The following is a 456,741-nucleotide window of genomic DNA, read 5'->3' as shown; positions in this document are numbered from 1 at the left end:
CGGCGCGACGCTGGGGGCCGTCGCCGGGGCCGCGCTGCCGCTGCTCGACCTCACCGGAGCGGTGCGGGGGGCGGCTCCGTGGGGCTATCTGGCGCTGCTGCTCGCGGTCTCCTGTGTCGCCGTCGACCGGTTCTTCGGTGTGACCTCCGGATGGATAAGGGACGTGGCCACCGCGCAGGCCGTGCAACGGCGACTCCAGGCACTTCAGTTCGACTGGGCCTCCGAGAGCGTCCGGGAGGTCCTCGGACCCGCCGACGGAACGGCCAGCGAGGCGGCCGACCGGTGCATCGGGGTGCTGCGGAGGTTCTCGGAGGACATCACGGAACTGGTGCGCACCGAGACGGCGGACTGGATGGTGGAGTTCCGCACGGGACCGGCGCCACTGGGGATCCAGTCGTCGTCGGCGGGAGCGCCCCGGCCCGAGGGACCGCCGCTGAACGGGCGCACCCCGCTGCCGCCGGGCACCCGCCCGAACATGCCCCGCCAGCGCCCGCCCGAGCCCCGTTAGCGGCCGGCGCCACGGCGTCAGCCGGCTCCGCAGATCTTCAGCCCGACCGGCGTCCCGCAGGGGAGATGACCGTGGGTGCGGACGACGTCCTGGCCGCTGCCCCGGGTGATGTAGGAGAGGAAGCTGGAGGCGAGGGAGTCGGCGGGCGGCTGTCCGTAGGTGTAGGCGTACTCGATCTCGCGGTACGGATAGTCCGAGGTGCCGCGCTCCAGGTCCTCGACGGAGGCGGTGTGGCCGTCGAGGCTGATCCTGTGCAGCCTCTTGTGGCCGGCGGCGCCGTTGAGCTCGCTGTAGCCGATCGCGCCGGGCAGCTCGGCCACCGCGTTCAGCACCTGCTCGGTGGAGTCGAGTTCGCAGCGCACGACCGGTGCCGTGGCGTCGTCCTTGTGGGCGCAGTCCAGCGAGGAGTTGGCGATCTCGCCGCGCCCGAGCACCCGGCGCTGGAACACCTGCCGCGTACCGGAGTTTGCGTCCCGGCTGACCAGCAGGACGGGCCGGTCGGGTCCGCCGAGCTGCTTCCAGTTCCTGATCTCGCCGCGGTACAGACGCCGTACGTCGGTCAGCGACAGGTTCCTGACCGGGACGGAGTCGTTGACGACCAGCGCGAAGACCGACACCGCGATCCGGTTCTCCCGCAGCTGCGGGAAGGCGCCCGGCCTGGGACCGTCGGAGAGGGCGACGAGGGCCGGGGACCCCTTCTTCGACGCCTGCCCCGCCGCGTCGAGTTCGCGCACGCCGGCCGTGCTGCCGTGGGCGTCCACCGTGATCGCGGAGCCCTGGCAGGCGTACTCGTACTTCTCGGCCAGCTCGCGCATCACGGGCTCGAAGGCGGTCGAGCCGGTGACGGTCAGCGTGCCCTGCGCGCAGCCGATCGGCGACGGTGAGTCGTCGCGCAGAACGACGATCAGGGCGAGGGCGACGACGCAGACCGTCAGGAGCACGGTGATGAGCCGGGCCGCGCGGCTGAACAGCGGTGGCTGGTCGTCCGGTGTCGTACTGCGGTTGGGCCGGACCTCGCCGTCACGGATGCCGCCGACGATCCGTATCGGACATCCCACGTCGCCGCCCGACAGCAGGACGAGCAGCTTGAAGTGCTCGCCCCGGTTGAGCGGGACCCGCGGGATGCGCAGCGTGCCGTCCTCGTAGCCGAGCCCGGCGGCCGGGGTGAAGTGGTCCATCAGGTGGTCGGTGCCGGGCGGCTGGGTCACGGACACACCGCGGATGGTGCGGTCGGTGAACACCGCGGTCAGTCCGTGCCGTTCACGGCTCGTGTAGTCGTCCCCGGCGATGCTCTGCGAGCCGTCGTTCTCGATCCGCAGCAGCACGAGGGTGGCGTCGGACATGCCGGGAGCCTCGTCGAACAGCCCGAGCCGTACGTTCGCGCGTCCCGAGCGCACGTCGTCGCCGATGGGATTGTCCATCTGCACGCGGTAGCCGACCGTCTTGCGGCGCGGCACCCTGCGCTCGTACCAGACCATCACGGCGGAGGCGACGACACCGATGACGGCGGTCCCGACGGCCACGACGTTCTCTGCGCTCAGCCACTCCACGTGAGCCACTCCCCCGAGCCTGCGGTGCGGTCACCGTACGGCTCTGGCCGGAAACAACCCACATACGGGAAGTGAACTTCGACGGCCGTGGACGGTACGGCGGCCGGAGCGTTCCCCGGGGTCCCGTGGGCCACCGCCCGCGGGACCCCCGGCGTGTCTTCTGGGCTCAGCCGCTCTTCGTGTAGATCAGCTCGGCCTCGGCCGCCGAGCCGGTCTTCGCCCGCCGCAGCCGGCCGTCAGGCAGGAGGGTGACCTCGGAGGCGTCGCCCGGCTTGCAGGACGGCGGTGCCCCGACGGTGACCTGGGAGGGGCCGATCTCCAGCGGACCGCCTGCTCCCGGGGCCGTGGCGAGGGCGGCCTGGAAGACACAGTGGTAGTCGCCGCCGTCCGCGGTGACCGTCAGCACCGTGTCTCCGACCTCGCCCTGCTGGATGGTCATCCGGCGGGTGTGGTGTCCGCTGTCGTTGTCTATGACCGCGTCCCAGGTGCCGAGGAACGCCTCCGGGACGGTGCCGCCCTGGGTCGCCGGGCCGCTGGGCGAATCGGAGGCGGTGGCCGGCGGCTGCGACGCGCTCTGCCCCGGTGTCGTCCCGCCGGAGGCCGTGGTGGACGCCTTGGGGTCCTCCTGGCCGCCTCCGCCGCCCCGGCCGTTCAGCAGCGCGAACACGCTGCCGCCCGCGCCGAGCGCGACGACCAGGGCCACGACCACGAGCAGGGCCGTGGACCGGCCGCTCCTGTGCGGGGGCTCCGGGCCGAGCGGGGCGACGCCGGGACCGTACGGAGGGGTCGCGCCGTAGGGCGGGGTCGCGCCGCCGGGCCCGTACGGATGGGCGGCCACTCCGGGACCGTAGGGAGGCGTCGAACCGTAGGGCGGCTGGGCCGAGCCCCAGCCGGCCTGCGGGTAGCCGTACGCGGGGTGGGCCGGGCCCTGGCCGGGGGGCTGCGGGTGCTGCTGCGGATAGCCGTACGCGGGGTGCGGGCCGGACGGCGCCGCGGGGGGAGGCGTCGTGCCCGGGCCCGCGATCACGGTCGGGAGGTGGTTCACGGGGCCGGGCTGCCCCGGAAGGGGCGGGGTGGCGCCCCCCTCGGCGGGCGCGTGTTCCGGGGATGCCTCGCCGGACGCGGCGGGCGCCGAGGAGGAGTCGGAGGGCGTCGAGGAGGCGGCGGAAGCCGAGGAGGAGGACGAGGCGGCGGGCGAGCCGGTGGGCGGCTTGGAGAAATCGGGGGCGGCGACGGGCGCCGGCGGCAGGGAGGGAGCGGCACCATGCGCGGGCGGGAGGGCGGGAGCGGCGGCGGGCGCGGGCGGGAGGGCGGCCGGAGCACCCGCCCGGGGCCGCTCCGGTCCCCTGTCCGGGTTCTCCGTGTCCAGCAGCCGCACGGCGTGCCGCCCGAGCTGGGCCACCAGCGAGCCGGGCAGCCAGGGGTCGAGGGTGCGTCCTTCCGCGACGGTCTCCTCCGCGCCCGTGCGCTCCAGGATCTCGTCGAGCCCGGGCCGGGCGCCGGGATCCTTGCGCAGACAGTCCCGCACGAGGTCGGCGAGCCCCTCGGGCACCCCCGTGAGGTCGGCCTCCTCCTGCGCGATGCGGAACATCATGGCGTGCACACCGCTGTTGGCCGCGCCGAACGGAAGGGCGCCGGTGGCCGCGTACGACAGGACCGAGCCGAGGCAGAAGATGTCGCACGCGGGCGTGACGCGGTCACCGCGCACCTGCTCGGGAGCCATGAATCCCGGCGAGCCGACGAGCGCCCCGGTGTGCGTCAGGCCGCCGTCCGTCACCGTCTCCAGGGCACGCGCGATGCCGAAGTCGATGACGCGGGGGCCGTCGATGGTGACGAGGACGTTCGAGGGCTTGAGGTCGCGGTGGATGAGGCCCGCGGAGTGGATGTCCTTCAGCGCGTGCGCGAGGCCCGCGGCGAGGATGCGCACGGAACGCTCGGGCAGCGCGCCGTGGTCGCGTCCGACGACGGCCTGGAGCGAGGGCCCCGCGACATAACCGGTGGCCACCCACGGGATCGGGGCCTCCGTGTCCGCGTCCAGGACGGGCGCGGTCCACAGCCCGCCGACCCGGCGGGCGGCCCGCACCTCCTGCCGGAAGCGGGCCCGGAACTCCTCCTGCTCGGCTAGTTCCGGCCGGACGAGTTTGACCGCGACGGTACGTCCCCGGTCGGACCGTGCGAGATAGACGTGGCCCATCCCTCCGGCACCGAGTCTCGCCAGCAGCCGGTACGCCCCGATCTGCTGCGGATCCCCCGCCCCCAGGTTCTCCATGGCAGTGCCCACCCTCCCCCGTACGTGTGCAACAGACCGAGGATAGTGCGCCGTACCGGGCATCGGGCGGGGCAGTGTCTACGGTTCCGTCACGACTGGTGCCGTTTTGGTAACGGGTCCCACCGCTGTCCTTGACGTCCCCCGCCGGGGACCGCCCCGAGCGGCCTCCCGGCCAAGCCCGACAGACTGTCGCGGAAAGCCCCCGACCGCAGACAGGACGCCGATATCGCGCCCGGCCGGCGGACATTTACGCTTCGCCGCATGACCCCTCAGCCCAACCCCCAGGCCGGCGCCGCCGTGAAGGCCGCGGACCGCGCGCACGTGTTCCACTCCTGGTCCGCGCAGGAGCTCATCGACCCGCTCGCCGTCGCAGGCGCCGAGGGCTCGTACTTCTGGGACTACGAAGGCAAGCGGTATCTGGACTTCACCAGCGGGCTCGTCTTCACCAACATCGGCTACCAGCACCCGAAGGTCGTCGCCGCGATCCAGGAACAGGCCGCGACCCTGTCCACGTTCGCGCCGGCCTTCGCCGTCGAGGCGCGTTCGGAGGCGGCCCGGCTGATCGCCGAGCGGACCCCGGGCGACCTGGACAAGATCTTCTTCACCAACGGCGGCGCGGAGGCCGTCGAGAACGCCACGCGGATGGCCCGGCTGCACACCGGCCGTCCGAAGGTGCTCTCCGCCTACCGCTCGTACCACGGGGCCACCTCCACGGCGATCAACCTCACGGGCGACCCCCGGCGCTGGCCGAACGACAGCGGCGCGGCCGGTGTCGTCCACTTCTGGGCGCCGTTCCTGTACCGCAGCCCCTTCCACTCCGACAGCGAGCGGCAGGAGTGCGAGCGCGCGCTCCAGCACCTGGAGGACACCATCGCCTTCGAGGGACCGGGGACCATAGCGGCCCTGATCCTGGAGACGATCCCGGGCACCGCGGGGATCATGACGCCGCCGGCCGGCTACCTGACCGGGGTGCGGGAGATCTGCGACCGCTACGGGATCGTCTTCGTCCTGGACGAGGTCATGGCCGGGTTCGGCCGCACCGGCAGGTGGTTCGCCGCGGACCACTACGAGGTGACGCCGGACCTGATGACCTTCGCCAAGGGCGTGAACTCCGGCTACGTCCCGCTGGGCGGCGTGGCGATCTCCGCCGAGATCGCCGAGACCTTCGCCAGGCGGCCCTACCCCGGCGGGCTCACCTACTCCGGGCACCCGCTGGCCTGCGCCGCCGCCGTCGCGACGATCAACGTCATGGAGGAGGAGGGGATCGTCGGCCAGGCCGCCGCCATCGGCGAGACCGTCATCGGACCGGGCCTGCGCGAGCTGGCGGAACGGCACCCGAGCATCGGCGAGGTGCGCGGCACGGGCGTCTTCTGGGCGCTGGAGCTGGTGAAGGACCGGGAGACCCGGGAGCCGCTGGTCCCGTACAACGCGTCGGGCGAGGCGAACGCGCCGATGGCCGCGTTCGGTGCCGCGGCCAAGGCCCGCGGTCTGTGGCCCTTCATCAACATGAACCGCACCCACGTCGTACCGCCGTGCAACATCACCGAGGCCGAGGCCAAGGAGGGCCTGGCGGCCCTGGACGCGGCGCTGTCGGTGGCGGACGAGCACACGGTGTGAGGTCTGGGGCCTGTCTGACAAGCCCCAGGGGTTCCCGTCCCTGGTGGGGTCGGCCGTGCCGGTTCCCCGCGCCCCTTCGGGGGTGCCGGGGAGTCGGCCCGCCGACCCCCACGGCGTATGGTGTCCTGCTCGTAGAGATACGCGAGTAGATACGCGCACCGAACCCATGCGACGGGGAGTGAGACCACCACCATGGCCGGCATCGGCGGCAGTGGCGCCGTAACACGCAGCACCCTGCGGCAGCAGATCGCGGACGCGCTCCGTGACGAGGTGCTCGGGGGTCGCCTCCGGCCGGGCCAGGAGTTCACGGTGAAGGAGATCGCCGAGCAGTACGGCGTGTCCGCCACCCCGGTCCGCGAGGCCCTGGTCGACCTGTCGGCCCAGGGCCTCCTGGACGCCGACCAGCACCGCGGCTTCCGCGTCCACGAGTACTCCGGCGCCGACTACCGCGGCATGATCGAGGCGCGCAGCCTGATCACGGAGGGCATGTTCCAGAGCCTCGCGGCCAGCGGCATGCCACAGGCGGACGACCCCCGCGCGCTCGCCCAGCTCGCGGCCGTCCGGCGCCGCGGCGAGGAGGCCCAGCGCGCGGCCACCGCCGGCGACCTGAACATCCTCATCGGCTACGACCTCCGCTACTGGCGCGAGCTCAGCAACCTGTTCGGCAACGCCTATCTCGCCGACTTCCTGCACCGGATGCGGGTCCAGTCCTGGGTCTGCACGGTCCAGCATCTGCGCCACGTCTCCGATCTCAAGGGCCATCTGTGGTCCGGCCACACCGAGCTGGTGGACGCCCTCGCGCGCCGCGACGCCGACGGGGCGCGGGCGATCGTGACGGCGTACAACGAGCACGCGCTCACCCTCATCGAGCGCCTCGACGCCCCCTGAGCCGCGGTCCGGGCGCGGATCGTCCCGTTCCCGTGCCTGTTTCCCGTGTTTGAGAACACCCCCCGCGGGCGATCGGGGGGATGGGGAGGTGTCCCCGGGGAGCGGGCGACCCCGGCCATCGGGAGGCCTACTTGTGTACCGGCCTCTTCACAGGACCGCCACGCGCATTACGCTGCCCTGACCACCCTGCACCCCAAGGAGCAAGAGGAGCCGTCTGTTGGCCTGTGACCTGTGGTTGGTCCCGCTCGTCGACGTGCTGTGCCACACCCCCGACAACCCCTTCGCCGAGGAACTGGCGCTCTACGACAAGGTGCTCGCCGAGGCCGGGCTTCCCCCGGTGCCGGTGTACGCGTACATGCCGGGCCTGTCGGGTGACGTGGCCCCGGTCGCCGGCTTCGACTACGACGCGCTGCACTTCCTGCGCCGCGCGTACCTGCTCCAGATGTGCGGGCTCGCGGTGGCGCCGGTCGATGAACTCGGCGGCGACTACGAGCAGTTGCTGGAGATGTTCGAGACGAACGCCCAGCAGTCCCATCTGGTCTGGCACTACGACCACGCGGGCGCCTACGTTCCGGTGGAGTTCCCGCACCCGCTGGCCAACGACGAACTCCTCGCGGGCGGCGGGCCGTTGGGCTCGTCCCAGGCTCTCCTGCGCGAACTCGAGTTCGTGGCCCCCTCGATCGGCATCGACCCGGCGAATCCGCCGGCCCCACCACAGCCCCCGAGCGCCCCGACGGAGCTGGAGGAACCCGCCGCTCCGTCCCCCTACGACTCCAGCCCCTTCGCCCGTGAGCGTCACGTCTGGCTGGGCCTGCACGCAGCCGCGACCCGGAGTCTCGCCCAGGGCTCCATGATCGTCTTCAGCTGATCCGGCCGTCCCACGGTGCGGGGCCCGGCCGCGTGCCCGCGTGGCCCCGCACCGGCGGGGACGGAGTCCGCCCGGCCGGTCGTCAGCCCAGCTGGGACAGGCCCTTGTGGAGGTCCTCGGCGTTCATGACGGGGGAGAGGTCGATCCGGGCGCCGAGTTCCGTGAAGAACGGCTCCGCGATCACCGGAATCCGACTGCTGTCCTGAAGGTCGAAGACCATGTAACAGGCTCGGCTGCCCTCGTAGGTGGTGAAGTAGGTCGCTTCCGGCTTGAGGCGCTCCATCGTTTCCTGCATCAACTGCGGAAGCTTCCCGCTGCGGATGAGTTCGTTGGCCTTCTCCGTGTCCATGGTCGCCCTGAGCATCACGCGCATCGCACTCTCCTTGTCCGTCGGTCGACGCACGCAGAAGCCCCCGAACGTGCGCTTTCAGGCTATTCCCCCCGCCGACGGCATGCTCACGGCGCCGACCCGGACGTCACTCTCCAGTGAGACCCAAGCCGCGTCACTCGTGGGGCGGATGCTCACTCGTGGGACGGGCGCTCGCTCATGGGGCGGGCGCACCGAGCGGGCCGGACCGGAAGCGGAGGCCCGACCCGTCAGCTCGACTCGCGCACCACAAGCCGGCAGGGAACCGTGTGGACGCCCCCGCGCCCCCGCTCCTCGCCGTCCCCGGCATCGCCCTCGGCATCCTCCCCGGTGCCGGCCTCGGCGTCGGTACCGGTCTCGGCGTCGGCGTCGATGGCCTCCAGGAGGCGCAACGCCGCGATCCGGCCGATCTCGGTGAGGTCCATGTCGATGGTGGTCAGCGGCGGACGGCAGGCCAGCGCCATGGTGTCCCAGTTGTCGTAGCCGACGACGGCGATGTCACCGGGAACGTCCACACCCCGCTCGCGAAGCGCGTCGGCGACACCCCGGGCGATCTGGTCGTTGCCGCAGAAGAAGGCGTCGGTGTCCGGGGCCGTGCGCAGCACCGCGTCGGCGGCCCGGCGCCCCCATGCCTCGCTCCACTCGCCGAAGTGGACGCGTCCGGTGGCGAGCCTCAGCGAGGAACGCCCGAGGTGCTCGGCCGCGTGCCGGGCGCGGTCGCGGGCGGCGGCGTGGTGTTCCGGGCCGGTGACGTGCGCGATCCGGGTGCGGCCCGCCGCCAGCAGGTGTTCCACCGCGAGCCGGGCGCCGCCCCGGTCGTCGGAGACGACGGAGGTGTCGGCCGGGTCGGTGGACGGGGAGAGCGCGTAGACGATGGGGATCGGGTCGACGCCGGTGAGCGGCGGGCGCGGGTCCGTGCGGCGGCCGGTGACGATGATGCCGTCCACCCTGCGGTCCATCAGGTTGCGCAGATGGTGCTGCTCGCGGATCGAGTCGCCCCGGGTGTCGCACAGCAGGACGGAGATCTTCCCGGCGCCGAGCGCGTCCTCGGCGCCGAGCAGCACCGGGGTGGAGAAGCGGCCGATGCCGTCCGTCGTCATCAGTCCGACCGTCCAGCTTCGGCCGGTGTGCAGGTTCCGCGCGTGCTGGTTGGGCCGGAAGCCGAGCGAGTCGACGGCGTCGAGAACCCGCCGGCGGGTCTCGGGCCGCATCCGCCCGCCGCCGTTCAGCGCCTTCGACGCCGTGCCCACACTGACCCCCGCGAGGGCGGCGACGTCGGCGAGCTTGGCCCGGCCGGCGAAGGACGAACGCGGAGCAGAAGTCACGGGCAATCCTTTTCCTTCGCATCGACCAGGGCGGTACCGGCCCTCGTCGACGACATTGGCTACCCCATCGTGCCAGCGGCCAGGGATCCGGACCAGATCCGGAGCGGCAGAGAAAATATTGCGCCGCGACCCTTGACCCCTCCCGCCGCCTCCCCTCTACTTTCGGGCAGGAAAACGGTTGCTCAAACGAGTTCCCGAGCAGCCGACCAGGTTCCTGCCCGAGCACCCTGCCGCCCATGACCGAGCAGTCGGCCGCACCCCTGCCCGCACCCGAGCGCGCCCTGCCGTACCCGTCCTCGAACACGTCACGACCCGTCGAACGCGTTCCACGAGAACCGGAGAACCATGCCCCCCACACGCTCCGCCGCCCGCCCCGGCACGGGCCCCGTCCACCCCACTCCCGGTGCCCGTGGCGCGCTGCGCCCCGCGTCCGCCACCATCGGCGGCGGCTTCTGGCACACCCGCCGTGAGGTCAACGCGCGCACCTCCGTCCCCCAGGGCCCGGACCTGCTGGAGTCGGCGGGCAACCTGCACAACCTGCGGCTGGCGGCGGGCACGGCCGAGGGCGAGTTCCAGGGCGCGTACCCGTTCCTCGACACCGACGTCTACAAGTGGCTGGAGGCCGCCGCCTGGCGGCTGGCCGGGGAACCCGCGGGCGCCCTCGCCGCCGAGGTGGACCGGATCATCGCCCTGGTCGCCGCGGCCCAGCAGCCCGACGGCTACCTCAACACGTGGTTCCAGCTGCGCGGGAACGGCGAGCGCTACCAGGATCTGCGCTGGGGCCACGAGCTGTACTGCGCGGGCCACCTCATCCAGGCGGCCGTGGCCCACCACCGCACCACCGGGCGCCCCGAACTCCTCGACGTGGCCCGCCGTTTCGCCGACCACATCGACACGGTGTTCGGCACCCCGGACAGCGGGAAACCCCTGGACGGCATCGACGGCCACCCCGAGATCGAGACCGCCCTGGTCGAGCTCTACCGGGAGACCGGCGAACGCCGCTACCTCGACCTGGCCGGCTACTTCGTCGACCGGCACGGCCACGGCCTGCTCGGCGGCGAGGCCTACTGCCAGGACCGGGTCCCGGTGCGCGAGGCAACCACCGTGGAGGGCCACGCCGTACGGCAGTTGTATCTGCTGGCCGCGGCGGCGGACCTGGCGTCCGAGACCGCCGACGCCGAACTCCGCGCGGCCACCGAGCGGTTGTGGCAGGCCATGGCGGCGACGAAGACCCACCTCACCGGCGGGCTCGGCGCCCACCACGACGAGGAGGACTTCGGCGACCCCTACGAACTCCCCAACGAGCGCGCCTACTGCGAGACCTGCGCGGCCATCGCCTCCGTCCAGTGGAGCTGGCGCATGGCCCTGCTCACCGGCGAGGCCCGCTACGCCGACCTGATCGAACGCACCCTCTACAACGGCTTCCTGGCCGGGGTCTCCCTGGACGGCGAGCGCTGGCTGTACGTCAACCCGCTCCAGGTCCGCGACGGCCACACCGACCCCGGCGGCGACCAGTCGGCCCGCCGCACCCGCTGGTTCCGCTGCGCCTGCTGCCCGCCCAACGTCATGCGTCTGCTGGCCTCCCTGGAGCACTACCTCGCCTCCACCGGCCCGGACGGCCTCCAGATCCACCAGTACGTCACCGGCGAGTACCGCGCGGACCTGGCCGGCGCCCCCGTCGCCGTACGCGCCGAGACCGACTACCCCTGGCACGGCACGGTCGCCCTCACCGTCGAGGAGACACCCGAGACCCCCTGGACCCTCTCGCTCCGCATCCCCCAGTGGTGCGGCTCCTTCCGCGTCCACGACGGCGAACGGACCTACGACGGCACGAACGCGCCCGTCCGGGACGGCTGGCTGCGCCTGGAGCGGACCTGGGCCCCCGGCGACCGGGTGATCCTCGAACTCGCCCTGGACGCCCGGCTCACCGTCGCCGACCCGCGCGTGGACGCCGTACGCGGCTGCGCGGCGATCGAACGCGGCCCGCTCGTGTACTGCCTGGAGCAGGCCGACCATCCGGGCGGCGGTCTGGACGCCATCGTCCTCGACACAGCCCGCCCGCTCGCCGTCAAGCAGCGTCCCGAACTGCTCGGCGGCGTCACCACCGTGCTGGCCACCGGACACCGCCGCGAGCTCCCAGACGACGGCTCCTGGTGGCCCTACCGCCCCGCCGGTCACACGGCGGCCCCGGCCGGGGGCCCGGTCGAACTCACCGCGATCCCCTACTACGCCTGGGCCAACCGCGAGGACGGCGCGATGCGCGTCTGGCTGCCCACGTCCTGATCCACGCACCCGCGCACACGTCTCTCCCCGTCTCCCGACAACGAGGTCACCCCGTGAGAAGCACCCGCCGCACCCTGACCGCAGCCATAGCCACCGCCTGTGCCCTCGCCACCGTCACCGCGTGCGGCGGCTCCGGCTCCTCCTCGTCCGGTACGTCCTCGACGTACACCTTCTGGGACCCGTACCCGCAGTTCGACGCCTCGTCCGACTGGGGCAAGCGCGTCACCGCCTGCGGCACCGACGCCGGGGTCAAGATCAAGCGCACCGCGTACGACACCACGGACCTCGGCAACAAGGCGCTGCTCGCCGCCCAGCAGGGCAACGCGCCCGACGTGATGCTGGTCGACAACCCGGTCGTCTCCACCCTCGTGGAGGCCGGCATCCTCACCGGAACCAGCGACCTGGGCCTCGACACGGCCGCGATCCAGAAGAACATCATCGGCGCGGGCACCCTCGACGACGCGGCCTACGGCGTCCCCATCGGCGCCAACACCCTCGCCCTCTACTACAACAAGGACGTCCTCTCCGCCGCGCACGTGGACCCGGCCGGCATCAAGGACTGGGCGTCCCTGACGGCGGCCCTCAAGAAGATCAAGGCGGCGGGCAAGAAGGGCATCACCTTCTCGGCGATCAACACCGAGGAGGGCAGCTTCCAGTTCCTGCCCTGGTTCTGGGGCGCCGGCGCGGACCTCACCCGGCTCGACTCCGCCAAGGGCGTGGCGGCCCTCACCCTGTGGAAACAGTGGGTCGACGCGGGCTACGCCCCCAAGGACGTACTGAACAACACCCAGACCACCAGCTGGCAGGAGTTCGCCACCGGGGACTACGCCTTCGGCGAGAACGGCACCTGGCAGCTCGCCAACGCGGAGAAGGCCGGGTTCCCGTACGGAGTGGTCAACATCCCCGCACAGAAAGGCGGTTCGGCGCCGGTCCCCACCGGCGGGGAGTTCGTCACCGTTCCCGTGCAGAAGGACACCGGCCGCTACGACACCACCAAGAAGATCGTCACCTGTCTGACCAGCGCCGAGAACCTCCTGGCGAGCGACACGACGCTGACCTATGTGGCGCCCACCTCCGCGGTGCAGGCCCAGCAGGTCAAGGCGAACGCGAAGCTCGGGCCGTGGGTGGAGGCGGTGGCGTCGGCGCGGGGTCGCACGAGCGGCGGCCTGGGCACCGAGTACCCCACCATCTCGCAGCAGATGTGGACCGCCGTCCAAGCGGCCCTCTCCGGCTCCAAGGCCCCCGCCGCCGCTCTGTCCGACGCCCAGGCCTCCGCCGCAAAGGGCTAGGCGCAGACGTTCTTTCGCCCCCTCCGCCCCTACCCGTCCCGCACCCGGGGCTCCGCCCCAGACCCCGCTCCTCAAACGCCGGAGGGGCTGAAACTTCCCCGGCCGGGGCTGCAATCCGGACCAGCCACCACGACGCACCCGCAGTCGGCCACGCACGGAAGGGGCCGTGCCGGTACATCGATGCCCGTCGCCACCGACGGCCACGCCTCATCCAACGGCGACGGGCTGATGTACCGGCACGGCCCCGACCCACCCACCGGACCGACACCGCACCCGGAAACCGCAGAGGCCACCGCATGCTCACCCACGATCGCCGGAGCCGGCTGACGGCGCTGGCCTTTCTCGCGCCGCTGGCCGCGTACCTCGCCGCCTTCTACGCCTATCCCCTCTACCGCAACCTCGACCTGAGCCTGCGCGACTACACGGTCAGGTCCTTCGTCGCGGGCGACGCCCCCTTCGCCGGCTGGGACAACTTCCGTACGGTCCTGGACGACCCGTCCTTCGCCCCGGCGATGCGGCACACGATGATCTTCACCTTCGCCTCCATCGCCGTCCAGTACGCCGCCGGACTCGCCCTCGCCGTCTTCTTCGACCGCCGTTTCCCGCTGGCCCCCACCCTGCGGGCACTGTTCCTGATCCCCTGGCTCCTGCCGCTGATCGTGTCGGCGTCGACCTGGTCCTGGATGTTCAACAGCGAGTCCGGCGTGGTGAATTACGCCCTGCACCTGATCGGCGTCGACCCCGTCGGCTGGCTCACCTCTCCGCACTGGGCGCTGACCTCGGTCATCGTCGCCAACATATGGATCGGCATCCCCTTCAACCTGGTCATCCTGTACAGCGGCCTCCAGAACATCCCCGCCGAGCTGTACGAGGCCGCCGCCCTGGACGGAGCGGGCACGTGGCAGCAGTTCCGCCGCATCACGTTCCCGCTGCTGCGCCCGGTCTCGGCGATCACTCTGCTGCTCGGTCTCGTCTACACCCTCAAGGTCTTCGACCTGATCTGGATCATGACGAAAGGCGGCCCCGGCGACTCCTCGTCCACCCTGGCGACCTGGTCCTACCAGCTCGGATTCGGCACCCTGCTGCCCAAGTTCGGCCCCGGCGCCGCCGTCGGCAACATCCTGATCGTCATCGCCCTCGCCTTCGGGCTGCTGCACATCCGCGTCCAGAGGAGGCAGGAGGCATGAAGTCCCGTACGACCGGCCGCCGTCACACCGTGATCGGCGTCGCCCTCACCGCTCTCATGCTCTTCCCGGTGTACTGGATGCTGAACGTGTCCCTCACCCCGCAGCGCGACATGCGCAAGAGCCCGCCCGGCCTGTTCCCGCTGCACCCCACCTTCGAGGGCTACCGGGCCGTCCTGAACGACCAGTTGCCCTACCTGGGCACCAGCCTGCTCATCGGCCTCGGCACGGTCGCTCTCACGCTGACACTCGCCGCCCCGGCCGGCTACTCCCTCGCCAAGCTGCGCCCGCCCGGCGCGGGACCGCTCTCTCTCGCGCTCCTGGTCGCCCAGATGATCCCCGGCATCGTCATGGCGATGGGCTTCTACGGGTTCTTCCTCGACCTCGGACTGATCGACTCCTGGTGGGGCCTGATCATCGCGGACTCCACCATCGCCGTGCCGTTCGGCGTCATGATCTTCGCCGCGTTCATGTCGGGCATCCCCGGCGAGCTCATCTCCGCGGCCCGCATCGACGGCGCGGGCACCTGGCGGATCTTCCGCTCCGTCGTCCTGCCGGTGAGCCGCAACGCGATCGTCACGGTCTCGCTCTTCGGCTTCCTGTGGGCCTGGTCCGACTTCGTCTTCGCCAACACCCTCGACGGCGGCGGCGACATGCGCCCCATCACCCTCGGCATCTACCACTACATCGGCAACAACAACCAGGAATGGAACGCGATCATGGCCACCGCCGTCGTCGCGTCGATCCCCGCCACTGTCCTGCTCGTCCTCGCACAGCGCTACGTGGCCGCGGGCGTGACCGCGGGCGCGGTGAAGGACTGAGCAGGCGTTCCCCGCTCCCCACCTCCAGGAGGCTCCTCCATGAGCCGCACGAGCCGCTCAGGCCGCACGACCCGGACGTTACGCATCACCCCGACAGCCACCCCCACGGCCGGACCGCCCCAGACCGCCGGACACCACCGCGCCCGTGCCCTGGCCGCCCTCGGCGCCATCGCGCTGGCCGGCACCGCCCTGTTCACCGCGCCTCCCGCCCAGGCCGCCCCCACCGCGGCCACCACCCTGGTCGTCAACGCCGACCAGACCCTCCGCTCCGTAACCCACCTGGCGAGCGGCAGCCTGTACGGCCTCGCCGACGCGAGCACCCCGGCCGACAGCCTGGTCACCCCGCTCAAGCCGAACACCTTCGTGCAGATGGCACCGGGCGGTTCCCAGCTGCCCAACGGCGAACCCGCGCCCGGGGGCGACGCCCTGAAGGTGGCCTCCAAGGCGGCGCGGGCCGGCGCCGGGGTCGTCGTCCGCATGCCCGACTGGTACCCGAACTTCCCCTACAAGTGGGTGAGCTGGAGCAACTGGCTGTCCGCCGTGGACACCCAGATCGCGTCGGTCAAGTCCTCCTCCGCCACGAACATCCGCGCCTACGAGCTGTGGAACGAACCCGACTGGACCTGGGACACCACGAACGCCGGTACGTTCGAGGCGGGTTGGACGCGCACCTACAAGGAGGTCCGCGTCAAGGACACCACCACCCCGATCCAGGGCCCCAGCCACTCGGCATGGAACCAGAGCTGGATGAGCACGTTCCTCACGGCCGCCAAGGCCGCCGGGACCGTCCCCGACATCATCGCCTGGCACGAACTCCAGGGCTCCCAGGACATCGCGGCGCACGTCGCGGCGTACCGCTCCCTGGAGAGCAGCCTGGGCATCAGCGCGCGCCCGATCTCCATCGAGGAGTACGCGACGCCCACCGAGGTGGGGGTGCCGGGTCCGCTCGTCGGGTATGTCGCCAAGTTCGAGCGGGCGGGTGTCCATGACGCCGAGCTCGCCTTCTGGAACCACTACGGCACCCTCGGCGACACTCTCACCGACACCGGCGGATCACCCAACGGCTCGTACTGGCTGTACAAGTGGTACGGCGACATGTCGGGCAGCATGGTCCCCACCACGCCGCCGGCCCAGACGGGCATCGACGGGGCCGCGTCCCGTACCGGGGACGGCCGGCAGATCAGCGTCGTGTTCGGCGGCGGCACGGGTTCGACGGCCGTGACGGTCAAGGGCCTGGGCTCGTTGTCCGCCTTCGGCAGCACCGTGCACGCCAAGCTGGAGTACACCCCGTCCAAGGGCCGCACCACGGCCGTATCGGCCCCGTACACGATCTCGGAGGCCGACTACACCGTCTCGAACGGGTCCGTCACCGTGCCCGTGGCCATGAACGCCTCGGACGGCTACCACCTGGTCATCACCCCCAGCGGCGGCTCCACCTCGCTCGCCGGGACCTACCAGATCACCAACAGGAACAGCGCCCTCGCCCTGGACACCCAGAGCGCGGGCACGGCCCAGGGCACCGCGGTCGTCCAGGCCACGTCCTCCACCGGCACCAGCCAGTCGTGGACCCTCTCCGCCGCCGGATCCGGCCTCTACAAAATCAGCAACAAGGCGAGCGGTCTGCTGCTCGGCATCACGAACGCGAGCACGGCGGCCGGCGGGACCGCGCTGATCTGGGCGGACAACGGCACCGCGGACCACCTCTGGCAGCTGATCCCGGCCGGGGACGGCTACTACAAGATCGCCAACTACAACAGCGGTCTGCTGCTCGGCGTGAACGGCATGAGCACCTCCACCGGCGCCCAGGTCCTCCAGTGGGACGACAACGGCACCGCCGACCACCTGTGGAGACTGACCTCGCGCTGAGGCCGCTCCCCAGGTACGGGTACGCCCCCGGATGTCGGCCGGGGGCGCACTCGTGGAACAACCGCTTCGGACACCGCCACGGACCCGGTTCGGGCACCGCCACGGATACCGCTCCGCGCTAGATGAACGAGTTGATCTCGATCGTCTCGGTGCGGCCCGGTCCGACGCCGATCGCGGAGATCGGGGCACCCGACATCTCCTCCAGCGCCTTCACGTAGTCCTGCGCGTTCTTCGGGAGATCCGCGAAGGTCTTCGCCTTGGTGATGTCCTCCGACCAGCCGGGGAGGGTCTCGTAGATCGGCTTCGCGTGGTGGAAGTCGGTCTGGGAGTACGGGAGTTCCTCGACGCGCTTGCCGTCGATCTCGTACGCCACGCAGACCGGGATCTCCTCCCAGCCGGTCAGGACGTCCAGCTTGGTGAGGAAGAAGTCGGTCAGACCGTTCACGCGGGTCGCGTAGCGGGCGATGACCGCGTCGAACCAGCCGCAGCGCCGGTCACGGCCGGTCGTCACACCGCGCTCGTGGCCGATGCGCCGCAGCGCCTCGCCGTCCGCGTCGAAGAGCTCGGTCGGGAACGGACCCGAGCCGACCCGGGTGGTGTACGCCTTGAGGATGCCGATGACCCGGCTGATCTTGGTCGGGCCGACGCCGGCACCCGTGCAGGCGCCGCCCGCGGTCGGGTTCGACGACGTCACGAACGGATACGTGCCGTGGTCGATGTCCAGGAGCGTGCCCTGGCCGCCCTCGAAGAGCACGACCTTGTCCTGCTCCAGCGCCTGGTTGAGGATCAGGACGGTGTCCGCGACGTACGGCTTGAGCCGGTCCGCGTAGCCCAGCAGCTCCTCGACGACCTGGCTCGCCTCGATGGCGCGGCGGTTGTAGAGCTTGGTGAGCAGCTGGTTCTTGACCTCCAGCGCCGCTTCGACCTTCTGGACGAGGATCGACTCGTCGTAGAGGTCCTGGACGCGGATGCCAACACGGTTGATCTTGTCCGCGTAGGTCGGGCCGATTCCGCGCCCGGTGGTGCCGATCTTCCGCTTTCCGAGGAAGCGTTCCGTCACCTTGTCGACAGTGACGTTGTAAGGCGTGATGATGTGAGCGTTTCCGCTGATCAGCAGCTTGGAAGTGTCGACGCCGCGCTCGTTCAGTCCGTTCAGCTCGGAGAACAGGACGGACGGGTCGACGACGACTCCGTTGCCGATCACCGGAGTGCACTCCGGCGTGAGGATTCCGGAAGGAAGGAGGTGGAGAGCGTATTTCTGGTCGCCGACGACTACCGTATGGCCGGCGTTGTTGCCGCCCTGGTAGCGCACCACATAGTCCACGGATCCACCGAGCAGATCGGTGGCCTTTCCCTTGCCTTCGTCACCCCACTGAGCACCGAGCAGCACAAGTGCGGGCACAGGCGTACACCCCTTCCGGGCGGGGCATGTCCAAGGTCGGGACGTACGTGACCGTTTGTGGCTACGGCTGTGTACACCGGCGACCACCATTGGCCGCGACCGTCGGACCGGATGCCCCGGAATAGACGAAGCCCCTGGCGCAAAGGCGCAAGGGGCTCTTGCAGAAAGATGCTACCCGAGGAAGCGAGGCAGGACCGAGGTGGCGGCTTCCGACCAGCTCCTGGTGGTCATCGACCCGGTCGCCCGACGGACGGACGGCGAGTCCGTCCGGATCGCGAAAGACGTGCTCAGCGCGGGTGCGGCGACGAAGGTGTGCCTCCCGGAAGGGCCCGAGGAATTCGCTCGGGCGCTGATCCGCCGGGGTGCGCGCCGACCCGTCGTCATCGGTGACGACGGCGCCCTGCTGCGGGCGGTGTCCCTGTTGCACCGGCGGCGGGAACTCGCCGCGTGCGCGCTGTCCTTCGTGCCCGTGGGCGGTGCGCTGTCGCTGTCCCGTTCGCTCGGGGTGCCGATGGGGACCGTCGCGGCGGCCAGGGCGGTCCTCGACGGGGCCGAACGGCGGCTCGACCTGCTCGTGGACGACAGTGACGGTGTGGTGCTCGGCGCGCTGCGCATCCCCTCGCTGCCCTCCCGGCCGTCCGCTCCGGTGCCCGTGGGAGTGCCCGGGGAGGAAGCCGGCGCGCGTCCGTGGCTGCGTACCTGCCAGTCCTTGGTACGGACCCTCGCCTCCCGGCCGTCCCGGCTCGCCTCCGCACCCGGACTCGGGCCCTCCCGACTGCGGATCGAGGTCGACGGAGTGTGCGTGGTGGACCTGGACCAGCCCGTGGAGACCGTTTCGGTGACACCGGGGGGCTCGGGCACCGGCGCCGAGATCGAGGTCCGCGCGGTGTCCGTGGGGGCCGCGTCCTCGCCCCTGCGGCTGCTGGGCCACAAGGTCACCGTCTCCGGCGCCGACTTCCGCTACGGCGCGGACTCCGTGGTGAGCGGCCCGGTGCGGACCCGGACATGGACGGTACGGGAGTCGGCCTGGGGCCTGACCCTGCCGGCGGCACCCTGACGGTGTGAGGGGCGGGAGGCACGGGCGGGGGCCCTGGCCGCCCCGGTGGCCTCAGCGCCTGGTGACCCTGGTGCCCTGGTGACCCGGGTGGCGGGACGAAACGCGGATCCGCTCCGGCGGAGAGGGGCGGGTGCTCCGACAAAACCCCGGGCGGGTGCTCCGGCGGGACGGAAGCGGGGTGCTCCGGCGGGACCGGGAGCGGCCCGGTGGTCAGCCGTCGTCGCCGAACAGCGTCTCGCGGTGGGCGCGCCAGCGTTCCATCATCGCGGCGATCTCACCGTCGATGAACTCGAAGAACGCAAGGGTCTCGGAGAGCCGCCGCCCGGCGGGGGTCGTGGAACCGAGGGAGTCGACACCGGCGCGCAGGGCGAGTTCCCAGCGCTTGAGCACCGCGTCACGGCTGGTCAGCGCCTCGTACCACTGGTTGCTGTGCACGCGGTACCGCTCGCGCCGTGAGCCCGGCTCCCGCTCGCGCGAGACCATGTGCTGCTGCGCGAGATAGCGCACCGCGCCGGAGACGGCGGCGGGGCTGACCTGGAGCTGCTCCCCGAGTTCGGCGGAGCTCATCGCACCGGAGTCGGAGGCCAGCAGCGCCGCGAAGACACGGGCGGGCATCCGCTGCATCCCGGCCTCGACGAGCTGCGCCGCGAAGCCCTCGACGAACTTCGAGACCGCCTCCGGGTCCCGTTCCGCCGCACTCGGTTCCGCCATCTGTCGATCATCTCCCCTGCTCACGCATCACCGTCGAGTGTATCCAGGATTTATATGTTTCCTTAACTTCACAAATTTCTGAAAGAAGCGTACGTTCGGGCCATGACGAAGGCAATCAGCGTCGCCGGACTGCACAAGTCGTTCGGCAGGACGCACGCGCTGGACGGACTGGACCTGGAGGTCGAGGCCGGTGAGGTGCACGGCTTCCTCGGCCCCAACGGCTCCGGGAAGTCCACCACCATCCGGGTCCTGCTCGGCCTGCTGCGCGCCGACTCGGGCACGGCCCGGATGCTGGACATGGACCCGTGGGCGGACGCCGTCGAACTGCACCGCCGGGTCGCCTACGTCCCCGGAGACGTCACCCTGTGGCGCAACCTCTCCGGCGGCGAGGTCATCGATCTCTACGGGCGGCTGCACGACGGGGGCCGCGCCCGGCGCGGCGGACCGGGCGGCGGGCGGACCGGCGGCCTCGACCCGGCGCGGCGCGCCGAACTGGTCGAGCGCTTCGAACTCGACCCCACCAAGAAGGGGCGCACCTACTCGAAGGGCAACCGCCAGAAGGTCGCCCTCGTCGCCGCCTTCGCCTCCGACGTCGACGTGCTCATCCTGGACGAGCCGACCTCCGGTCTCGACCCGCTGATGGAAGAGGTCTTCCAGAAGTGTGTCCGGGAGGAACGCGACCGGGGCCGCACGATCCTGCTGTCCTCGCACATCCTGAGCGAGGTCGAGGAGCTCTGCGACCGCGTCAGCATCATCCGCAAGGGCCGGACCGTCGAGAGCGGTTCCCTCGCCGACCTGCGCCACCTCACCCGCACCAGCGTCACCGCCGAACTCACCGGCCCGCCGAACGGACTGGCGTCCCTGCCCGGAGTCCACGAACTGGACGTCCAGGACACCGGGGTCCGGCAGGACGGCGTCCGTTGCCGGGTCCGGTTCCACGTCGAGAGCGACAAGCTGAACGCGGTCCTGCGGTCGCTGACCGACTCCGGCGTACGGTCCCTGACCTCGACCCCGCCGACCCTGGAGGAGCTGTTCCTGCGGCACTACCAGGACGACGTACGGGCCGGCGGATCCGAGGAAGGGGCGATGACCCGATGACCGCCACGACCGCCGGCCCCTTCGCCGCACGCGTCGGCGGCTCCCGCCCCCTGGCCGGCACCGGAACCCTGCTGCGCTTCGCGCTGCGCCGCGACCGCGTGATGATGCCGCTGTGGATCGGCGTCATCGCCCTGATGGTGCTCTCCCTGCCGGCCTCGCTGAAGTCCGTCTACAGCACCCCGGCCGAACGCGCCTCCCTGGCACGGCAGATGCTCGCCAACAGCTCCCTGCGCGCCACCTACGGACCGGTGTTCAGCGACTCGCTCGGCGGACTCACCGCCTGGCGCATCGGCGCCTACGCCGGAGTCCTCGCCGCCGTCATGAGCCTGGTCGTCGTCGTACGGCACACCCGGGACGAGGAGGAGAGCGGACGCCAGGAACTCGTCTCCGCCGCGATGGTCGGGCGGCGGGCGCCGCTGACCGCCGCCCTGCTCGCGGCGCTCGTCGCCAACGGCGTTCTCGCCCTCCTCATCACGATCGGCCTCGCCGGACAGGGCGGTGCCGGGGCCCTGGCGCTGGGGCTCGCGATCGCCGCGACCGGGATGGTCTTCGCGACCATGGCCGCGATCGTCGCCCAGCTGACGGAGAGCGCGCGGCTCGCCAAGGGACTGACGGGCGGGCTGATCGGCGCCGCCTTCGTCCTCAGGGCGGCGGGCGACTCCGCGACCGACGACGGCTCGTCGGCGCTGACCTGGATCTCACCGGTGGGCTGGCTGGAGAACGTCCGCGCCTTCGCGGACGAACGCTGGTGGGTCCTGTTGCTGTTCGCCGCGGCCGTCGCCGCCCAGGGCGCCGCGGCCTACGCACTCGCCGGGCGGCGCGATGTGGGCATGAGCTTCCTGCCCACCCGGCCGGGACCCGCGACCGGACGCCTCGGCACGGCCGGGGCGCTGGCCTGGCGTCTCCAGCGCGGCGCGGTACTCGGCTGGAGCCTCGGATTCCTCGCGGCGGGCGCCGCGTTCGGCGGCATCACGAAGGGGGCCGCGGACCTGGTCGGCGACAACGCCAAGACCCGCGAGATCATCGAGCGGATGGGCGGGCAGGCCGGGATCACCGACGCGTTCCTCGCCGCCATGGTGAACATGCTGGGCATGGTCGCCGCGCTCTACATCGTCGCCTCCGTGCTGCGGCTGCACGGCGAGGAGACCTCGCAGCGCGCCGAACCCCTGCTCGCCACCGCCGTCGGCCGGCTGCGCTGGGCCGGCGGACACCTCGTCCTCGCCTTCGGCGGCACGGTCCTGATCATGCTGCTCGGCGGGCTCGGCCTCGCTCTCGGCTACGGCGCCGAGCTCGGCGCCATCCTCGGTGCCTGCCTGGTCCAGGTCCCGGCGGTCTGGACCCTGGGCGGTCTCGCCGTCCTGCTCCACGGCCTCTCCCCCCGGATCGCCCCCGGTGCCTGGGCCGCGGCGGGCCTCGCCCTCCTCCTCGGCTGGATCGGTCCCGCCCTGAAGATCCCGCAGGCCGTCATGGACCTCTCCCCCTTCGGCCATCTGCCGAAGCTGCCGGGCGGAACCATGGCCTGGACACCGGTCCTCGTCCTCACCGCGATCGCGGCGGCCCTGACGGCAGCGGGACTGGTGTCCCTGCGCCGCCGCGACCTGGCGACATGAGGGGCGGGCCGCCCGGCCGAGCCGGAAGGCGACCCGGCCGCTGACGAGCCCTTGGCGGCGCGACCTGCCGAGACGAGCGGTCGCGCCCGCCGTCACCAAAACCTCGGTGTCGGAGCCGCGCCGCCGGGCGGACAGCGGTGGACGGTCGCGCCGCCGGACCGGCAGGAACAGGCGGACACGCCGCCGGACCGGCGGGAACGGGCGGACGGACAGCGGTGACGGTTGTCAGACCTCCACCGGCAGGCTCTCCAGTCCACGGATCACGAAGTTCGGCTTGCGGACCGGCTCCTGGGCGAGCCGGAGACCGGGGGCCTTGGTCAGGAGCGCGCTCATGGACGCGGCCAGTTCGAGCCGGGCGAGCGGAGCGCCGATGCAGTAGTGGATACCCGCGCTGAAGGAGATGTGCGGGTTCTCCGACCGGGACAGGTCCAGCGTCTCCGGGTCCGCGAACACCTCGGCGTCACGGTTCGCGGAACCGAAGAGCATCGCGATCTCCGCACCCCGCGGAACCGTCGTACCGTCGATCTCGATGTCGTCCAGCACCCACCGCTCGAACAGCTGGAGCGGGGTGTCGTAGCGCATCAGCTCCTCCACCGCCGTCGGGATCAGCGAATGGTCCGCCCGCAGCGCCTCCAGCTGCCCGGGATGCCGGAACAGGGTCCACCAGCCGGTCACCGTCGAGTTGACCGTCGCCTCGTGCCCGGCGTTCAGCAGCAGCACGCAGGTGGAGATCATCTCCTGCTCGGTGAGCCGGTCGCCCTCGTCGTGCGCCGCGATGAGCCCCGAGATCAGATCGTCCCCGGGCTCCTTGCGGCGGGCCTCGATCAGGCCCCGCAGGTACTCGGTGAACTCGACCGACGCCCGCACCGCCTTCCGCGCCACCTCCTCGGACGGATTCAGTTCGTACATCCCGCAGATGTCCGCCGACCAGGGCCGCAACGGCGCCCGTTCGGACTCCGGGACACCCAGCATCTCCGCGATCACCGACACCGGCAGCGGCTCCGCCACATCGGTCAGCAGATCCCCGCCGCCCGCCTCCACCAGCCGGTCGACCAGCTCACCCGCCAGCCCCTCCACATACGGCTTCAGCCGCTCGACCGTGCGGGGCGTGAACGCCTTCGACACCAGCCGCCGGATCCGCGTGTGGTCCGGAGGCTCCAGGTCGAGCATCCCGTGATCGTTGAGCACATGGAACGGCTCGTGCTCCGGCGGCGGTGCCGTCCGCCCGAAGTCCTCGTGCGTGAACCGGTGCTGATAGGTCCGGCCCAGCCGGCGGTCCCGCAGCAGTGCCGACACGTCCGCGTGGTGCGGCACCAGCCACTGGTTCGTCGGCTCGTAGTAGTGCACCCGGCCCCGCGCGCGCAGTTCCTCGTACGCCGGGTACGGGTCCGCCACGAAGGCCGGATCCCACGGGTCGAAGGCCCGCGAACTCTCCAAAGCTGCCATGAACGGACGCTAGCCCGACCCACCCCCAGCTGACCAGGGCCGCCCCGTTCCGGGGGCGCCGGGCGCCGTCATCTGGGGGTGACCAGGCGGGCCTCGTAGGCGAACACCGCGGCCTGTGTCCGGTCCCGCAGGCCCAGTTTCACCAGGATGCGGCTCACATGGGTCTTGATCGTCGACTCCGCGACGACGAGCCGCTGGGCGATCTCCGCGTTCGACAGCCCCTGCGCGATCAGCACCAGCACCTCCGTCTCCCGGTCGGTGAGATCCCCGTACGCCCCGTGCGCCGTCGCCGACAGCCGGGGCTCCTCCGCGAGCTTGGAGAACTCCGTGATCAGCCGCTTGGTGACCGAGGGGGCGAGCAGCGCCTCCCCGGCCGACACGACCCTCACCCCGTCGGCGAGCTGGCGGGCCGAGGCGTCCTTGAGCAGGAAACCGGACGCCCCCGCGCGCAGCGCCTGGTACACGTACTCGTCGAGGTCGAACGTCGTCAGCACCAGCACCTTCGCGGCACCGTCCGCGGCGACGATCTCCCGGGTCGCGTCGATGCCGTTCATCTCCGGCATACGGATGTCCATCAGCACGACGTCCGGGCGCAGCTCGCGGACCCGGTCGACCGCCTCCCGGCCGTTGACCGCCTCGCCGACCACCTCGATGTCCGGCATCGCGCCGAGCAGTACGGAGAAGCCCTCGCGGACCATCATCTGGTCGTCGGCGATCAGCACACGGATCGCGCGACCCGTACCGTCCGTCATCCGGTCTCCTCCCCCGACGGCACCGGCAGGAACACCGCCACCTCATACCCTCCGTCGTCCATGGTGCCCGTCGTCATCTCGCCGTCCAGCATCGTGACCCGCTCGCGCATGCCCGTGATGCCGTGCCCCGCGCCGTGCGTGGACTTCTCCAAGGTCGTCACCGGCGCGGGGCCGTTGACTATGCGCAGGCCGAGCCCGCCGAGGACATAGCCGATCTCGACGCGGGCCGGCGCGCCCGGCGCGTGCCGCAGGGTGTTGCTGAGGGCCTCCTGGACTATCCGGTACGCCGACAGTTCGACGCCCTGCGGAAGCTCACGCACCGCACCGGTGACCGCCTTCTCCACGGTCAGACCCGCGTCCCGCACATTGGCGAGGAGCCCGTCCAGATCGGCGAGGGTGGGCTGCGGCGCGTCCGGCGCCTCGTAGTCCTCGGCCCTGACCACGCCCAGCACCCGGCGCAGCTCGGTGAGCGCCGCCACCGCGTTCTCCCGGATCGTGACGAACGCCTGCTCCAGCTCCGGGGGCGGATTCTCCACCCGGTAGGGCGCCGCCTCCGCCTGGATGGCGACCACGGACATGTGGTGGGCGACCACGTCGTGCAGCTCGCGGGCGATCGTCGTGCGCTCTTCGAGCAGCGTGCGCCGGGAACGCTCGTGGGCCGTCTCCGACTGGTGGGCGGTCACCTCCTGCTCGGCCTCCCTGCGGATGTTCAGCACCGTGACGACCAGGAGGGCCAGTGCGGAGACGAAGAGCAGCGGGAACGTGTTGACGCTGTAGTAGCCCCCTCCGAACAGGGTCTCGGTGATCAGGCTGTACGCCGCGGTCAGCAGCCACATCCACGCCGCGACGCGAGGGCGTGAGCGCAGAGCCACGACCGTCAGCACCGTGACATGCGCTATGAAGCTGCCGGGCGCCCACGGCCAGTCGCTCCAGGCGCTGCCGAACATGGCGACGGCCGGGGCCGCCGCGATCGAGAGCCAGAAGGCGCCGACCGGTCGGACCAGGGTCGCCAGGACCGGAAGCAGGGCGAGGAACCCGCACAGCGGGGGTGCGACCGTGCCGCCGCCGGGGCCGAAATCGGTCTCGGCGCTGTAGGCCGCGGCCATCGCGAGCAGGCCGGCCGCCACCACCACCGCGTGCGGGGTCCAGGCCGCGTACGCGCGCAGGGTCCCGGGGAGGCGGCGGGTGATGGGGCCGTCCGTGCGCATGCGGCGAAGGGGGCGGTAGGCGAAGGCGTCGTGGAACATGTCCTGCCGCAGGCCGCGCACGGCGTCCGCCGCGAGGCGGTACTCCGGGCTGCGGGGCTTGGCCTTGGCACCGCCGGGGGGCGGGGACGTCGTCTGCGTGTGGGTCGTCTCGGTCACGCTCAGAACGGTAGGCCCGGGCGGGGGGTGGGGTCGTCACCTGCGAGGAGGGTCCTTGGGAGTCCGTCTCAGGTACTACGGGTAGGTCCGGGTTCGCGAGGAGGTGGCGGCCGGTCTTCGGCCGGCCTGTACGGACATCAGTAGCCGGTGGGGCGGACCAGCCCCGATTCGTAGGCGAAGACCGCCGCCTGGGTGCGGTCGCGCAGGCCCAGTTTGACGAGGATGCGGCCGACGTGGGTTTTCACCGTCTGCTCGGCCACCACCAGACGCTGGGCGATCTCGGCGTTGGAGAGACCCTGGGCGATATGGGCCAGGACCTCGGTCTCGCGTTCGGTGAGATCACCCACGCGTTGCTTGAGGGGAGCGCGCGGGGTGGAGTCGAGGCGGGAGAACTCGGCGATGAGGCGGCGGGTGATGCCGGGGGCGAGGAGGGCGTCGCCGGCGGCCACCACACGGACCGCCTCGGCGAGTTGATCGGCCGAGGCGTCCTTGAGGAGGAAGCCGGAGGCACCGGCGCGCAGGGCTTCGTAGACGTACTCGTCGAGGTCGAACGTGGTGAGCACCAGGACCTTGATGTGCGGGGTGTCCGTCGTGATGCGGCGGGTCGCCTCGATGCCGCCGAGTTCGGGCATGCGGATGTCCATCAGGACGACGTCCGGCGCGAGTTCGGCGACCTGGCGGACCGCGTCGAGTCCGTCGACCGCCTGGCCGATCACCTCGATGCCCGGGTTCGCGTTGAGCAGCACGGTGAATCCCTGGCGGACCATCTGCTGGTCGTCGGCGATCAGAACGCGGATGGTGCCGCTCACGGTCGTCATGACGTCTCTTCTCCTGGAGGCCGGTCAAGGTGTCGTCGTCCGGGTGACGTCGTCGGTGGGCTCGACGCCGTTGCCCGGGAGGAAGGCCGCCACCGCGAAACCACCGCAGGACGTCTCCGAGGTCACGAGAGTGCCACCCAGCATCGCGACGCGCTCGCGCATACCGAGCAGTCCGTGCCCCGCGCCCGGGGACGGCGGGGCGCGGAACGCGGGCCGTGAGTTGACGACCCTCACCTGAAGGCCCCGCGGGAAGTGCCAGAGCTCCACCTTGACCGCCGAACCCGGCGCGTGGCGCAGGGCGTTGCTCAGCGCCTCCTGGATGATCCGGTACGCCGACAGCTCCACGCCCGGGGCCAGGGGAAGCTGTTCCCCGGCGATCTCCGTGGTCACGTCCAGTCCCGCGGCGCGCGTGTTCTCGACCAGGGCGTCGAGCCGGTCCAGCGTGGGCTGCGGGGCGTCCGGCGCCGCGCCCGCGCTCGCACCGAGGCCGTACGGGTCCTCCGGATTCTCCGAGCGCAGCACTCCGAGCACCCGGCGCAGCTCGGTCAGCGCCTCCAGGGCGTTCTGCCGGATGCCTTCGAGGTTCTCCCTCAGCTCGTCCGTCGGATTCTCCACCAGGTGCGGGGCGACCTGCGCCTGAATGGAGATCACCGACATGTGGTGGGCCACCACGTCGTGCAGCTCGCGCGCGATACGGCTGCGCTCCTCCAGAACCGTGCGGCGGGCGCGCTCCTCCTCGGTCAGCGAGGCCTGCTCGACCAGTTGGCTGCGCGCCTCGCGGCGACCGCGCAGCGCGGTACCGAGCAGGACGACGATGGCAAAGACGATCACCGCCGTCGCTCCCGTCGGGTGGTACGACGGGCCCCCGGGCACGCCCTGCAGCGGGTACGAGGGGTCGCCGTCCAGGCCGTGCAGCGGGTACGAGGAGTCGCCGGCCAGGCCCTGCAGCGCATAGGTGGCCAGGCCGGTCAACGACAGCGCGCCGACCGCGACGCGTGTGGGCGTCCGCAGGGCCAGCAGGAAGAGCACGATCGCCTGCGCCGTGATCGCGGGCCCGCTCCAGGGCCAGTCCAGTCCCGGTCCCGATCCCGGGAGGCCCGCCACCGGGTCCATACGGACGGCGGCAGCGGCGACCACGGTCGCGCCCAGTGACAGCCACCAGGCCGGAATCGGGCGCCACAGCGCGAGCGCGACCGCCGCACCCAGCGCGAACCCGCTCGCCGTGCCCAGCGGGAAACCCAGTCGATAACCGCCGCTCAGCTCGTCCATGGCCGCCAGCCCGAGCCCGAAGGCGACCAAGCACACCACGACATGCGGCAGCCGGCGCAGACGACGGGGCCGGGACAACGGCGGCAGCGGCGCGGCCGCCGGCACCGCCAGTTCGCCCAGGATCCCGCGCAGGAAGGGAAGAGAGGTCTGCGCGAGGGTCCGCGCGAGGGTCTGGACGCGGATGGCGCGGATCGCGTGGACGGCGCGCGTCCCGCGGGAGGTCCGGAGGGTGCGGGGGGCGTGGTCGACGGGCGTGGTCGGCGCGGTGGCGAGCTCGGGTGGCTCGGGGGTGGGTGAGGGTGCGGGTGAGGTTGAGGGCATGTCAGGGAGCCTTGCGGGCTCGTCGTCCCGGGGGCGGTGCTCCTCGCTGGTCACACCGTCAACCCTAGGCACGAGGTGCCGCCTTGGGCGTGGCCGGGCCGGGGCCGCGGCGCACGCGGTGGACCCGGACGACCCGGGAAGGACGGCCGTTGGGGCGGCGGGGTCCACGCTCGTGCGCGCTGAAGGCGAACCAGCACAAGGTGAGGGCGCACACGAAGACGGGCAGCCAGGCGACCCTCGCGGCCACCCAGGCCAGGGAGTCGGGGGTGGTGTGCAGGCCGGGAAGCCGGCCCGCGAGCCGGCCGAGGGCGGTCACCGCCATCAGGGAACTCTGGTGCCAGAGGAATATCGTCATCGCCGAGAGGTTGGCGAAGGCCGTGCCCGCCCAGAGCACCGGGCGCCGCATCACCCGGCGCAGCGGCTCGCGCAGCAGCAGGGCGAGTCCGCACTGGGCCAGGCCGAACGTGACCGCGGCCAGTGTCGGCGGGTCCAGGTTGGAGACCGCGGCCCCCGGTATGCCGACCATGGACGCCGGATAGCCGGCCCACGTCACCAGCACCGCCGTCGTCGACACGCCCCCGCCGAACAGCACCCATCCCGCGCGCCGTCCCTCCAGCTCGCCACGGGTCCAGGCCGCGCCCAGGGTGTACGGCACCATCCAGCCCGCCGCGAGGTTCACCCAGCCGAGCCATGCCGGGCCGCCGAGGCCGAAACGGATGACGTCGACGTGGAGAACGACGGCCAGCGGCCACAGCGGGCTGAGACGGGTCAACAGCGGTGTCGCCGCGGTCAGTCCGGCGAACACCACCAGGAACCAGAGCGGGGACAGGGCCAGCTTCACCAGCGTGCGTACCGTGCCGAAGTCCGCGCCGGAGGCGAGCAGACAAACGGTCGCCACCGTCCAGAGCGTCAGCACCGCCGTCACCGGCCTCAGCAGACGGACCACCCGGGCGCGCAGCCACTGCCCGTACGTCGTGCCGCGCGCCCGAGCCGACGCGTAACTCTTCGTCGCCACATGGCCGCCCACCAGGAAGAACACGGCGAGCGTCTGGAAGACCCAGGAGACCGGGGTCAGCCACGGCATGTGCTGTAAGGGGCTCGCGGTCCGCAGCGCGCCGCCGTCCGCGACGAGCGCCGTCACCAGCCAGTGGCCCAGGACCACACCCAGGATCGCGAGGGCGCGCAGGGCGTCCACGCAGCGGTCCCGTTCGGCGGGGGTGGCCCGGTCGACGCGGTGGATCGCGGTCCGCACACCGCTCAGGGCGGTCCTGCCGGTCGGGGTGGTGCTGCCCGTCAGGGCGGTCATGCCGGTCGGTTCACGCACGGGTGACCTCCGAGGTGTCGCCGAGGACGATGCGGGTGAGGTTGGCCAGGGACACCGAGCCCGGTGCGAAGTAGTCGCTGTGGCCGGCGGTGCCCGCCCGGAAGACCCGTGCGCCGAAGGACGGGGACACCGGGTCGGGGCCCAGGCCGACGGTCGTACCGAAAAGACCGACGCTCGTGTGCGGGACGTACGCGATCCAGTCGGCGGAGCCACGGGCCGCCCAGACGCGGGCGGGGGTGCGCAGCGCGGCGGCCGAGGACGCGCCGGTGCCCGGACTGCCGAAGACGACGATGTCGCTCACGTCCAGGCCCGGGGCGGCGCGGCCGCAGACCACCGTGCCGTACGAGTGGCAGAGCAGGGAGAGGTGCGCCGACCGGCCGACGACGCCGTGCAGCCGGTGCAGGAACGCCCTCAGCAGCGGGGCCGCCTGCTCGGCGCGGTCCGGCGTGATGACCGTGGTGCTCACCGTGCCCGGCGTCTCGTACCCGAGCCAGGCGATGACGGCGCCGCGCGGGCCGAGTCGGTCGTACAGGGCGAGGGCGCCGCCGCGGAAACGGCCGTACGTCTCCAGCGTGGTGTCCGAGCCCGGGACCAGGACGGCCACGCGGTCGGCGTGGGCGAGGTCGCCGAAGACCTCGGCGGCCCGGCCGGGACCCCGGCCGTCGAAGGAGAGGAAACGGCGGGAGGGTGCGGCCATCGCGCGGTCGGCGGCCGCCCGGGTGTGGTCGCCGTGGTCCGCGGCCATCCGGGCGGCCTCGGCGGCGTCGGCCCGGTTCGCCGCGTACGCCGTGTCCAGGGTCGACGCCGTCAGCGGTGCGAGGACCGCGGGTGGCGGCGCGGGGATCTCCGGGCGGGCGGCGCCGGACAAGGGGACGACGACCGCGGCCGTGACGAGCGCGGCGAGCAGCGTGCGGCCCAGCCGCCGGCGCAGTCGCCGCGGCCGTTGTCGTGAGGTGTCCGCGTCCCCCCTGACGATCGGCTTCGCCCGGAAATCCATGGTGTCCGTCCCTCCCCGTGCGCCCGTTCATCGGGCGTCACTGGAAGGGAAATTACGGATCGCCACCCGTCGCCCGCGTCCCGCTGCAGGCCCCATCCGAGAGGTAGCTCTCAGGTACTACGGGTATGACCAGGGGTCGGTGAGGGCAGGTCAACTCCCCTGATCAGCCGCGCCCTTGGGGAGGATCGTTCGGCCGGCGGCACCGGGGTCCGGACCCCGGCTACCAGGCCAGTTGGGCGATCTCCTCCGCCACCACGGCACAGGCGTCGGCGGCCGGGTCGATCAGGGGGAAGTGGCCGACGTCCTCCAGCAGGGTGAGACCCACCACCTCGCCGGCCTTGGCCGCCGCGTCCGCGTAGGACTCGGCGACCGCCTGCGGGACGACGATGTCGGTACGGCCCTGGACAAGCGTGGTGGCGATGCCGGTGGGGAGCAGTCGCACCGGGTCGGCGTAGGGCAGACGCTCCGCGAACGTGGCTTCCCCACCGAGGAGTTGACGGGAGGCCCCGCCGCACACATCGAGTTTCTCCGCGACCTCGAAGTCGGCGATCGGAGCGAGGGCGACGACGCCGCGCAGTGGTGCGGGGCGGTCGGTGTGCCAGGGCGCGTCGGCCGGCAGGAGGTGGCGCGCCGCGGCCCACAGCGCCAGGTGACCGCCCGCGGAGTGGCCGGTGATCACCACGCGCAGGGGGTCGGCCTGCGGAAGTGCCCGGCGTACGAGTGCGGGCAGCGCGTCGAGTGCGGCCGCCACGTCGTCGAAGGTGTCGGGCCAGCGGCCGGCGACCGGGCCTCCGGTGGCGGTGCCGCCGGCCTCGGAGGAGGCCGCGTCGTCCCGCCCGGGATCCGTGGGGCCGCCCTGCGCGGGGATCACGGGCCCGCTCGGAGCGGGTGGTGCCGCCTCTCCGCGGCGGTACTCGACGTTCGCCACGGCGAATCCGCGGCGGGTCAGGAAGTCGGCGAACGGCGTGATGTGGCGGCGGTCGTACGGAGCGCGCCAGGCGCCGCCGTGCAGGACGACCACGACCGGGACGGGGACCGCCGGGTCGGGATCGCGCGGGGCGTAGAAGTCGATCACCTGGTCGGGGTGGTCGCCGTACGCCATCGTGACGTCCGGGGCCACCTCGGGGTGCGAGAAGGCGGACGCCTCTTCGGCTGCGTCGCGCGCGACGGCGTCGTCGCCGTCCCGGGGTGCGGCGTCGTCCTGCATGCTCCAACCTCTCAGCGGTGAAACGGATTTGGCGGGCGAGGGAACAATTCGGCCGTTTGCGGGGACGGTATCAGGCCGGTGCCATGGGTCGGCAGCGGGCTGTCACTCTCGGTCAAGGGGACTGTTCTCCTGGTTTGCCCTGTTCCGGGCGGGCCAGGTACCCGGCGTACGGGTAGGGGCGGAGGGAATTTCGCCCCCTCCGCCCCTACCCGTCCCGTATCCGGGGCTCCGCCCCAGACCCCGCTCCTCAAACGCCGGAGGGGCTGAAATTCTCAGCTCAGCGTCTCCGCCAGTACCCGTGCCGCCCGCTCCGCGTCCGTGAAGCCGACGTACAGGGGGGTGAAGCCGAAGCGGAGGATGTCCGGGTGGCGGAAGTCGCCGACGACGCCCTTGTCGATCAGGCGCTTCATCACGGCACCCGCGTCCGCGCAGCGCAGGGCAACCTGGCTGCCCCGTTCCGCGTGGGCGGACGGGGTCACGGACTCGACCCGGCCCTCGGGGACGTACGCCGAGACGCACTCCAGGAAGTAGTCCGTCAGGGCGAGCGACTTGGCGCGCACACTGTCGATCGAGACGCCGTCCCACACCTCGAGCGCCGCCTCCAGGGCCAGCATCGAGAGGATGTCCGGCGTGCCGACCCGTCCGCGCAGCGCGCCCGGCGCGGGCTCGTACGACGAGCTCATGGCGAAGGGTTCCGTGTGCGAGTTCCAGCCGGGCAGCGGGGAGTCGAAGCGGTCCTGGAGCCCGGCGCGGATGTAGAGGTACGCGGGCGAACCCGGGCCGCCGTTCAGGTACTTGTAGGTGCAGCCGACCGCCAGGTCCACGCCGTGCTCGTCCAGCCCGACCGGCAGGGCGCCCGCGCTGTGGCACAGGTCCCAGACGGCGAGCGCGCCCGCCGCGTGGATCGCGGAGGTGAGGGACGGGAGGTCGTAGCACCGGCCGGTGCGGTAGTCGACGTGGTTGAGCAGCACCGCAGCCGTACGGGGGCCGAGCGCCGAGGGCACCTCGTCGGGGTCCACCGGACGCAGCTCACAGCCCGTCATACGGGCCGCCGACGCCGCGATGTACCCGTCCGTCGGGAACGTCGTCGCGTCGACGAGGATCTCGTCGCGCCCCTCGCCCGCCAGCCGTACCGCGCCCACCAGGGCCTTGAAGACGTTCACGCTCGTCGAGTCGCCGACCACGATCTGTCCGGCCGCCGCGCCGACCAGCGGGGCGATGCGGTCACCGATCCGCTCGGGCGCGGTCCACCAGCCGCTCTCCTCCCAGGAGCGGATGCGCAGTTCGCCCCACTGCCTGCGGACGACGTCCTCGACCCGGCCGGGGACCTCGGCCGGCAGCGCGCCGAGCGAGTTCCCGTCCAGGTACACGACCTCGTCGAGCACGAACCGCTTGCGCAGCCCGGCGAGTTCGTCGGCCGCGTCCAGTTGGGCCGCCCGCGCCCCCAGCGCGGACACAGAGGCTCGCTCAGACATAGGACCTCGCCGTCCACAGCTCGGGGAACACGTTCTTCTGCGCGCGCTTCTCCAGCCAGGCCACCCCGGCGGAGCCGCCGGTGCCGGTCTTCGAGCCCATCGCCCGCCGGGTGGCGACGAGGTGGTCGTTGCGCCAGCGCCACACCAGCTCGGCGACATCCGTCAGCGCCTCGCCGAGACGGGCGAGCTCGTCGGTGTCGTCACCGGAGTACAGGGCCGTCCACGCGGCCTGCACCTCGGGCACGGGCTCGTAGCGCAGCGACACGTCACGCTCCAGCACGGCGGCCGGTATCGCGTGCCCGCGCCGGGCGAGCAGCCGCAGCACCTCGTCGTACAGGCTCGGCTCGTGCAGTGCCTTCTCCAGCTCGGCGTACACCCGCGACGCGCCCCGGTGCGGGACGAGCATGGAGGCGGACTTCTCGCCGAGCAGGAACTCCATGCGCCGGTACATCGCCGACTGGAATCCGGAACCCTCGCCGAGGGCCGAACGGTAGGAGTTGAACTGCGCGGGGGTGAGCTGTCCGAGCGGACGCCAGGACGCGTTCAGCGCCTCCAGCTCCCGTACGGACCGCTTCAGCGCGGCCACCGCGACCGGGACGTCGTCGGCGCGCAGTGCCTTGGCAGCGGTCTCCCACTCGTGGACGATGACCGTGAACCACAGCTCCATGACCTGGGTCGTCACCAGGAAGACCATCTCTCCGGGGTCGTCGGAGAGGGTGTGCTGGAGGTGGGTGAGCACGTCCGCCTGTACGTAGTCCTCGTACGGCGTCGTGCCCTGGAAGTCGAGATGCGGGGTCTCGGGCTCCTGAGCCTGCGTGGGCTGAGCCTGGTGGGACATCGCTGTCTCCTGATTGTGCTCCGGGTAGCGGTCCGCCCCTGCCGTTACCGACACGGGGGCCCCGGTCCCCACCGGGCATCCAACACAATCGTCCCCCGAAACCGCAAGGTCCGCCCGGTCACACCAGGCGGACCCGCGTCGAAGCCCCACCGACGGGGCTGCGTGTGAAGGCTCTGCCCCAGCCCAGGGCCGGTCTGCCCCAGCCCAGGGGTGGGTCCCAGCCCCGGGTCGGTCCTAGCCCAGGGTCTGGGCCGCCGTCGGCGAGGAGTCCTTCAGGAACTGGCTGCAGCGCTCGTACTCCTCCTGCTCGCCGATCGTCTGCGCGGCGCGGGCGAGGGCGTGCAGGGCACGCAGGAAGCCGCGGTTCGGCTCGTGATCCCAGGGCACCGGACCGTGGCCCTTCCAGCCGTTGCGGCGCAGCGCGTCCAGGCCGCGGTGGTAGCCGGTACGGGCATAGGCGTACGACTCGACGACGCCGCCCCGCTCGAACGCGTCGTCGGCGAGCTGCGCCCAGGCGAGCGAGGAGGTGGGGTACTTCGCGGCGACATCGGCGGGGGCCGTGCCGTTGGCGAGGAGCTCGCGCGGCTCCGGGTCGTCGGGGAGACGGGTCGGGGGCGGTCCCCCGAGAAGGTTCTCGTGAATCGTCATGGGTTCCAGTCTGCTGCATTCTCCGTGATCGGTAACCGTGGCCCATGGCGCCCGGGGAAGGATCCGTTCCGCGGCCGGACCGCGACCGGTGTCCGCCGATCGCGGTCACGCCGAACGGGGTGGCCGTCAGGCGCGACGGCACCGCCGCGATCACGAAGCCGGACCGGCGCCGGAGGACCTAACGCCCCGGGGATCCCGGCGAGCCCGGGGACTCCCGGGCGCCGAGGACGCCCCGGGAGCGCTCCGGCTCCAGCGGGGGCGCCGTCAGCGAGCCGTGCGTGTGGCACTCGGGGCGCAGGCAGCCGGGCGGCGGGCGGCGTACGGTCGTGAAGGCCAGCACCGCGCCGACGACCAGCACACCGGCGCACAGCGGCATCGCCCGGCGGAACGCGGCGTCGAAGGCGTCCGCCGAGCGGTACGCCTCCTCTCCCATCCCGGTGAGCAGCGGCAGCGCGGCCACGGCGAGGAGCCCGGCCACGCGGGCCGCCGCGTTGTTGATCCCGCTGGCCAGGCCCGCCCGCCCGACATCCACGGAGGCCAGGACGGTGGCGGTCAGGGGCGCGACCAGGGTCACCATGCCGAGGCCCATCACCAGCAGCGCGGGCAGTACGTCGGCCACGTACGAGGCGTCCTCGCCCACCCGCAGCATCAGCAGCATGCCCGCCGCGCACAGCAGCGGTCCGACGGTCAGCGGGATGCGCGGGCCGATGCGCTGGGAGATCTCGCCGGAGCGGGCGGAGAAGAGCAGCATCAAGGCCGTGGTCGGCAGCAGCGCCGTGCCGGCCTGGAGCGCGGAGTAGCCCGCCACGACCTGGAGCTGGAGCGCGGTCAGGAAGAAGAAGCCGCCGAAAGCCGCGTACACGCACAGGGTCACCAGGTTGACGGCCGTGAACTGACGCGAGGCGAAGATGTCCGGCGGCATCATCGGATCGGGCCGCCGCCGCTCGACGTACACGAAGGCCACCCCCGCCAGCACGCCCCCGACCGCCGCCACCCACACGAGCACGGAACCGCTCGTGGCCTCGATCAGGGCGTACGTCACCAGGGCGAGCGAGAGCGCGCCGAGGACGGCGCCGAGGACGTCGAAACCACGGTGCGACCCGGCTCCCCTGCTCCCGGCCTCCGCCGGGCGGGAGGTTCCGCCGGCCGACTCCGGAACGTGCAGCAGGGCGATCGGGGCGCAGACCAGCGCGACGGGGATGTTCAGCAGGAAGACCCAGCGCCAGCCGGGCCCGTCCACCAGCCAGCCGCCGAGGAACGGCCCGACGGCGGCCCCGACACCCCCGAAGCCCGACCACAGGCCGATGGCGCGGGCCCGGTCGTCCGGGTGGAAGGAGGCCTGGATGATCGCCAGCGAGCCGGGGGTGAGCAGCGCCCCGCCGACGCCCTGGAGGACGCGGGCCGCGATGAGCACGCCCACGTTCGGCGCGAGCCCGCACAGCAGCGAGGCGGCGGCGAACCACACCACGCCGATGACGAAGATCTTCCGGCGCCCGAAACGGTCCCCGAGCGAGCCGCCCAGCAGGATCAGCCCGGCCAGCGACAGCATGTAGCCGTTCACGGTCCACTGGAGGGCGGAGAGGCCGGCGTCCAGGTCACGGCCGATGGTCGGCAGCGCGACATTGACGACGGTCGAGTCCAGCAGGGCCATGCTGGAGCCGAGGACGGTGGTCAGCAGGATCCACTTCCCCGCCGGGGAGGCGATCCGTACCGCGGGTCCGCCGTCCGACAGGTCCGATGCGTCCCTCGCAGGCACAGCCATACCTCGGAGCATACGGAAGGGCCCGGCACCGTGGGAGGTGCCGGGCCCTTGCGCGGGGACGACTGCCGGAGGACCACCGATGGAGTGCCGGAGGCCTACCGGCGGGCCACCGGACGACTACTTGAGCCGGGTGCCCGTGGAACGCAGGGCGGCGCAGGCCTCGGTCACGCGCTGGGCCATGCCGGCCTCGGCGAGCTTGCCCCAGGTGCGCGGGTCGTACTTCGACTTGGTGCCGACCTCGCCGTCGACCTTCAGGACGCCGTCGTAGTTGCGGAACATGTGGTCCACGACCGGACGGGTGAAGGCGTACTGCGTGTCGGTGTCGAGGTTCATCTTCACGACGCCGTTCTCCAGCGCGGTGGCGATCTCCTCGGCGGTGGAGCCGGAGCCGCCGTGGAAGACGAAGTCGAACGGGCTCGCCTTGCCGTACTTGGCGGCGACACCCTCCTGGAGGTCCTTGAGGAGCTCGGGGCGCAGGACGACGTTGCCCGGCTTGTACACACCGTGCACGTTGCCGAACGACGCGGCGAGCAGGTAGCGGCCCTTGTCGCCCAGGCCGAGGGCCTCGGCGGTGCGCAGCGCGTCGTCGACGGTCGTGTACAGCTCGTCGTTGATCTCGTGGCTGACGCCGTCCTCCTCGCCACCCGTCGGGGTGATCTCCACCTCGAGGATGATCTTCGCGGCGACGGCCTTGGCGAGCAGCTCCTGGCCGATGGCCAGGTTGTCGGCGAGGGTCTCGGCGGAGCCGTCCCACATGTGGGACTGGAACAGCGGGTTCTCGCCCTTGGCGACGCGCGCGGCGGAGACGTCGATCAGCGGACGTACGTAGCCGTCCAGCTTGTCCTTGGGACAGTGGTCCGTGTGCAGCGCGACCGTGATGTCGTACTTCGCGGCGACGATGTGCGCGAACTCGGCGAGCGCGACGGCGCCCGTCACCATGTCCTTCTTGTGCTGACCGCCCAGGAACTCCGCACCACCGGTGGAGATCTGGATGATGCCGTCGCTCTCCGCCTCCGCGAAGCCGCGCAGCGCAGCGTGCAGGGTCTGGGACGAGGTCACGTTGATGGCCGGGTAGGCGAACTTGCCTGCCTTCGCCCGGTCGAGCATCTCGTTGTAGACCTCGGGGGTTGCGATGGGCATCTGTCCGCTCCTTGTATGTGCGGGTCTGCGTACTGCTGCTGCGGTACGACGGGACTGGTGCTTATGGCCCTGACCTAGGGGGGCGACGTCATCGTCGGCCCCATCTTTCCAGACATCGCCGGATGCTCCAGACCCCCATCCGACATGCGGGACCCTGCCGTCGGCGGGGCCCCGCGGGAGCTTCGTCAGTCGAGCCCCAACTCGCCCTTGGAGAAGGCGAAGAGGTACGGAACACCGGCGCCGGCCTCGATCTTCTCGGCGGCACCGGTCGCGCGGTCGACGATCGTGGCGACGCCGACGACCTCGGCCCCGGCCTCCCGGACGGCCTGGACGGCCTCCAGCGGGGAGCCGCCCGTGGTCGAGGTGTCCTCGACCACGAGGACACGCCGGCCCTTGATCTCGGGACCCTCGACACGGCGCTGCAGGCCGTGCGCCTTGGCCGCCTTGCGGACGACGAAGGCGTCGAGCCTGCGCCCGTTCGCGGCGGCGGCGTGCAGCATCGCCCCGGCGACCGGGTCGGCGCCCATGGTCAGTCCTCCGACCGCGTCGAAGTCCAGGCCGGCGGTGAGGTCGAGGAGGACCTGCCCGACGAGCGGGGCGGCCTCGCCGTCCAGCGTGATCCGGCGCAGGTCCACGTAGTAGTCGGCTTCAAGACCCGAGGAGAGGGTCACCTTGCCGTGCACGACGGCCTTGTCCTTGATCTGCTGCAGCAGCGCGCCGCGTACGTCACTCATGACGCCAGCTTAGAGCCGCCGCCAGCTCCAGGTCGTGACGGCTTCGAGGGGTTCGATGGGTGTGACCAGCCTGGGGTGGGTGTTGAGCCCGTTCGGCGGACCCGTCTGCGGTTCCACGCACACGGCGGCCTCCTGCTCGTCGTAGACGACGGCCCACTGCTCACGGCTCGCGACCTTCAGCTCCAGCCGCCCCGGCCAGGTGAGCGTGACGTCGACGCCCTCCGGCATGCCGAAGCAGTCGTCCCAGGGGCCGGGCTTCGGGTCGACGCGGCGGCCGGTGGGCAGGTGGTCGTCGCCCCGCTCCTCCTGCCAGGCGGGCCGGAAGTCGACGCGGACGTCCTCGCCGCCGTCTCCCAGGTTCCTGTTGAACCAGGGGTGCCAGCCGATCTGGGCCGGAAACGACTCCCCGTACGTCTCCACCGCCATGGTGATCGTCAGGGTGTCCTCGGTGAGGGTGAACGCCTGGGTGACACGGGCGGGGTGCGGCCAGGGCTCGACCAGGTCGTACGTGATCACGGCGTCGTCCGCGGCGACGCGGGCCGTCCTCCAGGCACCGTCGCGGGCGGTGCCGTGGATGGCGTGCGGCGGGGAGTTGAGCGGCATCTGCCGGACGGCGGCGCCGTCCAGGAACCTGCCGTCACGGATCCGTCCGCACCACGGGACCATCGGGAAGCACCCGAACTTCGCGCCCTGCCGCAGCAGTTCGACGCCACCGACCCGCAGACTGCCGATCCGGCCGCCGTTGCCCGGCGACACGGTCACCTCCGCGTCACCCGCGGTCAGCGTGATGTCTTCGTTACTCACGGGGTCGACCCTACTGGGGCGGGAGTGCCCTGTGGTTTCCCGCCCTCACCGCTCCCTCAACGGCGCTTGCGCAGCGCCCGGGTCACGACGATCGCCGAGGCGAGCGCCAGGGCCGCCGCGGGGGCCGCCCAGCGGAGGGTGTCGCGGGCGGCGGTGGCCTCCGGCGGCGGGACGGGGGCGTAGCGGCCACGCGGCGGAGCGTGGTCCACCTCCTCCGCGCTGCGGCCGATCATCGTCCGCCGCGCGTGCGCCGCCTCGGCCATGGCGTCCGCCCGCCCCGGTTCCCTGGCCTCGGCCTCCGCCTCCGCCACGAAGTCCTTCCCGCCGAACTCGTCGTCCTCGCCCGACGAATCGAACGGGGAGGACGTCACGTCCGCCTCGAACCCGGGAACCGCCTCGCCCTCGGCGTCGGTTTCGGGTCCGAGACCGGTCTCGGTTTCGGGACCGGCTTCGGGTCCGAGACCGGCTTCCGGCTCGGCTTCGACTTCCGGCTCGGCTTCGGCTTCAGGTGCAGGTGCAGGTTCGCGTTCTGATCCGGCCGCGGGCACGTTTCCGGCTGACGGACCGGTTTCGGATTCGGCCCGGTGGCCGGACTCGGCGGCTCCCTGTGCGGGCTCGGCTCCGGTTCCCGGCTCGGAGCCGGTCCGTGACGCGAGGTCCGTGCTCAGGGCTTCGCCGAAGCGGGTCAGCAGGCGCGCGCCCGTCGACGTCACCGCGTCGTGCGGGAGTTCCGCCAGGCGGCCGTCGCCGGAGGCCGTGCCGCCGAACGCGAGGGTGGTCCCGCCCTCGGCGGGGAGGAGCCGCAGGGTCAGCGCCAGTTTCACGGCACCGGCGCCGCGCACCTCCGTGGCGTCGCCCTCGACGGCGTACGAGCCGTCGGCCTGGGCGCTGACACGGAACGCGCCGCGATAGGTGATCGTGTGGCCGGCGACGCGGACCTTCAGCCGCCCGGCGACCCGCGCGACCCCCGCGTCCCGCCCGCGCCCGGCAGCCGCGGACCCGCCGGCGGCGTCCTGCCCGGACCCGGAGCCGGGCGGCGAGCCCCCGTCCGTCTCCGCCGCGCTGTCGGCGACGGCCGACGCGTCCTGCTGGAGACCGGGGACCGCGCGGGCGACCCGGACGGGATCGGCCAGCGCCTCTCGCAGCCGGCCGGCCGGAAACGGAACGAACACCTCATGCTCCATGTCAGCCGAGCCTACCCAGCACGAACCGGACCGCACCCGCGTATCACGGGATTCCCGGCCCTCCCCTCAGTCGGTGTACCGCGGATGCACCAGCGTGGAGGGCGGCAGCGAAGGGTCGAGGCGGCTGCGGGAGGCGGCGTGCGCGTCCGCCGTCAGGGCCGCCTGGGTGAGGGTGCGCAGCCGCGGACAGGAGGAGTCCAGCCGCAGGGGCGCGGGCGTGCGGGAGGCGAGGAGGAAACCCCAGTCGCCCACGGATCCCGCCGCGCCTCCCGGCCCCGTGACCCGACCGGCGTGGCGGCCGGGCCGGGCCGCGAAGCCGGAGTCCCGGCCGCCGACGCGGTAGGGCCTGGTGAACAGGCCTGCCGCACGGATCGTCGCGTCCACCGTCCAGAAGGCCCGGTGCCGGCCGGACAGCGGCCCCGCGTGGACCACGAGACGTCCGCCGGGGGCGAGCACGCGGCGCGCGAGGCCGTAGAACTCCTGCGAGTACAGCTTGGTGACGGCGGTGACGCACGGGTCGGGCAGGTCCGAGATGACGACGTCGTACGTCGACCGCGCGTGGCGCAGCCGGCTGAAGGCGTCCGCCGTCACCTCGTGGACCCGGGGGTCGTCGTACGCATGGCGGTTGAGGGCGGACAGCGCGGCGTCGTGGCGTGCGAGCCGGACCACGTCCGCGTCGGGTTCGACGATGTCGACGCGGCGCACACCGGGATGGCGCAGCACCTCGCGGGCGGCGAGGCCGTCACCGCCGCCGAGGATGAGCACGCGCGCGTGCGGTCCGTTCATCGCGGGGTGGACGAGCGCCTCGTGGTAGCGGCGTTCGTCGCGGCCGCTGAAGCGCAGCCGGCCGTCGAGGAAGAAGCGGAGCGGACGGCCGTGGGTGCCTCCGGTGAGGACGGCCTCCTGGACGCCGGTGCGGAGCGCGACGCGGGCGTCCGCCCCGTACAGGGCCTGCCGCGCGGCCCGTTCGAAGTCGCCGGCCAGCATCGCGGCGGAGGCGAGGAGGCCGAGCACGACGACGTTGGCGACGATCAGGGTCCAGCGTGCCCGGCGGGTCAGGTCGTTCCGGAACAGCCCGAGGACGAGGGCGCCGCCGGCGATCACGTTCACCGCTCCGGTCAGCAGCGCGCCCGTCAGCTGGCCGAGCTGGGGCAGCAGCAGGAACGGGAAGGCGAGGCCGCCGAAGAGGGCGCCCACGTAGTCCGCCGCGAACAGGTCCGCGACCGCGCCGCCGGGGTCCTGGCGGCGGATGCGTTGTATCAGCTCCATGAGCAGCGGGACCTCGGCGCCGATGAGCAGGCCGATGGTGAGCGAGAAGACCACCAGCAGACAGCGGGGCCCGTCCGCCCACAGGCCGCCCCATCCGCCCGTCCACGCGAACACCGCGTACAGGGCCATCGCACTGCATCCGCCGATGAGGGCGAGCACCGCCTCGATGGCGCCGAACCCGGCCGCGGCGCACGGGCGCAGCCGCTTCGCCGCGAGGGAACCGACGCCCATGGCGAACACCATGACGGACAGGACGACGGATGCCTGGGTGACCGAGTCACCGATCAAGTACGAGGCGAGGGCGACCAGTTCGAGCTCGTACACGAGTCCGCAGGCCGCGCAGACGAACACTCCCGCCAGGACGAGGAACCTGCCGATGCCCGGCCGGACGGGCAGCCGCGCCTGGCCCTGGACGCCCCAGGGCGGCGGCGCGCCGGGTGGGGCTGGCGCGTGCGGTTCGATCACGCCGTGAACGCTACGTCACGCCGCCACTACGTCACGTCACCCACACGTGTGGAAACCCTTGCTCTTCCTGGTGTACGGAGTTGACCTGGGCATCTTCCCGGCGCACCGCCCCCTAACCGCGGGTCGCCGCCGAGCCGCCCCTGCTCCCGAGCCGCGGCTCTGCGCCGAGCCCGCTCCCGCTCCCGGAGTCCGGGTCAGTGCCGGACACGCCCCCTACGCCTGCCCGCCCCGCGCTGCACCGCACCGCACTGTCCTGCCCTGCCCTGCACTGCCTCCGCGCCGGACGCCTTCACGTGTCCGTTCGCGCGCGCCGCGCCGTCAGACGCCGGACGCGCTGAGGGCTCCCGTCCGTACGCCGACTCGTGTACGCGTCGCCACCAACTGGCCGTCCTGCGGGTACGCGTGCCACGTACGCCAGTGGACCTGGCCCTCATGACGCTGGGCGAGCATCGCCGTGAACGCGTGCGGGCTACCGGGAAAGACGCCGGCCAGACCCTGGGGGTGGTCGGAGACGAGGGCCAGCAACTCCTGGGCGCGGCCCGCGAAGGAGCCGGGCGACATGACCTCGACACGGGCCGCGAACTCGTACTCCCAGTCGTCGAACCTCTTCGCGACGCCGAGCGGCAAGGGCGTGCTGCTGCCCGCGATACAGGCGACGGTCTCCGAACAACTGCCCCGCTTCTCCTCCAGAAGGACCTGGTGGGACGCGCCGAGAAGCCTCAACTGGAGTTTCGCCCCGGCGAGTTCGAGATCGAGGGTGGCAAGGGCCGGCAGCGGTTCGCGGCCCAGAGCCCAGGCGAGATCGGCCGCGCGCGTGTCGGTGTACGAGGTTTTCAGGGTCGTGAGCATGGGTCGGCTCCGCTAGCACGCAAAGGTGAGGTGGGATTCCTGCGCACCCGGTCAGCACCGGGGGAACGGCCCGGCCGGCCCGGCCGGAAGGACATCCGGCGGACGCGTCCGATACGACCATCCGATGGACTTCCGAGGCCTGTCGGCCCAGGGCTGCTTGGTGATGCACCAGGGCCGCTTTGGTGGTTTAGAGGGAATCATGAACTGTGGTGCCGCCACAGCGTTTTTACCCAACTTCGTGGGGTTTCCATCCCCCCGAGGGCTCCACAGCTCAACTGTTCAACCACGACGTGCGCCCGGCGCACGAACGCGCCCGTCGGCAGTCACCGGCCGACGGGCGTCTTCGTACTCGGTTGCGGTTCCGGCCAGGGGCTCGGCCGCCCCGTCAGCCGCCTCCGCCGCATCCGCCTCCGCCGCCGCACGAGGACCCGCCTCCGCAGGACGAGCCTCCGCACGACGAGCCGCCCCCGCAGGAGTGACCCCCTTGACCGCCCGAGGAATCGCCGGACGAACAGGAGTACGCGGCACCGCCCGCGCCGCCGGCCCACCAACTGCCGTCGCTGCCACCGGAGCCCCGGGAGGAGCGCCGTCCCCTCCTGACCCCGGCCGCACCCCTGGAAGGGCGCCCTCGACTCCTGCTCCCGCCGACGACCCCCATGATCACAACGAGCAGGACGACCGCCAGGATGATGCCGATGATCATGGCGTCACCCTCCTTTCGTTCCCCCGAAACAGCCCCCCGTGGGCCGTACTTCTCGGTTCCGGTCTTGCGTGACAGGGGGATGCCCCCACGCCCCGCGGCGCAAAGCAGAGTTGAGGAACTCCAGAGCATGTAAATGTGGGGATGCCCCTGACCTGCGCGTCGGGAGCACTCCCAGCCCTCGGGCATCAGACGGGCGGAGACCCGCAGCGCCGACGCCGGGTCGGCGTGCCGCTTCCGGGAGGTGGAACGGGAACCCAGTCGGTGCCGCGGTGCGCCAGCCACCACTGGCCGATGACGTGGAACTTCTCCTCGAAGTCGCGGTCCCGTTGGAGGAATCCGGTGAACGGCGCCCGGAGCCGGGTGCGGCGGCCGCCGGCCTCGTACAGCACGACGACCCGGCCGCCCATGACCTGCTCGACGCGGACACTCTGCACGGATGCCCACGGGATGGTGCGGCGGCGGAGGCCGTGCACCCGGGCGGCCGACGGGGTCAACGTGATCCCGAAGAACGAACTCGCCACCAACAGCATCAACACCAACACGGTCCACAGGGAATGGAACCGCGCGTCGAACGCCGGCCTGGGGACAGTACTGACCACCCGCAGGAAGGCGTCGAACCCCAGGGCCATGGTCAGGGGGAGCAATGGCAGCACACGCTGCCAGATGCCGGGCCGGAAACGGATCTCCTCCGGGGCCGGGGCCCCGCTCACCTGGGATTCCGTCATGTCCGTCCCGTCTCCCCCGGCCATACGCGGCCGGTCTGCGCATGATTGCCCGCGCAGCATGGCAGACGGCCACGGCATGGCCGGAGGCACCCCGGCATCCCGCCCCGAGCTCCCGCCCACCGCACGCGCGTGTTCACAGCCCTCCTGTCGACGGCGAGCACGGACACCAGTCCCTGCCGCCGACATCCGGCCTCGTGACTCAGGACGCGAAGTTGAGGAACTCCGGAGCTTGGGCGCAGGATGGCCGGCATGACCTCCAGCGCGCGCCCCTTTCTGAACCGCCGGCTCGCCGAGTTCGGGACGACGATCTTCGCCGAGATGTCCGCCCTGGCGATGAGCACCGGCTCGATCAACCTCGGACAGGGTTTCCCGGACACGGACGGCCCCGAGGAGATCCGGGAGGCGGCCGTCCGCGCGCTGCGGGACGGACGCGGCAACCAGTACCCGCCGGGTCCGGGCGTCCCCGAGCTGCGCACCGCGATCGCCTCGCACCAGAAGCGCCTCTACGGCCTGTCGTACGACCCCGACACCGAGGTCCTGGTGACGGCGGGCGCGACCGAGGCCATCGCCGCCGCGCTGCTCGCGCTCCTGGAGCCCGGCGACGAGGTGATCGCCCTGGAGCCGTACTACGACTCGTACGCGGCCTCGATCGCCATGGCGGGCGGGACGCGCGTGCCCGTGACACTGCGGCCCGACGAGGCCGACGGGGACGGCCACCGGCGTTTCCGGCTCGACCTCGACGAGCTGCGCGACGCGGTCACCGAGCGGACCCGGCTGCTGCTGGTCAACACCCCGCACAACCCGACCGGCACCGTCCTCACGCGCGCGGAGCTGACGGAGATCGCGCGGATCGCCGTCGAGCGGGATCTGCTCGTGGTGACGGACGAGGTCTACGAACACCTCGTCTTCGACGACGCCGAGCACGTACCACTGGCGACCCTGCCGGGCATGCGCGAGCGGACGGTCACCATCGGCAGCGCGGGCAAGACCTTCTCGTTCACCGGCTGGAAGGTGGGCTGGGTGACCGCGCCGCCGGCCCTGGTCAGCGCCGTACGGTCGGCGAAGCAGTTCCTGACGTACGTGGCGTCGGGGCCGTTCCAGTACGCCGTCGCCGAGGCGCTCGCGCTGCCGGACGCGTACTTCGAGGACTTCCGCGCGGACATGCTGCGCAAGCGGGACCTGCTGGCGGCCGGGCTCACGGAGGCGGGGTTCAAGGTCTTCCAGCCTGCGGGCACGTACTTCATCACCACCGACATCCGCCCGCTCGGCGAGACGGACGGCTTCGCCTTCTGCCGCGCCCTGCCCGAACGCGCCGGGGTCGTGGCCATCCCGAACGCCGTCTTCTACGACCACCGCGAGCAGGGCGCCCCCTTCGTACGGTTCGCGTTCTGCAAGCGGACGGGTGTGCTGGAGGAGGCGGCTTCCCGGCTCAGGACGCTGGCCGGATAACGCCCGCAGCAGCCCCCGGGAGCCTGACTCACACTGTGGCGCGTGGATGACGCACGGCCTACGGTGGCGCGATGGACGGACGGGCGCGACTGCTGACGCTGGGCTGCACGACCGGATGGGGCGACTGGATCCATGGGGAGCTCTGGCTGCTCCCGTCGTCCTTGGTCCGCCGACGGCTCGGGTTCACCGCCACCGTGGCGAACGGTAAGGGGCCCACGGTCGTCGTACCGTTGCCGGAGGCCGACGTGGCCCCGGGTGCCACCGAGCAGATCCTGGCGGAGCACCGGACCAACAAGGTGATCCCGTTGGCCGGCATCGCCTCCGCCCATCTCCGTCGCGGGATAACCGCCGACCGCCTCACCCTGCGCATGCAGGACGGATCGCAGCACAAACTCCTCTGGCTTCCGACAGACCCCGCGTACGCGGTGCTCGCTCAAGAACTCGCCCCCTGGCTCCGCTGACGCGCCGACGCGGGCCTCGCGGTCGCCCGGGTGCGGGGCGGGTCCGATATCGCCGACCTGAGGACGGTTCTGCGGCAACAGTGATCCATTTGCTGAGCGAGGCAGCCGAAGCTCCTTCAAAGCAGCTCGGGCCTTGGGCGGGCTGCCCCGAGGGGCACCCGCCCGTCAGGGCCAGGTCCGCTCGATACGGTCGTGTCGCACCGCGTATGCCGCCGGGCCGCCCTTCTCGACGGCCCGGTGATCGTGTCACGGCGTGCGACGAGCCGCTCGACCATCTCGCCGCTGCGAAGCTGCTGGTTGTCCAGATAGAACAGCACCGCCTCGCGCTCCAGGACGGGCCGGATTTCCAGGTCTCGGGTCTTGATCCGCCCGTCCTTCGACAACGGAACCCAGGACCGGTCGAGACCGTGAGTGATCCACTCCTCGTCGGGAACGTCCTGCCCGTCGTCCGGGAAGAAGTCCCCGATGCGGTGAACCGTCCACCCGGAGACTCTCAGCCCTTCCGCGACCCGGCGACCGAGATTCCGGTCGAGGAAGAACTCAGGCGGCAAGGTGCACCACGGCCCGGCAGAGTGCGTCCACCTGCTCAGGCGTCATGTCGTAGTCGTACGCGATGTCTTCGACGGCCTCCCCGGCCTCCCACAGGTCGGTGATGGCCTGCACCGTGACGCGGTTGGCGGCCACCACGGGAAGACCATGGCCGAACCTCGGGTCGATCACTACCGGGACAAAATCCGGATACTGCCTCAGTCGCAGGCTGGAGGGGAAGTCGTCGCCCGGTTCCCAGGTGAGGTACCGGAGATAGTCGGAGACCACTTCCTGGATGGGGACTTGGCCGTCGCGGGCTCTGCGGAGATCCCCCCAACCGTGCTCGATGAAGATGTCCACACCATCCGTGGCGATCCGCTTGGACACAAGGCCGTAGGGGGTGTCGAAGGCGTCCCGTACGGCGGCAGCCGCCTCCCTGATCTCACTCATGCGGAGCCCCAGGGAACGCAGGGAACGAAGAACGTGCGCCTCGGCCACCGCGATGAACGGCACCGAGGGCTGTCCCTTCCGCACCTGCTCGACCTGGTGGACCAGAGGCGCTCCGGCGGCCTTGGCTTTCAGCCACGAGGTGAGAGTCGACTGCGGAATCTCAAGGTAGGAGGCGGTCTCTGCGGGCGTCAGGAGTCCGTCCGTGAACCTGTCGACCATGCCCCACCTCCTCTTGGCCGCGGGTTTCGCATCGTGCCCCGTCAAGCCTCCCACCTTCGTGGACCGCACACCCGGTCATCGGCTCAGCCGGCCGCACGGAGTTGGTCCCGGGATCGGCAGTCCCGGCAACGGCCGGGTTCCGCCGTGCGGAATCCCCGGTCGCAGCCGTCGCAGTTCCGCATGGGCACGACCGCCGGACGTACGGGAGGTTCTGCGCTTCGGGCCGGTGCGGGGAGAGGAAGGGGAGTTTCCTTGAGCCGGTAGGCGAGGATGCCGGCCGGGCGCGTCAGGAAGTAGTCCGGGAGCCGTGCGGTGAGGTGATCCGTGATCTGCGTGGGCAGGAGACCTGCCGCGAGCCACCGGGTGACGGCCGGGGCGAGGCGGGCGGCTTCCTGCGCGGACAGGACAAGGCGGGCGTCGACTCGGCGCAGAGCGGCGAGTACGGCGACGGCCTGCGGGTCGGCGTCGGCCTGCGGGATCGGCGTCTCGGCCTTGGCCTGTACGGGCGGCTGCACGACCGCGGACGCGGGCGGGATCGCTGCCGCCTCAATGGCTGGCTGCTGCCGGGGCCGGGGCGGCTCGGGAGGCCCGTCCGGCCCCGGACTGCCGCAGGGGATGTCGTAGAAGTACGTCCGGGTACGGATCTGCCCGGTGGACAGGCGCTCGCGGCGGCGCTCCAGATACCCGGCCGTCTCCAGCTCCCTCAGTGCTCGCGAGATCAGGATCTCGCCCTCGCTGAAGTGCTCGCACAGGGCGGCGATGCTCACGGGGGAGCCGTCGGGCAGTGAGGAGATGTACGCCGCGACGCCGATCGTGACCGCGCTGCCGCGTCGCTGGGCGAGGGCGTTGGAGATCACCGTGAAGTCGGCCGTGAGGCGGGTGCGTACGTGAATCACGCCGGACGTCGGGGCTCCGGCGTCGGCGCGCAGGCGCGCGTTAGACTGCGGGTCAGCCATCGGGAAGGTGCTTTCTTCCTGGTTGGTCAGGCCCTCGTTCGGGATTGCAGTCCCGGCCGGGGGCCGTACTTTTTTCGGTTGTCGCGGCGAACGTAACGGTCCGCATCCCGCCCCTGCAAGCCGGTCACTCGGACGAGTGACGCGGGCTTCCCGGCGGGGAGGGTGGGCGGGTGGGTAGTTCTTTCCCCCGGTTCTTTCAGGAGGTCAGCGGCCCGCCGGACCCTCGCGGACAAGGGCCCGGTGAACCCGGAAGACGGACGGCGGCCAGGGCCCGGCCGCCTCAGGAACGGTGGCGGCCGGCCTTCAACTCGCCTGTGAAGCCGGCCCCTGAGCAACCCCGCAAAGATCCCAAAGCAGCCTCGCGGCAGATGCCTCCGGCCGGGCCGTGCAGTACTGTCGGCGCCCCGCGGCGGAGCCGCCTAGCATCGTCCGCATCCCGCACGCGGGCGGCGCGCCGGAGGCCGCGCGACGGAACCCGCACGGACGAGCAACGCTCGCGAATGCCCCGTGGGGAACGCACAGTTCGGGGTGTGACCCACCCGAGTACCCTCGCTCGCCCCGCTCTCAAGGAGCCCGGCGACCGTGCCGTCCGCCCGTCCCGCGCCGCACGCAGCCTGCCGACCGCCGCGATCACGGCGCTCGGGCTGTTCGCCGCCGCGCGCCTGGCCGGCCTTCTCGTGGTCGCCGGGACGGCCTGGGCCACCGGAAGACACCCGGTCGCCCTGCTCGCACGGTCCTGGGACTCGGCCTGGTATCTGGGGATCGCCGCGCACGGATACGGCAGGACGCTCCACTTCCGTCCCACGGTCGTGCACAGCGACCTCGCGTTCTTCCCGCTCTACCCCGCCCTCGTCCGGGCCGTCACCGCGCTCACACCGCTGACCGGGGGCTCGGCGGGGCTGCTGGTCTCCTGGGCCGCTGCGGCCGCCGCCGCGTGCGGGGTGTACGCGATCGGAGCCCGGCTGCACGGCCGGGCGGTCGGTACGGCGCTGGTGGTGCTGTGGGGTCTGCTGCCGCACTCGGTGGTGCTGTCGATGGCGTACACCGAGCCCGTACTGACCGCGTTCGCCGCCTGGTCGCTGTACGCGGTGCTCGACGGGCGCTGGCTGTGGGCCGGCTCGCTGGCCGCGCTCGCGGGGCTGGCCAGGCCGAACGGCTTCGCGGTGGCCGCGGCGGTCCTCGTGGCGGCGGCGCAGGAGATCTGGCGGAGCCGGGGAAAAGTTTCCCACAGGGTGTGGACGGGCGCCGCGCTCGCGCCGGCCGGCTGGACCGGCTACGTGCTGTGGGTGGGGCACCGCGAGGGCGACTGGCTCGGCGGCTACTTCCAGGTGCAGCGGCTGTGGGGCTCGTGCTTCGACCTCGGCGAGGGCTCGCTCCGTTTCGCCAAGCACCTGCTGCTCCACGGGGACCGGTTCGTGTTCCCCATGACGATGGTGATCGTCGCCGCGGCCGTGCTCCTGTACACGCTGCTGATCGCGGACCGGGCGCCCCTGCCGCTGCTCGTCCACAGCGGCATCCTGCTGCTCATCGCCGTGGGCGGCTCGGGATTCTTCGAGTCGAAGCCGCGGTTCCTGATCCCGGCGTTCCCGCTGCTGCTGCCGCTGGCCCGCGCCCTGGTGCGAACGGCGAGAGCCCGGCCCTGGCACGCGACCCTGGTGGTCGGCGCCCTGGCCGGGCTCTCGTTCGCCTACGGCGCGTATCTGGTCGTCATCGCGCACACCCCGCTCTAGGACCTGTCCCGGAGGGGACCTGTCCCAGGGGCCGGTGCGCGCGGGAGGAGCGCCGCTGCGAGGACGGGCCTACTCGTCTTCGGCTTCGCCGTCGTCCTCGGGCTTCTCCGTCTCGTTGATCTCCTGCTCCAGGCCGAGCTGCTCGACGAGCCATTTGTCGAACTCGATGGCGGCGCGCACCCAGCTGACCGTGGAGGACACGAAGTGCTCCAGGCTGACGCCGGTGCCGATCAGCATCTGCGCCTCGCCGATCAGGCGGACGGTGCCGTCGTCGTGGGTGTGGCTGTAGACCTTGGGCCACAGCGTGCGACGGTTCCAGTCGTCGATCGACTCGAGGAGCGCGGGCTTCTCCTCGAGCTGGTGCGGCCGGTCGTAGAACGTCCGCACCGAGAAGACCTGCTGGTCCCCCTCGCCGCGGAACATGAAGTACGTACGGAACTCCTCCCACGGCGCCGCGAGGTCACCCTCGTCGTCGACGACGTACTTCAGCTCCATCTGCTCCAGGAGCTGCTTCACGAGGTCCTGATCCGGGACCACGGGGCCGGCGGGGCCGCCGGGCTGCGGCTCGGGCTGGCCCCCGAAATTCGGAATCGAGGACGGGTCGATGCTCACCGTGTATTTCCCTTCGTACGGATGCTGCCATCCTCTCTCATGCGGGGCGGGGAGTGGCAACCTCTGACGGGCCCTGTCCGCCGGGGGCTGACAAGATCCGGTCATGTACGGGCCTCGGACCGGCAAAGGAAGAGGGCCCACGGCACGTGTGCCGCAGGCCCTCCCTGCCGGGTTCCGGAGCTGGCTACAGCGTCTTGCCCGTGGCCGGTCCCACGATCAGGCCGTCGCCGAAGGCGTCCACGCGGACCGTGTCACCGTCCGTGACCTCGCCCGCCAGGATCTCCTTGGCCAGCCGGTCGCCAATGGCGGTCTGGACGAGGCGCCGCAGCGGGCGCGCTCCGTACGCCGGGTCGTTGCCCTCCTCGGCGAGCCAGGCCAGCGCCGCGTCGGTGACCTCCAGGGTGAGCCGGCGCTCGGCGAGCCGCTTGGCCAGGCGGTCGATCTGGAGCCGGGCGATGCGCTCCAGCTCCCGCTGGTCGAGTGCGGAGAAGACGACGAGGTCGTCCAGCCGGTTCAGGAACTCCGGCTTGAAGGAGGCGCGGACGACGTCCAGAACCTGCCCCTTCCTGTCCTCCTCGGAGGACAGCGGATCGGCGAGGCTCTGCCCGCCCAGGAACTGGCTGCCCAGGTTCGAGGTGAGGATCAGGATGGTGTTGCGGAAGTCGACCGTCCTCCCCTGACCGTCCGTAAGCCGCCCGTCGTCCAGCACCTGGAGCAGGATGTCGAAGACCTCGGGGTGCGCCTTCTCCACCTCGTCGAGCAGGATCACGCTGTACGGGCGGCGGCGCACGGCCTCGGTGAGCTGACCGCCCTCCTCGTAGCCGATGTACCCGGGCGGCGCTCCGACCAGCCGGGCCACGCTGTGCTTCTCGCCGTACTCCGACATGTCGATGCGGATCATCGCCCGCTCGTCGTCGAAGAGGAAGTCGGCGAGGGCCTTGGCGAGCTCGGTCTTGCCGACGCCGGTCGGGCCGAGGAAGAGGAAGGAGCCGGTGGGCCGGTCCGGGTCCGCGATCCCGGCGCGGGTACGGCGCACGGCGTCGGACACCGCCCCCACGGCCTCGGTCTGGCCGATCAGACGGCGGCCCAGCTCCTCCTCCATGCGCAGCAGCTTCTGCGTCTCGCCCTCCAGGAGGCGGCCGGCGGGGATGCCGGTCCAGGCGCCGACGACGTCGGCGATGTCGTCCGGTCCGACCTCGTCCTTCACCATGGTGTCCTTGGCGACCTCCTCCTCGGCCTGCGAGGCTTCCTCCAAGTCCCTCTCCAGGGTGGGGATCTCGCCGTAGAGCAGCTTGGAGGCGGTGTCGAAGTCGCCGTCCCGCTGCGCGCGTTCGGCCTGGCCGCGCAGCTCGTCGAGCTTCTCCTTCAGCTCACCGACACGGTTGAGGGACTGCTTCTCCTTCTCCCAGCGGGCGTTGAGACCGCGCAGCTCCTCCTCCTTGTCGGCGAGGTCACGGCGCAGCTTGTCCAGGCGCTCCCTGCTGGCGGCGTCCGTCTCCTTGCCGATCGCGAGCTCCTCCATCTTCAGCCGGTCGACGACCCGCTGGAGCTCGTCGATCTCGACCGGGGAGGAGTCGATCTCCATGCGCAGCCGTGAGGCCGCCTCGTCGACGAGGTCGATGGCCTTGTCGGGAAGGAAGCGGGAGGTGATGTAGCGGTCGGACAGGGTGGCCGCGGCGACCAGCGCGCTGTCGGCGATCTGGACCTTGTGGTGGGCCTCGTAGCGTCCCTTGAGTCCGCGCAGGATGGCGATGGTGTCCTCGACCGTCGGCTCGGCGACCAGCACCTGCTGGAAGCGCCGCTCCAGCGCCGGGTCCTTCTCGATCCGCTCGCGGTACTCGTCGAGAGTGGTGGCGCCGACCATGCGCAGCTCACCGCGGGCGAGCATGGGCTTGAGCATGTTGCCGGCGTCCATCGCGGAGTCACCGCCCGCGCCGGCGCCCACGACGGTGTGCAGCTCGTCGATGAAGGTGATGACCTGCCCGTCGGAGTCCTTGATCTCCGCGAGCACGGTCTTCAGGCGCTCCTCGAACTCGCCCCGGTACTTCGCGCCGGCCACCATCGCGCCCAGGTCGAGCGAGACGAGCCGCTTGTTCTTCAGGGACTCGGGGACGTCGCCCTTCACGATCCGCTGGGCGAGCCCCTCGACGACGGCGGTCTTGCCGACGCCGGGCTCGCCGATGAGGACGGGGTTGTTCTTCGTACGGCGGGACAGGACCTGCACCACCCGGCGGATCTCGTGGTCCCGGCCGATGACGGGGTCGAGCCTGCCCTCACGCGCCGCGGCGGTGAAGTCCGTGCCGAACTTTTCGAGCGCCTTGTACTGGCCCTCGGGATCCGCGGTCGTCACCCGGCGCCCTCCCCGTGTCCTCTGGAACGCGTCCAGCAGCTTCTTCGCACTGGCGCCCTGCTGGGAGAGTACGTCGGCGACCACTCCGCCCTTCGCGGCGATGCCGATGAGCAGGTGCTCGGTGGAGATGAACTCGTCGCCCAGCTCCTTGGCGCGCTCGGCGGCGTCCGCGATGACCGAGAGCGCCTCACGGTTCGGCTGCGGGGGCGCGACGGTGGAGCCGGTCACGCTGGGCAGACCGGTGAGCACGCGCTCGGCGCCGGAGCGGACCGCGGCCTGATCGGCGTCCACGGCCGCCAGCAGATCGATGATGTTCTCGTTGTCCTGCCCCTCGAGCAGAGCGAGCAGCAGGTGGGCGGGGGTGAGGTCCGGGTGCCCCTCCCGCACGGCCCGGTTACTGGCCGCGTTGATCGCGTCCCGGCTCCTGTTGGTCAGCTCGGCGTCCACGTTCGCGTTCTCCTCCTCCTGGCGTCCTGACGGTTCCCTGACTCATCCAGCGTACACAAAGTTGAGTCTATTCCACTCAAGGCTGCAAGGACCGGAAAAGAGACGCCCACCAGGCGTAGATTCAGGCCTCATGGCTTCCTATCCGGTGGACCCGCGGCAGCCCGACGCCACCTACCTGAGCTTCTGGCGCGAGCGCCACCTGTGCACGCTCACCACCCTCCGGCCCGACGGCAGCCCGCACGTGGTGCCCGTCGGCGTTACATACGACCCCGAGGCCGGTCTCGCTCGGGTCATCACGAACAAGTCGAGCAGGAAGGTGGCCCACGTTCTGGCGGCCGGGCCGGACGGGGCGCGGGTGGCGGTCTGCCAGGTGGACGGCGCGCGCTGGGCGACGCTGGAGGGGCGGGCGCAGGTCACCACGGACCCGGCGCGTGTCGCGGAGGCGGTTCGGTGCTACGCGGAGCGCTACGAGCGCATGCCGGCGCCGAACCCGTCCCGGGTGGCGATCGAGATCGAGCTCACGGCGGCGATGGGCCGCGGATGAGACCACCGGCAGGCATCCCGCGGCCGCTGCCGTCTCCGGCCAGGACGGGCCGAAACCCGGAGATTTCCCCGGAAACTGCAGCGGCGTCACCGTGTTCAGGTCACGGTGACGCCGCTGCGGGGGGAAGTACCTGCGCGATCTACTACGACGGGGGAATCGCGTCAGGCACTGCGGGGGGTGGCTGCGATGGTCTCGATGTCCGGGACGTCCGGCCCGGTGAGCTGGTGGTCACGCTGATCGAGGTTGACGAAGATCATTCCATACCGGATGGCGCACCGGACGGGCTGCGGCGCCCCCCGAGGCCGCCGCAGACACCGGTAGGCCCGTACGTCCTCGTCGTCGTCGCGGGTGACGACGACGGGCTCTCCGAAGACGGTCACCATCAGCGAGTCCCCGCTGTACGGGATGGCGGTGACCAGGTCGATGAAGTGCCAGCCGGACCGGTAGGCGGTGGCCATCTCTCGGCGGAAGGAGCGGTCGTCGGGCGGAATGCTCATGCTTCTGCGCTCGCGGAGATGACCGTCCAGCCGCTGTCACCCAGCACCGAGGCCTCGGCAACGTTCCAGCCGCTGTCCGCCGGGGTCGCCTTCACACTGGTCCAGCCGCTGTCGCCCGGGAGCGCCCCGGCCTCGATGACGGTCCAGCCGCTGTCCCCGGGGACCGCCTCGGCGGAGGTCCAGCCGCTGTCCGGCGGAGTCGCCTGCACACTGGCCCAACCGCTGTCCGGGCCGGCCCCGGTCCGGGCACCCCCGGCATCAAGACCCGAGGCTCCCAGGGAGCCGGACGCCACAGCGACAGAGAAGACTGCGGCAAGCACTGAACCAAGCAATCTCGCTCGCATAGTCGGCTTCGTCCTCACTTGATGGAATCTTCTCCCCCGTCGTCACAAGACGATGGCTCATTCAGGCACGTCAATGCCACAGCAGCGATGCATCATGTTCCTGCACGTTCAGGACCCTGGGGGGTGGAGATTTGCCCACAAACAACTCACAACCGACACATCCCCACGCTGTCACCACGTTGTGTGACGAAGGAACACGCCTTTACGCCAGTGCGTTGCACTCCGGCCGCATCACCCGGGTCGAAGTGGAAACGGCCCCCTGCCTCTTGGAGTTCGCGCTGCTTCATCCCGACCCCGACGACGAGAAGTGGCTGCGTCCCGTCCCGCCGTCGGTCGCACTCGCCCAGCGCCTGCAGCCCCTGGAACGGGAGATCCAGGAACGCCGGCGGCTGGCCATCGAACTGACCGACTCCTTCGATCCGTTCATCGCGATCAGCACACAGAGCACCGCGAGTATCCACGCGATCACCGTCCTGGAGGGATTCGACCGGATCAACGCGGCGCTCAATTCGGCCACCGCCGAGTGCCAGACGGAGATGCTGACGATCCAGCCGGGCGGCGGCCGGCCCGCCGACGCCCTGATGCAGGCCCTGGAGCGCGACAGGCCGCTCACCGACCGGGGCGTGCGCATCCGCACGCTGTACCAGCACACCGCGCGGCACAGCCAGGGGACGCTCGCCTACGTGGAGCGCATATCCGGCGGCCGGATCCAGGTGCGTACGCTCGAGGAACTCATCGAGCGGCTGATCATCTTCGACCGGACCGTCGCCTTCATCCCGGCCAGCGACGACCGGCGGGTCGCCCTCGAACTCCGCCACCCCGGACTCGTGCTGTACCTGAGCAAGGTCTTCGAGCAGCTCTGGCAGCGGGCGGTCCCGCTCACCGAGGACGTCCCGAACGATGTCGGCCCCAACGGCATCACCGGCGTCCAGCGCTCCATCGCCAAACTGCTCATCGAGGGGCACGTGGACGAGGCCATCGCCCGCCGCCTGGGCATGAACGTCCGTACCTGCCGCGCCCACATCGCCAAGCTGGCCTCCGCCCTCGGCAGCGGGAGCCGGGCCCAACTCGGCTTCCTGATAGCGCAGTCGGGACTCCTGGACCAGCCCGAGGGAGGGGAGTGACCCCGCTGACGCCAGATCGCCCTGCGCGCCCGGCCTGGCTCCGGATGCCTCGCCCGGACCCGTTCTCAGCGGCCGGCCGGGGATCCGCGGTCGGGGACGGCGGGCGCTCCCGACGCGGCCTCCGCGACGGGGACCGGCTCGAATCCGGGGGAACGCTGCGGCCCGTCGAGACCCGCCTGGGCGATCCGCACGCCCAGCTGCGTCCGGCTCGCCGCGCCCAGGGTCTCCGAGAGCCGGGCGATGTGCGCCCGGCAGGTCCGCACGCTGATGCCCAGCCGCTCCGCGACGACCGCGTCCTGATGCCCCTCGGCCAGCAGCGCCGCGATGGACCGCTCGCGGTGGGTGATGCCCTCGATGCCCGTCGAGGGCATGGGTGAGGTCAGCGGGATCCCGAGGCGCCACAGCCGTTCGAAGACCGTCACCAGGTAGTCCACCAGCGCGGGGTGGCGCAGCTCCAGCGCGATCGTGCGGTCCGAGTTGGCGGGGATGAAGGCGACCGTGCGGTCGAACAGGATGAGCCGCTCCACGACCTCGTCGAGGGTACGGGCCTCGGCGGCCTCGCCCATCAACTCCATGTAGTTCAGGAGGCCTTGGCCGTGCCGGGCCACGTGGGTGTACAGATCACGCATCCGCACCCCGCGCCGGCGCATCTCCAGCGCCCGGTGCAGCCCCTCGACGAGTTCGTCCTCGCGCCGGATGCCGCCCGGCTGCACCGTCAGGACCTCACGGGTGCACTCCTCGGTCGCCTTGTCCATGGCGGCGTGGATGCGCGGCAGCCCGTCCAGGACCCGGATCGCCACCCCTTCGGCCGGCGCCCGCACCCGGCCGCCGAGGCCCGCGTACCACTCGAAGGCCGACACCGCGTCGCCCACCCGCGCCTGGCTCGCGCTGACTTCCTCGTACACGCCCCGCAGGAGCCGGGTCATGACCTCCTGGGGCGAGGTCGGCACCAGCCAGTCCATGTCGTCCGGATCGGGGTGCAGCAGCGCCAGTTCCAGCAGGCAGGGCACCGCCCCGGCGTCCTCGCGGGGCACCCGGCCCCGGCGCACGGCCCGGGAGTACACCCGGTCGCCCGCATCGCACAGCCGGTCAGCGCCGTGCGGATGCCTGTCCGTCCCGTGCCCGGCCATCTCCCACCCCTGGCTCCAGCTCCAACCCCTGGCGTGAGCCCCGCGTCAGGGCGTCCTCCGCAGCGCAACTATGCGCGGACGCGACCGGCATCGCAACAAGGCTGTGCGGCCGGAGAGCGTCCGTTCGCCCCTGCTCGTCCCCATAGATCCTGACCTCCGCCGCGCCCCTTGCAACAAGCTGAAGGGCCGCCGCCCGATCCCCCGGACACGCCCCGGCACACGCCCCGAGACGCTCCGCCCGAATCCCCAACTCCGTTCTCCTCCGGGGGACTTGCGACGAGCGCACCCGCCCCGGCCGCAGCCGCCGACGGCGCTCGGCCTCAAGGAACCGGAGGCTGCGCGGGACCGGGCACCGCGACGAAAGTCCACCGACCCCGCGGACCGCTCGAACGGCACCCGCGGCAAGCACGGGGCGGTGGGCGCGGGCGGCAGGCACGGGGCGATCATGCCGAGAGGGGGCGTGCGGCCCCAGAGGGCGCCGTGGGGGCCGGGGCGCGCCGGGGCGGCGGTGCGGGGCTCCGGAAGCGGCGGGAGGCCGTACAGCGCCCTCCTGGGAGGCCTTCCGGGCCGGGGCGGTACAGGAACGGCCCCGCTCGCGGGTGCGCGCCGTCGGCGCGCACCCGCGAGCGGGGCCGGAACCGTGCTCGCCGGCCCGTCTCGGTGCCGAGACGGCCGGGCGGAGCGGCCTACTTGATGCCGAGCGAGCTGCAGAGCGCCTTGTAGGGCGTCGTGCAGATCTTGTCGACGGCGTAGATGCCGTCCTGGACGACCGTGTTCTCGATGTTCTCCTTGGTGAGGGCCACCACGGGCACGAGCTGGGACGGGACGTCCTTGTTGGTGGGGCTGCTGACCTTGTCGCGGGTGAGCGCGTCGAACTCGATCGTCCGTCCCTGGACCCGGGCGACGGCCATCTCGGCGGCGGCGTTGGCCTCCTGCGGGTACGACTTGTACACGCTCATGTACTGGTCGCCCTTGATGATCCGCTGCACGGCGACGAGCTCGGAGTCCTGGCCGGTGACCGGCGGCACCTTGCTGACACCCGCGGACTTGAAGACGTCGATGACCGCGCCCGCGATGCCGTCGTTGGCGGCGTAGACACCGGCGATGTTGCTCAGACCCACGGCCTGGATGGACTTCTCCATGTTGGCCTTGGCGTTGACCGGGTTCCAGTCCTTGGTGTCGTACTCGCTGGCGACGATCACCTTGTCCTTGAGCTCGGACTCGGCGCCCTTCTTGAACTGCGCGGCGTTCGGGTCGGTCACCGAGCCGTTCATCATGATGATCTTCTTCGACGCGGTGTTGGAGCCCAGCGCGGCCACCAGGGCCTTGCCCTGGGTCTCGCCGACCAGCTCGTTGTCGAAGGAGATGTACGCGTCGATCGGACCCTGTGCCAGGCGGTCGTAGGCGATGACCGGGATCCCGGCCTCCTTGGCCTTGCGCACGCCCTTGGCGATCGTCACCGAGTCCACGGCGTCCACGAGGATGACGTCGACCTTGTCGTCGATCATCTGCTGCATCTGGCGGAGCTGCTTGGCGGCGTCCTGCTCCGCGTTCAGGTAGAGGACGTCACCCTTCTTCTCGGTGAGCTTCTGAACCTGCTCCCGGATGATCGGGTAGTCGAACTTCTCGTAACGGGTGTTCTCCTTCTCCGGAAGGAGCAGACCGACCGTGATGTCGTCGCCCTTCGTGGCGCTGGCCGAGCTGCCACTCCCACCGAAGTCGACCACGCCGCATCCGGCGAGGGTGAGGGCCGTGGCGGATGACGCCACGGCTATGACGGTACGGCGGAGGCCGGTGTTACGAGTCTTCACATCAGGTGCCTTCCGGGCGAGGTTGCAGCATTGCGACCCAGGTGGCTGAAAGCCAACGCGGCGATCACCTCAGCGTCAAGGAGTAACCACTTAACGAGATGGCAACGGCGTTTCGTGTTCCACAAGTGAACGCGACGGGAAAAGACTACGCCCATCCATCGACCGATCCCCTCAGCTTCACCTTCTGGCATTCACAAGGACATCCGACGTCCGTTCACAGGAGTCGCGATCGCGGACGGTTTTTAACCGCCGTTGACGATCGGTCAGGCCCGAAGGAACACATGGACAAGGGCACTCCCACGCGAGGCGCCCCCACCTCGGCTCCCGCGCCCACCCCCGCGAGCGGGCCACTCGGCGCGGCCGGCTCGGGCGCCCTCATAGTGACCAAGCGCACACCGTCGCGTCATTGGCGGCATTTCACCGCGAACACCTCTTATCGTCGCCCGCTCGCGCCCGTCGAAAGGGACTGTCTGAACCCCCGCCTTCGGGCTTATGCGGACGACATACGCAAAACAGACCTCGGGGAAATGTTTCAGCCACTCGGTCAAAAACGGTCAACCTCACCGCTCCGGCCGGAAAGCGCGGGGTGCGCGGGGCGTGCGAAAGGGCCCGGAGGTCGATGACCTCCGGGCCCTTCGGGTTCGTCCGGTACCGCCCGGGCGACCGGGTTCTAGTCGGCCGCCCGCTTGGGACGCCACACCACCAGCGCGCTCGTCTGCTGGACCTCCTGGTACGGGACCAGGTCACGCCGGTAGGAGGCGTGCACGGCGGCCTCGCGCTGCTGCATGGCGGCCGCGGCGCCGTCGAGGGCCGACTCCAGCTCCGCGACACGGGACTGGAGCGCGGCCACCTGGTTCTCCAGCTCGATGATGCGCTTGATGCCGGCGAGGTTGATGCCCTCGTCCTGCGACAACTGCTGGACGGTGCGCAGCAGCTCGATGTCGCGGGCCGAGTAACGGCGGCCCCGGCCGGCCGTGCGGTCGGGAGAGACCAGACCGAGCCGGTCGTACTGACGCAGGGTCTGCGGGTGCAGTCCGGAGAGCTGGGCCGCCACCGAGATGACGTAGACCGGGGTCTCCTCGGTCAGTTCATAGGGGTTGCGTCGACGACCGGTCGTGTCCATGGCTCCGTCATGCTCCCTTCGCGGCCTGGAACAGCTCCGCCCGCGGATCCTCACCCACGGTCGCCTCGCGATACGCCTCGAGCGCGTCACGAGCCTTGTCGGACAGGTCCTGGGGGACCGCCACCTCGACGGTGACCAGGAGGTCGCCCCGTGTGCCGTCCTTGCGGACCGCGCCCCTGCCCCGGGCACGCATGGTCCGTCCGTTGGGCGTGCCCGGCGGCAGCTTCAGGGTCACCGGGGGGCCGCCCAGCGTCGGGACCTTCACCTCGCCGCCCAGTGCCGCCTCCGCGAAGGTGACGGGCACGGTGACGGTGAGGTTGTCTTCCTTGCGGCCGAAGACCGGATGGGCGTCCACGTGGACGGTGACGTACAGGTCACCGGCCGGGCCGCCCCGCTCGCCCGGCGCGCCCTTGCCCCGCAGCCGGATCCGCTGGTTGTCGCTGACCCCCGCGGGGATGCGGACCTGCATCGTGCGGGACGACTTGGCCCGCCCGCTGCCGGCGCACTCCATGCAGGGGTGCTCCGCGATCAGGCCGCGGCCCTTGCAGTCCGGGCAGGGGTCCGTGAGCGAGAACCCGCCGCCCGAGCCCCGCGCCACCTGGCCGGTGCCGACACAGGTCGGGCACACGCGCGGTGTGCCGTTCTTGTCGCCGGTTCCCGAACAGGCCTTGCAGGGTGCCTGCGAAGTCATGCGCAGCGGAACGGTCGCGCCGTCCACCGCCTCCGTGAAGGAGAGTGTGACCTCGGTGTCGATGTCCTGGCCGCGCCTGGGCTGGGTACGCGTGCCCGTGGCGGGGCCGCCGCGGTTGAACAGGCCCCCGAAGACGTCACCTATGCCGCCGCCGAAACCGCCGGCTCCTCCCGCTCCCTGGCCCTGGGCACCGCCTCCGAAGAGGTCGCCCAGGTCGAAGTTGAAGTTGCCGCCGCCCGCGCCGGGACCCGGCCGGAAGCCACCGCTGCCGAAGAGGGCGCGTGCCTCGTCGTACTCCTTGCGCTTCTTGGGATCGCCGAGCACGTCGTTCGCCTCGGAGATCTCCTTGAAGCGCTCCTCGGCCTTGGCGTTGCCCTTGTTGGCGTCCGGGTGGAACTCGCGGGCGAGCTTCCGGTACGCCTTCTTGATCTCGGCCTCGGTGGCGTCCTTGGGGACGCCGAGGACCTTGTAGAAGTCCTTCTCGATGAAGTCCTTGGTGCTCATCCCCGACGTCCCTCCTTCCTCGTCCGTTCAAGCTCAGCCCTCGTCCGGGCCACCGCTCTCCTTGTCCTCGGCCGACTCGGCCTGATCCTCGGCCTTGACCGGCTGCGCCCCGGGCTGCGGCTCGGCGACGGCCACCCGCGCGGGGCGGATGGTGCGTTCGCCGAAGCGATACCCCGGCTGCAGAATCGCCACGCACGTCGTCTCCGTGACGTCCGGCGCGTACGAGTGCATCAGTGCCTCGTGGATCGTCGGGTCGAAGGGCTCGCCCTCCTTGCCGAACTGCTGGAGCCCCATCTTCGCCGCGACGGTCTCGAGGGACTCGGCGACGGACTTGAATCCGCCGACGAGCTCCCCGTGGTCCCGCGCGCGGCCGATGTCGTCGAGCACGGGCAGGAGCTCGGTCAGGAGGCTCGCCACGGCGACCTCCCTGACCGCGATCCGGTCGCGCTCGACCCGGCGGCGGTAGTTCTGGAACTCGGCCTGGAGCCGCTGGAGGTCCGCGGTGCGCTCGGTGAGCGCCATGCGGGCCTGGTCCAGCTGGGCCGTCAGGCCGGTCAACTGTGCTGCTGCGTCCCCGTCCGGGGCCGCCGCCCCCTCCGCAGAGGGGGTGGCGGACTGCGGCTCGGCGTCGTCAGAGGTGGCGCCGGAAGGGACGTCGGGCTGCTCTTCGAAGCCCGGGGTCTCCTCCGTCACGCGGCACCGTCCCGGCGGTCCTCGTCGACGATCTCGGCGTCGACGACGTCGTCGTCGGCCTTCGGGGCCTCGGCGCCGTGGGCGTCGCCGCCCGCGGCCTGACCGGCCTGGGCGTCGGCGTACATGGCCTGGCCCAGCTTCTGCGAGACCGCGGCGACCTTCTCGGTGGCGGTGCGGATCTCGGCGGCGTCCTCGCCCTTGAGCGCGGCCTTCAGCTCCTCGACGGACGCCTCGACCTCGGTCTTGATGTCGCCGGGGACCTTGTCCTCGTTGTCCTTGAGGAACTTCTCCGTCTGGTAGACGAGCTGCTCGCCCTGGTTGCGGGTCTCGGCGGCCTCGCGGCGGGCGTGGTCCTCGTCCGCGTACTTCTCGGCCTCCTGGCGCATGCGGTCGACCTCGTCCCTCGGCAGCGAGGAGCCGCCGGTGACGGTCATCTTCTGCTCCTTGCCCGTGCCGAGGTCCTTCGCGGTCACGTGCATGATGCCGTTGGCGTCGATGTCGAAGGCGACCTCGATCTGCGGGACACCGCGCGGGGCCGGCGGCAGACCGGTCAGCTCGAACATGCCGAGCTTCTTGTTGTACGCCGCGATCTCGCGCTCGCCCTGGTAAACCTGGATCTGGACGGACGGCTGGTTGTCCTCGGCCGTCGTGAAGATCTCCGAGCGCTTGGTCGGGATCGTGGTGTTGCGCTCGATGAGCTTGGTCATGATCCCTCCCTTGGTCTCGATACCGAGGGACAGCGGGGTCACGTCGAGGAGCAGGACGTCCTTGACCTCACCCTTGAGGACACCGGCCTGGAGGGCCGCGCCGATGGCGACGACCTCGTCCGGGTTCACACCCTTGTTGGCCTCGTTGCCGCCGGTCAGCTCCTTGACGAGCTCGGCGACGGCGGGCATACGGGTGGAGCCACCGACGAGAACGACGTGGTCGATCTCGGACAGCTGGATGCCGGCGTCCTTGATGACGTTGTGGAACGGCGTCTTGCAGCGCTCCAGGAGGTCGGCCGTCAGCTGCTGGAACTGGGCGCGCGTGAGCTTCTCGTCCAGGTGCAGCGGGCCCTCGGCGGAGGCCGTGATGTAGGGCAGGTTGATCGAGGTCTCGGTCGACGAGGACAGCTCGATCTTGGCCTTCTCGGCGGCCTCGCGCAGACGCTGGAGCGCCATCTTGTCCTTGGCGAGGTCCACGCCGTGACCGGAGCGGAACTGCTGCACCAGGTAGTCGACGACGCGCTGGTCCCAGTCGTCACCACCGAGGTGGTTGTCACCGTTGGTGGCCTTCACCTCGACGACGCCGTCACCGATCTCCAGGAGGGACACGTCGAAGGTGCCGCCACCGAGGTCGAAGACGAGGATCGTCTGGTCGTCCTTGTCGAGGCCGTACGCGAGCGCGGCCGCGGTCGGCTCGTTGACGATACGAAGGACGTTGAGACCGGCGATCTCACCGGCTTCCTTCGTCGCCTGACGCTCGGAGTCGTTGAAGTACGCGGGGACGGTGATGACCGCGTCGGCCACCTTCTCGCCCAGGTACGCCTCGGCGTCGCGCTTCAGCTTCTGCAGGATGAAGGCGCTCATCTGCTGCGGGTTGAAGCTCTTGCCGTCGAGCTCGATCTTCCAGTCCGTGCCCATGTGACGCTTCACCGAACGGATGGTCCGGTCCACGTTCGTGACCGCCTGGCGCTTGGCGACCTCGCCGACGAGCACCTCGCCGTTCTTCGCGAAGGCGACGACGGACGGCGTGGTCCTGGCGCCTTCGGCGTTGGTGATGACGGTGGGCTCGCCGCCTTCGAGAACGCTGACGACGGAGTTAGTCGTGCCCAGGTCGATGCCGACCGCACGTGCCATTTCGATTCCTCCAGCAATGACTTGAGTGGAACGGACTCAAGTGTGCACGACGTCCGCCTCTCGGTCAACAGACCTGAGTCGTAGGGGCTCAACTCTTATCCGCTCCTTACACGCATGGAGCCTCTGAACTGCGGCTTTCTCAGGGAGTCAGTGCACCTTTACTGCACCAGGAGCCTCCGGACGGGGGCGCCCCGGACGCCCCAGCGACCTCGGGACGGGTCCCCCGGGGGCGGGAATCGCATGCGGATGGGCACGGCGCGGGCGGACCCCGGGACGTACGGCCCCCACCACCGCGACAGCGGCCACCGCGCCCGCCACCCACCAGGCCGCCCCCGCCCCCAGCCATCCGAGGTCGATGCACAGCCCCACGAGCGCAGCCGCGAACGCCGCAAGACCCGTCACGGCCATGACCCCCTGACGGGTGAGTCCCGCCCGCCGCAGCCGGTGCACCAGATGGTCCGGCGCCGGTCGCAGCAGCGGCCGCCCCGCCCGCCGCCGAGACACCAGGACGAGGACGGCGTCCGCGGTGGCCAGGGCCGTCAGCGCGAAGGCGGCGCCGAGGCCGGTCCCGGCGGGCCGCTCCGCGTGCACCGGCACGACCGCCGAGGCCAGGACGAAGCCGGTGAACAGCGACCCGCACCGCCCCGGCGCGATCCTGGCGGGCGGCCATCCGTGCATCAGGAAGCCGGTGAGGGCAGCCGCCAGCACACTGAGCAGCGCCGCGAGCCCGTCCATGAGTTCGGCGGCCGCACACGCGCTGAGGGCGAACGCCGTGATGACGCCGACCGTCCCCATCACCCCGTCGGCGTGGTCCAGGGAACGGAAGCCCTGCGTGACGAGGACGACCCAGCCCACCGCCAGCACTCCGGCCGGCATGCCGAGTTCGTCGTAGGGGACGGTCAGCGCGGCGGCGACGGCGACGCCCGCCCCGCACACCACCGGGGGTACGGGCAGCAGATCGGCGGCCAGGCCGAGCAGGGCGATCGCGATCCCGGCGACCAGCAGCCGGCCGGTCTCCGGCCCGAGCGGGGCGGCGCCGGTCCAGTCCCCGGCCCAGCCGACGAGCGCCGTCGTGCCGACCACGGCGACCCCGCCGAGAAGCGGAACCGGCCGCCCCCTTCCGGGGGCCCGCGGTTTCGCCCGGCGCGCGGGAAGCCCCCTCCCTTCGGCCGGGCCGAGGCGCAGGGAGAACGACCGCAGCAGCGCGGTGAGCGTGGCGGTCAGGAGCAGAGCGGCGGTGGCGGCCGTGATTCCGTACAGCACGTCGCCAATTTAGGGGTAATTGTCACAGTATTGGGTGAATAACACGATCGGGTTTACGCGCCCTGTCGGCCCCGGGCGAAACGGACCTGGTGCCCGCCTCCCGGGCGCCCACTCAGGCTTCCCTCAGCGACGCAGATCACCGCGCCTCTGACTACAGTGCGGCGGAGGAAGTGGGTAGTCTCAGACGGACTGCATAAGTTACCGCTTAGTAATCACCTTCGAGGTCACCCTCGAAGCAACACCTCGCAGGCCCGAGGAGCCCCCGAATGCAACTCGCCGCGATCATTGTGTCGCTGGTCCTGACCGTGGTCGGCGTCGCGCTGCTCGCACGCGCCATCGGTCAGTTCGTCCGGTACTTCAAGCTGGGCCAGCCGGTCCCGGCCGGTACCCGGACCGACAACCCCTACGCGCGCAGCGTGACACTGGTCAAGGAGTTCCTCGGCCACACACGGATGAACCGCTGGGGCATCGTGGGCTTCGCCCACTGGTTCGTGGCGATCGGCTTCCTGACCCTGCCGCCGACCCTCGCCCAGGCCTTCGGCCAGCTCTTCCAGGCCGACTGGACGCTGCCGGTCATCGGCGGCTTCCTGCCGTTCGAGCTGTACATCGAGTTCATCGGCGTGATGACGATCCTCGGCATCGCCGTGCTCATCGCGATCCGCCTGCTGAGCCTGCCGTCCCGCCCGGGCCGCAAGTCCCGCTTCGCGGGTTCCAAGGCCGGCCAGGCGTACTTCGTCGAGTACGTCATCCTCACCATCGGCCTCGCCATCTATGTGCTGCGCGGTCTCGAGGGCGCCATCCACCACGTGGAGCACTACGAGGCCGCGTACTTCGCCTCGTACCCGCTCGTCCTGGCCTTCAAGGGGCTCGGCGTCACCACCCTGCAGAACCTGATCTACCTCACCGCCATGGTGAAGATCAGCACCTCGTTCATCTGGATGATCGTGGTCTCGCTCAACACCAACATGGGCGTGGCCTGGCACCGCTTCCTGGCGTTCCCGAACATCTGGTTCAAGCGCGAGGCGACCGGCGGGACCGCCCTCGGCGGCCTCCAGCCGATGACCTCCGGCGGCAAGGCCATCGACTTCACCGACCCCGGTGAGGACGACGTCTTCGGCGTCTCCCAGGTCGAGCAGTTCTCCTGGAAGGGCCTGCTCGACTTCTCCACCTGCACCGAGTGCGGCCGCTGCCAGTCGCAGTGCCCCGCCTGGAACACCGGCAAGCCGCTCTCCCCCAAGCTCCTCATCATGTCGCTGCGCGACCACGCGCACGCCAAGGCCCCGTACCTGCTGGCCGGCGGCGGCAAGACCATGGAGGGCGAGGAGAAGGCGTCCGAGGAGCAGCTCAAGGACGTCCCCGCGGCCGCCCTCGCCGAGGCCGAGCGCCCGCTGATCGGCACCGCGGAAGAGAACGGCGTCATCGACCCGGACGTCCTGTGGTCCTGCACCACCTGCGGCGCCTGCGTCGAGCAGTGCCCGGTCGACATCGAGCACATCGACCACATCGTCGACATGCGCCGCTACCAGGTGATGATCGAGAGCGCGTTCCCGTCCGAGGCGGGCACGATGCTCAAGAACCTGGAGAAGAAGGGCAACCCCTGGGGTCTGGCCAAGAAGCAGCGCCTCGAGTGGACCAAGGAGGTCGACTTCGAGATCCCCGTCGTCGGCCGCGACATCGAGGACCTCAGCGAGGTCGAGTACCTCTACTGGGTCGGCTGCGCCGGCGCCCTGGAGGACCGGGCCAAGAAGACCACGAAGGCCTTCGCGGAGCTGCTGCACATGGCGGGCGTCAAGTTCGCGATCATGGGCGGCGACGAGAAGTGCACCGGTGACTCCGCCCGCCGCCTCGGCAACGAGCCCCTGTTCCAGGAGCTCGGCATGGAGAACGTCGCGGCGCTGAACATGGCCTTCGGCGAGGACGACGAGGACGAGTCCACCAAGAAGCCGAAGTCGGCGAAGAAGATCGTCGCCACCTGCCCGCACTGCCTCAACACGATCGGCAACGAGTACCCGCAGATCGGCGGCGACTACGAGGTCATCCACCACACCCAGCTGCTCCAGCACCTCATCGACGAGGGCAAGCTGCTGCCGGTGACCCCGGTCGAGGGTCTGATCACGTACCACGACCCGTGCTACCTGGGCCGCCACAACAAGATCTACACGCCCCCGCGCGAGATCATGTCCGCCGTCCCGGGCCTGCGCCAGCAGGAGATGCACCGCCACAAGGAACGCGGCTTCTGCTGCGGCGCCGGCGGCGCGCGGATGTGGATGGAGGAGCGGATCGGCAAGCGCATCAACAACGAGCGTGTCGACGAGGCTCTGTCGCTGAACCCCGACATCGTCTCCACCGCCTGCCCGTTCTGCCTCGTCATGCTGACCGACTCGGTCAACGGCAAGAAGAACGAAGGCAAGGCCAAGGAGTCCGTCCAGGTCGTCGACGTCGCCCAGCTCCTCCTCGAATCCGTCAGGACCCCGGTCGAGGAAGAGCCCCCGGCGGGCGCGGCCGAGTCGGAGAGCGAGCCGGAGCCGGAACCCGTGAAGTAACCGCCCCGTTCGGTACGACCGACGCCCCGCACCTGTCCGGTGCGGGGCGTCGGTCGTGCGGGGCCTGCCCCGGACGCCGGTGGCGCGCTCGCACAGCAGGACGTTCCCCGCTACTCGTCCTTCGGGCCCGCCTGCTGCACCACCTCGAAGGACCACAGGATCGAGCCGGAGGCTGCGGGGTTCCGCAGGTCGATATCGACTGCGTCGACGGCTTCTTCCTGCTCCTTCATCCTTCACCGTCGGGCCGTCGTACCGAGTCGGAGCCCTCGCCGCGTTGCCGGACGCACTCGTGCCGTCCGGCGCCGGGTTCGTCGTGCCGGTGCCGCAGCTCCGCCCGGGCGCGCTCGCCGCCCTGGCCGGCGGCCGGGGCACCGTGGCCGGGGAAGTCGAGCAGGCGGCCCATGGCGGACAGGGGGTCGGGATCCGCCGGATGCTCTGCCGGGGTGGCCGGATCAGCCGGAGCGGCCGCCGCACGGCCCGGCGACTCGGGCTCGCCGGACGGGCGGACCGCCCGTGCGTGCTCCTCCCAGCCCGTGCGGTACCACTGGAGGTTGGCCCGCTGCACCTCCTCGTCGGTGAGGATGCGGACCCCTTCCGGTCCCGCCTCCTGGACCTTCTCACCCAGTGCGATCAGCAGACCGCCCAGCAGCCGGGTAACCCGCTCCGCCTCGGTGTACGACCCTTCACCGCCGGTACCGTCCATGTCATCGTCCCGGCGTCCCCCGTCACCCATGTGTGCACTCCTTGCACTCCCGACTCCCCCGTCCCGCGTCTCTTTCCCTAAGGCCCCTCCCCCAGAAACTGCCGGGCGACCTTCACGAACAGACCCCGGAGTTCCTCCGGTACGCCCATGCGCCGCGCCGCCTCCTCCGGGCTCAGCCGCCTGCTCGCTCCCGGGTCCGCTCCCGGGCCGGGTTCGAGCGGCAGATCGTCCTCGGACAGCCGCCCGGAGCGGATCAGCATGTCCCGCAGCGGCACGCCGAGCACCACGGCCAGGCGGCGCATGGTCTCGAGGTCCGGCATGCTCTGCCGCTGCAGCAGCCGGGTCACCGCGGCCCGGTGGACACCGGAGTCGTCGGCCAGGCGCGACTTGCCACCGCCGCGCGGGCCGTCGATCACATAGCCGCGGTCCCGCATCAGGTCCTCGACCCAGACGGCGAACTCCTCCAGCGCGTCGGTTCGTTCTGTTCGTTCTGTTCGCTCCGTGCTCGCGGCGCGTGGACTGGGCCCCATGTTCCCGCTCTCCCCTCGTGTCGGGAGCAGCGTACCGATCGCGCGCGCACCTGGAGTGTGCGCGCACGCGCGTAAGGGGACCCATTTTTCCTCACCTCTCCGGGGACGACCTCGCCATCATCTCTAGAACATACGTTCGAATGCTGCACCGCTGGTCACATTTGAGCCACCCCCTTCCCGCCACTCCCTTCCCGCCCCGCCACCCCGCAAGTCACTTGCGCTCGCGCTCGCACGATGCCACGCTGACCGTTGCTCGCATATATCGAACGAATATTCCCACCACCTGGGGAGGTATCGCTCGTGACCAGCGAACTCGACTGGCGTAGGGCTGCGGCCTGCGGCAATCTTCCACAACACTATGTATTCACCCGTAAGCTCTCCGACGCGGAGCATACGTTGCGCGCATGCAACCAATGTCCGATCCGACGTGAGTGCGAGGCTGTCGTAGACCCCTCGCACACATGGTTCGACGGCGTCAGCGGCGGGCGGCTGTGGCGCAACGGACGAGAGGTCACCGTATGAGCCCCGCCGTCTGGATCACCTCCCTGTTGCGCCGGTTCCCCGAACTGGTCGCCGAGCTGGTGCCCGCCGCCCACGGGGGGCTGCGGGAACGGCGCGGCGGCGGGCCGGCCGGCGGCACCGGCGCCCCCGTACGCCTGCATGTCTCCGACGCCCTGCGCGACATCACCGACGGCGCCGTCGAACTGGAGGAGGCCGTACGGGAACGGCTCGGCCTGCGTCCGGTGCCCCCGGCCTCCGTACCGGTGCGGCTCCGCCGTATCGCCGGACTGCTGGAGCGGATCGCCGCCGACCCGGTGCTGGCCGCCCACGTCGAGGACGAGACCCGGCGCATGGCCGCGCGCTGCGCCCGCGCGCTCGGCGACCCGGAACAGATGGTCCGCCTGTCCGGCCGCTGCCCTGCCTGCGACTCGGTGTCGCTGCGGGCGTTCCCGGAGCGGGCCGAGGTCCGGTGCGTGAACCCGCCCTGCGGGCACATGCCCGGCCCGGCGGACGAGGAAACGGCGTGAACGCCCCCATGGTCACCTCCGAGCTGGCCGCCACCGAGGCCGGCGTCACCCCCGCCACCATCCGCAAATGGGTGCAGCGCGGGCATCTGCGGCCCGCTGGCGCACAGGGCCGCCGGCAGTTGTACCGACTGGAGGACGTGTTCACCGCCGAGCGGGCGACGAACCGCTTGCGCGGCAACCACTGACCACCACCCGCATCCACTCATCCACGCCCACGACGAACCGGGGTCCCGTCGCTCGCCGCGACGGGACCCTTTCGTTTATCCGGGCCTCAACTCCCCCTGAAAAAAGGTGAGTTGCGAGAACCAGGAGTCACCGTCACACTCGAAGCAGCGGCAGAGCTGCGCCCGGCCCCCGGGCGGTGGACCTGCCGCTTTCTGCTGCCCGGAATCCGGGACCCCTCTTCCCGAAGGGAGCACCCGTGTGGCGATCCTGAACTTCCCCGACGTGGAGCGGCTCGTCGTCGACTTCCTGAAGAACCGGACCGAAATGGCCGGGACCACGGTCGACAACAGGCCGCCCGCCGGCTTCGACGGCACCCAGCAGGTCGTCCTCGTCTCCCGCGCCGGCGGCGCCTGGACCGACGACCTCAACCTCGACCGGCCGCTGGTCGACCTCGAGGTGTACGGCCCGGACAAGACCACCGCCCTCGTGACGGCCAACACGGCCCGTGCCTGCGCGCTGGAACTCCAGGGCACCCGGTACGGCACCGCGCTGGTCACCGACGTCGACGAGACGGACGGACCCCGCTGGCTGCCGGACTACAACCGCCCGGCCGGCAACCGCTACCTGGCCACCCTCCGGCTGTCGATCCGCCCGGCGTAAGCCACTTCACCTTTCTTCCCGAGGAATTCTTCCCGAGGAGCACACACATGGCAGGCTTCAAGAACACCGAGATCCGCATCGCCGGCGCCGGCAACGTCTGGTGGGCCCCGGCCGGCACCACCGTCAAGGAGACCACCGCGCTGGCCTCCCCGTGGGTCAACCTGGGCTTCACCTCCTCCGACGGGGTCAAGTTCAACAAGAAGGACAAGAACGACCCGGTCGACACCTGGCAGTCGATGGCCCCGGCGCGCTTCGTCCTCTCCGACCGGGACCTGACCCTGAAGTTCCAGCTGATGCAGATCAACAAGGACACGTTCCCGTTCTACCTGGGGCTCCCGTCGACCTCGGTCGTCACCGCGGGCTCCCAGACGGAGACCACCGCGCAGAAGATCGACATCGGCGGCATGCCGGGCGGCCAGGACCAGCGGGCCCTCGCCATCGACTTCGCGGACAACAACGGCACCAAGGACCTGCGCTACCGGCTGGTGATCCCGTACGGCGCCGTCTCCGAGGTGGAGGAGCTGTCGCTCAGCCGCACCGGCGCGGTCAGGCTCGGCGTCACCTTCACCGCGCTGTCGGGCGACGACCCGACCAAGCCGATGGCGACCTGGCTGGTCAACGACCCGGCGGCACTGGCCTAGTCCACGCCGCCTTCCCAGGCCCCGGCGCCCGCCTCCCCCCTCCGCGGGCGCCGGGGCCGCCCCCTCAGCACGCCCGCAACCGACACAAGGAGCCCCGATGTCCGGATTCGACGTCAACGCCGCTCGGGCCCAGCGCCTCGAAGCGCTCGGCCGCGACTGGTCCTTCGAACTGGACGGCGACAGCTTCGAGCTGCCGACCGAACTCACCCGCACCACCGCGCGCAAGCTGCGCGACCTCGACGACAACGACGTCGACGGACTGCTCCGACTCCTCCTCGGCGAGCAGCAGTTCGCCCGCTTCGAGGGGCACGACGTCACCATGCAGGACATCGCCGCGATCCTGGAGGCCTACGGCAAGGAGACGGGGCTGGGCCTGGGGGAAGGCTGAGCCTCGGCGAGCTCGTCGAAGAGCACGCCGAGGCCCTGGAGGCGGACCTGCTCCGCCACTACGGCGTCGACCTCCTGGACTGGCACCGCGGCCGGCTCACCTCACGCCGGCTGTCGATACTGGTCCGGCATCTGCCAAGGGACAGCGCGCTGCTGCGGGAAGTACAGGGTGAGGCCGCCGAGTGGTCGCTCACCGACTACCTCCTGGCGAACGTTGTCGACCAACTCGCCGAAGCCAACTGGATGTTCGCCATGGTCAACCGCGACGAGGACGCCGAGCCGCTGGACTACCCCGAGCCACTGCCGCGCCCCGGCACGGCCCCGCGAAGCCCGGACGCCGACCCGCGGGACAGCGCCCTCGCCATGCCGAGCGCCCAGGAGATAGCCAGGTTCTTCGCCTAGCAGGTTGCGGCGACGCAGCGCCCGTCCCCGCTTGAAGAACATGCGCAGCGAGCGCCCCCACGGAACGTCCGGTGATCCCCTGCCCTCCCTGCAGGAAATCCAGCGGTTTCTTTCCTGATGCCGGGACAGGGTCAGAGGTAGGAGATACCGGTCACGAGGAGCAGAGCGGCCGCGATTCCTCCGACGATCCATGGCACGATTCCGCGGCCCCTTTGCGACACCACTTCTGAATAGCTGGGATCTTTGGAGTCGTAGATCACGTCCATGCATTGACCGATACCGGCCGGCGGAAACTGGTAGGGCAGACTGTCACAGTAGTACTGCAAGCCGTCGACTTCATATGCCAGGCGCAGGGTGACCAAACCCTTTCCGTCCCGAGCCTGCTGGACGCATTTTGCGCTGACAAAAATTCCCCTGCGCCGGAGATTTCCATCGCGCCAGATGAAGAGAAGCGCCCCGGCCAGCACAGAAATTCCGAAGATCAGCGCACCCGGCCTGTTGCCTTGCAGAACCTCAAGCAATTTCCCACCCTCCGGTCTCACCTGCGTCTCAGCGGTCGCGAACTCTATCTATTCACCCACCGCAAGGGCTCACAGGGGGATCCGGGAGTGACAGAGAAAGGCGACACATCGCCCCCTCTTTCTTAGTCGAAGCCGCCAGTGAGATACCAAACAAAGAACTCGCCGGCTATCAGCAGGACTCCGACGGCCGCCCAGATGATGCCGTTTCGGCGCATCCGAGGCGCATTCGACAAGTCACCCTTTCGCCTATCTTGCCGAATTGCCATAAAGCAAACGAGAGCGACGATCAGGCAAAATCCTCCACCGATTGAGCCTAAAGCAACGCCCGCCATTCTGGCCAACACCTCGGAGCGACTCACCTCAGAAGCAGCCTCGTACATCGAACCCCCTCTTGATCACCCGAACTGGGAAACCAAACCCGCACGCAGCATACAAGGCGGTGCATCCCGTGACACAGCACACGACCGAAGACGTCTACGAGAAGTTGACGTCGTTGGAGAAATCGGTCGATATCATCCCCAGGGAGGGCGGCTCGAAAGCCGTCACCTCCGCAGAGCTCGACAGGAAAATAGCCTCCCTGAAGAAGGCGATCGAGGAAGGCCCGAAGGACAAGCCCACGGATCTAATAGGCGCCATCAGTGAGCTTCCCGTCCTGAAGGAAGTAATCGGGATTTTCAAGGCAAACGGCCCCGCCGCGATCCTCATCCTGTCGATCGTCGGATTGAAGGCCGGACTCGCCACCATCGGCGTTAAATTCCTGGACCTTCAAAAAGCATTTCAGGCATTCATCCGCTCGCGTGCCAGAGGCAGGGAGGTCACCACCAACGACCGCGGACGCATCACCCTCGCCACCCCCGAACAACCCCAGTCCCCCAACCCTCTCCCCTCCGTCGACAACGTCAACGCCGTCAAGGACGCCATTCACGACCTGAACCAGGTGGTGCGCACCTATTCCACCCGGGCCCGGAACCTGCCTTCCCCCCGGTCCATGCGCCAACTGGCCTCGGCGGCCGGCCAGCTGACGCGGGCCGCCGAGCAGCACGCGCGGGTCGACCAGCTCGCCCAGGCGGCGCACACGCTTGAGCAGCGGTTCACCGCGCTGTCCCGGGTCGTCGCCGGTGGCGGCGGCAGTGCGAACTGACCCAAGGCGGCCATCCATCTGATCGGAGGATCCCGTGTCACTCGTTCGTTCCCTCTCCAGTGCCACCACGGCGCTCAACCGCCTTCGTTCCGCCGCCGGCTCCACCGGCAGCGCGCTGACCACCATCCGGAGCCGGACCGGGCAGGCCGGCTCCGCGGTGGACAAGCTGCGCGACGGTCTGCGCACCACGGACACGACCCTCGGCAAGTCCAAGGGCTCCACCGACAAGTTCAAGACCTCCCTCGACCACCTCAAGACCTCCTCCGGGCACGCCAAGAACGCCCTTCGCGACGTCAAGACACAGTCCGACGCCGTGGAGAAGTCCGTCGGAAAGGCGGGCAAGCAGGCGGGGCAGGGCGGGACGTCCATGGGCGGCTTCGGGAAGGGGCTCAAGGGAGCCTCGCTCGCCCAGAAGGGCCTCAACACCGCCATGAAGGCCAACGCCTTCGGGCTGATCATGGCTCTGCTCGCCCCACTCATCTCCCAGTTCATCAACATGGACAAGGTCTCCGCCGCCCTCTCCAAGGGCGTGAAGTTGGCCTGGAACGCCATCTACGGCGCGATCAAGAACCACGCGGGGCCCATCAAGTCGGTGCTGAAGGGCATCATCAACGCCTTCACCGCGCTGCCCCGCGCCTACATCGGCGGCCTCAACGCCATGATCGGCGCCCTGAACCAGATCCACGTCAAGATCCCCGACTGGGTGCCCCACTTCGGCGGCCGGGAGTTCGGCATCCATCTGCCGATGCTCCCCAACATCCCCACCCTCGCCCAGGGCGGTGTGGTACCCGCCCGCCGCGGCGGCACCCTCGCGCTGCTCGCCGAGGCCGGCGAGCCCGAGGCCGTCATCCCGCTGTCGAAGCTGGAGCGGGTGCTCGGCTCGGGCGGCGGGATGCACCGGCTCGCCGCCGCCGTCGAGAGGCTCTCCGAACGGCCCGTGCACGTCGAGGTCGACTCGCAAGTCATCGCCCGCGCCGTCCTCGTCGGACAGCGCCAGCTCGCCCGGAGGTGAGGGAGAGACCATGGCCAGGAACCTGTGGATCGGACGGCCCGGATTCATGCGGGAGATCGCCCAGGCCGCGAAGAGCTGGGACCGCACCGCCGATCTGAACGTCACCGAGTTCAAGTCCCTCGAGGGGAACATCACCACCGTCGCGACGGCACGCACCGTGCGCCGTATCAAACTGTCCTGGGACGCCCTGCCCCCGGCCGACGCCCAGCACCTCACCCGCCTGGCCCGCCGGGTCAACGAGCCCGGCTTCCAGGGCGGTCCGCGGCCGCCGTACGGACCGCTCGCCCTGCTCGACCCGGCGTCCGTGAACCTGCTCGACCCGTACCAGGCGACCGCCCAGAGCACCCAGTCCAGCGGGACCGACCACTGGTTCACCGTGCAGGGCACGATCGCCGTCAGCCCCTCCCTCGCGGACACCGTCGTCGCCGACTTCCAGGACGCGACCAGCCGTCTCGGCTGGCGGCACGGCGTCTGGACCGGATGGCCGGTGGTGCCCGGCATGCAGGTGTCGTGGCTGCTGCCGCCCGACTGGAACCCGGCGACCGCCACCGCCCAGCTCGACTGGAAGGCCGTGGACGGGGCGTACCTCGCCTCGACGTCCGCGAACGACAGCGGCGTCACCGGGACCGCCCCGGCCGGCGCCGCCTTCGTCACCCCGGCCGGCGGACCGGGCGCCACCGGCCTCTTCGGGCTCGCCGGCGCCTGCCTCACCATCGGCGAGCCGACGACCGCGTTCTCGCTCGGCGACGGCTGCCCGGCCATGAGCGTCACCGCCTACACCGACGTGCCCGCCGCCCCGCTGCCCTACCGGAACGTCAGTCTCGACCTGGTGGAGGTGCGCGGTGCTCAGCTCTGACCCGGCACTGGACGACGCGCTCGCCGCCCCCGACCGCACCCCCGCGCACGCCACCCGCTGCGGCGGCCGGGAACTCGGCACCCAGGTGCAGTCCTGGAAGGTCGAGCGGGCCTACAGCACCGACCTGCCCGAGGCGCTGCGCGCCGTCTCCGGCAGCGCCTCCGCCCAGCTGGAACTGCAGCTCGGCGGCGCGAGCGGGACGCCCGCGCCGCAGCTGTACTCGGCGTGGGCCGGTCGTACCACCGGCGACGCCGTACGCCCCGGCCAGTCCGTCGTGCACGAGACGGGCCTGCTCGGCGCGACCCTGCCCGCCTTCCGCGGCACCGTCCGCTCCCGCACCGCGGCCTCCGGCACGGACACCGTGACCGTCCAGGCACTGGACGGTGCCGAGCGGCTGCGCGGCCCGGCCCTGCTGCCCCGGCCGTACCACGGCCTGCTGTACGCCCTGCCGGTGGCGAGCGCCATCTGGTGCGTGGACGAACTGCTGCGCCAGGGCGGCATCCACACCTGCCCGCCGCCCCGCGCCCCCGCGGCCGCCACGGACGTCACGGCACCGTTCACCGCGCTGTACGCCTCCCTGCACGGCGGCTTCAACGCGACTCACGGCCAGCCGGAGACGCTGCCCGCCCCGGCCTCGTACTCCTGGATCCGGGACGGCGCGCCGCACGAGATGGCCCTGATGCCGAACGCCGCGGGACTGTCGGTGTCCTGGATGCCCCGGTCCCGGTTCGTCGTGGCCGGCAAAGTGTTCCAGGCCGAGCTGTACGCCAACTCGGCCCGTGCCATGGGCAGCGCCCTGGAGCTGAAACTCGTCTTCGACCGCAGCGCGGGCGCCTACGGCAACTACGCCCTGAACGTCGACTTCACCGCCGGCACCGTGAAGGTCACCTCCGGCACGGTGGGCGGCAGCGGCGGCGGGCAGGTCTACGTCTGGACGCTGCCGAAGCTGGCGTCCCTCAAGGGCGCCTGGCACCTGGGCTTCACCGTGGACACGAGAGCCGGGACGACGTCCTCCACCACACCGGCGACCGTGGTCCCGCGGCTGACCGCTCCCGACGGGGAGTTCCTCGCGCTCGGCCCCGCCACCTTCAACACCACGCCCGCCTACCAGCCGCCGTCGGAGCTCTACCGGATCGACCTGACGACGGACGTGGCCGTCGAGTGCGTCCAGGTCACCGACAACGTGTGGCCCGACCTCTCCTCCTACACCGCCGACGAGTGGGAGCAGCGGGGCCGCTGGACCAAGGGCGCCGAGCTGGACGACGTCACGGTCCCGCTGTTCGACGTGCCGAAGGTCTCCGGTTCCCAGTGGGAGGCGATCACCGAGATCGCCCGCGCCACGATGTCCACGGCCGAGTTCGACGAGCAGGGCGTCTTCCGCTGGCGCGGCCCCGGCCGGTTCCAGAAGGTGCCGGCCCGGCCGGACGTCACCGTCACGACCCGGCGGGACATCGCCGCGCTCACCGTCGCCGAGGAGATCGACGCCTGCCGCAACTACTGCGAGCAGGTGTACCAGGACTACACCGGCGTCCGCGCCGCCAACGGCGACACGACGACCGACACGGCCGTACGGGAGATCAGACCCGGCACGGCGGTGGAGGTGGCGTACGCCATGGCCGAGGACGAGCTGGACGTCGGCCCCCCTCAGATCGAGGACGACGCGGCCACGACGACCGGGCACAAGGTCCGCTTCGGCAGCGCGGCCACGGGCGGTACGTCGGTCAAGGGCGGTGTGACGGTCAGTTCCCGGCGCGACGGGCCGAACTACATCGTCCAGTTCGTCAACCAGGGCACGGCGAGCGTGTGGACGGTCACCAAGGACGGCAAGCCGTCCGTGCAGATCGTGCCGCAGAAGCGGGCCGCGGACCCGACGCAGCGCTGGTACGCCTGGTACAACACCACCAGCCAGTCCTACTACGGCAGGCAGGTCTACCAGGCGCCCGCGACCGACTGGGTGCAGCAGCGGCAGGTGGCCTCCGACCTCTCCCACGCCATGCTCGACGCCGGCCGCTACCCGGTCCCCGTGCTCGGCGAGGTGGACGTCCTGCACGACCCGCGCGTCCAGCTCGGCGACGTCGTACGCGTGATGGACACCACCGGCGCCGCCCTGGACACCCTCGCCTGGGTCGTAGGCATCCGCACCACCTGTCAGGCGGGCTCGGTGCCCCAGCAGACGCTCACCCTGCGCGGCACCTCCTACAACGGCGTCCCCCTGGACACCGGCCTCACGCCCGACGCTCCGGTGGACCCGCAGTACGGCACCCGGCGCAGCTACGCCCTGGTCGCCGCGCAGTTCCCGACCCTGGACGACCTCACGCAGAGCAGGCTCAGCTACCGCGAGCTGCTCCAGCCGCCGGGAGGCGCCGCATGAACGACCAGCCCACGCCGGGTGCCGAGGACGACAGCACGGCCGTACTCGCGCCCGACGACCCCGCGCAGGACGGCAACACCGCCACCCCCGTGCCTGTGGACAGCACCACCGCACGCTCGGGTGACGGCGGCGGCCCGTCCGACACGCTCCCGCCGCCCTTCGGCACCTGACCGTCCCCGCCCGTACGCTCCAAGGAGGAAGCCGTCATGGCCCTGCTCACCCCGCTCGGCAGTCTCCCCTACCCGCAGCCCGCCGACGCGGCGAACGTCCCGCAGCACATCCAGTCCCTCGCCGAGGCCGTCGACGGCCGGACCGTACTGCGGTTCGCCGACGCCGCCACCCGCGACGCGAAGGTGACGTCCCCGGTGGCCGGCATGTTCGTCTGGCTCAGCACGCCCAAGCAGTTCTGGTACCACACGGGCAGCGCCTGGGCGCAGCTGGCACCTGGCCCGGTCCACAAGGCCAACACCACCACCGGCACGACCACCTCGGCGTCGTACGTGGAGACCCTCACCGGCTCCGCCGGCGACCCGACCGCGGTCACCTTCACCGCCCCGGCCTCCGGCTCCGTCCTGGTCACGGTGGGCGCCCGGATCAACAGCAGCGCCGCGACGGCCTGTTACGTCTCCGCGAACGTCCGCCTCGGCACGACCGTCACGCTCGCCGCCGCGGACACCCGGGCGGCGATCTCCTACGGCACCAACCTGTGCTCCGCCACCACCCAGTTCCAGGTGACCGGTCTGACGGTGAACAGCTCGTACACCGCCACCCTCGCCTACAAGTCGGCCGCCACCACCAGCACCGCGACCTTCACCAACCGATTCGTGACCGTCACTCCCGTCACCTGAGGACGCCATGGCCACTCCCCTCACCCCGGACGCCCTCGTGCGCGCTCTGCGCGCCGAGGGCGTCGTCGTCCGCGAGCACGGCGCCTGGCGGACGCACAACCGCGACCACAAGGGCCCCTGGGGCCCCGTCAACGGCGTGATGCTCCACCACACCGCCGGCTCGGACAGCCTCCGCCTCTGCCTCGACGGCACCGCGGCCCTGCCCGGCCCGCTCTGCACCGGCCTGATCACCAAGGACGGAGACGTACACCTGGTGGGCTACGGCCGTACCAACCACGCCGGTTCCGGCTCCACCGCCGTGCTGTCCGCCGTGATCGCCGAGAAGACCCCGCCGCCCGCCCCGGGCCCGGACGCCGTCGACGGCAACGCCCACTTCTACGGCTTCGAGATCGAGAACCTCGGCACCGGCCGCGACCCGTACCCGACGGCCCAGCTCGACGCGGCCGAACGCCTGTCGACCGCCCTGTGCCGCGCCCACGGCTGGAGCGCCGCGAGCGTGATCGGCCACAAGGAGTGGACGCGGCGCAAGATCGACCCGTCCTTCTCCATGCCGGGCATGCGCACCAGGATCGACGCCCGCCTCGGCCTGCGGCCGACACCCGGCCCGGCGTCGTACGAGCCCTTCCCCGGCGCCGCCTACTTCGTCCCCGGCCGCCGCGGCCCACTGATCACGGCGATCGGCCGGCGCCTCGTCGCCGAGGGCTGCGGCCGCTACGCCGTCGGCCCCGGCCCGGTCTGGGGCGCGGCGGACGTCCGTTCGTACGCCGCCTGGCAGCTGGCACTCGGTTACCGGGGCCCGGCCGCCGACGGCGTCCCCGGGCGCACGAGCTGGGACCTGCTGCGGGTGCCGCGCACGGCCGAGGAGGCCGTCCGATGAGCGACGCGACCCGCCGCACGCTCCGGACGTCCCTGCAGACCGTGGTCGCGCTCCTCCCGCTGTTCGCCGGGGAGCCGTCGGCCAGGAACGCGCCCGCCGTCGCGGGTGTGGTGGCGATCGCCGCCGCGCTCACCCGTGTCATGGCCCTGCCGGAGGTGGAACGTCTCCTGCCCTCCTGGCTGCGCAAGGAGGGCCGTACATGACGACACGCGAAGCGGAAGGAGTCGCCCTGGAGCTGGAACGCCTGCGCCGCTCGGTCGATGTCGGCTTCGCCACCACCCAGGGCGACCTCGCCCTGCTCCTCCAGCGCGTCGACCAGACCGACAAGACGCTCAGCGAACACGAGAACCGCCTGGACGCCCTCGAACGCGCCCGCTGGCCACTCCCGTCCCTGGCAGCGGTGACCTCCTGCACCGCACTGGCGGTGACGCTGTGGGAAACCACCCACAGATGACTCCGGTGCCCCCGGATGACCCACGGGTGGAAGACACCGGATGACCCACGGGTGGAAGACATGGGCCATGGACCCCGCACCCACCTGCGGATCCCCCGTCCCCACGGCCCGTGTCCTCCACTCACCGCCACCCGACCGCCCCTGGGGCACAACAGGCACGACCACCCTGGCGCCCCCTGACAACCCCTTAGGGGATGTCACAGCTCGGCACCGATGCCGGGCCCGTTGCCCCGGCTCCGGCACGTCACTCTTCGGGACCAGGTACGTTCGATGACGTGGCTGGATTCAGGATCGGACGCGGGGGCCGGGACAACCGTGCCTCGCAAGGGCGACCGCAACAACAACCGTCGTACGGACAGTCCTCCCAGGGACGTGGACAGCAGTCCCCCCAGGGAGGCGGGCAGCAGCCGTACGGCTATCCGCCCGCGCCATCGCAGCCGCAGTACGGGGGACAGCAGCCGTACGGCGGACAGCAGGGCGGTCAGCCCTACCGCGGTGGACAGCAGGGCGGCTGGCCCCAGGGCGGCGGACATGCCGGCGGGCACGGCGAGCCGGAGTACTTCGGCGACGGTCACCCGCAGCAGGGCCCGGACCCGTACGCCGCGAACAGCCCCGGCCATACGCAGGCCTTCTCGATCGGCGAGGACCCCTACAACCAGGGCGACGTCTACCGGGCGGGCCAGGCGACCGCTCCGCCGGTCGGCCCCAGGCTGCACTGGAAGGACCTGCTCAAGGGCATAGTGACGGCCCCGAACCGGACCTTCCTCCAGATGCGCGACTACACGATGTGGGCCCCGGCCCTGATCGTGACGTTCCTCTACGGCCTGCTGGCGGTCTTCGGCTTCGACGGCGCCCGCGAGGACGCCATCAACGCGACCCTCTCCAACGCCGTCCCGATCGTCCTGACGACCGCTGTCGCCCTCGTGCTCAGCACGTTCGTCCTGGGCGTGGTCACCCACACCCTGGCCCGCCAGCTCGGCGGCAACGGCGCCTGGCAGCCCACGGTCGGCCTCTCCATGCTGATCATGTCCATCACGGACACCCCGCGGCTGCTCCTCGCCATGTTCCTCGGCGGCGACGCGTCCTTCGTCAAGCTCCTCGGCTGGATCACCTGGGTCGCCGCGGGCGCCCTGCTGACCCTGATGGTCGGCAAGTCCCACGACCTCCCCTGGCCGAAGGCCCTCGCCGCGTCCTCCATCCAGCTGATCGCCATCCTGTCGATCATCAAGCTCGGCACGTTCTGACGCCGTAGGGCACGCACCCCCACCCGGAACCGACAAAGAGGGACCCCCGGCACACCGCCGGGGGTCCCTCTCACGTCATGACCGCGAACCGTCATGGGCGCATGCCGCGCCTACGCGTCGAGCACCTGCCCGGACCGCCGGACGACGGGAGGTTCGGAGCTCTGAGCTGAGTTGACTCCATGACAGTAGTATTCTGATCCCCGCTCTTGAGGCTGGGGAGGCCCGGACGTGGCACGCCGAGTGGGGATCTACACCCGCATCTCGCGGGACGACGAGGGCGACGCGCTGGGCGTAGCCCGCCAGCAGAGAGACTGCGAGCGGCTTGCAGATCTCCGGTCCTGGCAGGCCGTGAAGGTCTACGAGGACAACGATGTATCGGCCTACAAGCGCCACGTCGTGCGCGAACAATTCGAGCTGATGCTGAACGACCTAAGCGCCGGCCTCATCGAGGGCATCGTGGCGTACGACCTAGACAGGCTTGCGCGGCAGCCGCGAGACCTTGAGCGGCTGATCGAGATCTTCGACGACCGCCCACGGCTGGAGTTCGCAACGGTCACGAACGACGTCAACCTCGGAACGCCGGACGGCCGCACCATGTCGCGCATCATGGTCGCCTTCGCCAACAAGTCGTCGCACGATGCCTCGCGCCGCATCAAGCGCAAGCATTTGGAGCTGGCCCAGCAAGGCAAGGACAGCGGCGGCCCGGCGCCGTACGGATGGCTCAAGGAAGACCGCAGCAAGGTCGACCCGCAAGCAGCCACAGCCATCCGCGAGGCTCAGCGCGACATCCTTGCCGGCGTCCGCATCGGTACGATCCGTACGCGCTGGCAGGAACAGAGCTTGGGGAACCCCCGCGCAGGCACCAAGCGGATGGCCCACCACCACGTAGAGCACATCCTCACGAACCCGAGGTTGGTCGGATACCGGACCTACCACGGCGAGATCCTGAACGGTGAGGATGGCCGGCCCGTCATGGGTGAGTGGGAGCCGATCAACACCCTTGAAGAGTGGGAAGCGGTGTGCGCCGCGGTCGCCGAGCGAAAGCAGAAACACCCCGGGCATCTCCTCGCGCGCAAGTACATGCTGTCGGGCATCGCTCGCTGCGGCCTGTGCAAGTCGAAGATCCGAGGCCAGACCAACCAACGGTGGGAGCCGGGATCCAAAGCAACGAAGTTCACCTACCGGTGCTCGGTCGTCAATGGCGGCTGCGGCAAGGTGGGACGCGTTGGGGAACCCGTGGACAGGCTAATAGCTCAACTCGCACTGGAGGAGCAGCGATCCCGAGCAGCCGTCACGACCGTTCCAATTGAACAACGCTGGGCGCGGGATGCCGAGTTGGAACAGGTCAACGAGGACATCATCCAGCTAGTGAACGCCGAGCGTTCAAAGCAGATCACCGTGACCACGCTCTTGCAGCTCCTTCCCGGCAAAGAGCGAGAGCGCGACGAGCTGAAGTTGGAGCGCGCCCGGTTCTACAAGGAACTGAAGCAGTCCGAGGCCAAGGGCGACGCCGCGAACCTGACGCTGGACGAGTTCTTCGATCTGCCGATTGAACGGCAACAAGAGATCGTGTTGCACAGCCTGTCAGCCGTGATCATCCATCCAGCAGGCAGAGGCAAGAGGAAGTTCGACCCGAGCCTCATCGAACCCGTGTGGCGCTGAAGATCACGCACGCCCCTGCGAGACGCAGCGCACGGCGCACCCGCTCTTCGTCGCGCTCAGGTGCACGCCGAAGATGCATCTTGATCCACTCGTCCGTGGTCATCACTTTCCTGTCCCCATCCTTCGGGGATGTCGGCTCAGTCGACCGGCTCATCGAACGCACCCCCTGCCCCCTCCTCGCGCGCTGTTTCGCCATCCGGGTGCTTCAAGTGCCCGCGCAAGCGCGAGCTTGCCCCTGGGGCCGCAAGCGAGTTACGGCCCTGAGCAGAAACCTTGGCAGGGAGGACCCCCGGCCAGAACATGCCTCCGGCGGGGGCGCTCCGGCTCCGAGATGGCGGGGGTGCCGTTCGCGAGTGCCGGCGGAGTGTGGCGTGCGCGGGGGTGCTCCCATCCCGTCCGCCATCGACCCAGGCAGAGCCGAGCAGTCGCGGCCCAGGGTGGCGAGCGATGTCGCAACCAATCCTCACAGTCGTTCGTACAGTGGCGCGCTCCACCTTGACGCCCTGAACCACGTCCGCTCCACGGTGTATGGGCCAACGGCAGACGGGATGGAAGCTGGGGAGGGTGGCGAGTGAGGCAGGGAGTGACATTCACCCGCCATGTCACTGAACGTACACCCCTTGCCACTTAAAGCAAGCGCTGTATTGAACGTCCAGTGCCGCCACAGCAGGCCGCCGACCAGGCAAAACACGCCGAGGGCCGCCGCTAACAACATCTAGTTTCCGCTAGGAACCACCAGGAACCGCTAGGAACCGCTAGAGCTAGCCGGGGCTAGGGTAGATATAGTGGCCAAGCAACTGGGTTGGCCAAGCACGTTTTACAAAATGAGGTTGGCCAGACAACCCCAGACTCAAAGCCCTCCGGCACGGAGGCCCGGCCCTGGTGGCTAGACCAGGACCGGGCTCGTGCGTGGAGTTATCGAAGCGGGTCCGGCCGAGTAACAGACGGTCGGGCCCGTTTCGGTTGGGCCCTGTCTTCCGGCACCGCTTCGCTGCGCAGCACTACCGCGCGAGCTGCTCCACACAGCCTGCGAGCGCCGAGATTGCCGTGAGGATCGCGATCAAGATCTCGGCCTTGTTGGGGCCCCGTCCAGGATCACGGTCCGGCTCTTCCGGCTTTCGCAGATCTGCCATGTCACACTTCCAGTCCGGTCGTGCTAACCCCCGGCTAGAGGGGTCTTCGGCTCTTAGGTCCGAAGCTCGGGATGGACCGGAAGTGGTCGGCAGAAGCATATCGGTCAATGCTGACACTCCGAGGCTTGATCCACGGTGCCCGACCGACACTTGTGACGTTCAGTGGGTATTTCGCGCACTTCAGGGGCACTTCCGCGAAGCGCCTTGACAGAGGCGGCCTACAAGGCCTCTCTGTTCGGCTTGGCCGCTCCTCCCGACCTATGTACTGGAGGCAAAACACTCCACGGGAAGTTGATCCACTCGTTCGTCCGCTTCCAGACGTACTCGCACTTCACGAGCGACTGGGTCTTCTCGTAGATCACGGCGCTGCGGACCTCGGCGACCTCGCCGACGCAGAAGTCGTGCACGAGCTTGAGTGTCTTGCCCGTGTCGGCGACGTCGTCGGTGATCAGGACCTTCTTGTCGGAGAAGTCGATCGCGTTGGGGACGGGGGCCAGCATGACCGGCATCTCCAGCGTCGTCCCCACCCCGGTGTAGAACTCGACGTTCACCAGGTGGATGTTCTTGCAGTCGAGGGCGTAGGCGAGCCCGCCCGCGACGAAGACGCCGCCCCGGGCGATGGAGAGCACGATGTCCGGCTCGTACCCGTCGTCGGCGATGGTCTGGGCGAGTTCGCGTACGGCGACGCCGAACCCTTCGTAGGTGAGGTTCTCGCGCACGGAAGACATGGCTACCGCCTCAGACCTGGGTGCGGTGGAAGTTCAGGAAGGACCGCGAGGCCGTCGGCCCGCGCTGGCCCTGGTAACGGGAGCCGTACCGGTCGCTGCCGTACGCGAACTCGGCCGGCGAGCTGAGCCGGAACATGCACAGCTGCCCGATCTTCATCCCCGGCCACAGCTTGATCGGCAGGGTCGCGAGGTTGGACAGCTCCAGGGTGACGTGCCCGGAGAACCCGGGGTCGATGAACCCGGCGGTGGAGTGGGTGACCAGGCCCAACCGTCCCAGCGAGCTCTTGCCCTCAAGCCGTGACGCGAGGTCGTCGGGCAGCGAGATGACCTCGTACGTACTGGCGAGGACGAACTCGCCGGGGTGGAGGATGAACGGCTCGTCGCCCTCGGGCTCGACGAGCCGCGTGAGATCCGCCTGCTCGACCGAGGGGTCGATGTGGGGGTAGCGGTGGTTCTCGAACACCCGGAAGTAGCGGTCGAGCCGCACGTCGATGCTCGACGGCTGCACCATGGATTCGTCGTAGGGATCGATCCGGACCCGCCCGGCGTCGATCTCGGCCCGGATGTCCTTGTCTGAGAGAAGCACGTCCTGAGGATACGCAAGGCGGGCGGAGCCACCACAATCGTGACGGCCCCGCGCGCCCGTACTAACGCTCCGACACTGTCTTCTCCAAGGCCACCGGCACCACACTGCGGAGCCGGGCACACCGTGGACACCGGAGCAGCCGGCCGGGGCCGAGCCGCTCGGCCTGCTGCATCGGGAACGAAGCGGTGCTGAACACGTGCCCCTCGGCACAACGGACGACGGTGCGCTCCATCAAGTCCCAGAGTCCCTTCCCCAAGAGCCGCGTCAGGCTGATGCCCTGACAACGAAATCCACATTACGGGATGAAAGGGATGGCCCTCCAGACGGCACTCCGACCCCGCCGGGACCCACTTCAACGGCCCCACCGTACGCCCCAACTCCGGTCCCCCGCAGCCGCGTCCACCCTCCGAAACGCGAACGGGCCCCGCGGCTCCGACGCCGGGGGCCAGGCATGAGGTACAGTGAGCGAGCATTCGGCACCGGTCAAAACCGGCGTCTTACGCGGGTGTAGTTTAGTGGTAGAACATCAGCTTCCCAAGCTGAGAGTGCGAGTTCGATTCTCGTCACCCGCTCCATGTGAAACCCCCAGGTCGATGACCCGGGGGTTCTTTGTTGCCCAAACCAATGAGCAGTGCGCGCACCACATCCGCACCATAAGGACCGGCTAGCTGCCGGTGGGCTCCTCCTTGTGGCGCGCCGGGTCGTCGTCGCGGTGCTTCGCACGCTCGGCGCGCACCATGTCGTCGAGTCCGGCCGCCACGTCCCGTTGCCGCTCGGCGTCCGAGTGTTGATAGATCAGCGCCGCCCTCTCGGAGGACTGGCCGGCGCGCACCATCGTGTCCTTGAGGGTGGCTCCCGAACGAGTCGAGAGCGTGTGTCCGGTGTGACGAAGGTCGTAGAACCGGAAGCCTTCCGGGAGCCCCGCGACCGAGCGGGCCCGACTCCATTTCCGACCGAACGAGGTACGGCGGAAGGGCGCTCCTTTCTCCCCCACGAAAACCAAGCCGTCCGGTTCCTTCTCGGCGTACCAGGCGAGGTGCTGCCTCACCTCCTTGTGCAGGAACGCCGGAAGGACGACGGCGCGGACACCGGCATCGGACTTGGTCTCACCGGGAGCGCGTCGGCCGTTGGTCCGCTCGGGCTCGGCCACACGGACCCGGATCACCATGTCGTCCAGGTCGACGTCCCGGCGGCGCAGGCCCGCCAGCTCCTCGGGCCGCATCGGGCCGTACGCACCGAGGTAGACCATGAGGCGCCAGCGGATGCCGATCGCATTGGCGAGAGCGTCGACCTGGCCGACTGTGGCGATACGACGTTCCGCCGCGGACTCCTTGCCCGCGCCCTTGATCCGGCACGGGTTGCGGCCGACCAGATCGTCATCGACGGCCGTCTCGAAGATGCCTTTGAGGAGCCGGTACGACTTGGCCACGGTGGTCCTTGCCTGGGTGGTGCGGAGCCGTTCGGCACGCCACTCGCGGACACGCGGAGCGGTGATCTCGTCGAGGTCGAGGGCGCCGAAGGTCGGAAGGATGTGGAGCCGTAGGAGGTGCTTGTACAGATCCTCGGTGCGTACGGCCAGCTCCCGCTCCTCGACCCATTTCTCAGCGTAGGTGCGGAAGTTGACTGCTCCGGCGTCCGGGGCACGCCAGTCACCGCGGCTGAGGTCCGCCTCGACCTGGGACAGCCAGATCTCCGCGTCCTTCTTGGTCGCGAAGGTCTCGTCCGCCCGGACACGTTCGCCATCGGGCGCCAGGTAGGACGCTGTCCAACTCCCCGACCGGTACTGCCGCACCGCACCGAAGCGGCGACGCCTTCCCTTCTTGTTGGCCATCAGGCAGCCCTCCGCAGGCCGACGCGGCCGAGCCGGATCGGCTCCACGGTGCGCGCGGCAAGGAACTCGTCGACCGCGCTCGCGGGTATGCGGACGTGTCGACCGACCTTCACGTACCTGATGCGCCGCTCCTCGATCAGCCGCCGGGGGAAGCGAACCGAGGTACCGAGCAGCTCGGCGACCTGGTCGACGGACAGATGCTGCTCGGTCATGGGGTCGGCTCTCCTTCCGTTCCGGGAGCGGGGGCGAGGGTCGCGGCCAACCAGGCTTCGGCAGCGGATAAGCCCGTACCGGCGAACACCCAGTGGGAGAGAACGAGGGTCGTCTCCGCCTCACCGACGGCATCTGTCGAAGCCTGCGCTCGGCGCCATTCAGCGCGGGCGTTCCGCAGCGCGCCGAGGGTCGTCGAGTAGCGACGCGTCTTCGTGGAGAAGTGGCCGCGGAAGCCGAGCATGTGGGCCCAGGCGCGAAGGCGGAGGTGTCCTAGCTCCTTGAGTGCGCCCAGCCTCCACGCAGTACGCACCATGCGCCGCGCGTGATCACTGAGATCGAGGAGGGCCAGCTCGGCGAGGAACTTCAGCGGTCGATCGAGGGCGCCCGTCGTGGCCTCGGCGCCTTTGGTGGCGTACTTGGCGATGTACGACGCCACGGCCCGTTCCGTGAGTTCGGACGTCCCGTCGAAGTCGGCCGATCGGATGGGGCGCACGTCGAGCTGCTCGCCGAAGGTGAATGTGTGCGCACGGCCGTCGACGACGGGGCCGAGGACCCTTGTCTTGGCAGTTGCAGAGGTGATCGCGTCCGCCAGGAGCTCTGTCGTGGCCCAGCTCGGGGGCTCACTGCTGCCGCCGTCCGGCCCGTCGATACGGATGACCGCATGGAAGTGAACCGCACCGCGCTTCTGGAACTCGGCGACCTTGGCGAAGGAGACCCGGGCGAAGTCCGCGAATGCCCGCTGAGTGAGGCCGGCCCGCTTGGCTATCTCTCGGCGGAGGTAGATGGAGAAGCGTCGCCAGAGCATGCCAGCGTGCGCGTTCCAGAGGACGGCACCTTCGTAGTCGTACGTCGCTGGGTCCAGGGGCGTACCGAGCAGTTCGGCGTCGGTCTCATGGAGGAGTCCACAGCGGCAGGCTCGGACGGTGCCGCGTCGGTCTGTGGGCCGATTGTGGACGGGCCCGAAGCCGGGGGCGGTGAAGGTGGCGAACACCTTCGGATGGCGGGTGACGGTTGCGGGAGTGCCCTTGCCGCCTCGCAGTCCGGCGGTGATCAGGTGGAAGGTGTCCCGGCGGTAGGTCTCCGCGCAGGCCGGGCAGCGGGTCGCCCGCCGGTTGTTGCAGCGCACCAGGAGATTGCCTGCCGGGAGCGAGGCCGAGTCGAGGCGGTGGAGAACCCGGCCTATCTCGCCGGTTCGGGTGTCGACCGCGTGCTCGACGCGATGGCCGTCCAGGCGCACAGGCTGTGTACAACCACCGATGCCTCGGAGCTGTTTGACGAGGGTGGGCATGCCGCCCAGGGAGACGAGCGCGCCCAGTTCTTTGACCGGGGGCGGAACGCGTCCGGTAGTAATGGGAACTGTCCTTTCGGTTTCGGTCGGGAGGTCCGCGCCTGCCGGGGCGGCGGGATGCTTGGCGGTATCGAGGCCGCCCCGGCAGGCTGGTCAGCGCTTGTGGGCGCTGTTGAGCAGGGAGCGCAGCACCAGGGCCGCGATGGAGACGGAGACGGCCGTGATGGCGACCGTGGCCAGGAGCGCGGTCAGCACGACGCCCACGACGAGGACCGCCGCAACAGCACCCGCCCCGCGGCTGACAAACGGCGCGACCGGGCGACTTGCGGACGCCATCGGGGCGTGAGCGCAGGAGCAGGTGGCCGGGGCGTGGTGGTGCTCGGCTGGCATGACCGATGTATGTGCGATCGGTAGCGGAGCCGCGTCGGGCATCTTCGGGCGGAGCAGCATGGTGTTTCTCCTTTCAGCGATGGGTGCCGTCGACGATGTCGACACCGGAGCGGGTGCCGGAGTCGATGGCCGGGGCGAGGAAGGTCTGAGAGAGCAGGAAGCCGAACAGTGCGATCACAACGGCCACCCACATGCGGACACCGAGGAACTTGATCGCGGCCCAGGCGATGACGCCGAGGACGAAGACGAGAGGCAGGCTGACGGTCACGGTGATCTCCTCAGCGGGCCGAGCAGCGGTGGGTGCGGGCCGCCAGCTCGGCGGCGGCGCGGCTGTCGTAGTCGGTCGAGAAGCCACAGCGCGGAGCCGTGCAGGCGGCGGTGTGCTTCTCCCGGCCGCGGCCGTCGTAGTAGGTGGCGACCTGGACGGGGCCGATGCGGACGACGCGGCGGAAGCGGGGGTTGGCGGGCATCAAGGCAGCTCCTTCGAGTTCTGGTGGTTCTCGCCGGTGAAGTCGGCGACGTGGTCGCGCAACCACCGCCGGATCTCCTCGCCCTCGATGTCGTCGGCGACGAGGATCACGGGTTCGGCGATGAGCATTGCTTCGGTAAGTCGGTTCTGGCGGGTCAGCTCGGCGGCGCGGTTGAGCGCACGGATCGTGGACGGACGCATGGGCGGAAGTTCTCCCGGGTTCAGGTGAGTTGAGCGGCGATGGCTTCGGCGAGCTGGGCCGGGACACCGAGGCGGGCTCGCAGGGTGTCGGTGTCGATGGGCGCGCCCGTCCGGGTGTGGTGCTCGGCAGCCACCTTTCGGGCGTGGTCGACGAGCGCGGTCGGGAGCCGACCTGTCGGTGGAACGGCAAGCGCGGGACGCGAAGCAGGGGCAGCGGGCCGGGACGCAGGCTCGGACGCAGGGAGTGATCCCTGTTGCGCCGCTTCGTTCGTCGGCTCGTCGTGCTGTTCACGCGGGCCCGGGGCCGGATCGGCAGGTCCGTGCGCGAGCAGCGTGCCGCCGAGAAAGGCGACCGCCGGCCAACCGGCCACGACGATGCGGAGCGAGGCAGGAACGTGGTGGAGGTCGAGGAGCCCGGCCGTCGCGACGTTGGCGCCGAGACTGGCGGTGAGCGCGACCAGGAACCAGCACCACCCGGCCGCTTTGGACTCCCCCGTCCGCAGCCGCCTCCAGGCCGCCACCAACAGCAGATCGACGCTGATCGGGTAGGCCCACGCCTTCCAGCCGTCTTGTCCCGCCGCGACGGCCAGATCATGAAGGTGTGCAAAGGACAGCGCGGCAGCGATCACCGCTTGAACGAGTACGGCGTCCACGCGGACCGGAAGGGCACGCGGTGCGGAGCGCTCGGCCACGCTGATCACGTCCTCTCGTTCGGGTTCGGGGATGGCGGGGGTAAGGACTTGGCGCGAGGCGGTCGCGCCGACCGGTGGGTTGGTGGATCAGCCGGTCGCCGGGCGCGGCTTGGTCACACTGATCGGGGTGTCCGCGGGCACAGCCGGGACATGCGGCCGGAACGGCTTCAGGGCCGGTACGTCGGGGGCGAACTCGGCAGTATCGCGGCAGATCGCCGCAGCCTCGCCGAGGGACAGGTACGGAGTGCGCATGCGTCCCCAGCCGCCGGACGTATCGCCGGACACAGCCAGGCCCGGACGTTCAGCGGGAATGGTGGCAGCGACGCCGACCGCTTCGGGGGCGATGTCGCCAAGGGCCATCTTGGCCGAGGCCTCGTCGTTGACGCGGTGGCAGACGCGTCCGGTGAGTTGAGCGCGGAGCATGGTCGCGCCCTTGCCCAGCTCGGCGCCGAAGCGCTGGCCGCAAATCTCCAGGTAGATACCCGCGGCCCGCCCGAGCTGGGCGAGTCGGATCAGCTGGGTCACCATCTCGTCGCGTCGTTCCTCGTCCTTGCGGCTTGCCACGAGGAAGAGTTCGGCCACCTCGTCGACGAACAGCACGATGGGCGGCGGCCGTTCGTCGTCCGGCAGGCCCCACACGTCAGAGGTGATCTCCTCGTCGGGCGTGCCGGGCGCGATGCCCTGGCGTGCCTTGATCAGGTCGTAGCGGTCCTCCATTTCCTGGACGAGGACGGGCAGCAGCTCGGCGGCTTCATCGGAGTCGGTGGCCAACGCCGACAGTCGCGGAGCGAAGGGCGCCAGCTCGACCCCTCGCTTGCAGTCGATGCCGACCAGGGCGACCGGTTGAGCGGCCAGCCCTGTCAGCAGATTGCGGAGGAACATCGACTTCCCCGACAGGGTGGCGCCGAGGACGAGTTCATGAGGAACTGCCCGGTAGTCGCGGACAAACACGGTCGCGTCCTCCCGCAGAGCCACGGGCACGGCGAGGAGGTCGTGCCCCGCGCTGCGAGGCATCTTCACCTTGCGCAGCACGTCGAACCCGACCAACCTCAGCTCGACCACGCCCGGCTTGATCTCTCGAATGTGAACCGCATGAACACCCCAGGCGTGCCGCAGCCGCTCACATGAGGCAGCCACGTCCGCTGGCTCCTGGCCGGGGGCGAGCCGAAGTCGGACCCGCAGCCCCGTGGAGGTGGGACGGATCAGCCCCCGGCGCGGGGGCACCGGTCGGACTTCACGGCGAGTGGTAGCCCGTAAGGCCAGCACTCGCAACCGGGACGGCTGGACCGTCAGCCCGCACGCATCCATGGTGGAGCTGTACGAGCCGACCAGCCGGGCCACCGACGCAGGCAGCCCGACCGTGACCCAGTAGACCGACGGATGCGCCTTCCGGGCGTAGACCGCCCCGACTAATAAGGCGAGGGGTCCACCCAGTTCGGCCAGGATCATGAGCTCGGACACGAGATCAGTTCTCCTGTCCGACGGGGAAGGCCCCCGGAACCACGGCAGCCGCCCGGTAGGCGATTCCGTGGCGGGCCTGCCCACTAAAAACGCTCTCCCAGGGACGAGCGACGAGGCCGGGAAGGGAGACCGGAGCTCCGACGGCCAGGCCGCCCGTGATCCCGCTCTCCGGGACGGTCACCGCGATAAGCGACGACTCCCCCTCGTCGATATAGACGACGCCGACCTTCATCAGCGCCTCGCCACTGACCGCGTCCTTGGCGATCTCGCCCGTCTGCCGGTCCTTGACCTTGGGCTCAGGCGCCTCAGTCAGCAGGATCGTCGCGGACGAGGTCTCAACTCGGATTGCACGCACAGAACTTCTCCTTCGTAGACACCCGCCAGACGACCTGACAGGTTGACTTAGCAAGTTCGAAGTTAAGGAAGCCAGGTTGACTTGTCAAGTGACTTGGCTGGCCGACAAGTTGCTTCCGATGCAGGGCCAGCAACTGCCCACAGGGCTCAGCACGGCCATCGCGCCACAGCCAGGCAGATCAAAGCCCTGTGCGCCCCTGATCAGCCTCTGACGATGCAGAAGGGATGGCCGGCCGGATCGGTGAGAATCCGCGCCTTGGGTTCATGAGGCTGGTGATCCGGCTTGCCCGCCCCCAGTTCCAGCAGCCGGGCCTCGACCTCCTCCAAGTCCTCCTCGACCTTGAAGCAAATGTGAAGCTGCTGGGGAACGGTTTGGTCGGGCCAGCTCGGAGCCCGGTAGCCGTCGACCCGTTGGAAACCGATCAAGAGCCCGTCCTCACGATTGAGACCCGCAAAGTCAACGTCCGACCTCGGGTGGAGTTCGAGACCGGTGGCCTGCTGATAGAACTCCGCCAGAGCCAACGGATCAGGGCAGTCGAGATTTATCGCACTCAACTTCATCTGCAGGGGCATGGCACCTCCGACCAACCGGTGGACTTCCTCAATGAAGATCCTAGAGACGGCTGCCTCAGGTTGAGCGGGATGCCGACCAGTCACCCTGCCCCAAACCGTAGACACCGCAGGTCGGAACCTCGCCCCTGCCACGGTCACCCAGGACAGGACAACAGCCTGGCTCCTTGCGCCTGACCCGAACTAGCCAAGCCGATACGTGTCTTCAAGTTCCTGCCGATCGGCAGGCAGAAGAACATCCGTGACCTGCAAGACTTGCCCGGCAACATCGCACGCGACAACCAACACGCTGAGCACCGGCTCCCCTTGAGGCATCGCCAAGAGGTCAGCCTCTTCCTGGCTGGGCAGTCGGGCCGAGACGCGTTCGGTTACGTGATCGAAGCGCACCTTCTTGCGCGCTTCCAGGTGCGCGCGCTGCCCTTCTCGCAGTGGCGACGAGACAGACAGTTCGGTCCCATCGACCAAGCCGGCTGGGAAGTAGGACGAAGAGAGCTCAACCGGCTCGCCATCCTGCTCCACCAGCAGCCGCCGAACGAGGACCCTCGCCCTCTTGGGCACGCCGAGGAGGGAGGCGACCCTCGGCGGCACGGGAACCTGCTCGACCTGGACAAGGCGACCTTGAACCGAGGATTCGTCGCGCTCCAGCGCTTCACGACCCCGTCGGTCTTTTTGCTCGACAGCTTCCGGCCGTCCGCGAACGATGGTGCCGAATCCTTGCCGGGACTCCAGCCAGCCATCCCGTTTCAGCAGCTCTAGCGCGCGGACGACGGTGGGCCGGGACATCCCGAAGGCTTGGACCAGCTGATTTTCGCTCGGGACCCGGCTCCCTGGCGGGTACGTGCCGTCCTCGATACGCCCCTGGAGCGTCTGCGCCAGCCGCACATACTTGGGTGCAGCCACCTCGTACGCCATAGCCCCGCCTAGTGAGAATCCGCCAAGTCAACCTGTCAACCAGCCTACTCACGTGAGTGGGTACTGAACACCCGCGGACGCGCCGACGCCGCAGGTTCGGATCGACTCACAGCTTCCAGGCTTCGTCGATCTGGAACCACACGACGGTTCCACCGAAGCGGCTGGGGCCGGCCGCCCACGAATCCGCCAGCGCGTTGACCAGGCAAAGCCCCCTGCCGTGCGCGTCATTGGCCCTGGGGCTGCGCAGCCGCACGTCCGCCGGGAAGCCGGGGTTGTGGACGTCGACCCGCAGGGACTCTCCCAGTCGCGACCACTCAACGCGGACCCGCCAGGGCTCTTCGGCCTCCCCATAGAGGATCGCGTTCGTCACCAGCTCAGAGAGCATCAGGACACAGTCATCGATCGGGCAAGCCAGGTTGTACGGGGCGGTGAACTTCCGGAACCAGCGCCTCGCCCGGGCTACTGACTCGGGCACGGGATAGAGGGTCATGCCCCCGATCGGCGATGATCCGGCAACCGCGGCTTCGGACTCTTCACGCGCATCCGCCATGAGCGCCACTACTCCCTACCGGTGCCGTCACAGTCGAGACAGCGCCGCTTGGACGTAGCACGGACGCGAGCGTCAGTGGCGGAGAGCGCCAGGGCCGAGCGGGAGCCGACGTGCTTCCACCCTCGCCCCCGGCATCCACGGCAGACCGCTTCCCGCGAGACGTGCCGTAACTCCCCGCACTCCTGGCTCACGTCCGTGCCCCTTCCGGTCAAGTGGCCTTAGCCACTTACTGGATAGTGGCATTAGCCACTCGAAGCCACAAGCGGTTCTCAGAGAGAAAACCGACTTTCTAGTTGATCGGGTAGCCCTGCTCGAACGCCCAACACCCAGGCGGGTACGTGGCTTCGGCGAACTCAAGAGGTCGATCCCGCATGTCATACACCACGTGATGGACGATCAGGACAGCCGACCCGGGCTCAAGTTCAAGGTCAGCGGCCTCGTCCACGGTCGCCAGTCGGGCGCACATCCGGTCCTCGGCATAGCTTCCCTGGCGACCCGTGGCGCTCTCGACGTACATGAGCGTCCCCTCCTGAATCCGTTCAGGATCAAGGAGCTTGGGGGCCCGCTCGCCCACATCGGCACCGAACCACGAAGTCGAGATCGTGATGGGACCGGACTCATTCTTGGTCACACGGCGACGATGAACAGCTCGGACTCCGGCCACCAGACTCAGCGCATCGGCCACATAGTCGGGTGCCTCCAGCCAGCCAGCGGACGTGATGACCGCGTACTCGCCCGGCGTATAGATCTTGCCGGTCTGCTTGGCGCGACCATAGAGCTCCCGAGCACGCCGATTCACCGCGAGGCCCCGCACGTAAGTGCCCGAACCCTGGCGCTTCTCCACCAGACCTTGGTGACTCAGAGCCTCCAGCGACCGAGCCGCCGTCGGGCGTGAAACGCTCCAGTCGGCAGCCAGTTGACGTTCCGAAGGAACCTCGTCGCCAGGCCTCAAGTCGCCTCGCAAGATCTGATCGCGGATGTGGTGTGCGATCTGGAGGTACTTGGGCTGGGTCTCTTCGATCTGCGGCATCGGAGCCCCTCCCTAAGTGGCTATGACCAGTAGCCACTATAGGGTGAGTGGCCAGCAGGGGAACCCGTACGCTGCGAGGGTGACCCGCTTGATCGTGGCAGCAGGAGGAGGGGGCGACGCAGTCGCCGCCTCAATGCTCGACGCAGCCCTCTACGGAGGCGGCAACAGTCCGGCGGTGATCCTCACGTACGCGTGGGACCGCCTCCTGATCGATCCAGTGCCAGGACCACGAGCGCCGGAGAACTTCACGGGCCTTCGCCCCCTCACGCGAAGCGTCTGGGCCGTCCCGGCCGACGCCAAGCCCATCGCCCCGGCAGGCTCAACGCTCCCTCGCCTGGCAGCCGAACTCCCCCACACCTTCGCCCTGATCGACCCCACGCACGGCGCCGAGGGAATCACCCGCCAACTCGAAGAACTCATCGAGCACCTGGCCCCCGAGTCCATCGACCTCCTGGACGTGGGCGGCGACATCCTCGCCAAGGGCGACGAACCCACCCTCCGCAGCCCACTCGGCGACGCCCTCACGCTGGCCGCATGCTGCCAAGTCAACGCGCCTGTGCGGCTCTTGATCGCTGGCCCTGGCTTGGACGGAGAACTCCCGGCCGAGCTGCTAGCCGACCGCATGGGCCGGACAGCCCTGACGCTCACGGCCGGGCACGTCGAACCGATCAGCTCGGTCCTGGAGTGGCACCCGTCCGAGGCAACAGCGATGCTGGCAGCCACAGCCCGCGGAGTACGCGGCCTCTGCGAAGTCAGAGACGCCGGCCTGCCGGTCCCGCTCAGCGACGAAAGCCCCACCGTCCACGAAGCCGACCTGGACGACGCCCTCAACCGCAACGAGCTCGCACGCGCCATCCTCGCAACCGAGACCCTTACCGAAGCGGAACAGCACAGCCGCGAGATCTGCGGATACTCGGAGATCGACTACGAGCGCAACAAGGCCAGTTGGCTCGGCAGCCAGCCGGAACAGAAAGTCGACCCGGAAACCACACTCCGCCAACTCGGCCAGTTCGAGGCCAAGGCCCGCGACCGCGGCATCACGCACACGACGTTCCGCAGGATCACCGAAGCCCTCGGTCTCAACGGCAAGCAGCGCCAGGACCTCAGAGCTCTACTGCTCAGCAGCCGTCCGGAGCAGTACGAAGCCCCACTGTGGCGCATCGCGTGAGAGATGATCACAGACTTCCGGCTGCCGCCGACCTGCTCGATTCCCGATCAACACTCACCCAAACCAACTGGGCCGCGCTCCACCATGCTTACGGGCCTGCCATAGATGCACCCGAGATCCTGACCGCGCTACTGGATACAGATCAGGGTGTGAGAACCAAGGCGCTGGACAGCCTGTACGGCATCCTGCATCACCAGGGCACGATCTATGAGGCGACGGTACCCACAGCCCAGTACGTGGCCGCGATCCTGCCCGATCCTCGAACAACGCTTTCGGTCGACAAGACCCATCGATCCTTCCCCGGATGCATACGCGCCGATCTGCTGGCTTGGCTCGGATCGGTCGCCGACTCGGTAACCGACGCGGTTGATGAGGTAGGCCAACGGCTCGGGTTCCCTCTCGACGACTACCCGCCGGCCGTAGCCGTGCGTGAGATACGACCGCTGCTGCTCTCGGCTGTTCTCCCCTACGTCGACGATAGTGACCGTGCCGTGCGCGAAGGGGCTATCGCAGCATGCATCCCGCTCCTCGACGACGTTCGGTTGCTGCACCACCGAGCGGCGCTGGTGCCCCTGGTCCACCAGGTACTCGGAACCAGCGAGCTCTGGCAGCACTGTGAGCGAGCCATCGATGCCCTCGACGCATGGGGCGAAAGCTCCGCAGGGCTTGAAGGCCAGCGGAATCCTTTCCTGTTCTGCGACACGGACCTATCACCGGACTGCACCCCATGGCGTTCAGCCGCGAGCGACGCCGAAGGATGGGCCGAAGATCCACCGTTCTGACACGACCGGTCCATGATCATCAGGATCTGCCAGCTCTTGAGTAACAACCTTCTCTACTGGTTCAAGGCGGCTCGCTCCGCTCACCGCGCGCGGCACGGCCCCCGGCCGGGCCTGCGCTCCTGTCTCCGCCCCGCTCCAGCCCGGCCAGCGCCCATGCCGCGCGTTCAGCAGTCAGCTGCCTGATGCCAGAGAAGGGGGTGCGTCGTGGCTGGGGTGGTCGGCGCAGCGGCTTTACGGAGCCACTTTGGCGCGAGCCTCGAAGATCATGGCCCCAACGTCGTGCCTTACCGGGCAGGTCCACAGACTGCCCGACGCGCCGGAAGCTTACGGGGCCATGATCACTCGCGCCAAAGCAGCGCCACCCCAAAGCCGCTGCGCCGACCTTGGGTGAGATCGCCTGGAGGTCGTTACGTCCGGTTCAGGCAACAGATGCGTGAGGTTGCGGATCTTATCGCCGGGCGTTTGCGGGTATGAGGCAATCGCTGCTTTATGGCGTGCGGCGCCGTGAGGGGGCCTAGCGTGTGGCCGGTATGTAGGCCAGTCGCGGGGGGCTTGTGGTTGGCGGGAGTGTTCTGTTCGGGGGTGCGGTGTGACGGGTGCCGGGCAGTTTGACGTGTTTGTCTCCTACGCGCATGACGACAGGTCGTGGGCGACGTCCTTGGCGGAGAACCTGCACCGGCTGGGTCTTGAGGTGTTCCTGGATCAGTGGGAGGTGGCTGGGGGCGATCTCCTGGCGTCACGTTTGCAGGACGGCCTGGTCAAGGCCGGTGCTGTGGTGGTCGTCGTCAGCGAGCACTGGGTGGCGTCCGGGTGGTGCGGTGCGGAGTTCGCGGCCGCCGTGACGGCCGCGGTGGAGCGAGGACAGCGCCTCATCCCGGTCCTGCTGGGTGAGGTGGCGCTGCCGCCGTTCGTCGCCTCACGTCTGTACATCGACTTCCGCCATGTGGCATCCCCACAGCAGTACGTGGGGCTAGTGGAGCGGTTGGAGCGGGCGGTGCGGGGGCTGCCGTCGGGGCAGCGTCCGGAAAGGGGCGGGCCGCTGGTGGCGCCGCCCACGGCCTACTGGCCGGAGGGGACCACGCCGGCGGAGTTACGGATCGACCAGGAGTCGGTGGTGTTCTCCACGGCGGGGGGTGAAGTGTCCTGTGCGCCCCGGGGAGTGGACCGGGACCTTGAGCAGAGGCTGTGGGAGCTGGACCGGGCCCGGTCGGCGGTGACGGGCGGGATCATTCAGCGCAAGTCACCGAATGGCGAGGAGGAAACCACCGCGGCAGGGCCGGCGGGAGCATTGGCCGCTGTCGGCGAGGCGCTGGGAAGGCAGTTCGTCCACGGTGAGGCGGCACGTGAACTGGCGGGTCAGGAAAACCTGGCCGTGGGGCGGAATACATCCCTACGGATCGGGCTGGCGGTGGATGATCCGGAGTGGGTGGATCTGCCGTGGGAGACCCTGACGGTTCCCGGGGTGACGGGTCCGCTGGTGCTGTCGAGGCAGGTGGAGCTGTACCGCACGGTGCGGCGGGACAGCCCGCCGGTGGCGGTGGCGGTGCCGGGCCCGTTGCGGATTCTGGCGGTGGTGGCCAGCCCCGAATCCGGCGGAGGCGAACTCCTCGACTATGAGCGAGAACTGGGCCGGATCTTGGACGCGGTCGACCTGGCACGCTCGGGTCAGGGTGCGTATGTGCGGGTGCTGAACTGGGGCAGCCTGGCCGAGATCCATGCGGCCCTGGAACAGGAGCGCTTTCATATCTTGCACCTGTCCTGCCACGCCGGACCCGGAACCTTGCTGCTCGAGGACGAGCAGGGCAAGGCCGACAAGGTCGATGCCCAAGCGTTCATGGAGGCCCTGCCCGCCGGTCGGGGGGTTCCTTTGGTGGTGCTGGCCGGCTGCTCCACCGCCCGCACCCCCGCACCCCGCGACGAGAAGGCATCACCGCAGCAGCACTTGGGTGAGGACGAGGGGAAGCCGGACGAGGCCACAACAGGCCACGACACCGCTGATGTTGATGCGGAGGGCAGGATCCGGGCGGGTCTGGCGCGCGCACTGCTGGAACACGGGGTGCCAGCGGTGCTGGCGATGACCGAAGCCGTCACCGACCACTACGCCACCGAACTGGCAGCAGAGATGTACCGGTCACTGGCGCGGGCCGAGCACCCCAACCCGCTGACCGCGCTCTCCCAGACCCGCCGCACCCTGGAAAAGAAGCGCTGTCAGCTGACGGACAATGATCCACGCGCAGGATTGCCGGAATGGGCGACCCCGGCGCTGTTCCTGGCCGGCCCCCCACTGCCCCTGTTCGACCGCACACACGACACCGAGCAGCTTCCGGACACGCAGGAGACTGTCCTGGAGCAGGGCATGGTGGTGCGCAAGGTCGGCGAGTTCGTCGGCCGCCGCGCCGAACTGCGCCGACTGCTGGCCACCCTGCATGATCCCCAGCGGGCCGGGGTGCTGGTGCACGGGATCGGCGGGGTCGGCAAATCCACGCTGGCAGCCGAACTCCTGCACCACTACGGCACGCAGGAGCGTTTGGTCCTGCCGGTCGCGGCCACCACCGCTCTCACCGTCGACGCCGTCCTGGAAACTTTGCGGCTGAGCCTGACCAGCCACTGCACGGCTGCGGGTCTGCCGGAGACAGACGCCCTGCGCCAGGTCGTCAGGGCCTTGGCGGACGCCAGCATTCCGTGGCGGGAGCGGTGGGAGCTGGTCCGGCAGATCGTCCTGCCGCGCCTTGCGGCCCTGATGATCGTGGACAACGCAGAAGATCTCCTCACCCCCACACCGATCAGTCAGGAATGGGAGCTCGCCGATACGGAACTCGCGGAGCTGCTGGCCGCATGGGTGGCGGCCAGTCCGCGGACCCGGCTGCTGATCACCAGCCGCCACCCCTTCCACCTGCCCCAACGCCTGCACCGGCGGCTCACTACCCACCACCTGGGACCGCTATCGCTGGCCGAGACCCGCAAACTCATCTGGCGCCTGCCCGGCCTGGACGCCCTCACCCCCGCCGACCAGCAGCGCGCGTATGCCGATGTCGGAGGCCATCCGCGGGCATTGGAGTACCTCGATGCCCTGCTGCGCGGTGGTCAGGCGCGATTCCCCGATATTGCCGAGCGTTTGGAAGCCGCGCTGGAGGACCGGGGTGTCCTCGATCCCGAGCGCTGGATGGCCGACGCCGCCGGGGATCTGGACACGGCGCTGGCCGAGACCGTCACCCTAGCCGTCGACGACATCCTTCTTGACACCCTGCTCGATCAGCTCAACAGCGTGCCGGGTGCGCGGCGGCTGCTGGACGGTATGGCCGTCTATCGCACCCCGGTCGATGGCGCCGGGGTCGCCTGGCAGCTGTCGGATCTCACCGCACCCCCCGAGCCCGAGCCCGATCCCGCCCTCGACCAGCGCCTCCACACAATCAACGCCCAGATCGATGCGGCCCGTGCTGCCGGAGCAGGTCCCGACGGAGGCTATGGTCTGCCGCCCGAGACCATCACCGAACTCGCAGCCCTCTGGAAGGAACACCGACGGTCTCCGACCGTCCTGGACGCCCAAGGCACAAGGGCGTTGAAGCGGCTGCTGGATCTCGGGCTCGTCTCCCCAGCCCCGGCTCCCCAGGACGAGCCGGGCAGCCCGCCCACCGGCTTGACTGTGCATCACTGGACCGCCGACGCCCTTCGTAAACGCACCCACCCCGACACTCTCAACGCAGCTCACCGTCGGGCCGCTGCCTACTGGCAGTGGCGCGTCAATGTCTATCCTCAGCCGCCCACCATCGACATCACCCAGCTCATCGAGGCACGCCATCACCACCACCAGACAGGCGACCTCGACCAGGCCGACACCGTCACCCAGCGCGTGTGCTCGCAGCTGCACACCTGGGGAGCCTGGGACTGGGAACAACGCCTAGTCGAAGAAACCCTCACCTGGCTCCCAGCCCGCTCCCGCTCTGCAGCCGCCCACATCCATCAACTCGGCATCATCGCGCAGCTGCGGGGGGACTACCAGCAGGCCGAGGAACGCTACCGCGCCTCCCTCACCATCGAAGAGGAGCTCGGCAACCGCGCAGGCATCGCCAGCAGCTACCACCAGTTCGGCATGATCGCGGAGCTGCGGGGGGACTACGAGCAGGCCGAGGAACGCTACCGCGCCTCCCTCACCATCGCCGAGGAGCTCGGCGACCGCGCCGGCATCGCTACCAGCTACCACCAGCTCGGCATCATCGCGGAGCTGCGGGGGGACTACCAGCAGGCCGAGGAACGCTACCGCGCCTCCCTCACCATCAAGGAGGAGCTCGGCAACCGCGCCGGCATCGCTACCAGCTACCACCAGCTCGGCATCATCGCGGAGCTGCGGGGGGACTACCAGCAGGCCGAGGAGCGCTGCCGCGCCTCCCTCACCATCAAGGAGGAGCTCGGCGACCGCGTCGGCATCGCCAGCAGCTACCACCAGCTCGGCATCATCGCGCAACTGCGGGGGGACTACCAGCAGGCCGAGGAACGCTACCGCGCCTCCCTCACCATCGAAGAGGAGCTCGGCAACCGCGCAGGCATCGCCGGCAGCTACCACCAGCTCGGTAGGATCGCGGAGCTGCGGGGGGACTACCAGCAGGCCGAGGAGCGCTACCGCGCCTCCCTCACCATCGCCGAGGAGCTCGGCGACAGGGCCGGCGTCGCTACCAGCTACCACCAGCTCGGCGTGCTCTATACCGATCGGGAACGCCCCGCCGAAGCTGTGACGTACACGCTGCAGGCGCTGGCGCTTCAACTGGAGGTTGGAAGACCGCCCAATGCGAGTCTTTACTGGCTCAGCCGACAGCGGGCTCTCCTCGGCGACGACACCTTCCGATCCGTCCTCGGCGAACTGCTGTCGGACGAGACAGCAGCATCCATCATGGATGCCACGCAACCCCGGGACGAGTCGGTGCCACCTGAGGAGCCAGCCAGCCCAGACGAGCCCACCGGCACGGACCCGGATTCGGCATAGACCACAGCGTGGCATCCCCGTGGACGCTCCACGAATCCTTCGGACTCACCCACCCGGTATCGACTATGCCGCCGCAACACCCTGCGGCCTGCCACACACCGCCCTGTGATCCACCCCAGTAACGTGAGCCGAGGACACACCACTTCCGTCAGCAGCCGAGGGGAACGGTCATGGTGCGCGCGCCCAAGAGCGTGGATGTGAAACTGAACCTGCACGTGCTGGAGATCTCCGGCACGTGGGAACCCAACGACGCAGAACGCCGCGCAGCCTGGGAAGTCTACGTAGAACTGGTCACCCGGATCTCCGTGGTGCCCCTGCGCGCCGATGAAGGCCTCCTGCGGGAAGCGCTCACCAGCCTGTACTCCCTGTTTGCTACGACCCGTGATGTCCTGCGCCAGCATGGCCCGGACGTGGCGGAGCCGAAGCGCAACGGGCAGTACAACTTCGGCTTTCTGGCCGTGGCCATGCTCAACTTCGGTATCCGGCCTCTGCTGGCCCGCTGGCACCCGATGCTGGAGGACTGGGAGAACCAGCGTCCCGCCGACCGTTCACGCCGCGACCACGAGCAACTCTGGCCCCGTACCGAGGAGCTGCGCGCAGCCCTGACCGACACTCGCGGCATCCTCACCGCCTACGCGGACCTCCTCGCCAGCGCCTGCGGCGTGCCCAACCTCTTGCAAGCCGTCCCCACCGACAGTTAGTCCATCGCCGCATCGGCGCTCTCGCTACTTCAACGAGCCCGCTACACCGCCTCGCCACGAAGGACATGCCCCACAGCTACGGTCCGCGGCAACACCACAACCGCAGTTGACCGGTCGACCGAACACAGCCGGCCGGGGCCGGTCCTCGCGATCGCCGTGGAGGAGCGAGGTCGGGTCTTGCGTTGTCGGGACGTTGCGGGTTCGGACTGGCTACCCTCGTTGTGCCGCAGTGTGACCGGTATCGGATGGTGTGCGGCAGGTACGGGGGTCTTCATGCATCCGACAGTCGGCACCGCCCATGAACAGGCACAGGGCGATATGGATCAGGTGTTCTTCAGCTATCCCAGAGCGGATCGTGCGGCCGTTCTGCCACTGGTGGGAGCGCTCAGGGCAGCAGGTGTGGGTGTCTTTCTGGACGAGTCGGGGATCGATGAGTTCGAGGGCATCACCGACGAGATCCGCTCGGCGCTGGCGGGGGCGCGGCTGTTCGTGGCCTATTACTCGGCCGCCTATCCCACTCGTCCGGCTTGTCAGTGGGAGCTGCTGACCGTGTTTCGTGCAGCTGTCGCGCTGGGGCGGGCCAGTGAGCGCATCCTGGTCATCAACCCTGAGCCTGTTGTGGATCACATCCAGCCGGTGCAGTTGCGGGACGCCCGGTACGGCGTTTCCACCGAACCGGAGTCTGTGACGCGGCTGGTCGAGCGGATCGTTGCACGTGTCGCAGCGTCTCCGGGGTGTCTGGGGGATGCGATCGCGTCGAAGCGGCCGGTGTGGCGGCCGTTGGAGCATCTGGGGTCGGAGCGGTTCGTCGGCCGGGTGGACGAGTTCTGGCGGTTGCATCAGGCGCTGCACGCGTTCGAGTACCTGGCGACGCAGGACGGGGCGTCGGCCGGCCAGGCCGTGGTCATGGGGTTGGGCGGGGTGGGCAAGACGCTGCTGGTCGAGCAGTACGCCCGCCGGTTCGCCGCCTTCTACCCCGGCGGGATCTACTGGTTCACCTCGGCCGCCAGCCACACCCCGGACGCACCAGCCTCAGATGCCGGGCAGGCGGATGTGCTGGCGCAGCACTACCAACAGGTCGCGGCAGCCCTGGCGCTGGACAGTGCCGCGCTTGGGCCGGTGCAGGTGCGGGAGGCCGCCCGCCGGCACATCGAGACCATCAACGAGCCGTGTCTGTGGATCGTCGACGACGTCCCCGGCGAACTCTCACCGAGGGTGGTGCGGGAGCTGGCGGCGCCGCATCCGCTGGGCCGCACGGTCATGACCACACGCTGGCGCGGCTACCACTTACCCGTCGTCGACGTGGATGTACTGCATCCGGACGAGGCCTACCGCCTGCTCACCACCGCCCGCAAACCGAACAATCCGGCCGAGGAGACTGCTGCTCGGACGCTGGTGCAGCAACTGGGCAGTCACGCCCTGGCCGTCGACCTGGCCCACGGCTGCCTCGCCGACCAGCCAGGCCTGACCTACACCGAACTCCTCGACCAGCTCGCCGACACCCAGCACGGCGACGCCTTCCAGGAACTGGTCAAAGACCTGTACATGCAGGTGCCCACCGACCACACCAACGACATCGCCGCCACCTTCGCCCGCAGCCTGCACCACCTCGACGACCACGCCCTGACCCTGCTGCGCATCGCTGCCCTCCTCGCCCCTGCCCCGCTGCCCGAACGCCTCCTCACCAGCATCAGCATCGCTTTGAGCCACCAGAACGAGCAGAGCACCCGGCGCGCGGACCGACGAGCCCTGTCCGCCGCCCAGCGGCGCTCCCTCATCCGCCAGACAGGCACCGAGCCCCCGAGCTGGTTCATGCACGCCCTGGTCAGCCGCACCCTCACCCTCCACCCCGAAACAACACGCCTCAAACCCGCCCTGCGCCAAGCGGCTCTCACGGCCACCACACACCTCATGCAGGCCGTCTACACACCCGGCCGCCTCGACCTGGCCGACGTCATGCCCCACGCCCGCGCCCTCGTCGAAGAACTCGACACCAGCGAAAGCCTCGCCCTGCTCGACAGCGTGGCCCGTTACGACTACGAAAGCGGACAACCCGCCAGCGCCTCACACCACTACCAACGCCTCACCGATGCGCAGACAACCCAACTGGGCGACGACCACCCCGACACCCTGACCTCCCGCAACAACCTCGCTGCCGCCTGCGAGTCGGTCGGGGACCTGGAACGGGCCATCCCCCTGTTCGAGCAGGCCCTCACCGACAGCCAGCGGGTGCTGGGCGACGACCACCCCAACACCCTGGTCTCCCGCAACAACCTCGCTGGCGCCTACCAGGCGGCCGGGGACCTGGAACGGGCCATCCCTCTGTTCGAGCAGACCCTCACCGACCGCGTCCGACTGCTAGGCAACGACCACTCCGACACGCTGGTCTCCCACAGCAACCTCGCCAGCGCCTACCAGGCGGCCGGGGACCTGGAACGGGCCATCCCCCTGTTCGAGCAGACCCTCACCGACCGCGTCCGACTGCTAGGCAACGACCACCCCAACACCCTGACCTCCCGCAACAACCTCGCCAGCGCCTACCAGACGGCCGGGGACCTGGAACGGGCCATCCCCCTGCACAAACAGACCCTCACCGACCGCGTCCGACTGCTAGGCAACGACCACCCCAACACCCTGACCTCCCGCAACAACCTCGCCAGCGCCTACCAGACGGCCGGGGACCTGGAACGGGCCATCCCCCTGTTCGAGCAGACCCTCACCGACCGCGTCCGGGTGCTGGGCAACGACCACCCCGACACCCTGGCCTCCCGCAGCAACCTTGCCGGTGCCTACCAGGCGGTCGGGGACCTGGAACGGGCCATCCCCCTGTTCGAGCAGGCCCTCACCGACAGCCAGCGAGTGCTGGGCGACGACCACCCCGACACCCTGGCCTCCCGCAGCAACCTTGCCGGTGCCTACCAGGCGGCGGGGGACCTGGAACGGGCCATCCCTCTGTTCGAGCAGACCCTCACCGACCGCGTCCGGGTGCTGGGCAACGACCACCCCAACACCCTGACCTCCCGCAGCAACCTCGCTGGCGCCTACCAGACGGCGGGGGACCTGGAACGGGCCATCCCTCTGTTCGAGCAGACCCTCACCGACCGCGTCCGGGTGCTGGGCAACGACCACCCCAACACCCTGACCTCCCGCAACAACCTCGCTGGCGCCTACCAGACGGCGGGGGACCTGGAACGGGCCATCCCTCTGTTCGAGCAGACCCTCACCGACCGCGTCCGGGTGCTGGGCAACGACCACCCCAACACCCTGACCTCCCGCAACAACCTCGCTGGCGCCCGTCAGAAAGCCGAAGCCGTACAGCACGGAAGTACAGCAACCTCAGTAGCCGAGGCTGTACCTCAAAAGCCGTCCACGGCTGACTGAGCAGCCCGAGAACCGTCAGTGACCTACCCGCCGAGAGTTCGGGACGAAGAGGTCGCTGGCTCATCCGCTGCTTCACCAGCCACGACGCCCTTCTGCTATGTCGGTAACCAGCTGGCAGTCCCTGCCGATCAACCCACCACTGAAAAGTCGAGGGCCGTTGCCAGTACTGGTGGACAAAGATGGAACCGTGGCCTTCATCAATGTTCAGGGCGGAGCCGCAGCCGGACCGTATCGGTGTCCCTGCTGCGGCTTCATCACCCTCGCCGAACGCGGAGCATACGAGATCTGCCGTGTCTGCTTTTGGGAGGACGACGGCCAGGACGAACACGACGCGAGCGAGGTGCGAGGCGGCCCGAACCGAGGCTTGAGCCTTCGAGAGGCCCGCCGGAATTACCAGGAGATCGGTGCATGCGACGAGCGCTGTACCCGCTTCGTACGTGCCCCACTGCCCCACGAGCACCCCGACGGCGGCACGCCGTACGGCACGGGGACCATCCACACGCGCCCCTGAGAACCGACCGCACAACATTCATCTCCGCACAACAAGCGCACCAGATCAGGCGGGGAACAGCGGGGAAGCACGGGGAACGAGGGCCGGCCTGAAGGGGCAGTCACACGGCCGTTCGCACAGGTCAGCGCCCGAACCAGCCGGGAATGGCATCAGCTTCTCGTCACCCGCTCCATGACAGAGGCCCGGGTCATCGACCCGGGCCTTTTCGCTGTCGCGCAGGGGCAGCTGGACCCCGAGGCGGTCTTCCGGGATCCGCCGGCCGGGGCACATATCCCATGAACAGACCCATGGCGCGGCCCATCGAGTGTTCGGCAGCAGCCCGGTGACGGAGCCGGTGCCGTCCGGCGTCGCGTCAGCTTCGCTGGAAGAACTCCACCTCCGCGAGCGCCAGTCGGCGGCCCGACGTCAGGCCGACGGGCGAGCGCAGGGTCAGGCGTACCGTCTTCACGTCGCTGATCCCGGTGGGGATCGTCTGGTCGCCCGGCCTGTCGCTGAGGGTGAGCTGCTTGTTCTGCCTCTCGCCGTCCGACGTCGTCACCTCCAGGTCCACTCGGAGTGCGCGTGCCTGGCTGTGGTAGTCCTCGGGGTTCTTGGACGGGCCGTTGGTGATGAGGAGGTCGACCATCCGGAACGGCTTGCCGAAGGTGTAGGTCACCGAGGCGCCGGGCGCGGGCGCGCCCCAGTAGCTGTTGCTCAGTCCGTCCGTGGTGTTCTTCGCCGGGTGCCCGCGGACCTCGGCGCTCGCCCTGATGCCCACCGGGGTCACGGGCTTGGGCTTGCCCAGTTTGTCCCGGGTGTCCTCGAACAGGGCACGTCCGGCCGGGAGCAGCAGGAGAGCGCCGGCGCACAGCGCCACCACCACGGCCAGGATCACCAGGAGCCGCACCGCCCTGCCCGAACCCGCCCGCACCCGACGGCGGAACGGCCACACGGTCCGCCACCACGGCAGCGGTTCGGGCTTCGCGGCGGGGTTCAGCGCGGTCGCGCAACGCCGGCAGAACCGGCGGCCGGGCGGGTTGGGGGTGCCGCAGGAGGGGCAGGGGGCGCCTGCCACCTCGTCGGGGACCTCTGCGGGGCGTACGACCGGGCGGGGGGCCACCGGTTTCGCGGGGCGTACGGGCTGGATGGGCGCGGGAGTCGGCGTGTCGGGGGTGGGGGCGGCCGGGGGGCGGGGGGCCGGGGAGTTCCGAGGCGCCGGAGCGGATGGAGTGGCCGGAGCGGGGTGGGTGACAGGGGCCGCGGGCGCCACGCTCGTGGAGGCGGCCGCCTCATCGGTGGGGGAGGCCTCGCGGGTGGTCGGGCGGGGGGCGGGAGCGGAGGGCTCGGCACCGGTGTCGTCGGGGCCGGGCCGGGGTGCGGAGCCTGCCGTCCCCCCGTGCCGGCCGGAGGCGGTCCCGGAGCCCTCGCCGGAGCCCTCGCCGTCGCGTGAGCCCGCGGCCGGCGCCGTGCTCGCCCGTCGCGCCTCACCGCGGCCGCGCCTCGTCAGCCGTGTGCGCAGCGACGAACCGCGGGCGGGCGCGGCGGACGCCGGCTCCTCGGCCGGGGGTGACGAGGGCGCCGGAGTGGCGGCCGGCGGCTCGGGCCGGGTGGCATCCGGTGCGGCCGAGGGTTCGGCGGGTGTGCTCGACACCGGCGGCTCCGAAGCCGTGGGCCGGGGCACACGCGTGACCGGCGGCTCCGCGGGCGTACCCGAAGGCGACGGCTCCGCGGGCGTACCCGAAGGCGACGGCTCCGCGGGTGTACCCGAAGGCGACGTACTGTCCGACCACCCCAGGTACGACCCGCAGTTGCCGCAGAAGTCGTCCGTGGAGCCGTTGGATGCCCCGCACACGGGACATGCGCGCATGACATCACCTCCCTTCGTCGGTGGGCGGGCCGGGCAGGATCTCCACCCGGCAGACGGTGTGCACCGGGCACATGGCCCGGACGACCTCGTGGACCCGGCGCTCGTCCACCCGTGCCTCGCGGCCCGGCCACACCCGGACCAGGGTCTCGGCGGGGGGCTCGGGCGGCAGGTCGGTACCGGCGGTGCTGGACCACGCCGCGCCGCCGTCCCCGCTCACCTCGGCGTGCACGCCGAGCGCGAGCCGCAGTCCCTCGACCAGGCCGCGCCTGGTGCCGCGCCACCGGTGCAGCTCCACCGCGCGGACGACCGCCTCGCGGCGCAGCTCCACCGGCCACTGCGGGTGGTCGGCGGCGCCCACCCATGACGCCAGCCAGGCCAGGAAGTCGCTCGGAGCCACCCGGGGGTCGAAGTAGGCGGGCAGGTTGTCGAGGGTCGCGAACACCGGGGCGAGGACGGTGTCGAGGCCGGCCGTGAACCGCTGCGCGAAGTCGTCGTCGGCGTACAGGGCGGGCAGTTGCCCGCCGATCGGGTACTGGCTGGGCAGGCCGGGTACGGCGGCGCGGCTCATCCCCGGATCCCTGTCCCCGTGTCCGGCCCGGCCGCCGTGACGACCACCTGGTGCTGGTAGGAGAAGACCAGCGCGCCCGCGGCCACGTCGACGCGGTCCGTCGGTGCTCCGCGCCGCCCGGTGATCGGGTCGGCGGCGAACAGCAGGATCTCCTCCACCAGCGCGTTGCCGGTGGCGCGTTGCAGCACGCCGAACACATCGCCGTACTGCACCGGCCGTCCGAAGGGCCACCCGGTGCCGTCCGGACCACCGTGCAGCGGGTTGAGGTGCCGGAACAGCGCGGCGAGCGCCGCGTCGCGCACCCGGTCGGTGTCGCCCGGCGCCGCCGCGAGCCGGGCCACCACGGTGACGCCCTGGTAGGCCGGTGGCTCCACGACGAGGCGGGTGCCGATCAGGCGCCGTTCGTCGAGGCTCGCGGTGATCGCTTCGAGCACCTGGTCGGAGGGGATCAACTGCTCGAAGCGGAGCCGGTCGTCGCCCTCGTCGGCCACCGCGTCCGGCACCACCAGGACCCGTACCGCGCCCGCGCCGTCCGCCGCGGGCAGACAGCGGACCCGGCGCACCGAGGGTGCCGCCTGGCGGCTGATGATCTCGTAGTCCTCGGCGGTCACCGCGCGTTCCTGCATCCGCAGCGCGTCCGGTGCCCGCAGCTTGGCGTTGTCGATGGTCTCGCCGGCGACACCGCCGCGCGCCGCCTCCCGGTTGACGACCCGGGCGACGTAGGGAACGGAGCTGCGCAGCACGGAGATCGCGCCGCGGGCGACGTTGCCGGCCGGTCCGCCGCCGGTGCGGTAGCGGGCCACCCGTATCTGGGCGCCCTTGGGCGGCACGGCACCGCACTGCCGTAGCGTGCCGTCCGGCTCGCGCAGCACCGGCGGGAAGCCGAACTCGCCGGTGGTGGCGTCGACGCGGACGTGCCGGTCGGCGGAGCCGGAGCGGCCGAAGTGCTCCACCACCTCCCAGCGCTGCCAGCCCTCCTCCGAGGACACCTCCACCACGGGGGGCTCGCCGTCGAGGAGGACCGGCGGGCGGCCGAGCCGGAACGTCTGCCCGGAGACCCCCTCCGAGGTGCCGAGCGGTACGTCGGTCTCGGTCTCGGCATGCTCGACGGACATGGTGCCGCCCACGGTGAACACCGCCGCCTCGCGCACCGTCGGGGACTCCGAGTAGAACGGCTGGCCCGGTTCCGCCTCGGTGACGCGGCAGCGCAGCCAGCCGGCCCGGGTCCCGCCGATCACCGACGCCGTGTGCCCTGCCGGTACGTACACGATGACCTCGCCGGGCCGGTTCAGGCCGCCGGTGGTGTCCTCACCGGTCTCGCACACCTGCCAGCCGCCGCCGGCCCACGCCTCCCACACCAGCGGGGGCTGGCGCGGGTCCACGCCGACGCCCTCCGTGCGGCTGTCCAGCTGTACGGCGACCACGCAGCGCGGTACCGCCGTCGGCAGGCCGAACAGCAGTGCGTCGCCCGGCTCCGGTGCCCGCTGGAAGCACGGTACGTCGCCGGCCTCGGCGAGCGTCCTGGTCCGGTCGGTCTGCTCACCGGTCCGGGGCGCGGTCACCAGCCGTATCAACTCGCTCGGCACGATGCGCAGTTCGTCCACGGTCGTGAACACCACGGCCTCGTCGCTCTCGCCGCCCGCGGTGGTCACCTCGGTGCCCTGGAGCAGCGTCACCGTGTCGGGCTGCGGCGCCGACAGCCAGAAGTCGACCTCGGCCACGGCCGCGGCCGGCGGGAACAGCCGGATGCCCAGCAGGTCGAGGAACGCGGTGTAGTTCTTGTCCGGGACCCGGTTCAGCCGGTACAGCAACTGGTCCACGAGGTAGGCGAACGTCTCGATCAGGGTGACGCCCGGGTCGGAGACGTTGTGGTCGGTCCACTCCGGGGCGCGCTGCTGCACGTACCGCTTCGCCTCGTCGACGAGTTGCTGGAACCGCCGGTCGTCCAGGTTGGGGGAGGGCAGGGCCATCAGTCGGCAACCAATTCCTCGGCCCCCTCCTCGGAGGGGATCGTGTAGAAGGGAAACACCAGGTTGCGCCGGTCGTTGGTGGAACGCATGGTGTAGCGCACGTCGATGTAGAGGGTTCCGGCCTCGACGGCGTCGTAGGCGACCACCACGTCGTCCACCGCGATGCGCGGCTCCCACCGTTCCAGGGCCTCGCGCACCTGCTGGGCGACGAGTCCGGCGGTGGCGCCGTCGCCGGGGGCGAAGACGTAGTCGTGGATGCCGCAGCCGAACTCGGGGCGCATGGGGCGCTCGCCGGGTGCGGTGCCGAGTACCAGGCGGATCGCCTCCTCGATCTCCCGCTCCCGTTCGACCATGCCGATCCCGCCGGTCGGCCCGACCCGCAACGGGAACGCCCAGCCTCGGCCGATGAACCGGTCGCTCATGACACGCTCCCGGTCCGGACGCCCGGAGCGCCGGGCAGGACCACGCCACCGCGGGTACGGGTGGGCCGGACCACGCCACCGCGGGCGGGGCGTCCGGTCCGCAACGGGAGCGGACACCCACGCCGATCGAACCGCTCGCTCATCACAGGCCCCCGATCAGGACGTTGAGGGCGCCGGTCACGATCATCGCGCCGCATGTCGTCTTGTCGCGCGCCCGCGCGGCCGGCAGCCCGCCGATGAGGACCTGGCCCGAGGCGAGCCCGGCCAGGTCGGGCATGATCACGTTGCCCGGTCCCAGGGCCGCGTGCGGGGGTATGACGCAGGTGTGCAGGCTGCCCACGACGGCGGCGGGACGGCCGCCGATCAGCACACGGGCCACCGCCGCGGCGGCGCCGGGCGGCGGGGTGGCGATCACGCCGCCGTGGTTGGTGGGGTCACCGGTACGGGCTGCGGCCGGCATGCGGTGCTCCTTTCGCTGGTCACGGTGTCGATCCTCAGTTGATCCGGATGAGCTTGGCCTTGAGGACGCCGAGCAGACCGCCGTCGACGGTGACGTCCGAGCTGCCGGTGACGCTCACCGTGCGGCCGCCGATCTTCACCCCGACCCGGCCCTGGATGTCCACGTTCCCGCCCGAGATGCTCACGTCGCCCCGTCCCGCGTCCAGGGTGATGCCCTTCTTGTCGAGCAGGACGGAGGTGAGGGGCTGCCGGCCCTTCCCGGCGTACACCGTCAGCTCGATCCGGCCCCGCCGTTGGTCGAGGCTTACTTCGAGGCGCTCGTCGCCACTGACGAGCCTGAGGCCGGACTGGCCCGGAGCCCTCGCGTCCAGGAGCTCCATCCGGTGCCCCGAACGCGACACGACGGAGCGGCGGTTGACCTTTCCGGTGGCCTTGTCGATCAGCGGGACCTTGTGGGGCGACGGCTTGTCGACGCCGTTGTAGAGCCCGCCGATGACGTACGGGCTGTCCAGCAGGCCCTGTTCGAACCCGACCAGGACCTCGTCGTTGACCTCGGGGCTGAACACGCCTCCGCCGCCCTTGCCGCCCCACTGCACGGTGCGCACCCAGTCGGTCGTGTACGTGTCGTCCAGCCAGGGGAACTTCAGCTTCACCGAGCCGTTCTCGGCGCCGCCGATCTCGCGTACGTCCGTCACCACGCCGATCGCCAGACCCGGCAGGCGCGAGCCGCGGCCGGGCGCGTCGGCGCCGGTCACCAGGCCGGTCAGGGAGCGGTCCGGGCTTGCGCTCACCCACACCGTCGTCCGGTACCCGCCGTGCGGTTCGAGGACGTGCCGCACCGCCGTCGCCGTGTACTTGCCGGAGAACGCCTGCCCGACGTTGCCGAGCGCCACGGGCTTGCCCGCCCGCAGCTGCGGGTTGCCCTCGGCCACCGCCTCCAGCTCACCGAAGCCGGCACTGACCTGACCGGACACCGCGTCCGCGACCGCGGTCGTCTCGGACAGGGTGCGGTACGGGGTGTCCGTGACGGTCAGCTTCGCCGACTTGCCGAACCGGCCGGCCGCGAGCGCCGGACTCAGGCCCGGAACCACCGTGTCACTGATCACCGACGGCTGCCGGGACACCAGCGGCTTCTTGGTGGTGACGTCCCAGCCGCGCACCTCCACCTGCGACGCCCCGTCCGCCGCCGACAGCGAGGCCCGCAGCGCGAGCAGGTTCGCCCCGTACTCCAGCACCATCGGGTTGCGGGACGACGAGGTCGACGGCGCGGGCGCGCCGGACGCCTTGACCGGCTTGGTGAACTGGAGCAGCCCCTTGTCGTCGACTCGGACCAGCGCGCCGCTCTCCCCGGCCAGGAACTGCAGGAAGTCCCAGTCGGACACGTTCGCCTGCGAGAGCTGCTTGTAGGTGACCGGCGCGGCCTGCACGGTGCCGCAGGCCAGCCCGGCCCCGGCGGCCACCTTGCGGACGATCGCCGACGCCGTCATGTTCCGGTACGCCACCACCTTCCGGCCCCGCTGGAGGCGGTGCGCCTTGGAGTAGGCGCGCACCACGGTGAACGAGCCCGTGCTGTCCCGGTCCAGTTCGAGGGCCGTCACCTCGCCGTTGAACAGGCGCTCGCGCGCCTGCCCGGACACGGTCACCACCGACACCTTCAGCGGGGTGCCGATGGTGATGCCCGTCGCCTGCAGGAACTCGTGGTCGGGGTCGCGGAAGGTGAGCTGTGCCGCGTCGGGCAGGCCCACGTTCTCGTCCACCACGCAGCTCACCAGCTGGGCGGCCCAGATCTGCGGGAGTTCGTCGGGCGTCTCCACCACGGGGTCCGCCGTGAACAGCCGGCCCCTTGCCTCGGCGGTCATCGCTCCTCCTCACCGTCCGCGTCCTGCAGCCCCGGCACCACCAGTTCGGTGCCGGGCGCGAGCGCCATCGGGTCGTCGATTCCGTTCGCCTCCGCGATGACCCGCCAGGCCGTCGCGTCGCCGTATTCCCGCCAGGCCAGCATGGCCAGGCTGTCGCCCGCCACCACGGTGTGCGTACTGCGGGCGGTGCGCGAGCCGGACGTCGGGTTCTGGCCCGGCGGGTCGACGCTCGCCTCCTCGATCGACAGCGCGCAGGTGGCCCGCAGCGGCCTGCCGTCGACGTCGAACAGCGTGTACGACACCGACAGGCTGGAGAGCACCCCGTCGAACGACGTCGTCCGGGCGGTGCCCCACGTGAACCGGACCCACGGGCTGGCCGGCTTCTTGCGGCCCAGGCTGGCCGGGGTCGGCACGCACGCCTTCATCAGCTTCTCCACCGCCTGCTCCACGGAGTTGTCGTGTTTGGCGGTGGCGTCCAGGAACACCTCCAGGCTCAGCGTGCGCGGGCCGCTGCCGACGAACTCGGGCAGTGCCGACTGCCCCGCCATCCGGGACGGGGAGCGCCGCCACTCGGTGGTCTTGCTCAGCTGCAGGGTGGAGGGGTTGAACTGGAGGTCGAGCTGTGCGACGGTCCCGCCGGGCTTCGCGCCGACCGACGCCGGGGGCTCCTTCAGGGTCAGTTTGGCCCTGGCCCGACTGGCGCGCGCTGATGACATGGCGGGACCTCCTTTCCGGGGGCCGATACGTGCTGGGGAACTGGTTGATGAGGGCGTGTCAGGACGGGCGCAGCCCCTCGTGGGCGATCTCCAGGGTCTCCACCGCGGCCTGTGAACTGGCGGGGTCGAAGGACGGCCCCTGCCAGCGCACCGGGACGATCCCGAACACCTGCCAGCTGATGATCTTCGTCAGGTCCGGTTTCAGGGCCACGATCTCGCCGTCCTTGGGCTCCACCCGCTTCAGCGTCTCGTCGAGCCAGCGGGCGATCTTCGCCGTGTCGGCGGTGACCGGCCGGGTGAGCGTGATGTTCGACCAGGTCACGCGTCCGGGCAGTTGCCAGGTGAAGCCGTTGTTGCCGCCCTCGGCGTAGCTCTCCATCTCCACCTCGGCGCCCATGCCGGAGCAGGTGTGGAAGGCGCCCAGGTCGTTGCCGCCGATCGCGAGCCGGAAGAACACGCTCGTCGCGAAGATGTTGTCCGTCATTCGTCCGTCATCCGTTCTGGTTCTCAGCGGCGTCCGTCGTAGGGGCGGCCCGTGCGGTCCCGGCCGCGGCGCAGTTCGGTGCGCAGCAGCCGGGCCACCGGGTCGAGCAGGCGGCGCGCCAGGTCGTCCAGGTCCAGGCCTGGGTCGTCCTGAGGTGTCTCGGTGCGGCGGGCCGCTTTCTCGCCGGAGGCGGCGGACGTCGCGGTGGCCGCGGGGACCGCGGAGGACACGGACGACGACCGCTTCCGGCCGGGTGCCGGAACCTCCTTGGCCGGTGCGCCTGTCGACGGCGCGGGGGGCGCGGAGGACGACCGCGTGCGGCCGCGTGCGTCGCGCTGCACCGCGAGTGCCGCCCCACCGGTCCCACCGGTCCCACCGGCCGCGCCGGCCGCCGTAACGGTCCTCGGCCGGACCACGGGGACGGCTCCCCCCGGTGCCGAGCCGACCGGCGGACGGTCCGCGAGCGGCGGTGCCTGCGGGGCGGTCACCGGCAGGGGCCTCGCCGGTACGGCGGCGACCGGGGCGGCCGTCCCCTGGCGGGGCGGCGCGGGCCGGACGACCGGGACGCGCTGGACCGGGGCCGGGGAGCCGGTCGTCGGTACGCCCGAACCCTCCGGTCCGGAGTACGGAGCTGCTGCCCGCTGGACCTGCGGCGTGGCCGGGGCGAGGGCGGACGGGCCGGGCGCCGGGCGCGCGCGGGTCCCGGGGCCGCCCGGCGAGGGCGCCGATGTGCCGGACCGGCGCCCGGACGGCTCGGCGGCCGGCGTGGAGTCGCTCCGGGGCCCGGCCGGTGCGCCGGGCCAGCGCGCCGCCACCACGGGGCGGCCGCCGGAGCGGGAGACGGCGGGCTGTGCCACCCCTTCCGGGGCACGGGTGTTCAGGGTGAGCCGGCGCTCGGCCAGCAGCGAGAGGGTGCGGGGGGCCGACAGGGCGGAGTGCGCTGTGGAGCGGGTCACGGGGAACCCGAGCGGGTCTGCCGAGCCGGAGGGCCGGGCACCTCCGGTGCCTCGGGCCACGGCCCGGGCGACGACGACCGGACTCGGGGCAGCGGGGCCCTGGGACCGGTGCCTGCCGGAGCCGGAGCCGGCTCCCGTGCCTTCGGCCGCCGCCCGGGCGAGGACGGCCGGGCCCTGGGCTGCACGGCCCTGGACGGCGGCGTCTCGGGGCCGTTGCCCGTCGGCGCCCGGCCCGCCGGGAGTCCGGTTGCCCCCGGTGCCGTCGGCCACGGCACGGGCGACGACGACCGGGCCCGGAACGGAGGGGCCCTGGGGCCGCTGCCCGCCGGACGTCGTGCCGGGTCGTGGCGCGTTCCCGGCCGGGCCTTCCGGGCCTTCGGCGCCCACCGGACCGCGGGCCGGGGCGGCCGCGGACGGCGTCACCAGCGGTGTGGCGGGCCCGTTTCCGTGGTCCGCGGGGCCGGACGGCATGGTGCCCCCGGTGGCGGACGGGTTCGCGAGGCGGCGTTGGACGTCGCCCGTCCCGAGCAGCGGCGCGCCCGGCGTGCGGGGTGCGGCCTCGGTGGGCGTCCGGTCGCGATCCGGCGTGGGCGGCGCCGGAGCGGCGCCGGACCCCGGGTCCTGATGGGTCGTGGCGCGCTGGATGTCCGGGCGGGAGGCGCGGGCACCGGACGCGGCGGTACCGGGCACCTCGGCGCTCGGCGGCAGCGCGGACAGCGGCGCACCGAGGCCGCCACGCGCGCGTGCCCCGCGGTTGCCGGGGCCGGGGGTCCGGCGCGGGACGGCGGGCGCCGTTCCCCTCGTACCGCCGTCGTACGGTCCCGGAGTGCCGGCCCCGCCTTCCGCCTGGCGCTGGACGACGGGCAGCGCCGGACCGGTCGCGGATCCGGCGCCGGGCGCGGGGGTGCTCTGCGGCAACGGTGCCGCCGTGGAGGGCAGTTCACTCAGCGGGGCGCCGAGGGGCCCGCGGCCGGCCTCGCGCGTGGCGGCGCGCCGCACGGGGGCGGAGGCCGGGCCGGGTGGGTCAGGGGTGGTGGCTCTGCCGGGCGCCGGTGCGGCGGCGGGCCGCAGGGCGGGGACCCGGCGCGCGGGTCCGGCGGGGCGCCGGGCGACGGTCAGCGCGGGCCCCACCGGGCGGAGCCGGACGGCCGGGTGGGACATGTCGGAGCCGGCGGCACGTGGTGCCTCCGGTTGCCTGGCTCCCCCGGCGGGCTGTGGCCCCGCCGCGGTGCGCTGGACGGCCGGACCGGGAGGCGTACGGCCCGGCGTACGGCCCCCGGAACCGGCCGGCGGACGGGACGGCTCGGCCGGGGCGGGCCGCGTCCTGGCGGCGGGCCGGGCCATGGACCCGTCAGCGGCCGCGGGCGGGACCACGGCCACACGTCGTACCAGCGGGGTCGCGGGAGCGGCCGGCGTCACGACCGGGCCGGCGCCCGGCTGCGCGGCCTGCCGGGCAGCGGAGGGCGACGAGGAGAGCACGGCGGGCGAGTGCGCGGACGTGAGGCCGCGGGCCCGCCCGGCGTCGCCCGAACGGTCCTTCCCCGCAGTGCTGTTGTCGCCGGAACGCTCCCCCTGGGGTGCCGGGCCGGATGACCGCGCGAGGGGTGCCGGACCGGATGGCCGTGCGCCCGGACGTGTCCGGCGTGAGACCTGGGTTGTCGGCGCGTCCGCCGTGCCCTCGCTCTCCCCCGGCCCGTCCGCCCCCTCCGGACGCAGTGCCCGGAGCAGCAGCGGACCCCCGGCGCTGTGGGTGTGCTGGGGGGCGGCGGCCGGGCGCGTGACGCCGCTCACCAGGCCGGCCGGGGCGGTGGGCAGCAGGGCGTGGCCGAGGCCGGCGTCGAACGACGGGTTCTGCCAGGCGGCGAGGCCCGCACGGAAGGCGAGGCCGTCGCTGACGCCCAACGGGGCGCGGGACACGGTGAGTTCCGGCGCGGCGGTACGGCGCCAGCCGCCGTCCCAGTCACCGGGCACGGCGGAGCCCGGGTCGCCGCTCGCGGACGGACCCGGGGTGCCGGTCGCGCCCGGCGACCCGGGGCCCGCGGTGTCCGGCGCGGCGGCCCGGCGGCGCAGCCTGTCCCGCCATGCCATGTGCTCAACCGCCTTCGTTCACACGGGTGTTGATACGGGCGATCTCCGCCACCCACTGCCGGCGCTCGTCATGGGTCAGGTCGAGGATCTCCTCGCGCCGCCAGTGGAAGTGGTAGGCGACGTACGCGATCTCCTCCCGGAGCCGGGGAAGGGCGTACGTCACGATTCCCCCAGGCGCCCACCCGAGAGGTCGACCTCGAAGCCGCCCTCGCAGTGCGGGCAGGTCACCGCGGCGCGGGTGTGGCCCTCGCTGTTGACCCGGCGGTAGAAGTCCTGGAGGAAGGCGACGTCGGTGGCGTACATCCGCTCCACGATCCCGGCGTGCACATCGCTGATCGAGCCGATCCGGGTGATCACCTGGCTCAGCAGCACCACGCTCAGGTACGCCGGGTTCTCCTTGACCCGCAGGTCGATCTGGGGCCGCAGTTCGTCACGGGCCGTGGCCAGGCGCATCGAGCCGTGGCGGTGCACCGTGCCCGCCTCGTCGACGTACCCGCGCGGCAGCTCGAACTCGAACTCGGTGCGCAGCCCGTGGTCCTCGCGGCGCGGGGGGGCGGCGGCCGGAGGTGCCGCCGCCCGCTCCGGCGCCTGGGCGGGCTCCGTCGCCTGGAGGATCTCCTCCAGGTTGCCCGCCGTCACCGTACGACGCCTCATTCGACGATGATCTCCTCGAACACGATCGTGACCGACTCGGTGGCCGGAGACGACTCGCCCGCCTTCAGGGACGGGCCCTCCCACTTGGAGGCCCAGCCCTGCATCAGCTGGATGCGGCGCACCGTGTTGCCCTCGGTGTCCTTGATCTCGATGGTGAGGTTCTGCCGCGCGGAGTTCACGGCGCCGTTGTTCAGGGTCTCCTTGATCCACTTGGTGAACTCGCTGCTCTGGTCGAGTCCCCGGGTGATCGTGATCTCACCTGCCTGCCGGGCGCCGGGCTGCTTGCGGATGATCTGCTTGCCCTCCGCGCTGACCTGCTTGACCTCGACGACCTCCTCCTCGACGGTCAGTCCGCTGATCTCCTGGATCGACTCGACCAGATAGCCGCCGAGCTGCACGCCGAAGACGTGGGTGGAAAGAGCATCGCCCGTTGCCATGACTGTCTGTCACCTTTCCTTACGGGTCTTTTTTCTCTGCTTCTCTACTGACCCGTGGTCACTCGTCGATGAGGCTGGTGCTGTCGGAGAACTGGGCCAGCCGGAACACCACGAACTCGGCGGGCTTGACCGGCGAGACGCCGATCTCACAGATGACCCGGCCCTGGTCGATGGACTCCTGCGGGTTGTTGTCCCGGTCGCACTTCACGTAGAACGCCTCTTCGGCGGTGCGGCCGAACAGCGCGCCCCGGCGCCATTCCTCGGTGAGGAAGGAGGTGACGTTGCGCCGGATGCTGGACCACAGCCGGTCGTCGTTCGGCTCGAAGACCACCCACTGGGTGCCCAGCAGGATGGACTCTTCGAGGTAGTTGAAGAGTCGGCGCACGTTCAGGTAGCGCCAGGCCGGGTCGGAGGAGAGGGTGCGGGCTCCCCAGATGCGGATGCCGCGGCCGGGGAAGGCCCGTACGCAGTTCACGCCGATCGGGTTGAGCAGGTCCTGCTCGCCCTTGCTGAGCCGGAGCTCCAGGTCCACCGCGCCGCGGATGACCTCGTTGGCGGGCGCCTTGTGCACACCGCGCTCGCCGTCGCTGCGCGCCCAGACGCCGGCGATGTGGCCGCTCGGCGGGACGGTGGTGTTGCGTCCGGTGGCCGGGTCGAAGACGCGGATCCAGGGGTAGTAGAGGGTGGCGTACCGGGAGTCGTAGCCCGCCTCGTCGTTGCGCCAGGTGCGCACCTGCTGGGCGCCCAGTCCGGGCGGGGCGTCCAGGACGGCGACGCGGTCGCCCATCTGCTCGCAGTGCGAGATCACCGCGAGCTGCACGGTGCGCACGCCCTCGGCGTCGATGTCGCCGCGCTGGTAGGCGCTCATCAGGTCCGGCACGGCGACCATGGTGATCTCGTCGATGGTCTCCAGACCGCCGAACCCGGTGCGGGCGGCGGCGTCGCCGACGTACTCCGCCGGGTTGAGGCGGGCCACCTCGCCGGAGCCGTTCGCGGCGGGCGCGGCCGGGGCGTCGGGCACGGCCAGGGTCTGGGCGGCGGGCCTGGTCTGGGCGGCGGCCTGCTGCTCGGTGACCTGGATCAGCTTGGAGGCGCGGGCCTGGTTGACCAGGTAGCCCTTGACGTTCTTGCGGGTTGAGGCCTCGTACGTCTCCGCGACCTGGTCGCCCTGGCGGACCAGGACCTTGAAGCGGTCCTCCGGCGTGTTCTCGCCGTCCGCGTCGGCGACCTCGACCGACACCCCGGTGACGCCCGGCTTGGCCGCGACGAGGAAGCCGCCGAGGGCCACCGGCTCCGCGGCCTTGTCGCCGCGCCGACCGCCGTTGACCGACGGAGCGGAGGCGTCCTCGGCCTGGCCGCCGATCCGCACGATGTACGCGGCGCCGCCGCCGTTGGCGAAGTAGCCGTGGACCGAGAGGGGCAGGTAGGCGCCCTCGGTGAAGCCGCCGAACTGCTGGGTGTACTGGTCCCAGCTGGTGACCAGAGTCGGCGTGTGGAACGGGCCGTTCTCGGCGAACCCTACGAACGCGGCGACGGCGGTGCCGACCCCTTCGATCGGTCGGGCACCGGACTGCACCTCCTCCACGTACACGCCCGGGGTGAGGTACGTCGGCATGCTTGCTCCTTCGCGTCCTGCGGGTCGGTTCACCTGTGTCCAGGGCGAGTCTGCGCGGGTATCCACCGGGACGACAGGGTCGCGGGGACCTGGTGAGGGGCAACATCACTGCCTTTCGCTGCCTGTGCGAACCGACCGGCCGCCGCCCGGACCTGCCCTCGTTCTGCCCGTACGGACCTGGACGTCCCGTTCGCGCGGGCGGTCCACTGGGGGCCGCGGCAAGGGTGCGCCAACGAGGAGGCAGCAGATGCGGAAGTCCGGGGCGCACGCCGAGCAGAACGAGGCACTGCAGCCGGCGCGCGGCACCGCCGCCGCCCGCCGGGAGACGTCCGCGGGCAGCGCCGTACCGCCCCCGCTCACCGCCGACGCGCTCCGCGCGTCCCAGCGCGGCGCGGGCAACGCCGCGGTGGCCGCGATGATCGCCCGCCGCGCCCACCCCGCACCCGTGGTGGAGCAACCCGACCACGGGGTGGACGGGGTCCTGGGCTCCGCCGGCAAACCCCTCGCCGGGCCGGTGCGCCAGGACATGGAATCCCGGTTCGGCACCGACTTCTCCGACGTACGGCTGCACACCGGCGCCGCCGCCGCCCGCTCGGCCCGCGCCATCGGCGCCCGCGCCTACACCTCCGGCAGCCATGTCGTCCTCGGCGCCGGCGGCGGCGACAAGCACACCCTCGCCCACGAGCTCACCCATGTCGTCCAGCAGCGCAACGGTCCGGTGTCGGGCACCGACCACGGCGACGGACTGCGGGTCAGCGACCCCCGGGACAGCTTCGAGCGCGAGGCCGAGACCACCGCCCGGCGGGTGCTCTCCGGGCCCGTGCCGGTGGCGCGCGCCGTCGACGAGCACGCCGGGACGCAGGGCGGCGCCGCGGCCGGCGGAGCCGTCGAGATCCAGCGGAAGGTCGGGTTCGAATTCGAGACCAACATGTTGGTGCGGGCCGGCGAAGAGCCGGTGATCTCCAAGAACGAGAAGATCTTCGAGGCCGCTTCGGGTGACTGGTACATCACTCCCGATGCCAGCGCGATGGAATTCGTGACGGTCCCCTTCGAGGAGGAGGGAGACGCCCCAGAGCTGGAGAGGATGGCCGCAGCAGTCGGCGAGATGGCCGCGGCGTTCAGGCTGCTCCACTCCTCGGCGAGGCTGGGGACCCTCATGGAGGATGACACGGAGCTTCACAGCGTTCTGTCGGAGCAGGGCACGACCCACCAGCACAACGGGAACAATGTCTACGTGCCCGGCAAGGACCGCCTGTACCCGCCACTGGCCAAACCGCAGGCGACCGGTGGCGTCAGCCTCGAGAAGGTGCTCGCCCTGTTCAACGCGGTGGTGGGCCAGGAACTCCCCCTCACCTCCCCGTCGAACCCTGAGGACGTGGCCTTCTTCGAGGACGAACCGGAGAAGCGCACCAACACGACCGCGCTCGGTGGCGCCAACCCTAGGCGGGACGCCGCGATCCTCACGGAGGCCCAGACCCTCACCGACAAGTACGTCACGGACCTGCAGACAGCCGAAACCCGAGAACTCAAGGGGCTGCTGGCCCTGGTGTTCTCGTATCTGCTGGCCGGCGCCCAGCAGTCCGCCCAACAGGATCAGGCGAAGTACTTCCTGCCCCTGATGAGCCGGATGAGCTTCTCCGCCATGTACGCCGCGCTGCCCGCGGAAGCGCAGTCCGCCTTCGACCCCACCCGCGTTCTCGAAGTGGCCGCTCTCGCCCCGGGCGATCCCGTGTACAAGGAGGGCTTCATGGACCGTGGTGCGGGCGACAGTACGAAGTCGCAGGGCCCGCTGCGCAAGCAGTGGCTGGACAGCATCGCCTCCGGTGGCCCGGACCTGATGTCCGCAGGTGGTGGCAGCACGGTGACCGAGGGGATGAAAGCCAGCTCCCCGGCCATGGGCCAGCACCATCGGCTCGACCGCGGGCACGCGCCCGATGCGGCCGATCTGTTGCAGGTCGAACTCCGCCGCCTGCCCGGCCAGGTCCCCCCGGAGGAGTGGCTGCCTGTCGCAACCGCCCTCTTCGAGATGTTCAGGCAGGTCCAGGAGACAAGGCCCTGACCTCTCGCCCGCCCCTCAGGCGCCGAAGGCCTCCGCCGTGTACGGCCCGAACTCGCTCTCCAGGACCAGCCGTCCGAGCTTGCGGTACTCCTGGGCGACCGCCGTCATCAGCTGACGCATGGTGAGCGGGCTGCCGGACTCCGCCGCGAGGTAGGCCGCGGTCACCGCGCAGGCGCGGATGGAGCCGCCGGCGAGTTCGAAGCGGTCCGCGCAGAAGGCGAGGTCCAGGTCGCCGGCCCGGGGCAGCCGCTCGCCCAGGCAGCGTTCCCACAGGGCGAGGCGCTGGCCGGGGTCGGGCACCGGGAAGTCGGCCACCACGTCGATGCGTCGGGTGAACGCCTCGTCCAGGTTGGCCCGCAGGTTGGTGGTCAGCACCGCGATGCCGTCGAAGGACTCCATGCGCTGGAGCAGGTACGCCGACTCGATGTTGGCGTGCCGGTCGTGCGCGTCCTTCACCTCCGAGCGCTTGCCGAAGATCGCGTCGGCCTCGTCGAAGAGCAGCACCGCGTTGACCGCCGATGCCTCGGTGAAGATCCGCTCCAGGTTCTTCTCGGTCTCCCCGACGTACTTGTCCACAACTGTGGACAGGTCCACCACGTACAGGTCCATGCCCAGGTCCGCCGCGACGACCTCGGCGGACATGGTCTTGCCCGTGCCCGACTCGCCGGCGAACAGCGCGATGACACCGCGCCCCCGGCCACCGCCTGGCCGCATCCCCCACTGCCCGAGCACCTGCTCGCGGTGGCGGGCCCGCAGCGCGAGTTCGCGCAGCCGCCGGTGGGTGGTCGGCGGCAGCACCAGGTCGTCCCAGCCGACGCCCGGCTCCACCCGGCGGGCGAGCCGGTCGAGCCCCGCGCCGTTCTGGGCACGTACCGCGGTGCGCAGATCGTCGGCGCGGACCGGACGGCCCGCGAGGGCGGCCGTACGCGTCGCCACGTCGGCGGCGCGGCGCAGCTGCCCGGAGTCCAGGCGGTGCGCGGCCACAGCCTCGGCGAGCGCTTCCACGTCACCGGTCGCAAAGCCGTCACCCGCGGCATGGTCGAGGGCGTACCGCCAGCGCGCGGCCTGCCGTTCGGGCGAAGGCGCCGGCACGCTCAGGACGACGGGGGTGTCGGCCGCCCACAGCGGGTCCCAGGTGCCGGTGCCGTGCGTGAACAGGGGAATCCCGCGCAGCGCCGCGCACAGCGCCCCCAGCGTCCGGGCTCGTTCGCCCGGTTCCGCGGGCAGCGACTCCAGCGGGCCGAGAACGACCCCGGCACCGGTCAGACGGGCTTCGAGGGCGGCGACCCGGGCGAGCTCCGGCACGTCGCCGGGGCGCCGGGCGAGGGCCACCGCGTCGAGGACGAGCGGGCGCAGCCCGGCCGTGTGCAGGGCGGCGGTGGCCAGCCCCTCGGCGTCGCCGCCCCCGCTGCGCAGATGGACGAGGCCCGTGCCGGTCCCGGCCGCGGCCGCCGTCCGGTGGACCTCCGCCGCCTCGGCGGTCGGGTCCCCGCGGACCTCGCCGAGCACCCCGGCGAGCCGGGCGTCGGGCCGCGCACAGCCCAGCAGGTGCGCGGTGACCCGGTCGGGGACCGCCAGCACCCGGGACAGCGGCGGCCGTTCCGGCTCGGTGACCTCCACCAGACCGCCCGCGACGAGCGGCGCCCCGGGGGTGAGCCGGAACCGGGCGGCTGCCGCGCCGGCGAGCCCGCACAGCTCCAGGGCGAGTCCGACCGTGGGCCGACGGCGCGTCAGGTCGTCGTTGAGATAGCCGTAGAGCCGCTCGAACCGGGCGTCCAGGTCGGGCGCCACCGCGACCAGCAGCAGGTCCAGATCCAGCGGGGACAGTCCGAACCGCCGGGCGAGGCCGTCGAGAACGGACCCGGCCGGCGGTCGCCACGGCTCCTGGGCGGGTACGTCGAGACCACCCGGCTCCTCCAGGATGCGGGCCACCGCCTCGGGGCTGAGGTACTGCCCCCGATACGGGTCGTCGGGATCGGGATCGTCGGCACGACGGACGGCCACGGCGTGCCGCACCCGCTCCTCGACCGCGCGAAGTCGCGCCCACAGGTGGTCCGCGTCGACGGATACGGGTTCGGTGACGACAGCGGGTTCGGCGACGGATACGGATTCGGTGACGACAGCGGGTTCGGCGGTGTGTGTCACGGCTGGCGTTCTCCCCGGCGGCGCCGCTTGGCGGGGGCGGGGCCCCGCTCACGCGGGCCGGCGAAGCCGTCCGGGCCCGGGTCGGTCGTCTCCGCGTAGCGCAGCCGACGTCCCGGCGCCGCTTCACCGTCCTCGCCGCGGGCGGCGGAGCGCACGACGAGCCCTTCGGTGACCGGCGGCGCGACGGCCGTGCTCACTCCGGCGAGCGGCGCCCGTACCCGTACCCCGAGCGACACCTTCAGCTCTCCGCCGAGCGCCGACCACACGTCGGAGGCGGCCGGCGCGTCGAGCCCGGCCCCTCCGGCGTCCAGGCTGACGGTCAGACCGAGTTCGGCGAGCGTGCCGGTGAGCAGCCGCGCGGGCAGCGTGTCGGTGGCCACCAGGGTGGTGAGCACCTGCGAGAGCAGCCGGTGCTCGTCCTGCGGGCGGCTCGCCCACGCCGTGACCAGGTACGTCAGCTCGAACCAGCGGGGCGGGGTGCGCCGCGCCACCAGGTGCCCGTCCGCGTCGTACACCTCCCCGGCGCCGCTGCCGCGCCGGACGGCGTCCTCGCGGATGTCGTACAGGAAGACGCAGACCGTCGGGGCGCTGCGGCGCGCCGCCCAGTCCCGGGTGGGGGCGTCGAACACCACGTCGATGCCCGACGTCTGCAGACCGGACTCGCCGAGCAGCCGGCGCAGCCCCTCGTCGACCTCGTGGATCATCGGCGGGTCACCTCGTCGGGCGGCTGCACGCTGCCGCTGACCACCAGGAAGTCGGTCTTCACCGGTGAGAACCCGGGGCCCTTGGCGGTGATGGTGCGCGGTCCGGTCTGGTCCTTGGCGAGGATGAGCAGCTGGCCGATGAAGGTGCCGTCCGGCTTCGGCACGGTCGGCGCCGCCGCCGCGGTGATCCCCGGATTCCAGGTGAACCGCACCGGCGCTCCCGGCGGGAAGTCCTTGCCGCGCACCGAGGTGACGAAGCCGGGCCTGCCGATCGCCGGTACCGCGACGATGCGGGGCTGGAGGATGCGCAGCCGCTGCCGGGCGGTGTTGTCGCTCTTGTCGGCGTCCGTCCCGGTGGTGGTGAGGACGCCGGTGACACGGCCGGTCAGCGCTTTGTCGGGGCTGAGCACGACGCGTACGACGGTGCTCGCGCGCGGCGTCAGGTCCGGCAGCGCGCACACCCAGGAGTCGTCGCAGCCCGCCGGCGGGCCGCTGTTCGGGATGCCCTCGGGAAGGCCGATGCGCAGCCGCAGCCCGGTCGCCAGCGCGTTGCGGCCGTTGCGCACGGTGTACGTCACCACGACACGGCCGCCGACGTAGCCGGGGTTCGGCCGGGCCGAAACGCTCACCCCGGGCCCGGCGTCGGGCTCGGGCGCCTGCGGGGGCACGGTGGGTGTCGGCGTCGGGGTCGGAGTGGGCGTCGGAGTCGGAGTGGGCGTCGGACTGGGCGTGGGCGTCGGGGGCGGCGTGGCCTCGCGCACCGGCACCACGGTCCGGCCGGCGTTGTCGCTGGGCTCCGGGTCCAGGACCGTACCGGTGACCGACCAGTCGACCGGCTGGTCGCCGACGGTGACCCCGGTGAGGGTGACGGTCACCGGGACGGTGCTGCCCGGCTCCACCACGCCGACGTTGCACTGGAGCGAGGCCGCGACGCAGGTGCCCCCGGGCCGGGTCACCTCGGTGACCTGCACACCGGCCGGCGGGTCGATGGTGAGCGTGGTGCCGGGGGAGGCGGCGGGTCCGTTGTTCACCACGTCGACGCGGACCGTGGTGGAGTCGCCGACCGTGACCTCCGGGGCGGTGCCGGGCGCCTTGACGGCGAGGTTCACGGACTGCTGGACGCCGGGTTCCTTGTGCCGGCCCGGGAGCTCGGTCGTGAGCTTCGTGAGCGTGCCGGACGCGATGTCCAGGAGCTTCAGTTTCTCGGGGGTGTTGACCGGCCGACTGGGACGGGCACTGATCACCAGCCCCTTGCCGTCGGCCGTCCAGGCGGCGTCGCGGGGCTGGAACGGGCCGGTGTTCTCCGGCAGTTCCCGGCCGCAGGCGCCGGGCAGGTCACGGGCGGCGGTGGGCAGCAGCACCCGGCAGCCGTCGCCCGACAGCGACGTCAGGAGGATGCCGTTCTGCTCGTCGATCCGGCCGGCGCCGTTCTTGCGGTTGAAGGCGATACGGAGACCGTCCGGGGAGAACGCCGGACTGTCGTCGATGACCTCGCAGTCGCCCGGGCAGATCCTGGCGCTCAGATCGTCCTGCCGGGTCAGGGCGTTCACGGGCACGGTCCAGATGTGCTTGTTGCCGCCGCCCCCGTTGATCTCGAAGTTGCGGGTGAAGGCCAGGGTGGTGCCGTCGGACGACCAGGTGGGCTGGGCGTCCTGGCCCTGGAGCTGTCCGGCCGGCGGGGTGACCTTGCCGGTGATCGCCCCGGTGGTCGCGTCCGCGATGAGGATGCTGCTGGGACCCGCGGCCTCACCGACGCCTCCCGGCGAAGTCCGGGTGAAGGCGAGGTACTTGCCGTCCGGGGAGAACGTCGGGTCGGTGTCCCAGTCCGTCGCGGCGCGGTCCTTGAGCGGCATGGGCACCGGGTTGGAGCCGTCGGCGTCCACCATCCAGATCCGCTCGATCCGCCGGCCGTCGGCGTCGGTCTCGAAGCGGGCGACGACGATCCGGCGTCCGTCGGGCGTGTAGCTCTGCCGCTCGGTCCACGGGTCGTACCCGGACGCCGGCCGGAACAGCGGGTCCTTGGCGGGATCGGTGTTGGTGTCGGCCGCCGGGTCCTCGTTGAGGATCGTCAGCCCCAGGTCACGGGGGTCGGCCCCGTCCGCCCGGACGTCCTGCAGCGTCACCACGTGCGCGCCGGGATGGTTCTTGTCAGGGGCTGCCGCCGAGGTGCGCTCCACCACCACGCCGCCGCCGTCGAGCGGGCCGAGCCAGGTGGGCGAGAGGACCTCCCGGTCCTCGTTGAGCACCAGCGCGGGTTCCTGGTCGGAGTGCGCGGGCGAACTGAACACATGGTCGTAGTCGCCCTCGCACGTACAGGTGACCTCGGGGCTCAGGAACACCACCCCGTCCCCGTCGGGCTTCCACGCCGCCCCGTGGGCACGCCAGGTCGCGTACGTCCCCCCGAACAGCGACTCGTCGCCGGTCCCGGCCGCGTTCGCCACCCGCAGCCGGGGCACGCTCTTCCCGTCGACGGTGGTCGTGGCGGTGTACGCGATCCAGTCCCGGTTCTCGTCGTCGTCCACGGGGTTCCAGGCCGGCTCGGACGCCGTGCCGTTCGCGGGACTGGTGATCCGGGTGGGGGTGCCGCCCGCCAGCGGCCGTACGTAGATCTGCCGTCCCACCGACACGTCGCCGTCACTGGCGTACGCCAGCTGCTTCCCGTCGGGGGAGACCGTCGGGCCCTCCTCGTCGGCGGGGGTGTCGGTGAGCCGCGTCAGACGACCTGTGCCGTCGGTGAGTACGAGCCACAGGTCGCGCTGCGTCCCGCCGTCCGGGCCCCCGGACCCGGCCGCGTCGAACACCACGGACTGCCCGCGCGGTGTCAGCCGGGGGTGCGCCGCGTCCATGCCGACGGTGAGACGTCGTACGGAACCGTCGGCGGCGCGCAGGTAGATCTGCGGGGTCTTCTCGTCGCGCCGGCTCGCGAAGACCATCTGGTCACCGAGGGCGGACGGCTGGACGTCGTAGTGGGCCGGGCCCGCAGCGAACAGCGGGGTGCTGGAGGTGGTGGTGGCGACCGTGCCGAGGCTGCGGTGCCCGGTACCGGCGTAGGCGACCCGGGTGCCGGTGGTGCCGGCCGCCGGCTGCGGCCGGGGTTCGGCGCTGCCCTGTCCGGAGGCCGCCGTCACCACGAACAGCGGGATCAACAGCAGCAGCGACGCCCCGAGTCTTCCCGGGCGGTACCGCCCACCGGGGCCGGCGGTGCGCATCACGGTCCACCTCGCAGTCTGGTGCAGCATCTGGACGTACCCCTGCCACTGTGCGACGGCCGCACGCGGCGCGGCAGGGCGGCGGGGCCGTACCCGGGGGAAGCGCGGGGTGTGCTTTCGGGCAGTGCGGTGAGTCTTCAGGCAGTGCCGGGGTGCCCGGGCGTCGTCGGATCTGCCCGTCGCGGTTCGTTGTCAGATCAGCCCGTTGCGCAGTGCGTAGCCGACCGCATGGGCCCGGTTGCGCAGTTGCAGCCGGGTGGTGATCTCGTGCAGGACGTTCTTGACGGTCCGTTCGGAGTACGCGGTCTTGCGGGCGATCTCCGCGGTGTCCAGGCCCTCCGACACCAGGCGCAGCATGTCCGCCTCGCGGGTGGTCAGCGTGGACAGGGACAGGCCCTGCGGGTCGAGCGCCGAGCGCTGGAGGCTGCCCATGTGGCTGAGCAGTTTGCCGAGCAGGTCGCCGGGCAGCACGCCCTCGCCGTTGGCGATCGCCAGGACCAGGTGGAGGAGCCGGTCCTGGTCGGCCTCGGCGCGCCGCAGCACCGCCGACACGCCGCACTCGATGACGCGTTGCAGTGCGCCGGACCCGAGGGTGCCGACCACGAGGCCCGTACGGCTGCCGGTGTGCCGCAGCCGCTGCAGCAGGGCGGCCACGTCGTCGTCGACGTGGTCCACGACCACCAGCGACGCCTGGGCCCGGTCCACGTCGGCGTCGTCGAGCAGGTCGATCTCGGGGCGCTGGCGCAACTGCTGGACGACGCCGACGCGCAGGACCGGATCGGCGGCGTAGACGGCCAGGGTCACCCGGACCGGACGATCGGAGTGGGAGGACTGGTGCGTGGCCACGGCCTGGGCGGCCGCAGGTGTCGTGAGGGCCGATATGGCCGCATTGTTCTCGTCCGAACGGGACATGGCCGAGTTACCACCTGATTCATGAGCGCATGGGGGAGCGGGAACGCGGGGCGATCGCCGGAAAGGCCGGAAAGCCCGGAAAACGGAGTGGGCACGGCGGCGGGCCACATCAACGACTCACAAGCGTAGGTGAGTTGACTTGGGTTTCAGAGGCATCACGACTGCCCGCGTGTTGCCCTCGCATCCCTCGTGGCCGCCCGGGCGCGCTCCTACCGTGGTCGTGTGACGCCTTCTGCAGCCTCTTCCGGCCCCGGTGCGCCCAGCCTCGACATCCCGGCCGTGACGGTGGCGCCCGGCAGCACCGCCACGACCAGTCTGACCGTCCGCAACGACAGCGACATCGTCGAGGCGTACAGCCTGGAGGTCGTCGGGGACTGCGCCTCCTGGGCCACCGTGGAACCCCCGAGGGTCTCCCTCTACCCCGGCACCTCCGAGACGGTGACGATCCGTCTGGAGCCGCCACGCTCCCCGGAGATACGCGCCGGCGAGCTGCCCCTGGGCGTACGGGTCCTGCCGGCCGAGCATCCCGATGCGGTGACGGTCCCCGAGACCACCGTGCACATCGAGGAGTTCCACGAGCTGCGGACCGAGCTGGCCCCGCGCCGCCGGCGCGGCTGGCTGCGCGGCCGCTACCGGCTCGCGGTACGCAACCAGGGCAACACCCCGGTGCAGGTGGGCTTCACCCCCGGCCAGGCGGGCGAGGAGCTGGCGTTCGCCTTCAACCCGGCCGAGCCGAAGCTGGAGCCCGGCGAGTCGGTCGAGGTCGGGCTGCGGGTCCGTACGGGCAAGCCCGTGTGGTTCGGCTCCCCGGCGGTGTGGCCGTTCACCCTGGCCGTCGCCGAGACCGGTGACCGGGACGGGACCCAGCCGGACGAGACCGCCGGCCGGCCGCCGCTGGACGCGGAGTTCGTCCAGATCCCCATCTTCCCGAAGTGGCTGCTCGCCGTGCTCGCGGTGCTGCTCGCGCTGCTGCTCGCCTGGTTCACGCTGGTCCGCCCGGCGGTGCGCAGCGCCGCGAAGGAGGCGGCCAACGAGGTGGTCCAGCCGCGCCCCACGCCCGCGGGAGAGCAGGGCGGCAACGGGCAGACACCCGACAGCGGTTCCGGCGGCGCGAGCGCCTCGCCCGGCAGTCAGGGCAAGGGCACCGGCAACGGTTCCGGAGCGGGCGGCGACGGCACCTCGACCGGGGACGGCACCGCTGTCGGCGGCGGTCAGCAGAGCTCGGCGACCATCGACCTGAAGACCTCCGGCGGGACGACCGAGGCCGGCACCTACAAGGTGCCCGAGAAGAGCGTCTTCGGTGTGACGGACATCGTCGTCGCCAACTTCCAGGGCGACGAAGGGGTGATGACGATCAGCTTCGGCAATCGCAAGATCACCACGATCGCCCTGGAAACCTTCCGCAACCAGGACTACCACTGGGTCACCCCCATCAAGATCCCCGCGAACAACACCGTGACCATCGAAGTGACCTGCACGAAGCCGGGCACTCCGGCCACCGGCCGCCAGGCGCAGGGATGTCACGAAGTCCTCAACGTGAGCGGTGTGATCAGCCGCACCGAGTGAACCGCACTTCAAGCTCTCGATCATTTTTGATTGGTGCCGACTACATCTGTAAAGAGCGGCCATGGATTCTGTCCAGAATCCGATAACCCTGGTCTCAAAAACGACATCCAGTCACAGACGGCACACATACGGCAGTCAGACCGACGGCATCATCGCGATTACCGGCAGGTGACGTGAGCCCGTCCGCGTCCGAAAAGTGCGGGTCGACAGGGTCTGCACGGTTTGCGGGCGGCAAGTCCTTGCCATGGCGAGGACTTGCCGCCGTCCGGCCTTCACGTCGGTGTGAACCGGCCGATAGACCCATGGCATGTCCTCCCCCTCTCAGTCCTCCGCCTTTCGGCGCAGACGCCGGCGGCTCGTGTCCGCCGCCACCGCGTTGCCGCTGCTGGCGTCGGGGCTCGCATTTCTGCAAGCGCCCGCACAAGCCGCTCCGGCCAGGCCCACGGTTCCCGCCAGGCCCTCGGCGACCCACAAGGTCACCCTGGTCACCGGCGACGTCGTCACCGTCACCACGATGGCCGACGGCAAGCAGACCGCCGACGTCCACCGTCCGGACGGCGCCGTCGGGGGCGTGAAGATCCAGGAGATCAAGGGCGACCTGTTCGTCGTCCCGGACGAGGCGGCTCCGCTGCTGGGCGCCGGAAAGCTGGACCGGCGGCTGTTCGACGTCACCGACCTGATCGAGATGGGCTACGACGACGCGAAGTCGGCCGCGGTGCCGCTGATCGCGGCGTACACCCGGCCGAAGTCCCGCTCCGCCGTCGAGCCGACGGCCCCCCGCGGCAGCAGGCTGACCCGCGAGCTCAAGGGCATCCACGGTGCCGCGCTGAGCACCGAGAAGCGGCGGGCCCGCACCTTCTGGACCACCGTCGCGCCGCGGGGCGGCACGAAGCTGGGCGCGGGTGTGTCGAAGCTGTGGCTCGACGGTCGCGTCAAGGCCAGTCTGAAGGAGAGCGTGCCGCTGATCGGCGCGCCCGAGGCCTGGAAGGACGGCTACACCGGCAAGGGCGTCAAGGTCGCGGTGCTCGACACGGGTATCGACGTCAACCACCCCGACTTCGCGGGCGTGATCGACGGCACGACCAGCTTCGTGCCGGGCGAGGGCGTCACGGACGTCAACGGGCACGGCACGCATGTAGCGAGCACGATCGTCGGCTCCGGCGCCGCCTCCGGAGGCGACTACAAGGGTGTCGCCCCCGGCGCCGACCTGTTCGTCGGCAAGGTGCTCGGCGGCGCGGAGGGCTACGGCCAGGACTCCTGGGTCATGGCCGGCATGCAGTGGGCGGCCGAGTCCGGTGCGGACGTCGTCAACATGAGTCTCGGCGACACCTACCCGACGGACGGCAGCGACCCGATGTCGCAGACGGTCGACGCGCTGTCCGAGCAGTACGGCACGCTGTTCGTCATAGCCGCCGGCAACGCGGGCCCGGAGAGCGTCTCCGCCCCGGGTGCGGCCGCCTCGGCGCTGACCGTGGCCGCCACGGACAAGCAGGACCAGCTCGCGTCCTTCTCCAGCACCGGCCCGCTGGCCTACTCAGGCGGTATGAAGCCGGACATCGCGGCGCCCGGCGTGGACATCACCGCGGCGCGCTCGCAGGACATGACCGACGGTGGTGAGGGCCTGTACCGCACCCTCAGCGGCACCTCCATGGCCACCCCGCACGTGGTCGGCGCGGCGGCGATCCTGGCCCAGCGTCACCCGGACTGGACCGGCGCGCAGCTCAAGGAACACCTGATGAGCACCGCGAAGGGCCTGGACGGCGGGTACTCGCCGTACGAGGTCGGCACCGGCCGTGTCGACGTGGCCGCCGCCGTGCGCACCACGGTCCGCGGCACCGGATCGCTCTTCTTCGGCAACTACACCTGGCCGCACGAGCCGAGCGACGCCGCCGTCACGAAGGACCTGACCTTCACCAACACCGGTTCCACCGACGTCACGCTGAACCTGACGCTGACCGACGACGGCGGCCCGTTCGCGCTGGGAGACACCGAGGTGACCGTCCCGGCGGGCGGCACCGCCACCGTCCCGGTGACCGGTGACCCGCGAGCCGCCTCGGCAGGCCGGCACGTCGGCTACGTGATCGGCACCGACGCGGCCACCGGGAAGCCGGTGACCCGCACGTCCGTGGCGCTGCTCAAGGAGGAGGAGCGCTACAACCTGAACATCAAGCTGGTCGGCCGCGACGGCAAGCCCGCCGCCGGCTGGGTGGGCATCAACCTGGCCGGCGACGTCTGGCCGTGGAACGTCTACGTCGACGGCTCGACCACCATGCGCATGGCACCCGGCACCTACACCGTCGCGGGGTACCTCGACGTGGCGGGAGAGAAGGCGGACCGCTCGGGCATGGCCGTGCTGGTCGACCCGGAGACCGTGCTCAAGGACGGCTCCGCGGACGTGGTGCTGGACGCCAGCAGGGCACACCTGCTGCGGACCGAGGCGCCCCAGCGCACCGAGGACCGCCAGCGCAAGGTCGACTTCAACGTCCACTACAAGGGCCTCGACCCGTACCTGGACTACCGCAGCGCGTACGTGCTGCCGACGACGTACGACGACGTCTACGTCGCGCCGACACAGCGGATGAAGCAGGGCGAGTTCATGCTGACCACCCGCTGGCGCAAGGGTGAACCGCAGCTCAGCCTGAGCACGGCGGGTGGTCACCGCGGCTTCGACGCCCTGGTGCAGGCGGGCAGCGCGCTGGGCACCGTCACGGACAGGCTGGACACCGTCTACGCGGGCGACGGCTCGGCGGCCGCGTACGAGAAGGTCAGGGCCAAGGGCAAGCTCGTCGTCGTCGAGCGCAGCGACGAGGTCTCGCCGCAGGAGCGCGCCGAGGCCGCGGTGGCGGCCGGTGCGAAGGCGCTGATCGTGGTCAACGACGGTGTCGGGGCCCTGATGGAGTACGTCGGCGAATCGGCCGTCCCGGTCGCCACCGTGCACCGCGACGAGGGCAAGGCCCTGGTCGCGATGGCCAGGACCGGCCGCTTCAAGCTGACCGTGAAGCAGACCGAGTACACGCCGTTCGTCTACGACCTGACCCGGGACTACCCCGGGCAGGTGCCGGACCGGCCCCTGGTCTACCAGCCGGCCAAGCGTGACCTCGCCCGGATCGACGCCCGCTACTACTCGGCCACGGGCGGCAAGCCGGCGGAAGGCTACCGGTCCGACTTCACCCTCAGCCCGTCGTTCAACTTCCCCGAGGCCGAGTGGCACCCGGGCACCCGCACGGAATGGGTGACCCCGGGCCAGGACTGGCGGGAGTTCCACGCGCAGGGCGTCGACGGAGCCCTGCCGTGGACGATGGTGTCGGGCGACAACACGTACGCCAAGGGCAGCACCACCCGTCTGGACTGGTTCGCCCCGGCGACCCGGCCCGCCCAGAGCGAGTCCTTCGGCGTGTACAACTCCCGTTGGCAGAACTACATGACCTGGAACGTGCAGGCGTGGGCCTCCGCCAGCGACACCATGCGCCTGGGCGGCTACCTGCCGTGGGGTGAGACGCCGTCCCACCTGAAGATCTTCCAGGGCGACACGCTCATCCACGACAACCCGGTCAGCGGGGACATGCAGTGGCAGGAGGTGCCGGCGGGCGACCTGCCCTACCGCGCCGTCCTCGACGCGGAGCGGCCCGGCGACTTCTTCCGGCTGTCGACGCGCACCCACTCCGAGTGGACGTTCAGGTCCGGCACCGTCGACTCGGACGACTTCGAGCCGTTCTCGGTGCTGAACCTGGACTACAAGCTGGAGTCGGACCTGCACGGGGACGTGAAGGCCGATGCGACCCAGAGGATCGCGCTCAAGCCGGTGTCGATGGACCTCGGCACCGTGCCGGGCAAGGTCACCACGGTGAAGCTGGACGTCTCGTACGACGACGGTGCCACCTGGCGGAAGGTGACCTTGACCAAGGGCGACGGCGGTTACTGGCAGGGCTCGTTCAGGACGGCGAGGAAGCCCGGCGGCTTCGTCTCGGTCCGCGCGAGCGCCGGGACGGACCGCGGCTACGGCGTCAAGAACGAGATCGTCCGGGCGTACGGCCTGCGATGAACCGCACTGCCGGGCCCCGGGGAGTCACCTCCCCGGGGCCCTTCCCGTCACCTGCTCCCAGCAGGGACTGTTCAGGGTCTGCCGGCTTGGCACATACTCTCCCCGCCGCCGCAAGTGGAAGAAGGTCGGTCGCCGATGCTGGACGTTCTGGGCCTCGAACCCGATGACGAGATGGTCTACCGGGCGCTGGTCGGACGGCCGAACTCCACCGCGACGCTGCTGTCGGATCTGCTCGCCGTACCGCGGGCCCACGTCGACAAGGCCTTGTCCCGGCTGGTCGGGTGGGAACTGGTGGTCAGGTCGGCGGACGAGCAGTTCACCGCCGCGCCGCCGGCCATGGCGTTCGGCGCTCTCATCAGCCGGCGCCGGGACGGGCTGCGGATGGCCGAGCAGGCACTGGTGACCCTCGCCGAGGAGCACCGGGCGGCGATGACCGGGAACAGCATCAACGATCTGATCGAAGTCGTCACGGGCCGCGACGCCATCCGTCATCGCTTCCTCCAGGTACAGCAGGCGGCCCGTACGCAGGTCCGCAGCTTCATCACCGCGCCGTTCCTCGCCGTCCCGCCCGAAGAGAACACGGCCGAACCCATGGCCATCGACCGCGGCGTGCACTTCCGTGCGGTGCTGGACCGGGCCGTACTGGCGGAGCCGGGCATCATCACCGATGCGATCGCCTCACTGCGCAACGGCGTGCAACTGCGTGTCGCCGACCAGCTGCCGATGAAACTCGTGCTGGCCGACGCCGAGCTCGGCCTGGTCCCGCTCGCGGTCACACCGGCGGGAGAGCCCGGCGCCGTACTGCTGCACCGCAGCGGCCTGTTGGACGCGCTGGACGCGCTGTTCGAGACGGTATGGCGCACCGCCCACCCGCTCGAACTGTCGGGCACCGGCACGGAGGCCGAAACCGCCGTGGAGCTCGGTGCGGAAGGTCCGGGCGACCTCGACCGCAGGATCCTCGCGCTCCTGCTGGCCGGCCTGACCGACCAGACGATCGCCGCACAGCTGGGCCTGTCACCGCGCACGCTGCACCGACGCCTGCGCCACCTCATGGACATGGCCGGAGTCCGTACCCGGATGCAGCTCGGCGGTCACGCCGTCCGGCACGGCTGGGCAGCGCCACCCGTGCCGGTCCGGCAGACGTCTCCTCCTGGCGCGCACGGTGTTCCGGAAGAAACCGGCTAGCCGTCCCGGGCCGGGCCGGGCCGCAGAGGGGTCCTACTTCTTCACGGGGTCCAGGCAGAGGACGAACTTGTCGGCGTCCCACTGCTGCGCGAGCGCGGGCACGGCCCCGGGTACGGGCTGCCCCGGGCTCCGGGAGAACTGCGGGGCGACGGGGTGCGGGAAGGTCGTCGCAGGTGACGCGGCATCAGCGACTGCGGCGGCGGCCCTTCGAGCGGCGGGGATAGGGGAAGAGCCGCGGGCGGCGCTTGGCGGCCACGTCCTCGATCCAGCCGAAGAGCAGGATCGCCAGGCAGATCAGCGGAACGGCGAGCACCAGCGGGGTCCACTGGCTCGACAGCAGCCACTGGGCGTGGTGGTAGAGGAAGCTGTTGCTCCACAGCGGGTCGATCAGCGGCTCGGTCACCACGAGCGCGACGGCGTGCCACAGGTAGACGGTGACCGCGCGGGAGTTGAGCAGGGTGATCACGCCGTTGAACCGCTCCAGCGGCTTGGGCCACCGCTCCCAGGACGGGCTCAGGTGAAGCAGCAGCAGCACCGCGCCGAACGACCAGATCGCCTGGGCGACCGGCACCGCTTCCAGATCGTGCCCGAACCGCGGGTTCTCCACCGGCGACTGCATCAGCCACCAGTAGCCGAACATGAGCACCAGCGGTGCGATGGACGGCACGATGTACTGCGGGATCCTGCGGAGCAGCCCCTCCTGGTGGGCCATGCCGAGCAGCCAGCAGGAGCCGAAGGTGGTGAAGTCGGTGACGGCTTCCATCAGCCGGCCGGACTGGTCGACCAGTCCGGAGTTGATGAAGAACGCGAGCGCCAGCGGCACCAGCAGGGTGACCCAGGGCAGCTTCCGCATCGCCTTGAGCATGAGCGGCGACAGCAGGACATACCAGAGGTAGGCACGCAGGTACCACAGCGGCACACAGATCTGTTCGGCCCAGGAACTCGGCAGGTGCCCGCCGAAGGTGTGCAGCGAGGCCCCGAACGGCGGCTCACTGAACGGCAGGATCCAGTAGGCCAGGTCGCCCCACCACCAGTTGACGTGAAGGGCGTCGGGCCTCCAGCCTTCCAGGAGCATCAGCGGCACCACGACCGCGCCGAACAGCCACATCGGCGGCAGCAGACGGCGCAGCCGGCCGCGGATCACGCCCAGCGCCGGCCGGTTGAGGGACCGCACCATCAGCGACCCTGCCAGCGCGAACATGACACCCATGGAGGGAAAGACGATCGGCAGCCAGGTCCAGCCGAAGTTGTGGTAGATCACCACGCGGACCAGGGCGAGCGCCCGCAGCAGGTCGAGGTAGCGGTCACGGCCGGGCTTGTGCGCGGGCGCGGGGGCGGCCTCCTCGGGCTGCGGGTCGAAGTGCGCGGCGAGCACGGCAGGGTCCGTCACCCGCAGGGCGACGGTGTCGTAAGAGTTCCGGGTGCCGAAGGCACCTCGTTCCACGCCACTCATGACGACATCGCCCCCGTTGTGTGCTCAAGCCCGACCTCACCGGTGCGCTTCAGCTTCTGCCAGCGCAACCGGCCCCCGGTCAGCGCGGTGATGGTGGACTGCAGCAGCACCATGTACATGAGCACCCGGTAGACCACCTGCTGGGCCGGCAGCGTGATCAGGTGCCACGCCTTCTCCTTGTCGAGGTGGAAGGACCACCAGGCGCAGACGGCCTGAAGGGTCATCACCGCGAACCAGGCGGCCAGGGTCCTGTACGCGTCGACGAAGACCACGCCGTAGACCATGCCGATGTCGATGGCGGGTGCGAGCAGCGGGGTGACCACCATGAACAGGGCGACGAACGGCAGGCCCACCCGGCCGAAGCGGCCGGCCGCGCCGCGCTCCAGCACCGAGTGCCGGTGCTTCCACATCGCCTGCATGGTGCCGTAGCTCCAGCGGTAGCGCTGCGACCACAGCTGCTTCATGCTGACGGGCGCCTCGGTCCAGGCCCGGGCGTTCTCGGCGTAGACGACCTTCCAGCCGGCCCGGTGCAGGGCCATGGTCACGTCGGTGTCCTCGGCGAGCGTGTCGTCGCTCATGCCGCCCGCCTGCTCCAGCGCCGAGCGGCGGAAGCCGCCCACGGCGCCGGGGATGGTCGGCATGCAGTTGAGCACGTCGTACATCCGGCGGTCGAGGTTGAAGCCCATCACGTACTCGATGTGCTGCCAGGCACCGATCAGCGTGTCGCGGTTGCCGACCTTGGCGTTGCCGGCCACCGCGCCGACGCGCGGGTCGGCGAAGGGCTGCACGAGCTCACCGACGGTGGCGGGTTCGAAGACCGTGTCGCCGTCCATCATGACGATCAGGTCGTACGAGGCGGCGGCCACACCGGTGTTGAGGGCGGTCGGCTTGCCGCTGTTCGGCTGCCGGATCAGCCGGACCATCGGCAGGTCGAGCTCCTCCACGATGGCGGACGTGTCGTCGGTCGACCCGTCGTCGACCACGATCACTTCGATGGGATGGCCGCTTCCGGCCAGGGAGAGCAGGGTGTTGGTGATGCACTCCTGCTCGTTGTACGCGGGCACCACCACGGTGACCGGTTCGGTGACCGGGTCGCCCCAGGTGAAGCCCGGCTTGCGGATGCGCCGCACGTGGACGGCCGAGAGCACCAGCATCAGCGCGAACCGCACCATGACCAGCACGCCGACGACCGCGAGGAGGCCGACCAGCCACGGCAGCAGCCGCACCGAGAAGGTGGTGCACCACAGGAACGCCTTGCCGACCCACAGGTTGTAGCTGGTGACCTCGGCGTTGGCGGAGCCGGTGCCGAGCGCCTCGCCGGTGGTCTTGAAGGCGTAGCCCTGGGCCTTGAGCTTGTCGATGATGATCGGCAGCGCGGCCAGCGTCTGCGCCCGGTTGCCGCCCGCGTCGTGCAGCAGGATCATCTCGCCCTGGCCGGGGAGGTCGGGCATGGCGGCCTTGACGATGGAGTCGACGCCGGGGCGCTTCCAGTCGTCGGTGTCCTTGTCGATGAAGGCGGTCAGGTACCCCTCCGACCCGGCCTGCTTGGTCACCGGCCACGACCAGTCGTCCAGCGCGTCCACGGTGGAGGAGTAGGGCGGGCGGAACAGGCTGGAGTGGATGCCGGCGACACCGGCCAGCGCGAGCTGGGTCTCGCCCAGCTCCCAGGTGAGCCGGGTGCCGGAGTGCATCGCGAGGTCGGGGTGGGTGAAGGTGTGCAGCCCGATCTCATGGCCCTCGGCCACGATCCGGCGGATCAGCGCCGGGTTGCGGGTGACCATCGAGCCGGTGACGAAGAAGTCGGCGCGGACGTTCTTCTCTTCCAGCACCTTGAGGATCTTCGGCGTCCACTGGGCGGACGGTCCGTCATCGAAGGAGAGGACGACGGTCCTGTCCGGGATCGTGTAGCTGACCGGCTTGTTCTTCTTGGCGCCGCGCGCGTCGACGACCGGGCCGCCCTCCAGAACGCTGGTCGGGACGGTGACCTTGTCCACCGAGGTGGCGATGGCCTCGTCGTGGAAGACCTCGTTGTTCGCCATGCCCCGGAGCACCATCAGCGCCAGCAGGGTCGCCAGTACGGTCACCGGCAGAAAGAAGCGCAGGGGAGGTGCGGCGAGTCGGCGCGGCCGCGCTATGGACTGCCGTGAGCGTTGACGGCGGGAGCGGGACATGGATTTCCTGGTGGTCGCGTCTGGCTATGGCACGGTGGCGGTGGCGGTGGCGGGGGGTGACGCCACCGTGCCGGCCGTCGTCGTCGCGGTGGCCGTCGGCTCGGTGTCGATGACGGTGGTCGACTCCGAGGTACCGGCCGCCGTCGTCGCGGTGGCTGACGCGGCGGCATCGGTGATGGTCGCTGTGGCGGTGGCGCTCTGTCCGGGTTCGGCGGCGCCGGGAGCCGCGGGCAGCGGCGCGTTCAGGTACTGGCTCGGCGGCGTGGTGTCAGCGGTGGCGGGGATCGTGAGCGCGGGCGCCTGCGACTGGGTTCCGACCAGGCCGGAGACCATCGCCACCACGCACCCGGCGCAGAGGACGCCCACCAGCCAGCCGAGACCGCGCAGACGGCGCCCACGCGCACCGGTCTGGTCCACAAAGACGGGAGCGGGCTCGACCTCCGTGGAGGTACTGGTCATCGACGGCCTCGAGCCTTCCTGCGTCGTGTTACACGTGTTACCTCTGCAGGTTCGGCGATGCCGGAAGCAGCGAGTAGCGCGGAAAGTAATGAATGTGCAAGGAAGGGGAGATTATCCGACCACTCCCGATCGTGTACAAGATTACATATGAAGAATCGGTGAATGTCACGAGGGTCTCGTAGAGTTCCGGTGACGTCGCTTGCCCCCTGCCCGATCGGACCTTCCGTCATGGCCATGACCCGCCGCCGCAGCCGCCTGTCGGTCGCCGCGATCCTGATGGTCACCGTCTCGTTCCTGGTGGACGCCTGCGGTGGCGCGGGAAGCGAGGGCGGCGTCAAGACGGGTGGGGCCGGCGCCCCGGCCGCGCACTTCCAGGTCTCGTCCATGCTCGAGCCGTCCGGCCGCGCGCTGGGCGTCGTCGACGACAAGACGCCCTGGCAGTACGACATCGTCGACGCCTTCGCCGAAGAGGCCGGGCGGACGCCCGACATCCGCGAGTACTACAGCTCCTGGGGCGACGACTTCGACACGGAGGGCAACGCCTTCCTGTGGCAGCGCGGCCAGTTGCCCATGATGGCGCTGGTGCCCTCCGACACCTCGCTCGCACACATCGCCCAGGGCGAGGACGACGCCTACATCCGCCGGCTGGCGGACCAGATCGCCGCCTACGACGGCCCGCTGGCCCTCTCCTTCGCCGGCGAGATGAACGGCCCGTGGAACTCCTGGGGCCCCGGGCACGCCGAGCCCGCCGACTTCGTCGCGGCATGGAAGCATGTACACGACACCTTTGCCGCACAGGGCGTCACCAACGTGATCTGGGTGTGGACTCCGCACGTGGTCGACTCGGGCACGACCGCGAAACTGCGCCCGTACTATCCGGGCGGCGCCTACGTCGACTGGGTCGGCCTCATCGGCTACTACGGGCCGATCGACGGCGCCGCCTTCTCCAGCCTGTTCACCCCCACACTGCGTCAGATCGCGGGCTTCTCCGGCAAGCCGGTGCTGATCGCGGAGACCGGGGTGGCGCAGAGCGACCGCAAGGAGGCGCACATCCGTGACCTGTTCCGGGGCGCCGCGAAAGCCGGCGTCATCGGGCTCGTCTGGTACGACCAGCGCAAGGACTGGCCGGGCGGCAAGCAGTTGATGGACTGGCGGATCAGCACCTCGGTGGGTGCGCGGGCCGCGTTCCAGGTGGAGACGAGCCGGAACGACTTCGGTCATTCGTTCAAGAACGGCTGATCCAGGGCGGGCAGACCGGGCGCAAGCCCGCGAGGGACGACGTTTTTCATGGCGCATCGATGCGGCTGGCGCATGCGGATGCCCGACCAGGGGAGATCACGGAGATGTCGACGGAATCGTCGCCGGGCCAGGGGGCACCGCAGGAGGACCACGGCTGGGCCTTCCGGCCCCGCCGGTCGGTTGCCGGCTCGCAGCCGTACTCGGCGACACCGGCGGACGCGGCCGATCACCCGCAGCCGTACTGGGAGCAGCAGCCGGAGCCGGCGGTCCCGTCGTGGGACGGCACCATGCCGCTGGGGGTCCCCGAGTTCCGCGCCGACGCCCATGAGGCCATGCGCGAGCCGGGTCACCGGACATCCCCGGACACGTGGCGCGACAGCGGGTGGGCGGACCAGGAGTCCGGATACCCGTCGGCGGCGACCGCCGTCCTCGACCGGGAGGCCCTCCGCCACCCCGGGCCCGGCGCCGCGCAGTCGGGGGCCCCTGCGGGCGCGGGCGGTAAACGAGCCCGGAAGACCAGGCGGGTGGGCAGGATCGTGCTCACCCTCGCCGTCCTCGCCGCCGCCGGCGGGGCCGCCGTCGTCATGCTCAAGCAGGAGGAGGCAGCTGCCGTCGCCTCGGAGAAGCTGACGCGGGTGTGGCAGATACCGGCGCCGGCCGCCGACGACGCGCTCATCGGCAGCTGGCTCACCGACAAGCTGCTCGTCCGGGCCAGCAGCCGAGGCGGCCTGCGGGCCTACGACCTCACCGACGGCAAGCAGGTGTGGCGCGCCGCGTCCGCCGGCACCGCCGCCGAGCGCGGCACCGTCCCCTGCGGCATGTCGCCGACGGTCAGCGCCCAGGGCATCGGCACGGTCGCCTTCGGCAAGGACGGCAGCACCTGCACCTGGCTGGCCGGCGTCAAGGCGTCCACCGGCAAGATTCTCTGGTCTCTGCCGCTGACCAGCAAGAAGCACCCCGTGGCGGCGACCGCCACGACCTATCTGCAGGGCAATGTCGCCACCGTCGTCGGCGTGAACTTCCTCGGCGGTGTGGATCTCCGCACCGGCAGCCGCGTATGGGGCTACCAGGCCCGCGGTCACTACTGCAACGCCTACGGCTGGGGCGCCGACGGCGTCGTGATGGTGGACGACTTCTGCCTCGACAAGAAGACCAGGTTCATCCTCACCGCGTTCGACGGCAAGACCGGGAAGGTGATCTGGCGGAAGGCCGAGCGCGCCCACTCGGATGTGACGCACATCCTGTCCGGCTCCCCGCTGGTCGCCGCCGTCCACACGGCGCGCCAGGACGCCGTGCGGGTCTTCGACACCAAGGGGACCGGCCGCAAACTGGCCGTGGGCAACGACGAACTCACGACCGGCAACGAGACCGGCGCCGACCACTCCGCCCGGCTCTACGGCAAGGTCCTGGTCACCCCGGCCACGGCCGCCGGCAGCCCGGTGATCGACGGCTTCGACACCACCACCGGCGCCAAACTCTGGACCCAGCGCTCCGCTGTGCTCGCCGTCCCCGCGTCCGACGCGGACGGCAAGGTGTACGCCATCACCACGTCCGGCTCCCCGCAGCTCATCACCATCGACCCGCGCACCGGTCGCACCACCCCGGTCGCGGGCCTGCCGGTGGGTACCGGCAAGTGGGGCTTCACCTCCGGCACGGTGTACGTCACCTCGGACGGGAGCGTGCTGGAACTCAACGCCCTCGGGTCGCACGGCGGCGTGCGGTTCTACCAGTAGGGGCTCCCGCCGGGCGGCGGGATCACTGTCGGGCGCGGCCGGCCGGTCTCGTACGCACGCTCCTGCGCTACCGCGCCTGGGCGAGGGACACGGTCCGCCCGGCCGGGACCTTCGCCGCGTCCGCTGCCGGCTTTCTGCCGAAGTAGACCCAGGCCAGGGTGGCGAGGACCGAGCCGTTGAGCAGGATGAGCAGCCACAGCAGCTTCGGCAGGAAGCGGACGCGGTCACGGGGCGTGCGGGCGCAGTCGATCAGACCCCACAGCCAGATGGAGCCCGCGAGGGCGATCAGCGCGAGGGACGTCAGGTCCACCAGGTGCAGCATCCGTCTTCTCCTTGCTCGGACTCGGTTCGGACTCGGTTCGGGCGCGGGCTCCGCGGGAGCGGCGCTCACCCCCTCATCGGACGAGCCCCTCCGATCGGTTCACGAAATCCCGGCCGGGTTCGAGAAAGCCCGGACCGGTCCGGGCAGGCACCGATCGATTCACGGGGCGCGCTCAACGGGCCCGGTGCCACGGCAGATCACCACCCGCTCCCTCCGGGTGGCCGACCACGGTGAAGGCGGTGCCCTTCGGCGACCTGAGCGGTGACCGCTGCAACGACGTGCTCGTACGGTTCAGCAGCGGCTCGCCGCGCGCCTACCGTCCCGCGTGCGGGGTGGCGGCGACGCCGTCCACCGCGTACACCTCGCTGGGCACGGGCTGGAACCAGTACGACGTGCTGACCTCGCCCGGGGACGTCAGCGGCGACGGCCGGGCCGACCTCGTCTCCCGCGACACCGCCGGCACCGTCCGGCGCAACGACGGCACCGGCAAGGGCTCCTTCGGCGGCCGTACGAAGGCCGCCACCGGCCGGCAGGGGTACAAGGGCCTGTTCTGACCGGCTCCCACCACCGCCCGACGGGCCCGGAGACATGGTTCGCCCGGGCCCGTCCGCCGTCACGGCCCCGTGGCGCCCCGGCTCGGAACCCGAAGCCGGACGGTCCCTTCGACAGGCGCTTCCTCCCGCATGCCCCCACCTGCACAGACGCCTTGGTCCAACGCTAAAGTTTCGCCGCTGCGGTACGGACGACGAACACGTCGCCGTCCGTTCGCCTCTGGGGAGGGGCGGGGCAGCCATCCATTCATCTGTGGGGGCACTTTGAACACCTCTGCGCGTCGCGGATTCGCGGCGCTCACGACCGTCGCCGCACTCGCGGCCGGTCTCGTCGCCGGGCTCCCGGGCCAGGCGACCGCCGACACCGCCGGCTGGCCGGCCACGGACGGCAGGCTGCTGTACAACGAACTCGGCTCGCTGAGCTACATCAACCCCGACGGGACCAGGAGCTCCCAGTTCTACGAGACCGCGAATCAGGCCGCCTGGTCCGCCGACGGCAGCCAGATCGCCTACGTGAACCCCTATGACGACCGTCTCCGCACGAAGACGTACGCCCAGGAGTCGATATCGGGCGACGACATCCTCATGCCGGCGGGCAGCGGCTGGCATCCGACCGATCCGACGTTCTGGTACGGCGGCGGCGACATCGTCTTCACCGCCGGAAGCCGGCTTCGGGTGGCCGCGGCCAACAGCGCCCGCGCTCCGCAGGCACTGTTCGGCACCGACGTCGACGGCTGCGACTCCAAGGCCAGCGGCGCCGTCAACGGCAAACTGGCCTTCGTCCGCACCGGCACGAGCTGCTCCACCACCGGCACCCCGGCCGTATGGGTCTACAACGGCCCCACCAAGGCGTTCACCAAGGTGGCCGCCAACGCGGACGAACCGAGCATGTCCCCGGACGGGCAGTCGCTGGTCTTCACGCGCAGCGTCGCCGGACACAAGCAGCTCTTCACGGTCAAGGCCGACGGCACCGCGCCGACCCAGGTCACCACGGACCCCGTCGACCACAACCGTCCGGCTTGGTCGCCCAAGGGCGACCGGATCGCGTACGACACCTACTTCACCGGCAGCCCGGACACCGGCTCCAGCGGTTCGCAGATATGGATCCACGACCTCGCCGCGGGCACGGAGACACGGGTGGTGCCCATGACCGACGGCACTGACGTGGCCTGGCAGCCGATCCGCGACAACGCGATCTCCCGGGTCTACGGGGCCGACACCTACGACACCAACATCGCGTCGTCCAAGTGGACCTGGAACACCCTCGGCAAGAGCGTGCCCGGCCTGATGAACGCGAGCTCGGCCGTCCTGATCAGCAAGTCGGACTCCGCTTACGCCACCACCGCGACCTCGCTGGCCGGCAAGAAGCACGGACCGGTGCTGATGACCTCCCGCACGGGCCTGGACTCCTCCGTCCAGACCGAGCTGAAGCGCATGCTGCCCAAGGGCAAGACCGTCTACCTGGTCGGCGGCACCAGCATCCTCAACAGCTCGGTGGCGTCCAAGGTGACCTCGCTCGGGTACGTCGCCAAGCGGCTGTCCGACGTCTCGCGCTACTCCACCTCGGTGGCCGTGGCCAAGACCATCACCAGTGCGCCGAAGTACGTGTTCCTGGCGACCGGCACCGACTACCACAACGCCCTCGCGGCCAGCTCCGCCGCCGGCGCCCTGGGCACCTCGGGCACCGCGGTCGTACTGCTGACCCAGGGCTCGACCATGACCGCGTCCGTGTACGGCTACCTGAACAAGTACAGCCCGAGCACGACGAAGATCATCACGGTGGGGGTCGACGCCGAGTCGGCGCTGGCCAAGGCGTACAACGGCGGCAAGCTGCCGCACTGGCCCGGCAAGTACAGCTACTACCGCTTCGGCGGCAGTCCGGCGCCGGTCTCCGCGAGGCTCGCCGAGTTCTGGTGGTCGTCGCCGTCGAACGCCGCGGTGGCCTCGGTGAACAGCTGGACCGGCGGCGTCTCCGCGTCCTCGGCGATGACCACGTTCGGCCCGCTGCTGTGGACCGACGTCACCTCGCTGACGTACGACACCAAGTGGTACATGATGCGCGCGTCGGCGAGCCTGAACCACGTGGCCGTCTTCGGCGGCAACGGCTCGGTCGACGCGAAGGTGGTCCCGTTGATCGGCAGGGCCATCGGCGTGGACAGCCACTACGTGTACACCCCGTACTACAAGGGTGACGTCCCGCAGAGCCCGGCCTCCCAGCCGTTGTCCGCGAGCACCGCGAGCACCGGCAAGGCCGTTCCGAGCCCGGATCTGGACCCGCTCAAGGTGACAGTCTCGAAGTGACCCCGTGTCCGGGCCGCCGCCGAGGCGACGGCGGCCCGGACCACCGGCGGATCAGCCGGTACGGCCCTGCACATCGCGGGGATGCCGGCCGGTGCGCACGTGCGCGGGCGAGTGCGTCACCGCGGCCGCGATCAGGAGGAACAGGGCCACCAGGGTCGCGGGGACGGCCGCCGCCAGCCAGTACCCGCCGCCGGGGCGGGCGGTCAGCAGCAGGGCCGACGTGGCCGCGGCGGTGGCGACACCCGTGGCGACCAGGGCGGCGAAGGCGGTACGGCCGTTCCGGGAGCGGTCCGCGGCGACCGTGGGCCCGCTCCGGAGCTGGGCCCAGTGGCGGGCCGTCTCCTCGGCCTCGTACCGGCGTCGTACCACCGCGCGGGCCCGCAGGCCCAGGGTGACCGCCGCGCCCGCCGCGGCGGTGAGGGCGGGGATCCACCATCCCTCGGTCACCAGGAACAGGGCGGCGATGGTGCCGGCCGTGCTCCAGGCGCTCACGCAGGCCGCGGCCGCGCTCCGGCGGGAGTGGGGACGGTCGGCGCCCGCGCGCAGATCGGCGAGGGCCGGGACGTACCAGACGCTGCCGGACACCGTCAGCAGTGCGGCACCCAGCGCCAGAACGGGCTGCGCCATGGCTCAGTTCACCGCCTCGGCCGCGGCGATCTCCGGGTGGTGCAGGTCGAAGGCCGGGGACTCGGACCGGATCCGCGGCAGCGAGGCGAAGTTGTGCCGCGGCGGCGGGCAGGAGGTCGCCCACTCCAGCGAACGGCCGTAGCCCCAGGGGTCGTCGACCTCGACCTTCTCGCCGTACTTGGCCGTCTTCCACACGTTGTAGAGGAACGGCAGGACCGACAGGCCCAGCAGGAACGACCCGATCGTGGACAGGGTGTTGAGGGCCGTGAAGCCGTCGGAGGCGAGGTAGTCGGCGTAGCGGCGCGGCATGCCCTCGACGCCCAGCCAGTGCTGGACGAGGAAGGTGAGGTGGAAGCCGACGGTCAGGGTCCAGAAGGTGATCTTGCCGAGGCGCTCGTCGAGCATCCTGCCGGTCATCTTCGGCCACCAGAAGTGGAACCCGGCGAACATCGCGTACACGACCGTGCCGAAGACCGTGTAGTGGAAGTGCGCCACGACGAAGTACGAGTCGGAGACATGGAAGTCCAGCGGCGGCGACGCCAGGATGACACCGGTCAGACCGCCGAAGACGAACGTCACCAGGAAGCCCGTGGTCCACAGCATCGGTGTCTCGAAGGACAGACTGCCCTTCCACATGGTGCCGATCCAGTTGAAGAACTTCACCCCCGTCGGAACCGCGATCAGCATGGTCATGAAGGAGAAGAAGGGCAGCAGAACGCCACCGGTGACATACATGTGGTGCGCCCACACCGTCACCGACAGGCCCGCGATGGCGATGGTGGCGCCGACCAGGCCCATGTAGCCGAACATCGGCTTGCGGGAGAAGACCGGGACCACCTCGGAGACGACGCCGAAGAACGGCAGGGCGAGGACGTACACCTCCGGGTGGCCGAAGAACCAGAACAGGTGCTGCCAGAGCAGCGCGCCGCCGTTCGCCGGGTCGAAGACATGACTGCCGAACTTCCGGTCGCATTCGAGCGCGAACAGTGCCGCCGCCAGCACCGGGAAGATGATCAGGACCAGGACGCCGGTCAGCAGCACGTTCCAGGTGAAGATCGACATGCGGAACATGGTCAGACCCGGGGCGCGCATGCAGATGATGGTGGTGATGAAGTTGACCGCGCCGAGGATGCTGCCGAAGCCCGACAGCGCGACGCCCATGATCCACATGTCGGCGCCGAGCCCCGGTGAGTGGACGGCGTCGGACAGCGGCGCGTACAGGAACCACCCGAAGTCGGCGGCGCCGCCCGGGGTGAGGAAGCCGAAGGCCGCGATCGACGAGCCGAACAGGAACAGCCAGTAGGCCAGCATGTTCAGCCGGGGAAAGGCCACGTCCGGCGCGCCGATCTGCAACGGCATGATCCAGTTGGCGAAGCCGGTGAACAGCGGCATCGCGAACATGAGCAGCATGATCGAACCGTGCATCGTGAACGCCTGGTTGAACTGCTCGTTCGACATGATCTGCAGTCCGGGCCTGGCCAGTTCGGCGCGCATCAGCAGCGCCATGACACCGCCGACGCCGAAGAACACGAACGCCGTGACCAGGTACAGCGTCCCGATCCTCTTGTGGTCGGTGGTCGTCAGCCAGTCCACCCACGACGCGCGGACGGGCCCCTCGGGGGACGTTCCGCCGGACCGCCCGGACACCTCGCCGGCCGCGCGTGCCACGGGGGCCGTGTCCGTCCCGGCGACCGCGTGCGTCCCGTCGGCTGTGCCGGTCCCGTCGGTCGTGTCCGCCGCGGCGACCGCGTCCGTCTCATCGGCCGCGCGTGCCGCGCCGACCGCGTTCGCCGCCTCGGCCCTGCCGGCCGCGGAGACCGCGGTGCGCGGTCCCACCGCCTCCTCCGGGTGCGTCTGTGCCTCGTCCACCGGACGACTCCCTCCCCTTCTCCACATGTCCCGCCCCTGAGGCGTGTCCTGTCCGGCACACGTCCCGCTCAGGGCGTCGGCGGGCCGGGAAGTGCCCGCGCACGGGGGTGGACGCGGTGCCGCCTCCCGGCCGCCGCCTCATGATCGGCTCCGGGGCACGGGGGCCGGATAGGGCCGAACAGCCCCTGGAAAGGCCCTGACCGGAGGGCCCAACGGCCCCTCCGGTCCCGGTGGGCGACGGCCGACGGGCCCGGAGCCGGTTCCCTCGCGCGGGCCTCGCCGACGAGCCCGGACGTCCGCTTCCGCCGCCGTCGGCCCGCCAACTGCCGGGCGGTGGAGCGAAAGTGAGGCGCGCGGGCGGGGGACGGGTGCGCCCCGTCCGGGGGCATGGCCCGGTGTCCGTACGGCCCTGGCGCCCTGGGCCGTTCGGCCCTATCGGCCCCGGGCGGCGAACTGATCTTCTGGCACGGCGGCCGGGTGCCCCCGCCCACGTGACTCCCGTTCCCCCCGTACGGGAAGGGGCTGGAGCACTCGGTACGCGCCAAGAACGGCTTCGGCCGGTACGGACCGCACCGGACGAGTGAAGGCTGCCGAAGAACAGCCGGTCCGCAGGGAGGCTCAGTTGCGGCGCAGCTTCGTCACGTTCTTCATGGTGCTGGCGATCGGCGGCACGATCGGCTCACTCGCTTACCCGGTGTTCTACTCCTACCCCCACCGTTTCGACGCGGTGAAGGCCGCCATCGCCGACCCCGGCCCCGTGGTGAGCACGCCCTGGGGACCGCTGAGCACCGCCGACCGCGACCTCGTGGTGCAGGTGGAGCTGGACGGCCTGTGGGAGACGACCGCGGGCCGGCAGGCGATCGACAGGGCCCCCACGAAGGCCGTCAAGGAGGCGGGCGACCAGCTGGTCGCCGGCCACACCGAGCTCGACAAGCGGGTCCGCACCGTGGCCGGCGACCTCGCCATCGTCCTGCCGACCCAGCCGACCGCCGAGCAGCAGGGCTGGCTCGCGCAGCTGACGGCGGCTCAGGACGGCGAGTACCGGACATTGTTCGCGAATCTGCTGCGCGAGGAGCACGGCAGGATCTTCCAGCAACTCGCCCAGGTGCGCAGCAGCACCCGCAACACGCTGGTACGGGAACTGGCCACGGTCGCCAACCGGACCGAGCTCGGCCACATCTCGGCGCTGGAGAGGACGGGATACGTCGACTTCGACGCCGTCGCGCACGGAGTGACGGCCTCTCCGGCCGCGATCCCGACCGTGCTTCCGGTGCCGTCGTCGCCGTGAGCACCGGCGGCCGGCGCACCGGCGGCCCCGCACGGGCGGGGCGCGCCGGGATCCGGGGGCGAGGAGGGCGGACGGTTCAGCGCGCGAACGAGCAGTTTCCCCACGCGGTGGCCAGGGCGTCGGGAATCGCCGGGATGTCGCCGCAGCCGTGCGGACCCGCGGGGAGGCCGTCGCTCGCGATGTAGACCCAGCCGCCGCCCGAGTCGCGGAAGTACTTGGTGACACTTCCCTCGTCCTGCATGCCCACGAGTTCCGCCTGCGTGGCACCCGCGAACGGCTGGAAACGTGTGGCGGCGTAGCGGACGGTTCCGCACTGACCGTAGAAGAACGTGTGCGGCACCGGCTCAATGTGCTGGAAGTGGGTGACGTCGTGCCGGTACATCCGGGTGACCTCGGCCTTCACCGCGTCACCGGAGGCCAGGTTGCGGCAGCCCGCGACGGCGGTGGCCGCGTGGCCGGCCGGGGTGGCGGTTGCCCGCTCCGGAGAGCCGGTGGCCGAGCCGCGCGACGGGGCGCTCGTGCCGGCGGGACTCGACGCCGGTGAGGCGGCCGGGGCCGGAGTGTCCTTGCGCACGGCCGCCGCGGCCGAGGCGGCCGCGGAGGAAGTGGGGGTGTGCGCGGCGGAGCTCGTGCCCGCCGAGTCCTGGCACCCCGTCAGCAGCATGATCCCGCCCGCCAGCGCCAGCGCCGACGTACGTCTGAGACCCGACATGTCCCATCCTCGTTCTCGACGACTTCGCCCGGCCGGCTGCCGCCGGCCGTCTCGGTCCTCCCGACCGGCGAAGTCATGGTCACGACATGCGTGACCACGGCATACGGCCGTCGCTCGCCCGGCCGCGGATTCTGTCCCCCAGGACACGCACGGGACCGCCCCGAAGTTGCGGGGAGAAGGACGCGGGATGGTCTCGATTCCGCATACGGACCGTTCACTGCGGCGATCACCGCGGCGACCGCCGCGCACCACGGGGAATCTGATCCCCGTGCGTCGCGAAACCTGTCTTTGTCACAGTAGACATCGCGCTTCGGCGTGATTAGGGTTTCTTGTACAGACAGCGTCGGTCCGGAGGAGAACGCTCCCGGTCCGGCGAGTGATCGACACCGAGCCGAGGACGGAGGAAGCAGACGCCATCAGGATCGCGCGGCCCCGGCGCAGTACAGCCGGTACCGCAAAAACCCGGAATGGACGGTGGTTTCCGGTCACGGCATACACGACCCCCGCTCATCCGCCCCTCAGACGGGCCCGGTAGCGGAAACAGAAGGTCGGCTCCGCAGCGGAGCCGGCAGATGGTGTTCAATTTCCTTCGGGGCCCTGGTGCCGTACGGCAGCAGGGCCCCTCGACGCGTGCCATGACGAGGTGAAATGACAGCGGACACTCCACTCAGTGGTCGTCTCGACGACGACGACTATCCCGCGTACACGATGGGCAGGGCAGCCGAGATGCTCGGCACGACGCCCGGATTCCTCCGGGCCATCGGTGACGCCCGGCTGATCACTCCGCTCCGCTCGGAGGGCGGCCACCGCCGCTACTCCCGCTACCAGCTGAGGATCGCCGCCCGCGCGCGGGAACTCGTCGACCGGGGGACCCCGATCGAGGCCGCTTGTCGCATCGTCATCCTCGAGGACCAGCTCGAGGACGCCCAGCGCATCAACGCCGAGTACCGGCGCGCCGCCCAGGCGGAACGGGAGGGATCCAGCGCCGGCTGAACACGACCCGGCGGTGGCCTCCCGGAACGTCCGGCCGGTCGTCGCCCCGCGAACTCCCCGACGCGCCCCGCGCCGGTACGACGTACAGGAAGCGGCCGACCATGATGTACGACCAGACACGCGCCCAACAGCCTCCGGAGGGGCGGCCCGGTTCCGCCGGACGTCGTACGCCCGGCCCGGAACCGCTGCTCGGGGCGGACGAGCGGGCCGACGTCACCCAGCGGCTGAACCACGCGCTCAACACGTTCGCGCACAGCCCGCTGGAAGCCCTGGAAGAGGCCGAGACCGCGTTCGACGAGGTCGCCGCCCAGCTCATGAGCGCCCTCACGGAACGGCGCAGCGAGCTCCACGCGGCCTGGCACGGCCAGGACCCCGAGACCCAGGGCGAGGAACTGCGCCACGCGCTGCGGCAGTACCGCGAGATCGCCCAGCGGCTGCTGCGCATGTGAGCACGCGCGACGGTGCCCCGGGTCTTACGGTGCGGTGACGTGGTGGGCGTGGTGCTGTCGCCGGACACGGCGGCGGTCCTAGCGTGCGTTCCATGCGTGTACTGGTTACCGGCGGGGCCGGGTTCATCGGAGGTCGGATCGTCGCGACCCTGCGTGCGCGAGGCCACGAGGCCGTCGTGTTCGACCTGCGGGACGGCCTCGACGTACGGGACGCCGAGGCCGTCGCGGGGGCGCTGGACGGCGTGGACGCGGTGTGCCACCAGGCCGCGATGGTGGGTCTCGGCACCGGGTTCGGCGACGCCGTCGAGTACGTGTCGCGCAATGACCTCGGCACGGCCGTGCTGCTCACCGGGATGGCGGACGCGGGGGTACGGCGGCTCGTGCTCGCCGGGTCGATGGTCGTGTACGGGGAGGGGCGGTACGCGTGTGAGTGGCACGGGGTGGTCCGGCCGGGGCCGCGTGCCGTCGCCGATCTGGACGTGGGGCGCTTCGAGCCGCTCTGCCCTCGCTGCGGTGAGGAGTTGACGCCGGGCCTGGTGGGTGAGGACGCGCCGGTCGACCCGCGCAATGTGTACGCGACGACCAAGCTGGCCCAGGAGCACCTCGCGGCGGCGTGGGCCCGTTCCACGGGCGGCACCGCGGTGTCGCTGCGCTATCACAACGTCTACGGACCCGGGATGCCCCGCGACACCCCGTACGCGGGCGTCGCCTCCTTCTTCCGTTCCGCGCTCGCCCGCGGTGAGGCCCCGCGCGTCTTCGAGGACGGCGGACAGCGGCGGGACTTCGTCCATGTGCGGGACGTGGCCGCCGCCAACATGGCTGCCCTGGAGGCGGGTTCGCCGCACGGCTCGCTCGCCGTCTACAACACCGGCAGCGGCGAGCCCCGTACGGTCGGCGAGATGGCGCGGGCGCTGTCGGACGCGTACGGGGGCCCCGAGCCGGTCGTGACCGGGGAGTACCGGCTGGGGGACGTACGGCACATCACCGCGGACTCGGCCCGGCTGCGGGCCGATCTGGGCTGGAAGGCGGAGACCGGATTCACCGAGGGGATGCGGGAGTTCGCGACGGCGCCGTTGCGCGGCGACTAGGACCTGTCCGGTCGATCACGGTGGAGGATGCCGACGGTGCCTGGTGAGCGCCGGTGAGCGGGGTGTGGTGCGTGCAGCTGCAAGGCGGAGGAGGGAGGCGACGCGGTGGGGGCACCTCCCGGCCGAAGGCTGGGGGACGTCGTCGACCGACGACAACGCCGCAGATGCACGCACCACACCCCGCGTCTCCGCCGTGATCGACCGGACAGGTCCTAGGCGGCGCATAGAGCTTTCGGCGGCCGGGACGCGGGCCGGAGCCTCGGAAGGCGAACGCCCCGGCCGGAAGGCCCGGAGCCTTGAAGGGGGAACGCCCCGGCCGGAAGGCCGGGGCGTCTCTCACACCCCCGCCATCGGGAGGGTGACCTCGAAACGGCAGCCGCCGGGGACGTTGTGGACGGCGGCCATGCCCCGGTGCGCCTCCACGATGCCGCGGACGATGGCGAGGCCGAGGCCGGCTCCGGCGGGTGGCGTACGGGCGTGGGTCCCGCGCCAGCCGGTGTCGAAGACCCGCGGGATGTCCTCCTCCGGGATGCCTCCGCAGCCATCGGTGACGGACAGGACGACGCCCGCGGCCGAGCGTTCGGCGGCGACCGCGACCGTGCCGTCGGCGGGCGTACGGCGGATCGCGTTGACGAGGAGGTTGCCGAGCACCCGGCTCATCTCCTTGCCGTCCACCTCGACCGGCACCTGCTCGATACGGTTCCCGACCAGGCGCACCCCGTACTCGCGTGCCAGCGGGTCCGCTCCGGCGAGGGCGTCACCGACGAGGTCGTACACGGAGACACGGGAGGGGGAGAGGGCGAGGGCGCCCGCGTGGATCCGGGAGAGTTCGAAGAGGTCTCCGACCATGCCGTTGAGGCGTTCCACCTCCGTACGCATCTGGCGCAGATAGCGGTTCGGGTCCGCCGCCACACCGTCCTCCAGGGCCTCGGACATCGCGCGCAGCCCGGCGAGCGGGGTGCGCAGGTCGTGCGAGATCCAGGCGACGAGTTCGCGGCGCGAGGTCTCGAGCGCCCTTTCGCGGTCGCGGGACTCGGCCAGTTTGCGGCTGGTGTCCGCCAGTTCACGGCTGAGCGCGGAGAGTTCGGCGGTCGTCGGGCCCTCGGGAGCCGCGAAGTCGCCGCCGTCTCCGAAGGAGCGTGCGGCGAGGGTCAGCGCCCTGCTGCCGGCCACGACCCAGCGGCCCAGGAGCAACGCGGTGGCCAGCGAGACGACGGCCGCCATGGTGATGACCGTCGTGACCACGCTCAGGTCGTGCGGGGACAGGAACATCGCCCACGCCACCGCCAGCGTTCCCGCGAGCATGGCGCAGACGGCGACGGCGGCGACGACCGTGAGGGACGCGGTGAGCGAACGGCGCCGCAGGAGCCGGAGCGCGCCCGCGCCGAGCAGGCCCGCCGCGGCGGCGCCCAGGAAGGCGAACAGGGCCATGACCAGTATGTCGTTCACGCGCCGGTCTCCTTCTCGGTCGCGGGATGTTCTCGTCCGGCCGCCCCGGCCGCCCCAGTCGGCCCGGCCATCGCCTCCGTGTCGTCGAAGCGGTAGCCCACGCCCCACACCGTCTGGATCAGGCGGGGCCGCGCGGGATCGTCCTCGACCTTGCCGCGCAGCCTGCGGACGTGGACGGTGACCGTCGACAGGTCACCGAAGTCCCAGCCCCACACCTCGCGCATCAGGTCCTCGCGGGCGTACGCGCGGCCGGGGTGCTTCAGGAAGAACGCCAGGAGATCGAACTCGCGCAGGGTGAGGGCGAGTTCGGTGCCGTTCTTGGTGGCGCGGCGGGCCGACGGATCGACGGCGAGACCGGCGGCGTGCAGCGGGCGCGCGGCGGGCGCCGGCCGGGTCCTGCGGAGCACGGACTCGACCCGCAGGACCAGTTCCCGCGGGCTGAACGGCTTGGTCACGTAGTCGTCGGCGCCGACCTCCAGGCCGAGGATCCGGTCGTCCTCGTCGCCGCGCGCGGTGAGCATGATGACCGGAACGGGCCCCTGGGCGCGCAGCCGGCGGCACACCTCCAGGCCGTCGATGCCCGGCAGCATCAGGTCGAGCACCACCAGATCGGGCCGGTGCGCGGCGGCACGGGCGAGCGCGACGGCACCGTCCGCCGCCCGGTCCACGAGATACCCGGCGCGTTCGAGGTACCCGGAGACGACCTCGGCCACGGTCGGATCGTCGTCCACGACGAGCACACGGGTGGCCGCCGCGGAGACCGGAACGGACGCCGGAGCAGAGTCCGGCGCGGAGGCTGGAGGGGAGTCCGACGCGGACGCCGGAAGGGGATGCGGGGCGGGTTCCGGGGAAGGAAGCGCGCCGGGGCCCGGATGCGGGTCCGAAGCCGTCCCCGGGCCCCCGTTCACGCTCGGGGCAGGTCCGGCACCTGGGGATTCGTGCGCTCGATGCATGGATCCAGCGTCGCACCCGGCCGGGTCCGGCGTGGCTCGTCGGCGCCGACGTCCGAGTTTCGTAAGGACATGAAGTCCGGTATATCCCTTTCGCGTTCGTAAGGTGAAGGCCGTGACGACCTTTCCCGTACCGGACCCGGACGTCGACGTGGTCCTTCCCTGTCTGAACGAGGCCGGCGCCCTGCCCTGGGTGCTCTCCCGGATCCCGCCCGGCTGGCGCGCGCTGGTCGTGGACAACGGCTCCACGGACGGCTCCGCGGAGCTGGCCCGCGCGCTGGGCGCCACCGTCGTGCGCGAGGAGCGCCGGGGGTTCGGTGCCGCCTGCCACGCCGGGCTGACCGCCGCGACCGCCGACATCGTCTGCTTCTGCGACTGCGACGGTTCCCTCGACCCGGCCCTGCTCCTGCCGTTCGTCGCCGAGGTACGGGCCGCGGAGTCCGACCTCGTGCTCGGCCGGCGCCGGCCCCAGGAGCGCGGCGCCTGGCCCGCGCACGCCCGTGCGGGCAACATCGCACTGGCCCGGATGCTGCGGCGCCGCACCGGCCTGCGCCTGCACGACCTCGGGCCGCTGCGCGCGGCCCGCCGCGAGGCGCTGCTCGGCCTCGGGCTCACCGACCGGCGCAGCGGCTACCCGCTCCAGATGGTCGTCCGCGCCGCCGACGCCGGCTGGCGCGTCGCCGAGCACGACGTGCCGTATCTGGCGCGCACCGGCGTCTCCAAGGTCACCGGCACCTGGCGCGGCACCTGGCACGCGGTACGGGACATGCGCCGCGTCCTGGCCGAACCGCCCCCGCCCGCCCGGGCGCACGACCGGGTCCCGTCCTCCGGCGGGACCCGGACCGAACACCGGACCGAGGACCGGACCGGAATCCCGGCCGGAGTTCCGGCCGGAGCCCAGGTCACGGCGCCGCCTTCGGCGTCCGCTCCCGCACCGTCCCGAGGAGGAACCGTCCAGTGAGCGTCACCCTGCTCGTCATCGCCAAGGAACCGCGTCCCGGACGGGTGAAGACCCGGCTCACCCCGCCCTTCACCCCCGGGGAAGCGGCCGCGCTGGCCGAGGCGGCCCTCGTGGACACCCTGCGAGCGGTGGCGGCGACGCCCGCGCGGCGCCGGGTCCTCGTGCTCGACGGGGAGCCCGGCCCCTGGCTTCCGGCGGGCTTCGACGTCGTACGACAGTGCGCGGGCGGTCTGGACGAGCGGCTGGCCGCGGCGTTCGCGGGCTGCGACGGGCCCGCGCTGCTCATCGGCATGGACACGCCCCAGGTGACCCCCGCTCTCCTCACCGTGGACTTCGCGGACTGCGACGCGTACTTCGGGCCGGCCGACGACGGCGGCTTCTGGGCGCTGGGTCTCGCCGAACCCTGCCCGGAGCTCCTGCGGGGCGTACCGATGTCGACCAGCACGACGGGGGCCGCGCAACGGTCACGTCTCGTCGGAGCCGGGCTGCGGGTGCGGGATCTGCCCCGTCTGCGGGACGTCGACACGGCCGCGGACGCGACGGCGGTCGCGGCGGCCGCGCCCGCGGGGGTCTTCGCGGCGGAGCTGGGCAGGCTCACGAAGGCGACCGCTCCGGTCCCGGGGCAGGTTCCCGGACGGACCGCGGGCCTGACCCCGGAGCAGCCCGCGGGGCCGGCGACCGTACGGAACGAGGGGGTCGTCGCCGGGCTCAACGCCGTGCGGGCCGCCGGAACAGGCACCGGCGGCCGGGACACCGGCCCCGTCTCCGGGCGACGGGGGACCGGGCGATGAGCGGCGCGGGGAGAACAGCCGCTCGGGGTGCCGGCACCGCACGGAGCTCCGTACCCGTCCCGGGTACCGGGAGCGGCACCGGGACGGGAGCCCGGACGGGCGTGCGGGTCGAGACAGGGACCGCGGCGGGGACGGGAACCCGGACCGGGAACGGAAGCGGGAACGGAAGCGGCGGGGGACCCGGGACAGGGGCCCTGTCCGGGCGGGCCGCGCGCTCATGGGCCGCCGATCCCTACGCGGAGGCGCTGGGCGCCGGCCGGGGACCGCTGTTCCTGCGGCGGACGGACGGCTGGCTCCTTCCCCTGGAGGTGGAGCGCTGGTGCGCTCGCGCCGACGCGGTGGACCTCCAGGTACTCGCGTACTGCGAGGGCGCCGTGCTCGACGTGGGATGCGGTCCGGGACGTCTGGTCGCGGAACTCGCGGCACGCGGAAGGCCCTCGCTCGGCATCGACGTCAGCGAGGCCGCCGTGGCCCGCACGGTACGACTCGGCGGCCGGGCGCTGCACCGGTCGGTCTTCGAGCCGTTGCCCTCGGAGGGCCGCTGGGGCACCGTCCTCCTCGTCGACGGCAACATCGGCATCGGCGGCGACCCGGCCGCCCTCCTGCGCCGTACGGCCGAACTCCTCGCCCCGGGCGGCCTGCTGATCGCCGAGACCGTGGCGGGCGCGGACATCGACGAACGCGTCGACGTCCGCATCGTCCGCGCCGCTCACCTCGACGACGCCGACTACCCCGACAGCACCGACAGCACCGACAGCACCGACACCAGTGCGGCCAGGAGCGGGAACGCGGGTGGGGCCGGCGACCGGGCCGCCTTCCCGTGGGCCCGGGTCGGCACCCCGGCCCTGCTCCGGCACGCGGCGCGTGCCGGATGGCGGGCCGACGCTCAGTGGGCGGCGGGCGGACGGTCCTTCGTGGCCCTGCGCAGCGGGCCGCGGCGGGAGGCCCGCAGGGACCGCAGGGCGAGCAGCAGCGCGGACCCGGCGAACAGCGCCGCCGTGATCAGCAGCCAGCGGGCCGTGAACCCGTCGGCCGGCAGGGCGGTCGCCGACCGGTAGCGGTCGTCGACCTGTCCGCTGATGAGCGGGAACCACACCAGCAGCAGGAGACCGGAGAGAGCCGCCGGAACACGGACGTACATCGTCAGGCCCCGGTGGCCCCTCGCGTCCAGCGTCTTCGAGACGGCCCGGTCCGCGACGGCGTACAACGGCACGAGCACCAGGTCGTGCAGCACCGCCGCGCCCACGAACCAGAGGGCCACCCGGGACCAGTCGCCCGCGAGGAGCCGCACCCCGGCGTAGCCCGCCAACGCGAACGAGCAAGCGAACAGCAGCAGTTGGAAGGGGCTGCCGATCAGGTCACGGCCGGGACGCCGACGCGCCGCCGCGAGCAGCGCCTCGAACCGCCGGCGCGGCACCAGTCGTCGCGGCGCGGGCCGTCGCGGTTCCGGGCTTCCCGGTTCAGTGCTTCCGCGTTCAGAACGTCCGGGTTCCGGGTTTCCGGATTCAGAAGGTCCGGGTTCAGGGCTTCCGGGTTCAGGGCTTCGCATCACAGGTCTCCGAACGTCATCCGGGCCACCCACTTGGTGTTCAGCACGCCGGGCGCGGCCGGAACGATGACCCGCGCCGGGTAGCCGTGATCGGGGGTCAGGTCCTCGCCGTTGACGAACAGCGCGAGCAGGGAAAGCGGATCACGCACCTGGTTGTCCCGCAGGGCGGCCACCCGGAACGCTCCGTGCCGCTGGAGCGACTCCACGAGCACATCGGGGGCCGCGTCCGCCTCGTAGCCGACGAGCGCCGCCAGGTCCCGCAGCCGCACACCCCGCCACCACTGGTCGGACGTCGACCAGCCCTCCACGCAGGCGATGGGCAGCGCGGCACTGTGCAGGGGGAGCCGCCGGAGGTCGGCGCGGCTCAGCCGGACCGTCCGGCCCTTCCCCGTGACGACCAGGCGCCAGGCCTCCTCACTGGTCTCGGCGGCGGTGACACCGCGGGACGCGGCGGTCTTGTTGATCTGGAAGCCGCCCGGTCCCGAGCCCGGTTCGGCGCCGCCGTGCGGGGCCAGCAGCGCCGTGTCGCGCAGCGGCCCGTCGAAGCCGTGGCCCGCCGTGGTGGCGGTCAGCAGCAGGGCTCCGCCTCCGACGAAACCGAGGGCCCCGCGCCGCGAGACCGTGGGCGGCAGCGGGTCCGGTGACACCAACTCGTCCTCGGGACGCGCCGGCTCACCTGAGCCGGGCGACGAGCCCGGCGGCTCGGGCAGCGGGCCGCCGGGCGTGCGCATGCGGCGCAGATTGCGCAGAGCCGTCGGCACCCGCAGGACCGCGTGCGCGACGAACGCCGCGATGAACACCCAGGCCCCGTAGAAGTGCAGGGTGTAGAAGGAGCCGGGGAAGACGTAGTCGAGCTGGATGTTGAGCACGCCGGTGGTGAACTCGAAGAGCGCGCCGCCGACCAGAAGGAGCAGCGAGAGCCGTTCCAGGGCGTGCGCGAGCGAGCGGGCCGGGGGCAGCGCGAACAGTCTCGGCACGACCGACCACAGCTTCGCCAGCAGGACGGGGATCAGCGCGATGCCGAGCGTGACGTGGACGCCCTGGGTGAGGCGGTAGAGCCAGACGGGGCCGGTCGGCCAGGAGAAGAGGTAGAACCCGAGGATCCCCTTGTCGGGGGTCTTGTCGTTCACCGGCGAGAGGTTCGGGTTGTAGGCCGCGTACGACAGGAGTCCGGTCACGAACAGCACCGTGATCCCGACGAGCAGCACCACACCCAGCACGGAGGTGAACCAGGGGCCGCGCAGCGGGCTGCGCCAGAACGCGGGGGACGAGGGAGACCGTGGCATGCCCCGACCGTAGGCCTGGGGCACCCCCCGAACGGGTTCTCAAACCATGACGAAACTCTGACGTCCACCTCAGTGGCCCCTGCCACCGGGGCCTCCCGGCCTAGCGTGCGAGGGTGAACCGCGACCTCCCCCGCGATCTGTCCCGCGCCCGCCCCGAAGACCCTTCCGGGATTCTTCCCACGGCCCCTCCCCGGGCCGTTCCCCGACGCCTGTCACCGGCTCTGTCCCGGGCCCGGGACAGAGTCCGGGACCCCAGGCTCTCCCGGACGCTGCTGAGCGACCGGCCCCGGGCCGTCCTGAGCGATCTGGCCGCCGCCCTGGCCGCCGCCCTGCTCGTGCTGACAGCTGCCGTCGTCGGCTACGTCATCGAGCACCGCGACGGCACGCTGTTCGTCAGCGCCGCGCCGTTGTACGGGCACTGGGGACCGCATGCCGGACCCGGCACCGCGGCCTCGGTCGCCGTGGCCGTCGCGGTCGTGGCGTACGGTCCTCTCCTCGCCGCCCGGCTGCCCTGGCGGAAGCTGCTCGCGGCCGTGTGGGGCACGACGACGGTGTGGACGTTCTCCCTCGCGCTGATCGACGGCTGGGAGCGGGGCGTGGCCCGCCGCCTCACCACGCGGTACGAATATCTCCAGGTCATCTCCCCGGTGAACCGCTTCCACGACATCCCGGCCGCCCTGCGGGACTTCACCCACCACATCCTGTTGCACTCCCCCGACCACTGGCCCGCGCACATCGCCGGGCATCCGCCGGCCGCCACCCTCACCTTCGTCCTCCTCGACCGCGTCGGGCTGGGCGGCGGGGCCTGGGCGGGCGTCTGGTGCATCACCGTCGGCGCCACGGCCGGGGTCGCGGTGCTCGTCACCGTGCGCGCCCTGGCCGGGGAGGCGCTCGCGCGACGCGCCGCGCCCTTCCTCGTCCTCGCCCCGGCAGCCGTGTGGATGGGCACATCGGCGGACGGGTACTTCGCGGCCGTCGCGGCCTGGGCCCTCGCCCTGCTGGCCCTCGCGGTCACGGGGCGCCGGCCGCGGACGACCGGCCTCGCCTCCGGTCTCCTCCTCGGCCTCACCGCGTATCTCTCGTACGGCCTGACCCTGATCGCCGTGATCGCCGGCGCCGTTCTGCTGCTCGGGCGCCGGTCCCGGCTCCGCCCGCTGCCGTACGTCCTGGCCGGACTCACCGTCGTACCGCTGGTGTTCACGCTGCTCGGCTTCAACTGGTGGGAGGCCTACCGCCTGTTGGTCACCCGCTACTACGAAGGGGCGGGCGGCGTCCGGCCGTACGGCTACTGGGTCTGGGCGAATCTCGCCTGCACGGTGCTCATCACGGGACCGGCGACCGCGGCGGGACTGCGCAGGGCCGGTGCGGCGGCCCTGCGCATCGGGGCGGGCCTCGTCCCCCGCGGCCGCACCGCACGGGAACACCTCCCCGGCACGGCGTGGGAACACCTCCCCGGCACGGCGCCGGGCGCGGAGCCGGGGTCCGGCGTGGCCGGTACGGGCGTTCGCCCCGCCCTCCGTCCCGCCCCGCTTCACCCCGCCCCGGGCACCGCCCCGCGGCTCGCCGTCCTCGTCATCGGGGCGCTGCTGGCCCTGCTCGTCGCCGACCTCTCCGGCATGAGCAAGGCGGAGACCGAACGCATCTGGCTGCCGTTCGCGCTGTGGATGCTGGCGGCGGGCGCGTTCCTCCCCCGCCCCCGTGCCTGGCTCGTCGCCCAGGCCACGTCGGCCCTGCTCCTCAACCACCTTCTGCTGACGGGCTGGTGACCGCCGGCTGGGCGAGGACCGCTCCGAGGACCAGGCCGACGGCGATGGCGATGACGATCGTCACGAGTTTCAGCAGCGTGAACCGGACGATACCGAGCGGGCCACCGCAGCGCAGTGCCGCCCACCCGCACGGGTCACCCGCCGCGCGGTGCCGCTCACCCGGACGGGCCGCCGTCGCGCGGTGCCGCTCACCCGGACGGGTCACCCGCCGCGCGGTGCCTGTCACCCGCACGGAGGCTGGTCCCATCGCTTCGACACGGGAACAAGGAGGCGTCCGATGAGCTCGATGGACATGCCCGCGGACGCACCACGGGAGACGGCGCGGGCCGCCCGGGCCGCGGTTCCGGCGGCCCCGAGACTCACCTGGCTGACGCTGGCGCTCATGACGACCGCCTCGGTCGCGAGTCTGCGGGCCGCCCCCACGATGGCGGTGTACGGCCTGGCCTGCGTGTTCCTCTACCTGGTCCCGGCGATCGTGTTCCTGCTGCCGACCGCCCTGGTCTCGGCGGAACTGGCCTCGGGCTGGAACGGCGGTGTCTACCGCTGGGTGAGCGAGGGACTGTCCAAGCCGCTCGGATTCCTCGCCGTGTGGTGCCAGTTCGCGATGACGATCTTCTACTACCCGAGCCTGCTGGCCTTCGTGGCGAGCACCATCGCGTACATCATCGACCCGGCCCTGGCCTCCAGCGGCCTCTACACGGCGATCGTCATCGTGGTCCTGTACTGGACCGGCGTCTGGGTCTCCTCGCGCGGCACCAAGGCCCTGGCCGGACTGTCCAGTTGGGGCCTGGTCATCGGCACCCTGGTACCCGGCACGATCCTCGTCGTGCTCGGCATGGTCTTCCTGGCCCAGGGCAACCCCTCGGCGGCCCCCATGACGGCCAGCCATCTGCTGCCGGCCTGGACGGGCCTCGCCAGCCTCGTACTGATCGTCAACAACTTCCTCTCGTACTCCGGCATGGAGATGAACGCCGTCCATGTGTCCTCGCTGAAGAACCCGGCGAAGGAATACCCGAAGTCGATGTTCCTGGCGATGGGCCTGGTGCTGCTGATCTTCATCCTGCCCGCGCTGGCCATCAGCTGGGTGGTGCCCGCCGACCAGACCAGCCTCACCGCCGGTGTCATGCAGGCGTTCGACGCGTTCTTCTCGTACTTCGACATCGGCTGGATGACCCCGATCGCGGCGGTCATGCTGATCTCCGCGTCGCTGGCCGGCATGCTGACCTGGCTCGCCGGCCCCTCCAAGGGTCTTCTGGAGATCTCCCGCAGCGAGGGCTATCTGCCGCCGTACCTGCAGCAGTTGAACCGGTTCGGCATCCAGCAGAACATCCTGGTGACCCAGGGCATCGTGACCACGGTGATCGCCCTGGGCTACGCGTTCATCCCGAACGTCTCCAACGTGTACTGGATCTTCTCGACGATCACCACGCAGGTGTACCTCATCGTCTATCTGCTGATGTTCGTCGCGGCGATCCGGCTGCGGAAGAACCAGGCCGACCACCCGCGCGGCTACCGCGTCCCGGCGCTCAAGCTGGTGTGCGTCGTCGGTTTCCTGTCCTCGGCCGCGGCCATGGTCATCGGTTTCGTGCCGCCCTCGCAGTTCGGCAGCAACAGCGTCCTGCTGTACGTCATCATCATCGGCTCCGGTCTCGGCGTCCTCGGCCTGCTGATCCCCTGGGCGTTCCTGAAGCTGCGCAAGCCCGGCTGGCAGCTGGACACCGCTCGCGAGGAGGAGGCGGGGGCATGAGTCCCACCCGGTTCGCATCCGAGCACAAATGGATCTACTACGGCGCGATCGTCGTGCTGCTCGGTCTCGTCGTGGCCGGGCTCGTGCGCTACTCGGCCATCACGACGAACAGCAAGGCCACGTCCAAGGCCAACGAGCTCGCCGACGCGGCCGTGGCAGCCGGCCTTCCCCGGCCCGACACCGAGGTGATCGCCGGCGTCCTGGGCACCGACGGCGGCCTGGTCTGCGACGATCCGGCCAGCGCCCTCAAGTCGGCGCTGTGGAAGATCAACGTGTCCAACGGAGCCGCGTTCGTCGGGCAGCGGCCCGTCATCGGAGACGGCAGGACCCTCCGGGCGGAGGCCACGATCATCGAGATCTACTGTCCCGAGAAGCTGGACAAGATCCAGGGCAAGCTCGACGACCTGAAGACCGACGACACGGTGAGGCGGTGACCGTGTCCGGACTCGCCGAGAGGATCGCCGGGTTGATGGGGCGGGCCAGGGCGGACCTGGCCGAGCTGGTCGCGATCCCGTCCGTCGCCGACCCGCGCCAGTACCCGCCCGAGGAATGCCACCGGGCCGCGCGGTGGGTGGCGGACGCCTTCACCGAGGCGGGGCTCCGCGACGTCCATCTCGCCGAGACGCCCGACGGGAGCCACGCGGTCATCGGCCACCGCCCGCCGCCCCCCGGCGCCCCCACCGTCCTGCTGTACTGCCACTACGACGTGCAGCCACCGCTGGACGACGACGCCTGGACCACACCGCCCTTCGCCCTCACCGAACGCGACGGCCGCTGGTACGGGCGCGGCACCGCGGACTGCAAGGGCAACATCGTGATGCACCTGACCGCCCTGCGCGCACTCGGCGACGACGTCCCGGTCGGCCTGAAGTTCGTCGCCGAGGGCTCGGAGGAGCAGGGCACGGGCGGTCTGGAGAGTTACGTGGCCCAGCATCCGGAGCAGTTCCTCGCCGACGCGCTGCTGGTGTGCGACACCGGCAACGCGGAGGTCGGCACGGGCACCGCCACCGTCACCCTGCGCGGCCTCGCCAACATCGTCGTCACCGTCGACACGCTCGCCGGAGAGATCCACTCGGGCATGTTCGGCGGACCCGCCCCGGACGCGCTCGCCGCTCTGATCCAGATGCTCTCCACCCTGCGCGACCCGGCCACCGGCGCCACTCGCGTCGACGGACTCGACTGCGAGGGCGAATGGGAGGGTGCCGGCTACGACGAGGAGCGGTTCCGCGCCGACGCCGGAGTGCTGGACGGCGTCCGTCTCACCGGGACCGGCACGGTCGCCGACCGGCTGTGGGCCCGCCCCGCCGTCACCGTCCTCGGCATCGACTGCCCTCCGGTGGTCGGCTCCGCCGCCGCCGTACCGCCCACCGCACGGGCCCGGGTGAGCCTGCGGATCCCGCCCGGCACGGACCCGGCGACGGCACGCGCGGCCCTCGCCCGGCACCTCACCGAGGCCGCGCCCTGGGGCGTCCGGGTCGGGATCGAGGACGAGAGCGCCGGCGCCCCCTTCAAAGCGGCCACCGACGGCCCCGCCTACGCGGCGCTCGGCCGCGCCATGAACGAGGTCTACGGCAGGCCCATGGCCTTCCTCGGCCAGGGCGGCTCCATCCCGCTGTGCAACGTCCTCGCCGAGACCTACCCCCGCGCCGAGATCATCCTCATGGGCGTGGAGGAACCCAAGTGCCTCATCCACGCCCCGAACGAAAGCGTCGACCCGGCCGAGATCGAGCACATGGCCCATGTCGAGGCGCTCTTCCTCCACGCCTACGCGGCCACCGGGGGCCGCGGCCGCTGACGGTGCGGACGTGCCGTCAGCCCTGCGCGGAAGCCTTCTTGATCGCCTCGCGGATGCGGGAGTAGGTGCCGCAGCGGCACACGTTCTCGATGCGGTCTATGTCCGCGTCCGTGGGGTCCGCCGTCTTCTTGAGCAGGGCCGCGGCGGCCATGATCTGGCCGGGCTGGCAGAAACCGCACTGGGAGACGTCGCAGTCGAGCCAGGCCTGCTGCACGGGGTGCAGGCGGTCGCCGTCGGCGAGGCCCTCGATGGTGGTGACCTCGCGGTCCGCGCAGTCCGCGACCGGGACGACACAGGGCTGGATCTCCGCGCCGTCGAGATGGCTGGTGCAGGCCCGGCAGACCCCGACACCGCAGCCGTACTTGGGTCCGGTCACGTCCAGCAGGTCGCGCAGCACCCACAGCAGCGGCATGTCCGCCGGTGCCTCGACGGTGACCCTTCTACCGTTGAGGACGAAGGAGTAGGACGGCATCAGCACTCTCTCCGGAGCGGCATCGGTACGCGCACCTCTAACGGGTCTCGGAAGCAGGTCGGGAAGAGGCCTCGGAACGAGGTCTCAGAAATCGATCGGGAAACGGCGGGGACGGGTCCCCGTCGCACGGGCGTAGGCGTTGGCCACCGCTCCGGCCGCCGCGGGGACACCGAGTTCGCCGGCCCCTCCTGGCTCCCCTCCGGAGGGCATGATGTGCGCCTCGAAACGCAGCGGGGCGTTCCGCTGACGGGCCCAGCGGAAGTCGGCGAAGCTGCCCTCGCGGACGGCGCCCGCGTCGAGGTGCAGGCCGGCCGTGAGCACGGTGGAGATGCCGTCGACCGCGGCGCCCATGAGCTGGGCCTCGAGTCCGCGCGGGTTGACGGCCGTTCCGACGTCGGCGGCCATCACGACCTTGGTGACCCGCGGGTTCTTCGGGTCGCGGACGTCGATCTCGACGAGACAGGCCACGCAGGAGCCGTACTCCTCGTGCACGGCCATGCCCTGAGCCTGTCCGGCCGGCATGCTCCGGCCCCAGTGCCCGGCCTCCGCCGCCTGGTCGAGCACGGCCCTGACCGCCTTGCCGCGCAGCGTCGTACGCCGGAAGGCGACCGGGTCCTGTCCGAGGCTCCGCGCGATGTCGTCGACGACGATCTCCTCCGCGGTCCGCATGGTCCCGGAGTCCACCGACCGCCAGGCGCCCAGCGGCATGGCGAGACCCACCGAGCCCGAATCGCCTGAGACAGAGCCGAAGTTGTAGAGCCCGCTGTCGCTGGGCAGCGGTCCGCCGGCCCGGACGCCCGTGGTGGTGACACCACCCTGCGCGGTGACGCCCGGCTTCTCGTACGACTCGCTCACCGACGCCGTCATGTGGGTGAACGCCACCACCCGGCCGCCCGCGTGGCTGGCCCGGATGCGGTGGTGGCTGGCCGGGCGCATCCGGCCGTGCCGCATGTCGTCGGCGCGGCTCCACATCAGCTTCACCGGACGGCGGGCCGCCTTGGAGACGAGGGCCGCCTCGACCGCCGCGTCGTAGGTGAGCCGGCGCCCGAACGAGCCGCCGCCGCGCAGGACATGGACCCGGACCTTCGAGGCGGGCAGCCCGGTCACCGAGGCGATCGTGTCGCGCGCGTCCATCGGCGTCTGGGAGGAGAACCAGATCTCGGCACTGTGCTCCCGTACGTCCGCGACCGCGGTCAGCACCTCCATCGGGGCGTGCCCGACGAAGGCGAACTCGAACTCGCCGCCCACCTGCCGGGTGCCGAGCAGCGGGGTGCCGAGCGGCGGGACGGCGGCCCGCAGCCGGGCTCGTACCTCCGCGTCGGACAGGGCCGCGAGCGGGCCCGGCGACCAGGTGATCCGCAGGGCGTCCCGGGCCTTGAAGGCGTGGTGGAAGGTGTCCGCCACGACGGCGACACCGCCCTCGATCCTGACGACGGCGTGGACGCCGGGCAGTGCGCGGGCCGCCCGGTCGTCGAGCGAGCGGACCTTCCCGCCGAGTGTCGGCGGCCGGGCCACCACGGTCGGCTTCGCCCCGGCCACCGCCAGGTCGCCGGTGTACTTCGCCCGGCCGGTGACGATGTCCCGCGCGTCGATGCGGGAGGTCGGCCGCCCGATCACCCGGTGCCGGGAGGCCGGCTTGGGGTCGGTGGACACGGCGGGCCGGTGGATCCGGGCGGCGGCCGCGGTCAGCGATCCGAAGGTGGCCGTGCGGCCGTCGGGCGCCACGACCATGGTGTCCCGCGTGCGCAGCGCCTTCGGGGGCACGTGCCAGCGCCGGGACGCGGCGGTCACCAGTTTGGCGCGCGCGGTGGCGGCCAGCGCGCGGGCGGGCCCGTACAGCGAACCGACGGAGTTCGAGCCGCCGGTGAACTGGTTGCCGCTGCTCCGGGCCTCGGCGAGCGGGATCTCGACGTCGGCGAGCCGGGCGTCCAGTTCCTCGGCGATCATCATGGCGACCGCGGTGGTGATGCCCTGGCCGACCTCGACCCGCGGCAGCCGGACGACGACCTTGTTGGCCGCGGTGACCTCCAGGACCAGCATCTCGTCGTCGGTGCCGGTCACCAGGACGCCGGAGGGTCCCGCGGTGGGCTCGGCGCCCTCCGCCGGGGAGGTGTCGCAGCCGAGCGGCGCGGCGACGGTCAAGGTGGACGCGGCCAGGGTGTGGACGATGAACCTGCGGCGGGACAGCTGACGGGCCAACAGAGGCTCCTCTCCGAGCCGTCCGGGGGGTACGACCAGTAGGAGGGACGGACCGGCCGTAAGGTTCCGGCTGAACGTACCCGCCGTCGCTCGCGTCCCCGTACCGACCGAACGGCGGTCTGGGGAGGACCGGATGAAAAAGCGGAGCAGGATCAGGGAAACCGCCGCGGTCGTAGCGGCGAGTGCCGTGGCGCTGGTGGCGGTTCAGGGGTCGAGCGCCGCCGCGGGAGGCGGGGAATCCCCCACCGTGTGCGTCGGCACCCGGCCGGTGGGCAGCCTGCCCGGCCCGGAGCCTTCGCTGTTCCGGGTGCTGGCCTACATCGAGAAGAGGGGCGAAACGCGCTACCGGAGCGTCTTCACCGGTCTCTCGGTCGACGAGGACCGGAGGACCGCGGACGTCTACCGCATTCCCTCCCGAGCGTTCGACGCGGACATCTGCGCGCACGCGGAGAAGGGGGTTCGGGTGCGGGTGCACGACACCGACGTCACCGCACGCCGCCTCGACGCCCTGGTCGAGCGGATCGGCGGCGACGACATGAGCCGCTGGGACGACAGGTTCGACCTCCGCTCGGTGGGCCCGGACCCCAGTGGCTTCGTGCACATCGGCGTCGACGATCCGGCGACGGCCGACCTCATCATCAAGAAGGCCCTCGGGAAGTTCTGGGCGAAGCACATCAGGGTGGAGTACGAGGGGTCGGCGTCCCTTGTCTGACATCCGGGGGTTCCCGCGCCGTGGGGCCGGGCAGCGGCCGGTCCGTGGCCGCCCGACCGGAGCCGCGGCGCGAACAGCGGTCCGGGGCGACGGCCCGAACGGCGTTTCTGGAGCGGGGGTTTCCTGCCGGGCGGGCGCGCCTTTCGCCCTGTTCGGGACGGCTGCCGCCGCGCCCGGCGCCCGGCTTGCAGGTGCGAGGACCACCTGCATATCGTCGCGCGTATGCAGTCCTACACCATCGGCCAGGCCGCCCGGCTCCTCGGCGTGAGCCCCGACACCGCCCGTCGCTGGGCGGACGCCGGGCGGGTGGCCACCCACCGGGACGAGGGCGGACGGCGCCTCATCGAGGGCCGTGACCTCGCCGCGTTCTCGGTGGAACTGGCCGGAGCCGGTGGCGAGGAGGGCGTCACGTCCTACACGTCCGTCCGCAACGCCTTCCCCGGCATCGTCACCGCCGTCAAGCTCGGCGATGTCGCGGCCCAGGTGGAGATCCAGGCGGGACCCCACCGGCTGGTGTCCCTGCTGACCCGGGAGGCCGTCGAGGAACTGGGCCTGGAGGTCGGCGTGGAGGCCACGGCCAGGGTCAAGTCGACCAACGTGCACATCGACCGCGCCTGACCGACCGCCGGCCGCCGGGGTACCAGGGTCAGCCGGGGACACCGGCCGGCCAGGACGGATAACGGCCGTCCACCCGGATGCCGTTGATGCCGCTGATGTGCCGGGCCCCGCACCGGTCCTGCGGCAGGACCAGCTGCGGTCCCGCCCGGTCCAGCGGGGTGCCGTCGATGCCGACCGCGAGCAGCACCGGAGCGTCCGCGAAGTCGGGGTCGATCTCGGCCCAGGTGAGCAGTGCGTGGTGGCCGTCCGCGCCCGCCACCGCGATGAGGAAGCGCAGCCGGTCCTTACGACGGGACGGATCGAAGCGGGGGCCGGCGTCCCGCAGCACGTCGTGCAGCAGCGGACCCTCGAATCCGTGGTGCCGCACCCCGCTGGTGGCGCACTCGAAGGCGACCCGCACCCGGTGCCGGGGCCAGGCCGACAAGTCGGGGACGGTCAGCAGAGCGGGCCGGGCGAGGTCACCGGTCAGAGCGAGTTCCGCGAGCCGGGGAGCCGGCGGCGTCGGCTGTGTCAGGGACTGACTCACTGGACAGCACCTCCCGGTGGACGCTACCCCGCGGGCGGCCCGAGGCAAACGCACATGCGTACATCCGAAGCCGTTGGGCACGGCTCATGCGATGCGACAGGAGACTTACGGCTCGCATATGCGGAAGTATGATCAGGCCATGGCAGAACGTGAGCTCAGGACCTGGGATCACGACGGAGGCTCCAGCGAGCCTCAGAGTCTTCGAGGGAGTAGATCCGTGACGACCCGATCCGCGCGCCCGACCCGCCGCACCACCCGGACCCTGCGGGTGGCCGGCGTCGGCGCCGCCGCGCTGCTGGCCCTGAGCGCCTGCTCCTCCTCCGACACCTCCGACTCGCCGGGCAAGGCGAACGCGTCGTCCTCCTCCCCGAAGCTCTCCGGCACGGTGACCGTGTTCGCCGCGGCCTCCCTGAAGGAGAGCTTCACGGCCCTCGGCGAGCAGTTCGAGAAGGCCCACCCGGGCACCGAGGTCACCTTCAGCTTCGGCGGCAGCGACAGCCTCGCCGCGAGCATCACGGGCGGCGCCCCGGCGGACGTCTTCGCCGCGGCCAGCCCGAAGACGATGGCCATCGTGACCGACAAGGGCGACACGGCGACCGCCCCCGCCACCTTCGTGCGCAACCAGCTGGAGATCGCCACCCTCCCCGGCAACCCGGACAAGATCTCCTCCCTGAAGGACCTCACCAAGTCCGCCCTCAAGGTCGTCCTGTGCGACAAGACCGTGCCGTGCGGCGCCGCCGCGCAGAAGGCGCTGGAGGCGAGCGACCTGAAGCTCACCCCCGTGTCCTACGAGCAGGACGTCAAGAGCGCGCTGACCAAGGTGGAACTGAAGGAGGCCGACGCGGCGGTCGTGTACAAGACCGACGTGAAGGCCGCGGGTGACAAGGTGGAGGGCGTGGAGTTCCCCGAGTCCTCCGAAGCCATCAACGACTACCCGATCGCCCTGCTCAAGGACGCGGACAACGCGGCGGCGGGCAAGGCGTTCATCGACCTGGTGCGGTCCGCGGAGGGCCAGAAGGTGCTGACGGCGGCCGGCTTCCTCCAGCCCACGTCCTGACCCCGGCCGTCCCCGGCCGACCCCGGCCGACCCCGGCCGACCGTGTCCCGGCGCCCGCCGCACGGCACCTCTCCCGTGCGGCGCGCCCCTTGAAACGGACGCGCCGCACCCCGTCTCCTGAAGCCGTGAGTGATCCCGTGACCCCGTCCGACCCGTCCGGCGCCCCGGCCGGCACCCTCGCCGGTGGGCCGCGGCGCGGGCGCGGCCGGACACCGGGCCGGATGCGGGGCGGGGCGCCGCTTCCCCTGCTGCTGCCCGCCCTCGTCGGGCTCGCGTTCCTGCTCCTCCCGCTGGTCGCGCTGCTCGTACGGGCGCCCTGGCGCAGCATGCCGGAACAGCTGTCCAAGCCCGAGGTGTGGCAGGCCCTCCAGCTGTCCCTGTTCTCGGCCACCGCGGCCACCGCGGTGAGCCTGGTGCTCGGGGTGCCGCTCGCCTGGCTGCTGGCGCGCACGGAGTTCCCCGGCCGCGGACTCGTCCGGGCCCTGGTCACCCTGCCCCTCGTCCTGCCCCCGGTGGTCGGCGGTGTCGCGCTGCTGCTGGCCCTCGGCCGCAACGGCGTCGTCGGGAAACTGCTCGACTCCTGGTTCGGGATCACGCTGCCGTTCACGACGGCCGGGGTGGTCGTGGCCGAGGCCTTCGTGGCGATGCCCTTCCTGGTGATCAGCGTGGAAGGCACCCTGCGGGCGGCCGACCCGCGGTACGAGGAGGCCGCCATGACCCTCGGCGCCTCCCGCTTCACCGCGTTCCGCCGGGTCACCCTGCCCCTCATCGCGCCGGGCATCGCCGCCGGTTCGGTGCTGGCCTGGGCCCGCGCCCTCGGCGAGTTCGGCGCGACGATCACCTTCGCGGGCAATTTCCCGGGCCGTACCCAGACCATGCCGCTGGCCGTCTATCTGGCCCTGCAGAGCGACCCCGACGCCGCGATCGCCCTGAGTCTGGTCCTGCTCCTGGTGTCGATCGCGGTTCTCGCCGGACTGCGCGACCGCTGGATGACGGCTGCCTCATGACGGACACCGACGCGGGTACGGACGCCGGCACGCACACAGGCACGGACACAGGCACGGACCCGGACACAGGCAGGCGTACGACGGACGCCGTGCGTACGAGGGTGAGGTGATCGCGTCATGACCGGGGCGAACCCGAAAGCGGCGGCCGCGCCGTCCGGCAAGGGCCTCGACGCCCGGCTCGTCGTCCGGCGCGGCTCGTTCCACCTCGACATCGAACTGTCCGCCGCCCCCGGTGACGTCGTCGCGCTGCTCGGTCCGAACGGCGCGGGCAAGACGACCGCACTGCGCGCGCTGGCCGGGCTCACCCCGCTGTCCGAGGGCGGCCGGCTGTGGCTGGACGGCGCCCGTCTGGACCGTACGCCGCCGGAGTCCCGCCCGGTCGGCGTGGTCTTCCAGGACTACCTGCTCTTCCCGCATCTGTCCGCGCTCGACAACGTCGCCTTCGGACCGCGCTGCCAGGGCGTGCCCAAGGCGGAGGCCCGGATCCAGGCAGCCTCATGGCTGGAGCGCATGGGCCTCGCCGACTTCGCCGGGACCAAGCCGCGCCGGCTCTCCGGCGGACAGGCACAGCGCGTCGCCGTCGCCCGCGCCCTCGCCACCCGCCCCCGGCTGCTGCTGCTCGACGAACCGCTCGCCGCGCTCGACGCCCGTACGCGACTCGATGTGCGGGCTCAACTCCGGCACCATCTGGCCGACTTCGAGGCCGTCGCCGTCCTCGTGACGCACGATCCGCTGGACGCGATGGTGCTGGCCGACCGGCTCGTGGTCGTCGAGGACGGCCGGGTGGTCCAGGAGGGCGGGCCGTCGGACATCGCCCGCAGGCCGCGCACCGACTACATCGCCCGGCTGGTCGGGCTCAACCTCTACCGGGGCGAGGCCGAGGGACACACCGTACGGCTGGAGCCGGGCCCGGCGATCACCACGACCGAGCGGCTCGACGGGCCCGTGTTCGTGGCGTTCCCGCCGAGCGCCGTGACCCTCCACCGTGACCGCCCCACCGGCTCCAGCGCCCGCAACCTGTGGCAGTGCCGCGTCGCGGGTCTGGAGACGCACGGCGACCAGATCCGTGTGGCCCTCACCGGCGAACTCCCGCTCGCCGCCGACCTGACGACGGTCGCCGCGGCGGAACTCGGCCTGCATCCCGGCTCCGCCGTCTGGGCCACGGTGAAAGCGGCCCAGACGCACGCCTATCCGGCCTAGGGCCTGTCGTCCGGATCACGCGGCGGGACGCGGGACAGGCCCCGGGTCGCCTACTTGCCCGCCGGGACCGCCGTCGCGCGGACCATCACGCAGTCGAACTCCACCACCCGGCCGGTCGCCTCCTCCCGTGACACCGGGTACATGCCGGTGATCTCGAAGCCGCGCTCCTCGTACACGGCGATGGCCTCGCCCATGCGGGGACTGCCCTCGTACAGCCGCAGTGTCGCGACCTCCGACTGCATTCCGACGAAGTCCTCCGCACGTTCCCCGGCGCCCGCGAACACCTCCAGGTCGTAGCCCTGGGTGTCCATCTTCAGATAGGGGCGGGGGTCGTCGATCCCGGCGAGGGCCGTGTCCATCATCCCGTCGAGACGGCGGACTTCGATTTCCTCGGTACGGGACTTGGCGAAGCGCTTGTAGCGGTCCTTGCCGTAATCGCTGGGCGGAAGAAAGGAGTTCATGGTGTTCCAGCCCACATGAATGGACTGGGTGGTGTCCTCACGGCCGAGACCGATCCGGTGCACCTGCCAGTCGGGGTCCCCCTCGGCCGCCTGCCGGAGCTTTCCGAAGGCCTCCGCCGTCGGCTCGAACGAGACGATGCGGCCGGTGTAGCCGAGGCGGCGCAACTGGCGTCCGTACTGGCCGGAGTTGGCGCCCACGTCGAAGACGCAGTTCACCTCGTACCTGTCCAGCAGCGCCGTGACGTGCTGCCCGCAGAGATAGGACGCGGCCGAGAGCTGGAACTTGCGTTCGTCGGCCGCCGTCTCCTTCTCGTCGAGCAGGAGCCGGGCACCGGTGCCACCGAGCGGCACCTGCTTCCAGGCCGCCGTCCGCCCCCGCAGCACCAGATCGGCGCCCTTGCCCAGGGCGACTCGTCTGCGCACTCCGCGCCGGTAGACCACCGCGGCTCCCGATCCGAGATCCAGCACCTGCACCCCTACGCGGGGAAGCAGACCGAGCAGCTTTCTGTGAAGGGTCGCCATGGCCCACACCCTGTCAGACATCCACGCGTGTCCACCGGGAGTTGGTTGAACCCCTTTCGCCCACGTGATACAGGCAGGGGGTGACCTCTCCTGAAACCGAAATCCCGGACCTGGCCGCCGCCCTGGGCATGAGCCCCCACCCGGAGGGCGGCTGGTTCGTCGAGACCTGGACTGCTCCGCAGGCCTTCCTGCCCGACGGCTACCCCGGACCGCGCGCCGCCGCCTCCGCCATCTACTTCCTTCTCACGCCCGGTGACACCTCCGCCTGGCACACCGTCCGTTCGGACGAACTCTGGCTGTGGCACCGGGGCGGCCCCCTCGACGTGCTGCTCGGCGGCGACGGGACCAGCCCCCAGTCCACCCCGCAGGTCGTCCGGCTCGGCCCGCGTGTCGAGGCGGGGGAGCGCCCTCAGGTCCTCGTCCCCGGCGGCGTCTGGCAGTCCGCCCGGCCGGCCGGCGACGAGGAGGTTCTGGTCAGCTGCGTGGTGGCGCCCGGCTTCGACTACGACGACTTCCGCCTGCTGGACTCCGGTCGCTGAAGCGGCCGTTGAGCGCCCTCGGACCTCCCGTGGCGGCTTTGTGACGCGGCTCGTTGGTTGCGGACCGTTCGGGTGGGGCATCACCCGAGGGCAGGACCGGCCGCGCACCGTTTCGCGCGGGGTCCCGGTCGACGGGGACGGAGCCGTCGGCCGGGTGCTGGTTGTCCTGGAGGGGGAAGAGAGGTGTCAGTCATGCGTGCGCACCAGCGCACCGTCCGGCCGACCGCCCGCGTGGAGTACACACTGCCGCGTACGGCCGTCTCGGCGGGCAGGGCCCGCAAGCTGACGACGGCGTTTCTGACCCGGCCTCGGCCACGGCTGGCGTCGCCGACCGCGGACCAGGTGGACGACGCCACGCTGATCGCCTCGGAGCTCGTCGCCAACGCCGTGCGGCACGGCCGCAGCGGCTGCCGGCTGCGGCTGCAGCTGGGGCACGGGCGGGTGACCGTCGAGGTGCACGACGACAGTCCTGGACGGCCGCGGATCGGCGCGCTGGACACGGAATCGGAAAACGGCCGGGGCCTGGCCATGGTCCAGCAGCTCGCCCACAGCCTGGAGATCGTCAGTACGGGCCTCGGCGGCAAGACCGTACGCGCGGTCCTGGCGGTGCAGTAGCGGCGCGTGCCCGGTGATTCCCTCACGGCGATCAAGCCGTCGGTCCAGGTTTGACGCCGCCGAAAATGGGAACGGCCACCGAAAATTCATCGCAATTTCCATGACCGCAAAAAAACGAACGGCCGGTGCCCGCACCCTGAGGTGCGGACGCCGGCCGTCCGGTGTCCCTGACTAGGCGGGGACGATGTTCTCCGCCTGCGGGCCCTTCTGGCCCTGCGTGACGTCGAAGGTAACCTTCTGGCCTTCCTGGAGCTCACGGAAGCCAGAGGTGGCGATGTTCGAGTAGTGAGCGAAGACGTCGGCGCCGCCGCCATCCTGCTCGATGAAGCCGAAGCCCTTTTCCGCGTTGAACCACTTCACGGTGCCAGTAGCCATGTTCAAATCTCCTTCGGGGCAAAGCTCGAAGGTCCACACTGTGTGGACCTGCGTCGCCGCAATGATTGCCCCAACCGGAATGCACCGGTAAAAACTTTGGGAACCACAACTGCAACTGAAATCGACAGTAGCACGTCGACCGCCTCGAAGCGGGCGCACTATCTCACCCCGGCGTGGGGAATATCAAAACCTCGCGGGCTCGTGCACCAAATTCTGTACCGGCCGGAGCAGATATCCGGGCCCCGTCGGGAAAACGCCGCCAGAGGGCCTCTGCCGTCCCGTTCACGCGCCCTGCGGTGTGGAGCCGCGCAGCTCCTCGTTGATCCGCAGGGCCTCGTCGAGGCTGTCCTCCAGCGTGACGATTCTGCAGGCGGCCTCGACGGGCGTGCCCTGGTCGACGAGGTCACGGGCGCGGGCGGCGATCCTGAGCTGGTTGGGGGAGTACCGCCGGTGGCCGCCCTCGGAACGGAGCGGTGTGATCAGCCCGGCCTCCCCGACGGCCCGCAGGAACGCGGGGGTGGCGCCGATCAGCTCGGCCGCACGTCCCATCGTGTAGGCGGGGTAGTCGTCGTCTTCGAACCGGTTGGTGGGGCTCATGGTGCTTCCCTGGCGCGCGTGCATCACCTTCCACTCTGGCAGATCCCCGCCGGTGCCGGCCCAGGCACCCGGCACCTGCCCGGCGGCATCCGCGCGCCGCACTCACCCGGACGGCCCGGTGCGCTGGTGGGGGACCGTGGCCGGTGGTGGCGTGGAGGGACACAGCCCGTCCTCGGGACCGTCCTCGGGAGGCCCTCGCATGATCCGTCCGTCCTGTCTCCTCGCCTCCGCCCTGACCGCGGGGATGCTGCTCTCGACGGCCGCCTGCTCGAACGGCGGAGGTGACGGCGGCGGCTCCGGCCGTACGGACTCCCCCGCGTCGCCCGCCTCCACGGTCCCGGCCTCTCCCGTCGCCGAGGAGCCCGGCGCCGCGTCGGCCTCGCCCTCCCCTTCCGTGCGTACGCTCACGAAGGCCGAGGCGCAGGCGGCGCTGATCACCAACTCCGACCTGGGGTCGCAGTGGGACGAGTCGAAGGGCGTGGCGGCCTGGCACGACGCGCTGCTCAAGAGCAAGGTCGACGCGTCGGCCTTCGTCACCGACAAGGGCAACGCCAAGGAGTGCCAGAAGCTGCTGGACGGCCTGTACACGGAGGACCTGCTGGGCAAGCCGCAGGGGGCCGGTGCCGTCACGGGTTTCGACGACAGCGACAACGACGCCCAGATGCGCTACGAGGTCGCCTCGTACGGGAAGAACGCCCTGGACACGCAGCTGAAGTGGCTGAAGACGCTGCCGGACATCTGTGACGAGTTCACGGCGGTCAACGGCAAGGGCGACCGCCAGACGGTCCAGGTCGTCTCGACCCGTCTGCCCGATGTGGGGGACGCCCGCCAGGGCTTCCAGCTGACGATGAGCGGCGAGCTGGAGGGCGACCCCGAGACACTGACGCTCGACTTCGCGGCGGTGCGGGTCGGCGACAGCGCCCTGTCCCTCACCAACGGCGGCCTCTCGGGAACCGAACACCAGTCCACCGAGCAGGCGGTCAAAGCGGGTACGAACCGCCTGAAGGACGTACTGGCCGGAAAGTCGCCCGCCCCGACCCAGGGCTGAGACACGACAGGCTCCCGGGCACACCACGGCCCGGGCAACCTGTTACGGGGTTGCCGCGGGCCGGAGGTGTTCAGAGGATGCGCGTCAGAGCCGGTCCATCCGGGTGTAGGGGCTCAGGACGCGGACCTGGCGGGCGCCGAAGTCGACGAGCATCGCGATGCCCTCTTCGACGCCGACGATCGTGCCCAGGCCGTACTGGTCGTGGGAGACGCGGTCTCCGAGGCTGAACTCCTTGGCCACGGGGACGACGGGTGCAGCGAAGGGGCTGGTGGGCAGGTGGCGCCGGGGCGCGGAGGATTTACTCATCGTGATTCCAGTATGGGCCCTATTCCGGCGGGCGGTAGGGCTTGATGGTCTCGATCCCGCTCCGACTCGGCGTCCCCGCGGACTACGGGCCACGGCGGGCGGGCGTCCCCCCGCACGTTCCCTGCCCGGCCTGCCGGGCGTTCCGTGAGGTCATCCGCCGGGGCGCCGGCTCCACGATCTTTCCGGTGCGCGGAGCCGTCCGCCGGGCGAGCCTGTCGCGGACCGGACAACCTGTGACGGCGCGGCCCGGTCCGGCCCCGGCGCCGCGGGCCGTCGGCACAGCGGCGGCGAAGAGGGCGCACGCCCGGCGCGCGCCCGACCGGTCCGCCCCACGGACGACGCGATTCCGGCCTGTCGGCGGAAGGCCGGCCGTCCTCCCGGATGTCGGACCGGTGGCCGGAGCCGGCCGGTACCGGGGGGAGCGGCGGGGCGCGGGAGCCGGCCGGGAAGGACCGGCTCCCGCGCCCGATTGCTCAGCTCAGGTCCAGCCGGGAGTAGACCCCGCCCTCGGTGTCGCGGACGACGATGTGCTTGACGCCGAAGTCCTTGTCGGAGGCGGGCAGGTCGGTGCTGACGTACCAGACGCCCCAGCCGGGGTTGCCCGCGAGCTCCACGAGCTTGGCGTGCAGGGTCCCGGCGGTGGTCCGGACCGTGACGGTCGAGGCGGTGCCCTTGCCGCCGTAGTACAGGCCGGAGAGCGTGACGTGCCCTTGGGCGGTGCCCTCTACCTGCGCCGAGACGCCGGGCGTGCCGAGGTCGATGTTCCCGTCGACCACGCTCCTGAACTGGGGATCGGTGTTGTCGAGCGTCGTCCAGTGCTTGCCCTCCGCCGTCAGCCAGAACTCGGCGCCACCGGGCTCCGTGACGTGCTCGCCCGGGGCGACGATCCGGGCCGTGGGAGCGGTCTTCGCGACCGGGAGGGCGGGAGCGTGCGCCGGGTGGCCGGTGACGTGCGCCGACAGGACGGCGGCGGGCGCCCCCTTCCCCTGCGGGGCGCTGTGGGCCGCCGTGGGCACCGCGATCAGCGCGACGGCGACCGCGGCGACCGCCGCGTACTTCTTCATACCTGCCATGAACGGACAACTCCTCGTGATGTGAACGGTGTTCGGATGGTGCAGGGGCGCCGCTCCCCCGTGGAGACTCCTGGCGCCCGCCGGCCGGACGACGCCGGCCGGAGATCTTTCGCACGGACGTGCGTCAGTCGAGGGCGCTCGTGGCCCGCCACTGGTCCCAGTCCAGGTTCCAGTCGCCGTAGCCGTTGCCGACGGCGACCGTGTCCCGGGAGCCGACGACCTTGACGACGTCGCCGGGGACGACCTCGTCGAAGAACCTCTTCGCGGGACCGCCGGTGGCGAGTCCGACACAGCCGTGCGTGACGTTCTGACGGCCGCCGTAGATGTTCGCCTTCGGGTTCTGGTGGAGGTAGGTGCCCGAGGCGGTGAGGTGGACGGCGTAGTAGTAGTAATCCGCGTACGCGTCGCCGTAGCCGACCGATCGCGAGTCCATGAAGACCCTGGACGCCTTGTCGGAGACGACCATCGTGCCGTTCCAGGTGTCCATGCCCGGCGCGCCCGCGGTGATCGGGACGCGGCGCGACGATCCGGCCGTTTCGAGCGTCATGACGTGTGTACGGACATCCACTGTGGCGACGAAGGAGCGGCCCACCGTGAAATGCCTGGTGATTCCGGCCCCGGCCCGGACGGTGACCGCCGTGCCGGGCTTCCAGTACGTGCGGGGCCGGAAGTCGACCCGCTGTCCGTCGGCGAGGTTTTGGTCCTTGACCCACCCCCAGGAGCCCTCGGCCTCGGCGGTGACCTTCAACTGCCTTTCCACATCGGCTCGTTCGGCCACGGGTATCGGGTGGTCGAAGGTCACGGAGACAGGCATGCCGACCCCCACGGTCTGCCCGTCGGCGATGTTGATGTGCGCGCCCGCCAGGGACTTGTGCGTTGGGGCTGAGGGCTTGGGCCGTTCCTTGCCCGTGGCACCGGCGGCCGGCCGGCCGCCCTCGGCTCCTTTGCCCCCGCCGTCGGCAAGCGCCTGCGCCGAACATCCGGCGAGCGCGAGCACGCATACGGCCGCCGCGCTCCAGGCGCGGGCCAGACGGCCCCGGCCACCTCTCCGTCCCGTGGTCATGGTGATCCCCCTGTGGTGTGTTTCGATGTGCGACGTACGGGACTTGTACGCACGACGGGGGCGGCCGGGTTGCATACGGCCGGCGGGACTTCGGACATTCGGGCGGGGGGCATGACCGAGGAAGAGTTCGACGCGTTCTACGCGACCGCCTTCCCCCGGCTGACCGGTCAGCTCTACGCGTTCACGGGGGATCACGGCGAGGCGCAGGACGTCGTCCAGGAAGCGTTCGTCCGCGCCTGGGACAAGCGGCGCGAGTTCCTCGCCGACGGTGCTCCCGAGGCGTGGATACGGACCGTGGCGACGCGGCTCGCGGTGAGCCGCTGGCGTCGGGCCCGCCGCTGGCTGGAGCTGGTGCGTCGCACGCCTCCGGCCGACCACGCACCGGGCCCGGGCCCCGAGCGCACCGCGCTCGTGGCCGCGCTTCGAACGCTGCCCGAGGCCCAGCGGATGGCGATCGTTCTGCACCATCTGTGCGACTTGAGCATCGAGCAGGTAGCCTCCGAAACCGGTGCCCCCGTCGGCACGGTCAAGGCCCGGCTCTCGCGTGGCCGGACGGCGCTGGCGCGGGTGCTCTCGGAGGAATCGGCGGAGCCGGCCGGCTCCGCGCGTCCGTCGGGGTTCGCGGGCGCGTCCGGCAAGGGCGAGAGGGAGGACGACCGTGTCCGATGAACTCGCCTCCGCCCTGCGCGAGTTGGCGAACGAGGCGGAGAGGTCTCCGGTGCTGAGCGGTGCGGAGATCCGCGGCCGGGCGTCGGGCCGACGACGCCGCCGCCGTACGGCTCTGGCCGCGGGCGGCGTCTGCGTCGCGGGCGCGCTCGCCCTGGTCGCCCTGGTGGGCCTGGACGGAGGGGCGCAGCGGAAGTCCCCGCCGGCCGCGAGCCCCACCGCCGTCCCGAGCCTGCCGACGGCGTCGCCGGACGCCACGATCGATCTGGGCAGGCGCGTGATCTCCGTCGCCGGCCACCGGCTGACGCTCCACGGCGACAGTCTGACCGGGGACACCCCGACGGTCCGGATGACGGTCACGGAGAAGGAAGCCCACCTGAGGGTCTCCAGCAAGACGGTCGGCTTCGAGGGCGGCTACTCCTTCGAGGCCACCTGGGTGGTCAAGCTCACCGGGGCCGACGGCGGAACGGACTACGTGGGCTCCCTGGGGACCGGTGACCATGCCATCTCCGACCCTGACCACGGCTGGATCATCCTGGACATGACCGATGCCAAGCTGCTGTACGACCGGCTCGAACCGGGCGCCGTGGTCGAGATCCGCCCGTCGGTCAACGCCTCGGCCTCCTCGGCGGCGCACCGGGGCTCGGCGACGGCGGGCACGGTCACCGGTTCGGGCGCGGCCACCGGCGCAGCGGCCGGCTCAGGAACGGGATCCTCGGGAACCTCAGGCGGCTAGCGCGGCCTTCGCGGCAGGGTGGCCACGCCCCGGAGCCCGGCAGCACCAGCGGCCCCCGCACTCGCGTCCCGCGTCCGGCACCCCGCACTCCGCACTCCGCACCGGAACGACCGGCGCCTGTCTGTCTTCAGAGGGGCGGCTGGGCCGGAGCGGGGCCGAGGGTCGTCGTGCCCGGGGCGGTGCGGTGGCCGAGGCCGGTGCGGTAGGCGTCGAGAGCCGCTTCCACCCGGCCGGTGCGCCGCAGCAGGTCGCCCAGCAGCCGGCACAGGTCCGCCAGGTCGCCCGCCGCGCCCGCCCGCTCCAGCAGGCTCATCGCCCGCACGTAGTGCTCCTCCGCCGCCTCGGTGTCGCGGGCGTCCTCCGCGATGATCCCGAGCAGGCGGTGCGCGGCGGCGGCGTGGATGGCGCCCCGCTCGGAACTCAGGTCACCGAGCACCTGCCGCAGCAGTCCGTCCGCCTCGTCGGACTTGCCGCGCCGGTGCAGCACGTCGGCCAGTTCCACCGCGACCTGGCTGGTGTACAGCGCGGCCCGCTTCGCGGAGAGCATGGCCTGCGCCTCACGCAACTCGCCCTCCGCACGCTCGAGTTCACCGTTCTGGGCGTACAGATAACCGCGCATCCAGTGGCAGTTGGCGAGCTCGGTGCGGATCTGGAGCTGCCGGTAGAGCTCGGCGGCCTTGGCGAGGGAGGCGTCGGCCTCGGTGATCCGCCCCTCGGCGATCATCGTCCGCGCCACCGAGCGGTGCATCCGCGCCACCAGCGCCGGGTCCTGGACCTGCGGCGCGAGGGCGAGCGCGAACTCGGCGGCCTGGGCGGCACGGGCGTGCGCGCCCATGTCCATGTAGGGCCCGATGACTCCCGTGTAGAGGAGAAGCAGCGCCTCGGGATCGTGCAGGCCCGTCCGGTTGAGCTCGTCGAGCGTGGACTCGAACAGATAGCAGGCGTAACGGAGTTCACCGGCGAGGTAGTGGGAGACCGCCCGGCCGCGTACGGCGGGCACCCGCTGCGGCAGCGGCGCGTCCCCCATCCGCTGCTCCGACTCCTCGAAGCGCCGCTGCGCCGTCTCCAGGTCCCCGGTGTCCAGAGCGCATTCGCCGAGCCCGAGAAGCGCCGCCGCCTGCTCGGCGACCAGTCCGTGGGCCTCCGCCTCCGCGAGCAGAACCGCGTAGACCTCGGCGGCCACCTCGGCCTCTCCGGTGGAGAGCGTGCGCTGCGCGTCCGTCAGCCGCAGCCGCAGGCCGGTGGCGAGATGGGCGGGCCGCCCGGTCGCCAGCTCCTCGTACGCGATCCCGAGACGCCCGGCTATGTGCCGCAGCGCGGGCTCGGAGGCCCGCACCCGGCCGGCCTCCAGGGTGGAGATGTACGCGGGCGTGTACACGGGCTCCGCGAGCTGTTTCTGCGTCAGGCCTCGTTCTGTGCGCAGCTGTTGCACCCTGCGCCCGATGATCTCAGGGTCGTCCCGCTCCGCCATGAACCAAGCATGCCATCAAGCCGAGTTGGACCGGTCCGGCTTTTGACTACTGTCCGGCCTCGGACCCTCTTGCGACGGGAGCCCGGGAGCCTCTACGTTAAGTGCCGGATTAAGCATGCTTAATACGCCGCTGTTGTTGCGAGGTCACCGTGCTCCGACGTATTTCCGCGCGCTACTCCAGAGGGTTTCTCGCCGCCGTCATCGCGGTCGCCGCGCTGGTCACGGCGGCGAACGTCGGCCCGGCGAGAGCGGCCGAAGCGGCCCCCACGGCACACACCACCGCGCACACGACCGGTCGGCGGTAACTCCCCGCGGGCCGTCGACGCACGCTCCCCGAGTCGTACGACAGCGGCGAAATCCCCCGTACGGGGCAGACGCGGCGCCTACAGTGAACCGGTGACCTCTACCGCCGCCCGTACCGCGCTGGACCTCACCGCCGACCTCCCCGTGCCCGCCCTGGAGGACTTCTACCGGGATCTGCACCGGCATCCCGAACTGTCGCTGCGCGAACACCGTACGGCCGCCGCCCTCGCGGAACGGCTGCGGAAAGCCGGGTACGACACGACCGAGGGCGTGGGCGGTACGGGCGTCGTCGGCGTTCTGCGGAACGGGGACGGGCCCACCGTCCTGCTGCGCGCCGACATGGATGCGCTGCCCGTGGCCGAGGAGACCGGGCTGCCGTACGCCTCGGAGACCGACGGGGTCATGCACGCCTGCGGCCACGATCTGCACGTCACCTGGCTGACCGGCGCGGCGGACGCACTCGCCGCCGGGCGGGACACCTGGTCCGGCACACTGGTGCTGGTCGGACAGCCCGCCGAGGAGACCGGCGGGGGCGCGGCCCGCATGGTCGCGGACGGCCTCCACGAACGCTTCCCGGTGGCCGACGTCCTGCTCGCCCAGCACGTGGTGCCCGGCCCCGCCGGGCTGTACCCGCACTCCCCGGGTCTGATCATGTCCGCCTCGACCGACCTGGACATCGTCGTGCACGGGCGGGGCGGGCACGGTTCGCGGCCCGAGACGACCGTCGACCCGGTGGTGACGGCCGCGTACATCGTGACGCGGCTCCAGACGGTCGTCAGCCGGGAGATCGCGGCCCGGGAGTCCGCTGTGCTCACCGTGGGGCGGATCGAGGCCGGCACCCGGCACAACATCATCCCGTCCGAGGCCCGGATCGCCCTGAACCTGCGGACGCAGTCGCAGGACGTGCGGGAACGGATGATCGCCGCCGTGCGGCGCGTCGCGGCGGGCGAGTGCGCGGCGGCCGGCTGCCCGGCCGAGCCCACGGTCACCGTCGGCGACGACTTTCCGGTGACCGTCAACGACGCCGGCACCGACCGCCGGATCGCCGCCGTGCACAGCGAGGTCTTCGGCGCCGGGACGGTCCTCGATCCCGGTCCCGCCATGGCCAGCGAGGACTTCCCGCGGCTCGCGGTCGGCCGGATCCCCTACTCCTACTGGTTCGTGACCGGCACCCCTGCCGACGTCTGGAACGCCGCCCCGGGCAGCGACGACCTCATGACCAGGCTCGCGGCCGTGCCCAGCAACCACAGTCCGCACTTCGCCCCCGACCTGTCCACGGTCGCGCCGGGCGTACGGACCCTGGTGTCGGGGGCGCTGGCCTCGCTGTCGGCCGGGAAGTGAACCATCCCGGTCCGTGTTCGCTCAGGTCTGCGTCTGCAACTGGCTGAGCTGACGCCTGACATGGTCCAGCGCGCCCTCCCGGCGTCCGGGCACCCGCTGTCTCAACCGGGCCAGTTCCGCCCCGAGTTCACGGGCCCGCGCCGGATCGTCGATACGGCCCCACTGGTGGTGCGCGCGGTCCACGGCCGACTCCACCTCCGGGGCGCCCGGCGCCTGTCCCGCGTCCAGCCGGTTCGCCGCGAGGGCCAGCCAGCCACGGCAGCTGCGCTCGGCGTCCCCCGCGAACATCGCCAGGTCGGCCCGTACCTCCATCCAGTGCAGCACCGGCTCGGACCCGGCCCCGTGCGTCCGCAGCGCCTCCCGCTCCCACCGCGCCGCCAGCGCGAACGCGTCGTCGTGGCGTCCGTCGCGGACCGCCGCGGTGATCTCCTCATGGGGATCGGGGGAGACCGAACCCCCTCGCCGGCCGGCCTGGCCGGGAAGCTGCACGGACGACGCGGACGGCATGGACGGCGCGGGCGGTGGAACCGCTGGGTGCGGCAGGTGCGGTGGACGCGCGGGCGCGTGCGGCGGAGCCGTGACCGTCGTGAACTCCGGAGCCGGGGGCCAGGGTTGCCCGGCCCACGCCCGGCCGGGCGCGAGCACCAGGTCCGCCGCTCCCGGCCGGGAGTTCTCCTCGCCCGCGATCCTCGTCAGAGCCTGCTGGTGAAGCTGGTCGGGGGAAGGGCGATGGCCGCTGCGAAGCAGCGTGGCGACGGCTCTCATGTACGCCGGCTGTGCCACCGTCCGGCGCGACGGCGGCGGGGCGACCCGGCCGTACAGCTCGGTCGACGGGCCCGCCGTGAGAGGGCGCCCGGCGAGGAACTCCCAGGTGTCCGTGTCCGCGTGCAGGTCGACGAAGACGGTCGTCGAACCCGGTGGACGCAGCCGGAGTTCGTCGGCGACCCAGCGCCAGGGGAAGGCCGTGTAGCGGACCGTCGCCGGGGTGGTGCGGGCCAGCGCGAGGTGCGGAAGCCGCTGGCGGCGGTCCAGTTGGAGCTGTCCCGTCACGAACATGGTCAGCGGTCCGGGCGCCGTCGCCGCCGCGCGCAGCCGGGTCAGGACGGCCTGCGGCTCCAGCGGGTCGGCCAGTTCGACGACGTTGGCCGTCTCGGTGCCCGACAGCACCGGAGGGGCGACGGCCGCGAGCACGGGGAGCACGGAGGCCGCGTCCACCAGACACCCCCTGCCCACCGGTGAGGCCGCGAGGAGCAGCACGGTTCCGGGCACAGGTTGCCTCCCCCATCGATCGGACACATCAGCACCGTAACGGCTGCGCATGCAAAGAGGGGACGTGAAGGGGACGAACCCCCCACCCGGCCGAAAACCCCGAAGTCCGCGTCCGCCACCGCGGCTACGTCCCTCGTCCGCCGCCCGCCCGACGCCGTACGGCGAAGATCGTCGTGTCGTCGCCGAGCCTGCCGCCGCAGTGGACCAGGGTGCCGTCGCGCACGAACCGGACGAGCCGCTGCGGGTCGGCGATGCGCGGGTCCCGTGGCAGCGCCTTCGTGAGGGTGTCACGGAGCGGGAAGAAGTCGCCCGCCGTGTCGCGGGCCTCGGTCACCCCGTCGGTGACCAGGAGCAGTGTCTCGCCGGGGGCGAGCGGGACCCGGAGCACCGGTGGCGGCGCGGGCGCCAACTCGCCCATGCCGAGCGGGAGCCCGTCCCCGGCCGGCAGACTCCGCACCTCGTCGGCGGTGACCACGAGCGGCGGTTCGTGGCCGAAGTTGACGACCTCCACGGTGACCGGAGCGTCCTCGGGGAAGGCGACCAGGACGCCGGTCGCGAAACGGTCGCTGTCGCTGCGGCCGAGCGCCACGCGGTAGCGGTTGTGCCGCAGCATCCGGACCTCCAGCCGGGCGGCGACCGTGGCGAGGTCCGGCTCGTGGTACGCCGCCTCGCGGAAGGTGCTGAGCAGCGCGGCCGCCGCCTCGACCGCCGCGAGTCCCTTGCCCTGGACGTCTCCGAGCAGCACGCGGGTGCCGTGCCGGCCGGGCTGGATGTCGTAGAAGTCGCCGCCGACCCGGGCCTCGCTGTCGGCGGCGAGGTAGACGGCCGCGTGGTCGAGGCCGCCCCAGCCCGGGGGCATCGGGCGCAGCACGGTACGCCGGGTCGTCTCGGCGATGTCCCGCATGTGCAGCATGCGCCGCTCCGCGCGCAGCCGCACGGAACAGGCGAGGGCGGCCAGGCCGCTGCCGACCATGACCAGGACGAAATCGGGCAGGCCGTTCTGGTACGGGTGCGGCCACGACGTGTCCACGGTGCCGTAGACGAGCAGCGACAGCGCGGCGAACGCCACGGTGCCCAGCACCCCGCAGATCGCCGCGGCGATGACCGGCACGAGCACGAGCCAGGAGATGATCCGGAACCGGCCGGAGGTGTTGACGTCGAGCAGCGCGATGCCGAGGAGCAGCAGCAGCGGGGGCAGCCAGGCGACGCTGCGCCCGTGCACCCGCAGCGGCGTCGACCGCTGGAAGGCCTCCTGCACCCCGGTGCGCGGCCGCAGGGCGTGCCGTAACCGGTCGTATGCGGATCTCCGGTCGGCCACCTCGCCGTACCGCCTCCGTCTCGTTGTCTCAGTAGGCGACGGACATACGGCCGTGCGGGTGGACGGGCATCTCCAGCTGGTCGACGAAGGCCATCGCGTAGTCCTCGGCACTGATCCTGCTCTGGCCGCCCGCGTCGGTGAGCATGCGGTCGCCGCCGATCCTGAACTCGCCCGTGCGTTCGCCGGGGCCGATCTCGGCGGCGGGTGAGATGTAGGTCCAGTCGAGATCGTCGACGTCGGTCCGCAGATAGGTGAGGGCGTCACGGTGGGCGAGGGCCTCGGGAAGGTAGGCCTCGGGGAAGTCCGGCTGGTCGCACGCGGCCTCGCCGGGGGCGACCTCCAGGGTCCCCGCCCCGCCGACGATCACGAGCCGGTGCACCCCGGCCTCACGGACGCCCTCCACCAGGGAGTGGTTGAGGGCGAGGAAGGGTTCGCGGGGATCCGAGACGTCCCGGGGCGGGACGCAGGCCGACCCCACCGCGTCCGCGCCGGCCACCAGCTCGGCGACCTTCGCCGGGTCCGCGGCGTCGGCCGCCGCCGCGGTGACCCCGGAAACCGGGGACTGGCCGGACCGGCTGACCGCGACGACCTGGTGTCCGCGCGCCGACGCCTCCGTGGCGATACGGCTGCCGACCATGCCGGTGGCACCGAAGAGTACGAGCTTCATGCACCTCAGCGAAGCACGCGACCATGATCACCGCATCCCGGCGAAGCGGCGAGGAGGGTGCCGCGGGAGGTGCTGTGGGGTGCCGTGGAGGGGTGCCGTGGGGGGTCGGGCCCCGACTTGCCAGGGGCTGCGGCGAGGTGTGACCTGGAAGGCGGGGGCGAGCAGAGAGGAGTCCTTCCATGGCTCAAGCCGCACCCGTGTCAGGGACACCAGGTACATCCGGATCGACCGACGTCTTCGGGGAACAGACCCACACGATGGCGAAGTGGGCCGTGCCCGTCGTCGGCGGACTCGTCTACGGCTACTGGGCCGCCGCCATCAACCGGGACGCAGGTGCCATCACGGGCTGGAACGTGCTGTTCGGCTTCGTGTGCGCCATCGCGTTCGCGGCGGCCTACATGGGCGCCCGGACGGTGGCACCACTGATGCGGCGCGAGGCGCACGCGCTGGTGTGGGCCGTGTTCGCGGGCTGCGCGTTCGGTTTCCTCTACAGCCAGACCGACGCGACCATTCTGCGGTCCGTGTTCATGTCACTGCCGGTGGCGGTGGGCGTGTACGCGGTGGCCTTCTACCGCTACTACACCCACGAGGACGCGGCGGGAAAGGCGGGCTGACGTCGTAGCGCGCCGTTGCGACGGACGACGTCGCAACGGCGCACACGGCACAGTCGTCCGTCGCGACGGCGCACACGCACATTCACACGCACATTCACACGCACATGAGGCCCCGGCACCGCCGGGGCCTCATGCGTCTCCCTCACTCACCTGCTCACCCACCACCTGGGACCCAGTCCCAGGAGTTCGAGGAGGAGCCGGACACGGTCCAGCTCCACGCGCTGGAGACGGTGAAGCTCCAGGAGCCGGAGGGGGTCACACTCCATCCGGGGTCGTTGCGCGGGTTGCGCCCGTCGTCCCAGTGCGCGTTGTGCCACGTCCCGTCCTTCTGGTCGGGACACGGGTCCGAGCAACTCGGCACCCACCGGCCGTCGGTGTCGACGAAGGCCGCGCTGGCCCAGGCATGGGCGCCCACGAGCCAGTACCAGACGGAGGTGCCGAGCACGCTCTGCCCGTTCACCGCGCACTGGACGCGGTCCTGGCTGCCCGGTGAGAGCGCGCCGACGACGGGCGAGTTCGTGCTGGGCTGAAGCCGCAGGTTCAGTTCTCCACGGGAGATGACGGTGCCCCGGACGGGGCTTCCGGAGCCGTCGCCGGTCGGCGCCGACTCGGTCGCCGCCATGGAGGGACCGGCGGCCAGGACGGTCAGTACACCGCCGCTGAGCAGGGCCGCGGCAAGAGTCCGCGGGGCTGGGGTGGTGCGCATATCGGCCTCCTTTTCCCCAGATCCAGGAAACACCCGTTCGGGTGAGGGCTCCACCTGAGCGGCCGAAGCCCCTGGGGCCACAGGGATGCACGGGGGTGAGCGGCAGCCCCGGAGGTGCCGGCGGAACCCGCACGGCCGTCCGCCGGCGTGCCGACGGGACACGGACCGGGTGCCGCCGGAATCGGGCGGGCTGCCGGCGGGGGCCGCGGTCCAGCCCTGCGGGGCGGGCGCGTCAGCTCCCCGTACGGCTTGTCATATGCGCCCATTTGCAGTCGGACCGGTCGCGTACGGGGTCCGGGAGGCCTTGTCTGAAGACGTGTCCCCTCGTGTCCGGAGCGCCCTGTCGGCCGTGCTGATCGCGCTCGCCTGCCTCCTCGCGCCGCTCGGCGCGCTGTCGGCGTGGGCGACGTACGGCCTCGGCGACTCCGAGCGGTACGAGGCCACCATGGCGCCGCTCGCCGGCGACGACGACGTCCGGGACGCCATCGCGGCCGGCGTCACCGACGACATCCTGCGCGAGGTCCACGTACGGCCAAGGCTCCAGGGGCCGGTGAACCACTTCGTACGGGACGCCGTGCGCTCGTTCACCGAGACCGAGGCGTACCGCACGGCGTGGGAGGCCGCCAACATGGCCGCGCACGACGCCGTGATGCGGGCGTTGCGCGAGGACCGCGAGGGTGCGGTGACCGTCGATCTCGCGCCCGTCACCGAGCGGGTCAAGCGCCGGCTCGCCGACGACCACATGCCGTTGGCCGCCCGGATCCCGGTCGCGCACACCGAGGTCACCGTGCTCGAGGCGGAGGACCTGGCCCGGCTCCGGAAGGGGTTCCACGTGCTCGAAGTCGCCGGATTCTGGCTCCCGTCGGCGTCGGTCGTCTTCGCGGCGACGGGCATCGTCATCGCCGTGCGCCGCCGCCGGGCGGTCCTCGCGACGGGCCTCGGCACCGCTCTGGGCGCCGCGCTGCTCGGTGTCGCGATCACCGTCGGCCGCAGGCTCACCCTCGACGACCTGCCGCCCGATGTGTCCCGCACAGCCGCGGGCGCGGTGTACGACGCTCTCACCGAGACCCTCCGGTTCGTCAGCTGGCTGCTGCTGGCCATGGGTCTGACAGTGGCTCTGACCGCCGCGCTCGCCGGTGTGTACGCCCGTCGGCGGCGGCCGGCCGAGGCACCCCGTCAGATTCCCGCCGAGCAGTCGACCCACGTGGGCGCCTGACCCGGGGCCCGGCGGGACCGTCCCGGGTCCGCCCCCGGGTCCGCCCCCGGAAAACCGACATACTTGGGGCATGTCCCGCGAGTTCCCCATCGGCCTCACCCCTCCCGACTGGCTGGTCAGGAACCTCCAACCGCAGCGGGTCCCCGTCAACCGGGCCGCCGCCGCCCGCGCCGCCGTGGCCCTGTCGCTCCCCCTCGCGATCGGCCTCGCCTGCGGACAGCCCGCGTACGGCGCCCTGGCCTCCATGGGAGCGCTGTCCGGAGTCATCGGCGACACCGCGGACGCGTACCGCATGCGGATCCTCAACATCGCCGTCCCGCAGTTCTTCGGCGCGATCGGCGTCACGATCGGCGCCGCGGTCTTCGGCCACGGCTGGACCGCCGTGGTGACGGTGACCCTGATCGCCCTGGTCTCCGGGATGATCTCGTCGATCGGCGCCGTCGCCTCCGTCACCGGACTGCTGCTGCTCCTCAACTGCGTGATCGGCGCCGGACTTCCGCTGCCCGGCGCCTGGTGGCTCGCGCCGCTGCTGATGTCCGGCGGCGGGCTCCTCGTCCTCGCGCTGACCCTGCTCGCCTGGCCGCTGCGCTCGGGGGTGCCGGAGCGGTCCTCCGTCGCGAGCACCTACCGCACGGTCGCGGACCTGCTCGCCGCCGGAGGCACCGACGACTACGAGCGCCTCCGCATCGCCGTCACCCAGTCCCTGAACGAGTCGTACGACCTCGTCCTCGCCCGGCGGGCGTTCCACCACGGCCGCAGCCCCGACCTCGTCCGGCTGCTCGCCCAGCTCAACGCCGTCACGCCGGTCGTCGAGGCCGCCCCCGCCGCCCACCAGCGGGGCGAACCGCTGCCCGCCGAGATCCCCGCCGCCGTACGCCTGCTCGCCGGCACCGTCGAGTCCGGCGGCACCGAGCCCCTCGAACTGCGGCTTCCCGCCCCGGCCGACGAGACAGGGCGCGCCGTCGACCACGCCCTGCGGCACGCCGCCGGTGTCGTGGCCGACCGGTCCCCCGACCCGCGCACCCTCGACGACCGCCTCGGCCGGCCCGCCCGCCTGCGTGTCCGTGCCGCCCGCGCCACCCGCAACGTCCTGCTGTCGGCGGCCTCCTGGCGCTACGGCACCCGCCTCGCCCTGTGCATCGGCCTCGGCCAGGTGCTCGTCTCCACCGTCGAGGTGCCGCGCTCCTACTGGGTCGCGCTCACCATCACCTTCGTCATGAAGCCCGACTACGGTTCCGTCTTCTCCCGGGCCCTGCTGCGCGCCCTCGGCACGGTCGCGGGCCTCGTGGTCGCGGCGACCGTGCTGACCCTGGTTCCGCGCGGCTGGTGGGACGTGCCCGTGCTGATGGTGCTCGGGGCGCTCATCCCGGCCCTGACCCCGCGCGGCTACGGCTATCAGACCGCCGCCATCACCCCGGTGATCCTGCTGCTGTCCGACATCCTCAACCACCAGGGCACCGGGCTCGTCGTCCCCCGGCTGGTCGACTCCCTGATCGGCTGCGGAATCGCCCTGATTGCCGGATATCTGCTCTGGCCGGAGAGCTGGCACGCCCGGGTCGGCGACCGGCTCGCGGACGCGGTCGCCGACACCGCCGGCTATGTCGAGCTGGCCTTCGGGGACGCCGCCGAGCCGTCGGCCCGCGCCCGGAGCAGACGCCGGCTGTACCGCGACCTCTCCTCCATCCGTACGGAGTTCCAGCGCGCGCTGACCGAACCGCCGCCGAACGGACGCCGCGCCGCGGCCTGGATGCCGCTCGTCGTCGCCGTCGAGCGGATCGTGGACGCGACGACCGCAGCCCGGGTCCGTGTCCGGCAGGGCGCGGCCGAGCCGTCCGCCGCCGAGATCTCCACCATCGCGCGCCAGCTGCGGGAGCTGTCCGAGGGACTGCGCGAGACGGACGTGCTCTTCGCCGTCCGCACCGACCTCACCGGACCCGAGAGCAGCGTCCTCGAACCGGTGCGGCAGGAGGTCGCGGCGGCCAGGGCGATCACCTCACCGCATTGACACGGGCGGCCACCACATTGACACGGGCGGCGTCGGCACAGACTATTCGCCCATCGTCCCGACTCCACGTGCGGGACGGACGGAACTCAGAATTCCGACAAATCACCGTGGTAGGAAAGTGAACCCGTGGGCGCTGTAAGGGGGTTGACGCGGCGGTTGTCCGGTGCGCAGCCCCTGCCGAAGATCACCATCTATGGCCGCTAACCTTACGTGTCCGTCCTGGCCAGGGATTGACGGGATCAACTCACGCGAAGGGTTGCGCACATGGGCATTCTCACTCTCCTGCGGAATGCGTTCGGCCGCTCACGCAAGGGTCGTGACGCGGACGCGGAGACCTCGCGAGAGGCCACGTCGACCGCGACGGTCCCGGCTCCCGCCGCGGAGCCGACACTTTCTCCCGAGGCCGAGCCGGCCTCGACCGCCGCCCCGGAGGCCGAGCCGAAGATTCCGGCTCCCGCGTCCGAGCCCGAGCCCTCCGTCGTCGATGAGCTGGTGTCGGCCGCCTTCGACAACGTGACGGTACCGAAGCAGAACACGACCTCCTCCCCGGAGCCCGAACCCACACCCGAGGCCGAGCCGGTCACCGAAGCCGAAGCCGAGGCCGAGCCCGCCGCCGCGCAGACGGAGGAGCCGGTCGCCGAGCCCGCCACCGAGGCGGAAGCGGAGCCCGCCGCCGAGGCCGAGGTCGAGTCGGTCGCGGAGCCCGAGCCCGAGGCCGAGGAAGCGACGGAGCCCGTCGCCGCCGCCGAGCCCGAGCCCGAGGCCACCCCCGAGCCCGAGCCCACCGTCGAGCCCGAGGCCGCGGTCATCCCCGAGCCCGAGCCCGTCGTCGAGCCCGAGCCTGCCGCGGACGCGACTCCGGTCGCCGAGGCGGAGCCCGAGCCGGTCGCCGAGCCCGAGGTCGCCGCCGAGGCGGAAGCCGAAGCCGAGGCCCAGCCCGAGGTCGAGCCCGAGGCCGAGGCCGAGGTGCCCGAGGCCGCGCAGGTCGACGAGCCCGCGGCCGCCGACGGCGAGGAAGCCCCCCAGGCGGCACCCGCAGCCGAAGACGAGACCAGCACGGGTGGTGCGGGCGGGAACGACAACGCCGAAGGCGAAGCCGAGGCGGAAGCGGAAACCCCGGCCGAAGCCGAGGCCCAGCCCGCAGAAGACTCCGCCGTCGCGCTGAACGAGGTCAAGGCACAGGCTCCGGACCTGGTCACGGCGTACCAGGAAGCAGGTACCGCGCTCCAGAAGCGGGACCTCACCGGCAAGCGCGCCAAGGTCTACCTCGTACTCGACCGCTCGTCGTCCATGCGCGCCTACTACAAGGACGGCTCCGCCCAGGCCCTCGGCGAGCAGGCCCTCGCCCTCGCCGCCCACCTGGACCCGGAGGCGACCGTCCACGTCGTCTTCTTCTCCACCGAACTGGACGGCACCGGCACCCTCACGCTCACCGAGCACGAGAACAAGGTCGACGACCTGCACGCCGGCCTCGGCCGCATGGGCCGTACGAGCTACCACGTCGCCGTGGAGGAAGTCGTCACCCACCACCAGCGGTCGGGCGGCGGCGACCCCGCCCTGGTGATCTTCCAGACGGACGGCGCCCCGGACGCCAAGACCCCCGCCACCCAGTCCCTCACGGACGCGGCGGAGAACCACCCGGGCGTCTTCTTCTCGTTCGTCGCCTTCGGCGAGCACGACAACAAGGCCTTCGACTACCTGCGCAAGCTGAAGACCGGGAACACGGCCTTCTTCCACGCGGGCCCGGCCCCGCGTGAGCTCACGGACGTCGAGGTCTACGACGGCGTCCTGGAGAACTGGCGCCCGTAAGCCCTGAGCCCGTACACCGCACCACCGGGCCGCCCCCTTCCCACGCCTTAAAACGGGAAGCGGGCGGCCCACCCATGTCGGCTACGATTTCAAGGTTCACCGGCGACGACCCGCCCACCGGAAATCCGAGGCGATCGTCGCCCCACGCAGCGACCTGGGAGCAGCCCGCGATGGCTCGACACCTCATCACCAGCGCCCTTCCGTACATCAACGGGATCAAGCACCTGGGCAACATGGTGGGGTCCATGCTCCCGGCGGACGTGTACTCCCGGTACCTCCGCCAGCGCGGCCACGACGTCCTGTACATCTGCGCGACGGACGAGCACGGCACCCCCGCCGAGCTGGCGGCCAAGGAGCGCGGCCTGCCGGTCGACGAGTTCTGCGCGCAGGCGCACGACGCGCAGAAGGCCGTGTACGACGGCTTCGAGCTGGCCTTCGACTACTTCGGCCGCAGCTCCAGCCCGGAGAACCGCGACATCACGCAGCACTTCGCGCGCCGCCTGAACGAGAACGGCTTCATCGAGGAGCGCGCGATCCGTCAGGTGTACTCGCCCACCGACGGCCGTTTCCTGCCGGACCGCTATGTGGAGGGCACCTGCCCGCACTGCGGTTACGACAAGGCCCGCGGCGACCAGTGCGAGAACTGCACGCGCGTGCTCGACCCCACGGACCTGATCGACCCGCGTTCGGCGATCTCCGGCTCGACGGACCTGGAGGTCCGCGAGACCAAGCACCTGTTCCTCCTCCAGTCGAAGCTCCAGCACGAGGTCGAGGAGTGGGTGGCCCGCCACGAGTCCGAGTGGCCGCAGCTCGCCTCCTCCATCGCCCGCAAGTGGCTGACCGAGGGCCTGCACGACCGCGCGATCACCCGTGACCTGGACTGGGGCGTCCCGGTCCCGGCCGACACCTGGCCGGAGCTGGCGGCCGAGGGCAAGGTCTTCTACGTCTGGTTCGACGCCCCGATCGAGTACATCGGCGCGACGAAGGAGTGGGCCGACCGGTCCGGCCAGGACGCGGAGAACCGTGACTGGAAGTCCTGGTGGTACGACGCGGACTCCGGCGAGAACCCGGTCCGCTACACGCAGTTCATGGCGAAGGACAACGTGCCCTTCCACACCGTGATGTTCCCGGCCACCGAGCTGGGCGTGCGCGAGCCGTGGAAGAAGGTCGACTACGTCAAGGCCTTCAACTGGCTGACGTACTACGGCGGGAAGTTCTCCACGTCCCAGAAGCGCGGTGTCTTCACGGACCACGCGCTGGACATCCTGCCCGCCGACTACTGGCGCTACTTCCTCATCGCCAACGCCCCCGAGTCGGACGACTCGTCGTTCACCTGGGAGCACTTCACGGCCACGGTCAACAAGGACCTGGCCGACACCCTCGGCAACTTCGTCAACCGCGTCCTGTCCTTCTCCAAGAAGCGCTTCGGCGAGGAGGTCCCGGCGGGTGCGGAGGCCGGCGAGGCCGAGGCGAAGCTGGGCGTGGAGATCGCGGGCCTGCTCGCGGAGTACGAGACCCAGATGGAGGCCCTCCAGTACCGCAAGGCGGCCGCCGCGCTGCGCGCCCTGTGGTCCGCGGGCAACTCCTACCTGGAGGAGAAGGCCCCCTGGCTGGAGATCAAGACCAGCCCCGAGGGCGCCGCGCTGACGCTCCGTACGGCGATGAACCTGATCCACCTGTACTCGGTGGTCTCGGAACCCTTCATCCCGGCGTCCGCCCGCGCGATGCGCTCCGCCTTCGCCCTCGCGGACGACACGGCGACCTGGGTGAGCGCCGACGAGGCCCGCGCCCTGTCCTTCCTGCCCGCCGGAACCCCCTTCACCGTTCCCCCGGTCCTCTTCGCCAAGATCACGGACGAGGACCTGGAGTCGTACAAGGAGCGCTTCGGCGGCGCGCCGGAGTAACCGGACGACCGCTCTACAGGAGCCCGGGAACGAACCGTTCCCGGGCTCCTCGCGTACCACGACCCTCCGACGACAGGCTGATACGCCCGGTCCCACCAGCGGCTTTACCGCACCCTGACCTTCAGGCCCACTGTCACCTCCTGTTAGCATCCGCGCACTTGTGCGAGGGCGGGGGCCCTCGCGGGGAGGGACAGTTCACGTGGGCAGACACGCCCCGAGACGGCGCGGCCTGGCCGCGGCCGTCTCCTCCATAGCGGTCGCCGTGGCGGCCGCCACCATCGCCGTTCTGCCGCAGAACGGCGCCTCGGCGGACCCGGCCGCACCGGCCGGGTCCACCTCCGAGATCACCCTGGCCGACCCCGTCGGCACACAGCCGCGCGCCGACCGCCCCCTGGTGGCCGGCACGAGCGGCTTCCTGCACCGGCAGACCGGGATCACCGGACTGCTGTGGACGGACTACGCCACCGGCACGAGCACGGTCGTCAGGACCGCCGACGGCGTGTACGCGCCCACGGGTGTCTGCGCGAGCCTCGGCTCGTCCACCTGCCCCACCGCCTGGTACGGCAGCGACGCCGACCTGGTCGCGCTGCCGTCGGCCGGTTCCGTAGCCCTGTGGGACCCGGCGACCCGGACGACGTCGTCGTTCACCTCGGACGAGGCGTACCGGGGGCTGGCCGGACGGACGGTCCTCACCGAGTACGCGGTGCACGACCTCGTCGACGGCACCTGGCGCTCCCGCGCCATCACCCCGGCCGGCACCCGGATCACCTCGGGCTCCATCACCGCCGCCGACGCGCACGGCGTGCTGTTCAAGGTCGACAGCCACCTGTACTACCTCGACCTGGCCACGGCCACCACCACCAGGGCCTTCTCCGGCATGGACGCGCGGCCGTACACCGTCCTCAGTGACGACCGGATCGGCTGGTACGACCCGGTCGGCGGCGACCTGCGTGTCAAACCGCGCACGGACCCGGCCGCCGACGAGCAGGTGATCGATCTGCCCGCGCCCGGTGCCCAGCTCGACGGCGCCCCGGTGCTCTCCGGCGACTGGCTGCTGCTCCCGCTGCACACCGGCACCGGCACCAGCGAGCTGCGGGCCGTCTCCCTGAAGGACGGCTCCTCACAGACCCTGGTGGCCAAGGCGGGGGCGTACATCGTTCGCCCGTCCGGCAATGCCGCCCTGGTCACCGGCGGCACCGGCGCGAGCGACTGGTGGGTGCGGCGCTTCACCGAGGCCGCGGACGGCACGCCCGGTCTGGAGCAGCTGGCCCAGATTCCGGCGACGGAGAACGCGAAGACCGGCCTGGCGCTCAGCCGGGGCAGCCTGCGCCTCGCCGAGGACGACCCGAGCGGCACCATGGACACCACCTCGCTGCGCACGCTCGCCGTGGTCGGCGGGCAGCTCAGCGCCTCCGCGCCGGAGGCCGGGGACAAGGTGCTCACGCGCTGCGCGTACACGGGTGTGGCCTGCTCGACGCTCTGGGGCAACCTCGGCAACAGCCCGCGGGACGCCTTCCTCGGCACCACCGACACCGGTCTGACCGGTAAGGACAAACTGGTCGCCATGCTGGACGGCTCCTCGGACTGGACCCTGGAGTTCGGCACCACGGGCGGCCACATCGTCGACGTCTCGGACAACTACGCGGTCTACGACTCCGGGGGCACCTCCCCGATGCAGTACATCGGCGAGTTCGGCCAGGGACAGAAGCTGAAGCGGTCGGTGCGCGCCGCCGCGCTGAACGGCTCGACCCTCTGGAGCGCCTCGACGACCGGCAAGCTCACCTCGTACAGCCTGACCGAGGACAAGACCCTCGCGACGGTGACCGTGCCGGGCATGTCCTGCGTGCCGGGCGAACTCCAGGCGGCGGGCCGCTGGGTGTACTGGACGTGCGGCGACGGCTCGGCCGGCGTGTACGACTCCAAGGCCGCCACCTCCCGCACGGTGAACGGCGGCGACGTGCTGCTCGGCGACGGCTTCACCGTCCGCCACGACCGTGCCGCGGGCACCCTGGTGCTGACGGACGCGGCCACCGGCACCAGCCGTGTGCTCACGACCGATGTCGCCGACACCGGCCTCGCCATGGACCGCCGCTTCAAGTGGACCGTGGACGAGTACACGGGCCTGGTGGCCTGGACCGACCTGTACGAGCGGACGCACATCGCCAGGACCGGTGTCACGCCGTCGGCCGTGACGGCCTTCAGGTCCGAGGCATCGGACTACGTCGGCTCCGGCACGTCGCCCTTCCACGGCTCCTGGCTGCTGTCCCGCCCGGTCACCTCCTGGTCGGTGACCTTCACCTCCGTCCAGAGCGGCGCGCGGGGCAAGGCGACCCGCACGGTCACCGGAGGCGCGTCCACCGTCTGGGCGGCCACGGACTGGTACGGCACGACGGTCGACAACGCCCGCTTCCCGAACGGGCAGTACACCTGGACCCTCAAGGCCACGGGCACCGGCACCGCCTCGGCGGTCACCGTCGCGACCGGCAAGGGCTTCCTGGAGGGAGGCGCGCCGGTGCGGCACGACTTCTCCAGCGCGGAAGGACCGGACGGCCGCGGCGACCTCCTCACCCTGAACTCGTCCGGCGGTCTGACCTTCCAGTCGGGCACCGGCAGCGGCACGTTCGGCGAGAAGATCAGCGGTTCCGGCTGGGCCGCCGGCATCAAGGCCGTGCCGTTCGGCGATCTCAACGGGGACCGCTGCAACGACGTCCTCGTCCGGCTGAGCAGCGGCGCCCTGCGGGCGTACAAGCCGCACTGCGGCACCGCGGTCACCCCGAAGACGTCGTACACCACGCTCGCGAGCAGCGGCTGGACCCAGTACGACGTCCTGACCTCGCCCGGCGACGTGAGCGGTGACGGCCGGCCCGACCTGATCGCGCGCGTCGCGTCCACCGGGACCGTCTACCTCTACAAGGGGACGAGCGCGGGAACGCTCTCCGCCCGCGTGAAGCTCTACGACAGCTGGAAGGGCTACAAGAAGATCGTCGGGGCCGGTGACCTCAACGGCGACGGCATCGGCGACCTGCTCGCGCAGGACACGTCCAACACCCTCTACCGCTACAACGGCAAGGGGGACGGAACCTTCGCCGCCCGCGTGAAGGTGTTCGCCGACTGGGGCGGCTCGTACAACGCCGTCATCGGGGTCGGTGACATCACCGACGACGGCAGGGCCGATCTGGTCTCCCGGGACACCAGCGGCAATCTGTACCGCAACAGCGGGGACGGCAGGGGATCGTTCGGCTCGCGCACGAGGATCGCCACCGGCTGGGGCGGATACCGGTCGATCTCCTGAGGCTCCTCACCTCCGGAAAGGGGGCACGGACGACACGTCCCGTGCCCCCTTTCCGCGTCTCCGGGGCCATGCCCGCCGAGGCCGCCGACCCGGCGCCCGGGAGCGGCCGGACAGCACGGAAGACCAGGTGAGAGCCCGGTGACGACCCGGCGAACAGCCGGGAAAGCCACCCTCTGTCCGATGCCGCCGATCCGTAATGGACCCCGGCGCCACAAGGCCCTCGGTCACCCGTATGGTTTCCGCCATGGCAGTCCCCGAGGTCATTCCGATCGCCTACGAACCGAAGCACCGCACCGAGACCATAGGCCGGTACGCGGACGGTCAGTTCCTGGCGTCGATCACGTACGCCTTCCCCGAAGGGTTCCGTCCCGACGACGGCTGGGAAGAGCACAAACGTTTGTACGTGGTGCTCCACACCTTCGATGCCGAGGGCCGCTACCGCGACTCGGAGGTCTGGTGCGCCGGCACCTGGGCCGAACAGCAGCGAGCCGTCCAGGGCGAATACTCGGTGCTGTCACGCGCCCGCGTCCACCTGGCGAAGCTGCTCCGCAGTCTGCCCCGGCGCTCGTACACGGACATCGCGATACGGCCGTTCCAGCTCACCGCCGACGGCGTCCGGTTCGGCCTCGTGACGGGCGTGGACGAGGGCGAGGCCTGGGCCGAGCTGTACCCGGACGGCCTCGGCTTCTCCGAACCGTGGGACGGCACGTACGACACCTGAGCGGATCCTCCTTCCCGACGTGACCCTGACAAGCGCCCCCGGCCGTTAGCATCAGGTCCCTTGAGTCACGAGGGGCTGGGGGGCACGAGTGCGGGTGCGGGTGCGTGTGCGGGGAAACAGGTGGCTGCTGGTGGGCGCGGCACTGACCGCGTGGGGGATCACCGCCTGCGCCGGTACGGGCGGGGGAACGCCCGGCTCCCCGGCGGCAAGCAGTTCACCCGGCGGCGCCTCGACCCCGTCCACCGCGCCGGGACCGCCGCTCTCCGCCGAGGCCCTGAAGTCCATCGCCCTCACCGATGAAGACGTGCCGGACAGCTTGGCCGTCTCGGCGGACGAGCGATCACCCGCCGACTCCGACAGCACCTACCCGCCGGTCTCGGACCCCTCCTGCGAGACGCTCCTCGACGCCCCCCACGCCGTCGGCGCATCGGCCGTCGTGGACCAGAACATCACCTGGAAGGGCAGCATCCTGCCCGGCGGCAACACCCTCGCCTCCTACGAAGGCACAGGAGCCGAGAAGGCGATCGACCGTGTCCGTACGTCACTGACAACCTGCCACGACTTCACCGGCGACAGCCGCGGGGGGAAGTACACCTCGCACGTCGCGCCGGAGAAGGCCCCCCGGCTCGGCGACGAGTCGATCGCCTTCCGGGTCACCACCCCGGTGAAGCTGGAGGCGCCAGACCTGCCCGGCGGTCTACCTGCCCCCATGCAGAACCAGCGGCACATCCTCGTGAGAGTCGGCGGCGTCACCGCGACCTTCTCGACGCTGGACCTGGACAACAGCAACCACTTCCCCCTGGCCCTCATCCGAAAAGAAGTCGCCCGCATGACAAAGGCCCAGCACGCCTGACAGCAGCCACGGGACGACCGGGCGGGCAGCCCTGGATGATCACCCAGGACTGCCCGCCCGAAGCCGCCGCAGCAGGGCGGCCAGTCCGTCCCGGGTGACCGGAAGTACCCGGTCGGGGTCATCGCTCTCGCGGAACAGCAACGTGCCGTCGGCGCGGGCCAGTTCTACGCACTCATTGCCGTCACCGGGGCCGGAGAGCGAGGACTTCTGCCACTGGATCACGACTGGATTTCCTTCGCCAGGCGGTGCATGAAGTCCCGCGACTTCGCGGGCTCAAGAGATGCCGACTCCACTTTACGGAAGAGCGTTCGCATGGCGAGGAGTTGAGCGGAGGCATCGAGGAAAACCGAGCCGTACGGCGCGTCCCGCTGCGCGGTGTCCAACGCGGTCACCTGACCGCCCGCATACAACATCATCGAACTGGCCCCGGCGAATCCGTCGACGTCGAACGGAATCACCCGTACCGAGATATTGGGCCGCTCCGAGGCCCGCAGCAACTCGTCGAGCTGGGCGCGGGCCACTCGCCGATCCGCGACGCGGGTGCGCAACGCTGATTCGTGTACTACCGCTTCGTAGGGAGGCGCCCCCTCTCGCGAAAGGACCGCCTTTCGGCGCATCCGATGGGCCAGCCTGGGCTTCAGCTCACTGTCCGGAAGCTCGGGAACCCGGTAGGCAAGCACAGCGCGGGCGTAGTCCTCCGTCTGCAGCAGACCGGGTACGTGCGCGGTGGCGATCACCTGCATGAAGCGCGCATGGTGCTCCAGCTCCGCCAAGTCGCCGAATACCTGCGGCAGGACCTGCGCGTACTCATCCCACCAGCCGCGCGTTCGATCTGCGGCCATCTCAACGAGGCCATCGATCAACGCCTCGTCCGAGCAGGCGTAGTGCGCCGCGAGCCTGCGCAAGCGCTTCTCGCTGACCCCGGCGATCCCCGCCTCCATCTGACTCATCTGCGCCGAGGTCGACCCCAGGAACCGGGCGACGTCCCGAGCGGTCATTCCGGCAGCGTCGCGGAGTCGTCGCAGCTCAGTGCCGAGGCGGACCTGACGAGCAGTCGGCTGTCTCCTCGGTGGCATGCGCGCCTGTTCCTCTCAATGGGCCTTGCGCGAGCGCCGGTTGGTCTCGCTCGTCCGGAGTCAGATTACGCGAGCGACTTGCACAGGCAGAAATTAATGCCCTACCGTCAGTGACGCGACGCACACCCTGCGGAACACCGGGAGCCCGGAAGCGCACCGCCCCGCCCTGCCACGGCGGCGGCGACACTGCCACCGCCCGAAGCCCGCACCCCCTCCCTGACCAGGAGTCCGCATGCCCGAAACCGGCGAACTCGATGCCGACCGCTGGGAGTACACCCTCTCCATCCCCAACGACCCCCGAGCCGTCACGATCTGCCGCCGCACCCTGCGCCTGATCCTCGCCCTGCACGGCCTGCCGCATCTCGCGGAGGTGGCCGAACTCGCGGCGGCCGAGCTGGTCACCAACGCCGTACAGCACACCAGGGGCCCTGCGGCCATACGTCTCCGCTGGGCCCGCGGGGTGCTCCGCATCGGCGTGTGGGACGCGGACCCCACCCCGCCGGCACCCGCCCCACCAGCGGCATTCGGTGAAACGGGACGCGGCCTCACCCTCGTACAGGAATGTGCGGACGGCTGGGGCTGGCACCTGCTCGGCAAAGCCCAGGACCCGCGAGGCACGGGCAAGTTCATCTGGTGCGAACTGACCACGGCGGCGTGAACGTTTCGCCGGTCCCCGAAAGAGTGAACGACACGCATCGGCCGGACACCTCGGCCCTTGATCAACCTAGGTTGCGCACATGGTCACATCAGCTCACGAGGGCCTGCACCGGATCTTCCAGGACCGGCCCGAGATCCTCGCCCCTGTCTTCGGGGTACTGGGTATCGCGTTACCCGAGAAGGCGACGGTGGACGCGGTCACCCCCGACGCGACGGAGACCAAGCCGGTGGAACGCCGCATCGACACCGTGTTGCGCGTCGGTCCTTCCGACGGGGACGACTTCTTGCTGGCCGTCGAGGCCCAGGAGCGACGAGACCCGAAGAAGGCGTCGAGTTGGGCCTATTACGTCGCCTATCTCCAGGCCAAGTACGGCCTGCCGGTGCTGCTTCTCGTCATCTGCCGCGACCGGGCCACGACCAAGTGGGCGACCGGCCCCTTCGACTGCGGAGCCCGCGGCTGGACCGCCCAGCGGACGTACCCCATGGTCATCGGACCCGACAACCTCCCGGTGATCACCGACGAGAGAACCGCGGCACGTAAGCCCGCGATGGCCGTGTTCTCCGCCCTCGCTCACGCCCACAGCCACGACATCGACGCCATACTGGAAGCGCTGGGCCGTGCCCTGCAGGCGATGGACCGGCAAGCCTCCGACTACTTCTACGAGTTCCTGGACGTCAATCTGGGGAACACCCCCGCCGGCGACAAATGGAGGGAAATCTTGAGCTTCGTCACCTACTTCCCCGGCAGGGGAACCGTCCGCGAGACGGCCTATCTCGAGGGCAAGGCTGAAGGCAAGGCAGAAGGCAAGGCAGAAGGCATGATCCAAGGCGTGGCCGAGGGGGAGGCGAAGGGGGTCCTTCGGGTGCTGGAGGTGCGCGGGCTGACCGTCTCCGACGACGTCCGTACGCGGATCACCACCTGCACCGACCTGGACCGTCTCGGCGACTGGCTCGACCGGGCCGGCACGGTCGCGCACGCCGAGGAACTGTTCGGCGAAGCCCCGCGCGGCCCGGAGAGCACTTCGGAGCAGAGCTGATCAAGCCCCGCACGGGGAGGGCCCGGAACCCGTGGTGTTCCGGGCCCCCGTGTGCCGGGAGGGGTCAGGACGCCGAAGCCGACGCGCTCGGCTGGGTGTCCGTGCTGTCGTGGGTCTCGTCCGGGGCGACGCCCATCGTCAGGTCGGCGTGGACGCCCTTGGCAATGTTCTTCTTGTCGTACTTGAGGTACAGCAGGCCACCCTCATGGCCGTTCTGGGGATAGATCGTGTCCTCGGTGAGCGTGGTGCGGGTGGCGGTGTTCGTGGAGTACGGGGACACCTCGGCCGACGCCAGGACCGACTTCTCGTCGAAGAAGAACTGGCCGGTGTGGCAGGTGTGGCCGCCCTCGTAGCCCGCGTCGGTCCAGGTGCCGTCGACGTGGACCTTCGTGTGGATGTGGACGGCGCGGCCCTGGTACCAGCCCGGGAAGACCGTCTTGAAGGTGACGTAGCCGTGCTTGTCGGTCTTCCAGGTGCCCCGGAGGTAGCGCTCGTCGTCGGTCGGCTCCGAGTGGCCGCCGCCGGTGCCGCCGGAGGGAGCGCCCGACGGGGGCTCACCTGTGGGCGTGCCCGAGGGGGCGTCGGAGGGGGAGCCGGAGGGCGGGGTGCCGCCGCCACCGCCACCGCCGCTGCCCATCGCCTCGTAACCGGAGTAGATGCCCAGCGCGGTGCAGTGCCAGATGTCGACCGCCGCGTTCTTCACCGGTTTGCAGGTGTCCGCGTCGATCACCTTGAGCTTGAGGGTCAGGGGGATGCCCTCTTCGTCCTCGGTGATGTCCTGGCGGATCTTGTCCGCGTCGATGTAGTAAGGGCCCTCGGTGGTCTCGGAGGTGAGCTTGTAGCAGACCTCGGAGGCGGTGGCGCTCGCCGAGGCGGTCGCACCCTTCCCCTTCGCCTCCCCGGCGAAGGCGCCGGCGGCGACCGTCCCGCCCACACCGACAGCGGCGACCGCACCGGCACCGGCGACGACGACCTTACGGCGCGTCAGATCGCGTTTGTGCTTGGGGCCTTGCTCGTTCCCATGGCTGTTCTCGGCGTTTCCCGTCATGGGCAGGGACGCTAGGAGGCGGGCCTGTCAGGGGCGTGGGAAAGGCCTATGGAATCCAGGCTTCCTCCCCGGCCCGCCGCCCCTCGGCGCCCCCCCATGAGACGGCAGACCGCTGCAGAGCGGCCCCTCTGGATTCCTGCGGGGCTCCGGTGAGGTTTCCAGGAGGGTCCGGTCCCCGGCCGTGAAGGGCGGGGACCGGAGACCGCCGGTCCGTCAGTCCGTCAGCTCGCCGAAGCCGATGGTGACGCCGACACACTCGCCTGGGGCGGCGCGCCCTGGCCGTCCTCCGTCGCGCCAGGGTCGACGCCGACCGTGAGCGACGCATGGACGCCCTTGGTGATGTCCCGCTTGTCGTAGCGCAGCCTGAGCAGGCCGCCCTGGGTACCGCTCTGGTCGTAGATCGTGTCCTCGGTGAGCGTGGTGCGCTCGGTGGCGTTGGCGGAATACGGCTCCACCACCGCCGAGGCCAGGACGGACTCCTCGTCGAAGAAGAACTGGCCGGTGTGGCACGCGTGCCCGCCCTCGTAACCGGCGTCGGTCCACTCGCCGTCCACGTGCACCTTGGTGTGGATGTGGACGCAGCGGCCCCGGTACCAGCCCGGGAAGACCGTCTTGAAGGAGACGTGGCCGTGCCGGTCCGTACGCCAGGTGCCGCGCAGGTAGCGTGTGTCGTCCGTCGGCTCCTGGTGACCGCCGCCCGGCATACCGGTCGGGGGCGGTCCCGTGGGCGCACCGGTCGGCGGCTCGCCGGTGGGAGCGGGGCCGCCACCGCCGCCGTTGCCCTGGTTCTCGTAGCCGGAGTAGACGCCTGCGGCGTCGCAGTGCCAGATGTCGACGGCCGCGTTCCGGATCGGTTTGCAGGTCTCGGAGTCGATCACCTTGAGACTGAGGAGCAGGGGGATGCCTTCGCGGTCCTCTCTGACGTCCCGGCGGATCTTGTCCGCGTCGATGTAGTACGGGCCCTCGACCGCCTCCGACGTCAGCCGGTAGCAGGCCTCGGCGCTCTCCCCGGCCGCCGGTTCTCTGTCCTGCGCGACCGCGTTCGCCGCGAAGGCGCTGCCGCCGAGGCCGGCCACCGCGAGCGCGCCCGCGCCGACGACCACGACCTTGCGGCGCGTCAGTTCACCGTTTTCCTGAGGCACTTGGGGGACCTGGGGTTCCTGGTGCTGTCCATTCACTGTCATGCGCCCGGAAGTTAGGTAGGAAGGCTGTCAGCAGGCTGAGAAAACAGCGGTCTTTGCCACGGGCACGCGAAAGGGACCTGAAATCGACGTCGACTTCAAGTCCCTTTGCGATCAAGCCAGTTGAAAGGCTTGCCTTACCGCGGCCGCGGCCACTTCGGCCGTGACCACCTCGGCAGTGCCTACTTCGGCTGCGGCTTGCGCACCGTGAGGTGCAGTTCGCGCAGGCGGGTCTCGTCCAGCTCCGTGGGCGCGCCCATCATCAGGTCCTGCGCGTTGCCGTTGAGCGGGAACGCAATCGTCTCGCGGATGTTCGGCTCGTCCGCGAGCAGCATGACGATGCGGTCGACGCCCGGGGCGATCCCGCCGTGCGGCGGGGCGCCGAAGCGGAAGGCGCGCAGCATGCCGGCGAACTGCTCCTCGACGGTCTCCCGGTCGTAGCCGGCGATCTCGAAGGCCTTGAGCATGATCTCGGGCTCGTGGTTCCGGATCGCGCCGGAGGACAGCTCCACGCCGTTGCAGACGATGTCGTACTGCCAGCCGAGGATGTCCAGCGGGTCCTGGGTCTCCAGGGCCTCCAGACCGCCCTGCGGCATCGAGAACGGGTTGTGCGAGAAGTCGATCTTCCCGGTGTCCTCGTCCTTCTCGTACATCGGGAAGTCGACGATCCAGCAGAAGCGGAAGACGTTCTCCTCGAAGTTGCCCGAGCGCTTCGCGGCCTCGACCCGCACCGCGCCCATGATCTTCGAGACCTCGTCGAACTCGCCCGCGCCGAAGAACACCGCGTGACCGGCGGCCAGGGAGAGACGCTTGGTCAGCTCGGCGACGTTGTCCTCGGTGAGGAACTTGGCGATCGGGCCGGTCAGCGAGCCGTCCTCGCCCACGCGCACCCAGGCCAGGCCCTTCGCGCCCTGCTCGACCGCGTAGTCACCGAGGCCGTCGAAGAACTTCCGGCTCTGACCGGCCACGTCCGGCACTGCCAGGGCGCGCACGTGCTTGCCCGCGAAGGCCTTGAACTCCGAGCCCTCGAAGATGTCGGTGATGTCGGTGAGCTCGAGCTGGGCCCGCAGGTCCGGCTTGTCGGAGCCGTACTTCAGCATCGACTCGCGGAACGGGATGCGCGGGAAGGGCGAGGTGACGTGACGGTCACCGCCGAACTCCTCGAACAGCTCCGTCATGAGCTTCTCGATGGGCTGGAACACGTCCTCCTGCTCGACGAAGGACATCTCCACGTCGAGCTGGTAGAACTCGCCCGGCGAACGGTCCGCACGGGCGTCCTCGTCGCGGAAGCAGGGCGCGATCTGGAAGTAACGGTCGAAGCCGGAGATCATCAGCAGCTGCTTGAACTGCTGCGGCGCCTGCGGAAGCGCGTAGAACTTTCCGGGGTTCAGCCGGGAGGGGACCACGAAGTCGCGCGCGCCCTCGGGGGAGGTGGCGCTGAGGATCGGGGTGGCCATCTCGTTGAAGCCCAGCGCCGTCATCTTGTGACGGATCGCGGAGATCACGGCCGTGCGCAGCAGGATGTTGCGGTGCATGCGCTCGCGGCGCAGGTCGAGGAAGCGGTACTCCAGGCGGCGCTCCTCGTTCACACCGTCCTCGGCGTTGATCGTGAACGGCAGCGGGGCGGCGGCGCCGAGCAGCTCGACCTCGCTCACCTCGACCTCGACCTCGCCGGTCGGCAGCTCCGGGTTCACGTTCTCCGTGCCGCGCGAGACGACCTTGCCGTCGACGCGGACGGTCGACTCCTTCGAGACCTTGTCGAGGGCCTCGTAGGCGGGGGTGCCGGGGCGGGCGACGAGCTGCGTGATGCCGTAGTGGTCGCGCAGATCGATGAAGAGGATGCCACCCAGGTCTCGGCGATTGTGCAGCCAGCCGCTCAGCCGGACGTCGGTGCCGACGTCAGAGGCGCGGAGCTCGCCGCAGGTGTGGGACCTGTACCGATGCATCGTCGTTCATCCAGTCTTCGCGGATTGGGGGCCTGTTTCACGTGAAACACCCCCAGGGTACCGGCCAGCCCAGGTCGCCTCCTCCTCATTAGCCGCTCCACGCCGTGACGGGCCTCGGTGACGGCCATCGGTGGCAGGCACCGATCACCTGTTCCTACAGTGGGCGCATGCGCACTGGTGAGCCCCTGCCCGCCGTGGGGGACGTCCTGGCCGCACTCGCCACCGGCGTGTGGCGCTGGGACAGCGCCTCGGGACTTGTCACCTTCGACGCGGAGGCCGCACGGCTGATCGGCGTGCCCGCGGAGCTGACGACCCTCACCGAGGCGGGTGCCCGCTCGCATGTCCACCCCGTCGACTGGAACGAGATGGACGGGGTGGTGCACCTCGCGGTGGCCGAGGGCACGCTCGCCGAGGCCCAGATGCGGATCATGGACGAGCACGGCCGGGTGCTCCGCACGGTCCGCAGCCGCTCCAAGCCGCTCGTCGACCCCGACACCGGGCAGTACGAGCTGATCGGCACCCTCCAGGAGGTCAGCGAGCAGCCTCCGGACGCAGCCGCGCGCACCCCTGTCACCGGGGACTGGCGCCGCTCGCGGGAGGCGTTCCTGCTGGACGCCGGACGAGCGCTGGCCGAGGCCCGGTCCACGGCGGAGGTGCTGCGGGTGGCGGCGGGGCTGTCGATGCCCGGATTCTCCCCGGACGGCCTCGCCGTCTTCGGCGCGGAGGGCGAGCGGCTGACGATCATCGGCCACCACGGGCACCAGCCGGGCGACGAGGGCCCCTTCTCCCACATGTCGCTGGCCACGGACTATCCGGCCGCCGAGGTCGTCCGTACGGGCCGCGCGGTCTACCTCTCCTCCCCCGACGAGTACAAGGACCGCTACCCGGCGTCCTGGCCCCTCGCCCAGCACTTCGGCCGGCAGTCCTGGGCGTTCCTGCCGCTCACGGTCGCCGGCAGCACCATGGGCGCATGGATGGCGGCCTTCACCTACCCCGTCACCTTCACGCCCGACGAGCGCTCGGTCCTGACGACCGTCGCCCGCATGCTCGCGCAGGCCCTCTCGCGCGCCGGAGCCGCCGAGACCGCGCGGGAGCTGACCGACGGCCTTCAGCGCTCGATGATGCCGACGCTCGGCCCGCGGATGCCGGGCATGAGCGTCGCCGCGCGCTATGTCCCGACCGGCGGCGGCCTCCAGGTCGGCGGCGACTGGTACGACGTGATCCCGCTGCCGGCCGGCCGCTGCGCCCTGGTCATCGGCGATGTGCAGGGCCACGACGTCCGCGCCGCCGGTCTGATGGGCCAGCTCCGGATAGCCCTGCGCGCCTACGCCGCCGAGGGCCACCGCCCCGACGCGGTGCTGTCACGGGCGGCGCGTTTCCTCTACGGGGTCACCGACTCGGTGACCTACGGGTCCAGCGGCGGCGCCGACGCGGACGAGGAACCGGCGGACCCCGCCGATGTGCGCTTCGCGACCTGTCTGTACGTCGAGGTCGACCCGGCGACCGGGACGCTGGACATCGCGCGCGCCGGGCATCCCGATCCCGCGATACGGATGGCGGACGGGACCGTGCTGATGCGGCCCACGGCGGGCGGGATGCCGCTCGGCATCGACCCGGACGCCGACTACCCGACCACCCGGCTCCTCCTGGAGCCGGGCGAGACCATGCTGATCTGCACCGACGGGCTCATCGAGACCGGCGGCCACGACCTCGACACCGGCTGGCGCCGGATCCGCCGGACGCTCGAATCCCACGACGGCGACATGGAGGACCTCGCCGACGCGCTCGTCCAGGCCGTGCACGGGCCCTCCTCCCACCACACCACCGGTCCGCTGGCCGACAGGCGCGAGGACGACATAGCGGTGCTGCTGCTGTCCCGGCTGCCCCTGGAGGGTGACGGCGGCGACACGGCGCCGCCCGTACGGCCGCTGCTGCGCCGCACGGTGCTGACCGTGGCGCAGGCCGAGCCCGAGCGGATCGCGGACGCCCGTCAGCAGCTGCGGGAGCTCCTGCACGACTGGGCCTCCGCCGACCAGCTCGACTCCGCGGTCCTGCTCGTCTCCGAGATGGTCACCAACGTCCTCGTGCACACCGACGTGGACGCGCTGCTCGTCGCCGAGGTGACGGGCGAGCCGGGCAAGCGGCGGATACGGGTCGAGGTCACCGACGGCAGCGACGCCCTGCCTCACCGGCGCCATCCCGGGGAGCTGGCGTCGTCCGGACGGGGACTGGTGCTCGTCGAGATGCTCGCGGACACGTGGGGGGTGGACCCGCGGGGCGAGGGCAAGAGCATCTGGTTCGAGTTCTCCGAGGCGGCGGACACGGATTCCGGCGAGTCGGCGGCCTCGGACGACTCCGCGCCGCTGGGCACGTGGGACACGTTCGCCGAGGCGGTGGACTTCGGCGGACCGGCGGATCCGGGCGCCATGGAGGGCCGGGGATCCGCCGACGGCGACCGGCCGGCCGACGGCTACGCGTCCGCCGACGGTCCCGGCGCTCCCGGCACTCCGGGGAATCCCGGCGCCCCCGGTCCTTTCGAGTCCTCCGGACCCGGCGGTCCTCCGGACCCTTCCGGCCCTTCCGGCTCGTAGCGCACACGGAGTTCGTGCAGGACGCCGAAGGCCGCCGCCGTCAGGGGGACGGCGAGCAGCATGCCGAGGACGCCCGCCACGGAGGCGCCCGCCGTGATCGCGAGCAGCACCACCGCCGGGTGCATCTGCACCTGCCGGCTCTGGATCATCGGCTGGAGGCCGTATCCCTCCAGCATCTGGATCGCGAGCACGAGCCCGAGCGTCCACAGGGCGATGACGAACCCCCGGTCGGCGAGCGCGACCAGGACGGCCACCGCGCCGGAGAGGAACGCGCCGAGATACGGGATGTACGCCCCCACGAAGACCAGCGCGCCGAGTCCGACGGCGCCCGGGACGCGCAGGACCAGGAGTCCGACGGTGATGCAGAGGGCGTCGATGAGCGCGATGATCGTCGTCCCGCGCATGAAGCCCTCGACGGCCGCGTAGGCGCGCCGGGCCATGGCCTCGACGACGTCGGCGGTCCCCCGGGGCGCGAGCGACCGCAGTGATCCGGCCACCTTGTGCGAGTCGCGCAGGAAGAAGAACACGAGCAGCAGGGCGAGGAAACACATGGCGAGGGTCTCGGCCACGACGCTGACGCCGCTGACGACGTTGGACGCGGCCGTGCCGCCGAACTTGGCCAGCAGGTCCTTGGAGTTGGCGGCGATGTCGTCGAGCGAGGTGCCCGCCGCGCCGAAGTGCTCGGCGACGGAACGCGAGGCCTGCCGGAGGGAGGACACGATCTGGGCGCCGGTGTGGAAGAGCGCGGCGACGACGACGTAGACGGCGCCGCCGACCACGACGGCCACCGCGACGCAGGTCAGGGCGGCGGCGAGCGAGCGGTTGATCCGGGCCTTGACCATCCGCCGGTACAGCGGTCCGAGCAGCGCGGTCCCGAGCAGCGCGAGCAGCACCGGCACCACCGCCGTGCGGAACTCCCCGCACAGCAGGATCCCCACCCATCCGACCCCGGCGCCCAGCAGGATCACGACACACCAGGCCGCCAACCGCCGGGCACCCTCGGGGAGTAGCTGCACCCTGCCAGCTGACCATGCGTCAGCCGGACCGGCGCTCCGGGAAGTCCGAACGGGGGAGGAACCCCGCGAGGAACCCCCGGCGCGCGGAAGCCCCGTCCGGCGGACCGGACGGGGCTTCCGCGAGCGCTGTCCTTCACCAGGGCCCCGGACCCCAGGCAAGGCCCAGGGGCCGGAAAGGCCTACAGCCCGCCCTCCGACATCCCGTGCACCGCCGGGATCGTCCCCAGGCGGCCCTTCTGGAAGTCCTCGAAGGCCTGCTGGAGCTCGTCGCGGGTGTTCATCACGAACGGGCCGTAGTGGGCCATCGGCTCACGGATCGGCTGACCTCCGAGCAGCACGACCTCCAGGTCGGGCGTGCTGGAGTCCTGCTTCTCCTCGGCCCGGACGGTCAGCGAGGAGCCCGTGCCGAAGACGGCGGTCTGGCCGGTGTGGACCGGGCGGCGGTCCGCGCCCACGCTGCCGCGTCCGGCCAGCACGTAGGCGAGGCCGTTGAAGTCCTCGCGCCACGGCAGGGTGATCTCGGCGCCGGGCCGCAGTGTGGCGTGGACCATGGTGATCGGGGTGTGCGTGATGCCCGGTCCCTGGTGGCCGTCGAGCTCACCGGCGATGACCCGCAGGAGCGCGCCGCCGTCCGGGGTGCTGAGCAGCTGCACGGTGCCGCCCCGGATGTCCTGGTACCTCGGGGCCATCATCTTGTCCTTGGCCGGCAGGTTCACCCACAGCTGGAGCCCGTGGAAGAGGCCACCCGACATCACCAGGTGCTCCGGCGGCGCCTCGATGTGGAGCAGGCCGGACCCGGCCGTCATCCACTGGGTGTCGCCGTTGGTGATCGTGCCGCCGCCACCGTTGGAGTCCTGGTGGTCGAAGATGCCGTCGATGATGTAGGTCACGGTCTCGAAGCCGCGGTGGGGGTGCCAGGGGGTGCCCTTCGGCTCGCCCGGCGCGTACTCCACCTCACCCATCTGGTCCATCATGATGAACGGGTCCAGGTGCCGGTAGTTGATCCCGGCGAACGCGCGGCGGACCGGGAAACCCTCGCCCTCGAAGCCCTGGGGCGCGGTCGTCACGGTGAGCACGGGACGGTCCACCGCGTCGGCCGGCGCGGCCACACGGGGCAGGGCCAGCGGGTTCTCGACAGTCACTGCGGGCATGTCGGTACCTCCTTGCGCTTCGAGTTTAGTTGAGGGTTGAACTTTCTGCTACCCGTAACGACGCGCGCCCGGAGGACATTCCCTCCGGGCGGCACAGGTTCGAGAGGCATCCGGTCGAGCGGACACCGGGGCGCCGGGGCGCCGGGACACCAGGGCGCCGGGGCACCCGCGGCGGACCGTCAGCCGTACATACGGCGCATCGCGAAGTCCACCATCTGCTCCACGGCCTTCGCGTCGAAGACCATGCGGTGCTTGCCCTCCATGTCGATCACGAAGCCGTAGCCCGTGGGCAGCAGGTCGATCACCTCGGCTCCGGTGATCACGAAGTACTTGGACTCCTTGCCCGCGTACCGGCGCAGCTCCTTGAGCGAACTGAACATCGGGATGACAGGCTGCTGGGTGTTGTGCAGCGCGAGGAATCCGGGGTTGTCACCGCGCGGGCAGTAGACCTTCGAGGTGGCGAAGACCTGCTGGAAGTCCTCGGCCGCCATGGCACCCGTGGTGAACGCCCGGACCGCGTCCGGCAGGGACGGCGGGGACGGCTCGGGGTACAGGGGCGGCTGCTGGCCGTACCCGCCGGACATCTGCCCGTCCGGCATCTGGCCGGGCATCTGCTGCTGCGGCGGGACGTACCCCTGCTGGGCGCCTGCGTTCTGCTCGTAGCCGTACATGCGTCAAAGAGTAGTGGGCCACATATGGCCTACCCGGGGTTGCTTCTTATTACTGGCGGGTAGCATCATCGTAGCTACTTGCTGGTACGTGACAAATATGCGAGGAGTCAGTGCCTCGCCGATCCCTTACGGAGCCGTCGCCATGGGGCACTACAAGTCGAATCTCCGCGACATCGAGTTCAACCTCTTCGAGGTGCTCGGGCGCGACAAGCTGTACGGCACCGGCCCGTTCGCGGAAATGGACACGGACACCGCCAAGAGCATCCTCGAGGAGCTGACCCGCCTCTCGGAGAACGAGCTCGCCGAGTCCTTCGCGGACGCCGACCGCAACCCGCCGGTCTTCGACCCCGAGACCAACACCGCGCCGGTCCCGGCTTCCTTCAAGAAGTCGTACAAGGCGTTCATGGACTCCGAGTACTGGCGTCTCGGCGTGCCCGAGGAGATCGGCGGCTCCACCTCGCCCCGCTCCCTGATCTGGGCCTACGCGGAGCTGATCCTCGGCGCGAACCCGGCGGTCTGGATGTACTCCAGCGGCCCCGCGTTCGCGGGCATCCTCTTCGAGGAGGGCAACGACGTCCAGAAGCACATCGCGACGATGGCCGTCGAGAAGCGCTGGGGCTCCACCATGGTGCTCACCGAGCCGGACGCCGGCTCCGACGTGGGCGCCGGCCGCACCAAGGCCATCCAGCAGGCGGACGGCTCCTGGCACATCGAGGGCGTGAAGCGCTTCATCACCTCCGGTGAGCACGACATGGAGGAGAACATCCTCCACTACGTCCTCGCCCGCCCCGAGGGCCACGGCCCCGGCACCAAGGGCCTGTCCCTCTTCCTCGTCCCGAAGTACGAGTTCGACTTCGAGACCGGCGAGCTGGGCGAGCGCAACGGCGCGTACGCGACGAACGTCGAGCACAAGATGGGCCTCAAGGCCTCCAACACCTGCGAGATGACCTTCGGCGACCGCCACCCCGCCAAGGGCTGGCTGATCGGCGACAAGCACGACGGCATCCGCCAGATGTTCCGCATCATCGAGTTCGCCCGCATGATGGTCGGCACGAAGGCCATCTCCACGCTGTCGACCGGCTACCTGAACGCGCTGGAGTACGCCAAGGAGCGCGTCCAGGGCACCGACCTGGCCGACTTCATGGACAAGGCCGCGCCCAAGGTCACCATCACGCACCACCCGGACGTGCGCCGCTCGCTCATGACGCAGAAGGCGTACGCCGAGGGCATGCGCGCCCTGGTCCTGCACACCGCCGCGGTCCAGGACGAGATCCAGGTCCTGGAGGCCGCCGGCGAGGACACCGCCGCCGCCGAGGCCATGAACGACCTCCTCCTGCCGATCGTGAAGGGCTACGGCTCCGAGAAGGGCTACGAGCTGCTCGCCCAGTCGCTCCAGATCTTCGGCGGCTCCGGCTTCCTGCAGGAGTACCCGATCGAGCAGTACATCCGCGACGCCAAGATCGACACCCTGTACGAGGGCACCACCGCGATCCAGGGCCAGGACTTCTTCTTCCGGAAGATCGTCCGCAACCAGGGCGCGGCGCTGAACTCCCTCGCCGAGGACATCAAGAAGTTCCTGGCGCTCGGCACCGGCGGCGAGGACCTCTCCGCGGCCCGCGAGCAGCTCGCCAAGGCCGCCGTCGAGCTGGAGGCCATCGTCGGCCTGATGCTGACCGACCTGGCCGCCACCGAGCAGGACGTCAAGAACATCTACAAGGTGGGCCTCAACACCACCCGCCTCCTGATGGCCTCCGGTGACGTGGTCGTCGGCTACCTGCTGCTGCGCGGTGCCGCCGTCGCCGCGGAGAAGCTGGAGACCGCCTCCGCCAAGGACAAGCCCTTCTACACCGGCAAGATCGCGGCCGCGAAGTTCTTCGCCGCCACCGTGCTGCCGGGCGTCACCGGTGCCCGCAAGCTCGCCGAGGGCGTCGACCTGGACCTGATGGAGCTGGACGAGGCCGCCTTCTAGGAGCCGCCGGCGCCTGTCCCGACGGGCGGGCACCGCCCCGGGCACCTGTCCCCGCGTTCAGGTGTCCCGAGGTGTCCGCCCTTCACATCCCCCTTACGAGGGCCCGTTCCCAACCCCGGGAGCGGGCCCTCGTGCGTCGTTAAGGTGAACCCATGAGTGCACCCACCCGCTTCGACCGCGGCCACACCGACGACCTCATGTCCTTCCTCGCGGCGAGCCCGACGCCGTACCACGCCGTGGCGACCGCCGCCGAGCGGCTGGAGAAGGCCGGATTCCGTCAGGTCGCCGAGACCGACGCGTGGGAAGGAAGCAGCGGCGGGAAGTACGTACTGCGCGGAGGGGCGATCATCGCCTGGTACGTGCCCGAGGGCGCCGAGCCGCACACCCCGTTCCGGATCATCGGCGCGCACACCGACTCCCCGAACCTGCGGGTCAAGCCCCTGCCCGACACCGGCGCGCACGGCTGGCGCCAGGTCGCCGTGGAGATCTACGGCGGCCCGCTGCTGAACTCCTGGCTCGACCGTGACCTCGGCCTGGCCGGACGCCTGTCGCTGCGCGACGGCTCGACCCGTCTGGTCAACGTCGACCGCGCCCTGCTGCGCGTGCCGCAGCTCGCCATCCACCTGGACCGTTCCGTCAGCAGCGAAGGGCTCAAGCTCGACAAGCAGCGCCACCTCCAGCCCGTCTGGGGACTCGGCGACGCCCGCGAGGGCGATCTGATCGCCTTCCTGGAGGAGGAGTCGGGGCTGCCCGCGGGCGAGGTCACGGGCTGGGACCTGATGACCCACTCGATCGAGCGCCCCTCCTATCTGGGCCGCGACAACGAGCTGCTCGCCGGGCCGCGCATGGACAACCTGCTGTCCGTGCACGCGGCCACGGCCGCGCTGGCGGCGGTCGCGGCGGCCGGCTCCGGACTGTCGTACATCCCGGTCCTCGCCGCCTTCGACCACGAGGAGAACGGATCGCAGAGCGACACCGGCGCCGACGGACCGCTGCTCGGCAGTGTGCTGGAACGTTCTGTCTTCGCCCGCGGCGGTTCCTACGAGGACCGGGCGCGCGCCTTCGCCGGCACCGTCTGTCTCTCCTGCGACACCGGCCACGCCGTGCACCCCAACTACGCCGAGCGGCACGACCCGACGCACCACCCGCGCGCGGGCGGCGGCCCCATCCTCAAGGTGAACGTCAACAACCGCTACGCCACCGACGGTTCGGGCCGCTCCGTGTTCGCCGCCGCCTGCGAGAAGGCCGGCGTGCCGTTCCAGTCCTTCGTCTCCAACAACTCCATGCCCTGCGGCACCACCATCGGCCCCATCACGGCGGCACGGCACGGCATCAAGACGGTCGACATCGGCGTGGCCATCCTGTCCATGCACAGCGCCCGCGAACTCTGCGCCGCCGACGACCCGTTCCTGCTGGCCAACGCGTTGGTGGCGTTCCTGGAGGGCTGAGTCCCGCCCCGCCCGTCCCCCCGCGAGATCGTTATTTTTTGAACCTGTTCAAAGATGGTTGTCGCGCCGTACGCTGCGCTTCAATCCTCAATGATCCTCGGATCAGGTCTCGTGGGGGGACTCACACGTGCGAAAAAGATCCCTGGCGCTCGCCTGCGCCTCAGTCGCGGCCGCCCTGCTGCTCGGCCCGGTACCCGCCGCGCACGCGACGCCGGCGCCGGTGCTGTACGGCGTCGGCAGCGGTGACCACCCCGGTGACGGCCTGGTGTGGGTGTCCGCCTCGTCCGACACCGCCATCACCTCGATCACCGCACACCTGTACGCGCCGGGCTCCGCCGCCGACGCCCCGGAGATCACCCAGGTCAGCGACTTCACCCGTGACTCCAGCACCGGCTCCGCGAACCTGTGGCGGACCACCACCCCGCTGCGCCTGGACGACCTCGGCGTCTACCGCGTCGTGGTCGACCTGACCGACGCCGACGGGGACACCACCACCGCCCAGAGCACGTACGGGTACGAGTACGAGCTCGAGGCGAACCTCACGGATCTGCGAGCCACCCCGCAGAACCCGGACTACGAGCACCAGCACGTCACCGTCACCGGCGGCTTCACGGTCACCGACCCGCGCACCGGCGAGACGACGCCCGCGGCGAACACGCGCGTGGACCTGGGGATCTCCAGCGTCCCGGACGCGACGACCAGGACCGGCGCCGACGGCCGCTTCACCTACACCTACCGCGTCACCGACCCGTCCAGCGACACCGTCAACGCCTGGCTGCGGCCGGACGAGCCCTGGTACCAGCCCTGGACCAACCAGGGCGTCGAGGTCAGGGCCGTGCAGTCGGACACCCGCGTGACCCTGGACGCCGCCGAACTGGACGTCAAGGCCGGGCAGGCGGTGACGGTCTCCGGGACGGCCGAGGTGTACGTCGGCGGGGCGTGGAAACCGCTGGCCGGAGTCACAGTGGACGAGATCTGGTCCAGCGAGTCCAGCGGCGTGGCCTCACGGCCCGTCACGGGCGCCGACGGCCGCTTCAGCGGACAGCTGACGCTGCCGAGGTCCGGCACGGTCGAGGCGCAGGTGCGCACCGGCACCTTCACGAGGTTCAGTGAACTGCGGACTGTCAAGGTGTACGTCGCCCAGAAGACGTCGATCACCAACTTCACCGCGAGCCTGGACAAGTACGCCCAGCTGACCGCCAAGGGGCTGCTGAGCAGCGGCAGGTCCGCCCCGGCGGACATATACAACCATGTCGACCTCCAGTACTCGGCCGACGGGAAGACCGGCTGGAAGACGATGAAGACGGTCGTACCCGGCAGCTTCGAGCCGGACGACGGCGCGACCTTCAAGGGCACCTTCGCCACGTCCTCCAAGGGCTACTACCGGGCGCACTTCAAGGCCAGCAGAGACTCCCAGGAGTCGTACAGCTCCGTCGTGCACGTCACGCGCACCCCGACCCGGATCACCGACGGCAACGCCTCCCCCGAACCGGTTCGCAAGGGCCGCACGATCACCTGCAAGGGCAAGCTCCAGCACTACACCTCGGGCGTCTGGAAGGCCTACGCGGGCCAGAAGGTGAAGATCCTCTTCAAGCCCAAGGGCTCCAGCGGCTGGTACGACATGGGCAACGCGACCACCCGCACGGACGGCACGTTCGGCAAGGGCTTCACGGCCTCGAAGGACGGCACCTGGGTCGCGGTGCTCCTCTACCCGAACAGCACCCACCTGGTGAGCTCCGGCCGCGAGGACTACGTCGACGTGACGTGACGCGCGCCGCTGCCGAAAACGGCGGCGCGCGTGACGTGAGGGCTCGCCTCCGCATGGCTCGCGAGGTCCCGGGTACCCGGAACGGGTCCTGAACGACTCGGAGTTGCTATCTCAAGGAGACGACACCCATGGGCCTGGGCGGATGCATCATCCTGATCGCCGCGGGGGCGATCCTCACGTTCGCGACCGACTGGCACATGCAGGGGGTCAACCTTCACCTCGTCGGCGTGATCCTCATGATCGTCGGACTGATCGGCGTGACGACCTTCAGTAGCATCGCTCGGCGCAGGCGCGTCGTCGTACCGCCGACGGCGACCGTCGTGGACGACGACCGGCGCCGCCGTGACGGCTACTCGGACGGCTACGGAGTGTGAGCCGGGTCAGGCGTCCATGCCCGCGAGAACCAGGGGCAGCCGGTCCGCACCGCCTTCGGTGAGGCGGACCGGCACGCCCCAGTCCTGCTGGTGGACATGGCAGGCCGGGTACTCGGTGGACGGGTCGTCGTCGCAGGACGCGGCCATCGCCGAGACGTGCAGCACGCCCTCCGGGACGGCGGGATTCAGTTCGACGGCCCGTGACAGACCGGTTCCGGCGCCCTCGCCCGCGAGCAGCAGCTCGGGCGGGGTGGCGGAGACGAGGAGCCGGGTGGAGGGTCCGTAGCGGTCATCCAGTTCCTGCCCGGCGGGCGCCTGGAAGATCACGTCCAGGCGGACGGCTCCGGGGGTGACCTCGGTGGCCGCGCGCCGGGTGCGGTGGGCGACCGACTCCACCCGTACGGCCTCCTCCGGCAGCCGCAGCCGGGTCAGCCGGTGCCGGGCGGACTCCACCACCACGATGTCGTCCCCGACCAGCACGGCGTCGCTCGGCTCCCGCAGATCCGTGGCCAGCGTGGTCACCTCACCCGTCGAGGGGTCGTACCGGCGCAGCGCGTGGTTGTACGTGTCGCTGACCGCGACCGAACCGTCGGGCAGAGCGGTGACCCCCAACGGATTCTGGAGCAGAGCCTGTCCGTGCCACCACGGAGAAGCGCACACACGAAGCGGCACGACCGACGCAACGGCAAGCCCATGGCAACGCGCCACGAGGGATCCCGGTCAAACCAGCGAACGCGTCGTTCACGCGGAGAGCCTGGCCCAATGGATCTGAACACGCTGCTCAGGAATGATCCGCTGCCCGCGTCTGCCCTTGCTGACTTCCACTCGGTCGATGGCGAGCGACAGACGATCACGCCGGTCTTCGTCCGTGGCGTCCTTCCATGCTTCCCGGAACAGGCGACTGTCGAGCATGGGCGATACGTCCATGGACGGCATCGGTAGTCTGCAGAGATCGCCGCGCAGACCGTCGATGCGGCTCCGCAAGCGCTCCGTCAGACGGTCGTAGCGACCGATCGCTGCCGGCCCCTTGAACTCACCGCGCACATATCGGGCTTCTTCAAGATCGGCCAACCGGGCTTCCTCGTCGCGGATTTCGGAGGCGATGGCGTCCCACTTCGCGAACGCCTCCGGATCGGTACGGTGGACCCAGCGATCCGCAATCGTGGCAAGCAGCGCGTCATCGGGTTCCAGCGCCGGAATTTTGGTCAGGAAGCTTTCAGCCACGTAAGCATCCACGGCGTCTGCCAGCGCGGACGCGCCGACACATTGATTGCCCGAACGGTGGGACCAGCATTGGTAGCTGCGGCCCACGCGGTGCATACGGCTTCCGCAGCCCGGTACACCACAGAACACCAGGCCGGTGAGCAGAGCCGCGCCCTGTGCTTTCGGACGGCGCCTGCCCGCGTACTCGAAGGTACGCTCCTCGAATTGGCGGATGATGCTGTCTCGTTCGCCGACCGTGATGATGCCTTCGCCGATCTCCACGGTGTCGAGCGTCGCGGGATCGCGGTAGGGGAAGACCCGCCCCGTGTACTTCTTTTCCCCGTTGTCCGTCTCAACGGATTCCGTCTCCGGCATGAGGCCCGCAAAGGCCGGAGACCTCAGAAGCTGCATGATGCTCGCCGCGTTCCACTGCCCGCCGCGCGGTGAAGGGATCTCGTATTCGTTGAGCAACCGTGCGGTCTTCACCAGGGAAGCACCCGCCAGCACCTCGTCCGCGATCAGCCGGGCGTACACGGCGCACTCAGGATCATGGACGAGTTTCTTGCTCTTCGGGTCTACCCCGAGCCCATAGGGCGGCTGTCCGCCGATCCACTGGCCTTTGTTGCGCAGGTACTTCTTCGCATGTCCCACGCGCGCACCAAGGTCTTTTGACTCAGATCGCGCCAGTTCCGCGAGCGTCGCGACAATTGTGCGGGCGGAGTCGTCCGAGGTGTCGAGCCCTTCCACGACGGACACGAGACGACCCCCCACCGCCTCAATGCCGTCGAGAACCCTGCCCACCTGACCAATGCCTTTGCGGGAGAGGCGGTCCAGCTTCCAGACGATCAGTGTGCCGACGACCCCGGCGGTGATGGCCGCGAGCGCGGCATCGAATCCTTTGCGCTCAACTGCTTTGTAGCCGGAGCGCCCCCTGTCCGTATGGACCTTGCGAACGGTGAGTCCGTTGCGTTCAGCCCACGCGCGGCAGTCGGCTTCCTGCCGTTCGATTGCGGTCTTGCCGTCGCGGTCGAGAGACAGGCGCAGATACAGATCACAGAATGCTTCTTGATGCACGACTCAAGAGTGTCTGGAATTTCCGTTCTTCGTGGGTGAATTCCAGAAATGCTGGATCGATACACGCACGTTCGTCAGTCCAGTGCGTGCCCCCTCGTCGCGTCCACGTGGGCGGGGATCTCGTCGTGGCGGTCGCCGACCGTGAGGGTGCCGGTCGGTTCGAAGAGGAGGATCGACGCGCCGCCGGGGGCGTATGGCTTGTGCTCGGTTCCGCGGGGGACCGTGCAGACAGAGCCCTTGGGGAGGACGACGGTCCGCTCTCCGGCCGGCTCCCGGAGCGCGATGGTCAGCTCGCCCTCCAGAACCAGGAAGAACTCGTCCGTCCGGTCGTGCACGTGCCAGACGTGTTCGCCCTCGACCTTCGCGACGCGCACGTCGTAGTCGTTGACGGTGGTCACGATGCGCGGACTCCACAGGTCGGTGAAGGAGGCGAGGGCGGCGGAGAGGGAGACGGGTTCGCCGCGTCGGGCGGGTGCACTGGTCATGCGTTCATCGTCCGCGTCTTCCGGCACCCCGGCGAGTGCTAGAAATCGCGTATGCCGCAAGGATCCTCGCAACGTCCCGCATCCCCGGAACACCCTGGCGCACGCGGGCCGGCGGAGCCTTCGTCCCGTCGGCCGCATCGCGTCGCCGTGATCGTCGACGAGGGTACGAACCCCTTCGAAGTCGGCGTCGCGACCGAGTTGTTCGGGCTTGCCCGGCCCGAACTGGGGCGGCCCGAGCCGCTCTACGAGCTGACCCTGTGCACCCCCTCGCCCGGTGTCCGGATGAACCACGGGTTCTTCACGCTGAGCGGGGTGCCCGGCCTCGACGCGACGGACGACGCCGACACGCTCGTCGTTCCCGGGCGTCCCGACAACGTCGTCCCGCGCCGGGCCGTCGTCCTGGACGCCATCCGGCGCGGCCACGCGCGCGGGGCCCGGGTCGTGAGCTTCTGCACCGGAACCTTCGCGCTCGCCGAGGCGGGGCTGCTCGACGGGCGGCGCGCCACCACGCACTGGCGCTGGACGGACGTCTTCCGGGAACTGCACCCGGACGTACTGCTGGACCCGGACGTGCTGTTCGTGGACGAGGGGGACGTGCTGACGGCGGCGGGCAGCGCGGCCGCACTCGATCTCGGCCTGCACCTCGTACGGCAGGATCACGGCGCGGAGACCGCGAACGAGGTGTCGCGGCGGCTGGTCTTCGCCGCACACCGCGACGGGGGCCAGCGCCAGTTCGTACGACAACCACTGCCCGACGTGCCCGACGCGTCGCTGGCACCCCTGCTGGCCTGGGCGCAGGAGCGGCTCGGTGAGCCGTTGACGGTCGGGAACCTCGCCGCGCACGCCGCGGTGAGCCCGGCGACCCTGCACCGCCGCTTCCGCGCCCAGCTCGGCACGACTCCGCTGGCATGGCTGACGGCGCAGCGGGTCGCCCTCGCCTGCCGGCTCATCGAGCGCGGGGAGGCCCGGCTCGACGTGGTGGCGGACCGCAGCGGGCTCGGGACCGCCGCGAACCTGCGCGAACGGGTGCGCCGGGCGACCGGACTCAGCCCGTCGGCCTACCGGCGGCGTTTCGGAACGCCCACCGGGGAACCGGTGACGGCATGAGATACCTCGTACGCGACCGACTGCTCGGCTTCGGTGAGGACTACTGGATCGAGGACGACCACGGCGACAAGGTCTTCCTCGTCGACGGCAAGGCCATGCGGCTGCGGGACACCTTCCAGCTGAAGGACACCCGCGGACGCGTCCTGATCGACATCCACCAGAAGATGCTCGCGCTGCGCGACACGATGATCATCGAGCGGGACGGCGATCCGCTCGCGACCATCAAGCGCAAGCGTCTGTCCCTGCTCCGCAATCACTACCGCGTGTCGCTGGTCGACGGCACCGAGCTCGACGTCAGCGGCAAGATCCTCGACCGCGAGTTCGCCGTGGACTACGACAACGAACTCCTCGCCCAGATCTCCCGGCGCCGGCTCCATCTGCGGGACACGTACGGAGTCGACGTCGTACGGGAGGACGCCGATCCGGCGCTGCTGATCGCGGTCGCGGTGTGCGTGATCCATCTGGCGGAGAAGGAACGGGGGGACGACTGACGGGACGGATGCCGGTCCGCGGCGGGGCGCCGCAGGTCAGCGGGGCGGGAACCCCGTCAGCGAGTGGGAGTCGGGCCGGGCGGGCCGCCGGTCAGCGGGTGGGCGTGTCCAGGCCCAGCAGGCGGTCCTTCAGGGCCGGGAACTGCTCCCGGGTCTCCGCGACCTTCGCCGGGTCGAACTCCACGGTGAGGATCTCCTCGTCCGGACCCGCCTCGGCGAGGACCTCACCCCACGGGTCGACCACGATCGAGTGACCGGCCTGGGGAACTCCCGCGTGCGTACCGGCCGTTCCGCAGGCGAGGACGTACGCCTGGTTCTCGACGGCGCGTGCCTGCGCGAGCAGGGTCCAGTGGGCGCGGCGCCGCTCGGGCCAGCCCGCCGGGAGGACGAAGGTCTGCGCCCCCGCGTCCACGAGTCCGCGGAAGAGTTCGGGGAACCTGAGGTCGTAGCAGGTGGCGACGCCGAGGACGGTCTCCGGCAGCCGCACCGTCACCAGTTCCGTGCCCGCGCCCATGAGCACGGCCTCACCCTTGTCGAAGCCGAAGCGGTGGATCTTGCGGTAGGCGGCGACGCGTTCGCCAGCGGGGGAGTAGACCAGGGAGGTGTTGTAGAGGGGAGCCTCGGCCGCCGAGCCGGTCCCGGACGCGGCGCGCTCGGGGATCGACCCGGCGTGCAGCCACACGCCCGCGTCGCTCGCCGCCTTGCTCATCGCCTCGTGGGTCGGCCCGTCCAGCGGCTCGGCCCACGCCCCGAACCCCTCGTAGGCGAAGGCGCCGGTGGTCCACAGCTCGGGGAGCACGACGAGATCGACTCCGGCCTGATCACGTACCAGGTCCGCCACACGGCGCCTGCGGGATGCGACCGATTCATCATCGTTTACGTCGATCTGGAGGAGCGAGGCGCGCACACTACCACCGTCCTGGCATTCGAGCCGTCGATACCGGCCTACGATCGTCACACGAAAGCACTGCCGGGGTGCCTCACAGCAGCGTAACTTAGCGTCCCAAGACACCCGCTGCCTGTGAAATGCCCGCGTCCAACCGCCCGAGGGGTCCCGTTCCGTGAGTCTGCATCCGAGTCTTCAGTCCTACGCCGACGCCTGGGCCCACTCGATCGAAGCGATATCCGAGCTGGTGCAGCCGCTTGTGGAGGGCGAGTGGAACCGGCGGACCCCGTGCCCCGGCTGGTCGGTCCGTGACATCGTCTCGCATGTCATCGGGCTGGACTGCGAGATGCTCGGCGACCCGCGGCCGATCCACACCCTTCCCCGCGATCTCTACCACGTGACGAACGAACACCAGCGGTACATGGAGATGCAGGTCGACGTGCGCCGCCACCACACGGCGCCGGAGATGACCTCCGAGCTGGAGTACACGATCATCCGCCGCAACCGGCAGCTGCGGAACGAGACGCGGCAGCCCGACGCCAAGGTGCGGGGTCCGCTCGGCACCGAGGTCACCCTCGAGAAAGCGATGCTCAACCGCGCGTTCGACGTGTGGGTGCACGAGCAGGACCTGCGGTACACGCTGGGCCGGCCGGGGAACCTCGACTCCCCCGGTTCACAGATCGTGCGGGACCAGCTGCTGGCCGCGCTGCCGAAGATCGTCGCCAAGAACGCGGGGGCGCCGGCGAACTCCGCGGTCGTCTTCGACGTGCACGGTCCCGTCGAGTTCCTGCGCACCGTCCGTGTCGACGCCGACGGGCGCGGCTCGATAGACGGTTCGCCCTCCCTCGGTCCCGCCGCCAGCCTCGCCCTCGACTGGGAGACCTTCGTCCGGCTCGCCTGCGGCCGCGTCGGCCCCGACGCCGTGTCCGACCGCATCAAGGCCGAGGGCGACCAGGACCTGACCGCGGCGATCCTGCGCAACCTCGCCGTCACGCCGTAACGGACGGGGCGGCCGCGCACGCGGCGACGGGGCGGGGGCGTTTCCCCGCCCTCCGCTCCGCTCCGCACGTCCCCCAGTCCCCCACGTCACATCCCGTCCTGGACGTCCCGCGCGTCCCGCACATCCCGGACAGCGCGGGCCGGCGGCAGCGGGACGGGGTGGCGACGGCGGCGGTCACGCCGGTACGTGCACCGTCTCCACCCGGCTGGCCACGAGCCGTTCCCGCTCCCGGCGGGCCGCCTGCTTCCGCAGCCGGAAGATCTGGCTCAGCCCGGCCGCCTGGAGGACGAACACGGAGGCGAAGGCGACCCGGTAGTTGTCGTCGGTGGCGTCGAGCAGCAGGCCGATGGCCAGCAGCGTCGTCATCGAGGCGGTGAAACCGCCCATGTTGGTGATCCCGGACGCGGTGCCCTGACGCTCCGGCGGATTCGCCGGGCGCGCGAAGTCGAAGCCGAGCATCGAGGCCGGCCCGCAGAACCCGAGCACCGTGCACAGCACGACCAGCAGCCACATCGGCGCGTGCTCGCCGGGGTACACCAGCACCCCCGCCCACACGACCGCCGTCGCCGCGACCGTGCCCAGCGCCAGCGGCAGCCGCGCGGTGTGGTGCCGGGCGACGATCTGTCCGTACACCAGTCCGGCACCCATGTTGGCCAGGACGACGAGTGTCAGCAGCTCACCGGCCGTGGCCCGCGACAGGCCCTGCGCCTGGACGAGGAACGGCATCCCCCACAGCAGCAGGAACACCATCGCGGGGAACTGCGTGGTGAAGTGCACCCACAGACCCAGCCGGGTACCCGGTTCCCGCCAGGACGCGGCGATCTGCCGGCGGACGTACGCGGCACCCCGGTGCGGGAACGGCTCCGGCCGGTGGCCCTCGGGGTGGTCCTCCAGGAACAGCAGCAGGAGGACGAGGACGAGGACACCGGCGGCGGCGCTGCCGGCGAACGCGGCCGTCCAGCCCACGCCGTGCAGCAGCCGGGCGATCACGAGCGTCGAGACGAGGTTGCCGGCCATACCGGCCAGACCCGCGAACTGCGCGACGAGCGGACCGCGCCGGGCGGGGAACCACCGGGTGCCGAGCCGCAGCACGCTGATGAACGTCATCGCGTCACCGCAGCCCAGCAGGGCGCGCGAGGCGAGCGCCATGCCGTACGACGAGGAGAAGGCGAAGCCCAGTTGCCCGGCCGTGAACAGCAGGACGCCGATGGTCAGCACCTTCTTGGTGCCGAGCCGGTCGACCAGAAGCCCGACCGGTATCTGCATGCCCGCGTACACGAGGAGCTGGAGGATGGAGAACGTGGACAGGGCGGAGGCGCCCACGTGGAAGCGGTCCGCCGCGTCGAGCCCGGCCACCCCGAGTGACGTACGGAAGATGACCGCGACGAAGTACACCGAGACGCCGATGCCCCAGACGGCGATCGCGCGCCGGCCGCCGGGCGGGTCGCCGGGCAGGGTGGCCGAGGAGCTCATCGGACCTCGCCCCGCGCCAGGTTGGAGAACCAGCTCACATGGCCGTGGATGAGGGCGACGACCGCGTCGGCGTCACCGGCCCGCAGCGCCTGGAGGATCTGCTCGTGCTCGACGAGCGTCTTGGTGATCCGGTCGGGGTGCGCGTGCATCACGGCGACCCCCATCCGCAACTGGCGGTCGCGGAGCTGGTCGTAGAGCCGGGAGAGGATCTCGTTGCCGCCGCTGCGGACGATCTCGGCGTGGAAGCAGCGGTCGGTGACGGCGGCGGCGGCCAGGTCCCCGGCGGCGGCCTGTTCCTTCTGCTGGTCGAGCAGTTCCTCCAGACGGGCCAGGAGCCGCGGCGACGCCGGTACGGCCTTGCGCGCGGCGTGCTCCTCCACGAGCTGGCGGGTCTCGACCACGTCGGCGATCTCCTGGGCGGAGACCGGCAGGACGAGCGCGCCCTTCTTCGGGTAGAGCTTGATCAGCCCTTCGGCCTCCAGGCGGAGCAGCGCCTCGCGGACCGGGGTGCGCGAAACACCCACCGCGTCGGCGAGTTCACCCTCGGTCAGCAGGGACCCGCCCTCGTAACGGCGCTCCAGGACACCCTGCTTGACGTGTGCGTAGACGCGGTCCGCGGCGGGCGGCTGTTTCACGGGGGGCCGCAGCGGCGCGGGTGGGGCTGAAGGCATGCGCACATCATAGATACAACACGTACGCATGCCCGGGAGCGTTTCAGCATGCGGACCCCAACAGCCCTCACACGTAACCCAGGTCACATGAATTTCCTCCGTTCGCCGCACATCCCTTCGTGCGCCCCGCGAGTCTGAACGTGGGACGGCATCCCTATGTGCCGTTCTCCCAGGGGCATTTCGCGCATACGGAGCGTTCATTTTGATTACCGGCATTAAGGGCACGCGTTTCCGCAGGGCCGCCGCAGTGACCCTCACGACCGGCGCCGTGCTGGCAGCCGGAGCCTTCGGCGCCGCGCCCGCGGGCGCCGTCGCCACGCCCACGATCGCCGCCAAGGGCGGCTACACCATGAACAACGGCACCGGTACGACCCTCTACAACAAGAAGGCGGACACCCCGCTTTCCACCGGTTCCACCACGAAGATCATGACCGCCAAGGTGGTGCTGTCCCAGGCGAACCTGAACCTGGACGCCAAGGTCACGGTCTCGAGCGCGTACAGCAACTACATCGTCGACAGCGGCTACGTCTCCTCGGCCCACCTGATCGTCGGCGACAAGGTGACCGTCCGTCAGCTCCTCTACGGTCTGATGCTGCCGTCCGGCTGTGACGCCGCCTACGCGCTCGCCGACAAGTTCGGCTCGGGCACGACGCGCGCCGCCCGCGTGAAGTCGTTCATCGGCAAGATGAACACCACGGCGCGGAGCCTCGGCATGGCGAACACCCACTTCGACTCGTTCGACGGTGTCGGCCACGGCGCGAACTACTCGACACCGCGCGACCTGACGAAGCTCGCCAGCAGCGCCATGAAGAGCACCACGTTCAAGACGGTCGTCAAGACCGTCACCACCAAGCAGAAGGTGACGACCTCGAGTGGCGGCTACCGCTACTACACGTGGGAGAACACCAACAAGCCTCTGCTGACCGGCTACTCCGGCACGATCGGCATCAAGACCGGTTCGGGCCCCGAGGCGAAGTACTGCCTGGTCTTCGCCGCCACCCGTAACGGCAAGACGATCATCGGCACGGTGCTCGCCTCCACGTCGGCCACCGTCCGCACGTCGGACGCGACGAAGCTGCTGAACTACAGCTTCGCCAGGTAAGGCACCCGAACAGCGAAAGGGGCCTGCCGCGCGGTTCGCGCGGCAGGCCCCTTTTCTGTGTCACGGGTCGGCAGAGGGACTCAGCTCCCCCTGCCCCGTCGGCTCACGCCCAGGTGATCAGCCGCTTGGGCTGCTCCAGGACGGCGGCGGTGTCGGCGAGGACCCGGGAACCGAGCTCGCCGTCGACCAGGCGGTGGTCGAAGGAGAGTGCCAGCGTGGTGACCTGGCGGGGCTTGACCTTGCCCTTGTGGACCCAGGGCTGGAGTTTGATCGCGCCGACCGCGAGGATCGCGGACTCGCCGGGGTTGAGGATCGGCGTGCCCGTGTCGACGCCGAAGACGCCGACGTTGGTGATCGTCACCGTGCCGCCCTGCATCGCGGCCGGTGAGGTCTTGCCCTCGCGGGCCGTGGCCACCAGTTCGCCCAGCGACTCGGCCAGCTGCGGCAGGGTCTTGGCGTGGGCGTCCTTGATGTTCGGCACGATCAGACCGCGGGGCGTGGCCGCGGCGATGCCCAGATTCACGTAGTGCTTCTGGACGATCTCCTGGTTGGCCTCGTCCCAGGACGCGTTGATGCCCGGGTTGCGCTTGATCGCGACCAGCAGGGCCTTGGCGACGAGCAGCAGCGGATTGACCCGCAGCCCCTGCATGTCCTTGTCCTGCTTGAGCTCCTCGACCAGCCGCATGGTGCGGGTCACGTCGAGGGTCACGAACTCGGTGACGTGCGGCGCGGTGAACGCGGACCCGACCATGGCGGTGGCGATCGCCTTGCGGACGCCCTTGACGGGGATCCGGGTCTCACGCGCGCCGTCGTACGACGCGGCCGGGGCCGGGACCTGCGGCTGGACCTGGACCGGGGCCTGCGGGACCGCGGCGGGAGCCGGGACCGCGAGGGGAGCGGGCGCCTGCGCCGGGGCTGCCGCCGCGTGCACGTCCTCCCGCGTGATGATGCCGTCCGGGCCCGACGGGGTGACCGTCGCCAGGTCGACCCCGAGGTCCTTGGCCAGCTTGCGGACCGGGGGCTTGGCGAGAGGCCGCTGCTGGGCGGACGCGGTCCCGTGGCCGTTGAGCTCGCCCTGGATCGCGGTGGCCGCGAAGAGCGTCCCGCCCTGCTGGGCGGGGGCCTCGGCGCCCTTGCGGGGGCGCCGCTTGGTGGAGGACTCCGCCACGCCGTACCCGACGAGGACCGGCTTGCGGCCCGTGGGCTTGGCCTCCTCGTCGGGGGCCGCCGGAGCGGCGGGAACGGGAGCGGCCGGGGCCTGTCCGGCGGCCGGGGCGGCGGGCGCGGGCGCCGTGCCACCCGACACGTCGACCGCGATGATCACCTGGCCGACGTCCACCGTCGTGCCCTCGGGGAAGTGGAGCGCGGCCACCACACCGGTGAACGGGATCGGCAGTTCGACCGCGGCCTTGGCGGTCTCGACCTCGCAGACGACCTGGCCGTCGGTGACCGTGTCACCTACCTGGACGTACCACTTGAGGATCTCCGCCTCGGTGAGTCCCTCGCCCACGTCGGGCATCTTGAACTCGCGGAGTCCCGACGCGTTCTCAGTCATCGTCGTCACGACTCTCTCCTAGTACGCCAGCGAGCGGTCGACGGCGTCGAGCACCCGGTCCAGGCCCGGAAGGTACTCCTCCTCCAGGCGGGCCGGCGGGTACGGGGCGTGATAGCCGCCGACCCGCAGAACGGGCGCCTCCAGGTGGTAGAAGCACCGCTCGGTGATGCGGGCCGCGATCTCCGCGCCCGTCCCGAGGAACACCGGGGCCTCGTGCACCACGACCAGGCGGCGGGTCCTCTCGACCGAGGCCTGGATGGAGTCGAAGTCGATCGGCGACATCGAGCGCAGGTCCAGGACCTCGATCGACTTGCCCTCCTCCTGGGCGGCCGCGGCGGCCTCCAGGCAGACCTTCACCATCGGACCGTAGGCGACCAGGGTCAGGTCGCTGCCCTCGCGCGCCACCACGGCCTTGTGCAGCGGACCGGGGATGGCGTCCTTGTTGACCTCGGCCTTGTCCCAGTAGCGCCGCTTGGGCTCGAAGAAGATCACCGGGTCGTCGCTCTGGATGGCCTGCTGCATCATCCAGTAGGCGTCGCCCGCGTTCGAGGGAGAGACCACCTTCAGGCCCGCCACGTGCGCGAACAGCGCCTCGGGGGACTCCGAGTGGTGCTCGACCGCGCCGATGCCGCCGCCGTAGGGGATACGGATGACGACGGGCAGCTTGATCTTGCCCAGCGCCCGCGCGTGCATCTTCGCGAGCTGGGTGACGATCTGGTCGTAGGCGGGGAAGACGAAACCGTCGAACTGGATCTCCACGACCGGGCGGTAGCCGCGCAGGGCCAGACCGATCGCGGTGCCGACGATGCCCGACTCGGCGAGCGGGGTGTCGATGACCCGCTCCTCGCCGAAGTCCTTCTGCAGCCCGTCGGTGACCCGGAAGACACCACCGAGCTTGCCGACGTCCTCGCCCATGATCAGGACCTTGGGGTCGGCCTCGAGAGCCGTGCGCAGCGATTCGTTGATCGCCTTGGCCAGCGCCATCTTTTCCGTCGTCATGGCTACTTGCCCTCCCCGGCGTCCGTGAACGACGCCTGGTAGGCGGCGAACTGGGCGCGCTCCTCGTCGACGAGCGCGTGCCCGTCCGCGTACACGTTCTCGAAGATGGCGAAGCTGTCCGGGTCCGGCATGGCTCGTACCACTTCGCGCACTCGCTTGCCCAACGCCTCGCTCTCGGCCTCGAGTTCCGCGAAGAATCCGTCGTCCGCGTGGTTTGCGGCCACCAGGTAGGCGCGCAGGCGCAGGATCGGGTCCTTCGCCTCCCACGCCTCGCGCTCCTCGTCGGCCCGGTACTTGGTCGGGTCGTCGGAGGTGGTGTGCGCGCCCATGCGGTAGGTGTACGCCTCGACCAGCGTGGGGCCCTCGCCGTTGCGGGCCCGCTCCAGGGCCCAGCGGGTCACCGCGAGGCTGGCGAGCACGTCGTTGCCGTCCACGCGGACACCCGGGAAGCCGAAGCCCTGCGCGCGCTGGTACAGCGGCACACGCATCTGGCGCTCGGTCGGCTCGGAGATCGCCCACTGGTTGTTCTGGCAGAAGAACACCACCGGAGCGTTGTAGACCGCCCCGAAGTTGAAGGCCTCCAGGACGTCGCCCTGGCTGGAGGCGCCGTCCCCGAAGTACGCGATCACGGCCGAGTCGGCGCCGTCCTTGGCGATGCCCATGGCGTAGCCGGTGGCGTGCAGCGTCTGCGAGCCGATGACGATCGTGTACAGGTGGAAGTTGTTGCTGTTCGGGTCCCAGCCGCCGTTGTTCACACCCCGGAACATGCCGAGCAGGTTGGTCGGGTCGACCCCGCGGCACCAGGCGACGCCGTGCTCGCGGTAGGTCGGGAAGACGTAGTCGTCGTCGCGGGTGGCCCGGCCCGAACCGATCTGGGCGGCTTCCTGGCCGAGCATCGAGGCCCACAGGCCCAGCTCGCCCTGGCGCTGCAGGGAGGTGGCCTCCGCGTCGAAGCGGCGGCTCAGGACCATGTCCCGGTACAGGCCGCGCAGCTCCTCGGGGGTGATGTCGGCGACGTACGGGTCGTACGTGGCGTCCTTGACCCGCTTGCCTTCCGGGGTCAGCAGCTGAACGAGCTCCGGCTCGCCGCCCGTCGCCCCGGGCGACTTCTTGGCGGCCGCGCCGGCGCTCCTGCTCGCGGCGCTCTTGGTACCGGTCGTACTGGCGCTCGCGGCGCTCTTCGTACCGGCGCTGCGTCGCGGCTTGCGCGCGGCAGTGCTCTCCACGGTCACGTGTGCTCCTCCGTCGGTCCGGCCCCCGGGGTTGCCGGAAGGCTGGGGTCCCCCTCGCTCGCGGTTCGAGCTCGGGAGAGCGGCTCGCCTGTTCCGGCACCCGTGCACGGGGTGGGTGCCACTCGGCCGGGAACAGGCGTGACAGGTGCCCCGGCGAGCGCCCTGCAACTGCCACGTTACCCAGTGCTTCACAATTCTGTGAAACCCCTCCTGACCTGCGATTTTGATAGGAAATCCAAGTACTTGGAAACGTGGATTTCCTACTAGATCGAGCAGATCGGAACAGTCGCTGGTCAGAGCACTGGTCACAGCCTTGCAGGGGGCCGGAACACCGGCACGTTATCCCGGCCACCCCGGGCTCGGGAAGAGTTCACCTGGAGCAATGCCCATGACCGTGTGTGAGACTGACAGCGTGCGCGAATTCGGGAAAATCACTGTATTCCTCCTCGATGACCACGAAGTGGTCCGCCGCGGTGTCCACGAACTGCTCTCGGTCGAGGACGACATCGAAGTGGTCGGGGAAGCGGGTACGGCGGCCGACGCACTGGTACGGATCCCGGCCACCCGCCCGGACGTGGCCGTCCTGGACGTGCGCCTCCCGGACGGCAGCGGCGTGGAGGTGTGCCGCGAGATCCGCTCCGCGAACGAGGACATCAAATGCCTGATGCTCACCTCGTACGCCGACGACGAGGCCCTTTTCGACGCGATCATGGCGGGCGCCTCGGGCTATGTCCTCAAAGCCATCCGCGGCCAGGAACTGCTCACGGCGATCCGGGATGTCGCGGCCGGAAAGTCTTTGCTCGACCCGGTGGCCACCGCGCGTGTCCTGGAAAGGCTGCGGGACGGCGGCGGCACCAAGGACGACAGCCGGCTCGCCCGCCTCACCGACCAGGAACGCAGGATCCTCGACCTGATCGGCGAAGGGCTCACCAATCGCCAGATCGGCGAGCGATTGCACCTCGCCGAGAAAACGATCAAGAATTATGTGTCGAGCCTGCTGTCCAAACTGGGAATGCAGCGCCGGTCGCAGGCAGCCGCCTATGTGGCACGCAAACAGGCGGAGCAGCGTCACCCTTGAACGACGGGGTCACCCGTGAACGACGGGGGATATGGACGGGGACGTGCGTCGTCCGGGCCCGGACGACGCGAGACGCCGCACGCGCGCGTGAAGCCCCTCGTGGGCTCCCCGCGCGCGTGGAAGGTGTGCTCCGCCGGGTCCGTTCGGACCCGGCCCGGTCATCGGGTCAGCCCACGGTCCCGTCGGCGGGAGACTCCGTGCCGTCGCCCGCGGGCGGCGTGGTCTCCGGCTCGTCCGTCGGTGTGGCCGGTGTGGTCGGGGCCGCCGTGGTCGGCGCGGTCTTCGTCGGCTCCTCGGTCGGTTGGTCCGTCGTCGGCTCGCTGGTGACGCTCCGCGTCGGCTTGTACGTCGGGGGGTAGTCCGTACCGTCGCCGGTGTTGGTCGAGTCGTCCGACGTGTCGTCACCCGTGGACTGGTCCGTCGAGTCGTCGCTGGGCTGCTCGCTGGAGCCGTCGTTCTTGCTGGAGTGCGAGACGGTCGGCGACGGCGTGGTCCCGGTCCCCGAACCCGTGCCGTTGCCGGTGGTCTTGAGCGCCAGCGCGACACCGGCGACGATGGCGATCAGCGCGAAGACCGCGAGGATCCACAGCTTGCCGCGGCCGCCGCCCCGGTTGCCGTGCCCCTCGAAGCCGCCGTCGTCGCCGCCCCCGTAGGGCGGGATGAGCGGTGCCGGGATCTGCGTGGTGCCGTAGTCACCGGGGTGCGGCAGCGCGGCCGTACCCGCGAAACCGGGCCCGTGGCCGTGCGACCCCTCGTGCATGGTGACCGGGCCGGTGTTCCAGGTGCCGGTGTGGCTGCCCTGGTCGTACAGCATCTGGAGCGCGTACTGGACGAGTCCGCGCATCTCCTCGGCGGTCTGGAACCGGTCGTCCGGATCCTTCGCGAGGGCGCGCATGACGAGCCCGTCGAGCTCCGGCGGCACCTCGCCCGAGACCTCCGAGGGAGGCATCGGAATGTCCTGGACGTGCTGGTAGACCACCGACAGCGGCGTCTCGCCGGTGAACGGGGGCCGCAACGCGAGAAGTTCGTAGAGCAGACAGCCGGTCGCGTACAGGTCGGAGCGGTGGTCGACGGCCTTGCCGAGCGCCTGCTCCGGGGAGAGGTACTGCGGGGTGCCCATGACCATGCCGGTCTGGGTCATCGTCGACTGCGCGCCGTGCAGGGCACGCGCGATGCCGAAGTCCATCACCTTGACCGCGCCGGTCTCCGTGATGATCACGTTCGCCGGCTTGATGTCCCGGTGCACGATCCCGTGCTGGTGCGAGTAGGCCAGCGCCTCCAGGACACCGGAGACGATGATCAGCGCCTGCTCGGGCCCGGGGGCCTCGGCGTTGATCAGCAGATCACGGATCGTGTGACCCTCGACGATCTCCATGACGATGTACGGGACGACCCCGTGCCCGACGACGTCCTCGCCGGAGTCGTACACGGCCACGACGGCATGGTGGTTGAGCCCCGCGACCGACTGTGCCTCGCGGGTGAAACGGGCCTTGGACACGGGGTCCTCGGCCAGGTCGGCACGGAGCAGCTTGACCGCCACGGTCCGCCCGAGACGCACGTCCTCGGCGGCGAACACCTCGGCCATGCCGCCCCGGCCGAGCCTGTGTGTCAGCCGATATCGGCCGTCGCCGACCAGCCCGCCGTTACCCCACATCTCCGGCGCATCTGACATACCGCCGCCAGTCGCCTCGGGGTCGGACGGGCCCTGAGCGCGCTGCTGCTGTGCCATCAGTCCTCGCCGTCGTTTCTGCCCGCGGTCTGCGCGGTGGTTGTTACGGTCTCCGTCGGGCCACGCTACAGGCTTCGCGCGGGACGCCGGTCCGGGATGAGCGTGAGTGGACCGGCCATCCAACCCGTCGGAGTGCCGTCCGTGCAATTTCCGTGTACCGGCCGTACGTCACCTGTAACGCTTCCGCGACGCTTCTTTCTCAGACGGTCACGGAACGGGCACCGAGCTTGACGTGTCCGTGCCCTCGGGCAGACTTGGCCCGGAATAAGCCAATCGATCACGGCCGCGGGGGACGCAGAAGATGAGCCAGGACGGCGCACAGGGCCGGTACGCGGGGCGTGCGGTCGCCGGCGGCCGCTACCAGCTGCGCGATCTGCTCGGCGAGGGCGGCATGGCCTCGGTCCACCTCGCGTACGACTCGGTGCTCGACCGCCAGGTCGCGATCAAGACACTGCACACCGAGCTCGGCCGGGAACAGGCCTTCCGCGAGCGCTTCCGCCGCGAGGCCCAGTCGGTGGCCAAGCTCACCCACACGAACATCGTCTCGGTCTTCGACACCGGCGAGGACGACCTCGACGGCATGACGACGCCGTACATCGTCATGGAGTACATCGAGGGCAAGCCGCTCGGCTCGGTCCTCGACGCGGACATCCAGCAGTACGGCGCGATGCCCGCCGACAAGGCCCTGAAGATCACCGCGGACGTGCTGGCGGCCCTGGAGATCAGCCACGAGATGGGCCTGGTCCACCGGGACATCAAGCCGGGCAACGTGATGATGACCAAGCGCAACGTCGTCAAGGTCATGGACTTCGGCATCGCCCGTGCCATGCAGTCCGGCGTCACCTCCATGACCCAGACCGGCATGGTCGTCGGCACCCCGCAGTACCTCTCCCCGGAGCAGGCCCTAGGCCGGGGCGTCGATGCCCGGTCCGACCTGTACTCGGTCGGCATCATGCTGTTCCAACTGGTCACCGGACGGTTGCCCTTCGAGGCGGACTCCCCGCTGGCCATCGCCTACGCGCACGTCCAGGAGGAGCCGGTCGCGCCCTCCTCGGTCAACCGCTCGCTGCCCCCGGCGGTGGACGCGCTGATCGCCCGCGCGCTGAAGAAGAACCCCAACGAACGCTTCCCGAGCGCCGAGATCATGCGCGACGAGTGCCTCCGGGTCGCGCAGTCGTTCCAGGCCGCCGCGCCGAACATCGTGCCGGGCGCCCAGACACCCAGCGGTTCGGGCGTCGGCTCCGCCGTGTTCCCGCCGGTCGACCAGGGCACCCCGGCGCCCGGCCCCGTGCAGATGCCGTACCAGCCCGGCCCGTACGGCACGCCGACCCCCTCCCCGGCGTACGGCTACCCGCAGCAGGGCGGCTACCCGACCCCGCCGCAGACCGCCGCGTACGCCGGGCAGCACGGCACCTCCACGCCTCCCCCGTACAACCTCTCGCCCCAGCCCGCCGGCGCCGGCCAGGGCGGCGGCAGGGGCAGCAAGTCGGTCGTGATCGGCGCGGTCCTGGTCGCGCTCCTGGCGGTCGGCGGCCTGATCGCGGCGCTGGTCCTGAACGGCGGGACCGGCGACGACGACAAGGGCGGCGGCGACAGCACCGCCAGCTCGTCGCCCACCGCGGTCGAGGGGCACAAGGGTCCGGACACGTCGAAGAAGATCGACACCGAGAAGTGCACGGACCCGACGGAGTCGTACAACGACCCGAAGAAGATCGAGGTCCCCGACTTCCACTTCAAGAACCTCAGCTCGGTGAAGTCCTGCTTCCAGGCCGCCGGCTGGCAGATGAAGGTCACGCGCGTGGACGAGAACACGTACGGCGAGGACACGGTCATGGACCAGTTCCCCTCCGCCGGTGACGACGTCGACCCCGAGAACATGCCCACGATCGAGCTCAAGGTGTCCTCGGGCGACCCCTCCTAGTGCCGCGGCAGGCAACGTTTGCCCGTCAAGGAGCGGCGTCATGGGGGTCCCCCCTGCTCGAGCGAAGCCGAGAGCTTGGGGGAGCGTGCTCTCGGCGTGCCGGCCGGAAGTCCTCGTACTGGATGCACTTGGGCTTTCGGCCGGTGCGGCGAGTGGGGGTCCCCCCTGCTCGAAGAGCTTGGGGGAGCGTGCCGGGAGTCGCGACGGGGCGAACGTTGCCTGTCGCGGCACTAGCATCCTCGGACGCTCCACGGCAGGAGTGACCGCGGACGCTCCGGCAGCGGAATCGGGAAGGGGCCCGGCACATGAGTGCCGGGCCCCTTCCCGTCGGGGTGACCGCGCGTCGCCGGGGTGACGGAGCCGGTGGCCCGACCCCGCGTGGTTACAGGTACGGTCCGCCCGAACGGCCTCCCGTACGGAGGTCCTCGTCGCCCTCCAGACCGCCGACACCCGGCGGAAGGGCACGGCGCATCTGCTCCAGCTGCGCCCTGGCCGCCATCTGCTGGGCGAACAGGGTCGTCTGGATCCCGTGGAAGAGTCCTTCCAGCCAGCCCACCAGCTGAGCCTGCGCGATCCGCAGTTCAGCGTCGCTGGGAGTCCCCTCGTCCGTGAAGGGCAACGAGAGCCGCTCCAGCTCCTCCACCAGCTCCGGAGCGAGACCGTCCTCCAGTTCCTTGACGGAACTCGCGTGGATCTCCTTGAGGCGGACCCTGCTGGCCTCGTCCAGGGGTGCGGCGCGCACTTCCTCCAGCAGCTGCTTGATCATGCTGCCGATGCGCATCACCTTGGCCGGCTGTTCCACCATCTCCGTCACCGGGATCTCGCGGGAGTCCTCGTCCCCGGTGCCGCCGAGAGCCATTCCGTCCTGGCCCACGACCAGGATCTGAGGGTTCTCCGGCGACCGTTCGTTCCTCGGCATCTCCATGCCGCCATTCTCTCGCACCCACGTACTCCATCACGGTGGTGCCCCCCGTACACGGTGATCCACCACCTCCGTCGGCCCAGTTGGCGACAGGAAGGGGTTCCACAGCCTCTGAAGTGCGCGAATGACGCCACTTTCGGTCGAGATGCCGGGATCACGACGTCATGTGAGGCTGGTTGCGTCGATCACGGCACCCGTCTTGGCGAACCGTTCCGGGAGGGGGTCACCGACGTGACTCCATGGCTGCGCACCCTGCCCACGGCCGGGCTCCTCGCGGCCGCCCTGCTGAACGGCCCCGGCCCGCTCGCGAACGCCGCGCCGACGGGCCCGGACGCCCTCGCTCCCCCCGCCCCGGCCCGCTCCGGAGGTCTCTCGTACACCGCCTCATGGGTTCCGTCCGCCCGAGCCACCGCCTCACCGGCTCCGCCCGCCCAGAGCACCGGCCCGCCCGGTTCGCCCACTCCCTCCGCCCCCTCCCCGGGAGTGACCACCACGCCCGCCCCGTCCACCTCGGGGGCCGGCTCACCGCTTCCGTCCCCCGGACGGTCCAACCCGCCCGGCCCGTCCGCGCACGGGCCCAGCGCCTCGGACGCGGCCGGCCCCACAGCCTCCGATCCGGCCCGCCCCACCCCTACGGCGGACCCGTCCCGCGCGGGCAGCTACGCGGGAGAGGGACGGGAACGTCCCGGCCGCACGGAGCCGGACAGCCAGGACACCAGCAGCCAGGACACCCCGGACCTCCAGGACACGGCCCCCGCCGCGGACACCGGGATCACGGAGCCGACCGAAGCCCCCGACCCCTCACGCGACAACGCGGCCCCCGTCCAGCAGAGCGTCGTGGGCCCCGGCTCCACGCCCGGCGGCGACCTGGCGCTCCTGCCGCTGGGCAGCGGCCTGATCCTCGTCGGTCTGGGCCTGGCCCTGGCCTTCCTGGGCCTGCGGGTACGCCGCGGCTGAGCCCACCCCCAGGAAGCGCCGGCGTGCCGCGGCCGAGCCACCCCACAGGAAGCTGCGATGCGCGGCGGCCCCCACAGGAAGCGCCGATGCGCGGTGGCCGAACCACCCCCAGGGGGCGAATCGAATCGGCCACCGCAGCCGGGTCGGCTCGGCCGCTAGGAGGCGACGAGCAGCACCTTTCCGATGTGGCTGCTCTCCTCCAGCACCCGGTGCGCGCCCGCCGCGTCGCTCATGGGCAGCTCGCGGTCGACGACAGGACGGACATGACCGGAGTCGATCAGCGGCCACACGTGCTCCCGCACGGCCGCCACGATCGCCGCCTTCTCGCTGAGCGGCCGGGCCCGCAGCGAGGTGGCGCTGACGGCGGCACGCTTGTTCAGGAGCGCGGCGATGTTCAGCTCCGCCTTGATGCCGCCCTGCATGCCGATGATGGCGAGCCGTCCGTTGACGGCGAGCGCGCGCACGTTCCGGTCGAGGTACTTGGCCCCCATGTTGTCGAGAATGACGTCGGCACCCGCCCCCGAGGTGGCCCGCTCGATCTCCTCGACGAAGTCCTGCTCGCGGTAGTTGATCAGGATGTCCGCGCCCAGCTCCGCGCAGAAATCGAGCTTCTCCTTGGTGCCCGCCGTGACCGCGACCTTCGCACCGACGGCCTTCGCGAGCTGGATCGCCATGGTGCCGATGCCGCTGGAGCCGCCGTGCACGAGCAGGGTCTCGCCAGGGCGCAGATGGGCGACCATGAAGACGTTCGACCAGACCGTGCACGTCACCTCGGGCAGCGCCGCCGCCTGCAGGACGTCCAGGCCCGCGGGAACGGGGAGCAGCTGCCCGGCGGGGACGGCGACCTTCTGGGCGTATCCGCCGCCCGCGAGCAGCGCGCACACCTCGTCGCCGACCGACCAGCCGAGGACGCCGGGACCGACCGCGGCGATACGCCCGGAGCATTCGAGTCCGGGGTAGGGAGAGGCTCCGGGCGGCGGGTTGTACAGACCCTGCCGCTGCAGCAGATCGGCGCGGTTGACGGCGCTGGCCACCACTTCGACCAGCACTTCGCCCTCGGCCGGCACCGGATCGGGAACCTCGTCCCACACCAGCGCCTCGGGCCCACCAGGTTCGGGAATCGTGATCGCGTACATGAGGTGGACGCTACTCCTGCGCGGTGTCGCCTGTTCCTACGGCAGGTGCCGGGTGCCCGGCGTCGTCCGGGCGCTCGGGGTGACCCGGACGATCGTGATCAGCCGGTCCGTCAACTGCAGTGTGCCGACGTCCGGTTCGTCGTATCCGAGCACGCGATGCCCCCGTACGACGCTGACCACGAGGTCGGTGGTGTCCCGGGCACTCATGCCGACCTCGGCCTTCGTGACGGGCCGGTCCACGATGTCGAGCCCGCTGCCCTGATGGATCAGGTCCTCCATCACCATGCCCGCGGCGGGGCTGAGCACGGAGAGGCCGAGCAGCCGGCCGGCCGCGCTGGCGCTGGTGATGACCGCGTCGGCGCCGGACTGCCGGAGCAGCGGCGCGTTCTCCTCCTCGCGGACGGCGGCGACGATCTTCGCCCCGCGATTGAGCTGCCGCGCGGTCAGGGTGACCAGGACCGCGGTGTCGTCCCGCTGGGTGGCGACGATGATCTGCCGCGCCTTGTGGAGCTCGGCGCGCATCAGCACATCGCTGCGCGTGGCGTCCCCGATCACTCCCGCGTACCCCTCGGCCGTCGCCGCGTCGACCACCCGGGAACTCGGGTCGACGACCACGACCTGTTCCTTCTTGAGCCCGGTCGCGCAGACGGTCTCGACGGCCGACCGCCCCTTGGTCCCGAAGCCGACAACGACGGTGTGATCCCTCAAGGTCGCCCTCCAGCGGTTCAGTCGCCACTCCTCCCGGGTGCGTTCCGTGAGGACCTCCAGCGTGGTGCCGACCAGGATGATCAGGAACAGCACCCGCAGGGGCGTGATGACCAGGATGTTGATGAGCCGGGCGACGTCACTGGTCGGGGTGATGTCGCCGTATCCGGTGGTGGAGAGGGTGACCGTCGCGTAGTAGAAGGCGTCGAGCAGGTCGACGCTGCCGTCGGAGTTGTCGGTGTAGCCACCGCGGTCGAACCAGACGATGAGCGCGGTGAACACAAGCAGCAGCAGCGCCATCGACAGCCGCTTCGCCACCTGGCGAAGCGGACGCTGCACTACCTTCTGCGGCAGTTTCACCTGGTGAGTCATCAGATGTTCGTCCGCCTGGCGGGCGATCGTGTCGTCGCCCGGAAGTTTCACGTGAAACACTCCCCGCTCGGATCCCTGCCGGTCATGCCCTCGGACCTGCTCAGACGAAGCACGCGTCGATCCCCGCGACGGCCCACGGCAGATCGATGAGTTCCAGCTCCTGCCCGGCGCGCGCACCGCCCGGCGGTACGACCGCGAGCGCGTCGGCGGCGGCGATGCCCCGCAGCATCGCCGGGCCGTTGTAGTGCAGCGGCGCGGCCCGCTCGCCGCGCAGCGAGACGGGGATGAGCCGGGTGTCGTACGGATGCCCCTGCACGGCTTCCCCGAGGGGCAGGGTGTACGACTCCGGGGCCATGCGCCCGGCCAGCGTGCGCAGCATCGGCTCGGCGAGCGTGAGCAGTCCGGAGACGGCCGCGAGGGGGTTGCCGGGCAGCCCGACGAGGTGCTGGTTCTCCTGGACACGGGCCAGCAGCATCGGATGCCCCGGCCGCACCTTGACGCCGTCCACCAGCAGTTCGGCGCCGATCCGGCGCAAGGTGGGGTGGACATGGTCGACGGGGCCGGCGGCGGTGCCGCCGGTGGTGACGATCAGATCGGCCCGGGAGCCGGTGATCGCTTTGTGCAGCGCTTTGGCGTCGTCGCCGATCCGGCGCACCGCGACGACCTCGGCGCCCAGCGCCCGCAGCCACGGCGGCAGCATGGGGCCGAGCGCGTCCCGGATGAGCCCTTCCCGGGGAAGTCCCTCGGTGAGCAGCTCGTCGCCGAGAATGAGGACTTCGGCGCGCGGGCGGGGGACGACGGCGAGCGTGTCGTACCCGGCGGCCGCCGCGAGGCCCAGTACGGCGGGGGTGACCAGGACTCCGAGCGGCAGCAACTGGTCACCGCTGCGGCATTCCTGGCCGCGTGGGCGGATGTCCTGCCCGTGAGCGAGCGCCAGGATTCCCCGGGACCGGGCGGAACCCGGCTCCTGCCCGGCGCCCGCGTGCAGCCGGCCCTTGTCGTCGAGGCGCCCGTGCTCGCTGCGCAGGACGGCGGTCGCGTCCCGCGGAACCCGCGCCCCGGTGGCGATCCGGACCGCCTCGCCGTCGCTGAGCCGCTCCGGTTCCGCGTGCCCGGCGAGCACACCGTCCTCCCGCACCTCCCAGGGCCCGGGTCCGGCGACCGCCCAGCCGTCCATGGCGGAGGTGTCGAAGGAGGGAAGGTCGGTGAGCGCGGTCAGGGGGGCGGCGAGGACGAGGCCGAGGGAGGCGTCGAGGGGGACCGGGACGGGGGTACGGCGGGGCAGGGAACGGGCGGCCCGCTCGGCGACGGCGCGGGCCTCCGGCCACGGGGTGGACCGGTGACGGGTGTGCTTGCCCTCGCCGCTGTTCTGGGCGCCGGGCGAGGGGACCGCTGCCGGGTCGGTTCCCTGGGGGCCCGGGACGGCACGCTCCGCTCCGCCGGGCTCGCCGGACGGGCGGGCACCCGCGCCCTTGACCAGGGCGAGCGCCTCCTCGACGTCGAAGTCGTCCGTGTCCTGGCCGTCCTGGCTGTCCCGGGTGGAGCGGGCGGCGGTCATCCGGCGTCCGGCTCGGTGGCGGGCGTGGGCGGGGCGGCGGGCGACCCGTTGTCCGGCCGGGCGTCGGGAGTGCCCTCGTCGGCCCAGCGGAGCGCGAGCGCGGCGGCCTTGCGGGAGGCTTCGGCGACCGCTTCCGGTCCTCCGCCCGCCCGCGCGGCCGCGTATCCGACGAGGAACGTGGTCAGCGGCGCGGCCGGCCTGGCGACGCCGTGCGCGGCGTCGCGGGCCAGGTCGAGCAGCACGCCGGTGTCGACGTCCAGGTCGATGCCCAGTTCGTCCTTGACTGCGGAAATCCATTCATCCAGCACGTGCCCATGCTCCCTGATGCGCGCTCGAGCGGCGGCGATGTCGTCCCAGGTGTCGCAGTCGAAGGACGCGACGGGGTCGGTGATGCGGGTGAGGTCGAGGGCGGCGACGAGCCGTCGGAGCGGCAGCCCGGAGAGGCTCCCGTGCGCGGCGGCGAGCACACCCAGCTCGCGGCGCAGCGCGTCGGCGCGGTAGACAGCCACGAGGGGCTGATCCCGCCCGTCGGGGTCGGTGAGAAGAACACCGTCCAAACGGGTACCGGGGCCGTCGGCTCGGCTGCCGGGGTCGTCGAGACAGGCGCCGGGCCCCTCGATGCGGGTGGCATGCCCGTCCCGGGCCGGGCGGGAAGTCCCCGGGATCTCGTGTGGGGTGCCGGCGCGAAGGGTGTCCAGCAGGCGCCGGACCGTCTTCTCCTCCAGGAAGGGCAGGTCGGCGGAGAGCACGAGGACGTACGGCGCCCCGGTGTGACGCAGCCCGGCGTCCAGCGCGGCGAGTGGTCCCCCGCCCGACGGGTCCTCGCGGGCCCACTCCACGGGACGCGCCGTGGGCCTGGGCCGGGCCACGACCACCGTGCGGGTGGCATCGGCACACGCGGCCAGGACCCTGTCCAGCAGGGTCCGGCCGCCCACCCGAACGCCGGGCTTGTCCTCGCCGCCGAGCCGCCGGGCGGCACCGCCCGCGAGCACGACGGCGTCGTACCCGGCATCGGCACCGGAGGTGCCTCGCTGGTCGGCGTCGCCAGGTCGCCCGGTCGCGCCCTCGGGCTCGTACGCGGTCATGCCCCGAGTATGGGCGTCCGAGGAATCGGCGCCACCCCCGGGGCACGGCGCAGGTACCGGGCCGGCCGGGCCGGCCGGCCCGCGTGTCCTACAGAGTCCGCAGCAGCACCGCCGGCTGCTCCACGCAGTCCGCCACATACCGCAGGAAGCCGCCCGCCGTACCGCCGTCGCAGACCCGGTGGTCGAAGGAGAGCGAGAGCTGGACGACCTGACGCACCGCCAGCTCGCCTTGGTGGACCCAGGGCTTGGGGATGATGCGGCCGACGCCGAGCATGGCCGCCTCGGGGTGGTTGATGATCGGCGTGGAACCGTCGACGCCGAACACGCCGTAGTTGTTCAGCGTGAAGGTGCCGCCCGTGAGGTCCGCGGGCGTCAGCGTCCCGGTCCGGGCCGCCTCGGTCAGCCGGCCGAACTCCGCGCTCAGCCCTTCCGCGTCCCGTGCGTGCGCGTCGCGCACGACGGGGACGACGAGCCCGCGCTCGGTCTGGGCCGCGAAGCCCAGGTGCACCTGGCCGAGCCGGACGATCTCGCGGGCGTCCATGTCGACCGTCGAGTTGAGCTCGGGGAAACGGGCCAGCGCCGCGGTGCAGATCCGGGCCAGCAGTGCCAGCAGGGAGATCTTCGGGCCGCCGGCCGCGTTCATCGCCCTGCGCGCCTGCATGAGCTCCGTCGCGTCGGCGTCCACCCAGCAGGTCGCGTCCGGGATCTCGCGCCGGCTGCGCGAGAGCTTGTCGGCGACGGCACCGCGGACACCCCGGAGGGGTACCCGGACACCCCCCGGGGACGTGCCCCGGGAGACGCCGGACCCACCGGGCACCACCGACGCGATGTCCGCGTAGGAGGTCATCTGGCCGGGCAGGCCCTCGTACGCGGGCTCCGTGACAAAGGCACCGGGTCCGGCCGCCGCGGGGCGCGCCTCCGGCGGGGCGGACGACCGCAGCCGTCCGGTCGCCGCCGCGCGCAGCGCGTACTCGACGTCCGCCCGCAGGATGAGTCCCTCGGGACCGGAGCCCTCCAGCTCCCGCAGGTCCACGCCGTTCTCCCGGGCGAGCCGTCGCACGAGGGGCGAGATGACCGGCACCGGGCCGTCGCCCCGCGAGGGGGTGACGCCGTTGCGAGCGGTCCGCGCCATGCCCGCCGGGTCCGGCGGTACGGCGGCGACGGGTTCGGGGCGGCCCTGCGCGGGCCGGGCGGGCGAGGCAGCCGTGCCCGCCGGGGACGGTGCCCCGGCCGGTCCTCCGACGGCGCCGCCGGAGGGGCGCACCCTCCGGCGCCGCGCCGGGGGCGCTCCCGTGCCGTATCCCACCAGCACGTTCCCGGAGCCCTCGTCGCTCCGCTCGTCCTCGCCGGTCCCGTTCTCCTCGGCAGGGGCGCCCACGGCGACGGTCAGCAGCGGTGCCCCCACGGGCAGTTCCGTGCCCTCCTCGCCGAAGCGGGCGGTGACCACACCGCCGTAGGGGCAGGGGACCTCGACCATCGCCTTGGCCGTCTCGACCTCGACGACGAGCTGGTCGACGGCGACAACGTCACCGACCTCCACCAGCCAGCGGACGATCTCCGCCTCGGTGAGTCCCTCCCCGAGGTCGGGGAGCTTGAACTCCAGCACCTGTGCCATCAGCTCTGCGCCTCCCATTGCAGACGTCCCACCGCGTCCAGGATCCGGTCGACGCCGGGCAGGTGGTGCCGCTCCAGCATCGGCGGCGGATACGGGATGTCGAACCCGGCGACGCGCAGCACCGGCGCCTCCAGGTGGTGGAAGCAGCGCTCCGTGACGCGGGCCGCGATCTCCCCGCCCGGTCCTCCGAACCCGCCCGACTCGTGCACGACGACCGCTCGTCCGGTCCGCCGCACCGATGCCGCGACCGTCTCGTCGTCGAACGGCACCAGCGAGCGCAGGTCGACGACTTCGAGGTCCCAGCCCTCGGCCCGCGCCGCCTCGGCGGCTTCGAGGCAGACGGGCACGGACGGCCCGTAGGTGATCAGCGTGGCGCTCCGGCCCGAGCGCCGCACCACCGCGCGGCCTATCGGCTCAACGGCCGGCGGCTCGTCCGGGTTCCAGGAATCCTTCGACCAGTACAGCCTCTTGGGCTCCAGGAAGACCACCGGGTCGTCCGAGGCGATGGCCTCCCGCAGCAGTCCGTAGGCGTCGGACACGGTCGCGGGCATGACGACGTGCAGGCCCGGGGTGGCCATGTAGTACGCCTCGGAGGAGTCGCTGTGGTGCTCGACGCCGCCGATGCCGCCGCCGTAGGGGACGCGGATCGTGATGGGCAGGGGCATGGCGCCCCGTGTGCGGTTGCGCATCTTCGCCACGTGCGAGATCAGCTGCTCGAACGCCGGGTAGGCGAACGCGTCGAACTGCATCTCCACGACCGGCCGCAGGCCGTACATGGCCATGCCGACCGCCGCGCCGAGGATGCCCGCCTCGGCGAGCGGGGTGTCCGTGCAGCGGTCGTCGCCGAACTCCTTGGCGAGCCCGTCGGTGACCCGGAAGACGCCGCCGAGGGTGCCGACGTCCTCGCCCAGGACATGGACGGCCGGGTCGGCGGCCATGGCGTCGCGCAGGGCGCGCCCGAGCGCCTGCGCCATGGTGGCCGGTTTGAGGGCAACCGTGGTCATCGCCCGGCTCCTTCCGGGCCGTGCGGGCCCGCTCCGAGCGTGCCGTCCGCCTCGGCGTCCAGCTCCGCTCTCAGCTGGCTCTCCTGCTCAAGCAGTTGAGGAGTGGGTTGTGCGTACACATGGGCGAACAGATCCATGGGGTCTAGCACCGGGTCCTGGTTCATGCGCTCACGCAGGTCCGCGGCCATCGCCTCGGCGCCGTCGCGCACCTCCTGGAGAGCTGCCTCGTCGAGCAGACCGCGCTCGGTCAGCTCGCGCTCCAGAAGCACGATGGGGTCGTGGCCGCGCCAGGTCTCGACCTCGGAGTCCCCCCGGTAGCGGGTGGCGTCGTCGGCGTTGGTGTGGGCGTCGATGCGGTACGTAACGGCCTCGACGAGGGTGGGACCGCCGCCCGCCCGCGCGTGGGCGATGGCCTCGCTCAGGACCTGGTGCACGGCCACCGCGTCGTTGCCGTCGACCAGACGGCCCGGCATCCCGTAGCCGACGGCCTTGTGGGCCAGCGACGGGGCGGCGGTCTGTTTGGCGAGCGGGACGGAGATGGCGAAGCCGTTGTTCTGCACGAGGAAGACGACGGGCGCCTGCCACACGGCGGCGAAGTTCAGCGCTTCGTGGAAGTCGCCCTCGCTGGTGCCGCCGTCACCGACCAGGGCGAGCGCGACCACGTCGTCGCCCTTGAGGCGGGCGGCGTGTGCGAGGCCCACGGCGTGCGGGAGCTGGGTCGCCAGGGGGGTGGACAGGGGCGCGATGCGGTGCTCGTGCGGGTCGTAGCCGGTGTGCCAGTCGCCGCGCAGGAGGGTGAGTGCCTGGACGGGGTCGAGGCCGCGGGCGACGGCGGCGAGGGTGTCGCGGTAGCTGGGGAAGAGCCAGTCGCGCTCCTCCAGCACGAGCGCGGCGGCGACCTCGCAGGCCTCCTGTCCGGTGCTGGACGGGTACACGGCGAGACGGCCCTGCTTGGTGAGCGCGGTGGCCTGGACGTTGTACCGGCGGCCACGCACCAGTTCCGTGTGCAGACGGCGCAACAGGGCCGGATCGACCTTGGCGGCCGCGTCGGTGCCGAGGACGCGGTGGGGCAGCGCGTCGGGCAGCAACGGCGCGGGGTCGGTGCGGGGCTGCCAGGCGGGCGGCGGCGTGGGCCGGTAGGCCCCTCGCTGCTCCATGACCGTCATGACGGCACCTCCTCGTGGGAGCGGCTTCAGGCGCGTCACGGGTGTGATGCGCCTCACCTACCGATTGTTCGGTCGTCGGCACATTTTGGCTACAGGCGCCGCCAGGCTGTGGACAAACGGTTCTGCGCAGCCTGAGATGGATGCAGTACGTCCATGGTAGGGAGGCGGGGGGACATGGCACCTGAACAAATGGCCGAGCCGCCGGAGGCCGGACCTTCCGTGCCGCCCGCCCGTCCGCTCGACGCGATCGACCAGGACATCCTGCACATGCTGCAGGCGGACGGCCGTGCCTCCATACGTTCCGTGGCCGAGCGGGTCCATGTCTCGCGGGCCAACGCCTACGCGCGGATCAACCGGCTCATCGAGGACGGTGTGATCCGCGGCTTCGGGGCGCGCGTCGACCACGAACGCGCGGGACAGGGCACCTCGGCGTACATCACCCTCAAGATCGTGCAGAACTCCTGGCGCACGGTGCGGGAGCGGCTGAGGGTGCTGCCCGGGGCCTCGCACATCGCCCTGGTGGGCGGCGACTTCGACGTGCTTCTGCTGGTGCACACGCCGGACAACCGGGCGCTGCGCGAACTGGTGCTCACCCGGCTCCAGGCCATCCCTGAGGTGCTCAGCAGCAGGACACTGCTGGTCTTCGAGGAGGAGGACCTGGAGCCGGAGGCCTGACGCCACCGGCCCTTCGGGGCCCTCAGGGCTCCTGCCGGAGCCCTCCGAAGACCAGCACCACCACGGCGTCGGCCACTTCCCGCGCGCCCATGCCCCGCGCGTCGGGGCGGTACCACTCCACGAGCGAGTTGATCATTCCGAAGACCAGCCGGGTCGCGAGCCGGACCTCCACGTCGCCGCGTACGTCCCCGTCGGCGGCCGCGGCCTTCAGGAGCTCGGCGACCCTGTGGTCGAAGTCGCGGCGCCGTTCCAGGGCCCACCGCTCGGTGTCCGTGTTGCCGCGCACCCGCAGGAGCAGCGTCACGTAGGGCAGCTCGGAGGTGAGCACCTCGACCATGCGCCGCACCACGTACTCCAGGCGCTGCACGGAACGTCCCACGCGCGCGTGCTCCTCGTCGAGGATCTCGAAGAGGCCGTCCAGCGCCCGGCTCACCGCGCGCCGCAGCAGCTCCTCCTTGCCCGAGACATGGTGGTATATCGACGACTTGGAGATGCCGGCCGCCTTGGAGAGGTGCTCCATGGAGGTGCCGTCGTAGCCGCGTTCGTTGAAGACCTGGACGGCGACGGAGAGCAGCGTCTCGGGCGTGTACGTGTCCCGTTTGGCGGTGGTCACTGGGTGCCCTCCCGCTTCTCGTTGGCGTACGCGTGGCGGTAGAGCGCGAGCGACGGGGCATAGCGGCCGGAGGGGTCGCGCACGTGCAGTTCGTCCAGGACGTCGTACGACCAGTTCACACCGAGTCTGCGGCTCCACTCGAAGGGGCCGAGGGGATAGTTGACGCCGAGGCGCATCGCGGTGTCGATGTCCTCCTCGGTGGCCACGCCCTTGGCCACCGCGTCGTACGCGAGGTCGACGATCCGGGCCACCGTGCGGGCGACGATCATGCCCGGGCAGTCCCCGATCACACTGACGTCCTTGCCCAGCGCCTGGAAGAGACCGATGGCCTCGGAGAGCGTCTGGGGAGCGGTGTCCTGGGACGCCGACAGGGCGATCCGGGTGGCCTTGCGGTAGTCGAGCGCGAGGTCGAAGTAGACGACGTCCCGGAACTCGACCGAGGTCTGGCCGTCGACGAGGACGAGCTGGCCGCCGCTCGGCAGCACCAGGCGGGTGCCGTGGTCCTCCTCGTCCTCCCGGACCTGGATGCCCGCCTCACGGATCAGGGCGAGAACGTCGGCGGCGGGGCCCAGGTCGCCCTCGGCGACGACGTACGCGGGCGGCTGCGCCTTCTCCGCCGTGTGCGGCTCGGAGGGTTCGGCGCCGTCCCCGTAGTCGTACCAGCCGTGGCCCGTCTTGCGGCCGAAGCGGCCCGCCTCGACGAGTCGTCGCTGGGCGAGCGAGGGCGTGAAGCGCACGTCCTGGAAGAAGGACCGCCACACGGAGTGCGTGACGGACTCGTTGACGTCCTGGCCGATCAGGTCGGTGAGTTCGAAGGCGCCCATCCGGAAACCGCCGGACTCGCGCAGGACCGCGTCGATGGTGGCGGGGTCGGCCGCCTGGGACTCGTGGACCGCGAAGGCCTCGGCGTAGAAGGGCCGCGCGATGCGGTTGACGATGAAACCGGGCGTGTCCGCGCAGGCGACGGGCGTCTTGCCCCAGGCGCGGGCCGTCTCGTACGCGCGCGTGGCCGACGTGACGTCGGTCGCGAACCCGGAGACGACCTCCACGAGGGGCAGCAGCGGCGCCGGGTTGAAGAAGTGCAGCCCGACGAGCCGGCCCGGGTTGCGCAGCGCGCCGCCGATGGCCGTGACGGACAGGGAGGAGGTGTTGGTGGCCAGCAGGCAGTCGTCCCCGACGATGTCCTCGAGCTCGCCGAACAGCCGCTGCTTGACGTCGAGCTGTTCGAGCACCGCCTCGACGACGAGCACGCAGTCCGCGAGGTCGGTGAGATCCGAGGCCGGCTGGAGCCGGGCGCGCGCGGCATCCCGGTCGGCGCCGGTGAGCCGGTCTTTCGCGACGAGCCGGTCGAGCCGGGCGCCGATCGCTTCGGCGGCGGCCGCGGCACGTCCGGGAGCGGCGTCGTAGAGCCGCACGGGGTGGCCCGCCACCAGCGCGACCTGGGCGATGCCCTGGCCCATGGTGCCGGTGCCGACGACTGCCACGGGGCTGCTGAGGTCGAGTGCTGTCATGTGCGCGATCCTCCCGCACGGCGTTGTCCACAGATGCGGCGGACCCCCTTGTCCCGACCGATCGTTCGGTTACTCTAACTCTGACTGTCCCTTCCTGCCCAGCTCGCGAGCTCGACGAGGAGCTCTTGAGACGAGGAGTTGGTCCTTGATGGCCGCCGAACTCACCGCGCACCAGTTGATCTCCCAGCACCGGCCCACCCTGGATCAGGCGCTGGAAACGATCCGCACGCGCGCGTACTGGTCCCCGCATCCCGAGCACCCCAAGGCGTACGGCGAGCACGGCAGCCTGGGCATGGCCGAGGGCAAAGCCGCCTTCGACGCTCTCCTGGGCAACCGCCTCGACCTGGGCCAGCCCGGCACGGACGACTGGATCGGGGGCGAGGTGTCGCCGTACGGCATCGAGCTGGGCGTCACGTACCCGCACGCGGACATCGACACGCTGCTGCCCGCCATGCGCGCGGGGCAGCGCGCCTGGCGCGACGTGGGCGCCGAGATGCGCGCGGTGGTCTGTCTGGAGATCCTCAAGCGGATCAGCGACCGCACCCACGAGTTCGCGCACGCGGTCATGCACACCAGCGGCCAGGCCTTCATGATGGCGTTCCAGGCGGGCGGCCCGCACGCGCAGGACCGCGGTCTGGAGGCGGTGGCCTACGCCTATGCGGAGCAGGTCCGCACCCCCGACACCGCGGAGTGGAGCAAGCCCCAGGGCAAGCGTGATCCCCTCGCGCTCACCAAGCAGTTCACGCCCGTCCCGCGCGGCATCGCGCTGATGATCGGCTGCAACACCTTCCCGACGTGGAACGGCTATCCGGGCCTGTTCGCCTCGCTGGCCACGGGCAACGCGGTCCTGGTGAAGCCCCACCCGCGCGCGGTGCTCCCCCTCGCGCTGACCGTGCAGGTCGCACGCGAGGTGCTCGCCGAGGCGGGCTTCGACCCGAACCTGGTGGCGCTGGCCGCCGAGCGTCCCGGCGAGGGCATCGCGAAGACGCTGGCCACCCGCCCCGAGATCCGCATCATCGACTACACGGGCTCCACCGCCTTCGGCGACTGGCTGGAGGCCAACGCACGCCAGGCGCAGGTCTACACCGAGAAGGCCGGCGTCAACACGGTGATCGTGGAGTCGGCCGCCGACTACAAGGGGATGCTGTCCAACCTGGCGTTCTCCCTGTCGCTCTACAGCGGCCAGATGTGCACCACCCCGCAGAACCTGCTGATCCCGCGCGAGGGCATCTCCACGGACGAGGGCCACAAGTCCTACGACGAGGTGGTGGCCGATCTCGCGAAGTCGGTCGGCGGGCTCCTCGGCGACGACGCCCGCGCGAACGCGCTGCTCGGCGCCATCGTGAACCCGGACGTGAAGGCCCGGCTGGAGGCCGCCGCCGGACTCGGCGAGGTGGCCCTGCCCTCACGGCAGATCGACAACCCTGAGTTCCCCGGTGCCGTAGTGCGCTCACCGCTGATCGTGAAGCTCGACGGCGCGCGCAAGTACTGGGAGAGCGCCGGGAGCGACGACGAGGCCGCCTACCTGAGCGAGTGCTTCGGTCCGGTCTCCTTCGCCGTCGCGGTCGACTCGGCCGCCGAGGCCGTGGAGCTTCTACGGCGCACCACCCGGGACAAGGGCGCGATGACCGTCGGCGCGTACACCACCGACGAGGCGTTCGAGCGCGAGGTGCAGGAGGCCTGCCTGGAGGAGTGCGCCCAGCTCTCCCTGAACCTCACGGGCGGGGTCTACGTCAACCAGACGGCCGCGTTCTCGGACTTCCACGGATCGGGCGGCAACGCCGCGGCCAACGCGGCGCTGTGCGACGGGGCGTTCGTGGCGAACCGCTTCCGGGTGGTCGAGGTGCGCCGGGAGGCGTGAGCCCCGACGCCCTTCGGGCGTCTACGCCGGTGCGTCCCCGGTGGCGCTCCAGTGGAACAGCGTCATGGCCACACTGGTCGCGAGGTTGTAGCTGGAGACCTGGGGGCGCATCGGCAGCGAGACCAGGTGGTCGGCCCGGGAGCGCAGTTCGGCGGACAGCCCGCTGCGCTCCGAACCGAAGGCGAGCAGGGCGTCGTCGGGAAGCTTCGTCCCCCGGATGTCCTCGCCCTCGGGGTCGAGCGCGAACAACGGGCCTGCCGGCAGTTCGTCCACCGCCAGCCGCTCCACGGCGGTCGCGAAGTGCAGGCCGGCCCCGCCGCGTACGACCGTGGGGTGCCAGGGGTCGAGCGTGCCCGTCGTGACCACCCCGGTCGCGCCGAAGCCCGCCGCGAGCCGGATCACCGCCCCCGCGTTGCCGAGGTTGCGCGGATTGTCGAGGACGACCACGGGCGCGGTGCGCGGCGTGCCGGCCATCCTCTCCAGGTTGGCGGCACGGGAGGGCCGTACGGCGAGAGCCGCCACCGAGGTGGGATGCGGTCGCGCCACGAGGGCTGTGAACGCCGTCTCCGGGACCTCGGTCAGCAGCTCGTCGAGAGCGGCGCGTACGTCGGGGGCGAGTTCGCCGGCCAGCTCGAGGACCGCCGGCCGGTCGGTCGTGACGGCGACCGGGACACGCGCTCCGAAGCGCACCGCGTGCTTGAGGGCGTGGAAGCCGTCGAGCAGGACGGAGTCGTCGCGGAGCTGGCGCCAGACACGTACCGGGTCGTTCATGCGGTGAAGCCTACGTGCGTGTGCCCGGGCTCCTCCGGAACGCCCGGTTCGGGCTCCCGGGGCCCCGGCACCACAGGGCCCCTGCCGGGAAACAGCCGGTCACGCGCGCGTGCCGCCCGTCCGCCCAGGCGCCGCAGGAAGGACGTGGGCAGGAACACGGCGTCCGCGGCGATCATCGCGAGCGAGAAGAACGGCAGCCCGAGGACCACGGCGATCACGGCGTGCTCGGTCATCATGACCGCCAGCAGCACGTTCTTGACCCGCCGGTTGAACAGGGTGAAGGGGAAGGCGACCTGCGCGGCGACCGTCCCGTACGTCACGAGCATGACGATCGCCCCGTGCGCGGACATCAGGTCGGACAGCGCCGGCCACGGGGAGAAGGAGTCCAGGTGGAGCGGGTAGTAGACGGCGGTGCCGTCCTGCCAGCGCGAGCCCTGGATCTTGTACCAGCCCGCGGTCGCGTAGATCAGACACGCCTCGGCCATGATGATCATCAGAGCGGCGTTGTGGACGAGGTTGGCGACGACGTCCAGCAGGATGCGCGGCTCCGCGGTGCGGGCGAAGCGGCCGACGGCCCACCACAGGGCCTGCACCGCCCACAGCCCCCAGAAGACCGTGAGCCAGCCGCCCAGGGCACCCCCGTCGATCCGTCCCGCGCCCGTCGCCACCGTCAGCGCGATCCCGAGCCCCGCCCACAGCACGGGGCCCGCTCGGCCGGGCTCGGGCCACTCGCCCCGCGCGTACGCCTCGCGGGCGAGACGGTCCCGCCGCGCGTCGAGGGACCACACCTGGGCACAGCGGGTGAACACCAGGTAGATCGCCATCAGGTGGAGGACGTTGTCCCCGCCGTCCCCGATGAAGACGCTTCGGTTCTGCAGGGACAGCACGCCGATCATGAAGACCACGGACACCGCGCGGGTCCGCCATCCCACCAGCAGCAGGGCGCCGGAGAGCACGGCGACGGCGTAGACCGTCTCGAACCACACCTGGCTGTCGGACCACAGCAGGACCGTGAAGGCGTGATTGCTCGCCACGAGCTGCCGGGCGAGGTCCCAGCTCCAGGGCGCGTCGGGCCCGTACATCTCCTGACGGTGGGGGTACTCGCGCAGCAGGAACAGCAGCCAGGTGGCGGCGAAGCCGATGCGGATCACGGCGCTCTGGTACGGGCCGAGGGCGGACTCGGTCACCCGGGCGATGCCGCGCGCGATCGTCGGAGCGAATCGGTTCATCGGGCACTCGCCTCCGTCAGCCCGTCCGCGCGGTCGCTCCCGGGAACGGCCCACCAGGGCAGCTCACGGACGACGGGCCGGTCGGACACCTTCTCGCCGCTCCACCGTGGCGGCGGCACGTCGGTGATGAGGGAGCGGAACTGGACGCGTTCGACGACAGCGCCCTCGCCGCCCGCATGCTCACGGTCGAGACGCAGCACGCCGATACGGCGCAGATAGTGCTCCGCGAGGTCGCCGCGCAGGCCCACGGGGCGGTTCTCGCCGTCGTGCGTACCGACGTAGAAGTCCCAGGCACGGCGCAGTTCGTTCTGCTGGGTGTGGCTCGGCAGCGGATTTCCGTCGATGGCCAGGGCGTCGAGCGCGGACAGGTCGTACCAGCCGGTCTCGCGGCTGGTGCCGTCCTCCGTGCGGACCAGGGCGCGGACCTGGACCGTGATGTCCTGCTGCAACGGGTTGGGTGCGAAGAGCTTCCAGTTCTGCTCGAACTCGGGGTAGATCCAGTCGTCGATCGCGCGGCCGTGCTGCTTCGTCACCGTGTTCGAGGGAGCGACGTGCAGGAAGACCATGCCGAGATGCGCACAGGCGACGACGGCGACGACGGCCAGGGCGAGGGCGGCGGCGATCTGATGGCGCAGAGACAGGGCCGCGAGGCCCACGGGAGCCCCGGCTTCCGGACAGCCGGCCGCTTCGGGACTCTCCGGGAAATCCGGCTCGTCGGCCCCGGCGAAGCCCGAAGGAGCGCCCACAGGGGGAGCGCCCGGCTCGGACTCCCGGGACGGCACCGCCTCGGATTGGCCCAGCTCGGACTCCCCGGGAGCGACAGCCCCGGATTCGGCCCGCTCTGACTCCCGGGAAAACACCACCTCGCCCGCGCCCAGCTCGGACTCCCCGGGTGCGACGGCCCCGGATTCCGGGCTCCCGGACTCCGCGTACGTGCCCGCGTCGTCTTCGGGTGCGCCCGCGTCGGGCCCGGTCGCCTCGGACTCCGGGCCAGGCACCGCCTCGGCCCCGGTGGTCTCGGGCTCCGGGGAAGCCTCGGCCCCGGTCGGCGGATCGCCGTCGGGGCGCTCGCCGGTCACGGACTCGCCGGCCGGCCGCGGACCGGGCAGTGGTGTACCGCCGGTGACACCGCCGGGCGCGCCCCCCTCGGGCGCGACCGACCCCGGCTCCCGCTCAGAGCCCTCGTCCCTCGCGTCCATCCCGCCCCGATTCACGATCCCGGATCCGGCTTCCGGCCGCCGGACTGCGGGCACCGTACCGTCACGTCGTACCGCGGCACGACGTTCGCAGGCGAACCGTACTCAGAGCAGGCCCTTCGGCACAGCCCCGCGGGTCACAGCGGCCACGCCGGCGCGCATGAGGTTATCCACAGCGGTTGACACCGTACGGCGCTCGACCGACCATTGTTGCGAATGGACCGAACGATCGGTCGGTCGGGAGCGAGAGGTCGAGGGGGACCGCATGGCGACAGCATCAGCGCACCACACGGCCCGCACACAAGCGGACGAAGCCGCCGACGAGGCGGCGCGCACAGCGGCCTACGAGGTCGTCTTCGACGCCGCGGTGGCGGCCGACGAACGCATCGAGCCCCGCGACTGGATGCCCGATGCCTACCGCTCCACCCTGGTCCGCCAGATAGCGCAGCACGCCCACTCCGAGATCATCGGCATGCAGCCGGAGGCCAACTGGATCACGCGCGCGCCCTCACTGCGCCGCAAGGCGATCCTGATGGCGAAGGTCCAGGACGAGGCAGGACACGGTCTGTACCTGTACAGCGCGGCCGAGACGCTCGGCGTCGGCCGCGACGAACTGCTGGACAAGCTGCACTCCGGCCGCCAGAAGTACTCGTCGATCTTCAACTATCCGACGCTGACCTGGGCGGACGTCGGCGCCATCGGCTGGCTCGTGGACGGCGCGGCGATCACCAACCAGGTCCCCCTGTGCCGCTGCTCGTACGGCCCGTACGCGCGCGCCATGGTCCGCGTGTGCAAGGAGGAGTCCTTCCACCAGCGCCAGGGGTACGAACTCCTGCTGGCCCTGAGCCAGGGCACCCCCGAGCAGCACGCGATGGCGCAGGACGCGGTCGACCGCTGGTGGTGGCCCTCCCTGATGATGTTCGGCCCGCCCGACGACGAGTCCTCGCACTCCGCCCAGTCGATGGCGTGGAAGATCAAGCGCCATTCGAACGACGAGCTGCGCCAGCGCTTCGTCGACATCGCCGTCCCCCAGGCCGAGTCCCTCGGTCTGACCCTGCCCGACCCCGACCTCGTGTGGAACGAGGAGCGGGGGCACCACGACTTCGGCGCCATCGACTGGACGGAGTTCTGGGAGGTCCTCAAGGGCAACGGCCCGTGCAACGACCAGCGGATCACCCAGCGCCGGCGAGCCCACGAGGAGGGCGCGTGGGTACGGGAGGCGGCCGCGGCGTACGCCGACAAGCACACGAGCGGGACCGGCGGCTCCGCGAGCACGACCGGCGAGACAGGAGCGACCCGAGCATGACGAACACCGACTGGCCGCTGTGGGAGGTCTTCGTGCGCTCGCGCCGCGGGCTCTCGCACACCCACGCCGGCAGCCTGCACGCCCCGGACGCCGAACTGGCGCTGCGCAACGCCCGCGATCTGTACACGCGCCGTGGCGAGGGCGTCTCGATCTGGGTCATCCCGTCCGCCGCCGTCACGGCCTCCTCGCCCGACGAGAAGGACCCCTTCTTCGAGCCGTCGGCCGACAAGCCCTACCGGCACCCGACCTTCTACGAGATCCCGGAAGGGGTGAAGCACCTGTGACGCTCACCGTGAACACCGCGGCCGCCCTGGCCCTCGGCGACGACGCCCTGGTGCTCTCGCACCGGCTGGGGGAGTGGGCCGGCCACGCGCCCGTCCTCGAGGAGGAGGTCGCCCTGGCCAACATCGCCCTGGACCTGCTCGGCCAGGCCCGGGTCCTGCTGTCCATGGCCGGAGACGAGGACGAGGTGGCGTATCTCCGCGAGGAGCGCGCCTTCCGCAACCTCCAGCTCGTCGAGCAGCCGAACGGCGACTTCGCGCACACCATCGCCCGGCAGCTCTACTTCTCGACCTATCAGCGGCTTCTCTACGCGCAACTGGCATCCGGGGAGAGCGAGTTCGCTCCCCTGGCCGCCAAGGCCGTCAAGGAGGTCGCCTACCACCAGGACCACGCCGAGCAGTGGACCCTGCGCCTCGGCGACGGCACGGACGAGAGCCACGAGCGGATGAGCCGGGCGTGCCAGGCGCTGTGGCGCTTCACCGGCGAGATGTTCCAGCCGCTCGACGGCGTCGACATCGACTGGGACGGCCTCCGGGCCGCCTGGACGGAGTCCGTGGAAACCACGCTGCGCCGGGCCACGCTGACCGTCCCCGAAGGCCCGAGGACCGGGGCCTGGACGGCCGGCGCCGGACGCCAGGGCCTGCACACCGAGTCCTTCGGGCGGATGCTCGCCGAGATGCAGCACCTGCACCGCAGCCACCCGGGGGCGTCATGGTGACGACCACCGCCCTGGAGGAGGAACTGCGCAGGCTGGCCGGCTCCGTGCTCGACCCCGAACTGCCCGTTCTCACCCTGGACGACCTCGGTGTCCTGCGCGCCGTCCACCTCCGCGGCACGGACAGCGTCGAGGTCGAGCTGACCCCGACCTACACCGGCTGCCCGGCCGTCGAGGCCATGTCCACGGACATCGAGCGGGTGCTCCACGAGCACGGCATGCGCGAGGTCTCCGTGCGCACGGTGCTCAGCCCCGCCTGGTCGACCGACGACATCTCGGACGAAGGCCGCCGCAAACTGAGGGAGTTCGGGATAGCACCGCCCCGCGGCGACCGTCCCGCCGGGCCGGTGGCCCTGGACCTGGGACCGACCCGGACGGCCGGCGCGGAACCGGAGCTTGAGCCCGTCCGCTGCCCGGCCTGCGGATCGGCCGACACCGAACTGCTCAGCCGCTTCTCCTCAACCGCGTGCAAGGCGCTGCGCCGCTGTCTGTCCTGCCGCGAACCGTTCGACCACTTCAAGGAGCTGTGATGGCCCGCTTCCACCCGCTCACGGTGGCCGCGGTCGACCGGATCACCGACGACGCCGTGGCCCTGACCTTCGCGGTGCCCGCGGAACTTCGCGAGGACTACCGGCATGCCGCCGGCCAGCATCTGGCACTGCGCCGCACGGTCGACGGCACGGAGATCCGCCGCACGTACTCCATCTGCTCGACGGCCCCCTCCCCCGACGGCGAGGCGCCGCGCACCCTGAAGGTCGGAGTGCGCCTGGTCGACGGAGGCGCGTTCTCGACGTACGCGCTCAAGGAGATCACCGTCGGCGACGAGGTGGAGGTGATGATCCCGGCGGGACGCTTCACCCTGGAACCCACGCCCGGCCTGTACGCGGCGGTGGTGGGCGGCAGCGGCATCACCCCGGTGCTGTCGATCGCCTCGACCCTGCTGGCGCGGGAGCCGGGCGCGAGCTTCTGCCTGATCCGCAGCGACCGCACGTCGGCCTCGACGATGTTCCTGGAGGAGGTCGCCGACCTCAAGGACCGCTATCCGCAGCGGTTCCAGCTGGTGACCGTCCTCTCCCGGGAGGAGCAGCAGGCCGGGCTGCCGTCCGGCCGGCTCGACCAGGAGCGGCTGACCGGGCTGCTTCCGGCGCTGCTGCCCGTGGACGGGGTGGCGGGATGGTTCCTGTGCGGGCCGATGGGGCTCGTCCAGGGCGCCGAGCGGGCGCTGCGCGGGCTCGGGGTGTCCCGGACGCGCATCCACGAGGAGATCTTCCACGTGGACGCCGGCATCACAGCCCCTTCCGCCGTACCGGCACCCGCGCACAGCACGGTCACCGCACGGCTCGACGGACGCGGCGGCACCTGGCCCGTCCAGGACGGCGAGTCGCTGCTGGACGCGGTCCTGCGCAACCGGCCGGACGCGCCCTATGCCTGCAAGGGCGGCGTGTGCGGCACCTGCCGGGCGTTCCTCGTCTCGGGCGAGGTGCGGATGGACCGCAACTTCGCGCTGGAACCGGAGGAGACCGAGGCCGGGTACGTACTGGCCTGCCAGTCCCATCCCGCCACGGAGAAGGTCGAGTTGGACTTCGACCGCTGAGAAGGAGTGGCCGATCGTCGGCCGTTCCCTTCTCGTAGAACCTGTTCTATCTTGACGCACCGTCAGATCAGGCTTTCCGTCTGGTCATTGGTCCGGTGCGTGCGCGGGAGGACGGGATCGTGGACTTCACCTTCACCGAGGAGCAGCAGGCGGCGGCCGAGGCGGCGCGGGGGGTGTTCGCCGGGGTCTCCCCCGACGGGGTGCCCAGTCCCGCGCTCACCGCGGGCGCCGTCGCCGAGGACTTCGACCGGCCCCTGTGGGCGAGGCTCGCCGACGCGGACCTGCTGAGCCTGCTGCTCGACGAGGAGGCCGGCGGGGCGGGCCTCGACGCGATCGCGCTCTGCCTGGTGCTGCGGGAGTCGGCGAAGGTGCTGGCACGGGTACCGCTGCTGGAGAACAGCGCGGCGGCGGCGGCCGTACGACGCTACGGCGGCGAGGAGTTGAGGGTGGAACTGCCGGTGCGGGCCGGCCGGGGCGAACTCGTGCTGACCGTCGCCGCCAACGGCAGGACCGGTCACGACCCGGCCGAACGCGCCGTGACCGCACGGCGGGACGGTGCGGGGTGGGTTCTGGACGGTGTGCAGACGGCGGTCCCCTGGGCCTGCGACGCCGACTTCGTCGTCGTGCCCGCGCATACGGACGCCGACCGGACCGTCCTCGCGCTGGTTCCCCGCGACCACGAAGGGGCCGTTCTCGCCGAGCAGATCTCCACGACCGGTGAACGGCTCGGCGAGCTGCGGTTGCGGTCCGCGCGGATCGCCGCCCGGGATGTCATCGACGCGCCGGGGGCCTGGGAGTGGCTGCGCGACCTGCTGGCCACCGGCACCTGCGCGCTGGCCCTCGGGCTCGGAGAGGAAGTGCTCCGGATAACGAGCGCGTACACGAGCAAGCGGGAGCAGTTCGGGTTCCCCGTCGCCACGTTCCAGGCGGTCGCCGTCCAGGCCGCCGACCGCTACATCGACCTGCGCGCGATGGAGGCGACGCTCTGGCAGGCCGCGTGGCGGATCAGCACGGGCGCCGACGGCGCGCTCCCGGCCGGCGGTGATGTGGCCGTCGCCAAGATCTGGGCGTCCGAAGGAGTACGCCGGGTCGTGCAGACCGCGCAGCATCTGCACGGAGGGTTCGGCGCCGACACCGAGTACGCGCTGCACCGGTACCACGCCTGGGCCAAGCATCTGGAACTGTCGCTCGGCCCGGCGGCGGCACACGAGGAAGCCCTGGGAGACCTGCTGGCAGCGCATTCCCTCGGCTGACAGGACCCAGACTCCGGGCATAGCCCCGGGGACGGCAGGCCCGGACCGCAGTGACTCCCCCTGCATTCCCCAGGATGGGCGGACCGGGACCGCAGACATTCCCCGGCATTCCCCGGGTGTGCGGACCCGGACGCAGGCATTCCCCGGCATTCCCCGGGGTGGGCGGGCCCGGGCTACAGAACGAAGCCGGGCTCGCCCTTGGCGTTCACGACCGGGCGGCCGGCGGCCTCCCAGATCTGCATGCCGCCCTCGACGTTCGCGGCGTCGATGCCCTGCTGGACCAGATACATGGTGACCTGGGCCGAACGGCCGCCGGAGCGGCAGATCACGTTGACCCGGCCGTCCTGCGGGGCGGCCTCGGTCAGCTCGCCGAACCGGGCGACGAAGTCGCTCATGGGGATGTGCAGTGCCCCCTGGGCGTGGCCCGCCTCCCACTCGTCGTCCTCCCGGACGTCCAGCAGGAAGTCGTCGACCGCGAGATTGTCGACCCCGACCGTGGGCACACCAGCTCCGAAACTCATGCCTCCGACGCTACCTGACCGCGCCGATGAAGCTCAGGGAGCCTGGGCGATCAGCGTCGCCAGCTCGTGTTCGCGCTCACCGACCTGCGTCAGCAGTTGTTCGGCGATCTCCTCCAGGAGGTGGTCCGGGTCTTCCGGGGCCATCTTGAGCATGGCCCCGATGGCGCTCTCCTCCAGCTCGCGCGCGACGAGGGTGAGCATCTCCTTGCGCTGGGAGAGCCATTCGAGCCGGGCGTAGAGCTCCTCGCTGCGGCTGGGCTTCCACTCCTCGGGCGCGGGACCGGCGGCCCACTCCGCGGCCAGCTCCCGCAGCAACGCCTCGTCGCCCCTCGCGTACGCGGTGTTCACGCGGGCGATGAACTCGTCACGCCGCTTGCGCTCGTTGTCGTCCTGCGCGAGATCCGGGTGGGCCTTGCGGACCAGCTCGCGGAAGAGCTTGCGGGCCTCCTCGCTCGGACGCACGCGCTGCGGAGGCCGCACGGGCTGGTCCGTGAGCATGGCCACAGCCTCGGGAAACAGCCCGTCCGAGTCCATCCAGCCGTGGAACAGCTCCTCGACACCGGGCATGGGCATGACCCGCGCCCGCGCCTCGTGCGCCTTGAATATGTCCTCAGGGTCACCCGTGAGCGCGGCACGCGCCTCGGCGATCTGGGCGTCCAGTTCGTCGAGCCGGGAGTACATGGGACCGAGCTTCTGGTGATGCAGCCGGGAGAAATTGTCGACCTCGACACGGAAGGTCTCCACCGCGATCTCGAACTCGATCAACGCCTGCTCGGCCGCTCGCACGGCCCGCTCCAGGCGCGCCTCGGGCCGGTCGTCCGCACTCTGAGCCGGGCTCTGGCCCGCATCGGCCCGAGCCTCGGGCCGCCCCTCGCCTTGCTCCTGCGCCTGCCCCTCGTCCTGCCCCTCCGTCCGGGAGGCGGACGGCGAGCCGGACCCAGTGCCCGAAGGGATGTCCGCGCCCTCCGCGTCCGTGATGCGGCCGTCGTCGCCGGGGGAGGCGTGGGGAGTCTGGCCTTCCGGGGCACCGGCGTGTTCCCGGCCCCCCTCGAAGGCGGGCTCGGACTGGCTCTGATCGGCTTCCGGGGTCGTCACCCGACCAGCGTAGGCCACACTTCCCCGGGGCTCACTGCGTTCCCCGCCCCTACAGCCACCTGACCGGCCACAACGACCCCAATGACCCCAACCACCCCGATCATCCCGACCTCCGGAACCGGCAGCGACAGCGGCACCGGCCGACACCGGCAGTGGCGGGCAACGGCGGTGGGCGGCAGCAGCCGACAGCGGGAGGCTGCAGCGGCCAGCACCGGGAGGCTGCAGCGGCCGGCAGCGGCAGCGGCTCTCCGCCGTCACACCCCCGGTTCAGAGGCGATCCGTCCGCTTCGGACCGCCGCCGTCAGGGCCGCGTGGTCCGCCTCCGTGCGGTCCGCGTAGGCGACGGCGAAGGAGGCGACGGCCTCGTCCAGCTCCTCGTTCTTGCCGCAGTACCCGGCTATCAGGCGCGGGTCCGCGCTGTGACTGTGGGCGCGCGCCAGCAGGGCACCGGTCATGCGGCCGTAGTCGTCGACGTGGTCGGCGGCCAGTGCTGCGGGGTCGACACTGCCCTTGCGGTTGCGGAACTGGCGGACCTGGTAGGGGAGACCGTCGACCGAGGTCCAGCCGAGAAGGATGTCGCTGACCACCTGCATGCGCTTCTGGCCGAGGACGACACGGCGACCCTCGTGGGCCACCTCCGGCATCGGATGGCCGATGGTCGCCAGGTGCGGGAGCAGCGCCGAGGCACGGGCCTCCTTGACCTGGAGGACCAGGGCTTCGCCGCGGTGGTCCAGAAGCAGCACGACATACGAGCGGGTGCCGACGCTGCCGGTGCCGACGACGCGGAAGGCGACGTCGTGCACCGCGTAGCGGGCGAGCAGGGGGAGGCGGTCCTCGGAGACCGTCGTCAGATAGTGCTCCAGGGACGCCGCGACCGCGGCGGCCTCCGCGTCGGGAACGCGGCGCAGGACGGGTGCCGCGTCGACGAAGCGACGGCCTCCGCCGTCCACGGCCTCGGTCGATCTGGCGGCGAACCGTCCACTGGTGTTGGCCCGCGCCTTCGCGGAGACCCGCTCCAGGGTGCCGAGCAGGTCATGGGCGTCGGTGTGCGAGACGAGTTCCTCGTCCGCGATGGCGTTCCAGGCGTCCAGCACCGGCAGTCTGACCAGCAGGCGCATGGTGCGGCGGTACGCCCCCACACAGTCGCGCGCGGCACCGCGGCAGGTGTCCTCGTCGGCGCCGGCCTCCCGGCCCGCGAGCACGAGCGAGGTGGCGAGCCGCTTGAGGTCCCACTCCCAGGGACCGTGCACCGTCTCGTCGAAGTCGTTCAGATCGATGACCAGGCCGCCTCGCGCGTCCCCGTACAGGCCGAAGTTCGCCGCGTGGGCGTCGCCGCAGATCTGGGCGCTGATGCCGGTCATCGGCGTGCGCGCGAGGTCGTACGCCATGAGGCCGGCGGTGCCGCGCAGGAACGCGAAGGGGGTGGCAGCCATCCTGCCGACCCGGATCGGGGTGAGTTCGGGGATTCGGCCCCGGTTGGACTCCTCGACCGCGGTCACGGCGTCCGGCCGGTCGGTGTCCACCAGCAGCTCGGCGTGCGCCGCGCGCGGGACCCGTCCGCGCAGGACCTTCCCCTCTTCCTTGGGTGAGTCCCTCACCGGCCAGGCGGCGAACCCCGGAACCGCGAAGCCCCGCACCCCGAACGCCTCGGCCGTCCGCCCGCCCTCGGGCGCGGGCCGCCGCCCGGGCTCCGGCACGGACGCGCTCCCGCCCTGCCCGCCACCGTTGTCCTGACGCACCGGACCGGCCTGCTCGACCAGCCCGGCCCTTCCCGCCGGCGCCGTCTGCCGCTCCGCCCCCGCTGTACCGACCTCGGCCATCACGACCGCCTCCCCCGCGCACGAACATCAACTCGTGCTGACCGTACAGCCGGCCGGGAAAACGCGTCAGACCCTGTGGACAACTCCATGGGCACCCGGGAAAGCGGCCGCGCACACCGTTCGACCGGCGGCGTCGCACCGGCGGCACCACGAACGTCCCGAGCGCGTCAGCGGCAGGGCACGGCGGACGGCCCGGCACAGCAGGCGTCCTGGCACAGCAAGAGACTCGGTGCAGCAAGCGGCTCGGTGCAGCAAGCGGCTCGGTCACATCAGCGGTCAGCGGCACCCCACGACAGGCTCGGCACCGTGAACGACTCGGTCACATCAGCGGCCCAAAGACCGGCGCAAGCGCAACGACTCAGTACTTCAACGGCGCGAAGACCGGCTCAGGCACGTCGCGTCACAGCCCGGTCCGCTGCCGCGGCCGCGAACGCTCCTGGCAAGGCCCGCTCTCCGGCAGGTACCTCTCCGCCCAGGACCCCAGCTCCTTGAGGGCCGGTTCCAGCGCCGCGCCCGCCTCCGTCAGTGCGTAGCAAACACGCAGCGGGGGGCCCTCGTCGACGTTGCGCACGACCAGGCCGGCCGCGCCGAGTTCGGTGAGCCGGTCCGAGAGCATCCGCTCGCTGATGCCGGGGATCGCTCTGCGCAGATCGGCGAAGTGGACGGGGTGCGGCATCAGGACCGCGACGACGAGACCCGTCCATCGCTTTCCGAGCAGCGTGAAGACACGGGTCATGCCGTCGTCGACCTTCTGACACGGCCCCGCGTCGTGGCTTCCCGGTACTGCCATGAGCCCAGAGTACTGCGTCCCCACAAGGGGATGAAAAAAAGTAAGTGACTGTGTTATCTATAGTTAGGCACCAAAGAGAAGCCCGCCGGCGACTCCGCTCCCCTGTGACAGCCCTGCCCCGATCCGGCTCGCGACCCCCACCCGGAACCCGGCCCACCTCCGACCACACTCCCACCCCATATATCCCTTTTATCTGGAGATCATCATGGCCACCCTCCTCCACATCGACTCGTCCGCCTCCCCGAACGGCACCTCCGTCTCACGTGCCGTCGCGGACGCCTTCCGCGCGGCCTGGGAGGAACAGCACCCCGCCGGAACGGTCGTCCACCGCGACCTCGCCGCGCACCCTGTGCCGCACATCACGGCCGATGCCCACTCCGCCGGCTTCGCCGCCCCGGAAACGCACACCCCCGGACAGGCCGAGGCCTTCGCCGCACGCCTGAAGCTGATCGAGGAGGTGGAGAACGCGGACGCGATCCTGATCGGCGCCCCCATGTACAACCTCTCCGTCCCCTCGACCCTCAAGGCCTGGCTGGACAACGTCATCCTCGTGGGGCGCACCGCCATGACGGAGGACGCGAAGGCCAAGGGCACCCCGGTCACCGTCGTCGCCAGCCGCGGCGGCTCGTACGCGCCGGGCACTCCGCGCGAGGGCTTCGAGTACGTGCAGAACTACCTGAAGGCGGTGCTGGGCGACATGCTCGCCCTCGACGTCGAATTCATCGTCCCGGAGCTCACCATGGCCCCGCACAACCCGGCGATGTCCGACCTGGTCCCGCTCTTCGAGGCGTCGCGGAGCAAGGCCCTCGACGAGGCCGCCGCCCGGGCCAAGAAGGTCGCGGCCCGCGTCGCCGCCTGATCCCGGCACCCGGCAACCACTCCGGGCCCTCCGGTCTTCCGGGTCTTCCGGGTCCTCCGGGTCCTCCGGGTCCGCGAACGCCCGTTCACCGGTCGCCGCCCCGCCGACTCCCCGCCGCCCGCGTGAGAGCATCGTCACACTTCACAGCGCCCCTGGGCGTCCGTGCGACCCGTGACGAGCGGCACCACCCGTCGCGCGACATCGCGCACCATGCGGGGAAGCGCGGCGGAGGCACCCCGGACAACGTGAAAGCCCCTCAGGTCGAGGACCTGAGGGGCTTTCAGCTGGTGCGCGAGGGGGGAGTTGAACCCCCACGCCCTTTCGGGCACTGGAACCTGAATCCAGCGCGTCTGCCTATTCCGCCACCCGCGCATTGGGTGTGTCTTCCGTCTCCCGCTTTTGTTCCGCGGGCGCCTTCCGACATGCAGAAGATTAGCACGGTGCCAGGGGTGGAATCACATCCCTTTCCCCCGGCCCCGCGCCCACGCACGACCGGGCCCGCGCGCCCGGCCCTCCACGGCCCCACAGGCCCGCTGCCCTTGCCCTGCCCGGCCTCCCGGCCCGGGCGGCTCCGCGTCCCGCTCCGGCCGCCTCCTCACCAGCGCCCCGGCACGCGTCACACGTTTCAGACAGAACCGGTTCACGTATCAACCTCGTACCGGTCCAGCACATCTCTCCAGGAGTCGGACGGACCGCACAGTCAGGTGCGGGACACTGGTCGGGGAGCGCCTCTACGATCCATGGCAGAAGCAGTGCCGGGAAGAGTTCGAAGAGGGGCCTCTCAGGGAACTTCGGGAGGGGACTTCGGAAGGTGTCGACAACCCGTCGACCGTGCCGACAGGGGGAACCAGCCGATTTCCCGACGCGTGGATACGATCAGTAAGCAGTACCAGCAAGGCCGGGTAGGCCGGCTGGTCCAGCAGGGCCGGAAAGACGACAGCAAGCTGTACCAGGACGGCAACGACGGAGGAGGTGCCCCATGGGAGTCCTGAAGAAGTTCGAGCAGCGTCTCGAAGGTCTGGTCAACGGCACCTTCGCCAAGGTGTTCAAGTCCGAGGTCCAGCCCGTGGAGATCGCCGGAGCGCTCCAGCGCGAGTGCGACAACAACGCCACGATCTGGAACCGCGACCGGACCGTCGTCCCGAACGACTTCATCGTCGAACTGAGCACGCCCGACTTCGAGCGGCTCAGCCCCTACTCCGGCCAGCTCGGCGACGAGCTCGCCGGAATGGTCCGCGACTACGCCAAGCAGCAGCGCTACACCTTCATGGGCCCCATCAAGGTCCACCTGGAGAAGGCGGACGACCTCGACACCGGCCTGTACCGGGTCCGCAGTCGTACGCTCGCCTCCTCCGCCAATCAGCAGTCCCCCGAGCGTGCCCCCGCGGGCCCCGCCCCGGCGGGCCGCGGAGCCCAGGGTGGCTACGGCTACCCGCCCGCGGCCGCTCCCCCCATGCCGTCCGCGCCGCCGCCCGGCGGCCGTCCGGGCATGGCACCCGTGGGTGCCCGGCCCCCGGCCGGCCCGGCGGCGGGTGGCCGTATGCGGCATTGGGTCGAGATCAATGGCGCACGCCATCAGATCTCCCGCCCGACGCTGGTGCTGGGCCGCAGCACTGAAGCCGACGTGCGGATCGACGACCCCGGCGTATCGCGCCGGCACTGTGAGATCCGGACCGGAACGCCCTCGACGATCCAGGATCTCGGGTCCACCAACGGCATCGTGGTGGACGGGCAGCACACAACCCGCGCTACGCTCCGCGACGGCTCGCGGATCGTCGTGGGCAACACCACCATCATTTACCGGCAAGCCGAAGGGTGAAGCGGGGGCAATGTCAGAGCTGACCCTCACGGTCATGCGGCTGGGTTTCCTGGCCGTACTGTGGCTGTTCGTGATCGTGGCCGTGCAGGTCATCCGCAGCGACCTGTTCGGAACGCGCGTCACACAGCGCGGCTCCCGCAGGGAGGCTGCGAGGCCCCAGCAGGCCGCGCGGCAAGCCGCGCCTCCGCAGCAGCGCCAGCAGCAGGCACCCGCCGCTGCCGGCGGCGGGCGGCAGCGTCGCGGCGCACCATCCAAGCTGGTCGTCTCGGAGGGCACCCTCACGGGTACCACCGTCGCGCTTCAGGGGCAGACCATCACCCTGGGCCGAGCGCACGACAGCACCATCGTGCTGGACGACGACTACGCGTCCAGCCGGCATGCCAGGATCTACCCCGACCGGGACGGCCAGTGGATCGTCGAGGACCTCGGCTCCACCAATGGCACGTATCTCGACCGGAGCCGGCTGACGACCCCGACGCCCGTTCCGCTGGGCGCGCCGATCCGCATCGGCAAGACCGTCATCGAGCTGCGGAAGTAGTACGACAATGAGCGAGCGGAGCGAGCACGCAGCGGCGGTCCACACAAGGAACCCCGGCGCGCTCCCGACCGGAGGGTGGGCACCGTGCGGATGTACCCGGAGCCGACGGGCGAGGTGCGCATGAGTCTGTCACTGCGCTTCGCCGCCGGATCGCACAAAGGCATGATCCGCGAGGGCAACGAGGACTCGGGCTACGCCGGTCCCCGCCTGCTCGCGATCGCCGACGGGATGGGCGGCCAGGCCGCCGGTGAGGTCGCCAGCTCCGAGGTGATCTCCACCATCGTCGCGCTCGACGACGACGTACCCGGATCCGACATCCTCACCTCGCTCGGCACCGCCGTACAGCGTGCCAACGACCAGCTCCGGCTGATGGTCGAGGAGGACCCGCAGCTCGAGGGCATGGGCACCACGCTCACCGCCCTGCTGTGGACCGGCCAGCGGCTCGGTCTCGTCCACGTCGGCGACTCCCGCGCGTACCTGCTGCGGGACGGCGTGCTGACGCAGATCACCCAGGACCACACCTGGGTGCAGCGCCTCGTCGACGAGGGCCGCATCACCGAGGAGGAGGCCACCACCCACCCGCAGCGCTCCCTGCTGATGCGCGCGCTGGGCAGTGGCGACCACGTCGAGCCCGACCTCTCGATCCGCGAGGTCCGCGCCGGCGACCGGTACCTGATCTGTTCCGACGGCCTCAGCGGTGTCGTCTCCCATCAGACGATGGAAGACACCCTCGCCAGCTACCAGGGCCCGCAGGAGACCGTGCAGGAGCTCATCCAGCTCGCGCTGCGCGGCGGCGGCCCCGACAACATCACCGTCATCGTGGCCGACGTCCTCGACATCGACTCCGGCGACACCCTCGCGGCCCAGCTCTCCGACACCCCTGTGGTGGTCGGCGCCGTCGCCGAGAACCAGCTCCAGCTGCACGACAACGGCGCCATGCAGACGCCCGCCGGCCGTGCCTCCGGCCTCGGCCGGCCCGTGCCCGGACAGGGCGGCGGCGAGTTCGGCCCGCCCGGCAGCGGCGACACCACCGGCTACGTCTCCACGAGCAGTTTCGGCGACTACTCGGACGACGACTTCGTCAAGCCGCGCAGCGGACGCAGGTGGCTGAAGCGATCCTTCTACGTCATCCTGACGCTCGCCGTCATCGGCGGCGGCCTGTACGGCGGCTACCGCTGGACGCAGACGCAGTACTACGTCGGCGCCCAGGACGAACACGTCGCCCTCTACCGTGGGATCAGCCAGGACCTGGCCTGGGTCTCGCTCTCGAAGGTGGCGAAGGACCACCCCGAGATCGAACTCAAGTACCTGCCGCCGTACCAGCAGAAGCAGGTCAAGGCGACCATCACCGAAGGCGGCCTCGCGGACGCGCAGGCGAAGATCGACGAACTCGCCGTGCAGGCCTCCGCCTGCCGCAAGGACGCGCAGCGCCGCACCGCCGAGAGCCAGAACAGCGCGAAGCCCAGTTCGGGCAAGGCCGACGGAACCACGGGAACCACAAAGACCTCTCTGACGTCCAAGGCCACGTCCAGCCCGAGCCCGACCCCGTCGAGCTCGGCACCTTCGTCCTCCAAGTCCACGACCGCACCCACTCCCACACCCGGCCCCAGCCTCTCCACCGAGGAGCAGAAGCTGGTCTCGCTGTGCGGTAAGCAGTAAGAAGCCGTGAGGGGCCCTGTCACACGATGAGCAGTAGTACGAACACGCCGACACACCACACGTCCACGATCGGGTCGATCGGCGCACCCAGCCGACGCAACACCGAACTGGCCTTGCTGGTGTTCGCGGTCGTCATCCCGGTCTTCGCCTACGCCAACGTGGGCCTGGCCATCGACGACAAGGTGCCCACAGGCCTGCTGAGCTACGGCCTGGGCCTCGGCCTGCTGGCCGGCGTCGCCCACCTCGCGGTGCGCAAGTTCGCTCCGTACGCGGACCCGCTGCTGCTCCCGCTGGCCACGCTGCTGAACGGCCTCGGACTGGTGATGATCTGGCGTCTCGACCAGTCCAAGCTGCTGCAGTCGATCAAACAAGCGGGCAACGCGGCACCCCGCCAACTGCTGTACACCGCGCTGGCCATCGGCCTGTTCGCCGTCGTGCTGATCTTCCTCAAGGACCACCGCGTCCTGCAGCGCTACACCTACATCTCCATGGTCGGCGCCCTGGTCCTGCTGCTGCTGCCGCTGGTACCGGGCCTCGGCGCCGACCTCACCTACGGCGCCAAGATCTGGATCTCGGTCGCCGGATTCTCCATCCAGCCCGGCGAGTTCGCGAAGATCGTCCTCGCGATCTTCTTCGCCGGCTACCTGATGGTGAAGCGCGACGCGCTCGCCCTGGCCAGCCGCCGCTTCATGGGCCTGTACCTGCCGCGCGGCCGCGACCTCGGCCCGATCATCGCCGTCTGGGCGATCTCGATCCTCATCCTGGTCTTCGAGACCGACCTCGGTACGTCGCTGCTGTTCTTCGGAATGTTCGTCATCATGCTGTACGTCGCCACCGAGCGGACCAGCTGGATCGTGTTCGGTCTGCTGATGTCCGCGGCCGGCGCCGTCGGTGTCGCCAGCTTCGAACCGCACGTCCAGACCCGTGTGCAGGCCTGGCTCGACCCGATGCGCGAGTACACGCTCAGCCGGGCCGCACCCAGCGACGGCATCCTCCACTCCGAGCAGGCCATGCAGGCCCTGTGGGCCTTCGGCTCCGGCGGCACCCTCGGCACCGGCCTCGGCCAGGGCCACTCCGAACTCATCCGGTTCGCCGCCAACTCCGACTTCATCCTCGCCACGTTCGGCGAGGAACTGGGTCTGGCGGGCGTCATGGCGATCCTGCTGGTCTACGGCCTGATCGTCGAGCGCGGCATCCGCACCGCCCTCGCCGCCCGCGACCCGTTCGGCAAGCTCCTCGCCGTCGGCCTGTCCGGCGCCTTCGGACTCCAGGTCTTCGTGGTCGCCGGCGGCGTCATGGGCCTGATCCCGCTGACCGGTATGACGATGCCGTTCCTCGCATCCGGCGGTTCCTCCGTCATCGCCAACTGGGCACTGATCGCCGTCCTGATCCGCATCAGCGACACCGCCCGCCGCCCTGCACCCGCCCCCGCCCCCAGCCCCGACGCCGAGATGACCCAGGTGGTCCGCCCGTGAACAAGCCCCTGCGCCGGATCGCGATCTTCTGCGGGCTCCTCGTCCTCGCCCTGCTCCTCCGCGACAACTACATCCAGTACGTCCAGGCGGACAGCCTGCGGACCGACTCGAACAACCGCCGCGTCGCCATCGAGCGGTACGCCACCCCGCGCGGCAACATCATCGTCGACGGCAACCCGATCACCGGGGCCACCGAGACGAAGAAGAACGGCATCAACGACTTCGCCTGGAAGCGCACCTACAAGGACGGCGCCATGTGGGCGCCGGTCACCGGGTACGCCTCGCAGGCCTTCGACGCCTCCCAGCTGGAGAAGCTGGACGACGGCATACTCACCGGCAACGACGACCGGCTCTTCTTCCGCAACACCCTCGACATGATCACGGGCAAGGGCAAGCAGGGCGGCAACGTCATCACCACCCTCAACGCCGCCGCGCAGAAAGCCGCCTACAAGGGCCTGCTGAGCCGGGGCAAGGGCGCCGTCGCCGCGATCAACCCGCAGACCGGCGCGATCCTGGCACTGGCCTCCACCCCGTCGTACGACCCCTCCGCCTTCGCCGGGAACACCAACACCGACGCGAAGGCCTGGAACAAGCTCCAGAAGAAGAACAACCCCGACGACCCGATGCTCAACCGGGCGCTGCGCGAGACCTACCCGCCCGGCTCCACCTTCAAGGTGGTCACCGCGGCGGCGGCCCTGGAGAACGGCCTGTACACGACAGCGGACCAGCACACCGACACCCCGCTGCCGTACATCCTGAAGGGCACCCGGACCGAGCTGAAGAACGAGGGGAACATCCCCTGCAAGGACGCGAGCATGCGGATCGCGCTCCGCTTCTCGTGCAACACCGTCTTCGGCAAGATCGGCACCGACCTCGGCAAGGACAAGATGCTGGCGGAGGCCGAGAAGTTCGGCTTCGGCTCCGAGCAGCTCACCCCGGTGCGCTCCAACGCCTCCGTCTTCCCCAAGTCGATGGACCCGGCGCAGACCGCGCTCAGCTCCATCGGCCAGTTCGAGACCGCCGCGACCCCGCTGCAGATGGCCATGGTGGCCTCCGCGGTGGCCAACAACGGCACGCTCATGAAGCCCTACATGGTGGACAAGCTGCAGGCGCCCAGCCTGGACGTCATCTCGCAGACCGAGCCGGAGAAGCTGAGCCAGCCGCTCTCGGAGTCCAACGCCCAGATCCTTCAGTCCATGATGGAGACGGTCGTCAAGGAGGGCACGGGTACGCGGGCGCGGATCCCCGACGTCACCGTCGGCGGCAAGACCGGTACCGCCCAGCACGGTGTCGCCAACAGTGAGAAGCCTTACGCGTGGTTCATCTCCTACGCCAAGCTCCCCGACGGCAGCTCCCCGGTCGCCGTGGCCGTGGTCGTGGAGGACGGCAGCGCCAACCGTGGCGACATCTCGGGTGGTGGTCTCGCCGCCCCCATCGCGAGGGACGTGATGAAGGCAGTCATCGACAGCAAGAAGTGACCCCGATCACGTCCCCATCACATCGGTGCACGTTGCGATACCGGTCCTGTCACGGGTGACGCTCTAGGCCAGGTCACACAAGCCGATCCGGGTACGGTATGCCCGGACAGCACACCGCCGGACCACACAACGGTGCGGTCGGGACCGACGGAGAGGGCTGGTAGGTAGCTATGGAAGAGCCGCGTCGCCTCGGCGGCCGGTACGAGCTGGGCCACGTGCTCGGCCGTGGTGGCATGGCGGAGGTCTACCTCGCGCATGACACCCGGCTCGGCCGTACGGTGGCGGTGAAGACGCTGCGGGCCGACCTCGCACGCGACCCGTCGTTCCAGGCCCGGTTCCGCCGGGAGGCCCAGTCGGCCGCCTCGCTCAACCATCCCGCGATCGTCGCCGTCTACGACACGGGTGAGGACTACATCGACAACACCTCCATCCCGTACATCGTGATGGAGTACGTCGACGGGTCCACGCTGCGCGAGCTGCTGCACTCGGGACGCAGACTGCTGCCCGAGCGGTCGATGGAGATGACCATCGGCATCCTCCAGGCCCTGGAGTACTCGCACCGCGCCGGCATCGTCCACCGCGACATCAAGCCCGCCAACGTCATGCTGACGCGCAACGGCCAGGTCAAGGTCATGGACTTCGGCATCGCCCGCGCCATGGGCGACTCCGGCATGACGATGACGCAGACGGCCGCGGTCATCGGCACGGCCCAGTACCTCTCTCCCGAGCAGGCGAAGGGCGAACAGGTCGACGCCCGCTCGGACCTCTACTCCACCGGCTGTCTGCTGTACGAGCTGCTGACCGTGCGCCCGCCCTTCGTGGGCGACTCCCCGGTGGCCGTCGCGTACCAGCACGTCCGCGAGGAGCCCCAGCCCCCGTCGGTCTTCGACCCCGAGATCACGCCCGAGATGGACGCGATCGTGCTGCGGGCCCTCGTCAAGGACCCGGACTACCGTTACCAGTCCGCCGACGAGATGCGCGCCGACATCGAGGCCTGCCTCGACGGCCAGCCCGTCGCCGCCAGCGCCGCCATGGGCTCGGTCGGCTACGGCTACGGCGACGACCAGCCGACGACGGCCCTGCGCTCCTCGGACGCCCAGGCCACGTCGATGCTTCCGCCGATGAACCCGGACGACGGCGGCTACGGCTACGACGACCGCCCCGACCGACGTCGGCAGAAGAAGAACAACACCTCGACGATCCTCCTGGTCGTCGCGGGTGTCCTGGTGCTCATCGGCGCGATCCTGATCGGGAAGTACGCGTTCTCGGGCAAGGGAACGGGCGGCGACGCGTTCAAGGTGCCCAACTTCGTGAGCCAGACGCTGGCGGACGCCAAGAAGCAGGCGGAGAACCGCGATCTGACGCTCGTCCCCACACGCAAGGCGTGCGAGGCCGAACCCAAGGGCAACATCTGCTCGCAGGATCCGCCCTTCGGCTCGACGGTGAACAAGGGCGACTCGATCAATGTGGTCGTGTCCACCGGGGCGCCGAAGGTCTCCGTGCCGAGCGTCAAGGGCAAGACCCTGGACGAGGCCAAGGCGATCCTCGGGGACGACAAGTACGGGTTGACGGTCAAGGTCAAGTACGAGGAGTCCGAAGAGGAGCCGAACAAGGTTCTGGAGCAGAACCCGGGTCTCGGTGACGAGGTGGAGAAGGGGTCGGCCATCACCCTGACCGTCTCCAAGGAGAAGAAGAAGTCCACCGTCCCGGACGTCTCTGGGCAGAGCTGCGACGCGGCGAAGGCCCAGATGACGGCCAACGGTCTCGTGGGCGAGTGCGTGGACACGGAGACCGACGACCAGAACCTGGTCGGCAAGGTCATCCAGACGACCCCGACGGCCAACACCCAGGCGGACCCCGGCTCCAAGGTGCAGATCCAGATCGGCAAGGCCAAGCAGCAGTCGACGGTGCCGAACGTCTTCGGCAAGACCGTGGCCGAGGCGAGGCAGATCCTGCAGGCAGCCGGCTTCAACAACATCCAGTTCGCCCAGGGCAGCGACGGAAGCGACGACGCCAAGGTGATCAGCCAGGACCCGGGTCCCGACAACCCGGTCGACAGCCCGGACAACACGACAGTCACGCTGACCACGGTGAAGTTCGGCAACAACAACGGCGGCAACAACGGTGGCGGCGGCCTCTTCGGCAACGGCTGATAGGCCCCACCAAGGACCGCACTCGGGCAACCGACGCAAAGGGCCCCGGCACTCTTGAGTGCCGGGGCCCTTTGCGTCGGTTGCGAGACCGAGGGCTGCCGGCCGTCGGCCAGTCGGAGAACCGAGGTCCTGCGAGGACGTCACGGTGATCCGGTCGCCCGCGTTCTCGTCGCGACTCGGGTCGGCTCATGCCGGGAGTGACGACGTGTCACTGCCGCGCTGCTCGACAGCCGACAGCCGACAGGGCTAGCGCAGTTCCTTCGGAGGTGTCCGGGCGTTGTCGACCTTGTCCACGCGCTCCAGTTCGCCCCACACCACGTAGCGGTAGCGGGAGGTGTACACCGGGGTGCAGGTCGTCAGGGTGATGTAGTGGCCGGGCTTCTTCTTGCCGGACTGCTCCGGGACCGTCTGGAGAACCTTGACGTTGTACTTCGAGGTCTCCGGGAGAATGTCGAAGACCTTGTAGACGTACCACTTGTCCCGGGTCTCGAAGACGATCGCGTCGCCCATGCCGATCTTGTCGATGTTGTGGAACTTGGCGCCGTGGCCGTCCCGGTGGGCGGCGAGGGTGAAGTTGCCGTTCTTGCCGGTCATCGGAAGGGACGACTTGACGGGTTCCGTGTAGTAGCCGGCGACGCCGTCGTTGAGGATCTTCGTCGCCGTGCCCTTCTCGACCAGGACCTCGCCGTTGTTCATCGCCGGGACGTGCAGGAAGCCGATGCCGTCCTGGGTGTCCAGCGCGCCCGGACCGCTCGGGGTCTGCGCCCAGTGGTCGCGGACCTTGTCGCCCTGTTTGTGCGCCTCGCGGTCGGCGACGACGTTCGTCCACCACAGCGAGTAGACGACGAACAGGCCGAGCACCAGGCCCACCGTGATGAGCAGTTCACCGAAGACGCTGACCGTCATCGCGAACCATCCCATGGGCCGGCGCCCGCCGGGCACCTCGCCGGAGGCCGCGTACCCGGCCGCCGATCCGGCGCGTTCGTCGTGGTCGGTCCTCGCTGCCACTGTTCATCTGCCCCGTCTGGTCTGTCTCAGGTTGTCTCTCGTGCACGTCCCGCCCGCGCACGCGCTTGTCCCCACGCGCGCCGGCGTCCGTCCTCAGCCGAGCAGCGCGTCGGGCTTGCCCTTGCTGCGCGGCCGGTCCTCGACCATCTTGCCCCAGACGATCATCCGGTACTTACTGGTGAACTCCGGTGTGCAGGTGGTCAGTGTGATGTAGCGGCCCGGCCCGGTGAAACCCGAACCCTTGGGGATCGGATCGAGCACGCTCGTGTTGCTCGGACTCGTCACCGGCAGGATCGACGCCATCTTGTAGACGTAGTAGTCGTCCTGCGTCTCGACGACGATCTCGTCGCCCGGCTTGAGGCGGTTGATGTAGCGGAACGGTTCGCCGTGGGTGTTGCGGTGCCCGGCGAGCGCGAAGTTGCCGGTCTTGGCGTCGGGCATCGCCGTCTTGAGGGGCGCCTCGCCGTAGTGGCCGACCATGCCGCGGTCGAGCACTTTCGGCTTGCTGATGCCCTCCGCGATCGGCGCGACCACGTCCAGCTTCGGGATGTGCAGGATGGCGAAGCCCTGCCCGGGCGAGAACGCCCCCGGATTGCGCTTGCCGTTCGCCCAGTCCTGCTGAAGGCTGCTCGCCTCGTTGCCCGCCTGCTGGTGCGCCCGCACGTTCGACCACCAGAGCTGGTAGGTCACGAACAGCAGCATCAGCACGCCGGTGGTGATGAACACCTCGCCGACCATCCGGCTCACGAGGACCGCCCCGCCCGGTTTCGACGCCCGCGCCGCGCGCCGGGCGTCCATCCGACTCCGAGGGGCCCCTGCGGCCCCCTGAGCCGCTTCCTGGGGCTCGTGGGGCTCCTGGGGCCTTCCGTGTCCTCCGTGGCGTCTGGCGGCCTTACGGCGGGCCGCACGCCCCTCCGAGGCGGGACCGTCCTCGCTGTCGGCCGGCCGCGCGCGGCGCTGCGTCCTCGCGGGCGAGCCGGGAAGACGCAACGCGACCGTCTCGTCGTCCAACGGCGGCCTCGGCGCCACCCGTTCGGGCATCGGCTCCGCCACGGGAGCGGCCACCGGTCCGCGGTAATGGGCGGCCGCGGGCTCCTGGTAGTGCGGGGCGTACGCCCGCTCGTACTCGTCCGCGTACGACGGTGCCGACGCCGGGCCGGAAGGCATCGCCTGGGCCTGGGCTTGGGCCTGCGCCCGGACCGCCCGAGCCTGCGCCTGGGCCTGTGCTTGCGCCTGGGCCTGTGCTTGCGCCTGGGCGGCATACGCCTGTGACTGCGCCGCCTGGGCGGCCTGCACCTGCGCGGCCTGCATCCGGGCGGCCTGCTCCTGCTGCTGTGCGGCGTACCAGTCGGGTCCGTACCCGCCGTGGCCGTAGCCCTGATGCGGCGCGCCCTGGTCCTGTCCCTGGCCCTGGCCGGGCAGCGGATCCGTCAGCGGGTCCGCGAGCCCTCCGACCGCCGCCTCGAACGCGCCAGCGCCCCCGTACGCGGCCTCGCCGCCGTAGGGGGAGCTGTCGCGCTCGGGGCGCAGCGCGGTCACGCCGTGGCCCTGCCCACCACCGGGGCGAGCCCCGCCGATCTCGCCACGGCCACCTTGTCACCGCACTCGAGCAGCCAGTTGGCGAGCATCCGGTGGCCGTGCTCGGTCAGCACCGACTCCGGGTGGAACTGCACGCCCTCGACCGGCAGTTCACGGTGTCTGAGACCCATGACGATCCCGTCGTGGGTCCGGGCCGTGACCTCCAGCTCGGCCGGGACCGTCTCCGGCTCGGCCGCCAGCGAGTGGTAGCGGGTCGCCGTGAAAGGCGACGGCAGCCCGGCGAAGACGCCCTTGCCCTGGTGTTCCACAAGGGAGGTCTTCCCGTGCAGCAGCTCGGGCGCCCGGTCGACCACACCCCCGTACGCCACCTGCATCGACTGCATCCCGAGGCAGACGCCGAAGACGGGGACCCCGGTCGCGGCACAGTGCCGGACCATGTCGATGCAGACACCGGCCTGTTCGGGAGCGCCGGGCCCCGGGGACAGGAGTACACCGTCGAAGCCGTCCTGGGCGTGCGCGGTCGACACCTCGTCGTTGCGCAGCACCTCGCACTCCGCGCCCAACTGGTACAGGTACTGGACCAGGTTGAAGACGAAGCTGTCGTAGTTGTCCACAACGAGGATGCGCGTGCTCACTGGTTGTCCACCGTCACATCGTTGAAGGGCAGCAGCGGTTCGGCCCACGGGAAGATGTACTGGAAGAGCACGTAGACCACCGCCAGGACGAGCACGAGTGAGATCAGCGCCCTCACCCACGCGCTCCCCGGCAGATGCCGCCAGATCCAGCCGTACATGCCGTCCCTTCCGTCGCCGTACGCCAACAGACTAACGGCGCAGAGCCTCCGGTTTCCCTGCCTCCACAGGCTGCGTGGAGTCAAGATGTGCCCAGACGATCAACCGATGGCTGTGCCCCCACTCCGGATCGCACGTGGTCAGCGTGAGATAGCGCCCCGGACGCGTATACCCGGACTTACGTGGCACAGGGTCGATCACCTCAATGTCGGAGGGCACCGTTTTGTAGGGGCCTTTGTCGATCCGATACGTGAACCAGGTCGTCCCGTCCGTCAGCACCACCGCGTCACCCCGCCGGAGCTCGGGAAAGTCCTTGAACGGATCGCCGTACGTGCGCCGGTGACCCGCGACCGAGAAGTTGCCCTCCTGGCCGAGCTGGGCGGTCCCCCGGTAGTGGCCGAGCCCCTTCTTCAGCACCTGCGTGCCCGTGCCTTCGAGCACGGGCTTGTTCCACGTGAAACCAAGACGCGGGATGTACATGACCGCGAACGGGCCGCCGTACTTGTAGGGGCCGGGCGCCTTCGGGCTCGCGGTGGCCGTCCCGCCGGCACTGCCCGTGCCTCCCGAAGAGTCCGGCGCGGGCTCCGGCGACCGGGTCACCGCGCCCTTCGCCCACTGCTTCTGGAGCACCTCGATCTGGTGGTCCATCGCGCTGTCGGCCTTGACCCCCGTCCAGAACAACACGTAGACCACGAAGAGCACGATCAGGGTGCCGATGGTCAGACACAGTTCACTGATCGTCCTGACGACCACTCGCACCGACACAAGGCCCCCCGGCGGCAGCTCGCTCTCAGGCTTCGCCCACTGCTCCGCGAGGTCCGGCGCCTACTCCACGGGCTTCGCGTAGTGGAGATCCACTGTGCCCGAGTAGCCGGGAAGAGTCACCGTCCCGTTCTCCTCGACTTTCCAGCCGAGCCCGTAGACGTTGACGTACACCATGTAGTTCTGGATCGCGGGGGAGGATGCGAGCGACTTCTGGAGCTTCGCCGGGTCCCCGATGGCGGTGATCTTGTACGGGGGTGAGTAGACGCGGCCCTGCAGGATCAGGGTGTTGCCGACACAGCGCACGGCACTGGTGGAGATCAGCCGCTGGTCCATCACCTTGATGCCCTTGGCGCCGCCCTGCCACAGGGCGTTCACCACCGCCTGGAGGTCCTGCTGGTGGATGACGAGGTAGTCGGGCTGAGGCTCGGGGTAGCCGGGAAGCTTCGCCGTCGCGTTGGGCGGGGCGTCATTGAGCGTGACCGTGACGGCCTCACCCTTGATCTTCTGGGTGCCCGCGTTCTTCTCCAGCGCCGCGAGCCGCGCGTCCCCGGCCTCGCTGCTGCCGTCCTCGCTGCTGGCGAGGCCGTCCACATCGCGGCGCAGGGCGCCGTTGGACTCGTCCAGCGTCGCGTTCTTGTGGCTGCGCTCCTGAATCAGGTCGGAGAGCTTCAGCAGAGACGAATCCGTACGGATGTTCGTACCCTTGGCCGTATCGAAACTCGTGAAGAAGATGAGGCCCGCGAGGGCGAAGACGGCCACCGTGAGGACACGTACCGGCCGGAAACGTGGCGTACCGCCAGGACTGGAATTCGTCCCGGGGGAGTCGGCAGAATTGCTCAACGTACCCTTATCTCCTTCGGCGCCGCGGAAGCACTACGCTAACGGACGCCCGGGGGAGCGCTCAGTGTCCCCTTGTACGCTGCCCCGGAGCCCGCCCAAGTTCCCTGCGCGGCCACGCAGCGCATCGACAGGAGAGACCCTCGTGCCGAAGTCACGTATCCGCAAGAAGGCCGACTACACGCCGCCCCCGGCGAAGCAGGCGACCAACATCAAGCTGACCAGCAACACCTGGGTCGCACCAGCCATGCTGGCCATGTTCCTCATCGGTCTCGCCTGGATCGTTGTCTTCTACGTGACGGACGGCACCCTGCCGATCGACGCGCTCGACAACTGGAACATCGTGGTCGGCTTCGGCTTCATCGCGGCCGGGTTCGGCGTCTCCACGCAGTGGAAGTGACCGTCTTCGCTCAGTCGGCAGCGACACGGGAACGAGCTCTGCCCACAGCTCTCCACTGAGTTATCCACAAGAGTTGTCCACAGGTGGAAAAGAAAGACGATCTGTGGATAACTCATCGGTGGTTGACGCCGGTGTGACTGGTCCGCCAGCCCCCGTAAACCTGTTCGCCCCCTGTCCGACCTGGGAAAACTCGGGTCAGTGACAGGGGGCACAGCTGTTCCCGCACGACATGCACAAGATCGGCCAGGATCTGTGGACAACATCACTTCCCAGGTGAGCCGTGCATTGTCTCAGGTGAGCCGGGCCCGCCCTATCAGGTGAGCTGAGCCGTTCTGAGCAGCGTGGTGACGACCACGGCGACCAGCATCAGCGCGGACACGCCGTACTGGACGAGGTTCCTCCGCTCGCGCGGGGCGTGGACCATCGCGTAGCCGACCACCACGCCGCCGATCAGACCGCCGATGTGCGCCTGCCAGGCGATGTTGCTCCACCCGAAGGTGAAGATCAGGTTGATCACCAGCAGGGCGATGACCGGGCGCATGTCGTAGTTGAGCCGGCGCATCAGGACCGCGGTGGCGCCGAACAGGCCGAAGATCGCGCCGGATGCGCCGAGCGACTGCTGGTTGGGGGCGGCGAGCAGATAGGTGAGCGCGCTGCCCGCGAGGCCCGAGACGAAGTAGAGGGTGATGTAGCGGGCGCGGCCGAGGGCCGCCTCCAGCGGACCTCCGACCCACCACAGGCTGAGCATGTTGAAGATGATGTGCGTGTAGCTGCTGGGGCTGTGCAGGAACATCGACGTCAGCATCCGGTACCACTGGCCTTCGGCGACGCCCTGCATGTGGCCGGAGAGCAAGGCATGGCCGAAGAGGGTGAAGCGGTCGGTGAAGGCGTCGCCCACCGAGAGCTGGACGAGGTAGATCGCCAGGTTGAGGCCGATCAGCACTTTGGTGACGAGCCGGGGGTCCGCCGCGACGGTGCCGCCCGCGAGGGTGCGGGGCTGGTTGGCCGCCGGGGCGTGGCCGGTGCCGGAGCCGCCGCGGACGCAGTCGGGGCACTGGAAGCCGACGGAGGCGCTGACCATGCATTCGGGGCAGATCGGGCGCTCGCAGCGGGTACAGCGCACGCCGGCCTCGCGGTCCGGGTGCCGGTAGCAGCCGGGCAGGCTCCCGGCGTCCTGCGGTCCCTGGTCCCGCGGTCCCTGCGGGCTGCCGGGCGGCTGCTGGTCCATGGGGTCCCCTCAATCTCCGTACGGCGGCTCGCACAGGGTCACAGCGGGTCCGGGGCAACGCACCGCCCCGTCCATCCTTACGGATGAACGGGGCGTTTGGTTCCCTGCGGGACGCTTCGGGCTCAAGGGCGGAGAGCCCGGCGCGGGCTCAGCGTTCGCGGGTCTCGACGACGACCGACTCGATCACGATGTCGTCGACCGGGCGTTCCGTGCGCGGGCTGGTCGGGGCGCCGGCGATGGCGTCCACGACCTTCTGGCTGGCCACGTCCGTGATCTCACCGAAGATGGTGTGCTTGCGGGTCAGCCAGGCTGTCGGGGCGACGGTGATGAAGAACTGGGATCCGTTGGTGGCCGGGCCCGCGTTGGCCATGGCCAGCAGGTAGGACCTGTCGAACCGGAGGTCCGGGTGGAACTCGTCCTCGAACTGGTAGCCGGGGCCCCCGGTGCCGTTACCCAGCGGGTCGCCGCCCTGGATCATGAAGCCGCTGATCACCCGGTGGAAGACCGTGCCGTCGTACAGCTTGTCCATGGACGTCACACCCGTCTGCGGGTTGACCCACTCGCGCTCACCCGTGGCGAGTTCGACGAAGTTCCGGACCGTCCTCGGCGCGTGGTTCGGCAGGAGCCGGATGTCGATGTCGCCCTGACTGGTCTTCAGGGTGGCGTAAAGCTGCTCGGCCACGATCTGCCTTCCGTTGCCTTCTCTTGACGGCCCGATCCTCGCACGGACCGGACCGCTCGGCCCCTGACCGCCACCCCCGGACGCACGTGCGGACGCGGAAGCACAGAAGAACGTCGTGCGCACGGAAAGTCGTGCACACAGAAGGTCGCACGTACAGAAAGTCGTACGTACGGAAATCCCGTCGAAGTCGCGCCGGACGGGAGCGGGCAGCGGCGATCCGTGGCATTGTCGACGACAAGCTCCTGTTGCCCGTATTGATCCGCTATCTCACTTGATCGACACCTGACCGGCTCCGTCCCTGGAGTCTCCGGGAGTCGGCACCCGTGACACGGATGCCCGCCCTCACATGCCCCGGACCCCGTGGACGGGCATGATCCCCCCAGGGGCGGAAAGGTGAACTGTGTGTCTTTGGGGGTACCTGGTATCCCCGACGTACGCCACCGAGGAGGAGGAAACCCGTGACCCGCATCGACAGCGTGCGCGCCGCGACCGGCTCGGCGAAGGACAGCGTGCTGCACGCCGCGGAAGTGGTGGCGCCTTACGCCGACACAGCCAAGGACAGGGCCTCGTACTACGCGAGCGAAGCACGTGTACGGCTCGCACCGAAGGTGTCGCAGGCCGCCGAGCAGGCCCGCGTCCAGTACGACGCCTATCTCGCGCCGCGCCTTGAGCAGGCCCGTACCCATGTGCCGCCGAAGGTCGACCAGGCCGCCCAGGAGGCGGCCATCCGCACCCGCAAGGCGGCCCGCCAGGCCGCCGACTATTCCAAGCCGAGGATCGAGCAGGCGGTGGCCGCGGCCCAGCCCGTCCGGGACGAGGCAGCGGCGCGCGGTGTGGCAGCCATCGCCGCCCTGCGCGGCCAGGTCACGCCGCAGGAGATCCAGAAGCTGCTCCGCAAGCACGAGCGCCGAGCACGGGCCGGCCGTCTCGTGAAGGCGTTGGCCGTGCTGGGGATTTTGACGGGCGGAGCTTTCGCCGCCTGGAAGTGGTGGGACAAGCAGGCCAACCCCGACTGGCTCGTCGAGCCTCCGGCCGCGACCGAGGTGCCCGAGACAGGGCATCTGTCGTCGGTCGACGGCAGCGGCCAGTCCGACCTGGACCCCGAGGTACAGGTCAAGGAAGCCGAAGAGAAGGCGGCGGAGCGCGACGACCGCCACTGAACCGCCCAACATCACTGCGGGGCAGGAGACTTGACGGTCTCCTGCCCCGCAGCGATGTTTCACGTGGAACAGCACGAGCAGCCGCGAGCGCCCCGCGGAGGATTTACCCGCACCGCTCGCGATGACGTTTGCAACGGTCTTCGTGTGCAGCATCCATGGAGATGTTGTTGACAGAATGCGTCGAAGCGGTCACCCGGCAGCCCGTTCGGCAGCTCACGCAAGGGTCCTGGCAGCCCTGCCACCTCCGCGACACCGCGCCCGCCGTACGCACAGCCGGCCCAAAGGGCGCGCGCCGCCCATTCTGTTTGCGCAAAGAATTGCAACGCCTGCAAAGTCACTCCTGTGACTCACGTCACTGAAGTGGCTCACCCTTGGTCCCGCCCGGTCCGGGAACCGTCTCACCAGGGGCGCGCACGGACGCAGGGGCATACGAAAACCGGCCAGCCGCCCTGTGGGCGTCTGGCCGGTCCGGTGTGTGGAGCCTAGGGGAGTCGAACCCCTGACATCTGCCATGCAAAGACAGCGCTCTACCAACTGAGCTAAGGCCCCGTAATGAGGAGCGTCCGACCACAGGAACCATCTGTCGACGGGCGCCGCAGACCAGAGTACCGGGTCACCCAGGGGATCTCGCAAAATATTGGGGGTCCCCGTGGACGACCACTCTCCGTAAGATGCTCGACGTGGTTCGCTGTCGCGAACCGCGGTACTTGGGGAAGCGATGGGGAGACGCAATGGACGCCGCACAGCAGGAAGCAACCGCGAGAGCCCGGGAGCTGCAGCGGAACTGGTATGGGGAGCCGTTGGGGGCGCTCTTCCGTAGGCTCATAGAGGACCTGGGTCTGAATCAGGCGCGTCTTGCCGGGGTGCTGGGGCTGTCCGCGCCCATGTTGTCGCAGCTGATGAGCGGTCAGCGGGCCAAGATCGGCAATCCGGCGGTGGTCCAGCGCGTCCAGCTTCTGCAGGACCTGGCGGGGCAGGTCGCCGACGGGAGCGTCAGCGCCGCCGAGGCGACCGAGCGGATGGACGAGATCAAGAAGTCCCAGGGGGGATCGGTGCTCAGCAACACCACGCAGTCCACGACCAGTTCGGGAGCCCCGACGGTCAAGCGGGTGGTCCGCGAGATCCAGTCGCTGCTGCGTTCGGTGGCCGCCGCCGGAGACATCATCGACGCGGCGGACACTCTCGCCCCGACCCACCCGGAACTGGCAGAGTTCCTCCGGGTCTACGGTGCCGGCCGTACGTCCGACGCGGTCGCGCACTACCAGTCCCACCAGAACTGAGCCGAGCCCGGCCGCCGACCGCGGGAGCTGGAAGCAGTGACACCTTCCAGCCGCCGCACGTCATGCAGCCGGGCACCTCGGAAGAGGTCTCCGGACCGACCGCCGAAGGGGAGCGACGTACGACCATGGGTGAGGTCTTCGCAGGCCGGTACGAACTGGTCGACCCGATCGGGCGCGGGGGAGTCGGTGCGGTGTGGCGCGCCTGGGACCACAGGCGGCGCCGGTACGTGGCCGCCAAGGTGCTCCAGCAGAGCGACGCGCACGCCCTGCTGCGATTCGTGCGGGAACAGGCGCTGCGGATCGATCATCCCCATGTACTGGCTCCCGCCAGCTGGGCCGCCGACGACGACAAGGTCCTGTTCACCATGGACCTGGTGGCCGGGGGCTCCCTGGTCCATCTGGTCAACGACTACGGCCCCCTGCCTCCCGCGTTCGTCTGCACCCTGACCGACCAGCTCCTGGCGGGTCTCGGCGCCGTGCACGCGGAGGGAGTGGTGCACCGTGACATCAAGCCCGCCAACATACTTCTCGAAGCGACCGGCACGGGCCGGCCGAGGTTGCGTCTGTCCGACTTCGGCATCGCCATGCGGCTGGGCGAACCGCGCCTGACCGAGACCAACTACGTGGTGGGAACGCCGGGTTACTTCGCGCCCGAACAGATGCTGGGCTGCGAGCCCGATTTTCCCGCCGACCTGTTCGCCGTCGGCCTGGTCGCGCTGTACCTCCTGGAGGGCGGCAAGCCCGACGCCAAGGCGCTGATCGAGTACTTCGCCGAGCACGGAACGCCGTCCGCGCCGCGGGGCATACCCGAGCCCCTGTGGCAGGTCGTGGCGATGCTCCTCCAGCCCGATCCGCAGGCCCGCTTCCGGACCGCCACAGGGGCGCGCAAGGCCCTCGCCGCGGCGGTCGAGCTGCTGCCCGAGCCCGGACCCGACGACGAACTCATCGAGGTCTTCGACCAACTCGGGCCGCTGCCGGAGGGGTTCGGACCCAGAGGCCCCCTGGAACGGGGCGCAGCGTCGACAGGGAGTTCACGGACCCTGTCCTCCCGCGGATTTCCGGACACCACAGCGGCGGCCCCGGGAATCGGCTCCGACCCGAGCTCCGGATCGCATGTCGGATCAGATTTCGGATCAGGGTTCGGCGCTGTCCCCGGTTCGGAAATCGGCCCCGGCTCCGGCACAAGACGCGGTTCAAGCCGCTCAGGCGTTCTTCCAGCCTCCACGCCCGCGCCCGGCCCGGAGGAGGAATCCGGCTCCGCGCCCGTCCCCCCGGATGAGTCAGGGGAGTTGCGGGAGCCGCAAAAGGACGCTCACGGAGGCCTCCGGTCCGTCCCCGGCTCCAGGGACGGGTCACGCGGCCTCGGGACCGGGAACGTACCGGAATCCCGTCACGCCGGTGCCGAGCAGGGCTCGGGGCAGTGGCCCGCCGGGGACGGCATACCGGCTCAACCGAGCCGCGCCCGGGCGGGAGTTGAGCCCGGCTCCGAGCACGTACAGCCCCCGGCCGCCCCCGACGGCGTACGGGCCCGGCCCGCGTCCGAGGACGACCGGTCCCCCGCCGCACCGGACGACACACCCCAGGAACCCACACCCGGGATCTCCCCCCAGCCGTCCTCGATGTCGGACACCGGTAGTTTCCATCTGCCTCCGCCGCAGCCCGCGGCCGCCGCCGACCCCCGGCGACAGCCGCCGACCGAACCTCCCGGCGACCGGTCCCCCTACCCACCGACACCGCACCCTCAGGAGCCCCGCCCGGACCTGCAGGAGCCCCGCCCGGACCTGCAGGAGCCCACTCCCCCCACCTCGGTCCCGCTCCCCCCGCCGGTGTCCGCGCCGTTCTCTCCGCCGCCTTACGACCCGACCCCGACGCCGACCCCGACTCCCCCGACCGCGCCGCTTCCCGTGTACGCGTCCGCCCCGCACCGGTCCCCGGTCCCATCCGCCGCGATGCCGCAGCACACGTACGCCTCCACCGTTTCGTACACCGCTCGGTCCGTTCAGGTTCCGCCAGGGACCTCGGCCCGTCCGGGACACCGCAGAAGGCGCGCACGTCCGCGTCCGGGGCCGCCCGCCGCGGTCGCCGTGCCGATGCTGCTGCTCGCCCTGGCCTGTTTCGCGGTCGGATTCTGGGCACTGACCCAGGTCTGAGTCCGGGACCGACCCAGGTCTGAGTCCGGGAAGAACGAAAGGCGGCGCCGGCGCTACCGGCCCCGTGCCGCCCCGTGCTCCCAAGGGGCCGGTGCCGGCAGCGAGGCCGAGGCCGTATCGGCGTCCTCGGGCGCGGGCCGGACGGTCCGCGCCGCCCGGCGGCGCGCGATCACGGTCCACATCCCGAGCGTCAGCATCAGCAGGGTTCCGGTGCCGATGCCGGCCGCGGCGACCAGTTTCATGACGTCGCCGCGGCCGGTGCCGCCGCTGCTCTGACCGGTGTCCGCCGCACCGTCCGCCGTTCCGTCGCCGGCCGCGTCGCCGGAGCCGCCCACCGGAACGGCGAACACGTCCCCGGGTACCGGTTTCCCCGCGTAGGCAGGGCCCGTCCCCGCCGCTCCGGTCACGCGCACCCGCAGCGTCAGCCCGAACGGACCCTCGCCGAAGCGGTCGGCGACCTGCGCGGCGAGATGGACCACGAGGTAGTAGGAGCCGGCGAACCGCATCCCGCTCACACGGTCGTTGAGCGCGAAGCGGTTCTCGTAGGCGACGGGAGGCAGGGGGGCGAGCGCGGCGGAACGCTGGCTGCCGTCGTACCCGGAGCCGACGCCGTCGACGAGGCCTCGTACCGGGTTGTAGAGGGACATGACGAGGGCGGTGCCGACAGAGCCCTCTCCCCGGCTCGCGCTGCCCAGGTCCGCGGTCGCGTAGACCTGCTGTCCCCAGTCGACCGGCACCTTGTAGAAGCGGGTCTGCCCCGGGCTGATGCCGTCCTTCCAGACTCCCTGTCCGAGCGGGACGGCCCCGCTGAACCCCGCGCCGCCGGCGCGGTGCTTCGCGTCCCCCACGAGCGGCTCGGGCGACGCCGAGTTCCAGACCTCCGGAGCGCTCGTCGGTCCGGACGCCGTCTTCAGAGCGGGCTCCGACACATAGCCGAGTTCCAGGTCCCAGGGGCGGGACGCGGAGGACTCCGTGCCGGACGGAGCCTCCCTGCCGCTCGTCGCGCCCGCCGCCCCGGTCCGTTCGACGACCACGTAGTACGTTCCCGCCGTCTGGCAGGCGTACCGCTCACCGCTCGTCTCGCGGGAGGCCCAGGCGGCGATGGGGTGCGGGCTCTGGGTGGCGCCGAAGTGGACGGTGCCGGTGAAGGAGCAGTTGCGGCCGTTGGCGTCCTGAAGGGAGACCTTGAGGCCGTCCGAGTAGGAGACCGTCGCGCCGGGCCGGGGGACGGCGGTGGCGGAGACGTACGCGTCGGAGTCGGCACCGAGTTCGAGGCGGTAATACAGCCTGCCGTCCCTCCCCGCGAGTCCGACGGAGCTCTTGTACGCCCGGCCGGGCCGAAGGAGTACGGAGTCGGTCGTGCCGGCCGCGCCCTTGACGGCGACGGCGTCCTCGGCGAAGGCGTACGGCCCGGACGTGCCGTCGGCGGCCGTGCTCGCGGCCTTCGCGGTGGTCCGCGCATCGACGGTCCAGGGGGCGGCGGCGGCCCGGCCCGTGGGGGCGGGGCTCACACACAGCGCGGCAGCCACCGCCGTGGCCGCGAGCATCCGGCCGTGCCACGACCTCGCAAGCCGGCCTCCGGCACACCGGCCCTTCGTGCGCCGCCCCATCACGCGCCACCCCTCGTCGAAGCCCCTGGCGCGGACCATCCTGCCCCGTCGGCCACCACGACACCCGGGCTATCGGAGGGAGCGGCCGAAAGGAAGCGGCCGAACACCCTCGGGTTTTGCCTCCGCAACCGATTCGCTTGCGTTCGTGAACCGACGGGCTCCCGGGAAACACAAAACCCCGACCGCGAGGCGGCCGGGGTCTGCTCCGAGACTGTTGTCGATCTCACGAACCCGTGGGCACGGAGTCGGTCGCCTCCGTCCACAGATCCTGCTCGGCGCGATCCGCCTGGATCTGGCGGTACACGAGGAGCCCGCCGATGGCGGCCAGTGCGACCAGGAGAAGCTTCTTCACCGCGCGACCTCGTCCTTCGTTGACGTAGGGGACTTCTGGCGCCCGACTATACACACCGACCGATATCGATCGGTGACCTGGATCGGCCCCCAACTGCGGCCCCCCGCACAGCGGGAGAGCGGGATGACACCGCCCCGATCTCACAGTGATCACGCGTCACAGACTGTTACTTTTATGGGCATTCACGCACTTTTCTGATCACTTGCCGCCATCCGGGTGGTGTTCATCTGAACATCAACGCGCCACGGGCGCAGGTCCACCACTTCACGGCCCGCATACACATCATGAGGAAAGTACGCAAATCGCCCGACCCGAAAGTGAGGGGCCGTGACCCAGAACAAGGTCATGAAGATGTGGAGCGCGATCGTCACCGCCTTCCTGGCGCTCTGCACGACGCTCGGACTCGTCACCACCACCGCGGCCGCCGCGGTACCGCAGGCCGGCCCGGCCCGCAACACGGAGTCCTCGGTGGCGGCCCCGGCGATCGCCCAGGTCCCGGCAGCCTGGACCTGGTCCTACAACCGGGCCCTGCCCCCCACGATGAAGCAACGCATCCGCGCCGAGGCGCACGGCTCCTCGCCGAGCTGCCGACACCGCGCACCGGCGGACGAGGGCACGACGGAGGCCGCCGCTCCCGGCAGCGTGGAAGGCCTCGCGGAACCCGACGCCTGTTCCAGGCCCGAGACGCTCGCAACGCCCGGCACAGAGCCTCTGGGGGCCCTCACGCCGGTCACACAGCTCCAGCGCTGAGCCGGCCCCGATCCGGGCGCCGGGACAGGCGCCGATCCAGGCACCACGGCAGGCACAGGACGGTCATCGAGGCAGGCCCCTGGACGGGCGCCTCGGCAGGCACGAACAGGCACCACGGCCGGCACAGGACGGGCGTCGCACAGACGCCGGACGAACGACGCCGGACGAACACCGCAGCAGGCGGGAAGCGCCGTACGAGAACTCGGTACGGGGCGGAAAGCACGGACACCGCCCCCGGCCACTTCCCCAGCCTCACGGTTCCCGGCCGCTCCCTGAACCACCGTTCCTCGGCATCCCCTCGGGCCCCACTCCGTGGAGCGCGGCCCGTACCCCCTCACGGACACCCTGAAGTAGCGGCGAACTTGCGTACAAAGCACCCAGGGCAAAGGCCCGGCGACTCTTCCGAGTCGCCGGGCCTTCGACAATGCGGCAACGCCTCCGGGCGGTCGGCAAGCCCGCCGAGCGCCCGAAGGTCCACTCATCGGCTAGCGCTGGGTACCCATCGCCGCCACAAACCCCACCATCATCACGATCGACGCGAGCACCACGAGGAGGCACCCACCCATGAAGATCCAGCCGCAGGAGGCCCGATCGAGCTTCCCGCGCTCATACGGATCGTCGTAGCGGGGGTCGACGTCATCGGGATCCGTCATCGCGCCCCTTGGTTGATGTCAGCCGCAGATGTCAAAGGCCCCCGGTCCGAATGGACCGGGGGCCTTTGCACTGGTGGGGCTAACAGGATTTGAACCTGTGGCCTCATCCTTATCAGGGATGCGCTCTAACCAACTGAGCTATAGCCCCGCCGCGCTTTGCGGTGTGTGTCCCGCGCGCTGACCTCTGAAGATTAGCGCACGACGCGGCCAGTCCCAAAATCGATAGTCGGAGGGCGTTTGAACGCGCCCTCACTCGTCCTCTGCGAGGGTCAGCTCCACGCCGCCGACGAAGCCGGCGGAGAGGTTGTAGATGAACGCTCCGAGGGTCGCCAGAGCGGTCGCGAGGACCACGTCGATGACCGCGATGACCGACGTGAACATCAGGACGTGCGGCAGCGAGAGGAACGACTGGAGGTCGAAGCCGTTGGACTCGTTCGACCCGGTCGCCTCGGAGATCGTGCCGCCGACGGTCGAGAAGACGCCCATCGCGTCCATGACCATCCACAGCACCGCCGCCGCCACGATCGTGCAGATGCCGAGCGCGATGGAGAGCAGGAAGCTGACCTTCATCACCGACCACGGGTCGGCCTTGGCCACCCGCAGCCGCGCCTTGCGCACGCGCGGCGTCGTCCGCGCGCCCGTACGCGGCCGGCGGACCGCGCCGGCCGGAGCCTGCGCCGGGTACGCCTGCGGCGGGTGATACGGCTGTGCGGGCTGCTGCCCGTGCCGCTCACCCGGCAGCGGCGATGCCGCCGCGGACGGCGCCACCGGCGGCGCGACCGGGGCCGCCTGCCCGCCCGCGTGCTGCTGGGCCTGCTGGCCTCGGGTGTCGGTCACAGTTCCCCCCTGGGATCCATGAGAGTCATGGGAGTCAGTTCCGTCCATGGCGGTGCCACGGCCGCCGTCCGTTTCCGTACCGGTCGATCCGGCGCCCGTGGCTCCACTCACGACGACTCACTCCTCGCGCTACTCGGCCGAGGACGGCTCGCCCTCTTCCGTACCGACGGCCTCGACGCCTTCGGCGGTCTCGTCCACGGCCTCATCGCCGTCGACCTCCTCCGCCTCCCGGCCGGCCTCGGCGTTACGAGCGATGCCGACCACGGCATCGCGCTTGCCCAGGTTGATCAGTTGGACGCCCATGGTGTCACGGCCCGTCTCCCTGACCTCGTTGACTCGCGTACGAATCACACCACCGGACAGTGTGATGGCGAGGATCTCGTCGGTCTCCTCGACCACCAGCGCGCCGACCAGGGAACCACGGTCCTCGACGATCTTGGCGGCCTTGATACCGAGGCCGCCGCGACCCTGGACGCGGTACTCGTCGACGGCGGTCCGCTTCGCGTACCCACCGTCTGTGGCAGTGAACACGAACGTACCGGGTCGAACAACATTCATCGAGAGCAGCTCGTCGCTCTCGCGGAAGCTCATGCCCTTGACGCCCGAGGTCGCACGGCCCATCGGTCGCAAAGCGTCATCCGTCGCGGTGAACCTGATCGACTGGGCCTTCTTGCTGATCAGCAGCAGATCGTCCTCTGCGGAGACGAGCTCGGCTCCGATCAGTTCGTCGTCGGATCCGTCCTCCGTCTCACGAAGGTTGATGGCGATGACACCGCCGGCGCGGGGCGAATCGTAATCCTTGAGCGGTGTCTTCTTGACCAGTCCGCCCTTGGTGGCCAGCACGAGATAGGGCGCCGCCTCGTAGTCGCGGATCGCGAGGATCTCGGCGATCGCCTCGTCCGGCTGGAAGGCCAGCAGGTTGGCGACGTGCTGGCCGCGCGCGTCACGGCCGGCGTCCGGGAGCTCGTAGGCCTTGGCGCGGTAGACCCGGCCCTTGTTGGTGAAGAACAGCAGCCAGTGGTGCGTCGTCGACACGAAGAAGTGGTCGACGATGTCGTCCTGCTTCAGCTTCGTACCGCGGACGCCCTTGCCGCCCCGCTTCTGCGAGCGGTAGTCCTCGGTCTTGGTGCGCTTGATGTAGCCGCCGCGCGTGATGGTGACGACGATGTCCTCTTCGGCGATCAGGTCCTCGATGGACATGTCACCGTCGAAGGGCACCAGCTTGGAGCGGCGGTCGTCGCCGAACTTCTCGACGATCGCGGCGAGCTCCTCGCTGATGATGCCGCGCTGGCGCAACGGCGAGGCGAGGATCTCGTTGTACTCGCGGATCTTGGCCTGGAGCTCGTCGTGCTCCTGGATGATCTTCTGGCGCTCCAGGGCGGCCAGTCGGCGCAGCTGCATCTCGAGGATCGCGTTGGCCTGGATCTCGTCGATCTCCAGGAGGCCCATCAGGCCCTCGCGCGCGATCTCCACGGTGTCGCTGCGCCGGATGAGCGCGATGACCTCGTCGATGGCGTCCAGGGCCTTCAGCAGGCCGCGCAGGATGTGCGCGCGCTCCTCGGCCTTGCGCAGCCGGAACTTCGTCCGGCGGACGATGACCTCGATCTGGTGCGCCACCCAGTGGCGGATGAACGCGTCCAGGGAGAGGGTGCGCGGCACACCGTCGACGAGCGCCAGCATGTTCGCGCCGAAGTTCGTCTGCAGGTCGGTGTGCTTGTAGAGGTTGTTCAGGACGACCTTGGCGACGGCGTCCCGCTTGAGGACGATCACGAGCCGCTGGCCGGTACGGGAGCTGGTCTCGTCCCGCACGTCCGCGATGCCGCCGACCTTGCCGTCCTTGACCAGGTCGGCGATCTTCTGGGCGAGGTTGTCGGGGTTGACCTGGTACGGGAGTTCGGTGACCACCAGGCACTGGCGGTTCTGGATCTCCTCGACGTCGACGACCGCGCGCATCGTGATGGAGCCACGGCCCGTGCGGTACGCCTCCTCGATGCCCTTGCGGCCCACCACCAGGGCGCCACTCGGGAAGTCGGGGCCCTTGATGCGCTCGATCAGGGCGTCCAGGAGCTCCTCGTGGGAGGCCTCGGGGTTCTCCAGGTACCACTGGGCGCCGGCCGCGACCTCGCGCAGGTTGTGCGGCGGGATGTTGGTGGCCATACCGACCGCGATACCCGCCGAACCGTTGATCAGCAGGTTCGGGAAGCGGGCCGGCAGGACCGTCGGCTCCTGGTTGCGGCCGTCGTAGTTGTCCGTGAAATCGACGGTCTCCTCGTCGATGTCGCGGACCATCTCCATGGACAGCGGCTTCAGCTTGCACTCGGTGTACCGCATGGCGGCGGCCGGGTCGTTGCCGGGAGAGCCGAAGTTGCCGTTGGAGTCCACCAGCGGCATCCGCATCGACCACGGCTGTGCGAGACGGACCAGCGCGTCGTAGATCGAGGAGTCGCCGTGCGGGTGGTAGGTGCCCATGACGTCGCCGACGACGCGGGCGCACTTGTAGAAGCCCTTCTCAGGCCGGTAGCCGCCGTCGTACATGGCGTACAGGACGCGGCGGTGGACGGGCTTGAGACCGTCCCGCACGTCGGGCAGCGCGCGCGACACGATGACGGACATCGCGTAGTCGAGGTACGAGCGCTGCATCTCGGTCTCGAGCCCGACGGGCTCGATGCGCATGGCGATGTCGCCCGCTTCAGGATTGCTCGGTGCGTTCTCGTCGGTCATTGCTGGTGAAGATCCTTTCTGACGCGGTCAGCTGAGACCGACTCAGATGTCGAGGAAGCGGACGTCCTTGGCGTTGCGCTGGATGAACGCGCGGCGGGCCTCGACGTCCTCGCCCATGAGGACGGAGAAGAGATCGTCGGCCTGGGCGGCGTCGTCGAGGGTGACCTGACCGAGGACGCGGTGCTCCTGGTCCATGGTCGTGATGCGCAGCTCCTCGGCGTTCATCTCACCGAGACCCTTGAAGCGCTGGATCGAGTCCTCGCGCACGCGCTTGCCGGCCTGGCGGCCGAGCTCGATCAGCGCGTCGCGCTCGCGGTCCGAGTACGCGTACTCGAAGTCGTCCCGGCCCCACTTGATCTTGTAGAGCGGCGGACGCGACAGGAACACGTGCCCGGCCTCGACCAGCGGCCGCATGAAGCGGAACAGGAAGGTCAGCAGCAGGGTGTTGATGTGCTGGCCGTCCACGTCGGCGTCCGCCATCAGAATGATCTTGTGATAGCGGAGCTTCGCGATGTCGAAGTCCTCGTGGACTCCGGTGCCGAAGGCGGAGATCAGTGCCTGGATCTCCTGGTTCTGCAGGATCTTGTCGATCCGCGCCTTCTCGACGTTGAGGATCTTTCCCCGGATCGGGAGGATGGCTTGGTACTGCGGGTTCCGGCCGGACTTGGCCGAGCCGCCGGCGGAGTCACCCTCGACGATGAAGATCTCGCACTTGATGGGGTCGTTCGACTGGCAGTCGGAGAGCTTGCCCGGCAGGGACGCCGACTCCAGGAGGCCCTTGCGGCGGGTGAGGTCACGCGCCTTGCGGGCCGCCACGCGCGCGGTGGCCGCCTGGATGGACTTGCGGATGATGTCCGCGGCCTCGACCGGGTTGCGGTCCAGCCAGTCGTTGAGGTGCTCGTAGACCGCCTTCTGGACGAAGGTCTTCGCCTCCGTGTTGCCCAGCTTGGTCTTGGTCTGGCCCTCGAACTGAGGCTCGCTCAGCTTGACCGAGATGATCGCGGTCAGACCCTCGCGGATGTCGTCACCCGTGAGGTTGTCGTCCTTCTCGCGAAGCAGCTTCTTGTCGCGCGCGTACTTGTTGATGAGCGAGGTCAGCGCCGCACGGAAGCCTTCCTCGTGCGTGCCGCCCTCGTGGGTGTGGATGATGTTGGCGAAGGAGTACACGCCCTCGCTGTAGCCGCTGTTCCACTGCATCGCGACCTCGAGGGACAGGCTCTTGTCCTTGTCCTCGGCTTCGAGGTCGATGACGGTGGGGTGCACCGCTTCTCCCTTACGGGAGTTGAGGTACTTCACGAAGTCGACGATGCCGCCTTCGTAGTGGTACGTGACGGTCTTGACCTCGTCCTTCTCGTCGGCGCCCGCCTCGTCCGCCCCGGCGACGGCCTTCGCCGAATCGCGCTCATCAGTGAGTTTGATCGTCAAACCCTTGTTGAGGAACGCCATCTCCTGGAAGCGCCGCGAGAGCGTCTCGAAGGAGTACTCCGTGGTCTCGAAGATGTCCGCGTCGGCCCAGAAGGTGACCGACGTTCCGGTCTCGTTCGTGGCCTCGTGCTGGGAGAGAGGGGCCGTCGGGACGCCCAGCTTGTATTCCTGCGTATACCGGTGGCCGTCCGTCTTGACCTCGACGGAGATCTTGCTCGACAGGGCGTTCACGACGGAGACGCCGACGCCGTGCAGACCGCCGGAGACCGCGTAGCCGCCGCCGCCGAACTTGCCGCCCGCGTGCAGCACGGTCAGCACGACCTCGAGGGCCGGCTTGCCCTCGGAGGCGACGATGCCCACCGGGATGCCGCGGCCGTTGTCGACGACGCGTACTCCGCCGTCCGGGAGGATCGTGATATCGATCGTGTCCGCGTGGCCGGCCAGCGCCTCGTCGACCGAGTTGTCCACCACCTCGTACACGAGGTGGTGGAGTCCACGCTCACCGGTCGAACCGATGTACATGCCAGGTCGCTTGCGGACCGCGTCCAGACCCTCGAGGACGGTGATGGCACTGGCGTCGTACGAGGATGTGACCTCGCCGTTCGCGCCGGCGTCGGTGGACGGGATGTTCTCGTTGGGGTTGCCGGAATCGGCCACGAAGCGCCCTTTCTGGCACAGCACAAGCCGAACTCCCGGCGGGTGGCCGGAGCGGCTGCGGCGTGTTGCGGTGGTAAGCCTTAGTCAGCGTTGCTCGGTGCGTCCCACTAGTGGGGCGGGATTAGCTTCCAGTCTACCGGTAGCGCTGACAGTGATGGGGGTTTGCCGGTACCTGAGTCCGCATGTGCCGCCCTGAACCGGTCTCGCCCGACTCCCCATATGCGGACCCGGGCCCAAAGAGGCTTACAGCGGCACTCAGCCCTTCCGAGTGTCAACCCCCGGCTACTCACGGGTCAGGTCGCCGTCCGCCGTCGCGCGCGGGGGCCCGCGGAGGTCGCCCGAAGCATGCCGAGCGGCGTCCCACAGGGTGTCCGAGGTGACCTTTGGGCAGTCATCGATACTCCTCTGACCAGCGGATATCGATGGTTCTCCGTATTGCCGGGCGGGGGGTGACCGAGAGCGGCGCACCCCAGGGGAGACAGCCACCGAGGACCACGGAGGACAGAGGGGCATCCACGGGCGGGATCGGTGAGGGATCCGGGGGTGCGGCGATCGGCCGCCTCCCGTACCCCGCGGCGGCGGCACACGCCCCGAACCCGGGCGCGGCACGGCCCGGCACCGCCCCGGACGACGGCCGGAATTCGCCCATGACCATCGGCCCGGCCCGGTCACGATCTCCCGGGTCGGCGGGTCAGCCGACCCGGAAACGGTCGAGATCGCCGGGTCCGAAGACGGCCGGCATCGCCTGGATCAACCGCGGTCGACGCGCTGACGCGCCGGCCGTCCGTGGAGGGATCAGGATCGCCCGCGCTCGGGACCGCCGCGGCCGATCGTCCGACGGTCGCCCGCGGGCCCGGCGGCGCCGGTCACCGCCCTGTGAGGGGCGTCCACGCGGGTACGCCGTCCGCAGGACCGGCGGGCGCGGATCGGTCACCCGTAGGTGTCGCCGGGACCCGTGCTGCCCGGAGCGCGCAGCGGCCCGTACCGGCGCGGGGGACCCGTCGGCCCCTGGACCTTGAGCAGACGCACGGTGCCGTGACCGAGGTCCTGGTTCAGCCGCGCCACCAGTTGCGGCGCCAGCAGGCGCAGCTGGGTCGCCCAGGCGGTCGAGTCGCACTGCACCGTGAGCACCTTCTCGGCCGGGTCGTCGTCGTAGCGCAGCGGAACGCAGTGGTTGGCCAGGTCGTCGCCGACGATCTGCGGCCAGCGGCCCATCACGCCGCCCACCGCGGCCGGGGTCTCCCAGCCGCGCTCGGTGAGCAGCCGGTTGATGGCGGCGCCGAGCGCCATGGGGTCGCGTCCGTCGGCACCGGAGCCGGAACGCAGGCCACCGCCGCGCCGCGCCTGCTTCTTCAGCTGGGCCGCGTCCCCACGCGCGCGTGCCTGCTCCTTCGCGGCGCGCAGCGCCACGCGCGCGAGGTCGACGCCGGACGGCTCCGGGGTCTTCTTGCGGGGCCCGGCGCCGGACGCGTTCTCGCCGCCCGTCCCCGATGTGTTCTCCGTCATAGGCGCTCCACCGTGCCTTCGGACACGGCGTACCGCGTCCCGGCCAGAACATCCGGTACGTCGTCGTCCACCGCGGCTGTCACGAGGACCTGCTCACCGGGGGCGACAAGCTCCGCGAGGCGCTCGCGTCTGCGGCTGTCCAGCTCCGCGAAGACGTCGTCGAGGACCAGCACCGGCTCGTTGCCCTCGGCCCTGAGCAGGTCGTACGAGGCCAGGCGCAGCGCGAGCGCGTACGACCAGGACTCTCCGTGCGAGGCGTATCCCTTGGCGGGCAGCTGGCCGAGCTTGAGGACCAGATCGTCCCGGTGGGGCCCCACGAGGGTCACACCGCGCTCGATCTCCGGCTTGCGGCCCTCCTCCATGGCGGCCATGAGCTGCGCGTAGAGCTCCTCGCGGGCGTGACCCACGACGCCGGGCGAGGACGCCTTGTACTCCAGGACGACGGGCCCGCCGCCGGGCGCCAGCTGCTCGTACGCCTTGTCGGCCAGCGGCTGGATCGCCGCGACCAGGTCGAGCCGCTGGGCCATCAGCTCGGCTCCCACGCGCGCGAGGTGCTGGTCCCACACGTCGAGCGTGGACAGGTCCATGGTGCGGCCGCCGTGCCGACGGGCCATCGCGGCCGACTTCAGCAGGGTGTTGCGCTGCTTGAGGACCCGGTCGTAGTCGGATCGGACGCCTGCCATGCGCGGGGAGCGGGCGGTGATCAGTTCGTCGAGGAACCGGCGTCGCTCCCCGGGGTCGCCCTTGATCAGGGCGAGATCCTCGGGCGCGAACAGGACGGTTCGTACGATGCCGAGTACGTCACGGGGTCTGACCTGGGAGGACCTGTTGATGCGGGCGCGATTGGCCTTGCCGGGGTTCAGCTCCAGCTCGATGAGCTGCTGGCGCTCTCCCTGGCGGACATTGGCCCGGATGATCGCCCGGTCGGCGCCCATGCGGACGAGCGGCGCGTCCGAGGAGACGCGGTGGCTGCCGAGGGTCGCGAGATAGCCGACGGCCTCGACCAGATTCGTCTTGCCCTGTCCGTTGGGCCCCACGAACGCGGTGACGCCCGGGTCGAGCGGGACCTCGACCCGGGCGTACGAGCGGTAGTCGGCCAGCGACAGATGCGTGACGTGCATGGTCGTTCGCCGACCTCCCCCAGCGTGGTGTTCTGGTGTTGCGGGTTCTGGCCGGGGTCCGTGCGGACCCCGGTCCTCAGGTTCTTCCCCCGGCTGTGGACAACCGGGTCACCCCGGGTACGGAGAACCCGGGGCGTCGATCACGCCTTCTCGACGGCGTGGCCGCCGAACTGGTTGCGCAGTGCCGCGATCATCTTCATCTGCGGCGAGTCGTCCTGACGCGAGGCGAAGCGGGCGAAGAGCGACGCGGTGATCGCGGGCAGCGGCACCGCGTGGTCGATGGCGGCCTCCACGGTCCACCGGCCCTCGCCGGAGTCCTGCGCGAAGCCCTTGAGCTTCTCCAGGTGCTCGTCCTCGTCCAGCGCGTTGACGGCGAGGTCGAGCAGCCAGGAGCGGATGACCGTGCCCTCCTGCCAGGAACGGAAGACCTCGCGCACGTCCGTGACGGAGTCGACCTTCTCGAGCAGTTCCCAGCCCTCGGCGTAAGCCTGCATCATCGCGTACTCGATGCCGTTGTGGACCATCTTCGCGAAGTGGCCCGCGCCGACCTTGCCGGCGTGCACCGCTCCGAAGTCGCCCTCGGGCTTGAGCGCGTCGAAGACAGGCTGGACCAGGGCGACGTGCTCGGCGTGGCCGCCGTACATCAGCGCGTAGCCGTTCTCCAGGCCCCAGACGCCGCCCGAGACACCGCAGTCGACGAAGCCGATGCCCTTGATGCCCAGCTCGACGGCATGCTTCTCGTCGTCCGTCCAGCGCGAGTTGCCGCCGTCCACGACGACGTCGCCCGGCTCCAGCAGGGCGGCCAGCTCGTCGACGGTGGACTGGGTCGCGGCGCCCGCGGGGACCATGACCCACACCACGCGCGGGCCCTTGAGCTTGCCCACAAGTTCTTCCAGGCTGTGGACATCGGCGAGGTCCGGGTTGCGGTCGTATCCGATGACGGTGTGACCTGCGCGGCGGATCCGCTCGCGCATGTTGCCGCCCATCTTGCCGAGGCCGACGAGACCGAGCTCCATCAGTTGTTCCTTAGGGGTTGCGACGTGGCGTGAGGGCACTCTCGTACCTGGTCCGAGCCTAGACCGGGGGGTACCACCCACGCCTTTCGGGCACCGGTGGAACTCACGCACATCTGTGGGCATACCCGCTCAGACGTATGCCCCGCCCGCGGTGCGCCCGCCGGTCCCCAGGACCGGCGGGCTCCGGGATCAGCCGGACAGGCGCACCGGCATGATCAGGTACTTGTAGGCCTCGTCCGCCTCGGCGTCCACGGCGGGCTTGCCGCTGAGCAGCGCCGGCTTCGTGGACGTCGTGAAGGAGAGCTGGGCCACCGGCGAGTCGATGGCGCTCAGGCCGTCGAGCAGGAACGTCGGGTTGAAGGCGATCGAGACGTCGTCGCCCTCCAGCTGGGCGTCGACCCTTTCCACAGCCTGTGCGTCGTCGCTGGAGCCGGCCTCCAGGATCAGCACGCCCTGCTCGAAGCTCAGCCGCACCGGGGTGTTGCGCTCGGCGACCAGGGCCACACGCTTGACGGCCTCCACGAAGGGGGCGGTCTCGATGACGGCGATGGAGTTGAACTCCGTCGGGAACAGGGAGCGGTACTTCGGGAGGTCGCCTTCGAGCAGACGGGTGGTCGTACGCCGCCCGGCGCCCTCGAAGCCGATCAGGCCCTCGCCCGCGCCGGAGCCGGACAGCGCCAGGATCACGCTGTCGCCGCCCGTGAGGGCCTTGGCGGTGTCCAGGAGCGTCTTGGCGGGCACCAGGGCGACCGCGGACGCCTCGGGGTTCTCCGGCTTCCACAGGAACTCGCGGACCGCGAAGCGGTACCGGTCGGTGGACGCCAGGGTGACCTTGTCGCCCTCGATCTCGATGCGCACACCCGTGAGCACGGGGAGCGTGTCGTCGCGCCCGGCGGCGATGGCCACCTGGGCGGCGGCGGAGGCGAAGACCTCACCGGGGACGGTGCCGGTCGCCGACGGCATCTGGGGCAGTGCCGGGTACTCCTCCACAGGCAGGGTGTGGAGTGTGAACCGCGAGGAGCCGCAGACCACGGTCGCCCGTACACCGTCTGTGGAAATCTCCACCGGCCGGTTGGGCAGCGCCCGGCAGATGTCCGCGAGGAGGCGGCCGGACACGAGGACCGTGCCCTCTTCGTCGATCTCCGCGTCCACGGAGACCCTCGCCGAGACCTCGTAGTCGAAGCTGGAGAGGCTCAGTGCGCCCTCCTCGGCCTTCAGGAGGAGGCCTGCGAGCACAGGAGCCGGCGGACGGGCCGGGAGGCTGCGTGCCGCCCAGGCCACTGCCTCCGCGAGTACGTCGCGTTCCACCCGGATCTTCACCGTTGCCGCCTCCGTCTGTTGCCGGCGCTCTCGCCCTGCTGGCCTTCGTCGTCTGACTCGGTGTCGTTCCGACCGCTGGGGGGAGGACACCGGGGACCAGTCTGACGCACCGCGCTGACAGTCGTTGCCCCTCGGGGTCAAGTCGTGCCGAGCGGCAGTCGAGCCTCCGAGAGCAAGTTGTGCACAGCCCCCACTTCGAAACGATTCTCAGGCTCTCTCTAGTTGGTCTTAGTAGTAGGGCCTGTGGAAACCGTGGATAACCCCGTTTTCGCAGCTCAGAGGCGATTTTTTGTCCACCGACCCTGTGGGTGAAGGCAGTGGACAACCTGGGGTATCTGTGGACGACGAAAAGTTCTGCACACTCGGTCCACAGCCGGGGGCGACTTCTCCCCAACGTCGTCCCCAGCTTTACCCACGTTCCCCACAGCCCAATCCGGCACCTCGGTGTGACGCCTTTCACTCGACGCGGTGAGATGGCGCGGCGCGTTGCCGAACAGTGGACAGTGATGTGGAGAAGCTGGAGATCGCTGGGGACAACTGACCCCAGCCTGTGGATCGCCGGTGGACAACCCTGCACGCAGCCTGTGGATCTTTTCTTTGTCCACAGGCTGTGGAGAGTCTTCATCCACGAATCCACAGGCTGCTGACCTGGTCTGATGACCTTTCAACAGTGCTGCCTGTGGAAACGATCTGGACAACTTCCCAGTCCCCAGGATGTGGACGGAAAAAAGTCACCACATCTGTGGAGAGTGGCCGTAACCAGGCTCGGATTCGAACAGCAGGTGTCGGGTCGGTAGCGCCGACACCCATGCCGGAACCCTCGGAACACGGCTCCGAAGCCCTCGGAACACGGCCCCGGAACCCTCGAGAAGGGTCTCCGGAGCCCTCGGGGAGTGCCTCGGACGTCGCCGGGCGCGCGGTCCTCGGCCCGGCCCCGACCTTTCGGTGCCCGAGCGCGGCCCGGGAAACGGGTGGCCCGGAAAGGTGGGCGGGAACGGCGAAGGGCGCCCAGGGACGATGTCCCTGGGCGCCCTTCGGGCATGGCCGGCGCCGGTCGGCGCCGGCCTCCGTCAGCCGTTCTTGATGCGGTTCGTGAGTTCGGTGACCTGGTTGTAGATGGAGCGGCGCTCGGCCATCAGCGCGCGGATCTTGCGGTCCGCGTGCATCACGGTCGTGTGGTCGCGGCCGCCGAACTGCGCGCCGATCTTCGGCAGTGACAGATCGGTGAGCTCACGGCACAGGTACATGGCGATCTGCCGTGCCGTCACCAGGACGCGGCTGCGCGAGGACCCGCACAGATCGTCCACCGTGAGGCCGAAGTAGTCGGCCGTGGCCGCCATGATCGCGGTCGCGGTGATCTCGGGGGCCGAGTCCTCGCCACCGGGGATCAGGTCCTTGAGGACGATCTCCGTCAGACCGAGGTCCACCGGCTGCCGGTTGAGCGACGCGAACGCCGTCACCCGGATCAGCGCGCCCTCCAGCTCGCGGATGTTGCGCGAGATCCGGGACGCGATGAACTCCAGCACCTCCGGCGGGGCGTTGAGCTGCTCCTGCACCGCCTTCTTGCGAAGGATGGCGATACGGGTCTCCAGCTCGGGCGGCTGGACGTCGGTGATCAGACCCCACTCGAAGCGGTTGCGCAGCCGGTCCTCCAGGGTGACCAACTGCTTGGGCGGCCGGTCGCTGGAGAGCACGATCTGTTTGTTCGCGTTGTGGAGCGTGTTGAAGGTGTGGAAGAACTCCTCCTGCGTCGACTCCTTGTCCGCGAGGAACTGGATGTCGTCGACGAGCAGGATGTCCATCTCCCGGTACCGCTTGCGGAAGCTGTCGCCCTTGCCGTCGCGGATGGAGTTGATGAACTCGTTGGTGAACTCCTCCGAGCTCACGTACCGCACCCGGGTGCCCGGATAGAGGCTGCGCGCATAGTGCCCGATCGCGTGCAGCAGGTGCGTCTTGCCGAGCCCCGACTCCCCATAGATGAAGAGGGGGTTGTACGCCTTCGCGGGTGCCTCGGCGACGGCCACGGCGGCGGCGTGCGCGAAGCGGTTCGAGGCGCCGATCACGAACGTGTCGAAGAGGTACTTCGGGTTCAGCCGCGCGGTGGGCTCGCCCGGGCCGGGCGTCGGCGCGGGCTGCGCGGACTTCGACCCGGGGGCACCGCCCATGGACGGCAGCGAGGGGCCGCCCCTGCGTCCCTGACCGCTGTCGGAGGGGTCCGGCAGATCGCGGCGGTCGGAGCGTTGGTCGTAGTCCTGGCGCTGCTGCTCGTAGGGCGAGCGCTCCACCGACTGGGGCCGGTAGTCCTGCGGCGGCGAGGCGTAGGGGTCCCGCTCGGGGAAGCCGAGGCGCTGCTGCTGCCAGCCGTAGTCGTCCTGGGAGTGGCGCGGCCAGGCACCCGGCTCCGGGCGCTGGTAGTCCGGGTACGCGGGACGGGCGGTCGGCAGCTGGTCGCCCGGGGCACCGGGCATCGGTTCGGCGCGGCCGCCGCGGTGGTCGTCGGCGCGGTGGCGGCCGTAGCCCTCGTATCCGTCGCGGCGGGAGTTGTACGGAGCGCGGTCGTCGCGGCCCTGCGGCTCGTACGTGCCGCGGTCGTCACGGCCCTGGCCGGCGTCGTAGCCGCCGCGGTCCTCCCGTCCCTGGCCCTCGTACCCCCCGCGGTCGTCCCGGGCCTGTGTGCCGTCGTACGCGCCGCTGTCGTAGCCGCCGCGGTCGTCGCGGCCCTGGCCCTCGTAGGGGTCACGGCCCTGGACCGGTCCGGCGGGGAGCTCGGGCTCCTCGTAGCGGGGCGGCGCGGGCATGGAGGGCTCGCCCGCGGAGTCGTCGACCGTGATGGCGATGCGGATGGGGCGCCCGCACTCACGGCTCAGCGTCTCGCTCACGATCGGAGCGAGACGGCCTTCCAGTACGTTCTTGGCGAACTCGTTGGGGACGGCGAGCAGAGCGGTGTCCGCCACCAGGGCCAAGGGCTGGCACCGCTTGATCCAGTGTTCGTCCTTCACCTCGACACCCTGTCCGCGGCCTTCGCCCAGAAGTTGTTCCAGTACGCGTGGCCACACTGCGGCAAGATCGGCAGGTACGTCAGCCACGGGGCACGCTCTCTCACGGGTCCCATGAACGTGTGGTTCTGGGAACAGGTTGGGAAGTCAGTCGCTTGGGGCGGGGGGAACAAAACCGCTGGGGCGGCGAGAAGGGAACGAAACGGAGTTCAGCCACGGTAGTCAGGGCGACGGGTACGGTTCAAGTTGTTGTCCCCAGCCTGTGGACAGTGTCCCCCGTCGGCGGTTGGTTTGACCGGATGGCGTAGCCGCGCGTACCGTAACCAGGTCGAGTTGTCGATGGCTGCTGCCGCCTGCCTCCGATGGGCACAGATCGCGAAGCGTGATCGGGAAGCGGTGCACTCGGGCGTAATGCGAGTTTCCTCGTGGGCGCACGGTGACAGCCAGGGCGGCACCCCGCCACCACCGATTCTTTCTGGAGCCCCCTAGTGAGCAAGCGCACTTTCCAGCCGAACAACCGTCGTCGCGCCAAGACCCACGGCTTCCGCCTGCGGATGCGCACCCGTGCCGGCCGCGCGATTCTCGCGAACCGCCGTGGCAAGGGTCGCGCCAGCCTGTCCGCCTGATTACTTACAGGTCATGATCTCGTGCTGCCTACCGAGCATCGGCTGAGGCGGCGCGAAGACTTCGCGACCGCGGTACGCCGAGGACGCCGGGCCGGACGCCCGCTTCTCGTCGTCCATCTACGTAGCGGTGCAACGGACCCGCACGCGCCTGGGGAGAGCGCTCCCTCGACGCGTGCGGGTTTCGTCGTGAGCAAAGCCGTGGGCGGAGCCGTCGTACGCAACAAGGTGAAGCGCAGACTTCGCCATCTGATGCGCGACCGAGTCGCCCTGTTGCCCCCCGGTAGCCTGGTAGTCGTACGAGCGCTGCCCGGTGCGGGTGACGCCGACCATGAACAGCTGGCCCGAGACCTGGATGCCGCCCTGCAGCGGCTGCTGGGAGGGGGCGCGCGATGAAGTACCCACTGCTTGCTCTCATCAAGCTGTACCAGTGGACGATCAGCCCGTTGCTCGGGCCGGTCTGCAAGTACTACCCGTCGTGCTCCCGATACGGCTACACAGCCATCGACCGGCACGGTGCGATCAAGGGAACGGCACTCACCGCCTGGCGCATCCTCCGGTGCAATCCGTGGTCGCTGGGCGGTGTGGACCATGTTCCGCAACGCAAGCGACCGCGGTGGCACGAATTGCTGCGTAACGCCTGGCGTGCACGCAAGGGCGGGACCTCCGCCGAACCGGCCACCGGGGACACCACTGCCCCGAGCCCGGCCGCTGAGACCCCGTCCCATGCTCAAGGAGCTTGATTAGTGGACACGATTGCCGGCCTTTTCAGCTTCATCACGACACCCGTTTCCTGGGTCATCGTCCAGTTCCACGCCGTGTACGGGAAGATCTTCGGTCCCGACACGGGCTGGGCCTGGGGCTTGTCCATCGTTTCCCTGGTGATCCTGATCCGTATCTGCCTGATCCCGCTCTTCGTGAAGCAGATCAAGGCCACTCGGGCCATGCAGACCCTGCAGCCCGAGATGAAGAAGATCCAGGAGCGCTACAAGAACGACAAGCAGCGCCAGTCCGAAGAGATGATGAAGCTGTACAAGGAGACGGGTACCAACCCGCTCTCCTCGTGCCTTCCCATCCTGGCCCAGTCGCCGTTCTTCTTCGCGCTGTACCACGTGCTCAACGCCATCGCCACGGGCAAGACGATCGGCGTCATCAACGAGGATCTGCTCGCCAGCGCTCGTCAGGCGCACATCTTCGGCGCCCCGCTCGCGGCGAAGTTCACGGACAGCGCCGAGAAGGTCGCTCAGCTCGGTGCCACACTGACCGACGTCCGTGTCGTCACCGCGATCATGATCGTGCTGATGTCGGGTTCGCAGTTCTACACCCAGCGTCAGCTCATGACGAAGAACGTCGACACCACGGTGAAGACGCCCTTCATGCAGCAGCAGAAGATGCTGATGTACGTCTTCCCGGTCATGTTCGCCGTCTTCGGCATCAACTTCCCGGTCGGTGTCCTCGTCTACTGGCTGACCACCAACGTGTGGACCATGGGCCAGCAGATGTACGTCATCCGCAACAACCCGACCCCGGGCTCGAAGGCTCAGGCCGCGTACCTGGAGCGCCTGCAGAAGCACGTCACGCAGCACGGCAAGACCCGCGGACGCGGCGAGAAGGCGATCGTCAAGGCCATCGTCGCCAAGGGCCGCGACCGCAACGAGTTCGAGCGCAAATTCATCAACGGCCTGACCAAGGCGGGTCTCGTGGCGCAGCCCGACGGCCTCGTGGCGGCCGGCGAGAACACGACGGTCGTCGAGTCCGAGGACGGCACCACGACCACCGCGGCCGCCGTTCCCAAGCGTCAGCAGCCGAAGCGCCAGACCAAGGCACAGCGTCAGTCGGGTGCGGCGTCCAGTGCGCCGGCGGACGACGCGGAGCCGAAGACGTCGCTGAGCAAGTCCGACGAGCCGCAGGATGCCAAGCCCTCCTCCGCCGCGAAGCCGGCCTCTGGAAGCGGTAGCAAGCCCGGCACCGGTACCCGCAGCAAGGCCCAGTCCGGACAGCGCAAGGGCCCGCAGCGGCCCAAGTCCCCGTCCAAGAAGTAAGAAGGAGTCCATCCCGTGACGGAAGGCACCACCTCCGCCGCCGCTGAGGGCGACACCCTGACCCGCCTGGAGCAGGAGGGCGAGATCGCGGCGGACTACCTCGAGGGTCTGCTCGACATCGCCGATCTCGACGGCGACATCGACATGGACGTCGAGGCCGACCGCGCCGCTGTCTCGATCATCAGCGACTCGGGCGGCCGAGACCTGCAGAAGCTGGTCGGCCGCGACGGCGAGGTGCTGGAAGCGCTCCAGGAGCTCACGCGCCTGGCCGTGCACCGGGAGACCGGGGACCGCAGCCGGCTGATGCTGGACATCGGGGGATTCCGTGCCAAGAAGCGCGAGGAGCTCTCCGAGCTGGGCGCCAAGGCCGCCGCCGAGGTCAAGAGCTCCGGTGAGCCGGTCAAGATGGACCCGATGACGCCCTTCGAGCGCAAGGTCGTGCACGACGCGGTCAAGGCCGCCGGCCTGCGCAGCGAGTCCGAGGGCGAGGAGCCGCAGCGCTTCGTCGTCGTGCTCCCCGCCTGATCGGTACGTACGTTCCTTCGGCCCCGTCTGTTGCGCAGACGGGGCCGAATTTTGTCAGCCTGATAGTCCTGGTGATCAGCGCTCAGTGCGCTCAAGCGGTACGGAAGGACGGTCCCCCGTGACGGAGGCAGCGGAGCTTCCCCCCGCGCCCGAGCAGGCGCGCGAGGTATTCGGTGATCGCTTCGCGGATGCGGTCCGGTACGCGGAACTGCTGGCCGAGGCGGGAGTACAGCGTGGGCTGATCGGCCCGCGGGAAGTGCCCCGGCTGTGGGAGCGGCACCTGCTGAACTGCGCGGTGCTCTCGGAGGTCGTGCCCGAGGGCGTGACCGTATGCGACGTCGGCTCCGGTGCGGGGCTGCCCGGCATTCCCTTGGCGCTCGTCCGGGAGGACCTCAAGATCACATTGCTTGAGCCCCTGCTGCGCCGGACCAATTTCCTCACCGAGGTCGTGGAACTGCTCGGTCTCGACCATGTGACCGTCGTACGCGGCCGCGCCGAGGAAGTCATGGGCAAGCTCCATCCGGTTCACGTGGTGACCGCCAGGGCGGTCGCTCCGCTCGACCGGCTGGCGGCGTGGGGTATCCCGCTACTGCGCCCGTACGGCGAGATGCTGGCCCTCAAGGGCGACACGGCCGAGGAGGAGCTCAAGGCCTCTGCCACGGCGCTGAGCAAGCTCGGTGCCGTGGAGACCTCCATCCTCCATGTCGGTGAGGGCATCGTGGATCCGATGTCCACCGTGGTGCGGGTGGAGGTCGGCGAGAGCCCCGGCGGTGTGCGCTTCGCGGCGAAGCGGGCCAAGGCCGCCAGGACGGGCCGGACGCGCCGCCGGCGCTGATCCTCGTCGAGGTGAGCATCACTACTCCCGGTTCTCTCGCGAGAGGGCCGGGAGTTTTTCGTTCGGGGTCAGGAGTTGTTTCTCACTCCGATGGGATCGGTCTCGATGGCGAGGCTTATTCGACAAAAGCTGACAAACCTGCATGTATCGGAGTGTCGCGCCGCGATGACCCGAGCGGCTCGGCATCGTGTTTCACGTGAAACGTCGCTCACTGTTGCACGGCATCATCAGTCGCGGCCGAGCTGCGGCCGAACCCCGCGATCGGAGGCCCCTCGGGTCACTCGGAGGGGGTGTGGAGTTGTCCACAGAGGTGGATTTCTCCACAGAAGAACGGGCCTCGCTGGTTCACGACCCCAATGGCATGGGAGGCTCTGTTCATTGCGAGCCTGAAGTCGAGGAGAGTGAATCCTTGCGGTCCGACGCCAACATCGCGGGACCGATGACCGATCCGGTCCCCGGTCCCCGTACCGAGTCGATGGGGGAGGATGTTTCACGTGAAACACCGCCCCCGATGGACGACACTCCCATCGGTCGTGCTGCCCAACTGGCTGTGGAGGCGCTAGGACGCGCCGGTGAGGGCCTGCCACGGCCCGAGCAGACCCGAGTCATGGTGGTCGCCAACCAGAAGGGCGGGGTGGGTAAGACCACGACCACGGTCAACCTTGCCGCTTCGCTGGCCCTGCACGGCGCCCGGGTCCTGGTGATCGACCTCGACCCTCAGGGCAATGCCTCCACGGCGCTGGGGATCGACCACCACGCAGAGGTTCCATCGATCTACGACGTGCTGATCGACAGCAGGCCGCTCTCCGAGGTCGTTCAGCCGGTCCCTGATGTCGAGGGCCTCTTCTGTGCCCCCGCCACCATCGATCTCGCCGGTGCGGAGATCGAGTTGGTGTCGCTGGTGGCCCGTGAGAGCAGGCTGGAACGAGCGATCCTGGCGTATGAGCAGCCGCTGGACTACATCCTCATCGACTGCCCGCCGTCGCTCGGCCTGCTGACGGTCAACGCTCTGGTCGCCGGCGCGGAAGTGCTCATCCCCATCCAGTGCGAGTACTACGCGCTCGAAGGCCTGGGGCAACTCCTGCGCAACGTCGACCTGGTACGCGGGCACCTCAATCCCGACCTGCACGTCTCGACGATTCTGCTCACCATGTACGACGGCCGGACCCGCCTCGCGTCCCAGGTCGCGGAGGAGGTGCGCAGTCACTTCGGCAAGGAGGTGCTGCGGACGAGCATTCCGCGTTCGGTGCGTATTTCGGAGGCCCCGAGTTACGGGCAGACGGTTCTGACCTACGATCCGGGTTCGAGCGGTGCTCTCTCGTATCTTGAGGCCGCGCGCGAAATCGCCCTGCGAGGAGTCGGAGTGGCGTACGACGCGCAACATGCCCATGTGGGCGGACAGAACGATCAGAACATGGTGGAGGGGATCCAGTGAGCGACCGACGACGGGGTCTGGGGCGGGGCCTGGGTGCGCTGATCCCTGCGGCTCCGACAGGTGAGCGGCCCGGTGTTTCGGCGAGTGGGGCACCCTCCTCGTCGACCGCCGGTCCCGTGCTCACGGCGGAGCGCGGGGTGGCTGCGGCGAAGGTGACCACGCTGCCGTCTGTTTCACATGAAACGGAGGAGGTGTCGTCGAACGGATCACTGGAGACGCTTCAGGCTCCCGTCGGCGCCCACTTCGCCGAGCTGCCCCTCGACACCATCACGCCGAATCCGCGGCAGCCGCGTGAGATCTTCGACGAGGACGCTCTCGCCGAGCTGGTCACCTCCATCAAGGAGGTCGGACTCCTCCAGCCGGTCGTCGTGCGCCAGGTCGGTTCCGGGCGCTACGAGCTCATCATGGGAGAGCGCCGTTTCCGGGCTTGCCGTGAGGCGGGGCTCGAGGCCATTCCTGCGATCGTGCGAGCCACGGAGGACGAGAAGCTTCTCCTGGACGCGCTCCTGGAGAACCTCCACCGGGCTCAGCTGAACCCGCTGGAAGAGGCGGCGGCCTACGACCAGCTGCTCAAGGACTTCAACTGCACGCACGACCAGTTGGCGGACCGGATCGGACGGTCACGTCCTCAGGTCTCCAACACCCTGCGTCTGCTGAAGCTCTCCCCGTCGGTTCAGCGTCGTGTGGCTGCCGGAGTTCTCTCCGCGGGGCATGCGCGGGCACTCCTCGCCGTCGACGACTCGGAGGAGCAGGACCGCCTGGCTCACCGCATCGTCGCCGAGGGACTCTCGGTGCGGGCCGTGGAGGAGATCGTGACCCTCATGGGGTCCCGCCCTCAGGCGGCTCAGCGCTCCAAGGGGCCGCGGGCCGGCAGTCGGCTCTCTCCGGCGCTGAGTGATCTGGCCACCCGTCTCTCGGACCGCTTCGAGACCCGGGTGAAGGTCGACCTGGGGCAGAAGAAGGGCAAGATCACTGTCGAGTTCGCTTCGATGGAAGACCTTGAGCGCATCCTCGGTTCCCTCGCCCCGGGAGAGGGTCCGGTGCTTCAGAAGAGCCTTCTGGACGACGACTCCGACGACGCGGAAAGCTGAGACGGCTTTCTGATGGCCCGATGTCCGATCGGGTTCACCAGAAGAGCGGGCCGTGTCCGGCGTGTGCCGGAATACGGCCCGCTCTTTGCTTTCTGGCGGTATCGATGGAATCGCATCGTGGATACGATGCGATGGGTATGGCGCAACCACCTGGCAGCACCTTCATCGGGGAGGCAGGGGTCATGCAGAGCGTGAGCCGTACCGGACTGGTGACCGCAGGTCTGGGTCTGGGAGCGGTCGGCGGGTTCGTCGGCAGCCTGCTCAGAGAGCGGAGCCATCTGACAGCCGCCCGTGACGCCGCGGGCGAAGGAAGCGAGGAACAGCCTTCATGGGGCGTCGGCTCGTACCGCTCACGCTGGACAACCTTCAGGACCTTCCCCAGCGCTGTCGGGCGTGCGTCTTCTGGGAACTGGATCCTGTCCGCGGTGAAGCCGCGGTAAAGGCGGGTACGAGCGCCCTGGAGAAGGAGGCGTGGATCTCCTCGGTTCTGCTGGACTGGGGATCCTGCGGCCGAGTCGCCTACGTGGACGATGTGCCGGTGGGCTATGTGCTCTACGCGCCGCCAGCCTACGTCCCCCGCTCCACGGCGTTTCCCACAAGCCCCGTAGCGCCGGACGCGGTTCAGCTCATGACCTCGTTCATCATGCCGGGCTATCAGGGACAAGGGTTGGGCCGGGTGCTGGTCCAGACAGTGGCCAAGGACCTGCTCCGTCGGGGATTCAAGGCGATCGAGGCCTTCGGAGACGCCCGGTGGAAAGAACCCGCCTGTGTGCTCCCCGCCGACCATCTCGTCGCGGTGGGCTTCAAGACCGTGCGCCCTCACCCCAGGCATCCTCGCCTGAGGCTGGAACTGCGGACGGCGCTCTCCTGGAAGGAAGACGTGGAGTTGGCGCTGGACCGGCTTCTCGGAGCCGTGCAGAAGGAGCCTGCGCTCCGTCCTTTGTGAGGGGCGGCCGCCCGCACCGTTCGTGTTCCGGGACCGACGCGTCCTTCCATCGGCCCGGCGTCCTCGGCTCAACGCCCGGCATCCCCCGGGAAAGCGAATGGGCCAGCCCGCTCGGGCTGGCCCATTCGTGTTTCACGTGAAACACACGGCGCCTGTACGGCACCGTCGCCGACTACTCGGTGATGAAGTCCTCCAGGTCGCGCACGATCGCGGCCTTCGGCTTCGCTCCGACGATGGTCTTGGCGACCTCGCCACCCTGGTAGACGTTCAGGGTCGGGATCGACATGACGCCGTACTTGGCGGCCGTCGCCGGGTTCTCGTCGATGTTGAGCTTGACGATCTCGATCTTGTCTCCGTGCTCGGCGGCGATGGCCTCGAGTGACGGGGCGATCTGGCGGCAGGGACCGCACCAGGCGGCCCAGAAGTCCACCAGGACGGGCTTGTCGCTCTTGAGGACGTCCTGCTCGAAGGAGTCGTCGGTCACGTTCTTGAGGGTGCCGGCCACGGCGGGCTCCTTAACTTGTTGGTGCGGTGGGGAGAGCTGGGGTGATCAGGCGGTGGCGGCCGCGGTCTCGCTGTCGGCAAGGGCCGCGAGGTAGCGCTCGGCGTCGAGGGCGGCGGAGCAGCCGGTACCGGCCGCGGTGATCGCCTGACGGTAGGTGTGGTCGACGACGTCACCGGCGCCGAAGACACCGGTCACGTTGGTACGGGTCGAAGGCGCGGCGACCTTCAGGTAGCCCTCGCCGTCCAGGTCGAGCTGACCCTTGAAGAGCTCGGTGCGCGGGTCGTGGCCGATCGCGATGAACAGACCGGTCACCGGGAGCTCCGAGGTCTCGCCGGTCTTGAGGTTGCGCAGCGTCAGACCGGCCAGCTTCGGGTCGCCCTTGATCTCGGCGACCTCGCTGTCCCAGATGAACTTGATCTTCGGGTCCGCGAAGGCACGCTCCTGCATCGCCTTGGAGGCCCGGAGGCTGTCCCGGCGGTGAACGATGGTGACGGACTTGGCGAAGCGCGAGAGGAAGGTGGCCTCCTCCATCGCGGTGTCGCCACCGCCGATGACGGCGATGTCGTGGTCCTTGAAGAAGAAGCCGTCACAGGTCGCGCACCAGGAGACGCCACGCCCGGAGAGGGCGTCCTCGTTGGGGAGACCGAGCTTGCGGTGCTGCGAGCCCGTCGTGACGATCACGGCCTTGGCACGGTGCACGGTGCCGGCGGTGTCCGTGACCGTCTTGATCTCGCCCGACAGGTCGACGGCGACGACATCGTCCGGGACCAGCTCGGCACCGAAGCGCTCGGCCTGGGCGCGCATGTTGTCCATGAGCTCGGGGCCCATGATGCCGTCCTGGAAGCCGGGGAAGTTCTCGACCTCGGTGGTGTTCATCAGCGCACCGCCCGCGGTGACGGCGCCTTCGAAGACCAGCGGCTTCAGCGACGCGCGCGCGGTGTAGAGCGCCGCCGCGTAGCCGGCGGGCCCAGACCCGATGATGATCACGTTACGGACGTCGCTCACGGCTTGATTCCTCGTCTCTGGAGACTGCTGCGTACCGGTGGGAGCATCTGTCAGTACTCTCACCCCACCCAACGGATCCTAAGGGGCTTCAATTCCCGCTGTGTCAGGGCACACGGACACCGGGTGCCGGACGGAGACGCCAAGGGGCGTCCGGGCGAGAGACCTCTGTGCTTCACAGCGGCAGGGCGTGCTGATGGGACGCTCGGGACGGTCGTGGCCGATGTGCCGGAGAGTCGGCGACAGGTGAGTTCAGGAACGCGCGTACGACCGGGTCAGCAGGAGCTTGCCGGGCGACGGAGAGGACTGTTTCTCGCAGGAGGCGTCGACGATGTAGGCCGTGACCTTCGCGGTGTCGGAAGCATCGGACACCACGAGGAGATAGACCGTCCTCTCCTTGAACGAGCCCTCCTCGGCGGCGAGTAGCACCCCGGGGTCTCCGGTCCCCTGCTCGACACACTGGGGAACCGCGGGTGTGGGGGTGATCAAGGTCTTCACGCCGCCCGAGTCGGTTCCGGCGTCCTCTGACTCGACACCCCAGGGCTTGGCACTAGGCGAGCCGTGACCTGACTTCTTGTTCTTCGCGAGAAGGTCCGAGACCTCGCCCTTCAGGGTCTGCTCGGAGAAGGCAGTCCGTGACCCCGACTCGTGCTGGGTTGCCGTCTGGGGGGTCTTGCCGGAGCCGTCGCCGTCCAGGGACTGAACGAGGATCGCGCCCAGCCCCAGTGCCGCGGCCGCGAAGGCGGTGCCGAGGAGGGCGGTCCTGCGGCGGCCACGACGTGCTCGGTGGGAGCGACCGGGGCCGGTGACCCCACGAGGATGTCCTGAAGGGCTGGTGGCAGTCGACGTTTCACGTGAAACATGAGCACGGTCGGCTCCGGCATCGGGTGCCTCATCGGGAGCCGTGGCGCTCAGCAGGGCTTCCGCGGCCAGGGCGGCATCGATGCGTTCGGCGACATCGTCGGGCATGCGCGCGGGGCCCGGCAGGGTGCCGAGAAGGCTGCGGATCTCCTCCAGGGAGTCGTACACGTCCGTGCAGAGCGCGCACCCATCGAGGTGTTGTCGCACGTCCTCGGTACGGGCAGGCGAGAGCAGACCCTCGGTGAGGTCGGAGATTTCCGCGACGTCCGGGTGCTCGGCCTTGTCCGTCGTGGATGTCACGCCCGCCCACCTCCGCCCTTCACAGCAGCTGAATCGCTTGGCCCCGCGTCGTGGGAACCCGACACGTGAGGTCCCGCTGCGGGTGGGACGGATGTCCCCTGCGTCCGGTTCCGTCCGCCGCCCGACTTCTTCGTCTCCTCGTCGCCCGGGTTCTCCTTGCGGAGATGGGCGAGCAGGGGAAGCAGTCTGGCTCTGCCGCGTGCACAGCGGCTCTTCACCGTGCCGGTCGGCACATCGAGGATGTGGGCCGCTTCCGCCACGGGGTAGCCCTGCATGTCCACCAGGACGAGGGCGGCGCGCTGGTCGGCGGGGAGCGTGCCCAGGGCGGCTATGAGCTCGCGGTGGAGATCGTTGCGTTCGGCCGGAGCGGCGGCGGACTCGTGCGGTTCGAGAAGCTGCTCCAGGCGCTGGGTGTCATCGACGGGGGACGTCTTCCTGGAAGCGGCCTTGCGGGCTCGGTCCAGGCAGGCGTTCACCGTGATGCGGTGCAGCCAGGTCGTGACGGCCGACTGGCCCCGGAAGGTGTGGGCGGCCCGATAGGCCGAGACGAGCGCGTCCTGGACCGCGTCAGCGGCCTCCTCGCGGTCTCCCAGCGTCCGGAGAGCCACCGCCCACAGGCGGTCGCGATGGCGTCGTACAAGCTCACCGAAGGCGTCTGGATCGCCTTCGACGTGGCGGGCCAGGAGGTCCTGATCGCTTGTTTCACCCTGTGCGGCTTCATCGGCCATCGAACCCCCTCCCCTCCGTCGACAAGCGTCAGCCGGTGAACTTCACGTCCGTGAGCGCCTGCTTCCAGCCGGCGCCGCTGTAGCCGTCGCTGGGAGCGTTCGGCACATCGGTGATCCACAGCAGCACGTACTGCGTCTTCAACGACCTAGACGCCTTCACGTCCAGGGCGGTGCCGCTCGTGGTGGCGGAACCGATCTCCTTCATGCCGTCGACGGACGTCGAGGGAGACAGCGCGTCGGCGGCGTACAGGTGGATCGTGGTGTGGTTCCCCGGATAGCGAAGCCCTATCGAGGCGTTCTTGAGCGTCTGGGCCGAGCCCAGGTCGTAGACGATGCCCACACCGGGCTTGTACGGCGCCAGCTTGGGTCCTTCGAGGTACTTCTTCGTGCGCCAGAACGTGGTGCTGTTGCCGTCATAGGTCTTGTCCACGTCGTCGGCTGCCTGGGCAGAGCCGTCGACCAGGTACTCCTGCGCGTCCTTGATGGCGATCGGCTTGACCGGCTTGGTCTTGTCGTCGCCCTTCTCGTTGCCGTCCGTCGTCTGGGTCTGCTTGGTGTCGTCGGGCTTGTCGTGGTCGATCAGCGCGTCCGCGAGCTGCCAACTGCCCAGGCCCAGTGCGGCGATGAGGAGAGCCGACACGGCCCACTTCAGGGCCGTTCCGGTACGGCTCTGCAGCGGAGGCGGCGGAGTCGGCAAGGGCTGGGTGGCGCCGGGACGCGGCGACTGACGCCCGTACGTGCCCTGCTGGTACGTCGTGCGCTGGTACTCGGGCGGTGCGGTGAAGGCGGGCTCCGGCGGGCGGATGCGGGGCACCTCGCTGACCGCCTTCACGAGCTCCTCCGGCGTGGTGCACGGGGACTCGTGGCGGGAGGCGGTCGCACCGTCGTTGGCGAGCGCGCGCATGGCGAGCTCCGACAGGCCCCGGTGGACCCCGGCACGTACCTGGTCGGGTGCGATGAGACCGACGCCCTTGGGCAGCCCTGACAGGCCGTAGGCATCGCTCTCGTACGGCCAGCGCTGGGTGAGGGCGGCGTACAGGAGTGCGCCGATCGCTTCCGTATCGGTGCGCTGCGGGGTGTCCGAACTGATGCCGCGCAGCGCCGCGTTCACGGCGAGCCCGCGGATGCGCCACTGCCCGGTGGACGTGCGCAGCACGGCGCCCGGGGTCAGCTTGAGATGGGCGAGGCCCTCGCGGTGTGCGGCGGCCATGGCCCCAGAGACCTGACTGACCATCTGGTAGGCCTCGTGCACCTCGAGGGGACCCGAAGCGAGGAGAGCCGTGAGTTCCGTGGCGTCCGGCAGCCACTCGTGCACCACGTAGACGAGATCGTTCTCCTCGACCGCGTCCAGGACCTGGACGAACCGGGGATCGCCCAGCAGGGCGGAGGAACGGGCCGCCGCCAGTACGGAGCGGGCACGCGGATGATCGGCGGGCAGCAGGTGCACCCCGACGGCGCGACGGAGTTTCTCGTCCATCGCGCGCCAACTGCTGAAACCGTCCAGTCGGGTGACGCACTCCTCGAGGCGGTAACGCCTGGCGAGTTTGTGACCACTGTGCAGTTCGGGCGGTGAGGCCTTTCCGGGACCCTCGGTCCCGCCGCTCCCCTGTGCCTCTTCGCTGTCCGTTTCCCGCTCCCGGTTGAGGGCCACCCCGTCGGACGTGGTCTGGTCCGCCTTGGCGGTCAGCGGTTCGTCACCGCTGTTGTCTGCCACGTCGACGGCAGCCGTGCTCCGTTCCGCCACCGTCGTCCCTGCCTCCCCATCCATTGCGCGCGCTGTCCGACGCAGAAACCAATTGTGCCCACAGTCCGGCGCTATGCACGACACACGGCGACGGACGATGGTTGTGCGCGTACCCCCGCCTCAGCGCCCCAGGCGCCCGCGGACCATTCCGACCATTGAGTTGAGTTCTTCGATGCGCATCTTGCGCGCCGCGACGTAGAAGACACCGAGCAGGGCGACCGATCCGAAGACGAGCGCCGCGATCGAACCGATCACGCCATGTCCGAGGACCTGGGTGATCGCGAAGCCTACGGTGCCGCCCACCACGGCGCCAGGGACGGAGGCCAGGCACAGACGGGCGTACGTGCGCAGCACGCGGGCACCGTCCAGGTCGCCGCCCAGCCGCCTGCGCAGTCGCTGCCAGGCCACTCCGACGCCCACGGCGTACGCCAGGCCGTACGCGCCGGCCATGCCGACGACCGCCCACTGCGCGGGCAGGATCATGTAACAGACGGCCGAGGCGGCCGCGTTGACGGCGGCCACGATGACCGTGTTGTAGAACGGCGTGCGGGTGTCCTCGTAGGCGTAGAAGCCGCGGAGGATCACGTACTGCACCGAGAACGGGATCAGGCCGAGGGCGAAGGCCATGAGGACGTAGCCCTGGGATTCGGCGGACTCGAGGCCGCTGGAGCCGAAGAGCAGAGTGCACACGGGGATGCCCAGGGCGAGGAACATGAAGGCCACCGGGACGATCGCGACGGCCGAGGTCCGCAGGCCCTGCGAGATGTCGTCACGGACGGCTCCCGGGTCTCCGTCGTGGGCCGCTCGTGAGATCCGCGGAAGCATGGCCGCCATGACGGAGACCGTGATGATCGCCTGCGGCATGCCCCAGATGAGCTGGGCGTTGGCGTAGGCCATGATGCCCGCGCCGCTCTTGCCCGAGGCCTTGCCCGCCGCCGTGGCCAGCTGCGTGACGACGAGGACGCCGGCCTGGTTGGCGAGAACGAAGAGCACGGTCCACTTGGCGAGCTTGATGGCCTTGCCGAGGCCGTGGCCCCGCCAGTCGAAGCGCGGACGGAACCGGAAGCCGGCCTCGCGCAGATACGGAACCATCGCCGTGGCCTGGACGACCAGACCGAGCAGGGTGCCGATGCCCAGCAGGCGGATGCCGTCCGGCGGGATGTTGGTCACCGACATCCCGGAGCTCCGGGCGGTGCCGTAGACCCAGAGGAACATGCCGAAGGTGAAGATCATGACGATGTTGTTCAGGACCGGGGTCCACATCATCGCGCCGAACTTCCCGCGGGCGTTGAGGATCTGGCCCATGACCACGTGCACGCCCATGAAGAAGATCGTGGGCAGGCAGTAGCGGGCGAACGTGACGGCCACGTTGTTGGCCGCGGGGTCGCTCGCGATGGGCGACGACATCAGCTGGACCAGCAGCGGCGCGATGAAGACCGCGGCGGTGACGATCACGCCGAGGGCGACCATGACGAGCGTCAGCAGGCGGTTGGCGTAGGCCTCGCCCCCGTCGTCGTCCTCCTTCATGGACCGCACGAGCTGGGGCACGAAGACCGAGTTGAGGCCGCCGCCGACGGTGAGGATGTAGATCATCGTCGGCAGGGTGTAGGCGACCGTCCAGGCGTCACCGAGTGTCGCCGCACCCAGAGCGGCGGTGATGATCATGGTCCGTACGAAGCCGGTGAGACGGGACACCAGCGTGCCCGCCGCCATTACCGCGCTCGACTTCAGCAAACCGGAGGCACGGCCGCCGGACTTCGCCGGAACGGCCGCGGGCGGCTGAGCGGCGGCCGGAGCCGGCTCGGGAGCCGGTGCCGGGACCGCGGGGGAGGCGTAGCCAGGACGGACGCCACCCTGCTGCTGATCCCGGAAGAGATGAGCGAAGGCGTCGGGCTCGTGCTGTTCCTCGCCGGCCTGGGTGACCAGATCGTCCACGCCCACGTACTGGGTGGTCCGGGCGTCGTCGCCATAAGGCAGGTGACGCGTCGGCCCGGACGGCTCCGGAGGAGGCGTCTGGGCCCACAGCCGCGGGTCGGGTGCGTACTGCGACGCGGGCGGCTGAGCGTACAGCGGCTGCTGGGGGGCGTACGTTCCGGGCGCCGGCGGAGGGTGCGCGGCACGGTCGTACAGCGCCTCCGTCACCGGGTCCTGGGCCGAGAGGTCCTGAGCCCTGTACGGATCCTGGTCGTAGGCGTCCTGGAGGTACATGTCCGCGGGAGACCCCGGCGGCATCTGAGCGGTCTCCGGCATGCCCTCGGGGTAGCCGGAGCGGTCCGCGGCCCGGTCCGGGTGGTCCTCGGGGTAGCCCGAGGATCCCGCGCCCTGGCCGCGGTCACCGTCGTACGGCGCGTTCATGGTTACCCCACCTCATCGTCCCCGGGCCCACCGGCCACGACATCGCTCAACGGTCCACTCTCTCACCCGTGCCGGACGGGTCGGCGCTTTCCGGTGCGGTGTCCGGTGTCGGGTCACTCGGCTGCTCCGGGTCGTCTGCCCCGGACTCCGGACCGGAAGCCCGTTCGGGACCGGCCTCGGAGTCTTCGGTGGAGTCAGTGTCCACGGTGCCCTCGGCGACCTCGCTGTCGCCCCCCGCTTCGGGACCGTTCGCCGTGTCCTCCTCGGCGTTCCGGGCCGCCGCGCGCTTACGCTGCGTGTACATCCGGAAACCGGCGAGCACGAGAAGCAGGACGCCGCCGCCGATGACGAGCATCACCGTGGAGGTGATCTCGGTGACCTTCACCTCGAAGGGAACCGGGTCTCCGTACGGCTGCCCGTCCTCCGTGTAGAGCTGGGCGACGACCTGAACCGGGCCGTTGGCCTTGGTGGACGTCGTGAACTTGACCGACTGGCTGTGCTCGCCCGCGACCTGGATCGGCTGCTCGTCGTACGGTTCATCGCCGATTTCGAGGCGGGTGGGCTGCTGCGAGGTGAGACGCAGCATCAGATGGCCGACACCCTGCACGAGGTTGTTCTGGACGGTCACGGGGATCGTGGCGCTGCGCCCGGACAGCTTCGCGTCCGACTTCTGGATGAGATGCACCAGGCCCATGAGCCCGTCGAGGTAGGTCTCCACACCCTGCCGGAAAGACGCCGCCTCGGTGGTCCGACCGCGCCAGGACGCCGACATCCCCCGCTCTATGGCCCGTCCGAACGGCGTGACCACACGGGACTCGTCGGTCAGGATCATCCGGAACTTGTCGAGCTTGGCCTGGGTCGCCTGGATCCTCTCGAACGCCGAGCGCGGCAGCTCCCGCTTGCGCAGCGCCGACGGGTACGAGGACGCGGAGGGCACCTTCGTGGTGGCGCCGGGGTCCGGCTTGGCCTTGGCGGCCTCGGTCAGCCCCTGGGACTGTGACCAGTTCCCCTGCTGGAGCGCCCGCAGCGCCTCGGCCATGGACTGCGCCTGGCTCGCTGTGGGCATGCGCTGCGGAGCGACGACGATGCTGCGCTCGTTCTTCGGCTCCTGGAGGTTGATCATCAGGCTCTGCGCGAGGAACTTCTGGACGGCGAGCGTAGAGGCGTCAGCCTTCAGCATGTCGCCCTGGAACGCGGTCGACAGCCGCTCGTCGGCGACCACCGCCGTGGTTCCGCCGCCGATGGGGCGGGCGGCGCTGGGCGTGTAGGACAGGCCGCCGGTCTCGCGCAGGCTGTCGCTGCGGGCGATCACCTTGTCCGCGCCGGCCGACGTGGCCACCTTGATGATCGACGGGTCCACCGCACCGTCTGCCGGCCAGGCGAACTCCGTGCTCGGCTTCACATGGACGATCGTCTCCACCGTGTCGGCCGCCACATCGGTGGCGTCCTTGAGGTGGCTCAGGGAACCGGTGACGTCCTTGCCGCGGTGGGCCAGCGACGCGAGGTCGGGGTCGGCGAACGGCAGGGCCACGATGCTCTGGCCCTGGACCGCCTTCTCCAGCTTGTCGAGCCAGGCGTTGGCCACCGCCTGGTTCCGCCCGGCGATGGTCGTGCCGTTCTCCTGCTGGATCCGGTAACCGCCCCTCATCGCGTCGACGGAGGCCAGCAGGTCCGGGTCGAGGACCCACGTGACATCGAGCTCGCTGCCCAGCGACAGGAGCTGGTCCAGGCGGCCGCCCGGGGAGATCTCCTTGGCCAGGTCGTCGTTCTTGAAGACGGGCGTCTGCTGGGCGTCCGAACCCGTCTCCGCCGTGAGGTGGACGGTGGAGACGAGCGGCCAGAGGTACGTCGTCCTCGTCTTCGTGTCCGCTGCCTCGGGCTGCCAGGGCAGGAACGTCCGCTCGATACCGAGTACCTGGTCCCACGGCTGAGTGGTGGTCCGGCCCGTGAGCGACACACCGAGCTGGTAGACGCCCTCGGAGCCGAGATCGAGATCCTTGACCGGGACCGAGATGCTGAAGTGCTGCGAGCTGCCCGCGGTGAGCTTGGTGACATTGGCGACGTACTTGCCCCCGACCTCCAGCGTGTCGAGGCCCGGCTGGAAGCTGGTGCGCTTCGCGACCGTGTCGATGGCGGAGCGGGTGTTCAGGGACGGCCCCACCCGGATGCCCACGTGGGCGTCGGTGACCGTCTGCTTGCCCGTGTTGGTGACCGACCCCGAGACGGTGACCGTGTCACCGTCGGTGGGGACGCTGGGGGCCAGCGAGTCGAGGCTGACGTCCACAGGGCCGGACGATCCCGAGGCGGTGGCCAGGGATCCTGGGGCAGTGGCGGCGGAAGCCTTCTCTGCGGCCTGCGAGGGCGTACTCAAGGGCAGCTGGAGCAGCCCGGCCAGCAGCGGCGCCCCGGCCAGCAGTGCCCCGCTGCGCCGGAGCCACCGGCGGGCAGGTGAGGGACTCGTCCCTTGGAAGTCTGCCGCCTCGGCCACGCGCTCGCCCGTCCCTCGTCGTCGTCAGTGGTCGTCGGAATGTGCGTCCACGCATGGTAACGAGGTGCGCTGAGCGTAAGTGCCACGGACTGGTCCACAAGATCAGGGATGAGCGCCGACTGTCCTGTATGTACGCGTATTCTGCCCACGAAAAGATGTGGGGCACAGGTGTGGGATTTATCCAGGCGCTTCCCGGCGCCTCGGCCACGTACCCTTTTCTGTTGTGCCGAACGCCAACGAAGACAATTCCAGTGCCCTGAGCCAGGTGCAGCGCCGCGCGGTGAGTGAACTGCTGCGGGTGTCCCCTGTCGCCGACGAACTTGCACGCCGTTTCCAGGAGGCCGGGTTCTCGCTCGCCCTGGTCGGCGGCTCGGTCCGGGACGCGCTCCTCGGTCGGCTCGGCAATGACCTGGACTTCACGACGGACGCCCGGCCCGAGGACGTGCTGAAGATCGTCCGGCCCTGGGCGGACGCCCTGTGGGAGGTCGGGATCGCCTTCGGCACGGTCGGTGCGCAGAAGGACGCCCGGGTGGGCGATGCGGAGCAGTCGTTCCAGATCGAGATCACGACGTACCGCTCCGAGGCGTACGACCGGACCTCGCGCAAGCCGGAGGTCTCCTACGGCGACTCCATCGAGGAAGACCTCGTGCGTCGCGACTTCACGGTGAACGCGATGGCCGTCGCGCTGCCGGAGAAGGAGTTCATCGACCCGTACGGCGGTCTGGACGACCTCGCCGCTCGCGTTCTGCGTACCCCGGGCACCCCGGAAGCGTCCTTCTCCGACGACCCGCTGCGGATGATGCGCGCCGCCCGGTTCGCCGCGCAGCTCGACTTCGAAGTGGCGCCCGAGGTGGTTGCCGCCATGACGGACATGGCCGGGCGTATCGAGATCGTCTCCGCGGAGCGGGTGCGGGAGGAACTGAACAAGCTGATTCAGTCCGCCCACCCGCGCAAGGGCCTGACGCTGCTCGTGGACACCGGGCTCGCCGAGCACGTGCTTCCCGAGCTTCCCGCCCTGCGACTGGAGAGGGACGAGCATCACCGGCACAAGGACGTCTACGAGCACACGCTGATCGTGCTGGAGCAGGCGATGGCGCTGGAGGAGAACGGGCCCGATCTGACGCTCAGGCTCGCCGCGCTGCTCCACGACATCGGCAAGCCGCGGACGCGACGCTTCGAGCAGGACGGGCGGGTCTCCTTCCACCATCACGAGATGGTGGGCGCCAAGATGACCAAGAAGCGGATGACGGCGCTCAAATACTCGAACGACCTCGTCAAGGACGTGTCCCGTCTGGTCGAGCTGCATCTGCGCTTCCACGGGTACGGCACCGGAGAGTGGACGGACTCCGCGGTTCGCCGCTATGTGCGTGACGCGGGCCCGCTCCTCGACCGCCTCCACAAGCTGACCCGTTCCGACTGCACCACGCGCAACAAGCGCAAGGCGACTGCCCTCTCCCGCGCCTACGACGGGCTGGAGGAGCGCATCGCCCAGCTGAAGGAGCAGGAAGAGCTCGACGCGATCCGTCCCGACCTCGACGGCAACGAGATCATGGGGGTCCTGGGGATCGGACCCGGCCCCGCGATCGGCCAGGCCTACAAGTTCCTGCTGGAGCTGCGGCTGGAGAATGGGCCGATGGAGCATGACGCCGCGGTGACGGCGCTCAAGGAGTGGTGGGCCGAGCAGGGCTGAGAGGTGGCCGGCCCGTCATGTTTCACGTGAAACATGACGGGCCGGCCACGCGAAGGGGCGGTGTTTCACGTGAAACACCGCCCCTTCGCGTCTGTGCGGGTCCTACTTGGAGGCGATCTCCTCCAGGCAGAGAGTGAAGTCGTTCTTGCCCGTCTCGGTGTACTCGGCGTACTTGGTGCGGTCGCAGCCGGAGTCGTCGGACTTCTTCTGGGCGACCTTGAACTTTGCCTTGGCGTCGCCGCAGTCCACGACCTTCAGTCCCGGGTCCGTGCTGCTGTCCGGGTTGCTGATGCTCATGCAGTCGCCGACCTTGGCGGTGTCCGGGTCGTGCCGGCTCGCCAGGTAACCCACGCCGGCGGCTATGACGGCAACGACTACGACGCCGCCGCGCAGGTACTGCTTGATGCTGCGCTTCGGGCGCTGCGGCGGGACCGGAGCGAAGCCGGCGCCCGGCTGCTGCGGGTATCCCTGCGGCGGCTGCCCCTGCGCGAACGGGTTCTCGCCCTGCGGCGGCTGCCCCTGCGCGAACGGGTTCTGGCCCTGAGGCGGCGGAGTTGTCACTGGAGTTCCCCCTGGAACATAGATGCGCGACACGAACGTAAGACGCACGTAAGTTATCGGGCCCCTGTGACAACTCAGTAGTCAGAAGTGGCTCTGTGTCCCTCATGTGACACTTACCGAATCTCAAAGCGGGCCATAGCAGCCGCAATTGATGCGTAGACCGCCGCTACGGTGAGGACGAGGGAAACGGACCGTCCGTCAGAAGGCAGCATCAGCGCGGCCACTGCGGCCGCTCCGACGAAGGCGACGTTGAACAGGACGTCGTAGATCGAGAAGATCCTGCCGCGGAAACCGTCGTCCACGGCGGACTGCACGATGGTGTCCGTGGCGATCTTCGCGCCCTGTGTGGTCAGGCCCAACATGAAGGCGGCGCCCAGTGTGGGTGAGGGGGCGAACAGGAGGCACAGCGCGGGTACCAGGACCGCGGCGGTGCCGGCGCAGACGGCGATCCAACGGCCCGGTCCCAGCCGCCCGGCCGCCCAGGGCGTCGCCACGGCAGCGACGAAGAAGCCGGCCCCCGAGACGCCCACGGCCAGGCCCAGGAGCGCGAGCCCGTCGTCCGAGCCGGACGCCCACGCGTAGCGGCAGAGCATCAGCACCATGACCGTCAGGGCGCCGTAGCAGAAGCGCATCAGGGTCATCGCCGTCAGAGCCCAGGCAGCCTCTCGCCGTGGGAGCTCCGCGAGATGGCGTACGCCTCCGGCGAGGCCTCGCGCGGTGCCGGCGAGGGCCGTGCCCACGTACGGCCGGACAAGCTCCTGGTCGGGCCCGAGGATCCCCGGGGCGATACGCAGCGAGGCGAGGGCCGCGCACAGGTACAGCGCCGCTCCCACGAGGACCACCGCCGCGTCGGAGTCCGCGACGACCAGCCGTACGGCGAACGCGAGAGCCGCGCCCACGGTGGCCGCGAGCGTTCCCGCGGTCGGTGAGAGCGAGTTGGCCACCACCAGACGGCCCGTGTCGACGACACGGGGCAGCGCGGCCGACAGCCCGGCCAGGACGAAGCGGTTGACGGCGGTGACACAGAGCGCGGAGGTGTAGAAGAGCCAGTCGGGCGCCGGGCTCAGCATCAGCAGAGCCGTCACGCACGCCAGTGCCGCGCGCAGCAGGTTGCCGTACAGAAAGACCTGCCGACGCTGCCAGCGGTCCAGCAGGACGCCCGCGAAGGGACCGACGAGGGAGTACGGGAGAAGGAGCACCGCCATGGCGGAGGCGATGGAGGCCGCCGAGGTCTGTTTTTCCGGCGAGAAGACCACGTAGGTGGCCAGCGCGACCTGGTAGACGCCGTCGGCGCCCTGGGACAGCAGCCGTACACCGAGCAGGCGTCTGAATCCCTGGAAGCGCAGGAGGACGCGCAGGTCACGCACGACGGCCATGGGGCACAGCCTCACATACGAGGAAGGTCCCCGGGCGGTAAGCCCGGGGACCCTCGACAGCGAGCACGCAGGCGTGCTTTAGCGCTCGACCTCGCCCTTGATGAACTTCTCGACGTTGGCGAAGGCCTCGTCGTCGAAGTACTGGACCGGCGGGGACTTCATGAAGTAGCTCGACGCGGAGAGGATCGGGCCGCCGATACCGCGGTCCTTGGCGATCTTCGCGGCGCGCACGGCGTCGATGATGACACCGGCCGAGTTCGGGGAGTCCCAGACCTCGAGCTTGTACTCCAGGTTCAGCGGGACGTCGCCGAAGGCACGGCCCTCGAGGCGGACGTACGCCCACTTGCGGTCGTCGAGCCAGGCCACGTAGTCCGAGGGACCGATGTGGACGTTCTTCTCGCCCAGCTCACGGTCGGGGATCTGCGAGGTGACGGCCTGCGTCTTCGAGATCTTCTTGGACTCGAGGCGGTCGCGCTCCAGCATGTTCTTGAAGTCCATGTTGCCGCCGACGTTGAGCTGCATGGTGCGCTCAAGACGGACACCGCGGTCCTCGAACAGCTTCGCCATCACACGGTGCGTGATGGTCGCGCCGACCTGCGACTTGATGTCGTCGCCGACGATCGGGACGCCCGCCTCGGTGAACTTGTCCGCCCACTCCTTGGTGCCGGCGATGAAGACCGGGAGCGCGTTGACGAAGGCGACCTTGGCGTCGATGGCGCACTGGGCGTAGAACTTCGCCGCGGCCTCGGAACCGACGGGCAGGTAGCAGACGAGGACGTCGACCTGCTTGTCCTTGAGGATCTGGACGATGTCGACCGGCGCCTCGGCGGACTCCTCGATGGTCATGCGGTAGTACTTACCGAGACCGTCCAGGGTGTGACCGCGCTGGACCGTGACGCCCTTGTTCGGGACGTCGCAGATCTTGATGGTGTTGTTCTCGCTGGCACCGATGGCGTCGGAGAGGTCGAGGCCGACCTTCTTCGCGTCGACGTCGAACGCGGCGACGAACTCGACGTCACCGACGTGGTAGTCGCCGAACTGGACGTGCATCAGGCCGGGCACCTTGGCCGCCGGGTCGGCGTCCTTGTAGTACTCGACGCCCTGAACCAGCGAGGCGGCGCAGTTGCCCACGCCGACGATGGCTACGCGAACCGAACCCATTCCGGTTGCTCCCTGTGTCTATCGGTGAAACCCCGAACGGGCCTCACGTGGCGGTGTCGTCGGACGGATCCGGCCGGGGGCTGTCCCGGTGCCGGGGCAGGCCGCCCGTCTCTCCAGATGTGTTGTCCTGCTGAGCGGAGCCATCCATACCGGGACGATTGACGTCCCGTCCGGCCCGCTCGCTCTCGATGAGCTCGTTCAGCCAGCGCACTTCGCGCTCCACGGACTCCATTCCGTGGCGCTGGAGCTCAAGCGTGTAGTCGTCGAGGCGCTCCCGGGTGCGCGCCAGTGAGGCGCGCATCTTCTCGAGGCGCTCCTCCAGACGGCTGCGGCGACCTTCCAGTACGCGCATGCGTACATCGCGTGACGTCTGCCCGAAGAACGCGAAGCGAGCCGCAAAGTGCTCGTCCTCGTACGCGTCGGGACCCGTCTGCGCGAGAAGCTCCTCGAAGTGATCCTTACCTTCCGCCGTCAATCGGTAGACGATCTTGGCGCGACGTCCCGCGAGTGTTGCCGACAGGGCGTCTTCGGGTGTGGATCCTGATTCCTCGATCAACCAGCCGTTGGCGACCAGCGTCTTGAGGCACGGGTAGAGCGTTCCGTAACTGAAGGCACGGAACACACCCAGTGACGTATTGAGTCGTTTGCGCAGCTCATAGCCGTGCATCGGGGACTCGCGGAGCAGGCCGAGTACGGCGAACTCGAGGATCCCGGCACGCCGGCTCATCGTCGCCCCCTCCCTGTCGCTGTCCCGTCGGCACGGTCTTTATGCCGCGCTGATGTATCGACTCGATACATCAGCACGATAGAACGACCCCGCGGATGCGACAAGAGGGAGCGGAGTGAACGGCGTCACATCACCGATTCATACGAAGCAAGTTGCCTGATTTGGGGTGAACTTCAGTGCTAGGTAGGTTTTGGCGGTGCGTAGTCTGTGCGGGATGGACACCACCGGGAACCGAGTGACGTCTGAGTACGTCAACGTCTTTGGTGCAGTACGGGTGAATGCGCGATCGACCACATCCGTACTTCGGGGGGACCGGAAACCAGCCGCCGTTTCCAGGCGCGCAAAGGTGCGCCTGCCCGAGGAGTAATCGTTCGATGAGCGAGCACCGTCGCAAACCGCCGCAGCCGCAGGGCGGCGGACGTGCCGCGGCCCGGCGCGGCCAGCCGCAGGCAGGTCCGTCCGCAGGCCGCCGCGATGCCCCGCGAGACGCCACCGGGTCTCCTTCCGATGCATACGGCCCGGGGGGTGAAGAGAGTCCGTACGGCAGCCGTGCCGACGCGCGGCGTGCCACGCAGCGCGGAAGCGGCGGAAGCCGGCGCAGAGCCGCCGACGGCGCGGGTCACGGCGGCGGCCCCGGAGGAGGGGGCGGCCGACGCGGTGGTCCCCCGGGTCCGGGCGGTCCCGGACGCGGCCGAGGCCGCGCTCCCGAGCCTGCCAAGAAACGCATCATCGACTACCCGCGCGCGGGCCGGTACGGCGCCGCGCGCTGGGTGCCGTCCTGGAAGCTCGTGTCGGGCCTGTTCATCGGCTTCCTGGGCAGCATGGTCGCGGCCGCCAGTGTCGCGTACGCCCTCGTGGGCATCCCGGACATCGGCAAGACCGCCAAGGCGCAGAACAACGTCTACTACTGGGCCGACGGCAGCGAGATGGTCGCCACCGGTGGTGAGGCCAACCGCCAGATCATCGGCTACGCGGAGATCCCCAAGGAGATGCGGTGGGCGGTGATGTCGGCCGAGAACAAGACGTTCGAGAACGACAGCGGCGTCGACCCGATGGGTATCGCCCGCGCCTTCGTGAACATGGCCAAGGGCGGTCAGACGCAGGGTGGCTCCACCATCACCCAGCAGTACGTGAAGAACGCGATGCTGGAGGATCAGTCGCAGACGGTCTCTCGCAAGCTCAAGGAGCTGTTCGTCTCGATCAAGGTCGGGGCCAAGGTGCCCAAGGAAGACATCATGGCCGGCTACCTGAACTCCGCGTACTACGGGCGCAACGCCTACGGTATCCAGGCGGCGGCCCGTGCCTACTTCAATGAGGACGCGCAGGAACTGGACGCGGGTCAGTGCGCGTTCCTGGCAGCAGTGCTCAAGGGCGCCACGTACTACGACCCTGCAGGCGCGCAGTCGGTCGACCCGGCCGCAACTCCACCGGCCAACCGCAAGCGCGCCGAGAACCGCTGGAAGTGGATTCTCGATGAAGAGGTCAAGGACAAGCGTCTGACTGCCGCGGAGCGGGGCCGGTTCACCGAGTTCCCCAAGATTCAGCGGGCTCGGTCGAACGCTGCTCTGAGTGGACAGATCGGTTACCTGGTCGACCTCGCCAACACCTCCTTGACCAGGAACAGCGCCGAGACCAGCATCACCGAGGACAAACTGCGCCAGGGCGGCTATGAGATCCACACGACCTTCGACAAGAAGAAGGTCAAGGCACTCGAGGCTGCGGTGAAGAAGGTGCAGCAGGCCAACATCAAGCCCAAGCTGCGTCCGAAGACGGACAAATATGTCCAGTTCGGTGGAGCCTCCGTGGATCCGGACACCGGTGCGATCGTGGCCATCTACGGGGGTGTGGACGCCACCAAGCACTTCACCGACAACGCCGACCAGACCGGCGCCCAGGTGGGTTCAACGTTCAAACCCTTTGTTCTGGCGGCCGCCATGTCCTGGGGCGCGCGGAATCCCGACGGTGACCAGGAGCAGGCGCAGGACGAACGCACCGTCGTCTCGCCGAAGAGCCTGTACAGCGGCAAGAACAAGCTCAAGATCAAGGACTACAACAAAACCGACTGGACGGACGACAAGGGCAAGGAGTGGCTGCAACAGAACGACGGCCAGCGGTCCTACAACCCCCCCTCCTACCAGATCGACCTCCGTGAAGCCATGCGCGAGTCCGTCAACTCCGCCTATGTCCAGTTGGGTATGGACGTGGGCCTGGACAAGGTGAAGGACGCCGTCCTGCGCGCGGGCATCAAGGAGTCGAGCCTCGCCAGCTCCCGGTTCCCCTCGTTCTCCTTGGGCACCTCCTCCCCGAGTGCGATCCGCATGGCCGGGGCGTACGCCACCTTCGCGGCCAGTGGCAAGCAGAGGGACCCTTACTCGGTCGAGAAGGTGACCAACGAGGACGGCAACGTCTACCGGCACGACACCGTCACGAAGCCCGCCTTCACCTCGAAGGTCGCCGACAACGTCACCGACGTCCTGAAGACCGTGGTCGAGAAGGGCACCGGTACCAACGCCCAGCTGCAGGGTCGCGAGGTGGCCGGCAAGACCGGTACCACCGACGGCAACAAGTCCGCCTGGTTCGTCGGCTACACCCCGCAGCTGTCCACGGCGATCGGCATGTACCGCCTGGATGACGACGAGACCAAGAAGTATCGCCCGTTCCTGCAGATGTACGGCACAGGCGGCGAGAAGACGATCCATGGTGCTTCATTCCCGTCCCAGATCTGGCGGGATTACATGGAGGTGGCGCTCAAGGGCGAGAAGGCGGAGGTCTTCCCGACGCCCGAGGACATCGGTGTGATTCTCAACGACACCCCGAGCCCGAGCCCGACGCCCTCGGCCACTGAGAGCGCGACCGAGAGCCCGACGCCGACGCCGACCCCCAGCGAGACCCTGACGTCTCCCACGCCCTCGGCGACCGAGACCTGCAAGAAGTTCGACTTCACGTGCAACAACTCTGGTGGGACCGACACGGGCGGTACCGATACCGGTGGAACCGATGCCGGTGGCACCGACGGGGGTGTGACTGCTTCCCCCACGGAGAGCTCCACCAGCGGAAGCAGCAGAGGTAACAGCAACGGCAGCGGAGGTCTCTTCGGGGACTCCGGCTGATACTCGCCGACCCGGCTTCGCGCGTGCGCACCCCTGGGGCGCACGCGCGAAGCTGTTTTCATGTGCGCGTTGTCGGCTGACCTGACGGCAGTCTTTGTTGTGTCTACGCCAAGAGAGTGGCTTGAAAGTGATTGTTCAGCCAGTTACTGAATCTTAAACTTGCGTTCGAATATTGTTCGCCCCTCTGTTGCTGTTCGCTGGCACTGCCGCGCCCTGGCTGGTGTGGTTCCTCTGGACGGAGAGGGGCTTCTTGAAAGGATGTTCCCTGTGCGGGCACTGAAGCGCTCTCTCGTCGTGCTGCCCATCGCGGCAGCCCTCACGCTGGTTGGCACAGCCGCTTACGCCTTTGACTGGAGCTCGATCGGCTGGGACGAGGGCGCTACTTCGAGTGGCTCGCGGACGTTCTTCGAGAACGACGGGGAGCACCTCTACATCCTGGACAACAACAAGGACGGCCACTCCGCAGTCTCGGAGATCAACTACGGCAGCCGTCACCTGACCTACTGGAACCACAGTGGCGTCGACACGACACGTGATGTGAACCTGGACATCGCCGAGGGCGTCCACGTCGACTACAACGCCTGTTACGGCGAGTACGGTGATCTGACGATCGTCGGCTGCGGCTATTGGGTGGGCGCTACGTCCTGAGCCGGATGCGTGATGGCGCGGGCCAGCTGGGCCCGCGCCTCTCGTCCGAGCCTGCCCACAGCATACGAAGGACGTGTCATGAACCACGGAGCCGCCTGGAAAGCGATGTCCTGCGTGGCGCTCATCGTGGGCGTCGCCTCGCTGGCCGGCTGCGACGGTGCGACGGAAGCCGGACCCACTGCCGCGGTCCCTGCTGTCAGCCCCACGGTCCCGCTGCCCAGCCAGGTGGGCAAGAGCCTGTACATCGCGATCGGCACAGCCGTGACAGCCCACTACGGGTACGGCCTCAGCCAGGCCAACGGCAAGGGCCAGCTCGAGCACGTCACCCCGAAGGATTGGAAGGTCTGCTTCCAGAAAGCGGGCCCGCTCGGCGACTCCGTGATCTTCGGCGTCGTCCGTACGCAGGAACCGTGTCCGGACCGGTGGATCGACAAGCTGTAGTGATCCGCAGGTGACGTTCCCCCGGGCAAGTCGTGCCGGGGTCCGTGAGCCGGACTTCAAGGGTCGTCCCTGCTTCCGTTCTCAGGCACGTACGGCAGGATGTGCGGCATGCCCAGTGCAGAGACGACGCGAGCGAGCGTTCACGAGCCGGAGCTGGTGCGGCCGACCAGGGATGACGAGATCGCCGCCGGCGGCAGTGAGCTGATCGGCGGCCCCATCGGGCGGCGGGCCCTGCTCGGGACGTCCTGGTGGACACCCGTGCGGGTCGTCGCGCTGGTGATGATCGGCATGTTCGCCCTCGGTATGGTCCAGAAGCTGCCCTGCTACGACGGCGGCTGGTTCTTCGGCGCCAGTTCGCAGTACACGCACGCGTGCTACTCGGACATCCCGCACCTCTATCAGGGGCGAGGTTTCGCCGACGGCCTCGTGCCGTACTTCGACAAGATCCCCGGCGACATGGACTACCTCGAGTACCCGGTGCTGACCGGCGTGTTCATGGAGGTCGCGGCCTGGCTCACCCCGGGCGGCGGGAGCATCCAGCACCAGGAACAGATCTACTGGATGGTCAACGCAGGGATGCTGATGGCGTGCGCGGCCGTCATCGCCGTATGCACCGCGCGCACCCACCGCCGTCGCCCCTGGGACGGCCTCCTGGTCGCCCTGGCGCCCGCCTTCGCGCTCACGGCCACGATCAACTGGGATCTCCTCGCCGTGGCCCTGCTGGCCGCCGCGATGCTCATGTGGTCCCGCGGGCGCGTCCTGGCCTTCGGTGTCCTCATCGGGCTCGCCACCGCCGCCAAGTTCTACCCGTTCCTGGTCCTCGGGCCGCTCTTCCTGCTGTGCTGGCGCACCGGCAGGTGGCGCGAGTTCGGTACGGCGCTGCTCGGTGCCGTCGGTGCCTGGCTGGCCGTGAACCTTCCCGTCATGTACCTCGCGCCCGAGGGGTGGGCGAAGTTCTACAGCTTCAGCCACGACCGCGGCGTCGACTTCGGTTCGGTCTTCCTGTTCCTCTCGCAGTGGCTGAAGATCGCGATCACGCCCGACACGGCCAACACCTGGGCGCTGGTCCTGATGGTGATCATCTGTGCGGGGCTGAGCGCCGTCACGCTCATGGCCCCCCGCCGCCCCCGCTTCGCCCAGCTCGCCTTCCTGATCGTCGCGGCCTTCATCCTCACGAACAAGGTCTACTCGCCGCAGTACGTGCTCTGGCTGGTCCCCCTCGCCGCGCTGGCCCGGCCGCGCTGGCGGGACTTCCTGATCTGGCAGGCCTGCGAGGCCGGGTACTTCATCGGCATCTGGATGTACCTCGCGTACACGACCAGCGGCGACGCTCACAAGGGTCTGCCGACCGACGGGTACCAGGTCGCCATCGCCGTCCACCTGCTGGGGACGCTGTACCTGTGCGCGGTGGTCGTGCGGGACATCTTCCTGCCGGAGCACGACGTGGTGCGGCGCCCGGGCGACGACGACCCGTCGGGCGGGATCCTCGACGGCGCGGAGGACGTCTTCGTACTCGGCCCGGCCGCGCATCCGGCCCGGCACGCGGCGCACTTCGACGCGGTCCCCCAGGCCGACTGGCGTGAGGACGCGGCACCCGGAGACCGTTCGCTCTGAGCGAACGGGGCGGGGAAGGGCCACGCGAAAGGCCGTACACGGTGTCCGTGTACGGCCTTTCGTCGGTCCGGGGCGCGCCCCGGACCGGGGTCAGCGCTCGACGACGCGGTCGAACTGCGTGGTGGTGTGCCGCAGATGGGCCACCAGTTCGTCGCCCACCTTCGGCTCCGACGCGTCGTGCGGCACGAAGAGGATCGAGACCTGCATGTGCGGGGGCTCGGCGAACCAGCGCTGCTTGCCCGCCCAGACGAACGGAGAAAGGTTCCGGTTGACCGTCGCGAGGCCGGCGCGTGCGACGCCCTTGGCGCGCGGCATGACGCCGTGCAGGGCCTTGGGGGCCTCCAGGCCCACCCCGTGCGAGGTACCGCCCGCCACGACCACGAGCCAGCCGTCCGAGGCGGCCTTCTGCTGCCGGTAGCCGAAGCGGTCGCCCTTGGAGACGCGCGTGACGTCCAGGACGGCTCCGCGGTACTCCGTGGCCTCGTGGTCCCCCAGCCACAGCCGCGTCCCGATGCGGGCGCGGAAGTGGGTCTGCGGGAACTGCCGCTGCAGCCGTGCGAGTTCCTCGGCCTTGAGGTGGCTGACGAACATCGTGTGCAGGGGCAGCCGGGCCGCGCGGAGGCGGTCCATCCAGCCGATGACCTCCTCGACGGCGTCCGAGCCGTCGGTGCGGTCCAGCGGCAGGTGGATCGCGAAGCCTTCCAGCCGGACGTTCTCGATGGCGGAGTGCAGATGCGGCAGATCCTCCTCGCTCACGCCGTGCCGCTTCATCGAGGACATCACCTCGATGACGACGCGGGCGCCCACGAGGCCGTACACGCCGTCGATGGACGACACGGAGCGGATGACGCGGTCGGGCAGCGGTACGGGCTCCTCGCCGCGCCTGAACGGCGTCAGGACCAGCAGATCGCCGCCGAACCAGTCCTTGATCCGGGCGGCCTCGTACGTGGTGCCGACGGCGAGGATGTCCGAGCCCAGGCGGGTGGCCTCGTCCGCGAGCCGTTCGTGGCCGAAGCCGTAGCCGTTGCCCTTGCAGACGGGGACGAGCCCCGGAAACTGCTCGGACACCTGCTTGTGGTGTGCCCGCCAGCGCGCGGTGTCGACGTAGAGAGTGAGCGCCATGGCCGGTCCCGGAACCTTTCTCGTGACTGCCGTGTATCAGAGGTATGAAAAGGAATTGTCGCTGATTCGCCGGGCCGATGGGGCTGTCCCGGGCCGGTTCGGCGGCCCGGGATGCGATTCGGGGCGGATCGGCGGCCCAGGACGCGGTTCCGGACGGCTCAGCGGCGGGACATGTACATGTCGAGAGCCTTGTGGAGCAGCTTGTTGAGCGGGAAGTCCCACTCGCCGAGGTACTCGGCGGCCTCTCCGCCCGTGCCCACCTTGAACTGGATCAGACCGAAGAGGTGATCGGTCTCGTCCAGCGAGTCGGAGATGCCGCGCAGGTCGTAGACCGTGGCTCCCAGGGCGTATGCGTCGCGCAGCATGCGCCACTGCATCGCGTTCGAGGGCCGGACCTCGCGCCCGATGTTGTCCGAGGCGCCGTAGGAGTACCAGACGTGTCCGCCGACGACGAGCATCGTCGCGGCCGAGAGGTTCACCCCGTTGTGACGCGCGAAGTAGAGCCGCATGCGGTTGGGGTCCTCGGTGTTGAGGGCCGTCCACATGCGCTGGAAGTACGAGAGGGGGCGGGGCCGGAAGTGGTCGCGGATCGCGGTGATCTCGTAGAGCCGCTGCCACTCCTCCAGGTCCTGGTAACCGCCCTGGACGACCTCGACGCCCGCCTTCTCGGCCTTCTTGATGTTGCGGCGCCACAGCTGGTTGAAGTTCCTGTGGACCTCTTCGAGGGAACGATTGGCCAGCGGCACCTGGAAGACGTAGCGGGGCTGGACGTCGCCGAAGCCGGCACCGCCGTCCTCGCCCTGCTGCCAGCCCATACGGCGCAGCTTGTCGGCGACCTCGAAGGCGCGCGGCTCGATGAAGTCGGCCTCGATGTCGCGCAGGCGCTTCACGTCCGGGTTCTGGATGCCGCCCTTGATGGACGTGGCCTCCCAGCGCCGGATGATCACCGGCGGGCCCATCTTCACGGAGAAGGCGCCCTGGTGCTTGAGGTGCGCGAGCATCGGCTGGAGCCAGTCGTCGAGGTTCGGCGCGAACCAGTTGATGACCGGGCCCTCGGGCAGGTAGGCGAGGTACCGCTTGATCTTGGGCAGCTGGCGGTACAGCACCAGGCCCGCGCCGACCATCTGGCCGGTCTTGTCGTCGAACCATCCGAGGCTCTCTGAGCGCCACTCGGCCTTCACGTCCGCCCATGCGGGGACCTGCATGTGGCTGGCCGCGGGCAGGCTCTGGATGTATGCCAGATGCTGCTCTCGGCTGATGGTCCTCAGGGTCAGGCTCATTCGGGGCGCTCCTCGGGCTGGTGTGTCCCCATGGGTACAAGGGCTCCGGCTCTCGCGCCGAAGCCTACTGCGCCCTGCGAGCGCCCCGAATGGCCGTATGGAACCTTGGCCCCGGGGGTGCGGTGCGAAGCGTCCCGAGGCCAGGGGAAAACGGACGTTCGACTCAGATCACACCGCCGAAGAGGCCGCCGTGGGCCAGGCCGAGATAGAAACCGACGCCCGAGAGACCGAGTCCGACGATCAGGCCGAAGCGCTCCCGGGTCGTCTCGGAGATGAACTGACCGTAGGCGCCGGTGAGGATCCCGATCAGGCCGGCCCACGAGCTGAGCAGGTGGAGGCTGTGGAACATCGACGTGACGAAGGCGAGGACTCCGAACACCAGGGTCACCGCGAGCAGAGTGTCCTGGAGCGGATGGGGCTTGCCGTCCGTGGCGAAGAGTGAGCCGGTCGTGCTGGGACGCATTACCTGTGCCATAGGGCACCTCCTGCGGAAGGCGGCGCATCGTAGCGCCATACACACCCGATGTGTACAGATTGACGGCCAACCCGGTCGGATTTCAACCGGAAGCAGGTGTGCAGGTAGTCTGTACCCTCTGCACCGGTGTCTGCCCAGGCTCATGGCCAGGTCACGACAGGGTTCGCCGCTCGGTTCAACCGATCGGCGGGCCGATTGTCAGTGGCGGCCGATACCGTTGCGTACGCATCACAACCCTCCTGCCACGGAACGACCGTGGCCGCTGAGTCCAAAGGAGGTGGGTTCCACATGCGTCACTACGAAGTGATGGTCATCCTCGACCCCGATCTGGAGGAGCGCGCTGTCGCCCCCCTGATCGAGAACTTCCTCTCCGTCGTCCGTGAGGGCGCCGGAAAGGTGGAGAAGGTCGACACCTGGGGCCGTCGTCGTCTCTCGTACGAGATCAAGAAGAAGCCCGAGGGCATCTACTCGGTCATCGACCTGCAGGCCGAGCCTGCGGTCGTCAAGGAGCTCGACCGCCAGATGAACCTGAACGAGTCGGTCCTCCGGACCAAGGTCCTCCGTCCCGAGACCCACTGAGCTTCCAGCTCAGCTGAACTCGGGCATCGAGTAGCACCAGCAGCCAGCAGCAAACCCGCCGAGAGGTTCCCCCATGGCAGGCGAGACCGTCATCACGGTCGTCGGCAATCTTGTCGACGACCCCGAGCTGCGCTTCACCCCTTCCGGTGCGGCGGTCGCGAAGTTCCGTGTCGCGTCCACTCCCCGCACCTTCGACCGTCAGACCAATGAGTGGAAGGACGGCGAGAGCCTGTTCCTGACCTGCTCGGTCTGGCGTCAGGCGGCGGAGAACGTCGCCGAGTCGCTCCAGCGCGGCATGCGCGTCATCGTTCAGGGCCGCTTGAAGCAGCGGTCCTACGAGGACAACCAGGGCGTCAAGCGCACGGTCTACGAACTGGACGTAGAGGAAGTCGGCGCCAGCCTGAAGAACGCCACGGCCAAGGTCACCAAGACCACGGGTCGCGGCGGTCAGGGTGGTTACGGCGGCGGCGGTGGCGGCCAGCAGGCCGGCGGCCAGCAGGGCGGCGGTTGGGGCGGAAGCTCCGGCGGTGCTCCGCAGGGCGGCGGCGCTGCGGCCGACGACCCCTGGGCGACCGGCGCTCCCGCCGGTGGCAACCAGGGTGGCGGCGGTGGCGGTTGGGGCGGAAGCTCCGGCGGCTCCGGCGGTTCCGGCGGCGGCTACTCGGACGAGCCCCCCTTCTAAGCCTCAGGGCCGAGGGTGGGCCGTACTCCCACTTCTTGATCACACAGGAGATACACCATGGCGAAGCCGCCTGTGCGCAAGCCGAAGAAGAAGGTCTGCGCGTTCTGCAAGGACAAGGTCACGTACGTGGACTACAAGGACACGAACATGCTGCGGAAGTTCATTTCCGACCGCGGCAAGATCCGTGCCCGCCGCGTGACCGGCAACTGCACGCAGCACCAGCGTGACGTCGCCACGGCTGTGAAGAACAGCCGTGAGATGGCGCTGCTGCCCTACACGTCCACCGCGCGATAAAGGAAGGGTGACCGACACATGAAGATCATCCTTACCCACGAGGTCTCCGGCCTCGGTGCCGCCGGCGAGGTCGTCGACGTCAAGGACGGCTACGCTCGCAACTACCTGATCCCGCGGAACTTCGCGATCCGCTGGACCAAGGGTGGCGAGAAGGACGTCGAGCAGATCCGTCGTGCTCGCAAGATCCACGAGATCGCGACCATCGAGCAGGCCAACGAGATCAAGGCCCGCCTCGAGGGTGTCAAGGTCCGTCTGGCCGTTCGCTCCGGCGACGCCGGTCGTCTCTTCGGTTCCGTCACCCAGGCTGACGTCGCTTCGGCGATCAAGGCTTCCGGTGGCCCCGAGGTCGACAAGCGCCGCATCGAGCTGGGCTCGCCCATCAAGACCCTGGGCGCCCACGAGACGTCCGTGCGTCTGCACCCCGAGGTTGCCGCCAAGGTCAGCATCGAGGTTGTCGCTGCCTGAGTGCAGCACTCGGCATAGCTGAGAGGAAGGGCCGCACCCCTCGGGTGCGGCCCTTCTGCTTTCCCTGAGCGCTTGAGCGGAGGCGTCGTTCTGTGGATGCCGGGGACCGTCGTTTCACGTGAAACCGGCGCCCGTGTTTCCCGGGAGACGTTCGGTGCGATTCACGGGAAGCGCCCGGCGTGCGTCAGCGGGTCGCGCCCGTGACGATCCACCGGCCCGAGCGGGAACGCAGCCACAGCGTCAGCATCCGCATCGTCATCATCAGCGTCATCGTTCCCCAGAGTGCGGTCAGCCCGCCGCCGAGGACGGGGACGAGCAGGGCGGCGGGGGTGAACACCGCCAGGGTGAGCAGCATGGCCCGGGCCAGATACGGTCCGTCCCCCGCGCCCATCAGCACCCCGTCCAGCACAAAGACGATCCCGCAGATCGGCTGGGAGACGGCCACCATCACCAGTGCGGGCAGCGCCGCGTCCCGCACACCGGAGTCGCCGCTGAACAGCGGAAGGAACAAGGGGCGAGCGGCGATGAGCAGCAGACCGAGCACGAGCCCGGTGACGAGTCCCCACTGCACCATGCGGCGGCATGCCTCACGGGCACCAAGGGGGTCGTTCGCACCGAGATAGCGCCCGATGATGGCCTGTCCTGCGATGGCGATGGCGTCGAGCGCGAAGGCGAGCAGGCTCCACAGCGACAGGACGATCTGGTGTGCCGCCATGTCGGCGTCCCCGAGCCGGGCGGCGACCGCCGTGGCGATCAGGAGGATCGCCCGGAGCGACAGCGTCCGGACGAGCAGGGGGGTGCCGGCCTGGGCGCAGGCTCGTATGCCGGCGGCGTCCGGCCGCAGGGAGGCGCCGTGTCTGCGCGCTCCGCGGAGGACGACGTGGAGATAGACGGCGGCCATGCCGCACTGGGCGATGACCGTGCCCCAGGCGGACCCGGCGATGCCGAGGCCGGCGCCGTAGACGAGGACGGTATTGAGTACCGCGTTGGCGACGAACCCTCCGACGGCGACATACAGCGGGGTCTTCGTGTCCTGGAGTCCGCGCAGTATGCCGGTGGCGGCCAGCACGACGAGCATGGCGGGGATGCCGAACACCGAGATCCGCAGATAGGTCGTCGCGTACGGGGCGGCGGAGTCGGATGCTCCGAACAGCTCCATGAGGGAGGGCGCGGTGGGCAGGGCGACGACGATCACGGCCACGCCGATGAGCAGGGCGAGCCAGATGCCGTCCATGCCCTGGCGGATCGCGGCCCGAAGATCGCCGGCACCGACCCTGCGGGCGACCGCGGCGGTCGTGGCATAGGCGAGGAAGACGAAGACTCCGACGGCTGTCATGAGGAGGGCCGAGGCGACGCCGAGTCCGGCCAGCTGCGCCGTGCCGAGATGGCCGACGATGGCACTGTCGGCCAGCACGAAGAGAGGCTCGGCCACGAGTGCGCCGAACGCGGGAACGGCCAGTGCGACGATCTCTCGGTCGTGCCGGCGTCGGGCGGCCCTGGGTGCCGCGGGAGCCTGTGTCATGGGCATCAATCTAATCTTCCACAGGTAAGAGATGCAAAAGGATAAAGACCCTTACTGCTGGGCGTGCGGGGTGTGTTCTGGCGCACTGTTCGAGGCGATCTTGATCCTGCTGGGGAAGTTTTTCTTCTGCACAGCCGGTGGACGGGAAAATACCAGGTCAGAGCGTGTTCTTCAGGAGAGCTGAGGGCTTGTTCACAGGGCTGTCCACCGGGTCGTGCACAGGTTTCGCGGAGTTCTCCACAGCATCGGGGCCGTCGTCCACATGGCCTGTGGATAACCAGATTGGCTGACGGTGCCCGCGGGCCTACCGTGGTGCGGCGCCCGTTCTCCTCTCCGTCCTCGGAAAGCACGCAAAACCGACGCGCGAGATCCGGAGTCGGGCCGCTCACTTGTCAGTGCCGTGCCGTAGAAATTGAAGGCACTGCTAGGTCCGCTCTGCGGACGGGAGGAGGTGGCTCGGTGACTATTTCCGAGCCCTTGGACGACCCCTGGGCGGACAGTGGGCCCAGTGATCGTCTGCCCCCGTCCCGCCGGCGCGGGAACGGCGGCCGAGGCCGCGACGAGCAGCACGACCGGGACAACGGGTCCTGGGAGAGCGGCGGTTCGGCCTTCGAGCGAGTGCCGCCGCAGGACCTCGACGCCGAGCAGTCCGTCCTCGGTGGCATGCTCCTGTCGAAGGACGCCATTGCCGACGTCGTCGAGGTGCTCAAGGGCCACGACTTCTACCGGCCGGCGCACGAGACGATCTACGGAGCGATCCTCGACCTGTACGCGAAGGGCGAGCCGGCCGACCCCATCACGGTCGCGGCCGAGCTCACCAAGCGCGGCGAGATCACCAAGGTCGGCGGCCCGCCGTATCTGCACACGCTGGTCCAGACGGTCCCGACCGCCGCGAACGCCGAGTACTACGCGGAGATCGTGCACGAGCGCGCGGTCCTGCGCCGCCTGGTCGAGGCCGGCACGCGGATCACTCAGATGGGGTACGCGGCCGACGGCGACGTCGACGAGATCGTCAACAGCGCCCAGGCCGAGATCTACGCGGTCACCGAGCAGCGCACCACCGAGGACTATCTGCCGCTCGGCGACATCATGGAGGGCGCGCTCGACGAGATCGAGGCGATCGGATCGCGTTCGGGGGAGATGACCGGTGTACCGACCGGCTTCACCGACCTCGACTCGCTGACCAACGGTCTGCATCCCGGCCAGATGATCATCATCGCGGCCCGACCCGCCATGGGTAAGTCGACGCTGGCCCTGGACTTCGCGCGGGCCTGCTCGATCAAGCACAACATGCCCAGCGTGATCTTCTCGCTCGAAATGGGCCGCAACGAGATCGCGATGCGCCTGCTGTCCGCCGAGGCGCGCGTGGCCCTGCATCACATGCGGTCCGGCACCATGACGGACGAGGACTGGACCCGGCTCGCCCGCCGTATGCCGGACGTCTCGGCCGCCCCCCTGTACATCGACGACTCCCCGAACCTGTCGATGATGGAGATCCGTGCCAAGTGCCGCCGCCTCAAGCAGCGCGCCGACCTCAAGCTCGTGGTCATCGACTACCTCCAGCTCATGCAGTCCGGCGGCAAGCGTTCCGAGAGCCGCCAGCAGGAGGTCTCCGACATGTCGCGAAACCTGAAGCTGCTGGCCAAGGAGCTGGAGCTGCCCGTCATCGCGCTGTCGCAGCTCAACCGTGGACCCGAGCAACGTACGGACAAGAAGCCCATGGTCTCCGACCTGCGTGAGTCCGGGTCGATCGAGCAGGACGCGGACATGGTCATCCTGCTTCACCGTGAGGACGCCTACGAGAAGGAGTCCCCCCGCGCCGGCGAGGCCGACATCATCGTCGGCAAGCACCGTAACGGCCCGACGGCGACGATCACGGTGGCCTTCCAGGGTCACTACTCGCGGTTCGTGGACATGGCACAGACCTGATCCGGCGCCCCTGTCGGGTCTCGCGGCTGATGTCGTGTTGTACCGATGTCGTATACGACATCACCGTGAGACCGGCGCGTGGGTGCTGCTGCTCAGCGCCTCGTCTCGTACCTGGTCAGGACCACGCCGCCGGGAAGCGTCCGCGTCTCCACCAGGTTCAGGTTCACCCAGCTGTCCAGCGCGGTGAAGAACGGTGTGCCGCCGCCCACCAGGACCGGATGGGCGGCGATCACGTATTCGTCGATCAGCCCGGCGCGCATCGCCGCCCCGGCAAGCGTTGCGCCGCCGATGTTCATCGGGCCGCCGTCCTCGGCCTTGAGCCGGGTGATCTCGGCGATCGCGTCGCCGGTGACCAGGCGGGTGTTCCAGTCGACCTTGTCGATCGTCGAGGAGAACACCACCTTCGGCGTGTCCCGCCAGTTCCGCGCGAACTCGATCTGCGCCGGGGTGGCGTCGGGCTGCTGGTCGCCGGTCGGCCAGTAGGAGCTCATCGCCTCCCATAGCTTGCGCCCGTACAGCGACAGGCCACTCGCCTGCTCGTGGTCGAGCCACCACTGGAACAGCTCGTGACTCGGCGGTCCGCTCCAGCCGATGTCGTCGCCGGCCGCGGCGATGTAGCCGTCCAGGGTCAGGTTCATGCCGTAGACCAGTTTCCGCATGGCTTAGCCTTCCGTCCGTGGGTGTCCGGCGTACAGACCAGCGTGGCGTGGGAAACTCATCGGTGCGCGATCTGGGCTCGCCGGTGGTCCTCGTGCTCGGGGCTCAGCGTGGTGTACTCGGCCGACACGGGCAAGCCGCCTGATCTCGACCTCGCCCTCGCGACGAAATGCCACGGATTTGAGACTGATCATGTCGGTTCAATCCGCTCGACGTCCGGCGCCGCGGCGGGTGGACTGGTGCCATGACGACATCCCACGATGATCTGCTCCCCGGCACGCGCCGGGCCCTGCTGCACCGCATTGCCGTCGCGCAGAGCGAGGGACGGGCTCCGTCACTCGTCGCTTCTGTGGTCCGGGGCGGGAAGGCGGTATGGCACGGGGCGCGGACCTCGGTGGCCGGTCACGGCCCGGACGAGAACGTGCAGTACCGGATCGGCTCCATCACCAAGACCTTCACCGCTGTTCTGGTACTGCGGCTGCGCGACGAGGGCGTCCTGGACCTCGGTGACCCACTGGAGAAGCATGTGCCGGGCACCGGTGCGGGGGAGGTCACCATCTCCCAACTGCTCGCCCACACCGGAGGGTTGGCCGCCGAGTCGCCCGCGCCGTGGTGGGAGCGCACCTCCGGCTCCCTGCGTCCCGAACTGGCCGACGTGCTGGGCAGGCAGCCCTTCCGGCATCCGGTCGGACGGCGGCACCACTACTCGAACCCCGGCTACACGCTGCTCGGGGCGCTGGTCGAGGAGTTGCGCGGCGCGCCCTGGGACGAAGTGCTGCGCCGCGAGATCCTCGAACCGCTCGGCCTGCACCGTACGAGTGCTCGCCCGCAGGCGCCGCACGCGGGGGGATGGGCGGTCCACCCCTGGGCGGACGCCATGATGCCCGAACCGGCCGAGGACCTCGGGCGGATGGCCCCAGCCGGGCAATTGTGGTCCACCACCGGGGACTTGGCTCGCTTCGCCGTCTTTCTCGCCCATGGTGACGATCGGGTGCTGAGCGCGGAGTCCGTCAGGGAGATGCGCGCGCCTGCCGCTCCGCCCGAGACCGCGGAGCTGGCGGCGGGGTCGTCGTACGGGCTTGCCCTGCAGATCCTGCACCGTGACGGCCGGACCCTCGTCGGGCATTCCGGTTCCCTGCCGGGTTTCCTCGCCGGACTGGTGATCAGTGTCGAGGACGACGTGGCGGCGGTGGTGCTGGCCAACTGCACCTCGGGGCCGCCCGTGTTCACCGTGGCCGCCGATCTGGTGCGGATCGTCGCCGAGGCGGAGCCGCGAATCCCCGAACCCTGGCACCCGATGACCGAAGTGGACCAGAGCGCCTTGGAGTTGGCGGGTCAGTGGTACTGGGGGACGCAGGCATTCGGACTGCGGTTGCCTGCCGACGGAGGGCTGGTGCTGGGTCCGCTCTCGGGTGTCGGCCGGGGTGCCCGCTTCCGGGCGAACGGCGACGGGACGTGGACAGGACTCGACGGCTATTACGCGGGCGAGCTTCTGCAGCCCGTACGACGGCCTGACGGCTCCGTGAGCCATCTGGACCTCGGCTCGTTCGTGTTCACGCGGCAGCCGTACGACGAGGACGCTCCGGTGCCTGGTGGAGTGGACCCGGAAGGCTGGCGAGGAATTCAGTAGGCGCCACCGGTGTGAGGCGGCCCGTTTCACGTGAAACGGGCCGCCTCACACCGGTGGGGAGCAACTTTCAACGACGTGGCCGCCGACGTGCGGTCGTCGGCGGCCTTGCCTCAGAGCGGGAGCTTGAAGCCGACGTGTGAAGCCTCGAAGCCGAGCCGCTCGTAGAAGCGGTGGGCGTCGGTGCGGGAGGCGTCGGATGTCAGCTGGACCAATCGGCAGTCCTGACGGCGGGATTCCGCGACCGCCCACTCGATGAGTTCCGTCCCCAGACCACTGCCGCGCTCGTCGGCATGGATGCGTACGGCCTCGATGACCGAGCGCGTGGCCCCTCTGCGGGACAGCCCGGGAATCACGGTGAGCTGCAGGGTGCCGACGATACGGCCGTCGCGGACGGCGACGACCAGGTGCTGGTTGGGGTCGCGGCGCAGACGCTCCAGGGCGTCCAGGTACGGACTCAGGTCATCGGGGGATTCCCGTCGGGCACCCAGCGGGTCGTCGGCCAGCATCGCGACGATGGCGGGCACGTCATCGGCGTCCGCGGCTCGTATCTCAAGATCTGCCATGAGCGCAGCCTACGAGGGCACGCCCATGGAAGGCACAGGGTGCGCGGGCGCGCTGGCCGACTCCACGACCCGGACCAGGGGGGCCAGGTTGGGGTTCTCGGCCGCGTCGTCGAGGGCCTCGCGCAGGGCGGTGTCATTGGTGGGCCGCGCCTCGGCGAGGAGCCTCAGTCCCGCGTCGCTGACATTCGTGTAGATGCCGCGCCGGTCGGTCGGGCAGAGGTAGCGGGCGAGCAGCCCGCGGTCCTCGAGGCGGGTGACCAGCCGTGTGGTGGCGCTCTGGCTGAGTACGACCGCGTCCGCGACCTGCTTCATCTGGAGATGGCCGCCCACGCCGTCGTGCTGTCGGCTGAGCACGTCGAGCAGGGAGTACTCGCGCACGCTGAGACCGTGCTCGGCCTGCAGCGCTCGCTCGATGTGGGCCTCGATCCTCCCGTGCAGCAGGGAGAGTGCGCACCATCCCTGGGAGAGGGCGGTGAGCGCGGGGTCCGTGGCTGTCATGGCGTTTCCTCCGTCCCGGAGCGGCTGAAACCAGGATAGAGCACAGGCGCAATAGCCCGCTGTTGCATATAGCCCGCGTCTGCAACTATTGTGAACGCAGGCAAAGTGCCCGCGCAATCTTCTGGAAGGTGTACCCACCATGCCTCTCGCGCTTCTGGCCCTCGCGATCGGGGCCTTCGGAATCGGAACGACCGAGTTCGTGATCATGGGTGTCCTCCCCGAGGTCGCCGGAGACTTCGGGGTCTCCATCCCGATGGCCGGACTGCTGGTGACCGGCTATGCCCTGGGGGTGGTCATCGGCGCGCCGATCATGACCGCGCTCGGCACGAAGGTGTCCCGCAAGCGGATGCTCATGGTGCTCATGGGGCTGTTCGTCCTCGGCAATCTGATCTCCGCCGCGGCCCCGGCCTTCTGGCTGATGTTCGCGGGCCGGGTGGTCGCCTCCCTCGCGCACGGTGCCTTCTTCGGTATCGGCTCGGTGGCCGCCGCCGAACTGGTCGCACCCGAGAAGAAGGCCGGCGCCATCGCGATGATGTTCAGCGGGCTCACGATCGCCAATGTCGTCGGCGTCCCCCTGGGCACGCTGATCGGGCAGTCCGCCGGCTGGCGAGTCACCTTCGCGGGAGTCGCCGCGCTCGGCGTCATCGGACTGCTGGGCATCGCCAAGCTGGTCCCGGAGATGCCGAAGCCCGAGGGCGTGCGTCTGCGTCATGAGCTGGCTGCCTTCAAGAACGTCCAGGTCCTGCTGGCGATGGCGATGACCGTGCTCGGATTCGGTGGCGTCTTCGCGGCCGTCACCTACATCGCGCCGATGATGACGCACGTCGCCGGCTTCGCCGACGGATCGGTCACCTGGCTGCTGGTCCTCTTCGGCCTCGGCATGGTCGGCGGGAACCTGATCGGCGGCAGGCTCGCCGACCGCGCGCTGATGCCGATGCTGTACGCCTCTCTGGGCGGCCTCGCCGTCGTGCTCGCCCTCTTCACCGTCACCGCTCACAACAAGATCCTGGCGGCCGTCACCATCGCTCTCATCGGCGCTCTGGGCTTCGCGACCGTGCCTCCTCTCCAGAAGCGCGTTCTCGACCAGGCGCACGGTGCCCCCACGCTGGCCTCGGCCGTGAACATCGGCGCCTTCAACCTCGGCAATGCCCTCGCGGCCTGGCTCGGCGGCGTCGTCATCGCCGCGGGCCTCGGCTACACCGCCCCCAACTGGGTCGGTGCGGTTCTCGCCGCCGGCGCGCTCGTCCTGGCCGTCCTCTCGGCCGCTCTGGAACACCGCACGTCCCGCCCCGGCGTCGTGGTCGCCGGAGGCGTCCCCGCCGAACCGCGGACCGCCGTCCACCACTGACCGACCGGGCCGCCGCGGGACCAGGGCCGTTCCCGCGGCGACTCGATCCAGCACGCACCCGACTCGACAAGAACACCCCCACAAGGAGAGACCCTGATGAGCACCACCATCGTCGTCGCCCCCCTGACCATCGAGGACGCCGAGATTCTCGTGGCCGCGGCCCGACGCGCCGCCGAAGCCGCCGGTGTCCGGATCAGCGCCACCGTTCTCGACGCGGGCGGCCACCTGCTCGCCTTCCGGCGCGACGACCAGGCCGTGCTGATCTCGGGAGAGACCAGCACACGCAAGGCCTACACGGCACTCCAGCTCGACTCGGCCACCGCCGATCTCGTCGACGCGGTGCAGCCCGGCGGTCTCTTCCACACCCTGCCCACCGCGCTGGACCGCCCCCTGCTGTTCATCGCGGGCGGCGTTCCGGTCCGCCGCGACGGCCGTCTGATCGGCGCGATCGGGGTCGGCGGCGGTATGCCCGACCAGGACCACGGCTTCGCCGTCGCCGCTGTCGAATCCCTCGTCTGACCCCACCGGCCGAGGCAAGCGTCCGCCGGACGGTCCTCCGGATGTGCCGGTCCCCCCATGTACAGGGGGACCGGCACTCGGTGTTTCCGGAACCCTCGGATCTCTCGCCGGCGGTTCCGGCACCTTGCGGATCTCTAGCCGGCGGCCACGGTCAGCGGCGCGAAGCGGCGGGTCCAGTCACCGGGCAGTTCCGGGATCTTGTGCGTCATGACCGCGTTGAAGCCGACGGAGGCCAGCCCACGTTCCTTCAGCCAGCTCAGCAGGTCCTCGTGCCGCGTGTCGATGTCGGTGCGCAGGGGACGGTCGGTGTGGGCGGCGAGCGAGGAGACGAGCGCCTTCGCGGTCTTCGTGTCCCGGGCGATCACAGGGCCCACGACGTGGGTGGTCATGTTGGGCCAGGCAGCCGCATAGCCGACGATCCGGCCGTTCTCCTCGGCCACGCGCAGCTGATCGGCGAAGGCCGGCAGCCGCGTGATCATGTGGGTGCGGTCGCTGCCGAAGACCTCCTCGTCCAGCCGCAGGACGGGGGCGAGATCCTCCGCCGTGGCCGGGCGGGTGAAGACGTCGGGCTCGGAGTTGTCGGGCGTGAAGACTCCACTGACCATCTCCGCCCGGCCGGTGACCTTGAATCCCAGCTCCTCGTAGAGCGGGCGCCCGTACTCGGTGGCGTGCAAGGCCAGCGGGGTCGTGCCCATCTCGTCGACGACGTACCGCATCAGGCGTCGGCCGACACCCTGGCGCGCGTATCGCTCGGCGACCAGGACCATCCCGATCGCGGCCAGTTCTGGACGCTCGCGAGGTCCGTAGTCCGTCACCACGCACGCGGTGACGAGACCGCCGGAGGGGTCGTCGATGCCGTAACCGGTTCCCCCGGCGAGCAACAGACCCCACTTGTGCTCCTCACGGGGCCAGCCCCGGTCCTCGGACAAGTCGGCGCAGGCGACGAGGTCGCGGTGCGTCAGACGGCGAATGGGCAGAGCGGTGAGGGAATGAGTCGACACGCAGGTCAGGCTGTCCGAGGTGGGGCTCTGCCGTCCACCGCTTTCCCGGCACTTCTACCGGCTTTTGGCCAAGCTGCCCATCACAGTGGCGCGTGACCGGGGGTTTCACGTGAAACCCCCGCCCCTGAAGGCCGGTTGTCCCAGTAGCCTCGACGGACATGGCGAGACTTCATCTCTTCGACCTCGACGGGACGCTGCTCCACGGCAGCACCGCGCCGTTGGAGATCTCCCGGCAACTCGGCCTGCAAGCCGAGACCATCGCGCTTGAAACGGCCATCTCCGAGGGCCGCATAGGTCCTCCGGAGTATGCGGCGCAGGTGCATGCTCTGTGGACGGATCTCACCGAGGCGCATGTGACGGCGGCTTTCGACGGTGCGCCATGGATGTCAGGGATCGAGGACGTCTGGAGGGAGATCCGGCGGAACGGCGATTACTGCGCCGTCGTCTCGCTGTCGCCCTCCTTCTTTGTGGAGCGCCTGCTGTCGTGGGGAGCGCACGCGGCTCACGGCTCGCGCTTTCCGGCTGTGCCGTTCGTGGAGCCGTTGGACCCGGCGGGCGTTCTCAGCGCCGCGGCAAAGGTACAGATCGCGGATCTGCTCTGTGCGGAGTTCGGGGTGAGCCGAGCCGACTGCGTCGCGTATGGCGACTCAGGCTCGGACAAGGATCTCTTCGGCGTCGTACCAGTGTCCGTCGCGGTCAACGCGAACCAGCATCTGTGCAGCCTCGCCACGCATTCCTACGTAGGACGGGACCTGGGTGCCGCCTATCAACTGGTCTGCCGCACCGGGTAGCTGTGAGCGGCCGGCTCGCGCCGGTGCCTTCCGGGTCAGCTCAGGTCGGGTGCGTGCATGGCGCGTACGCCCTCGATGTTTCCGTCGAGATAGTGCCTCAGCGACAGTGGTACGAGGTGGACGGAGGCGATTCCGACCCGGGTGAACGGGACGCGGACGATCTCGTACTCGCCGCTGGGCTCGTCCACCTCGGGACCGTGCCGCAGCGACGGGTCCATGGACTCCAGTCGGCAGACGAAGAAGTGCTGGACCTTCACACCGGTCGCGCCGCCGTCGTCGCCGATGTGCTCGACTGTGTCGACGAAACAGGGCACCACATCGACGATCTTGGCGCCGAGTTCCTCGTGCACCTCACGATGGAGTGCCTCGACGACAGTGGTGTCCTCCGGTTCGACCCCGCCACCCGGTGTGAGCCAGTAGGGATCGACGCCGGGCTTGGTGCGCTTGATCAAGATCAGGTCGTCACCGTCGAGCAGGACGGCACGTGCGGTGCGCTTGACCACGGGTCGGACGGTCATGGGAGAAATGTGGCCCGGCTGGTTCCACGTGAAACATCGTGCGGCCGCGATTCCGCGTGAAAGCCCCGAAGAATGTCCTGGACGCGGAGGAACCGGGTCGACGGCCGTCGTTCGATCCGCTGTGCCGTGGTCCTCGGCAGCAAGTGGATCTGACGTGGGTCCCGACTCCCCTCGGTGCCCGCCTCAGCTCCAGTCGGATGCCGCCCGCAGCAGCCACTCGTGCGCTCGGGCGATGTGCGGCATCGCCAGCGTTCCGGTCCGTACGACCAGGAAGTACGTACGCAGCGGGGGTACCGCGGGGTCGAGGAGCGCCACGACGTCTCCGCGCTCGATGGCGTCGGAGCAAAGATATTTGGGCAGGACGGCGAGCCCCGCACCGGCGGAGGCGCAGGCGAGGACCGCCCGGAGATCCGGGACGATCACCGTGCCGGAGGCGGCGGGGCGGCAGTCGAAGACCGAGGCCCAGTAGCGGGCGACGAGTGGCAACGACTCGTGGACCTCGACGATGGGGAAGTCCTCGAGAGCGTGGGCGCCCTTGCGACGGAGTTTGCCCGGGCCGATCTCGGCGGCCCAGCGCGGAGCGGCGACCAGGACATGCTCTTCGTCGCAGAGCGGAGTCGCGGTGAGAAGCGCACCCCGTGGCTGGGCCGTCGTCATGGCCAGATCGTGATGTCCGGCGGCGAGCCCCTCCATCGTCTCCTCCGCGTTGCCGAAGGAGACGCGCAGGGCGAAGCCCTGGCCGTCGTCGCCGGTCAGTTCGGTGAGAGTGGGCAGCGCGCGTTCCGCGGTGAACTCGGGGGGTCCGGCGAGGTGCAGCGTGCGAAGGGACGAGTCCTCGTCGAGGCCGGTCTCGGTGATCTCCACGAGGGCGTCGAGATGCGGCGCCGCCTTGTGGGCGAGTTCGTCGCCGATGGTCGTGGGCGTCACCCCACGTGCCTGGCGCAGGAACAGGGGCCGCCCCAACTGACGCTCCAGCGTGCGGATCTGCGACGTGACGGCCGGCTGGGACAGGCCGAGCAGTGCGGCGGCACGAGTGAAGGAACCGGCCCGGTGCACGGTCAGGAACGTGCGCAACAAGGCCAGGTCCATGGTGCGTGCCCCTCCCTTTCAGCACCCCGCGCGAGCCCAACTATAAATAAGTCGATAGGTCTCTGTCGCTACTGTGATTGGACACTGACACAGAGTCAACTAGCCTTGTTCGCGCGGTTCTTCGCGCGCAGAACCGGGACGGTCCGAGCCACGAGGGGGGAGGCTCGGACCGTCCGTTGTACGTAGTGGGGGTACCGATTCCGCCGCGGCGGACGCCCTACTCCGCGGACGCCTCGAGGGCCCGCAGGATGTCCGCCACCAGGTCCTCGGGGTCCTCGGCGCCGGCGGAGAAGCGGATGAAACCCTCCGGGACGGCGTCGCCGCCCCACCGGCCGCGCCGCTCGGCCGTGGACCGCACCCCGCCGAAGCTGGTGGCGTCGTCCACCAGGCGCAGCGCGTCCAGGAAGCGCTCCGCACGCTCGCGCGAGGGCAGCGTGAAGGAGACCACGCATCCGAAGCGACGCATCTGCTGCGAGGCGATCTTGTACGAGGGGTCGTCGGGCAGTCCCGGGTAGCGCAGCCCCGTCACCTCCGGACGGTCCCGCAGGACTTCGGCGATCGTCCTCGCGGTGGCGGTCTGCCGGTCGGCCCTCAGCTGGAGCGTGGCGAGCGAGCGGTGGGCCAGCCATGCCTCCATGGGCCCGGGGATGGCTCCGACGACCTTGCGCCAGCGTCGTACGGGAGCCATCAGACCGGCGTCCCTGCCGGTGACGTACCCGAGGAGGATGTCGCCGTGCCCGGTGAGCATCTTGGTGCCGCTGGCCACGGAGAAGTCGGCGCCCAGCTCCAGCGGGCGCTGTCCGAGCGGGGTGGCCAGAGTGTTGTCCACGGCGACGAGCGTGCCCTGCGCGTGGGCGGCGGCGACGAGGCGTCGCAGGTCGCAGACGTCGAGACCGGGGTTGGACGGCGTCTCGATCCACAGCAGCTTCGCGCCGTCCAGGACCTCGAGCTGGGCGTCGCCGGCGGTGGGGGCGGTGCGCACCTCGACGCCGAACGCGGTCAGTTGCTCGCGCACCAGCGGAAGCACCTGGTAGCCGTCGTCGGGCAGGACGACGATGTCGCCGGCCCGCAGCTGCGAGAAGAGCACCGCGGAGATGGCGGCCATGCCGGAGGGGAAGGAGAGCGTTTCGGCGGACTCCTGCCCGGGTGCCTCCAGCTCGCCGATGGCGCGCTCCAGAAGCGTCCAGGTCGGGTTCTCGTCGCGGCCGTAGGTGTAGGGGCCGGTGGGCTCACCCGGCAGATGGAAGTGCGCGGCGAAGACCGGGCCAGGAAGAGTCGGCTCGTACTTGACGGGCTCGGGCAGCCCGGCGCGTACCGCCCGTGTGCCGTCGCCCGGCACCTTTGCCCCCGTGACCGGGCGCTCTCCCGCGGGGCCGGTGCCCTCGTCGTTCGCCGCCACGAAATCCTCTGACGTCATACCGCTCGTCCCTCCACTTGCTCTCGTACCTCGGCGAGCAGCCCGGGGCTCGCCGCCTCCACCATCTCAAGACATTCCTCGAAGCCGTCCATGTGTCCGTAGTACGGATCAGGGACGTCCAGGTCGTCGCCCGCGGTGGGGTCGTACGAGCGCAGCAGCCGGACCTTCCCGGCGTCCTCGGCACCATTCGCGAGGCGTCGCAGGGCCTTGAGATGGCCTGTGTCGAGGGCGATGACGAGATCGAGACGGGAGAACCACGAAGCCTGGAACTGCCGGGCCGCGTGGTCGCTCTCGTAGCCGCCCGCCTCCAGCACGGCGACGGTGCGCTCGTCGGCTCCGTCGCCCTCGTGCCAGCCGCCCGTGCCCGCGCTGTCGACCTCGACGAGCTCGTCCAGTCCGGCTCGCTCCACGTGGGCACGGAAGACGGACTCGGCCATCGGCGAGCGGCAGATGTTGCCGGTGCAGACGAAGCAGACGCGGTAGGTCATGAGGCTCTCTCAGTCCTTCAGTCGCCGTCGGGCAGAACGACGTTGAGCGCCCAGGAGACGACGGAGATGATCAGGCCGCCCAGGACGGCGGTCCAGAAGCCCTCCACGTGGAAGCTCAGGTCGATTTTGTCGGCGACCCACGAGGTGAGCAGCAGCATCAAGGCGTTCACCACAAGGGTGATCAGGCCGAGGGTGAGGACGAAGAGCGGAAAGGTCAGTACCTTCACGACCGGCTTGACCAGGAAGTTCACCAGTCCGAAGACCAGCGCGACGATGAGGAGCGTGCCTATCTTCCTGCCCGTGCTGTCACCCGTCAGGGTGATCTTGTCGAGCAGCCAGACGGCGACGGCCAGGGCCCCCGCGTTGGCGAGCGTCTTGACTACGAAATTCTTCATGTGTCTGATCGTGGCAGAGAGATCGACTGGCCAGAAGAGGCTGTGGAAACAGCCTGCGACGCACAAGAGCGGACGAGGGCGATGAAGGCATTCCGGCTGGATGAACTGGAGGCGGAACGCGCCGCCAACGACGGTGCCTACCTGCAGTTTCTGCGTGAACGGAACATGTCGGTCGGGCTGTACGCGCTCGACGCGGGCGCCCTCGATCCGCAGAAACCGCATGCCCAGGACGAGGTGTACTTCATCGTCAGCGGGCGGGCGTCGATCACCGTCGGCCTGGAGACCACACAGGTGGCCCGGGGCGGCGTCGTCTACGTGCCCGCCGGGGTCGCCCACAAGTTCCACCACATCACGGAGGATCTGCGGGTCCTGGTGGTGTTCTCTCCGCCCGAGAGCTGACCCCGCGTCTCAGGGTTCCCTAGGGGGACGGTCAGGGGAGGACAAGGGATGCGAGGTCACCGCACGGCCCCCTCCCCGGCCTAGCATCGGGTGCGAGACATCAGAGAACCCGGAATCAGTGTCCCGGTGTCGGGGCCACGGGCGAGGAGAGGTAAGGACAGGGCGATGCAGGAGATCTTCAGCGGTATGCCGTGGTGGGTGAAGTGGGTCGCGGTGCCGGTCATCGCTCTCGTGGTGTTCGGCGGCCTGATAGCGAGCGTCGTCGGGTTCGTCATCGGCCTGCTCTTCAAGCTGCTCGTCTTCGTCGCGCTGGTCGGCGGGCTCATCTTCATCGTGCGGAAGTTCATGTCGGGTTCCTCCTCGCGCAGCGACTGGTGAGGCGCCGGAGGGCGAGCGACAGGTAACGGCGAAAGGGGAAAGGGAACCCAAGGTTCCCTCGGCAGGGGGAAGTTTCCGGTGAGGCCGCGTATGAGCGGTGAGGGCCCGTTAGAGTCCGGAACTCGACGCGGGGCCGACCCCGCGGGCAGCGCACAGCCCTCCCGTGACTCCCCGCACGGGCGGTCCTCCTCGCTCTTCGGAGTGCCCCTTGGCCACGGTTGACACCGCACCCGCACCATCCGTCGCTCCACCCTTCCGGCGACCGGGTACGCCCGCGGCGGCACGCGTTCCGCCGGCCCAGCCGCGTACCTCGCCGGGGGAGCCGTCTCTCTCGCGCAGCCCGTCGGCTCCGCCCAGGGGGACGGCGCAGCCCCGGAATCCGACAGCGGAGGAACCCGCCCGGCGCACCGCGCCGGTGGAAGGGCACACCGCGCCGGCGGCGACTCGTGGTCCGACCCGACCGGCCACGGGGACGGCACGGCAGGCCCGCGCCCTTTCCGCGGAGCCGGAAGCCGCTCCCATGGACTCCCACACCACCACGTTGATCGGCTCGGTCCAGCGCGCGATGCGTCTGCTGGAGGCCGTCGCCTCGCGTGAGCAGGGTGCCCCCGCCAAACAGCTCGCCCGGGAGGCCGGGCTGGCGTTGCCGACCGCCTACCACCTGCTGCGCACTCTGGTCCACGAGGGTTATCTGCGCCGTGACAGAGGGCTGTTCTTCCTGGGCGAGGCCGCCGAGCGGCTGAGCAGCAGCGGAGCCCGGCAGAAACGTCGCAGCACAGTGAGGGACACCCTCGCGCGCTGGCGCGACGTGATCGGAGCACCCATGTACTACGCGGTCTACCGCGACGGTGAGATCGAGATCATGTGTGTCGCCGACACCCCGGCGAACCCGGCGGTCGAGGAGTGGGCGGACTTCCGCGAGACCGGGCACGCCCACGCGGTCGGCCAGTGTCTGCTGGCCCAGCTGGACGACAAGTCCCGGCGTGAACACCTCGACCGCTACCCGGTGCGGGCGCTCACCCCGTACACGGTGCGTGACGAGGACCGGCTGCTGCGGCGTCTGGAACGGACGGGCCGGATGGAACCGGTGATCGAGCGGCAGGAGTACGCGCTGGGCACGGTCTGCGCCGCGATTCCGGTCACCGTGGGCAGTTCGGCCGCGGTCGTGGCCTTCTCCCTCCCGTCCCATCAGGGCGACCGGCTGATGCCCGTGGCACGGCAGCTGCAGAACGAGGTCGGCCGGCTGCTAGGAACACTCGCCATCTCTATCAGTATCTGAAAACTCACTCCTTGTAATACGGCATGCACGTTGAGCAATATTTCCAGCAGTGTCAGGTGGGACGAATCCTGGCCAGTCGACGGTAAACGACGGGGTAGGCGATGCGTGAGTCGGTGCAGGCAGAGGTCATGATGAGCTTCCTCGTGTCCGAGGAGCTGTCCTTCCGCATTCCTGTCGAGCTGCGATACGAGACCTGTGATCCGTACGCCGTGCGGTTGACCTTCCACTTGCCCGGCGACGCGCCCGTGACCTGGGCGTTCGGGCGGGAACTGCTCGTCGACGGGGTGGGCAGGCCCTGCGGTGACGGCGATGTGCACATCGCTCCGTCCGACCCGGAGGCGTTCGGCGAGGTGCTGATCCGGCTTCAGGTCGGCGGCGATCACGCGCTGTTCCGGTCCGGGGCCGCGCCGCTCGTCGCGTTTCTCGACCGGACGGACAGGCTCGTGCCGCTCGGGCAGGAACGCTCCCTCGAGGGTTTCGACACGTCCCTCGACGCGGTGCTCGACCGCATCCTCACGGAGGAACAGAGCGCGGGCTGAGCGTCGGCGGCCCACGGAGCGGCGTAACGCTTCCTCACAAGGGGCGCCGGTGCAGGATGGTTTCCGCGCTGTCGCGGGACGGCTCAGTGCTTGCGGCGGCGTCCCTTCCCACTCCGTGCCGGCGCCCTGTCGGCCGCGGGCTGCGCCGGGACGGGCGTGCCGCCTTCGCGGTCCGCGGCGACCACCAGCGCGGCCAGCGCGGTCGTCACGGGCACCGCGGCGACCAGGCCGATCGATCCGACCAGAGTGCGCACGATCTCCTCGGCGACCAGTTCGCTGTTGGCGACGGTGCCCACGCTGCTCTGGGCGATCGAGAAGAGCAGCAGCAGCGGCAGCGCGGCGCCCGCGTAGGCCAGGACGAGCGTGTTGACGACCGAGGCGATGTGATCGCGGCCGATACGGATGCCCGCGCGGTACAACCCGCGCCAGCCCATCGTCGGGTTCGCCTCGTGCAGTTCCCACACCGCGGACGTCTGCGTCACCGTCACATCGTCCAGGACACCGAGCGAACCGATGATGACGCCGGCCAGCAGCAGGCCGCTCATGTCGATGGATGGGTACAGACCGTGGATCAGGCCGGTGCTGTCGTCGGTGTTGCCGGTCAGTACGGCCCAGTCGATGAAGACCGAGCCGAGGAGCCCGATCAGCACCAGGGAGAGCAGGGTGCCGACCACCGCCACGGACGTCCGGGCCGACAGACCGTGACACATGTAGAGCGCGATCAGCATGATCGCACTGGACCCGACGACGGCCACGAGCAGCGGGTTCGAGCCCTGCAGGATCGCGGGCAGGATGAAGAAGTTCAGGATCACGAAGCTGATGGCCAGGGCGACCAGGGCCATGATGCCGCGCATCCGGCCGATCACCACCACGACCACCGCGAAGATCACGGCGAGCAGTGTCAGGGGCAGCTTCCGGTTCGCGTCCGTGACCGAGTACTGGAGGTCCTTGGGGGCGGAGGGTTCGTAGGCGACGACGACCTTCTCGCTCCGGTGCAACTGCCGTGACTGATCGGGCTGAACGATCTCGGTGAACGTGCGGCCCTTGTCCTTGCCGGTGTCGATGCGGACGGTCGCCTTCTTGCACTCTCCCCCCGCCCCGGACTGAGCGGAGGAACCCCCGGCGGCTGAGGTGCCGTCCGTCGCGCTTCCCGAGGAGGCGTTAACGGACTTGCAGTCCACCTGGTCGATCTTCGTGACCGTCGCCTGCTGGGTCTGCCGGTCGAACCCGACACCGGTGCGCTCGTGGGACGGCGCGCCGCCGGGCCACAGCACCACGAGACCCACCACGACCGCGGCCGCGAAGGGGATCAGTACCGCGGCGATGACCTTGCGCAGCTGCTTGGAGACCGGCGCGGCGGGACCGTGGCTGTGGGAATGCCCGTGTCCGGCGCCCGCAGGCTCGTTGTGCCCGCGGCGGGGACCCGGCCCGTGACCGTCGCCCGAACCGTGATGACCACCGCCTGGTCCATGGCCGTGGTCGTGCTCTTGCTCGTGGCCGTGACCGATAGCGGAGCCATGCCCACGGCCGTCGTCGGAGCCGGGACGGTGCGGTGGCTCGGGCGGGGGGAGCGGGTGCTGTCGGGTCGTCGTCACCGCCCGATCATCGCAAGAACGTCAAGGGCCCTCTGTTCACCGCGCCAAACATGACGCTAGCGTGGGGGCACCTTTGCACACGCGGGAGCTCGGAGCACCGGGCTGAGAGGGCGCTGACCTCCGTCTTCGCGATGTTTCACATGAAACATCGGCGATCGGAAGCCGCTGCGTCGACCGCTGAACCTGTTACCGGGTAATGCCGGCGTAGGGAGTAGGTCTCATGACCGACAAGGATGTACGCACGCCTGCCTCCAGTCGGACGGACGGGGTTTCCCCGCCGTCCCCGAACGGCCAGGACGGGCAGTCCATCGGCTGGCACAAGGCATACGTCGGGGGTGCTCGACCCGATCTGCGGGTGCCGGTTCGCCAGGTGCACCTCACCAACGGGCAGTCCGTGACGCTGTACGACACCTCCGGCCCGTATACCGATCCGTCCATCGACACCGATGTGCGCAGGGGGCTGACGCCGCTGCGTGAGAGCTGGATCATCGCCCGCGGAGACACCGAGGAATACGCGGGCCGTCCCGTCCGTCCCGAGGACGACGGGATCAAGCACACGTCCCCGCGCGGAGGACTGCGCAATCTCGACGCGGTCTTCCCCGGCCGGCCGCGTCAGCCGCGCCGGGGGCGGGACGGGCAGGCGGTGACCCAGCTCGCCTACGCGCGGCGCGGTGAGATCACGCCCGAGATGGAGTTCGTGGCGGTCCGTGAGAACGTCGCGCCCGAGGTCGTACGGGAGGAGATCGCCGCGGGCCGAGCGGTGCTGCCCGTGAACGTCAACCATCCGGAGATCGAGCCGATGATCATCGGTAAGCGGTTCCTGGTGAAGGTCAACGCCAACATCGGCAATTCCGCGGTGACTTCCTCCATCGAGGAGGAGGTCGACAAGATGACCTGGGCGACCCGATGGGGCGCCGACACGGTCATGGACCTGTCCACCGGCCGCAACATCCACACCACGCGTGAATGGGTGCTGCGCAACTCTCCCGTCCCCATCGGCACCGTGCCGCTCTACCAGGCGCTGGAGAAGGTCGACGGCCGTGCCGAGGAGCTGACCTGGGAGATCTACAAGGACACCGTCGTCGAGCAGGCCGAGCAGGGCGTGGACTACATGACGGTTCACGCGGGCGTGCGCCTCGCGTACGTGCCGCTCACCGCGAACCGCAAGACCGGCATCGTCTCGCGCGGCGGCTCGATCATGGCCGCCTGGTGCCTCGCGCACCACAAGGAGTCGTTCCTGTACGAGAACTTCGAGGAACTCTGCGAGATCCTCGCCGCGTACGACGTCACCTACTCGCTCGGCGACGGGCTGCGGCCGGGTTCCATCGCGGACGCCAACGACGCGGCGCAATTCGCAGAGTTGAGGACGCTCGGGGAACTCAACAGGGTCGCGAAGCGTTTTCAGGTACAGACGATGATCGAAGGCCCGGGACATGTCCCGATGCACAAGATCAAGGAGAACATCGACCTTCAGCAGGAGATCTGTGATGAAGCTCCGTTCTATACCCTCGGTCCGCTGACGACGGACGTCGCGCCGGCGTACGACCACATCACTTCCGGCATCGGTGCCGCGATGATCGCCTGGTGGGGCACGGCCATGCTCTGCTACGTCACGCCCAAGGAGCACTTGGGCCTGCCCGATCGCGACGACGTCAAGACCGGCGTCATCACCTACAAGATCGCCGCCCACGCAGCCGACCTCGCCAAGGGGCACCCAGGTGCGCAGGAATGGGATGACGCGCTCTCCGACGCCCGCTTCGAGTTCCGGTGGGAGGACCAGTTCAACCTGGCTCTCGACCCGGACACGGCACGGGAGTTCCACGACCAGACGCTGCCGGCCGAGCCCGCCAAGACGGCCCACTTCTGCTCCATGTGCGGGCCGAAGTTCTGCTCGATGAAGATCAGCCAGAACATCAACGAGCGGTTCGGCGGTGACGTGGCCGACGGCGCCTCCGCCGAGGAGATCTCCGAGGGCATGCTTCAGAAGTCCCGGGAGTTCGCCGAGGCGGGCAACCGCGTGTACTTGCCGCTGGCCGACTGAGCCGGATCACGGGGGGCGCGGTCCGGGGCGGACACCCGGACCGCCGCCCTCGGCACGGTCACGGTGTGACGTCCTGCGGGTACCAGCGCAGTTCGACGGTGTTGCCGTCCGGGTCCTGGACGTAGACCGAGGTGGCGTTGCCGCGCGCGCCGAAGCGTTTCACGGGGCCCTCGAGCACGGTGAAGGATCCCGACGCGATGACCTGGTCCCAGTCCAGAGGTTCCACGGTGAGGCAGATGTGGTCGACGTTGGACCCTCCGCGGCTATGGGCGGTCAGGTCGATGATGGTTTCGGCCGTGACCCTCACCGACGGGAACGGGGCCTGGCCGCGCCGCCATTCGTCGACGCGTACGGGTTCGAGGCCCAGAAGTCCGGTGTAGAAGGCCAGGGACCGTTCGACGTCCTCGACATTGAGGACCAGGTGGTCGAAGGCCTTCACGCGCAGGGCGGTCATGTCGTCTCCAGGGCGATGGCGTGGCGAAGCCACGTGCTGAACAGGGCGGGGTCGATCTCGTCGGCACGGCCGAGCTTCACGGAGGCCATCCGGCGGGCTCCGGCGACCAGCCGGCCCGATGGATCGGCCACGTCCTGGCCGCGCCAGAGGCCGAAGGTGACGTAGGACGTGTAGGCCTTGAGCAGGCATACCGGGGCCCGCCCCGGCTTGTCCCCGAGGCTCCAGGTGGGATGGCCGTGCCACAGCGTGCCGGAGTCGTCGGGGAGGGCCGAGTCGATGACGTTCCTGGTTCTCTCGCCGATGTCGCGCAGCGGGCCGTCGAGACCGTTCAGGTAGGTGGTGATGTCCGAGGAAGTCATGTGGGTCCCCGTTCGGGAAGGGCGTGATGGGTGGAGTGGAGGTGGTGGCGTGGCGGGCGTGGTGGTGGGTGGAGCCGGGTGCGGAGGTGCTGTGCGCTCGGTCGGCCGGGGGCCTTGTCGGCTCTCACGCGGCCGGGTGGACGCCTTCTACGATCCGCCGCGAGACGGACGCCATCAAGGCATGATCACTGCACGACCGTTGAGTCAGATTTAACGCCGGGGGTTTCATGCTGGAGCGACTGGAGACCGAGATCTTTCTGACGCTGGCCGAGGAACTGCACTTCGGCCGGACCGCCGCGCGGCTGCTGATCACGACCGGGCGCGTCAGCCAGGTGATCAAGGCACTGGAGCGCAGAGTCGGAGCCTTGCTGTTCGAACGCAACAGCCGTTCCGTCCGGCTCACCGCGATCGGCCGGCAGCTGGCGGACGACCTGGCGCCCCTGGTCGCCGGGATGGAAGCGGCGCTGCGAAGGGCGGCCGACGCCGGCCGGGGCGTCACCGGAGAGCTGCGGGTCGCCTTCCTCGGTGAGTGGACGGCGCCCACGCTTCTCAAGGCGGTCGCCCTGTTCGGTGAGCGTCACCCGGACTGCCGTGTCGACGTGCGGGAGGTTCAGCTCGCCAACTCCCGGGCGAGTCTGCTGGACGGTTCGGTCGACGTGCTGCTGGCCTCGTTCCCCTTCGACGGCATGGCCTGCGGACCCGCACTGCTGCGGGAGAGACGGGTCCTGGCCGTCGCGGCAGGTCATCCGCTGGCCGGCGAGGAACGGCTGTCCCTCGAGGTGCTCGCGGACCATTCCGTGGTGCAGTACCCCCAGGTGACCTCGGCGGCGTTCAAACGGGACCGCACACCGGACCACACCCCCTCGGGCAGGCCCGTTCCGAAGGGGCCGGCCGGCGGGTCGTTCTCCGAAATGCTGACCCTGGTCGCGATGGGCCGGGGCGTCCTCCCGGTCGGGGAGCACTCGCGGCAGTACTACCCGAGGCCCGACGTCGCCTACGTCCCCCTTCACGACGCGCAGCCGATCGAACGGGGACTGGTGTGGATGGAGGGCAACACCACCGAGCGGCTGCGCGCGTTCGTACGGGCCGCGACGGACGCGGCCGGCTCTTCCCACGCGCGGGCGTATCGGCCGGATCCACTGACGGCTTCTCCAGGGAGACTGGGCGCATGACACCGACATCGATGAGCAAGGGTGCCAACCTTCCCGTTGCCGCGCAGGAGGTGCGGGTCGTACTCGGCTGGTCAGGAGGTCCCGGTGCGCCGGACGCCGATGCCTCGGCCCTGCTGCTCCGGGCGGACGGGCGGGTGCGCGACGACGGTGACTTCGTCTTCTACAACCAGCCCAGGCATGCCTCCGGCGCCGTGCGCCACTCGGGCAAGCGGCGGGAGGGGGACGGGACGACGGACACCGTCGAGGTGGATCTGCGTGCCCTGGAGCCGGAGATCCAGCGCGTGGTCCTGGGCGCCTCCGCCGACGGGGGCACCTTCGGCCAGCTGTCGGGTCTGAGACTGAGGCTGCTCGATGCCGGAACCGGGGAGGAACTGGCGTTCTTCGATATGGAGGCGACGACGGAGACGGCGTTCATCGGAGGCGAGCTGTATCTGCGGGGCGGACAGTGGAAGTTCCGCGCGGTGGGCCAGGGGTACGCTTCCGGGCTCGCGGGCCTGGCCACCGACTTCGGGATCAGCGTGGACGAGGAGCCGGGCACCGCAGGGAGCGCGGACGCGAGGAGCGCGCCCGCCGGAGCCACCGCAGCGGCACCGGTACCCCCGCCGGTCCCCGCATCCCCGATCGTGCCCGTCCCTCCGGCACCCCCGTCGCCACCGGCACCCCCGATCGCGCCCGTCCCTCCCGCGCCCCAGGCGCCCCCGGCCCCGGCTCTCGGCTCGGCTCCTCGTCTCGTGAAGGGTGAGGAGCGGCTGCCCGTCGACATGCGCAAGCGGCTCTCCCTGCGCAAGGAGCAGGTGGCGATCAGTCTGCGCAAGCACGGGGCTGTGGGCGTCAGGGCCCGCGTCATCCTGGTCCTGGACGCCTCCGGGTCGATGTCGTTCCTGTACTCCAAGGGCGTCGTGGCCGATGTGGTGGAACGGATGGCCGCGGTGGCGGCACAGCTGGACGACGACGGGGAGATGCAGGCGTGGACCTTCGCGTCGAACCCGGCCCGGCTGCCGGACCTCGCTCTGGGCGATCTGCCGGAGTGGCTGGAGCGCCACGTCCGGGTGGGTGAACTGACCTTGTTCAGAAGAAAGAAGCCGAAGAAGGGCCTGCTGCCGGGACAGGTGGACATGCGGGCGGTCGGCATCCAGAACGAGGAGCAGAAGGTGATTGCCGAGGTCCGGACGTTCGTCCGCGAGCACCCGGCCGCCGATCCCACCCTGGTGCTCTTCTTCTCCGACGGAGGCGTCTACCGCAACAAGGAGATCGAGAAGGAGCTGCGGGAGGCGGTGGACGAGCCGGTCTTCTGGCAGTTCGTCGGACTGGGGCGCTCCAACTACGGCGTTCTGGAGCGGTTCGACACCCTGCCGGGCCGACGCGTCGACAACGTGGGCTTCTTCGCGGTCGACGACATCAGCGACGTACCGGATCCGGAGCTCTACGACCGGCTGCTGTCCGAGTTCCCGTCGTGGACGAAGGAGGCGCGGCGGCTGGGCATCGTCTGAGACACCCCGAAGACAGCGCATGACGCCCGCAGGACGCCCCGGGCCGCCCGGAGGCGCGTGTGGAGGACCGCGCGCGCCGCAGCCGTAGGGACGCCCGCGCCGCGGCCGTGCACGGGAGGGACAAGCGCCCGCAGCGGGCCGCGCACAGGGCCCTGTCCGCGGCCGTACGGACGCGCCCGCGGCAGTCGGAAAGGGCCGCACCCGCAGCGGTGTGCGGGCCCGCGCACCTGCGCGGGCCCTCTCCCGCCAGACCCGGCCGTCGGCCGGGTCGGTCACTCGGGCTGGTGTTCAGGTCCCCCGAAGTCCGGGCTGGTGAAGTCCGGGCTGGAGAAGCTCGGGCGCGAGCCTGCCGCCGGTCCGTCCTCGGGGCTGCTGAACCCCGGCCTGCCGTACCCGAGGTGGGGAATGCGGCTGGGGGCCGGTGCGGGGCGGCTCAGTGCCGCCGAGCCCGGGTCCGCGAGGGCTTCCCGGAGGAACGGCATGATGCCGCGCTCCAGCAGGGCATCACGCCAGGCCTCCTTGGCCCGGGTGACCTGTCCGGTCAGCTCGTCACCCGCTTCGGCCTGGAGAGAGGACGAGCTGTTGCGCAGGGCGGTCAGCAGCAGTCCGGCCGCGGCGACCAGAATGGCGGCCGCCGTGATCGCGCCGAAGACCCATCCGGTGGTCAGGAGGGTTCGGGCGACGGTCGGTTCGGGATCGAGCATCTTCAGGGCATAGCCCACGAGCAGAAAGATCACCGCTGCCGTCCCGGCGAGGACGGGGGCGAGCACCGCGACGACGGCGACCGCGCCTGCTCCGGCGGTCTCGGTGACCTCTCCCATGGTGGCGGCGAGCCCCAACACGGTCGTGCCCGGCTCCGTGGAGCCGGTTTCCTCGCTCACGACAGCGGACCGCACCGGTCGGCGCAGTTCGCTGCGGATCTTCACGTAGTGCGCGTACTCGTCCGACGCGGCCGTCGTGATGAGGGCTGTGGCGTTGAGCGCCATGGTGCGCAGTTGTTCGAGGTTGAGCCGCTGGCCGACAGCGGCGAGTTCCGGACGGTGTGGTGCGGAGCGCAGCGCCTCATCGAGGATCCGCTCGTATTCCTGGCGGTCCTCGCTCAGCAGGTGCTGCGGAACGCTGTTCATCTGCATCCCCCGATGCTCCGTAGGGCTGGTGGCTCGCACGCTGACGAGCCGTTGGGCAGAAACGGAGGGGAGCCTGCTACGGATAAGCCGATGGTAGAGCGGTGACGGCACGCCGTGACAGGGGGTTTCCAGAAATTGGCCCCTGTCCGCAGCGGTCCGCCCGCCGGACGCCTGCCCGCTGAACGCTCAGATATCCAGGGGAAGTTGCTGGACCAGCAGCTTTCCGGCCATGGTCACTCCACCGTCCATCGCGATGGCCAGACCGTCGGCGTAGACGTGCGGTCCTTCGATCACGGGACCCGCTCCGGCCTCGCTGTCCTCCGGGACCACCTCGCCCAGAAGGTACGGAATAGGGCTGTGACCGTGGACGATGCGTGTGCCGCCGTACAGGTCGAGCAGTTCGTGGACCGCCTCGGCGCCGTCGTCGCGGAAGGCGAAGCGACGGGTGAACTTGCGGAAGAGGTCCCAGCAGTCCTCGGCGTCGTTGCGGGTGAGGGTTTCGCGGACGGTGTCGTTGACCGCTTCGATGGAGTCGCCGTAGTCGAGGTAGGCGGTGGTGTCGGAGTGCACCAGAAGGTGTCCGTCGACCAGCTCCATGGCGTCGAGGCGGGCCATCCACTGCAGATGGTGGTCCTGGAGGCGGTCCATGTCCGTCTTCTGGCCGCCGTTGAGCAGCCAGGCGGCCTGGAAGGTGGCGGTGCCGGCGCCGGAACTGACCGGGGTGTCGCCGAACCGCTTGGCGCCGAGCAGCAGCAGCTCGTGGTTGCCCATGAGCGCCTTGCAGTAGCCGCCGGCTGCGGCCGCCTCCGCGGACAGCCGCATCACGAGGTCGATCACGCCGATGCCGTCCGGGCCGCGGTCGGTGAAGTCGCCGAGGAACCACAGGCGCGAGGTTCCGGCCGACCAGTTCCCGGCGGCGTCGACGAGGCCCTTGGCCTGGAGCGCGGCGACGAGCTGGTCGAGGTAGCCGTGCACGTCCCCGACGACGTACAGCGGGCCGGGTCCGGCGCCGGGCGCCGGGGCGGGTGCGCCCGAGGGGTCGACGGCGACCTGCAGGGTGTCGCCGCGGTTGATGACCGGCAGATCGCGCTGCGTGGGCGTGTACCCCTCGGAGAACCCGTCCGGGAACTCCGACGGAGACTTCCCGGACGCGTAGGGGGAGGGTTCTCCCGACGCGTACCGCGCGTTCTCCCCGACGGGTCCGGCGCCCTCGCCATGAGGCGTGTTCTGCGCATACGGACCGGTCTCGTGGACGTACCCCGGTACCCGGAAGTCGCGCAACGTCGCCGTCCGCACCACCTCGGGTCCCTGACCGGCCCCCTGAGTCATCGACCCCTCCACCACCATCGCGCCGCATCTGCACCGGTTCGGACTGCCTGGTCGCAGCGGCCCGCGGTGTCGTCCGCCCATCATAGGAATGCGGATCGCGCCATGTGATGACCCAGGGGTGGTGAATCGGAACAGGAGCCCAGTTCACCGCGGTTTTCGCCCGAATTGGGCGGGGCTCGCCCCGCCCTTTCCTGATCGGGCCTCAGCCCTGCTCGGGTGATCGGGGCGGACTGACGGTCGTCCGGGGCGAACGGCGCTGCGACGAGGTCCGCACGATCAGCTCCGTCGGTATCACCTGCTCGACCGGTTGGTCCGATTCGACCCCTTCGATGGCGTCGATCAGCAGCTGGACGACGGCCGTGCCGATTCTGCGCGGTTTGAGGGAGAGAGTCGTGACGGGTGGCTCGGTGCTGGCGTAGACGTTCGACTCGCTGCAGCACACCAGCAGCAGGTCGTCGGGTACGCGCAGACCGTAGCGGCGGGCGGCGGCCAGCAGGTCGGTGCCGTTCGGGTCGAAGAGGCCGTAGACGGCGTCCGGGCGGTCGGGCCGGGCGAGGAGCCGGTCGGCTGCCACCGCTCCCGCACACGGATCGTGCGCGGGATAGGCCTCGTACACCGGATCCTGGCGCACGCGCTCGCACCAGCGCAGGTATGCGGTGGTGGAGAGGTGCGTGTACGTGTCCGTGGTGGTGCCGGTGAGGAGGCCGATGCGGCGGGCGCCGGCGTCGGCCAGGTGGTCGAGGATGCCGAGGACGGCGGCCTCGTGGTCGTTGTCCACCCAGGCGGTGACCGGGAGCGACCCCGCGGGCCGGCCGTCGGAGACGACGGGCAGCCCCTGGCGGACCAGCTCGCTGACGACCGGATCCTGGTCGGACGGGTCGATGACCACGGTTCCGTCCAGGGCGACGTTCGACCACACGTCGTGGCGGGAGGTCGCGGGGAGGATGACCAGGGCGTATCCCCGGGCGAGCGCGGCCGAGGTGGCGGCTCTGGCCATCTCGGCGAAGTAGGCGAACTCGGTGAAGGTGAAAGGTTCATCCCCGTACGTGGTGACGGTCAGGCCGATCAGGCCGGACTTGCCGGTACGGAGGGTTCGGGCCGCGGCCGAGGGGCGATAGCCCAGCCGGTCGGCGACTTCGCGGACATGGCGTCGGGTGGCGTCCGGGAGCCGCCCCTTGCCGTTGAGGGCATCGGACACGGTTGTGATGGAGACCCCTGCTGCCGCGGCCACGTCTCTGATGCCCGCCCGGCCCGGCCGACCGCCTCGGCGGGAGGTCTCCGCCCGGCTCACCTGGTGCTTCCCTGCTGCTGTCATGGCGAGCCGATAGTAGGGCTCTTACGGTGGGGTAGTGCGGACGCATATGCGCGCGTTGACAGGCACGTTTCTGCATGATCGACAGCGCCTAACTTCCTTTGAAGTGAAGGTAGTTGACCGATCCCACCCCAATACGTGACTTGTCGACGCGCGCGGACCTGCCAAGCGGGCCATGTTTCGAAGAGGTCTCAACTCACCTGTACGAGGGATGCGCGCCACGGCGTGAGCCACCGGCGCATGTGATAGTCGCCGACGCGCCCCCTTTCGTACGACTTCGTACGGGGACGGTCGTCGGACCGTGCGACGGCGACGGCCGGGACCTGCGCCGCCGGCGGGCGTGGATGATCACCCGGCCGGGCACGGGGTGGTGTCAGGTTGTCCACAGGCCATTCGCAGCGGCGCGGAATCCTCATAAGGTGAGAAGTATTAGGAGCCGGTGGTGGTCATGAGCCGCTGGTGGTCACGAGGAGGACTGCGGTGAGCGACACGAACCCCAAGCTGCGTGCCGAGCTGGCGGGTATCCCCACCTACAAGCCCGGCAAGCCCGCCGCGGCCGGCGCCGTGGCGTACAAGTTGTCCTCCAACGAGAACCCGTACCCACCGCTGCCCGGCGTGGTCGAGAGTTTGAGCGCGGCGACCGGTTCGTTCAACCGCTACCCGGACATGGCGTGCACGGGGCTGGTCAACGAGCTGGCGGACCGTTTCGGCGTCCCTGCCTCCCACGTGGCGACGGGCACCGGCTCGGTCGGCGTCGCGCAGTCGCTGCTGCAGGCCACGAGCGGTCCCGGTGACGAGGTCATCTACGCCTGGCGGTCCTTCGAGGCGTACCCGATCATCACGCAGATCAGCGGGGCGACCTCGGTGCAGGTGCCGCTGACCCCGGGCGAGGTGCACGACCTGGACGCGATGGCCGACGCCGTCACCGACCGGACGCGGCTGATTTTCCTCTGCAATCCGAACAATCCGACCGGCACCGTGGTCCGCCGGGCCGAGCTGGAGCGGTTCCTGGACCGGGTGCCGAGCGATGTGCTGGTCGTGCTGGACGAGGCGTACCGCGAGTTCATCCGTGACGCCGAGGTCCCGGACGGTGTGGAGATCTACCGTGACCGGCCCAACGTCTGTGTGCTGCGCACCTTCTCCAAGGCGTACGGGCTGGCCGGTCTCCGGGTCGGCTTCGCCATCGCTCACGAGCCGGTGGCGGCCGCGCTGCGCAAGACGGCCGTGCCGTTCGGCGTGAGCCAGCTGGCCCAGGACGCCGCGGTGGCGAGCCTGCGGGCCGAGGACGAACTGCTCGGCCGGGTCGGCTCCCTGGTCTCCGAGCGCACCCGGGTGGTCGACACGCTGCGCGGTCAGGGCTGGACGGTGCCCGAGACGCAGGCCAACTTCGTCTGGCTGCGACTGGGGGAGCGCACCCTCGACTTCGCCGCGCACTGCGAGCAGGCCGGTGTCGTCGTGCGTCCCTTCGCGGGCGAGGGCGTCCGCGTCACCATCGGTGAGACCGAGGGGAACGACATCTTCCTGAAGGCGACCGAGAGCTTCCCCAAGGGGATGTAGTCGCCCGGCGGACCAACTGTCCACAGGGACAGGCTTGGCCGTCACTCGTGAGGCATCGCCGGAGAGTCCGGAGAGAGGCCCGTACGCGTCGACCGCGTACGGGCCTCTCGGCGTACGCGGTGCGGACGGGAGGAGGGCGGAGGCCGGCGTTGGCGGGCGGGTTCGGGCGTCACTCGTGCATCCCGGGCTGCCCGGTTCCTCCGGGTCGGGGTCCCTCGGGTCCGGGTCGGGGCCCTTCGGTCCCAGTTAGGGACCCCCCGCCCCTCCTCCCTCGAACGGGCATGCGTCATAATTGCTTGTGAATGTGAACGCGTTCACAAGCGTGTCCTGTTGATCCCGTGATGTCTGCTACGAAGCGGGCAAACTGCCGCTGTGACCACGGCGACGTAAGGAGACTGACGACGTGGAATTGGCTTTGGCGCCAGAGACCATGGCGCGATGGCAGTTCGGCATTATCACCGTCTACCACTTCTTCTTCGTACCTCTGACGATCTCGCTCGCAGCGCTCGTCGCCGGCCTGCAGACCGCCTGGGTGCGTACGGAGAATCAGAAGTACCTCAAGGCCACGAAGTTCTGGGGCAAGCTCTTCCTGATCAACATCGCGATGGGCGTCGTCACCGGCATCGTCCAGGAATTCCAGTTCGGCATGAACTGGTCCGCCTACTCACGGTTCGTCGGTGACATCTTCGGCGCTCCGCTCGCCTTCGAGGCGCTGCTCGCCTTCTTCTTCGAGTCCACCTTCATCGGGCTGTGGATCTTCGGCTGGGACAAGCTGCCGAAGAAGCTCCACCTCGCCTGCATGTGGATGGTCTCCATCGGCACCATGCTGTCCGCGTACTTCATCCTCGCGGCCAACTCGTGGATGCAGCACCCGGTCGGCTACCGGATCAACAAGGAGAAGGGGCGCGCGGAGCTCACCGACTTCTGGCATGTGCTGACCCAGAACACCGCGCTCGCCCAGGTGTTCCACACCCTCACCGCCGCCTTCCTGACCGGTGGCGCCTTCATGGTGGGCATCGCCGCGATCCACCTGGCCCGCAAGCGGCACGTCGCCGTCATGAAGACCTCGCTGCGCCTGGGCCTCGTCACCGTCGTCATCGCCGGTCTCCTCACGGCGATCAGCGGCGACACCCTCGGCAAGATCATGTTCAAGCAGCAGCCGATGAAGATGGCCGCCGCCGAGGCGCTGTGGGACGGCCAGGAGTCCGCGCCCTTCTCGATCTTCGCGTACGGAGACGTCAGCAAGGGCCACAACACCGTCGAACTGTCGATCCCCGGGATACTGTCCTTCCTCGCCGACGACGACTTCAACTCGTACGTCCCCGGCATCAACGACACGAACAAGGCCGAGCAGGAGAAGTACGGTCCCGGCGACTACCGCCCCATCATCCCGGTCACCTTCTGGGCGTTCCGCTGGATGATCGGCTTCGGCATGGCCTCCTTCCTGATCGGCATCGTCGGACTCTGGCTGACCCGCAAGAAGTTCATGCTGCCGCAGCACCTGAGGGTCGGCGAGGACGAGGCACCGCATCTGGTCCTGTTCAAGAACAAGGCGCTCGGCCCGAAGCTCACCAAGTGGGGCTGGCGCATCGCCATCTGGACCCTGGCGTTCCCGCTGATCGCCAACTCCTGGGGCTGGATCTTCACCGAGATGGGCCGTCAGCCGTGGGTCGTGTACGGCGTTCTGCAGACCCGGTTCGGCGTCTCCCCCACCGTCTCGCAGGGCGAGGTCATCACGTCGCTGACCGTCTACTCGCTGATCTACGCGATCCTCGCGATCATCGAGGTCAAGCTGCTCGCGAAGTACGTCAAGGCGGGGCCGCCCGAGCTCACCGAGTCCGACCTCAACCCGCCCACCAGGATCGGCGGCGACTCCAGTGACGCCGACAAGCCGATGGCCTTCTCCTACTAGGCTCAGGGAGCTGCTGAGTCATGGAACTTCACGACGTCTGGTTCGTCCTCATCGCGGTCCTCTGGATCGGCTACTTCTTCCTGGAAGGCTTCGACTTCGGAGTCGGCATCCTCACCAAGCTGCTGGCCCGCGACCGCACCGAGAAGCGGGTGCTGATCAACACGATCGGCCCGGTCTGGGACGGCAACGAGGTATGGCTGCTCACGGCCGGCGGTGCGACCTTCGCCGCCTTCCCCGAGTGGTACGCCACCCTCTTCTCGGGCTTCTACCTGCCCCTTCTGATCATCCTGGTCTGTCTGATCGTGCGCGGTGTCGCCTTCGAGTACCGGGCGAAGAGGTCCGAGGAGCACTGGCAGCGCAACTGGGAGGCGGCGATCTTCTGGACCTCGCTGATCCCGGCGTTCCTGTGGGGTGTGGCCTTCGCCAACATCGTGCGCGGAGTGAAGATCGACCGGAACTTCGAGTACGTGGGCAACTTCTGGGACCTGCTCAACCTGTACTCGATCCTCGGCGGCCTGGTCACGCTCACGCTGTTCACCTTCCACGGGGCGGTGTTCGTCGGCCTCAAGACGGTGGGAGACATCCGGGAGCGGTCGCGGAAGCTCGCTCTGCAGGTCGGCCTGGCGACAGCCGTGCTGGCGCTGGTCTTCCTCATCTGGACCCAGGTCGACAGCGGTGACGGCGCGTCGCTGGCCGCGCTGATCGTGGCCGTGGCCGCCCTCGTCGCGGCGCTGGCGATGGCCAACGCCGGGCGGGAGGGATGGGCGTTCATTCTCTCGGGGCTGACCATCGTGGCCGCCGTCGCGATGCTCTTCCTGTCGCTCTTCCCGGACGTCATGCCGTCCTCGCTCAACGCGGACTGGAGCCTCACGGTCACCAACGCCTCGTCGAGTCAGTACACCCTGAAGATCATGACCTGGTGTGCCGTGATCGCCACGCCGATCGTCCTGCTCTACCAGAGTTGGACCTACTGGGTGTTCCGCAAGCGCATCGGCACGCACCACATCGCCGTGGACGTGTCGCACTGAATCCGATGTAGCGGCATGTTTCACGTGAAACGTGCCTGATGGGCCAAAGGTGTGTTTCACGTGAAACCAATCGATCCGCGCCTGCTTCGGTACGCCCGAGCCACCCGCCGTTTCCTTGTGGCGGTCGTGGTGCTGGGCGCCGCCGGAGCGGCACTGGTCATCGCCCAGGCGATGCTCATCGCCGAAGTGGTGGTCGGCGCCTTCCAGCACGGTTTCTCCGCCGCCGAACTGCGCACCCCCCTGGTTGTTCTGACGGCCGTGGCGCTCGGGCGCGCTCTGGTGGCCTGGCTCACCGAGCTCGCCGCGCACCGCGCGAGTGCCGCGGTGAAGTCGGAGCTGAGGGGGCGGCTGGTGGAGAGGGCCGCATCGCTGGGCCCCGGGTGGCTCAGCGGCCAGCGGACGGGTTCCCTGGTCGCCCTCGCGACACGGGGCGTCGACGCGCTCGACGACTACTTCTCGCGCTATCTCCCGCAGTTGGGGCTCGCGCTGGTGGTCCCGGTCGCCGTGCTGGCGCGGATCGTCACCGAGGACTGGGTGTCCGCGGCGATCATCGTCGGCACGCTGCCGCTCATCCCCTTGTTCATGGTGCTGATCGGCTGGGCCACGCGCAGCCACATGGACCGCCAGTGGCGGATGCTGTCCCGGCTGTCCGGACACTTCCTGGATGTGGTCGCGGGACTGCCCACGCTCAAGGTGTTCGGTCGGGCCAAGGCGCAGGCCGAGTCGATCCGGAAGATCACCGGCGAGTACCGGCAGGCGACGATGCGGACGCTCCGGATCGCCTTCCTGTCGTCCTTCGCCCTGGAACTGCTCGCCACCATCTCGGTCGCCCTGGTCGCGGTGACCATCGGCATGCGTCTCGTCCGGGGCGAGATGGACCTGTACGTGGGGCTCGTCATCCTCGTGCTGGCACCCGAGGCCTATCTGCCGCTGCGGCAGGTGGGAGCCCAGTACCACGCCGCCGCCGAAGGGCTCGCGGCCGCCGAGGCCATCTTCGCGGTGCTGGAGACCCCGGCACCGAGGTCCGGTTCGCTGCGCGTACCCGCGGGGGAGATCGCCTTCGACGGCGTCACCGTGCGCTATCCGGGGCGATCCGCGGACGCGGCCTCGGACGTCTCCTTCACGGTCGAGCCCGGTGAGACGGTCGCCCTCGTCGGTCCCAGCGGTGTGGGCAAGTCGACCCTGCTGAACGTTCTGCTCGGATTCGTGGAGCCCACCGCCGGTCACGTCCGCGCCGGGGGAGTCGATCTCGCCGACGCCGACCTCACGGAGTGGCGCTCGCGGATCGCCTGGGTGCCGCAACGGCCACACCTGTACGCCGGATCCATCGCCGAGAACGTACGTCTGGCGCGACCCGACGCCGACGACACGGCGCTGCGCCGGGCTCTCGTCGACGCCGGCGCGGCAGGGTTCGTCGACGCCCTGCCCGCCGGGGCCGACACGCTTCTCGGCGAGGACGGCGCCGGGCTGTCGGCCGGCCAGCGTCAGCGCCTGGCACTCGCGCGGGCGTTCCTCGCGGACCGGCCCGTGCTGCTGCTCGACGAGCCGACGGCCTCCCTCGACGGGGCGACCGAGGCCGAGGTCGTCGCGGCGGTCCGGCGGCTGGCCGTGGGCCGGACCGTGCTGCTGGTCGTGCACCGGCCTGCCCTGCTGGATGTCGCGGACCGGGTGGTCCGCCTGGAAGCCGCTGCCGTCGGCGCGCCGCGGCCGGCACTCGAGGCCGGTGTTTCCGGCTCCGCGCAGCCGACGCGCACACAGCCGCCGCACGGCGCCGAGCCGGAGGACCTGTTCCCGGCGGACGCCGAAGGCCTCGTCACGATGTCCCGGGCCCGGGGTGGTGTGCTCGCCCGCATCCGGGTGATGGCGGCTCCCCGGCGTGGGCCGCTCGCGCTCGCCCTGCTCCTCGGCAGCCTCGCGCTCGGGAGCGCCGTCGGCCTCATGGCCACCTCCGGCTGGCTCATCTCGCGGGCCTCCCAGCAGCCGCCGGTCTTCTATCTGATGGTGGCCGTGACGGCCACCCGGACGTTCGGCATCGGACGGGCGGTGTTCCGGTACGCGGAACGGCTCGTCTCGCACGACGCCGTGCTGCGGATGCTGGCCGACACACGGGCGGCGGTCTACCGGCGTCTGGAACGGCTCGCGCCCGCCGGGCTGCGGACCACCCGGCGTGGTGACCTGCTGTCGCGGCTCGTCGCCGACGTGGACGCCCTGCAGGACTACTGGCTGCGCTGGCTGCTGCCGGCCGGAGCCGCGGTCCTGGTCTCCGCCGCCTCCGTCGGGTTCACCGCCTGGCTGCTCCCCGAAGCCGGGGCCGTTCTCGCCGTCGGCCTGCTGGCGGCCGGGGCCGGAGTCCCCCTGGTGACCGGTGCCGTGGCGCGCCGCGCCGAACGACGGCTGGCTCCCGCACGGGGCGCGCTGGCGACCCAGGTGGCCGATCTGCTCACGGGGACCGCCGAACTGACCGTCGCGGGCGCGCTGCCCGCCCGTACCGCCGAGGCGAGGCAGGCCGACGGCGTCCTCACGAGGATTGCCTCCCGAGCGGCCACCGCGACCGCCCTCGGCGACGGACTCACGGCACTCGTCTCCGGACTCACCGTCGCGGCCACCGCTCTCGTGGGCGCCCAGGCGGTCGCCGCCGGGCGACTGCACGGCGTGCTCATGGCCGTCGTCGTCCTCACCCCGCTGGCCGCATTCGAGGCCGTCATGGGACTGCCGCTCGCCGTTCAGTACCGGCAGCGGGTGCGCAAGAGCGCCGAGCGCGTGTACGAGGTGCTGGACGCCACCGATCCCGTACGCGAGCCCGAACAGCCGCGACCGGCGCCCGCGACACCGTTCCCGCTCCGTGTGTCCGGGCTCCGGGCCCGGCACGCCGGACAGGACCGGGACGCGCTGGCCGGGCTCGACCTGACCCTCGAGAAGGGACGCAGGATCGCCGTGGTCGGCACGTCCGGAGCCGGCAAGACGACGCTCGCGCAGGTCCTGCTGCGCTTCCTGGACCCGGAAGCGGGGACGTACACGCTCGCCGGGGCGGACGCCTGCGGGATGGACGGGGACGCCGTGCGCCGGCTGGTCGGGCTCTGCGCCCAGGACGCGCACCTGTTCGACAGCACCCTGCGCGAGAACCTGCTGCTCGCCCGCAAGGACGCGACCGAGGCCGAGGTGCGCGACGCGCTCGGACGAGCCCGGCTGCTGGACTGGGTGGACGGGCTGCCCGACGGGCTCGACACCCTGGTCGGCGAACACGGGGCACGGCTGTCCGGCGGCCAGCGCCAGCGGCTCGCACTGGCACGCGCGCTGCTCGCCGACTTTCCCGTGCTCGTCCTCGACGAACCGGCGGAGCACCTCGACCTGCCGACGGCCGACGCGCTCACCGCGGATCTCCTGGCCGCGACCGAGGGCCGTACGACCCTGCTGATCACGCATCGGCTGGCCGGGCTCGACGCGGTGGACGAGGTGATCGTGCTCGCACAGGGACATGTGGTTCAGCGCGGGGCCTTCGCCGAGCTGGCCGCCGTCGCGGGGCCGCTGCGGGAGATGGCCGAACGCGAGACCGCCGCGGATCTGCTGGTGCGCGCTGTGGCGCCCTGAGCGCCGCACGGGCGAAGAGCGGGCGACGGCCGTCGTGGGCCGAGCGGGCCGTCCGGGAAGGTGCCGGCTGTGTCGGTTCCGCCGTCTCCCGCCACCCGCCCGACTTTCCCGGGCATAGGGGACTCATTAGGCTCAAGGCATGTCAACGGCGAGGCGCTCCCCCGTCCCGGGTGACGGCATGGCCGCGGCGGCCCAGGTTCCGGGAGGGCTGACCGGCGAGCCGGACGCACGGGTCCCGCGGCTGCTGGAGGCCGTGCGGTCGGTCGGATCGGGGCTGAATCCGCACTCCAAGCTGAACCGCATCTGCGAGACAGCGGCGGAACTCACGGACGCGCGGTACGCGGCCATCGGCGTCGTGGACGAGAGCGGGGAGGGACTCGCGGACTTCGTCCAGTACGGCGTTGACGAGGAGACCGCCCGCAGGATCGGGCGCAGGCCCGACGGCCACAAGGGGCTGCTGGGCGCTCTCATCCGCGACCCCGATCCGGTGCGCCTAGCGAACCTGACCGACGACCCGCGCTCCTGCGGGTTCCCGCCCGGCCATCCGCCGATGCGCAGCTTCCTCGGAGTGCCGATCCGGGTGCAGGGGGAGATCTTCGGGAACCTGTACCTCACGGAGAAGCGCGGCGGCGGCACCTTCGACGACGACGATCTCGACATGCTCCGGGTGCTCGCCACCGAGGCCGGTATCGCCGTCGGCAACGCCCGCCTGTACGAGGCGGCGCAGCAGCGTGAGCGCTGGATCGACGGCTCGGTGGCCGTCACCACCGCGCTGCTGGCGGGCGGCGACGCCGAGGACGCGTTGCAGACCGTCGCCGAACAGGCCCGCCGGCTCTCCGGCTCCGCGGCCGGGATCGTACTGCTCCCCGCGGAGGAGGGCGGCCTGGAGGTCGTCGCGGTGGCCTCGGACCACCCGTCGAAGGAGCTCGGCGTCGTCGTTCCGCCGGAGAGCGAACTGGTCACCGAACTCCGGGACGGGAAGCCGGTGTTCCTGGCGGACGCGTCCGCCGACCCGCGCCTGCGGACGGATCTCACCCAGGTCTACGGGCCCGTCATGATGCTCCCGCTGCAGAGCGACGGCCAAGTCCTCGGTGCCCTCCTCACCCCGAGGTCCCGCGACGGACGCCAGTTCACCGAGAGCGAGCGGACCCTCGCCACGCAGTTCGCCTCGCAGGCGGCCCTGGCGCTGATGATGGCCGAGTCGCGGCGCGACCGGGAACGGCTCGCGGTGTACGAGGACCGCGACCGGATTGCCCGTGACCTGCACGACCTGGTCATCCAGCGGCTGTTCGCCACCGGAATGATGTTGGAGAGCGCGCAGCGCCGGTCGAACGCGCCCGAGGTACGGCGGGGCGTCGGGACGGCGGTCGACGAACTCGACGTCACCATCCAGGAGATCCGCACAGCGATCTTCGCGCTCCGGCAGGGTCCCGCAGAGACGCCCTCCGGGCTGAGCACCCGTGTCCTGCGCGAGATCAACATGGTCGCCGTCCCCCTCGGTTTCCACCCCGGACACCGCTTCACGGGCCCCGTCGACACGCTGGTCGGCGAACTCACCGGCAAGAACCTCGTCGCCGCGCTGCGCGAAGCCCTCTCCAACGCCTTCCGGCACGCGGGAGCCTCCCGGATCGAGGTCTTCGTCGACGCGGACGTCCTGCTGCCGGACGGGCGGCCGGGCGTGCGCCTCGCCGTCGCGGACGACGGCGTCGGCATCCCCGACGGCGGCCGGCGCAGCGGCCTGAAGAACCTCAGGCGGCGTGCCGAGTCGCTGGGCGGCGCGAGTTGGTACGGGCCGGGGATCGGTGAGGACGGCGGCGGAACGACGGTGGTGTGGCAGGTACCGCACTGAATCCCCTTGTGCGGGCGATCTGTTCGCGCGATCTCCGGGTGACCCGTTCGCGAGCGGCCCCGTCGGCACGGGACCGTTCGGTCGTGCCGCTGGGCCATTCGTGACGTCCTGTCCCCCAGGTGTACGCCTTGAACGGGCCGGGCCCCAACTCGCGGGCCACGATCGCTGTCATGCGCTCATCTCGCTGCCATCCCCTCCTCGTACCGGCCCTGTTGTCCGCTCTCGTGATCCTCGCGGCCCGGCCGGCGGAGGCCGAGGGCGACGGAGCGGACCTCGACATCAGCGCCCAGGTGGCGCGGCTGTACGAGGACGCCTCCGTGGCGAGCGGACAGTACGAGGCGGGGCGGCAGGACGCCGAGGCGCAGCGCGGCCGGGCCGAGCGGGCCGAGCGCCTGCTCGTACAGGAGCGGCAGGAGATCGCGGTACTGCACGAGGACCTGGGCCGTATCGTGCGTGCCCAGTACCGGCAGGGCGGCGGTCTGCCGTACACGGCGCAGATCCTGTTCGCGAAGGACCCCGACGGTCTGATGCGCGGTCAGCATGCCGTGCGGCGGGCCGATCTGGCCGTCGCCGGTGCCGTCGAGAAGAGCCGGCGTGCCGAGGGCCGGCTCGCCGTGGACGAGGCGAAGGCCCGCTCCGAGTGGCTTGTGCTGGAGAAGCGGACGGGGGAACTCGCCGCGGTCAAGCGGACCATCGAGGCGAAGCTCGACGAGGCGCGGTCGGCGTTGCAGAGCCGGGCGGACGCCTCCGTGGCGGCCGGCTCCTGCCGCGGGGCGGTCCGTCTCGACCAGCCGCCGACGGCGCTCACCCAGGCGTGGGTCGCGCCGGTGGAGACGTACGAACTCTCCGCGGGGTTCGGCAGCGGGGGTGAGCACTGGGCGCACCGGCACACCGGCCAGGACTTCGCGGTGCCCATCGGCACCCCTGTGCGGGCGGCCGGGGCGGGCCGGGTGGTGAAGGTGTCCTGTGGCGGTGCCTTCGGCATCGAGGTCGTGGTCGAGCACCCCGGGGGCTACTACACGCAGTACGCGCATCTCGCGGCCGTCGCCGTGGACCAGGGGCAGCGGGTCTCGACCGGGGAGTGGATCGGGCAGTCGGGGACGAGCGGCAACTCGACCGGCCCGCATCTGCACTTCGAGGTGCGGGTGACACCGGAGACGGGATCGGCGATCGACCCGGTTCCATGGCTGGCCGGGCACGGGGTCGTCGTCTAGGGCCTGTCATTTGGATCATGTGGCGGGACGTGGGGCAGGCCCTGGCCGAGGTCCTCCGGCGGATGTGCCGGAGGACCTCGGCCGTGTCGGCGGAGGGCTACGCGCCGGCGGCCAGGATCTGCTCGATCACGACCGCCACCCCGTCCTCGTTGTTCGCGACCGTGCGCCCGGAAGCGGCGGCGATCACTGCGGGGTGGGCGTTGCCCATGGCGTACGACCGGCCGGCCCAGGTGAGCATCTCGACGTCGTTCGGCATGTCACCGAAGGCGACGACCTCCTCGGGCGAGATACCGCGCTCGGCGCAGCACAGCGCGAGGGTGCTGGCCTTGGAGATGCCGGGGCCGCTGATCTCCAGCAGGGCGCTGGGGCTCGACCGGGTCACGTTGGCCCGGTCGCCGATGGCAGGGCGGGCGACGGCGAGGAACTCGTCCGGGTCCATCTCCGGGTGGTACGCGAGCACCTTCAGCACCGGCTGATCGGCGTCCAGCGCGTCCTCGGCGAGGAGCTTCTCGGCGGGCAGGACGATCTCCGGGGGCTCCATGTGCATGAGGGGGTACCCCGGTTCGAGATGGAGGCCGTACGTCCGCTCGACGGCGCACACCGTGCCGGGCGCGGCGGAACGCAGGATCCGGATGACGTCCAGCGCGATGTCGGGCGTCAGTTCGCGGATCTTGACGAAGCGGTGGGCGCCGGGGCCGCCGTGCAGGTCGACCACGGCGGCGCCGTTGCCGCAGATGGCCAGGCCGTGCCCGTGGACGTGGTCGCTGACGACGTCCATCCAGCGGGCCGGGCGGCCGGTGACGAAGAAGACCTCGATGCCGGCCTGTTCGGCGGCGGCGAGGGCGGCGATCGTGCGGTCGGACACCGATTTGTCGTCGCGCAACAAGGTGCCGTCGAGGTCCGTGGCGATCAGCCGGGGCGGGACGGTGGAGGCCGGGGTCTCGGGCCGGCGAGTCGCTGAGGTCACGTGCTCATTCTCCCGCATATATGCGCACGGCCGTGCGGCGGTCCGCACACTTGAGTGGTAACCGCCCTCACCTCACCCCTGCCGCCCCGCCCTGCCGGACCCCAGGGGCGTGGCGACCCGGTTCAGCGCAGCTGGGCCACCGCTTCCATGGCGATCCGCTCGAAGACCTTCGGGTCGGCGGCGAACTCCGAGTCGGGGATCGGCCAGTGGATCACGATGTCGGTGAAGCCCAGTTCGGAGTGCCGGCCCGCGAAGTCGACGAACGCGTCGAGGGATTCCAGGGGGTGGCTCCGGTCGGGGGTGAAGCCGGTGAGCAGGATCTTGTCGATCTCCGCCACGTCCCTGCCGATCTCGGCGCACGCGTCGGCGAGCTTGGCGACCTGTCCGCGAATGGCCTGAACCGACTGCTCGGGGGTGCCCGTCTCGTACAGCTTCGGATCGCCGGTCGTCACCCACGCCTGCCCGTGACGGGCGGCGAGCCTCAGACCGCGCGGGCCGGTGGCGGCCACGGCGAACGGCAGCCGGGGTCGCTGGACACAGCCAGGGATGTTGCGGGCCTCGTGCGCCGAGTAGAAGTTGCCGCCGTAGGAGACGGAGTCCTCGGTGAGGAGCCGGTCGAGCAGCGGGACGAACTCACCGAAGCGGTCGGCGCGCTCACGCGGGGTCCACGGGTCCTGTCCGAGCGCGGTGGCGTCGAAACCGGTGCCGCCGGCGCCGATGCCCAGCGTGATCCGGCCGTTCGAGATGTCGTCGAGGGAGATCAGATCCTTGGCGAGGGTCACCGGGTGCCGGAAGTTCGGCGAGGTCACGAGCGTGCCGAGGCGCAGCCGGTCGGTGACGGCGGCCGCCGCGGTCAGTGTCGGCACGGCTCCGAACCACGGGCCGTCGCGGAAGGTCCGCCAGGACAGGTGGTCGTAGGTGAACGCGGTGTGGAAGCCGAGCTGCTCCGCGCGCTGCCATGCGGAACGCCCGCCCTCGTGCCAGCGGAGGTACGGCAGGATCACGGTGCTCAGACGCAGACTCATGCGTCGAGCGTAGACGGAGCCGGGGCGTCGTCGCCTCAGGGCGGTCCGACCGCCTGCCCGTCACCCGGAATCGGTACGGACCGTCACCCGGAATCGGTGCGGACCAGCGTCCGGGATCAGTGTGGACCGGAAAACCGCAGATAGCGCGGGGGTACGGCCTCCGCCAGCCAGACGCCGTTGGCGCTGACCCGGAAGACGTGGCCGTCACGGTGCATGGCGGCGGCGTCCACACCGAGGACGACCGGGCGGCCGCGGCGGGCGCCGACGCGGGTGGCCGTCTCCCGGTCCGCCGAGAGGTGTACGTCGTGCCGGTTCATGGGTCTCAGGCCCTCGGCGCGGATCGCGTCCAGGCTGGAGGCCACGGTCCCGTGGTAGAGGTATGTCGGCGGGGTCGCCGGGGGCAGTCCGAGGTCGACCTCGACGGAGTGGCCCTGGCTGGCCCGGATCCGGGTTCCCTCCACGGCGAAGCGCCGCTTGTCGTTGGTGGCCACCACATGATCGAGTTCGTCGCGGGTGAACCGGAAGCCGTGCGCGGTGGCCGCGGAGATCAGCGCGTCGATCTCGACCCAGCCGCCCTCGCCGAGGGTGAGCCCGATCCGTTCGGGCTGGTGGCGCAGATGCTTCGAGAGGTACTTCGACACCTTCACGGTGCGCTTTTCGTCCATCTGTTCATCAGCCCGTCTTTCCGTCCGATCATCCGTCCGCTCATGCGCCAGGTCCCCCGTTCGGCCCCGCAGTCGGTCACGCGTCCGCTCGTGCGGTTGTTCATCGGTGTTTTCCTTCATCCTCCCAGCGTGCCTGGCGAGAGACGGATCACGCACTTGATTTTGGTTCGGAGGTTTGATCCACAGCCAAGTGTTGTTATCCACAGGCGAATTGACGAATCTGTGGACAACGCGTGTGCCGTTTAGGGTACTTCGTCAACAATGATGTGATGGGGGCTGTTTGCGGCCAGCCGGTCCAACGTACGTGCCTGTAGCTCCCGTTCGGTGGCAGCCGTCACGAACGCCGCCGCGTGCTCCACGCCAACCAGACGCTCCACGGCCCGCATTGTCCCGGCGGCCACCTCCACCGGACGCGCACCCTCCGGCTCCATCGGGACCTGTCCCGCCGCGAGATGCCGGCTCAGGTGACGCGTGGCGAACAGCCGCATCGCCCGCGCCAGTTCGGCGTCCACCGTCTGCTGCGCGAGCGGTCGCAGCCGCCGTACGAGCGAGGCCGCCTCGGCCGCTTCCGCGTCGCTCGGCGGAGGATCCCCCAGATACCGGGCGAAGACGTGCTCCGTGGTGAACTCGAGGAAACGGGAGGCGATGTGCTCGACCTGCCCCCTCAACTCCCGCAGATGACAGGCGATCGCGGACAGCGGAACGCCGGAGTTGTACAACTCGACCGCCGCGGACAGTTCTTGAGGGCTCGGGACGAGGAAGGTGTCCTCGTCCCCCGGAACGGGCTCCAGCACGCCCAGCTCCACCGCCTCCGCCACCGCCGCGTCGTCGGGACGGCCGCCGAACCGCTCCACCAGCTCGGTCCGGGAGATCCGGGCGGCCTCCTCGTCGGTCCACGGCCCGTCGACCTCCGCGACCAGGCCGAGTATCCCGCCCAGGCCCCGGCCCGCGTCCCAGGCTTCCAGGAGTTCCTTGATCGAGGCCAGCGTGTAGCCGCGGTCCAGGAGGTCGGCGATCTGCCGCAGCCGCGCCAGATGGGCGTCCGCGTACACATTGGCGCGCCCCCGCCGCTCGGGGCGGGGCAGCAGTCCGCGGTCCTGGTAGGCGCGGATCGTCCGGACCGTGGCGCCGCTGTGGTGTGCCAGGTCCTCGATGCGGTACGCGACACCGCCCGGCTCGTCGCTCATCTCTCCCGCCCTCCCGCCACCGCCCCCGGGCCCCGAGGGGCAGCCGCCCGCCCGATCGCCCCCGCCGCGGGTGAACAGGGCCGGATACGCGACGGCCCTGAGCGGTGAACCCTCCTGCGACGGATGGTACGACCGCCGCGGAGAGCGCGGTATGCCCGCGCAGGACTCCTCCCGTCCGGCCGCCCAGGGCTGTGTGCTCACAAGGGCGGCTCCATACGTGCGATCGCGCGCACCGCCCGGGGCGCGAAGCGGCGCAGGAGGTGGGCGCCGCGCGCCTCCGGGGTCACCGGAACCACCGCCTCGTTGCGGACGACCGCGCGCAGGATCGCGTCGGCGACCTTCTCCGGCGGGTAGTTGCGCAGTCCGTAGAGCCGCGCCGACTTCTTCCGGCGGCGTTTCTCCTCGGCCGCGTCGACCCCGGCGAAACGCGCGGTCGCGGTGATGTTCGTGTTGACGAAGCCGGGGCAGACCGCCGAGACACCGATGTCCTGGCCGGCCAGCTCCGCGCGCAGACACTCGCTGAGCATCAGCACGGCCGCCTTGGAGGTGCTGTAGGCGGGCAGCGCCTTCGAGGGCTGGTACGCCGCCGCCGACGCGGTGTTGACGATGTGGCCGCCCTGCCCGCGCTCGGCCATCTGCTTCCCGAAGAGCCGGCAGCCGTGGATCACACCCCACAGATTGACGTCGAGGACCTTCCTCCAGTCCTCCGCCGTGGTGTCGAAGAAGGAGCCGGAGAGACCGATACCGGCGTTGTTCACCAGCACGTCCACCACGCCGTACTCGGCGGCGACCTTGTCGGCGAGCTTCTCCATGGCCTGTTCGTCGCTGACGTCGACCGTCTCCGCCCAGGCCTCGGGCGAGCCGATCAGCCGGGACATCTCCGCCGTGCGGACCGCGGCCTCCGCGTCCCGGTCGACGGCCACCACCCGCGCGCCGGCCTCGGCGAACGCGAACGCTGTGGCCCGCCCGATGCCGCTGCCGGCGCCGGTGACCAGCACGAGCTGCCCGCCGAACCGGTCCGCGTACCTGCCGGAGGCCACCGGTTCGGGCGCGGGAACTCCGGCCTCACGGCCCTCGTTGGCCGTCACGAACCCCGCTATCCAGTCGGCCAGCTGGCCGGGCCGCGTCCGCGGGACCCAGTGCTTGGCCTGGAGCGTGCGGCGCACCGAATCGGGGGCCCACTTCTCCAGTTCGTCATAGAGCCGCTCGGAGAGGAAGGCGTCCCCCAGGGGCGTGATGAGCTGCACGGGCGCGTGCGCGTACGCGTCCTCGCGGGGGCGGCCGAGCCGGGACCGCACGTTGTCGCGGTAGAGCCACGCGCCGTGCGCCGCGTCGGAAGGCAGCGACGGGGTCGGGTAGTCGCCCGCGGGCACCTTCTCGAGCCGCTGGAGGATCTTCGGCCACCGCTTGCCCAGGGGACCGCGCCAGGCCAGCTCGGGCAGCACCGGCGTGTGCAGCATGTACACGTACCAGGACTTGGCGCCCTGCCCGAGGAGCTGGCCGACCCTCCGTGGCGTGGGCCGCCGCACCCGCCGCTTGATCCAGTGGCCGAAGTGGTCGAGGGACGGACCGGACATCGACGTGAAGGACGCGATCCGACCCTCCGTCCGGGCGACCGTGACGAACTCCCACGACTGCACCGAACCCCAGTCGTGGCCCACGAGGTGCACCGGCCCGCCGGGACTGACCGCGTCGATCACCGCCAGGAAGTCGTCGGTCAGCTTCTCCAGTGTGAAACCGCCGCGCAGGGGCCGCGGTGCCGTCGACCGGCCGTGCCCCCGCACGTCGTACAGCACGACATGGAAGCGGTCGGCGAGCCGCACGGCGACCTCGGACCACACCTCCTTGGAGTCCGGATAGCCGTGCACGAGCACCACGGTCGGCTGCCTGTCGTCCCCCAGTTCGGCGACACACAGCTCGACCCCGCCCGTCCGCACCCGGCGCTCGCGCGCGCCCACGAGACTCACTTGTCCTCCGCCCAGCGCCGCACATGCGGCAGATCGTCGTCGAGCCAGAACGCGCTCTGTTCGGGGTCCCGGGAGTCCGTGACGACCAGGAGTTCCTCGAACTTCGCGCCCGTACCCCGGAAACCGAGGTGCGGTTCGACCGCCCACAGCCCCGGCCGGGGCGGGTGGTCGGAGAAGGTGTACGGAGACCACAGGGGGGACCAGCCCTCCCGGTGGCCGTGCAGCGCGTCGCTCGCCAGCCCCTTCAGGGCCTGGACGCCGAACCCGAACAGGCGCGGCGACCAGGACCGCTCCGCCACCCGGTCCACCTTGTGCGCGATCACGCCGAACGGATACGCGCGGTGCCGGTTGGCATAGCCCTGGCGGGTCATGAGCCGGTCGACGTCCTCGTAGATCTCGCGCAGAGGCCGCCGCTCGCGCACCTCGCGCAGGATCAGCGCGCGGTGCGCCTCCAGATCGGCGAGGAGCTTGTCCTGCACGGGGTTCAGGCCGAGCGAGCCCGAATAGCCGATGTCGGCGGTGAAGCCCTTGTACACGGGGGCCATGTCGAGGATGAAGGGCATCCCCGGCTCGAGCCGGCGGTCGGTGGGGAAGAACTGCAGCGGGATCCGGAAGTCGACGAAGGCCGTGCGGTCACCGAACCAGGCGAACGGCAGATGGAACCAGTCCCGCACCCCGCGCTCACGCAGCCACCGGCGCTGCATGCGGGCCGCCTCGCGCTCGGTGACGCCGGGCTTCAGCTGCGCCGCGACCGCTTCCGCGCACTCGTACGCGAGGCGCTGCACCTCTGTGAACCCCCGCAGTTCCGCGGAGAGTTCGCCTGCCACTGCCGTCGTCATGCCACCGCCCCACCCTGTCCGCACCGACTGCGGTACGTGCCCGTAACGTGACACTGGCGAATGTGACAGTTGTTAGAGGCTGCGTCAATAGACCTGCGGGCGGCCTGTGGACAACCGACCCGGCGGGGCCGGTCCGCCCCGCCGGAGCCGTACCTGAGGGTGACCCCTACGGGCCCGTACGACTGGAGGCTGACGCGGATCCACCTCCGTGGGCTGACGACCCCTGTGGTCTGCGCCACTACCTTCGAATCGTGACTGTGATCGCGACCGAAAGCCTGAGCAAGCGGTACCCCCGGGTGACCGCTCTTGACCGGCTCTCCGTGGACGTCGGGCCCGGTGTGACCGGACTCGTCGGAGCCAACGGAGCCGGCAAGTCCACACTGATCAAGATCCTGCTGGGTCTGTCCCCCGCCACCGAGGGCCGCGCACACGTGCTCGGCCTCGACGTCGCCACCGAGGGCGCCGCCATCCGCGAGCGGGTCGGGTACATGCCCGAGCACGACTGCCTGCCGCCCGACGTCTCGGCCACCGAGTTCGTCGTCCACATGGCGCGGATGTCCGGGCTGCCGCCGGCCGCGGCCCGCGAGCGCACCGCGGACACCCTGCGCCACGTCGGTCTGTACGAGGAGCGCTACCGCCCCATCGGCGGCTACTCGACGGGCATGAAGCAGCGCGTCAAACTCGCGCAGGCCCTCGTCCACGACCCCCAGCTGGTCTTCCTGGACGAACCGACCAACGGCCTGGACCCGGTCGGCCGCGACGACATGCTCGGACTGATCCGCCGCATCCACACGGACTTCGGCATCTCGGTCCTGGTCACCTCGCACCTCCTGGGCGAACTGGAACGCACCTGCGACCACGTCGTGGTCGTCGACGGCGGCAAGCTGCTGCGCTCCAGCTCCACGACGGACTTCACCAAGAGCACCACCACCCTCGCCATCGAGGTCACCGACAGCGACCGGCACCCGGACGGCACGGGCGCGGTCCGCGAGGTGCTCCACGCGCGCGGGATCGAGACCCACGACGGCGGCGGGCTGCCGGGCGCCGGACACATCCTGCTGCTCACCACCGAGAGCGAGGACACCTACGACCTCGTCCGCGACGTGGTCGCCGATCTCGGCCTCGGGCTGGTCCGCATGGAACAGCGCAGACACCACATCGCCGAGGTCTTCACCGACAGCGACGAACAGCGGAAGGAGGCGGTCGGCCATGGCGGTTGAGCACCCCCTCACCCAGCAGGGTGAGCAGACCCGTATCCACAACATCGGCTACCGCACCTACGACGGCCCGCGCCTGGGACGCGCCTACGCCCGCCGCTCCCTCTACTCGCAGTCCCTGCGCGGCTCCTACGGACTCGGCCGCTCGGTCAAGTCCAAGGTCCTGCCGATGCTGCTCTTCGTGGTGATGTGCGTCCCCGCACTGATCATGGTGGCCGTCGCGGTGGCCACCAAGGCGAAGGACCTGCCCGTCGACTACACGCGCTACGCGGTGATCATGCAGGCGGTCATCGGCCTGTACGTCGCCTCGCAGGGCCCCCAGGCGGTCTCCCGGGACCTGCGGTTCAAGACCGTCCCGCTGTACTTCTCCCGCCCCATCGAGACCGCCGACTACGTGCGCGCCAAGTACGCGGCCCTGGCCTCGGCGCTGTTCATCCTCACGGCCGCCCCGCTGATCGTGCTCTATGTGGGCGCGCTCCTGGCCAAGCTCGACTTCTCCGACCAGAGCAAGGGCTTCGGACAGGGGCTGCTCTCCGTGGCGCTGCTCTCGCTGCTCTTCGCCGGTATCGGCCTGGTGATCTCGGCGATCACCCCGCGCCGCGGCTTCGGCATCGCGGCCGTCATCGCCGCCCTGACCATCTCCTACGGCGCGGTCTCCACCGTCCAGGCCATCGCCTTCGAGCGCTCCAGCAGCGGGGCCGTCCCGTGGCTCGGGCTCTTCTCGCCGATCACGCTCATCGACGGAGTGCAGACGGCCTTCCTCGGCGCCTCCTCCGCCTTCCCCGGCGAGGTGGGCCCCTCGTCCGCTCAGGGCGTCGTCTACCTCGTCGTCGTCCTTGGTCTCATCGCGGGCTGCTACGGCCTTCTGATGCGCCGCTACCGAAAGGTCGGGCTGTGACCACGCTCAACATCGACCACGTCTCACGCTGGTTCGGCAACGTGGTGGCGGTCAACGACATCACGATGACGATCGGCCCCGGCGTCACCGGACTGCTCGGCCCGAACGGCGCCGGGAAATCCACTCTCATCAACATGATGGGCGGCTTCCTCGCCCCCTCCACCGGCACCGTCACCCTCGACGGCAAGCCGACCTGGCGCAACGAGGACATCTACCGGCACATCGGCATCGTCCCCGAGCGTGAGGCGATGTACGACTTCCTCACCGGACGCGAGTTCGTCGTCGCCAACGCCGAGCTGCACGGCCTCGGCGCGAAGGCAGCCGACCGGGCCCTCGCCACCGTCGAGATGCAGTACGCGCAGGACCGCAAGATCTCCACGTACTCCAAGGGCATGCGCCAGCGCGTGAAGATGGCGTCCGCGCTGGTCCACGACCCCTCCCTGCTGCTCCTCGACGAGCCGTTCAACGGCATGGACCCGCGCCAGCGCATGCAGCTCATGGATCTGCTGCGCCGCATGGGCGACGAGGGCCGCACCGTGCTGTTCTCGTCCCACATCCTCGAAGAGGTGGAGCAACTCGCCGCCCACATCGAGGTGATCGTCGCCGGACGGCACGCGGCGAGCGGCGACTTCCGGCGCATCCGCCGGCTGATGACCGACCGCCCGCACCGCTACCTGGTCCGCTCCAGCGACGACCGGACACTGGCCGCCGCACTCATCGCCGACCCGTCGACATCCGGCATCGAAGTCGACCTCGCCGAAGGCGCGTTGCGCATCCAGGCCGTCGACTTCGGCCGGTTCACCACCCTGTTGCCGAAGGTCGCGCGCGAGCACGGCATCCGGCTGCTGACGGTGTCGCCGTCCGACGAGTCGCTGGAATCCGTCTTCTCGTATCTTGTCGCGGCGTAGGAGGCCGAAGATGTACGACCCCACAGTCGCCCGGCTCACCTACCGGGGCCTGCTCGGCCGCCGGCGGGCCCTCATCCTCGGCGTCCTGCCCGTCCTGCTCATCGTGATCTCCCTGGCCGTCCGGAGCTTCTCCGGAGCCGACGACCAGGTGGCCTCGGACCTGCTCGGCGGGTTCGCCCTCGCCACGATGGTGCCGATCATCGGCGTCATCGCCGGCACGGGAGCCATCGGTCCCGAGATCGACGACGGCTCGGTGGTGTATCTGCTGGCCAAGCCGCTGAAGCGGCCCACGATCATCTTCACCAAACTGATCGTCGCGATCGCCGTCACCATGGCCTTCTCGGCGGTGCCGACCTTCATCGCGGGCATGATCCTGAACGGCAACGGCCAGCAGATCGCCGTCGCCTACACCGTGGCCGCCCTGGTCGCCTCGATCGCCTACGCCGCGATGTTCCTGCTCCTCGGGACCGTGACCCGGCACGCGGTGGTCTTCGGACTCGTCTACGCACTCGTCTGGGAAGCCCTGTTCGGGTCCCTGGTGTCCGGCGCGCGCACGCTCAGCGTCCAGCAGTGGGCGCTCGCCGTGGGCCACAAGGTCACCGGCGGTGACATCGTCACCTCGGACGTGAGCCTGCCGACCGCGACGGTCCTGCTGGTCGTGGTCACCGTCCTCGCCACCTGGTACGCGGGGCAGCGGCTGCGGTCGCTGACGCTGGCCGGCGAGGAGTGAACGAGGGCTCCCCACGCGCGGTGTTCCGGCACGGGCACGCGCGCGGGGAGCCCCTTTTTTGACAGCGGCTTCACCCCGGTCCGGTCACACTGGGCGAAACGGGGAGGCACGGCCGGGAGGAACGGGGATGACGACCGAGGAACCGGGAGCCGGCGGCCGGGAACAGGCCGGGAACGGCTCCGGTGACGGGCCGGGGGACACGGCGGGGGAGCCGTGGGACGACCTCGTCCTCGACGAGGACTTCGTACGGTCCGCGGAGACGACCGAACCGTCGGCCCGCGCGCGCATGCTCGCCGCCCGATGGCGTGAGTCGGGCCCCGATCCACAGCCCTGGCGCTCGGACGAGCCGCCCGCGGGGTGGTTCTTCAGCAAGGGACGCCGGCGCAGATGGCGCCGCAAGTGAGCCCCCGGGGACGCGCGTTTTAATCAGTGGCGCCCAAGTCGGCGTACGGGCACAGTGGTTGTGTCCACGCCGCCGCATCGAGCCGGCGCCACGGTCTGGGAGAGGAGCGCGACGATGTTCATCAGGAGCAGTTCGTCGAGCTCCCGACAGGGCAGCCCGCGGCGGGTTCCGGAGTAGTCACTACCTCCGTCGAACCCGCTCGCAGGGGGAGTTGCCCGGGGCGGCCGCTTCGAGCGCGCGTCACGCGCGGGCCGCCCACCCGGAGGATTGGCCGAGTGGAAAGGCACCGGCTTGCTAAGCCGTAGTCGGGGGTGAAACCCCGCGCGCGTTCGATCCGCGCATCCTCCGCAAGACGTTCTCATCCGACTGCCGACTGCCGACTGCCGACTGCCGACTGCCGACTGCCGACTGCCGACTGCCGACTGCCGACTGCCGAAGGCAAGGGCCGCCATCGCGGCAAGGTCGCTACAGCAATGGCCGCCGCAGCGAGGCCGCCGGGATGCGGCGGGCCCGCTCGCGGTGACCGCCGCTACGGGCGCGTCAGCAAGCGCTCCAGCACGACCGCGATCCCGTCCTCCTCGTTCGAGGTCGTCACCTCGTCCGCGATCGCCTTGAGATCGGCGTGGGCGTTGGCCATGGCCACCCCGCGGGCCGCCCAGGCGAACATCGGGAGATCGTTCGGCATGTCACCGAAGGCGATGGTGTCCGCGGCCTTGAGGCCCAGGCGCCGGGCCGCCAGGGACAGCCCCGTCGCCTTGGAGAGGCCGAGCGGGAGCAGTTCCACCACGCCGGGGCCCGCCATCGTGACACCGACGAGTCCGCCCGCGACCTTCACGGCCACGGCCGCGAGCTCGTCGTCGGAAAGCGTCGGATGCTGGACGTACACCTTGTTCAGAGGGGCCGACCACAGGTCCGCCGCGTCCTTGAGCGGGACGACCGGCAGCGCGCCCTCCAGCCTGCGGTAGCCGGGGCCGACCAGCACGTCGCCGTCGAGCCCGTCGCGGCTCGCGGCCAGCAGCAGCGGTCCGACCTCCGCCTCGATCTTGGCGAGCGCCAGACCGGCCAGCTGCCGGTCCAGGGTCACCGAGGTGAGGAGCCGGTGCTCCCCCGCGTCGTAGACCTGCGAGCCCTGGCCGCAGACCGCGAGGCCCTGATAGCCGAGCTCGTCGAGGACGTGCCGCGTCCAGGGCACCGCGCGCCCGGTGACGACGATGTGGGCCGCGCCCGCCTCGGTCACCGCGGCGAGCGCGTCACGTGTGCGGGCCGAGACCGTCTCGTCGGAACGCAGCAGCGTCCCGTCGAGATCGGTCGCGACGAGCTTGTACGGGAACGCCCCCGGCTCCGTGGCCCCGGACGCTCCCGTCGAACCGGTGGTGCTGGTCACTTGGAGATCGGCTCCAGAACCTCACGGCCGCCCAGGTAGGGGCGCAGCACCTCGGGAACCCGCACCGAACCGTCGGCGAGCTGGTGGTTCTCCAGGATCGCGACGATCGTGCGCGGGACGGCGCACAGCGTGCCGTTCAGTGTGGCGAGCGGCTGGACCTTCTTGCCGTCGCGCATACGGACCGACAGGCGGCGGGCCTGGAAGCCGTCGCAGTTGGAGGCCGAGGTCAGCTCGCGGTACTTGCCCTGGGTCGGGATCCACGCCTCGCAGTCGAACTTGCGGGAGGCCGAGGAGCCCAGGTCACCGCTGGCCACGTCGATCACCTGGAAGGGCAGTTCGAGGCCGGTCAGCCACTGCTTCTCCCATTCGAGGAGCCGCTGGTGCTCGTTCTCGGCGTCCGCGGGGTCGACGTACGAGAACATCTCGACCTTGTCGAACTGGTGCACGCGGAAGATGCCGCGGGTGTCCTTGCCGTACGTGCCGGCCTCGCGGCGGAAGCACGGCGAGAAACCGGCGTAGCGCATCGGCAGCTTGGCGGCGTCCAGGATCTCGTCCATGTGGTACGCCGCGAGGGGGACCTCGGAGGTGCCGACCAGGTAGTAGTCGTCCTTCTCCAGGTGGTACACGTTCTCCGCGGCCTGGCCGAGGAAACCGGTGCCCTCCATGGCGCGCGGGCGCACCAGGGCCGGGGTCAGCATCGGCGTGAAGCCGGCCTCGGTGGCCTGGGCGATCGCCGCGTTGACGAGGGCGAGCTCCAGGAGCGCGCCGACGCCGGTCAGGTAGTAGAAGCGCGAGCCGGACACCTTGGCGCCGCGCTCGACGTCGATGGCGCCCAGGGCCTCGCCGAGTTCCAGGTGGTCCCTGGGCTCGAAGCCCTCGGCGGCGAAGTCGCGGATGGTCCCGTGCGTCTCCAGGACGACGAAGTCCTCCTCGCCGCCGACCGGGACGTCGGGGTGCACCAGGTTGCCGAGCTGGAGGAGGAGCCGCTTGGTCTCCTCGTCCGCGTCGTTCTGTTCGGCCTCGGCGGCCTTGACGTCGGTCTTGAGCTGCTCGGCCTTCTTCAGCAGCTCGGCGCGCTCGTCCGGGGTGGCCTTGGGGATCAGTTTGCCGAGCGACTTCTGTTCGGAACGCAGCTCGTCGAAGCGGACGCCGGACGACCTGCGCCGCTCGTCGGCGGAGAGGAGGGAGTCGACGAGCGCGACATCCTCTCCACGGGCGCGCTGGGAGGCGCGAACACGGTCGGGGTCCTCACGGAGCAGGCGAAGGTCAATCACCCCTCAAGGCTACCGGTGCGGACTTCCGGCCAACGACCCGATATTCCAGAGCGTGACCGCTGTCACGGTATGAGTGAAATGCCGGATCCCATCTCTTGATTGTCGAGCGACGTCAAGGAAAAGGGGCCTACTCCCCGGAACGGGGTAGGCGGCACTTCGCCGGTTGACCGGATTTCCTTGCGGGGGGCGGCACTTGCGGGGCGGGTTGTCCACAGGGTGCGACCCTCCTCGTCGGTTATCCACAGGGTGTGTGGAAGATCTGTGGATGTCGGAATTGATCATTCCGATCCCTCTTCGGTGGCCGTGGAATTCCCGGTTCAAACCCTCTGTGCAGCCACTTTCGGGTGTAAATGATTAGCTCTATCGGGTTGATCAATGGAAAAGGGTAGACGAAGAGGGACGTGCAAGGGTGTGGACGGACTTGGGTCGAGTAGCCGATTTGTCGATGATGTAGCGCTTCGTTGTCGACTTGTCCCCAGGTCGGTAAGCGTGCCTGTGGATAACCCTGTGGATGGGGAAATCGGCAGGTGGGACCTGCGGGAAACGCTCGGACGGCTGTGGACCCGCCGTTCAGAACCGGCCGTCGGCGCAGCGCGCGAGCCAGTCCGAGGCCGCGGAGAACTCGTGGTCCGACGTTCCGGGCCGCAGCGGCCGTACGTCCTCCAGGGCGACGCCGGCCCGGGGGTAGGAACCGAGGAAGCGCACCTGGGGGCAGATTCGCTTGAGGCCCATCAACGCCTCGCCCACCCGGCTGTCGGTGATGTGCCCCTCGGCGTCCACCGAGAAGCAGTAATTGCCGATTCCCTGACCGGTCGGGCGGGACTCGATCCGCATCAGGTTGACGCCGCGCACGGCGAATTCCTGGAGCAGTTCGAGCAGCGCTCCGGGGTGGTCGTCGCCGAGCCAGATGACCACAGAGGTCTTGTCGGCGCCGGTCGGCGCGGCGGGCCGGGCCGGGCGGCCGACCAGTACGAAGCGGGTCTCGGCGTTCGCCGCGTCGTGGATCTCGGTCACCAGTGGTTCGAGGCCGTACGTGGCCGCGGCGAACTCGCCCGCGAAGGCCGCGTCGAAACGGCCCTCCTGGACCAGCCGGGCGCCGTCCGCGTTCGAGGCCGCCGACTCCCAGACGGCGTCCGGCAGATGCGTGGCGAGCCAGTTGCGCACCTGCGGCTGGGCGACCGGGTGTCCGGTGACCGTCTTGACGTCCTTCAGCGCCGTGCCGGGCCTGACCAGCAGGGCGAAGGCGATCGGCAGCACGACCTCGCGGTAGATCATCAGCTGGTCGCCCTTGGCCAGCTCGTCGAGGGTGGCGGTGACGCCGCCCTCGACGGAGTTCTCGATCGGGACGAGGGCACCCGCGGCCTGGCCGCCGCGTACCGCGTCGAGCGCGGCCGGGACGGACACCATGGGAACCAGCTCCCGCGTCGCGGCCTCGGGAAGCGTGCGAAGGGCGGCCTCGGTGAACGTACCCTCGGGGCCGAGATAGGTGTAGCGCGTCGCCGACATACCGTCACCCTAATGGGCCGCGCCCGACCCGTCCGCCGCCCGCGGAACCCTCGCCACCGGCCCCGATACGGAGCCCGGTACCGCGGTACGGAGCCCGGTACCGCGGTACGGAACACGGTACGGAGCCGCTGGGCCGTGTCCGTCTGGAGCCCGCCCCCGTGCGGCCTCGTCACCCCTCCAGCAACCGCTGCCCCACGTACTCCCCCTCCGCGGCGCCGCCCGGCACCGCGAAGAGGCCGCTCGACTCGTGGCGGAGGAACTCCGAGAGCGCGTCGCCGCGGTCGAGTTTGCGCTGGACGGGGACGAAACCACGCACCGGATCGGCCTGCCAGCACACGAAGAGCAGACCGGCGTCGGGCGTCCCCTCGGCGTCGATGCCGTCGTGGAAGGAGAACGGACGGCGCAGCATCGCGGCTCCTCCGTTCTGATCGGGCCGGGTGATGCGCGCGTGCGCGTTGATCGGTACGACCAGGTTGCCGTCGGCGTCGGTCTTGTCCAGGTCCATCGCGGTGGACTCGGTGCCGCCGCTCAACGGCGCCCCCGTGGACTTCTTCCGCCCGATGACGTCCTCCTGGGCCTTGCCCGAGAGCTTCTCCCAGTCGTCGAGAAGCATGCGGATCCGGCGTACGACGGCGTAGGAGCCGTTCGCCATCCACTCCGGGGTTCCGGAGGCGGGGACGAAGATCCGTCCGTCGAAGTCGGGCTCGGAGGGCTTCGGATTGCGGGTGCCGTCGATCTGGCCCATCAGGTTGCGGGCGGTCATCGGCGCGGCGGTGGCGCCCGGCGAGCGGTTGAAGCCGTTCATCTGCCAGCGCACCCGCGCCGCGGTGCCGGCGTCCTTCTGGATCGCGCGCAGGGCGTGGAAGGCGACGAGGGCGTCGTTCGCCCCGATCTGCACCCACAGGTCGCCGTCGCTGCGCGCCTTGTCGAGGTGGTCGGAGGAGAAGTCGGGCAGCGGGTCCAGGGCGACCGGCCGCTGCTTCTCCAGGCCCGTACGCGCGAAGAAGCTGTGACCGAAGCCGAAGGTGACGGTGAGGGACGACGGTCCGGCGTCGTGCGCGACGTCGGTGTCCTCGTGGGCCGCGGCCTCGCCCGCCATCAGCCGCTGGGCCGTCACCGACCAGCGGCGCAGCAGGGCGGCGGCCTCCCTGCGGCCCGCGCCCGCCGTCAGGTCGAAGGCGACGAGGTGGCCGCGGGCCTGGAGGGCGGTGGTGATGCCCGGCTGATGTTTCCCGTGAAACATTGCCATGTCCGCGCCGACGGAGGTCAGCGGGACGGTCTTGGCGGGGGAAGGTGCCGCCGCGTACCCCACGGCTGCCCCCGCCGCTCCGAGCGTGAGCCCGGTGGCGCCGGCGGTGCCGAGCAGCCGGCGCCGTGACATGACTCCCCGCGGGGCATCGCCCGGCGACGCGGTGCCGGTGGACGCCTCGGGGGACGGGGCCTTTCGGCCGGAGGGGGCGGAGGTCCCCGGGGTGGACTGGTCAGCCATGGTCAGGTTCAGCCGATCTGCGCGTTCTTGTTCACGGTGGCCTGGTCGATGTCGGAGGTGCGCACGGTCACCGCGATCTTCCAGTCGCCCGCCATGGGGATCTGTACCCCGCTCGCCGCCCAGTGTCCGGTGGCGACCCGGTCGGGGGTCACGGGCAGCGGGCCGACGTTCTTCGCGGTGAGCGTGAAGGCGACCTTCACCTCGGGGACGTCGAAGGCCTTGCCGTTCGGCCGGAGCACGAAGACGTGCATCTGGTTGCCGCCGACACGGGCCGGGTCGAGGGTGACCTCCACCGTGCCCTTGCCGTCCTCGCCACCCGTGTCGAACGGCATCTTCAGGGACAGCGGTCCGGAGCGCTGCGCGGCGGACGCGGTGGCCTGCCGGGCCGCCTCCGCCGTACGTCCCGGCTCGGTGGCCGTCAGCGCGGTCGTGACCGCGAGCAGGACGACCGCGACCCCGGCCTCGGCGAGCACCGAGCGCCGCAGGCCCGAGCGGTGCGGGTCGGCGTCACGGACCCGCTTGTCGCGCGTGGAGTCCACGGCGGCCTGCTGCCGGGCGAGCTGGGCGGCGCGCCGGGAGTCGGCGGGGACGGTGGCGGGCGTCCTCAGCTCGGAGCGCTGCTCCACGAGGACGGCGGCGGCCTCGGGGGCCGTCACCTCGGACAGCTGGGCGGTCCAGCGCCGCGAGATCCACGCGATGCCCACGAGGACGGCCACCAGGCCGACCTTGACGAGCAGCAGTTGTCCGTACGACGTGTCGGTGAGCGCCGACCAGGAGCCGAGCTGGCGCCACGACTGGTAGATCCCGGTGGCGACCAGTACGAGGACGGCGCCGAACGCGAGGCGGGAGAAACGGCGGACGGTCGTCGCCTCGACGGGCGTCTGTGCCGGAGCCCGGAACAGGGCGACCACCAGCGTCGACAGACCGCCGAGCCAGACGGCGACGGCCAGCAGGTGCAGGACGTCGACGGGCATCGCGATACCCGGCTGGACGCCGGTGGAGGCGTGCTCGGCCATGGCCCAGGTCGCGGCGAGGCCGGCCGCGACGACCGAGCCGCCGACGGCGAGCCCGAAGGTGAGGTCGTTCTTCTCCGCGGCCAGGTGACCGGCCTCGGCGTCCGGGTCCTCGGCGTCCGTGGCAGCGGTGTCCGTGGCGCCGGTGTCCGTGGCGCCGGTGTCCGTTCCCTCGGCCGGCTCTCCGCTCCCGGTGTTCGCTCCGGCCGCGCGTTCGTCCTCGTCGCGTCTGGCGTACGCGCCGAAGAGCACGGCGATGAACAGCGCCGCCGCGGCGAGCAGCAGCAGTCTCGACACCAGGGCCGCGCCCGATTTCGTCTGCAGCACCTCACCGAGCAGGGTCAGGTCGAAGATGTCGCCGGCCTTGCCGGACCCCACGTACGAACCGCGCAGGAGCAGCAGGGCGAGTGTGGAGGCGGTGAGCGTGAGCCAGCCGCTGACCACGAGCCGCTGTACCGGCCGGATGCCCGAGCCGCGCTGCCAGCAGGTCAGCACGAAGGTGGCTCCGCCGACGAGCAGGATGTATCCGGCGTACGAAAAGTAGCGCGCGGCTCCGTAGAGGAAGCCCACCAGGCCGCCCCCCACCGCCTGGCCGGACAGCGCGACGGAGGTCTGCGAAGGGGCACCGACGGAGAAGGTGAAGGCGCCCGCGACGGGGTGGCTGTCCGCGGACACCACTTGGTAGGTGACGGTGTACGTGCCGTCGGGCAGCCCCGGGCGCAGCCTCAGGCCGTAGGTGTCGCCGCCCAGGTCGCTCGCGCTCCCGGCGTCGACCCGCCCGCCCTTGGGGTCGAGCACCTGGAGCGATTCGTCGTTCAGCGAGACCTGTTCGGAGAAGGTGAGCGAGACCTGGGCGGGCGCCTTGTCGACCACCGATCCCTGCGTCGGGTTGCTCCCGGTCAGCGCGGCGTGCGCGGAGGCGGGCGCGGCGCCCGCCAGGAGCGCTCCGGTGACGGCGAGGAACAGCAGCAGGAGGGTCCTGAAGCGGGGGGCGATGGTCGATGTCACGGTGATGCCTCCCTCAGCGTCCGGTCTTCGGCGTGTATGTCGCGGGCTTCACCGGCATCGAGATCCTGACCGTGCCGGACTTGGCGAAGTGCAGTTCCACGGACACCTTCTCGCCCTGTCCGGGCTTGTGGGTGAGCTTTGCGAACATGAGGTGGTTGCCGCCGCTGGCGAAGTCCAGGGTGCCCTCGGCGGGTACGGCGAAGGACTCCTTCTCCTCCATCGCGCCGTCCACGGTCGCGTGCATCGTCACGTCGTCCGAGAGATCGCTGGTGACCGAGGTGAGTGTGTCGGCGCCGCCGGAGTTGGTGACGGTGAAGAAGCCCGCCGCCATGGTGTCCATGCTGGGGGCGGGCATGTAGGCGCCGGTGACCTTGAGTTCGGGGCCGGCCGGGGGCGACGAGGAGCCGCCCGAACCGCAGCCCGTCAGGGTCCCGGTGGCGGTCAGGACGAGGGAGCAGGCGGCGAGGAGTCCCGCGCGGCGGCCCGTACGGCGGCTCACGGGGTCTTCCCCTCGGCGATCTTGGGCAGGTCCTTGGTGTAGTCGTCGACGGTGGCGCGCTCGCCGTACAGCACATAGCCCGCGTCGGTCTTCGGCGAGAAGGCGACGACCTGGGTGCCGTGCACGGAGACGGTCTTGCCGTTCTTGTTCTTGGTCGTCGGCTCGACGGTGATGTGGAGGCGGCGGGCGCCGGCCTGGATCGTGGCGAAGTCGCCGGTCAGGCCGATGAAATCGGGGTCGATGCCCTTGAGCCAGGTGCCGAGGGCGGCGGGTGTGTCGCGGGCCGGGTCGGTGGTGACGAACACGACGCGCAGCTTGTCCTGTTCGGCCTTCGGGAGCTGCTTCTTGGCGACGGCGAGGTTGTTCATCGTCAGGGGGCAGACGTCGGGGCAGTGGGTGTAGCCGAAGTAGACGAGCGTGGGACGGCCCTTGGTCTCCGCGCGCAGGTCGTACTTCTTGCCGGTCGTGTCGGTGAGCACGAGGTCCGGCTTCTCGAACGGGTTGTCCAGGACCGTCGCGGCCTTGGCGGATCCGGCCTCGACGGACACGGCGGCGACCGGGCCGTTGCCGGCGTCGCTGTCGTCGCCGGTGCCGCAGGCGGAGAGGGTCAGAGCGGCGGCGGCGAACAGGGCGGCCGTCGCGTACGTCTTCTTGCGCATAGAAAAATGTCCCAGATGTGAGCGCTCCGGTGGGCACCGGGGGTCGGACGAGGCGGCGGGGCCGGGCCGGGCGCGGCCGCGAGCCGGTCCGCGGAGCCGTGTCCGCGACCCTCCGGTGCCCACCAGGAGCGTGTGTCTCAGTGCCTCAGATGTGTGCCGGCACCTCAGGCGTTCGTACGCCGCCGGCCGGCCAGAACGCCGTACGCCACGCCCGCCAGGCCGACGAGGATGCCCACGCCGCCGAGCACGCGCGCGGTGGTGTCGCTGCTGTCCGTGGCGGAGGCCGCCTCGTCGGTGTGCTCGGCGGTCTCCTCCGTGTGGGAGGCGTCCTCCGCGGCGGCGGAGCCGTGATGGCCCCCCTCGGTCGCGGCCGAGAGCGCGAGGGTCGGAGCCGGGTGCTCGGGCTCCTCCGCGCCCTCCTTCTGCGGCTCGATCCAGCGCACGACGTCCTTGTCGGAGTACGTCTGGATCGCCTTGAAGACGAGGGTGTCGGTGTCCTCGGGCAGCGCGCCGATGGAGAGCGGGAACTTCTGGAAGTAGCCCGGCTCGATGCCCTTGCCGTCGGCGGTCCAGGTGACCTTGGTGACGGCCTCGTCGATCTTCTCGCCGTGCGCGGTGACCGGCTTGTCGAGCTTGGACCTGGTGACCTTCACGGTCCAGCCGTCGAGCCGCTGCGGCATCACGGAGGCCAGCGGGTGGTCGGCCGGGAGGTTCACCTCGACCTGGGTGGTCGAGGCGTTGTCGCGCTCGTTGGGCACCTTGAAGTTCACGACGGTGTAGCCGCCCTTGGCGGCCACGCCCTCGGGCTGCACGGAGACGTGCGCGAACGCGGGGGCGGACAGGGCGAGAACGGCGGTGGCGGCGGCGGTGCCGACGACGGCGAGACGAGAAGCCTTCATGGAAGGAGACACTCCACATTCAGTCCGGTGACAAAGGGGACGCGCGGCGCCTCGGTGTCCCGTGGAAGGGGCGAGAGCGACACCCCGGGGAGACCCGGCGGGCACGCGCGTGCGGCACGACCGCGTCCCCTTCGAGAAGGTCCGTGAACCCCGTGCGGCCGATGGAGTCGAGGACTCCGGGGACCGGGAATTCGTGGATTTCCGTGAAGCGGCGCGTCGTGTCAGGCGACGAGGGTGAACGCGGTGAAGGCGGGGGGCCCGCGCCGGACGACGGTGTGCTGAAGAGCGGTCGTCCGTGGAGCGAGGGGCGCGAGCGGCGCGGTGCGATGCGTGCGCGCGATCTCGGGCGCGCCCGGAAGTCCCGTACGCAGGGCGCGTACGAGGGTCAGAGCGGCCCGCAAGGAGCGCACGAGCGCCGCTTCCGTGACGCCCTGCGCCGACAGGCGCATGAGCCGCAGGAGGGCCAGGTCGCCATGGCGCAGCACCCATCCGGCGGCGACGGCCGCGAGCACGTGGCCGAGCAGCATCGGCAGGGAGGGCAGCACCGGCATCGGGGTCCCCGCGGCGGTGGGCACGGCGTCCGAGGCGTGGTGCATGGACGACGTCATGCCGGTCATACCGGTCATGCCCGTGTCGATCCGCGCGTCGGCGAGGATCTTCATCGCCTGCGCGGGGCTGATCGCGGCCGCGGCCGTCCCGCACACCAGACGGGCGGCGCGCGCCACGAGCGTGGCGTCGGACATCGGCATCCCGGGCGCCATCGCGCCCATGGACGACCCGGTGCCCGTCGTACCGGTCCGCAGTCCGAGTCCGAAGAGGGTGTGCAGCACGGTCTGGCCGAGCGCGAGAAGTGCCACGATGCCCGGCAGCGCGCGTTCGCGGCCCGCCAGCGCCGCGGCGACCGCGAAGACCGCGAGGAAGCCGGCGCCCAGCGTCCACAAGGGGACCGTGGCGCAGGAGGCGATCCCGTGACCGGCCGCGGCCAGCACGACGCAGACCGCGGCGAACACCGCGGCCCTCAGGGTCCGGAGGCCTGCTCCGGAACGCGCCGAACGCTGGTGGGGGGCAGTCATGGCGGGCTCATCATCGCACTGGGCCCCGACGCCCCGTGCGGCAGGTCCGATTGATGGCTTGTGACCGGTCCGTCCGCCGGACGGCGGTCGGCCGAAGGGCCGTCGTCCGGCGGCGGATCGCTCGCGCATACACCGCTGCCTCATGTGAGCGCGTCGGCCGTATGGGCGGCATCACGTCGCGTATGCGATTGCGCACGGGTGGTTGCGGCAATACGTAACGGTATGTCGAGCCGCGGCCGGGAGGCTGGAGCATGAGCATCTGGTGGTCACTCCATCTGCGGCGCGAGGCTGCGAGTGTTCCGCTCGCCAGACGCCTGTTGCTCGGCACGATGGAGAGCGCGGGTGTCGACCCGGACATCTCGTACGACCTCTCCGTCGCTCTCACCGAGGCCTGCGCCAACGCCGTCGAACACGGCGGGGACGACGTGCGGGGCTCTTCCTGCGAGGCGTATCGCGTGACGGCCTACCTCGACGGTGACCAGTGCCGCATCGAAGTCGCCGATTTCGGCCCGGGTTTTCCGGCCGGGAACGCCCGCGCCCTGCTCCGTCAGGCCGGCGAGGACGCGGAGCACGGCCGGGGGCTGTGCCTGATCCGCGAGCTCGCCGACCACGTCCACATCGGCAACAAGCCGGGGCGCGGCGGTGCGGTGGTGAGCTTCGACAAGATCCTCAAGTGGAAGACGGCTCCCTCGCTGCTGCCCGCCTGACGTGCCTGATGTGCCTGGCGTGCCGGACAACGCCTGCCGTGCCGGACGCGCCGGTGGTGCCGGACGCACCTGACGGCACCGACGTCCGACCGTGCCGGAGGCAATCCGCCGGGGCCTCCGCGCCCCGCGCCCCGGTTCTCGGCTTCTCGCCCCTCCCGGAGTTCACAGGCCGCTGACAGTGTGCGCCCAGGTTCTTGAGAGCCGGCGCGTCTACGTTCCCTTCGCACATGGCCGCCTCGGATCTGGTGCCTTCACCGTCGGCGTCCTCAGGAGAAGGGGTACGTCGATGAGCAGCCGCGAGGACGACGAGGTGCTGGCGCGGGCCGCGGTGGCCGCGCTGAACCGGCAGCTGGAACTGACCCCCAAACCCGGACTGCCCGACCCACGTGACCTCCGCGCCCGGGTCACCCGGCGGGATCTGTGCTCCCTGCGCTGGTCCGCCAAGGCGCTCACCCCCGGCCTCGCGGCCATGGCCGCCGCCGCCCGCCGCACCGGCCGCACCACGCCCGAACTCCGCGCGGAGCTGGGCTCGATCGGCCGGTGCACCGAGCACTCGGTGGCCCTGACGGGCGGCGGCCACCGCGGTGCCCTGTGGGTTCTCGGGCTGCTGGTCGCCGCGGCGGCGCTGGACCCCGGGGCCACCGGAGCCGATGTCACCGCGACGGCCAAGCGGATCGCGGCGCACACCGACCGGCGGGCACCGCGGCGGCCCTCCCGCGGCTCGTCCGTCTCCGCGACGTACGGCGCGGCCGGTGCGCGCGGTGAGGCGCGTGCCGGATTCCCGCATGTGCGACGGGCGTTGGACGCGCTCGCCACCGCCCGCGCGGCCGGCGCGCCCGAACCGTGCGCCCGTCTCGACGCCCTCCTGACGGTCATGGCCACGCTCCAGGACACCGAGCTGCTGTACACGGCAGGCCCCCATGGCCTCCGCCATGTCCAGGCCGGCGCCCGGGGGGTGCTCGAAGCGGGGGGTACGTCCACGGAGGCCGGGCGTTCGGGCCTGGCCGTCCTCGACGACGATCTCCACGCGCGCGGGTGGAGTCCCCGGGGCAGCGGCGGCCTGCTCGCGGGCGCGCTGTTCGTGGACGCGCTGCCGGTCACGCGCGTCTGACGGCCGTCCAGGTCCACTCCGGCACCGGACCGGAAGCCGGAGTCCGTACGGGGCCGCACACGCCCCGGTCGCACCGGAGCCCGGAGGCTGCCTCTGCTCCCGCCCCTGGACGTACCGCGGTCCCGGCGGCCGCCCCTGGACGCACCGATGGCCGGGCGCCTCGGAAGGTTGCCCGGCCATCGGTCTCGCGTCCGCCCTCGCGGGCACGGCGTCAGCCCTTGAGGGACGCCATCCAGGCCTCGACCTCGTCAGAGCGGCGCGGCAGGCCGGCCGACAGGTTCCGGTTGCCGTCCTCGGTGACGAGGAGGTCGTCCTCGATCCGGACGCCGATGCCGCGGTACTCCTCCGGCACGGTCAGGTCGTCCGCCTGGAAGTACAGGCCCGGCTCGACGGTCAGGCACATGCCCGGCTCCAGCGTGCCCTCGACATACGTCTCGGTGCGCGCGGCGGCGCAGTCGTGGACGTCCATGCCGAGCATGTGGCCGGTGCCGTGCAGGGTCCAGCGGCGCTGGAGGCCGAGCTCCAGGACGCGCTCGACGGGGCCTTCGAGGAGCCCCCACTCGACGAGACGCTCGGCCAGCACGTGCTGGGCGGCGTCGTGGAAGTCGCGGTACTTGGCGCCCGGCAGGACGGCCGCGATACCGGCCTCCTGGGCGTCGTACACGGCGTCGTAGATCTTCTTCTGGATCTCCGTGAAGGTGCCGTTGACCGGGAGCGTGCGCGTGACGTCGGCGGTGTAGAGGGTGTGGGTCTCCACGCCCGCGTCCAGCAGCAGCAGATCGCCGGAGCGGACCGGCCCGTCGTTGCGCACCCAGTGCAGCGTGCAGGCGTGCGGCCCGGAGGCGCAGATCGAGCCGTAGCCGATGTCGTTGCCCTCGACCCGCGCGCGCAGGAAGAAGGTGCCCTCGATGAAGCGCTCGCTGGTGGCCTCGGCCTTGTCGAGGACCTTCACGACGTCCTCGAAGCCGCGCACGGTGGAGTCGACGGCCTTCTGCAGCTCGCCGGCCTCGAACTCGTCCTTGACGAGCCGTGCCTCGGACAGGAAGACGCGCAGTTCGTCGTCGTGCTCGCGGGTGACCTTGTCGGTCAGGGCGGCCTCGATCGCGGCGTCGTAGCCACGCACGACGCGGACGGGACCGGTGGCTTCCGTCAGCGCGGCGGGCAGCTCGCGGACGTCCGAGGCGGGGATGCCGTACAGCTGCTCGGCCTCGGCCAGGGAGTGGCGGCGGCCGACCCACAGCTCGCCCTGTCCGGACAGCCAGAACTCGCCGTTCTCACGGTTGGAGCGCGGCAGCAGGTAGATCGTCGCCTTGTGGCTGCCATTCCCGGTCGGGCCGTTGGCGGGCTCCAGCACGAGGACGCCGTCCTCGGTGAGGTTGCCGGTGAGGTACGCGTACTCGACCGAGGCACGGAAGGGGTACTCCGTGTCGTTCGAGCGGGTCTTCAGGTTGCCCGCGGGGATCACCAGACGCTCGCCCGGGAAGCGCGCGGACAGCGCGGCGCGGCGGGCCGCGGTGTACTCGGCCTGGGCGATGGGCGTCAGGCCCCGCAGCTCGGTGTCGGCCCAGCCGGACTTCATGCTCTCGGCCAGCTCGTCGGACACGCCCGGGTACAGGCCGTTCTTGCGCTGCTTGATGGGCTCTTCCTCGCCCGCTTCGTCAGCGGCTTCGTCGAGTACGGCTTCCGGGGTCTCCGGGGTGAGCGCCTCCGACACGGTCTGCCTCCTTCATGCGACTTTGGACCCCCCCATCGTACGGACGCAGTGAAGGGGGCCCAGGGCCGGAGGACCTGTTACACCGGGTGAGAGCCCTCTCACTCGAAGCGGGCCGCCAGGAGGACGACGTCCTCGTCGCTGTCCGCTTCGTCGAGACCCTCCGGCAGCACACCGCGCAGCACGTGGTCGGCGATCGCGCCGGGGTCGTCGCGCAGCGTCCTCGGGACGCTCGCCGCCGCCGCGTGCAGCCGGGCGAAGGCGCGGTCCATCGGATCGCCGGTGCGGTGCAGCAGACCGTCGGTGTAGATCAGCACGGTCTCGCCGGCCTCGGCGGTCAGTTCGACGCTCGGGGCCTCCCAGCAGGCGAGCATGCCCAGGGGAGCCGACAGCGAGGTCTCCACGAACTCGGTGCGCCGCGGCCCGATCACCAGGGGCGGGCTGTGTCCGGCACCGGCGAGCGTGAGCTTGCGCAGGGCGGGCTCGCAGTACGCGAACAGGGCGGTGGCGGAGCGCGCGGGTTCGGTCAGCCGCAGCAGCAGTTCGAGGTCGGAGAGCACGGCGACCGGGTCCTCGCCCTCCATGACGGCGTAGGCCCGCAGGGAGGCCCGCAGCCGGCCCATGGCGGCGACCGCGCTGGGTCCCGAGCCGGTGACGGAGCCGACCGCGAGGCCGAGCGCGGCGTCGGGCAGCGGCAGCGCGTCGTACCAGTCGCCGCCGCCGCGCGGGCCGGTGCGGTGCCGGGCGGCGAGCTGGACGCCGGAGACCCGGGGCAGCCGTGAGGGGAGCAGCTCCTCGGACATCGTCGTCACGCACGTCCGCGCGCGTTCGAGCTCCAGCAGCCGTGCCAGGTGCTCGGTGGCATGGCGGGTGTAGAGCCCGATGAGGTGGCGCTGGCGTTCCACCGGCTCGGCGGGTTCGTCGTAGAGCCACACGGCGGCACCGAGGCGGCCGGCCGCCTCGGTGGACAGCGGCAGCGCGTAACTGGCGGCGTAGCCGAGACGGGCGGCGACCTCGCGGTGGCGCGGGTCGAGCCCGTCCTCCGAGAGGAGGTCCGGCTGGGTGATCTCGCCCTCGCCGCCCGGCAGTCCGTCCAGGATCTTCCCGTACGACATGGAGCTGCGCGGCACCGTCTCGATGTGGCCGAGGTCGGCCCGGGCGAGGCCGAGGCCGATCGTGGTGTCGGGGCCCAGTCCGTCGCCGGGTTCCATGACGACGAGACCGCGCCGGGCGCCCACGAGGGCGGCTCCGGCGCGCAGCAGTTCCTGGAGTGCGTCGTCCAGGGTCGCGGTGCGGGCGACACGCTCGGTGAGTTCGTGGAGCGTGGTGAGGTCCGAGACCCAGCCCGCGAGGCGGTCCTGGAGAGCGGCTCCGGGGCCGGCCGGCGGGGCGGCCGAGGAGGCGTCCGTGGGAGTGGGCGCCGGCGCGACAGTGTGTGCGGGCGAAGGAACCGTTGAATCGATTCCGGCCACTTTCGGAAGGTGAGGGGCGTTCATGACGTCCGGCTTTCCGACCGGTGCGTTTTGCTCAATAGCATCGCAAACCCCCATGTCGTTCTGCGCCGCTAGCGGTGTCTCCACATGTACACGTACTCGTGAGGGGATGTCCAGCATTGTCCTGCCGGGATTCCTGGTGTCCGTGAGACCGGTGGTAACCCTTGCGGGAAATTGAAATTGGCCTAAAACTGACTCGGGCAACGGCTTATTGAGGTCGACTGGCCTCGTTCGACGGAGCGTCACAGCGGTCGTGATGGGTACGTACTCGGTGAAGGCCAGGGGTGGTTGAGATCCGCCCGGAACCTGGCGACGGACCCGGGCGTCTTAACCACCGACGACCGTGCCCCATCCTCCCGTGGCGGAGGCGGCTAGGAATACGCGGGACGTAAAACGCCAGGCGCCGCCACCCCACGCCATGCCCATGCTTTGGATGTACGCGGTATGGGCGCGGACACAGCCACATGCTCGGCCCAGAGGGGTTCCCCTTGTCTCCAGCAGGGGTGTGATGCGCCAGCAGGTACGCACAGTGAAGTGATCGACACATGGTGTGATGTGATCCTCGGTGTTGCCAGGCGTGCAACGGAAAGGAACGAGCGCTCATGCGCGAGATCCTCGGAAGGCGACGCAGGCTCCTGTCCAGGCGAAACAACGGGAGGCCTGAGATGCTCAGCGCGGCCCTGACGTTCGCGGCGGCATGGCGGTGGCCCGTACTCCCGGGCGTGGCGGCCGACCCGCAGGGGCGTGCCCGCTGCGGCTGCCCCGACCCGGAGTGCACGGTGCCGGGCGCCCATCCCTTCGACCCCGGCCTCCTCGCGGCCACCACGGACGAGCGCATGGTGCGCTGGTGGTGGACCAACCGGCCCTCGGCCCCCATCGTGCTGGCCACCGGGGGCGGCGCCCCGTGCGCGGTGAGCCTGCCCGCCCTCGCGGCGGCCCGTGCGCTGGACGCCCTCGACCGCACGGGCATGCGCCTCGGCCCGGTCGTCGCCTCTCCCTCCCGCTGGGCGATCCTCGTCGCCCCGTACTCCATGGAGCAGCTCGGCGAACTGCTCTACGCCAAGGACTACGTGCCCGGCTCCCTGCGCTTCCACGGCGACGGCGGCTACATCGCGCTGCCGCCGTCGGAGACGGGCCAGGGCCAGATCCGCTGGGAGCGCGCTCCCCTTCCCGGTTCGGCCGCCCCCTGGGTGCCCGGCGTGGAGGCCGTGGTGGATGCCGTCGTCGAGGCACTCACTCGTACGGGTGTGAGCGCGCCCGAGTTGTAGGGGCGTCCGGCGTGCGGCGAGCCGCGCGCCCTCCCCCGCTCGTTATCGTCCGCCTATGCAGCGTCGTTCCGGGGGGTACCGGGCCGAGGCGCCGCCGGGCGGCGGGCCGGACCCCCGAAGAGTCCGGCTGGTGGCGTTGGCGGGAGTCGTGGTGTTCGTCCTCGCCCTGCCGCTGGCCGTGGCCTCGGCCGGCCCGGTGGGCGACGACGGTGCCCCGTCCGCGCGCGGGACGGGGGCCGAGGACGACCGGCCGCCGTCGCCCGGACCCCGGCGCTCTCCCCCGCCGCTCGGCCTCGGTCTCGCCACCGCCGCCCGGTGCGGTCCCGAACTCTCCTCGCCCGACGGCGTCGAGGCACAGACCTGTGTCCTGACGCAGGGCGAGGAGACCTGGGCGCGCACCTACTACCGCAACGCGACCGGCGAGGCGCTGAGCTCGGCCGTGACTCTGATGGGTCCTGGGGGTCGCACGGTGCAGATGAACTGCGCGATGGACGCGGAGGACGACCCGGGGGCGTGCGAGACGCCCCGGGAACACGCGGCGGGCGATCCGGGGGCGTACTCGGCGGTCGCGGAATTCGCGCGGAGCGCCGAAGGGCCGCTGCTGCTGCGCTCGGGAAGCAACTCGGGCCGCCGGTAAGGCGATTGATATTGTTCGGGATTCCGAACATGGAAAGACCCGGTTGCTGGCGACGGGGGATGCACCAGCAACCGGGCTACTCGAACGGTAACAAGAGATCGGCGGTTCGCAAATTCGATCTCGGCTATTCGGACACGGATTTACCTGTCACAACGGGGAGTTGTGACAGGAGTCACCCGCTTCCGAGGCCCTGACCAGCTGACCGGTCGGTCAGTTTCCCGTCCTATGGGTCTGCTGTGGGTCAGCTGAGTGTCACCTGGCGGTTGGTGAGCCCCCCGCGTGCGCGGCGCTCGTCCGCCGTCAGCGGCGTGTCCATGGCCAGAGCGGTGGCGAGGCGTTCGGCGAACTCCGCCGCCGGCTTCTCGACGTCGTCCGCCGTGACACCGCTCGGCAGGTCCCAGACCGGGACCGTGAGCCCGTGCGCACGGAAGGAACCGACCAGCCGGGTGCCCTCCCCGAGGCTCGAGCGGCCCTCGGCGTGCAGCCGCGCGAGAGCGTCCAGAAGCTGCTCCTCGGCGTACGGCATGACCCAGCGCAGGTGGTTCTTGTCGGGCGTCTCGCACCAGTAGGCGGCGTCGACCCCGGAGAGCTTCACCGTCGGGATGGCGGCGGCGTTGGCGCGCTCCAGCGAGGCGGTCACCTCGGGCGTCGAGTTCTCCACGTCCGGGACCCAGAACTCGAAGCCGCTGTGCACAACTGGCTCGAAGGGGCCTTCGGGGTCGAGCAGGTCCTGGAGCCGGGGACCGTCCGCCGGAGCGCGCCGTCCCTCGACCGGGGTGCCGGGCGGCGCGACGAGCGCGCGCTGGAGGGTGTCGGCCAGGTCGCGGCTGATGTCGCCGGACGACGTGTCGTTCTGCAGGCCGAGCAGCACCGAGCCGTCCTCGCGGCGCAGCGCGGGCCATGCCATCGGCAGGACCGTGGCGAGGGTGACCGAGGGAACGTCCTCGGGCAGGTTCTCCTTGAGCGTCAGTCCGACCGTCGCGGCGGGCACCAGTTCGCGCAGCGCGACCCAGTCGCCCTCGCCCCGCAGGCCCTCGAACGGGCGGTGCACCAGCTCGGTCGCGGCGTGCGCGGCGGCACGGCCGTGGCAGGCCTTGTACCGGCGGCCGCTGCCGCAGGGGCAGGGCTCGCGCGCTCCGACGACCGGGATCTCGCCGCCGTCCTTCAACTGCGGCTGCTTGGCCTTCGTCTGGGGTCGCTTCTTGGCCATCGTGGGTGTCTCCCGATCACGGCTCGTCTCGTACTGGCGCGAGCCTAGCCGTTCGCGCGGAGACCGACGGGATCCTGTGGACAACGCACCGCGTCGTCACGGAGCCCGGCGGCCGGTCCGCGCGCCCCGGGCCGGCTCAGTCGAGGTCGTCGAAGGCGTCCACGAAGTCCAGAGCGGAGAGCCCGGACACCCTCGGTGACGCGACGCGCGTAGCGAAATCGTCGTGCCGGCGCGCCGTTTCCACGTCCTCCTGGACGACCACCCACACGGTGACCTCGCCGTGGATGTCGTCCCGGACACCCCAGTCCTTGGCCAGCGCCGTGATGATGTTCAGCCCGCGGCCGCCCCGGGCAGTGACCGACGGGGTTGCCGGCACCGGGCGGGTCGGGCCGCCGCCGTCCGTCACCTCGACCGTCAGCCGCCCGGCAGGATCGACGCGCCAGGCCGCGCGCACATTGCCGTCGCCGGCCAGGGCGTCGCCCAGGGGCCTGCCATGTCGGCACGCGTTGCTGAGCAACTCGGAAAGGATCAGTACGGCATCGTCGACGACCGTTTCCGCCAGGCCCCCCGAACGCAGTTGATCGCGCATCCGGTGTCTTGCTTCCCCCACGCCCGCAGGGCCGTGGGGCACGGCCATGCTCGACGACGTGGGCACCTCCTGTGCCACCACCAACGCCACCCCCGAGACCTCCTTCACCCCACGCCACGGTGTGGATGCCCCTTTGGACTGGGCCGGAAACCGGCCAATCGACGTCTGCTGACGCACTCGTAACGATCGAATGCGGAACGAACGCGCCGGTGCACTCCCTGTGACCGGGTGGCCGATTCTCGATGGTTTCCGGGGGGTGGCCATGGCGTTTTCCGGGGGCCGCCCGCCTCGGGCGGGGCCAGGTCAGCGGCCCAGTTGGCGGAGCACCGCGCGGGGACGGTTGGTGATGATGGCGTCGACGCCCAGCTCAACGCAGAGATCGACGTCCGCGGGTTCGTTCACGGTCCAGACGTGCACCTGGTGACCGGCGCGTTTCAGCCGCTCGATGTACCCCGGGTGACTGCGTACGATCCGCATCGAGGGGCCTGCGATCCGGACACCGGCGGGCAGTCGTCCGTCCCGCAGCCGGGGTGAGACGAACTGGAGCAGATAGACCGTCGGCAAGGCCGGGGACGCGGCCCGGACGCGGTGCAGCGAGCGCGCCGAGAAGCTCATGACGCGCACCGCGGAGTCGGCCGGGGAGGCGGGGGCGTCCAGGCCGAAGCGCTTGAGCAGCTGGAGCAGCCGCTCCTCGACCTGGCCCGCCCAGCGGGTCGGGTGCTTGGTCTCGATGGCCAGCTCCACGCGGCGGCCGGCGTCGGCGACGAGTTCGAGCAGTCTCTCCAGGGTGAGGACGGAGGTGTCCGTCAGGCTCCCGGGAGTGTGTTCCCAGTCGGGCGACTCGTCGCGGTTCTTCCAGGAGCCGAAGTCCAGTGCGGTGAGTTCGGCGAGCTCCAGGGCGGAGACGGCTCCGCGGCCGTTGGACGTCCGGTTCACGCGGCGGTCGTGGACACAGACGAGATGGCCGTCGGCGGTCAGCCGTACATCGCACTCGAGGGCGTCCGCACCGTCCTCGATCGCCTTCTTGTACGCGGCCAACGTGTGCTCGGGTGCCTCTTCGGAGGCTCCGCGGTGGGCGACGACCTGGATCGGGTGCTGTCGTGCGAGGGTCACGGCGTCATGGTGCCACCGTCGCCGGGCGAGTGTGAGGTGAGATATGTCGCAATACATTCCTTTTGGTAATGAAAGTCCGTTATAAAGGATGGCCTCGGACGCACAGGCACCGCTTATGGTGCCCTGACGCCCTGTGGGAAAAGCTGACGGCGTACAAAAGCACATGCACAGCTGAATCGCGCCGGGCCATCGACAAGCGTGAGTGGGCGTGACCGAGTGCGACCGAGAACAACAGCCGTGGATCGAGGAGAAGAGCTGTGAGCACCGAGAACGAGGGCAACGCAGTACCCCCGGCCCCGTCCGCACCTCCCGTGCCGGTGGAAACTCCCGCTGCTTCCGCGCAGGGCGCCTCGCACGCGGGGGGCGCGCCGACCGCTCCGATCCCCGCGGTGCCCGGCGCACCGGAGCACGCGTCGGCGCCCGTGGGCATGCCGGCGTACGCGTCGGACGGAGCCGGACAGGGGGCCGACCCTTACGGACAGGCTCCGACCCAGGGGTCCGCCCCCGAAGCGGGCTGGCCGCCTCCGCCGCCCGCCACACCTTCGTACGCCGACGGCGGCGGCTCGGGTGCCGGCGGCTGGGGTTCCTCCTACCAGCAGCCCGCGCCGAAGCCGAGGAACGGCCGCGGCGGTCTGGTCGCCGCGGTTCTGGTGGCCGCGTTGGTCGCCGGCGGTGTCGGCGGCGGCATCGGCTACTCGCTGGCCAAGAACGACGACAACTCCACCGACTCGACGACGGTCTCCGCCCCGAGCAGCAGTGGTGAGGTCAAGCGCGCCTCGGGCACCGTCGCGAACGTGGCCGCCGGCGCGCTGCCGAGCACCGTCACCATCGAGGCCCAGAGCACCAACGGCGAGGGCGGCACCGGCACGGGCTTCGTCTTCGACAAGCAGGGTCACATCCTGACCAACAACCACGTCGTGGCGGACGCGGTCGACGGCGGCAAGCTCACCGCCACCTTCCCGAGCGGCAAGAAGTACGACGCCGAGGTGGTCGGCCACGCGCAGGGGTACGACGTCGCGGTCATCAAGCTGAAGAACGCGCCCTCGGACCTGAAGCCGCTCGTCCTCGGCGACTCCGACAAGGTGGCCGTCGGCGACTCCACGATCGCGATCGGCGCGCCCTTCGGGCTCTCCAACACGGTGACCACGGGCATCATCAGCGCCAAGAACCGTCCGGTCGCCTCCAGCGACGGCAGCGCCAGCAGCAAGTCCTCCTACATGAGCGCCCTCCAGACGGACGCCTCGATCAACCCGGGCAACTCCGGCGGCCCCCTGCTCGACGCCTCGGGCGCGGTGATCGGCATCAACTCGGCGATCCAGTCGTCGAGCAGCGGAGGTCTCGGCGGCTCCGGCCAGTCCGGTTCCATCGGCCTGGGCTTCGCGATCCCGGTCAACCAGGCCAAGTACGTGGCCCAGCAGCTGATCCAGTCGGGCAAGCCGGTGTACGCGAAGATCGGCGCGTCCGTCTCCCTGGACGAGGGCACGGGGGGCGCGAAGATCACCGAGCAGGGCGCGAGCGGCGCCTCGGCGGTCGAGTCCGGCGGTCCGGCCGCCAAGGCGGGCCTCAAGCCCGGCGATGTCATCACCAAGCTCGACGGCATGGTGGTCGACAGCGGTCCGACCCTCATCGGCGCGATCTGGACCCACAAGCCCGGCGACACCGTCAAGCTCACGTACACGCGCGACGGCAAGACCCACACGGTCGACGTCACCCTCGGTTCCCGTGAGGGCGACAGCTGACCCTCGGCTCTTGTCCCGGATCGGGTAGATCCACGGGTCGGTCGGTCAGCGGCTCGGTAGGTCGATAGACGTACAGGCCGGAAGGGGTGTCTCTCACGAGAGACACCCCTTCCGCGTGCCGGCTTCCCCGCCACGGCCGGGAAGACCCCTGCGGTGGATCAAGCGCGCGGTGTCTTTGCCGCCGCCGGACCCTTCTTGCCTTCGACGCGCTCCGAGGACGCAGCCGGGCAGGGGCGCTGCCGATGGCGGGACACGGTCTGGCGCGGCGGCCGGGTCAGCGTGATCTGACGGATCAGCTGCTGGAAGCAGGTCAACGACGCCAGGGCGGGTACCACGGCGGTGGCCACACCGGTGATCGACTGGTGGGCGTCGGCCACGCAGAACATCATCGCGACGGACGAGAACAGCAGGACGACGTACCACGAGTGCACGGCCCGGCGCTGGTGCAGGGCGGCTCTCAGAATGGAGAGCGAGGCCACCATCCAGGGGCCGTAGACCAGAAGGGGCCACCAAGGCCCCGTGCCGCTCTGCGCGTTGGACGCGATGTGCTGCAGAGGGGTGTAGGCCACCATGCCGCTGAACACGCTCACCATCGACACGGTGACGGCGGTGAGTGCGGCGATCACGAAGCTGACGGTCTGCAGCCAGTTGCGGCGGTTGCGGACGCGTACCTTGCGGTGCCCGGCAGTTGAGCGCCGGATGGGCGGCAACTCGGCGGTGATCTGAACCAGGTTGTCCATCGGGTCGTCGGTGAACTCGCCGGTGAACTCGCCCGTGAACTCGCCGGTGAACTCGTCCGCGTACGCCGGTTCGCTGCGCGGGGACGGCACGGTGACGTCCTGCTCCGCCGCCGCGGCGTCCTGGAGGAGGTAGGTGAGTTCCTCGACGGGGTCCCAGCCCTGTTCGTTCAGGGCGGTCGCGGGGTCGCCGTACGGGCTGGCCTGCGTATCGGTGGGGTATCCGGGATTCTGTCCGTACCGGGCGAAGGACAGATGCGGGTAGTCGTCATTCACGGATTTTCGTCCCGGTCACGTGAGCGCGGTCGCGGCCGGAGTGTCCCCGGCCGTTCCACCGCTGGTCGATTTCCGCTGGAATCGCATGTCGCCCGGCCGGTACCGCGCGGGCCGAGGCCGGACCCTCCGCCGCCGCTCCAGAGCCGGCCGGAACGAGAGATCTCGCTTTTGCCATATTCCGCTAACGCGGCTCCCCTGCCTTCAGGTGTGCGGCAATCGAGTGAGCGCGTGGCGGCGGAAGTATTCACCAAAGCGGCTTTTCGTCCACGGGGCCGGTGCCTTCCGGCGCGTCGACGGACGGGCCCCGACGGCACCCGGCCGGTGGCGCCCGCGAGCCGGATCGGCGCTGGTGGATCCGTCGCGGACCATGCCTCCGCGACACGCTCGCAGCCGGGTACGCTGTACCCGCTCCATCCGCCAGGGCGGAGCGGGGTGGGTTGCCCGAGCGGCCTAAGGGAACGGTCTTGAAAACCGTCGTGGCGCGAGTCACCGTGGGTTCAAATCCCACACCCACCGCAGTTCATGGGTGTACATGGCCGGACGGGGTGCCTCTCGCTGAGGGGCACCCCGTCCGTATGAGGCTTGTCCCTCGTCGATCAGGCTCCGTCATGGTGTCGATCGGTGGTGTGCCCCGAAGCCCGGCACGAGTTCTGTCCCAGGCCTCTGTCCCAGGCCTCTGTCCCAGGACCTTCAAGGAGCACGCCGCTCCTTGTGCCGGGCGCCGCGACGGGAGGCCGGCACGGCCGGGGTGCCGGGGGAGCCGTCATCCGTTCCCGTGGGCGGGCCGGGTCTGACGGAACCGAAGAGAACGGCCCGGATCGTGACGGCCGTGACAGGCAGCCCGTGCCCGGCCGCCGTATGCGGGTCAGGAGCGCTCGCGGGCAGCCGGGTTGTTCAGGCAGAGCGCGATGTTCCGGACCGCGGCGGTGAGTTCCTCGATCACCCTGGCCGCCTGCTCCGCGTTGTGGAAGTCCGGACGCCCTGCCAGAGACAGGCCCAGTTCCTGCGCCGCCTGGAGGGCTGCCCCGGCGCTCTCGGCAGGAGCGGGAGGCGGAGCGGCGGCGGGCGCGGACGCCTCGGCCGGGGGAGGGGACCCCGGTGCGGCGGACCGGACCGGCACGGTCGGGTTCGCCGTGGGCACGCCGGAAGCCGCGGAGGTTGGCTGGTGCGTCGGCTCAGGAACGGCGGGTGCCGACGGGCCGGCCGGCATTGCGCCGGTCTCCGGCTCCCTCCGGTACCTGTCGAACGGGGGGTGGAAGGTGCCGGAGCCGCTGACCGGGGAGGCATGTGCCTCCGCTTCCGGCAGGGACGGCAGAACCGGTGAGGACTGTGCGGCGTATGGGCCATGGGAGATCTGCTGGACGTGCGGGATCAGGTCCGGCGCGCGACGCGTCCGGGGCAGCAGGAAGTGTTCGAAACCAGGGAACGCCAAGGTGGCGGCGTGCGTGGAGGCGCGGGGGCTGTACTGGGCCTGCCACTGCATGCGGTAGCAGTCGACCTGATCGGCGCAGGCGGTGCGGGTGTGGAAGACCGCGGTGTTCTCTCCCAGGTCCGGGTACCAGAGGTTCGGACCCGGGAAGTGCACGGTTCGTCCCCGGGGCTTGATCTGCTCGGCGCACCCCATGCAGCAGCCCTCCGGCACCATGAGCGGGATGCCGCCGCTCTGCTCCGGCCGGCGGGGACCGCCCTCCCAGCGGTACTCCCCGTGGTGGCAGGGCGGCAGCTCGCCGCAGGCGCGGCAGACGGCGTAGTGCTCCGGGAGGACCTGCCAGTCGTGGCTGGCGGGAGCGCACCAGTGCTTCGGCGCGGATCGGGGCAAGTTCTCGCTGCGCAGAACCAGGACCACTGGGCGCTTGTAGAACTTGGCGCGCTCGGGGGCCGGTTTGACCGCTTGGTTGTTGGCCCGCCGCAGTTCGTTGGCGTGCCACCACAGCTCCACGTGTTCGCCCCATGCCTTCTCATAGGACTCCGGCCACCAGTCGCCCGCGTAGTCGTTGATCTCCAGGATCCGCCAGGCCTGCCGGTCGAGTACCACAATGGAGCCGGCCCGCAACCGCAGGTGTGTTGTGTCGTCGCCCTCGTCCGGCCAGTCGTGCCGACCGATGCGGGTGGGTTGGCCTGGGAGCCATCTGCGAACCTGCATGCCACGCTCCTCGGCAGCGAAACTTCAAAGTTTCAAATGGGGCAGTTGACGACATTCTGAACAATCGAGACGTTTGCTTCGGTGTAGACACGCACACGCTGTTGACTCATGAGGACCGGAAACGTGTTCCGTGTCATCACTTCTTTCCGGAAACGCCGTTGTCACCGGGCGTTTTCGCCACTCGGGCCGTCACCGGACCAGGCCCCTTCGCAGCTCCAGGCCAGTGACCCCATACCCGGCCGTCAGGTTCCGACGCTCACCCGTACGTGTGGTGAAACTTGGTTTGCGGCACCCCGTACGTGTGCATCGTCCCGCCGCGCCGACGGGGCCGTCACCCGTGCCGCCCGTCACCCGGCGACGTGGGCGACGGCGTCGCTTCAGTGCCGCCGGGACGAAGGAGCCGTCATCCGTGCCGCGGAGGCGATCGTCGAGCGGGCCTCTCGTTCGGTGAGGCCCGTGCGGACGGCGGCCTGGACGAGCGGGGCGATCAGCTGGGGGCCGATGCCGTTCTCGTAGGCGCGGCAGGCGGCCCAGAAGAGGCGGGTGTTGCGCTGGCCGTCGTGGGCGGCGAGGACGAACTGGACCAGTCCCTGGCCCTGTCGCTCGCTCGCAGAGGGCGTGGAGGGTGTGGGGTGGTGCGCGCGGGCCGCGGGCGGAGGCAGGAGCAGGCGCAGGAGTTCGGGCGGGCAGGGCGCGGGTGCGAGCCGGGAAGTGCCGGGAGCCGTCCCGTACACGCCGTGTTCGGTGCGTGAGCCGGGGCCGACGAGGTAGCCGCCGGCGCCGCGGATGTCGATGCCGGGGGCGAGCCTGCTCGCCGAGTTCGGGACGACGACGTCCGGCGGTCCGCTCAGCCACAGATGGCGGCCGCCGCTGGGAGTCAGGACGACGACCGTGTCCGGGATCGTGAAGAGATGGCGCAGGGCCAGTTCGCGCAGGGCTGTCGAGGAGTCGGTGTCGGACTTGGTGTCGAGGTCGACGCCGATGAGGTGGTGCGGGTGCAGCCCGCAGGCGATTCCGTAGCCGGTGGCCCAGGGAGCGGCGGCGAAGAGCTCGCGGATGCGCCGGGGCTCGGTCGAGGCGTCGTACACGCCGTGCCCGAAGCGGCCGCATTCGCCGTGGCACGGGTGGGGGTCGGGGTCGTCGCGATGGGGGGAGCGCAGGGCCGGGAGCTTCGTACGGGACAGCGGGATCACCGCGAGCCCGCGCTCGGCTGCGGACAGGGCGTGGGCCAGGGCCAGAGTGGTGGCCCGCCGGTCGATGGTGGCCATGCATCCATAATCGTACGAGTGTTCGAGAAAGGGAAGGGCTCTCCGGGCTCGCGGGGGAGCCGGGCGGGTGAAGGGCGAGATCGGCCGAAAAGGTGCCGGAACGCTTCCGCTGCCGCGGGACTTGGGCTCAACGGACGGCAGTGGTCTGAGCTGGGACTTTGTGGGCGTGAAGGGGGTTTATCGACATGTCATCACGCTTGAGGGGGAATCGCGGCTTCCGGTGTGGTTCGCCGGGGATGCGCTGGGCAACTCTGGACTCGCGACGTCGTGGACAACACCGGGGCGGTCGGCCGACCGCCCCGGAACAAGCCATATTTCCCGTACTCCCCGGCCCACCGCCGGTGCGTACGACCGCTTCTGGAGGAACTCGCATGGCAAGCATCCGTACCGCTCGCGTTCTCGCCGCCGTCGCGGCCCTGCCGCTGACCGCCGCCCTCTTCTCCGGGGTCGCGGCGGCCGACAACGGCTCCATCGCGGACACCGGGTCGAATGCCGGAGTGGCGACCGCCGGCGGCAGCGGGGCCGGGCGTGACAACAGCGGCAACTCGTCGGCCACCCAACAACAGGCGGTCGGCTCGGGAGCCTCGAATCGGAGCAGTACCGCCCAAGTGAACGGTTCCGCGTTCACAGCCTTCAACCAGGGCAACGCGAACGTCGTGGTCAACTTCGTCAGGCTCTGACGGGCGGGGGCCGATCGGTTTCCGTCGGCCGGGGGGCTTCTTCGGGGGGAGGGTCCTGGGGGTGGGGTCCTGGGGGTGGGGCTCTGGGGGTGGGGCGCTGTGGGGGTGGGGGTTTCACGATGTCTGCGCGACGGTGCTTCGGCGCCGTCGCGCAGACGTGTTCGGGGGTGTCACGGGAGTGCCCCGGCCCGGCGGCGCGCGGCTCGTCCGGGGCGGTGCCCGTGACCTTGACAGGCAACGGTATCTGACGGACAGTCAGAAAACCTTGTTCGTACGAGGTCCGGGAGGGCCGCCGCCGTGCACCTCGCCCCCACCGAGCGCCAGCAGCGGCTGCGCGCCGAACTCCGCACGTACTTCCGGGATCTGATGCCGGACGGACCGCCGCCGGCCGACGACCCCGCCCGGCAGCGGGCGCTGCTGCGCCGCATCGGAGCCGACGGTCTGCTCGGGCTCGGCTGGCCGGTCGCGTACGGCGGGCAGGGGCGCGGAGCGGACGAGCAGTTCGTCTTCTTCGACGAGGCCTACCGGGCCGGCGCTCCCGTCTCGATGGTCACGCTGAACACCGTCGGACCGACCCTCATGAAGTACGGCAGCGAGGAGCAGAAGGAGTACTTCCTGCCGCGCATCCTGAAGGGCGACCTCGTCTTCGCCATCGGGTACTCGGAACCGTCGGCCGGTACGGACCTCGCCTCGCTGCGCACCCGCGCCGTCCGGGAGGCCGGGGAAGCCGGGGAGAGGGGCGCCGGAGGAGGGTTCTGGCGGATCGACGGGCAGAAGATCTTCACGTCTAACGCCCAGAACGCCGACTGGATCTGGCTCGCCTGCCGGACCGACCCGGACGCGCCCCGGCACCGGGGCATCTCGATCCTGCTCGTCCCGACCGGCGCCCCCGGTTTCTCGTGGACACCGATCGAGACCGTGGGCGGCCAGATCACCACGGCGACCTACTACGACGGGATCCGCGTCCCGGCCGGGAACCTGGTCGGCGAGGAGAACGCCGGCTGGGGGCTCATCACCAGCCAGCTCAACCACGAGCGGGTCGCCCTCGCCGCGATCGGCATGCAGGCCGAGGACTTCTACGCGGCCGCGCTGGATGCGGCCCGTACCCCTGATCCGGTGAGCGGGCATCGCGCGGCCGACGAGCCGTGGGTGCGTTCCCAGCTCGCCGAGGTGCACGCGCGGCTCGCGGCGTCCCGCCTGCTCAACTGGCGTCTGGTGGGGGATGTGGGAGCCGGAGGTCCGGCGCCCGGGGACGCGAGCGGCGTGAAGGTCATGGGAACCGAGTCCGCGGTCGCGGTGTACCGGATGTGCCAGCACATCGTGGGACCCGGGGCGCTGGTCCGCTCCGGTTCGCCGGGGGCGTTCGGGGGCGGCGAACTGGAGCGGATGAACAGGGCGGCGCAGATCAACACGTTCGGGGGCGGGGTGAGCGAGGTGCAGCGGGAGATCGTCGCGACGATGCGGCTCGGCATGAGGCGGGGACGGCGGTGAGCGGCCGGGGGACGGGCGGGGAGCGCTCCGCGGTGCGTGACGACGGCCTCGCGCCCGACGGTGCGGTGCGGGAGGGGGCGGGGCCCGGCGGTGGGGTGCGGGAGGGGGCGGGGCCCGATGGTTCCGCGGGTGGCGGGGACGAGCTGTCGGAGCGTCTGAAGAAATACCAGGGGCGCGCGGCCACCGTCGGGGGTGTCGGCCGGGACCTGGTGAACGCGCCGATGATCCGGCACTGGTGCGAGGCCATGGGCGACACCAACCCGGCCTACGAGGGGCCGGACGCGGTGGCCCCGCCCACCATGCTCCAGGCGTGGACGATGAGCGGCCTCTCCGGGCACGCCGACCGCCCCGGCCGCTCCGGGACCTACGACGAGCTGTTCGGCCTGCTCGACGGCGCCGGGTACACCTCGGTGGTCGCCACCGACTGCGAACAGGAGTATCTGCGTCCGTTGCGCCCCGGGGACGAGATCACCTTCGACTCGATGATCGAGTCGGTGTCCGGGCGCAAGACGACCAAGCTGGGTACCGGGTACTTCGTCACGACGAGGATGGACATCCGGGCGGGCGGCGAGCTCGCCGGGACGCACAGGTTCCGCATCCTCAAGTACGCTCCGGCGCACCGGAGTCCGAAGAGTACGGAGGCGGCTCCGGGTTCATCGGGCAGCGCGCGGACGAAGAGCGCCGAGCCGAGGAGCGTCGAGCCGAAGAGCTCCGAGGCAAAGAGCGCCGGGCCGACGAGCAGGCGTCCGCGGCCGGTGATCAACCGGGACAACGCCGGTTTCTGGGAGGGCGTCGGGCGGCACCGGCTGCTGATCCAGCGCTGCACGGCCTGCGGGACGCCGAGATTCCCGTGGCTGCCGGGGTGCGGGGCGTGCGGCTGCCCGGACTGGGACACGGTCGAGTCGGGCGGCGAGGGGACCGTGTACTCGTACGTCGTCATGCACCATCCGCCGTTCCCGGCCTTCGACCCTCCCTACGCCGTCGCTCTGGTCGAGCTCGCCGAGGGCGTGCGGATCGTGAGCAACGTGGTGGGCGTGCCGTACGACGAGGTGCGGATCGGGATGCCGGTGCGGCTCGCGTTCCGGCGCTACGACGAGGACGTGGAGCTACCGGTCTTCCGGGCCGCCGCTTCCGTCGGCCGCTCGGGCGAGGGGAACTGACATGGACTTCACCCCCACCGAGGAGCAGGCCGCCGCAGCGGACCTGGCCGCGCGGATCTTCGGCGACCACTCCACCCACGAACGGCTCGCCGCGGCCGGGACGGGCAGCGACGCCGGACTGTGGAAGGAGCTGTGCGCCGCCGGGCTGGTGGGGGCGGTGGCGGACACCGGGCTCCTCGGGCTCGTACTGCTGCTGGAGGAGCAGGGGCGCACCACGGCGCAGGTACCGTTCGCCGCGAGCTGTGTGTACGGACTGCTCGCGGTGACGGCACACGGTTCGCCGGAGCAGCGCGAGCGGCTGCTGCCGGGCATCGCCGACGGGACGGTGGTGGTGGCCGGGGCGATATCGGGCGCGGGCACGCTGTCCGTCTCCCCGCCGGCTTCCTCGTCCCTCTCCACGTCCGGGAAGCTGACCGGCGTCCTTCCCGCCGTGCCGTGGCTGCGCGACGCCACCCATGTCCTCGTCGCCGACGACCTGCGCCGGCTCTGGCTGGTCCGCACCGCGGAGGCGGCGGCGAGCGAGCCGGTCGAACTGACGGCGCCCTGGTCGGCGGGGCGGCTGACGCTGGACGGGGCGCCGGGGGAGGCGCTGGGCTCCGCGGGCGCGTACGGCGATCTGCTGGCCACGGCCCGTACCGCCTTCGCCGGGCTCCAGGCCGGGGTGTGCGCGGGTTCGCTGGCGCGGGCGGTGGAGCACACGAACACGCGCGAGCAGTTCGGGCAGCCGCTCGCCGCCCGCCAGGGAGTCCAACTGCGCGCCGCCGACGCGCACATGGACACCGAGGCGATCCGGGTGACGGCGTACGAGGCGGCATGGCGGCGCGACGAGGGGCGGCCGTACGCGACGCACGCCCTCACGGCCGCCTGGTGGGCCTCCGAGGCGGGCCGGCGGGTGGTGCACACGGGCCAGCATCTGCACGGCGGGGCGGGCGCCGATCTCGCGCACCCCGTGCACCGGCACTTCCTGTGGGGCCGGCAGCTGGACGCGTATCTGGGCTGTGGGGGCGAACTGCTGCAGGAGCTCGGGGAGTTGATCGTGAACGGGGAGGCGGAGACATGAGGGTGGGCGACGTACTGGCGCCGCTGGAGATCGGGATCACCCGCACGCTGATCGTGGCCGGGGCGATCGCCTCACGGGACTACCAGGACGTGCATCACGACGCGGACCTGGCACGGGCGAAGGGATCGCCGGACATCTTCATGAACATCCTGACGACCAACGGCCTGGTCGGACGGTATGTGACCGATCACTTCGGCCCGGCCGCCGTGCTGCGCAGGGTGGCGATACGGCTGGGCGCCCCCAACCATCCGGGAGACACCATGGTGCTGACCGGCTCCGTCGAGGAGGTGGACGGTGACACGGCGACGGTGAGGATCCTCGGCGCCAACGGCATCGGCCGGCACGTCATGGGCACGGTGACGGTGACCGTCCCGGAGTCCGCTTCTGCTCCCAGTGCGGAGCCCGTGGCCGTCCCGGAGTCCGCTTCTGCTCCCGATGAGGAGCCCCTGGCCGCCCCGGCGTCCGCCGTTCCCGATCCCGCCGAGGCGCCGTCCGCGGGCGGTGCCGAATGAGCGTGCGCAAGCGGGACGGCCTCGGCGGGCGGGCGGCGATCGTCGGCATCGGGGCCACCGAGTTCTCCAAGGACTCGGGGCGCAGTGAGCTGCGGCTGGCGGTGGACGCGGTGCGCGCCGCGCTCGACGACGCGGGGCTGACGCCGGGGGACGTGGACGGGATGGTGACGTTCACGATGGACACCAGCCCGGAGATCACCGTCGCGCAGGCGGCCGGGATCGGGGAGCTGTCCTTCTTCTCGCGCGTCCACTACGGCGGCGGGGCGGCCTGCGCGACCGTCCAGCAGGCGGCGCTCGCGGTCGCCACCGGCGTGGCCGAGGTCGTGGTCTGCTACCGGGCGTTCAACGAGCGGTCGGGCCGCAGGTTCGGTTCGGGCGTGCAGCGGCGGGAGCCGTCGGCGGAGGGCGCGGCGCTGGGCTGGGCCCTGCCGTTCGGGCTGCTCACCCCGGCCTCCTGGGTGGCGATGGCGGCCCAGCGGTATCTGCACACGTACGGGCTGACCCCCGAGGCGTTCGGCCATGTCGCGGTGGTGGACCGGAAGTACGCGGCGACGAACCCGGCCGCGTACTTCCACGGCAGACCGATCACACTCGCCGAGCACGCGGCCTCGCGCTGGATCGTGGAGCCGCTGCGGCTGCTGGACTGCTGCCAGGAGACCGACGGGGGCCAGGCGCTGGTGGTCACCTCCGTGGAACGGGCCCGCGATCTGCCGCGGTCCCCGGCGGTGATCACGGCCGCCGCCCAGGGCGCGGGCCGGGCGCAGGAGCAGATGACCAGCTTCTACCGGGACGACCTGACCGGGCTTCCGGAGATGGGCGTGGTGGCCCGTCAGCTGTGGCGGACGGCGGGCATGGGTCCGGCGGACATCGACGTGGGAATCCTGTACGACCACTTCACGCCGTTCGTGCTGATGCAGCTGGAGGAGTTCGGCTTCTGCGAGCCGGGTGAGGCCGTGGACTTCGTCGCCGAGGAGAGGCTGCCCCTGAACACGCACGGGGGCCAGCTCGGGGAGGCGTATCTGCACGGGATGAACGGGATAGCGGAGGGCGTACGGCAGCTGCGGGGCACGTCCGTGAACCAGATACCGGGCGCCGGCCGGGTGCTGGTGACCGCGGGGACCGGGGTTCCGACGTCGGGCCTGATCCTCGGCGCCGACGGCTGAGACCGCCGCCACCACGAATCACCCGCACCCGGCGACGCGCGGGAGGGGCCGTGCCGGTACATCGATGCCCGTCGCCACCGACGCTCACGCCTCACCCGACGGCGACGGGCTGATGCACCGGCACGGTCCCGACCCACCACCGGACGGGAAGCGCGACGGGCGGCCGTCTCTCAGGGGCGAACCCTCAGAGGGGGTGACCCGCTTGTCCACCTTCAGGAGGTGAGGCCGGCCCCGGTTCTACAACCTGAGGCGGACATGGCTCCGGGACCTGCGGCCGATCCGCCGGACGAGGGCGCGAACCTAGCGTGGAGGCATGACCACACTCGTCTGCACGAGCGCCTCGAACGCCGCCACCAGGGCGGCACGGACCCTTTCGTACCCGTCGTTCTCGTCGTACGTGAAGGCGCGGCAGCCGGTGCTGCTGCGTACCGCCCGGGCGCTCACCGCGAACCCGAGCGACGCGGAGGACCTGCTGCAGACGGCCCTGACGAAGACGTACGTCGCCTGGGACCGGATCGAGGACCACCGGGCCCTGGACGGATATGTGCGGCGCGCCCTGCTGAACACGCGGACGTCGCAGTGGCGCAAGCGCAAGGTCGACGAGTTCGCCTGCGAGGAGCTGCCGGAGCCGGAGGGGCTCCCCGCCCCCGACCCCGCCGAGCAGCAGGCGCTGCACGACGCGATGTGGCGGGCGATCACCAAGCTGCCGGCGCGGCAGCGGGCGATGGTGGTGCTGCGCTACTACGAGGACCTGAGCGAGGCCCAGACGGCGGAGGTCCTCGGGGTCTCCGTCGGCACGGTCAAGTCGGCGGTCTCCCGTGCCCTGGGCAAACTGCGCGAGGACCCCGAGCTGATCCCCGTTCGCCAGGAAGGCCCCCGTCCGGTGTCCGAGCGGGCCCTGCGCTGATCGATCATTCCTGGGCCTAGTGACATACCACGCGGTATGTGCGCAGAATCAGCGCAACCCATTACTACCGCGTAGGCAATGTCGCCCCCGGGAGGACGCCGTGCTGAGCACGATGCAGGACGTACCGCTGACTGTGACCCGCATTCTGGAGCACGGGGCTCTGGTGCACGGAGAGTCGCAGATCACGACCTGGACGGGCGAGGGCGAACCGCACCGCCGCAGCTTCCGTGAGGCCGGCCGGCGCGCGAACCAGCTCGCCCACGCCCTGCGCGACGACCTCGGGGTGACGGGCGACGAGCGCGTCGCGACCCTGATGTGGAACAACGCCGAGCACGTCGAGGCGTACTACGCGATCCCCTCCATGGGCGCCGTGCTGCACACCCTGAACCTCCGCCTCCCGGCCGAGCAGCTCGTCTTCATCGTCAACCACGCCGCCGACCGCGTGGTCATCGCCAACGGTTCGCTGCTCCCGCTGCTCGCGCCGCTCCTCCCCCATCTGCCGACGGTCCAGCACGTGGTGGTCTCGGGTCCCGGTGACCGTTCCCTGCTCGACGGGGCGAGCGCGCGGGTGCACGAGTACGAGGAGCTGCTCGCCGGGAAGCCGACGGCCTACGACTGGCCGGAGATCGACGAGCGGCAGGCCGCGGCCATGTGTTACACCTCCGGAACCACCGGGGACCCCAAGGGAGTCGTGTACTCCCACCGTTCGATCTACCTGCACTCCATGCAGGTGAACATGGCCCAGTCGATGGGGCTCACCGACCACGACACCACCCTCGTCGTGGTCCCCCAGTTCCACGTCAACGCCTGGGGTCTGCCGCACGCGACCTTCATGTCCGGCATCAACATGCTGATGCCGGACCGCTTCCTCCAGCCCGCGCCGCTCGCCGAGATGATCGAGAGCGAGCGGCCGACGCACGCCGCCGCCGTCCCGACCATCTGGCAGGGCCTGCTCGCCGAGCTGACCGCCAAGCCCCGGGACGTCTCCTCCCTCACGCAGGTGACGATCGGCGGCTCGGCCTGCCCGCCCTCGCTCATGACCGCCTTCGACGATCTGGGCATGCGTGTCTGCCACGCCTGGGGCATGACCGAGACCTCGCCCCTCGGCACCATCGCCCGCCCGCCGGCCCACGCCGAGGGCACGGACGAGGAGTTCGCGTACCGCCTCACCCAGGGCCGTTTCCCGGCGGGCGTCGAGGCCCGCCTCACCGGCCCCGGCGGCGAACGGCTCCCGTGGGACGGCGAGTCCGCCGGCGAGCTGGAGGTCCGCGGTCCGTGGATCGCCGGTGCCTACTACGGCGGCGACGGCGCGGAACCGCTGCGCCCCGCCGACAAGTTCAGCGAGGACGGCTGGCTCAAGACCGGTGACGTCGGCACGATCAGCGCCGACGGCTTCCTGACCCTCACCGACCGCGCCAAGGACGTCATCAAGTCGGGCGGCGAGTGGATCTCCTCGGTCGACCTGGAGAACGCCCTCATGTCCCACCCGGACGTGACCGAGGCCGCGGTCGTGGCCGTCCCCGACGAGAAGTGGGGCGAGCGGCCGCTGGCCACCGTCGTCCTGAGGGAGGGTTCCGCCGCCGACTTCGAGACGCTGCGTGCCTTCCTCGCCGACGAGGGCAAGATCGCCAGGTGGCAGCTCCCCGAGCGCTGGTCGATCGTCGAGGCCGTCCCGAAGACGAGCGTCGGCAAGTTCGACAAGAAGGTGATCCGCAAGAGGTACGCCGAGGGCAGCCTGGACGTGACCAAGCTCTGACCCGGATGACCTGACCTGAACACACAGGCCGGGCGGGGAGTCCTGGGACTCCCCGCCCGGCCTGCGCGTGTTTCACGGTCGTACGGCGCGGGGCCCTACGGCGCGGTCGTACGGCACTAGTTGGTACCGATGCGGGCCAGGAGGTCGACGATCCGGTCCTGGACCTCGTCGCTCGTCGAGCGCTCGGCGAGGAACAGCACCGACTCCCCCGCGGCCAGCCGCGGCAGCTCGGACGCGTCGACGGCGGCGGTGTAGACGACGAGCGGCGTGCGGTTCAACTGCCCGTTCGCACGCAGCCAGTCGACGATTCCGGCCTGTCGGCGCCGTACCTGCATCAGGTCCATCACCACGAGGTTCGGCCGCATCTGCGCGGCCAGGGTGACCGCGTCCTCGTCCGTCGAGGCGCGCGCGACCTGCATCCCGCGCCGCTCCAGCGTCGCCGTCAGCGCGAGCGCGATCTCCGCGTGCTCCTCGATGAGCAGGACCCGCGGCGGGTGCTGCTCGGAATCGCGCGGCGCCAGCGCCTTCAGGAGTACGGCGGGGTCGGCGCCGTACGCCGCCTCGCGCGTCGCCTGTCCGAGTCCGGCCGTCACCAGGACGGGCACCTCGGCCGCGACGGCGGCCTGGCGCAGCGACTGGAGCGCCGTGCGGGTGATCGGGCCGGTCAGCGGGTCGACGAACAGCGCGGCGGGGAACGCGGCGATCTGCGCGTCGACCTCCTCGCGCGAGTTCACGATGACCGGCCGGTAGCCGCGGTCGGTCAGCGCCTGCTGGGTGCCGGCGTCGGGCGCCGGCCACACGAGCAGCCGCCGCGGGTTGTCGAGCGGCTCCGGGGGCAGTTCGTCGTCCACGGGGCGCGGCTGCGGCTGGTCGGCGACCTCGACGGCGCCGCCGGGACCGTCGAGCGGCTCGGGGCCCTCGGCGGCGTTCTCGTCCGGCGCTCCTATGGCGTAGGACCGTCCGGCGCCCTCGGTGGTGCCGGGCCGCCGGGGTCCGGCCTGCGGAAGAGCGCGCGCGGCTGTCTCCGGGCGTTCGGCGGCGGGCTCGGGCGGCGTACCGAGCTTGCGGCGGCGGCCCCCGCTGTTCGTCCCGTGCGGGGGAGTCGGGGCCTGGACGCCGCCGCCCGGCTGGGCCGCCGCGACCTGACGGGCGAACGGAACGCCCTGGCCGAGCGTGCGCACGCTTATGGCACGGCCCTGCGTCGAGTTGGGGTCGGCCGGGGCGGACGCGGGCGTCGCTTCGGCGGGCAGCGGCTGGGCGACCCGCGCGGCCGGGCGCTCCGGGGGGAGCGGGGCGGGGGCCGCCGCCGGGAGCGCGGGCTGCGCACCGGCACCGGTGGTGTTGTTCGCGTCGGGCCAGGGCTGGGCCACCGGAGCGGGCGCCGGCATCGCGGCCGCAGGGGCGGAACCCGGCTGCGCGGCGACGGCGGGCAGGCCGGGGGGAACCGGCCGCCCGGCGGTGGCGGGGACCGGGACGCCCTGAGCGGGAAGTCCCTGTGCCGGGACCGCCTGCCCGAGCGCGGGCACCGGCTGTCCGGGAAGCCCCTGCGCCGGGACCGCCTGCGCGGGTGCCCCGGGCGCCGCCTCGGGAGCCGGTTCCGCGACCTGACGGGCACGGCGGCGGCCCGTCGGGGCGGAGACCGGGTGCGGCTGCGGCGGGGTGTGATCGTCGTCGGGGTCGTGCCGCATCGCGTCGTGGCGGCCGTCGGGCTGCTGGGCCAGCGCGACCTGGGCCTGCACCTGGTCCTGTGCGGCCTGGGCCACCTGCGCCCGCTCCGCCTGGACCTGGGCGGCCTGGGCCTCGGCGGCCTGAACCTGCGCGGCCTGCGCCTGGGCCTCGGCCCGGACGTACTCCGGCGAACGGTCCGCCTCCGCCGGCGGCAGCGCGAACACCGCACGGGCGCCCGTCTCCTGCGCGGCGGCGCGCTCGGCCGCCGCGGCCAGCGCACGGCGGCGCCGCCCGGTCGGCCGGCCCGCCTCGTCGACGGTGCCGTCGTCGTCGGGACCGCCGTCCGGAGCCGTCGCGACGGGTGCCGCCGGCAGCGCGTTCTGCTCACCGTCCCGGCGCGCGCGCCGTCCGGAGGGCACCGGTACCGGCACCCCTTGCGGAGGCACCGTCCCGCCCAGCCCGGATCCCACGGCCGCGGTGCCCGAGCCGTGCTCGCCCGCCATCACGACCGCGCCCTCGGACACCCCGGCGGGCGTGCCCTCGGCCGGGCCGTCCGTGCCCTCGACGGAGCTGGGCCGGCCGCGGCGTCGTCCGGTGCCGCCGGAGGTGTCCTCGGTGCCGTCGCCCGGCTGCTCCTGCCCGGGAACGGCCAGCTCGCCGGCCGCCTGCTCCTCCGCCGCACGGCGGCGACGGCGTCCGGTGGGAGCGGTCGCGCCGGCCGCCTCGACGGCCTGCGGTCCGGTCTCCCCCGACTCCTCGCTCTCCAGGAAGGCGTCCGTGGAGGCACGCCGGGCCCGCCGCCGGCCACCGCTCTGCTGCGGGGCCTGCTCGGGAAGGGCGATCTCGGCGCCGACCGCCACACCGGTGCCGGGCGGGACCGCGCCCGCCCCGCCGCCGATGGGCACCTCCAGGACGTAGGCGCTGCCGCTCATGCCGGGCACCTCGTGCGTCTGGAGCACACCGCCGTGCGCGCGCACGATCCCGCGCACGATCGGCTCGTGCACCGGGTCTCCCCCGGCGTACGGCCCGCGTACCTCGATACGGACGACTTCGCCGCGCTGCGCCGCCGCCACGACGACCGTGTTGTCCATGTAACCGCCCGCCGACACCGGCGCGTTGCCGGTCGCGTCGACGCCCGCGACGTCCGCGACGAGGTGGGCGAGGGCGCGCGCGAGACGCTGCGGGTCGACCTCGGCCTCGATGGGCGGCGCGTGCACGGCGAACTGCACGCGTCCGGGCCCGATCAGATCGACGGCACCCTCGACACCCGCCGCGACCACGGCGTCCAGCATCACGTTCGTACGGAAGATCGTCTCGATGCCCGCGTCCAGCCGCTGGTAGCCGAGGACGTTGTCGACGAGCGTCGTGATCCGCGAGTAGCCGGCCGCGAGGTGGTGGAGCACCTGGTTGGCCTCCGGCCACAGCTGCCCCGCGTCGTCGGCGGCGAGCTTGGCGAGTTCGCCGCGCAGTTGGTCGAGGGGGCCGCGCAGGGAGTGGCCGAGGACGGCGAGCAGCTGCTCGTGCCGGGCGGCCAGTGCCTCGTAGCGGTCCTTCTCCCGCTCGCCGAGCGACGCGTACCGCTCTTCGCCGGCGGCGAGTTCCTCCTCGTGCCCCTCGGTCAGCTCGGTGAGTTCGGCGGTGTGCCGCTCGCGCAGCTTCGCCAGCTCGGCGGTGTGCTCCTCGACGAGCTGTTCCAGCTCCTCGGCGTGCCGGGTGGCGGCGGTTTCCTTCTCCTCGACCAGGGTGTCGTACGGGCGCCGGTCGGTGAAGGTCATGACGGCACCGACGAGCTGGTCCCCGTCGCGCACCGGAGAGGTCGTCAGGTCGACCGGGACCTTGTCCCCGGACTTCGACCACAGCACCTGCCCGCGCACCCGGTGCTTGCGCCCGGAGCGCAGCGTGTCGGCGAGCGGTGACTCCTCGAAGGGGAAGGCCTCGCCGTCCGCCCGCGAGTGCAGGATCAGTTCGTGCAGGTCCTTGCCGCCGAGGTCGCTGGCCCGGTATCCGAGGATCTGGGCGGCGGCGGGGTTGACGAGAACGACCCGCCCCTCGGTGTCCGTCCCGACGACACCCTCGGCCGCCGCGCGCAGGATCATCTCGGTCTGGCGCTGCGAACGCGCGAGCTCGGCCTCGGTGTCGACGGTGCCCGAAAGATCGCGTACGACGAGCATCAGCAGCTCGTCGGGGGTGGGGCCGTAGTTGTCGTAGGCCTGCTGGCCGCTCTCCAGATTCGCGCTGGTGACCTCGACCGGGAACTCCGAGCCGTCGGTCCGCCGCGCGGTCATCCGGGTCGGCTTGGTGCGCCCGCGCTCGTCGGTCGAGTCGGGGCGCCGCATGGAGCCGGGGATCAGCCGGGAGTCGAACTCGGGAAGCAGATCGAGCAGCCCGCGGCCCACCAGAGCGGTGCCCGGGGTCTCGAAGGCCTCCAGGGCGATCGTATTGGCGTTGACGACGGTCCCGTTGGCGTTGACCAGGACCAGCGCATCGGGCAGCGCGTCCAGTATGGCTGCGAGGCGAGCAGCGCCTCGGGATGGCCTGCTGCTCACGAGACGCTTCCTCCCTGTTACCGCACCTTGCCGACCGCGGATGCCATCTTGCCAACCGGCCCGCAGCGTGTCACGCGAGGGAGTCTACGGGCAGAGGTTGCGCTCGCGATGCCGGATGAGAGGGAGGTCGCACACATATGAGACGCAGAAGCGGCGTAGAACCTGTGACCACGCATTTCACCGTACGGAACCGTGAGAGCACCGTGAGATCACTGTGACTTCGCCGTGTCCTCGTCTCCTCCGCACTATGCGCGGGCGCCGGGCAGGACGGGCACGAGGGCGTTCCAGCGCGAGATCTCGCACCCGTTCGAGCGGTCGTAGCGCGCGTCGACGGGGCGCCCCGCCCAGGTTCCCGTGACATGAGCGGTGGCCGGACCCCCGTAGACCATCGTGCACAGGGCGTCCGGCGGCACCGGGGCGAAGGTGTCCTTGCCCCAGGTGGTCATCCGGTCCAGCCGGTCGCAGGCCTCCGCCGCGTGCGGAAGGGTGCCGCCGGCGGGGTGGCACTCCAGCTCGAACGTCCCGTCGGCGCCGCCGCCCACGCCGTCGACGGTCACCGTCAGCCGGTCGGCGGAGTCGTCCGGACGGGCCGGCGGGGGCATGAGGGCCGGCAGGGCGAGGCCGTACGCGGAGACGGCCCGGGCCGTCTCCGGGACCCCGCCGGGGAACAGCGACGACGGTCCGCCGCTGAAGAGGGTGGCGGGCCCGGCGGGGGACGCCACGGGTACGGGGGACACCCCAGGGGCGTCGGAGGGGGTGCCGGCGGTGGCGCCGGGCGCCCAGGAGAGCACGGCGGTGGCTGACACGGCGGCGGTGAGGAGCAGTCGGCGCAACATGTCCTGCCTAACGCGAGGAGACCCACCCGGTTGCGTGCTCGTGGGGGCTTTGCAGTGCGGCGTATCTCCCTAGTACCGTGGGGGGCGATTGGTGACGAGGTCCTCGACTGTGTCATCATCTGCACGCACCACTCGCGCTCGCGTGAGGGGTTGTGCGGGAGGCGTCGCCTAGTCCGGTCTATGGCGCCGCACTGCTAATGCGGTTTGGGACTTACATCCCATCGAGGGTTCAAATCCCTCCGCCTCCGCGCGAAGATCCGAAACCCCGGTCCACTGGACCGGGGTTTCGGCGTTCCAGGGGTCCACGAGGGCCGCCGAACGCGCCGGCGTCCGGGACGCCCACTAGCGCCCAGAAGCGCGTTTGCCCAGCTCACAAGGGGTGAGGCAAACGGATTTCACATGGCGGCGGCAGTCATGTAATGTTCTTCCTGTCGCCGCGAGCGGGGCAAAAGCCCGGGGAGCGAAGACAAGAACAAAAACAGAACAAGCACTCGTAGCTTAACGGATAGAGCATCTGACTACGGATCAGAAGGTTGCAGGTTCGAATCCTGCCGAGTGCACACAGGCAAGAGGCCCCCGGAGATGATCCGGGGGCCTCTTGCGTTGAGCCGTACAGCAGCGGAGTACAGCAACGGGCTTGAAGCAGAGGAGTCCCACCCCGTAGGTAGGGTGTCCGCTCATGTCGCGCTGGCTGTAGGGCCGAGGCGACGGGGGCGTACGGTCGGGAGGGGCCAAATGAGGTTCAGAGTTGGGACAGCGGGACTGACCGCTGTAGTGCTGGCGGCCCTGGCCGGGTGTGGGACACAGCCGGCCGGAGGCTCGGACAACACGGTAGGACCGGCGTCGGTGACCACTACCCCGGCGGCGGAGAAGGCGAGTCTCCCTTCCGCAGAACTGCAGGGCCGGTGGTGGACATGGGCAGCCACAGAACCCGAGGCGAGCAACCCTGTCGCTGACACGGACGGGAGCGCGTGCGGCCGCAATCAACCAGAGGACGTGTGGTTCCTGGCCGGCACCTTCGGCGGCCAGGTCAAGCGAGCGTGCGAGGTGCCCAACGGTCGTCCGATCGCAGTGCCTGTCATCAATCTTGTCGGAGACGACCAGGACTGTGCGGCCTTCATGGAAGGCGCGCAAGGGACTGTGGTGCTCGACGGCAAGCCGGTGGAACCGGATACCTATGCAGGTGACTCGATCACGGTGGAAGGCACTCAAGGCAACCCGGTCACCCAGCAGGGAGGGCGCTTCACGACTACAGGGTGCGGCCTTTGGGCGCAGCTGCCCTCCCTGGCTCCCGGAGCGCATTCGCTGAAGATCCGTGGACGGTCGGGCGACTTCTCCATCGGCGTGGACTACGCGTTGACTGTTTCCGCCTCATCGAACTAGAGGAGAAGACCCTGGGGTAGTCCCCGGGGTCTTCCTTCCGCGCGTCGACGGAGGGCGACCAGGAGCGAACTGCACGTGTGCCGGGTGTTCCGCAGAGGGATCATCCGGAGGCCGGCGCGGCGAGCACGCAGCGCGAACATGCGGGTCAGGTTGCCCGGCTCGATCGGGGTTCCGTACTTCGTGGTGAAGATCAGGCCGTGGCTGTCCTGCCAGAGCTCCCCGGCAGCTTTCCGGTCGCCGGTCTGCTGGGCATGACGCATCCGCAGCGCCTTGAGGCAGAGCGCGGGCAGCGGCGGGAAGTCGTCGGAGTCCTCGGTCTTGGTCTCGCGGTGCAGGATCTGCCTGACATTGGGGTGAAACGCCGTTTCTCGGCATCTTCGCGTGACGTTTAACCGGCCGACTCGCACCTTTTCCAGCAAGTCATCCGGAAATCTCTAAGGAGAAGACATGCGTATGCGCTCCGCCCTGACCGCATCCGTCCTGGCTGCTGGCATCCTGCTGGGTGGCGCCGGCACCGCCCTGGCCGACGATGGAGCCGACCTCGACAGCTTCTCCGGTGGCCACGCTGCCTTCGCTTCCACGTGTTCGGCGGCCGCAGCCGTCCCTGCCGCGTTCGGTCCCGCCGATACGTCGACCTGCTCAAAGGAAAACGAAAAAGAGTGGGCGGACTTCGCCGCTCACCTTGGCGCCAACTGACCCTCGGACGCGACGCGGGGCGTACGGCAACCACAGCAACCGGTCCCGTCCCGCGGCATCCTTGTAGACCCGAAGCGCGGCCTAAATGAACGTCCCTGACCGGTCTATATAGAGCTACGGATCAGAAGGTTGCAGGTTCGAATCCTGCCGAGTGCACACGGCTCAAAGGCCCCGCCGGTTGAACCGGTGGGGCCTTTGGCGTGCGTGGGTGAGATCAACCCCTCGGGAACCGTGAGCGGTTCGGTCGGGGCGGTCGGTGTCCGGGGGAGGGCCGGAGAAGAACGGGTTCGGGATCAGTCGTGTGTGGGCGCCTGGGCCCAGTGCCGGGGCGATTCGGCGTACGAGTAGTGCGGGAGCCCGGCGATTCCCGCGGTGCGGAAGGGGCGGCCGTGGTCGTCGATCCGGATGGTGCCGGTGCGGCCCTGCGAGGACCAGTCGAGGTCGAGGTACCAGTCGCACGCGCAGTGCTCGGTCCGTGCCTTGACCAGCAGCACCTCCGGGTCCTCCACGGAGACCCGGTACGGGAGGCGCCTCGCCGGCAGGGTCTCGTCCCCTCTTTCCCCGGACACGGCCCGGGGGACGGGGGTGTGCGCGTCGAGGTTCACCGCGAAGGACCGGGGCGTGATGCCCCCGCCGCAGCCCAGGGCCGTGTCGTAGACGAAGGCTCCGTCGCCCGGGGGCGCGGTGCGGCGTACGACCCGGACGTGCAGGGTCTCCAGGACGACGGCCGCCGAGCTGCGCCCCTGCACCGACACCCGCACGATCGTCTCCCTGCCGTGCACCGCGTCCTGGGCGTTCGCCCACACCTCGGCGTCCTCGGCGGCCGGTGGCGGGGGGACCTGGTCCGGGGGTTTGCCGATGACGTAGTCGTGGCCGCAGTCCCCGTCCCAGACATGGGAGTTCACGGTCCAGGTGAAGGGGACGGCCGGGGTGGACGGCTGTGCCGAAGTGCCGGTGGGTGCCGCCGGACCGCCGCGCGGTGAGGTTTTGCCGGGGGAACCCTGGGCCGGGCCTTCCGGGTACCCCGGAAGGCCCGGCAACGCCGCAAATGCCAAGAGCCCCGCGGCGGTCAGGAGGAACACGACGGCCGGACGCCGCCGGTACCAGGCGCGGGAGGACCGCTCGGCCGCGGTCACGGGCACGACGTCCGGTGTGGGAACGGCGTCCGCCGCGGGCGGTGCGTCGGGTGCGTTCGGCGCATCCGGCGTGGGTGTCGTGAGGGGATCGGGCCCGGTGGGGGACGCGGGGGGTACGGGTGTGTTACCCCGCTCCGGAGTTCCGTCGTTCCCGTCTGCGGCGCCGTCGGAGCCGTCTTGTGCGCCGCCGTCCGATCCCTCCGCGCCGCCTTCCAGGGCGCTCGGCCCGGTCCCGGGCGTCTCACGCGGGCGGGGCCGGCGCCGCTGCGCGACCGCCAGGATCCACAGCCGGTGCAACTCCACGCGCTCCTGGGACGAGGCACCGCACAGCGCGGCGAACCGCTCCACCACGGCGAAGTCCAGCGGCACCGCCTCGCCCGCGCAATAGCGGTGCAGCGTCGAGGCGTTCATGCCCAGGCGCCGGGCGAGAGCCGCGTAGCTGCGGTCCGTGCGGGCCTTGAGGCGTGCCAGCCGGTCCGCGAACCTCGTCACGTCGTCGTCGGCCGCGGCCATGGCCCGTGCCCACCTCCGCTCGTATCGGTCCGTCCCGTCCCGGAACAGCATCCCAAGGGGTCCATATCTCTGCACGTCAACTGCCCTGGGATGGTTCCACTGTTGCGGACCGGACGGCAGTGATTGCCGCGGTCCCCCAGGGCCGCCGATGCTCTTGGTGTCGCCCCCAGCGGTACGGCCCCACCGGCCGGCGTGTTCAGGGGAGCGGCATCCAGACCACCCGCTCGTCCACGGGGACACCCATGGCCGAACGCACCCTCGACGGGGCGTCCGGCGGTCCCGTGCGACGACGTACACCGACTCGGAACCGAGGGACACACCATGCACGGGAACACTTCCGGACGCCGCAGCCTCCGCCGTATCGCGGCCGTCACCGCCGGCCTCGCCCTGGGCCTCGGGCTCGGCGTCTCGGCGCACGCCTCCCAGACCGACGCGCCGCACCGCGCTCCGCTGGCTGCCGCCGCCAAGCAGCGGACCGTGAGCGGCAAGGCCGACGACGCGCTCACCAGCATCGCCGACTTCTACGGCGCCTACATCGACGCCCAGAACGGCTCCGACCCCAATTCCAAGCTCATGAACGACCTGCGCGCCCACTACCTGGACTCCGCGCTCAGCAAGAAGCTGGCGGCCTGGGAGCGCACGAACCACGCGGACGGCGTCCTGCGCGCCCAGAGCATCCCCGCCCGGTGGACGGTGACCGAGAAGAGCAAGGGCGACTCCACCGAGGCCCTCGTCACCCTGAGCTGGGGCATGGGAGGCACCGTCAAGCTGTCGGTCGTGATGACCCCCAACCACCGCATCGTCAGCATCAGCCCGGTCAAGTAGCGCACGGCTGCCGCAGGACCGTTCGTCCCGTGAGTGATCCCCCACTGGTCAGGGTGTTTGTCAGTGGGGGGCTCTACTGTCGTTGTGTGCGGCGGGTGTGGACGTGTTCGGGGTTGCGGTGGTCGGGGGACGGGCCCGTGCTGGTGTGGGGCGGGGGGCGCGCGAGCCCGCTGGTCCCGGGGCGGCGGATCGCGTTCGGCGTCGTGGACGGGGGTGTGCGGACCTGCGTGGGGGCGCGGGGGAACGCGTGTCCCGTGCGGGTCGCCGTGTCGCCGCGCGGTACGGGGGCGCGGTGCGAGGAGTGCGCGCGGCTGGACCGGGCGCACTCGGTGGCCGCCGACACGCTGGCCGATGACCCCCGGCCGTACCGCGTGTATCTCGCGTGGTTCGGGCCCGGCCTGGTCAAGGTGGGGATCACGCGGGTCGAGCGGGGTTCCACCCGCCTTCTGGAGCAGGGCGCCGTCACCTTCAGCTGGCTGGGGCAAGGGCCGCTGATGGCCGCCCGCCGGGCCGAGGAACTGCTGCGGGCCGCGCTCGGGGTGCCGGACCGGATTCCGTACGCCGACAAGCGGGCGGTGCGGGCGGCTCTGCCGGGGGCCGGGGAGCGCGTCGCCGAGATCCGGGAGCTGCACGGGCGTGCCGGGGATCTCGACGGCTGGCCGGAGTCGCTCCGGCGCGCCGCCTTCGAGCCCGTGGACCACACGGACCTGTTCGGACTCGCCGGGCTTCCGCCCGCGCGGGGGGTCGTGCGCGAACTGGCCGCGGGGGGCTCGGCCGGCGGAGAGCTGTGCGCCGCGGCGGGTCCCGATCTCCATCTCCTCACCGGGCGCGGAGTCGTCGTCCTCGACACCCGGCTGATGACGGGCTGGGACCTGACCGGCGTCGGCAGCACGGACGTGGACCAGGACTCGGGAATCACCTTTCCCGTACGGGAGCTGCCCGCGACGGACACCGGTGTTCAGGACGGCCTCTTCTGAGGGGACAGGGACAGGGGAGGGGTGAGGTGGAGAAAGGGGAGAAGGGGGAGAAGGGGGTGTGCGGCGCTTCGGTGATGACGGGGCGGGCCGACGGACGGAGACGGGGCGGGCTGACAGCCGGAGTCAGGGCGGGCCGGCGGGCGGAATGGTCAAGACTTCGATCCCTTTCGGCTCCCGTTCGGAAAGACGCTGGACGGCGGGGGACGCCCGCAAGGAGGGTGTCGGACATGAGTGATCACCTTCCCGTTCCTGTCGCAGCCCATGAGCCTCCCTACTACGTCGCCGTGTTCACCTCCGTACGGAAGGAGGAGGACGCCGGGTACGGAGAGGCCGCCGAGCGCATGGAGGAGCTGGTCCAGCAGATCCCGGGCTATCTGGGGATGGATTTCGCGCGCTCACCGGGCGGACTGGCCATCACCGTCGGGTACTTCCGGGACGAGGAAGCCATCAAGGAGTGGGGCGCGCACGCCGAGCACCGGGTGGCACAGCGGCGCGGCCGGGCCGACTGGTACGAGCGCTACACCCTGCACATCGCCAAGGTCGAACGGAGCCACGGATTCGAGCGTGCCGATGACTGACCGGGAGAGCACGCCCGGCGAGGAGACCGAGGACGTGCGGGACGAGGCACGCGAAGTGCGGGACTTCTGGGAGGGGCTCGGGCTTCCCGGACTCGTCGACGTCCACACGCACTTCATGCCCGAGCGGGTGCTGCGCAAGGTGTGGGACTACTTCGACGGACTCGGCGAGCTCACCGGCGGCATCGAGTGGCCGATCGCCTACCGCGCGGACGAGGACGAACGGCTGGCGCTGATCCGGGAGTTCGGGGTGCGCGCCTTCACGGCGATGCTCTACCCGCACAAGGCCGGCATGGCCGAGTGGCTCAACTCCTGGGCCGTCGGCTTCGCCCGCCGGACCCCGGACTGTCTGCACACCTCGACGCTCTTCCCCGAACCGGGCGTCGAGCGGTACGTGCGCGAGGCGGTGGAGGCGGGCACGCGCGTCTTCAAGGCGCACGTGCAGGTGGGGGCGTACGACCCGGCGGACGAACTCCTCGACCCGGCCTGGGGGTTGCTCGCCGAAGCGGGAGTCCCCGTGGTGATCCACTGCGGATCGGGGCCCTCCCCCGGCAAGTACACGGGCCCGGCGCCGGCCGCCGCCGTCCTTCGCCGGCACCCCCAGCTGCGGTTCGTCTTCGCGCACATGGGGATGCCCGAGTACGAGGACTTCCTCGGCCTCGCCGAGCGCCACGACGAGGTACGGCTCGACACGACCATGGCGTTCACCGACTTCAGCGAGCGGCTCGCGCCGTTCCCGACAGGTCTCCTGCCCCGGCTCGCGGACCTCGGGGACCGGGTGCTCCTCGGCACGGACTTCCCGAACATCCCGTACCCGTACGTCCATCAGCTGCACGCGCTGGAACGGCTCGGCCTGGGGGACGACTGGCTGCGAGCGGTCTGCCACGGGAACGGTGCCCGTCTCTTCGGCCTCCGCTGACGCCGAGGGGGCCCACCGGCTGACGCCGACGGGATCTGCCGGCCGACCCCGGCAGGGCCCACCCAGGAGTTTCCTGAGAGGCACCTGTGTGTTTCTCAGGAAAATCACAGGTTGCCGAAAGGATGCTCTCAGCGGGGCCCACCAAGGTGTCCGCTATGACCACGACCTCGCCCCAGGGGCGCACCGAACTGCTGAGGCCGGACGGGAGCCCCGTCCGAGTGCTTGTGGTGGACGACGAGCTGTCGATCACCGAGCTGCTGTCCATGGCCCTTCGCTACGAAGGGTGGCAGATCCGCAGCGCGGGTGACGGGACGGGCGCGGTGCAGACCGCGCGCGAGTTCCGGCCCGACGCCGTGGTGCTCGACATGATGCTGCCCGACATGGACGGCCTGACGGTGCTCGGCCGACTCCGCCGGGAGCAGCCCGATGTCCCGGTGCTGTTCCTGACCGCGAAGGACGCGGTCGAGGACCGCATCGCGGGGCTCACCGCCGGCGGCGACGACTATGTCACCAAGCCGTTCAGCCTGGAGGAGGTCGTGGCCCGGCTGCGCGGTCTCATCCGGCGTTCGGGCGCGGCCGACCGGCGGTCCGAATCCGTGCTCGTCGTCGGGGACCTCGCCCTGGACGAGGACAGCCACGAGGTGTCGCGCGGCGGGGACAACATCCACCTCACCGCGACCGAGTTCGAGCTGCTGCGCTTCCTGATGCGCAACCCGCGCCGGGTGCTGAGCAAGGCGCAGATCCTCGACCGTGTGTGGTCGTACGACTTCGGCGGCCAGGCCAATGTGGTCGAGCTCTACATCTCGTATCTGCGGCGGAAGATCGACGCCGGGCGCGAGCCGATGATCCACACCCGGCGTGGGGCCGGATACCTGATCAAGCCCGCCACGTCATGAGCGGACGACGACGGACGCGAGCGCAGAAGAGGCGAGCACGACAGCCGCGCACCCTGCGGACGCGGCTCGTCGTCTCGGCGGTCGCGCTCATCGCCGTGGTCTGCGCCATGATCGGCACGGTCACGACCATCGCGCTGGACCAGCATCTGTACAAGCAGTTGGAAACGCAGGTCACCGACGCGGGCCGGCGGCTCTCGGGTCCTCCCGGAGACGTGCGGGGCGCGAATCCGGGCGACGGAAGCCAGACTCCCGGCAAGCCGAACGGCGACGGGCTGCCGGCTTCCGCCCTCGGTGCCTCCGGCGAGGACAGGCTCAAGAACTTCGTCACCATGGGCGGGACGCAGACGAAGACCATAGCGGCCGAACTCGGCACCGACGGGGGAGTCGACGAGGCGGTCGTCGCCGCGGAGCAGTCCAGCAGCACCGTCGGCTTCCAGCGGATGAAGCCCGTCGCGCTCAACGACGCGCAGAAGGCCGCGCTCGCCTCCGTCTCCAAGGACAGGGACCCGCACACCACGGACATTCCGAGCCTGGGCGAGTACTACGTCATGTATGTGACCGGTGCTCACGGCAACTACTACGTCGCCATGCCCACCGAGTCCGTCACGAACACCATCAACACCCTGATCCTCGTCGAGGCGAGCATCACCGGCGCCGGACTCGTCGCCGCCGGCATCGCGGGCAGCGTGATCGTCGGCCTGGCCCTGCGCCCCCTGCGCAAGGTCGCCGCGACCGCCACCCGTGTCTCCGAACTCCCCCTGCACACCGGCGAGGTCACGCTCTACGAGCGGGTGCCGGAGTCCGAGTCCGATCCGCACACCGAGGTCGGGCAGGTCGGAGCGGCGCTCAACCGCATGCTCGACCACATCCACGGCGCGCTGCACGCGCGCCAGCAGAGCGAGATGCGCGTACGGCAGTTCGTCGCGGACGCCAGTCATGAGCTGCGCACCCCGCTGGCCTCCATCCGCGGATACGCCGAGCTGACCAGACGCGGCCGGGAGGAGACCGGGCCCGACACCCGGCACGCGCTCGGACGGATCGAGTCCGAGGCCGGCCGGATGACGCTGCTCGTGGAGGATCTGCTGCTGCTCGCGCGGCTCGACGCCGGGCGGCCGCTGCAGCACGAGCAGACCGACCTCGTACCCCTGGTGATCGACGCCGTGAGCGACGCGCGGGCCGCCGGGCGCGGCCACAACTGGCGGCTCGAACTGCCCGAGGAGCCCGCGCTGGTGTCGGCGGACGCCGCGCGCCTCCAGCAGGTCATGGTCAATCTCTTCGCCAACGCCCGCACGCACACCCCACCGGGGACGACCGTCACCGCGCGGGTGCACCGGCACGGGCCGTGGCTGTGCGTGGACGTCCAGGACGACGGCCCCGGCATTCCGCCCGATCTGCTGCCGCGCGTCTTCGAGCGGTTCGCGCGAGGCGACTCGTCGCGCTCGCGCGCCTCCGGATCGACCGGTCTGGGGCTCGCCATCGTGCAGGCCGTCGCGGCCGCGCACGGGGGCGCCGTGACCGTGGACAGCGTGCCCGGCAGGACCGTGTTCACCCTGCACCTGCCCGCGCTCGCCCTCGAAACATCCTGGCAACAGCACTCACAGGTACAGCACAGCGCCAGCACATGGGTGCAACAGCGGGCTTGACGAAGGTCGTTCCCATGCGAACCGAACCTTCTCCCGGCAACCTGCCGGCGCGGGAGCACCTCCCGGCCACAGACGCGGGTACGCCTGTCCTGGACGTCGTGATCCCCGTCTACAACGAGGAGAAGGACCTCCAGCCATGCGTGATCAGACTGCACGACCACCTCAAGCGCACGTTCCCGTACGCGTTCCGCATCACGGTGGCGGACAACGCGTCCACGGACAGCACCCCGCTGGTGGCGGCCCGGCTGGCGGCACAGCTTCCGGAGGTCACCTCCTGCCGGCTGGAGCAGAAGGGCCGCGGCCGGGCGCTGCGGACCGTCTGGTCGGCGTCCGACGCGCCGGTCCTCGCGTACATGGACGTGGACCTGTCCACCGATCTGAACGCGCTCCTGCCGCTGGTGGCCCCGCTCATCTCCGGCCACTCGGACCTCGCGATCGGCTCGCGGCTGTCCCGCTCCTCACGTGTGGTGCGGGGCGCCAAGCGGGAGTTCATCAGCCGCGCCTACAACCTGATCCTGCGCGGCTCGCTCCAGGCCCGCTTCTCGGACGCGCAGTGCGGCTTCAAGGCGATCCGCCGTGATGTCGCCCAGGTGCTGCTGCCGCTCATCGAGGACACCGGCTGGTTCTTCGACACCGAGATGCTGGTCCTGGCCGAGCGGGCCGGGCTGCGCATCCACGAGGTCCCCGTCGACTGGGTCGACGACCCGGACTCGACCGTCCACATCGTGAAGACCGCGACGGACGACCTGAAGGGCGTATGGCGGGTGGGACGCGCTCTCGCCACCGGCTCGCTGTCGCTCGACCGGCTCGTCCGGCCCTTCGGGGACGACCCGCGCGACCGCGAACTGACCGACGTCCCCAAGGGCCTGGCCCGCCAGCTCGTCGGCTTCTGCGTCGTGGGCGGCCTGTCCACCCTGTTCTACCTGCTGCTCTACAGCGTCTTCCGCTCCTTCTCCGGCGCGCAGGTCGCCAACGCGCTCGCGCTGCTCGTGTCGGCGGTCGCCAACACGGCGGCCAACCGGCGGCTCACCTTCGGCGTACGGGGCCGGGGCGGCGCCGTCCGGCACCAGGCGCAGGGCCTGGTCGTCTTCGGTATCGGGCTCGCCCTGACCAGCGGCTCCCTCGCCGCCCTCGCGGCCGCGACGAGCGACCCCGCGCACTCCACCGAACTGGCGGTGCTCATCGCCGCCAACCTCGCGGCGACCGTGCTGCGCTTCCTGCTCTTCCGCGCCTGGGTCTTCCCCGACCGGCGGGGCGGGACACCGTCCCCGTCCCCGGTGGTGGCCTCGCACCAGCCGGTCCCGCCGCTCCAGCCGCTCCACTCGACGGCCGTACGGCAGGGCGGGAACGCGTATCCGCCGCTGCCCCAGCGTCCGACGGCTCCCCCGTCCCCGTACGACACCGCCCCGTACGACACCGCCCCGTGCCGCGCCGACGAGGCCGCGGACCGCTCCTGGCGGGATTCGACCATGCAGTTGCAGGCCGTGCGCCCGCACGATCACGACCCGAGGAAAGCGCGATGACGACACAGCCCGACATGAGCGCCGGTACCGCTACCAGTGCCGGTACGAGCACCGAGACGAACACCGGCGGCGGTGTCGGCACCTCCGGTCACGCCTGGGGGCCGCCCGCCTCGGCACCGCCCCCGCAGCAGGTCCCGCCCGCGGGCGCTCCTGGAGCCGGTGAGCCCCGGCAGCCCTTCCTCCGTCGCGTCTGGAGAGGCCGTCCCGAGGACCCGCGCTGGGTGCGCCCCGCCCTCCTCGGTCTGCTGCTCGCCACCGCGGTGCTCTACCTGTACGACCTGAGCGCCTCCGGGTACGCCAACTCCTTCTACTCCGCGGCCGTGCAGGCCGGAAGCCAGAGCTGGAAGGCCTTGTTCTTCGGCTCGCTCGACTCGGCCAACGCCATCACCGTCGACAAGCCCCCGGCCTCCCTGTGGCCGATGGCCCTGTCGGTACGGATCTTCGGTCTCAGCTCCTGGGCGATCCTCGTTCCGGAGGTCCTGATGGGCGTGGCCACGGTCGGCGTCCTGTACGCGGCCGTACGGCGCCGGTTCAGCGCCGCGGCGGGTCTGATCGCCGGCGCGGTGTTCGCGCTCACCCCGGTCGCCGCGCTGATGTTCCGGTTCAACAACCCGGACGCGATGCTCGCGCTGCTCATGACCGTCACGGTCTACTGCGTGATCCGCGGCCTGGAGGACGGCCGGACGAAGTGGCTGGTCTGGGCCGGCGTCGCGGTCGGCCTCGCCTTCCTCGCCAAGACGCTCCAGGCCTTCCTGATCCTGCCGCCGCTTGCCGTGCTGTACGCGGTCTGCGCGCCGGTGACGGTCCGGAAGCGGTTCGCGCAGCTGGGCCTCTCGACGGCCGCGATGGTGGTCGCCGGCGGCTGGTGGGTCGCGATCGTCGAGCTGTGGCCCGCGTCCTCCCGCCCGTACATCGGCGGCTCGCAGAACAACTCCTTCCTGGAACTGACCTTCGGCTACAACGGCCTCGGCCGTATCAACGGCGACGAGACCGGCAGTGTCGGCGGTGGCGGTGGCGGCGGTGGCACCGGGATGTGGGGCGAGACCGGCTGGGACCGGATGTTCAACTCCGAGATCGGCGGCCAGATCTCCTGGCTGCTCCCGGCGGCCCTGATCCTGCTGGTGGCCGGCCTCGTCCTCACCCGGAAGGCGAAGCGGACCGACCTGGCCCGTGCCTCCTTCCTCGCCTGGGGCGGCGCGCTGCTGATGACCGCGCTGGTCTTCAGCTACATGGCCGGCATCTTCCACCAGTACTACACGGTGGCGCTGGCCCCCTACATCGCCGCCGTGGTCGGCATGGGCGCGACGGCGCTGTGGGAGGAGCGGGGCAAGGTGTGGGCGGCGCTCACCCTCGCCGGTTCGGTCGCCGCGGCCGCTGCCTGGGGCTACGTCCTTCTCAACCGCACCTCCGACTATCTGCCGTGGCTCAAGTGGCTGGTCCTTGTCGGCGGTCTGACCGGCGCGCTCGGGCTGGTCTTCGTGGCCCGGCTGGGCAGGCAGCTCGCCCTCGCGGCCGCCGGGCTGGGCTTCGTGGCGGCGGTCGCGGGCCCGACGGCGTACACGCTCTCCACGGTGAACACCGGGCACACCGGTTCCATCGTGACGGCCGGTCCGGCCGGGGCGGGCATGGGCGGCGGTCCCGGTGGAGGCGGTGGCATGCGGGGCGGGTTCCCGGGCGGCGGCCAGAACCAGCGGAACGGCAACGGCGGCATGCCGAACGGGCAGCAGGGCGTGCCCGGCGGTGGTACGGGTCAGCCCCCCACGGGCGGCACCGGCGGATTCCCCGGCCAGAACCAGCAGGGCAACGGCAACGGCCAGGGCCAGAACCAGCAGGGCGGCATGCCCGGCGGCGGTACGGGTGAGGGCGGTATGCCCGGCGGTGGCGGCGGTGGCGGCGATGCCGGGGGTCTGCTGAACGGCGCGTCCGTCAGCTCCGCGGCCAAGGCACTGCTGTCGAAGAACGCGGGGGACTACACCTGGGCGGCCGCCGCGATCGGTTCCCAGAACTCCGCGAGCTACCAACTGGGCACCGGAAAGCCGGTGATGGCGATCGGCGGCTTCAACGGCACCGACCCGTCCCCGACGCTGGCCCAGTTCAAGAAGTACGTGACGGACGGCAAGATCCACTACTTCATCTCGGGCGGCGGCATGGGCGGGGGCATGGGCGGGGGCGGAAACTCCGGCACCGCCTCCACCTCCTCCCAGATCAGCTCGTGGGTCACGGCCAACTTCAAGAAGGTGACGGCGGGTTCGGCCACCTTCTACGACCTGACCCAGCCGGCCGGCGGGAGCTGACCGGCGGATCCGGCCAGCCGACCAGCGGCAGCTGACGGGAGGGTATGACCGGTCAGTGCAGGGCCCGGTGTGCGGGGAGCGGTGGTCCGGAGCGAGTGCGCTCCGGACCACCGCTCTTTCGTCGGGAGCGGATCGTCGACGCGTTCTCGTCGGGGCCGGAGACCAGCCAACTCGTGGGAGCCGTCGCGGTGCTGCTCGACGGACTCCTGGCGGCTGCGTTGCTGAGGAGGGCGGAGAGGGCGGACTCCGCGGTCGCGGTCACCGTGTGAGGTCCGGCCGGGTTTCGGACGGAGTGCGGGGCCTGCCCCCGAAGTGCCCGCTTAGCATCGTCGAGGAGGGTGGACCGGGGAGTTCCGGCCCGCTCCGTGGTTCGAGTTCCGGGGAAGGAGCGCCATGGTGAGGGCAGCCGACAGGGCGAAGCGGCCGGCGCGGACCAGCGTCTGGCTGGAGGGCAGGGCTCCCCGCGGCGGGGCTGCCCGGGGCGGTGGCCAGCCGTCCGGGCTCGACCGGGAGCGGATCACCGCGGCCACGGTGCGGTTGCTGGACGCGGAAGGTCTGGCCAAGTTCTCCATGCGACGGCTCGCGGCCGAGCTGAACGTCACCGCGATGTCCGTGTACTGGTACGTCGACACCAAGGACGATCTGCTGGAGCTCGCGCTCGACGCCGTGTCCGGTGAACTGGAGCTGCCGGACGCCGAGTCGGAGGAAGGCTGGCGTGATCAGCTGCGGTCGCTGGCGGTGGGGTACCGGGCGCTGCTCGTGCGCCATCCGTGGGTGTCGACGCTGATCGGCAACTTCCTGAACATCGGGCCGTGCTCGATGGCGTTCTCGGCGCGTGTGCAGCAGGTGATCCGGAACACCGGGATGCCGGCGCACGGGCAGACGGGGGCGATGTCGGCGGTGTTCCAGTTCGTGTACGGGTTCGGGACGATCGAGGGCCACTTCGTGCAGCGGTGCGTCTCGGCGGGGATGTCGCAGGACGAGTACTTCCGGCAGGCCATGAGCACGATCAGCGAAGAGCCGCAGTACGCCGCGCACTTCGCCGGTGCGGAGGATCTCATGGAGGCACGCGGCGGGGACACGGTGTCGGAGATGCGCGAGCGGGACTTCGAGTTCGCGCTGGAGCTGTTGATCGCGGGGATCGAGACGATGGTGTCCCGGGGCTGAGGGTTCGCTGCGCCGGCGTTTGCGGGTGTGGTGCGGCTCCGGTGGGGGGCGGGGCCGTGCCGGTACATCCGCCCGTCGCCGTTGGATCAGACGTCGGTCCGGGAGGGAGCCGCTGCTCGATCCGGACGTAAGCGACGGGCATCCGATGTACCGGCACGGCCCCTCCCGTGCGTCGCCGACTGCGGGTGCGTCGTGGTTCCGGCCGTTCGCTGCGGGTGCGTCGTGGCTTGGGTGCTGTCCCTCGCGGGCGCGATTTTTCAGCCCTCCGGCGTACGCCTGTTCCTAGTCCTGCGGGGCCAGGTGGGGCGGGAAGCCGCCGGTGGCCACCGGGCCCCAGCGGGTGGGGGTGATGCGGATGATCGACTTGGCCTGCTTGCGCATGGCCTCGCGGTACTCGTCCCAGTCGGGGTGCTCACCGGCGATGTTCCGGTAGTACTCGACAAGGGGCTCGACGGAGTCCGGGGAGTCGATCACCTCGGCGGTGCCGTCGACCTGGACCCAGGGCCCGTTCCACTCGTCGCTGAGGACGATCAGGCTGACCCGTTCGTCCCGCCTGGCGTTGCGGGTCTTGGCACGCTCGGGGTACGTCGAGAGGACGATGCGGCCCGAGTCGTCGACACCACAGGTCAGCGGGGAGCCCTGGGGGCCGCTGTCGGCGCGGCGGGTGAGCAGGACGGCCCGGTGGCGGGGGCGTACGAAGTCCAGCAACTCGTCCAGGGAGACAGAGGTGTTCGTCGCGATATTGGGTGCCATGCGATCAGCGTAGGGCGCGTGCCCCGCGATCGCCCGCGGGCCGGGCCGGTGGGCGGCACCGACCTCGGCAAAGCGGCTAAAGTGCTCTTCGTCCTGTGCTCGCAGTCGGGAATGTGCTGCGGAGCTCTCCTGCGCATGGCCGTGTGGCCGTGCATGCCGAAGAGGTTCGTGGTGGCTGCGTCTGAGTTTTCCGAATTGTCTCGTTCTGATACGGGCTTCGAGCTGGCAGAAGGCCTCACGGCCGCCGCTCAGCAGTTGCACGAGACCTCGAGTCCCCATGCCACCCTGCGTACCGCCGTCCGGCTGGCCGTGCGCATCCTGCCAGGTGTCGAGTACGCCGGGATCTCCGTCATCGAGCCCAAGGCCCACCGGCAGACGCTGGCCTGGACGGACGAGGTCGTCCGTTCCGCCGACGCCCTGAGCGCGGGCCGTGAGCATCACCCGCACCTGAACCGGCTGTGGACGGCGCCGGTGGCCCGGATCGAGGACAGCGCCGCGGAGGACGGGGATCTCGCGCTGTCGGGCCTCGGGCTGCGGTCGGTGCTGTCGCTGCGGCTGCGTGCCGACCGGCGCCGGCTGACCGTCCTGACGGCGTACGCGCGGGCGCCCCACGCCTTCGACGAGTCGGCCACCCGCATAGGGCGGCTGTTCACCGCGCACGTCGGTATCGCGCTGGACTCGGCCACCCTGCGCGAGCAGCTCACCGAGGCGATGCGCACCCGGGATCTGATCGGCCAGGCCACGGGCATCCTCATGGAGCGGCTCGACATCGACGCGTCCGAGGCGTTCGCGAGCCTCGTGCGCACCTCCCAGCGGGAGAACGTCAAGCTCCGTGACCTGGCCCGACGGATCGTCGACGCCGGCGAGGGCGAGTGAGCGGGGCTCAGGCGGCCGGCAGCGACTCGCCCTGCACGGCCTGGACGTCGAGTTCCACCCTCAGGGTCGTGCCGATGGCGGAGATGCCCGCCTGGACGATCTGGTTGTAGTGGAGCGCGAAGTCCTCGCGGTGGAGTTCGGCCCTCGCGCGGAACGCGGCGCGGGTGCCGCCCCAGGGGTCGGCGCCGGTGCCGAGGTAGGAGAGGTCGAGGTCGACGGGACGGACGACACCGTGCAGGGTGAGCTCGCCGTGCACGGTCCAGCGGTCGGAGCCGGCCGGTGTCAGGCCCGTCGAGCGGTACGTGATCAGAGGGTGCTTCCCGGTGTCCAGGAAGTCCGGCGACCTCAGATGTCCGTCGCGGGTGCCGTTGCCGGTGTCGATGGAGGCGGCCGTGATCGTCGCCTCGACGCGGGAGGCGGTCACGTCGTCGGGGGCGATCTCGATGCGGCCCGCGAAGTCCGTGAAGCGGCCGTGCACGCTGGAGATGCCCAGGTGCTGGGCGACCACGCCGGCGGAGGAGTGCGCCGGGTCGATGGTCCACGGTCCCGGCGGGGGCAGTTCGGTGCCGCCCCGGCGGGCCAGTGTCACCTGGCCGACCTCGGCACGGCCGGCCGCCGTGACGATGGCGCCCGAGGCGGCGGGCGCGTACCCGAGCGCGGTCACGATCACCGTGTAGGCGCCCGGCGCGAGGCTCGTGGTGTCGCGCACGGTCCCGTCGGTGCCCGCCTCGGCCCGCAGCACCTGGGTGCCGGTCGAGTCGGTCACCGTGACGACCGCGTGCGAGACGGCCCAGCCGTCACGAGTACGGATCTTCGCGGTCAGTCCCATGGCAGTAACTCCTTGCGATGAACCAATGAAAACCGGCCCGTGGGGGGCGCACCTCCGCTCAGAGTGCGCGCATCCCCACGGGCCGGGGCTCGGACTACTCGCCGGGGTGGGCGAGTTCGATGTCGTGGTCGTCCACTCCACGGCCGCCGACGGTCAGCGCGGTCGCCACCGGCGGGTAGCCCGCCGCGATGACGGTGTACTCGCCGCCGTCCAGATCGGTGAAGGCGTACGCGCCGTCGCCGCCGGTCCTGGCCGTGCCGACCACGTTTCCGGCCGCGTCCACCAGCGTCACGCGGGCGTCCGACAGCGGGCCGTGCGGCGCCCGTACGACACCCTGGAGCTGGGCTCCCGAGTCGAGGTCGACCTCGATCCGGGTGACCCCGGTGCCGCCGACCTCGACGGGCAGGGCCCGCGGCCGGTGGCCGGCGGCGTTCACCGCGACCGTCACGACGCCGGGCACCAACTCGGCGAAGGCGAACTCGCCCTGCTCACCGGTGGTTCCGGTGGCCAGCACATCTCCGCGGACATCGGTCACGACGACCATCGCGTCCCTGACCGGGGACGCGCCCTCGCAGGCCCGGACGACACCGCTCAGCCCGCTGGTGCCGCTCAGCAGGATGTCGTACGCGAGCGGCTCGTCGTTCACGACGATCGTCGAGGCCTGCGGCTGGAAGCCGTCGGCGGAGGCGATCAGGACGTACGAGCCCACACCGGGTGCGTCGAGGGTGTACGAGCCGTCCGCCTGCGCGACCGAGCGGCCGAGCTGGCGCCCCGCCGGTGAGATCAGCGTGACCGCGGCCTGCGGCACGGGCGCGCTCTCGGCGCCGCGGACCTGGCCGTGCACCCTGATGCCGCCGGACGCGGGCAGGGGGTCGCCCTCCTTCGTCGCGGTGGCGACGGCGGCGAGCCGCTGTGTGCCTTCGGGGGCGGTCCCGAAGGCGGCCTCGGTGGTGTCGACGGCCGGGGCGAGGGCCGCGGTGGCCGCGGCCTCGACGGCCTCGGCGACGGGAGCCTCGGTGACCGGTTCCCCGGACTTCTCCGCGGCGGCCTGCGCCAGCGCGCCGGACGTCCGCAGCGGGACCTCCTTGATGAACAGCACGATGAGGAAGGCGACCAGCGCCATGCCGGCCGCGATCAGGAAGACGTCCGCGATGCCGTGGCCGTACGCGCTCTCCATCACGGTGCGCAGCGGCGCGGGCAGCTTGTCCATGTCCGGGATGCTGGAGCTGGAGTCCGAACCCGAGCCCAGGGCCGCGTACTTGGGGCCGAGGTCGGTCAGCCCGTCCTTCACGTAGTCGGTGATCCGGCTGGCCATGACCGCGCCGAGCGCGGAGACGCCGATCGCACCGCCGAGGGACCGGAAGAACGTCACCGTGGAGCTCGCCGCGCCCAGGTCCGAGGGTGCCACCTGGTTCTGCGTGGAGAGCACCAGGTTCTGCATCATCATGCCGACACCGAGGCCCAGCAGCGCCATGAAGATCGCGATGTGCCAGTAGGCCGTGTCGTAGCGGATCGTGCCGAGCAGGCCGAGGCCCGCGGTGACCAGGAAGCCGCCGCTGACCAGCCAGTACTTCCACCGTCCGGTCTTGGTGATGATCTGGCCGGAGACCGTGGAGGAGATGAACAGGCCACCGATCATCGGGATCGTCATGACACCCGACATCGTCGGGGACTTGTCCCGCGCCAGCTGGAAGTACTGGCTGAAGAACACGGTTCCGGTGAACATCGCGACACCGACGAACAGCGACGCGAGGGAGGAGAGGGTGATGGTGCGGTTGCGGAACAGCCGCAGCGGGATGATCGGCTCGCTCGCCCTGGACTCGACCAGCACGAACAGCGCACCGAGGACGATCGCGCCGGCGACCATCGTGTACGTCTGCCACGAGACCCAGTCGTACTTGTCACCCGCGAAGGTGACCCAGAGCAGCAGCAGCGAGACCGCGGCGGAGATGAAGAACGCGCCGGCCCAGTCGACCTTCACGTCCCGCTTCACGACGGGCAGGTGCAGGGTCTTCTGGAGCACGATCAGCGCGATGACCGCGAACGGCACACCGACGTAGAAGCACCAGCGCCAGCCGAGCCAGCTCGTGTCGGTGATGACACCGCCGAGCAGCGGACCGCCGACGGTTGCGACGGCGAACGTCGCGCCCAGGTAGCCGGAGTAGCGGCCGCGCTCGCGCGGGGAGATCATCGCGGCCATCACGATCTGCGCCAGGGCGGACAGACCGCCGACGCCGATGCCCTGGACCACGCGGCAGGCGATGAGCATGCCGGGGTTCTGGGACAGCCCGGCGGCGGCCGATCCCAGCACGTAGACGATGAGAGCTATCTGTACGAGCGCCTTCTTGCTGTACAGATCGGAGAGCTTGCCCCACAGGGGCGTGGTCGCGGTCATGGCCAGCAGCGAGGCCGTGACGACCCAGGTGTAGGCGGACTGGCCGCCGCCCAGGTCGCCGATGATCTCGGGGAGCGCGTTGGTGACGATCGTCGACGACAGGATCGCGACGAACATGCCGAGCAGCAGCCCGGAGAGCGCCTCCATGATCTGCCGGTGCGTCATCGGAGCGCCGTCGGCGCTTCCGTGCTTGGCGTGAGAGCCCCGCACACCGGATGGTGTGGTCGTTGCCATGGGCTTCCTTTTCTTACGTATTTACGCGGGTGTACGGGTGGTCGGTTCTGAAACGTCTGTCGCGTACGGGGGAGGGTGCGCGTGGGACCACTGCGGGGAGCGGCAGTCGCCGAAGCTCTCGCGCAGCCGGCCCATCAGCTCGATGAGCAGTCCGACCTCGTCGTCGGACCAGTGGCTCAGCCGGTCGGAGAGCAGCCGCGACGTGCGCAGGGACAGTTCGTCGAGCTGGGCGTGCCCGGCCGCGGTGAGGCGCAGGATGCGTGAGCGCTTGTCCGCCGGGTCGGGGGACCGTTCGATCCAGCCCCGGTCGGCGACGTGCGCGACATGGCGGCTGGTCACCGACATGTCCACGGACAGCAGCTCCGCGAGCCGGCTCATCCGCATCTCGCCGTACCGGCCGAGCAGCGTGAGCACGGCGGCGGAGCCCGCCGGGCAGTCGGGCGGCAGGATCCGTCCCATCCCCCGTTTCACGGCACCGATGGCGCTGAGCTGACGAGCCAGTTCCTCGTACTGCGCCTGCCCGGCCATCGCACCCCCCCTGTTCGTTGCTTAGGGCAACCATAAAGAAGTTGGTTGCCGCAGGCAAACGAATTCGAGGCTTCAGGGCTAAAAAGTTGGCAAAGGCAAGTGTTGGCGAACGGAAACGTGCAGGTGGGAGTGATGGACGGACTGCCGGATGGATGGATGGGGGTGGGGTTCTTCGGACGGGGGCGGTTACCGGGGACGGACGTCTGGGGACAGACGTGTGGGCTGGGCGTCTGGGACGGGTGTCCGGGCTGGATGTCGGATGAAGAGGTGGCGCGCGCCGGTGTGCGTCCTGGTCGGGGGCGGTGTGCGTCCCGGTCGTGGACGGTGAGGGGGCGCGTCACGATCGGTGTGAACGGCAACCCGGCACTTGGGCAGCCCGCGCGCATTCGCTAGGGTCCGGCCTATGGCAAACACCCAGGGCCCAGAGGGCAACTACGACCCCGCGGGCAGTACTCAGATGTTCCGTGCGTTCGTCGACGAGGCCCCCCAGGGCCGGCAGCAGCAGGCGGCCGCTCCCGCGGGTCCCCGCGTGGGTCTGATCGTCGGCGTCGTCCTCGCCGTCGCGGTCGTCGCCGCGGTGGCCTGGCTCGCCTTCATGTGATCCCGCGGGACTGCGAGGCCGGGCGGGACCGGTGATCGGGCGGGACCGCGCGGCCCGGCCGGACCGTCGGGCACGCGGGACCGTACGGCCCGGGCGGGACCGGTAGCTGAGCGGAACCGTACGGCCGGGCGTGACCGGTGAGTGAGCGGGGCAGCGTGACCCGGCAGGGCCACGCCTCCTACTCCCACCGGACGGACACGTCCTGTGTCTCGATGTGCATGCCCAGCGGCACCCGCCAGGCGTCGACGCACACCGTCCAGGTCCCGCTCTTCTTCGCGCCGGCCGCGATCGGCGCCGGAAGGGTCTCGGCCGACCGGATCGTCGCCCAGTCGATCCCGAGCGCCCCGATGATGTGCGTCCCGAAGGTCACCGTGCCCGAACGCACCGCCGTACCACCGGTGTTGCCGAAGGAGACGGTCACCTTCTCGCACCACCGCTGATCGGTGGCCGCGCGCGAGGGGTCGCTCACGGAGAGGACGGCGGGCCCGGCGCTCACCGTCGGGCCGGGCGCGGGCGGCGCCGACGAACTGCCCGAACTCCCGCCCGTACGGCCGGAGTCACCGCCGGACGACGAACCGGAAGGCGAAGAGGATCCGCCACCGGTGCCGGATCCCGTACTTCCCGTAGCTCCCGCACCGCCTGTCCCGGCCCCGGAACCGCCCTCGCCGGCCTGCGGGCTTCCCGAACCGGCGGGACCGGCCGCCGAGCCGTCCGGGCCGCCGGGGTCACCCGTGCTCCCGGACGAGGCGCCGCCCGGACCGGTGGCCGACGTCCCGCTCCCGGATCCGGAACCTCCCTTGCTCCCGGCCGTGTCGGAGCCGTCGTCGGCCGTACCGTCCAGGGGTGCCAGGGACACCTCGCCCGAAGGCGCCACCACCGTCCCCGACGCCCGTGCGGAGCCGTCCGCGGCCCCGACGGCGGCGTACCCGCCGCCACTCCCGCCGCTCCCGCACGCGGCCAGTACCCCGCCCAGACACAGCACGGCCGCCGAGGTACTCACCAGGACACCTCGGCGACCGCTTGTCGACCCGTGACGCATCGGCTCGTGACGCATCGCGCCAGTGTGGCTGACGATCCGTCAATTATGAACCCCGCGTGGGACGGTCAGTCGGAGATGAGGCCTTCGCGCAGCTGGGCCAGCGTGCGGGTGAGCAGACGGGAGACGTGCATCTGCGAGATGCCGACCTCCTCGCCGATCTGCGACTGGGTCATGTTGGCGAAGAAGCGCAGCATGATGATGCGGCGCTCGCGGGGCGGCAGCTTGGCGAGCAGCGGCTTGAGCGACTCGCGGTACTCCACGCCCTCCAGCGCGGTGTCCTGGTAGCCGAGGCGGTCCGCGAGGGAGCCCTCGCCGCCGTCGTCCTCGGGAGCGGGCGAGTCGAGCGACGACGCCGTGTACGCGTTGCCGACGGCGAGGCCGTCGACCACGTCCTCCTCGGACACCCCGAGGGCGGTGGCGAGTTCGGCGACCGTCGGAGAGCGGTCGAGCTTCTGCGAGAGCTCGTCGCTGGCCTTGGTGAGGGCGAGCCGCAGTTCCTGGAGGCGGCGCGGGACGCGGACCGACCAGGAGGTGTCGCGGAAGAACCGCTTGATCTCGCCCACGACGGTCGGCATCGCGAAGGTCGGGAACTCGACGCCGCGCTCGCAGTCGAAGCGGTCGATCGCCTTGATCAGGCCGATGGTGCCGACCTGGACGATGTCCTCCATCGGCTCGTTGCGGGAGCGGAAGCGGGCCGCCGCGTACCGGACGAGCGGGAGGTTGAGCTCGATGAGGGTGTCCCGGACGTAACCACGCTCCGGGCTGTTCTCGGCGAGTGCGGCGAGCCGCAGGAAGAGGGAGCGGGACAGGGTCCGGGTGTCGATGGCGCCCGATGATTCGGGGACCAGAACGGCTTCCGGGGCCTCGGCGGCAGGGACATCGTGAAGCGCGGCGTGCGCCTCGGGCACTGCGTCGCTCTTCGTGAGCGTGAGCACCTTCGAGCTGCCCTGATCTGCGGACATGCCACCCCCTTTGGGTCGCGGACGGTCGCGGCAGTCGCTCCCGTCGGAGGAACGCAGCCTCCACCTGAATACCGGAGGCGAGGCCGCGGCAAACACGCTCCCGGAAGAATGTCACATGTCGGCAACACGCTGTAGAGACTTGTCGACATGTAGAGGGTGGATCGGCCCTGGAAAAAGGGGGTCTGACGGTGATTCAGTGCTGAACTGACGTAAAAACCGTCCTTGAGCGATTAGCTCTTTTCGGTTACGCCTCGATCCTGTTTGCGGATCGAAGTCGCGCGAAGCTGCGGGCGAGGAGCCTTGACACATGCATCTGGGAAACACCCAGCTCGGCGCTGATCTGTGACTGGGTGAGGTTGCTGTAGTAGCGGAGGAGCAGGATCCGCTGCTCGCGTTCGGGCAGCTGTACGAGCAGATGCCTCACGAGGTCGCGGTGCTCGACTCCGTCGAGCGCGGGGTCCTCGTATCCGAGCCGGTCGAGCAGCCCCGGCAGCCCGTCGCCCTCCTGGGCCGCTTCGAGTGAGGTCGCGTGGTACGACCGTCCGGCCTCGATGCAGGAGAGCACCTCCTCCTCGGTGATGCGCAGCCGTTCGGCGATCTCCGCGGTGGTGGGCGAGCGCCCGAAGGCGGTCGTCAGGTCCTCGGTCGCGCTGTTCACCTGCACCCACAGCTCGTGCAGCCGGCGCGGTACGTGGACCGTGCGAACGTTGTCACGGAAGTACCGCTTGATCTCGCCGACGACCGTCGGCATCGCGAAGGTCGGGAACTGCACCCCCCGGTCCGGGTCGAAGCGGTCGATGGCGTTGATCAGGCCGATGGTGCCGACCTGCACCACGTCCTCCATCGGCTCGTTGCGGGAGCGGAAGCGGGCCGCCGCGTACCGGACGAGCGGCAGGTTCGCCTCGATCAGGGCGCCGCGGACCCGGTTGTGCTCGGGGGTGCCCGGGTCCAGCACCTTGAGTTCGCCGAAGAGCACCTGCGTGAGGGCCCGGGTGTCGGCGCCGCGGCGCCGCTCCTGGGTGACCTCCTGGACGGGCGGGGGGCCGGGTGTGAGGCCCGCTGCGGCGTCGGGTGCCGCGGTCTGCGCCGTGGCCGGTCCCGGGGGTGACGGCGGGGCGGAGGCGAGGGCCGTCGCCCGGGCCGTGGCCGGGGCTTCCTCCTGGGGCGGCGCAGTACTGGCCGACACGGTCAACGCCACCTCTTCGTTCGTCAACGATCCGTCGACGTATCCGTCAACTCATCCGTCAAAAGCGGTCATAGCATCACAAGACATGTGCACTGTGTGCAAGCACCGCATAACGTCGTGTTGAAGGTGATTTGCAGGTGAGTTGGGTTTCAAGACGTCGAAAACCCCTGACCGGTTGCGGTCAAGGGCTCGGCAAGAGTGTGCGATCAAAAAGGGTCAGAACGGGTAGTCGGCGATCACCCAGGTGGCGAACTCCCGCCAGAGTGCGACACCGGCCACGTGGGCCGGGTGCTCCAGGTAATGCTTGAGGGCGTCGGCGTCCTCGACGGCGGAGTTGATCGCGAAGTCGTACGCGATGGGCCGGTCGCTGATGTTCCACTCGCACTCCCAGAACCGCAGCTCGGGAACGAGCTCGCCGAGCGCGCGGAAGGCGGCGACGCCCTCGACGACGCGGGGTTCGTCGCGCCGGACGCCGTCGTTGAGCTTGAAGAGGACCAGATGGCGGATCACGGGCACTCCCTGGTGATGAGGTGGTTCTTCGCTCGGCCGCGCCCCTGCCGGGACGCGCGTCGCTCCGTCATGCCTGCTCGGTGCCGGGCGCGCGGAACCTTCGCCGCGCCGGCGCCTGACGTCAGTTCTTCGCTCCGTCGGCGATCCAGGTCATGAAGTCGCCTATCGCCCCAGCGGCGTTCGATATGCCCTCGAACGCTATCTGTACGTAGTCGGCGGCCTTGGCCGGATCCGTGATGATCACGTAGAGCGCGAAGACCACGAGCACATAGATGGCGATCTTCTTCGAATTCACCGCCATGGCGGCCTCCCCTGTGACTTCTGCGCCCGTCGGCCCCCTGCTGCCGGCGGCGAGTGTAACCTTCACGCCGCGCTTAAGGACCAACGGCCCGCTGGTAGAGGTCCTTTGCCGGGCCTGAGCGGCGCTCCCGAGGTCCAGGATGGAAGGGAGCCCCGGCAGGAACCGTCAGGAGTCCACGGGGCCCGGAGGGACCCCACTGCGGGGTTCTCGCCGCCCGACTTTCCCCCGAGACGGCGGCGTGGACTTGCGGGTCCTTCCGTGGGGGAAGGGGGCGCCCCCGATTGCGCCCCCTCCCCCTCCTCTGTGGGAGCGGAGAATCCTTCCGGGTACAGGGAAGCCCCGGCGGCCGAGCGGCGCCGGGGCTCCTTGGCGTCGCGGTCCGTACGGAGCCCCGGCCCCGGAACGCCCGAAGGGCCCCGTCCTTCGACGGGGCCCTTCGGGAGCGGTAGCGGATTCCCGTACTCCTGCCCTTGATCCCGGGCCGGACGCCGACGAGTGGCACCAGCGGCTCTATGTCCGGGCAGTAAATGGAGGAATCGTCCCGCGAGCTTGACGGCGTAGCGGCGTGAGGTGGGCCTCCGCTGTCCCGGATGCGCTGCACAAGCATTCGACGCGTAGGCGGGTGCGCCACCCATGGATGGCCTCCGAACGATGACTCGGCCAGGAAGCTGAGCCCTGTTTCGGCAATCCGAGAATATCAATAGGTTGCGATCAATGCATTAATCGCAACCTCAGTGACCAGGCCCAGGCCAGTTCATGCCTGCCGCAACGGCAGCTTCGGACATGCCTCGGGAGATCGCCTGCGAGACGGCCATCTGGTGCAGGGTAATAACCTGGGAGTCGCACGCCGCCTTCTTCATCTGCTGCACGCCTGTGTGCTGGGGCAGCGAGTTGCAGTAAGTCTGAGACTTACTCACATGCCAGCTCAAGCTGTGGAGCGCGGCCGCCGCCGGAGTGGTCGCCAGGACGGTGGCCGCAAGGGCGGCAACCCCCACCGAGAGCCCGGCGGACAACGTTCGCACACGCTTCACCATTGGATACCTCCATGATCAACACACATTTGCGTGATTCCTGTGCCTGACCTGTGCATCATTACACGTCGGCCCCATTCGCTTCGGAATGGATTCGGCCATTCGTCGGGTGGGATCCAGTCATGATATTTGGAATGCAGTCGCTTTGCCCGATATGCGGAAAGCGGAGAATGCTGCGCCCTGCGGCGCGAGTGGAACGATTCGCTCCGGAAACGGAAGGAGCTTCAGCTTCCGCTATTGAAAAGTCGCATCAATTTAGATTTTTCTCTGGGGCGGCCCGATTTCGGTCCGCCCCGGTCGGCTCGTAGGGCATCCATGCGGCCATGGGCGAGGGGATGACGGCGGTACTGGCCGGCCGCAACAGGCCGTGCGCTGACCGCGCTGACATCGAGCGCGCCGTGAAGCGCTTCATCGTGGCCCGCATCTCGGGGTCGTCCAAAGATCCAACTGAGACGGAATCCGAGACGGAGCAGCACGAAGGGCCCGGTTCATCAGAACCGGGCCCTTCGTCCACCTGCGGTAGCGGAGGGATTTGAACCCTCGGTGACTTGCGCCACACTCGCTTTCGAGGCGAGCTCCTTCGGCCGCTCGGACACGCTACCGAGGGAGACCCTACCCCAAGGTGGGCCGTGGTCTGAAATCCGTTTCGGCGGCCCGGTCAGCGGTCGCGGAAGAAGTCGGTGAGCAGCGTGGCGCACTCCTCGGCGAGGACGCCCTCGACGACCTCGGGCCGGTGGTTGAGCCGCCGGTCGCGGACGACGTCCCAGACGGATCCGGTCGCGCCCGCCTTCTCGTCGCGGGCGCCGTACACCACCCGTTCGACACGGGACTGGACGAGCGCGCCCGCGCACATCGTGCAGGGCTCCAGGGTGACGACGAGCGTGCACCCGGACAGCCGCCACTCGCCGAGCCTCGCCGCGGCCCGGCGCAGCGCGAGGACCTCGGCGTGCGCCGTCGGGTCGCCGGTGGCCTCGCGTTCGTTGTGCCCGGCCGCCAGCACGGTCGCACCGTCCGGGGACAGCACGACGGCACCCACGGGAACGTCCCCGCCCCGAACGGCCAGCCGTGCCTCGTCCAGCGCGAGCCGCATCGGGGCCCGCCACCGGTCACGTACGGGATCGGGCGGCGGGGGTACCTGACGTGGGGTGCTCACCCGGGGAACCTAGCGGAATCCCGCCGGGTCCGGCGGAAGGGGCCCGGGCACCGCCCCCGCGGAGGCGGTGAGGGGCGGACGGCAGGCGAAGAACCGGCCCGGTGGATCGGGCCGGTTCGCCGGTTCACCGGTACGGGGGACGGGATCGCGGGCGCGGGGGGCCGGGCCCACCGTTTCCGGAGGTCCTGGGACACGTCCTAGCGGACTGTCTCCAGGACCTCTGCCGCTCCCAGGGCCTCGGCGATCGTGCCGAGCGCGTCGCCTTCGTCCAGGGCCAGCAGTTCCTTCTCGCTCACTCCGAGGTCCGCGAGGATGTAGCGGTCCCCGACGGGGCTGTGCGAGACGGCATCGCCGGACACGATCCCCTGGTCCTCCTCGTCGTCCTCGGAGTCTCCTGGTTCACCGTCCTCCGTGCCGTCCAGATCGAGGGAGTCCAGGTCGGCGTCGTCGTCGCCCGGATTCCGTCCTAGTAGTTCGTCCGTGAGCAGGATCTCGCCGTACGAACTGCGGGCGGCCGCGGCGGCGTCCGAGACGTAGATACGCGGATCCTCCTCGCCGTCCACGCGGACGACGCCGAACCACGCGTCCTCCTGCTCGATGAGCACGAGCACCGTGTCCTCGTCCGAGACTTCACGGGCCAGATCGGTCAGATCCGACAGGGTTTCCACATCGTCGAGCTCTGTATCGCTCGCTTCCCACCCGTCTTCGGTGCGCGCGAGCAGTGCGGCGAAGTACACCGTGACTCTCCCACTGGTCATAGGCGTGCCGGTTGGGGTTCCCCCCGGCGGAGGCTGTGGGCGAGGAGTGCTGCTGCTCCGAGTCCCGCCCACTCGGAATCGTGGCAGAAAGACAGCGTTCAGGGGACGTCTTCGGCCTGCTGTGTCCGCCTCTTTTGATCGCTAACAGCGGATCGTACGCGGCTGCCTGCGCCGTGTAGGCACCTCCCTGCCCGACACGTCAGCC

The 456,741-nt window shown here is 70.6% G+C and carries 401 protein-coding genes, 9 tRNA genes and 5 pseudogenes (1 of these 415 cut by a window edge); 187 read left to right on the top strand and 228 right to left on the bottom strand.

Translation table 11 applies throughout. The features are described 5' to 3' along the window. On the top strand, positions 1–508 hold the 3' portion of the coding sequence (locus OG485_RS23655; RefSeq protein ID WP_328450096.1) for an SLATT domain-containing protein. 236 nt of this gene lie to the left of the window's left edge; only the last 508 of its 744 coding nucleotides appear in the window; the start codon falls outside the window, past its left edge; it ends in the stop codon at positions 506–508. Positions 509–525: 17 nt separating this feature from the next. Here OG485_RS23655 and OG485_RS23650 read toward each other — a convergent pair whose 3' ends face one another. Both OG485_RS23650 and OG485_RS23645 read right to left on the bottom strand, forming a co-directional pair. Continuing rightward, positions 526–2,058, bottom strand: a complete 1,533-nt coding sequence (locus OG485_RS23650) for a substrate-binding domain-containing protein (protein ID WP_328670581.1) — start codon at positions 2,056–2,058, stop codon at positions 526–528. Between the two features lie 166 nt (positions 2,059–2,224). Further along, on the bottom strand, positions 2,225–4,327 hold the full coding sequence (locus OG485_RS23645) for a serine/threonine-protein kinase (RefSeq protein ID WP_328670580.1): 2,103 nt from the start codon (positions 4,325–4,327) through the stop codon (positions 2,225–2,227). Positions 4,328–4,588: 261 nt separating this feature from the next. On the opposite strand from OG485_RS23645, the gene OG485_RS23640 reads away from it, so the two are divergent. The 3 genes from OG485_RS23640 to OG485_RS23630 all read left to right on the top strand — a co-directional run bounded on the left by OG485_RS23640 (position 4,589) and on the right by OG485_RS23630 (position 7,700). After that, positions 4,589–5,944 carry an aspartate aminotransferase family protein gene (locus tag OG485_RS23640; RefSeq protein ID WP_328670579.1) on the top strand — a complete coding sequence of 452 codons (1,356 nt, stop codon included), beginning with the start codon at positions 4,589–4,591 and terminating at the stop codon, positions 5,942–5,944. Between the two features lie 192 nt (positions 5,945–6,136). Next, complete coding sequence (locus tag OG485_RS23635) at positions 6,137–6,832, top strand: GntR family transcriptional regulator (protein WP_328670578.1); 696 nt, start codon at positions 6,137–6,139, stop codon at positions 6,830–6,832. Between the two features lie 217 nt (positions 6,833–7,049). Beyond that, a complete protein-coding gene (locus OG485_RS23630; protein WP_328450106.1) occupies positions 7,050–7,700 on the top strand; it encodes a hypothetical protein in 651 nt (216 codons plus the stop codon). An 82-nt stretch (positions 7,701–7,782) separates the two neighbouring features. Here the strand turns inward: OG485_RS23630 and OG485_RS23625 are convergent, their stop codons facing one another. Further along, positions 7,783–8,073 (bottom strand): DUF3303 family protein, encoded by a 291-nt coding sequence (locus OG485_RS23625; protein ID WP_328670577.1) that lies wholly within the window; start codon positions 8,071–8,073, stop codon positions 7,783–7,785. Between the two features lie 224 nt (positions 8,074–8,297). Next, on the bottom strand, positions 8,298–9,392 hold the full coding sequence (locus tag OG485_RS23620) for a LacI family DNA-binding transcriptional regulator (RefSeq protein ID WP_328670576.1): 1,095 nt from the start codon (positions 9,390–9,392) through the stop codon (positions 8,298–8,300). 345 nt (positions 9,393–9,737) lie between these two features. Between OG485_RS23620 and OG485_RS23615 the strand changes: the two genes are divergently transcribed. From OG485_RS23615 to OG485_RS23595, 5 genes are all read left to right on the top strand, one after another. Beyond that, complete coding sequence (locus OG485_RS23615) at positions 9,738–11,675, top strand: glycoside hydrolase family 127 protein (RefSeq protein WP_328670575.1); 1,938 nt, start codon at positions 9,738–9,740, stop codon at positions 11,673–11,675. Between the two features lie 53 nt (positions 11,676–11,728). Then, positions 11,729–12,964, top strand: coding sequence for a sugar ABC transporter substrate-binding protein (locus OG485_RS23610; RefSeq protein ID WP_328670574.1), 1,236 nt, complete (start codon positions 11,729–11,731; stop codon positions 12,962–12,964). Positions 12,965–13,260: 296 nt separating this feature from the next. Beyond that, positions 13,261–14,151 (top strand): carbohydrate ABC transporter permease, encoded by an 891-nt coding sequence (locus OG485_RS23605; RefSeq protein WP_328670573.1) that lies wholly within the window; start codon positions 13,261–13,263, stop codon positions 14,149–14,151. Continuing rightward, positions 14,148–14,969: a carbohydrate ABC transporter permease gene (locus tag OG485_RS23600; RefSeq protein ID WP_328670572.1), complete on the top strand. Its 822-nt coding sequence runs from the start codon at positions 14,148–14,150 to the stop codon at positions 14,967–14,969. The genes OG485_RS23605 and OG485_RS23600 overlap by 4 nt, the downstream gene beginning before the upstream one ends. 39 nt (positions 14,970–15,008) lie before the next feature. Then, entirely contained in the window at positions 15,009–16,835 is a 1,827-nt protein-coding gene (locus OG485_RS23595; RefSeq protein WP_328670571.1) for an RICIN domain-containing protein, read from the top strand. Positions 16,836–16,953: 118 nt separating this feature from the next. On the opposite strand, the gene OG485_RS23590 is transcribed toward OG485_RS23595, so the two are convergent. After that, on the bottom strand, positions 16,954–18,237 hold the full coding sequence (locus OG485_RS23590) for an adenylosuccinate synthase (RefSeq protein WP_326786530.1): 1,284 nt from the start codon (positions 18,235–18,237) through the stop codon (positions 16,954–16,956). Positions 18,238–18,436: 199 nt separating this feature from the next. Here OG485_RS23590 and OG485_RS23585 point away from each other — a divergent pair, with 199 nt between their 5' ends. After that, positions 18,437–19,294, top strand: a complete 858-nt coding sequence (locus tag OG485_RS23585; protein ID WP_328670570.1) for a diacylglycerol kinase family protein — start codon at positions 18,437–18,439, stop codon at positions 19,292–19,294. A 210-nt stretch (positions 19,295–19,504) separates the two neighbouring features. Here the strand turns inward: OG485_RS23585 and OG485_RS23580 are convergent, their stop codons facing one another. Next, positions 19,505–20,005 (bottom strand): GbsR/MarR family transcriptional regulator, encoded by a 501-nt coding sequence (locus OG485_RS23580; protein ID WP_328670569.1) that lies wholly within the window; start codon positions 20,003–20,005, stop codon positions 19,505–19,507. A 102-nt stretch (positions 20,006–20,107) separates the two neighbouring features. Between OG485_RS23580 and OG485_RS23575 the strand changes: the two genes are divergently transcribed. Both OG485_RS23575 and OG485_RS23570 read left to right on the top strand, forming a co-directional pair. After that, entirely contained in the window at positions 20,108–21,103 is a 996-nt protein-coding gene (locus tag OG485_RS23575; protein ID WP_328670568.1) for an ABC transporter ATP-binding protein, read from the top strand. Next, positions 21,100–22,713, top strand: coding sequence for an ABC transporter permease (locus OG485_RS23570; protein ID WP_328670567.1), 1,614 nt, complete (start codon positions 21,100–21,102; stop codon positions 22,711–22,713). The genes OG485_RS23575 and OG485_RS23570 overlap by 4 nt, the downstream gene beginning before the upstream one ends. Positions 22,714–22,938: 225 nt before the next feature. Here the strand turns inward: OG485_RS23570 and OG485_RS23565 are convergent, their stop codons facing one another. From OG485_RS23565 to OG485_RS23475, 19 genes are all read right to left on the bottom strand, one after another. Continuing rightward, positions 22,939–24,159, bottom strand: coding sequence for a cytochrome P450 (locus OG485_RS23565; RefSeq protein WP_328670566.1), 1,221 nt, complete (start codon positions 24,157–24,159; stop codon positions 22,939–22,941). Between the two features lie 68 nt (positions 24,160–24,227). Further along, the gene (locus tag OG485_RS23560; protein WP_328670565.1) at positions 24,228–24,911 is read right to left on the bottom strand and encodes a response regulator transcription factor; all 684 of its coding nucleotides are present in this window, start codon (positions 24,909–24,911) and stop codon (positions 24,228–24,230) included. Beyond that, the gene (locus OG485_RS23555; protein ID WP_328670564.1) at positions 24,908–26,275 is read right to left on the bottom strand and encodes a sensor histidine kinase; all 1,368 of its coding nucleotides are present in this window, start codon (positions 26,273–26,275) and stop codon (positions 24,908–24,910) included. Before OG485_RS23555 ends, OG485_RS23560 begins: the two co-directional genes overlap by 4 nt. A 137-nt stretch (positions 26,276–26,412) precedes the next feature. Next, on the bottom strand, positions 26,413–27,093 hold the full coding sequence (locus OG485_RS23550) for a response regulator transcription factor (RefSeq protein ID WP_328670563.1): 681 nt from the start codon (positions 27,091–27,093) through the stop codon (positions 26,413–26,415). Positions 27,094–27,117: 24 nt separating this feature from the next. Continuing rightward, a complete protein-coding gene (locus tag OG485_RS23545) occupies positions 27,118–28,683 on the bottom strand; it encodes a sensor histidine kinase (protein WP_328670562.1) in 1,566 nt (521 codons plus the stop codon). Positions 28,684–28,747: 64 nt separating this feature from the next. Continuing rightward, positions 28,748–29,989: an acyltransferase family protein gene (locus tag OG485_RS23540; RefSeq protein WP_328674606.1), complete on the bottom strand. Its 1,242-nt coding sequence runs from the start codon at positions 29,987–29,989 to the stop codon at positions 28,748–28,750. A 10-nt stretch (positions 29,990–29,999) separates the two neighbouring features. After that, entirely contained in the window at positions 30,000–31,004 is a 1,005-nt protein-coding gene (locus OG485_RS23535; RefSeq protein ID WP_328670561.1) for an alpha/beta hydrolase, read from the bottom strand. A 220-nt stretch (positions 31,005–31,224) separates the two neighbouring features. Next, entirely contained in the window at positions 31,225–32,211 is a 987-nt protein-coding gene (locus tag OG485_RS23530; protein ID WP_328670560.1) for an alpha/beta hydrolase family protein, read from the bottom strand. A 272-nt stretch (positions 32,212–32,483) separates the two neighbouring features. Then, positions 32,484–33,686: a kynureninase gene (kynU, locus tag OG485_RS23525; RefSeq protein ID WP_328670559.1), complete on the bottom strand. Its 1,203-nt coding sequence runs from the start codon at positions 33,684–33,686 to the stop codon at positions 32,484–32,486. Continuing rightward, a complete protein-coding gene (locus OG485_RS23520; protein ID WP_328670558.1) occupies positions 33,679–34,524 on the bottom strand; it encodes a tryptophan 2,3-dioxygenase family protein in 846 nt (281 codons plus the stop codon). The genes kynU and OG485_RS23520 overlap by 8 nt, the downstream gene beginning before the upstream one ends. Positions 34,525–34,758: 234 nt before the next feature. Continuing rightward, a complete protein-coding gene (locus OG485_RS23515) occupies positions 34,759–35,172 on the bottom strand; it encodes a DUF3151 domain-containing protein (RefSeq protein ID WP_328670557.1) in 414 nt (137 codons plus the stop codon). Between the two features lie 178 nt (positions 35,173–35,350). Beyond that, positions 35,351–36,934, bottom strand: a complete 1,584-nt coding sequence (locus OG485_RS23510; RefSeq protein ID WP_328670556.1) for an MFS transporter — start codon at positions 36,932–36,934, stop codon at positions 35,351–35,353. Between the two features lie 117 nt (positions 36,935–37,051). After that, positions 37,052–38,074, bottom strand: a complete 1,023-nt coding sequence (gene fbaA, locus OG485_RS23505) for a class II fructose-bisphosphate aldolase (protein ID WP_328670555.1) — start codon at positions 38,072–38,074, stop codon at positions 37,052–37,054. Positions 38,075–38,259: 185 nt separating this feature from the next. Beyond that, positions 38,260–38,808, bottom strand: coding sequence for an orotate phosphoribosyltransferase (gene pyrE, locus OG485_RS23500; RefSeq protein ID WP_328670554.1), 549 nt, complete (start codon positions 38,806–38,808; stop codon positions 38,260–38,262). Positions 38,809–38,817: 9 nt separating this feature from the next. After that, entirely contained in the window at positions 38,818–39,612 is a 795-nt protein-coding gene (locus OG485_RS23495; RefSeq protein ID WP_328670553.1) for an aldose epimerase family protein, read from the bottom strand. 56 nt (positions 39,613–39,668) lie between these two features. Further along, positions 39,669–40,796 (bottom strand): carbon monoxide dehydrogenase, encoded by a 1,128-nt coding sequence (locus tag OG485_RS23490; RefSeq protein ID WP_328670552.1) that lies wholly within the window; start codon positions 40,794–40,796, stop codon positions 39,669–39,671. 66 nt (positions 40,797–40,862) lie between these two features. Next, positions 40,863–42,530 (bottom strand): polyamine aminopropyltransferase, encoded by a 1,668-nt coding sequence (locus OG485_RS23485; RefSeq protein ID WP_328670551.1) that lies wholly within the window; start codon positions 42,528–42,530, stop codon positions 40,863–40,865. Positions 42,531–42,848: 318 nt separating this feature from the next. After that, a complete protein-coding gene (locus OG485_RS23480; protein ID WP_328670550.1) occupies positions 42,849–43,379 on the bottom strand; it encodes a DUF2617 family protein in 531 nt (176 codons plus the stop codon). 888 nt (positions 43,380–44,267) lie between these two features. Then, the gene (locus tag OG485_RS23475; protein WP_328670549.1) at positions 44,268–44,807 is read right to left on the bottom strand and encodes a hypothetical protein; all 540 of its coding nucleotides are present in this window, start codon (positions 44,805–44,807) and stop codon (positions 44,268–44,270) included. 240 nt (positions 44,808–45,047) lie between these two features. Here OG485_RS23475 and OG485_RS23470 point away from each other — a divergent pair, with 240 nt between their 5' ends. Both OG485_RS23470 and OG485_RS23465 read left to right on the top strand, forming a co-directional pair. After that, on the top strand, positions 45,048–46,256 hold the full coding sequence (locus tag OG485_RS23470) for a pyridoxal phosphate-dependent aminotransferase (protein ID WP_328670548.1): 1,209 nt from the start codon (positions 45,048–45,050) through the stop codon (positions 46,254–46,256). A gap of 71 nt (positions 46,257–46,327) precedes the next feature. Next, positions 46,328–46,717, top strand: a complete 390-nt coding sequence (locus tag OG485_RS23465) for a hypothetical protein (protein WP_328670547.1) — start codon at positions 46,328–46,330, stop codon at positions 46,715–46,717. Positions 46,718–46,833: 116 nt separating this feature from the next. On the opposite strand, the gene OG485_RS23460 is transcribed toward OG485_RS23465, so the two are convergent. The 3 genes from OG485_RS23460 to OG485_RS23450 all read right to left on the bottom strand — a co-directional run bounded on the left by OG485_RS23460 (position 46,834) and on the right by OG485_RS23450 (position 48,870). Continuing rightward, positions 46,834–47,268, bottom strand: a complete 435-nt coding sequence (locus tag OG485_RS23460) for a toxin-antitoxin system, toxin component, PIN family protein (protein ID WP_328670546.1) — start codon at positions 47,266–47,268, stop codon at positions 46,834–46,836. After that, the gene (locus OG485_RS23455; protein ID WP_328670545.1) at positions 47,258–47,914 is read right to left on the bottom strand and encodes a DUF433 domain-containing protein; all 657 of its coding nucleotides are present in this window, start codon (positions 47,912–47,914) and stop codon (positions 47,258–47,260) included. Before OG485_RS23455 ends, OG485_RS23460 begins: the two co-directional genes overlap by 11 nt. Positions 47,915–47,997: 83 nt before the next feature. Then, entirely contained in the window at positions 47,998–48,870 is an 873-nt protein-coding gene (locus OG485_RS23450) for a hypothetical protein (RefSeq protein WP_328670544.1), read from the bottom strand. Between the two features lie 530 nt (positions 48,871–49,400). On the opposite strand from OG485_RS23450, the gene OG485_RS23445 reads away from it, so the two are divergent. Further along, entirely contained in the window at positions 49,401–50,600 is a 1,200-nt protein-coding gene (locus OG485_RS23445) for a hypothetical protein (RefSeq protein WP_328670543.1), read from the top strand. Between the two features lie 69 nt (positions 50,601–50,669). Here OG485_RS23445 and OG485_RS23440 read toward each other — a convergent pair whose 3' ends face one another. Then, positions 50,670–51,212 (bottom strand): YbjN domain-containing protein, encoded by a 543-nt coding sequence (locus OG485_RS23440; RefSeq protein ID WP_328670542.1) that lies wholly within the window; start codon positions 51,210–51,212, stop codon positions 50,670–50,672. 184 nt (positions 51,213–51,396) lie between these two features. Beyond that, entirely contained in the window at positions 51,397–54,009 is a 2,613-nt protein-coding gene (gene clpB, locus OG485_RS23435) for an ATP-dependent chaperone ClpB (protein ID WP_328670541.1), read from the bottom strand. A 130-nt stretch (positions 54,010–54,139) separates the two neighbouring features. Here clpB and OG485_RS23430 point away from each other — a divergent pair, with 130 nt between their 5' ends. Continuing rightward, positions 54,140–54,553, top strand: coding sequence for a pyridoxamine 5'-phosphate oxidase family protein (locus tag OG485_RS23430; RefSeq protein WP_328670540.1), 414 nt, complete (start codon positions 54,140–54,142; stop codon positions 54,551–54,553). A gap of 161 nt (positions 54,554–54,714) precedes the next feature. Here the strand turns inward: OG485_RS23430 and OG485_RS23425 are convergent, their stop codons facing one another. After that, positions 54,715–55,050, bottom strand: a complete 336-nt coding sequence (locus OG485_RS23425; protein ID WP_326786561.1) for a hypothetical protein — start codon at positions 55,048–55,050, stop codon at positions 54,715–54,717. Further along, positions 55,047–55,259 (bottom strand): hypothetical protein, encoded by a 213-nt coding sequence (locus tag OG485_RS23420; protein WP_328670539.1) that lies wholly within the window; start codon positions 55,257–55,259, stop codon positions 55,047–55,049. The genes OG485_RS23425 and OG485_RS23420 overlap by 4 nt, the downstream gene beginning before the upstream one ends. A gap of 266 nt (positions 55,260–55,525) precedes the next feature. On the opposite strand from OG485_RS23420, the gene OG485_RS23415 reads away from it, so the two are divergent. Continuing rightward, the gene (locus OG485_RS23415) at positions 55,526–56,518 is read left to right on the top strand and encodes a helix-turn-helix transcriptional regulator (protein ID WP_328670538.1); all 993 of its coding nucleotides are present in this window, start codon (positions 55,526–55,528) and stop codon (positions 56,516–56,518) included. Positions 56,519–56,583: 65 nt separating this feature from the next. Here OG485_RS23415 and OG485_RS23410 read toward each other — a convergent pair whose 3' ends face one another. The 7 genes from OG485_RS23410 to OG485_RS23380 form a co-directional block, all read right to left on the bottom strand. Then, positions 56,584–57,648 (bottom strand): helix-turn-helix transcriptional regulator, encoded by a 1,065-nt coding sequence (locus tag OG485_RS23410; RefSeq protein ID WP_328670537.1) that lies wholly within the window; start codon positions 57,646–57,648, stop codon positions 56,584–56,586. A gap of 686 nt (positions 57,649–58,334) precedes the next feature. Then, positions 58,335–59,417 carry a sugar ABC transporter substrate-binding protein gene (locus tag OG485_RS23405; protein WP_328670536.1) on the bottom strand — a complete coding sequence of 361 codons (1,083 nt, stop codon included), beginning with the start codon at positions 59,415–59,417 and terminating at the stop codon, positions 58,335–58,337. A gap of 712 nt (positions 59,418–60,129) precedes the next feature. Further along, a complete protein-coding gene (locus tag OG485_RS23400; RefSeq protein WP_328670535.1) occupies positions 60,130–60,582 on the bottom strand; it encodes a heat shock protein transcriptional repressor HspR in 453 nt (150 codons plus the stop codon). Between the two features lie 7 nt (positions 60,583–60,589). After that, entirely contained in the window at positions 60,590–61,777 is a 1,188-nt protein-coding gene (dnaJ, locus tag OG485_RS23395) for a molecular chaperone DnaJ (RefSeq protein WP_328670534.1), read from the bottom strand. Between the two features lie 33 nt (positions 61,778–61,810). After that, complete coding sequence (gene grpE / locus OG485_RS23390; RefSeq protein ID WP_328670533.1) at positions 61,811–62,470, bottom strand: nucleotide exchange factor GrpE; 660 nt, start codon at positions 62,468–62,470, stop codon at positions 61,811–61,813. After that, positions 62,467–64,311 (bottom strand): molecular chaperone DnaK, encoded by a 1,845-nt coding sequence (dnaK, locus tag OG485_RS23385; RefSeq protein ID WP_328670532.1) that lies wholly within the window; start codon positions 64,309–64,311, stop codon positions 62,467–62,469. Before dnaK ends, grpE begins: the two co-directional genes overlap by 4 nt. Positions 64,312–64,458: 147 nt before the next feature. Next, positions 64,459–65,574: an undecaprenyl/decaprenyl-phosphate alpha-N-acetylglucosaminyl 1-phosphate transferase gene (locus OG485_RS23380; RefSeq protein WP_328670531.1), complete on the bottom strand. Its 1,116-nt coding sequence runs from the start codon at positions 65,572–65,574 to the stop codon at positions 64,459–64,461. A 266-nt stretch (positions 65,575–65,840) separates the two neighbouring features. Here OG485_RS23380 and OG485_RS23375 point away from each other — a divergent pair, with 266 nt between their 5' ends. Beyond that, a complete protein-coding gene (locus tag OG485_RS23375; protein WP_328670530.1) occupies positions 65,841–68,117 on the top strand; it encodes a heterodisulfide reductase-related iron-sulfur binding cluster in 2,277 nt (758 codons plus the stop codon). A 226-nt stretch (positions 68,118–68,343) separates the two neighbouring features. Here the strand turns inward: OG485_RS23375 and OG485_RS23370 are convergent, their stop codons facing one another. Further along, positions 68,344–68,850, bottom strand: a complete 507-nt coding sequence (locus OG485_RS23370) for a hypothetical protein (protein ID WP_328670529.1) — start codon at positions 68,848–68,850, stop codon at positions 68,344–68,346. Between the two features lie 47 nt (positions 68,851–68,897). Beyond that, positions 68,898–69,254: a helix-turn-helix domain-containing protein gene (locus OG485_RS23365; protein ID WP_328674605.1), complete on the bottom strand. Its 357-nt coding sequence runs from the start codon at positions 69,252–69,254 to the stop codon at positions 68,898–68,900. Between the two features lie 396 nt (positions 69,255–69,650). Here OG485_RS23365 and OG485_RS23360 point away from each other — a divergent pair, with 396 nt between their 5' ends. The 7 genes from OG485_RS23360 to OG485_RS23330 all read left to right on the top strand — a co-directional run bounded on the left by OG485_RS23360 (position 69,651) and on the right by OG485_RS23330 (position 72,633). After that, complete coding sequence (locus OG485_RS23360; RefSeq protein ID WP_328670528.1) at positions 69,651–69,872, top strand: WhiB family transcriptional regulator; 222 nt, start codon at positions 69,651–69,653, stop codon at positions 69,870–69,872. After that, on the top strand, positions 69,869–70,378 hold the full coding sequence (locus OG485_RS23355; protein WP_328670527.1) for a hypothetical protein: 510 nt from the start codon (positions 69,869–69,871) through the stop codon (positions 70,376–70,378). The genes OG485_RS23360 and OG485_RS23355 overlap by 4 nt, the downstream gene beginning before the upstream one ends. 8 nt (positions 70,379–70,386) lie before the next feature. Continuing rightward, positions 70,387–70,563 (top strand): helix-turn-helix domain-containing protein, encoded by a 177-nt coding sequence (locus tag OG485_RS23350; RefSeq protein WP_328674604.1) that lies wholly within the window; start codon positions 70,387–70,389, stop codon positions 70,561–70,563. 238 nt (positions 70,564–70,801) lie between these two features. After that, the gene (locus OG485_RS23345) at positions 70,802–71,203 is read left to right on the top strand and encodes a hypothetical protein (protein ID WP_328670526.1); all 402 of its coding nucleotides are present in this window, start codon (positions 70,802–70,804) and stop codon (positions 71,201–71,203) included. Positions 71,204–71,250: 47 nt separating this feature from the next. After that, the gene (locus tag OG485_RS23340) at positions 71,251–71,844 is read left to right on the top strand and encodes a phage tail tube protein (RefSeq protein ID WP_328670525.1); all 594 of its coding nucleotides are present in this window, start codon (positions 71,251–71,253) and stop codon (positions 71,842–71,844) included. A 97-nt stretch (positions 71,845–71,941) separates the two neighbouring features. Then, the gene (locus OG485_RS23335) at positions 71,942–72,232 is read left to right on the top strand and encodes a hypothetical protein (protein WP_328670524.1); all 291 of its coding nucleotides are present in this window, start codon (positions 71,942–71,944) and stop codon (positions 72,230–72,232) included. A gap of 47 nt (positions 72,233–72,279) precedes the next feature. Continuing rightward, complete coding sequence (locus tag OG485_RS23330; protein WP_328674603.1) at positions 72,280–72,633, top strand: hypothetical protein; 354 nt, start codon at positions 72,280–72,282, stop codon at positions 72,631–72,633. A 131-nt stretch (positions 72,634–72,764) separates the two neighbouring features. Here OG485_RS23330 and OG485_RS23325 read toward each other — a convergent pair whose 3' ends face one another. Continuing rightward, entirely contained in the window at positions 72,765–73,154 is a 390-nt protein-coding gene (locus OG485_RS23325) for a hypothetical protein (RefSeq protein ID WP_328670523.1), read from the bottom strand. A 448-nt stretch (positions 73,155–73,602) separates the two neighbouring features. Between OG485_RS23325 and OG485_RS23320 the strand changes: the two genes are divergently transcribed. The 11 genes from OG485_RS23320 (at position 73,603) to OG485_RS23270 (ending at position 83,619) form a co-directional block, all read left to right on the top strand. Beyond that, on the top strand, positions 73,603–74,295 hold the full coding sequence (locus OG485_RS23320) for a hypothetical protein (protein ID WP_328670522.1): 693 nt from the start codon (positions 73,603–73,605) through the stop codon (positions 74,293–74,295). 34 nt (positions 74,296–74,329) lie between these two features. Continuing rightward, positions 74,330–75,307: a hypothetical protein gene (locus OG485_RS23315; protein WP_328670521.1), complete on the top strand. Its 978-nt coding sequence runs from the start codon at positions 74,330–74,332 to the stop codon at positions 75,305–75,307. Positions 75,308–75,317: 10 nt separating this feature from the next. Continuing rightward, positions 75,318–76,163 carry a hypothetical protein gene (locus OG485_RS23310; protein WP_328670520.1) on the top strand — a complete coding sequence of 282 codons (846 nt, stop codon included), beginning with the start codon at positions 75,318–75,320 and terminating at the stop codon, positions 76,161–76,163. After that, positions 76,150–78,534: a hypothetical protein gene (locus OG485_RS23305; RefSeq protein WP_328670519.1), complete on the top strand. Its 2,385-nt coding sequence runs from the start codon at positions 76,150–76,152 to the stop codon at positions 78,532–78,534. The genes OG485_RS23310 and OG485_RS23305 overlap by 14 nt, the downstream gene beginning before the upstream one ends. Next, positions 78,531–78,704, top strand: coding sequence for a hypothetical protein (locus OG485_RS23300; protein WP_328670518.1), 174 nt, complete (start codon positions 78,531–78,533; stop codon positions 78,702–78,704). Before OG485_RS23305 ends, OG485_RS23300 begins: the two co-directional genes overlap by 4 nt. Positions 78,705–78,740: 36 nt before the next feature. Next, positions 78,741–79,382 carry a hypothetical protein gene (locus OG485_RS23295; protein WP_328670517.1) on the top strand — a complete coding sequence of 214 codons (642 nt, stop codon included), beginning with the start codon at positions 78,741–78,743 and terminating at the stop codon, positions 79,380–79,382. 7 nt (positions 79,383–79,389) lie between these two features. Continuing rightward, positions 79,390–80,259 carry a peptidoglycan-binding protein gene (locus OG485_RS23290; protein ID WP_328670516.1) on the top strand — a complete coding sequence of 290 codons (870 nt, stop codon included), beginning with the start codon at positions 79,390–79,392 and terminating at the stop codon, positions 80,257–80,259. Further along, positions 80,256–80,462 carry a hypothetical protein gene (locus OG485_RS23285; RefSeq protein WP_328670515.1) on the top strand — a complete coding sequence of 69 codons (207 nt, stop codon included), beginning with the start codon at positions 80,256–80,258 and terminating at the stop codon, positions 80,460–80,462. Before OG485_RS23290 ends, OG485_RS23285 begins: the two co-directional genes overlap by 4 nt. After that, positions 80,459–80,713 carry a hypothetical protein gene (locus OG485_RS23280; RefSeq protein WP_328670514.1) on the top strand — a complete coding sequence of 85 codons (255 nt, stop codon included), beginning with the start codon at positions 80,459–80,461 and terminating at the stop codon, positions 80,711–80,713. Before OG485_RS23285 ends, OG485_RS23280 begins: the two co-directional genes overlap by 4 nt. Before the next feature lie 194 nt (positions 80,714–80,907). Further along, positions 80,908–81,957 (top strand): Yip1 family protein, encoded by a 1,050-nt coding sequence (locus OG485_RS23275; protein ID WP_328670513.1) that lies wholly within the window; start codon positions 80,908–80,910, stop codon positions 81,955–81,957. Between the two features lie 228 nt (positions 81,958–82,185). Beyond that, positions 82,186–83,619, top strand: a complete 1,434-nt coding sequence (locus OG485_RS23270) for a recombinase family protein (RefSeq protein ID WP_328670512.1) — start codon at positions 82,186–82,188, stop codon at positions 83,617–83,619. A gap of 1,001 nt (positions 83,620–84,620) precedes the next feature. On the opposite strand, the gene OG485_RS23265 is transcribed toward OG485_RS23270, so the two are convergent. From OG485_RS23265 to dcd, 3 genes are all read right to left on the bottom strand, one after another. Continuing rightward, the gene (locus tag OG485_RS23265) at positions 84,621–84,752 is read right to left on the bottom strand and encodes a hypothetical protein (RefSeq protein ID WP_328670511.1); all 132 of its coding nucleotides are present in this window, start codon (positions 84,750–84,752) and stop codon (positions 84,621–84,623) included. A 218-nt stretch (positions 84,753–84,970) separates the two neighbouring features. Next, positions 84,971–85,480 carry a phosphoribosyltransferase gene (locus OG485_RS23260; protein WP_328670510.1) on the bottom strand — a complete coding sequence of 170 codons (510 nt, stop codon included), beginning with the start codon at positions 85,478–85,480 and terminating at the stop codon, positions 84,971–84,973. Between the two features lie 10 nt (positions 85,481–85,490). Beyond that, positions 85,491–86,066 carry a dCTP deaminase gene (gene dcd / locus OG485_RS23255; protein WP_326786575.1) on the bottom strand — a complete coding sequence of 192 codons (576 nt, stop codon included), beginning with the start codon at positions 86,064–86,066 and terminating at the stop codon, positions 85,491–85,493. Between the two features lie 501 nt (positions 86,067–86,567). Between dcd and OG485_RS23250 the strand changes: the two genes are divergently transcribed. Then, positions 86,568–86,641 (top strand) — tRNA-Gly (locus OG485_RS23250). 89 nt (positions 86,642–86,730) lie between these two features. Here OG485_RS23250 and OG485_RS23245 read toward each other — a convergent pair. The 14 genes from OG485_RS23245 to OG485_RS23180 form a co-directional block, all read right to left on the bottom strand. Continuing rightward, positions 86,731–87,897, bottom strand: a complete 1,167-nt coding sequence (locus OG485_RS23245) for a tyrosine-type recombinase/integrase (protein WP_328670509.1) — start codon at positions 87,895–87,897, stop codon at positions 86,731–86,733. After that, positions 87,897–88,109: an excisionase family DNA-binding protein gene (locus OG485_RS23240; RefSeq protein ID WP_328670508.1), complete on the bottom strand. Its 213-nt coding sequence runs from the start codon at positions 88,107–88,109 to the stop codon at positions 87,897–87,899. The genes OG485_RS23245 and OG485_RS23240 overlap by 1 nt, the downstream gene beginning before the upstream one ends. After that, the gene (locus OG485_RS23235) at positions 88,106–89,398 is read right to left on the bottom strand and encodes a replication initiator (RefSeq protein ID WP_328670507.1); all 1,293 of its coding nucleotides are present in this window, start codon (positions 89,396–89,398) and stop codon (positions 88,106–88,108) included. The genes OG485_RS23240 and OG485_RS23235 overlap by 4 nt, the downstream gene beginning before the upstream one ends. 153 nt (positions 89,399–89,551) lie before the next feature. Further along, a complete protein-coding gene (locus tag OG485_RS23230) occupies positions 89,552–89,788 on the bottom strand; it encodes a SpdD protein (RefSeq protein WP_328670506.1) in 237 nt (78 codons plus the stop codon). A gap of 73 nt (positions 89,789–89,861) precedes the next feature. After that, entirely contained in the window at positions 89,862–90,056 is a 195-nt protein-coding gene (locus tag OG485_RS23225; RefSeq protein WP_328670505.1) for a hypothetical protein, read from the bottom strand. Positions 90,057–90,066: 10 nt separating this feature from the next. After that, complete coding sequence (locus OG485_RS23220) at positions 90,067–90,258, bottom strand: mobile element transfer protein (protein ID WP_328448209.1); 192 nt, start codon at positions 90,256–90,258, stop codon at positions 90,067–90,069. Next, positions 90,258–90,458: a hypothetical protein gene (locus OG485_RS23215; RefSeq protein WP_328670504.1), complete on the bottom strand. Its 201-nt coding sequence runs from the start codon at positions 90,456–90,458 to the stop codon at positions 90,258–90,260. The genes OG485_RS23220 and OG485_RS23215 overlap by 1 nt, the downstream gene beginning before the upstream one ends. Positions 90,459–90,478: 20 nt before the next feature. Then, a complete protein-coding gene (locus OG485_RS23210) occupies positions 90,479–91,159 on the bottom strand; it encodes a DUF2637 domain-containing protein (RefSeq protein WP_328670503.1) in 681 nt (226 codons plus the stop codon). 78 nt (positions 91,160–91,237) lie between these two features. Next, the gene (locus OG485_RS23205; protein ID WP_443048937.1) at positions 91,238–92,599 is read right to left on the bottom strand and encodes an FtsK/SpoIIIE domain-containing protein; all 1,362 of its coding nucleotides are present in this window, start codon (positions 92,597–92,599) and stop codon (positions 91,238–91,240) included. A gap of 16 nt (positions 92,600–92,615) precedes the next feature. Continuing rightward, positions 92,616–92,966 carry an SCO3933 family regulatory protein gene (locus tag OG485_RS23200; RefSeq protein WP_328670501.1) on the bottom strand — a complete coding sequence of 117 codons (351 nt, stop codon included), beginning with the start codon at positions 92,964–92,966 and terminating at the stop codon, positions 92,616–92,618. A 200-nt stretch (positions 92,967–93,166) separates the two neighbouring features. Continuing rightward, positions 93,167–93,538, bottom strand: coding sequence for a VOC family protein (locus tag OG485_RS23195; RefSeq protein ID WP_328670500.1), 372 nt, complete (start codon positions 93,536–93,538; stop codon positions 93,167–93,169). Between the two features lie 180 nt (positions 93,539–93,718). Further along, positions 93,719–94,447, bottom strand: coding sequence for a GntR family transcriptional regulator (locus OG485_RS23190; protein ID WP_328670499.1), 729 nt, complete (start codon positions 94,445–94,447; stop codon positions 93,719–93,721). Positions 94,448–94,553: 106 nt separating this feature from the next. After that, a complete protein-coding gene (locus tag OG485_RS23185) occupies positions 94,554–94,997 on the bottom strand; it encodes an ATP-binding protein (protein ID WP_328670498.1) in 444 nt (147 codons plus the stop codon). 289 nt (positions 94,998–95,286) lie between these two features. Then, positions 95,287–96,027 carry a GntR family transcriptional regulator gene (locus OG485_RS23180; RefSeq protein ID WP_328670497.1) on the bottom strand — a complete coding sequence of 247 codons (741 nt, stop codon included), beginning with the start codon at positions 96,025–96,027 and terminating at the stop codon, positions 95,287–95,289. A gap of 79 nt (positions 96,028–96,106) precedes the next feature. Between OG485_RS23180 and OG485_RS23175 the strand changes: the two genes are divergently transcribed. The 6 genes from OG485_RS23175 (at position 96,107) to OG485_RS23150 (ending at position 107,548) form a co-directional block, all read left to right on the top strand. Next, positions 96,107–97,195: a DUF1152 domain-containing protein gene (locus OG485_RS23175; RefSeq protein ID WP_328670496.1), complete on the top strand. Its 1,089-nt coding sequence runs from the start codon at positions 96,107–96,109 to the stop codon at positions 97,193–97,195. Then, entirely contained in the window at positions 97,180–97,977 is a 798-nt protein-coding gene (locus tag OG485_RS23170; RefSeq protein ID WP_328670495.1) for a hypothetical protein, read from the top strand. Before OG485_RS23175 ends, OG485_RS23170 begins: the two co-directional genes overlap by 16 nt. 613 nt (positions 97,978–98,590) lie before the next feature. Then, on the top strand, positions 98,591–102,955 hold the full coding sequence (locus OG485_RS23165) for a tetratricopeptide repeat protein (RefSeq protein WP_328670494.1): 4,365 nt from the start codon (positions 98,591–98,593) through the stop codon (positions 102,953–102,955). 170 nt (positions 102,956–103,125) lie between these two features. Further along, complete coding sequence (locus OG485_RS23160) at positions 103,126–103,656, top strand: hypothetical protein (RefSeq protein WP_328670493.1); 531 nt, start codon at positions 103,126–103,128, stop codon at positions 103,654–103,656. 273 nt (positions 103,657–103,929) lie between these two features. Next, complete coding sequence (gene fxsT / locus OG485_RS23155; protein ID WP_328670492.1) at positions 103,930–107,037, top strand: FxSxx-COOH system tetratricopeptide repeat protein; 3,108 nt, start codon at positions 103,930–103,932, stop codon at positions 107,035–107,037. Between the two features lie 97 nt (positions 107,038–107,134). Continuing rightward, on the top strand, positions 107,135–107,548 hold the full coding sequence (locus OG485_RS23150; protein WP_328670491.1) for a CPCC family cysteine-rich protein: 414 nt from the start codon (positions 107,135–107,137) through the stop codon (positions 107,546–107,548). A gap of 352 nt (positions 107,549–107,900) precedes the next feature. Here OG485_RS23150 and OG485_RS23145 read toward each other — a convergent pair whose 3' ends face one another. The 13 genes from OG485_RS23145 to OG485_RS23085 all read right to left on the bottom strand — a co-directional run bounded on the left by OG485_RS23145 (position 107,901) and on the right by OG485_RS23085 (position 121,622). Continuing rightward, entirely contained in the window at positions 107,901–109,178 is a 1,278-nt protein-coding gene (locus OG485_RS23145) for a zinc ribbon domain-containing protein (RefSeq protein ID WP_328670490.1), read from the bottom strand. 220 nt (positions 109,179–109,398) lie between these two features. Next, complete coding sequence (locus tag OG485_RS23140) at positions 109,399–109,962, bottom strand: phage tail protein (protein WP_328670489.1); 564 nt, start codon at positions 109,960–109,962, stop codon at positions 109,399–109,401. Next, positions 109,959–111,932 carry a putative baseplate assembly protein gene (locus OG485_RS23135; RefSeq protein WP_328670488.1) on the bottom strand — a complete coding sequence of 658 codons (1,974 nt, stop codon included), beginning with the start codon at positions 111,930–111,932 and terminating at the stop codon, positions 109,959–109,961. Before OG485_RS23135 ends, OG485_RS23140 begins: the two co-directional genes overlap by 4 nt. Continuing rightward, the gene (locus tag OG485_RS23130) at positions 111,932–112,354 is read right to left on the bottom strand and encodes a GPW/gp25 family protein (protein WP_261704782.1); all 423 of its coding nucleotides are present in this window, start codon (positions 112,352–112,354) and stop codon (positions 111,932–111,934) included. The genes OG485_RS23135 and OG485_RS23130 overlap by 1 nt, the downstream gene beginning before the upstream one ends. Positions 112,355–112,496: 142 nt before the next feature. Continuing rightward, a complete protein-coding gene (locus OG485_RS23125; protein WP_328670487.1) occupies positions 112,497–112,814 on the bottom strand; it encodes a PAAR domain-containing protein in 318 nt (105 codons plus the stop codon). 34 nt (positions 112,815–112,848) lie between these two features. After that, complete coding sequence (locus OG485_RS23120) at positions 112,849–114,672, bottom strand: VgrG-related protein (RefSeq protein ID WP_328670486.1); 1,824 nt, start codon at positions 114,670–114,672, stop codon at positions 112,849–112,851. Further along, a complete protein-coding gene (locus OG485_RS23115; protein WP_328670485.1) occupies positions 114,669–115,388 on the bottom strand; it encodes a CIS tube protein in 720 nt (239 codons plus the stop codon). Before OG485_RS23115 ends, OG485_RS23120 begins: the two co-directional genes overlap by 4 nt. 58 nt (positions 115,389–115,446) lie before the next feature. Then, positions 115,447–115,872 (bottom strand): phage tail protein, encoded by a 426-nt coding sequence (locus tag OG485_RS23110; protein WP_261704786.1) that lies wholly within the window; start codon positions 115,870–115,872, stop codon positions 115,447–115,449. Between the two features lie 23 nt (positions 115,873–115,895). Next, positions 115,896–118,916 (bottom strand): hypothetical protein, encoded by a 3,021-nt coding sequence (locus OG485_RS23105; RefSeq protein WP_328670484.1) that lies wholly within the window; start codon positions 118,914–118,916, stop codon positions 115,896–115,898. Between the two features lie 4 nt (positions 118,917–118,920). Then, a complete protein-coding gene (locus tag OG485_RS23100) occupies positions 118,921–119,079 on the bottom strand; it encodes a DUF6760 family protein (protein WP_328670483.1) in 159 nt (52 codons plus the stop codon). Next, positions 119,076–119,570, bottom strand: coding sequence for a hypothetical protein (locus OG485_RS23095; protein WP_328670482.1), 495 nt, complete (start codon positions 119,568–119,570; stop codon positions 119,076–119,078). Before OG485_RS23095 ends, OG485_RS23100 begins: the two co-directional genes overlap by 4 nt. Then, entirely contained in the window at positions 119,567–120,007 is a 441-nt protein-coding gene (locus OG485_RS23090) for a phage tail protein (protein ID WP_189151609.1), read from the bottom strand. The genes OG485_RS23095 and OG485_RS23090 overlap by 4 nt, the downstream gene beginning before the upstream one ends. 58 nt (positions 120,008–120,065) lie before the next feature. Then, positions 120,066–121,622 (bottom strand): phage tail sheath family protein, encoded by a 1,557-nt coding sequence (locus tag OG485_RS23085; RefSeq protein WP_328670481.1) that lies wholly within the window; start codon positions 121,620–121,622, stop codon positions 120,066–120,068. 247 nt (positions 121,623–121,869) lie between these two features. Here OG485_RS23085 and OG485_RS23080 point away from each other — a divergent pair, with 247 nt between their 5' ends. Then, the gene (locus tag OG485_RS23080; RefSeq protein WP_328670480.1) at positions 121,870–123,681 is read left to right on the top strand and encodes an eCIS core domain-containing protein; all 1,812 of its coding nucleotides are present in this window, start codon (positions 121,870–121,872) and stop codon (positions 123,679–123,681) included. A gap of 15 nt (positions 123,682–123,696) precedes the next feature. Here OG485_RS23080 and OG485_RS23075 read toward each other — a convergent pair whose 3' ends face one another. The 4 genes from OG485_RS23075 to OG485_RS23060 all read right to left on the bottom strand — a co-directional run bounded on the left by OG485_RS23075 (position 123,697) and on the right by OG485_RS23060 (position 130,651). Next, positions 123,697–125,730 (bottom strand): ATP-binding protein, encoded by a 2,034-nt coding sequence (locus tag OG485_RS23075; RefSeq protein WP_328674602.1) that lies wholly within the window; start codon positions 125,728–125,730, stop codon positions 123,697–123,699. A gap of 92 nt (positions 125,731–125,822) precedes the next feature. Further along, positions 125,823–126,530, bottom strand: a complete 708-nt coding sequence (locus tag OG485_RS23070) for a DUF4255 domain-containing protein (protein ID WP_328670479.1) — start codon at positions 126,528–126,530, stop codon at positions 125,823–125,825. Then, on the bottom strand, positions 126,527–129,739 hold the full coding sequence (locus OG485_RS23065) for a hypothetical protein (protein WP_328670478.1): 3,213 nt from the start codon (positions 129,737–129,739) through the stop codon (positions 126,527–126,529). Before OG485_RS23065 ends, OG485_RS23070 begins: the two co-directional genes overlap by 4 nt. A 192-nt stretch (positions 129,740–129,931) precedes the next feature. After that, the gene (locus OG485_RS23060; RefSeq protein ID WP_328670477.1) at positions 129,932–130,651 is read right to left on the bottom strand and encodes a helix-turn-helix transcriptional regulator; all 720 of its coding nucleotides are present in this window, start codon (positions 130,649–130,651) and stop codon (positions 129,932–129,934) included. Positions 130,652–130,873: 222 nt separating this feature from the next. Between OG485_RS23060 and OG485_RS23055 the strand changes: the two genes are divergently transcribed. From OG485_RS23055 to OG485_RS23045, 3 genes are all read left to right on the top strand, one after another. Beyond that, positions 130,874–132,217 carry a COG1470 family protein gene (locus OG485_RS23055; RefSeq protein WP_328670476.1) on the top strand — a complete coding sequence of 448 codons (1,344 nt, stop codon included), beginning with the start codon at positions 130,874–130,876 and terminating at the stop codon, positions 132,215–132,217. Positions 132,218–132,524: 307 nt separating this feature from the next. Then, positions 132,525–136,259, top strand: coding sequence for a S8 family peptidase (locus tag OG485_RS23050; protein WP_328670475.1), 3,735 nt, complete (start codon positions 132,525–132,527; stop codon positions 136,257–136,259). A 135-nt stretch (positions 136,260–136,394) separates the two neighbouring features. Next, positions 136,395–137,444 (top strand): helix-turn-helix transcriptional regulator, encoded by a 1,050-nt coding sequence (locus OG485_RS23045; protein WP_328670474.1) that lies wholly within the window; start codon positions 136,395–136,397, stop codon positions 137,442–137,444. 184 nt (positions 137,445–137,628) lie between these two features. Here the strand turns inward: OG485_RS23045 and OG485_RS23040 are convergent, their stop codons facing one another. Genes OG485_RS23040 through OG485_RS23030 form a run of 3 tightly spaced genes read right to left on the bottom strand, consistent with a single transcriptional unit; the run spans position 137,629 to position 141,527 of the window. After that, positions 137,629–138,897 (bottom strand): acyltransferase family protein, encoded by a 1,269-nt coding sequence (locus OG485_RS23040; protein ID WP_328670473.1) that lies wholly within the window; start codon positions 138,895–138,897, stop codon positions 137,629–137,631. Further along, the gene (locus OG485_RS23035; RefSeq protein WP_328670472.1) at positions 138,894–141,068 is read right to left on the bottom strand and encodes a glycosyltransferase; all 2,175 of its coding nucleotides are present in this window, start codon (positions 141,066–141,068) and stop codon (positions 138,894–138,896) included. Before OG485_RS23035 ends, OG485_RS23040 begins: the two co-directional genes overlap by 4 nt. A 24-nt stretch (positions 141,069–141,092) precedes the next feature. Continuing rightward, complete coding sequence (locus OG485_RS23030; protein WP_328670471.1) at positions 141,093–141,527, bottom strand: hypothetical protein; 435 nt, start codon at positions 141,525–141,527, stop codon at positions 141,093–141,095. Positions 141,528–141,761: 234 nt separating this feature from the next. On the opposite strand from OG485_RS23030, the gene OG485_RS23025 reads away from it, so the two are divergent. Next, on the top strand, positions 141,762–142,766 hold the full coding sequence (locus tag OG485_RS23025; protein ID WP_328670470.1) for a glycoside hydrolase family 26 protein: 1,005 nt from the start codon (positions 141,762–141,764) through the stop codon (positions 142,764–142,766). Positions 142,767–142,870: 104 nt separating this feature from the next. Continuing rightward, positions 142,871–144,499: an outer membrane protein assembly factor BamB family protein gene (locus OG485_RS23020; RefSeq protein ID WP_328670469.1), complete on the top strand. Its 1,629-nt coding sequence runs from the start codon at positions 142,871–142,873 to the stop codon at positions 144,497–144,499. Between the two features lie 67 nt (positions 144,500–144,566). Here the strand turns inward: OG485_RS23020 and OG485_RS23015 are convergent, their stop codons facing one another. Next, on the bottom strand, positions 144,567–144,821 hold the full coding sequence (locus tag OG485_RS23015) for a PLDc N-terminal domain-containing protein (protein ID WP_328670468.1): 255 nt from the start codon (positions 144,819–144,821) through the stop codon (positions 144,567–144,569). Between the two features lie 239 nt (positions 144,822–145,060). On the opposite strand from OG485_RS23015, the gene OG485_RS23010 reads away from it, so the two are divergent. Continuing rightward, complete coding sequence (locus OG485_RS23010) at positions 145,061–145,375, top strand: hypothetical protein (RefSeq protein ID WP_328670467.1); 315 nt, start codon at positions 145,061–145,063, stop codon at positions 145,373–145,375. 261 nt (positions 145,376–145,636) lie between these two features. After that, the gene (locus OG485_RS23005; RefSeq protein ID WP_328670466.1) at positions 145,637–147,673 is read left to right on the top strand and encodes a cell wall-binding repeat-containing protein; all 2,037 of its coding nucleotides are present in this window, start codon (positions 145,637–145,639) and stop codon (positions 147,671–147,673) included. Positions 147,674–147,724: 51 nt separating this feature from the next. Here the strand turns inward: OG485_RS23005 and OG485_RS23000 are convergent, their stop codons facing one another. Both OG485_RS23000 and ctaD read right to left on the bottom strand, forming a co-directional pair. Next, the gene (locus tag OG485_RS23000; protein WP_328670465.1) at positions 147,725–148,300 is read right to left on the bottom strand and encodes a hypothetical protein; all 576 of its coding nucleotides are present in this window, start codon (positions 148,298–148,300) and stop codon (positions 147,725–147,727) included. Positions 148,301–148,303: 3 nt separating this feature from the next. Then, on the bottom strand, positions 148,304–149,947 hold the full coding sequence (gene ctaD, locus OG485_RS22995; RefSeq protein ID WP_328674601.1) for an aa3-type cytochrome oxidase subunit I: 1,644 nt from the start codon (positions 149,945–149,947) through the stop codon (positions 148,304–148,306). 844 nt (positions 149,948–150,791) lie between these two features. Here ctaD and OG485_RS22990 point away from each other — a divergent pair. Beyond that, on the top strand, positions 150,792–151,457 hold the full coding sequence (locus tag OG485_RS22990; protein WP_328670464.1) for a DUF4142 domain-containing protein: 666 nt from the start codon (positions 150,792–150,794) through the stop codon (positions 151,455–151,457). A gap of 76 nt (positions 151,458–151,533) precedes the next feature. Here the strand turns inward: OG485_RS22990 and OG485_RS22985 are convergent, their stop codons facing one another. Beyond that, positions 151,534–152,169, bottom strand: coding sequence for a hypothetical protein (locus tag OG485_RS22985; protein ID WP_328670463.1), 636 nt, complete (start codon positions 152,167–152,169; stop codon positions 151,534–151,536). A 648-nt stretch (positions 152,170–152,817) separates the two neighbouring features. On the opposite strand from OG485_RS22985, the gene OG485_RS22980 reads away from it, so the two are divergent. The 3 genes from OG485_RS22980 (at position 152,818) to OG485_RS22970 (ending at position 154,699) form a co-directional block, all read left to right on the top strand. Further along, positions 152,818–153,162 (top strand): MerR family transcriptional regulator, encoded by a 345-nt coding sequence (locus OG485_RS22980; RefSeq protein ID WP_328670462.1) that lies wholly within the window; start codon positions 152,818–152,820, stop codon positions 153,160–153,162. Positions 153,163–153,263: 101 nt separating this feature from the next. Then, positions 153,264–153,611, top strand: a complete 348-nt coding sequence (locus OG485_RS22975; RefSeq protein ID WP_328670461.1) for a hypothetical protein — start codon at positions 153,264–153,266, stop codon at positions 153,609–153,611. Between the two features lie 92 nt (positions 153,612–153,703). Continuing rightward, complete coding sequence (locus OG485_RS22970) at positions 153,704–154,699, top strand: NAD-dependent epimerase/dehydratase family protein (protein WP_328670460.1); 996 nt, start codon at positions 153,704–153,706, stop codon at positions 154,697–154,699. A 336-nt stretch (positions 154,700–155,035) separates the two neighbouring features. On the opposite strand, the gene OG485_RS22965 is transcribed toward OG485_RS22970, so the two are convergent. Further along, a complete protein-coding gene (locus OG485_RS22965; protein ID WP_392973323.1) occupies positions 155,036–156,130 on the bottom strand; it encodes a sensor histidine kinase in 1,095 nt (364 codons plus the stop codon). Between the two features lie 14 nt (positions 156,131–156,144). After that, positions 156,145–156,888, bottom strand: a complete 744-nt coding sequence (locus OG485_RS22960) for a response regulator transcription factor (RefSeq protein WP_328670459.1) — start codon at positions 156,886–156,888, stop codon at positions 156,145–156,147. Between the two features lie 316 nt (positions 156,889–157,204). On the opposite strand from OG485_RS22960, the gene OG485_RS22955 reads away from it, so the two are divergent. The 3 genes and pseudogenes from OG485_RS22955 to OG485_RS22945 all read left to right on the top strand — a co-directional run bounded on the left by OG485_RS22955 (position 157,205) and on the right by OG485_RS22945 (position 159,908). Continuing rightward, entirely contained in the window at positions 157,205–158,059 is an 855-nt protein-coding gene (locus OG485_RS22955) for a glycosyltransferase family 2 protein (RefSeq protein ID WP_328670458.1), read from the top strand. Continuing rightward, positions 158,056–158,664: pseudogene (locus OG485_RS22950) on the top strand (TIGR04282 family arsenosugar biosynthesis glycosyltransferase); the annotation flags it as partial. The gene OG485_RS22955 and the pseudogene OG485_RS22950, both read left to right, overlap by 4 nt. Before the next feature lie 287 nt (positions 158,665–158,951). Beyond that, positions 158,952–159,908, top strand: coding sequence for a class I SAM-dependent methyltransferase (locus OG485_RS22945; protein WP_443048744.1), 957 nt, complete (start codon positions 158,952–158,954; stop codon positions 159,906–159,908). Between the two features lie 490 nt (positions 159,909–160,398). Here the strand turns inward: OG485_RS22945 and OG485_RS22935 are convergent, their stop codons facing one another. After that, a complete protein-coding gene (locus tag OG485_RS22935) occupies positions 160,399–161,685 on the bottom strand; it encodes a molybdopterin-dependent oxidoreductase (protein ID WP_328670457.1) in 1,287 nt (428 codons plus the stop codon). A gap of 269 nt (positions 161,686–161,954) precedes the next feature. Between OG485_RS22935 and OG485_RS22930 the strand changes: the two genes are divergently transcribed. Beyond that, positions 161,955–163,451: a hypothetical protein gene (locus tag OG485_RS22930; RefSeq protein ID WP_328674599.1), complete on the top strand. Its 1,497-nt coding sequence runs from the start codon at positions 161,955–161,957 to the stop codon at positions 163,449–163,451. Here OG485_RS22930 and OG485_RS22925 read toward each other — a convergent pair. Further along, complete coding sequence (locus tag OG485_RS22925; RefSeq protein ID WP_328670456.1) at positions 163,423–163,677, bottom strand: hypothetical protein; 255 nt, start codon at positions 163,675–163,677, stop codon at positions 163,423–163,425. The genes OG485_RS22930 and OG485_RS22925 overlap by 29 nt on opposite strands. A 51-nt stretch (positions 163,678–163,728) precedes the next feature. On the opposite strand from OG485_RS22925, the gene OG485_RS22920 reads away from it, so the two are divergent. From OG485_RS22920 to OG485_RS22910, 3 genes are read left to right on the top strand one after another with little or no spacing between them, the layout of a single operon-like run. Beyond that, entirely contained in the window at positions 163,729–165,198 is a 1,470-nt protein-coding gene (locus OG485_RS22920) for an APC family permease (RefSeq protein WP_328670455.1), read from the top strand. After that, the gene (locus OG485_RS22915) at positions 165,195–165,632 is read left to right on the top strand and encodes a hypothetical protein (protein WP_328670454.1); all 438 of its coding nucleotides are present in this window, start codon (positions 165,195–165,197) and stop codon (positions 165,630–165,632) included. The genes OG485_RS22920 and OG485_RS22915 overlap by 4 nt, the downstream gene beginning before the upstream one ends. Before the next feature lie 35 nt (positions 165,633–165,667). Beyond that, positions 165,668–166,993, top strand: a complete 1,326-nt coding sequence (locus OG485_RS22910; RefSeq protein ID WP_443048935.1) for a dipeptidase — start codon at positions 165,668–165,670, stop codon at positions 166,991–166,993. 16 nt (positions 166,994–167,009) lie between these two features. Here the strand turns inward: OG485_RS22910 and OG485_RS22905 are convergent, their stop codons facing one another. Together OG485_RS22905 and OG485_RS22900 are read right to left on the bottom strand one after the other, a co-directional pair. After that, complete coding sequence (locus OG485_RS22905) at positions 167,010–167,465, bottom strand: (2Fe-2S)-binding protein (RefSeq protein WP_328670452.1); 456 nt, start codon at positions 167,463–167,465, stop codon at positions 167,010–167,012. Positions 167,466–167,549: 84 nt separating this feature from the next. Next, complete coding sequence (locus OG485_RS22900) at positions 167,550–169,634, bottom strand: xanthine dehydrogenase family protein molybdopterin-binding subunit (RefSeq protein WP_328674598.1); 2,085 nt, start codon at positions 169,632–169,634, stop codon at positions 167,550–167,552. A gap of 163 nt (positions 169,635–169,797) precedes the next feature. On the opposite strand from OG485_RS22900, the gene OG485_RS22895 reads away from it, so the two are divergent. Beyond that, on the top strand, positions 169,798–170,376 hold the full coding sequence (locus OG485_RS22895) for a hypothetical protein (RefSeq protein WP_328670451.1): 579 nt from the start codon (positions 169,798–169,800) through the stop codon (positions 170,374–170,376). Positions 170,377–170,598: 222 nt separating this feature from the next. After that, positions 170,599–170,994, top strand: a complete 396-nt coding sequence (locus tag OG485_RS22890; RefSeq protein ID WP_326786635.1) for a TOBE domain-containing protein — start codon at positions 170,599–170,601, stop codon at positions 170,992–170,994. Positions 170,995–171,022: 28 nt separating this feature from the next. On the opposite strand, the gene OG485_RS22885 is transcribed toward OG485_RS22890, so the two are convergent. Next, the gene (locus tag OG485_RS22885) at positions 171,023–171,520 is read right to left on the bottom strand and encodes a molybdopterin-dependent oxidoreductase (RefSeq protein ID WP_328670450.1); all 498 of its coding nucleotides are present in this window, start codon (positions 171,518–171,520) and stop codon (positions 171,023–171,025) included. Positions 171,521–171,737: 217 nt separating this feature from the next. Between OG485_RS22885 and modA the strand changes: the two genes are divergently transcribed. From modA to OG485_RS22870, 3 genes are all read left to right on the top strand, one after another. Further along, positions 171,738–172,577 carry a molybdate ABC transporter substrate-binding protein gene (gene modA, locus OG485_RS22880; protein ID WP_328670449.1) on the top strand — a complete coding sequence of 280 codons (840 nt, stop codon included), beginning with the start codon at positions 171,738–171,740 and terminating at the stop codon, positions 172,575–172,577. A 137-nt stretch (positions 172,578–172,714) separates the two neighbouring features. Then, a complete protein-coding gene (modB, locus tag OG485_RS22875) occupies positions 172,715–173,584 on the top strand; it encodes a molybdate ABC transporter permease subunit (protein WP_443048934.1) in 870 nt (289 codons plus the stop codon). Positions 173,585–173,701: 117 nt separating this feature from the next. After that, positions 173,702–174,784, top strand: a complete 1,083-nt coding sequence (locus OG485_RS22870) for an ABC transporter ATP-binding protein (protein ID WP_328670447.1) — start codon at positions 173,702–173,704, stop codon at positions 174,782–174,784. A gap of 50 nt (positions 174,785–174,834) precedes the next feature. Here the strand turns inward: OG485_RS22870 and OG485_RS22865 are convergent, their stop codons facing one another. Then, positions 174,835–175,767, bottom strand: coding sequence for an FkbM family methyltransferase (locus OG485_RS22865; protein WP_328670446.1), 933 nt, complete (start codon positions 175,765–175,767; stop codon positions 174,835–174,837). Positions 175,768–175,847: 80 nt separating this feature from the next. On the opposite strand from OG485_RS22865, the gene OG485_RS22860 reads away from it, so the two are divergent. After that, positions 175,848–176,306 carry a cupin domain-containing protein gene (locus OG485_RS22860; protein WP_328670445.1) on the top strand — a complete coding sequence of 153 codons (459 nt, stop codon included), beginning with the start codon at positions 175,848–175,850 and terminating at the stop codon, positions 176,304–176,306. 192 nt (positions 176,307–176,498) lie between these two features. After that, a complete protein-coding gene (locus OG485_RS22855; RefSeq protein ID WP_328670444.1) occupies positions 176,499–176,921 on the top strand; it encodes an ATP-binding protein in 423 nt (140 codons plus the stop codon). Between the two features lie 171 nt (positions 176,922–177,092). Here the strand turns inward: OG485_RS22855 and OG485_RS22850 are convergent, their stop codons facing one another. Both OG485_RS22850 and OG485_RS22845 read right to left on the bottom strand, forming a co-directional pair. Next, a complete protein-coding gene (locus OG485_RS22850) occupies positions 177,093–177,296 on the bottom strand; it encodes a cold-shock protein (protein WP_020871138.1) in 204 nt (67 codons plus the stop codon). 282 nt (positions 177,297–177,578) lie between these two features. Next, positions 177,579–177,893 carry a helix-turn-helix domain-containing protein gene (locus tag OG485_RS22845; protein ID WP_328670443.1) on the bottom strand — a complete coding sequence of 105 codons (315 nt, stop codon included), beginning with the start codon at positions 177,891–177,893 and terminating at the stop codon, positions 177,579–177,581. A 199-nt stretch (positions 177,894–178,092) separates the two neighbouring features. Here OG485_RS22845 and OG485_RS22840 point away from each other — a divergent pair, with 199 nt between their 5' ends. Continuing rightward, entirely contained in the window at positions 178,093–178,941 is an 849-nt protein-coding gene (locus tag OG485_RS22840; protein ID WP_328670442.1) for a hypothetical protein, read from the top strand. Positions 178,942–179,025: 84 nt separating this feature from the next. Here OG485_RS22840 and OG485_RS22835 read toward each other — a convergent pair whose 3' ends face one another. The 3 genes from OG485_RS22835 to OG485_RS22825 all read right to left on the bottom strand — a co-directional run bounded on the left by OG485_RS22835 (position 179,026) and on the right by OG485_RS22825 (position 181,383). After that, positions 179,026–179,247 (bottom strand): hypothetical protein, encoded by a 222-nt coding sequence (locus OG485_RS22835; protein WP_037614735.1) that lies wholly within the window; start codon positions 179,245–179,247, stop codon positions 179,026–179,028. 473 nt (positions 179,248–179,720) lie between these two features. Continuing rightward, on the bottom strand, positions 179,721–180,320 hold the full coding sequence (locus OG485_RS22830) for a hypothetical protein (RefSeq protein WP_328670441.1): 600 nt from the start codon (positions 180,318–180,320) through the stop codon (positions 179,721–179,723). 124 nt (positions 180,321–180,444) lie between these two features. Beyond that, entirely contained in the window at positions 180,445–181,383 is a 939-nt protein-coding gene (locus tag OG485_RS22825; protein WP_328670440.1) for a L,D-transpeptidase, read from the bottom strand. A gap of 111 nt (positions 181,384–181,494) precedes the next feature. On the opposite strand from OG485_RS22825, the gene OG485_RS22820 reads away from it, so the two are divergent. Together OG485_RS22820 and OG485_RS22815 are read left to right on the top strand one after the other, a co-directional pair. Beyond that, positions 181,495–182,052, top strand: a complete 558-nt coding sequence (locus tag OG485_RS22820) for a SigE family RNA polymerase sigma factor (protein WP_328670439.1) — start codon at positions 181,495–181,497, stop codon at positions 182,050–182,052. After that, positions 182,042–182,785, top strand: a complete 744-nt coding sequence (locus OG485_RS22815; RefSeq protein WP_328670438.1) for a L,D-transpeptidase — start codon at positions 182,042–182,044, stop codon at positions 182,783–182,785. The genes OG485_RS22820 and OG485_RS22815 overlap by 11 nt, the downstream gene beginning before the upstream one ends. A gap of 127 nt (positions 182,786–182,912) precedes the next feature. Here OG485_RS22815 and OG485_RS22810 read toward each other — a convergent pair whose 3' ends face one another. Beyond that, entirely contained in the window at positions 182,913–184,256 is a 1,344-nt protein-coding gene (locus OG485_RS22810; RefSeq protein WP_328670437.1) for a helix-turn-helix domain-containing protein, read from the bottom strand. 396 nt (positions 184,257–184,652) lie between these two features. Between OG485_RS22810 and OG485_RS22805 the strand changes: the two genes are divergently transcribed. Continuing rightward, positions 184,653–185,900 (top strand): amidohydrolase, encoded by a 1,248-nt coding sequence (locus tag OG485_RS22805; protein WP_328670436.1) that lies wholly within the window; start codon positions 184,653–184,655, stop codon positions 185,898–185,900. Between the two features lie 21 nt (positions 185,901–185,921). Here OG485_RS22805 and OG485_RS22800 read toward each other — a convergent pair whose 3' ends face one another. The 3 genes from OG485_RS22800 to OG485_RS22790 form a co-directional block, all read right to left on the bottom strand. After that, positions 185,922–187,169, bottom strand: a complete 1,248-nt coding sequence (locus tag OG485_RS22800; protein ID WP_328670435.1) for a hypothetical protein — start codon at positions 187,167–187,169, stop codon at positions 185,922–185,924. Between the two features lie 124 nt (positions 187,170–187,293). Beyond that, positions 187,294–188,445 carry a PP2C family protein-serine/threonine phosphatase gene (locus tag OG485_RS22795; RefSeq protein ID WP_328674597.1) on the bottom strand — a complete coding sequence of 384 codons (1,152 nt, stop codon included), beginning with the start codon at positions 188,443–188,445 and terminating at the stop codon, positions 187,294–187,296. A 70-nt stretch (positions 188,446–188,515) separates the two neighbouring features. Then, positions 188,516–189,154, bottom strand: a complete 639-nt coding sequence (locus tag OG485_RS22790) for an NAD(P)-dependent oxidoreductase (protein WP_328670434.1) — start codon at positions 189,152–189,154, stop codon at positions 188,516–188,518. Positions 189,155–189,333: 179 nt separating this feature from the next. Between OG485_RS22790 and OG485_RS22785 the strand changes: the two genes are divergently transcribed. Next, positions 189,334–189,768, top strand: coding sequence for a hypothetical protein (locus OG485_RS22785; protein ID WP_328670433.1), 435 nt, complete (start codon positions 189,334–189,336; stop codon positions 189,766–189,768). A 154-nt stretch (positions 189,769–189,922) separates the two neighbouring features. Here OG485_RS22785 and OG485_RS22780 read toward each other — a convergent pair whose 3' ends face one another. Continuing rightward, positions 189,923–190,474 (bottom strand): SH3 domain-containing protein, encoded by a 552-nt coding sequence (locus OG485_RS22780; RefSeq protein ID WP_328670432.1) that lies wholly within the window; start codon positions 190,472–190,474, stop codon positions 189,923–189,925. 316 nt (positions 190,475–190,790) lie between these two features. Here OG485_RS22780 and OG485_RS22775 point away from each other — a divergent pair, with 316 nt between their 5' ends. From OG485_RS22775 to OG485_RS22745, 7 genes are all read left to right on the top strand, one after another. After that, positions 190,791–191,690 (top strand): hypothetical protein, encoded by a 900-nt coding sequence (locus tag OG485_RS22775; protein ID WP_328670431.1) that lies wholly within the window; start codon positions 190,791–190,793, stop codon positions 191,688–191,690. 70 nt (positions 191,691–191,760) lie between these two features. Further along, positions 191,761–193,695, top strand: a complete 1,935-nt coding sequence (locus OG485_RS22770; protein WP_328670430.1) for an FUSC family protein — start codon at positions 191,761–191,763, stop codon at positions 193,693–193,695. Positions 193,696–193,959: 264 nt separating this feature from the next. Then, the gene (locus tag OG485_RS22765; RefSeq protein WP_328670429.1) at positions 193,960–195,504 is read left to right on the top strand and encodes a VWA domain-containing protein; all 1,545 of its coding nucleotides are present in this window, start codon (positions 193,960–193,962) and stop codon (positions 195,502–195,504) included. A gap of 170 nt (positions 195,505–195,674) precedes the next feature. Beyond that, positions 195,675–197,408 carry a methionine--tRNA ligase gene (metG, locus tag OG485_RS22760; RefSeq protein WP_328670428.1) on the top strand — a complete coding sequence of 578 codons (1,734 nt, stop codon included), beginning with the start codon at positions 195,675–195,677 and terminating at the stop codon, positions 197,406–197,408. Positions 197,409–197,607: 199 nt separating this feature from the next. Continuing rightward, positions 197,608–200,700 carry an FG-GAP repeat domain-containing protein gene (locus tag OG485_RS22755; protein WP_328670427.1) on the top strand — a complete coding sequence of 1,031 codons (3,093 nt, stop codon included), beginning with the start codon at positions 197,608–197,610 and terminating at the stop codon, positions 200,698–200,700. Positions 200,701–200,944: 244 nt separating this feature from the next. After that, a complete protein-coding gene (locus tag OG485_RS22750; protein WP_328670426.1) occupies positions 200,945–201,421 on the top strand; it encodes a hypothetical protein in 477 nt (158 codons plus the stop codon). 106 nt (positions 201,422–201,527) lie between these two features. Continuing rightward, positions 201,528–202,274, top strand: coding sequence for a hypothetical protein (locus OG485_RS22745; protein ID WP_328670425.1), 747 nt, complete (start codon positions 201,528–201,530; stop codon positions 202,272–202,274). A 39-nt stretch (positions 202,275–202,313) separates the two neighbouring features. Here OG485_RS22745 and OG485_RS22740 read toward each other — a convergent pair whose 3' ends face one another. Then, positions 202,314–202,496 (bottom strand): DUF397 domain-containing protein, encoded by a 183-nt coding sequence (locus tag OG485_RS22740; protein WP_328670424.1) that lies wholly within the window; start codon positions 202,494–202,496, stop codon positions 202,314–202,316. Next, positions 202,493–203,350 carry a helix-turn-helix domain-containing protein gene (locus OG485_RS22735; RefSeq protein WP_328670423.1) on the bottom strand — a complete coding sequence of 286 codons (858 nt, stop codon included), beginning with the start codon at positions 203,348–203,350 and terminating at the stop codon, positions 202,493–202,495. Before OG485_RS22735 ends, OG485_RS22740 begins: the two co-directional genes overlap by 4 nt. Before the next feature lie 232 nt (positions 203,351–203,582). Between OG485_RS22735 and OG485_RS22730 the strand changes: the two genes are divergently transcribed. Both OG485_RS22730 and OG485_RS22725 read left to right on the top strand, forming a co-directional pair. Then, positions 203,583–204,008: an ATP-binding protein gene (locus OG485_RS22730; RefSeq protein WP_328670422.1), complete on the top strand. Its 426-nt coding sequence runs from the start codon at positions 203,583–203,585 to the stop codon at positions 204,006–204,008. Between the two features lie 79 nt (positions 204,009–204,087). Next, a complete protein-coding gene (locus tag OG485_RS22725) occupies positions 204,088–205,044 on the top strand; it encodes a hypothetical protein (RefSeq protein ID WP_328670421.1) in 957 nt (318 codons plus the stop codon). Positions 205,045–205,108: 64 nt separating this feature from the next. Here the strand turns inward: OG485_RS22725 and OG485_RS22720 are convergent, their stop codons facing one another. The 3 genes from OG485_RS22720 to aspS all read right to left on the bottom strand — a co-directional run bounded on the left by OG485_RS22720 (position 205,109) and on the right by aspS (position 209,219). Further along, on the bottom strand, positions 205,109–206,092 hold the full coding sequence (locus OG485_RS22720; protein WP_328670420.1) for an intradiol ring-cleavage dioxygenase: 984 nt from the start codon (positions 206,090–206,092) through the stop codon (positions 205,109–205,111). Positions 206,093–206,313: 221 nt separating this feature from the next. After that, positions 206,314–207,276, bottom strand: coding sequence for an intradiol ring-cleavage dioxygenase (locus OG485_RS22715; RefSeq protein ID WP_328670419.1), 963 nt, complete (start codon positions 207,274–207,276; stop codon positions 206,314–206,316). 179 nt (positions 207,277–207,455) lie between these two features. Next, positions 207,456–209,219, bottom strand: coding sequence for an aspartate--tRNA ligase (aspS, locus tag OG485_RS22710; protein ID WP_328450347.1), 1,764 nt, complete (start codon positions 209,217–209,219; stop codon positions 207,456–207,458). Positions 209,220–209,386: 167 nt separating this feature from the next. Here aspS and OG485_RS22705 point away from each other — a divergent pair. Further along, a pseudogene (locus OG485_RS22705) lies at positions 209,387–211,591 on the top strand (SpoIIE family protein phosphatase); the annotation flags it as partial. A 98-nt stretch (positions 211,592–211,689) separates the two neighbouring features. Here the strand turns inward: OG485_RS22705 and OG485_RS22700 are convergent. From OG485_RS22700 to OG485_RS22690, 3 genes are all read right to left on the bottom strand, one after another. Continuing rightward, a complete protein-coding gene (locus tag OG485_RS22700) occupies positions 211,690–212,826 on the bottom strand; it encodes an AI-2E family transporter (RefSeq protein WP_328670418.1) in 1,137 nt (378 codons plus the stop codon). A 179-nt stretch (positions 212,827–213,005) separates the two neighbouring features. Further along, positions 213,006–213,977: a pirin family protein gene (locus OG485_RS22695; RefSeq protein WP_328670417.1), complete on the bottom strand. Its 972-nt coding sequence runs from the start codon at positions 213,975–213,977 to the stop codon at positions 213,006–213,008. A gap of 179 nt (positions 213,978–214,156) precedes the next feature. Beyond that, positions 214,157–214,648 carry an SseB family protein gene (locus OG485_RS22690; protein ID WP_328450353.1) on the bottom strand — a complete coding sequence of 164 codons (492 nt, stop codon included), beginning with the start codon at positions 214,646–214,648 and terminating at the stop codon, positions 214,157–214,159. 142 nt (positions 214,649–214,790) lie between these two features. On the opposite strand from OG485_RS22690, the gene OG485_RS22685 reads away from it, so the two are divergent. The 4 genes from OG485_RS22685 (at position 214,791) to OG485_RS22670 (ending at position 220,207) form a co-directional block, all read left to right on the top strand. Next, positions 214,791–216,617 carry an acyl-CoA dehydrogenase gene (locus OG485_RS22685; protein ID WP_328670416.1) on the top strand — a complete coding sequence of 609 codons (1,827 nt, stop codon included), beginning with the start codon at positions 214,791–214,793 and terminating at the stop codon, positions 216,615–216,617. A gap of 152 nt (positions 216,618–216,769) precedes the next feature. After that, on the top strand, positions 216,770–218,065 hold the full coding sequence (locus OG485_RS22680) for a M18 family aminopeptidase (protein WP_328670415.1): 1,296 nt from the start codon (positions 216,770–216,772) through the stop codon (positions 218,063–218,065). Positions 218,066–218,192: 127 nt separating this feature from the next. Continuing rightward, on the top strand, positions 218,193–219,833 hold the full coding sequence (locus OG485_RS22675; protein WP_328670414.1) for a hypothetical protein: 1,641 nt from the start codon (positions 218,193–218,195) through the stop codon (positions 219,831–219,833). A 128-nt stretch (positions 219,834–219,961) separates the two neighbouring features. Next, positions 219,962–220,207: a DUF6458 family protein gene (locus tag OG485_RS22670; RefSeq protein WP_328450358.1), complete on the top strand. Its 246-nt coding sequence runs from the start codon at positions 219,962–219,964 to the stop codon at positions 220,205–220,207. 6 nt (positions 220,208–220,213) lie between these two features. Here OG485_RS22670 and OG485_RS22665 read toward each other — a convergent pair. From OG485_RS22665 to OG485_RS22655, 3 genes and pseudogenes are all read right to left on the bottom strand, one after another. Further along, positions 220,214–220,840 (bottom strand): annotated as a pseudogene (locus OG485_RS22665) (alkyl hydroperoxide reductase); the annotation flags it as partial. Positions 220,841–220,948: 108 nt separating this feature from the next. Further along, positions 220,949–222,484, bottom strand: a complete 1,536-nt coding sequence (locus OG485_RS22660) for a recombinase family protein (protein WP_328670413.1) — start codon at positions 222,482–222,484, stop codon at positions 220,949–220,951. 74 nt (positions 222,485–222,558) lie between these two features. After that, positions 222,559–222,969: a cupin domain-containing protein gene (locus tag OG485_RS22655; RefSeq protein WP_328670412.1), complete on the bottom strand. Its 411-nt coding sequence runs from the start codon at positions 222,967–222,969 to the stop codon at positions 222,559–222,561. 51 nt (positions 222,970–223,020) lie between these two features. Between OG485_RS22655 and OG485_RS22650 the strand changes: the two genes are divergently transcribed. Together OG485_RS22650 and OG485_RS22645 are read left to right on the top strand one after the other, a co-directional pair. Next, positions 223,021–224,076, top strand: a complete 1,056-nt coding sequence (locus tag OG485_RS22650) for a GlxA family transcriptional regulator (RefSeq protein ID WP_328670411.1) — start codon at positions 223,021–223,023, stop codon at positions 224,074–224,076. Continuing rightward, positions 224,073–224,567 (top strand): LURP-one-related/scramblase family protein, encoded by a 495-nt coding sequence (locus OG485_RS22645; protein ID WP_328670410.1) that lies wholly within the window; start codon positions 224,073–224,075, stop codon positions 224,565–224,567. Before OG485_RS22650 ends, OG485_RS22645 begins: the two co-directional genes overlap by 4 nt. Positions 224,568–224,658: 91 nt before the next feature. Here the strand turns inward: OG485_RS22645 and OG485_RS22640 are convergent, their stop codons facing one another. Next, positions 224,659–225,474 carry a carbon-nitrogen family hydrolase gene (locus tag OG485_RS22640; RefSeq protein ID WP_328670409.1) on the bottom strand — a complete coding sequence of 272 codons (816 nt, stop codon included), beginning with the start codon at positions 225,472–225,474 and terminating at the stop codon, positions 224,659–224,661. A gap of 154 nt (positions 225,475–225,628) precedes the next feature. On the opposite strand from OG485_RS22640, the gene OG485_RS22635 reads away from it, so the two are divergent. Next, positions 225,629–226,453 carry a maleylpyruvate isomerase family mycothiol-dependent enzyme gene (locus OG485_RS22635; RefSeq protein WP_328670408.1) on the top strand — a complete coding sequence of 275 codons (825 nt, stop codon included), beginning with the start codon at positions 225,629–225,631 and terminating at the stop codon, positions 226,451–226,453. A 174-nt stretch (positions 226,454–226,627) separates the two neighbouring features. Here OG485_RS22635 and OG485_RS22630 read toward each other — a convergent pair whose 3' ends face one another. Both OG485_RS22630 and OG485_RS22625 read right to left on the bottom strand, forming a co-directional pair. Next, a complete protein-coding gene (locus tag OG485_RS22630) occupies positions 226,628–227,926 on the bottom strand; it encodes an MFS transporter (RefSeq protein ID WP_328450369.1) in 1,299 nt (432 codons plus the stop codon). Beyond that, entirely contained in the window at positions 227,923–228,597 is a 675-nt protein-coding gene (locus OG485_RS22625; RefSeq protein ID WP_328670407.1) for a GntR family transcriptional regulator, read from the bottom strand. Before OG485_RS22625 ends, OG485_RS22630 begins: the two co-directional genes overlap by 4 nt. 202 nt (positions 228,598–228,799) lie before the next feature. On the opposite strand from OG485_RS22625, the gene OG485_RS22620 reads away from it, so the two are divergent. Next, positions 228,800–229,699: a D-alanyl-D-alanine carboxypeptidase family protein gene (locus OG485_RS22620; protein WP_328670406.1), complete on the top strand. Its 900-nt coding sequence runs from the start codon at positions 228,800–228,802 to the stop codon at positions 229,697–229,699. 103 nt (positions 229,700–229,802) lie between these two features. Here the strand turns inward: OG485_RS22620 and OG485_RS22615 are convergent, their stop codons facing one another. Genes OG485_RS22615 through pdhA (OG485_RS22605) form a run of 3 tightly spaced genes read right to left on the bottom strand, consistent with a single transcriptional unit; the run spans position 229,803 to position 233,485 of the window. After that, positions 229,803–231,263 carry a dihydrolipoamide acetyltransferase family protein gene (locus OG485_RS22615; RefSeq protein WP_328670405.1) on the bottom strand — a complete coding sequence of 487 codons (1,461 nt, stop codon included), beginning with the start codon at positions 231,261–231,263 and terminating at the stop codon, positions 229,803–229,805. Between the two features lie 9 nt (positions 231,264–231,272). After that, complete coding sequence (locus tag OG485_RS22610; protein ID WP_328670404.1) at positions 231,273–232,253, bottom strand: alpha-ketoacid dehydrogenase subunit beta; 981 nt, start codon at positions 232,251–232,253, stop codon at positions 231,273–231,275. 2 nt (positions 232,254–232,255) lie between these two features. Further along, positions 232,256–233,485: a pyruvate dehydrogenase (acetyl-transferring) E1 component subunit alpha gene (gene pdhA / locus OG485_RS22605; RefSeq protein WP_328670403.1), complete on the bottom strand. Its 1,230-nt coding sequence runs from the start codon at positions 233,483–233,485 to the stop codon at positions 232,256–232,258. A gap of 412 nt (positions 233,486–233,897) precedes the next feature. Here pdhA (OG485_RS22605) and OG485_RS22600 point away from each other — a divergent pair, with 412 nt between their 5' ends. Continuing rightward, entirely contained in the window at positions 233,898–234,563 is a 666-nt protein-coding gene (locus OG485_RS22600) for a response regulator transcription factor (RefSeq protein ID WP_328674596.1), read from the top strand. 166 nt (positions 234,564–234,729) lie between these two features. Here OG485_RS22600 and OG485_RS22595 read toward each other — a convergent pair whose 3' ends face one another. Next, positions 234,730–236,292, bottom strand: coding sequence for a protein kinase domain-containing protein (locus tag OG485_RS22595; protein ID WP_328670402.1), 1,563 nt, complete (start codon positions 236,290–236,292; stop codon positions 234,730–234,732). Between the two features lie 301 nt (positions 236,293–236,593). Between OG485_RS22595 and OG485_RS22590 the strand changes: the two genes are divergently transcribed. Further along, the gene (locus OG485_RS22590; protein ID WP_328670401.1) at positions 236,594–238,213 is read left to right on the top strand and encodes a protein kinase domain-containing protein; all 1,620 of its coding nucleotides are present in this window, start codon (positions 236,594–236,596) and stop codon (positions 238,211–238,213) included. Between the two features lie 382 nt (positions 238,214–238,595). Here OG485_RS22590 and OG485_RS22585 read toward each other — a convergent pair whose 3' ends face one another. Continuing rightward, the gene (locus tag OG485_RS22585) at positions 238,596–239,138 is read right to left on the bottom strand and encodes a bacterial proteasome activator family protein (protein ID WP_326786689.1); all 543 of its coding nucleotides are present in this window, start codon (positions 239,136–239,138) and stop codon (positions 238,596–238,598) included. 228 nt (positions 239,139–239,366) lie between these two features. Here OG485_RS22585 and OG485_RS22580 point away from each other — a divergent pair, with 228 nt between their 5' ends. Then, entirely contained in the window at positions 239,367–240,092 is a 726-nt protein-coding gene (locus OG485_RS22580) for a hypothetical protein (RefSeq protein ID WP_328670400.1), read from the top strand. Positions 240,093–240,247: 155 nt separating this feature from the next. On the opposite strand, the gene OG485_RS22575 is transcribed toward OG485_RS22580, so the two are convergent. From OG485_RS22575 to pdhA (OG485_RS22545), 7 genes are all read right to left on the bottom strand, one after another. Then, positions 240,248–241,228: an NAD(P)H-quinone oxidoreductase gene (locus tag OG485_RS22575; protein WP_328670399.1), complete on the bottom strand. Its 981-nt coding sequence runs from the start codon at positions 241,226–241,228 to the stop codon at positions 240,248–240,250. Between the two features lie 36 nt (positions 241,229–241,264). Continuing rightward, positions 241,265–242,365, bottom strand: coding sequence for a potassium channel family protein (locus tag OG485_RS22570; RefSeq protein ID WP_328670398.1), 1,101 nt, complete (start codon positions 242,363–242,365; stop codon positions 241,265–241,267). A 40-nt stretch (positions 242,366–242,405) separates the two neighbouring features. After that, positions 242,406–243,863 carry a molybdopterin molybdotransferase MoeA gene (locus OG485_RS22565; protein WP_328670397.1) on the bottom strand — a complete coding sequence of 486 codons (1,458 nt, stop codon included), beginning with the start codon at positions 243,861–243,863 and terminating at the stop codon, positions 242,406–242,408. Next, positions 243,860–244,948, bottom strand: a complete 1,089-nt coding sequence (locus tag OG485_RS22560) for a DUF6457 domain-containing protein (RefSeq protein WP_328670396.1) — start codon at positions 244,946–244,948, stop codon at positions 243,860–243,862. Before OG485_RS22560 ends, OG485_RS22565 begins: the two co-directional genes overlap by 4 nt. 88 nt (positions 244,949–245,036) lie before the next feature. Then, complete coding sequence (locus OG485_RS22555; protein ID WP_328674595.1) at positions 245,037–246,563, bottom strand: dihydrolipoamide acetyltransferase family protein; 1,527 nt, start codon at positions 246,561–246,563, stop codon at positions 245,037–245,039. Further along, entirely contained in the window at positions 246,563–247,567 is a 1,005-nt protein-coding gene (locus OG485_RS22550; protein ID WP_328450396.1) for an alpha-ketoacid dehydrogenase subunit beta, read from the bottom strand. The genes OG485_RS22555 and OG485_RS22550 overlap by 1 nt, the downstream gene beginning before the upstream one ends. After that, positions 247,564–248,733, bottom strand: coding sequence for a pyruvate dehydrogenase (acetyl-transferring) E1 component subunit alpha (pdhA, locus tag OG485_RS22545; RefSeq protein ID WP_328670395.1), 1,170 nt, complete (start codon positions 248,731–248,733; stop codon positions 247,564–247,566). Before pdhA (OG485_RS22545) ends, OG485_RS22550 begins: the two co-directional genes overlap by 4 nt. A 174-nt stretch (positions 248,734–248,907) precedes the next feature. Here pdhA (OG485_RS22545) and OG485_RS22540 point away from each other — a divergent pair, with 174 nt between their 5' ends. Then, on the top strand, positions 248,908–249,408 hold the full coding sequence (locus tag OG485_RS22540; RefSeq protein WP_382783426.1) for an Lrp/AsnC family transcriptional regulator: 501 nt from the start codon (positions 248,908–248,910) through the stop codon (positions 249,406–249,408). A 22-nt stretch (positions 249,409–249,430) separates the two neighbouring features. On the opposite strand, the gene OG485_RS22535 is transcribed toward OG485_RS22540, so the two are convergent. Both OG485_RS22535 and OG485_RS22530 read right to left on the bottom strand, forming a co-directional pair. Beyond that, positions 249,431–250,021: a TetR/AcrR family transcriptional regulator gene (locus tag OG485_RS22535; protein WP_328670394.1), complete on the bottom strand. Its 591-nt coding sequence runs from the start codon at positions 250,019–250,021 to the stop codon at positions 249,431–249,433. Further along, the gene (locus tag OG485_RS22530) at positions 250,018–251,532 is read right to left on the bottom strand and encodes a 3-hydroxyacyl-CoA dehydrogenase (RefSeq protein ID WP_328670393.1); all 1,515 of its coding nucleotides are present in this window, start codon (positions 251,530–251,532) and stop codon (positions 250,018–250,020) included. The genes OG485_RS22535 and OG485_RS22530 overlap by 4 nt, the downstream gene beginning before the upstream one ends. A 148-nt stretch (positions 251,533–251,680) precedes the next feature. Between OG485_RS22530 and paaN the strand changes: the two genes are divergently transcribed. Next, positions 251,681–253,393 (top strand): phenylacetic acid degradation protein PaaN, encoded by a 1,713-nt coding sequence (paaN, locus tag OG485_RS22525; RefSeq protein WP_328670392.1) that lies wholly within the window; start codon positions 251,681–251,683, stop codon positions 253,391–253,393. Between the two features lie 21 nt (positions 253,394–253,414). Here the strand turns inward: paaN and OG485_RS22520 are convergent, their stop codons facing one another. From OG485_RS22520 to OG485_RS22510, 3 genes are read right to left on the bottom strand one after another with little or no spacing between them, the layout of a single operon-like run. Continuing rightward, positions 253,415–254,164 (bottom strand): TrmH family RNA methyltransferase, encoded by a 750-nt coding sequence (locus OG485_RS22520; protein WP_328670391.1) that lies wholly within the window; start codon positions 254,162–254,164, stop codon positions 253,415–253,417. After that, complete coding sequence (locus OG485_RS22515) at positions 254,161–255,393, bottom strand: HTTM domain-containing protein (RefSeq protein WP_328670390.1); 1,233 nt, start codon at positions 255,391–255,393, stop codon at positions 254,161–254,163. The genes OG485_RS22520 and OG485_RS22515 overlap by 4 nt, the downstream gene beginning before the upstream one ends. Further along, positions 255,390–256,592, bottom strand: coding sequence for a DUF5819 family protein (locus OG485_RS22510; RefSeq protein WP_328670389.1), 1,203 nt, complete (start codon positions 256,590–256,592; stop codon positions 255,390–255,392). Before OG485_RS22510 ends, OG485_RS22515 begins: the two co-directional genes overlap by 4 nt. A 262-nt stretch (positions 256,593–256,854) precedes the next feature. On the opposite strand from OG485_RS22510, the gene paaA reads away from it, so the two are divergent. The 6 genes from paaA (at position 256,855) to OG485_RS22480 (ending at position 261,739) form a co-directional block, all read left to right on the top strand. Further along, complete coding sequence (gene paaA / locus OG485_RS22505) at positions 256,855–257,895, top strand: 1,2-phenylacetyl-CoA epoxidase subunit PaaA (protein ID WP_328450412.1); 1,041 nt, start codon at positions 256,855–256,857, stop codon at positions 257,893–257,895. Then, positions 257,892–258,179: a 1,2-phenylacetyl-CoA epoxidase subunit PaaB gene (paaB, locus tag OG485_RS22500; protein WP_328670388.1), complete on the top strand. Its 288-nt coding sequence runs from the start codon at positions 257,892–257,894 to the stop codon at positions 258,177–258,179. The genes paaA and paaB overlap by 4 nt, the downstream gene beginning before the upstream one ends. Next, complete coding sequence (paaC, locus tag OG485_RS22495) at positions 258,176–258,895, top strand: 1,2-phenylacetyl-CoA epoxidase subunit PaaC (protein WP_328670387.1); 720 nt, start codon at positions 258,176–258,178, stop codon at positions 258,893–258,895. Before paaB ends, paaC begins: the two co-directional genes overlap by 4 nt. After that, a complete protein-coding gene (gene paaD, locus OG485_RS22490) occupies positions 258,889–259,422 on the top strand; it encodes a 1,2-phenylacetyl-CoA epoxidase subunit PaaD (protein WP_328670386.1) in 534 nt (177 codons plus the stop codon). Before paaC ends, paaD begins: the two co-directional genes overlap by 7 nt. After that, on the top strand, positions 259,422–260,486 hold the full coding sequence (locus OG485_RS22485) for a 2Fe-2S iron-sulfur cluster-binding protein (protein WP_328670385.1): 1,065 nt from the start codon (positions 259,422–259,424) through the stop codon (positions 260,484–260,486). The genes paaD and OG485_RS22485 overlap by 1 nt, the downstream gene beginning before the upstream one ends. A 119-nt stretch (positions 260,487–260,605) precedes the next feature. Further along, a complete protein-coding gene (locus OG485_RS22480) occupies positions 260,606–261,739 on the top strand; it encodes an acyl-CoA dehydrogenase family protein (RefSeq protein ID WP_328670384.1) in 1,134 nt (377 codons plus the stop codon). A gap of 173 nt (positions 261,740–261,912) precedes the next feature. On the opposite strand, the gene OG485_RS22475 is transcribed toward OG485_RS22480, so the two are convergent. From OG485_RS22475 to OG485_RS22460, 4 genes are all read right to left on the bottom strand, one after another. Beyond that, positions 261,913–262,260: a rhodanese-like domain-containing protein gene (locus OG485_RS22475; protein WP_328670383.1), complete on the bottom strand. Its 348-nt coding sequence runs from the start codon at positions 262,258–262,260 to the stop codon at positions 261,913–261,915. A 33-nt stretch (positions 262,261–262,293) separates the two neighbouring features. After that, positions 262,294–263,355, bottom strand: coding sequence for a hypothetical protein (locus OG485_RS22470; protein ID WP_443048742.1), 1,062 nt, complete (start codon positions 263,353–263,355; stop codon positions 262,294–262,296). A 254-nt stretch (positions 263,356–263,609) separates the two neighbouring features. Continuing rightward, the gene (locus tag OG485_RS22465; RefSeq protein WP_328670382.1) at positions 263,610–265,175 is read right to left on the bottom strand and encodes a DUF2252 family protein; all 1,566 of its coding nucleotides are present in this window, start codon (positions 265,173–265,175) and stop codon (positions 263,610–263,612) included. A gap of 400 nt (positions 265,176–265,575) precedes the next feature. Next, entirely contained in the window at positions 265,576–265,965 is a 390-nt protein-coding gene (locus OG485_RS22460) for a winged helix-turn-helix transcriptional regulator (protein WP_328670381.1), read from the bottom strand. A gap of 205 nt (positions 265,966–266,170) precedes the next feature. On the opposite strand from OG485_RS22460, the gene OG485_RS22455 reads away from it, so the two are divergent. After that, on the top strand, positions 266,171–266,824 hold the full coding sequence (locus tag OG485_RS22455) for an FMN-dependent NADH-azoreductase (protein WP_328670380.1): 654 nt from the start codon (positions 266,171–266,173) through the stop codon (positions 266,822–266,824). Positions 266,825–267,109: 285 nt separating this feature from the next. On the opposite strand, the gene OG485_RS22450 is transcribed toward OG485_RS22455, so the two are convergent. Beyond that, positions 267,110–267,196, bottom strand: a tRNA-Leu gene (locus OG485_RS22450). A gap of 607 nt (positions 267,197–267,803) precedes the next feature. Here OG485_RS22450 and OG485_RS22445 point away from each other — a divergent pair. The 6 genes from OG485_RS22445 (at position 267,804) to pknB (ending at position 275,946) form a co-directional block, all read left to right on the top strand. Then, positions 267,804–268,643 (top strand): DUF3662 and FHA domain-containing protein, encoded by an 840-nt coding sequence (locus OG485_RS22445; RefSeq protein ID WP_328670379.1) that lies wholly within the window; start codon positions 267,804–267,806, stop codon positions 268,641–268,643. Positions 268,644–268,653: 10 nt separating this feature from the next. Then, positions 268,654–269,181, top strand: coding sequence for an FHA domain-containing protein FhaB/FipA (locus tag OG485_RS22440; RefSeq protein ID WP_328670378.1), 528 nt, complete (start codon positions 268,654–268,656; stop codon positions 269,179–269,181). A gap of 90 nt (positions 269,182–269,271) precedes the next feature. Beyond that, on the top strand, positions 269,272–270,840 hold the full coding sequence (locus tag OG485_RS22435; RefSeq protein WP_328674593.1) for a Stp1/IreP family PP2C-type Ser/Thr phosphatase: 1,569 nt from the start codon (positions 269,272–269,274) through the stop codon (positions 270,838–270,840). A gap of 26 nt (positions 270,841–270,866) precedes the next feature. Next, positions 270,867–272,315 carry an FtsW/RodA/SpoVE family cell cycle protein gene (locus tag OG485_RS22430; RefSeq protein ID WP_328670377.1) on the top strand — a complete coding sequence of 483 codons (1,449 nt, stop codon included), beginning with the start codon at positions 270,867–270,869 and terminating at the stop codon, positions 272,313–272,315. Next, positions 272,312–273,793: a peptidoglycan D,D-transpeptidase FtsI family protein gene (locus tag OG485_RS22425; RefSeq protein ID WP_328670376.1), complete on the top strand. Its 1,482-nt coding sequence runs from the start codon at positions 272,312–272,314 to the stop codon at positions 273,791–273,793. Before OG485_RS22430 ends, OG485_RS22425 begins: the two co-directional genes overlap by 4 nt. Before the next feature lie 170 nt (positions 273,794–273,963). Continuing rightward, positions 273,964–275,946: a Stk1 family PASTA domain-containing Ser/Thr kinase gene (gene pknB, locus OG485_RS22420; RefSeq protein ID WP_328670375.1), complete on the top strand. Its 1,983-nt coding sequence runs from the start codon at positions 273,964–273,966 to the stop codon at positions 275,944–275,946. Positions 275,947–276,192: 246 nt separating this feature from the next. Here the strand turns inward: pknB and OG485_RS22415 are convergent, their stop codons facing one another. From OG485_RS22415 to OG485_RS22390, 6 genes are all read right to left on the bottom strand, one after another. After that, a complete protein-coding gene (locus tag OG485_RS22415; RefSeq protein ID WP_443048741.1) occupies positions 276,193–276,954 on the bottom strand; it encodes a class E sortase in 762 nt (253 codons plus the stop codon). A gap of 93 nt (positions 276,955–277,047) precedes the next feature. Beyond that, entirely contained in the window at positions 277,048–278,493 is a 1,446-nt protein-coding gene (locus tag OG485_RS22410; protein ID WP_328670374.1) for a class E sortase, read from the bottom strand. After that, on the bottom strand, positions 278,490–279,128 hold the full coding sequence (locus OG485_RS22405; RefSeq protein ID WP_266760638.1) for an aminodeoxychorismate/anthranilate synthase component II: 639 nt from the start codon (positions 279,126–279,128) through the stop codon (positions 278,490–278,492). The genes OG485_RS22410 and OG485_RS22405 overlap by 4 nt, the downstream gene beginning before the upstream one ends. Continuing rightward, positions 279,125–279,286 (bottom strand): hypothetical protein, encoded by a 162-nt coding sequence (locus OG485_RS22400; RefSeq protein WP_326786730.1) that lies wholly within the window; start codon positions 279,284–279,286, stop codon positions 279,125–279,127. Before OG485_RS22400 ends, OG485_RS22405 begins: the two co-directional genes overlap by 4 nt. A gap of 31 nt (positions 279,287–279,317) precedes the next feature. Next, positions 279,318–280,043: a class E sortase gene (locus OG485_RS22395; protein WP_328674591.1), complete on the bottom strand. Its 726-nt coding sequence runs from the start codon at positions 280,041–280,043 to the stop codon at positions 279,318–279,320. Positions 280,044–280,109: 66 nt separating this feature from the next. After that, the gene (locus OG485_RS22390) at positions 280,110–280,889 is read right to left on the bottom strand and encodes a DUF881 domain-containing protein (protein WP_328670373.1); all 780 of its coding nucleotides are present in this window, start codon (positions 280,887–280,889) and stop codon (positions 280,110–280,112) included. A gap of 142 nt (positions 280,890–281,031) precedes the next feature. Between OG485_RS22390 and crgA the strand changes: the two genes are divergently transcribed. Beyond that, complete coding sequence (gene crgA, locus OG485_RS22385; RefSeq protein ID WP_326786732.1) at positions 281,032–281,286, top strand: cell division protein CrgA; 255 nt, start codon at positions 281,032–281,034, stop codon at positions 281,284–281,286. A gap of 313 nt (positions 281,287–281,599) precedes the next feature. Here crgA and OG485_RS22380 read toward each other — a convergent pair whose 3' ends face one another. Continuing rightward, positions 281,600–282,514 (bottom strand): rhomboid family intramembrane serine protease, encoded by a 915-nt coding sequence (locus OG485_RS22380; RefSeq protein ID WP_328670372.1) that lies wholly within the window; start codon positions 282,512–282,514, stop codon positions 281,600–281,602. A 148-nt stretch (positions 282,515–282,662) separates the two neighbouring features. Then, on the bottom strand, positions 282,663–283,196 hold the full coding sequence (locus OG485_RS22375; protein WP_328670371.1) for a peptidylprolyl isomerase: 534 nt from the start codon (positions 283,194–283,196) through the stop codon (positions 282,663–282,665). 458 nt (positions 283,197–283,654) lie between these two features. Here OG485_RS22375 and OG485_RS22370 point away from each other — a divergent pair, with 458 nt between their 5' ends. After that, positions 283,655–284,356, top strand: coding sequence for a DUF5324 family protein (locus OG485_RS22370; protein WP_328670370.1), 702 nt, complete (start codon positions 283,655–283,657; stop codon positions 284,354–284,356). A gap of 476 nt (positions 284,357–284,832) precedes the next feature. Here the strand turns inward: OG485_RS22370 and OG485_RS22365 are convergent. After that, positions 284,833–284,905, bottom strand: a tRNA-Ala gene (locus tag OG485_RS22365). Between the two features lie 182 nt (positions 284,906–285,087). Here OG485_RS22365 and OG485_RS22360 point away from each other — a divergent pair. Beyond that, complete coding sequence (locus tag OG485_RS22360) at positions 285,088–285,636, top strand: helix-turn-helix domain-containing protein (protein ID WP_037689714.1); 549 nt, start codon at positions 285,088–285,090, stop codon at positions 285,634–285,636. 125 nt (positions 285,637–285,761) lie between these two features. Then, positions 285,762–287,786 carry a serine/threonine protein kinase gene (locus tag OG485_RS22355; protein ID WP_328670369.1) on the top strand — a complete coding sequence of 675 codons (2,025 nt, stop codon included), beginning with the start codon at positions 285,762–285,764 and terminating at the stop codon, positions 287,784–287,786. Between the two features lie 53 nt (positions 287,787–287,839). Here OG485_RS22355 and OG485_RS22350 read toward each other — a convergent pair whose 3' ends face one another. Next, positions 287,840–289,333 carry a hypothetical protein gene (locus OG485_RS22350; protein WP_328670368.1) on the bottom strand — a complete coding sequence of 498 codons (1,494 nt, stop codon included), beginning with the start codon at positions 289,331–289,333 and terminating at the stop codon, positions 287,840–287,842. A gap of 286 nt (positions 289,334–289,619) precedes the next feature. Further along, entirely contained in the window at positions 289,620–289,748 is a 129-nt protein-coding gene (locus OG485_RS22345) for a DLW-39 family protein (protein ID WP_003999697.1), read from the bottom strand. Positions 289,749–290,075: 327 nt separating this feature from the next. Between OG485_RS22345 and OG485_RS22340 the strand changes: the two genes are divergently transcribed. Next, positions 290,076–290,498, top strand: coding sequence for a DUF6344 domain-containing protein (locus tag OG485_RS22340; protein ID WP_328670367.1), 423 nt, complete (start codon positions 290,076–290,078; stop codon positions 290,496–290,498). 485 nt (positions 290,499–290,983) lie between these two features. Here OG485_RS22340 and OG485_RS22335 read toward each other — a convergent pair whose 3' ends face one another. The 10 genes from OG485_RS22335 to dnaA all read right to left on the bottom strand — a co-directional run bounded on the left by OG485_RS22335 (position 290,984) and on the right by dnaA (position 304,840). Then, the gene (locus OG485_RS22335; protein ID WP_328670366.1) at positions 290,984–291,151 is read right to left on the bottom strand and encodes a hypothetical protein; all 168 of its coding nucleotides are present in this window, start codon (positions 291,149–291,151) and stop codon (positions 290,984–290,986) included. Between the two features lie 71 nt (positions 291,152–291,222). Next, positions 291,223–291,299: transfer RNA gene (locus OG485_RS22330), tRNA-Ile, on the bottom strand. A 101-nt stretch (positions 291,300–291,400) separates the two neighbouring features. Next, positions 291,401–292,099, bottom strand: a complete 699-nt coding sequence (locus OG485_RS22325; RefSeq protein ID WP_328670365.1) for a DUF3566 domain-containing protein — start codon at positions 292,097–292,099, stop codon at positions 291,401–291,403. Between the two features lie 18 nt (positions 292,100–292,117). Then, positions 292,118–294,709, bottom strand: coding sequence for a DNA gyrase subunit A (gene gyrA / locus OG485_RS22320; RefSeq protein ID WP_328670364.1), 2,592 nt, complete (start codon positions 294,707–294,709; stop codon positions 292,118–292,120). Between the two features lie 42 nt (positions 294,710–294,751). Continuing rightward, the gene (gene gyrB / locus OG485_RS22315) at positions 294,752–296,815 is read right to left on the bottom strand and encodes a DNA topoisomerase (ATP-hydrolyzing) subunit B (protein WP_328670363.1); all 2,064 of its coding nucleotides are present in this window, start codon (positions 296,813–296,815) and stop codon (positions 294,752–294,754) included. A gap of 906 nt (positions 296,816–297,721) precedes the next feature. Continuing rightward, a complete protein-coding gene (locus tag OG485_RS22310) occupies positions 297,722–298,297 on the bottom strand; it encodes a DUF721 domain-containing protein (protein ID WP_328670362.1) in 576 nt (191 codons plus the stop codon). After that, the gene (gene recF / locus OG485_RS22305; RefSeq protein WP_328670361.1) at positions 298,294–299,418 is read right to left on the bottom strand and encodes a DNA replication/repair protein RecF; all 1,125 of its coding nucleotides are present in this window, start codon (positions 299,416–299,418) and stop codon (positions 298,294–298,296) included. The genes OG485_RS22310 and recF overlap by 4 nt, the downstream gene beginning before the upstream one ends. A gap of 140 nt (positions 299,419–299,558) precedes the next feature. Next, the gene (gene gnd, locus OG485_RS22300) at positions 299,559–300,434 is read right to left on the bottom strand and encodes a phosphogluconate dehydrogenase (NAD(+)-dependent, decarboxylating) (RefSeq protein ID WP_328670360.1); all 876 of its coding nucleotides are present in this window, start codon (positions 300,432–300,434) and stop codon (positions 299,559–299,561) included. A gap of 189 nt (positions 300,435–300,623) precedes the next feature. Beyond that, positions 300,624–301,754 (bottom strand): DNA polymerase III subunit beta, encoded by a 1,131-nt coding sequence (gene dnaN / locus OG485_RS22295; protein WP_326786746.1) that lies wholly within the window; start codon positions 301,752–301,754, stop codon positions 300,624–300,626. A 1,070-nt stretch (positions 301,755–302,824) separates the two neighbouring features. Continuing rightward, a complete protein-coding gene (gene dnaA / locus OG485_RS22290) occupies positions 302,825–304,840 on the bottom strand; it encodes a chromosomal replication initiator protein DnaA (protein ID WP_328670359.1) in 2,016 nt (671 codons plus the stop codon). 398 nt (positions 304,841–305,238) lie between these two features. On the opposite strand from dnaA, the gene rpmH reads away from it, so the two are divergent. The 9 genes from rpmH (at position 305,239) to OG485_RS22245 (ending at position 312,247) form a co-directional block, all read left to right on the top strand. Then, entirely contained in the window at positions 305,239–305,376 is a 138-nt protein-coding gene (gene rpmH, locus OG485_RS22285; RefSeq protein WP_006381191.1) for a 50S ribosomal protein L34, read from the top strand. Positions 305,377–305,397: 21 nt separating this feature from the next. Then, a complete protein-coding gene (gene rnpA, locus OG485_RS22280) occupies positions 305,398–305,769 on the top strand; it encodes a ribonuclease P protein component (protein WP_328554536.1) in 372 nt (123 codons plus the stop codon). Beyond that, on the top strand, positions 305,766–306,116 hold the full coding sequence (yidD, locus tag OG485_RS22275) for a membrane protein insertion efficiency factor YidD (RefSeq protein WP_326786749.1): 351 nt from the start codon (positions 305,766–305,768) through the stop codon (positions 306,114–306,116). Before rnpA ends, yidD begins: the two co-directional genes overlap by 4 nt. 3 nt (positions 306,117–306,119) lie before the next feature. Further along, positions 306,120–307,415 carry a membrane protein insertase YidC gene (yidC, locus tag OG485_RS22270; RefSeq protein WP_328670282.1) on the top strand — a complete coding sequence of 432 codons (1,296 nt, stop codon included), beginning with the start codon at positions 306,120–306,122 and terminating at the stop codon, positions 307,413–307,415. Between the two features lie 15 nt (positions 307,416–307,430). Next, the gene (locus OG485_RS22265; protein WP_328670280.1) at positions 307,431–307,940 is read left to right on the top strand and encodes a Jag family protein; all 510 of its coding nucleotides are present in this window, start codon (positions 307,431–307,433) and stop codon (positions 307,938–307,940) included. Between the two features lie 118 nt (positions 307,941–308,058). Further along, entirely contained in the window at positions 308,059–308,775 is a 717-nt protein-coding gene (rsmG, locus tag OG485_RS22260; RefSeq protein WP_328670278.1) for a 16S rRNA (guanine(527)-N(7))-methyltransferase RsmG, read from the top strand. A 361-nt stretch (positions 308,776–309,136) separates the two neighbouring features. Continuing rightward, on the top strand, positions 309,137–310,210 hold the full coding sequence (locus OG485_RS22255; RefSeq protein WP_328674590.1) for a ParA family protein: 1,074 nt from the start codon (positions 309,137–309,139) through the stop codon (positions 310,208–310,210). After that, entirely contained in the window at positions 310,207–311,301 is a 1,095-nt protein-coding gene (locus OG485_RS22250; RefSeq protein ID WP_328670277.1) for a ParB/RepB/Spo0J family partition protein, read from the top strand. The genes OG485_RS22255 and OG485_RS22250 overlap by 4 nt, the downstream gene beginning before the upstream one ends. Before the next feature lie 328 nt (positions 311,302–311,629). After that, positions 311,630–312,247: a GNAT family N-acetyltransferase gene (locus OG485_RS22245; RefSeq protein WP_328670274.1), complete on the top strand. Its 618-nt coding sequence runs from the start codon at positions 311,630–311,632 to the stop codon at positions 312,245–312,247. A 172-nt stretch (positions 312,248–312,419) separates the two neighbouring features. Here OG485_RS22245 and trxA read toward each other — a convergent pair whose 3' ends face one another. The 7 genes from trxA to OG485_RS22210 all read right to left on the bottom strand — a co-directional run bounded on the left by trxA (position 312,420) and on the right by OG485_RS22210 (position 322,230). Beyond that, positions 312,420–312,752, bottom strand: coding sequence for a thioredoxin (gene trxA, locus OG485_RS22240; protein WP_328670272.1), 333 nt, complete (start codon positions 312,750–312,752; stop codon positions 312,420–312,422). A 45-nt stretch (positions 312,753–312,797) separates the two neighbouring features. Then, complete coding sequence (trxB, locus tag OG485_RS22235; RefSeq protein WP_328670271.1) at positions 312,798–313,757, bottom strand: thioredoxin-disulfide reductase; 960 nt, start codon at positions 313,755–313,757, stop codon at positions 312,798–312,800. A gap of 249 nt (positions 313,758–314,006) precedes the next feature. Beyond that, complete coding sequence (locus OG485_RS22230; RefSeq protein ID WP_328670270.1) at positions 314,007–314,915, bottom strand: anti-sigma factor family protein; 909 nt, start codon at positions 314,913–314,915, stop codon at positions 314,007–314,009. After that, entirely contained in the window at positions 314,912–315,643 is a 732-nt protein-coding gene (sigM, locus tag OG485_RS22225) for an RNA polymerase sigma factor SigM (protein WP_328670269.1), read from the bottom strand. The genes OG485_RS22230 and sigM overlap by 4 nt, the downstream gene beginning before the upstream one ends. A gap of 28 nt (positions 315,644–315,671) precedes the next feature. Beyond that, entirely contained in the window at positions 315,672–317,387 is a 1,716-nt protein-coding gene (locus OG485_RS22220) for a protein kinase family protein (RefSeq protein ID WP_328670268.1), read from the bottom strand. A gap of 120 nt (positions 317,388–317,507) precedes the next feature. Further along, positions 317,508–319,742 (bottom strand): murein biosynthesis integral membrane protein MurJ, encoded by a 2,235-nt coding sequence (murJ, locus tag OG485_RS22215; RefSeq protein WP_328670266.1) that lies wholly within the window; start codon positions 319,740–319,742, stop codon positions 317,508–317,510. 46 nt (positions 319,743–319,788) lie between these two features. Continuing rightward, positions 319,789–322,230 carry a DUF6049 family protein gene (locus OG485_RS22210; protein WP_328670264.1) on the bottom strand — a complete coding sequence of 814 codons (2,442 nt, stop codon included), beginning with the start codon at positions 322,228–322,230 and terminating at the stop codon, positions 319,789–319,791. 223 nt (positions 322,231–322,453) lie between these two features. Here OG485_RS22210 and OG485_RS22205 point away from each other — a divergent pair, with 223 nt between their 5' ends. Beyond that, positions 322,454–323,920, top strand: a complete 1,467-nt coding sequence (locus OG485_RS22205; RefSeq protein ID WP_328670262.1) for a CCA tRNA nucleotidyltransferase — start codon at positions 322,454–322,456, stop codon at positions 323,918–323,920. Between the two features lie 102 nt (positions 323,921–324,022). On the opposite strand, the gene OG485_RS22200 is transcribed toward OG485_RS22205, so the two are convergent. The 4 genes from OG485_RS22200 to OG485_RS22185 form a co-directional block, all read right to left on the bottom strand. Beyond that, complete coding sequence (locus OG485_RS22200; RefSeq protein WP_328670260.1) at positions 324,023–324,481, bottom strand: LppU/SCO3897 family protein; 459 nt, start codon at positions 324,479–324,481, stop codon at positions 324,023–324,025. 113 nt (positions 324,482–324,594) lie between these two features. After that, a complete protein-coding gene (locus tag OG485_RS22195; RefSeq protein WP_328670258.1) occupies positions 324,595–325,857 on the bottom strand; it encodes an MFS transporter in 1,263 nt (420 codons plus the stop codon). A 78-nt stretch (positions 325,858–325,935) separates the two neighbouring features. Next, positions 325,936–327,018: an inositol-3-phosphate synthase gene (locus OG485_RS22190; RefSeq protein WP_326786766.1), complete on the bottom strand. Its 1,083-nt coding sequence runs from the start codon at positions 327,016–327,018 to the stop codon at positions 325,936–325,938. A gap of 43 nt (positions 327,019–327,061) precedes the next feature. After that, positions 327,062–327,745: a PadR family transcriptional regulator gene (locus OG485_RS22185; RefSeq protein WP_328670256.1), complete on the bottom strand. Its 684-nt coding sequence runs from the start codon at positions 327,743–327,745 to the stop codon at positions 327,062–327,064. A gap of 374 nt (positions 327,746–328,119) precedes the next feature. Here OG485_RS22185 and OG485_RS22180 point away from each other — a divergent pair, with 374 nt between their 5' ends. From OG485_RS22180 to OG485_RS22165, 4 genes are all read left to right on the top strand, one after another. Next, positions 328,120–330,855, top strand: a complete 2,736-nt coding sequence (locus OG485_RS22180) for a transglycosylase domain-containing protein (protein WP_328670254.1) — start codon at positions 328,120–328,122, stop codon at positions 330,853–330,855. Positions 330,856–331,122: 267 nt separating this feature from the next. Then, entirely contained in the window at positions 331,123–331,503 is a 381-nt protein-coding gene (locus tag OG485_RS22175) for a hypothetical protein (protein WP_328670252.1), read from the top strand. A 78-nt stretch (positions 331,504–331,581) separates the two neighbouring features. After that, entirely contained in the window at positions 331,582–331,944 is a 363-nt protein-coding gene (locus tag OG485_RS22170) for a hypothetical protein (RefSeq protein ID WP_328670249.1), read from the top strand. 99 nt (positions 331,945–332,043) lie between these two features. Continuing rightward, positions 332,044–333,558: a glycosyltransferase family 87 protein gene (locus OG485_RS22165; RefSeq protein ID WP_328670247.1), complete on the top strand. Its 1,515-nt coding sequence runs from the start codon at positions 332,044–332,046 to the stop codon at positions 333,556–333,558. Between the two features lie 90 nt (positions 333,559–333,648). On the opposite strand, the gene OG485_RS22160 is transcribed toward OG485_RS22165, so the two are convergent. The 3 genes from OG485_RS22160 to OG485_RS22150 all read right to left on the bottom strand — a co-directional run bounded on the left by OG485_RS22160 (position 333,649) and on the right by OG485_RS22150 (position 336,435). Continuing rightward, positions 333,649–334,680 (bottom strand): alanine racemase, encoded by a 1,032-nt coding sequence (locus OG485_RS22160; protein ID WP_328450517.1) that lies wholly within the window; start codon positions 334,678–334,680, stop codon positions 333,649–333,651. Between the two features lie 158 nt (positions 334,681–334,838). After that, complete coding sequence (gene femX, locus OG485_RS22155) at positions 334,839–335,960, bottom strand: peptidoglycan bridge formation glycyltransferase FemX (protein WP_328450519.1); 1,122 nt, start codon at positions 335,958–335,960, stop codon at positions 334,839–334,841. A 163-nt stretch (positions 335,961–336,123) separates the two neighbouring features. Further along, a complete protein-coding gene (locus OG485_RS22150) occupies positions 336,124–336,435 on the bottom strand; it encodes a hypothetical protein (protein WP_328670242.1) in 312 nt (103 codons plus the stop codon). 288 nt (positions 336,436–336,723) lie between these two features. Between OG485_RS22150 and rpsF the strand changes: the two genes are divergently transcribed. The 4 genes from rpsF (at position 336,724) to rplI (ending at position 338,455) form a co-directional block, all read left to right on the top strand. After that, positions 336,724–337,014 carry a 30S ribosomal protein S6 gene (rpsF, locus tag OG485_RS22145; RefSeq protein WP_037615007.1) on the top strand — a complete coding sequence of 97 codons (291 nt, stop codon included), beginning with the start codon at positions 336,724–336,726 and terminating at the stop codon, positions 337,012–337,014. A gap of 73 nt (positions 337,015–337,087) precedes the next feature. Next, the gene (locus OG485_RS22140) at positions 337,088–337,696 is read left to right on the top strand and encodes a single-stranded DNA-binding protein (RefSeq protein WP_328670234.1); all 609 of its coding nucleotides are present in this window, start codon (positions 337,088–337,090) and stop codon (positions 337,694–337,696) included. Between the two features lie 57 nt (positions 337,697–337,753). Next, positions 337,754–337,990, top strand: coding sequence for a 30S ribosomal protein S18 (rpsR, locus tag OG485_RS22135; protein ID WP_003949403.1), 237 nt, complete (start codon positions 337,754–337,756; stop codon positions 337,988–337,990). Positions 337,991–338,008: 18 nt separating this feature from the next. Next, a complete protein-coding gene (gene rplI, locus OG485_RS22130) occupies positions 338,009–338,455 on the top strand; it encodes a 50S ribosomal protein L9 (RefSeq protein ID WP_326786774.1) in 447 nt (148 codons plus the stop codon). A gap of 184 nt (positions 338,456–338,639) precedes the next feature. Here rplI and OG485_RS22125 read toward each other — a convergent pair whose 3' ends face one another. Then, positions 338,640–339,977, bottom strand: a complete 1,338-nt coding sequence (locus OG485_RS22125; protein WP_328670230.1) for an MATE family efflux transporter — start codon at positions 339,975–339,977, stop codon at positions 338,640–338,642. 459 nt (positions 339,978–340,436) lie between these two features. Between OG485_RS22125 and dnaB the strand changes: the two genes are divergently transcribed. Beyond that, a complete protein-coding gene (gene dnaB, locus OG485_RS22120; RefSeq protein WP_328670227.1) occupies positions 340,437–341,906 on the top strand; it encodes a replicative DNA helicase in 1,470 nt (489 codons plus the stop codon). 92 nt (positions 341,907–341,998) lie between these two features. On the opposite strand, the gene OG485_RS22115 is transcribed toward dnaB, so the two are convergent. Beyond that, positions 341,999–342,565, bottom strand: coding sequence for a dihydrofolate reductase family protein (locus OG485_RS22115; protein WP_328670225.1), 567 nt, complete (start codon positions 342,563–342,565; stop codon positions 341,999–342,001). 242 nt (positions 342,566–342,807) lie between these two features. On the opposite strand from OG485_RS22115, the gene OG485_RS22110 reads away from it, so the two are divergent. Next, entirely contained in the window at positions 342,808–344,193 is a 1,386-nt protein-coding gene (locus OG485_RS22110; RefSeq protein ID WP_328670224.1) for a serine hydrolase domain-containing protein, read from the top strand. 110 nt (positions 344,194–344,303) lie between these two features. On the opposite strand, the gene OG485_RS22105 is transcribed toward OG485_RS22110, so the two are convergent. Together OG485_RS22105 and OG485_RS22100 are read right to left on the bottom strand one after the other, a co-directional pair. After that, entirely contained in the window at positions 344,304–344,756 is a 453-nt protein-coding gene (locus tag OG485_RS22105) for a GNAT family N-acetyltransferase (protein WP_328670222.1), read from the bottom strand. A gap of 9 nt (positions 344,757–344,765) precedes the next feature. Continuing rightward, on the bottom strand, positions 344,766–345,254 hold the full coding sequence (locus OG485_RS22100) for a MarR family winged helix-turn-helix transcriptional regulator (protein WP_328670220.1): 489 nt from the start codon (positions 345,252–345,254) through the stop codon (positions 344,766–344,768). A gap of 139 nt (positions 345,255–345,393) precedes the next feature. Here OG485_RS22100 and OG485_RS22095 point away from each other — a divergent pair, with 139 nt between their 5' ends. After that, positions 345,394–346,602, top strand: coding sequence for an MFS transporter (locus tag OG485_RS22095; protein ID WP_328670217.1), 1,209 nt, complete (start codon positions 345,394–345,396; stop codon positions 346,600–346,602). Between the two features lie 96 nt (positions 346,603–346,698). Next, positions 346,699–347,121, top strand: a complete 423-nt coding sequence (locus tag OG485_RS22090; protein ID WP_328670215.1) for a GlcG/HbpS family heme-binding protein — start codon at positions 346,699–346,701, stop codon at positions 347,119–347,121. 134 nt (positions 347,122–347,255) lie between these two features. On the opposite strand, the gene OG485_RS22085 is transcribed toward OG485_RS22090, so the two are convergent. After that, positions 347,256–348,122, bottom strand: a complete 867-nt coding sequence (locus tag OG485_RS22085) for a GNAT family N-acetyltransferase (RefSeq protein ID WP_328670214.1) — start codon at positions 348,120–348,122, stop codon at positions 347,256–347,258. A 158-nt stretch (positions 348,123–348,280) separates the two neighbouring features. Between OG485_RS22085 and OG485_RS22080 the strand changes: the two genes are divergently transcribed. After that, complete coding sequence (locus tag OG485_RS22080; RefSeq protein WP_328670212.1) at positions 348,281–348,913, top strand: HAD family hydrolase; 633 nt, start codon at positions 348,281–348,283, stop codon at positions 348,911–348,913. A gap of 35 nt (positions 348,914–348,948) precedes the next feature. On the opposite strand, the gene OG485_RS22075 is transcribed toward OG485_RS22080, so the two are convergent. From OG485_RS22075 to OG485_RS22055, 5 genes are all read right to left on the bottom strand, one after another. Next, positions 348,949–349,431: an NUDIX hydrolase gene (locus OG485_RS22075; RefSeq protein ID WP_328670211.1), complete on the bottom strand. Its 483-nt coding sequence runs from the start codon at positions 349,429–349,431 to the stop codon at positions 348,949–348,951. Between the two features lie 183 nt (positions 349,432–349,614). Continuing rightward, positions 349,615–350,520: a LysR family transcriptional regulator gene (locus OG485_RS22070; RefSeq protein ID WP_328670208.1), complete on the bottom strand. Its 906-nt coding sequence runs from the start codon at positions 350,518–350,520 to the stop codon at positions 349,615–349,617. A 217-nt stretch (positions 350,521–350,737) separates the two neighbouring features. Next, a complete protein-coding gene (locus tag OG485_RS22065; protein WP_328670207.1) occupies positions 350,738–351,937 on the bottom strand; it encodes a cystathionine gamma-lyase in 1,200 nt (399 codons plus the stop codon). Then, positions 351,934–352,425, bottom strand: coding sequence for a low molecular weight protein-tyrosine-phosphatase (locus OG485_RS22060; protein ID WP_328670205.1), 492 nt, complete (start codon positions 352,423–352,425; stop codon positions 351,934–351,936). Before OG485_RS22060 ends, OG485_RS22065 begins: the two co-directional genes overlap by 4 nt. A 17-nt stretch (positions 352,426–352,442) precedes the next feature. Continuing rightward, a complete protein-coding gene (locus tag OG485_RS22055) occupies positions 352,443–352,820 on the bottom strand; it encodes a phage holin family protein (protein ID WP_328670201.1) in 378 nt (125 codons plus the stop codon). A gap of 81 nt (positions 352,821–352,901) precedes the next feature. On the opposite strand from OG485_RS22055, the gene OG485_RS22050 reads away from it, so the two are divergent. From OG485_RS22050 to OG485_RS22035, 4 genes are all read left to right on the top strand, one after another. Continuing rightward, a complete protein-coding gene (locus tag OG485_RS22050) occupies positions 352,902–353,219 on the top strand; it encodes a cupin domain-containing protein (protein ID WP_328670199.1) in 318 nt (105 codons plus the stop codon). Between the two features lie 165 nt (positions 353,220–353,384). Further along, on the top strand, positions 353,385–353,597 hold the full coding sequence (locus OG485_RS22045) for a DUF5326 family protein (protein WP_326786791.1): 213 nt from the start codon (positions 353,385–353,387) through the stop codon (positions 353,595–353,597). Between the two features lie 520 nt (positions 353,598–354,117). Beyond that, positions 354,118–354,876 carry an IclR family transcriptional regulator gene (locus OG485_RS22040; RefSeq protein WP_328670196.1) on the top strand — a complete coding sequence of 253 codons (759 nt, stop codon included), beginning with the start codon at positions 354,118–354,120 and terminating at the stop codon, positions 354,874–354,876. 101 nt (positions 354,877–354,977) lie between these two features. Next, complete coding sequence (locus OG485_RS22035) at positions 354,978–355,415, top strand: SsgA family sporulation/cell division regulator (RefSeq protein WP_326786792.1); 438 nt, start codon at positions 354,978–354,980, stop codon at positions 355,413–355,415. Between the two features lie 83 nt (positions 355,416–355,498). Here the strand turns inward: OG485_RS22035 and OG485_RS22030 are convergent, their stop codons facing one another. After that, positions 355,499–357,010, bottom strand: a complete 1,512-nt coding sequence (locus OG485_RS22030; protein ID WP_328670193.1) for a YibE/F family protein — start codon at positions 357,008–357,010, stop codon at positions 355,499–355,501. 220 nt (positions 357,011–357,230) lie between these two features. Between OG485_RS22030 and thiC the strand changes: the two genes are divergently transcribed. Further along, positions 357,231–359,051 carry a phosphomethylpyrimidine synthase ThiC gene (thiC, locus tag OG485_RS22025; RefSeq protein WP_328670191.1) on the top strand — a complete coding sequence of 607 codons (1,821 nt, stop codon included), beginning with the start codon at positions 357,231–357,233 and terminating at the stop codon, positions 359,049–359,051. Between the two features lie 58 nt (positions 359,052–359,109). On the opposite strand, the gene OG485_RS22020 is transcribed toward thiC, so the two are convergent. Together OG485_RS22020 and OG485_RS22015 are read right to left on the bottom strand one after the other, a co-directional pair. Then, positions 359,110–359,505, bottom strand: coding sequence for a VOC family protein (locus tag OG485_RS22020; RefSeq protein WP_328670189.1), 396 nt, complete (start codon positions 359,503–359,505; stop codon positions 359,110–359,112). Continuing rightward, entirely contained in the window at positions 359,502–359,864 is a 363-nt protein-coding gene (locus OG485_RS22015; protein ID WP_328670188.1) for a DUF1801 domain-containing protein, read from the bottom strand. Before OG485_RS22015 ends, OG485_RS22020 begins: the two co-directional genes overlap by 4 nt. Positions 359,865–360,091: 227 nt before the next feature. Between OG485_RS22015 and OG485_RS22010 the strand changes: the two genes are divergently transcribed. Both OG485_RS22010 and OG485_RS22005 read left to right on the top strand, forming a co-directional pair. Beyond that, positions 360,092–361,036 (top strand): LysR family transcriptional regulator, encoded by a 945-nt coding sequence (locus OG485_RS22010; protein ID WP_328670187.1) that lies wholly within the window; start codon positions 360,092–360,094, stop codon positions 361,034–361,036. Next, a complete protein-coding gene (locus tag OG485_RS22005; RefSeq protein ID WP_328670186.1) occupies positions 361,033–362,526 on the top strand; it encodes a VWA domain-containing protein in 1,494 nt (497 codons plus the stop codon). The genes OG485_RS22010 and OG485_RS22005 overlap by 4 nt, the downstream gene beginning before the upstream one ends. Positions 362,527–362,798: 272 nt before the next feature. On the opposite strand, the gene OG485_RS22000 is transcribed toward OG485_RS22005, so the two are convergent. The 3 genes from OG485_RS22000 to OG485_RS21990 form a co-directional block, all read right to left on the bottom strand. Then, positions 362,799–363,659 carry a hypothetical protein gene (locus OG485_RS22000; RefSeq protein WP_328670185.1) on the bottom strand — a complete coding sequence of 287 codons (861 nt, stop codon included), beginning with the start codon at positions 363,657–363,659 and terminating at the stop codon, positions 362,799–362,801. Positions 363,660–363,839: 180 nt separating this feature from the next. Further along, complete coding sequence (locus OG485_RS21995) at positions 363,840–364,982, bottom strand: metallophosphoesterase (RefSeq protein WP_328670184.1); 1,143 nt, start codon at positions 364,980–364,982, stop codon at positions 363,840–363,842. 202 nt (positions 364,983–365,184) lie between these two features. Next, on the bottom strand, positions 365,185–366,297 hold the full coding sequence (locus OG485_RS21990) for a LacI family DNA-binding transcriptional regulator (protein ID WP_328670183.1): 1,113 nt from the start codon (positions 366,295–366,297) through the stop codon (positions 365,185–365,187). A 477-nt stretch (positions 366,298–366,774) separates the two neighbouring features. Here OG485_RS21990 and hisC point away from each other — a divergent pair, with 477 nt between their 5' ends. From hisC to OG485_RS21960, 6 genes are all read left to right on the top strand, one after another. Further along, positions 366,775–367,851, top strand: a complete 1,077-nt coding sequence (gene hisC / locus OG485_RS21985) for a histidinol-phosphate transaminase (protein ID WP_328670182.1) — start codon at positions 366,775–366,777, stop codon at positions 367,849–367,851. A 403-nt stretch (positions 367,852–368,254) separates the two neighbouring features. After that, a complete protein-coding gene (locus OG485_RS21980; RefSeq protein ID WP_328670181.1) occupies positions 368,255–369,763 on the top strand; it encodes a cytochrome ubiquinol oxidase subunit I in 1,509 nt (502 codons plus the stop codon). Between the two features lie 20 nt (positions 369,764–369,783). Next, positions 369,784–370,791 carry a cytochrome d ubiquinol oxidase subunit II gene (gene cydB / locus OG485_RS21975; protein ID WP_328670180.1) on the top strand — a complete coding sequence of 336 codons (1,008 nt, stop codon included), beginning with the start codon at positions 369,784–369,786 and terminating at the stop codon, positions 370,789–370,791. A 51-nt stretch (positions 370,792–370,842) separates the two neighbouring features. After that, positions 370,843–374,379: a thiol reductant ABC exporter subunit CydD gene (cydD, locus tag OG485_RS21970; RefSeq protein WP_328670179.1), complete on the top strand. Its 3,537-nt coding sequence runs from the start codon at positions 370,843–370,845 to the stop codon at positions 374,377–374,379. A gap of 178 nt (positions 374,380–374,557) precedes the next feature. Continuing rightward, positions 374,558–376,228 (top strand): sensor histidine kinase, encoded by a 1,671-nt coding sequence (locus tag OG485_RS21965; protein WP_328674589.1) that lies wholly within the window; start codon positions 374,558–374,560, stop codon positions 376,226–376,228. Between the two features lie 170 nt (positions 376,229–376,398). Next, on the top strand, positions 376,399–377,442 hold the full coding sequence (locus OG485_RS21960) for a M23 family metallopeptidase (RefSeq protein WP_328670178.1): 1,044 nt from the start codon (positions 376,399–376,401) through the stop codon (positions 377,440–377,442). A 97-nt stretch (positions 377,443–377,539) separates the two neighbouring features. On the opposite strand, the gene OG485_RS21955 is transcribed toward OG485_RS21960, so the two are convergent. The 6 genes from OG485_RS21955 to OG485_RS21930 form a co-directional block, all read right to left on the bottom strand. Continuing rightward, the gene (locus tag OG485_RS21955) at positions 377,540–378,427 is read right to left on the bottom strand and encodes a Cof-type HAD-IIB family hydrolase (RefSeq protein ID WP_328670177.1); all 888 of its coding nucleotides are present in this window, start codon (positions 378,425–378,427) and stop codon (positions 377,540–377,542) included. Between the two features lie 104 nt (positions 378,428–378,531). Next, positions 378,532–379,434: an LLM class flavin-dependent oxidoreductase gene (locus tag OG485_RS21950; RefSeq protein ID WP_328670176.1), complete on the bottom strand. Its 903-nt coding sequence runs from the start codon at positions 379,432–379,434 to the stop codon at positions 378,532–378,534. Between the two features lie 116 nt (positions 379,435–379,550). Then, on the bottom strand, positions 379,551–380,099 hold the full coding sequence (locus OG485_RS21945) for an RNA 2'-phosphotransferase (RefSeq protein WP_328670175.1): 549 nt from the start codon (positions 380,097–380,099) through the stop codon (positions 379,551–379,553). Positions 380,100–380,341: 242 nt separating this feature from the next. Beyond that, positions 380,342–381,286: a MerR family transcriptional regulator gene (locus tag OG485_RS21940; RefSeq protein ID WP_328670174.1), complete on the bottom strand. Its 945-nt coding sequence runs from the start codon at positions 381,284–381,286 to the stop codon at positions 380,342–380,344. A 197-nt stretch (positions 381,287–381,483) separates the two neighbouring features. Then, the gene (locus OG485_RS21935) at positions 381,484–383,253 is read right to left on the bottom strand and encodes an SDR family oxidoreductase (RefSeq protein WP_328670173.1); all 1,770 of its coding nucleotides are present in this window, start codon (positions 383,251–383,253) and stop codon (positions 381,484–381,486) included. Then, positions 383,250–384,092, bottom strand: a complete 843-nt coding sequence (locus tag OG485_RS21930) for a M24 family metallopeptidase (RefSeq protein WP_328670172.1) — start codon at positions 384,090–384,092, stop codon at positions 383,250–383,252. The genes OG485_RS21935 and OG485_RS21930 overlap by 4 nt, the downstream gene beginning before the upstream one ends. A 257-nt stretch (positions 384,093–384,349) precedes the next feature. Between OG485_RS21930 and OG485_RS21925 the strand changes: the two genes are divergently transcribed. The 6 genes from OG485_RS21925 to OG485_RS21900 all read left to right on the top strand — a co-directional run bounded on the left by OG485_RS21925 (position 384,350) and on the right by OG485_RS21900 (position 388,596). After that, positions 384,350–385,312, top strand: coding sequence for an ABC transporter ATP-binding protein (locus OG485_RS21925; protein ID WP_328674588.1), 963 nt, complete (start codon positions 384,350–384,352; stop codon positions 385,310–385,312). Further along, a complete protein-coding gene (locus OG485_RS21920; RefSeq protein ID WP_328670171.1) occupies positions 385,302–386,207 on the top strand; it encodes an ABC transporter permease in 906 nt (301 codons plus the stop codon). Before OG485_RS21925 ends, OG485_RS21920 begins: the two co-directional genes overlap by 11 nt. Further along, a complete protein-coding gene (locus tag OG485_RS21915) occupies positions 386,204–387,115 on the top strand; it encodes an ABC transporter ATP-binding protein (RefSeq protein WP_328670170.1) in 912 nt (303 codons plus the stop codon). Before OG485_RS21920 ends, OG485_RS21915 begins: the two co-directional genes overlap by 4 nt. Before the next feature lie 10 nt (positions 387,116–387,125). Further along, a complete protein-coding gene (locus tag OG485_RS21910; RefSeq protein WP_328670168.1) occupies positions 387,126–387,845 on the top strand; it encodes an ABC transporter permease in 720 nt (239 codons plus the stop codon). A gap of 127 nt (positions 387,846–387,972) precedes the next feature. Next, entirely contained in the window at positions 387,973–388,248 is a 276-nt protein-coding gene (locus OG485_RS21905) for an SGM_3592 family protein (protein WP_328670166.1), read from the top strand. Between the two features lie 261 nt (positions 388,249–388,509). After that, positions 388,510–388,596, top strand: a tRNA-Ser gene (locus tag OG485_RS21900). 181 nt (positions 388,597–388,777) lie between these two features. Here the strand turns inward: OG485_RS21900 and OG485_RS21895 are convergent. From OG485_RS21895 to OG485_RS21855, 9 genes are all read right to left on the bottom strand, one after another. Continuing rightward, on the bottom strand, positions 388,778–389,632 hold the full coding sequence (locus OG485_RS21895; RefSeq protein WP_328670164.1) for an HAD family hydrolase: 855 nt from the start codon (positions 389,630–389,632) through the stop codon (positions 388,778–388,780). Beyond that, positions 389,629–390,906: a serine--tRNA ligase gene (serS, locus tag OG485_RS21890; protein WP_328670161.1), complete on the bottom strand. Its 1,278-nt coding sequence runs from the start codon at positions 390,904–390,906 to the stop codon at positions 389,629–389,631. The genes OG485_RS21895 and serS overlap by 4 nt, the downstream gene beginning before the upstream one ends. Positions 390,907–391,476: 570 nt before the next feature. Beyond that, on the bottom strand, positions 391,477–392,412 hold the full coding sequence (pheA, locus tag OG485_RS21885; protein WP_328670159.1) for a prephenate dehydratase: 936 nt from the start codon (positions 392,410–392,412) through the stop codon (positions 391,477–391,479). Positions 392,413–392,581: 169 nt separating this feature from the next. After that, a complete protein-coding gene (gene efeB / locus OG485_RS21880; protein WP_328670157.1) occupies positions 392,582–393,901 on the bottom strand; it encodes an iron uptake transporter deferrochelatase/peroxidase subunit in 1,320 nt (439 codons plus the stop codon). Positions 393,902–393,909: 8 nt separating this feature from the next. Next, positions 393,910–395,922, bottom strand: coding sequence for a copper resistance CopC/CopD family protein (locus tag OG485_RS21875; protein ID WP_328670155.1), 2,013 nt, complete (start codon positions 395,920–395,922; stop codon positions 393,910–393,912). 13 nt (positions 395,923–395,935) lie between these two features. After that, on the bottom strand, positions 395,936–396,421 hold the full coding sequence (locus OG485_RS21870; RefSeq protein ID WP_443048739.1) for a copper chaperone PCu(A)C: 486 nt from the start codon (positions 396,419–396,421) through the stop codon (positions 395,936–395,938). Further along, positions 396,418–397,080 (bottom strand): SCO family protein, encoded by a 663-nt coding sequence (locus OG485_RS21865; protein ID WP_328670152.1) that lies wholly within the window; start codon positions 397,078–397,080, stop codon positions 396,418–396,420. Before OG485_RS21865 ends, OG485_RS21870 begins: the two co-directional genes overlap by 4 nt. 164 nt (positions 397,081–397,244) lie before the next feature. After that, positions 397,245–397,979: a YcnI family copper-binding membrane protein gene (locus tag OG485_RS21860; RefSeq protein WP_328670150.1), complete on the bottom strand. Its 735-nt coding sequence runs from the start codon at positions 397,977–397,979 to the stop codon at positions 397,245–397,247. 221 nt (positions 397,980–398,200) lie between these two features. Next, complete coding sequence (locus OG485_RS21855) at positions 398,201–399,052, bottom strand: hypothetical protein (RefSeq protein WP_328670148.1); 852 nt, start codon at positions 399,050–399,052, stop codon at positions 398,201–398,203. A 251-nt stretch (positions 399,053–399,303) separates the two neighbouring features. On the opposite strand from OG485_RS21855, the gene OG485_RS21850 reads away from it, so the two are divergent. Continuing rightward, positions 399,304–399,759 carry an ATP-binding protein gene (locus OG485_RS21850; RefSeq protein WP_328670146.1) on the top strand — a complete coding sequence of 152 codons (456 nt, stop codon included), beginning with the start codon at positions 399,304–399,306 and terminating at the stop codon, positions 399,757–399,759. Positions 399,760–400,045: 286 nt separating this feature from the next. Then, on the top strand, positions 400,046–400,870 hold the full coding sequence (locus OG485_RS21845; protein WP_328670145.1) for a triphosphoribosyl-dephospho-CoA synthase: 825 nt from the start codon (positions 400,046–400,048) through the stop codon (positions 400,868–400,870). Between the two features lie 211 nt (positions 400,871–401,081). Here the strand turns inward: OG485_RS21845 and OG485_RS21840 are convergent, their stop codons facing one another. Both OG485_RS21840 and OG485_RS21835 read right to left on the bottom strand, forming a co-directional pair. Further along, positions 401,082–402,584: an aminopeptidase P family protein gene (locus tag OG485_RS21840; protein ID WP_328670143.1), complete on the bottom strand. Its 1,503-nt coding sequence runs from the start codon at positions 402,582–402,584 to the stop codon at positions 401,082–401,084. A gap of 98 nt (positions 402,585–402,682) precedes the next feature. Next, the gene (locus OG485_RS21835; RefSeq protein WP_328670141.1) at positions 402,683–404,194 is read right to left on the bottom strand and encodes a PP2C family protein-serine/threonine phosphatase; all 1,512 of its coding nucleotides are present in this window, start codon (positions 404,192–404,194) and stop codon (positions 402,683–402,685) included. Between the two features lie 482 nt (positions 404,195–404,676). Between OG485_RS21835 and OG485_RS21830 the strand changes: the two genes are divergently transcribed. Together OG485_RS21830 and OG485_RS21825 are read left to right on the top strand one after the other, a co-directional pair. Beyond that, complete coding sequence (locus OG485_RS21830) at positions 404,677–405,342, top strand: bifunctional DNA primase/polymerase (RefSeq protein ID WP_328670140.1); 666 nt, start codon at positions 404,677–404,679, stop codon at positions 405,340–405,342. Between the two features lie 55 nt (positions 405,343–405,397). After that, on the top strand, positions 405,398–405,979 hold the full coding sequence (locus OG485_RS21825) for a hypothetical protein (RefSeq protein WP_328670138.1): 582 nt from the start codon (positions 405,398–405,400) through the stop codon (positions 405,977–405,979). Between the two features lie 241 nt (positions 405,980–406,220). Here OG485_RS21825 and OG485_RS21820 read toward each other — a convergent pair whose 3' ends face one another. From OG485_RS21820 to OG485_RS21810, 3 genes are all read right to left on the bottom strand, one after another. Further along, positions 406,221–407,189, bottom strand: coding sequence for a DUF5926 family protein (locus OG485_RS21820; RefSeq protein ID WP_328670136.1), 969 nt, complete (start codon positions 407,187–407,189; stop codon positions 406,221–406,223). A 136-nt stretch (positions 407,190–407,325) separates the two neighbouring features. After that, positions 407,326–407,955, bottom strand: a complete 630-nt coding sequence (locus OG485_RS21815) for an ATP-binding protein (protein WP_328670134.1) — start codon at positions 407,953–407,955, stop codon at positions 407,326–407,328. A 126-nt stretch (positions 407,956–408,081) separates the two neighbouring features. After that, positions 408,082–408,891, bottom strand: a complete 810-nt coding sequence (locus tag OG485_RS21810; protein ID WP_328670131.1) for a glycerophosphodiester phosphodiesterase — start codon at positions 408,889–408,891, stop codon at positions 408,082–408,084. Positions 408,892–409,148: 257 nt separating this feature from the next. Here OG485_RS21810 and OG485_RS21805 point away from each other — a divergent pair, with 257 nt between their 5' ends. Next, positions 409,149–410,630, top strand: a complete 1,482-nt coding sequence (locus OG485_RS21805) for a S1C family serine protease (protein WP_328670129.1) — start codon at positions 409,149–409,151, stop codon at positions 410,628–410,630. Positions 410,631–410,788: 158 nt separating this feature from the next. Here the strand turns inward: OG485_RS21805 and OG485_RS21800 are convergent, their stop codons facing one another. Next, positions 410,789–411,643 carry a DUF2637 domain-containing protein gene (locus OG485_RS21800; protein WP_328670127.1) on the bottom strand — a complete coding sequence of 285 codons (855 nt, stop codon included), beginning with the start codon at positions 411,641–411,643 and terminating at the stop codon, positions 410,789–410,791. Between the two features lie 431 nt (positions 411,644–412,074). Between OG485_RS21800 and OG485_RS21795 the strand changes: the two genes are divergently transcribed. Continuing rightward, a tRNA-Ser gene (locus OG485_RS21795) sits at positions 412,075–412,159 on the top strand. A 349-nt stretch (positions 412,160–412,508) separates the two neighbouring features. On the opposite strand, the gene OG485_RS21790 is transcribed toward OG485_RS21795, so the two are convergent. Further along, on the bottom strand, positions 412,509–413,786 hold the full coding sequence (locus OG485_RS21790) for a hypothetical protein (RefSeq protein WP_328670125.1): 1,278 nt from the start codon (positions 413,784–413,786) through the stop codon (positions 412,509–412,511). A 377-nt stretch (positions 413,787–414,163) separates the two neighbouring features. Beyond that, positions 414,164–415,054, bottom strand: coding sequence for a bifunctional DNA primase/polymerase (locus OG485_RS21785; RefSeq protein ID WP_328670124.1), 891 nt, complete (start codon positions 415,052–415,054; stop codon positions 414,164–414,166). Between the two features lie 371 nt (positions 415,055–415,425). Between OG485_RS21785 and OG485_RS21780 the strand changes: the two genes are divergently transcribed. The 8 genes and pseudogenes from OG485_RS21780 to OG485_RS21745 all read left to right on the top strand — a co-directional run bounded on the left by OG485_RS21780 (position 415,426) and on the right by OG485_RS21745 (position 423,783). Beyond that, positions 415,426–415,734: a hypothetical protein gene (locus tag OG485_RS21780; RefSeq protein ID WP_328670121.1), complete on the top strand. Its 309-nt coding sequence runs from the start codon at positions 415,426–415,428 to the stop codon at positions 415,732–415,734. 297 nt (positions 415,735–416,031) lie between these two features. Further along, entirely contained in the window at positions 416,032–417,225 is a 1,194-nt protein-coding gene (locus OG485_RS21775) for an acyl-CoA dehydrogenase family protein (RefSeq protein ID WP_328670119.1), read from the top strand. Between the two features lie 95 nt (positions 417,226–417,320). Continuing rightward, positions 417,321–418,385 (top strand): bifunctional MaoC family dehydratase N-terminal/OB-fold nucleic acid binding domain-containing protein, encoded by a 1,065-nt coding sequence (locus OG485_RS21770; protein ID WP_328674586.1) that lies wholly within the window; start codon positions 417,321–417,323, stop codon positions 418,383–418,385. A gap of 1 nt (position 418,386) precedes the next feature. Continuing rightward, entirely contained in the window at positions 418,387–419,445 is a 1,059-nt protein-coding gene (locus OG485_RS21765) for an acyl-CoA dehydrogenase family protein (protein ID WP_328670117.1), read from the top strand. Beyond that, positions 419,442–419,828 (top strand): annotated as a pseudogene (locus OG485_RS21760) (acyl dehydratase); the annotation flags it as partial. The gene OG485_RS21765 and the pseudogene OG485_RS21760, both read left to right, overlap by 4 nt. Positions 419,829–419,953: 125 nt before the next feature. After that, complete coding sequence (locus OG485_RS21755) at positions 419,954–421,120, top strand: lipid-transfer protein (RefSeq protein WP_328670115.1); 1,167 nt, start codon at positions 419,954–419,956, stop codon at positions 421,118–421,120. Between the two features lie 313 nt (positions 421,121–421,433). After that, complete coding sequence (locus tag OG485_RS21750) at positions 421,434–422,027, top strand: SigE family RNA polymerase sigma factor (RefSeq protein WP_328670113.1); 594 nt, start codon at positions 421,434–421,436, stop codon at positions 422,025–422,027. Between the two features lie 112 nt (positions 422,028–422,139). Next, positions 422,140–423,783, top strand: coding sequence for a long-chain fatty acid--CoA ligase (locus OG485_RS21745; RefSeq protein ID WP_328674585.1), 1,644 nt, complete (start codon positions 422,140–422,142; stop codon positions 423,781–423,783). A 116-nt stretch (positions 423,784–423,899) separates the two neighbouring features. On the opposite strand, the gene OG485_RS21740 is transcribed toward OG485_RS21745, so the two are convergent. Together OG485_RS21740 and OG485_RS21735 are read right to left on the bottom strand one after the other, a co-directional pair. Further along, positions 423,900–427,997, bottom strand: a complete 4,098-nt coding sequence (locus OG485_RS21740) for a hybrid sensor histidine kinase/response regulator (protein ID WP_328670111.1) — start codon at positions 427,995–427,997, stop codon at positions 423,900–423,902. Positions 427,998–428,242: 245 nt separating this feature from the next. Beyond that, on the bottom strand, positions 428,243–428,833 hold the full coding sequence (locus tag OG485_RS21735; RefSeq protein WP_328670109.1) for an SSI family serine proteinase inhibitor: 591 nt from the start codon (positions 428,831–428,833) through the stop codon (positions 428,243–428,245). 157 nt (positions 428,834–428,990) lie between these two features. Here OG485_RS21735 and OG485_RS21730 point away from each other — a divergent pair. From OG485_RS21730 to OG485_RS21720, 3 genes are all read left to right on the top strand, one after another. Continuing rightward, positions 428,991–429,081 (top strand) — tRNA-Ser (locus tag OG485_RS21730). A gap of 239 nt (positions 429,082–429,320) precedes the next feature. Beyond that, positions 429,321–429,393: transfer RNA gene (locus OG485_RS21725), tRNA-Arg, on the top strand. A 286-nt stretch (positions 429,394–429,679) separates the two neighbouring features. Continuing rightward, positions 429,680–430,216: a signal protein gene (locus OG485_RS21720; RefSeq protein WP_328670107.1), complete on the top strand. Its 537-nt coding sequence runs from the start codon at positions 429,680–429,682 to the stop codon at positions 430,214–430,216. Between the two features lie 47 nt (positions 430,217–430,263). On the opposite strand, the pseudogene OG485_RS21715 reads toward OG485_RS21720, so the two are convergent. Further along, positions 430,264–430,560: pseudogene (locus OG485_RS21715) on the bottom strand (site-specific integrase); the annotation flags it as partial. 103 nt (positions 430,561–430,663) lie between these two features. Between OG485_RS21715 and OG485_RS21710 the strand changes: the two are divergent. Beyond that, the gene (locus OG485_RS21710) at positions 430,664–430,912 is read left to right on the top strand and encodes a hypothetical protein (RefSeq protein ID WP_328670105.1); all 249 of its coding nucleotides are present in this window, start codon (positions 430,664–430,666) and stop codon (positions 430,910–430,912) included. 293 nt (positions 430,913–431,205) lie between these two features. On the opposite strand, the gene OG485_RS21705 is transcribed toward OG485_RS21710, so the two are convergent. Beyond that, the gene (locus tag OG485_RS21705; protein ID WP_328670104.1) at positions 431,206–432,561 is read right to left on the bottom strand and encodes a helix-turn-helix domain-containing protein; all 1,356 of its coding nucleotides are present in this window, start codon (positions 432,559–432,561) and stop codon (positions 431,206–431,208) included. Between the two features lie 321 nt (positions 432,562–432,882). Here OG485_RS21705 and OG485_RS21700 point away from each other — a divergent pair, with 321 nt between their 5' ends. From OG485_RS21700 to OG485_RS21655, 10 genes are all read left to right on the top strand, one after another. Next, a complete protein-coding gene (locus OG485_RS21700) occupies positions 432,883–433,386 on the top strand; it encodes a hypothetical protein (RefSeq protein ID WP_328670102.1) in 504 nt (167 codons plus the stop codon). 86 nt (positions 433,387–433,472) lie between these two features. Beyond that, on the top strand, positions 433,473–434,363 hold the full coding sequence (locus tag OG485_RS21695) for a DUF2797 domain-containing protein (protein ID WP_328670099.1): 891 nt from the start codon (positions 433,473–433,475) through the stop codon (positions 434,361–434,363). A gap of 227 nt (positions 434,364–434,590) precedes the next feature. Continuing rightward, the gene (locus OG485_RS21690; RefSeq protein WP_328670097.1) at positions 434,591–434,941 is read left to right on the top strand and encodes an antibiotic biosynthesis monooxygenase family protein; all 351 of its coding nucleotides are present in this window, start codon (positions 434,591–434,593) and stop codon (positions 434,939–434,941) included. Then, a complete protein-coding gene (locus OG485_RS21685) occupies positions 434,934–435,857 on the top strand; it encodes an amidohydrolase family protein (RefSeq protein ID WP_328674584.1) in 924 nt (307 codons plus the stop codon). Before OG485_RS21690 ends, OG485_RS21685 begins: the two co-directional genes overlap by 8 nt. 155 nt (positions 435,858–436,012) lie before the next feature. Continuing rightward, positions 436,013–436,753: a response regulator transcription factor gene (locus OG485_RS21680; RefSeq protein WP_326786852.1), complete on the top strand. Its 741-nt coding sequence runs from the start codon at positions 436,013–436,015 to the stop codon at positions 436,751–436,753. After that, a complete protein-coding gene (locus OG485_RS21675) occupies positions 436,750–438,396 on the top strand; it encodes a sensor histidine kinase (protein ID WP_328670095.1) in 1,647 nt (548 codons plus the stop codon). Before OG485_RS21680 ends, OG485_RS21675 begins: the two co-directional genes overlap by 4 nt. A gap of 14 nt (positions 438,397–438,410) precedes the next feature. Then, complete coding sequence (locus tag OG485_RS21670; RefSeq protein ID WP_328670094.1) at positions 438,411–439,919, top strand: glycosyltransferase; 1,509 nt, start codon at positions 438,411–438,413, stop codon at positions 439,917–439,919. Beyond that, positions 439,916–442,213 (top strand): glycosyltransferase family 39 protein, encoded by a 2,298-nt coding sequence (locus tag OG485_RS21665; RefSeq protein ID WP_328670093.1) that lies wholly within the window; start codon positions 439,916–439,918, stop codon positions 442,211–442,213. The genes OG485_RS21670 and OG485_RS21665 overlap by 4 nt, the downstream gene beginning before the upstream one ends. Positions 442,214–442,308: 95 nt before the next feature. Beyond that, positions 442,309–442,482, top strand: a complete 174-nt coding sequence (locus OG485_RS21660) for a hypothetical protein (protein ID WP_328674864.1) — start codon at positions 442,309–442,311, stop codon at positions 442,480–442,482. A gap of 124 nt (positions 442,483–442,606) precedes the next feature. Beyond that, a complete protein-coding gene (locus OG485_RS21655) occupies positions 442,607–443,380 on the top strand; it encodes a TetR/AcrR family transcriptional regulator (protein WP_328670091.1) in 774 nt (257 codons plus the stop codon). Positions 443,381–443,662: 282 nt separating this feature from the next. Here OG485_RS21655 and OG485_RS21650 read toward each other — a convergent pair whose 3' ends face one another. Then, positions 443,663–444,133, bottom strand: coding sequence for a PPOX class F420-dependent oxidoreductase (locus tag OG485_RS21650; RefSeq protein ID WP_328670090.1), 471 nt, complete (start codon positions 444,131–444,133; stop codon positions 443,663–443,665). Positions 444,134–444,286: 153 nt separating this feature from the next. On the opposite strand from OG485_RS21650, the gene OG485_RS21645 reads away from it, so the two are divergent. Then, positions 444,287–445,009: an ANTAR domain-containing protein gene (locus tag OG485_RS21645; protein WP_328674583.1), complete on the top strand. Its 723-nt coding sequence runs from the start codon at positions 444,287–444,289 to the stop codon at positions 445,007–445,009. A 7-nt stretch (positions 445,010–445,016) separates the two neighbouring features. Here OG485_RS21645 and OG485_RS21640 read toward each other — a convergent pair whose 3' ends face one another. The 3 genes from OG485_RS21640 to OG485_RS21630 form a co-directional block, all read right to left on the bottom strand. Then, positions 445,017–445,838, bottom strand: a complete 822-nt coding sequence (locus OG485_RS21640) for a YceI family protein (RefSeq protein ID WP_328670088.1) — start codon at positions 445,836–445,838, stop codon at positions 445,017–445,019. A 94-nt stretch (positions 445,839–445,932) separates the two neighbouring features. After that, a complete protein-coding gene (locus tag OG485_RS21635; RefSeq protein WP_328670086.1) occupies positions 445,933–448,467 on the bottom strand; it encodes an MFS transporter in 2,535 nt (844 codons plus the stop codon). A gap of 21 nt (positions 448,468–448,488) precedes the next feature. Further along, the gene (locus tag OG485_RS21630) at positions 448,489–448,995 is read right to left on the bottom strand and encodes a MarR family winged helix-turn-helix transcriptional regulator (protein WP_328450686.1); all 507 of its coding nucleotides are present in this window, start codon (positions 448,993–448,995) and stop codon (positions 448,489–448,491) included. 403 nt (positions 448,996–449,398) lie between these two features. On the opposite strand from OG485_RS21630, the gene OG485_RS21625 reads away from it, so the two are divergent. Continuing rightward, positions 449,399–449,596 (top strand): hypothetical protein, encoded by a 198-nt coding sequence (locus OG485_RS21625; RefSeq protein ID WP_037615166.1) that lies wholly within the window; start codon positions 449,399–449,401, stop codon positions 449,594–449,596. Positions 449,597–449,774: 178 nt separating this feature from the next. On the opposite strand, the gene OG485_RS21620 is transcribed toward OG485_RS21625, so the two are convergent. The 9 genes from OG485_RS21620 to OG485_RS21580 form a co-directional block, all read right to left on the bottom strand. After that, positions 449,775–450,596: a hypothetical protein gene (locus OG485_RS21620; RefSeq protein WP_328670083.1), complete on the bottom strand. Its 822-nt coding sequence runs from the start codon at positions 450,594–450,596 to the stop codon at positions 449,775–449,777. Positions 450,597–450,700: 104 nt separating this feature from the next. Then, positions 450,701–451,597 (bottom strand): RNA polymerase sigma factor SigF, encoded by an 897-nt coding sequence (locus tag OG485_RS21615; RefSeq protein ID WP_328670082.1) that lies wholly within the window; start codon positions 451,595–451,597, stop codon positions 450,701–450,703. 244 nt (positions 451,598–451,841) lie between these two features. Then, positions 451,842–452,783 carry an RNA polymerase sigma factor SigF gene (locus tag OG485_RS21610; RefSeq protein ID WP_443048737.1) on the bottom strand — a complete coding sequence of 314 codons (942 nt, stop codon included), beginning with the start codon at positions 452,781–452,783 and terminating at the stop codon, positions 451,842–451,844. Positions 452,784–452,999: 216 nt separating this feature from the next. Continuing rightward, positions 453,000–453,293, bottom strand: coding sequence for a Dabb family protein (locus OG485_RS21605; RefSeq protein WP_328450694.1), 294 nt, complete (start codon positions 453,291–453,293; stop codon positions 453,000–453,002). Between the two features lie 121 nt (positions 453,294–453,414). Further along, entirely contained in the window at positions 453,415–453,594 is a 180-nt protein-coding gene (locus tag OG485_RS21600) for a hypothetical protein (RefSeq protein WP_037615173.1), read from the bottom strand. Positions 453,595–454,325: 731 nt separating this feature from the next. After that, positions 454,326–454,628, bottom strand: coding sequence for a hypothetical protein (locus OG485_RS21595; RefSeq protein WP_328670077.1), 303 nt, complete (start codon positions 454,626–454,628; stop codon positions 454,326–454,328). 514 nt (positions 454,629–455,142) lie between these two features. Next, positions 455,143–455,227, bottom strand: a tRNA-Ser gene (locus OG485_RS21590). A 56-nt stretch (positions 455,228–455,283) separates the two neighbouring features. Next, complete coding sequence (gene tadA, locus OG485_RS21585; RefSeq protein ID WP_328674581.1) at positions 455,284–455,715, bottom strand: tRNA adenosine(34) deaminase TadA; 432 nt, start codon at positions 455,713–455,715, stop codon at positions 455,284–455,286. 260 nt (positions 455,716–455,975) lie between these two features. Then, positions 455,976–456,515, bottom strand: coding sequence for a tRNA adenosine deaminase-associated protein (locus OG485_RS21580; protein WP_328674580.1), 540 nt, complete (start codon positions 456,513–456,515; stop codon positions 455,976–455,978). Between the last annotated feature and the right edge of the window lie 226 nt (positions 456,516–456,741).

Origin of the sequence: Streptomyces sp. NBC_00328 (genome assembly GCF_036139655.1) — a bacterium.
GTDB lineage: Bacteria > Actinomycetota > Actinomycetes > Streptomycetales > Streptomycetaceae > Streptomyces.
Note: the sequence above shows the minus strand (reverse complement) of the source record. Positions and strands in the feature narration are given on the sequence as shown.

What these genes read in the sequence shown, in the direction of transcription:
- OG485_RS23645 (WP_328670580.1), bottom strand. Translation starts at nt 4,327, where the DNA reads ATGGAGAACCTGGGGGCGGGGGATCCGCAGCAGATCGGGGCGTACCGG.
- OG485_RS23640 (WP_328670579.1), top strand. Translation starts at nt 4,589, where the DNA reads ATGACCCCTCAGCCCAACCCCCAGGCCGGCGCCGCCGTGAAGGCCGCG.
- OG485_RS23635 (WP_328670578.1), top strand. Translation starts at nt 6,137, where the DNA reads ATGGCCGGCATCGGCGGCAGTGGCGCCGTAACACGCAGCACCCTGCGG.
- OG485_RS23625 (WP_328670577.1), bottom strand. Translation starts at nt 8,073, where the DNA reads ATGCGCGTGATGCTCAGGGCGACCATGGACACGGAGAAGGCCAACGAA.
- OG485_RS23615 (WP_328670575.1), top strand. Translation starts at nt 9,738, where the DNA reads ATGCCCCCCACACGCTCCGCCGCCCGCCCCGGCACGGGCCCCGTCCAC.
- OG485_RS23605 (WP_328670573.1), top strand. Translation starts at nt 13,261, where the DNA reads ATGCTCACCCACGATCGCCGGAGCCGGCTGACGGCGCTGGCCTTTCTC.
- OG485_RS23600 (WP_328670572.1), top strand. Translation starts at nt 14,148, where the DNA reads ATGAAGTCCCGTACGACCGGCCGCCGTCACACCGTGATCGGCGTCGCC.
- OG485_RS23595 (WP_328670571.1), top strand. Translation starts at nt 15,009, where the DNA reads ATGAGCCGCACGAGCCGCTCAGGCCGCACGACCCGGACGTTACGCATC.
- OG485_RS23580 (WP_328670569.1), bottom strand. Translation starts at nt 20,005, where the DNA reads ATGGCGGAACCGAGTGCGGCGGAACGGGACCCGGAGGCGGTCTCGAAG.
- OG485_RS23575 (WP_328670568.1), top strand. Translation starts at nt 20,108, where the DNA reads ATGACGAAGGCAATCAGCGTCGCCGGACTGCACAAGTCGTTCGGCAGG.
- OG485_RS23570 (WP_328670567.1), top strand. Translation starts at nt 21,100, where the DNA reads ATGACCGCCACGACCGCCGGCCCCTTCGCCGCACGCGTCGGCGGCTCC.
- OG485_RS23565 (WP_328670566.1), bottom strand. Translation starts at nt 24,159, where the DNA reads ATGGCAGCTTTGGAGAGTTCGCGGGCCTTCGACCCGTGGGATCCGGCC.
- OG485_RS23560 (WP_328670565.1), bottom strand. Translation starts at nt 24,911, where the DNA reads ATGACGGACGGTACGGGTCGCGCGATCCGTGTGCTGATCGCCGACGAC.
- OG485_RS23550 (WP_328670563.1), bottom strand. Translation starts at nt 27,093, where the DNA reads ATGACGACCGTGAGCGGCACCATCCGCGTTCTGATCGCCGACGACCAG.
- OG485_RS23545 (WP_328670562.1), bottom strand. Translation starts at nt 28,683, where the DNA reads ATGCCCTCAACCTCACCCGCACCCTCACCCACCCCCGAGCCACCCGAG.
- OG485_RS23540 (WP_328674606.1), bottom strand. Translation starts at nt 29,989, where the DNA reads ATGACCGCCCTGACGGGCAGCACCACCCCGACCGGCAGGACCGCCCTG.
- OG485_RS23535 (WP_328670561.1), bottom strand. Translation starts at nt 31,004, where the DNA reads ATGGATTTCCGGGCGAAGCCGATCGTCAGGGGGGACGCGGACACCTCA.
- OG485_RS23530 (WP_328670560.1), bottom strand. Translation starts at nt 32,211, where the DNA reads ATGCAGGACGACGCCGCACCCCGGGACGGCGACGACGCCGTCGCGCGC.
- kynU (WP_328670559.1), bottom strand. Translation starts at nt 33,686, where the DNA reads ATGTCTGAGCGAGCCTCTGTGTCCGCGCTGGGGGCGCGGGCGGCCCAA.
- OG485_RS23520 (WP_328670558.1), bottom strand. Translation starts at nt 34,524, where the DNA reads ATGTCCCACCAGGCTCAGCCCACGCAGGCTCAGGAGCCCGAGACCCCG.
- OG485_RS23515 (WP_328670557.1), bottom strand. Translation starts at nt 35,172, where the DNA reads ATGACGATTCACGAGAACCTTCTCGGGGGACCGCCCCCGACCCGTCTC.
- OG485_RS23510 (WP_328670556.1), bottom strand. Translation starts at nt 36,934, where the DNA reads ATGGCTGTGCCTGCGAGGGACGCATCGGACCTGTCGGACGGCGGACCC.
- fbaA (WP_328670555.1), bottom strand. Translation starts at nt 38,074, where the DNA reads ATGCCCATCGCAACCCCCGAGGTCTACAACGAGATGCTCGACCGGGCG.
- pyrE (WP_328670554.1), bottom strand. Translation starts at nt 38,808, where the DNA reads ATGAGTGACGTACGCGGCGCGCTGCTGCAGCAGATCAAGGACAAGGCC.
- OG485_RS23490 (WP_328670552.1), bottom strand. Translation starts at nt 40,796, where the DNA reads ATGGAGCATGAGGTGTTCGTTCCGTTTCCGGCCGGCCGGCTGCGAGAG.
- OG485_RS23480 (WP_328670550.1), bottom strand. Translation starts at nt 43,379, where the DNA reads ATGCTCACGACCCTGAAAACCTCGTACACCGACACGCGCGCGGCCGAT.
- OG485_RS23475 (WP_328670549.1), bottom strand. Translation starts at nt 44,807, where the DNA reads ATGACGGAATCCCAGGTGAGCGGGGCCCCGGCCCCGGAGGAGATCCGT.
- OG485_RS23470 (WP_328670548.1), top strand. Translation starts at nt 45,048, where the DNA reads ATGGCCGGCATGACCTCCAGCGCGCGCCCCTTTCTGAACCGCCGGCTC.
- OG485_RS23465 (WP_328670547.1), top strand. Translation starts at nt 46,328, where the DNA reads ATGGACGGACGGGCGCGACTGCTGACGCTGGGCTGCACGACCGGATGG.
- OG485_RS23455 (WP_328670545.1), bottom strand. Translation starts at nt 47,914, where the DNA reads ATGGTCGACAGGTTCACGGACGGACTCCTGACGCCCGCAGAGACCGCC.
- OG485_RS23450 (WP_328670544.1), bottom strand. Translation starts at nt 48,870, where the DNA reads ATGGCTGACCCGCAGTCTAACGCGCGCCTGCGCGCCGACGCCGGAGCC.
- OG485_RS23430 (WP_328670540.1), top strand. Translation starts at nt 54,140, where the DNA reads ATGGCTTCCTATCCGGTGGACCCGCGGCAGCCCGACGCCACCTACCTG.
- OG485_RS23425 (WP_326786561.1), bottom strand. Translation starts at nt 55,050, where the DNA reads ATGAGCATTCCGCCCGACGACCGCTCCTTCCGCCGAGAGATGGCCACC.
- OG485_RS23410 (WP_328670537.1), bottom strand. Translation starts at nt 57,648, where the DNA reads ATGGCCGGGCACGGGACGGACAGGCATCCGCACGGCGCTGACCGGCTG.
- OG485_RS23400 (WP_328670535.1), bottom strand. Translation starts at nt 60,582, where the DNA reads ATGGACACGACCGGTCGTCGACGCAACCCCTATGAACTGACCGAGGAG.
- dnaJ (WP_328670534.1), bottom strand. Translation starts at nt 61,777, where the DNA reads ATGAGCACCAAGGACTTCATCGAGAAGGACTTCTACAAGGTCCTCGGC.
- dnaK (WP_328670532.1), bottom strand. Translation starts at nt 64,311, where the DNA reads ATGGCACGTGCGGTCGGCATCGACCTGGGCACGACTAACTCCGTCGTC.
- OG485_RS23375 (WP_328670530.1), top strand. Translation starts at nt 65,841, where the DNA reads ATGCAACTCGCCGCGATCATTGTGTCGCTGGTCCTGACCGTGGTCGGC.
- OG485_RS23370 (WP_328670529.1), bottom strand. Translation starts at nt 68,850, where the DNA reads ATGGGTGACGGGGGACGCCGGGACGATGACATGGACGGTACCGGCGGT.
- OG485_RS23365 (WP_328674605.1), bottom strand. Translation starts at nt 69,254, where the DNA reads ATGCGGGACCGCGGCTATGTGATCGACGGCCCGCGCGGCGGTGGCAAG.
- OG485_RS23355 (WP_328670527.1), top strand. Translation starts at nt 69,869, where the DNA reads ATGAGCCCCGCCGTCTGGATCACCTCCCTGTTGCGCCGGTTCCCCGAA.
- OG485_RS23350 (WP_328674604.1), top strand. Translation starts at nt 70,387, where the DNA reads ATGGTCACCTCCGAGCTGGCCGCCACCGAGGCCGGCGTCACCCCCGCC.
- OG485_RS23340 (WP_328670525.1), top strand. Translation starts at nt 71,251, where the DNA reads ATGGCAGGCTTCAAGAACACCGAGATCCGCATCGCCGGCGCCGGCAAC.
- OG485_RS23335 (WP_328670524.1), top strand. Translation starts at nt 71,942, where the DNA reads ATGTCCGGATTCGACGTCAACGCCGCTCGGGCCCAGCGCCTCGAAGCG.
- OG485_RS23310 (WP_328670520.1), top strand. Translation starts at nt 75,318, where the DNA reads ATGGCCAGGAACCTGTGGATCGGACGGCCCGGATTCATGCGGGAGATC.
- OG485_RS23300 (WP_328670518.1), top strand. Translation starts at nt 78,531, where the DNA reads ATGAACGACCAGCCCACGCCGGGTGCCGAGGACGACAGCACGGCCGTA.
- OG485_RS23295 (WP_328670517.1), top strand. Translation starts at nt 78,741, where the DNA reads ATGGCCCTGCTCACCCCGCTCGGCAGTCTCCCCTACCCGCAGCCCGCC.
- OG485_RS23290 (WP_328670516.1), top strand. Translation starts at nt 79,390, where the DNA reads ATGGCCACTCCCCTCACCCCGGACGCCCTCGTGCGCGCTCTGCGCGCC.
- OG485_RS23285 (WP_328670515.1), top strand. Translation starts at nt 80,256, where the DNA reads ATGAGCGACGCGACCCGCCGCACGCTCCGGACGTCCCTGCAGACCGTG.
- OG485_RS23280 (WP_328670514.1), top strand. Translation starts at nt 80,459, where the DNA reads ATGACGACACGCGAAGCGGAAGGAGTCGCCCTGGAGCTGGAACGCCTG.
- OG485_RS23275 (WP_328670513.1), top strand. Translation starts at nt 80,908, where the DNA reads ATGTCACAGCTCGGCACCGATGCCGGGCCCGTTGCCCCGGCTCCGGCA.
- OG485_RS23265 (WP_328670511.1), bottom strand. Translation starts at nt 84,752, where the DNA reads ATGGCAGATCTGCGAAAGCCGGAAGAGCCGGACCGTGATCCTGGACGG.
- OG485_RS23260 (WP_328670510.1), bottom strand. Translation starts at nt 85,480, where the DNA reads ATGTCTTCCGTGCGCGAGAACCTCACCTACGAAGGGTTCGGCGTCGCC.
- OG485_RS23245 (WP_328670509.1), bottom strand. Translation starts at nt 87,897, where the DNA reads ATGGCCAACAAGAAGGGAAGGCGTCGCCGCTTCGGTGCGGTGCGGCAG.
- OG485_RS23240 (WP_328670508.1), bottom strand. Translation starts at nt 88,109, where the DNA reads ATGACCGAGCAGCATCTGTCCGTCGACCAGGTCGCCGAGCTGCTCGGT.
- OG485_RS23235 (WP_328670507.1), bottom strand. Translation starts at nt 89,398, where the DNA reads ATGCCCACCCTCGTCAAACAGCTCCGAGGCATCGGTGGTTGTACACAG.
- OG485_RS23230 (WP_328670506.1), bottom strand. Translation starts at nt 89,788, where the DNA reads ATGCCAGCCGAGCACCACCACGCCCCGGCCACCTGCTCCTGCGCTCAC.
- OG485_RS23220 (WP_328448209.1), bottom strand. Translation starts at nt 90,258, where the DNA reads ATGCCCGCCAACCCCCGCTTCCGCCGCGTCGTCCGCATCGGCCCCGTC.
- OG485_RS23215 (WP_328670504.1), bottom strand. Translation starts at nt 90,458, where the DNA reads ATGCGTCCGTCCACGATCCGTGCGCTCAACCGCGCCGCCGAGCTGACC.
- OG485_RS23205 (WP_443048937.1), bottom strand. Translation starts at nt 92,599, where the DNA reads ATGATCCTGGCCGAACTGGGTGGACCCCTCGCCTTATTAGTCGGGGCG.
- OG485_RS23195 (WP_328670500.1), bottom strand. Translation starts at nt 93,538, where the DNA reads ATGCCCCTGCAGATGAAGTTGAGTGCGATAAATCTCGACTGCCCTGAT.
- OG485_RS23190 (WP_328670499.1), bottom strand. Translation starts at nt 94,447, where the DNA reads ATGGCGTACGAGGTGGCTGCACCCAAGTATGTGCGGCTGGCGCAGACG.
- OG485_RS23185 (WP_328670498.1), bottom strand. Translation starts at nt 94,997, where the DNA reads ATGGCGGATGCGCGTGAAGAGTCCGAAGCCGCGGTTGCCGGATCATCG.
- OG485_RS23180 (WP_328670497.1), bottom strand. Translation starts at nt 96,027, where the DNA reads ATGCCGCAGATCGAAGAGACCCAGCCCAAGTACCTCCAGATCGCACAC.
- OG485_RS23160 (WP_328670493.1), top strand. Translation starts at nt 103,126, where the DNA reads ATGGTGCGCGCGCCCAAGAGCGTGGATGTGAAACTGAACCTGCACGTG.
- fxsT (WP_328670492.1), top strand. Translation starts at nt 103,930, where the DNA reads ATGCATCCGACAGTCGGCACCGCCCATGAACAGGCACAGGGCGATATG.
- OG485_RS23150 (WP_328670491.1), top strand. Translation starts at nt 107,135, where the DNA reads ATGTCGGTAACCAGCTGGCAGTCCCTGCCGATCAACCCACCACTGAAA.
- OG485_RS23140 (WP_328670489.1), bottom strand. Translation starts at nt 109,962, where the DNA reads ATGAGCCGCGCCGCCGTACCCGGCCTGCCCAGCCAGTACCCGATCGGC.
- OG485_RS23135 (WP_328670488.1), bottom strand. Translation starts at nt 111,932, where the DNA reads ATGGCCCTGCCCTCCCCCAACCTGGACGACCGGCGGTTCCAGCAACTC.
- OG485_RS23130 (WP_261704782.1), bottom strand. Translation starts at nt 112,354, where the DNA reads ATGAGCGACCGGTTCATCGGCCGAGGCTGGGCGTTCCCGTTGCGGGTC.
- OG485_RS23125 (WP_328670487.1), bottom strand. Translation starts at nt 112,814, where the DNA reads ATGCCGGCCGCAGCCCGTACCGGTGACCCCACCAACCACGGCGGCGTG.
- OG485_RS23120 (WP_328670486.1), bottom strand. Translation starts at nt 114,672, where the DNA reads ATGACCGCCGAGGCAAGGGGCCGGCTGTTCACGGCGGACCCCGTGGTG.
- OG485_RS23115 (WP_328670485.1), bottom strand. Translation starts at nt 115,388, where the DNA reads ATGTCATCAGCGCGCGCCAGTCGGGCCAGGGCCAAACTGACCCTGAAG.
- OG485_RS23110 (WP_261704786.1), bottom strand. Translation starts at nt 115,872, where the DNA reads ATGACGGACAACATCTTCGCGACGAGCGTGTTCTTCCGGCTCGCGATC.
- OG485_RS23105 (WP_328670484.1), bottom strand. Translation starts at nt 118,916, where the DNA reads ATGGCATGGCGGGACAGGCTGCGCCGCCGGGCCGCCGCGCCGGACACC.
- OG485_RS23095 (WP_328670482.1), bottom strand. Translation starts at nt 119,570, where the DNA reads ATGAGGCGTCGTACGGTGACGGCGGGCAACCTGGAGGAGATCCTCCAG.
- OG485_RS23090 (WP_189151609.1), bottom strand. Translation starts at nt 120,007, where the DNA reads ATGGCAACGGGCGATGCTCTTTCCACCCACGTCTTCGGCGTGCAGCTC.
- OG485_RS23085 (WP_328670481.1), bottom strand. Translation starts at nt 121,622, where the DNA reads ATGCCGACGTACCTCACCCCGGGCGTGTACGTGGAGGAGGTGCAGTCC.
- OG485_RS23080 (WP_328670480.1), top strand. Translation starts at nt 121,870, where the DNA reads ATGCGGAAGTCCGGGGCGCACGCCGAGCAGAACGAGGCACTGCAGCCG.
- OG485_RS23070 (WP_328670479.1), bottom strand. Translation starts at nt 126,530, where the DNA reads ATGATCCACGAGGTCGACGAGGGGCTGCGCCGGCTGCTCGGCGAGTCC.
- OG485_RS23065 (WP_328670478.1), bottom strand. Translation starts at nt 129,739, where the DNA reads ATGCGCACCGCCGGCCCCGGTGGGCGGTACCGCCCGGGAAGACTCGGG.
- OG485_RS23060 (WP_328670477.1), bottom strand. Translation starts at nt 130,651, where the DNA reads ATGTCCCGTTCGGACGAGAACAATGCGGCCATATCGGCCCTCACGACA.
- OG485_RS23050 (WP_328670475.1), top strand. Translation starts at nt 132,525, where the DNA reads ATGTCCTCCCCCTCTCAGTCCTCCGCCTTTCGGCGCAGACGCCGGCGG.
- OG485_RS23045 (WP_328670474.1), top strand. Translation starts at nt 136,395, where the DNA reads ATGCTGGACGTTCTGGGCCTCGAACCCGATGACGAGATGGTCTACCGG.
- OG485_RS23040 (WP_328670473.1), bottom strand. Translation starts at nt 138,897, where the DNA reads ATGAGTGGCGTGGAACGAGGTGCCTTCGGCACCCGGAACTCTTACGAC.
- OG485_RS23035 (WP_328670472.1), bottom strand. Translation starts at nt 141,068, where the DNA reads ATGTCCCGCTCCCGCCGTCAACGCTCACGGCAGTCCATAGCGCGGCCG.
- OG485_RS23030 (WP_328670471.1), bottom strand. Translation starts at nt 141,527, where the DNA reads ATGACCAGTACCTCCACGGAGGTCGAGCCCGCTCCCGTCTTTGTGGAC.
- OG485_RS23025 (WP_328670470.1), top strand. Translation starts at nt 141,762, where the DNA reads ATGACCCGCCGCCGCAGCCGCCTGTCGGTCGCCGCGATCCTGATGGTC.
- OG485_RS23020 (WP_328670469.1), top strand. Translation starts at nt 142,871, where the DNA reads ATGTCGACGGAATCGTCGCCGGGCCAGGGGGCACCGCAGGAGGACCAC.
- OG485_RS23015 (WP_328670468.1), bottom strand. Translation starts at nt 144,821, where the DNA reads ATGCTGCACCTGGTGGACCTGACGTCCCTCGCGCTGATCGCCCTCGCG.
- OG485_RS23000 (WP_328670465.1), bottom strand. Translation starts at nt 148,300, where the DNA reads ATGGCGCAGCCCGTTCTGGCGCTGGGTGCCGCACTGCTGACGGTGTCC.
- OG485_RS22985 (WP_328670463.1), bottom strand. Translation starts at nt 152,169, where the DNA reads ATGTCGGGTCTCAGACGTACGTCGGCGCTGGCGCTGGCGGGCGGGATC.
- OG485_RS22980 (WP_328670462.1), top strand. Translation starts at nt 152,818, where the DNA reads ATGACAGCGGACACTCCACTCAGTGGTCGTCTCGACGACGACGACTAT.
- OG485_RS22975 (WP_328670461.1), top strand. Translation starts at nt 153,264, where the DNA reads ATGATGTACGACCAGACACGCGCCCAACAGCCTCCGGAGGGGCGGCCC.
- OG485_RS22970 (WP_328670460.1), top strand. Translation starts at nt 153,704, where the DNA reads ATGCGTGTACTGGTTACCGGCGGGGCCGGGTTCATCGGAGGTCGGATC.
- OG485_RS22965 (WP_392973323.1), bottom strand. Translation starts at nt 156,130, where the DNA reads ATGGCCCTGTTCGCCTTCCTGGGCGCCGCCGCGGCGGGCCTGCTCGGC.
- OG485_RS22935 (WP_328670457.1), bottom strand. Translation starts at nt 161,685, where the DNA reads ATGCCACGGTCTCCCTCGTCCCCCGCGTTCTGGCGCAGCCCGCTGCGC.
- OG485_RS22920 (WP_328670455.1), top strand. Translation starts at nt 163,729, where the DNA reads ATGAGCTCGATGGACATGCCCGCGGACGCACCACGGGAGACGGCGCGG.
- OG485_RS22915 (WP_328670454.1), top strand. Translation starts at nt 165,195, where the DNA reads ATGAGTCCCACCCGGTTCGCATCCGAGCACAAATGGATCTACTACGGC.
- OG485_RS22910 (WP_443048935.1), top strand. Translation starts at nt 165,668, where the DNA reads ATGGGGCGGGCCAGGGCGGACCTGGCCGAGCTGGTCGCGATCCCGTCC.
- OG485_RS22905 (WP_328670452.1), bottom strand. Translation starts at nt 167,465, where the DNA reads ATGCCGTCCTACTCCTTCGTCCTCAACGGTAGAAGGGTCACCGTCGAG.
- OG485_RS22895 (WP_328670451.1), top strand. Translation starts at nt 169,798, where the DNA reads ATGAAAAAGCGGAGCAGGATCAGGGAAACCGCCGCGGTCGTAGCGGCG.
- OG485_RS22890 (WP_326786635.1), top strand. Translation starts at nt 170,599, where the DNA reads ATGCAGTCCTACACCATCGGCCAGGCCGCCCGGCTCCTCGGCGTGAGC.
- OG485_RS22870 (WP_328670447.1), top strand. Translation starts at nt 173,702, where the DNA reads ATGACCGGGGCGAACCCGAAAGCGGCGGCCGCGCCGTCCGGCAAGGGC.
- OG485_RS22865 (WP_328670446.1), bottom strand. Translation starts at nt 175,767, where the DNA reads ATGGCGACCCTTCACAGAAAGCTGCTCGGTCTGCTTCCCCGCGTAGGG.
- OG485_RS22855 (WP_328670444.1), top strand. Translation starts at nt 176,499, where the DNA reads ATGCGTGCGCACCAGCGCACCGTCCGGCCGACCGCCCGCGTGGAGTAC.
- OG485_RS22850 (WP_020871138.1), bottom strand. Translation starts at nt 177,296, where the DNA reads ATGGCTACTGGCACCGTGAAGTGGTTCAACGCGGAAAAGGGCTTCGGC.
- OG485_RS22845 (WP_328670443.1), bottom strand. Translation starts at nt 177,893, where the DNA reads ATGAGCCCCACCAACCGGTTCGAAGACGACGACTACCCCGCCTACACG.
- OG485_RS22840 (WP_328670442.1), top strand. Translation starts at nt 178,093, where the DNA reads ATGATCCGTCCGTCCTGTCTCCTCGCCTCCGCCCTGACCGCGGGGATG.
- OG485_RS22835 (WP_037614735.1), bottom strand. Translation starts at nt 179,247, where the DNA reads ATGAGTAAATCCTCCGCGCCCCGGCGCCACCTGCCCACCAGCCCCTTC.
- OG485_RS22830 (WP_328670441.1), bottom strand. Translation starts at nt 180,320, where the DNA reads ATGGCAGGTATGAAGAAGTACGCGGCGGTCGCCGCGGTCGCCGTCGCG.
- OG485_RS22825 (WP_328670440.1), bottom strand. Translation starts at nt 181,383, where the DNA reads ATGACCACGGGACGGAGAGGTGGCCGGGGCCGTCTGGCCCGCGCCTGG.
- OG485_RS22820 (WP_328670439.1), top strand. Translation starts at nt 181,495, where the DNA reads ATGACCGAGGAAGAGTTCGACGCGTTCTACGCGACCGCCTTCCCCCGG.
- OG485_RS22810 (WP_328670437.1), bottom strand. Translation starts at nt 184,256, where the DNA reads ATGGCGGAGCGGGACGACCCTGAGATCATCGGGCGCAGGGTGCAACAG.
- OG485_RS22790 (WP_328670434.1), bottom strand. Translation starts at nt 189,154, where the DNA reads ATGAAGCTCGTACTCTTCGGTGCCACCGGCATGGTCGGCAGCCGTATC.
- OG485_RS22785 (WP_328670433.1), top strand. Translation starts at nt 189,334, where the DNA reads ATGGCTCAAGCCGCACCCGTGTCAGGGACACCAGGTACATCCGGATCG.
- OG485_RS22780 (WP_328670432.1), bottom strand. Translation starts at nt 190,474, where the DNA reads ATGCGCACCACCCCAGCCCCGCGGACTCTTGCCGCGGCCCTGCTCAGC.
- OG485_RS22770 (WP_328670430.1), top strand. Translation starts at nt 191,761, where the DNA reads ATGTCCCGCGAGTTCCCCATCGGCCTCACCCCTCCCGACTGGCTGGTC.
- OG485_RS22765 (WP_328670429.1), top strand. Translation starts at nt 193,960, where the DNA reads ATGGGCATTCTCACTCTCCTGCGGAATGCGTTCGGCCGCTCACGCAAG.
- metG (WP_328670428.1), top strand. Translation starts at nt 195,675, where the DNA reads ATGGCTCGACACCTCATCACCAGCGCCCTTCCGTACATCAACGGGATC.
- OG485_RS22750 (WP_328670426.1), top strand. Translation starts at nt 200,945, where the DNA reads ATGGCAGTCCCCGAGGTCATTCCGATCGCCTACGAACCGAAGCACCGC.
- OG485_RS22735 (WP_328670423.1), bottom strand. Translation starts at nt 203,350, where the DNA reads ATGCCACCGAGGAGACAGCCGACTGCTCGTCAGGTCCGCCTCGGCACT.
- OG485_RS22730 (WP_328670422.1), top strand. Translation starts at nt 203,583, where the DNA reads ATGCCCGAAACCGGCGAACTCGATGCCGACCGCTGGGAGTACACCCTC.
- OG485_RS22725 (WP_328670421.1), top strand. Translation starts at nt 204,088, where the DNA reads ATGGTCACATCAGCTCACGAGGGCCTGCACCGGATCTTCCAGGACCGG.
- OG485_RS22720 (WP_328670420.1), bottom strand. Translation starts at nt 206,092, where the DNA reads ATGACGGGAAACGCCGAGAACAGCCATGGGAACGAGCAAGGCCCCAAG.
- OG485_RS22715 (WP_328670419.1), bottom strand. Translation starts at nt 207,276, where the DNA reads ATGACAGTGAATGGACAGCACCAGGAACCCCAGGTCCCCCAAGTGCCT.
- aspS (WP_328450347.1), bottom strand. Translation starts at nt 209,219, where the DNA reads ATGCATCGGTACAGGTCCCACACCTGCGGCGAGCTCCGCGCCTCTGAC.
- OG485_RS22695 (WP_328670417.1), bottom strand. Translation starts at nt 213,977, where the DNA reads ATGCCCGCAGTGACTGTCGAGAACCCGCTGGCCCTGCCCCGTGTGGCC.
- OG485_RS22690 (WP_328450353.1), bottom strand. Translation starts at nt 214,648, where the DNA reads ATGTACGGCTACGAGCAGAACGCAGGCGCCCAGCAGGGGTACGTCCCG.
- OG485_RS22685 (WP_328670416.1), top strand. Translation starts at nt 214,791, where the DNA reads ATGGGGCACTACAAGTCGAATCTCCGCGACATCGAGTTCAACCTCTTC.
- OG485_RS22680 (WP_328670415.1), top strand. Translation starts at nt 216,770, where the DNA reads ATGAGTGCACCCACCCGCTTCGACCGCGGCCACACCGACGACCTCATG.
- OG485_RS22670 (WP_328450358.1), top strand. Translation starts at nt 219,962, where the DNA reads ATGGGCCTGGGCGGATGCATCATCCTGATCGCCGCGGGGGCGATCCTC.
- OG485_RS22655 (WP_328670412.1), bottom strand. Translation starts at nt 222,969, where the DNA reads ATGACCAGTGCACCCGCCCGACGCGGCGAACCCGTCTCCCTCTCCGCC.
- OG485_RS22650 (WP_328670411.1), top strand. Translation starts at nt 223,021, where the DNA reads ATGCCGCAAGGATCCTCGCAACGTCCCGCATCCCCGGAACACCCTGGC.
- OG485_RS22645 (WP_328670410.1), top strand. Translation starts at nt 224,073, where the DNA reads ATGAGATACCTCGTACGCGACCGACTGCTCGGCTTCGGTGAGGACTAC.
- OG485_RS22630 (WP_328450369.1), bottom strand. Translation starts at nt 227,926, where the DNA reads ATGAGCTCCTCGGCCACCCTGCCCGGCGACCCGCCCGGCGGCCGGCGC.
- OG485_RS22625 (WP_328670407.1), bottom strand. Translation starts at nt 228,597, where the DNA reads ATGCCTTCAGCCCCACCCGCGCCGCTGCGGCCCCCCGTGAAACAGCCG.
- OG485_RS22610 (WP_328670404.1), bottom strand. Translation starts at nt 232,253, where the DNA reads ATGACGACGGAAAAGATGGCGCTGGCCAAGGCGATCAACGAATCGCTG.
- OG485_RS22595 (WP_328670402.1), bottom strand. Translation starts at nt 236,292, where the DNA reads ATGGCACAGCAGCAGCGCGCTCAGGGCCCGTCCGACCCCGAGGCGACT.
- OG485_RS22590 (WP_328670401.1), top strand. Translation starts at nt 236,594, where the DNA reads ATGAGCCAGGACGGCGCACAGGGCCGGTACGCGGGGCGTGCGGTCGCC.
- OG485_RS22585 (WP_326786689.1), bottom strand. Translation starts at nt 239,138, where the DNA reads ATGGAGATGCCGAGGAACGAACGGTCGCCGGAGAACCCTCAGATCCTG.
- OG485_RS22575 (WP_328670399.1), bottom strand. Translation starts at nt 241,228, where the DNA reads ATGTACGCGATCACGATTCCCGAACCTGGTGGGCCCGAGGCGCTGGTG.
- OG485_RS22565 (WP_328670397.1), bottom strand. Translation starts at nt 243,863, where the DNA reads ATGACCGCCGCCCGCTCCACCCGGGACAGCCAGGACGGCCAGGACACG.
- OG485_RS22560 (WP_328670396.1), bottom strand. Translation starts at nt 244,948, where the DNA reads ATGACCGCGTACGAGCCCGAGGGCGCGACCGGGCGACCTGGCGACGCC.
- OG485_RS22555 (WP_328674595.1), bottom strand. Translation starts at nt 246,563, where the DNA reads ATGGCACAGGTGCTGGAGTTCAAGCTCCCCGACCTCGGGGAGGGACTC.
- OG485_RS22550 (WP_328450396.1), bottom strand. Translation starts at nt 247,567, where the DNA reads ATGACCACGGTTGCCCTCAAACCGGCCACCATGGCGCAGGCGCTCGGG.
- pdhA (WP_328670395.1), bottom strand. Translation starts at nt 248,733, where the DNA reads ATGACGGTCATGGAGCAGCGAGGGGCCTACCGGCCCACGCCGCCGCCC.
- OG485_RS22540 (WP_382783426.1), top strand. Translation starts at nt 248,908, where the DNA reads ATGGCACCTGAACAAATGGCCGAGCCGCCGGAGGCCGGACCTTCCGTG.
- OG485_RS22530 (WP_328670393.1), bottom strand. Translation starts at nt 251,532, where the DNA reads ATGACAGCACTCGACCTCAGCAGCCCCGTGGCAGTCGTCGGCACCGGC.
- paaN (WP_328670392.1), top strand. Translation starts at nt 251,681, where the DNA reads ATGGCCGCCGAACTCACCGCGCACCAGTTGATCTCCCAGCACCGGCCC.
- OG485_RS22520 (WP_328670391.1), bottom strand. Translation starts at nt 254,164, where the DNA reads ATGAACGACCCGGTACGTGTCTGGCGCCAGCTCCGCGACGACTCCGTC.
- OG485_RS22515 (WP_328670390.1), bottom strand. Translation starts at nt 255,393, where the DNA reads ATGAACCGATTCGCTCCGACGATCGCGCGCGGCATCGCCCGGGTGACC.
- OG485_RS22510 (WP_328670389.1), bottom strand. Translation starts at nt 256,592, where the DNA reads ATGGACGCGAGGGACGAGGGCTCTGAGCGGGAGCCGGGGTCGGTCGCG.
- paaA (WP_328450412.1), top strand. Translation starts at nt 256,855, where the DNA reads ATGGCGACAGCATCAGCGCACCACACGGCCCGCACACAAGCGGACGAA.
- paaB (WP_328670388.1), top strand. Translation starts at nt 257,892, where the DNA reads ATGACGAACACCGACTGGCCGCTGTGGGAGGTCTTCGTGCGCTCGCGC.
- paaD (WP_328670386.1), top strand. Translation starts at nt 258,889, where the DNA reads ATGGTGACGACCACCGCCCTGGAGGAGGAACTGCGCAGGCTGGCCGGC.
- OG485_RS22485 (WP_328670385.1), top strand. Translation starts at nt 259,422, where the DNA reads ATGGCCCGCTTCCACCCGCTCACGGTGGCCGCGGTCGACCGGATCACC.
- OG485_RS22475 (WP_328670383.1), bottom strand. Translation starts at nt 262,260, where the DNA reads ATGAGTTTCGGAGCTGGTGTGCCCACGGTCGGGGTCGACAATCTCGCG.
- OG485_RS22465 (WP_328670382.1), bottom strand. Translation starts at nt 265,175, where the DNA reads ATGGCCGAGGTCGGTACAGCGGGGGCGGAGCGGCAGACGGCGCCGGCG.
- OG485_RS22460 (WP_328670381.1), bottom strand. Translation starts at nt 265,965, where the DNA reads ATGGCAGTACCGGGAAGCCACGACGCGGGGCCGTGTCAGAAGGTCGAC.
- OG485_RS22455 (WP_328670380.1), top strand. Translation starts at nt 266,171, where the DNA reads ATGGCCACCCTCCTCCACATCGACTCGTCCGCCTCCCCGAACGGCACC.
- OG485_RS22445 (WP_328670379.1), top strand. Translation starts at nt 267,804, where the DNA reads ATGGGAGTCCTGAAGAAGTTCGAGCAGCGTCTCGAAGGTCTGGTCAAC.
- OG485_RS22440 (WP_328670378.1), top strand. Translation starts at nt 268,654, where the DNA reads ATGTCAGAGCTGACCCTCACGGTCATGCGGCTGGGTTTCCTGGCCGTA.
- OG485_RS22435 (WP_328674593.1), top strand. Translation starts at nt 269,272, where the DNA reads ATGTACCCGGAGCCGACGGGCGAGGTGCGCATGAGTCTGTCACTGCGC.
- OG485_RS22430 (WP_328670377.1), top strand. Translation starts at nt 270,867, where the DNA reads ATGAGCAGTAGTACGAACACGCCGACACACCACACGTCCACGATCGGG.
- pknB (WP_328670375.1), top strand. Translation starts at nt 273,964, where the DNA reads ATGGAAGAGCCGCGTCGCCTCGGCGGCCGGTACGAGCTGGGCCACGTG.
- OG485_RS22400 (WP_326786730.1), bottom strand. Translation starts at nt 279,286, where the DNA reads ATGTACGGCTGGATCTGGCGGCATCTGCCGGGGAGCGCGTGGGTGAGG.
- OG485_RS22380 (WP_328670372.1), bottom strand. Translation starts at nt 282,514, where the DNA reads ATGGACCAGCAGCCGCCCGGCAGCCCGCAGGGACCGCGGGACCAGGGA.
- OG485_RS22360 (WP_037689714.1), top strand. Translation starts at nt 285,088, where the DNA reads ATGGACGCCGCACAGCAGGAAGCAACCGCGAGAGCCCGGGAGCTGCAG.
- OG485_RS22355 (WP_328670369.1), top strand. Translation starts at nt 285,762, where the DNA reads ATGGGTGAGGTCTTCGCAGGCCGGTACGAACTGGTCGACCCGATCGGG.
- OG485_RS22350 (WP_328670368.1), bottom strand. Translation starts at nt 289,333, where the DNA reads ATGCTCGCGGCCACGGCGGTGGCTGCCGCGCTGTGTGTGAGCCCCGCC.
- OG485_RS22335 (WP_328670366.1), bottom strand. Translation starts at nt 291,151, where the DNA reads ATGACGGATCCCGATGACGTCGACCCCCGCTACGACGATCCGTATGAG.
- gyrA (WP_328670364.1), bottom strand. Translation starts at nt 294,709, where the DNA reads ATGACCGACGAGAACGCACCGAGCAATCCTGAAGCGGGCGACATCGCC.
- OG485_RS22310 (WP_328670362.1), bottom strand. Translation starts at nt 298,297, where the DNA reads ATGACGGAGAACACATCGGGGACGGGCGGCGAGAACGCGTCCGGCGCC.
- recF (WP_328670361.1), bottom strand. Translation starts at nt 299,418, where the DNA reads ATGCACGTCACGCATCTGTCGCTGGCCGACTACCGCTCGTACGCCCGG.
- gnd (WP_328670360.1), bottom strand. Translation starts at nt 300,434, where the DNA reads ATGGAGCTCGGTCTCGTCGGCCTCGGCAAGATGGGCGGCAACATGCGC.
- yidD (WP_326786749.1), top strand. Translation starts at nt 305,766, where the DNA reads ATGAAGTACCCACTGCTTGCTCTCATCAAGCTGTACCAGTGGACGATC.
- OG485_RS22255 (WP_328674590.1), top strand. Translation starts at nt 309,137, where the DNA reads ATGGGAGGCTCTGTTCATTGCGAGCCTGAAGTCGAGGAGAGTGAATCC.
- OG485_RS22245 (WP_328670274.1), top strand. Translation starts at nt 311,630, where the DNA reads ATGGGGCGTCGGCTCGTACCGCTCACGCTGGACAACCTTCAGGACCTT.
- sigM (WP_328670269.1), bottom strand. Translation starts at nt 315,643, where the DNA reads ATGGCCGATGAAGCCGCACAGGGTGAAACAAGCGATCAGGACCTCCTG.
- murJ (WP_328670266.1), bottom strand. Translation starts at nt 319,742, where the DNA reads ATGAACGCGCCGTACGACGGTGACCGCGGCCAGGGCGCGGGATCCTCG.
- OG485_RS22195 (WP_328670258.1), bottom strand. Translation starts at nt 325,857, where the DNA reads ATGGCCGTCGTGCGTGACCTGCGCGTCCTCCTGCGCTTCCAGGGATTC.
- OG485_RS22190 (WP_326786766.1), bottom strand. Translation starts at nt 327,018, where the DNA reads ATGGGTTCGGTTCGCGTAGCCATCGTCGGCGTGGGCAACTGCGCCGCC.
- OG485_RS22185 (WP_328670256.1), bottom strand. Translation starts at nt 327,745, where the DNA reads ATGAGCCGGCGTGCCGGGATCCTCGAGTTCGCCGTACTCGGCCTGCTC.
- OG485_RS22180 (WP_328670254.1), top strand. Translation starts at nt 328,120, where the DNA reads ATGAGCGAGCACCGTCGCAAACCGCCGCAGCCGCAGGGCGGCGGACGT.
- OG485_RS22170 (WP_328670249.1), top strand. Translation starts at nt 331,582, where the DNA reads ATGAACCACGGAGCCGCCTGGAAAGCGATGTCCTGCGTGGCGCTCATC.
- OG485_RS22165 (WP_328670247.1), top strand. Translation starts at nt 332,044, where the DNA reads ATGTGCGGCATGCCCAGTGCAGAGACGACGCGAGCGAGCGTTCACGAG.
- OG485_RS22160 (WP_328450517.1), bottom strand. Translation starts at nt 334,680, where the DNA reads ATGGCGCTCACTCTCTACGTCGACACCGCGCGCTGGCGGGCACACCAC.
- femX (WP_328450519.1), bottom strand. Translation starts at nt 335,960, where the DNA reads ATGAGCCTGACCCTGAGGACCATCAGCCGAGAGCAGCATCTGGCATAC.
- OG485_RS22150 (WP_328670242.1), bottom strand. Translation starts at nt 336,435, where the DNA reads ATGGCACAGGTAATGCGTCCCAGCACGACCGGCTCACTCTTCGCCACG.
- rpsF (WP_037615007.1), top strand. Translation starts at nt 336,724, where the DNA reads ATGCGTCACTACGAAGTGATGGTCATCCTCGACCCCGATCTGGAGGAG.
- OG485_RS22140 (WP_328670234.1), top strand. Translation starts at nt 337,088, where the DNA reads ATGGCAGGCGAGACCGTCATCACGGTCGTCGGCAATCTTGTCGACGAC.
- rpsR (WP_003949403.1), top strand. Translation starts at nt 337,754, where the DNA reads ATGGCGAAGCCGCCTGTGCGCAAGCCGAAGAAGAAGGTCTGCGCGTTC.
- rplI (WP_326786774.1), top strand. Translation starts at nt 338,009, where the DNA reads ATGAAGATCATCCTTACCCACGAGGTCTCCGGCCTCGGTGCCGCCGGC.
- OG485_RS22125 (WP_328670230.1), bottom strand. Translation starts at nt 339,977, where the DNA reads ATGACACAGGCTCCCGCGGCACCCAGGGCCGCCCGACGCCGGCACGAC.
- OG485_RS22115 (WP_328670225.1), bottom strand. Translation starts at nt 342,565, where the DNA reads ATGCGGAAACTGGTCTACGGCATGAACCTGACCCTGGACGGCTACATC.
- OG485_RS22110 (WP_328670224.1), top strand. Translation starts at nt 342,808, where the DNA reads ATGACGACATCCCACGATGATCTGCTCCCCGGCACGCGCCGGGCCCTG.
- OG485_RS22105 (WP_328670222.1), bottom strand. Translation starts at nt 344,756, where the DNA reads ATGGCAGATCTTGAGATACGAGCCGCGGACGCCGATGACGTGCCCGCC.
- OG485_RS22100 (WP_328670220.1), bottom strand. Translation starts at nt 345,254, where the DNA reads ATGACAGCCACGGACCCCGCGCTCACCGCCCTCTCCCAGGGATGGTGC.
- OG485_RS22095 (WP_328670217.1), top strand. Translation starts at nt 345,394, where the DNA reads ATGCCTCTCGCGCTTCTGGCCCTCGCGATCGGGGCCTTCGGAATCGGA.
- OG485_RS22090 (WP_328670215.1), top strand. Translation starts at nt 346,699, where the DNA reads ATGAGCACCACCATCGTCGTCGCCCCCCTGACCATCGAGGACGCCGAG.
- OG485_RS22080 (WP_328670212.1), top strand. Translation starts at nt 348,281, where the DNA reads ATGGCGAGACTTCATCTCTTCGACCTCGACGGGACGCTGCTCCACGGC.
- OG485_RS22075 (WP_328670211.1), bottom strand. Translation starts at nt 349,431, where the DNA reads ATGACCGTCCGACCCGTGGTCAAGCGCACCGCACGTGCCGTCCTGCTC.
- OG485_RS22070 (WP_328670208.1), bottom strand. Translation starts at nt 350,520, where the DNA reads ATGGACCTGGCCTTGTTGCGCACGTTCCTGACCGTGCACCGGGCCGGT.
- OG485_RS22065 (WP_328670207.1), bottom strand. Translation starts at nt 351,937, where the DNA reads ATGACGTCAGAGGATTTCGTGGCGGCGAACGACGAGGGCACCGGCCCC.
- OG485_RS22060 (WP_328670205.1), bottom strand. Translation starts at nt 352,425, where the DNA reads ATGACCTACCGCGTCTGCTTCGTCTGCACCGGCAACATCTGCCGCTCG.
- OG485_RS22055 (WP_328670201.1), bottom strand. Translation starts at nt 352,820, where the DNA reads ATGAAGAATTTCGTAGTCAAGACGCTCGCCAACGCGGGGGCCCTGGCC.
- OG485_RS22050 (WP_328670199.1), top strand. Translation starts at nt 352,902, where the DNA reads ATGAAGGCATTCCGGCTGGATGAACTGGAGGCGGAACGCGCCGCCAAC.
- OG485_RS22045 (WP_326786791.1), top strand. Translation starts at nt 353,385, where the DNA reads ATGCAGGAGATCTTCAGCGGTATGCCGTGGTGGGTGAAGTGGGTCGCG.
- OG485_RS22040 (WP_328670196.1), top strand. Translation starts at nt 354,118, where the DNA reads ATGGACTCCCACACCACCACGTTGATCGGCTCGGTCCAGCGCGCGATG.
- OG485_RS22035 (WP_326786792.1), top strand. Translation starts at nt 354,978, where the DNA reads ATGCGTGAGTCGGTGCAGGCAGAGGTCATGATGAGCTTCCTCGTGTCC.
- thiC (WP_328670191.1), top strand. Translation starts at nt 357,231, where the DNA reads ATGACCGACAAGGATGTACGCACGCCTGCCTCCAGTCGGACGGACGGG.
- OG485_RS22020 (WP_328670189.1), bottom strand. Translation starts at nt 359,505, where the DNA reads ATGACCGCCCTGCGCGTGAAGGCCTTCGACCACCTGGTCCTCAATGTC.
- OG485_RS22015 (WP_328670188.1), bottom strand. Translation starts at nt 359,864, where the DNA reads ATGACTTCCTCGGACATCACCACCTACCTGAACGGTCTCGACGGCCCG.
- OG485_RS22010 (WP_328670187.1), top strand. Translation starts at nt 360,092, where the DNA reads ATGCTGGAGCGACTGGAGACCGAGATCTTTCTGACGCTGGCCGAGGAA.
- OG485_RS22005 (WP_328670186.1), top strand. Translation starts at nt 361,033, where the DNA reads ATGACACCGACATCGATGAGCAAGGGTGCCAACCTTCCCGTTGCCGCG.
- OG485_RS22000 (WP_328670185.1), bottom strand. Translation starts at nt 363,659, where the DNA reads ATGCAGATGAACAGCGTTCCGCAGCACCTGCTGAGCGAGGACCGCCAG.
- OG485_RS21995 (WP_328670184.1), bottom strand. Translation starts at nt 364,982, where the DNA reads ATGACTCAGGGGGCCGGTCAGGGACCCGAGGTGGTGCGGACGGCGACG.
- OG485_RS21990 (WP_328670183.1), bottom strand. Translation starts at nt 366,297, where the DNA reads ATGACAGCAGCAGGGAAGCACCAGGTGAGCCGGGCGGAGACCTCCCGC.
- cydB (WP_328670180.1), top strand. Translation starts at nt 369,784, where the DNA reads ATGGAACTTCACGACGTCTGGTTCGTCCTCATCGCGGTCCTCTGGATC.
- OG485_RS21965 (WP_328674589.1), top strand. Translation starts at nt 374,558, where the DNA reads ATGGCCGCGGCGGCCCAGGTTCCGGGAGGGCTGACCGGCGAGCCGGAC.
- OG485_RS21960 (WP_328670178.1), top strand. Translation starts at nt 376,399, where the DNA reads ATGCGCTCATCTCGCTGCCATCCCCTCCTCGTACCGGCCCTGTTGTCC.
- OG485_RS21955 (WP_328670177.1), bottom strand. Translation starts at nt 378,427, where the DNA reads ATGCGGGAGAATGAGCACGTGACCTCAGCGACTCGCCGGCCCGAGACC.
- OG485_RS21950 (WP_328670176.1), bottom strand. Translation starts at nt 379,434, where the DNA reads ATGAGTCTGCGTCTGAGCACCGTGATCCTGCCGTACCTCCGCTGGCAC.
- OG485_RS21945 (WP_328670175.1), bottom strand. Translation starts at nt 380,099, where the DNA reads ATGGACGAAAAGCGCACCGTGAAGGTGTCGAAGTACCTCTCGAAGCAT.
- OG485_RS21940 (WP_328670174.1), bottom strand. Translation starts at nt 381,286, where the DNA reads ATGAGCGACGAGCCGGGCGGTGTCGCGTACCGCATCGAGGACCTGGCA.
- OG485_RS21930 (WP_328670172.1), bottom strand. Translation starts at nt 384,092, where the DNA reads ATGACGACGGCAGTGGCAGGCGAACTCTCCGCGGAACTGCGGGGGTTC.
- OG485_RS21920 (WP_328670171.1), top strand. Translation starts at nt 385,302, where the DNA reads ATGGCGGTTGAGCACCCCCTCACCCAGCAGGGTGAGCAGACCCGTATC.
- OG485_RS21910 (WP_328670168.1), top strand. Translation starts at nt 387,126, where the DNA reads ATGTACGACCCCACAGTCGCCCGGCTCACCTACCGGGGCCTGCTCGGC.
- OG485_RS21905 (WP_328670166.1), top strand. Translation starts at nt 387,973, where the DNA reads ATGACGACCGAGGAACCGGGAGCCGGCGGCCGGGAACAGGCCGGGAAC.
- pheA (WP_328670159.1), bottom strand. Translation starts at nt 392,412, where the DNA reads ATGTCGGCGACGCGCTACACCTATCTCGGCCCCGAGGGTACGTTCACC.
- efeB (WP_328670157.1), bottom strand. Translation starts at nt 393,901, where the DNA reads ATGGCTGACCAGTCCACCCCGGGGACCTCCGCCCCCTCCGGCCGAAAG.
- OG485_RS21865 (WP_328670152.1), bottom strand. Translation starts at nt 397,080, where the DNA reads ATGCGCAAGAAGACGTACGCGACGGCCGCCCTGTTCGCCGCCGCCGCT.
- OG485_RS21860 (WP_328670150.1), bottom strand. Translation starts at nt 397,979, where the DNA reads ATGAAGGCTTCTCGTCTCGCCGTCGTCGGCACCGCCGCCGCCACCGCC.
- OG485_RS21855 (WP_328670148.1), bottom strand. Translation starts at nt 399,052, where the DNA reads ATGACTGCCCCCCACCAGCGTTCGGCGCGTTCCGGAGCAGGCCTCCGG.
- OG485_RS21850 (WP_328670146.1), top strand. Translation starts at nt 399,304, where the DNA reads ATGAGCATCTGGTGGTCACTCCATCTGCGGCGCGAGGCTGCGAGTGTT.
- OG485_RS21845 (WP_328670145.1), top strand. Translation starts at nt 400,046, where the DNA reads ATGAGCAGCCGCGAGGACGACGAGGTGCTGGCGCGGGCCGCGGTGGCC.
- OG485_RS21835 (WP_328670141.1), bottom strand. Translation starts at nt 404,194, where the DNA reads ATGCTGGACATCCCCTCACGAGTACGTGTACATGTGGAGACACCGCTA.
- OG485_RS21830 (WP_328670140.1), top strand. Translation starts at nt 404,677, where the DNA reads ATGCGCGAGATCCTCGGAAGGCGACGCAGGCTCCTGTCCAGGCGAAAC.
- OG485_RS21825 (WP_328670138.1), top strand. Translation starts at nt 405,398, where the DNA reads ATGCAGCGTCGTTCCGGGGGGTACCGGGCCGAGGCGCCGCCGGGCGGC.
- OG485_RS21820 (WP_328670136.1), bottom strand. Translation starts at nt 407,189, where the DNA reads ATGGCCAAGAAGCGACCCCAGACGAAGGCCAAGCAGCCGCAGTTGAAG.
- OG485_RS21790 (WP_328670125.1), bottom strand. Translation starts at nt 413,786, where the DNA reads ATGCAGGTTCGCAGATGGCTCCCAGGCCAACCCACCCGCATCGGTCGG.
- OG485_RS21785 (WP_328670124.1), bottom strand. Translation starts at nt 415,054, where the DNA reads ATGGCCACCATCGACCGGCGGGCCACCACTCTGGCCCTGGCCCACGCC.
- OG485_RS21780 (WP_328670121.1), top strand. Translation starts at nt 415,426, where the DNA reads ATGGCAAGCATCCGTACCGCTCGCGTTCTCGCCGCCGTCGCGGCCCTG.
- OG485_RS21765 (WP_328670117.1), top strand. Translation starts at nt 418,387, where the DNA reads ATGGACTTCACCCCCACCGAGGAGCAGGCCGCCGCAGCGGACCTGGCC.
- OG485_RS21755 (WP_328670115.1), top strand. Translation starts at nt 419,954, where the DNA reads ATGAGCGTGCGCAAGCGGGACGGCCTCGGCGGGCGGGCGGCGATCGTC.
- OG485_RS21750 (WP_328670113.1), top strand. Translation starts at nt 421,434, where the DNA reads ATGACCACACTCGTCTGCACGAGCGCCTCGAACGCCGCCACCAGGGCG.
- OG485_RS21745 (WP_328674585.1), top strand. Translation starts at nt 422,140, where the DNA reads ATGCAGGACGTACCGCTGACTGTGACCCGCATTCTGGAGCACGGGGCT.
- OG485_RS21735 (WP_328670109.1), bottom strand. Translation starts at nt 428,833, where the DNA reads ATGTTGCGCCGACTGCTCCTCACCGCCGCCGTGTCAGCCACCGCCGTG.
- OG485_RS21710 (WP_328670105.1), top strand. Translation starts at nt 430,664, where the DNA reads ATGCGTATGCGCTCCGCCCTGACCGCATCCGTCCTGGCTGCTGGCATC.
- OG485_RS21705 (WP_328670104.1), bottom strand. Translation starts at nt 432,561, where the DNA reads ATGGCCGCGGCCGACGACGACGTGACGAGGTTCGCGGACCGGCTGGCA.
- OG485_RS21700 (WP_328670102.1), top strand. Translation starts at nt 432,883, where the DNA reads ATGCACGGGAACACTTCCGGACGCCGCAGCCTCCGCCGTATCGCGGCC.
- OG485_RS21690 (WP_328670097.1), top strand. Translation starts at nt 434,591, where the DNA reads ATGAGTGATCACCTTCCCGTTCCTGTCGCAGCCCATGAGCCTCCCTAC.
- OG485_RS21685 (WP_328674584.1), top strand. Translation starts at nt 434,934, where the DNA reads ATGACTGACCGGGAGAGCACGCCCGGCGAGGAGACCGAGGACGTGCGG.
- OG485_RS21680 (WP_326786852.1), top strand. Translation starts at nt 436,013, where the DNA reads ATGACCACGACCTCGCCCCAGGGGCGCACCGAACTGCTGAGGCCGGAC.
- OG485_RS21675 (WP_328670095.1), top strand. Translation starts at nt 436,750, where the DNA reads ATGAGCGGACGACGACGGACGCGAGCGCAGAAGAGGCGAGCACGACAG.
- OG485_RS21670 (WP_328670094.1), top strand. Translation starts at nt 438,411, where the DNA reads ATGCGAACCGAACCTTCTCCCGGCAACCTGCCGGCGCGGGAGCACCTC.
- OG485_RS21665 (WP_328670093.1), top strand. Translation starts at nt 439,916, where the DNA reads ATGACGACACAGCCCGACATGAGCGCCGGTACCGCTACCAGTGCCGGT.
- OG485_RS21655 (WP_328670091.1), top strand. Translation starts at nt 442,607, where the DNA reads ATGGTGAGGGCAGCCGACAGGGCGAAGCGGCCGGCGCGGACCAGCGTC.
- OG485_RS21650 (WP_328670090.1), bottom strand. Translation starts at nt 444,133, where the DNA reads ATGGCACCCAATATCGCGACGAACACCTCTGTCTCCCTGGACGAGTTG.
- OG485_RS21645 (WP_328674583.1), top strand. Translation starts at nt 444,287, where the DNA reads ATGCCGAAGAGGTTCGTGGTGGCTGCGTCTGAGTTTTCCGAATTGTCT.
- OG485_RS21640 (WP_328670088.1), bottom strand. Translation starts at nt 445,838, where the DNA reads ATGGGACTGACCGCGAAGATCCGTACTCGTGACGGCTGGGCCGTCTCG.
- OG485_RS21635 (WP_328670086.1), bottom strand. Translation starts at nt 448,467, where the DNA reads ATGGCAACGACCACACCATCCGGTGTGCGGGGCTCTCACGCCAAGCAC.
- OG485_RS21630 (WP_328450686.1), bottom strand. Translation starts at nt 448,995, where the DNA reads ATGGCCGGGCAGGCGCAGTACGAGGAACTGGCTCGTCAGCTCAGCGCC.
- OG485_RS21625 (WP_037615166.1), top strand. Translation starts at nt 449,399, where the DNA reads ATGGCAAACACCCAGGGCCCAGAGGGCAACTACGACCCCGCGGGCAGT.
- OG485_RS21615 (WP_328670082.1), bottom strand. Translation starts at nt 451,597, where the DNA reads ATGTCCGCAGATCAGGGCAGCTCGAAGGTGCTCACGCTCACGAAGAGC.
- OG485_RS21600 (WP_037615173.1), bottom strand. Translation starts at nt 453,594, where the DNA reads ATGGCGGTGAATTCGAAGAAGATCGCCATCTATGTGCTCGTGGTCTTC.
- OG485_RS21595 (WP_328670077.1), bottom strand. Translation starts at nt 454,628, where the DNA reads ATGGTGAAGCGTGTGCGAACGTTGTCCGCCGGGCTCTCGGTGGGGGTT.
- tadA (WP_328674581.1), bottom strand. Translation starts at nt 455,715, where the DNA reads ATGCGGCTCGCGCTGGACGAGGCACGGCTGGCCGTTCGGGGCGGGGAC.